A 453,404-nucleotide genomic window follows, 5' to 3' on the forward strand; every position below is an offset into this window, starting at 1 on the left:
GTCACCGCCGGCGGCGTGGCGAATCCGGGCGGCCAGCCGGGCGTACTGCTCGGGCCAGGTCGGGTCCGGCCCGGCGAGGGCCGCCGGGTCGGGTGGGACGGCACGGCGTTCGCGGACGTTGCGCTCGTAGGGCAGCAGACGGTCCCGCCAGAGGGTGTCCACGGCGGCGTGCAGATCGGTGAGCGTGCCGTCGTTCGTCAGCAGCACGTCGGCGACCGCGCGGCGGGTCGCGTCGTCGGCCTGCGCGGCGATGCGCCGCTGCGCCTCCGCCGGGGCCATCCCCCGGTCGCGGGTCAGCCGGGCCATCCGGGTCGGCACGGCCGTCTGCACCACGACCACCAGGTGGTACGTCGGCGCGAGTCCCACCTCGACCAGCAGCGGTACGTCGTTGACGACGATCGCGTCGGCGCGGGCGGCGGCGACCAGTTCGGCGCTGCGCGCGCGTACCCGGGGGTGGGTGATCCCTTCGAGCGTGCGGCGGGCCGCCTCGTCGCCGAAGACGACCGCGCCGAGGGCGGCCCGGTCCAGCGCCCCGTCGGCGTCCAGAACCTTTTCGGAGAAGGCGGCGACCACCTCGGCCAGCCCGTCGGTGCCGGGCGCGACGATCTCCCGGGCGATGCGGTCCGAGTCGACGATCACCGCGCCCAGGGTGGCGAGCCGGCTCGCCACCGCGCTCTTGCCCGATCCGATTCCGCCGGTCAGCCCCACCTTCAGCACCCGGACAGTCAACCGGATCCGAAGTCCGCATGCCAAACCCGCCGGGCGCACGACGCGGGCCCCGCCCCCGGCGCTCCGCTGGTGCGGAACGCGGGGACGGGGCCCGTCGTCAGAGGCAGTCGCCGGTCCGTCCGGTGGGACGAACAGGCGTCAGCGTCCGGTCACTTGCCGCCGGCGAGCTTCTCCCGCAGCGCGGCGAGCGCCTCGTCGGTCGCGAGCGTGCCGGCCGGCTCCTCGGCCTGACGGCTCGGGGCCGAGGTCGAGGTGGTGGTGCCGGTGGTGGCCGGAGCCGGGTTGGCGGCGGCCTCGGCGTCGGCGGCGCGGGAGGTCTGCACCTGCTTGGTGTGGGCCTCCCAGCGCTGACGCGCCTCGGCGTACTGCTGCTCCCAGGTCTCGCGCTGCTTGTCGTAGCCCTCGAGCCACTCGCCCGTCTCCGGGTCGAAGCCCTCCGGGTAGATGTAGTTGCCCTGGTCGTCGTACGTCGCGGCCATGCCGTAGAGGGTCGGGTCGAAGTGCTCCTCGCCCTCGACGAAGCCCTCGTTGGCCTGCTTGAGCGACAGCGAGATCCGGCGGCGCTCCAGGTCGATGTCGATGACCTTGACCATGACCTCGGAGCCGACCTGCACGACCTGCTCCGGGATCTCCACGTGGCGCTCGGCCAGCTCGGAGATGTGGACCAGGCCCTCGATGCCGTCGTCCACCCGGACGAACGCACCGAACGGCACCAGCTTGGTGACCTTACCCGGCACGATCTGCTGGATCGCGTGGGTGCGGGCGAACTGACGCCACGGGTCCTCCTGCGTCGCCTTCAGCGACAGCGAGACCCGCTCGCGGTCCAGGTCGACGTCCAGGACCTCGACCTCGACCTCCTGGCCCACCTCGACGACCTCGGACGGGTGGTCGATGTGCTTCCAGGACAGCTCGGAGACGTGCACGAGGCCGTCCACGCCGCCCAGGTCGACGAACGCGCCGAAGTTGACGATCGAGGAGACGACGCCCTTGCGGACCTGCCCCTTCTGGAGCTTGTTGAGGAACTCGGTGCGCACCTCGGACTGCGTCTGCTCCAGCCAGGCACGGCGGGACAGGACCACGTTGTTGCGGTTCTTGTCCAGCTCGATGATCTTGGCTTCGAGCTCGCGGCCGACGTACGGCTGCAGGTCACGCACACGCCGCATCTCGACGAGCGACGCGGGCAGGAAGCCGCGCAGGCCGATGTCGAGGATGAGACCACCCTTGACGACCTCGATGACCGAGCCGCGGACGACGCCGTCCTCGTCCTTGATCTTCTCGATCGTGCCCCAGGCCCGCTCGTACTGCGCCCGCTTCTTGGAGAGGATCAGCCGACCCTCCTTGTCCTCCTTCTGGAGGACGAGGGCCTCGATGTGGTCACCCACCGAAACGACCTCGGCCGGGTCCACGTCGTGCTTGATCGACAACTCCCGAGAGGGGATGACACCCTCGGTCTTGTAGCCGATGTCGAGCAGGACCTCGTCCCGATCGACCTTGACGACGGTGCCTTCGACAATGTCGCCGTCGTTGAAGTACTTGATGGTCTCGTCGATCGCGGCGAGGAAAGCTTCCTCAGAGCCGAGGTCGTCGTGGGTGACCTTGTTGGCGCTCGAGGTGGCCTCGATGCTGCTCGTCATGTGGGCGGTTGCTCCGGTCGGATGGGTTGTCACAGCGGGCATGGGTGTCGCGGTGACTCTGCCGCGCCAACGGATCCGTCGCCGGGCACACCGAACGATCGACGCGAGAAGATCATTAGTGGCTCCGGTGACCGCGCACCTGCTCCCTGCCGAGGCACACGATCCGCGAGCGCATCGTCTAGCCTACCCGCTGCATTACCACAGCGTGCAAGCCCTCCCGGGTCCGTGCGAACTCATCCGCTGCGAAAGCGGAGATTTTGCGCGGTAAGGTGCCACAGCTGTCTCGTCCGTCACATCCGCCCCAGCCACCACCCCACCGCACCCGGTCCGCGCCGCCGGACCTAGCGTGAACCCGTGGACGACGACAGGGTGACCCGCCGACGGGTCGACGCCGGGGAGATCCGCCGCGCGAACCGCGGATGGTGGGACACCGACGCCGACGCGTACCAGGCCGAGCACGGCGCGTTCCTCGGCGACGCCGACTTCGTCTGGTGCCCGGAAGGGCTGCGCGAGGCCGACGTCCGGCTGCTCGGCGACGTCGCCGGCCGGCGGATCCTCGAACTCGGCGCCGGGGCGGCCGCCGCCGCCCGCTGGCTCGCCGCCCAGGGCGCCCGGCCGGTCGCGCTGGACCTGTCCGCCGGCATGTTGCGGCACGCCGCCGAGGCCGCCGGGCGCACCGGGGTACGTGTGCCGCTGGTGCAGGCCGACGCGCTCGCCCTGCCGTTCGCCGACGCCGCGTTCGACACCGTCTGCACCGCGTTCGGCGCGATCCCGTTCGTGGACGACTCGGCGGCGGCGATGCGCGAGGTGGCCCGGGTGCTGCGGCCCGGCGGCCGGTGGGTCTTCTCGGTCACCCACCCGATGCGCTGGATCTTCCTGGACGACCCGGGCGAGGGCGGGCTGACCGCAGTGCACTCGTACTTCGACCGCTCCCCCTACGTCGAGCAGGACGAGCACGGCGTGGCCACGTACGTCGAGCAGCACCGCACCCTCGGCGACCGGATCCGGGAGCTGGTCGGCGCCGGGTTCCGCCTGCTGGACCTGGTGGAGCCGGAGTGGCCGGCCGGGCACGAGGGGATCTGGGGCCAGTGGAGCCCGCTGCGCGGCCGGCTGTTCCCCGGCACCGCGATCTTCGTCGCGGAGAAGCCGACGGGCTGAGCGCGTCGCACGTCCGGTGCGACACGAGCTCCGGCACCCGGCGGTACGCTCGCCGCATGAGCGCCGTGCCCATTCCGACATCACCTGGCCCCTGGTGTCCGGACCCGATGCGGCAGCAGCGTGCGGACTACACGCTGGAGGATCTGCTCACCCTGCCGGACGACGCCCCCCGCGTCGAACTCGTCGACGGAGTCTTCCAGGTGACACCCTCCCCCACCCTGGGCCACCAGGACATCTCCCTCCTGCTCAGCCTCTGGCTGCGGTCACACGCTCCGGCCGGGCTGCGGGTCGCCCAGGCCATCAGGGTCGGACTCAGCCCCAACACCAGCCGGCAACCGGACGTCCTGCTCCACCACGCCGGGCTGCCGAGCGACAGGTCCCTCCTGCGACCGGCGGACGTCGTCCTGGCCGTCGAGATCGTCTCCCCCGCCACCCGGCGGGTCGACCGGTTCGCCAAGCCGGGCGAGTACGCCGCCGCCGGGATCCCGTTCTACTGGCGGATCGAGCAGGATCCGGTGCACCTCTACGCGTACCGCCTCGGTGACCGGATCGGTCCGGGCGGCGAGCGGCAGTACGAGCTGGTGGACGGCAGCAGCGAGGTGATCGAGCTGTCCGAGCCCTTCGCGATCAAGCTGCCGATCGCCGAGATCCGGCCCTGACCACACCGTTACTCGGTGTCGGCCGCGGGTAAGCGGGCGGCATGGCCGAGAAGGAGTTCCGCGCCGGCGACCACGTCTCCTGGGCCAGCCACAGCGGCCGGGCGTACGGCGTCGTCAAGGAGAAGCTGACCGAGCGCACCCACGTCCGCGGGCACACCGTGAACGCCTCGCCGGAGCAGCCGCAGTACCGGATCACCAACGACGACTCGGGCCGCGACGTGGCCCACCGCCCGGAGGTGCTGCGCCATGAGTCGCGCTGAAGACCCGCAGCAGACGTACCGGGAGTTCACCGACGCGGTGAACATGAAGCCCGGTGAGCTGACCCGCTGGCTGGAGACCGAGGAGTCCAAGCACGTCGGCTGGCACAAGAAGGGCACCCAGGGCGGCGAGTCGGTCGGGCACGACTCCGGCCGGCGCATCGTCGACCTGCTGCGCCGCAAGCGCGCCGACCTGACCGCCGCCGACTACAAGCACATGCGCAAGGTGATCGGGTACGTCCACCGCCACCTCGCCCAGCGCCCGTCCGGGGACGTGCGGGACACCAGGTGGCGCTGGTCGCTGATGAACTGGGGGCACGACCCGCTCAAGGGCTGAGCCGCCCGGTCCGTTCGCGTCGCGTTGGTACCGTGCCGGCGATGACGACAGACGTCTCGACCGCAGGCCGTCATCCCCGCGCCGGACGTGTGGTCCTCCTGGCGGGCCTCGGCCTGATCGCCGTCGCGGCGCTTCTCCTGGTGGCGACCGGGAACACCGGCATCCGATACAGCGCCGACCACGACGGCACCGTACCGATGTGGAGCCGCTGGATCCCGGCGCTGGCCGGGATCGCACTGATCCGCCTGATCCCGCCCGCGCCCGACCCGAGGTGGCCCGACCCGGTCGCGCCGTACCGCGAGGCGGTGCCGCTGCTGCTGGCCGGGATCGCGTTCGCCGCCGTCATGCCGCTGCTCGGCGGCGAACCCGCGTACACGCTGGTGAAGCTCGCGCTGCTGCTCGGCGTACCGATGGTGGTGTTCCTGGCCGCGCGCCGCCGGCCGCCCCGGTGGCGGCCGGGGCCGGCCCCGGCGGACACCGCCCACCGGTGGGGTCCGGCGCTGCCGGTGGCGGTGTGGCTGGTGCTCAGCTACGCGACGCCGCTGTCCGTGCCGGCGAGCGACTGGGGGCGGACCGTCACGCCGGTCGAGCTGGTCGTCACGCTGCTTGTGGCTTTCGCGGTGAACGCGCTGCTGGAGGAGGTCTTCTACCGGCGCTGGCTGCAGACCCGGTGGGAGTCCCTGCTCGGCCGGTGGCCGGCGATCGTGCTCGCGTCGCTGGTGTGGGCGGCCTGGCATGTGGCCATCCAGGGCAGCGGCCGGCCCGCCGTCGACCTGGCGTCGGTGGTCGTCAACCACGGCGTGATCGGGCTGTTCCTCGGCTACCTGTGGTCCCGGTACCGCCGGATGTGGCCGCTGCTCGTGGTGCACGGCGCGGTCAACGCGATGCCCGTTCTGCTCGGTCTCTGACCGGCCGCCGCGCCCCGCCTCCTCCCGGGTCGCCTCTTCGCGGTGATCAAGGCGTTTGTGTCCCCGAACGGGCTCGGGCGTGACACAAACTCCTTGATCACCACCGGGAGGAAGGGCAGGGTGGGGAAGTCAGTGGTCGGCGCTGTTCCAGTCGCGGCCCTCGCCCACCGAGACCTCCAGCGGCACCGACAGCGGGTACGCCTCGCCCATCTGCTTGCGTACCAGCGCCTCCAGCGCCTCCCGCTCGCCCGGCGCGACCTCGAAGACCAGCTCGTCGTGCACCTGCAGCAGCATCCGGGACCGCAGCCCGGCGTCGCGCAGCGCGCTGTCGACGTGCAGCATCGCGACCTTGATGATGTCGGCCGCCGAACCCTGGATCGGGGCGTTCAGTGCCATCCGCTCGGCCATCTCCCGGCGCTGCCGGTTGTCGCTGACCAGGTCGGGCAGGTAGCGGCGGCGACCCAGGATGGTGGAGGTGTAGCCGTCCTGGCGGGCCCGGGCCACCACCTCCTGGAGGTAGTCGCGGACGCCGCCGAACCCGGCGAAGTAGTTCTCCATCAGCCCGCGCGCCTCCTCGGCGCTGATGCCGAGCTGCTGGGACAGGCCGAACGCGCTGAGCCCGTACGCCAGGCCGTAGTTCATCGCCTTGATCTTGCGGCGCTGGTCGGCGGTCACGTCGCCGACCTCGACGGTGAAGACCGAGGACGCGGTGGCGGCGTGGAAGTCGTGCCCGGAGTTGAACGCCTCGATCAGCGCGTCGTCCGAGGACAGGTGCGCCATGATCCGCATCTCGATCTGGCTGTAGTCGGCGGTGAGCAGGCACTCGTAGCCCTCGCCGACGACGAACGCGCGGCGGATCCGCCGCCCCTCCTCGGTGCGGATCGGGATGTTCTGCAGGTTCGGCTCGGTGGAGGACAGCCGCCCGGTCGCCGCCACCGTCTGGTTGAACGTGGTGTGGATCCGGCCGTCGTCGGAGACCGACTTGAGCAGCCCGTCGACAGTCGACTTGAGCTTCGCCACGTCGCGGTGGCGCAGCAGGTGGTGCAGCAGCGGGTGCTCGGTCTGCGCGAACAGCCACTGCAGCGCGTCGGCGTCTGTGGTGTAGCCGGTCTTGATCCGCTTGGTCTTGGGCAGACCCAGCTCGGTGAAGAGGATCTCCTGCAGCTGCTTCGGCGACCCGAGGTTGAACTCGCGGCCCACCACCTCGTACGCGCCCTGGGCGGCGGCCTTCACCTCGGCGGCGAAGTGCGCCTCCAGCTCGGAGAGGTAGTCGGTGTCGGCGGCGATGCCGGTGCGCTCCATGCTGGCGAGCACGCGCATCAGCGGCAGCTCCACGCCGGCCATGAGCCGGGCCGACTGCTCGCCGTCGCGGGACAGCTCGGCGTCGATCGCGTCGGCCAGATCGAGCGTGGCGCGGGCCTGGAGCATGAGATTCTGCTCGGCCACGCCCTCATCGCCGAGCCCGTCCAGGGTGAGCTGACCGGTCTCCGGCGCGTCGACGCGCAGCTCGCGGTGCAGGTAGCGCAGCGCCAGGTCGGTCAGGTCGTACGAACGCTGGTCGGGGCGGGCCAGGTAGGCGGCGATCTGGGTGTCGCGGGCGATGCCGTGCAGCTCCCAGCCGTGCGCGGCGAACGCCAGCACCACCGGCTTGCTGTCGTGCAGCACCTTCGGGCGCTCCGCGTCGGCCAGCCACCCGGCCAGCGCGGCCTCGTCGCCGGCCTCCAGCCGGCTCGGGTCGAACCAGGCGCCCGCCCCGGCGGCGGTGGCCAGCGCCATCGCGGTAACCGTGGCGGTGTGCCGGCGGTTGGGGCCGGTGTCGAGCGTCACCGCCAGGCCGACCGGTGCGCCCGCCGGGGCGTGCGTGTCGAGCCAGCCCGCGAGCGCGCCCGGCTCGGTGAGCACCTCGCCGGCCAGATCGAAGCCCGCCTCGGCCTCCGGCTCGACGGCTTCCAGGTATTGGTAGAGCCGGTCACGCAGGATGCGGAACTGGAGCGTGTCGAAGACCTGGTGCACCGCTTCGCGGTCCCAGCCCTGCCAGCGGGCGTCCTCGGGGCGGACCGGCAGCTCCAGGTCGGAGACCAGGCAGTTGATCTCGTAGTTGCGGATCACGTCGGCGAGCCGCTCGCGCAGGCTGTCGCCGGCCTTGCCCTTGATCTCGTCGGCCCGGGCCACCACGCCCTCGACGCCGCCGTACAGATTGATCCACTTGGCCGCGGTCTTCGGGCCGACGCCGGGCACGCCGGGCAGGTTGTCGCTGGTCTCGCCGACCAGCGCGGCCAGGTCGCGGTAGCGATCAGGGGTGACGCCGTACTTCGCCTCGACCGCGGCCGGGTCCATCCGGGCCAGGTCGGAGACGCCCTTGCGCGGGTAGAGCACCGTCACCCGCTCGCCGACGAGCTGGAACGCGTCCCGGTCGCCGGTGGTGATCAGCACGTCCATGCCCTGGTCGCGGGCCTGGCAGGCGAGCGTGGCGATGACGTCGTCGGCCTCGTAGCCCTCCTTCTCGACCACCGGCACGCGCAGCGCGGCGAGGACCTCCTTGACCAGGCTGACCTGGCCCTTGAAGTCGGTGGGGGTCTCGCTGCGGCCGGCTTTGTACTCGGAGTACTTCTCCGTGCGGAAGGAGCGGCGGGAGACGTCGAACGCCACGACGATGTGGGTCGGCTGCTCGTCGCGCAGCACGTTGATCAGCATCGAGGTGAAGCCGTAGACGGCGTTGGTCGGCTGCCCCGTGGTGGTGGAGAAGTTCTCCACAGGCAGGGCGAAGAACGCCCGGTATGCCAGGGAATGTCCGTCGACGAGGAGCAGGCGCGGCGTCGTAGCTGTCACGGCTGCGACTCTAGTCCGTACGCCCGACAACTCCGGCCTCCGGTGCGGCGCGCGCCGCACCGGAGGCCGAGGTCAGAGAACCTTGGCCAGGAACGCCTTGGTCCGCTCGTGCTGGGGCGCCGAGATCACCTCGCGCGGGTCGCCCTGCTCGACCACGACGCCGCCGTCCATGAACACGAGGTGGTCGCCCACCTCCCGGGCGAAGCCGATCTCGTGGGTCACCACGATCATCGTCATGCCGTCGCGGGCCAGGTCCTTCATCGTGTCCAGCACCTCGCCCACCAGCTCCGGGTCGAGCGCGCTGGTCGGCTCGTCGAACAGCATCAGCTTCGGCCGCATGGCCAGCGCCCGGGCGATCGCCACCCGCTGCTGCTGGCCGCCGGAGAGCTGACCGGGGTACGCGCCGAGCTTGTCGCCCAGTCCCACCCGGTCCAGCAGCTGCGCGGCGTGCTCCCGGGCCTCCGTCTTCTTGGCCTGGCGCAGCAGCACCGGGGCCTCCATGACGTTCTGCAGCACCGTCATGTGCGGGAACAGGTTGAACCGCTGGAACACCATGCCGATGGCGCGGCGCTGCGCGGCGACCTCCTTGTCGCGCATCTCGTACAGCTTGCCGCCGCGCTCCCGGTAGCCGATCAGGTCACCGTCGACCCAGATCCGGCCGGCGTCGATCTTCTCCAGGTGGTTGATGCAGCGCAGGAACGTCGACTTGCCGGAGCCGGAGGGTCCGAGCAGGCAGCACACCTCGCCGGAGCGGACCTCCAGGTCGATGCCCTTGAGCACCTCCAGCGGCCCGAACGACTTGTGCACCTGCTCGGCCCGGACCATCAGCCCGGACTCGGCGGCCGGCGCGGTGGCCTGCGCGGGCACGATCAGCTCGGTCACTTCACCACCCCCGCGCCGCCGCCGGCCTCGGCAGTCATCCCGCGCAGCTTCAGCCGGGCCCGTCCGGTCACGCCGTAGCCCTTGCCGAAGTGGCGTTCCAGGTAGTACTGCCCGACGAGCAGGATGCTGGTCAGGAACAGGTACCACAGGCAGGCCGCGACGTACATCGGGAAGATCTGGAACGTCCGTTTACCGACCGCGTCGAGCTGGAAGAACAGCTCCACGCTCACCGGCACGTAGAGCAACAGGGACGTGTCCTTGAGCATGGCGATGGTCTCGTTGCCGGTCGGCGGGATGATCACCCGCATCGCCTGCGGCAGCACCACCCGGCGCAGCAACTGGGCGCGGCTCAGGCCGAGTGCCTGGGCGGCCTCGGTCTGGCCGGGATCGACCGACTGGATGCCGGCCCGGACGATCTCCGCCATGTACGCGGCCTCGGAGAGCGCGAGGCCGAGCAGACCGGCCATGAACCCGGTGAGGATATCGCGGGAGGAGAACCCGAACAGCCGTAGCTGCAGGTTGTCGATGCCGAACAGCTGGCCGATCTGGGTGTCGAACGGCACCCCGAACTCGACCCGGCTCCACAGGATGCCGATGTTGCCGAAGACGGCCAGCAGCACCAGCCGGGGCACGGCCCGGAAGAACCAGGTGTAGAGCCAGGCCACGCCGCGCAGGATCGGGTTGTCCGACAGCCGCATCACCGCGATCACCACGCCGAGCGTGACGCCGATCAACATCGCGCTGACCGTCATCAGCACGGTGCCGCGCAGCAGGCCCTCGATGATCGGCGGCCGGAACATCTTGTCGACCATGAAGGACCAGTTGAAGGCCTCATTGGTCACCAGCAGGTGGACGAACATCGCGGCCAGGACGGAGAGCACCGCCACCGCGACCCATCGTCCGGGGTGCCGCACGGGCACGGCCTTGATCGGTTCCGGCCGTGCCCGTGCGGTTGTCGCTTCCTCGGTGGTCATGTCGTCACGGGTTGATCGCGGGGTCCGTGATCGCGCCGTCCCCCACCTTCCACTTGTCCAGCACCTGCTTGTAGGAGCCGTCGGCGATCACGGCCTTGGTGGCGTCACGCACCGCCTCGGCCAGCTGCGTCTGCTCCTTGGCCAGCACGTAGCCGTACGGCGCCGCCTCGTACTGCTTGTCCAGCAGCTCCAGGGCGTCGTTGGACTGCGTCACCGCGTACACGCCGACCGGGTAGTCGGCCAGCATCGCGTCGTCCTTGCCGGACACGACGGCGGCGGTGGCGGCGTCCTGGCCCGGGAACTGGTCGACGGTGATCGCCGGCTTGCCGGCGTCGGTGCACGCCTTGGAGCGCTTCTGGATGTCCTCGACCTGGACCGTGTCCTTCTGCACCGCGATCTTCTTGCCGCAGGCGTTGTCCAGCGCGACCCCGGCCGGGTTGCCCTTCTTGGTCACCCACTGCGTGCCGACCTGGAAGTAGCTGACCATGTTCGCCTGGGCCTTGCGATCGTCGTTGATGGTGAACGACGAGACGCCCGCCTCGTACTTGCCCGAGTTGACGCCGTTGATGATGTCGCCGAAGGGCGCCGAGACGAATTCCGCCTTGAGGCCCAGCTTGGCCGCCACCGCGGTGAACAGTTCGACGTCGAAGCCGATCACGGTCTTACCGTCGGTGTCCAGGAACTCCGCCGGGGCGTAGGTGGAGTCGGTGCCCACCACGATCTTGCCGTCCGACTTGATCGCGTCCGGGACCTTCGCGGCCAGCGCGGCGTCGACAGACGACGAGACGCTGGGGCCGCCACCGGGCTGCTCGGTGCTCTCCTCCTCGCCGCACGCGGCGAGGGAGAGCAGCAGGACGGCCGCACCGGCGACGCCGAGCGCCGCCCGCCGTCCGGGGTTGGGGTGGAACATGGCTGTACTCCTTATTGCGAGGGGTCGGCCGGTCAGGCCACGCCGAGGTAGGCCTCTTTGACCGAGGGGTCGTGCAGCAGGTCCGCGCCGGTGCCGCTCTTGACGATCCGGCCGGTCTCCAGCACGTACGCCCGGTGGGCGCGCGCCAGCGCCTGCTGGGCGTTCTGCTCCACCAGCAGGATCGTGGTGCCCTGCTGGTTGATCTCCGTGATGATCGTGAAGATCTGCTGGATCAGCATCGGCGCGAGACCCATCGACGGCTCGTCGAGCAGCAGCAGCTTCGGCCGGCTCATCAGCGCCCGGCCGACCGCGAGCATCTGCTGCTCGCCGCCGGAGAGCGTGCCGCCGGCCTGCTTGCGCCGCTCGGCCAGCCGCGGGAACAGGTCCAGCACCCGGGCCAGGTCCTGCGCGATGCCGGCCTTGTCGCGCCGGGTGTACGCGCCCATGTCGAGGTTCTCCAGCACCGACATGCCGGGGAAGATGCCCCGGCCCTCGGGCGCCTGGCACAGGCCGCGCCGCACCCGCAGGTCGGCCCGGAGCTTGGTGATGTCCTCACCGGCGAACCTGATCGTGCCGGAGGCGACCGGCCGGATGCCGGAGATCGCCCGCATGGTGGTGGACTTGCCGGCGCCGTTCGCGCCGATCAGCGCGACGATCTCCCCCTCGTCCACGGTCAGGCTGATGCCGTGCAGCGCCTGGATCCGCCCGTAGAGCAGGCTCACGTCCTCGATCTCAAGCAGCATCGTCCGGCACCCCCAGGTACGCCGCGACCACCTTCGGGTTGTCCCGCACCTCGGCGGGCAGCCCTTCGGCGATCTTCTTTCCGAACTCCAGGACCACGATCCGGTCGGTCACGCCCATCACCAGGCGCATGTCGTGCTCGATCAGCAGCACCGTCACGCCCTGATCCCGGATCTGCCGGATGAGCTGGAGCAGCTCCTCCTTCTCCGCCGGGTTGAAGCCGGCGGCCGGCTCGTCCAGGCAGAGCAGCTTCGGGTCGGTGGCCAGCGCGCGGGCGATCTCCAACCGCCGCTGCTCGCCGTAGGACAGGTTGCGGGCGAACTCGTGCATCCGGTTGCTGATGCCGACGAACTCCAGCAGGCGCTCGGCCTTCTCCCGGCCCTCGCGCTCCTCCTTCCAGTGCCGCGGCAGGCGCAACAGGGCGGAGATCACGCTGGTCTTGTGGTGCGCGTCCGCGCCGACCTGGACGTTCTCCAGCGCGGTCATCTCCGGGAAGAGACGGATGTTCTGGAAGGTACGGGCCATGCCCATCCGGGTGATCTGGTGGCGCTTCTTGCCACTGATCTTCTGGCCCAGGAACCGGATCTGCCCCTCGGTGGGCTGGTAGATGCCGGTCATCGCGTTGAAGCAGGTGGTCTTGCCGGCGCCGTTCGGGCCGATCAGGCCGAGGATCTCACCCTTGTAGAGGGTGAAGTCCACGTCGTTGAGGGCCACCACACCGCCGAAGCGCAGCGTGACGTGGTCGACCTCCAGCAACGGCTCCCGCTTGTCGACCGTCTCGACGGCGGGGGCCGCCGCCTGGGCCGGAACGGCCGGGGTCTGCTCGGTGTCACTCACCGACGATCACCTCCTTGCGGCGGTCCTTGAACTCCGCCGCTCGTCGCCGGTTCGGGATCAGGCCCTGCGGGCGGAAGATCATCATCACCACGAGCACCAGACCGAAGAAGAGGAACCGGTACTCGTACAGCTCCACGCCGAACAGCTCGATGCCACGGAACCGCTCGATCATGTACGCCACCAGGCCACCGCCGACGATCGCGCCGACGATGTTGCCCGAGCCGCCGAAGATGACGGCGGCCAGGATGATGATCGAGTTGAGCAGCTCGAAGTTCTGCGAGTTGACGAAGTTCTGCTTGCCGGCGAACAGCGCACCGGCCAGGCCGGCGATGGCCGCGCCGGAGGCGAACGCCCACAGCTTGAACTTGAACGTCGGCACACCCATCAGCTGGGCGGCGTCCTCGTCCTCGCGGATCGAGATCCAGGCCCGGCCGACCCGGCTGTGGGTCAGGTTCCGCACCCCGATCACCACCAGGATGATCAGCGTGAGCACCAGCCAGTAGTACGGGCGGGCGTCGAGCACGCCGAACCACGGCCGGCCGTCGGCGTACTCGCCGGGCGGGTGCGGGATCTGGTTGAAGCCGCGCTGTCCCTTGAGGAACTCGGAGCTGACCGCCGCGATCCGGATCATCTCGGCGAAGCCGAGCGTCACCAGCGCCAGGTAGTCGCCGCGCAGGCGCAGCGTCGGCGTGCCGAGCATGACGCCGGAGACCATGGTCAGGCCGATCGCGATCGGCACCACCGCCAGCCACGGCCACAGCGTCTTGAGGTCGCTGCTCGGCGAGGTCAGCACCGCCACCGTGTACGCGCCGACGGCGAAGAAGCCGAAGTAGCCCAGGTCGAGCAGGCCGGCGAAGCCGACCACGATGTTGAGCCCGACCGCCAGCAGCACGTAGATCGAGACCGTGAACATCACCTGGGTGAAGTTCGCTCCCGGGGTCGGGATCGGCCCGAGGTACTGGTAGAACTCCTTGTTCGGCAGCGCGTAGAAGAACGCGATGACCGCGACCAGCAGCACCCAGCGCACCCAGCGCGGCGCGTGGTGCCAGCGCTCCGAGATCGCGTGCCGGCCCTGCCGCAGCTTGTCCGCCGCCGTCTCCCGCCGCTCCGGCGGGTCGATGGTGGTCGTCATGCGCGTGCCCTCCCCAGTGATTCGCCGAGCAGACCGGTCGGCCGGAACATCAGCAGCACGACCAGCACCGCGAACGCGGCGAAGTCCTTCCACTGACTGCCGAACAGGCCCGCGGCGTAGTTCTCCACGACGCCGAGCAGCAACCCGCCGACGAGCGCGCCGCGCAGGTTGCCGATACCGCCGAGCACCGCCGCGGTGAACGCCTTGAGGCCCAGCAGGAAGCCGACGCTGTAGGTGAGCGTCTGGATCCGCACGTCGTACAGCAGGCCCGCGACGCCGGCCATGGTGCCACCGGCGATGAAGACCATCAGGATGATGCGGTCCTTGTTGACGCCCATCAGGGCCGCCGTGTTGGCGTCCTGGGCCACCGCCCGGATGCCGCGGCCGGTACGGCTGCGGTTGATGAACTGGTCCAGCGCGAACATCATCACCAGCGCGGAACCGATGGTGAGCAGCTGCACCGCGTCGATCGGCACCCCGGCGATGTGGAACAGCGGCTCCGAGCTGACCAGGATCGGTGCGCCCTCCGGCCGCCGCCGGGTGTAGACGCCGAACGCCTCCGAGATGGCGATCGAGGCACCGATGGCGGTGATGAGGAACGCCAGCGGCGGCGCGTTGCGCTTGCGCAGCGGCCGGTACGCCACCCGTTCGATCACCGTCGCGGTGCCCGCCGAGGCGATGGCCGCCACGATCATCGCCACCAGCAGGTAGAACAGGATCGAGCCGATGCCGCTGACCTGGGAGTTCTGGTCGAGTCCGAAGCCGTTCCAGGTCCAGATCGCGGCGAACGCGCCGGCGATGAAGACCTCGGAGTGGGCGAAGTTGATGAGCCTGAGCACGCCGTACACAAGCGTGTAGCCGAGCGCGACCAGGGCGTAGATGGCGCCCTGCGTCAAGCCGGTCGTGGTGAGTTCCCCGAAGTTGGAGAACAATCCGTCGAAGTCCAAGGGAGGGACGCTCCGTCGCTCAAGAGAAAAAGAGGGTGCGGCCGGGAGCCAGCTCCCGGCCGCACCCGCGATCACTACTCAATCGCCAGTCCAGCGATCGAACGATCAGGACTTGGGGATCTCCTGGTCCGGGACGACCTTGCCGCCCTGCACCTTGAACGCCCAGACCTTGACCTGCGCCGGGTCGAGCTCGCCGCCCTCGACGAACTTGTAGCTGGCGGCAACGCCCTCGCCGCTGTAGCCCTTCACGAACTCCAGCAGGTCGGCACGGCTGCTCTTGCCGGCCTTGATGCCCGCCAGCAGGATGTTCGCCGCGTCGTAGGCGGTGTCGCTGTAGGTGCCCGGGTCGGTGCCGTTGAGCGCCTTGAAGTCGGCGGCGAAGGTGCCGCGGGCCTCGGTGGACGGAGCGCAGGGGCAGGTGAGGATGGTGCCCTCGGCGGCGGCGGCACCGGCGGAGGTGATGTACGCGCCGTCGTTCACGCCGTCACCGGCGACCAGCGGAGCGGTGACCCCGGCAGCGGTGAGCTGCTTACGGATCAGGCCGGCCTCCTGGTAGTAGCCGCCGTAGAAGACCGCCTTCACGTTGGCGGCCTTGACCTTGGTGACCACACCCGAGAACTCGGTCTGCTTGCCCTCGCCCTGGACCTTGTCGCTGCCCACGACCGAGGCGCCGAGGACCTTCTTGACCTCGTCGGCCAGGCCGGCGCCGTACGCGGACTGGTCGTCGATGACGTAGACCCGGTCGGCCTTCATCACGTTCTTGATGTAGTTACCGGCGGCGGGGCCCTGGCTCAGGTCGTTGCCGACCGCGCGGAAGAAGGTCTTCCAACCCTGCTCGGCGAGGCTGGGACGGGTCGCGGAGGGGGTGATGGTGACCAGACCGGCCTCGTTGAACAGCGGGCCAGCGGCCTCGGACTCGCCCGAGTAGGCCGGACCCACGACACCCAGGATCTTGGTGTCGTCGATCGCCTTCTGGGCCAGACCCGGCGCCTGGTCCGGGCTGCCCTGCGAGTCGAGCTCGGCGAGCTCGACCTTGCAGTCCGGGTTCTCCTTGTTGTACTTGTCGACGGCCAGCTTGACGCCGTTCTTCTCGTTGATGCCCAGCGCGGCCGAGCTACCGGTCAGCGCGCCGAAGAAAGCGATCTTGCTCCCGCAGGCGCTGCCCCCGGAACCCTCATCGTCGCTGCCGCTGGAACAAGCGGTGCCACCGGCGACGAGCGCCAGCATGGCGACCCCGCCGATCACGCGTGCGAGCTTCTGCCTCAAGGCCCGAACCCTCCTCCGTCCATGATCCGAACCACCCGCCGCTGATTGGCCCTTGCGGGGTGGACGAACCAAGACCGTCGTCGCCGGTCTGGGGCGGGACGTTATCCCACCGTGAGCGGTGGCGTAAGACCTGGAAAGCGGGGTTGACCGAACCGTTACACGCCGTGGCGGATTCAAGCCCATCGGCGTAAGAACCGAAGGCGGGCAAAGGCTTTCGCCGACTATTCCTCGGTAATGAGCCATGCCCTCCCCACCCGCTACCGATCGACGGTCGGCAACGCCCCCCACCAGGCAAGGGACGTCTTCCCGTCATCGGCGACCACGAGCAGCCGGTCGTCGCGGACCGCCACCGCCAGCGCCGCGTCGCCCCCGTCCGGCACCTGCACCGGCGTGATCACCGGAAGCCACGACGCGCCGCCGTCACGCGACATCCAGAGCCGTCGCTGACCCCCGTCCCCGGTCACCGCGACGAGCCGCCCACCGGACGCCACGAACGCGTCCACCGACGACACCCCCGGGCCCGCCGAGCCGAACCCGCCTACCCGCCGCCACCCCTGATTCGCACCCGCCGAACCGGCCGACGGCGAGCCGCAGTCGTCGCACCCGCGCCACACCGCGAAGCGGTCACCCACCGGGCCGACCGCCACCGGCCCGCCGTCGGCCGACACCACCCGCTCGGCAGCCCCGGCCGCCCCCGCCGGCACCGGCAGGGCCACCCGCCGCCACACCCGGCCGTCGGCCGAGAACCACGAAAGCGGCGTCCGGGCCGTCCCGCCGGGCGGCAGCAACGACCCCACCACCAGCCAGCCCGACCCCACCGCCGCCACGTCGTACGCCGCCGTCCGGCCCCGGCCGTCGCCGGCCAGCTCCGCGACGCCCTCGCGCAGGACGAACCCCTCGGCGTCCGGCGACGACCACACCGCCGCGCCGTCCGCGCGCGCCCCCGCCACCAGCCAGCCGCCCGGACCCGCCGCCAGCCGCGACGCGCTCACCGCGCGCGGACCGCCGAACAACTCGAACGCCGCCGGCACCTCCCGCAACGGCCCACCCGGACCCCACACCCACGTTCCGGTACGCGGATTGCCGTGCACGCCACCGGTCTTCGCGCCCAGCGCCGCCATCCCGTCGTCGCGGCACGCCACCGCGTAGAGCACGTGCTGGCGGCCGTAGAACGTCTGCGCGCGCACCGGAATCGGCGACCAGGTCACGCCGTCCGATGAGGACCACGCCGCCGGCCGGGTCTCCCCCGCCGGATCGACCAGCCCGCCCACCACGTACCACCGGCCCGCGCACCGCGCGGCGTCGCGCAGCACCGGCCGTCCGGTGGCGCCGGCGGGAAGGGCCAGCTCGACGGGCTGCCACTGCGGGCGTACCGGCGCGGGCTCGGGCAGCTGTCGCGGCGTGGTGTGGCAGGCCGCCAGGAGCAGCGCGGCGGCAGCGGCGACGAGGGCCGGCCGGGCACGCGCGGGAGACATGCATCCGATCCTATCGATCGGACGCCTCCCGGGCAGGTCAGGGCGTGGGCTGCTCCACCTCGCCGCCGGCGGTCTCGGCGAGGATCCGCTCGGCGACCTCCTTCATGGTCATCCGGTGGTCCATCGCGGTGCGCTGGATCCACTTGAACGCCTGCGGCTCGGTCATCCCGTACGTGGTCATCAGCGCGCCCTTGGCGCGCTCGACGGTCTTGCGGATCTCCAGCCGGTCGGTGAGGCCGGCGACCTCCGACTCCAGCGCGGCGATCTCCGAGTAGCGGGACAGCGCGATCTCCACCGCCGGCACCAGGTCGCTCTTCTGGAACGGCTTGACCAGGTACGCCATCGCGCCCGCCGCCCGCGCCCGCTCCACCAGGTCGCGCTGGCTGAACGCGGTCAGGATGATCACCGGGGCGATGCGCGCGCCGGCGATCCGCTCGGCGGCGGCCAGCCCGTCCATGATCGGCATCTTGATGTCGAGGATGACCAGATCCGGCTTGAGCTCCTCGGCGAGCTTGACGGCGGTCTCGCCGTCACCGGCCTCGCCGACCACCTCGTAGCCCTCTTCGACAAGCATCTCGGCCAGGTCCAGCCGGATGAGCGCCTCGTCCTCGGCGATCAGAACGCGCTTGCGCTCGGCGTCCGCCTGCATCTCGCCCACGAGCCACTCCCACCGGTTCGAGCCCGACACCCGCCCTGCCGGGTGTCGCCGCCTTCAGCCTAGCGGGTAGGCTGTCGAGGCCGAATCACGGAACGCCCTCGTAGCCCAACTGGCAGCAGGCAATGGATTCAAACTCCATACAGTGTGGGTTCGAATCCCACCGAGGGCACCAGAATGTCATACAGGCGTTCGAACATGGGGCTGTGCATCCACCCGAATTGCGCGCCCGGGCGCGACGTCTCTACCTCGACGGCGCGACCGTCGCTGAGGTGGCGCGGGCCGTGGGGCTCTCCTATCCGACGGTCCGCCACTGGTGCAAGGATCGGCCGGTGCCGAAGCAGCAGGGCACCGCACTGCGGTGCTTCCGCTGTCGTGACGACATGCAGGTCCCGACAGACCCGGCGGCCTACGCCTATCTCCTCGGCCTCTACCTCGGCGACGGGCACCTCGTGACCAAGGCCCGGGTGCCGGTGCTCCGGATCGCCTGCAGCGACTGCTGGCCGGGCCTGATCGAGGCGTGCGACGACGCCATGCGGGCGGTGCTGGCCGAGAAGGTGCAGCGGGTCCAGAAACCGGGCTGCGTCAGCGTGCAGAGTTACGGGAAGCACTGGCCGTGCCTACTACCGCAGCACGGGCCCGGCAAGAAGCACGAGGGCCCGATCGTTCTGACCGACTGGCAGCGACCCATTGTCGAGGCCCAGGCGGGCGACTTCCTGCGCGGCCTGTTCCACTCCGACGGCTGCCGTTTCGCCAATCAGGTGGTCGTGCGCGGCAAGCGTTACGTCTATCCGCGCTACATGTTCGCCAACGAGTCCGCCGACATCATGGGCCTCTGTCAGCAGGCGCTCGACCGGCTCGGCATCGCCTGGCGAATGAACCGCCGCAACTCCCTGTCGGTGGCCCGCCGGGAGGCGGTCGCCGCCCTCGACCGGCACGTGGGCCCGAAGTCGTGACCCGGCCACGGCGCGCGGGACAGCGGCCGGGCGACGTCAGATCCGCGACAGTGCCCGCGCGAGGTCCGCCCGCAGGTCCTCCGGGTCCTCCAGGCCCACCGAGACGCGCAGCAGCCCGCCGCAGGGCTTCGCGTCGCCCTCGACCGGCCGGTGGGTGAGCGAGGCCGGGTGCTGGATCAGCGTGTCGACGCCGCCGAGCGACACGGCGTGGGTGATCAGCTCGCACGCGCCGGCGACCTCGGCCGCGGCGGGCGCGCCGCCGCGGACCTCGAAGGCGAGCAGGCTGCCGGTGCCGGACATCTGGCGGCCGACCAGCCCGGCCGGGTCGTGCAGCGACGGGTGGTGGACGCGCTCGACGGCGGGGTGCCCGGCGAGCCAGGCGGCGAGCTTCTCCGCGCCGGCCTGCTGGGCGCGGACGCGCAGCGGGAGGGTCTGGATGCCGCGGTGCAGCAGGTACGCGCCGAGCGGGTGCAGGACGGCGCCGGTGACGGCACGGACCTGGCGCAGCCGGGCGGCCCACTCGGGTCCGCAGGCGACGACGCCGGCGAGGACGTCGCCGTGGCCGCCGATGCTCTTGGTGGCGCTGTGCAGCACGAGCGCAGCGCCGTGGCGGGCGGGCTGCTGGAGCACCGGGGTGGCGACGGTGTTGTCGACGAGCAGCGGGACGTCACCGGCGGCGTCGGCGAGCGCGGCGATGTCGACCAGGTCGAGGCTGGGGTTCGCCGGCGTCTCGACCACGACCACTGCGGTGTCGGGGCGGATCGCGGCGGCCACGTCGGCGGTGGTGGCCCAGGTGACCTCGGTGCCGAGCAGGCCGGTGGCGAGGACGTGGTCGGTGCCGCCGTAGAGGGGACGGACGGCGACGACGTGCCGCTTGCCGTCGCGGGTGGCGGCGAGCAGGGTGGCGGTGAGCGCGGCCATGCCGCTGGCGAACGCGACGGCTTCGGCGGTGCCTTCGAGCTGGGCGAGCGCGGTCTCGAACCGGGCCACTGTGGGGTTCCAGAGGCGCTGGTAGACGGCGCTGCCGCCGGCCGGGAGGGTGCCGCCGGTGGCGAGCGTCTCGTAGTCGTCTCCACCGCCGGCGACCGAGGGCAGCGGGTTGGTGGTGGACAGGTCGATCGGCGGGACGTGGACGCCGAGCCCGGCGAGGTCGGCGCGCCCGGCGTGTACGGCTGCGGTTTCCACGGAAGTCATGCCGGAACTGTCGAACATGACGATGGCTAGAGGCAATAGCAGCGAAGAATATTCTGGGAGTCACGCTTTCGTTCGGCGGTGATTCGGTGAAGGATGGTCACATGCCTGCCGCACCGAATGATGTACGGCCGTTCGCCGGCCTGGACGACATCGACCGCGCGATCCTCACCGAGCTGGCCGCGGACGGCCGGCTGCCGAACAACGCGCTGGCCGAGCGGGTGGGGGTGGCGCCGTCGACGTGTCTGACGCGTACCCGGGCGCTGCGGGAGTGCGGTGCGATCCGCGGGTTCCACGCCGAGGTGGACCCGGCGGCGGTGGGTCTGCCGTTGCAGGCGCTGGTGTCGGTGCGGTTGACGGCGCACGAGCGGGCCGCTGTGGACGCGTTCCGGGCCCGGTCGGTGCGGCTGCCAGGGGTGGTGTCGGTGTTCCACGTGGCGGGCGCGGAGGACTACGTGCTGCACGTGCGGGCCGCCTCCGGTGACGCGCTGCGGGACTTCGTCCTCGATCATCTCGCAGTCGATCCGGCGGTGCAGCACACGCAGACCAGCCTGATCTTCGAGCAGGCGCGGGGTATGGGGTAGCGCACCCGGCGGAACAATTCCGGCACGTCGCCTGTTGCACCTCCCTGTGATCGACGTACCCATGTCTGTTCTTGATCTTGCCCCGGTGGCGGCGACCGGCAGTGCCGGTGAGGCGCTGCGGTACACCACGGAGCTGGCCCGCCGCACCGAGGAGCTGGGCTACCGCCGGTTCTGGGTGGCCGAGCACCACAACATGCCCGCGATCGCGAGTTCCGCGCCGGCGGTGCTGCTCGCGCACCTGGCGGCGCACACCAGCACGATCCGGCTCGGTTCGGGCGGGGTGATGCTGCCCAACCACGCGCCGCTGGTGGTGGCCGAGCAGTTCGGCACCCTGGAGGCGCTGCATCCGGGCCGGATCGACCTGGGCATCGGCCGGGCGCCGGGCACCGACCAGGTGACCGCGCTGGCGTTGCGCCGCACGATGGAGGGCCTGTCCGCGGAGCACTTCCCGCGTGAGCTGGCCGACCTGATGAACTACTTCTCCGGTGCCGAGCCGGGCCCGATCACGGCGACGCCGGGCCGCGGCCAGTCGCCGCAGGTGTGGCTGCTCGGGTCCAGCGGCTTCAGCGCGCAGCTGGCCGGTCTGCTCGGGCTGCCGTTCTCGTTCGCGCACCATTTCAGTTCGCAGAACACGATTCCGGCGTTGCAGCTCTACCGGCAGAACTTCCGGCCGTCGCAGTGGCTGGACCGGCCGTACGCGATGGTGGCGGTCAACGCGGTCTGCGCGGAGACCGACGAGCGGGCCGAGTGGCTGGCCGGGCCGGCCGGGCTGTCGTTCCTGAAGCTGCGGTCGGGGCGGCCGGAGCCGCTGGTCACGCCGGAGGAGGCGGCGGCGTACCCGTACTCGGAGTTCGAGCGGGAGTTCGTCGCCCAGCGCCGCGACGGCCAGGCGACCGGCTCACCGGAGACGGTGGCCCGGCAGCTCGGTGAGCTGCTGGAGCGCACCGGCGCGGACGAGCTGATGCTCACCACGATGGTGTACGACGTGGCGGACCGGGTCCGCTCGTTCGAGCTGATCGCCGAGAAGGTGGCGGGCGGGCTGCGCCGGGAGGGCTGAAACACGCTCTTCATAGCCACGTCACCGCAGCGTCGCGCGGGACGCATAACTTTGTCCCCGGTGGTGGTACGGCATTCCCGGTCGGGACGGGTCGGGAATGCTGCGGTGTGGTGCACCGGGTCGCCGGCGGAGCGGATTCCGCGGCCGGCGACCCGGTGCCTGCCGTTTCAGCGCAGGTAGATGTTCGGCGCGGGCGGGGTGCTCATGCCGTCGCCCAGGTAGAAGCCCGGGTGCGGCGGCTGGTTGTAGGCGGTGTTCTGCCAGGCCACAGCCACCCGGTACTGCGGGTCGTGCATCAGCGTCGGCAGACGCAGACCGGTGGTCGACGGCGTGCTGTAGATCCGGAGCGCGGTGCTGTCGGAGGTGCGCCAGACGACCTCCTCCCGCCAGTCACCGAGCAGGTCCGCGGAGAGCGCCGGGGTGGACTTGGTGCCGTTGTTGGAGGCGACGCCGCTGCCGGTGAGCAGCCGGGTCTCGCCGCCGGTGCCGTACTTGTCGATCTTCGTGGCGTCGAGCAGTTCCCGGACCGGGTCGCCGTCCCACCAGATCAGGAAGTTCGCCGACGACGGCTTGCGCCCGACGTTCTGCCCCCGGGTGTTGAGCAGTCCGTCGACCGCCGACGACCAGGACTCGGCACCCGGGCTGCCCGCCCACACGTCACCGGAGACGCCGCGGCCGTTGTCGCCGTTCGGCGCGGTCTGCCAGATGATCTGCCCGGTACGCGCGTCGGCCATCCAGGAGCTGGGCTTGCTGGCGTCCTCGTCGACCTTGAACACCTCCAGACCGGAGCGGGACGGGTCGAGGTCACCGACGTGCAGGGCGTCGCCGTGGCCGTTGCCGGTGGAGTACAGCAGCCGGCCGTTGTCGTCGATGGTGGCGGCGCCGTACACGATCTCCTGGCGGCTGTCGTTGTCGACGTCGGCCACGGAGAGCTGGTGGTTGCCCTGGCCGGCGGCGGCGCCGTTGCCGGAGGCGTTCGAGTCGAACGTCCAGCGCTTGCGCAGCGTGCCGTCGCGGAAGTCCCAGGCCGCGACGACGGCCCTGGTGTAGTAGCCGCGCGCCATGATCAACGACGGTCGCTGCCCGTCCAGGTACGCGGTGCCGGCGAGGAACCTGTCGACCCGGTTGCCGTACGAGTCGCCCCAGGAGGAGACGGTGCCGCGCGGCGGGTCGTAGTCGACAGTGGACAGCGCCGCGCCGGTGCGGCCGTCGAACATGGTCAGGTATTCCGGGCCGGCTAGCACGTAGCCGCTGGAGTTGCGGTGGTCGGCCGAGCCGTTGCCGATCACCTGGCCGGTGCCGGAGCGGGTGCCGTCGGCGGTCTTCATGGCCACCTCGGCGTCCCCGTCGCCGTCGTAGTCGTACACCTGGAACTGGGTGTAGTGGGCGCCGGCGCGGATGTTGCGACCCAGGTCGACGCGCCACAGCCGGGTGCCGGCGAGCGTGTACGCGTCGACGTAGACGTTGCCGGTGTAGCCGGACTGCGAGTTGTCCTTGGCGTTCGACGGGTCCCACTTGAGCACGAACTCGTAGCGGCCGTCGCCGTCGAGGTCACCGACGCTCGCGTCGTTCGCCGAGTAGCTGTACCCCTCCCCCGACGGGGTGGTGCCGCCGGGCGGCGGCTGGATCGGCACGTCCAGGTAACCGTTGGCGAACTGGAGCGCCGGCGCGGACGCCGCCTGCTCGGCGCCGTTCACCACGGCCCGCACGGTGTACGCCGAGCCGGCCGCCGCGCCGCTGTCCAGGTACGTGGTGGCGCCGGTGATCGGGCTGCCGTTGACCTTGGTACCGCCCCGGTACAGGTTGAACGAAACCCCGGTGGTCTCGGTGCCGAGCAGCCGCCAGGAGACCAGGTTCCCGCTGCCGGAGCGGACGCTGATCAGCCCTCGGTCGAGGTCCTCCATCTGCTTCGCGCCGGCCGGCGGCGTGGTCGGCGGCGGCGTGGTGGGCGGGGGTGTGGTCGGCGGCGGGGTCGTGGGCGGAGGTGTGGTGGACGGTGGCGGGGTCGTCGGCGGCGCGCTGGTGGACGGCGCGCCGGTGCAGGCGGTGCCGTTGAGCGTGAAGGCGGCCGGAACCGGGTTCGACGCGTCGTTCCACGAGCCGTTGAAGCCGAAGTTCGCGGTGCCGCCGGTGCCGATGGCCGCGTTGTAGCCGGCGTCGCGGGCGCTCACCTGCGCGCCGGACTGGCTGACCGTCGCGTTCCACGCCTGGACGACCTGCTGGCCGGCGGCGAAGCTCCAGCCGACGGTCCAGCCGTTGACCGGGTCGCCGAGGTTGGTGACTGTCACGTCGGCGCCGAAGCCGCCGCTCCACTGGTTGGTGATCCGGTAGTCGACCCGGCAGGCGACGGCCGCCGCGGCAGCAGTCATCGTGGTGAGCGCGCCGGCCGACAGGGTGACCGCCGAAGCCGCGGCGAGCAGCGCGATCCGGCGGCGAGGGGTGGTGGGGTGCACGGGGAACGCCTTTCGCGGAGGTCAGGCACGCGACGAGCGCCGGCCTGCCCGGACCGGCGGATACGTGCCCTGACGCGACGGGCGACGTCAACGCATCGACGTCGGTGATTCGGCTCCGCGCTTCGTCAGCCTAGGTCGCCACTGGACGCACCACAAGCGCGGCGGAGCGGTCGGGCGGCGCGAAGGAATGGCCCGACAGCCGATATACCTCAGAGTCATAAATATGACCGAGAGGCATACCGGTCAGCGGGACATCTTCTCTCCCGGGCGACGGCACGGCCAGGCGAGGCGCGCGGTTCAGGCCGCGGGCGGCTCAGCCCTCGACGGCGGCGGCGAGCTTCCGCGATTCGGCGGCCTCGGCGGTGGCCGCCGGCTCCGGGACCTGCCCCGACTGCGCGTCCTCCGCCGCCGACGCGGAGGCCGGCGCGGCCTCGGCCGGCGGCGCGGCGGCCAGGGCCGCGTCGACAGTGGCGCGGGCCCGGCGGGTACGGCGCAGGGCGCGCACCGCCAGCCCGACGGCGACCAGCCAGGCGGTGCCGAGCAGCACGTACACCACCACCGGCACCGAGCCGCCCACGCCGCCGGCGCTCAGCAGCGTGCGGGCATTCGTCAGCACGATCACGCCGCCGATCACGGCGCCGAGCAGCTGAGCGGGGACGATGCGGACCAGCCAGGCCGCGATCGGCGCGGCGATCAGGCCGCCGACCAGGAGGGCGGCCACTGTGGGCAGCAGGAAGCCCTCGGAGCCCAGGCCGATGAGGAAGCCGATGCTGGCCGCGCCGGCCACCACGAACTCGGAGGTGTCCACCGAGCCGATGACCTTGCGGGGTTCCATCCGACCGGAGACCAGCAGGGCCGGGGTGGCGACCGGGCCCCAGCCACCGCCGCCGGTGGCGTCGACGAAGCCGGCGACCAGGCCGAGCGGGGCGAGGAAGCGGCTACGGAGCCGGCCGGCGGCGCGGTTGGCGCGCAGCGGCCGGGAGAACCGCACCAGCAGGTACGCGCCGAGCGTGAACAGGATGGCTGCCATCCACGGCGCCGCCGCCTCGGTGGAGATGGAGCTGAGGAACGTCGCCCCGGCGAACGCGCCGATCGCGCCGGGCAACGCGATGCGGCCGACCACCTTCCAGTCGACGTTGCCGAATCGCCAGTGCGAGACGCCCGCGGCGAGCGTGGTGCCGATCTCGGCCAGGTGCACCGAGGCGGATGCCGCGGCCGGTGCCACGCCGGCGAACAGGAGAAGCGTGGAGGAGGTCAGCCCGTACGCCATGCCGAGCGCGCCGTCGACGAGTTGCGCGGCGAGCCCGACGAGGGCGAGGACCAGCAGCTTGCGCACGAGCGCCCCCTGACTTTTCGGTATCTCCTATCAACTTGGTCGACAATGCGGCACGAGGGCACCCCGGGTCAAGTCCCCCATCCGGTTGGTAGGAGACGCCGGACGGTGTGGTCAGCTCCAGGCGCGCGGGTCGGCGGCCAGTTCGTTGACCCGGCCGGGCAGCGCGCCGGCGGCCACGTCGGCGATGGTGACCAGCTCCAGGATCTCCCGCTCGCTGGCCCGCAGCGCGATCCAGACGTCCTGCAACGCGCGGGCCGCGCCCTGGTAGCCGAGCTGTTCCGGGCGCTGCCCGCGCACGTGCGCGAGTGGACCGTCGATGACGCGGATCACCTCGGCCAGGGAGATCTCGCCGGCCGGCCGGGCCAGCCAGTAGCCGCCCTCGGGGCCACGCTGGGCGTGCACGATGCCGCCCCGGCGCAGTTGCAGCAGGATGCTCTCGAGGAACTTCGGCGGGATGTCCTGCGCGCGGGCAATCTGCTCGGCGGTCACCGGGCGGCTCCGTCCGGTGCTTCCCCCGTCCGCGACCGAGGCCAGCTCAGCGGCCGCGCGGAGGGCATAGTCGACCCGGGCGGAAAGACGCATACGGCCAGGTTAGTCCGCTGCGGTGCGGACCTGCCGCCCGACCCGCGCCGGGACGATCACCGGCCGGGCGATCACCGCCCGGGCGGTCAGTCGCCGACGCGCCGCAGCAGCCCCTCCTGGACGGCGCTGGCGATGTGCCGGCCGTCGGTGGTGAACATCCGGCCCGTGGCCAGGCCGCGGGCGCCGGACGCGGACGGGCTCCAGCAGTCGTACAGGAACCACTCGTCGGCGCGGAACGACCTGTGGAACCAGAGCGCGTGGTCGAGGCTCGCGCCGACCACACCGCCCGGGCCCCACACCTCGCCGTGCACCGACAGCACCGAGTCCAGCAGCGTCAGGTCGGAGGCGTACGTGAGGGCGCACGCGTGCAGCAGCGGATCGTCCGGCAGCTTGCCGTCCAGGCGCATCCACACCCGCTGGTGCGGTTCGGCCGGGCGGTCGCCGGGGCGGACCCAGCCGGGCTCGCCGACGTAGCGCACGTCGATCGGGCGCGGGATCATCCCCCAGATGCCCAGGCGCTCCGGGTAGCGGGACAGCCGGTCGGCCATCGTCGGCACGTCGTCCGGGCCGGGTACGTCCGGCGGGAGCGGGGCGTGGTGGTCCAGCCCCTCCTCCTGGCGCTGGAACGACGCCGACATGAAGAAGATCGGCTTGTCGTGCTGCAACGCCACCGAGCGGCGTACCGAGAAGGAGCGGCCGTCGCGGACGTTCTCCACCTGGTACTCGATCGGCTCGGCCGGGTCGCCGGGGCGCACGAAGTAGCCGTGCAGGGAGTGCACGGCCCGCTCCGCGTCGACGGTGCGGCCGGCCGCGACCAGGGCCTGGCCGGCGACCTGCCCGCCGTAGACCCGCTGCGGGCCCACCGGCGGGCTCATCCCCCGAAAGGTCATCTCCCCGGTACGGGCGAGGTCGAGCACCTCCAGCAGCTGGTCGACCGCCGCCTGCCCGGTGGCCACACCACTCATTGGAGGGCTCGCGCCGAAGCGGCGTCGACCAGCGAACCGAGCTGGTGCACGCGCAGCGTGTTGGTGGAGCCGGGGGTGCCGGGCGGGCTGCCCGCCACGATGACCACGTAGTCGCCCGGGTTGGCCCGGTTGAGGCCGAGCAGCGCCTGGTCGACCTGGCGGAACATGTCGTCGGTGTGCTGGACGAACGGCATCAGGAACGTCTCCACGCCCCAGGACAGCGCGAGCTGGTTGCGCACCTCCGGCACCGGCGTGAACGCCAGCAGCGGCAGGTCGCAGTGCAGCCGGGCCAGCCGCTTGACGGTGTCACCGGTCTGCGAGAACGCGACCATGGCCTTGGCGCCGATGGCCCGGGCGATCGACGAGGCGGCGACGGTGAGCGCGCCGCCGTGCGTACGCGGATCGTGCTGCAACCGGGGGACGGCGATCGAGCCGGCCTCGGTGGTGGTGATGATCTTCGCCATGGTGCTGACGGTGAGCACCGGGTACTTGCCGACGCTGGTCTCGCCGGAGAGCATCACCGCGTCCGCGCCGTCGAGCACCGCGTTCGCCACGTCGGAGGCCTCCGCGCGGGTCGGGCGGGAGTTCTCGATCATCGAGTCGAGCATCTGGGTGGCCACGATGACCGGCTTGGCGTTCTCCCGGCACAGCTGCACGGCGCGCTTCTGCACCAGCGGCACCTGGTCCAGCGGCAGTTCGACGCCGAGGTCGCCGCGGGCGACCATGACCCCGTCGAAGGAGAGCACGATCGCCTCCAGGTGGTCGACCGCCTCCGGCTTCTCGACCTTGGCCAGGACCGGGCGCCGTACGCCCTCCTCGTCCATGATCGAGTGAACGAGCTTGATGTCCTCCGGCGAGCGGACGAAGGAGAGCGCGACCAGGTCGACACCGAGGCCGAGGGCGAAGCGCAGGTCCTCGGCGTCCTTGTCGGACAGGGCCGGGACGCTCACCGCGACGTTCGGCAGCGAGACGCCCTTGTTGTTGGAGACCGGGCCGCCCTCGGTGACCAGGCACCGGATGTCGTTGCCGGTCACGTCGCTGACCTCGACCGCGACCCGGCCGTCGTCGATCAGCAGCCGGTCGCCCGGCTTCACCTCCTGCGGCAGCTTGCGGTAGGTGCAGGAGACCCGCTCCTTGGTGCCCTCCACCTCGTCGCCGGTGATCACCACGGAGTCGCCGGTGCGCCACTCGTGCGGGCCGTCGACGAACCGGCCGAGACGGATCTTGGGGCCCTGGAGGTCGGCGAGCACGGCGACCGGCCGGCCGGCCGCCTCGGCCGCCTCGCGGACCAGCCGGTAGACCGATTCGTGGTCGGCGTGACTGCCGTGGCTGAAGTTGAGCCTCGCCACGTTCATGCCCGCCTCTACGAGGCCGCGGATACGCTCCGGGGACGCGGTTGCGGGGCCGAGAGTGCAGACGATCTTCGCGCGGCGTGTCACGCCCATCAGGCTAGTCTCTCCTCCGGATCGGCCTCCCGGCCGACCCCTTGCGGACTGCGGAACATTTGTCCAACGACGCGCGTCAACCGCGTGGGCGGGCGGTAGGCGTACCGCACCGGAACGTCGTGTGGCGGGCATCGGCGACCGCGCGGTGAGAAATCGTACCGCTCCCCGTCACGGACCGGCCGGGGGCACTGTGGGGCCGCCGCGCTCGGCCGGCCGGGCGTGGGCGGGCACCGGGTACGCGGCAGCGACCGGTGCCGTCGGAGGGGCGGGCGTCGCGCCTCAGCTCTCCGTCTTGACCAGCGGGAACTCCAGTGAGCCGGCCGGGCAGAGGAAGGTAAGCACCTCGACCCGGTAGAGCCCGGCCTGCACCGCCGGGTCGGCCTCCATGACGCTGCGGACGTCGTCCACCGAACCGGTCCGGGCCAGGCCGAAACCGATCGGCGGGTCGGGTTCCCGGGCCGGGCCGTCGACCGACCCGTCCACGAGCACGATGCCGCGCCGTTGCAGCGCCCGCATGTGCTGGAGGTGCTCGGCCTGCAGCCGCTGCACGGTCTCGTCCGGCAGGGCCCGTCCCGAGGGCCCGGGGTAGAGCACGATGCACTCGTACGTGTCCAGCGCGAAGTCGAGCCGTGGCGTCGCGGCCATGCGCACCTCCTGAGCACCGTCCCACCCAGCCTCCCACGGCGGCCCGGTGCGCCGGGGCCGCTCGCCGCAACTACCAGTGCTTCGCCGTCACGATTCGGGGAATGTCCAGTGGTCGGGGCGCAACACCGCCCTGCGAGGCACGAACGAGCACAGGAGGACCGCGAATGGCCACCAGCACCCAGCCCGCCAAGGCGTCGGGCAGCTACCGGATCGGTGGCGACCTGCCGGTCGACCGCCTCGGCTACGGGGCGATGCAGCTCACCGGCCCCGGCGTCTGGGGCGACCCGAAGGATCCGGCCGAGGCGGTACGGGTGCTGCGCCGCGCGTACGAGCTGGGCGTCACGTTCGTCGACACCGCCGACTCGTACGGGCCGTTCGTCAGCGAGCTGCTGATCCGCGAGGCGCTGCACCCGTACGCCGACGACCTGGTCATCGCGACGAAGGCCGGGCTGACCCGCTCCGGCCCGGACGACTGGCGGCCGGTGGGCCGCCCGGAGTACCTGCGCCAGCAGTGCGAGCTGAGCCTGCGCCACCTGGGACTGGACTGCATCCCGCTCTACCAGCTGCACCGCATCGACGCGAAGGTGCCGCTGGCCGACCAGCTCGGGGAGCTGGCGCTGCTGCGCCAGGAGGGCAAGATCCGGCACATCGGGCTGTCCCAGGTCAGCGTCGAGGAGATCGAGGCGGCCCGGGCGATCGCGCCGATCGTGTCCGTGCAGAACCTCTACAACCTGGCCGACCGCAGCGCGGAGGACGTGCTGGAGCACTGCGAGCGCCACGACCTGGCGTTCATCCCGTGGTTCCCGATCGCCACCGGCAACCTGGCCCGGCCCGGCGGACCGCTGGACGCGATCTCGACCGCGCACGGCGCCAGCCCGGCGCAGCTCGCGCTGGCCTGGCTGCTGCGCCGGTCGCCGGTGATGCTGCCGATCCCGGGTACGTCGTCGGTGGCGCACCTGGAGGAGAACGTGGCGGCGGCCGAGGTGGAGCTGACCGACGACGAGTTCGAGGCGCTGGCGAAGGCCGCCTGACCCGGACGCGCCCGGCCCTTTCGCGGAATGTGATCGAGCAACTACTGTCAGAGGGATTCTCGCGAGTGGGGGTCCGCTGTGGAGGAGTTCGACTACGTCATCGTGGGGGCCGGCGCGGCGGGGTGCGTGCTGGCGAACCGCCTCACCGAGGATCCGGGGACGCGGGTGCTGCTGCTGGAGGCGGGCGGCTGGGACCGCAGCCCGTACGTGCGGGTGCCGAAGGCGTTCTCCCGGCTGATGGACGACCAGCGCACCGCCTGGCACTACCCGGCCACCACCGGACCGGGCCGCCAGGAGATCTGGCAGCGCGGGCGGATGATCGGCGGTTCGACGTCGGTGAACGGCATGATCTGGAGCCGCGGCGCGGCCCGCGACTGGGACGCCCTAGCACCACTGGGCTGGGGCTGGTCGGTCATGGGCCGCGTGTTCCCGCGGCTGGAGGACCACCCGCTCGGGTCCGCGCCGCACCGGGGCACCGGCGGCCCGGTGCGGCTGTCCATCGCCACCGGCACCGACCCGCTCGCCGAGGAGATGGTGGCGACCGGCGCCGAGCTGGGCTGGCGCCGCGCCGACGACCTGGACGCCCACGACGACGAGCGGATCGGCTATCCCACCGCCACCATCCACGCCGGACGCCGGGTCAGCGCCGCCGACGCGTTCCTGCACCCGGTGCGGCGCCGGCCCAACCTGACCGTCGAGGTCGGCGCCGTCGTCCTGCGGGTGCTCGTCGAGGGCGGCCGGGCCACCGGCGTACGGGTGGCGCGCGGCGGCGGGGAGACCACGTACCGGGCGGCCGGTGAGGTGATCCTCGCCGCGGGCGCCCTCGCGACCCCGCACCTGTTGCAGGTCTCCGGCATCGGGCCGGCGGACACACTGCGCGCGGCAGGGGTGCCGGTGCTGCTCGACCGGCCCCGGGTCGGCGCCGGGCTGCGCGAGCACCGGTCGATGGTGCTCCAGTACCGCCTCGCCGAACGCGGCGGCCACAACATGACCATCGGCAGCCCGCTCGGGCAGGCCCGGGCCACGCTGCGCTGGCTGCTCACCGGGGGCGGCCCGCTCGCCCTGCCGGTGCTGGACGTGGCGGCCCACCTCAAGTCCCGCCCCGAGCTGGACCGCCCGGACGCGCACCTGCTGATGGCGCCGTTCTCGGCCGCCCCGCCCCGGCCCGGCAAGGCCCTCGAACTGGAACGGGAACCGGGCCTGATGTGCCTGGGCACGGTGACCCGGCCGGACAGCGAGGGCAGCCTGACGATCACCGACGCGGACCCGCGTACGCCGCCGGCCATCGTGGCGAACTACCTCGCCACCGAGCACGACCGGCGGGTGGCGGTGGACCTGTTCCGCCGGATGCGGGAGTTCTTCGGCACCGGCCCGATCGCGAAGCGCATCCGGGCCGAGACGGTGCCCGGGACGGCGGCTACCACCGACGCGCAGATCGTCGAGGCGGCGGTGGCGCGCGGCTACTGCGGCTACCACGCGATCGGCACCTGCGCGATGGGCGACGGCGACGATCACGTGGTCGACCCGCACCTGCGGGTCCGCGGCGTGGACGGGCTGCGGGTGGTCGACGCGTCGGTGCTGCCGGTGATGGTGGCGGGCTGGACCAGCGCCCCGGTGACCGCGCTGGCCTGGCGGGCCGCCGACGTGATCACGGGCCGGGACGCGGACTGAGCGACGGCCCGGCCGGACGTGCCCGGGCCTGCGCGACGGCGGGCCTGGGCACGTGGCTCAGACCGCGAAGCAGTTCGGCTGGACCGCGGCGCCGGAGAGCACCTGGCGTACCGCCGTGTACGTGGTGCCGTCCAGCACCAGCCCGAGGTGGCCGACGACCCGCAGCGGGCACCACGCCTGCACCAGGATGTTCGTCGCGCCGTCGGCGAGCACGGCGTTGTCGACCGGCCGGACCAGTTCGTCCTGCCAGGTGCGCACCGTCGCCCACCGCACCGGGCCGGGGGTGTCGTCCCCGGCGTTGAGGTCGGCGAGGAAGCTCGACCCGATGGTCATCTGCTGGCAGGCGATCACCCCGGCGCAGCTGCCCAGCCCGAGGAAGGCGACCAGGTTGGCGACGTAGGTGCCGTACTGCGGGCTGCCCAGGCTGACGTACTGGTCGACGGTGGCCGCGCCGCCGAGGTACTTGACGTACCAGCGGCTGACCAGGCCGCCCTCGGAGTGGCCGACCAGGTCGACGCGGGCCGCACCGGTGCCGGCGCGCACCCGGTCCACGTAGGACGACAACGCGCGGGCGGACTCGCGGATGTCGCCGAGACCGAGGTTCGGCAACTGGAAGATCGAGACCCGGTAGCCGTCGGCGCGCAGCCGCGCGGCGATCGGCTCGTACGCGATGGAGATTCCACTGAGGCCGCCGACCACGATCACCGGGTCGGCGGCCGCGGCGGCGGCCCGTTGCGCGGCGGTGGCGACGGTGGCCGTGGCAGACGGGGCGGCGGGTTCGGCGGTGGCGGCCTGGGCGGCGGCCGGGACGAGCAGGACGGTGGCGGCGGTGGTGACGGCCAGGATCGTTCGGAGCAGCATGGGCTGCACCTCCGGGGGGAGGCACCCGGGCGTACCCGGGGGGACGGGTGGGATCCGATCGATCGTGGACACGATGATGCGTGTCCGATTTCACACACGTCAATGAAAAGTTACGCGGCGGTAACCCTTGTCGCGCCCTGCGCGCAAACCGGCATGCCGGACCGGGCTCAGTTGCCCAGCGCCTGGACCTTCGCGATGGTCTCCTGCACGTGCTGCCGGGCCGGTTCCCCGCCCTGTGCGGCCTGTGCCAGCGCCTGCCGGTAGGAGTCGATGGCGCCGATCAGCGGCCCCGCCGTGGCACCTTCCAGCGCGCCCGCCACCAGCGCCCGCGCCTCGGCCGCGTCCTGCGCGGCGGCGGCGGTGCGTGCCTTGGCCTCGTCCAGCTTCTGTGCCGCCGCCGCCAGCCTGGCGATGATCTCCGCCGCGCTCACACGCCCTCCCCCAGCTCACCGACCCGCGCGCAGCCTACCGCCCCACCCCGCCTCGCTGTCAGCGCAGGAGGCGGAAGAGGAGGAGGTAGAGGCAGAAGAAGGACGGGGAGACCAGCGCGCAGATCACGAAACCCAGCGGCACGTAGCGTCCGGCCGGGGGCGCGTCGCCCTCCACCGCCGGGCGGCCCCAGCGGGCGAGCACCGCCTGACCGGCCACGAAGGACATCAACGGCACGCCCGCGCAGCTCAGCGCCGCCACCAGGTCCAGCCCGGTCACCGGCAGCGACGAACCCACTATCGCGATCAGCATCAGCAGCGAGCCGACCAGCGCACAGCCCGCGTACACCACCACCGCCCGCGCCGGCGCCGACCAGGTGGGCAGCAGCACCGGCGTGCGGGCCAGCGCATCGGCCTGCTGCCCGAACACGTCGGCCTCCTCGGCGAGCCGCCCCGCCGCCGCCAGCTCCGCCGCCGGGTCGCCGGCCCGCGGCGCCGGAACACCCCCCGAGGGGTACGCCCCGACGTCCGGCCGCCCCGGCGCGTCGGCTGCGCCGCCGGTCACCCCGTCCCCCGGCCCGGGTGCGGGACCCGGCGCTCCCCCACCGGCAGCCATCGCCGGCGCCGGCGCCTCCGCCGGTACCGACGTCATCGGCACGCCGATCGCCTGCCCGAGCCGGTCCAGGTGCTGGCCCTGGGTCGCGAGCCGCTGCCCGAGCGTGTCGACGGCGGACTGGAGGCCACGGCGGCGCTCCGCCTCGGCGGCGATCTCCCGCTCCCCGCCGCGCTGCCGGGTGGACAGCTCCCGCAGCAGCGCCGCGTACTCGTCGAATCCGCTCATGACGGCTCTCCCGCGGCGGCGAAGGGCACGATCAGCGCGGTGCGGTGCTCGTGCCGGTCGACCAGCAGGGCGCGCCCCTCGCGCGGGACGTACGCCAGGTCGTGCACGCCGAGGTGCAGGCCCAGGTCGGCGGCGGGGACGTTCAGCGCGACCAGGCCGGTCACGTCGTCGCGGTGCCCGCTGCCGCCGAGGTCGTCGGCGAGCCGGCGCAGCCCGCGCCACCAGCCGAGCACGTGCGTGCCGCGCGCGGGCCCCTGGCGCAGCACGGCGCGCAGGTCGTCGTACCCGGAGCGGAACGTCGCCGGGTCGGAGGCGGCCAGCGTCGTGGCCGCGGCGTCCATGCCGAACACCACCAGGTAGGTGCGCCCGGACGCCGGGCTGTCGCCGGCGGCGGCCTCGGTGAGCTGGGTGCGCAGTGCACCGGCGTCGAGGCGTCGGACCTGGTGCCCGGCGGCGGCGAGCGTCATGGCCAGGTCGTCGGCGGCGTCCGTGGTGCCCGGCGCCAGCGGCGCGAACAGGAACCGGGCGGTGCCGGGGGCGTGCTGGCGGGCCAGGGACAGGGTGGCCGACCGGAGCACGTCCGCGCCGCCCGCGGCGGTGCCGACCACCGCGAGGTGCCGGCCCGGGCTGGCGTCGAGCGCGAACCCGGCCGGGCTGCCGGGGACGTCCACTACGCGGCCGACGAGCGCGTACGGCGGGTCGGCGCCGGGCGTCAACGCCGCCCAGGCGCTGTCGTCGGTGAGCCGGGGCGTCTCGTGTCCCCGGAAGACGGCAGGCGGGCGCGACCCGGCCGGGCGGGCCGCGTGCAGCTCGTGGCGCAGCGCGGCGAGGTCGGCCGAGGCGGCGTGCGCGTCCGGGAACCGCACCTCGGCGTCCGAGCCGGGCGCCCCCGCGCCCGTGTTCACCACCGCCGTGCCGACGGTGAGCCCGCGTGCGGCGTCGTTGCGCGGGTCCAGCACGGCGTCGCCGCCGGGTAGCGCGATCCGCAGCGGGAACTGCCCGAAGATCGCCTCGGCCCGGCCGTAGAGCGCCTCGATGCCGGTGGTGCTCTGGCTCGCCAGCACCAGGTGCAGGCCGTACGAGCGGCCCTTGCGGGCCAGTTCCTCGATCAGGTCGACGGCCTGCCGGGCCAGCGCGTCGTTGCCGGCGAACAGCACGTGGAACTCGTCGACGACTGTGACGATCCGGGGCGGCCGGGCGTTGGGCGGCAGGTCCGCCAGGCGGCTGACGCCGTGCCGCTTCAGCAGGTCGGCGCGGCGGCCCAGTTCGGCGCGCAGTTCGCGCAGCACCGCCACGCCGTACTCGCGGTCGGACTCGATGCCGACCGCGTCGGCGTGCGGCAGCCAGGACGGGTCACGGTCGGTGGGCACGAACTCGGTGAAGCTGACGCCCTCCTTGAAGTCGAGCAGCATCAGCCGCAGCTCGGCCGGGGAGTAGCGGGCGGCCAGCCCGTAGAGCACGTCGAGCAGCAGGACCGTCTTGCCCGCGCCGGTCCGCCCGCCGATCAGCCAGTGCGGGGTGGCGTCGTCGAACGCCACGCTCAGCGGACGGCGTCCGGCCCGGCCGAGCACGGTACGCAGCCCGGAGGCGGCGGACCCGGCCCAGCGCTGCGCGGGCAGCAGGTCGGTGAACGTGACGTCGTCCTGGCCGGCGGCCTCGGCGTACCGGCGGGCCAGCGCGGTGACGGTGGCGTGCGACGGGTCGCCGTCGAGCACCACCGGCGCGGCCAGCCCGCTGCCGTCGGTGCTGAACGGGCGCCCGGGCGGGTCGCCGACGAGCGTGTACCGCTCGGTGACGCGCAGCTGGGTGGTGGCGCCCAGCGGCGGCGCGGCGCTCGGCCCGGCCGGTGGGTGACCGGCCAGCAGCACGCAGACCGCAGCGGCCGGGCCGGCGTGGGTGAGCGCTGCGAGCCGGGCCAGTTCCCGGGGCGGCGGCGCGGACGCGGCGACCACCACCAGCAGCTCGCGGTCCTCCGGCGCGGACCGCTGGGCGGTACGGGCGTGCCGCTCGGCCAGGTCGAGCAGGGCCGTCGTCTCCGCCTCGGTCGTCGCCGCCGGGGCGAGCACCCCGGCGTCGTGCAGCGGGCGCAGCGGAAGGAACGCCGCACCGAAGGCCGCCTGGTCGATGCCGGCCACCCGGATCGCACCGGCCGGAGCGGCGGTCAGCAGCCGTACCACCACCGCCCGCAGCAGCTCGCCGACGCGCGGGTCACGGGCGTCCGCGTCGACGGCCAGGTGCGCGCCCGCACCCACCGGCACGAGCACCGGGAACGCGCCGTCGACAGTGGACGCGGCGCCGAGGCGTACCGGAACGGGGTGGGTCGCGACGCGGGCCGTGCCGGGCACCGCGGCGGCCAGCTCACCGCCGAGGCGGGCCAGCCGCGCCACCAGCTCGGGGCTGCCCACCGGCGCCGGGCCCGCAGCGCCCAGCAGCCGCCGGGCCGCCTCCCAGTGCCGCACCGCCCGCCGATGCCGATCGACCGCCTGCCGGTACGCCGCCGCGAGTCTGCCCACCGTCCGCCCTCCGACGTTTGCGATCGAAGGGAACCCTAACGGACGCGCGCCGCACCGGCACGGGGCGCTCCGCACCGGGGATTCGTCCACTGTTCACCCGGCTACCGACGGACGCGCCGCCCGCCGTTCCCCCGGCCCCGCTTGCCTTCGGTCAGGCAATCGTGCGCACAGGAAGGCGACGACGTGACCACCTCACCTCTCCCCCGGCGGTCCCTGCTGCGCGGCGGCGTGGCCGGCGGACTCGGCATCATGGTGGCCGGCAGCCTGGAGGCGATCGCCGGCCCGGCGGCGGCCCGGCCCGCGTGCCGCCCCGCCGTCGGCTACGGCGACCTGGTGCCGGACCCGGCCGGCCTGCTGGCGCTGCCGCCGGGCTTCTCGTACACGGTCGTCGCGCAGGCGGGCGCGACGCTGCTGGAGTCCGGGCAGCCCACCCCGAGCGACGCGGACGGTACCGGCTGCTTCCGCGGCCCGCACGGCTCGGTGCTGGTCAACAACCACGAGATCGGCGGCGACGAGCCGTACCCGGTGCCGCCGCTACCCGGCCTCACCTACGACCCGGGCGCCCGGGGCGGCACCACCACCATCGAGGTGGACCGGCACGGGCGGCGGCTGCGCGAGTACGTGAGCGTGGCCGGCACGCACAACAACTGCGCCGGTGGCATCACCCCGTGGGGCACGTGGCTGACCTGCGAGGAGACCGAGCAGCGGGCCGGTGGGCGGTATCTGAAGGACCACGGGTACGTCTTCGAGGTCGACCCGCACGACCGGTCCGCCAACACCGGCCCGGTGCCGCTGACGTTCCTCGGGCGGTACTCCCACGAGGCGGTCGCGGTCGACCCGTACACGCACTCGATCTACCTGACCGAGGACGCGAGCGGGCCCAACGGCCTGTACTTCCGGTGGACGCCGCCGCCCGGCTTCCGGGCCGGCAAGGGCGCGCTGCGGGCGCTCGCCCAGCGGCCCGACGGCGGGACCGCCGGCAGCCTCGCCGCGATGCGCTGCCTGCACGGTGACACGCACGTGGCCGACCTGTCCGAGGCCACCACGCCCGGCACCCGCTACCGGGTCCAGTGGGTCGAGGTGCCCGACCGCGACGCCCGCACCGTCTCCGTACGCAAGCAGTTCACCGACGCCGAGGTGACCCGCAGCCGCAAGCTGGAGGGCGCCTGGTGGGGCGACGGCGGCGCGTACTTCGTGGCCAGCTACGCCCGCCACGACGACGGCAGCGCCAACGAGCACGACGGGCAGGTGTGGTTCTACGACCCGCGCCGGCAGACGGTGACACTGAAGACCATCTTCGGGGTGAACACCGACCCGGAGGCCGACACCGGCAACTACGACGGGCCGGACAACATCACCGTGTCGCCGTACGGCGGGGTGATCCTGGCCGAGGACGGCGAGGGCGTGTCGCACCTGGTCGGCGTCACCGAGCAGGGCACTGCGTACCCGCTGGCGCGCAACGAGCTCAACGACAGCGAGTTCACCGGGCCGACGTTCAGCGCGGACGGGAGGACGCTGTTCGCCAACATCCAGTCGCCGGGGTACGTGTTCGCGATCACCGGGCCGTGGGGGCGGCCGGGTAACGGGCACCGCTGAGAGGGCGCCGGCCGGTGGTCTCCCCAGGGGCGGGAACCGCCGGTCGGCGTCATGGGTCGCCCGAGCGCCCGGATCATCGGTACTCTCTGAGCAGGGCTGATGAGGGGGTGTCACCGGATGGCCAGCGCACACGACGTCGCCGCCGCGGTGCTCGCCGAGGTCGGCCGGGTCACCGCGATGAAGCTCGAGAAGCTCGTCTACTACTGCCAGGGATGGCACCTGGCTCGCAGTGGTTCGTCGCTGTTCGCCGAGCCGATCGAGGCATGGCGGGAAGGCCCGGTGGTTCCGCTGCTCTACCGGCACCACCGCCAGCAGCTCTACGTCTCGGAGTGGCCCCTCGGAGATCCCTCCCTGCTCACCGAAGCCCAGCGCGAATCCGTCCGCTGGGTGGCCCGCGAGTACGGCAGGTTCTCCGCGACCGAGCTGTCCACCATGACGCACAACGAACTGCCGTGGCGGGCCGCTCGTGGCGCGCTGCCCGAGTCCGCCAGCTCCTCCGAGCAGCTCGATGTCGACCTGATGCGGACGTACTACGCGCGGCAGATGGCGAGCACCGAGACAGCCGTCGCGCAGGCCACGGCGAACGCCGCGATCGAGGGCCAGGAGTTCGACCAGGACTGGCAGGAACGGCTCCGCGACGTGGCCTCGGGCCTGGTCGACGCGGACGATCTGATCGCCGAAGAGATCGCCCGCCTGCGCGGATGACCGATCCGTACTGCTGGCCGGGCACTGACTGCCTGGTCAACCGGTTGGGCCTCAGAGACGCCGCTACCCTGCACGAGGTGGAGTTCCGCCTGGTCTCCATCCGGGACGTGCAGGCGGCCCGTAGCACCATCCCCGGCAACTACGGCCTCGGTCACCTCCAGGCGTTCCACAGGCACCTCTTCGGCGACGTGTACCCCTGGGCCGGGCAGACACGCACTGTTGAAATCAGCAAACCCGGGGCACGCTTCTGCCACTGGCGCTTCATCGACGACCAGGTGGGCAGCGTCCTCGCCCAGCTCTCCGAGGACGGCTTCCTGCTCGGCCTGAAGCGCGAGCCGTTCGTCGGCTCCCTCGCCCACTACTACGGCGAGCTGAACGTCTGCCACCCGTTCCGCGAGGGCAACGGCAGGACGCTGCGCGCCTTCCTGCGTCAGCTCGGCGCCGCAGCCGGCTACCTGCTCGACTGGTCGGAACTCGACGCCGCCGACAACATCGACGCCTGCGCCCGGCATCTGAACACTGGCGAGACGGACCTTCTGGTGACCGCGCTCGATCCGGTCGTACGGCGCCTCGGCTAGACCCGGGGCGATCCCGCACCGGCCGGCGGGCGCAGGCCGTCCAGCGCGATGGCCAGGACGCGGTCGCGCTGGGCCGGGTCCGGGAACTGATATGCGGCCAGCCCGCTGATCAGCCGGATCACGTCGTCGAAACCGGCGTCCGGCCGGGCCGCGCCGGCCTCCTGGGCGCGGCGCAGCAGCGGCTCGCCGGTCGCGTAGATCTCGGTGCGGCAGCTGCGGAACACCTCGGAGTCGTGCACCAGCTCCTCGGCCAGCGCCCGCTTGGTGGCCACATAGGCGACGAACCGGTGCAGCCAGCCGACCAGGGCGTCCCACGGCGGCTCGTCGGCCAGGTCGGCGGCGGAGGCGCTGAGCGCGCGCACCTCCTCGACGTAGACCGCCTCGAACAGGTCCCGCCGCTGGGGGAAGTTGCGGTAGAGCGTGCCGATGCCCACGCCCGCCCGGCGGGCGATCTCCTCCAGCGACGCGCCCGCGCCGTGCTCGCCGAAGACCTCGCGGGCGGCGGCGATCAGCGCGTCGTAGTTGCGGCGGGCGTCGGCCCGTTTCGGGCGGCGGGCGAAGACCTCACCGGGCACGTCGGCGTCGGTCATGACGCGCGTCACCCCTTCCGTCTTGCAACCGGAGGCACCCCTCCGCTAGGTTAATGGAGGCACGCCTCCGGTTACTGACCGGAGCCACCCCTCCGGATAGCTTACTCCGGACTTCCGGCCGCCCTCCGGCACGCGATCCTCGCGCCACGACACGGACCCGGGAGGTCCCACCATGCCCGCCGACCGCTGAGCGCCCGCACGACCCGGCCGCCACCGCCGCAGGACTGCGCGAGCGGCCACCAGTCTCGTACCGACAACGGGGAGTTCTCCCACATGATCCACTCATCAGGGCGCGGCTCACGCCGGCTCACCTTCCTCGTGCTGGCCGCCGGCACCGGATTCTTCGCGATGCTCCAGTCGCTGATCACGCCGGTGCTGCCCACCATCCAGCACGACCTGCACACCTCGCCCAACACGGTGACCTGGGTGCTCACCGCCTACCTGCTCTCCGCGTCCGTCTTCACGCCGATCATCGGCCGCGTCGGCGACATGGTCGGCAAGGAGAAGACGCTCGTCTTCTCGCTCGCCGCGCTGGCACTGGGCTGCCTGCTGGCAGCCGTCGCCCCCAGCATCGGCGTGCTGATCGCCGCCCGCGTGGTGCAGGGCATCGGCGGCGCCGTCTTCCCGCTCTCGTTCGGCATCATCCGCGACGAGTTCCCGGCCGCCCGGGTCAGCTCGGCGGTGGCCTCGGTCTCCGCGGTCGTCGCCGTCGGCGGCGGGCTGGGCGTGGTGCTGGCCGGGCCGATCGTGGCCACCCTGGGCTACCGGTGGCTGTTCTGGATCCCGCTGGTGGTGGTCGGGCTGACCGCGCTCGCCGCGCACCGGTTCGTACCGCGCTCGCCGGTACGCACCCCGGGCCGGATCAACTGGCTCAGCGCCGTACTCCTGTCCGGCTGGCTGGTGGCGCTGCTGCTGCCGGTCAGCAAGGGCGCCGCGTGGGGCTGGGGTTCCGGCCGGGTGGTCGGGCTGCTGGCGCTGGCCGCGGTGCTCGCGGCCGCCTGGCTGGCGACCGAGGCCCGAGCCGCGAACCCGCTGATCGACCTGCGGATGATGCGCCTGCCCGCGGTCTGGACCACGAACCTCGTCGGGTTGCTCTACGGCGCCTCGATGTTCGCCGTGTACGCGTTCCTGCCGCAGTTCGCGCAGATCCCGACCAGCGCCGGCTACGGCTTCGGCGCCAGCGTCACCCAGGCCGGGCTGCTGATGCTGCCGATGCTCGTCGGCATGTTCGTGGCCGGCCTGCTGGCCGGACGGCTGCAGTCCCGGTTCAGCGCCAAGGCCCAGCTGAGCACCGGCGCGGTGTTCAACGTGGCGGCCGCCGCCATGCTGACCGTCGCACACGACACCCGCTGGCAGGTCGGTGTCGCCGGTGGCCTGGTCGGCCTCGGCATCGGGCTGGCGTTCGCCTCGATGGCCAACCTGATCGTGGCGAACGTGCCGGCCGGGCAGACCGGCGCGGCGACCGGCATGAACGCCAACATCCGTACCATCGGCGGCGCGATCGGCGCGGCGCTCGCCAGTGCCGTGATCACCGCGAATCCGCAGCCGAGCGGGCTGCCCCGGGAGGCCGGTTTCACCGCGGGCTTCCTGCTGCTCACCGGCATCTCGGTGGCCGCGGCGCTGGCCGCGCTCGCCGTACCCTCCGGCCGCCGCCGGTGGCCCCGGCGGCGGATCGGGCCGGCGGTGCCGGACCTGGCGCCGGCCGCCGAGCTGGTCCCGGCCCGCTGACCTCAGCCCTCTCGTTCCGTGGATCTTGGTACGCGGGCGCCCCTTGCGGGGCGTGCGCGTACCAAGATCTCGTCTAGCGTGGGGCGACGCGGCAGCCGGGGTCGGGGCCGGCGTCGGCCACGCCGCAGTGGAACACCTCGACCGGGGCGGCGTCCACGTCGGGCACCTTCGCCACGGTGAGCAGCGCCAGCCGCTTCGCGACCGGCTCACCGGAGTCCGGGGCGTACCGGATGAGGCCGCTGACCCCCGGGTAGCCGCCGGCGGCGTTCTGCCGCAGCACCTCGGCGTGCACCCCGACCGGGTTGACCGAACGGGGCTCCCAGCGGCGGCCGGTGTCGGCGTGGCGCAGCCGGGCGGCGAGGCTCTCCAGCGCGCGTACCGTCATCATGGTGGCGTCGTATGCCAGGCTGACCCGCTCGCCGACCGGCGGGCCGGTCCCGGCGCGGCAGCGGGGCGGGTCGAGCAGGCCGTCCGCGCCGATCCAGGTGAGGAAACTGCCCCGGGCGTCGTCGCGCCCGGCCTGCGCGGCCCGCAGCGCCGCGCAGGTGGCCAGGGCGGCCTTCGACACGTACGTGACCGGCAGGTTGCCCGGCGCGCTGGCGCGCAGCCCCGGGTTGGCCATGTAGCGGTTCACCGAGTCGTCGGCGACCAGGTGCCGGGGCGGGTTCGCGCCGCACTCCTTGAGCGCGCGCATGAACCCGTCGAACTCCGACCAGCGGCCGGCGAAGAAGAGCATCCCCGGGTAGCCGCACTCCTGGGTGAGCCGCCGCCCGCTGCGCCACTCGTCGAGCCGGGTGAGCCGGTCGCCGAAGCGTTCCCGCAGGCCGTCGACGAGGGTGGCGACGTACAGGTCGTCGGTGAGCGAGCTGCCCTCGCCGGTGGTCCAGTAGACGTGCGCCTCCCCCACCCGCAGCACCTGCCGGGCGTACGCCTCGACCATCCGGGTCTGGTCCCGGTTCGGCGCCGACATGGCCAGGTAGAGGCTGGAGTTGGCGTCCATCCGGTCGGCCGACAGCGTCGGGGCGAGCACCGGCAGGCCGACGCGGTTGAGTTCGCGCAGCGCCGCCGCCGTGCTGGTGCGGCTGTCCACCAGGCCGACCACGCCGAGCACTGTGGGGTCGTCGCGGGCCAGCCCTTCCAGCATCCGCACCGCGTCGTCGGCGTGTCGCATCTGCCGCCCGGCGTTCGCCACCACGATGTGCAGCAGCGCCGCGTCGTCCGCCGCCGCCGACTCCTGGAGCAGGGCGTACTGGGCGGTGGCCATGCCCTCCAGTTCCTCCCGCTCGGAGACGTAGGACTCCTCGTCCGCGCGGGTCCGGTTGCCGGTGAGGCTGCCCAGGTAGACGAGCGTCAGGTAGGGGCGGCGGTGCTCGCTGCGCCGCCACACCTCCTCGGCGGCCCGGTTCTGGGCGAAGATGCGCCGCTGCACGGCGCGCAGCCGGTCCTGCCCGGGTTCGCTGTTGAAGACCTGCCCGGCGGTGTCGCTGTAGCCGACGCACTCCCCGCCGACGAGCCGCACGGTGACCCGGTCGGTGGGCCAGGGGCGGCAGTCCGGCGCCCACCGCCCGTGCGCCCACACGCCCAGCCCGGCGACGAGCGCCAGGGCCACCGCGGCGGGCAGGAACCGCCGGGCCCACCAGGGCGGGTCGGGTGCGACAAGGGCCGGCGGGACGCCTCCCACCGGCGCGTCGACGTCCCGGTCGTCCGCCTCCAGCAGCATCAGCCAGGCGCCGGGGCGACGCAGCCGGCGGTTCTCCGGCAGCGCCTCGGCCCACTCCTCGTACGCCTCCTCGGCCTCGGCCAGCGGCCGGGCCGCTGCCGGTTCCGGTGGCGGGTCGGCGGCGACCGCGACGACGAGCAACGGGTCGTTGCGGCCGGTCTCGTTGCGGACCTCGTCGACGAGCCGGACCAGCGTGTGCCCGACGTTGTCCGGCCGCGCGCCGTCGAGCACCAGCACCGGATAGGCGGTGCGGCGCCAGTCCCCGGGCCGCCAGAACCGCCGCCGGTACGCCAGGCGCAGGTCCTCCAGGAACGCGTGCAGCAGCAGCTTCTCCACCTGGGCCGGGTGTTCGCCGTCGCGCCAGCCGGCGGTGAGCCGCTCGGCGAAGCCGAGGAACGTCACCGACTGGCGGGGCGCCAGGTACTGCTGGCGCATGAACCAGCGGTACTGCCGTCCGACGAGCGGCACCCGGCCGGAGACGGCGATCCGGAACACGACGCCGGGTACGGCCCGCCACAGCAGCCAGAGCAGCAGGTGCAGCGCGGCACCGAGGCCGGAGTCGCCGCCGACCTGGGGGTCCTCTCCGGCACGCCGTCCCCGCCAGTCCCGCAGCCGGCGCACCAGCGCGGCCCGGCCGCTGTCGGCGGCGTCCAGGTCCACGGCGAGCGTCTGGTGCATCAGCCAGTCGGCCAGCGGGTAGTGCCGGAACCGCAGCCGGGGCGCGCCGAACGCCTCCACGGAGAGTTGCCGGTGCAGCTCGCGCAGCACGGCCGCGACGTCGTCGCCGGCCGGCCGGCCGGTGAGGTCCAGCACGGCGTGCGGTACCCGCCGCCCGGCCCGGAGCGCCGCGAAACGCCGTAGCAGGGCCGCGACCGCGCCGTCCCCGGTGGGCCGGACCAGCCAGAGCAGTGGGAGCCGGCGGTCACCGCGGCGTGGACGCCGCAGCAGCCGGGCCAGCAGGGTGAGCAGTTCCGGGCCGCCGGCCGGGAGCTGCTCACGGACCGGCCGCAGCCGGGTCGCCGGTTCACGCATGGTCACCTCCGGGTCGCACGGGGTGTCGCACCATTGTCGACGTTCGATGCAACCCGGCACGGCGGGGCCCCGCTCGACGGACGGGTGTCGAGCGGGGCCCTCTCCTCACATGCGGATCAGCCGATGGCGGCGGTCAGCGCGGCCAGGTAGCCGTAGCGGTAGCCGTTCGCGTTCGGGTGGTACGCCTCGATGACGCCGCTGACGTCCCGGATCCACGGGTCGGCGGCGCACACGCCGTGGCCGGCGAAGAACGGCCGCGCGTCGACGAAGGTGCCGCCGGCGGCGGCGGCCCGGCCGGAGATGACGCCGTTGAGCGTGTCGGCGGCCTGGTTGAGGATGGTGCGCTTGTAGCTGCTCATGGCGAGCAGTCCACAGGAGCCGGTCTCGAACAGCCGCGGGTAGCCGAGCACCACCAGCCGGGCGTTCGGGGCCCGGTTGCGGATCGCAGTGTACGTGGCGTCGAGCCGGGCGGGCAGCGTCGCGGTGGCGAACGCCTTCGACTCGTTGACCGCGCTCTCGCAGCTGGACGTGCTGCCGAAGCGGCAACTGGTCATCACGTCGGCGAAGCCGGCGTCGTTGCCGCCGATGGTGATGGTGACCAGCGTGGTGCTGCTGCTGAGCTGGCCGACCTGGTCGGCCAGCACGTCGGCGGTGACCGCGCCGCCGCAGGCCGGGAACTTGAAGCTGGTGACCGAATGGGCGGCGGCCCAGAGCGGGGCGTACGACTTCTGGCTGCGCAGGCAGGTGGACAGGTCGTACGGGCCGGCGCCGACCCCGGAGGAGTAGGAGTCACCGAGGGCGACGTAGTTGACGGTGGCCGCCCGGGCGGCGCCGGGCAGGAGCACGGCGCCGAGTACGGCCGCCAGGAGGGCGGCGAACACGGTACGGACGCGACGGGGCATGGCAGAGCCTCCACGGGGCAGGGGTGGTGGAGCCCGTTGACCGCGCGCGTGGCCGAGGGATCGGTGCTGTTACTGGTCGGTAATGCTATCGAAACATTCGTCGAAATTGAATAGCCCCGATCGACCGGACAGGACAGATACGTTCACATGTGTCGATTAGCTTGACGGTGACGACACCCGACGGAGGGAGTCCCACCGTGCGACGCGCACTCACGGCGGCCATCGCCGCCCTGACCCTCACCACGGCCGGCACCACGGTGACCGGTGCCCCCGGCCAGGCCGCCCCCACCGGATGGGGCCGGCCGCAACCCGCGGCGGCCACCCCGACGCCGGGCAGCCCCGGGCTGGGCGACAGCTACTTCCCCGACTACGGCAACGGCGGCTACGACGTCGGCCACTACGACATACGGCTGCGCTACGAACCGGCCACCGACCGGCTCAGCGGCACCACCACGATCCTCGCCACCGCCACGAAGGACCTGTCCCGGTTCAACCTGGACTTCGCCCTCGACGTCGAGTCGGTGCGGGTGAACGGGTGGACCGCCGGGTTCGCCCGGGCCGGCGACCACGAGCTGGTCGTCACCCCGGCCCGGCCGCTGACCAAGGGCCAGCAGCTCACCGTGGTGGTGAGGTACGCCGGCGTGCCGTCGCAGACCACCGTCTACGGCTACACCGCGTGGACGCGAACCGCCGACGGGGCGCTCGCCGTCAACGAGCCCGAGTCGGCCTGGTGGTGGTACCCGAGCAACGACCACCCGAAGGACAAGGCCACCTGGGACATCTCGGTGTCGGTGCCGACCGGCGTCGAGGTGGTCAGCAACGGCGTGCAGCCGCGCGACCCGCTGCCCGAGGCCGGCAACCGCACCCGGTGGAGCTGGCGCAGCGTCAAGCCCGGCGCCACGTACCAGGCGTTCCTGGCCATCGGGCAGTACGAGATCGTCACCGACGTCGCGCCGAACGGGCAGCCGGTGGTGAACGCGTACAGCACCACGCTGGGCGAGCGCCTGCCGGCCGCGCGGGCGAGCATCGAACGCACCGCCGAGATCGTCGAGTGGGAGAGCGGGCTGTTCGGCCCGTACCCGTTCGAGGCGCAGGGCGGCGTGGCCGGGCCGGTCGACGGCATCGGCTTCGCCCTGGAGACGCAGACCCGCCCGGTGTACGGGCCCGGCTTCTGGCGGCGCGGCGCCAACACGTACGTGGTGGTGCACGAGAACGCCCACCAGTGGTTCGGCGACTCGGTGTCGGTGGCGGACTGGCGGCACATCTGGCTCAACGAGGGCTTCGCGTCGTACGCCGAGTGGCTCTGGTCGGAGGAGCAGGGCGAGGGCACCGCGCAGGAGCTGTTCGACTTCACCTACGACAGCTACCCGGCCGACTCCGAGTTCTGGCAGGTACGCCCCGGCGCCCCGGGCCCGGGCGGCATCTTCGACGCCGCCGTCTACGACCGGGGCGCGATGGCGCTGCACCAGATCCGGCGCGCCGTGGGCGACGCCGCGTTCTTCCGCATCCTGCGCACCTGGACGGCCAAGCGGCAGTACGGCAACGGCACCGTCGCGCAGTTCCAGGCGCTCGCCGAGCGGATCTCCGGACGGGACCTCGACGCGGTGTTCACCACCTGGCTGTTCACCCCCGGCCGGCCCGCCGTGGCCACCGCCGCACGGACGAGCGCCGCACCGGCGCAGCCGGCCTCGTGGGCGAAGATCCGGGCGGCGCACGACCTGCTCGGCCGCTGACCGGCGCCGGCCGGGCCGCTCCCCCGCGACGGAGGGCGGCCCGGCCGGTTCGGGGTCAGCGCGCGGCGAGCGGCTGGCGGGCCGGGTCGACCGGGGCGGGCAGTTCGCCCACCCCGCCCAGGTACGCGTGGATCGCCGCCGCGGCGGCGCGTCCCTCGGCGATCGCCCAGACGATGAGCGAGGCGCCCCGGTGCATGTCACCGGCGACGAAGACGCCGTCGGCGGCCTGCCAGTCGGGGCCGGAGTCGATCGCGCCCCGGCGGTTGCGGGTCACCCCGAACTGGGCCAGCAGCGGCTGCTCCTCGGTGCCCTCGAAGCCGATGGCGAGCAGCACCAGGTCGGCCGGGATCTCCCGCTCGGAGCCCGGCAGCGGGGTGACGATGCGGCGGCCGTCCACCTTCTCCACTGTCACCTCGGCGATCCGGACCGCGCGGACCTGACCGGTGCCGTCGTCCACGAACTCCTGCACCGCGACGGCGAAGACCCGCTCGCCGCCCTCCTCGTGCGCCGGGTAGTTGCGCAGCACCCACGGCCAGGTCGGCCACGGGTCCCGGGCCGCGTCGCGCTCGGCCGGCGGCTCCGGGTAGAGGTCGAGCTGGTGGACGCCGGCCGCGCCCTGCCGATGCGCCACGCCGAGGCAGTCGGCGGCGGTGTCGCCACCGCCGATGATCACCACGTGCTTGCCGGCGGCGTCGATCGGCGTACCGTCGGGCAGCGTGGCGAGCGCGGGCCGCCCGTCCCCGGCGGCGGCCACCACCCGGTTCGCGGCGACCAGGTGCGCCATCGCCTGGTGCACACCGCGCAGCGCCCGGCCCGGCGTCTCCGGCGTGTCCCGGCCCTGCAACGCCCCGCAGGCCAGCAGCACCGCGTCGTGCTCGGCGCGCACCTGCTCGGCGGTCACGTCGACGCCCACCTCGACGCCGGTCCGGAACCGCACACCCTCGGCGGTGAGCTGGGCCAGCCGCTTGTCGATGTGCTGCTTCTCCAGCTTGAAGTCGGGGATGCCGTAGCGGAGCAGGCCGCCGATCGCGTCGTCGCGCTCGTACACGGTGACCGTGTGACCGGCGCGGGCGAGCTGCTGCGCGGCGGCCAGCCCGGCCGGGCCGGAGCCGACCACGGCCACCGACCGGCCGGTCGGGGCGGACGCGGGCCGGGGCCGCAGGCCGTCGCGGGCCACCGCCGCGTCGGCGATCTCCACCTCGACCTGCTTGATGGTGACCGGCTGCTGGCCACCGAGGCCGAGCACGCAGGCCGCCTCGCACGGCGCCGGACAGAGCCGGCCGGTGAACTCGGGGAAGTTGTTCGTGGCGTGCAGCGACTCCACCGCGGCGTCCCAGTTGCCGGTGCGGACCAGGTCGTTCCAGTCCGGGATGCGGTTGCCCAGGGGGCAGCCGTCGTGGCAGAACGGGATACCGCAGTCCATGCACCGGGTGGCCTGCTCGCGGATCAGCCCCTCACCGGCCGGCGGGTAGACCTCCCGCCAGTCGGAGATGCGTACCGGCACCGGACGGCGGGCCGGCAGCCGCCGGTCGTAGCGCAGGAAACCGTTCGGGTCAGGCACGAGCCACCTCCTGGGCGACCGCCCGGGGCGCGGGCGGTACCGGCGCGGCCGACGGCACGCTGAGCGCGCTCATCACCGCGTCGTCGACGTCTCGGCCGGCGGCTTCGGCGGCCCGCATGATCTCCATGACCCGGCGGTAGTCGCGGGGCACCACTGCGGTGAACTCCTCCACCGCCTGCGGCCAGCGCTTGAGCAGGTCCTCGGCGACAGCCGAGTCCGTCTCGGCGAAGTGCCGCTGGACCAGCTCGTGCAGCCGGTCGCGTTCCTCGTCGCGCAGCGGCGACAGGTCGACCAGCTCGGCGTTCACCAGCCGCTGGTCGAGCCGGTGCACGAACGCGGTGCCACCGGACATGCCGGCGGCGAAGTTGCGCCCGGTCGGCCCGAGCACCACGACGGTGCCGCCGGTCATGTACTCGCAGCCGTGGTCGCCGAGGCCCTCGACCACCGCGACCGCGCCGGAGTTGCGGACCGCGAACCGCTCCCCCACCCGGCCGCGCAGGTAGACCTCGCCGCCGGTGGCGCCGTACAGGATGGTGTTGCCGGCGATGATCTGGTCCTCGGCGCGGCGGCCCGGCGTGGCGTCCACGCCGACGAACGGCGCGTCGGCGTCCGGCCGGACCACGATCCGGCCGCCGGACAGTCCCTTGCCGACGTAGTCGTTGGCGTCGCCGTACAGGCGCAGCGTGACTCCGCGCGGCAGGAACGCGCCGAACGACTGGCCGGCGGTGCCGCGCAGCCGGAACTCGATCGTGTCGTCGGGCAGCCCGGCGCCGCCGAAGCGGCGGGTGACCTCGCCGCCGAGCATCGCGCCGACGCTGCGGTGCTCGTTGCGCACCTCGACCTCGACCCGCACCGGGGTGCCGTCACGCAGCGCCGGCCCGGCAAGCTCGATGAGCCGGTTGTCCAGCGCCGCGTCGAGGCCGTGGTCCTGGGCGCGTACGCCCCGGCGGGCCGCGCCCTCGGGCAGCTCCGGCAGGTGCAGCACGCGGCTCAGGTCGAGGCCGTGGCCCTTCCAGTGGTCGATCGCGCCGGCCACGTCGAGCAGCTCGGTGTGGCCGATCGCCTCGTCGATGCTGCGGAAGCCCAGCTCGGCCAGGTAGCCGCGGACCTCCTCGGCGAGGAACAGGAAGAAGTTCTCCACGAACTCCGGCTTGCCGGTGAAGCGCTCGCGCAGCACCGGGTTCTGGGTGGCGATGCCGACCGGACAGGTGTCCAGGTGGCACACCCGCATCATCACGCAGCCCTCGACGATCAGCGGCGCGGTGGCGAAGCCGAACTCCTCGGCGCCGAGCAGCGCCGCGATCAGCACGTCCCGGCCGGTCTTGAGCTGGCCGTCGACCTGCACCGTCACCCGGTCGCGCAGCTTGTTGAGCAGCAGCGTCTGCTGCGCCTCGGCCAGGCCCAGCTCCCACGGGGTGCCGGCGTGCTTGAGCGAGTTGAGCGGGGACGCGCCGGTGCCGCCGTCGTGCCCGGAGATCAGGATGACATCGGCCTTGAGCTTGGCCACGCCCGCCGCGACGGTGCCCACGCCCACCTCGCTGACCAGCTTGACGTGCACCCGGGCGGCCGGGTTGACGCACTTCAGGTCGTGGACGAGCTGGGCGAGGTCCTCGATGGAGTAGATGTCGTGGTGCGGCGGCGGGGAGATCAGGCCGACGCCGGGGGTGGCGTGCCGGGTCCGGGCGATCCACGGCCAGACCTTGTTGCCTGGTAGCTGCCCGCCCTCGCCGGGCTTCGCGCCCTGCGCCATCTTGATCTGAAGGTCGTCGGCGTTGACGAGGTACTCGCTTGTCACGCCGAACCGGCCGCTGGCGATCTGCTTGACCGCGGAGCGCCGCGCCGGGTCGTGCAGCCGCTCGACGTCCTCGCCGCCCTCGCCGGTGTTGGACTTTCCGCCGAGCCGGTTCATCGCGACGGCGAGCGTCTCGTGTGCCTCCGCCGAGATCGACCCGTACGACATGGCACCGGTGGCGAAGCGCTTGACGATCTCGGTGGCCGGCTCGACCTCGTCCAGCGGCACCGCCGGGCGGACGCCGGTGCGCAGCGTGAACAGCCCGCGCAGCGAGCCCGCCTGCGCGGCCAGCTCGTCGACCTTGGCGGTGTACTGCCGGAACACGTCGTACTGGCGGCTGCGGGTGGCGTGCTGGAGCAGGAAGACCGTCTCCGGGTTGAACAGGTGCAGCTCGCCCTCGCGGCGCCACTGGTACTCGCCGCCGACCTCCAGCCGGTCGGTGGCCTGCGCGCCCGGCGCCGGCCAGGCCCGCGCGTGCCGGGCCGCCACCTCGGCGTGGATCTCGTTCAGGCCGATGCCGCCGATGGTGCTCGGCGTGCCGCGGAAGTACCTGTGGACCAGGCGGGTGTCCAGGCCGACCGCCTCGAACACCTGCGCGCCGCAGTACGACGACACGGTCGAGATGCCCATCTTCGACATGATCTTCAGGACGCCCTTGCCGAGCGCCTTGACGTAGTTGCGGACCGCCTTCACCCGGTCGACGCCGGCCAGCCCGCCGGTGGAGATCATGTCCTCCACCGACTCGAAGGCGAGGTACGGGTTGACCGCCGCCGCGCCGTACCCGATCAGCACCGCCGCGTGGTGCACCTCGCGGCAGTCGCCGGACTCGACGATCAGCGCCACCTGGGTGCGGGTCTGCTCGCGGACCAGGTGCTGGTGCACCGCGGCGGTGAGCAGCAGCGACGGAATCGGGGCCAGGTCGGCGTTGGAGTCCCGGTCGGAGAGCACCAGGATGCGGACGCCGTCCTCGATCGCCTCGGAGACGTGCCGGCAGATCTCGGTCAGCCGGGCCTTGATGCCGGCGCCGCCGTCGCGCAGCCGGTAGAGCCCGGAGACCCGGACCGCCTTGAAGCCGGGCAGGTCGCCGTCCTCGTCGATGGAGAGGATCTTGGCCAGCTCGTCGTTGTCGATCACCGGGTACGGCAGCACGATCTGCCGGCAGCTCGCCGGGCCCGGGTCGAGCAGGTTGCCCTCCGGCCCGATGGTGGACGCCAAGCTGGTCACCAGCTCCTCCCGGATGGCGTCCAGCGGCGGGTTGGTGACCTGCGCGAAGAGCTGATGGAAGTAGTCGTAGAGCAGCCGCGGCCGGGTGGACAGCGGGGCGATCGGCGTGTCGGTGCCCATCGAGCCGATCGGCTCCGCGCCGCTGCGGGCCATCGGGCCGAGCAGGATCTTCAGCTCCTCCTCGGTGTAGCCGAACGTCTGCTGGCGGCGGCGTACCGAGTCGTGGGTGTAGACGGTGTGCTCGCGCGGCGGCAGGTCGTCCAGCTCGATCAGGCCGGCGTGCAGCCACTCCTGGTACGGCTGCTCGGCGGCCAGCTCGGTCTTGATCTCGTCGTCGGAGACGATCCGGCCGTTGACGGTGTCGACCAGGAACATCTTGCCCGGCTGGAGGCGGCCCTTGGCGACCACGGTGGCCGGGTCCAGGTCGAGCACGCCCGCCTCGCTACCGAGCACCACCAGGCCGTCGGCGGTGTGCCACCAGCGGCCCGGCCGCAGGCCGTTGCGGTCCAGCACCGCGCCGACGATCTCGCCGTCGGTGAACGCGACTGACGCCGGGCCGTCCCACGGCTCCATCAGGCTGGCGTGGAAGCGGTAGAACGCGCGCTTGTCGGCGCGCATGTCCGGGTCGTTCTCCCACGCCTCGGGGATCATCATGAGCACCGCGTGCGGCAGGCTCCGCCCGGCCAGGTGCAGCAGTTCCAGCACCTCGTCGAAGTTGGCCGAGTCGGACGCCGCCGGGGTGCAGACCGGGAAGACCCGGCGGATGTTGCCGGGGATGCTCGGGCTGCGGAGGAGGGCCTCGCGGGCCTGCATCCAGTTGCGGTTGCCGCGGATCGTGTTGATCTCGCCGTTGTGCGCGATGAATCGGTACGGGTGCGCCAGCGGCCAGGACGGGAACGTGTTCGTGGAGAAGCGCGAGTGCACCAGCGCGATGGCGCTGACCACCCGTTCGTCGGTCAGCTCCGGGTAGAACGCCGGGAGCTGGTCCGGGGTGAGCATGCCCTTCCACACCATCGTGCGGCCGGACAGCGACGGGAAGTACGCCGGCACGCCCCGCTCGGCGGTCTCCCGCTCGACCTGCTTGCGCAGGCAGAACGCCACCCGGTCCAGGTCGAGCCCGGTCAGCGGGGAGCCGGCCGGACCGGCCGGTGAGTCGGTCAGCCGGTGCGCGGCCACGAAAAGCTGCCGGACCCGGGGCATGGCCGCGAGCGCGGTCTCCCCCAGGCCGGACGGCTCGGTCGGCACCTCGCGCCAGCCGAGCACGTCGGCGCCCTCGACCAGCGCGTACTTGTCCACCACCTGGCGGGCGCGGGCCTCGGCCGCGTCGTCGTCGGGCAGGAACACCAGGCCGGTGGCGTACTGGCCGGCCGGGGGCAGCGGGAAGTCGACGGTGGCGCGCAGGAACGCGTCCGGCACCTGGATCATGATGCCGGCGCCGTCCCCGGTGTTGTGCTCCGCGCCCCGGGCGCCCCGGTGGTCCAGCCGGCACAGCGCCCCGAGGCCGTTCGCGACGACCTGGTGCGAGCGCCGCCCGTGCAGGTCGGCCACGAAGGCCACGCCGCAGGCGTCGTGCTCGTACGCGGGGTCGTAGAGCCCGGTCGTCCGCGGGGCCGACTGCGGGCTGTGAGGGTACGGAAAGGCCACCGGGCCTCCTGTCGTCACTCAGGATGGATCATGATGGGGACGACGTCGGCCCTCTGCGGTTTATTGAGTCTACGTTAGGGCTTCCGGCGCAAGGCCAGTTCAGATTGATCACACTTCCAGATGCTGGGACGTGTAGTCTCGCGCGGTGGATCTCGCACGCGCTGACGTACTCGCCCGGTTGGAGCGGTTCTACGACGCGGTGCCCCGCGACGGGGCCCGGACCGAGGATCACGGCGCCCTGGTGCTGTTCGTCCGCGACGGCGCCGGATGGCCGTTCTACGCCCGGCCCCGACTCGACGCCGACGAGGCGCCCACGCTCGCCGACGTCACCGCCGTCCGCGCCCGGCAGCGGGAACTGGGCCTGCCCGAGGCGTTCGAGTGGGTGCACGAGCACCAGCCCGACCTGCTCGCGGTGGCCCGCTCGGCCGGGCTCAGCGTGCTGGAGGCGCCGCTGATGCTGCTGGAACCGGAGCGGCTGCCCGATCCGGGGACGTTCAGTGACGTACCGGTGCGGGTGCTGGCCCCCGCCGAACCCGGCTTCGCGGCGGACATCGCGCTGCGCCGGGCGGTCGCGGCGGTCGGCTTCGCCAACGGCGGCACCGCGCGTGGCGACGCCGGACCGGCCGAGCGGGACGCCGCCCTCGCCCAGCTGGACGTGGCCGCGCTGGAGGAGGAGGCGACCCGGGTCGCCGACGGACGGCGCATCTCGGTGCTCGCCGAGACACCAGACGAGGGCGCGCTCGCCAGCGGGATGGCGATGCGGGTCGACGACGTGGCGGAGATCGCCGGGGTGGCCACGCTGCCGTCCGCCCGGCAACGTGGGCTGGGCGCGGCGGTGACCGCCACGCTCGCGCGGGAACTGCGCGCCGCCGGCACCGACCTGATCTTCCTGAGCGCCGGCAGCGAGGACATCGCCCGCGTCTACCTGCGGGTCGGGTTCCGCCGGATCGGCACCGCCTGCATCGCCGAGCCCGCAGCCGTCATCTGAGCACCGGCGCGGGCCGCCCGCCCGCGCGGGGACCGCGCCGCCGAGGGCCGCGTCAGGACGGTCAGGACGGCGGCTGCCAGGCGGCGGCCGCCGCCGCGGCGGTGTTGCGCAGTCGCGGGCTGATCGTGCCCAGTGCGGCGTCCCGGGCGCGCAGCGCCAGCCTGCCCCGGGCCTGCAGGACCGCCGACATCCGCCGGGTCTGCCGGACCATCGTGGCCGCGCGGGGGCGGCGCAACCTGTCGTACGCGGTCACCGCATCCGGCAGCCGCGACTCCCGCAGCAGCCCGGCCAGCGTCGCCGCGTCCTCGAACGCCAGGCAGGCGCCCTGCCCGAGGTGCGGCGGCATCGCGTGCGCGGCGTCGCCGAGCAGCACCACGCCACCCGGGCCGGCCGGGAAGCCGTACGCCTTCGGCAGCGGCCGCAGCTCGCGGATCTCCTGCTGGACCACGTCCTCCGGATCGGTCGCCTCCAGCAGCGTGCCGATCGGCGCGGGCCAGCCGGCGAACCAGCGCTTGAGCAGCGCGAGCTGGATCTCCGGCGGCTCCGGCCGGGGCGCGCCGGCGGCGGTGGCGACCCAGTAGACGCCGCCCCGGCGGGAGGCGCCCGCGGTGCCCCGCTCGCCGAGCGAGGCGGCCAGGAAGCGGTAGCCGGCGCCGAGCGTCTCGCCGTGCACCGGCTGGTCGTCGGGTAGCTGCGGGGCCCGGTACCAGGGGATCACGGCCCGCCAGGCGGCACAGCCGGAGCTGACCACTGCGGTCTCCGGGGCGAGGTGCCGGCGGATCTCGCTGTCCGTGCCGTCGGCGGCCACCACCAGGTCCGCCTCGTAGGTGTGCCGGCCGTCGCCCACCGCCGGGCGCTCGCCCGACGCCGCGCGCACCGTCCGCACTGTCACGCCGGTTCGCAGCTCGACCCGGTCACCCAGACCGGCGATGAGCGCGTCGTGCAGGTCCTCCCGGTGCACCACCACCGGCATCCGCTCGGCCGGCGTGGACCGGGCCTGCACCAGCCAGTGGCCGTCCGGGCGGCGCACGCCGCCGTCGGGCAGCGGGGTGGCGATCGCGTCCAGCCCGTCGCCCAGCCCGAGGGCGCGCAGCGCGCGTACCCCGTTGGGCCAGAGCACCACGGCGGTCGCCTCCGGGCGGACCCGGTCGGCGCGCTCCAGCAGCGTGACCTGCCAGCCCGACCGGGCCAGCACACCAGCCGCCGCCATTCCGCCGAGGCCGGCGCCGACCACCACCGCGCTGCGCATGACTCCCCCGCTCAGCTGTCCCGGTCCGCCGGGCGCCCGCCGTCGGCCCGGCCGGCGTTCGTCCGTTCGGCGTCCGCCCGCTCCGGGTCCGTGTCGTCCTCGGTGTCGTCGCCGTCCGTCCGCTCGGCCGTGGCGCCGTCGTCGTCCGTGCGGCCCGTCGCGGCATCGTCGGCGGGCTCGGCCCGTGCCGCTTCGTCGTCCGCCGCCGGCTCCGGGGGCAACTCGCCGGTCTTCCGGTACGCCTCGAACTGTTCCTCGGTCACCACCCGGTAGCCCTCGGGCGCGGCCGGCCGTGCGGCGGCCTCCCGGGCGGACAGGTCGACCTGGGACACGTCACCGGCCGGGCCGGCGGCGGGGGCCGGCTCGCCCACCGGCACCAGGTATTCGCGCGGGCCACGGACCCGGATGAAGTAGGCGAGCGCGCCGAGGAAGACCAGCGCGGCGGTCCAGACGTTGAGGCGTACGCCGAGGATCAGGTTCGCCTCGTCGGTGCGCATCAGCTCGATCCAGAACCGGCCCGCCGTGTAACCCATCACGTAGAGCGCGAACGCCCGGCCGCGGCCGAGCCGCAGCTTGCGGTCGAGGAACAGCACCAGCGCGGCGACGCCGACGTTCCAGAGCGCCTCGTAGAGGAACGTCGGGTGGTAGAGCCCCGGCTGGAGCACCGGGTTGCCGGCGTCGTCGCGCAGCGCGTGACCCGGGTTGTCCGGGTCCATGACGTGCACTTCCAGGCCCCACGGCAGCGTGGTCCGCCCGCCGTACAGCTCGTTGTTGAACCAGTTGCCCAGCCGGCCGACGGCCTGCGCCAGGGGCAGGCCCGGCGCCAGCGCGTCGGCGACGACGGTGAGCGGGATGCCGAGCTGCCGCGCGGCGAGCCACGCGCCGACCGCGCCACCGGCCACCGCGCCCCAGATGCCGAGGCCGCCCTCCCAGATGTAGAGCGCCTTGATCGGCTCACCGCCGGCACCGAAGTATTTCTCCGGCGAGGTGATCACGTGGTAGATCCGCGCGCCGATGATGCCCGCCGGCACGGCCCAGACGGCGATGTCGAGTACCGCGCCGGGCGCCACACCGCGGCGGCGCAGCCGGTACTCGGTGACCACGCAGGCCACCACGATGCCGAGGATGATGCAGAGCGCGTACGCCCGGATCGGAACCGGACCGAGCTGCCAGACGGCGGTGCTGGGGCTGGGCATGGCCGCCAGTGGGGTCATCGGGGCGAGGGTCACGGGTGCACACGGTACCGGTGCGGACTGTGTGTGCGGCACCCCGGGCCGCCTGCCGCGCGGGTCGATGACTTCTGGTTTGCACGGTCGTAGGCTGTTTGTCCATGAGCCCGCTCACCTGGGCGGTCGCCGCTGTCGTCACCGACGCATCCGGCCGGCTGCTGCTCTGCCGCCGGTCCGAGAGGGCCCGGCGCTGGGGCCTGCCGGGCGGGCGGCTGCGCCACGACGAGAGCCCGGCGGACGCCGTCGTCCGGGCGGTCCGCGCCGAGACCGGCTGGGCGGTGGCGCCGGCCGACCTGGTCGGCCTCCACCGGGTCACCGACCCCCGGGTGCCCGCGCCGCCGGCCGGGTCGCGCTCACGCATGATCGACACCAGTTCGGCGAGGTGGCGGTGTCCCGGCGTCCTGGACCACGCCAGCTCGGCGAAATGGAGTCGATCAAGCGGGTGGCGACGGAGCGGACCCCGGGCGTCAGCGAGCGGGGTTGCGGACTCCGTCGGCCAGCTCCGCGCTGAGCTTGCGCAGGGCGGTCAGGCCGGCGGCCTGGTCCGGGGCGTCCAGCACGCAGCGGACCAGCGCGCTGCCCACGATCACCGCGTCGGCGTACCCGGCGACGGTGGCGGCCTGCGCGCCGGTGCCCACGCCCAGCCCGACGCCGACCGGTAGTTCGGTGACCTCGCGTAGCCGGGAGACCAGGATCGGCGCCGCTTCGGAGGTCTGCGCCCGGGCGCCGGTGACGCCCATGATCGCGGTGGCGTAGACGAACCCGCGGCAGTGCTCGACGGTCATCCGCAGCCGCGCGTCGGTCGACGAAGGCGAGACCAGGAACGTGCGGTCCAGGCCGTGCGCGTCGGAGGCGGCCAGCCACTCGGCGGCCTCGTCCGGGATCAGGTCCGGCGTGATCAGGCCGGTGCCGCCGGCAGCGGCCATGTCGCGGGCGAAGGCGTCCACACCGTACTGCTCGATCGGGTTCCAGTAGGTCATGGTGACCACGCTGGCCCCGGTCGCGGCGACCGCCTCGACCACGCGCAGCGCGTCCGCGACGCGGACACCGCCCGCGAGCGCGATGTCGCTCGCCTTCTGGATGACCGGGCCGTCCATCACCGGGTCGGAGTACGGGATCTCCACCTCGATGACGTCCACGCCCGCCTCGACCATCGCCTTCATGGCGGCGATGCTGTCCTCGACGGTCGGGAAGCCCGCCGGCATGCAGCCGACCAGCACCGCCCGCCCGTCCGCCCGCGCCTTGTCGAAGGCGACCCCGATGCGGCTCACGCTGTCACTCCTTGTCGAGGATGCCGAAGTACGCGCCGGCGGTGTGCACGTCCTTGTCGCCCCGGCCGGACAGGTTGACCACGATCACCGGTTCCCGGCCCAGCTCCTCGGCGAGCCGGGGCGCGACGGCGCGGGCCCCGGCGAGCGCGTGCGCGCTCTCGATCGCCGGGATGATCCCCTCGGTGCGGCAGAGCAGCTCGAAAGCGGCCATCGCCTCGTCGTCGGTGACGGGGAGGTAGGTGGCCCGGCCGCTGTCGTGCAGCCAGGCGTGCTCCGGGCCGACGCCCGGGTAGTCCAGGCCGGCCGAGATCGAGTGCGACTCGATCGTCTGCCCGTCGGCGTCCTGCAGCACGTACGTGCGGGTGCCGTGCAGCACGCCGGACGAGCCGCCGGTGATGCTGGCGGCGTGCCGGCCGGTGTCGACGCCCTCGCCGCCGGCCTCGAAGCCGTAGAGCCGCACGCCGGTGTCCGGCACGAACGCGTGGAAGATGCCCAGCGCGTTGGAGCCGCCGCCGACGCAGGCCGCGACCGCGTCCGGCAGCGCGCCGGTCAGGTCCAGGCACTGCCGGCGGGCCTCCTCGCCGATGCCGCGCACGAAGTCCCGGACCATCTCCGGGAACGGGTGCGGGCCGGCGGCGGTGCCGATCAGGTAGTGGGTGTCCTCGACGTTGGCGACCCAGTCCCGCATCGCCTCGTTCATCGCGTCCTTGAGCGTGCGCGAGCCGGTGGTCACCGGGACGACTGTGGCGCCGAGCATCCGCATCCGCGCCACGTTGAGCGCCTGCCGCTCGGTGTCCACCTGGCCCATGTAGACGACGCATTCCAGGTCGAACAGCGCGGCGGCGGTGGCGGTGGCGACGCCGTGCTGCCCGGCGCCGGTCTCCGCGATGACCCGCCGCTTGCCCATCCGCTTGGTGAGCAGTGCCTGGCCCAGCACGTTGCGGACCTTGTGCGCGCCGGTGTGGTTGAGATCCTCGCGCTTGAGCAGGACCCGCGCGCCGATCTGCGCGGAGAACCGCCGGGCCTCGTAGAGCAGCGAGGGCGTGCCGGCGTAGTCGCGCAGCAGCGCGTCGAACTCGGCGAGGAAGTCCTCGTCGCCCATCGCCTTCCGGTACGCCGCGTCCAGCTCGTCGAGCGCGGCGACGAGCGCCTCGGGGACGAACCGGCCACCGAACCGGCCGAAGTGACCGGCGGCGTCGGGGACCGGGCCGGTTGCGGGTGCGGCGCTCATCGCGGGCGTCCTCTCGGATCGGGTGCCCGGCGGCTCAGCGCACCGGGCGGGGCGTGGCCGGGTGGTTACCGGCGTTGACCAGCTCGGCCACCGCTTCGCGCGGGCTCTTCTGGGTGACCAGGCCCTCACCCACCAGCACGGCGTCGGCGCCGGCGGAGGCGTACCGGATCAGGTCGTGCGGACCGCGCACCCCGGACTCGGCGATCTTGACGACGCTGCTGGGCAGGCCGGGCGCGATCCGCTCGAACACCGAGCGGTCGACCTCCAGGGTACGCAGGTCGCGGGCGTTCACGCCGATGACCTGCGCGCCGGCCTCCAGGGCGCGGTCCGCCTCCTCCTCGGTGTGCACCTCGACCAGCGCGGTCATGCCGAGCGACTCGATCCGCTCCAGCAGCCCGACCAGCGCGTTCTGCTCCAGCGCGGCGACGATCAGCAGCACCAGGTCGGCGCCGTGCGCCCGGGCCTCGTGCACCTGGTAGCTGGAGACCACGAAGTCCTTGCGCAGCACCGGCACGTTCACCGCGGCCCGCACGGCGGCCAGGTCGTCGAGCGACCCGCCGAACCAGCGGCCCTCGGTGAGCACGCTGATCGCCCGCGCGCCACCGGCCGCGTAGTCACCGGCCAGGTCGGCCGGGTCGGCGATCTCGGCCAGCCGCCCCTTGGACGGCGACGAGCGCTTCACCTCGGCGATCACCGCGACGCCGGGGCGGCGCAGGGCCGCGTACGCGTCCAGCGGTGGCGGCGCGGCGGCGGCCAGCTCACGGATCCGCTCCAGCGGAACCTGCTCCTGGCGCCGGGCGACGTCCTCCCGCACGCCGGCCAGGATCTCGTCGAGCACCCCTGCGGACGGCGCCGCTCCGGCGTCGTCCCCCTCCGCGTGCGCATGCTCAGCAGTCACCAACGGACTCCCCTCTCCGGGCGTCATGGGCCGATGCTAGGGGGCGCCACCTGGCGACGAGTGCCGGGGGGTATGGCGCACCTCACGACATGGGCTGTGGCATGATGGCCGACTTCCGGTGAACGCCATGTCACGCAGCGCCACCGCTGGCATCGACCGTCACCCATCCCCTATCTCACCACGATCGTTCCGGGCCCGCAGGACGGGTTCCGGCGATGGGCTGTGACCAAGCTCAAGGACCTCCGGCCCTGCCCAGGTCGTCCCCGGTGCGGCAGCGTTGACCTGTGCTTCACGGCGGCGAAACGTCCGCCCGGAAGCATCGTCGTCGGGCACACTCGACGCCGGCGGCTGCCGACCGTCGCCAACGATCTCGTATGGGGTGACCATGAGCGCCAACGGGCCGACCCAGACCATCGGCTTGACCACCATCTCCCGTACCGTCGCCTCCCTCGCCGTCGGCGTGGTGGACACGCTCGAACGCGCGGTGGCCGGCGACGGCCGGGCGCGTACCGCCCGCGGCAACGCCTGGGAGGCCGTCTGCGCCGACCGGGCCCGCGCCGCCCAGCGCCGTGAGCTGGAGCGGCTGGTGGCCGAGCTGGCCGCCGCGCGGGCCGCAGCCCGGCAGCGGCGCGACGCCCGCGAGGCGCAGCCGGTCAGCTGACCGTCGGGTCCTCGCCCCGGTCCAGCGCGTCCCACGCGTCCCGGGTGCCACGTTCGACCGCCGGTCGGCCGGGCTCGTCGGCCGGAGCGGACCGCCGCTCGTACCGGGCGCCCATCGCCGGCCAGCCGTCCCCGCGCAGGGCGGTGAACGCGCCGCCGGCCGCCAGGGCCAGGCCGCCGGCGAGCACCAGCGCCGGCCACTGCCGGCTCACCCCGGCCTCGGTCAGGCCGATCCCGCCGCCGACCGCCACCGCCAGGCCGACGCCGGCCAGCAGCACACCCAGCAGCCGGCGCAGCCGGCCCCGGGTGGCGAGCACCGCGCCACCGCCGGCGAGTCCCACGTAGGTCAGCGCCAGCACCCAGGGCAGCAGTTCCGTACCGGTGCGCCCGGCCCGCCCGGACGGCAGCGATCCCCGGGCGGTCGCCTCCACCGCCCAGGTCCGGGTCACCGCCCAGCAGGCCAGGCCCGCGCCGGCCAGGCAGAGCAGCACCGCGTACGCGAGTTCGCGCCGCCCGCGGGCCGGCGGCGCGGTGGTGCCGGGCGCGCTCACCGGGCGGCCCGCAGCGTCTCGGCGGCCGCGATGGCGGCGAGCACGGCGGCGGCCTTGCTGCGCGTCTCCCGGTCCTCGGCGGCGGGGTCGGAATCGGCCACGATCCCGGCGCCGGCCTGCACGTAGGCGCGGCCGTCGCGGATCAGCGCGGTACGGATCGCGATGGCCATGTCCAGGTCACCGCCGAAGGCGAAGTAGCCGACGGTGCCGCCGTAGACGCCGCGCCGGACCGGCTCCAGCTCCTCGATGATCTCCATGGCCCGCACCTTGGGCGCGCCGCTGAGCGTCCCGGCCGGGAACGTCGCGGCCAGCGCGTCGAACGCGGTGCGGTCGTCGCGCAGCTCTCCGACGACTGTGGAGACGATGTGCATGACGTGGCTGTAGCGCTCGATGGTGGCGAACTCGGGCACCTCGACGGTGCCCGGCCGGCACACCCGGCCCAGGTCGTTGCGGCCCAGGTCGACGAGCATCACGTGCTCGGCGCGTTCCTTGGGGTCGGCGAGCAGCTCGGCAGCGAGCTTCGCGTCGCCGTCCGGGGAGCCGCCGCGCGGGCGGGTGCCGGCGATCGGGTGCAGCAGCGCCCGCCGCCGACCGTCCGGGCCGGCGCTGACCTTGAGGTGCGCCTCCGGCGACGAGCCGACGATGTCGAAGCCGTCGAAGCGCAGCAGGTACATGTACGGGCTGGGGTTGGTGGTGCGCAACACCCGGTACACGTCGAGCGGGTCGGCGTCGGTGGGGCGCTCGAAGCGCTGGCTGAGCACGATCTGGAAGCACTCGCCGGCCCGGATCGCCTCCTTGGCCGTCTCCACCGCCTTCGGGTAGCCGCCCTCGGGGGTGCGGCTGACCACCTCGCCCACGCCGGGCCGGTCCACTGTCGAGACCATGGGCGGAATCGGCCGGGACAGCGCGCTGGTCATCGCGTCGAGCCGGCCGACGGCGTGGTGGTACGCGGCCTCCACCAGCTCCGCCCGGTCGGGGTCGTCCAGCGGCGGCAGCACCGCGTTGGCGACCAGGATCGCGGAGCCCTCGTAGTGGTCGAGGACCACGAGGTCGGTCGCGAGCATCATGCCCAGCTCGGGCACGTCCAGCTCGTCCTCGGTCAGCTCGGGCAGGCGCTCGAAGCGGCGGACCAGGTCGTAGGCGAGGTAGCCGACCAGGCCACCGGTCAGCGGCGGCATGTCACCGGCCGGATCCCAGCCCGGCCCGGCGAGCGCGGCGACCGTCTCGCGCAGCACGGTCACCGGGTCGCCGCCGGTGGGCACCCCGGCGGGCGGGGTGCCGGTCCAGCTCGCCGCGCCGTCGCGCTCGGTCAGCGTGGCGCTGCTGCGGACGCCGATGAACGAGTAGCGCGACCAGGCGGTGCCGGCCGAGCCGACGCCCTGCTCCGCGGACTCCAGCAGGAACGTGCCGGGACCACCGGCCAGCTTGCGGTAGACCCCGACCGGCGTCTCCGCGTCGGCGAGCAGCCGCCGGGTGACCGGTACGACCCGCCAGCGGGCGGCCAGGCCGGCGAAGGTGGACCGGTCCGGGCTGACGGTGCCGTCGGTCACGGGGTCACCTCCGGGGAGCTGACCGGCAGTTCGGTGAAGAAGCAGGTGCGCTGCCCGGTGTGGCAGGCCGCGCCGACCTGCTCGACGCTGACCAGCAGCGCGTCGCCGTCGCAGTCGAGTGCCACCGAGCGCACGTACTGGTGGTTGCCGGAGGTGGCGCCCTTGACCCAGTACTCGGCGCGGCTGCGCGACCAGTAGGTGGCCCGGCCGGTGGTGAGGGTGCGGTGCAGCGCCTCGTCGTCCATCCAGGCGACCATCAGCACCTCGCCCGTGTCGTGGGCGCGGACCACGGCGGCGACCAGGCCGTCCGGGGTGCGGCGGAGCTTGGCCGCGATGGCCGGGTCGAGCCGGGACGGCCGGGCCGGGCCGGGAGTGGGGGCGCCGGTCAGCGGCGCGTCAGGGGCGGGCACGGTTGACCATTCTCCCGCACGCGGCCCGGGGACCGCCGACGTGTCCCGGGAGGCGGGCGTCACCGGCCCCAGGGCCCGGCCCAGCTGGGCGAGGTAGCGGTCCACCCGGCCGTCGGCGAGCGCCTCGGCCAGGTCCGCGCCGTGGGTGGCGGCGATCTCGTCGGCGTACGGGCGGATCAGCGGGAGGATGCCGGTGACCAGCCGTCCGGCGGCGGCGCCGACCTCGGCCGGGTCGCCGGGGCGCGAGCCGAGGCAGAGCAGCATGTCGTCGCGGTAGCCGGGCGGGGCGACCGGCAGGTCCAGCGCGGCGGTCAGGGCGGCCCGGCGGGACACCACGCGTACCGACGGGTTGGCCGGCCGCAGCACCGACGGACAGAGCCGCGCCAGGTCGGCCGCGGCGAGCCGGACCCCGGCCGGGTCGTCGGCCGCCCGGGCCGCGGCGACCTTGCCCAGCGTCGCGATCAGCTCCTCCAGGCGCGGATCGTCGGCGGGCTGGCAGAGCACCGGCAGGTCGATCCGGCGGCGCCATTCCGGCGCGGCCCAGAGCAGCCGGGCGGGCGCGGTGACCGGGAGCCCGAACGCCCAGTCGGCGGGCTGGCCCAGGCGGCGCACCCAGGAGCGGATGTCGCGGGCGGCCACCGAGACGTGCACGAGGCGGCCGCCGAACTCGGCCAGGTACGCCCGCCGGGCCGCGTACGGGGTGCCGCGGCGGGACGTGGGCTGCCGGGCTCCGCCGGCGGGGCGTCCGTCGTCGGCGGCGACGAGCACGTCCACGTCGACGTCGCTGTGCTCGGTGGCGGCCCGCCGGGCGTGGCTGCCGCGCAGCATGATCCCGACGACCGGCCGGTCCGCGACCTGCCGGAGTCGGGCGGCCCAGTCGTCGAGGAACCCGGTTCCGGGCAACGGAGCTGGACCCACCGCGTCATGGTGCCGAGCTCCGATCCTCCGGTGCCGGACTCCCTGTCCGCCGTCGGGCGCGGTCAGCCCGACTCCTCCTCCGCCCGGCGGTACGCGTCGATCTTGTGTTCGAGGACCTTCAGGTCCTCCTCCAGCTCGGCCATCCGGGCCAGTACGCGGGCCCGGTGTGCCTCGAACAGCGCCCGCCGCGCGCCGAGCGTGCTGTCCCCGTGCCGGGCCAGCTCGGCGTAGCGGCGCATGTCGCGTACCGGCATCCCGGTCCGCCGCAGCCGGGTGAGCAGGAACAGCCAGTTGACGTCGGACTCGGTGTAGCGCCGGCGACCGGACGAGTCCCGCCCGACGCGGCCCACCAGGCCCTCCTGCTCGTACCAGCGCAGCGTGTAGGTGGTCAGGCCGACCCGTTCCGCCGCCTCACCCACGGTGAGGCTCGTCTCCCGCGTGCTGATGTCCACGCCCTCCAGGCTTCCAGTTCGAGCGCACTCGAAGTCAAGTCCCTCATTGCCCTGCCGACGGAATTCACCTACCGTTGAGTTCAACGGGTGATGAATTGATGGAGGCGAGCATGGACGACGCGGTGTCGGTCCGCGAGCTGGTGGTCGACCGGGGCGGACGGCGGGTGCTGCACGGCATCAGCTGCGCGGTGCCCCGGGGCACGGTGACCGGGTTGCTCGGGCCCAGCGGCAGCGGCAAGACCACGCTGATGCGCGCGGTGGTCGGCGTGCAGACGGTCGGCTCCGGTGCCGTCGACGTGCTCGGCCGCCCGGCCGGTTCGGCCGACCTGCGCCGCCGGGTGGGCTACCTGACCCAGGCGCCGAGCGTCTACGCCGACCTGACGGTGCGGGAGAACGCCCGCTACTTCGCGGTACTCCAGGGCCGGGGCCGCGCCGAGGCCGACCGTGCGGTGGCCGACGTCGGCCTCGCCGAGGCGGCCGACCAGCTCGTCGGCACGCTCTCCGGCGGTCAGCGCAGCCGCGCCTCGCTCGCCTGCGCGCTCGTCGGCGAACCGGAACTCGTCGTCCTCGACGAACCCACTGTCGGCCAGGACCCGGTGCTGCGGGCCGACCTGTGGGCCCGGTTCCACGCGATGGCCGCGAACGGCACCACGCTGCTGGTCTCCAGCCACGTGATGGACGAGGCCGCCCGCTGCGACCGGCTGCTGCTGATCCGCGAGGGCCGGCTGGTCGCCGACGACACCCCGGCCGCGGTCCGCGCCGCCACCGGGACCGACGACCTGGAAGAGGCGTTCCTGCGCCTGATCCGCGACGCCGAGGGAGAGGCGCGATGAACGGACGGATCCTGGCCGCCACCACCGGGCGCATCCTGCGCCAGCTCCGCCACGACCGGCGGACCGTGGCGCTGCTCGTCGTGGTGCCGTCGGTGCTGCTCACGCTCGTCTACTACATGTACGTCGACCAGCCCGCCCCGCCCGGCGGGCCGAGCACGTTCGACCGGGTGGCCCTGATCATGCTGGGCTTCTTCCCGTTCATCATCATGTTCCTCGTGACCAGCATCGCCATGCTCCGCGAGCGCACCACCGGCACGCTGGAGCGTCTGCTCACCACGCCGCTGGGCAAGCTCGACCTGCTGTTCGGGTACGGCATCGCGTTCGGCCTGGCCGGGGTGCTCCAGTCCACTGTCGCCTCGCTCGTCGCGTACCGGGTGTTCGGGCTGGAGACCGCGGGCAGCGCGTGGCTGGTCGTGCTGATCGCCGGGGTGAACGCGGTGCTCGCGGTGGCGCTCGGGTTGTTCTGCTCGGCGTTCGCCCGCACCGAGTTCCAGGCGGTCCAGTTCATGCCGGTGGTGGTGGCGCCGCAACTGCTGCTGTGCGGCCTGTTCGTGCCGCGCGACCAGATGGCCGGCTGGCTCCAGGCGATCAGCGACGCGCTGCCGCTGTCGTACGCGGTCGAGGCGTTGCAGGAGGTCGGCGCGCACGCCGAACCGACCGGGACGATGTGGCGGGACGTCGCGGTCGTGGCCGGGGCGGCGGTGGCGGCGCTGGTGCTGGCCGCCGCGACGCTGCGCCGGCGCAGCGGGTGAACGCGCGGCGCACCGGGCGGCGGCCCGGCACCCCGGACACCCGCGAGGCGATCCTCGCCGCGGCCCGGCAGGCGTTCGCCGAGCGCGGGTTCGACGCCGCGTCCATCCGGGCCATCGCCGCGGCGGCCGGCGTGGACCCGGCGCTCGTGCACCACTACTTCGGCGGCAAGGAGGTGCTGTTCCGCGCCGCGACGGCGTTCCCGGCCGACCCGGGCCGGCTGCTGCCGGCGGTGCTCGCCGGCGGCCCGGACGCGGCCGGCGAGCGGATGGTCCGGGTGTTCCTGGAGGTCTGGGACTCCCCCACCGGCACCGCCGCGGTGGCGCTGCTGCGCTCGGCCGTCAGCAACGACTGGACCGCGCGCCTGCTGCGCGAGTTCCTGGTCACGCAGGTGCTGCGGCGGGTGCTCGACCAGCTCGACGTCGACCCGGCGCAGCGCGCGCTGCGCGGCGGGCTGGTCGCCACGCAGCTCGCCGGGCTGGCCATGATGCGGTACGTGCTCCGCCTCGACGCGGTCGCCACCGCCGAGCCGGCGACGCTGGTGGCGGCCATCGGTCCCACGGTCCAGCGGTACCTCACCGGCGACATCACCTGAGACGCCCACACCCGGCTCAGGCCGCCGCCCGGGGGCACAGCATCGGGTGCAGCAGGCGGGACAGCTCCGCCACGTCGGCGACCGGCCGGGGGAAGGCGAGCCGGGCCCGCCGGGTCGCGCCGGGCCGCCCGTGCGCGACCAGCAGGCCGTACCTGTCGATCCGGACCACCCGCGGCACCTGGTCGCCGGTCAGGCCCAGCCGCCGCCGCAGGTAGTCGCCGACCTGCTCGGCGTGGTGGTCGGCCAGGTCCGCGAGGAGGTCGGCCTCGACCGGGTGCAGCGGGTCCGGCTCGGCCTCCGCGTACGCCTCGGGGTCGACCCGGCGCACGCGCCCGGCGCGTTCCCAGCGGGCCTCGGCCACCTCGAAGCGGTGCAGGTGGAACCGGCTGCCCACGTCGAGCAGGTCGCCGGTCGGGTCGGTGGCGGCGAAGTCGACTGCCGCGTCGCGGGCCTCGTCGCCGTCCAGCCGCGTCGCCCAGCCGGAGACCCAGGCCCGGCCGAGCGAGGGCGCCCCGGCCGCGGGCGGCAGGTCGAGCACGTCGAGCACGGTGGCCACGTCGGCGTCGCCCGCCGGCGGCACGAGCGCCGCGGCGAGGTCACTGACCACGGGTACGAGCAGCAGCACCCGCCCGTCCGGGTCGACGGCGTGCCGGACCTGGTGCGGGCCGGGGTGCCGGGCCAGGTGGACGAGGGCGGGCAACCGGCCCGCGACAAGGGTTCGCACGATCTCCGCCGGGCTGGGCCGCATGATCCCGACCTCCTCAATATAGGTTAGGCTTACCTAAGAAGCAGGCTAGACGATCGGAGACGTCGACGTGAACCACCCCCGGCCCAAGGCACGGCTCTCCCGCGCCCTCGGCATCCCGCTGACCCGCAAGTGCGTGCGGTACTTCGAGCGGCGCCCCTATCCCCCGGGCGTGCACGGCCGGTCCCGCCGCACCACCTCCGACTACCAGGTGCGGCTGCTGGAGAAGCAGCGGCTGCGCCACCAGTACAACGTCAGCGAGGCCCAGCTGCGCCGCCTGTTCGACGAGGCCGCCCGGGGCGCCGGCAAGACCGGCGAGACACTCGTCGCGCTGCTGGAGCGCCGCCTCGACGCGGTGGTGCTGCGGGCCGGGCTGGCGCGCAGCGTCTACCAGGCCCGCCAGCTCGTCGCACACGGCCACATCACAGTGGACGGGCGCAAGGTCGACCGGCCGTCGTACCGGCTGCGGCCCGGCCAGGTGGTCGGCGTACGCGAGCGCAGCCGCACGCTGCCGCCGTTCCAGCTCGCCGCCGCCGGGGCGCACGCCGACGCGCAGCCGCGGCCGTACCTGTCGGCGCAGCCGGCCGAGCTGCGCGCCACGCTGGTACGCGAACCGGCCCGGCACGAGGTGCCGGTGGTCTGCGACGAGCAGCTGGTGGTGGAGTTCTACTCGCGCTGACCGGTCACCGGGTCTGCTCCAACCCTGGTGGACCCGCAAGATCAGCGGGTCTGTTCCAACCAGGAGGCGTACAGCAGGGCGTACACCGAGTCGGCGTCGCGGACCAGCTCGTCGTGCGGGCCGCGCTGCACGATCCGGCCCCGGTCCACCACGATCACCTCGTCCGCCGCCTGCGCGGTGGACAGCCGGTGCGCGATGGCGAGCGTGGTCCGGCCCCGGGTCACCGCGTCCAGGGTCCGTTGCAGGCGGACCTCGGTGGCCGGGTCGACAGCGCTCGTCGCCTCGTCCAGCACCAGCAGGTCCGGGTCCGCGACGTACGCCCGGGCCAGCGCCACGAGCTGCCGCTCGCCGACGCTCAGCGCCTCCCCGCGCTCACCGACCGGCGTGTCCAGCCCGGACGGCAGCCCGTCCAGCCAGTCGGAGAGGCCCAGCTCGGCGAAGGCGGCGGTGAGCCGCTCGTCGGTCAGGTCGGGGCGGGCGAAGCGGACGTTCTCCCCGACCGTGGCTTCGAACAGGAAGCCGTCCTGCGGCACCATCACCACCCGGGAGCGCAGCGAGTCGAAGCGCACCTGCCGCAGGTCGACGCCGGAGAGCAGTACCGCGCCCTCGGTCGGGTCCATCAGCCGGGTGAGCAGCTTGGCGAACGTGGTCTTGCCGCTTCCGGTCTCGCCCACCACCGCCACCCGGCTCTTCGCCGGGATGTCCAGCGTCACGTCGTGCAGCACCGGCGGCCCGCCCGGATAGGCGAACGTCACGCCGGCGAACCGGGCGTCCAGCGGCCCGGACGGCAGCTCCCGGCCCTGCTCGCCCGGGTCGGCCACGTCCGGGGAGACGTCCAGCACGTCCAGCACCCGGCGCCAGCCGGCGATCGCGTTCTGCGCCTCGTTGAGCACCTCGGTGGCGATCTGCACCGGCTGGATGAACAGCGTGACCAGGAACAGGAACGCGGTGAGCTGGCCGATCGACAGCGTGCCGTCGACACCCAGGCTGACCCCGACCACCACCACGCCGGCCAGCGCCAGCCCGGCTGCCAGCTCCCCCACCGAGCTGCCCATGATGCTGATCCGGATGGCCCGCTGCTGGGCCACCCGCTGCCCGTCGATGGCCGTGTCCAGCCGCCGCGCGGTGCGCCCGGCGATGCCGTACGCCCGGATCACCGGCGCGCCCACCACGCTCTCGCCGATCGCGCCGAGCAGCGTGCCGGTGCGCTGCCGCACCAGCCCGTACGCCCCGGCGAGGCGGCGCTGCAACTGCCGGATCACCAGCACCGCGGGTGCGAACGCGACGAGCACCACGAGCGTCAACTGCCAGGAGTACGCGAGCATCACCGCTGTGGTCACCAGCAACTGGCCCAGGTTGACGATCAGGATCACGCCGCCCCACTGCAGGAACTGGGTGATCTGGTCGACGTCGCTGGTCACCCGGGAGACGAGCGAGCCGCGCCGCTCGGACTGCTGGTGCAGCATGGACAGGTCGTGCACGTGCCGGAACGCCCGGGTGCGCACCCCGGCCAGCGCGGTCTCGCTGACCGTGAACAGGCGGCGCATCATCAGGTAGCCGCAGGCGGTGGTGACCACCAGCACCCCGGCGGTGATCGCCACGGTGAGCGAGATGACGTTCAGGTCGAGCCCGCCGACGATGCCGTGGTCGATGCCGCGCTGCACCGCCACCGGCACGGCGACCCGGCCGATCATGTAGACCAGTGCCAGCGCCAGCGTGCCGGCGAGGCCGGTGCGCAACTCCGGGGAGAGCGCCAGCCCGCGCCGCAGCGTCTGCCAGGTCGACTCGGTGGTCTCTGTGGTCCCGGTGCTCTCCCCCGTGGCCGTACTCACCGCTCCACCTCCAGGCCGGAGGCCAGCGGCGTGACCTCGTCGTACGTCTGCTTCTGCTCGCGTTCCTGCTCGGCCTGCTCGTACGCGGTGACCAGGTCGGCGTAGCCGGGCACGGTGGTCAGCAGCTCGGTGTGGGTGCCGCGGGCCACCACCCGGCCCTGCTCCACGTAGATCACCTCGTCGGCGAGCGCGATGGTGGCCCGGCGGTACGCCACCACCAGGATCGACGCCGGGGCACCGCCATCGGTGGGCGCGCGCAGCCCGGCCAGGATGGCCGCCTCGACCCGCGGGTCGACGGCGCTGGTGGCGTCGTCGAGCACCAGCAGCCGGGGCCGCCCGGCGAGCGCCCGGGCCAGCGTGAGCCGCTGGCGCTGACCGCCGGACAGCGACGTGCCCCGCTCGCCGACCATCGTGTCCAGCCCGTCCGGCAGCGCGGCCACGAACCCGTCCGCCTCGGCGAGCCGCAGCGCCGCCCACACCTCGTCGTCGCCGATGCCGGCCCGGTCGAGCGCGATGTTGGCCCGGACCGTGTCGTCGAAGACGAACGGCACCTGCGCCACCAGCGCCACGTTGCCGGCGAGCGAGGCGGCGGTCAGCTCCCGCACGTCCACGCCGTCCAGCGTGACCCGCCCGGCGCCCGGGTCGACCAGGCGCACGGCGAGCGACGCGATCGTCGACTTGCCCGCGCCGGTGGGGCCGACCAGCGCGACCGTCTTCCCGGCGGGCACGGTGAACGTCACCTCGCCGAGCACCTTGGCACCGGGCAGGTGTGCCTCGGCCGGCTCGTACGCGAAGTGCACGTCGTCGAAGCCGAGCGTGGCCGGCTCGCGGGTGGCCGGGTCGAGCGTCGTGGTGCCGTACGGCATCTCACCTGTCGCGTCGAGCACCCGGCGGACCCGGTCCCAGCCGGCGACGCTGCGCGGCAGTTCGGCCAGCACCCAGCCGATGGCGCGTACCGGGAAGGCCAGCACGGTGAACAGGAACGCGACGCTGACCAGCTCGGTCACGCTGATCGCGCCCTGCCGCAGCCGGATCGCGCCGACCACCAGCACGGCGAGCGTGCCGAGGCTGGGCAGCGTCTCCAGCATCGGGTCGAACACGCCGCGCAGCCGGCCGACCGAGATCAGCGCGTCGCGCAGTTCACCGGCGCGGGACGCGAAGCGGGCCGTCTCCTGGGCCTCGCGGCCCATCGTCTTGACCACCAGCGCGCCGTCGAAGCTCTCGTGCGCGATGCCGCTGACCTCGGCCCGCAGACGCTGCGCCCGGGCCTGCCGGGGCGCCATCCGGCGGGAGTAGACGACGTTGAGCGCGAACAGCGCGGGGAACACCGCGAGGCCGACCAGGGCCAGCGCCCAGTCGGTGAAGAACAGCGAGGCCACCGCGCCGACGAGCATCACCAGCGTGCCGACCGCGAACGGCAGTGGGGCGATCGGGTACCAGGCCGCCTCCACGTCGGAGTTGGCGTTCGACAGCAGCGTGCCGGTGGAGTTGCGGTGGTGCCAGGAAAGCGGCAGGTCCAGGTAGCGGCGGGTGACCCGGCGGCGGTAGGCGGCCTGGAGCCGGTACTGCATGTATCCGGCGCCGAGCCGGCGGCCGAAGATGCCGACCACCCGCAGCACGCTGATGCCGAACAGCGCCGCCGCGGCGAGCGCCAGCGCCCCGCCGGCCACCTCGCCGCGCTCCACGGCCGGCACGACCACGTCGCCGACCACCGCGCCGACCACGTACGCGCTCGCGATCACCAGGAGGCCGAACAGCACGCTGCCGCTGACCGCGACCGCGAAGATCCGTGGCTGTTCCCGGATGGCCCGGCCGAGCACCCGCAGCCCTCTGCCGAGGACGTCCCGACTTGTCCCGCTCGCCACGCTCTCCCCCGCCGTAAGCCGCAGTTTTCTCCCCCATCCTTACCGCTCGGCGCCGACTCCGCCGACCCGGCCGGGATATGTCCGCCGTCACGTTCCCACCGGAGCTGCGCGGACGACGGCCGGGACCGATCCGGCGGCCGGATCCCGCCGGGCGTGGCGCGCCGATCGGCCGGGACCGGCCTACGATCGGGCCATGCCGCGGTACGCCCGAGCGGAGCGCGAGGCGCTCGCCGACCTGATGCTGGAACTGGGACCGGACGCACCGACTGTGAACGAGGGGTGGTCGACCCGTGACCTGGCGGCGCACCTGCTGGTGCGGGAGCGCCGGCCGGACGCGGCGGGCGGGATCCTGCTGCCGCCGTTGCGCGGCTACGGCGAGTCGGTCCGTAAGCGGGTCGCCGCCGGGCCGTACGCCGACCTGATCGCCCGGGTGCGCCGTCCCCCGGTGTGGAGCCCGGTGAGCAACCCGCTCACCGACGAACTGGCGAACGGGATGGAGTTCTTCATCCACCACGAGGACGTGCGGCGCGCCCGCCCGGGCTGGCACCCGCGTGACCTGCCGGCCGGGCAGCAGGCGGTGCTGTGGAAGCGGGTGTCCCTGCTGGCCCGGATGGCGCTGCGGCGGTTCCCGGCCGAGGTGCTGGTGCAGGCGCCGGGGTACGGCGAACTGCGGGCCGGCGCCGGCGGCGAACGGCTGCGGCTGGTCGGTGCGCCGGGCGAGCTGGTGCTGTTCCTCACCGGACGGCAGCGGGTGGCCCGGGTCCAGGTGGACGGTCCGGCCGACCGCGCCGAGCGCCTGCGCACCGCCGAGCTGGGTCTGTGACCGAGGTCGGGTAGCCACTCGCTCGCCGACAGTGGAAAGTGGACACCCGGACTTCGATAACGGTTACGAACTCCCGTACGCTCCTGCGCACCGGCCCGACCCCGCGGGGCGGCGGACAGGGGACGACGATGCGCGACTTCGCCCTCTCGGCACTGCACGAGCCGCCCTTTCCCTCCCGGCGCCACCCCGCCGTCGACGTGGCGGCCGCGGAGAGCGCCGCCTGGGTACGAGACTTCGGCCTGGTGAAGGACCAGGCCGGGCGCCGGCGCCTGGAAGGCGCGCACGCCGCGGAGCTGGCCGCACGCGCCTGCCCCGAGGCGTCGCCGTCCGGGCTGCGGATGCTCACCGACCTGATCAACTGGCTGTTCGTGGTGGACGACGCCTGCGACGACGACGGGCTCGGCGCGACGCCCACGCTGCTGGCGCCCACGCTGGCCGCGCTGCTGGCGGTGCTCGACCGGCACGGCGACCCGGAGGCGCCCGCACCCACCGAGGGCGGTCCGATCGCCCTCGCGCTGCACGACCTGTGCCGCCGGGCCCGCGACCGGGGCCGCCCGGCTCACCTGCTGCGCCTGGTCAGCCAGTTGCGGGAGTACCTGCTGGCGCTGCTCTGGGAGGCCGCCAACCGGGAGCGCCACCGGGTGCCGGGGGTGGCCGAGTACACGCAGATGCGCCGCCACACCGGCGGCGTGCGCCCCAGCTTCACGGTGACCGACCTGGCCCGCCCGTCCGCGCCCCGGGCCGACCAGCGGGTCGCGCCGGCGCTCACCGCGCTGGACGCGCTGGCCACGGACCTGGTCTGCTGGTGCAACGACCTGTTCTCCTACGGCAAGGAGCGGGGCGCCGCCCCGGAGGCGCACAACCTGGTCACCACGATCGCGGGCGAGACCGGTCGGGACGAGACGGCGGCGCTGTACGCGGCGGCGGACCGGTTCAACACGGCCCTCGCCACGTACGCGGAGCGGGACGCGGCGCTGAGCGCGGTGGCCGACGAGGGGATGCGGGTCTTCCTGGACACCCGCCGGGACTGGATCCGGGCCACCTACGACTGGTCCCGCGCGGCCGGCCGGTACGCCTGACCGGTTCCAGCAGGGCGGGACCGCCGGCGACTCGGCCGATCGGGGCTAGCCGCTGGCCGGGTGCACGCAATACCCTTCGGTAACCGCAGACCGGCGTGACCCCCGTCACGTCCCTCCACCCCTGAAGGCGGCTACAGCGATGGCTCTCGATGTACCGTACCGTTCCGTACCCGACATGTTCCTCAAGCGCGTGGCGGACTCCCCCGACCGGCACGCCTTCGCCCACCCCGCACCCGACGACTCGGGCCCGGTCTGGCTGACGTGGGAGCAGGTCGGGCAGCGCGCCAAGGCGATCGCCGCCGGGCTGCACGGGCTCGGTGTCGGCCTGGAGAACCCGGTGGCGATCCTGGCCAACACGCGCCTGGACTGGGTGCTCGCCGACTTCGGCATCATGTGCGCCGGTGGTGCCACCACCACCGTCTACCCCACCACCGAGCCCGAGGACGCGGTCTACATCATCGCCGACTCCGGCTCGAAGGTGCTGTTCGCGGAGAACCCGGCCCAGGCGGCGAAGATCGCCGGGGCGGACCTGCCCGCGCTGACCCACGTCGTGCTCTTCGACGGCACGCCCGACCCGGCGGCGGCCGTCCCGCAGCTCACCCTGGCCGAGCTGGAGGAACGCGGCGCCGCCGCGCTGAGCGCCGAGCCGGACCTGATCGACATGCTCGTCGCCGGCATCGGCCCGGACCACCTGGCCACGCTGATCTACACCTCGGGGACCACCGGCCGCCCGAAGGGCGTGGAGCTGCTGCACGGCGGCTGGTGCTGGGAGGGCGTGGCGCAGGCTGAGCTGGGCCTGCTGCGCGTCGACGACCTGCAGTACCTGTGGCTGCCGCTGTCGCACTCGTTCGGCAAGACGCTGCTCTGCGGCGCCACCCACGTCGGCCTGCCCACGTACGTCGACGGCCGGGTGGACAAGCTCGTCGACCTGCTCGGCGTGGTGCAGCCGACGCTCATGTGCGGCGCACCCCGGGTCTTCGAGAAGGTCTACAACAAGGCGGTCACCACCGCGCAGGGCGCGGGCGGGGCCAAGGCCAAGATCTTCGCCTGGGGCGTCGGGGTCGGCAAGGAGAAGGTCGCGCTGGAGCAGGCCGGCAAGCCGGTCCCGGCCGGGCTGCGGATGAAGTACGCGCTGGCCGAGAAGCTCGTGTTCAGCAAGCTCCAGGCCCGGCTCGGCGGCCGGATGCGGGTGCTGGTCTCCGGCGCGGCGCCGCTGAGCAAGGAGATCGCCACCTTCTTCGCCGCCGCCAACCTGCCCATCTCCGAGGGCTACGGCCTGACCGAGACCAGCGCCGGCGCGTTCGTGAACCCGCCCGACGGGCTGAAGATCGGCAGCGTGGGCCGGGCCATGGGCGACCTGGAGTGCCGGATCGACACCGACGGTGAGGTCCTGCTGCGCGGCAAGCCGGTCATGCGCGGCTACCACAACCTGCCCGAGGAGACCGCCGCGGCGTTCACCGAGGACGGCTTCTTCCGCACCGGTGACATCGGCACGCTCGACGCCGACGGCTACCTGCGCATCACCGACCGGAAGAAGGACCTGGTCAAGACGTCCGGCGGCAAGTACGTGGCGCCGTCGCACATCGAGGGCATGTTCAAGGCGGTGTGCCCGTACACCTCGCAGGCGGTGGTGATCGGGCAGGCGCGCAACTACTGCACCATGCTCGTCACGCTGGACCCGGACGCGATCAAGGGCTGGGCCGCCGGCACCCCGTTGGAGGGCAGCGACTACACCACGATCGTCACCTCGCCGCAGGCGCGGGAGATGGTCGAGGGGTACGTGGCCGAGCTGAACGCCAAGCTCAACCGCTGGGAGACGATCAAGAAGGTGGCCATCCTCCCCCGTGACCTGACCATCGAGGACGGCGAGGTCACGCCGTCGCTGAAGATCAAGCGCCGCAGCGTGGAGACGAACTTCGCCTCCGAGATCGACAAGATGTACGAGGGCACGCTCGCCGAGCTGTGACCCGCACCGCCGTACGGTCGCGCCGGCCGTGCCCCACCGTCCCGGGGCACGGCCGCGTGCCGTTCACAGATGCTGCTGCCGCCAGTGGCTCTGCTCGGCCTCGGCGGCGATCTGCTCCTCCAGCGCGAGCTGGCGTACCCGGCGCCGGTGGCCGTCCTCGGAGCGCGTCTCCCAGGCGACACCGGCGCCGGTGATCACCGCGAGCACGCCGAGCGCGATCAGCTCCGGGACACGGAAGACGAACGGGCCGACGACCGCCAGCGCCACCACAGTGAGCAGCAGCGGCCGGTGCACCTCGCGCAGCGCGAGCCACCAGCACCCGGCGAGGCTGAGCAGGTGCAACGCCACCCCGCCGAACAGGATCGCGCCCCAGAAGTCGCCCAGCGGCAGTCCCCAGGAAGGCGTGTTCGGGTCGGCGGCCTCGGCCAGCAGGTCCTTGAGGCCGAGCGCGTAGAGGATGATTCCGGCCACCATCGGCAGGTGCATGAACGTGTACACGTCGCGCGTCATCCGGACCCGGGTGGCCTCGTCCCGGGCGTGGTGCAGCGCCTGCTCCATCGCGAAGGCGAGCGTGTCGAAGTAGGCCCACCACAGCGCCGCGACGACCACGATGCCGAGCAGCGCCGACACCGCCACCGGCCCGGTCAGCGGCAGCCCGTGCTTCGGACCGAAGCCGAGCGCGATGATCGACTCACCGAGCGCGACCAGCACGATCAGCGCGTGCCGTTCGGCCCAGTGCCCGGCGGAGACCACCACCCACCACTGGCGGGCGAGCGTCACGCCGCCGATGTACTCGACGAGCAGCGCCAGCGTCCAGAGCGCCAGTTGCAACGGGATCGCGAACCGCTCCTGCGGCAGCCGCGTCGGCACGGTTCCGGCGATCACCAGCAGCACCGTGGCGGCGGCCGGGAACGCGGCGCGCAGCAGCAGCCGGCGGTGCCGGACCGGGTCGGCCCGGTCCACCCAGCCGAAGACGGTGAGCTGGGCCATCCGGATCACGAAGTAGCAGCCGGCGAAGACCAGCGGGCCGGGCAACCCGCCGGGGAGGTCCTCGAACGCGCTGGGCTCGCTGAGCACCAGCAGGAACGTCGCCGCCACGGTGACGAAGCCGACCAGCGGCAGCACGCCCTGGTCGGCGCGGAAGAAGTTGCCCATCCGGGCGAAGCCGGTCCACGACCACCAGAGCAGCGCCAGCACCAGCAGGAAGCGGTAGAGGTTGGCCGGCGTGAGCTCCGAGGCGGTGAGCGTGGTGACGTTCAGGAACGCGAAGACGAAGACCAGATCGTAGAAGAGCTCCAGCCGGGTGGTGCGGGATCCCGGGGCGGCGGACCGCACGCTCCACGACCGCCGGACTCCCCTCCCGTTCCCCACCCGGGCAGTCTGCGGGCACGGGCCGTCCCGCAGCCGCCGTTCGGCCCATTCACCACCGGAACGGGCACCGCCCGCTCAGGCGATGACGCTCGGCTCCCGCCACTGCGGCCGGCTGGTCCGGTCCAGGTCGTAGCGGACCGCCGCGAGTCGGCCCACCGCCTCCACCAGCTCGTCGGCGGGCAGCGTGAAGGGCAGCCGCAGGAAACGCTCCAGCGTCCCGTCCAGGCCGAACCGGGGTCCGGGCGCCAGCCGTACGCCGACCTCCTCGGCCGCCCGGGCCAGCGCGCTGGAGATCGGCCCGTCCAGCTCGGCCCAGAGCGTGACGCCGCCGCTCGGCACCCGTACCCGCCAGTCGGGCAGCCGGTCGGCGAGCGCCGCGACCAGGGCGTCCCGCTGGGCGACGAGCTGGGCCCGGCGGGCGGCCACGATGGCCGGCGCCTCGGTGAGCAGGTGCACGGCGACGAGCTGGTCGAGCACCGGGCTGGCCATGTCCACCCCGACCCGGGCCGCGGCCAGCCGCTGGACCTGGGGCGCGGAGGCGCGGACCCAGCCGATCCGCAGCCCGCCCCAGTAGGGCTTGCTCATGCCGCCGATGCTGATCACCCGGGAGTGCCTGTCGAAGACGGCCACCGGCGGCGGCAGCGTGGTGTCGTCCAGCGGCAGGTCGACGAAGGACTCGTCGACCACCAGGTCGGTGCCGGCCGCGTGGGCCGTGCCGACCAGCCGCTCGCGCAGGTCGGCGGCCATCAGGTGGCCGGTCGGGTTCTGGAACTCGGGGATCACGTACGCGAGCTTCGGCCGGGTCTGCCGGAGGCTGCCGAGCAGCAGTTCGGCGTCCCAGCCCTCGTCGGACAGGCCGTGGGTGGCGATCCGGGCCCGGCGGGCGGACAGCGCGGCCAGCGCGTTGGGGTAGGTGGGCGACTCGACGAGCACGCCGCCGCCGGGCGACAGGGCCAGCCGCAGCACCAGGTCCAGCGCGTGCTGGGTGCCGCTGGTGACCATGATCTGCTCCGGGCTGGTGGGCAGTCCCCGGTCGGTGTACGCGCGGGCCACCGCCTCGCGTAGCTCGATGATGCCGGTCGGGTGGTAGCCGGCGCCGCCGAGGTAGCGGGGCAGGTCCTCGGCCGCGGCCCGGGCGGCCGGGACGAGCTGCGGGGGCGCGGACAGCGCGGCCACGCCGAGGTCGATCATGTCGCGGTCGTCCAGCGGCGTCCACAGCCCGGTGCTGGCCACCCGGTGCCCGCCGGGCAGCATGGTCCAGCTTCCCGCTCCCCGGCGGCTGGCCAGGTGGCCGCTCTCCCGCAGTTCCCGGTACGCGGCGGTGACTGTGGTCCGGCTGATCCGCAGCGCTTCGGCCAGTTCCCGCTCGGCCGGCAGGCGTACCCCGAGTGGGAGCCGCCCGTCGGCGAGCAAGCCGCGGACGGCGCCGGCGAGCGCGGCGTAGTCGGGGCTGCGCCGGCGGCCCGGCAGGGCGTGCCACTGGCCGAGGAGCCGCGCCAATTGGACACCGCGCACCTGACTGGTCATAGCCACACCCCCGAAATTGGCACGCTTGAGGTCCACGATTGGCCCCTAGGGTGGCATGCATGGCACAGCTTGGCAATCTCCGGCACCGGCCGGCGCGACGGCTCACCCAGCTCTACGCCGGGCTGGTCCTCTACGGCGTGAGCATGGCGCTGATGATCCGCTCGGAGCTGGGGCTGGACCCGTGGGACGTGTTCCACCAGGGGCTGGCCCGGCAGACCGGCCTGTCCTTCGGGACCGTCACCATCGCCGTCGGCGCCCTCGTACTGCTGCTCTGGATCCCGCTGCGGCAGCGGCCCGGCCTCGGCACGGTCAGCAACGTCGTGGTGATCGGACTGGTCGTCGACGCCACCCTGGCCGTGCTGCCGCCCGGGGAGGACATGCCGGTCCGGGTCGCGCTGCTCGTCGCCGGGATCGTCGCCAACGGGGCCGCCACCGGCCTCTACCTGGGCGCCGGGCTCGGCCCCGGCCCACGCGACGGGCTGATGACCGGCTTCGTCGCCCGCCACCCCCGGTTCTCGGTCCGGCTGGTCCGCACCGTCATCGAGGTCACCGTGCTGGCGCTCGGCTGGCTGCTCGGCGGCACCGTCGGCCTCGGCACCGTGGCGTACGCGCTGACCATCGGCCCGCTGGCCCAGTTCTTCATCCCGGTCTTCGCGCTGCCCGCAAGGCCGGCGGCCGGTGCCTACGCTACGTGAGCGCAGTCGGGCCGACCGCCACGGACCGGTTCGATCCGCAACGCGCTGAGCTGCGACGACGCACAACAGGGAAACCAGGTGTTTCCTCTGCCGTCGCGGCCGGGCATCATTCCTGCATGGGGGAGAACGGATGGCGTTGGAGCGACGCCTGGATCTTCGTCGCGCTTGTCATCGCCAGTGGCGCCGGCCGGCACCGGCGGGCCGCCGCCACACGTCGCCCCGAAGGCGTACGGCTGGCCGACGTCCTCTCCACCGCCGACCACCTCAACCAGGCCATCCCGGAACGGCACGAGGTGGAGGGCGCGGTCCGGCGGCTGGTCGGGGCGGGCCTGGTCAGCGTCGCCGACGGCTGGTTCCGGGTCACCCCGGACGGTGAGCGGCTCTGGCGCACCCGGCCCAGCGCCGGGCTCGGCACCACAGTGGACACGGTGCAGGGCGTGCTGACCCGGCGGCACCCGCCCGCCGAGTCCGAGTGGCAGCTCGCAGAGGACGACCACGCCGCCGCCGTGCAGGAGTACGTGGTCCGGTCGATCCCGATGCCGCGCCGCTCCCCCGAGGGGCACTCCGGCCGGCAGTGAGCGCCGGCTCAGCGCACCGGGTGCCCGGCGCCGCGCAGCGCGTCCTTGACCTCGCCGACCGTCAGTTCGCCGAAGTGGAAGACGCTCGCCGCGAGCACCGCGTCCGCCCCGGCGCCGACGGCCGGCGGGAAGTGGGCCACAGCGCCCGCGCCGCCGCTGGCGATCACCGGCACGTCGACCACCTCGCGGACCGCCTGGATCAGCGGCAGGTCGAACCCGGCCTTGGTGCCGTCGGCGTCCATCGAGTTGAGCAGGATCTCGCCCGCGCCCAGTTCGGCGCCGCGCGCCGCCCACTCGACCGCGTCCAGCCCGGTGCCCCGGCGGCCGCCGTGCGTGGTCACCTCGAAGCCGCTCGGGGTCGTGCCGTCCGGCGCGCGGCGCACGTCGAGCGAGAGCACCAGGACCTGCCGGCCGAACCGGTCGGCGATCTCGGCGATCAGCTCCGGCCGGGCGATGGCGGCGGTGTTCACGCCGACCTTGTCCGCCCCGGCGCGCAGCAGCGTGTCGACGTCGGCGACCCGGCGGACGCCGCCGCCGACGGTGAGCGGGATGAAGACCGACTCGGCGGTGCGCCGCACCACGTCGAGCATGGTGCCCCGGTCGCTGGACGAGGCGGTGACGTCGAGGAAGGTCAGCTCGTCCGCGCCGGCCCGGTCGTACGCCGCCGCCAGCTCCACCGGGTCGCCGGCGTCGCGCAGGTCGAGGAAGTTGACCCCCTTGACCACGCGCCCGGCGTCCACGTCCAGACACGGGATGACCCGTACCGCCACCGTCATGCCCCGAGCCTAACGAACGCGCGGGCGGTGGTGACCCGCCGGTGAGGCCGGTCACCACCGCCCGCTGTGGTGCGCGCTCGCGCCGGTCAGAGACGGACCAGCATCTTGCCGAGGTTCTCGCCGCGCAGCAGGCCGAGGAAGGCCTCCGGGGCCTGCTCGATGCCGTCGACGATCGTCTCGTCGTACGACAGCCGGCCCTCGCGCAGCCAGCCCGCGACCTCCTGCACGAACTGCTCCCGCAGGTGACCGTGGTCACCGACGAGGAAGCCGCGCAGCGTCAGCCGCTTGCCGATCACCAGCGCCAGGTTGCGCGGCGCGGCGGGCGGCTCGGTGGCGTTGTACTGCGCGATCATGCCGCAGATGGCGGCCCGGCCGTGCAGGTTCATCGCCCCGATCGCGGCCTCCAAGTGGTCGCCGCCGACGTTGTCGAAGTACACGTCGACGCCGTCCGGGGCGGCGGCCCGCAGCTGCTTGGACACCGGGCCGTCGTGGTAGTCGAAGGCGGCGTCGAAGCCCAGCGCGGTGAGCCGTTCCACCTTCGCCGCGGAGCCGGCGCTGCCGATCACCCGGCCGGCGCCGCGCAGCTTCGCGATCTGGCCGACCATGCTGCCGACCGCACCGGCCGCGCCGGAGACGAACACCGTCTCCCCCGGCTTCATCGCCGCCACGTCCAGCAACCCGGCGTACGCGGTCAGCCCGGTCATGCCGAGCACGCCCAGGTACGCGGTGACCGGCGCCAGGCCGGGATCGACCTTGCGTACGCCCTTGGCGTCCACCAGCGCGTACTCGCGCCAGCCGAGCCCGTGCAGCACGGTGTCGCCGGGCTGGACGCCACCGGCCTCGCCGGCCACGACCTCACCGATCGCGCCGCCGTCCAGCGGGGCGTCGAGCGCGAACGGCGGCACGTACGACTTGACGTCGTTCATCCGCCCGCGCATGTACGGGTCGACGGACATGAACCGGTTGCGGACCACCACCTGTCCCGGGCCCGGGGTCGGCACCTCGGTGGTGACCAGCCGGAAGTTCTCCGGCGTCGGCCAGCCCTGCGGCCGGGACGCCAGATGGATCTCCCGGTTCGTCCCGCTCATCGGGCCTCGCGGACCGTGCGGGTCACCTCGACGTTGCCACGGGTCGCGTTCGAGTAGGGGCAGACCTGGTGGGCCGCGTCGACGAGCTGCTCGGCGGCCGCGCGCTCGACCGCGGGCAGGTCCACCACGAGCGTCACAGCCAGGCCGTAACCGCCGCTGCCGTTCGGGCCGATGCCCACCTCGGCCTCGACGACGGAGCCGGAGACGTCCGCCTTGGCCTGGCGGGCCACCACGCGCAGCGCGGAGTGGAAGCAGGCCGCGTAGCCGGCCGCGAAGAGCTGCTCCGGGTTGGCCGCGCCACCGGCGCCACCCATCTCCTTCGGTACGGCGAGGTCCAGCTCGACCGTGCCGTCGGAGGTCCGGACGTGACCGTCGCGGCCGTCGCCGGTGGCGCGGGCGGAGGCGGTGTAGAGCACCTGCATGTCACTGCTCCTTCTGTCGGTGGATCGTCTCGGTGACCCGGGTGAGGATGCCGTGGAGGAAGACCAGCTCCTCCTCGGAGAGCCCGGTGGCGGTGGCCACCCGGCGCGGCACGTCACCCATCCGCTCCCGCAGCGCCCGGCCCCGGTCGGTGAGGCCCACCTCGACCCGGCGCTCATCCGCCGCCGATCGGGTACGCACCACCAGGCCGGCCGCCTCCAGCCGCTTGAGCAGCGGGGAGAGCGTGCCGGAGTCGAGCCGGAGCGCGGCGCCGAGCTCGGAGACCGTGGGGGCGTCGTCGTGCTCCCAGAGCACCAGCAGCACCAGGTACTGCGGGTAGGTCAGGCCGTGCTCGTCGAGGATGGGCCGGTAGACGTCGGTCAGGGCGCGCGACGCCGCGTAGAGGGCGAAGCACACCTGCCGGCGAAGTACCAGATCATCGGTCACGCCCAGAACGGTAGCGCGCAATTAAGTTGTGCACAACTTATCGGGCCGTGGAACGGTGCGGCGCCGGTCACCCGGGCACCGGTCAGCGCTCCGGGAGGTACGCCTCCAGCTCGACCTCGACCAGGAGATCCGGGTCGATCAGCCCGGCCACCACCACCATCGTGGCGACCGGGCGCACCGGGCCGAAGACCGCGTTGTGCGCCCGGCCCACCTCGTCGGCGAAGATCCGGTCCGTCACGTACATCCGGGTCCGCACCACGTCCCCCGGCCCGGCGCCGACCTCGGCCAGCGCGTCCAGGCCGATCCGGATCGCCTGCGCGGTCTGCGCCGCCGCGTCACCGGCGTGCGCCACTCGGCCGTCCACAGTGGAGGTGCAGCCGGCCGTGATCGCCAGCGAGCCCGCCCGGACCACCCGCGAGTAGCCGTAGAGCGCCTCCCACGGGCCGCCCGAGCCGAGCCGGGTCACCACCCCGGCGTCGGGGGACGGCTCGGCCGTCACGCGCCGGCCCGCAGCGTCGCCAGCGCCTCGGCGACTGTGAACGCGCCCGCGTAGAGCGCCTTGCCGGCGATCACGCCCTCCACCCCCACCGGCTCCAGCGTGGCGAGCGCCCGCAGGTCGTCAAGCGTGGACACACCACCGGAGGCGATCACCGGGGCGTCGGTGCGGGCGCACACCTCGCGCAGCAGATCCAGGTTCGGCCCGCGCATCGTGCCGTCCTTGGTGATGTCGGTGACCACGTACCGCGCCGCGCCCGCGGCGTCGAGCCGGGCCAGCACCTCGTACAGGTCACCGCCGTCGCGGGTCCAGCCGCGCGCCGACAGGGTACGGCCGCGCACGTCCAGCCCGATCGCCACCCGGTCGCCGTACTCGCCGCAGATCCGGTCGCACCACTGCGGGTCCTCCAGCGCGGCGGTGCCGATGTTGACCCGGGCCGCTCCGGTGCCCAGCGCCGCCCGCAGCGACTCGTCGTCGCGGATACCGCCGGACAACTCCACCTTCACGTCCAGCTTGCCGACCACCTCGGCGAGCAGCGCGGCGTTGGAGCCCCGCCCGAACGCGGCGTCCAGGTCGACCAGGTGGATCCACTCCGCGCCGTCGGACTGCCAGGCCAGAGCCGCGTCCAGCGGGTCGCCGTACGCGGTCTCGCTACCGGCGGCGCCCTGCACGAGCCGGACGGCCTGGCCGTCGGCGACGTCCACGGCGGGCAACAGGGTGAGGCTCAACGCTTCTCTCCTCGGATCCTCAACGACGGTCCAGCGCGATCACCACGATCGCGGGCAGGACCAGCAACAACAACGCGACCAGCACCAGCCGCAGTGCGAGGTCGTCCACCAGAGTCCAGATGGCCACCACCGCCACGGCGGTGAGCACCAGGATCGTCGCCCGCTCGCGGCGGGTGTGCCGGCGCAGCCGCCCGGTACGGCCACGCCGCAGCGACGGCGTCAACCGGCGTACCAGGGAACGACGCCGCTCCCGGCGTGCCACCCGGCGGGCGCGGACGGCGCGCGCCCGCTCCTGCTCGGCCTCGCGCGCCGCGCGACGGCGGGCCCGCTCCTTGCTCACGCGGACGCCCGCGTGCCCGGCAGCGGGCCGGTCACAGCGTGCCGAGCCAGTTACGCAGCAACGCGGCCCCGGCGTCGGCCGACTTCTCCGGGTGGAACTGCGCGGCCGAGAGCGGCCCCCGCTCCACCGCCGCGACGAAGTCCGCACCGTGGTGTGCGGTGGTCACCGTGGCACCCGCCTCCGCCAGCGCCGCCGGGTCGGTCACCCCGTAGGAGTGGACGAAGTAGAACCGCGTGCCCTCGGGCAGCCCGGCGAACAACGCCGAGCCGGCCGGCGGGCGCACGGTGTTCCAGCCCATGTGCGGCAACCGCCGCGCGGGCAGCCGGGTCACGCCGCCCGGCAGCAGCCCGAGCCCCTTGGTGACCACCCCGTGCTCCTCGCCGTGCCCGAAGAGGATCTGCATGCCGACGCAGATGCCCAGCACCGGCCGCCCGGCGGCGACCCGGTCGGCGATGACCGGCCCGGCGCCCAGCGCCTCGATCCCGGCCATGCACGCGGCGAACGCGCCGACGCCCGGCACCACCAGGCCGTCGGCGGACGCGGCGGCGTCCAGGTCGTCGGTGACTGTCACGTCGGCACCGGCCCGCGCCACCGCGCGCTCGGCCGACCGCAGGTTGCCCGAGCCGTAGTCGAGCACCACCACCCGTGCCATCAGCTCTCCCCCGGCAGCAGCCAGAGCACGCCGGCGGCGGTCGCCAGCAGGGCCAGCAGGCCGGTGATCACCACGGCCGCGCGGGGCGCGCCCTGCTTGAGCAGCGACCACGTCCCGCCGACCAACAGGCCGGCCACGATCAACAGAAGAGTGGGCAGCACCTTCATCAGAGCCGCCTTTCATTCGCGACTGCGGGACTCCGCTGCGCTGCGTTCCTCGCGCTCATCAGAGCCGCCTTTCATTCGCGACTGCGGGACTCCGCTTCGCTGCGTTCCTCGCGCTCATCAGAGAGCGCCCTTCGTGGACGGCACCACGCCCGCGTTACGCGGGTCGATCGCGGTGGCCTCGCGCAGCGCGCGGGAGACGGCCTTGAACTGCGCCTCGACCACGTGGTGGGCGTCCGGGTGGCCGCCGGGCCGGGCCGCGCGCAGCACGTCCACGTGCAGCGTGATCCGGGCCGACTGACCGAACGACTCCCAGATGTGCCGGGTCATGCTCGTCGGGTAGACCGGCCCGATGTACGGGGCCAGCGCCGGCTCGTCGTGTACCACGTACGGGCGGCCGGACAGGTCGACGGCGGCGCGGACCAGCACCTCGTCCATCGGGACGGTGGCCGAGCCGTACCGCCGGATGCCGGCCTTGTCGCCCAGCGCCCGGTCGAACGCGGCGCCCAGCGCGAGCGCGGTGTCCTCCATCGTGTGGTGCGCGTCGATCTCCAGGTCGCCGACGGTGTGCACGGTCAGGTCGAAGCCGCCGTGCCGGGCGATCTGGTTGAGCATGTGGTCGTAGAAGCCGACGCCGGTCTCGATGTCGGCCTTGCCGGTGCCGTCGAGGTCGATCTCGACGAGCACCTTCGTCTCGTTTGTGACCCGCTCGATCCGGGCGATCCGGCTCATGAAACTGTCTCCATCGCGGTGAGGAAGGCGTCGGTCTCGGTCGGGGTTCCGGCGGTGACGCGCAGCCAGCCGGGCAGGCCGACGTCGCGCACCAGCACGCCGGCATCGAGCAGGGTACGCCAGGCCACCGCCTGGTCCCCCTCGACGGCGAACAGCACGAAGTTGGCGTCGCTGTCAGCCACGCGGTGGCCCCGGGCGCGCAGCTCGGCGACGATCCGGTCCCGCTGCTCCATGATCGCGGTCACGGTGCCGAGCAGGGCGTCGCGGTGCGCCAGCGCCGCGCGGGCGGCGGCCTGGGTGAGCGCGGACAGGTGGTACGGCAGCCGGACCAACTGCACCGCGTCCACCACCGCCGGGTCGGCGGCCAGGTAGCCGAGCCGGCCGCCGGCGAACCCGAACGCCTTGCTCATGGTGCGGGTCACCACCAGCCGCGGGTGGCCGGGCAGCACGGCGAGCGCACTCACCGTGCCGGGCCGGGCGAACTCGGCGTACGCCTCGTCGACGATCACCATGCCGGGCGCCTCGTCCAGCACGGCGGCGACCACCGCCGGGTCGAGCGCGGTGCCGGTCGGGTTGTTCGGCGAGCAGAGGAACACCACGTCCGGCCGGTGCTCGCGGACCTGGGCCACCGCCTCGCCGGCGGTGAGACCGAAGTCCGCGCCGCGCCGGGCGGGCACCCACCGGGTGCCGGTGCCGAGCGCCAGCAGCGGGTGCATCGAGTACGCCGGGGTGAAGCCGAGCGCGGTACGCCCGGGACCGGCGAACGCCTGGAGCAGCTGCTGCTGGATCTCGTTGGAGCCGTTCGCCGCCCACACGTGGTCGGCGGTGAGCCCGTGTCCCAGGTACGCGGCGAGGTCGGCGCGCAGCGCCACCGCGTCCCGGTCCGGGTAGCGGTTGAGGTCGCGCAGCTCGGCGGCGACCGCCTTGCCGATCGCCTCCACCACCGGCTCGGGCACCGGGTAGGAGTTCTCGTTGGTGTTCAGCCGCACCGGCACGTCGAGCTGCGGCGCCCCGTACGGCGTCCGCCCGCGCAGGTCGTCGCGGATCGGCAGGTCGTCGAGCGTGGTCACGACGCGCCGCCCTCGCCGAACCGGACGCTGACCGCCTGGCCGTGTGCGGGCAGGTCCTCCACGGTCGCCAGCGTGACCACGTGCGGCGCCACCTCGCGCAGCGCGTCCTGCGTGTATTCGACCAGGTGCACGCCGCGCAGGAACGACTGCACGGACAGCCCGGAGGAGTGCCGCGCGCAGCCGCCGGTGGGCAGCACGTGGTTGGAGCCCGCGCAGTAGTCGCCGAGCGACACCGGCGACCAGGCGCCCACGAACACCGCACCGGCGTTGCGCACCCGCAGCGCCCACTCCCGGGCGTTCTCGGTCTGGATCTCCAGGTGCTCGGCCGCGTACGCGTCGACCACCCGCAGACCCGCCTCCAGGTCGTCGACCAGGACCACGCCGCTCTGCTCGCCGCGCAGCGCGGTGCCGATCCGCTCGGCGTGCTTGGCCGCCGGCGCCTGCCGGGCCAGCTCCGCGTCGACCGCGTCGGCCAGCGCGGTGGACGGGGTGACCAGCACGCTCGCCGCGAGGGGGTCGTGCTCGGCCTGGCTGATCAGGTCGGCGGCCACGTGCGCCGGGTCGGCGGTGTCGTCGGCCAGGATCGCGATCTCGGTCGGGCCGGCCTCGGCATCGATGCCGACCACGCCGCGCAGCAGCCGCTTCGCGGCGGTGACCCAGATGTTGCCCGGGCCGGTGATCATGTCGACCGGCTCGCAGCGCTCGTCGCCGGCCGGGTCGACGCCCGCGCCGTACGCGAGCATGGCGACCGCCTGGGCGCCGCCGACCGCGTACACCTCGTCCACGCCGAGCAGCGCGCAGGCCGCCAGGACCCGGCGGTCCGGCAGGCCGTCGTTGTCCTTCTGCGGCGGGCTCACCACCACCAGGGAGCGCACCCCGGCCGCCTGGGCCGGGACCACGTTCATCACCACCGTCGACGGGTACATGGCCAGGCCGCCGGGGACGTACAGACCGACCCGGTCGACCGGCACCCACCGCTCGGTCACCGTGCCACCCGGCACCACGGTCGTGGTGTGGTCGGTACGCCGCTGGTCGGCGTGGACCTTGCGGGCCCGGGTGATCGACTCCAGCAGCGCGGCGCGGACCTGCGGGTCCAGCTCGTCCTCGGCGGCGCGGATCGTCTCGACCGGCACCCGCAGCCGCTCCGGCGAGACGCCGTCGAACCGTTCGCTCGCCTCCCGGATCGCCGGGTACCCATGGTCCCGGACCGCCTCCACGAGCGGGCGGATCCGCTCGACCGCCACGGAGACGTCGAGCTGGGCACGGGGCAGCAGGCGGCGCGGGTCACGGTTCCCGCCGCGCAGGTCGATCCGATTCAGCACGCCTGCGAGTCTAGGCCGCCGCCGGTGTCGCCGGCCGGGCCCGCCCGCACGCCGGGACGGTGAGCCGGGACACGCGCGGGCGGGCGGGTTGGCGATACGCTCGATCACGTGAGCGCACGGCTGCCGGTGTTCCCGCTCGGGACCGTCCTCTTCCCCGGGCTGGTCCTTCCGCTGCACATCTTCGAGGAGCGCTACAAGGCGCTGGTGCGCCACCTCGTGGGGCTGCCCGAGGGCGTGCCGCGCGAGTTCGGCGTGGTGGCGATCCAGGCCGGCTGGGAGGTCGCGCCGGCCGGGCCGCCGGGTCGTTCCGGGCCGGCCGGCGGCGACGTCACGCTGCACGAGGTCGGCTGCACCGCCGAGCTGCGGCAGGTCACCGAGCTGGCCGACGGCGGCTTCGACATCGTCACGGTCGGGCGGCGGCGGTTCCGGGTCGCCGAGGTGGACGCCTCCGCCACGCCGTACCTGACCGCCGAGGTGGAGTGGCTGCCGGAGCCGGACGGCCCGGACGAGGTCTCCGACCTGCTGGCGGCCCGGGTGATCTCGGTGTTCCGGCAATATCTCGGCCTGATCCGGCCGGACCAGCAGGAGATCACCGAGCAGCTGCCGGAGGATCCGACGGTCCTGTCGCACCTGGTCGCCGCGACCGCCGCGCTGACCGTCGCCGACCGGCAGCGGCTGCTCGCCGCCGACGACACGGCCGGGCGGCTACGCGCCGAGCTGCGCCTGCTCAACCGGGAGACGGCGTTGCTGCGGCAGGTGCGCGCGGTGCCGGTGCCGCTCAGCGAGCTGGCTGGTCCCCCGGCGCCGAACTGAACCCGGGCGGGGGCGGCGGCCAGGCCGCGTCGGGCTCCGGCTCCGGCCGCAGTGACGGCCACCGCGACCAGCCCGCCAGCAGCGTGTACGTGACGGCGGCGCCGAACGCGGCGAGCAGCAGGTTCCCGTGCGGCACCGGCAGCGGGCCGTACCAGTCGACGCCGCCGGCGCGCAGGTCGACGGGCTTGGTGAAGGCGGTGCCCGGCGGCGCGGTGTCCACCAGCCGCTGGAACGTCGACAGCCCGATCCGGCGGCCGACCTGCCAGGCCACCACCGCCGCGCCGAGACCGCCGAGCGTCACCGCGAGCAGGCCGGCCGGGCCGCGCCGACGCCGCAGCAGCACCCACAGGGCGATCGCGGCGAGCACGCCGAAGCCGAGCGTCAGGAGGCTGAACCAGCCGTCCGCGGCGATCGGCTGCTCCGGCTGCGTGGTCGCGTAGACCGTGCCGGCGGGGGTCTGCCGGACCGGGGTGGCGGGCGCCGCCCACGCCCACAGCAGGCCCAGTGGCGCGCCGAGCGCGGTGAGCAGCGCGATCACGCCGAGCGCGGTGAGCAGCGGGCGGCGGGACCGGTCGACGCCGGCGCCGGGCAGTTCCGCCACCACGCCCGGGTATCCGGCGAGCGGGTCGGCGCCGGGCGCGGTGACCGGCGTGCCGGTGGGTACCGGCAGGCCGCCGGGCCAGCCGGGCGGCTGAGCGTGCTCGGGCCACACGTCGCCGCCGGGCCGCGGGGCCTCGCCGGTACGCGCGTCGGTGCCGTCGGTGCGCTCGCGCGCCCGCTCGGGCTCAGGGGTGTCCGGACTCACCCGTTGATCCTCTCAGGCCCGGGCACGGCGCGGGGCGGTGGTCGCCGCTCAGCGCGCGAACGGTTCCAGCATCACCGCTGCCGCCTTGAGCCAGGCGTTGCGGGTCTCGGCCTGGAGCTGGTGGTACTCGATCGAGGAGCCGGTCTCCAGCGCCGGGTCGTAGGGCACCACGGCGACCGCCCGGGTCCGGGTGGCGAAGTGCCGTTCCAGGTCGTCCTGCAACGAGGTACGCCCCGGCGTCGGGCAGGAGATCAGCGTGACCGCGTTGTCGGCCAGCTCGCCCATGCCCACCTCGTGCAGCAGGTCGAGCATCCAGTCCGCGCTGAACGCCGCGTCCTCGCGCGGCACGGTGGTCACCACGAGCTGGTCGGCGGCCTGCATGACGGTGCGCCAGTTCGGGCTCTCCACGTTGTTGCCGGTGTCCACGCAGACCACCTCGTGGGTGCGGCGCAGCAGCTCCAGCACCCGCTTGACGGTGAACTGGTCGAGCCGCTGCGCGAAGCGCGGGCTCTCCTCGCCGGCCAGTACGTCGTACGAGCCGTCGGAGGCGTGCCGCAGGTAGTCGTCGAGGTGCGACAGCAGCGTGTTGCCCTCGAGGATCTCGATCTGCGCCAGGTCGTGGATCAGGTGCCGGATGGTACGGGCGTGCCGGGCGCTGCCGGCCCGCAGACCGAGCGTGCCGCGCAGCTCGTTGTCGTCCCAGGCGAGCACGCCGCGTCCGCGCACGCTGCCCACCGTCGCGGCGGCGAGCACCGTCGCCGTGGTCTTGTGCACCCCGCCCTTGGGGTTGGCGAAGGCGAGCACCCGCGGGGTGCCCAGCTCGCGCCGCAGCACGCTGGTCGCCCGTTCCAGTTCCGGGTCCGGCTCCGGGGCGCGCCACTGCACCTGGGCCGCGTCGACCCGGCCGGAGCGGCCGTCCAGCGGGCGGCGGGGCGCGGGCACCACCGGCTCCGGGGCGGGCGGCGTGTCCGGCCGGTAGCGGCCCCGGTCGAGCAGCGCGTAGCGGGACTCGGGCGGGGGCGGCGCGGGCCGATAGCCGCCGTCCAGAAGGGAGTACCGGGACTCGGCCGGCGCCTCGGCCCGGCCGCGCGGCTCCGGACGGGCCGGGTCGGGCCGCCAGGACGGCTCCGGGCGCGGCTCGGCGGTGAGGGGCTGCTCGGGCGCGAACGACGGGTCGGCGCGCCAGGACGGGTCGGGCGGGTAGGGCTGCCCGGCGCGCCAGGACGGCTCCGGATCGCTGCGGTAGGCCGGTTCGGCCCGGTACGCGGGCTCGCCGTCGTGCCGGGGATCGGCGCGGAAGGCCGGGTCGACCCGGAACGTGGCCTCGGCCCGGTAGCCGGGCTCGGCGCCGTACGACCCGTCGGGGGCGCGGCCGACGGCGGTGGCGCGCCCGGTCCACCCGGCGCCCGCGCCACGACGGGGCAGCGGGTCGGGCGGCGGCGCCGGTTGCTCCTCGACGTGCCGGTCGGCGTCGGCGTGCTCCGCGCCGCGACCGCCGAGCCGGGCCCGGTCGAGCAGCGCCCGCCACCGCGGTGCCGGCTCGCCCTGCCGACCCCAGCCGGTCTCGCTGCCGTCCAAGGATTCGCCCTCCCCCAGCCCATCGATCTCCGCCTGACAGGCTACGAACGAAACCCTATTCGGACCACTCCCCGCGCCGCACATCGCCCGGTGGTCCGCCGCACCGTGGGATCGGCCGGGTCGCCGCGTACCCCGATGTCTCAGGAGGTGGGAGCGGGATTGGGCGTCCCGGAGCCGGCGGCGGGCGCGGGGGCGGTGGGTGAAGGTCCGCTCACCGTCCGTGCGGCTTCCGACGAATCGCCCATTCCGCCTGCCTCGGCCGGTCCGGTGTCGGACGGCGGCCGGACCACGTCGCGCTGCTCGGGCAGCGGCGGGGTGAACACGGTCCGGTCCAGGCGGCGCACCTCCGGCGCCGGGTCCACCACCCGGACGCCCGGACGCCCGGCGAGCGCGCGCAGGGCGTCCGGCGCGGCGCTCACGACCGCGGCGTAGACGCAGGCGCAGCCGGTCCGGTACGCCTCGGCCTCGCGGGCGGCGACCTCCGCGCCGCTGTCGTACACCCGGCGCAGTTCCGGATCCGCGGTGGTCGCGGCGGCGCGCGAGCGGTAGTCAACGGCCTCCCGGTCCTTGCGCGTCGCGACGCCGGCCATCCCGGCCACCACGTCCTGCGGCAGGCGCAGCGCCGCGATCCGGACGATCTCGGTCTGCCGGCCGGGCAGCGGCACCCGCGCCACCACCGCCGAGACCCGCGTGCCGTCCAGCGCGGCGGCCGCCCGCGCCGGGGTCAGGTAGCCGTCGAACGAGACGAGCGCGTAGCCGTCGGGAGCGTCGAGGCCGGCCAGTTCGTCCCCGGCGGCGCGCAGGTACGCCGGGATGCTCGCGCCGTCGGTCACGCCGACCCGGGTCACCTCGCCCACGGTGCGGTCGCTCACCGGCCGGTCCCGCCGCTGCGCCACCGCGACCATCAGCACCACGAGCGCGCAGGCCAGCGCGACCCAGGTCAGCGCGGCGGACCGGGACCGGCGCGGCGGCGCGGGATCGTCGCTCACGTCAGTCGCGCAGGATCTCCAGCGCCCGGGCCAGGTCGTCCGGGTACTCGCTGACGAACGTCACCTCGTCGCCGGTGCCCGGATGCGCGAAGCTCAGCGAGCGGGCGTGCAGCCACTGCCGGGACAGCCCCAGCCGGGCCGACAGCGTCGGGTCCGCGCCGTAGGTCAGGTCGCCCACACAGGGGTGCCGCATGCTGGAGAAGTGCACCCGGATCTGGTGCGTACGCCCGGTCTCCAGCCGCACGTCGAGCAGGCTGGCGGCGGGGAACGCCTCGAGCGTGTCGTAGTGGGTGATGCTCGGCTTGCCGCCGGAGACCACCGCCCAGCGGTAGTCGTGGTGCGGGTGCCTGTCGATCGGCGCGTCGATGGTGCCGCGCAGCGGGTCCGGGTGGCCCTGCACCACGGCGTGGTAGCGCTTCTCCACCTCGCGGTACTTGAACGCCCGCTTCAGCGCGGTGTAGGCGCGCTCACTCTTGGCCACCGCCATGATCCCGGTGGTGCCGACGTCGAGCCGGTGCACCACGCCCTGCCGCTCGGCGGCGCCGCTGGTGGAGATCCGGTGGCCGATGCCGGCCAGGCCGCCGATCACAGTCGGGCCGGTCCAGCCCGGGCTCGGGTGCGCCGCCACCCCGACCGGCTTGTCCACCACCACGATGTCGTCGTCGGCGTACACCACGGTCAGGCCGGGTACGGCCTGCGGCACCACGACGGGCGGCGCGGCCGGCGCGGGCAGCGTGACCTCCAGCCACGAGCCCGCCTTGACCTTGTGCGAGTTGGGCCGGGCCACGCCGTCGACGAGCGCGTCCCCGGCGTCGATCAGGCCGGCGGCGGCGGTGCGGGAGAGCCCGAACAGGCGGGACACGGCCTGGTCCAGGCGCATACCGTCGAGACCGTCGGGCACGGGCAGGGAACGGGTGTCGCCGCCGGCGGCGAAGGCGGAGGTCATGCGCTCTCCCGCTGCTCGGCCGGGGCGGTGTCGTCGCGCTTCTCGTCGCGCAGCCGGGAGCCGTCTCGCTGCCGGCCGGTCAGCTCCAGGAAGACCGCGAGCACCACGCCGCACACCAGCGAGCTGTCGGCCAGGTTGAACACCGGCCAGACCTGGCCGTACGGGTCGAACAGGCTGATCATGTCGACCACGTGGCCGACGAAATGGCCGGGCGCGCGGAAGATCCGGTCGATCAGGTTGCCCAGCGCGCCGCCCAGCACCAGGCCCAGCGACACCGCCCACGGCAGCGAGCGCAGCCGCAGCGCCATCCAGGTGATCCACCCGATCACCACGAACGTGATGATCGGGAAGACCCAGGTGTGGTCCGAGCCGATGCTCCAGGCCGCGCCGCTGTTGCGGGTGAGGCTGAAGTAGACGGTGCCGCCGAGCAGCGACACCGGCTCCCGGCCGGTCAGCTCGGCGAGCGCGAGCTGCTTCGTGCCGAGATCCGCCAGCAGCGAGAACAGGGACACGCCGAGCAGCAGGCCGACGGCCTTACGGCGAGGCGCGCCGGCGCCCGACTCGGTGGTGCCGGCCCCGGCGGGCGGTGCTGCGGTCATCTGCTCCCCATCGACGCTCGCGAGACGGTGCGGTCACCGTCTGCCGTACGGCCGCCGGGGAGCGGTGATCAGCGCCGCTCCTCCAGCTGCTTGCACGTCACGCAGAGGGTGGCCGACGGGAACGCGGCGAGCCGCTCCACCGGGATCGGGTTGCCGCACCGCTCGCACCAGCCGTAGCCACCCTCGTCGAGGCGCTCCAGCGCGCGCTCGACCTGCGTGATCCGTTCCTTGATGCTGTTGGCGAGAGAGATCTCCTGCTCCCGCTCGAACGTCTTGGTCCCGGTGTCGGCCTGGTCGTCCCCGGCCGAGTCGGTCAGCCGGTCGCGCTGCAGCTCGGTGATCTCGCTCAGCGTCTGATCGTACTCGGCGTTCAGCTCGTCCCGCCGTGCCGCCAGGGCGGCCCGGATCTTCTCGGTCTCCGCCGCGCTGCGGGTGGCCTTCGCCACCGGCTTGCGACCGGCGGTCCTGGTGTCGGCTGGCTTCGCCATCGTCAGCTCCCTCAGCCGCGCGGAGCGGCGGTCAGCGGTGCGTGGGCGGGACGCCGTCGTCGGCGTCGTCCGCGTACGGAAGGGTGCACGGCGAGCGGGCCCGCCGTGCACTCCGGAGGTTGGCAAGAATACGGAACGTACAGGCGTCCGACAACGTGCCGCACCGTCGTCCCACGTATCCGCCCCGGACTGCCATCAATCGGGGCAAAAGGAACGGTAGCAGATCAGCGGGCCCTCTCCTCGCCGTACTCCCCGAACCACCTCGCCAACCGCCCCCGGCGACTCACCGCCCGCAGCCGCCGCTCGGTCTCGTCCCGTACTCCGGCGGTGGCGACGATGAGCAGGCTGTCCCCGACCTTGAGCCGGGTGTCAGCGCCCGGCACGAAGCCGACCCCGTCACGCAGCACCAGCGTCACCGCGGCGCCGACCGGCAGCCGCAGCTCGTCCACGTGCACCCCGGCCAGCCGCGACCCGGCCGGCACCTCCAGCTGGAGCAGGTCGGCGCGCATCCGTTCCAGCGGGGCCGTCTCCAGCAGGATCTCGCTCGCCTCGGCCGGCGCGGTCACACCCAGCCGCCGGGCCGCCGGCGCCAGCGTCCCGGCCTGGAGCAACGTGAAGATCACCACCAGGACGAAGACGGCGTCGAACAGGCGGTCCGCCCCCGGCACGTGCAGCGACAGCGGGATGGTCGCCAGCACGACCGGCACCGCGCCGCGCAGCCCGGCCCAGGACAGGAACACCTGCTCGCGCAGGTTCACCCGGAACGGCAGCGCGGAGACCGCCACCGACAGCGGCCGGGCTAGCAGCAGCAGCGCCAGCCCGGTGATCACGGCCGGCAGCACCGCCGAGTCCAGCCGGCTCGGCGAGACCAGCAGCCCGAGCAGCACGAACAGGCCGATCTGGGCCAGCCAGGCCAGCCCGTCGGCGAACCCGAGGATCGCCTGGCGGTGCGGCAGCCGGGAGTTGCCGAGCAGCACGCCCGCGACGTACACGGCGAGGAAGCCCGAGGCGTGCATCACCGAGCCGGCCGCGTACGCCAGCACGGTGAAGCCGACCACCGCGATCGGGTACAGGCCGGCCGACGGCAGCGCGGCCCGGCGCAGCGCGTACCGGCCGGCCAGGCCCGCGCCGACCCCGACCGCCGCGCCGACGCTCAGCTCGTAGCCGAGCAGCAGCACCTCGTACCACCAGGGGTGGGCGGCCTCGACCCCGGCGCGGGACAGCAGCAGCACCAGCAGCACGACCGGGGCGTCGTTCACCCCGGACTCGGCCTCCAGCGCGGCCACCAGCCGGGGCGGCAGGCGCAGCCGGCGCAGCGTGGCGAACACGGCCGCCGCGTCGGTGGAGGAGAGCACCGCGCCGTAGAGCAGCGACAGCCGCCAGTCCAGGCCGAGCAGCAGGTGCACCACCACGCCGACGACCACGATGCTGACCACGACACCGACCGTGGACAGCGCCGCGGCCAGGCCGAGCACCGGCCGCAACGTGGTCCACCGCGCGGTCAGGCCGCCCTCCGCGATGATCACGATGAGCGCGCAGAACCCCAGCACCCGGGTCAGCTCGACGTCGTCGAACCGGATGCCCAGGCCGGCCTCGCCGAGCAGCACGCCGAGAGCCAGGTAGACCAGCAGGCTCGGTACGCCGAGCCGGGTGGAGAACCGCACCGCGCCCACCGCGACCAGCAGCACGGCGGCGCCCACGAGCAGCGCGACGTCGAGCCCGTGGGTCATCGCCGTCCGGCCCGACCGGACCTCACGCCGTGCTGCCGTCGCGCAGCCGGCGCAGCACCTCGGGCAGCCCGTCGTGCGGGCGCTCGACCAGGAACAGCTTGTCCCGGCTGGCCGCGCCGGAGCGCAGCGACACGGTCGCCGGCCGGACGCCGAGCGCGTCGGCGAGCGCGCGCCGGGCCGCCTCGGTGGCGCGGCCGTCCACCGCCGGCGCGTGCACCGCGACGACGAGCGCGGGACCGTACGGCCCGTCGAACCGCCCGCCCACCCGGGCGCGGGCCGCCCCGGGCTTCACCCGCACCGCGACGGTGAGTGTGTCGTCCGCGATCGTCATGGTCAGCGCGGCCGGCCCTCGGCGAGCAGGGTGGTGGCGGCCTCGCAGTGCGCGCACGGGGTGAAGCCCAGCGCGACCGCCTCGGCGACCGGCAGCGGTTCGTCCTCCCGGCCCACCAGGTGCGAGCAGCCGGGCAGGTGGAAGCGGGGATGACCGTCGACCACCAGCACGTCGCCCGGTAGCCGGACCAGCCGGGCGACGTCGCCGGTGGAGAGGTACTCGGCGGGCGGGTCGCCGTCGAACGCCTCGCCCGGCGCGGGCGAGGTGGGCCGGGCGGTCTCCGCCACGCGCGGGCCGGGCGGCGAGTAGGGCGTGGCGTCCGCGACGACCGGGTCCGCGTACGCCGGATCCGTGTCCAGCGGTGCCGCGTACGGCCCGGCGGGCTCGGCATCGAACGCGTGTGTGTACGACCCGGCTTCGGCGTCGGACGCCGGCGTGTACGGCCCGGCCTCGTACGGCCCGGCGGCGGGCGCGTACGGCCCGGCGTCGGAGGGCTCGGCCGGCGGCGAGTACGCGGCCGGCGGCGGGGCGTCGTCCGGCTCGGTCACCGGCGATCCGGGCGGTTGCCGCCACCCGGATCCGCCGGCGCCGACCGTGGACGTGTGGTGCGGGACCGGGCTCACCGGCTCGTCCGGGGACGGGACGGTGTGCGTGGTCCGTGGTCGCGGTCCGGTCTCCCGGCCGGCCGTGGCCCGTGCCGCGGCAGCCTGGCGGGCGAACGCGACGAAGGCGACGGCGGACAACAGGCTGGCCGCGATCGAGACGATGAGCAGGAGGCTGGACCCGCCGGCGAGACCGGCGATCAGCAGCACGACCGCGACGAGGATGAGCAGGATGCTGGCGGCTACCACGGCTCACCCCCGGCCGCGTCGTGTCGGTCTGGGCGGTCGGTGGCCGTCACGGGGACGGCCACCGACGCGGGATCAGCGGCCGGACTCGAGCGAGCCCGCGCGGCCACCGCCGTAGGAGCCGGCGAGGCCGGCCGCGGCGAGACCGTTGCTGCCGGTGGCACGGTTGCCCTCGGAGCGGTTCATCTCCACCTCGAGACCCTGGCCGCGACCGTCGAGGTCACGCAGCTGGCTCTCCAGGTACGCCTTGAGGCGGGTGCGGTACTCGCGCTCGAACTGCTTGAGCTCCTCGATGTGCTTCTGCAGCGCGGTGCGCTTGGCGTCCAGGCCGCCCATGGCCTCCTGGTGCCGCTGGCGGGCGTCCCGCTCCAGGGCGTCGGCCTTGGCGCGCGCCTCCCGGGTGACCTCCTCGGCCTTCGAACGGGCCTCGGAGAGCAGCTGGTCGGCCTCGCGACGGGCGTCGGAGACGTGGTCGTCGGCGGTGCGCTGGGCCATCATGAGCACCCGCAGCGCCTGCTGCTCGCCGTCACCGGTCACGCCGCCGGCCGGGCCGCCCTGCGTGCGGACCTGCTCCAGCTCGGCCTGCATCGCGCGGGCCGCCTGCTCGGCGGCTGCCTTGTCGCGCTGCACCCGGTCGAGCTGGGCCTTGACGTCGTTGAGCTCCGCCGCGAGGCGGGCGTCACCGCCGGGGCCGGCGGGAGCGCCACCCCGACCGCCGCGCTCCACCTGGGCGCGCAGCTCGTTGTTCTCCTCGATCAGACGGGCCAGCTCGCGCTCGACCTCGTCCAGGAAGGCGTCGACCTCCTCCTCGTCATACCCCCGCTTGCCGATCGGCGGCTTTTTGAAGGCGACGTTGTGGACGTCGGCCGGGGTCAGCGGCATCGAAACTCCTCGGGTCAGTTGCGGCCGCGAAAGCGCTCTGGTCAGGCAAACGCGAAGATCAGGCGCCTAAACACGAACTCCATCAGCACGAACAGGATAACCAGGAGCACAAGGGAGGCCAGGTCGATGCTCACGGTACCAATTCGCAGTGGTGGGATCACACGCCTCAACGCTCGCAGGGGCGGATCAGTGACGCTCCACACGACTTCCAGTCCCGCCGACGCTCCCCGTCCCGGTTGCCAGCGGCGACCATAGGCCAGCACCGCCCCGAGAACAAATCGCGCCAATAGGACAATCAGGAAGATGTACAGCAGCAGGTAGAGCACCTGGAACAGGATCGACAACACGGCAGGCGACGTCCCTCGGTCGTGCGGCTCAGCTCAGGCTGAAGAAGCCGCCCTCAGCGATCTTGGCCTTGTCCTCCGCGGTGACCTGGACGTTGGCCGGTGAGAGCAGGAACACCCGGTTGGTCACGCGCTCGATCGTACCGCGCAGACCGAACGCGAGCCCGGCGGCGAAGTCGACGAGCCGGCGGGCGTCCGCCTCGTCCATCTCGGTGAGGTTGATGATCACCGGTACGCCGTCGCGGAAGTGCTCGCCGATGGTCCGCGCCTCGCGGTACGTGGTCGGGTGCAGCGTGGTGATCTGGTAGCGCTGCTCGTCCTCCGGCGCCACACGCTCCCGCTCGCGCGGCTGGGCCTGCGGCGCGAGCGCGAGATTGTCCCGGGTGTGGTAGCTCAGGGCACCAGAGGTGTCACCGCCGGAGGACCGGGTGATCGACCGCACGCTGGACCGCTCGGCCCGCTCCGGGCGCTCGGTCTCAGCCCGGTCGACGTCGGCGGCGCGGCTGGAGGCGCGCTCGGACAGCCGGCCCCGCTCGCCGAGCCGGCTACGCGTCGTCGGCGGCTCCTCGGCCTCGTCGTCGTCCTCGTCGGCGAACTCCTCGGCGTACCGGCTCGACCGGTAGCGCGACGAGTCCCGGTAGCCACCCTTGTCGTAGCCACCGTCCTCGTACGCCCGCTCGTCGTCCTCCTCGACGAGACCGAGCCAGACCCCCGCCTTGCGCAGTGCACCCATCCCCGCGCCCTTCCGTCCGCCGTGCGGCACGCGCCCCCGTGCCGTGTCGCTTGATCACGAGTGGACGATCATGCCCACCGGACCGGATCGGCAATCCCCTGACGTGCGGTTCGCGGTCCGCCCGTCACGGCCCCCGGCTACGGGAACGCCGTCCTGAACAACACTGATGTAATTTGCTTCCGTCGTGGTGAGGCTACCGCAGCGCAGGGCGCATTCCGAGCAACGCGCTGCCGACACGGACATGTGTCGCGCCGTGACCGATCGCGCTCTCCAGGTCGCCGCTCATCCCCGCCGACAGCACCGTCGCGCCCGGATGGTCGGCCCGCAGCGCCTCCGCCACCTCGGCCAGCCGGGCGAACGCCCGGTCCGGCTCCCAGCCCAGCGGTGCCACCGCCATCAGGCCCGCCAGCCGCAGCCCGGTGGCCCCGGCCACCGCCGCGGCCACCGGGTCGAGCCCGCGCTGCGGATCGGCCACGCCCGGCAGCGCGCCGCCCCGGGCCGGGTCGCCGTCGATGCTCACCTGCACCAGCACGTCCAGCGGCCGGTCCCGGACCGCCCCGGCGGCGGCGTCCAGCGCGGCGGCCAGCCGGACGCTGTCCACCGACTGGACCACGTCGGCGTACCGGACCACCGAGCGGGCCTTGTTGCGCTGCAACTGGCCGATGAAGTGCCAGCGCGGTGCGGCCCCGGTCTCTGCCACGGCCTCCGCCTTCGGCGCCGCCTCCTGGTCGCGGTTCTCCCCGACGTCGGTCACGCCGAGCCCGGCCAGCGCGACCACGTCCGCCGCCGGGTACGTCTTGGTCACCGCGACCAGGGTGACCTCGTCGCGCGGCCGCCCGGCCGCCGCACAGGCGTCGGCGATGCGGGCCCGGACCCGGGCCAGTCCGGCCGCGAGCTCGGCGCGCCGCTCGGGCCGCACCGCCGTCTGTGACTCCGTCATCGGCGCGGCTCAGGACCCGTTCTTGAGGAAGTCGGGCACGTCGACGTCGTCGAACAGCACCCGGCGCGACGGCTGCTGCGGCGCCGGCATGGTGGCCGGCGGGCTCACCGGAGCGTTCGGCTGGGCCGGCGGGTTCTGGTTGCTCTTGCGCGGCGGCTCGACCGCCTTGTACGCCGGCGCGCCCCCGTCGAAGCCCGCCGCGATCACCGTCACACGCACCTCGTCGCCGAGCGCGTCGTCGATGACCGCGCCGAAGATGATGTTCGCGTCCGGGTGCGCCGCGTCGGTGACCAGTTGCGCCGCGTCGTTGATCTCGAACAGGCCGAGATCCGACCCGCCGGCGATGGAGAGCAGCACGCCGCGCGCGCCGTCCATGCTCTGCTCCAGCAGCGGGCTGGAGATGGCCGCCTCGGCCGCCTCGACGGCGCGGTTCTCGCCCCGGGCGCTCCCGATGCCCATGAGCGCGCTGCCGGCGCCGCTCATCACGCTCTTCACGTCGGCGAAGTCCAGGTTGATCAGACCCGGCGTGGTGATCAGGTCGGTGATGCCCTGGACACCGGAGAGGAGCACCTGGTCGGCGGTGCGGAACGCGTCCATCATGGAGATGTTGCGGTCGCCGAGCGCGAGCAGGCGGTCGTTCGGGATCACGATGAGCGTGTCGCACTGGTTGCGCAGCTCCTCGATGCCCGCCTCGGCCTGGACCTGCCGGCGCTTGCCCTCGAACGAGAACGGCCGGGTGACCACACCGATGGTGAGCGCGCCGAGCTTGCGGGCGATGTTCGCCACGACCGGCGCGCCGCCGGTGCCGGTGCCGCCGCCCTCGCCGCAGGTCACGAACACCATGTCGGCGCCCTTGAGGACCTCTTCGATCTCGTCGCGGTGGTCCTCGGCGGCGTTCTTGCCGACGTCCGGGTTGGCGCCCGCGCCGAGCCCCCGGGTCAGCTCCCGGCCCACGTCGAGCTTGACGTCGGCGTCGCTCATCAGCAACGCCTGCGCGTCGGTGTTGATCGCGATGAACTCGACGCCCTTGAGCCCAACCTCGATCATCCGGTTGACGGCGTTGACGCCGCCGCCCCCGATGCCGACGACCTTGATGACCGCCAGGTAGTTGTGCGGAGGTGTCATCTCCGGTCCTTTCCCTTCGAGATTGGCATGGGCCGACCCCACACGGCTTGGCCGGATCAGCGGCCGGACACTCCCCCGGTGGCTCCGACGGCTGAACCCTCACCCTCTACTAGAGGCTTAGAGTTATGTCAACCACTGATCTCTTCGGGGCAACGTATGCGCCGCCGCGCCAGGAGCCAAGGACCTGTTCCGGCGTGTCGCCGACCGAGCGACAGGGGACACATCGCCCGCTCGCTGAGCCGCGGGTCACTCGAACGTGACCACGTCCGGCGCGCTGACGTCGATCCGGTCCGCCTTGCGGCTCAGCAGAGCGGTCGCCACCGTCGACTTGTCGGTGCCACGGGAGGCGTCGCCCCAGAACACCTGACGCTCGCCGCGCAGCAGCAGCGTGATCCGGGCCAGCCCGGCCACATCCACCGCGACCAGCTCCGCGCGCAGCTTCTCCCCCAGCGCGGCGAGCACCGCCAGCCCGGCCCGCGTACCCGGGTCGTCCGGGCCGGGCCGGGCCACCCGGACCTGCGGCAACCCGTCCGGCGCCCGGTCCAGGCGCTGGAACACCACGCCCGAACCGTCGACGACCACGAAGCCCTCGCCCTGCGGCACCGCCGCCACCGGGGTGCGCTCCCGCACTCGGATCACCAGCGTGCCCGGCCACTCCCGTTCCACAGTGGCGTCCGCCACCGGCGGCAGCGTGCCGACCTTGCGGGCGGTCGCGTCCAGGTCCACCCGGGCCAGCGGCGCGTTGTCCGGCACCGCCGCGGCGTCGCGGATCTGCACCGGGGTGACCAGCCGCGCGCCGACCACCCGCACCTCACGGACGCCGAACAGGCCGGTGCCCAGCACCGTCCACGCCACCAGGCCCACCACGGCGAGCACCGCCGCCGCGACCGCCCACGGCAGCGCCGCGCGCATCCGCCGCTGCCGGGCCCGGGCCATGAACCGGCGGGTCGACGGCGGCACCGCGTCCGCGTTCGCCCGCACGAGCTGCCAGCGCCGGGCCGGGCTGCGCCGCCCGCCGCCACCGTCCGGTCCAGGGGTACGGCCGCGGGCCGGACCGGGACTCATCCGGCCCGGGTCGCCGCGCCGTCCGGGTCGACGCCGGCGCCGAGCCCCGTGCCCCCGGCGGAGCGGGCGAGCAGGGCGTCGAGCAACTGGTCACCCATCAGCGAGATCGGCGGCGCGCCCATGGTCACCACCACGTCGCCCGTCCGCGCCCGCCGGGCCACCTCGGCCGGCACGTCGTCCCACGACTCGACGAACACCTTGCGTTCGGCCGGCAGCGACACCTCCTGGATCAGTGCGGCCGAGCCCTCGCCGGGGCGGCGCGTCTCGCCGGGGCCGAAGACCTCCAGCAGCACCACCTCATCGGCGATGCCGAGCGCGGCGGCGATCTCCGCCTGGTTGTCCCGGGTGCGGTAGAGCCGGTACGGCTGGAACACCACGATCAGCCGGCCGTCGCCGGCGACCTCGCGCAGCGTCTGCAACGCCAGCGTCATCGAGGTCGGGTGGTAGGCGTACTCGTCGTAGACCAGCACGCCGTCAGCCACGCCCTTGCGCTCGAAGCGCCGCCGCACGCCGGGGAACGCGCCGAGCGCAGCCTCCGCCGCGGCCACCGGCAGTTCCAACAGGTACGCGGCGAGCACCGCGGCGGCGCTGTTGAGCGCCATGTGCCGGCCCGGTACGGGCAGCCGGATCTCGCCCAGCGGCCGGCCCTCGACCTCGGCCTGGTAGCGCACCCCGTGCGCGGACGAGACGACCTCGCTCATCCGCAGGTCGGCGTCGGCGGACTCGCCGTACGTCCAGACCCGGCGGCCCTCGGCCCGCAGCGTCTCGGCCAGCCGGCGCCCGCCCGCGTCGTCGGCGCAGGTGATCACGAAGCCGGCCGGGTCGGTGAGCCGGGCGAACTCGGCGAACGCCGCCTCCAGGGTGGCCAGGTCACCGTAGGTGTTGAGGTGGTCCGCCTCGATGTTCGTGATGATCGACACGAACGGGCGGTAGATGAGGAAGGAGCGGTCGCTCTCGTCCGCCTCGACCACGAAGTGCTCGCCGGTGCCGTGGTGCGCGCCGGAACCCACCTCGGAGATCTCGCCGCCGATCACGAACGACGGGTCGGTACCGGCCTGCTGGAGCACCATGGTGACCATCGACGTGGTGGACGTCTTGCCGTGGGTGCCGGCCACCGCCACCGTGCGGCGGCCGGTCATCGCCGCGGCGAGCGCCTCGGAGCGGTGCAGCACCCGCAGCCCGCGCCGGCGCGCCTCGACCATCTCCAGGTGGTCCTGCGGGATCGCCGAGGAGTAGACCACCGTGTCCACCCCGTCGAGGTTGGACGCCTCGTGCGTGGAGTGGATCGTGCCGCCCAGCGCCCGCAGACCGGCCAGCGACGGCCACTCCCGCAGCTCGCTGCCGGAGACCGGCAGGCCCCGGGTGAGGAACAGCCGGGCCAGCCCGGCCATCCCGACCCCGCCCACCCCGATCAGGTGGATCCGGCCCAGGTCCTCCGCCGTCATGGTGCCGGCGGGCGTGAACTGCGCGGTGTTCATCAGACGTACCTTCCCGTCGCGGTGTCCCTCATCAGCGGGAGACCGCCTCGTAGACGAAGTTCAGCAACGCCACGTCGCCGTCGCGGCGGCCGTAGCCGGCTGCGGCGTGGCTCATCGCGTACAGCCGCTGCGGGTCCCGGATCAGCGGGATCACCGTCCGCTCCACCCAGGCCGGGGTCATCTCGGCGTCGTCGACGAGCAGGCCACCGCCCGCCTCCACCACCGGCAGCGCGTTGCGCTTCTGCTCCTGGTTGCTGTGCGGGTAGGGCACGTAGACGGTGGGCAGGCCGATCGCGGCCACCTCGGCGCAGGTCATCGCGCCGCCCCGGGCAAGCATCAGGTCGGCCGCGGCGTAGCCCAGCTCCATCTCGGACAGGTACGGCAGCGTGACGTACGGCACCGGCAGGTCGGTCGGCACGGAGACCGGCTCGTTACGGGCGCCGATGACGTGCAACACCTGCACACCGTTGCGGGCCAGCTCCTTCGCCGCGCCGGAGACGGCCAGGTTGATCGAGCGGGCACCCTGCGAACCACCGGCGACGAACAGCACCGGCAGGTCGGGGCGGAGTCCGAAGTGGGCGCGCGCGGCGTCCCGCAGCGCGGCCCGGTCCAGCCCGGCGATGCCCCGGCGCAGCGGCACACCGACCACCCGGGCGTCGCGCAGCGCCTCGGCCTGGGCCGGCTGGTGCGGGAAGCCCACCGCGACGTTCTTGGTGAACTTCATCCCGAGCCGGTTCGCCACGCCCGGCGGCACGTTCACCTCGTGGATGACGATGGGCAGCTCCCGCCGCCACGCGGCCAGGTAACCGGGCACCGAGACGTACCCGCCGAAGCCGACCACGGCGTCGGCCTGGACCTCGTCGATCACCTTGCCCGCCGCGCGCGCCGCCTTCCACATCCGGTCCGGGGTACGCACCAGGCTCATGTTCACCGACCGGGGCAGCTGGTAGGCCGGGATCTGCCGCAGGTCGTAGCCGGCCGGCGGGATCAGCTCGTTCTCCAGCCCCTTGGGTGTGCCCAGACAGGTGATCCGGACGCTCGGGTCGTGTCGGCGCAGGCAGTCGGCGAAGGCGAGCAGCGGGTAGATGTGCCCGCCCGTACCCCCTCCGCAGAGCACCACCGAACGCAGCGGACCCATCAGCGTCTCCTCTCGCTCGCCGCGCCGGCGCGCGCCCGGTCGGACCGGGCGCCGCGGGGCGCGGCCTGGTCGTCCTGCCGCCGCTGACGGGACCGGGGCACGGACCCTCGGTCGGCCGGGGGCGGCGCCGGTCGGCGGCGCCGGCCGGGAAGCGGCGGCAACGGGGCCCACACTAGTCGGACCCATCGGGCGGGCGGACGGGCGTGCAGCGCTCGCGCCGCATCCGGCTCGGCGCGGGCGAACGAGGCGAGCATGCCGATCGCGGCGAGCGTCACCACCAGGGCGCTGCCGCCGTCGGAGATGAACGGCAGCGGTACGCCGGTCAGCGGCAGCAGTCCGGTCACGCCACCGATGTTGATGACGGCCTGGCCGACCAGCCAGGCGGTCACGCCGGCGGCGGCGAGCCGGCGGAACGGGTCCTCGACCCGGCGGGCGATCCGCATCCCGGTGTACGCGAGCACGGCGAACAGCGTCAGGACCACTGTGCAGCCGACCACGCCCAGTTCCTCGGCGACGATGGCGAAGATGAAGTCGTTGTGCGCCTCGGGCAGGTAGTTCCACTTCAGCGAGCTCTGCCCGAGGCCGACGCCGAACCAGCCGCCGTTGCCGATCGCGTAGCGGGCCTGCACGAGCTGGTAGCAGTAGTCGAGCTGCTGCTCGAAGCAGGTCTTCGGGTCCGGCGGGTCGAGCCACATGGTGAGGCGGCCCAGCCGGTAGTTGTCGGCGTCCCGGGAGCCGGAGCCGGCGCCGAGCGAGGCGGCGGCCACCAGCAGGCCGACGCCGGCCAGGCCGATCGTGGACAGCGCGGCGAAGACGCGGGCCCGTACGCCCGCCGCCCAGAGCATCCCGACCACCAGCGCCAGCAGGCAGAGCATGCTGCCCAGGTCGTTGTAGCCGACGAGCACGAACAGCAGGCCCACCACCGGGAACAGCGGCGTGGCCAGTTCCTTCCACCAGCCCAGCGCGGCGCCCTTGCGGGCCAGCACGTGCGCCGCCCACAGCACCAGCGCGAACTTCGCCACCTCGACCGGTTGCAGCGAGATCGGGCCGAGGGAGAGCCACAGCAGTTCGGCCTTCAGCGGCCCGATCGAGGTCACCCCGAACAGCGAGTTCAGCGCGACGAGCAGGTTGAGCGTGAGCAGCAGCGCCACCGCAACGCCGAGCGCCGGGCGGCTGACCGCCCGGAACGTGCGCGCGGGCAGCCGCTGGCAGGCCCAGAACGCGCCGATGCCGATCACCGCGAACACGGCCTGCTTGGTCAGGGACGCGGACGCGTCGCCGCCCTCGGCGAAGTCCTTCACGCTCGTGGCGGAGAAGACCATGGTGAGGCCGATCAGCAGCAGCAGGCCGGCGCTGGACAGCAGCAGGTAGTACGAGGCCAGCGGCCGGGCCAGCAGGCCGCGCAGCGCGGCCAGGCCACCGGCCGGATCCCAGCGTGCGGCCGGCGGTTCGGCCGGTGGCGTGGCCGCCGGGGCACGGCGGGCCGGCGGGTCGCTGGTCACCTGGATGTCTCGTCCCTCCCCCACAGGCCCATCATGGCCGGTCGACCCGCCCGCCCGTGGCGCAACCGCCCGGTCGGCGTGTCGGATCTGAAGCAAGGGCCCCTTATCAACAGACGTCTGTTGATGAGGGGCCCTTCCTTACACCCGAGCCGTCAGCTGACCGCGGCAAGGAACTCGCTGTAGAACAGGCCCAGCGCGATGGCCACCCCGATACCGGCGATGATCCAGAACCGGACCACGATGTTGACCTCGCTCCAGCCGGCCAGCTCGAAGTGGTGCTGCAACGGCGACATCCGGAACACACGCTTGCCGGTGGTACGGAAGGAGATGATCTGGATGACCACGGACATCGTGATGATCACGAAGAGGCCGCCCAGGATCGGCAGCAGCAGGATGGTGCGGGTGGACATCGCCATGCCGGCGATCAGGCCGCCCAGTCCGAGCGCGCCGGTGTCGCCCATGAAGATCCGCGCCGGGGACGTGTTCCACCACAGGAAGCCCACGCAGGCGCCGGCCGCCGCGCCGGCGATCAGCGCGATCTCCAGCGGGTCGCGCACGGCGTAGCAGTACGACTCGGTGTAGTTCGGGTCGGCGCACCAGTGCCGGTACTGCCAGAACGCGATCAGCGCGTACGCCGCCAGCACCATCACCGAGGCGCCGGTGGCCAGGCCGTCCAGGCCGTCGGTGAGGTTGACGCCGTTGGTGGCCGCCATGACCACCATGATGATGACGATCACCGCGCCGATCTTGCCGATCTCCAGCGCCGGGATGTCCCGGATGAAGCTCAGCGTGGTGCTGCCCACGGTCTCGGTGTTCGTCGCGTTGCCGCCGGCGTCGGTCATGCTCGACGGGAAGTAGACGGCCACCGCGCCGAAGACCGCGCCGACCAGGATCTGCCCGGCCAGCTTGCCCCGCTTGTTGAGACCGCCGCTGTGCCGCTTGCGCACCTTCAGGAAGTCGTCGATGAAGCCGACCGCGCCGGAGAACACCATCAGCCCCAGCAGCACCAGCGCCGTGATGGTCGGCTCGACCTGCGCGATCTGCGCGTCCGGCAGCGTGGTCAGGGCCAGGTGCCCGGCGACGTACGCGATGACGGTGGCCAGGATGAAGACCACGCCGCCCATCGTCGGCGTGCCCTTCTTTCCCTCGTTGCTGGCGAGCCCGAGGTTCGATCGGATCGGCTGGCCGGCCTTCAGCCGGGCGAACACCTTGATCGCGATCGGCGTGCAGAACAGCGAGATCAGGAACGCGACCCCGATGGCGACGATGACCGCCCTCATGCGGCGCCGCCCTCCGTCGCACCCTCCCGGGCGTCCGCGCGCAGCGCGTCGGCCACCTCCCAGGTCCGGTACCGGGAGCCCTTCACCAGCACCACGTCTCCCGGACGCAGCTCGCTCCGCAGCACCTCGACGGCCGCCGCCTGATCGGTGAGCAGCACCGACTCTCCTCCCCAATTGCCTACCGCTGTCGCGCCCTCGTGGATCGGCGCCGCCGGCTCGCCCACCACGAGCAGCCGGTCCACTCCCAGTTCGGCCGCGAGCCGGCCGACCTGCTGATGGCCCTCCCGTTCAAAGTCACCCAGCTCGGCCATGTAGCCGAGCACCGCGACGGTACGCCCGTCGCCGCGCATGCTGGCCAACGCCCGCAGCGCCACGCCGGTGGAGGCCGGGTTGGCGTTGTACGAGTCGTCGATCACGGTCACCCCGTCGGGGCGTTCGAAGACGTCCATCCGCCGGGTCGAGACCAGGCCCAGCTCGTTCAGCGCCGCCGCCAGCTCGGGCAGCGGCAGGCCCAGCTCCCGGCCGACCGCCGCGGCGGCGAGCGAGTTGGAGACCTGGTGCCGGCCGGTCAGCCCGAGCCGTACCGGCGCGCTGCCCTCCGGGGTGACAAGGGTGTACGAGGGCCGTCCCCGGCCGTCGAGCGTCACGTCCACGGCGCGCACATCGGCCCGCTCCGACTCGCCGTAGCGCACCACCCGGGCCCGGGTACGCGACGCCATCGCGTCGACCCGCGGGTCGTCGGCGTTGAGCACCGCCAGCCCGTCCTCCGGCAGCGCCTCGACCAGCTCCCCCTTGGCGAGCGCGATGGTCTCCACCGAGCCGAACTCGCCCAGGTGCGCCACGCCGACGTTGAGCACCACGGAGATCCGCGGCGGCACCACGTCGCACAGGTAGCGGACGTGCCCGACCCCGCGGGCGCCCTTCTCCATCACCAGGTAGCGGGTCTCCGGCGTGGCCTGCAGCGCGGTGTACGGGTGCCCCAGCTCGTTGTTGAACGAGCCGGGCGGCGCCACGGTCGGGCCGAGCCGGACCGCGAGCTGGGCGATCAGGTCCTTGGTGGTGGTCTTGCCGGACGAGCCGGTCAGCCCGATCACCGTCAGCCCGGGCAGCCGGTCCACCACCGCGCGGGCCAGCCGGCCCATCGCGTCGAGCGCGTCGCCGACGAGCACCATCGGCACGCCCGGCAGCTCCCGGGTGCCGAGCACCGCCACCGCGCCGGCCGAGACCGCGCCGGCCGCGTAGTCGTGGCCGTCGACGTGCTCGCCGGGGAAGGCGACGAACAGCCCGCCCCGGTTCACCTTGCGGGAGTCGAACTCGACGGTGCCGGTGACCCGGGCGTCCGGGTCGGCGCCGACGAGCCGGCCGTCGACGGCGGTGGCCACCTCGGCCAGCGTCAGCGGGATCACCGCTGCCCCACCAGGTCACCGAAGCGGGCGCGCAGCGCCGCCGCCAGCTCCACCCGGTCGTCGAACGGCAGCACCTCGCCGCCGATCTCCTGGCCGCGTTCCTGGCCCTTACCAAGCACCGCCACCACGTCACCCGGTTCGGCCACCCGGACCGCCTCCTCGATCGCCGCCCGCCGCCCGGGCACCTCGATGACGCGGGCCGGGGTCGCGGCGGCGTACGCGCCGGCCAGCACCTCGGCCCGGATCGCGGCCGGGTCCTCGGTCCGCGGGTTGTCGTCGGTCACCAGCACCACGTCGGCGCCGCGCGCGGCCACGCCGCCCATCACCGGCCGCTTGCCCCGGTCCCGGTCGCCGCCCGCGCCGAGCACGCAGATCAGCCGGCCCTCGGTCAGGCCGCGCAGCGCGGTGAGCACCGCCTCGATCGCGTTGGCCTTGTGCGCGTAGTCGACCACCCCGCGTACCGGGGCGTCGCCGCTGACCAGTTCCAGCCGGCCGGGCACGCCGCCGCAGGCGGCCACGCCGCGCGCCGCGGTCTCCGGGTCCACCCCGGCGGCGACCAGCAGGGCGACCGCGAGCAGCGCGTTCGCCACGTTGTGCCGGCCGGGCAGCGCCACGCCGGTGGGCAGCGTCAGCCCGTCCGGGCCGTGCAGGGTGAACCGCTGGGCGTACCCCTCGCCGTCGATGCCCTCGGCCCACCAGGTCGCGTCCGGGTCACCGGCCGCCGAGTAGGTGACGGTGCCGGGCTTGTCCAGCGGGCGCAGCGCCGGGTCGTCGTGGTTGAGCACCTCGACCCGGCAGCGGCCGTCGAACAGCTTGGCCTTGGCCGCGAAGTAGTCCGCCTCGTCGGCGTGGAAGTCCAGGTGGTCGGAGCCGAAGTTGGTGTAGCCGCCGACGTCGAACCGGACGCCGCCGACCCGGCCCATCGCCAGCGCGTGGCTGGACACCTCCATCACCACCGTGTCCACCCCCTGCTCGCGGGCCACGGCGAGCATGGCGTGCAGGTCGGTGGCCTCCGGGGTGGTCCGGACGCTGTCGATCACCAGGTCGCCGAGGCGGGTCTCCACGGTGCCGATCAGCCCGGTGACGTGCCCGGCGGCGCGCAGCCCGGACTCGACCAGGTAGCTGGTGGAGGTCTTGCCGGCGGTGCCGGTCACCCCGATCACGGTCAGGCCGGCGGTCGGGTCGCCGTAGACGATCGCGGCCACCTCGCCGAGCGCGTCGCGCGGGTCGTCGACGACGAGCACGGGCAGGTCGGTGCCGGCGGCGAGCGCCGCGCCGGCCGGGTCAGTCAGCAGGGCCACCGCGCCCGCCTCCGCCGCCGCGGCGGCGAACTCCGCGCCGTGGCGGCGGGCACCGGGCAGGGCGGCGTACAGGTCGCCGGGGCGTACCTCCTGGCTGGCGTGGGTCACGCCGGTGACGGCCGATTCGTCGGCCTCCTCCGGCAGAGTCGCCGCCACGCGGGCGGCGAGGTCGCCGAGCCGTACGGGACGCACGGTTGTGGGACGTGGATTGCCGGGCACGGCGTCAGACCCTACCCGGTCGTCCGGTTCCGACCGCACAGCCGCCCCGGTGGTTCGTCGCCACTCACCGATGATGTCCCGCCGCCCCCGCTCAGCGCGGAAAGACCTCGAACTTCGGGGACTTGTTGGTCAGCGACGGCGGCACCCGGTAGTGGCGGAGAGTGAAGCCCATCATCTCCCGGAACGCGGGCGCGGCAACCGCGCCGCCCTCGCCGCCGGGGCTCCAGACGAACACCGCCACCACGTACCGGGGGTTCTCCGCCGGGGCCATGCCGATGAACGAGCCGACCGGCCCGGGCTGTTCCTTGCCGTTCTCGTATCGCAGCCCGGTGCCGGTCTTGCCGGCCACCCGGTAGCCGGGCACGGCGGCGGCCAGTCCGGTGGCCTGGCCGTCCGGGCCGTCGACAGTGGTGACCGCCTCCATCATCCGGCGCAGCGCCGCCGCGTTGTCGGGGCTGAGCACCGAGCGGGTGGTGGGCGCGGCGGCGGGGCTGCGCTTGCCGTCCGCGCCGATGGTCTCCTTGACCAGGTGCGGCTGCACGTACGTGCCGTTGTTGGCGATGGTGGCGTACGCGGCGGCCATCTGCAGCGGCGTGGCGTCCACGCTGTGCCCGATCGGCACCGACCCGTACGCCGAGCCGCTCCACTGGTCCGGCGGGAGCAGCCGGCCGGAGGCCTCGCCGGGCATACCCTCGCCGGTCGCCGCGCCCAGCCCGAACCGCTTCTGGTAGTCGAACAGCCGGTCCTTGCCCAGCTTCTCGGCGATCTCGATGGTGCCGACGTTCGACGAGAAGGCGAGCATGCCGGGGATGCTCATGGTGCGGCCGCCGGCCGGGTGGGTGTCGCGGAAGGTGACGCCGCCCCGGACGATCGTGTCGGAGACCGGGAACTTGGTGTCCGGCGTGATCACGCCCTCCTGGAGCGCCGCGCCGTACGTGATCGCCTTGTGGATCGAGCCGGGGTCGACCACGAACGTGGTGGCCGCGTCGTCCCGGTCCGCCGGGGAGCCGACCTTGGTGGGGTTCGCCGCGTCGTACGTCGGCTGGCTGGCCTGCGCCAGCACCTCGCCGCTCGGCACCTCGATGATCACCGCGGCGCCGACGCTGCCCTTCACCTTGGCCGTCTGCTTGGCCAGGATCCGCTGCGTCATGAACTGGAGGTCCCGGTCGACGGTGAGCTTCAGCGAGCTGCCCGGCTGCGGCTGGGTGGTGCGGCTGTAGCCGCCCGGGATGGGCGCGGCCAGGTCACCGAGGCCCACCTCGTAGGTCCGCTTGCCGGCCTGTCCGCGCAGCACGTCGTCGTACTTGGCCTCCAGCCCTTCCAGGCCGTTCATGTCCTGGCTGACGAACCCGAGGAGATTGGCGGCCAGGTCGCCGCCGGGCACCTCGCGCCGCTCGTCGCGGTGCACGTTGATGCCGGCCAGGTCGAGCGCCATGATCTTCTTCGCAGTGCTGATCTCGACGCCGCGGGCCAGGTAGACGAACCGCGACTGCGTGTCGGTGCCGGGCAGGGTGCGCGGGCGCATCTTCTCCTCCAGATCGGAGGCGGGCACACCGAGCAGCGGGGACAGCTCCCGCGCGGTGGCGGCGCGGTCCTTGACCAGGGTCGGGTCGGCGAACACGTACCGGGCCTCGACGCTGTGCGCCAGCGGCTCGCCGTCGCGGTCGAGGATCGCCCCGCGCGGGGCCGGCAGCTCGACCACGGCGAGCCGGTCGGGCAGGCCGCCGTCGGCGTACGCCGGGGTGTCCACGGTCTGGAGGTAGACCAGCCGCACACCGATGCTGGCGAACAGCGCCAGCGCCAGCACGGTGCCGAGCCGCAGCCGCCGGCGCGGGTCGCCGAGTCGCGGCGGCCGGCGCGGCTTGCGTACCGGCCGGCGGGGTTGCGCGGCCGGGCGGCGCGGCTGGGACCGGCGGCGCGGTGGCGGCGCGTCCTCCTCGTCGTCGAACGGTTCACGCACCGGCCGGGACGAGACGGTCCGCACCACGCCGGCCCGGCCGCCCGCGGCGGTGGACCGGCGGCCGGACCGGGCGCCGTCGGTGGCGGGCTCACGCGTGCCGGCCCGCCCGGCCCGGCCGCCGTCGAGCACCTGCAACGCGGGCCGGAACGGGTCGCCGGACCGGGTGCTGCGGGGGGTACGCCGTTGCTCGGCGCCGCCGCCCTCGCGCACGGTCCGCCCGCGCGGGGTGTACGCCCGGGCGTCGGAGATCCCCCCGAGGCCCGGCTCGCGCGGCTCCGACCCCCGCGACGATCCGCGCCGGGAGCCCGTGGCGTCCCGGCGCGGATCATCCGATCTCGGCGGCATGACTCAGCCTCCGTTGCCCTGCCGGCTGGTGACCGACGGGTCGCCCTGCGCGGGGTGCGGCACCCCGATGGTCTGGCCGTCCGGCAGCCGGATGTAGGCCGGGTCCTCGGACTCGACCAGGCCGAGCCGCCGGGCGTTGGCGGTCAGGTTGCCGGGCGCCTCCTGCTTGGCGATCTCCTTGCGCAGCTCCTGCTCGTCCACGTCCAGCTTGGCCTGCTGCTGCTGGAGCTTCTCCAGCTTGAACGCGTTCTCGTTGATCTTGGTGTTGACCGCCAGGATGCCCAGCACCCCGCCGACCACCAGCACCAGGATCAGCGCGACGAACGGGGCCCGGGGCACCCGGATCGGCGCCGGCGGGGCGACCCGCAGGCGCGGCGCGGGCGCACCGGTGACCCGGGTACGCTCGGCCGGCCGCAGCGCGGCGCTGCCCTGCGTCGGAAACTCGCGCGCCCCCCGGGCGCGAGCCTGCTCCCGGCGGTCGGTCGCGGTCGTGTCCCGCGTGGTGCGCTGCGCCGCGGTCCGGCCCCCCGACCGCGGTGCGCGCTGCCCGACGGCTCCCCGGCCGTCGCGCTTCTCGACGTTCATGTCCCCTCCCCCTCCTCGTCCGTCCCGTTCGCGTCCCCCGGGGCCGACCGCGGGTCCTCGCCGGACCCCGGTGACCCCGTCCCCGGTTGGTGCATCGCCTTCACCCGGCGGCGGTACCGTTCGCGGTCGGTACGCCCCTGCCGGGCCGCCTCCGGGTCGAGCCGTTCCGCGGCCCGCAGCCGCACCGAGGCGGCACGCGGGTTCGCGGCCACCTCTGCCTCCCCGGGCAGCTCGGCGCCCCGGCTCAACAGCCGGAACGTCGGGCCCGACCCGGGCAGTTCGACCGGGAGGTCGATCGGGCCCTTACTGCGGACCCGATCGGCGAGCGCCTGCTTGGTGAGCCGGTCCTCCAGCGAGTGGTAGGACAGGACCACCATGCGGCCGCCCACTGTGAGCTTGTCCAGAGCAGCCGGCAGCGCCGTCTCCAGCGCTGCCAGTTCTCTGTTTACCTCGATCCGTAAAGCCTGAAACGTTCTCTTTGCCGGGTGTCCACCGGTTCGTCGGGCCGGTGCCGGAATGGCGTCGCGGACCAGCTCGGCCAGCCGGGCCGAGGACGTGATCCGGTTGCGCTCCCGTTCCCGGATGATCGCCGAGGCGATCTTCCCGGCGAACTTCTCCTCGCCGTACACCCGCAGCAGGCGGGCCAGGTCCGGGTGGGAGTACGTGTTGACCACCTCTTCGGCGGTCACCCCCCGGGTCTGGTCCATCCGCATGTCCAGCGGCGCGTCCTGCGCGTACGCGAACCCGCGGTCGGGCGCGTCCAGTTGCAGGGACGAGACGCCGAGGTCGAACAGCACCCCGTCGATCGCCGGGTAACCGAGCCGGTCGAGCACCTCGGGCAGCTCGTCGTAGACGGCGTGCTCCAGGTGGATCCGGTCGGCGAACCGGGCCAGGCGGACCCGCGCGTGGGCGAGCGCCTCGGTGTCCCGGTCCAGGCCGATCAGCACCGTGTCCGGATGCGCCGAGAGCACCGCCTCGGCGTGCCCGGCCAGGCCGAGCGTGGCGTCGACGTGCACGGTGCGACCGGGCCGGCCCAGTGCGGGGGCCAGCAGCTCGAGACACCGCTCGAGCAGCACCGGCACGTGCGTGCCGCGTAGCTCCCCCATCTCGACCCCCACCCCGTTCGCCAACCGTTCCGTCACGTGTCCGTCGTCGCCACGACGCCTCGCCATACCGCCAGATCCCCATCCGCTCCCGCCCGCCGGAGGCCGCGGCCCTCCGTGTCGGATCGTGCGCCTGGCACCGGGGAAGGGGTGCCAGGAACTCGAAAGCGGCTGGAGATCTCGCAGTACGTCGGGCGCCGTCACGCCCTACAGACCGCCGGGCAGCACCCCCTCCTCGATGTCGGCGAAGTCGTCTTCGCTCTCCGCGAGGTAGGCCTCCCAGGCCGCCCTGTCCCAGATCTCCACCCGGGTGCTCGCTCCGATCACGACCAGATCCCGGTCCAGTGCCGCGTACGACCGCAGGTGGCCGGGAATCGTGACCCGCCCCTGCTTGTCCGGCACCTCGTCGTGTGCGCTGGCGAAGAAGACCCGGCTGTAGGCCCGGGCCGCCTTGCTCGTCATCGGCTGCGCGCGCAACTGGTCCGCGATCCGCTGGAACTCGGGCATCGGGAAGACGTAGAGGCAGCGCTCCTGCCCTTTGGTGATCACGACACCCCCCGCCAGTTCGTCCCGGAACTTCGCCGGCAGGATCAACCGGCCTTTGTCGTCCAGGCGCGGAGTGTGGGTGCCGAGGAACATCGGCCCAACCCCCTCGCCCTGAGCGGCGTTCGCGGCGCCGCTGACCCCCCGGGCCGGTGTGGCCCTCCCGGCCTCACCATCGCGCCCCACTCTACTCCACTTCCCTCCACCTGCAACCAGAATCGCCCGCGTGGCGTGGCGTTTCCGCGCGCAAAACCGCACGTCAACGCGGGTGGGGCGGAGTGGAGGGGGTGGGGCGCGCCCCACACCGTCCGCTACCCGACATCGACCGCCGCCGTCCGGCCCCACGCGCTCCGCCCGTCCGCCGGGCCGTCCCCGGCCGAACGGTTCGCCGTCGGCGGCGATCTGGTGGAGGTGGCGGTCCGGTAACCTCGCTCGCGTGACGGACGCGAAGATGCCCTTGCGGGCAAAGGTGGCCAGCTCCGTGTCGCGCACCGCCGCGGCGCTGTCGCGGGCCGCGGGCCGTGGCGACGGCTCGGTGATCGGCGGCTGGATCGGCCTCAAGATCGACCCGGACCTGCTCGCCCACCTCTCGGCCGGGCGGGCCATCGCCCTGGTGTCCGGCACCAACGGCAAGACCACCACCACCCGGCTCACCACCGCCGCGGTCGGCGTGCTGGGCCGGGTCGCCACCAACTCCTTCGGCGCGAACATGCCCACCGGCCACACCTCGGCGCTGGCAAAGGCCGGCAGCACGCCGTACGCGGTGCTGGAGGTGGACGAGCACTACCTGGCCCAGGTGCTGGAGGCGACCGAGCCGCACGTGGTGGCGCTGCTCAACCTCTCCCGCGACCAGCTCGACCGCGCCAAGGAGGTCGCCATGATGGCGCAGCTCTGGCGCGCCGCCCTGGTCCGGCACCCGCGGGTACGGGTGGTCGCCAACGCCGACGACCCGATGGTGGTGTGGGCCGCCTGCCCGCCGGCCGACCCGGCCCAGGGCCACGTGCCGCCGCACGTCACCTGGTTCAGCGCCGGGCAGCGCTGGCACGACGACTCCTGGGTCTGCCCCGAGTGCGGCTCCACCATCCAGCGCTCCGGCGAGCAGTGGTGGTGCACCGGCTGCCCGCTGCGCCGTCCCGAGCCGAACTGGACGGTCGAGGACGACGGCGTGCTCGACCCCACCGGCGCCTGGCACAAGATCCAGCTCCAGCTCCCCGGCAAGGTCAACCTCGGCAACGCGGCCACCGCGCTGGCCGTAGCCGCCGAGTTCGGCGTACGCCCGGTGGACGCGGTGTCCCGGCTCGGCACCGTCACCTCGGTGGCCGGCCGCTACGCCCAGGTCGACCGCGACGGGCGCAACATCCGGCTGCTGCTGGCGAAGAACCCGGCGAGCTGGCTGGAGGCGTTCGACATGGCCGACGTCGCGCCGACACTGCTGTCCATCAACGCCCGCGACCCCGACGGGCTGGACACCTCCTGGCTGTTCGACGTGGACTTCTCCCCGCTGACCGGCCGGCAGGTGCTGATCACCGGCGACCGGGCGTACGACCTGGCGGTGCGGCTGGAGGTGAACGGCGTGCCGTTCCAGCACGTCCGCAGCTTCGACGAGGCCGTCCGCGCGGTGCCGCCGGGCCGGCTGGAGGTCATCGCCAACTACACCGCCTTCCAGGACATCCGAGCGGAGCTGGACCGTGTCAACTGAGAGCCTGCGCATCGTCTGGATCTATCCCGACCTGCTGTCCACCTACGGCGACCGGGGCAACGCGCTGATCCTGGCCCGCCGGGCCCAGCTGCGCGGCATGCCGGTCGAGGTGCTGGAGGTCCGCTCCGACCAGCGGCTGCCCGCCACCGCCGACATCTACCTGCTCGGTGGCGGTGAGGACGGTCCGCAGGCGCTCGGCGCCCAGCGCCTGATCGCCGACGGCGGCCTGCACCGGGCGGTGGCCCAGGGTTCGGTGGTGTTCGGCGTCTGCGCCGGCTACCAGCTGCTCGGCACCTCCTTCTTCGCCAAGGGCACCCGCTGCGCCGGCCTGGAGCTGCTCGACCTCTCCTCCGACCGCGGGCCCACCCGGGCCGTCGGCGAGCTGGCCGGCGAGGTCGACCCGCGGCTGGGCATCCCGCACCTGTCCGGGTTCGAGAACCACGGCGGCCGTACCCACCTCGGCCCGGGCGTGTCCCCGCTGGCCCGCGTCACCACCGGCGTCGGCAACGACGGCGCCACCGAGGGCGCCTGGCGGGGCAAGCTGCTCGGCACCTACTCGCACGGCCCGGCGCTGGCGCGCAACCCCGACCTGGCGGACCTGCTGCTGCGCTGGGCGACCGGCATCCACCAGCTCCCGCCGCTCGACGACACCTGGGCCGACCGCCTCCGCTCCGAGCGCCGCACCGCGGTGGCCGCCGCCCCGAGGCCGTGACCGGCGCCGCCCGGCCGGGGCGGCGACCGGTGGCCCGCCGGCTCGCCGGGTTGCTGCGGCAGCCCTCGGCGCGCCGGTTCGGGCTGCTTCTGCTGCTGCTCGCCGGGTTCGGCGTGACGCTGCTGCTGGTGCCCCGGCCGGACCCGGCCGACCTGCCCCGGTTCGCCGACTCGCTCGGCGGCTACGGCCCGCCCGCGGCGGTGATCGGCGGTGCGCTGCTGCTGGTGGCGCTGGTGCCGCGGACATTCGTCACGCTTGCCGCGGGCGCGATCTTCGGCCCGGTGCAGGGCGCCGCGTACGCGCTCGGCGCGGCGCTGCTCGCGGCGGCCATCGGCTTCACAGTGGGCCGGGTGCTCGGCCGCGACTTCGTCGCCGAGCGGGTACGCGGCCGGCTGGCCCGCCTCGACGGCTGGTTCGCCCGGCAGAGCGTCTTCGGCGTGATCACCGTACGGCTGCTGCCGATCGCCGGGTTCGGCCTGGTCAGCTACGGCTACGGCACCACCGCCGCCCGGGTGGCGCCGTTCCTGGCCGGCAGCGTGATCGCCTCCGCCCCGACCGCGATCGGCTACGCGGCGATCGGTGCGGCGGTGACCACGCCCGGTTCGATCAACTGGTACGCGGCCGCGCCTGCGAGCCTCGGCCTGATCGCCAGTCTGCTGATCATCCACCGCTGGTGGCGGGCCGAACGGCGCCGGTCTGCCGGACCGGCCGGCTGACCCGGCGGCGAAGGCGGCCGACACGGTCCGGCCGGCGGGTTGAGGCGCGTCCCGCGAACGGGACGCGCCTCAAGCACACGGTGGACGGTCAGGCGACGACCGAGACCATCCGGCCCTTCACCACGATCACCTTGCGCGGCTCCTTGCCACCCAGCGCGCCGGTGACCGCCTCCAGCGCCGCCGCGCGGACGGTCTCCTCGGTCGCGTCGGCCGGCACCTCGATTCGGCCCCGGACCTTGCCGTTGACCTGCACCGGGTAGGTGACCGACTCGGCCACCAGCAGGGCCGGGTCGGCGACCGGGAAGTCCGCGTACGCCAGGGAGGTGTCGTGGCCCAGCTTGCGCCACAGCTCCTCGGCCATGTGCGGGGCGAACGGGGCGACCATCAGCACCAGCGGCTCGGCCACCTCGCGCGGGGTACGCGCCAGCCGGGTCAGGCCGTTGGTCAGCTCGATCAGCTTGGCGATGGCGGTGTTGAAGCGGATCCCGTCCATGTCGGCGCGGACCCCGTCGATCGTCTTGTGCAGCAGCCGCCGGGTCGCCTCGTCGGCCGGCTCGTCGGTGATCCGCAGCTCGCCGGTCTGCTCGTCGACGACGGTGCGCCAGACCCGCTGCAGGAACCGGTACGAGCCGACGACGGCCCGGGTGTCCCACGGGCGGGACACCTCCAGCGGGCCCATCGACATCTCGTACACCCGGAACGTGTCGGCGCCGTACGCCGCGCACATGTCGTCCGGGGTGACCACGTTCTTCAGCGACTTGCCCATCTTGCCGTACTCGCGGCGGACCTCGGTCTCGCCGTGGAACCAGCGGCCGTCGACCTCGACGACCTCCTCGGCGGGCACGTAGGCGCCGCGCGGGTCGACGAACGCGTACGCCTGGATCATGCCCTGGTTGAACAGGCGGCGGAACGGCTCGTACGACGAGACGTGGCCCAGGTCGTACAGCACCTTGTGCCAGAAGCGCGCGTACAGCAGGTGCAGCACCGCGTGCTCGGCGCCGCCGACGTACAGGTCGGTGCCACCGCAGTCGCCCGGACGCTGCGGCCCCATCCAGTACGCCTCGTTCTCCGGGTCGGCGAAGCGCTGCGAGTCGGCCGGGTCCAGGTAGCGCAGCTCGTACCAGCAGGAGCCGGCCCACTGCGGCATCACGTTCGTCTCACGGGTGTAGCGCTTCGGCCCGTCGCCCAGGTCCAGCTCCACCTCCACCCAGTCGCGCCGCCGCGACAGCGGGGTCTCCGGGGTGCTGTCGGCGTCCTCCGGGTCGAACGTCTTCGGCGAGAAGTCCTCCACCTCGGGCAGCTCGACCGGCAGCATCGACTCGGGCAGCGCGATCGGCGCCCCGGTCTCGTCGTACACGATCGGGAACGGCTCGCCCCAGTAGCGCTGCCGCGAGAACAGCCAGTCGCGCAGCCGCCAGGTGACCGCGCCGGCGCCGTGCCCGTTCGCCTCCAGCCACTCGATGATGCGCGCCTTCGCGTCGGCCACGCCCAGACCGTCCAGGTCGATGCCGCGCTCCGGCGCGGCGCTGTTGATCGCCGGGCCGTCACCGGTGTACGCCTTGCCGTCGAAGCCCTCCGGCGGCTGCACGGTCCGCACGATCGGCAGCTCGAAGACCTCGGCGAAGTCCCAGTCCCGCTCGTCCTGGGCCGGCACCGCCATGATCGCGCCGGTGCCGTACCCGGCCAGCACGTAGTCGGCGATGAAGATCGGGATCTGCCCGCCGGTCACCGGGTTGGTGGCGTAGGCGCCGACGAAGACGCCGGTCTTCTCCTTGCTGTCCGCCTGCCGCTCCACGTCCGTCTTGGCCGAGGCGGCCTTCCGGTACGCCTCGACGGCCTCACGCGGGCCGGCGTGGCCGCCGGTCCAGGCGTCCCGGGTGCCCTCCGGCCAGGCGGCCGGCGTCAGCACGTCGACCAGCTCGTGCTCGGGCGCCAGCACCATGTAGGTGGCACCGAAGACGGTGTCCGGCCGGGTCGTGAACACCCGCACCGGGGCGGCGTCGGTCGGGAAGTCGATATGCGCGCCGGTCGACCGGCCGATCCAGTTGCGCTGCTGCAGCTTGATCGGCTCCGGCCAGTCCAGTGTGTCCAGATCCTCCAGCAGCCGGTCCCCGTACGCGGTGATCCGCATCATCCACTGCTTCAGGTTGCGCTTGAAGACCGGGAAGTTGCCGCGCTCGGAGCGGCCGTCGGCGGTGACCTCCTCGTTGGCCACCACGGTGCCCAGGCCCGGGCACCAGTTCACCGGCGCCTCCGAGACGTACGCCAGCCGGTGGTCGTCGACGACGCGCCGCCGCTCCCCCACGGTCAGCTCGGCCCACGGACGCCCGTCCGGGGTGGCGCGGGTGCCGCCCTCGAACTCGGCGATCAGCTCGGCGATCGGCCGGGCCTTCTTCGCGTCCGCGTCGTACCAGGAGTTGAAGATCTGCAGGAAGATCCACTGGGTCCAGCGGTAGAAGTCGGTGTCGATGGTCGCCACCGAGCGCCGCTCGTCGTGGGCCAGCCCCAGCCGGCGCAGCTGCGCCTTGAACCGCTCGATGTTGGCCTCGGTGGTGGTCCGCGGGTGGGTGCCGGTCTGCACCGCGTACTGCTCGGCGGGCAGGCCGAACGCGTCGAAGCCCATCGCGTGCAGCACGTTGCGCCCGGCCATCCGCTGGTAACGGGCGTAGCAGTCGGTGCCGATGTAGCCCAGCGGGTGACCGACGTGCAGGCCGGCACCGGACGGGTACGGGAACATGTCCAGCACGTACATCTTCTCGGCGCCCGCCCGCGGGTGGTCCGGGTCGGCCAGCGGGCCGACCGGGTTCGGCGCGTGGAAGGTTCCCTCCCGCGCCCAGGTGTCCTGCCAGCGGTGCTCGATCTCGTCGGCCAGGGCGGCGGTGTACCGGAACGGGGGGATGTCGGTCGCCGGTGCGGCTGCCTCACTCATGGCGTCTCCTCGGCGCGGATCGATTCGAAAAAAATTGTGGGCGGTCTGCTGCGGGCACAAAAAAGCCCCTCGCGCAGGAGGGGCGGCCGTGCTGTCGCGCTTTCAGCGCATCAACACGGCTCGGTAAGAAGCAGGAAGAACCCGGCCATGCAGGCAGTGTACCTCGCACCCCTCGGCGGTGGCGCGCCCGTTCCACCCGCGGCAGCCGGTCCCCCGGTCCGGCGAATATTCCGGGCGTAACCGACCGACCACCTGCGGGAGTCGGCAGTAACGACAAACATGGTTAGCCTGAGAGGCCAATGAGATTTCTGCGGCAGACGAGGCTCGGCGTCGCGAACCCAACGGCGGGTCCAGGTGCTCTATAAAGAGCTGCCGTCCAGGCGACGAGGAGGAGGCCCGTGACACAACAGACCTGGGACGAGGTGGGCGGTCTGCTGCCGCACGACGAGTTCCGCGCCGCCAGCGAGGCCATCGTGGCCAACATCGAGCAGGTCATCGAGGGCAAGACCGCCACCGTCCGGCTCGCCCTGGCGGTGCTGCTGGCCGAGGGCCACCTGCTCATCGAGGACGTGCCCGGCGTCGGCAAGACCAAGCTCGCCAAGGCGATGGCCCGGTCCATCGACTGCTCGGTCCGGCGGATCCAGTTCACCCCCGACCTGCTTCCCAGCGACGTCACCGGCGTCAGCGTCTACAACCAGGAGACGCACGACTTCGAGTTCCGCCCCGGCGCGGTCTTCGCCAACCTGGTGGTCGGCGACGAGATCAACCGGGCCTCGCCGAAGACCCAGTCGGCGCTGCTGGAGTGCATGGAGGAGCGGCAGGTCACCGTCGACGGGGTCACCTACCAGTTGCAGACGCCGTTCATGGTGATCGCGACGCAGAACCCGATCGAGATGGAAGGCACCTACCCGCTGCCCGAGGCGCAGCGCGACCGGTTCACCGCCCGCATCGCCATGGGCTACCCGGACCCGCGCGCCGAGCTGGCCATGCTCGACGGGCACGGCGCCACCGACCCGCTGCCGGGGCTGCGGCCGGTCTCCGACGCGGCCACCGTCCGCCGGCTGATCGGCCACGTCCGGCAGGTGCACGTCGCCGACGCCGTCAAGCAGTACGCGATCGACCTGGTCACCGCCACCCGGGAGGCACCCGACCTGCGCCTGGGCGCGTCCCCGCGGGCCACGCTCCAGCTGTTGCGCACCGCCCGCGCGGTGGCCGCCCTGGAGGGCCGCGACTACGTCCTGCCGGACGACCTCCAGGTGCTCGCGGTGCCGGTGCTGGCGCACCGGATCATCCCGACCGCCGACGCGCAGCTGGCCCGGCGCACCACCGACGCGATCGTCTCCGAACTGGTGCACCGCCTGCCGCTCCCGCACGACCGGCAGCGCTCGCCGTACGACACCCGGCCCGGCGGCGGCAACAACGGCCGCGGGCCGTACGAGCCGCGGAGGCCGTGACGTGCGCGACGGCCTGCGTGGGCTGACCACCCGCGGCCGATCCTTCCTGGCGGCCGCGGTGGCCGCCGCGATCTCCGCCGGCATCCTCGGCGAGAAGGACCTGCTCCGGGTGGCGGTCCTGCTCGCCGTGCTGCCGCTGCTGGCCGCCGCGTACGTCGGACGCAGCCGGTACAAGCTGGCCTGCAACAGGTCGCTGGAGCCGCACCGCGTGCCGGTCGGTGCCAGCTCCCGGGTGGTGCTGCGGCTGCAGAACCTGTCCCGGCTGCCCACCGGCACGCTGCTGCTGGAGGACCGCCTGCCGTACGCGCTCGGTAGCCGGCCCCGGGTGGTGCTGGAGCGGCTGGGCGCGCACCAGGCCAGCTCCGTGGCGTACACGGTCCGCGCGGACGTGCGCGGCCGCTACGAGGTGGGGCCGCTGGTGATCCGGCTGACCGACCCGTTCGGCCTGTGCGAGCTGACCCGGTCGTTCCCCAGCACCGACCACCTCACGGTGATCCCGCAGGTCACCCCGCTGCCGTCGGTCCGGCTACCAGGCGAGTACGCCGGCAGCGGCGACAGCCGGGCCCGCTCGGTGGCGGTGCACGGCGAGGACGACGCCGCCACCCGGGAGTACCGGATGGGCGACGACCTGCGCCGGGTGCACTGGAAGTCCACCGCCCGCACCGGTGAGCTGATGGTGCGCCGCGAGGAGCAGCCGTGGGAGAGCCGGGCCACGGTGGTGCTGGACACCCGCGCCGCCGGGCACCGGGGCGAGGGCCCGACGGCCAGCTTCGAGTGGGCGGTCTCGGCCGCCGCCAGCATCGCCGTGCACCTGCGCGAGGCCGGCTACAAGCTGCGGCTGGTCACCGGCAACGGCGCCGACGTCGGTGCCACCGAGGCGGGCGGCGAGGGACTGCTTCTCGACCACCTCGCCGACGTGCACCTGGACCGGCGCGGTGAGATCACCACGCTGGTGCAGCAGGTCCGGCAGCGGGCCGACGGCGGCCTGATCATCGCGCTGCTCGGCACGCTCGGCACCGCCGAGGCGGAACTGCTGGCCGGGTTGCGCGGCAACGGGGCCACCTGCGTGGCGTTCCTGCTCGACAGCAACACCTGGCTCAACCTGCCGCCGAACGCCCGGGCCGAGGCGGAGCGGGCACACGGCGCCGCCGCGCTCACGCTGCTGCAGAGCGGCTGGCGGGTCATCGGGGTGGAGCACGGCACCCGGCTGCCGATGCTGTGGCCGCAGGCCGGACGGGGCTCGCAGGGCTTCGCGCTGCGGGCGGCCATGGCCGAGACGGTGGCCGGCGGACGACGATGACCGGAGGGATGGTCCTGTGACCCCGCACCGCAACATCGGGTTCGTCGCCGCGGCGGCGACGCTGCTGGCGGCGGCCCCGCTGTCGGCGATCTTCGAACGCTGGACCTGGCTGATCCAGGCCGCCGTCGTGGTCGCCGTGGTGGCCGGATCGGCCGCGTTGAGCCGGCTGGGCCGGATGCCGCTGTGGGGACAGGTGCTGGCCATGCTGGCCGGGCTGACCCTGGGCCTGACGTGGGTCTTCCCCGGCGGCACCGAACTGCTCGCGTTCGTGCCGACCCCTGCGACGTTCGGGCACTTCGGCGACCTGCTGCAGACGTCGTTGCAGGACATGCGCTCGTACGGCGTGAAGGTGCCGGACGTCGACTCGCTGCTGTTCCTCGCGGTGCTCGGCATCGGCGCGGTCGCGGTGGTGGTGGACGTGCTCGCGGTCGGGTTGCGCCGTCCGGCGCTGGCCGGCCTGCCGATGCTCGCCATCTACTCGGTGCCGGTCGCGGTCTACGTGGACAGCGTCCCGGCCACCCCGTTCGTTGTGGGCGCCGCCGGTTACCTCTGGCTGCTGGTCACCGACAACGTCGACCGGGTGCGCCGGTTCGGCCGCCGGTTCACCGGCGAGGGCCGTGACGTGGACGTCTGGGAGGCGTCCCCGCTCGCCGCGGCCGGACGGCGGCTCGCCGTGGTCGGCGTGATCGTGGCGGTGGCGCTGCCGCTCGCAGTGCCCGGCATGACCGGCGGGCTGCTGAACAACGTCGGCGCCGGGCCCGGCGAGGGCAACGGGCGCCCGGGCCAGGGCGGCAGCTCGGGCAGGGTCGACCTGTTCGCGGCGCTCAGCGGCCAGCTCAACCAGAGCGAGGAAATCGAGCTGGTCAAGGTCAGTACCAACGAGACGACCCCGTTCTACCTGCGCCTGGGCGTGGTGGACGACCTGCGGCCGAGCGGCTTCCAGGCACGTGTGCCGACCGGGAAGTCGGTCGCCCGTTCCCTGCCCGACCCGGGGGACGACGCCCCGCGCGGTGTCGACCGGCAGCGCTACCGCGCCACGGTCGAGGTGACGAAGAACCTGAACATGCCGTTGCTGCCGGTCTACACCGAGCCGGTCAAGACCGAAGACCTCAACGGCAACTGGCTGTACGACACGAATCAGCAGGTCGTCTTCTCCAACCGGGACAGCGCCCGTGGCAAGAGCTACTCGTTCGACTACGTCCGGTCCACCTTCAGCCCGGCGGCGCTGCGGGCGGCCCGCTCGCTGCCCTCGGACAGTCCGGTGATGCGGCAGCAGACCGAGCGGCCGTCCGTCCCGGCCGTCGAGGAACTCGTCGCCGAGCTGGTGAAGGACAAGTCGAACGACTACGACAAGGTCCGGGCGATCTACGACTACTTCTCCGTGGACAACGGCTTCGCCTACGCGCTGTCCACCCGCAACGGCAGCAGCGGCGAGGACATCACCGACTTCCTCGCCACCAAGGTCGGCTACTGCCAGCAGTACGCCGCGGCGATGGCCTGGCTGGTCCGGGCCGCCGGCATCCCCGCCCGGGTCGCCGTCGGCTTCACCAACGGCAGCAAGGCCGACAACGGCACGTACGTGCTGACCAACCGCAACCTGCACGCCTGGACCGAGGTCAACTTCAACGGCATCGGCTGGGTGCCCTTCGACGCCACCCCGGCGGCGGCCGTGCCCGGCTCGGTCCGCTCCGCCTGGGCGCCGGACATCGATGCCCCCGAGGAGGTCACCCCGTCGGCCGGCAGCACCAGCGCGCCCGACGCGGCCGGCCCGTCGGCCGGGCCGAACGAGGCGGACCGGCTGGACAAGGACACCGATCAGGGCCTGACGCTGGACCAGGGCGGCCCGGCCGAGGAGAGCCCCGTCTGGCCGTGGTGGCTGGCCGGTGCGCTGGCGCTGCTGGCGCTGCTCGCCGTACCGGCCCTGCGCCGCTCCGCGCTGCGCCGACGCCGGCGCGTCCGGGCGGTCCCGCCCGCGGCCGCCGCGCTGCCGGTGCCGGGCCAGCGCGGCGAGACGCGGCCGGTCGTCGTCGGTGTGGACGCCGAGGCGGCCCGCGCCGACGCGCACGCCGCCTGGGACGAGCTGCTCGACACGCTCGTCGACTTCCACGTCCGGGTGGACCGCACGGAGACCCCGCGGGCCACCGCCGAGCGGCTGGCCCGGGAGGCACTCGCCGAGCGCGGGGACGCTGCGACCGGGGTACGCCTGCTCGGCCGCGCCGAGGAACGCGCCCGCTACGCCCGTGACCCGCTGACCGACGCGGAGTTGCAGCCGGCGCTGCGTACGGTCAGGGGCGCGCTGGCGGCGGGTGCCGGCCGCCGTACCCGGCTGCTGGCCGCGCTGCTGCCCCCGTCGGTGCTGCAACGCTGGCGTACCGCCCTGGCCGAGCGGTCGGCGATGGTGGTGACCACGAGCGGTCAGGTCCGGCAGCACATGACCCGCTGGAGCCCGCGCCGCCTCCTGGCCCACCGTCCCACCCGCTGACCCACCCGCCCTGCCCCTCCCACCCGCCCCCGGCCCTCCCCTCCCGCGCGGCCCGCCCGCCCTTCGGCGGTGATCAAGGAGTTTGTGTCCGAATCGAGCCCCACTGAAGACACAACCTCCTTGATCACCGCTTCTGGCCCGGGCAGCGCATCCCGCCTGCCGGGCGCGCATGGCTGATCAGGTGAGCTGGACGCCCCGGCCCGCCCGGCCCGCCCCGGCCCGGCCCGGCGATCTTGCAGTTTGCGCCCGGGTGAAGGGGACATTCGGGGCACCGCTCGGACCGAAAGTGCAAGATCGCGGGTGAGGGCGGGTGTGGCGCCTGCTGGCGGGCGCGAGGAGGCGCTTGGCGTGGCGCTGAGGCGGGGAGGTTTGGGCACGACGGGGAGCTGCCCTGCCGCGACCCGGGCGCGGTGCGCATGCTCACGTGCGGGGCGACCGGGGCGCGGTGCGCACGCTCACGTGCGGGGCGTTCCGGGCGCGGTGCACACGCTCATGTGTGGGGCGGACCCGGCAGCACGTGCCGGCTGGAGACGTCCGAGGGTGTGCAGAGGCGGCGGGCCGCGGGGGTGCGTCGAGTGGCGGGGACGGTGGGTGGGTCGATCGCGGGCATGACGGAGCGCGGGCCCTCGCCCGCGCTGCCCGGCGACCGGCAGCAATACGCCCCGGCGGCGCTGGCCGGCCGGTTACGGAGGCGCCGCCGGTTCCCGCCCCGGGTCAGGGGCGGGACGCGGTCAGCGGTGGCCCTCCGGGCGCTGCCGCCAGCGGTCCTCCATCCGATCGAGGAAGGAGCCCCGGCGACCACCACCACTGCGGCCACGGGGACGACGCCGGCTCGTCGTGCCGCCGACCACGTGCAGGTCGGGCGACTGGGATCGGCGGTGCGACTGCACCGCGTAGCCCAACGAGGCCAGCATGACGACGAAACCCGCCACGGCCACCGCGGGAATCTTGATCACGGCACCGTAGATCAACAGGGCCAGACCAGCGACGACCACGCCGGCAGCGACGAGCACGCGACGCCGCGCGTGGAAACGCGGGTCGCTGGCGCGCACGGCCGAGGCGAACTTGGGGTCCTCGGCAAGCGACCGCTCGATCTGCTCGAACAGCCGCTGCTCGTGCTCCGAGAGCGGCACGGCACTCCTCCCCGGTCACGTTGGTCGGCCCGGGCGGGCCGACAGACCGTGGCAGCCAACCGGCTGCTTACCCGCAAGTCTACGAGGGCCCCCGCGCGTCGGAAAGCGGGACGACCTACGGCCGGGTCGGTTTTTCGACTTGTCGTGTATCACGACGGCCGAGAAGACTGGCCGGACCTATGACGGACCGCCCGAATCGGGCAGCAGCCGCGTCGGCCGCCGCCTCCGCCTCGCGCCAGCCGCGCTCGGGCGCACCGAGGGTGAGCTGCTGCGGGGTCTCCCCGGCGGGGGCGAGACCTTCCATCCGGACCCCGACCAGCCGAACCGGCTCGCCCGGGGCGAGCGCACCCCACAGCGCCCAGGCCGTGTCGAACATCTCCCGGGCGGTGTCGGTGGGCACGGCGAGCGTGCGGGAGCGGCTGATCGTCCGGAAGTCGGCGAAACGGACCTTGAGCGACACCGTACGGCCCACCTGCCCGGCCGCCCGTAGCCGAGCGCCGGCCTTGTCGGCGAGCGCGAGCAGGGACCGCCGGATCTCGTCCGCGTCGGTCACGTCGGTGTCGAACGTGACCTCCGCGCCGATCGACTTCTCCACCTGGTCGGGCGTGACGCCACGCGGGTCACGCCCCCAGGCCAGCTCGTGCAGGTGGGCGGCGGACGCCTCGCCCACGGCCCGGCGCAGCAGGCCGGCCGGCGCCTCGGCGAGGTCGCGCACGGTGCGCAGGCCGAGGCGGCGCAGCGCGTCCGCGGAACGCTCCCCCACGCCCCACAGCGCGGACACCGGCAGCGGGTGCAGGAACTCCAGCACCTGCGCGGCCGGGACCACGAGCAGGCCGTCGGGTTTGGCCCGGGTGGAGCCGAGCTTCGCCACGAACTTGCTCGGCCCCACGCCCACCGAACAGGTCAGCTGTTGCTCCTCGGCGACCCGGCGGCGGATCAGCGCGGCGATGTCGGCGGGCCGGCCGAACAGCCGTCGGGCGCCCGCCACGTCGAGGAACGCCTCGTCCAGCGACAGCGGCTCGACCAGCGGCGTGACATCCCGGAAGATCCGCATGACCGCCCGCGACGCCGCGGTGTAGGCGGTGAAGTCGGGCGGCAGGTAGACCGCGCCGGGGCACAGCGCACGGGCGCGGGCGGTGGGCATGGCGCTGCGGACGCCGTACCGCCGGGCCTCGTAGCTGGCGGAGCTGACCACGCCGCGCGGGCCGACGCCGCCCACCACCACCGGCCGGCCGCGCAGCTCGGGGCGGCGGCGCACCTCCACGGAGGCGTAGAACGCGTCCATGTCGACGTGCAGGATGGTGCAGCCGGTGTCGTCGGCGTCCGGCCCGAAGCGGGGGTCACCGCCTCGGGGCAACGACTGGCTGCGGCCCATGCCAGCAGGCTAGCCCGCCGGTCCGACAACCCCACCGCCCAGCCCACGGCCACCGAGGCGCCACCCCACGCACCGGCCAGGACCGGGCCCGTTCAGCCCCGGACCACAAGCAGCGGGACTGTCATCTCGGCGGCGGTGTCCGCGCCGTGGTACGCCACCAGCCGCGACGCCATCGGCGGTTCGGAGCGGGTGGCGACCACCGCGTACGTGTCCCGGCAGACCACCACCACGTCGCCGATGCGGGTCAGGTGTGCCTCGGGCACCGGCCCGAACCAGCCGGTCGCCACCGCCTCGGCGCGGGTCAGCACCTGCGCGGCCGGGCCCAGCACCTCGGTCCAGGCGGCCACCACGTCGGCCTCGGCGCCCGGCTCGACGTGCAGGTAGCGGACCCGGGGCTCACCGGCGACGACCCGTACCCCGGCCCGCAGCCGGGGGTCGGTGTCCAGGTCGATCCGGTGCCCGGCGGGCACGTCGAGCTGGCCGTGGTCGGCGGTGACCAGCAACGCGGCGTCCGGCGGCAGCCCGTCGACGAGCCGGGCCAGCAGGATGTCCACCTCGGCGGCGGCGGTCCGCCAGGGCGCGGAGTCGACGCCGCTGAGGTGCCCGTGCCGGTCCAGGTCGGGGTGGTAGCCGGAGACGAGTGCGGGCCCGTTCCCGGCGGCGAGCGCCGCCAGCATCCGGGCGGCGAGCGCGTCCACGCCTGCCGCGCCCCGGTAGTCGCCGCCCCGGTTGGCGGCGAGCGTGAGGCCGCTGCCGGCGAACTCGGGACGGCTGACCACAGTCACCGCGACCCCGGCGGCGCGCGCCCGCTGGTACCAGGTGGGCACCGGCTGCCAGCTCACCGGATCGGGGTCGCCGGCCCAGTCGACGTGGTTGAGCACCCGGTCGGTGCCGGGCACCCGGACCGTGAAGCCGAGTACGCCGTGCGCGCCCGACGGGGTGCCGGTGCCGAGGCTGACCAGGCTGGTCGGGGTGGTGGACGGGAAGCCGGTGGTGAGCGGCCGGCCGGCGGTGGCGGCCAGGCCGGCGAGCGTCGGGGCGTACGGGGCGGCGGTGGGGATCTGGTACCAGCCGAGGCCGTCGACGAGCAGTACCGCGATCCGGCGTACCCCGGCCAGGCGCGGGGTCAGGCCGAGCCGGTCGGCCGCGCCCGGTACGCCGAGCAGCGCCAGCGCGCTGGGCAGCACGTCGGTCAGGGCGCCGCCGTCGTAGCGCGGCGCCACCCGGTCCAGCGGGCCGGGAGCCGGGCCGGGCGTCGGATCGGGAGCCGGACCGGTCATGCCGGGCGGCGGGCGAACAGGTGCAGCTGGGCGGCGAGATCCCGGTACGGGGACCGGGCTGCGAGGGCGCGCTCCAGCTCCACCAGGGCGGCCTGCTGGCCGTCGGCCACCGCGGCCGGGAGAAGGTCGGCGAGCACGCGTACCCCGTGGATCTCCTCCACGACGAGGCCGGCGGCGGTGAGCAGCGCGGTCGCGTCGGTGGCGTCGTAGCGGCGGCGCAGCGTGTCCCGGCCGCCGGTGGTGCCGTGCGGGTCGGCGGCGAGCGCGGCGGCGGCGTCCAGTTGCCCGTTCATCGCCCGGCCGAACACGGCGGCGGCCCGGCCGGCGACGAGCACGCTCGCCGCGCCACCTGGCCGCAACGCGGTGACCAGCGCGGACATCACCGGTTCCGGGTCGTCGACCACCTCGAGGACGGAGTGGCAGAGCACCAGGTCCACGGTGGCCGGTTCGACGAGTCCGGTGAGCGCGTCGGCGTCGCCCTGCGTCGCGCGTACCCGATCGGCGACCCCGGCCTCGGCGGCCCGGCGGGTCAGCGCGGCGAGCGCGTCGGGGCTGGCGTCGACCACTGTGACCCGGTGACCGGCCTCGGCGAGCGGGACGGCGAAGCCGCCGGTCCCGCCGCCGACGTCGAGCACGGAGAGTCGTTCGCCGGCCCGCCGGTCCAGCTCGGCCCGGAGCACCGACCAGATGACGGCGGTGCGGGGGGTGAGGGTTCGGATCTGCTCCACGCGCCGAGCCTAGTCACCCCCCGGCCCGGGTTCAGGACTCGCCGCCGCCGGCGGGGTCGTCCTCGGCGCGGGAACGCTGGTGGTTGGCCACCGGGCCGTCGGTCACCTGGTATTCCCGCGGCTCGGCCTCGTGGGTGGGCGCCCAGTCGGCGCCGAGGCGGGTCCGTCGGGCGTTCGCCACGCCACCGGCGTTCGTGCGGTGAAAGGTCATCTGTTCATCCCCCATACCCCGGGTGGGCCACTCTGCCCACCCGCGTCGGGAGTCTCCCGCCTCCGGCTCACGGAAACCGTAATGTGGATCACTCCATCAACGGAAATCCCTGGATGCCGGTGTGACGGGGGGCTCGATCGCGTCCAGCCGGTCCGCGGTGAGGTTCGTGACGCCCTCGTGCCGCTGCAGCCGGCCCCGCACCACGAGTGCTCCGCTGGTGCGGGCGATTCGACGGTATCTCTGCCACAGCCCGGGGGAGCAAGTGACATTGAGCATCCCGGTCTCGTCCTCCAGGTTGAGGAACGTGACGCCGCCGGCGGTCGCCGGGCGCTGCCGGTGGGTGACGATCCCGCCGACCCGGATCCGCTGCCCGGGTGGCACCTGGCCGAGGCGGGCGATCGGCACCGCGCCCAGTTCGTCGAGGCGGTCCCGGATGAACCGGGCCGGGTGGCTCTCCGGGGACAGGCCGGTGGCCCAGACGTCGGCGACCAGGCGGTCCACCGCGGCCATGCCGGGCAGGGTGGGCGGGTCCGCGCCGGTCACCGTGCCGGGCAGCCGGCCGGGCCGGTCCTGGGCCGCCGCGCCGGCGGCCCAGAGGGCCTGCCGCCGGGTCAGCCCGAAACAGGCGAACGCGTCGGCGGTGGCCAGCGCCTCCAGCTGCGTGGCGGTGAGACCGACGCGGCGGGCCAGGTCCGGCATGTCCCGGTACGCCCCGTGCGCGGCGCGTTCCGCCTCGATCCGCTCGGCCACGTCCTCGCCGAGGGTACGGACGCTGCCCAGCCCGAGCCGTACCGCCGGGCCGCCCAGCCCCCAGGCGTGCGGCGGCTCCCCCGGCACGCTGCCCCACCGGGTTTCCGGCGTGGACTCCAGCACCGCCTTGGCGCCGCTGGCGTTGATGTCCGGCCGGCGCACCTCCACGCCGTGCCGGCGGGCGTCGTCGGCGAGTGTCTGCGGCGAGTAGAAGCCCATCGGCTGGGCGTTGAGCAGCGCGGCCAGGAACGGGCCCGGGTGGTAGCGCTTGAGCCACGAGCTGGCGTACACCAGGTAGGCGAAGCTCATCGCGTGGCTCTCCGGGAAGCCGTAGCTGGCGAACGCGGTGAGCTTGCGGTACACGTCGTCGGCCAGCTCGCCGGTGATGCCCCGCTCGGCCATCCCGGCGTAGAGCCGGTCGGCGATCTGCGCCATCCGCTCCACCGACCGCTTCGCCCCCATGGCCCGGCGCAGCTGGTCGGCACCCGCCGCGTCGAACCCGGCCAGGTCGATGGCGAGCTGCATGAGCTGCTCCTGGAACAGCGGCACGCCGAGCGTCTTCTCCAGCGCGTTGCGCATCAGCGGGTGCGCGTACGTGACCGGCTCCTGGCCGTTCTTGCGCCTGATGTACGGGTGCACCGAGCCGCCCTGGATCGGGCCGGGCCGGATCAGCGCCACCTCCACCACCAGGTCGTAGAACTCGCGCGGCTTGAGCCGGGGCAGCGTGGCCATCTGGGCGCGGCTCTCCACCTGGAACACGCCCACCGAGTCGGCCCGGCAGAGCATGTCGTAGACCTCGGGGTCGTCCAGCGTCATGTCGCCCAGGTCGAGGCGGGAGCCGATCAGGTCGTAGCCGTAGTGCAGCGCCGAGAGCATGCCGAGGCCGAGCAGGTCGAACTTGACCAGGCCGACGGCGGCGCAGTCGTCCTTGTCCCACTGGAGCACGCTGCGGCCGGGCATCCGGCCCCACTCCACCGGGCACACCTCGATCACCGGCCGGTCGCAGATCACCATGCCGCCGGAGTGGATGCCCAGGTGCCGGGGGAAGGTCTGCAGCTCGTTGGCGTACGCGACCACCTGCTCGGGGATGTCCGCCACGTCGACCGCGGCGACCGAGCCCCACCTGTCGATCTGCTTGCTCCAGGCGTCCTGCTGGCCGGGCGAGAAGCCGAACGCCTTCGCCACGTCCCGCACCGCCGACCGGGGCCGGTACGAGATGACGTTGGCGACCTGGGCGGTGTGCTCCCGGCCGTAGCGGGCGTAGACGTGCTGGATCACCTCCTCCCGGCGGTCGGACTCGATGTCCACGTCGATGTCGGGCGGGCCGTCGCGTTCCGGGGCGAGGAACCGTTCGAACAGCAGCCGGTGCCGGACCGCGTCCACGTTTGTGATGCGCAGCGCGTAGCAGACCGCCGAGTTGGCCGCCGATCCCCGGCCCTGGCAGTAGATGTCCTGCGCACGGCAGAACGCGACGATGTCGTAGACCACCAGGAAGTAGCCGGGGAAACCGAGGTCTTCGATCATCCGCAGCTCGTGTTCCAGCTGCGCGTACGCCTCCGGGTGCGCCTCGGGCGGGCCGTAGCGCTCGCGGGCGCCGTCCATGGTCAGCCGGCGCAGCCAGCTCATCTCGGTGTGCCCGGGCGGCACCGGGTACGCCGGCAGCTGCGGCGCCACGAGCTGGAGGTCGAAGGCGAGTTCCGCGCCGTACTCGGCGGCCCGTGCCACAGCGCCCGGGTACGCGGCGAACCGCGCCGCCATCTCCGCGCCGCTGCGCAGGTGGGCGGTGGCCGCGGCGGGCAGCCAGCCGTCGATCTCGTCGAGGCTGCGCCGGGCCCGGACCGCCGCGACGGTGGTGGCCAGCCGACGCCGTCCCGGGGTGGCGTAGTGCACGTTGTTCGTGGCGACGGTGGGCAGCCCGGCCGCGGCGGCCAGGTCGGCGAGCGCGTCGTTGCGGTCGGCGTCGACCGGGTGGCCGTGGTCGGTCAGCTCCACCGCCACCGTCTCCGCGCCGAACAGCGCGGTGAGCCGGTCCAGTTCCCGGGCCGCCGCGTCGACCCCCTCGGTGAGCAGCGCCGCGGGCACGTGCCCCTTGCGGCAGCCGGTGAGCACCAGCACGTGGTCGCGCAGCTCGGCGGCGATCTCCTCCAGCTCGCCGTAGACCGGACGGCCCTTCTCCCCGCCGCGCAACTGGGCCCGGGAGATGGTGGCGGCCAGGCGCGCGTACCCCTCGTGCCCGTGCGCGAGCACCAGCAGGTGCCGGCCGAGCGGGTCGGGCTCGCCGTTCTGCGGGCCGGGCAGCCCGAGGGACAGCTCCGCGCCGAAGATCGTCGGCAGCCGCAGCGCGCGGGCCGCCTCGGCGAAGCGCACCACGCCGTAGAAGCCGTCGTGGTCGGTGACGGCGAGCGCGGTCAGCCCGAGCCGAGCCGCCTCCTCGGCCAGTTCCTCCGGGTGGCTGGCACCGTCGAGGAAGCTGAAGTTGGAGTGCGCGTGCAGCTCCGCGTAGGGCACCACGCCGTCCGGGCGGGCCAGCTCCGGCGGCCGGTATTCCTGGCGCTTGCGGCTCCAGGCCGGTGAGTCGCCGCCGTCGGCGTCGACCGCGAGCGGGTCGACCACGTGCAGGTGCCGCTCGCCCCCGGCCCGGCCGGAGAGCACCTGCTCCAGCTTGGACCACGGCATCTTCGGGTTGTGGAAGCTCACCGGCGCCCGCCTCGCCCACCACCCGACCGCCCGAGATCTTGGTACGAAACGGCCCCTGGAGGGGCGCATTCCTTCCAAGATCTTCCCCGGCGCTCAGTCATAGATCGCCTCCACCAGCCACCGGCCGCCCTCGACCGCGAGCAGCAGGGCGGCACCGTCGGCCAGGCTCACCTGGAACCGGGCCCGGCGGCGCGCCTCGACCGGCGCCCACCAGCGTTCGTCCACCGGCCACGGCCCGGCCCAGCCGGTGATCTCGGCCGGGCGCCCGTCGCCGACGATGAGCCGGGCCGGCGCCGCGCTGACCGCCAGCCGCGCGCTCACCACGACCGGCTCCCCCGCGGCGTCACGCACGTCGGCCGGCAGCGGGGTGGGCAGCACCACGGCCGGCGACGGCGGCGGAATCCGCCCCGGCCACGGCGGCTCGGCCACCGCCCGGCCCCGCCCGGCACGCAGCCCGGCACGCACACCCGAAGCCGGTACGACGACCGAGGCGGACGCGGCACCAGGAGCGGCCCCGACACCCGGGACGGGCGATGCGGCCGGAGCCGGGGACGCCGGGACCGGAGGCGCTACGGCGGGTGGCGGGCCGGGGCGGGCGGGCACCCGCTCGTCGCCCCACGGGACCAGGCGCACCTGGTCGGCCGGGGACCGTCCGCCGCCGAGCACGGCGGTGACCACCGCCTCGGGACCGAGGATGCCCTGCACCCGGTTCAGCGCGCGGTGCGCCCGCTCCCGCTCCTCGCCGGTCTCCCCCCACAGCCCGGCTTGCAGGCCCGCCTGGGCGAGCACCCCGTCCGGCACCAGCCGCAACCGGACGATCCCGGCGGTGGGGCGGGCCGGACGTGTCCCGCCCCGGCCGTTGCTGCCGGAGAGCCAGCCGTCGAGCTGCCAACGGACCCGGTCGGCGACGGCCGCTGCGGTGAGCAGGCCGTCGTGCCGCCAGACGCGGTGCAGTTCCTGGCCGTGTGCGGTGACCGCCTCGATGCCGAGGCGGGTGCAGGCCAGGCCGTACCCGGCCAGCCGCTCGTGCAGCCGCTCGGCGAGCATGCGGGCGGCGAACGCGGCGGCGTCGACCCGGTCGACCGGCTCGTCGTAGTCGGCGGTGACGGTGAGGTCGGCGGGCGGCTGCCGGACCGCCAGCGGACGGTCGTCCCGGCCGCCGGCGAGCCGGTGCGCCAGCGCCCCGTCGAAACCGAACCGGGCCAGCACGTCCCCGGCCGGCAGCGCCGCGAAGTCGCCGAGGGTACGGACGCCGAGCCGGCGCAGCAGGTCGGCCAGCGCGGGCCGGCCGAGCGCCTCGACCGGCCGGGCGGCCAGGAACTCGCGGGTGCCGCCGGGGGCCACGATCCGGCCCTCCCGGGCGGCCAGCCCGGCCGCGAACACCCCGTCGGCGATGCCGGCCTGGCTCTCCACCGCGCAGCTCTGCGCGACGTGCTCCACGATCCGCTCGGCCGCCGCCTCCTCGCCGCCGAGGTAGCGGCTCGGCCCCCGGGCCGCCGTGGCGCAGGCGCCGGGCCGGATCACCTCGACGCCGGCGACCACCTCCTCCACGGCGGCCACCACCGGCTCGAACGCGCGCACGTCCCTGCCGGGATCGTGGTCGACCACCGTCAGGTGCGGGCAGCGCCCCTGCGCCTCGCGGCGGCGCAGCCCACGCCGGATGCCCTCGGCGCGGGCCCGCTCGGAGCAGGCGATCACCCGGTTGGCGTGCAGCACCACGACCGGGTCGGTGGCGGGCACCCCGTCGACGATCTCGGCGGCGAGGACCGGCCAGTCCGGGCACCAGAGCAGCAGCGTCCGCTGCGGTCCGCCGCTCACGCCGGACCGGCCGCGACGAGCGTACGGGCGGGTGGGGCGACCACGCGCAGCCGGCGCGACGGCGCGGCGGACGGGACGCCGAGCCCCGCCGAGCGGGGGATCACCCGGGTCAGCTCGTCGCCGGGCAGCCAGACCTTGATCTCCTTGGGGCGGGCAGCGGCGCCCCGGCCCCGGGCCGAGACGGTCACCTCACGGCGGCGCAGCCGCCCGCGACCGGCGCCGAGCCCCTGCCAGACGCCCCGGACCACCTGGAGCGTGACGTCCGCACCGTCCCACCGCCCGTACGGGACGAGCACGCTTCCGCGTTGCCGGGCGCGGGCGGCCAGCCGGGTGGCGACCGAGGCGGAGACAGTGGCCGGCACGGCGGTGACCACCACGTCGACCCCGTCGATGAGCGCGGCGACCACTGTGGGCCACTCCGGCCCGGGGTCGGGCACCAGGGCCAGCCGCTCCAGGGCGATGCCCGCCTCGGCGGCGGCGCCGGCCCCGAAGGTGGGTACGCCGACCACCGCGCACCACGAGCCGGCCCGGGACGCCTCGGCGAGCAACGCGAGGATCAGCGAGGTGGCGCCGCTGCGCCGGGGCTGGCCGGCGCCGACCGCGACGGTGCTGCCACGCCGCAGGCCACGGTTGGGCAGCAGCCCGGTCAGCTCGGCCCGGACGGGCAGCACCCGGTGGCCGCCGGCCGGGTCGGGCGCGCGCGCCGGACGGACCAGATCGGCCAGGGCGGCGGAACCGACCACCATGCGGCCCGCCATCGGACCAACCCCCCGTCGTGTTTCGCCACGGGCCCGCCCGTGGATGGTGCTGTGGATCGTGTCGTGCGCGGCACGCGTGTGCCGTGGGTGCGGCGCCCGGCCACCCGGGGTCCCGCCGGTGGCGGCCGGGCGCCACGAATCAGGCGGCGGCTGCTCCGGGCCGGGGCGGGGAGCCGGAGGCGCCGGGCCGCAGCGGGCGGGGCAGTCCGTCGAGCGCCGGCTGGTGGGCCAGGCCGAGCGCGGTCTCCACCACCGTCACGAACTCCTCGGCGGCGCGCAGCAGGTCGTCGGCCTCGCGGGCGGTGACCACGCGGGGGATGCCGGCCTCGGCGGCGGCCCGCTTGCTCGCGCCGGCGGCGAAGTAGGCGGCCCACTCGTCCAGCTCGGGGGCGACGGTGGCGAGCAGCACCCAGACGCTGGTGATCCGGTGCCGGCGGGTGGGCGCGGGACGGGCCCGGGCGGCGAGCACGGCGGCGGCGGCGCGCAGCGCCGCGAGGTGGGCGGCGGCGTACCGGAGGCCGTCGGGTCGGGTGCGGGCGGCCTCGGCCAGCCCGTCGCGGGCCACCGCGAGCAACTGGGCGGGGGTGCGGTGCGGCAGCACGTGCGCGGGCACCGTGGGCGCCTGGGCCGGACTGGTCGGCATGGGTCTCTCCTCCGCGTGTGGCCGGGGCGGGCGGTCGCGCGACGGGGAACGTCGCCCGGTCGCCCGGAGCGGTCGGTGCGGAGGAAGACGCACCCTTTCAGGTGGCGGCCGGCCGGATGTGGACGCTTCCCCACACCCACACCCGGCCGGCGTGCCGGCGGGTCCGTCGCCCGCCGCCCGGGGGTCGTGGGCGGCGGGCGACGACCTGCCTGACGGGCCCGGACTCGCGACTGTCCGAGACCCGGTGCGGCCCGCGGTGCCGCACCTCCCGGAAGCCGGTGCCGCGAAACACCGCTTCCGGAGCGTTCGACGGGTGCGCAACCGGCTCGGATCAGGCCGGGCCAGCCGGGGAGCTGAGCCGCTTGCCGTGTGAGCCGAATCGAACACTCGTTCTAACTACCCTGACAGTACACCTCCCCTCCGACGAAAACGCAACGTGTGACGCGCCGGGGACGCACGGGAGGGCGACGGCCCCCGGCGGGGGCGTACCGGGGTGGGGGAAGAATGGGTGCATGCAGCCACACCCGAACGTGCAGGCGGTGCAGCGCGCGCTCGACGACGCGGGCGCGCGGAACGGATCGGGCGAGGCCAGCCTCGTCCGACTGCTGCCCGACGCGGTGCACACCGCCGCCGCGGCGGCCGAGGCGCTCGGTGTCGCCGTCGGCGCCATCGCCAACTCGCTGATCTTCGACGCGGACGACGCGCCGCTGCTGGTGCTCACCTCCGGCGCGCACCGGGTGGACACCGCCGGGCTGGCCGCCACGCTGGGCGTGACCCACCTGCGCCGGGCCACCCCGGAGTTCGTCAAGCGGCACACCGGGCAGGTCATCGGCGGCGTCGCACCGGTCGGCCACCCCGCGCCGCTGCGCACCGTCGTGGACACCGCCCTGGCCGGGTACGACGAGGTGTGGGCCGCCGGCGGCGTACCCCGGGCGGTGTTCCCCACCACGTACGCGGAACTGCTGCGGATCACCGCCGGCACCCCGGCCGAGGTGGCGTGAACCCCGGACTCGTCACGCTGCACGTGTGGCGTGTGCCCCGCCGGGCCGTACCCGGTGTGCTGGGCCGGATGGCCACCCACCCGGCGCGGCTGCGCCGGCTGCCCGGGGTCCGCTTCGCCAAGCTGCTCGGCACCGGGACCGGCACCGGCTTCGGCCCCGGCGACGCCGACCTGACCCGGTGGGCCGCGCTCGTGGTGTGGGACTCCCCCGCCGACGCGGCCGGCTTCGACGCCTCCCCGGTCGCCCGCTCCTGGGCCCGGATCGCCGACGCCGCGGTACGGGTCGACCTGCGCCCGCTGACCAGCCGCGGCCGGTGGTCCGGCCGGGAACCGTTCGGCGCGCCGGCCGGCGGCCGGGTCACCGGGCCGGTGCTGGCGCTGACCCGGGCCCGGCTGCGGGCCCGCCGGGCGGCCACGTTCTGGCGCGCGATCCCGCCGGTCGCCACCGAGCTGCACGCCGCGCCCGGCCTGCTCGCCCGCTTCGGCGTCGGTGAGGCGCCGCTGGGCTGGCAGGGCACGGTGAGCGTGTGGCGCGACCCGGCGGACCTGGTCGCGTTCGCGTACCGTTCCCCGGAGCACCGCGCCGCGATCACCCGTACCCCCACCGAGGGCTGGTACGCGGAGGAACTGTTCGCGCGGTTCGCGGTGGGCGACGTGGTCGGCGACCGTACGGTGCTGGGCTGGGCCGCCGCCGAAGGCGACCCGGAAACATCGAGAGGGCACGCATGAGGCTGGTGCGGTGGACACCGGACGACCTGGTCCGGCGGCTGGACGACGTGGTGGCCGTCTACGGCGAGGCGATGGGCTACCGGCCCGACCTGCTGGAGGCCCGCCGCGGCTACATCGCCACCCACGTCCGACGGCCCGGTTTCCGCGCCGTCGCCAGCCTGACCAGCGAGGGACACCTGGCCGGTTTCGGGTACGGCTACCGGGGCGCCACCGGGCAGTGGTGGCACGACCAGGTGCACCGGGCGCTGAACGCGCAGGACCGGCAGCGCTGGCTGGCCCACCCGTTCGAGGTGGTGGAGCTGCACGTCCGGCCGCCCGCGCAGGGGCACGGCCTGGGCGCCCGCCAGTTGCGCGCACTGCTCGCCGTGGCCGAGGGCGACACCACGCTGCTGTCCACGCCGGAGGCCGACGAGGAGAAGTCCCGGGCCTGGCGGCTGTACCGCCGGTTCGGCTTCGTCGACGTCCTGCGGCACTTCCACTTCCCCGGCGACGAACGGCCGTTCGGCGTGCTCGGCCGGGACCTGCCGCTGCCCCCGCCGGACGCCCCGTGAGCGCGGTGATCCGCGCCCGGCTGCCCTGGGCGCTGCTGGCCGTGCTGGTACTCGCCCAGATCTGCTACCCGCTCACCGGCGGCGCGACCCGGGCCGGGCTCACGGTGGCCACAGTGGTGCTCGGCTGGCTGCTCTCGGTCGGTCACGCGCTGCTCACCCGGGGCGTCCGTACCGCCGTCGCGCTGGTCGCGGTCGTCACCGGCGGCGGGTTCGCGGTCGAGGCGATCGGTGTGGCCACCGGGTTCCCGTTCGGCAGCTACGACTACTCCGGCGAGCTGGGCCCGAAGCTGGCCGGGGTGCCGCTGATCATCCCGCTCGCCTGGACCTGGATGGCCTGGCCGGCATGGCTCACCGCGGTCCGGCTGGTCCGTTCCCGGGTCGCCCGGATCGCGCTCTCGGCGGTCGGGCTGGCCGCCTGGGACCTGTTCCTCGACCCGCAGATGGTGGCCGAGGGCTACTGGACCTGGCTCGACGCCACCCCGGCGCTGCCCGGGCTACCCGGCATCCCGGTCAGCAACTACCTGGGCTGGCTGGGCTTCGCGGTACTGCTCGCCGTCGCGCTGCGCCCGCTCGCCGGCCCGTCGGTGGACCGGGTCGACGGCCGGGACGCCCCGATGTTCGCGCTCTACCTCTGGACGTACGCCTCCAGCGTGCTGGCGCACGCGGTGTTCCTGCGGCTGCCGGCGTCGGCGCTGTGGGGCGCGGCCGGAATGGCGGTGGCGGCGGTGCCGCTGGCGGTGACGCTGTGGCGGGCCCGCCGGCGGGACCGGACCGGCACGCCGGAGCCGGCGCCGCGCGTCGACGCCCCGGCATGATCGCCGTCCTCGCGCTGGCCGTGGCGGTCGCCGCGCTCACCGGGCACACGCTGGTCAACGCGTACGCCTGGCTGCGCCGTCCCACCGCCGGCCCGGCCGAGGTGACCGAGCCGGTGGCGGTGCTGCTGCCGCTGCGCGACGAGGCCGAGCGGGTCACCCCGTGCCTGCGCGCGCTGCTCGCCCAGCGCGGCGTGCCGGACCTGCGGATCGTGGTGCTCGACGACGGCTCGACCGACGGCACCGCCGACGTGGTCCGCGCGGTGGCCGGCGACGATCCCCGGGTCACGCTGCTCACCGGCGTCGCCCCGCCGCCGGGCTGGCTGGGCAAGCCGCACGCCTGCTGGCAGCTCGCCACCCGTACCGCCCCGGAACCGGCGGTGCTGGTCTTCGTCGACGCGGACGTGGTGCTCACCCCGTACGCGGTGGCGGCGGCGGTGACCGAGTTGCGCGCGGCCGGCGCGGCGCTGCTGTCGCCGTACCCCCGGATCGTGGTGCGGACGGTGGCCGACCGGCTGGTGCAGCCGTTGCTGCAGTGGTTGTGGCTGACGTTCCTGCCGCTGCGCGCGATGGAACGCTCGCGACGGCCGTCGCTGGCCGCGGCGGGCGGGCAGTTCCTGGTCGTGGACCGGGCCGGCTACCTGCGGGCCGGCGGGCACGCGGCGGTGGCCGACAAGGTGCTGGAGGACATCGAGCTGGCCCGGGCGGTGAAACGGGCCGGCGGGCGGATCGCGCTGGCCGACGGCTCCCGGCTGGCGTCCTGCCGGATGTACGACACCTGGCCGCAGCTGCGCGACGGCTACACGAAGTCGCTGTGGGCGACGTTCGGGCACCCCACCGCCGCGGCGGCCGTGCTGGCGCTGCTGGCCGCGCTCTACGTCGCGCCGCCGCTGCTGGCGCTCGGGGCGCTGCTCGCCGGCGCGCCGGCGGTGGCCGCGGTGGCGTTCCTGGCCTACCTGGCCGGCGTCGCCGGGCGGGTGGTCAGCGCCCGCGCGACCGGCGGACGGGCGTGGCCCGACGCGCTGGGCCACCCCGTATCGGTCGTGGTCCTCGGTTGGCTGACCGTCCGGTCGTACCATCTGCGGAAGCGACACCGGCTCACCTGGCGGGGTCGCCCGGTCACCTAGGAGGGGCACGCCATGGCGCGCATCGTGGTCATCGGCGCCGGGGTGGGCGGGCTAGCCACCGCCGCCCGGCTCGCGGTCACCGGGCACGAGGTCACCGTCCTCGAACGGGCCGGCACGGTCGGGGGGAAGCTCGGCCGGTACGCCCACCACACCCCGGAGGGGGTGTGGCACTTCGACACCGGGCCGAGCCTGTTCACCCTGCCGCAGGTCTTCCACGACCTGTTCGAGGCGACCGGGGCGAAGCTCGACGAATACCTCGACCTGGTCCCGCTGGACCCGATCGTGCGGCACGTCTTCCCCGGCGGCGGGCAGGCACTCGACTCCTGCGCCGACCCGGACGAGTTCGCCGCCCGGATCGGCGCCGCGTTCGGGGACCGGTCCGCCGCCGACTGGCGCGGGCTGTGGCGGCGCGCCGACCGGGTGTGGGCGGCCTCGCACCGGGACATCCTGCGCCGTACCGTCGACTCGCCCCGCGACCTGGCCGCGCTGGCCTGGCGGCTGGGCGACCTGGCCGCCATCGGCCCCGGCCGAAGCCTGCGCGGGCTGGGCCGCCGCCACCTGTCCGACCCGCGGCTGCGGATGCTGCTGGACCGGTACGCCACGTACACCGGCGCCGACCCGCGCCGCGCCCCGGCCGCGCTCGTCGCCGTGCCCTACGCCGAACTGGCGTACGGCGGCTGGTACCTGCGCGGCGGACTGGGCACGCTCGCCGACGCGCTGCTGTCGCGCTGCCTCGACCTCGGCGTGGTGGTACGCACCGACGCCACAGTCACCCGCATCGACGCCGCGGGCGGGCGGGTGCACGGGGTACGCGTGGCCGGGGCCGCCGCACCGGTGCCCGCCGACGTGGTGGTGGCGAACGTGGACGCGCTCACCGTCTACCGGGACCTGCTGCCCGACCCGCGCCGGCTGGCCGCGCTCACCGACCGCAGCCTGGCCGGTTTCGTGCTGCTGCTGGGCGTACGCGGCGACTCCGGGCTGGCCCACCACACCGTGTTCTTCCCCCGCGACTACGACGCCGAGTTCGACGCCGTGTTCGGCGACCCGGGTCGCGGGGTACGGGCCCGCCCGGCGCCCGACCCGACCGTGTTCGTCACCGCGGCCGACGACCCGGCGGTCCGCCCCGACGGCCACGAGGCGTGGTTCGTGCTCGTCAACGCGCCCCGCCACGGCACCGCCGCGAGCGCTGTGGACTGGCGGCGGCCGGGCCTGGCCGAGGCGTACGCGGACCGGATCCTGGACGTGCTGGCCGAGCGCGGCGCCGACGTGCGGGACCGGCTGGTGTTCCGGGAGATCCGTACCCCGGCCGACCTGGACGCGGCCACCGGCGCGCCGGGCGGTGCGATCTACGGCACCGCGGGCGGGCTGCTGCGCCCGGCCAACCGGGGGCCGGTGGCCGGGCTCTGGCTGGTCGGCGGTTCCAGTCACCCGGGTGGCGGGCTGCCGATGGTGACGTTGTCCGCGGAGATCGTCGCCGAGGCGGTCGGCCCGGCCTGGTGAGGGGTCGACGACCGCCGCACGGGCGCGCGGCGGTCAGCCGGCGTCGACCAGGGCGCGGCGGACGGCGGAGAGCAACTGACCGAGGCCGAACCCGGCGAGCAGCACCCAGACCGTGGTGGCCATGGTGATCGTGCCGGCGGTCAGGTCGGCGTCGATCAGCCCGGTGAGCCCGGCGACCAGCAGCCCGACCAGCGCCACGCAGACCCGGGTGGGCCGCTCCCCCACCGTCACCGCGCCGATCTCCCGCATCCCCGCCGAGACCGCGCGCGCCCGCACGTACTCGTGCAGCCAGGACAGCCCACCGGCCGCCGCGACCAGCGCGCCCGGCGCGCCGAGCAGCCAGAACGCGATCAGCCAGGCCACCTCGCCGAGCCGGTCGGCGACCGAGTCGTACACGTAGCCCAGCCGGGTGGTGCGGCCGGTCGCGACCGCCACCGCGCCGTCGACGCTGTCGGCCACCGCCGCCAGCAGCACGAACAACGCGCCCAGGAACGGCCCGTTGCCGGACCGCTCCACGAACAGGGGTACGCAGAAGCAGAGCAGCACCCCGAACACGGTCACCGGGGTGGGGCCGACGCGCAGCCGGCCCAGCACGTAGCCCACGTGGTAGGCGAAGCGCAGCCAGGCGCGCACCACCGGCGCGGCGGTACGCGGATCGAAGCCGCCGTGCAGCCGCGCCCACGCGGTCGCGTACTGGTCCCAGTTCAGCTGTGTGCCCACCACGGATCAACCGTAGAAGCACGGCGCGGGTGTCGTGTGGCGGGTGGTCACACCCGTGCGGCGGCGCGCAGCCGCTGCCACACCTCCCGGGTCGCGGGGGACCGGTTGAGCGTGATGAAGTGGATCCCCGGCACGCCCTCGTCGAGCAGCTTCTCGCACATCTCGCTCGCCTGTTCGACGCCGAGGCGGCGGACCGCCTCCGGGTCGTCGGCCACCCGCTCGAACCGCTCCGCCAGGGCGGGCGGGAACGGCGCGCCGGACAGCTGCACCGAGCGTTCGATGGTGCCGATCTGGGTCACCGGCATCACCCCGGCCAGGATCGGGGTGTCGCAGCCGGCGGCGGCGACCCGGTCGCGCAGGCGCAGGTAGTCGTCGGCGTCGAAGAACATCTGGGTGATCGCGAACTCCGCGCCGGCCCGGCACTTGCGGACGAAGTGCGCGGTGTCGCTGTCCACGTCCGGCGAGCGCGGGTGCTTGTACGGGAACGCGGCCACGCCGACGCTGAAGTCGCCGCTGTCGCGGACCAGCCGGACCAGGTCCTCGGCGTACCGGACGCCCTCGGGGTGGGCGATCCACTCGCCGCCCGGGTCGCCCGGCGGGTCGCCCCGCACTGCGAGCACGTTGCGGACCCCGACCGAGGCCAGCCGGCCGATCACGTGCCGCAGCTCGGCGACCGAGTGGTTCACCGCGGTCAGGTGCGCCATCGGCAGCAGCGTCGTCTCGGTGGCGATGCGTTCGGTCACCGCCACCGTGGTGTCGCGGGTCGAGCCGCCCGCGCCGTAGGTGATCGACACGAACGAGGGCCGCAGCGACTCCAGCTCGCGGATGGCCTGCCAGAGCAGCTTCTCCCCGGCCAAGGTCTTCGGCGGGAAGAACTCGAAGGAGAACGTGGGGCGGCCGTCACGGATCAGCTCCCCGATGGCCGGCTGGGGATTGGGAAGGACCGAGGGAAGACCGAGCGCCACGGACCGACTGTAACCGGGACGGCACGCCGCACCGGGAATCTTCCCAGCCCGCGAACACCTGTCCCGGCGCGACGTCGTACCCCGGGGGTAGAACTGCGGCAGCGCGGTGGGGCGGCCGACGGCCGTTCCGGGGGCCCGCGCGGGGGTCGCCACGACGGCGACGCGCCGGCGCCACCACCTGGCCGGGCGTCCGCGTCGCCATCCGCGCCGTCGCCCCGGAGGTTCCGATGATCCCGTCCCCGCCGCCCGGCCCGCGCCTGCTCGGGCCGCTGCTGGCCGAGTTGCGGGCCGCCCGTGGCTGGAGCCAGCAGCGGCTGGCCGACGAGCTCTGCGCCGCCTCCGGCGTGCCCACGCTGACCCGCAACGAGGTGTCCCGCTGGGAGCGCCAGCTGCGGCTTCCCGGCGACTTCTGGTCCGCCTGGCTGGCGACCGTTCTGCGGCTGCCGGGCGAGGTGCTGGCCGAGGCCGCCGCCCGCAGCCGCCGGCTGGGCGTGGCGCCCGCGATGGTCGACCCGGCCGGCTCCCGGGCCCGGCTGGCCCTGCTCACGCTCGCGTACCGCTGGGCGGCCGACCCGGGCGGCCGCACGCTGACCGGTCCGTTCGCCGCCGCGCCGCCGCGGCACGGCCGTCCCGGGCGGGACGACGGGGGCACGCCGGCGAACGAGGCCTTGTCGCTCGGCGTACCGGGCGGGCCGGACGAGCCCGCCGGTCGTGGTCACCCGGCGGACCGGGTGACGCTCGCCACGCTGCGGCGCTGGGACGACCTGCTCGGCGGCGGCGACCTCGCCGGGCACGGCGCCCGCCGGCTGCGGCACGCGGTCCGCGGCTACCGGCGCGCCGGGCCCGCCGGCCGGCGCGGGTTACTGCCCGCGCTCGCCGAGTCGGCGCAGCTCGCCGGCTGGCTGGCCGCCGACGCCGGGGACCCCGGCGGGGGCCTGGTCGCGTACCGGCTGGCGCTGCGGGCGGCGGTGGCCGCCGGGGAGCCGCCGCTGGCCGGGCACGTGCTCGCGTCGGCCAGTCACCTGCTGGCCGACGCCGGCGACCCGGCCGGCGCGCTGGTCCTGGCCCGGATCGGGTACGCCGCCGCCCGCGCCGACGCCACGCCCGGTCTGCGGGCGCTGCTGCTGCACCGGGTGGCGCTCGCCGCCGCGCTCGCCGGGCGTGCCCGCGCCGCCGGGCAGGCGCTGGCCGGGGCGGACCGGGCGGGCACGCCGGAGCCCGGCCGGGAGCCGCCCTGGCTGTACTGGCTCGATGCGGCCGAACTGGCGGCGATGACCGGGCGCACGCTCGTCGCGCTGGGCCGCCCGGCCGCCGCCGTGCCGCTGCTGACGCCGGTGGTGGGCGCGCCGGGCCGCCCGCGCCGGTCGGCCGTCTACGGCGGCTGGCTGGCCCGCGGTCATCTGGGCCTGGGCGCGGTGCCCGAGGCGTGCGCGGTGGCCGGCGAGGCGCTGCTCGACGCGGTCCGGTCCGGGTCCGCCCGGGCCACCGGCCAGCTCACCGCGTTCCGGCGCGGCCTGGCCCAGGCGCCGCCCGCGCCGGCCACCCGGGGGTACGCGCGACTGGTCACCGCGGCCCGCCCGTACCTGCCGTCCGGCGTGCCGCGCCACCTGCGCGACCGTCCGGGCAGGTGAGCCACGAGGCACGCCGGGGCGCCGGGCACGGCGGGAACGGGTGTGAACCGCTAGCGTCGTGGCGTGACCCACGCTGCTCCCGTATCCCCCGTCGACCGTGCCGGCCTGCGCCAGCGGATCGACAAGGCGCTCACCGAGTTCCTCGCCGGCCAGCGCGGCTGGCTGACCGCCGTCGACGACGGCCTGCTGCCCGTCGCCGAGGCGATCGAGGCGTTCGTGCTGGGCGGCGGCAAGCGGCTGCGCCCGGCGTTCGGCTACTGGGGTTACCGGGGCGCCGGCGGGGTCGACTCCGACCAGGTCGTCGCCACCCTGGCGGCGCTGGAGTTCGTGCAGGCCAGCGCACTGATCCATGACGACCTGATGGACCGGTCGGACACCCGGCGGGGCGAGCCGGCGATGCACAGGCGGTTCGCCGCCCGGCACCGTACGGCCGGCTGGGGCGGCGACGCGGACTCCTTCGGCGACGCCGCGGCGATCCTGCTGGGCGACCTGTGCCTGGTCTGGTCCGACGAGCTGCTGCACTCCTCCGGCCTGCCGCCGGCCACGGTGGCCCGAGCCCGGCCGGTCTTCGACGAGATGCGCACCGAGGTGACCGTCGGGCAGTACCTGGACGTGCTGACCCAGGCCACCGGGGACACCTCGCTGGACCGGGCGGCGAAGGTGGCCCGGTACAAGTCGGCGAAGTACACGGTCGAGCGCCCGCTGCTGCTGGGCGCCGCGCTGGCCGGCGCGCCGCCAGAGGTGCACGCCGCGTACTCGGCGTACGGGCTGCCGCTGGGTGAGGCGTTCCAGCTCCGCGACGACGTGCTGGGGGTGTTCGGCGATCCGGAGCGCACCGGCAAGCCGGCCGGCGACGACCTGCGCGAGGGCAAGCGGACGTACCTGGTGGCGGCGGCCCTGGAGACGCTCGACCCGTCCGGCCGGGAGGCGCTGCTGGCCGGGCTCGGCGCACCGGACCTGGACGCGGCCGGGGTGGACCGGCTGCGCGAGCTGATCACCACGAGCGGCGCGCTGGAGCGGGCCGAGCGGCACATCACCGCGCTGACCGAGAGCGCCCTGGCCGCGCTGACCGCTGTCGACCTGGACACCGAGGCCCGCCAGGCCCTGGTCGACCTGGCCATCGCCGCCACCCGCCGCCCCGCCTGACCGCCACCCACCCCACCCCCACCCCCTCCCCCCTCCCCACCCGCCCCCGAAGCGGTCGATCATGAAGTTGGCGGCACTTTCGGAGATCGACTTCGCCGTCAACTTCATGATCGACGAGGGCGGGCGGGAGGGGTGGGGTGGGGTGGGGTGGGGTGGGGTGGGGTGGGGTGGGGTGGGGTGGGTCCGGGTGGGTGAGGGCTAGAAGGCGACGGCCTGGGCTCGGCGTTTGACCTCGCGGGCCAGGTCGCCGCCGAGGGCCACGGCGGGGGTACCGGGAAGACTGGGGTCCTCCCGGTAGAGCCAGCGCAGCGCCTCCTCGTCGTCGTACCCGGCGTCGGCGAGCAGGTTGAGCACGCCGGGCAGGTGCTTGAGCACGGTGCGGTTGGCCACCAGGTCGGCCGGGATCCGGCGGACGCCGTCGCGGCGCACCGCGATCAGTTCGCGGTCGCGGATCATCTGGTGCACCTTGCTGATCGACAGGTCCAGGCGCTCGGCCACGTCGGGCAGCGTCAGCCAGCCGGCCGGGTCGGCCGGTCCGGCCAGGTCGGGGCCGGTCTCGGCGGGTACGGAATCGGTCACCCGACCACCCTGCCACGTGCCCGCCGGACGCGGCGCACGGCACCCCGCACCGTGGCGGTCCCCCCGTGTCGCAACCCGGCGGTAGCATCCTGTTCTACCTTCACCCTTCCGACACATAGACTGCCTACCGATGGACACACAGGTCGCCGACACGTTGCTGGGCTCGCTGATCGAGGGGCGCTACCGCATCCGCGGGCGCGTCGCCCGTGGCGGCATGGCGACCGTGTACACCGCCACCGACGAGCGCCTGGAGCGCACCGTGGCGGTCAAGATCATTCACCCGACCCAGGCGCCGCAGGCCCGGGCCCGGATGGCCGGGTTCGTCGAGCGCTTCACCGACGAGGCGAAGACGATCGCCCGGCTCACCCACCCGAACGTGGTGGCGGTCTACGACCAGGGCATCCACGCCGGCCTGCCGTACCTGGTGATGGAGTACGTCCGCGGGCGCACGCTGCGCGACGTGCTCGCCGAGCGCCGCCGGCTGAACCCGGACGAGGCACTGGCGATCACCGAGCAGATGCTCGCCGCGCTCGCCGCCGCGCACCGGGCCGGCCTGGTGCACCGCGACGTCAAGCCGGAGAACGTGCTGGTCGCCGAGGTGCCCACCGGCGGCAGCCGCAACCTTGTCGACAGCGTGGTCAAGGTGGCCGACTTCGGGCTGGCCCGGGCCGTGGAGGCCAGCGCCGAGGACGAGAACGGCAACCAGCTCATGGCGACCGTGGCGTACGTGGCGCCGGAGCTGGTCACCCAGGGCCACGCGGACCCGCGGACCGACGTCTACTCGGCCGGCATCGTGCTGTTCGAGATGCTCACCGGCCGGGTGCCCTACGACGGCGACCGTCCGGTGGAGGTCGCCTGGCAGCACGTCGACCGGGACGTACCGGCGCCGTCGACGCTGGTGCCGACGCTGCCGCCGGCCCTCGACGCGCTCGTCGCCCGGGCCACCCGGCGGGATCCGGCCGGCCGCCCGGCCGACGCCGCGGCGCTGCTGAGCGAGGTGCAGGCGGTCCGCGACCAGCTCGGCGACCCGCAGGCGCACACCACCGTGCTGCCGCAGCTCAGCGACGACACCGCGGTGCTGAGCCAGCCGACCCAGATGGTGGCCGCGCTCCAGCCGGTCGAGCGCCCGGCGTGGGCCCGGCTGCCCGAGAGCGGCGCCGCGCAGCGCCCGCACCGGCGCCGCGCCGTCGAGGAGGACGTTCCGGGGACCGGGTTCGCCGCTCTGCGTACCCGGATCATGGGCTCACCGCGCGGGCGGCTGGCCGTCGCCGCGGTGGTCGTCGTGCTCGGCCTGGTCGCCGCCGGGGGTGGCTGGTGGTTCGGCGTGGGCCGCTACACGGTCGCGCCGCAGCTGGTGAGCCTGACCAAGGCCGACGCGGAGGCGCGGGCCGAGCGCGGCGGCTTCACGCTGCGGTACGCCGCACCGCGCTACGACGAGAACGTCCCGAAGGACACGGTGCTCGGGCAGGATCCCGGCTCGGCCGCGCGGATCGTCAAGGGCGGCACGATCACGCTGACCCTGTCGCTCGGTCCGGAGCGGCTGCCGGTGCCGGACGTGGTGGGCAAGGACTACGCGCTGGCCCAGGCCGAACTGGAGGGCGTCAACCTGGTCGTGGCCAAGGGCTCCTCCCGGTACGACGACGCCCTGCCGGCGGGTGTGGTGCTGGCCACCGATCCGAAGGTGGGCACAGAGGTCAAGCCCGGGGCGAAGGTGACGGTGATCCTCAGCAAGGGTCGCGCGCCGGTGACGGTGCCCAACCTGGTCGGCAAGAGCCTCACCGAGGCGCGCGCCATCCTCGCGCAGCTCGGGCTGAAGCCGGTGGAGAACGTCAAGGACTCCGACAAGCCGAAGGACGAGATCCTCGGCCAGAGCCCGGCCGACGGCACCGGTGTGGAGAAGGGCACCCAGGTCAAGCTGGAGATCAGCAAGGGCCCGCCGCAGGTGGCCGTGCCCCGGGTGATCGACATGCCGTGCCAGCAGGCCAAGCAGACGCTGGAGAGCCAGGGCTTCCCGGTCAACGTCCAGCTCAACCCGAACGGCATCGTCCGGATCCAGAACCCGGCCGAGAACACGCCGGTGCCGCCGGGTACGACGATCACGGTGACGTGCCTGTGAGCGGATGCGACGGCCGCCGCCGGGTGGGGTCGCACACCCCCACCTCCGGCGGCCTGGCCCGGGCGACCCTGCCGTACGCGGACGCGGCCGGGTCCGAGGTGGTGCAGGTCTACGTCTCGAACTCGCGGGGCTGGGCGCTGCCGGCCGGGGACCCGGCGCAGGACGCGTCGTTCCGCGACGGGTGCGGCGAGCGCGGCCTGCCCGTGTTCATCCACGCGTCGCTGCTGGTGAACCTCGGCTCCCCCACCCCGGCGACTGTGACCCGGTCGGCCGAGACGCTGGCGCACGCGCTGCGGCGGGGCCGGGCGATCGGTGCCGAGGGCGTGGTGTTCCACGCCGGCAGCTCGGTCGACGCCGGTCACGCCGAGGCGGCCCTGCGGCAGGTCCGGGAGGCACTGCTCCCGCTGCTCGACGAGGTCGCGGCCACCGGCGGACCGATGCTGCTGGTCGAGCCGAGCGCCGGGGGCGGCCGGTCACTGGCGTCCCGGGTCGAACACCTCGGCCCCTACCTGGACACGGTCGACAGGCACCCGATGCTCGGGGTCTGCTTCGACACCTGTCACGCCTGGGCGGCCGGCCACGACCTTGCCGCCGAGGGCGGCATGACCGCCACGCTCGACACGCTGGTCGCGACAGTGGGCGCGGACCGGCTACGGCTGGTGCACGCGAACGACTCGAAGGACCTGTGCGGTTCCACCCGGGACCGGCACGAGAACATCGGCAAGGGCACCATCGGTGAGCCGGCGTTCGCCGAGCTGATGCGCCATCCGGCGACGGCCGGTGTGCCCGTACTGGTGGAGACCCCCACGGAGAAGCACGTCGGCCACGCCGCTGACATAGCCACCCTGAAGCGCCTCCACCCCTGACGGTTCCGCCCACGCGCCCCTCCCCCGCCGGACTCCGGCAGGGGCGCGGGGCGCGGCAGGGTGAGGGCGGGTCAGGCGCGCAGAGCGGTGTTCAGGATGGTGGCGGCGCGGTCGATCTGCGTGTCGGTGACGTCCAGGTGGGTGACCAGCCGGGCGGTACGCGGGCCGAGCACCGAGATCAGCAGCCCCTCCGCCCGCGCGGCCGCCGCCAGCGCGTGCGCGTCCAGCGGGTGCTTGGTCAGGTCCAGCGGCACGATGTTGGTCCGCACCGCCGCCGCGAGCACCCCGTGCGGGGCGATCGCCTCGGCCAGCCGGGCCGCCTTCACGTGGTCGTCGGCGAGCCGCTCGACGTGGTGCGCCAGCGCGTACCGGCCGGCGGCGGCCAGGATGCCGACCTGCCGCATGCCGCCGCCCATCCGCTTGCGCAGGAACCGCGCCCGGGCGATCTTCTCCGCGCTACCCACGATCAGCGAGCCGACCGGCGCGCCGAGGCCCTTGGAGAGGCAGACCGAGAGCGTGTCGAACAACACGCCGTACTCGGCCAGCGGCACCCCGTCGGCCACATGCGCATGCCAGATCCGCGCGCCGTCGCAGTGCAGGGCCACCCCGTGCTCGTCGGCGACCTCACGCATCCGCCGCAGCGTCGGCAGCGGGATCACCCCGCCGCCGCCCCGGTTGTGGGTCTGCTCCACCGCGATCGCCCGCGTGGGCACCGCGAAGTAGCCGTCCGGCCGGATCATCCCGGCCACCACGTCGGGGTCCAGCTCCGCGCCCACCGCCGGCCAGGTCCGCGAGGAGATCCCACCGTACGCGGCGGCGGCGCCCACCTCGTACGTGACCACGTGCGCGTCGGCGTCGCAGAGCAGCTCGTCGCCCGGCGGTACGTGCAGCTGGAGCGCGATCTGGTTGGCCATCGAGCCGCTCGGGGCGAACAGCGCCGCCTCGTGGCCGAACAGCGCGGCCACCTCGGTCTCCAGCGCGGTGACCGTCGGGTCCTCGCCGTAGACGTCGTCGCCCACCTCGGCGGCGGTCATCGCCTCCCGCATCCCCGGCGTCGGCCGGGTCACGGTGTCCGTCCGCAGATCGATCAGATTCCTCACATCACCCACGGAGCATCTCCGCCACCAGGAACGCCAACTCCAGTGACTGCTGGGTGTTCAGCCGGGGGTCGCAGGCGGTCTCGTACCGGTCGGGCAGGTCGAGGTCCTCGATGCCCTGGGCGCCGCCGAGACACTCGGTGACGTCCTCGCCGGTCAGCTCGACGTGCAGGCCACCCGGGTGGGTGTCCAGGCCGCGGTGCACCTCGAAGTAGCCGAGCACCTCGTCCACGATCCGGTCGAAGTGCCGGGTCTTGTAGCCGTTCGAGGACTCGTGCGTGTTGCCGTGCATCGGGTCGCACTGCCAGACGACCTTGGCGCCCGCCGCGGTGACCTTGGCGACGATCGGGGGCAGCGCGTCGCGTACCCGGTGGTTGCCCATCCGGCTGATCAGCGTGAGCCGGCCGGGGATGTTGTCCGGGTTGAGCTTCTCGCAGAGCTCGATCGCCTCGTCGGGGGTGGTCGTCGGGCCGAGCTTGACGCCGATCGGGTTGGCGATGCGGGAGATGAAGTCGATGTGCGCGCCGTCGATCTGCCGGGTCCGCTCACCGATCCAGAGGAAATGCCCGGACAGGCCGTACGCCTTGCCGTTGGAGATCCGGGTCAGCGCCCGGTCGTACTCCAGCGCCAGCGCCTCGTGCGAGCAGTGCAGCGTGACGGTGCGCAGCGCCTCGTCGTCGGTCATTCCGCAGGCCCGGATGAAGGCCAGCGCCCGGTCGATCTCGCGGGCGATCGCGTCGTAGCGTTCGCCGGCCGGGGACCGCCGGACGAAGTCCTTGTTCCAGTCGTGCACGGCGTGCAGGTCGGCCAGCCCGCCGGCCAGGTACGCCCGGAGCATGTTCATCGCGGCGGCCGAGTTGGCGTACGCCCGGATCATGCGCTGCGGGTCGGCGACCCGCGCCTCCGGCGTGGCCTCAAGGGAATTGATCATGTCGCCGCGGTAGGCGGGCAGGCCCCGGGCGTCGGTCGGCAGGGACCGGGGCTTGGTGTACTGGCCGGCGACCCGGGCGACCTTGACCACGGGCAGCGACGCGCCGTAGGTGAGCACGATGGCCATCTGGAGCAGCGTGCGGGCGTTGGCGAGCAGGTGGCTCTCGGTGTTGTCGGCGAAGGTCTCCGCGCAGTCACCGCCCTGGAGCAGGAACGCCTTGCCCTCGCAGACCAGCGCGAGCCGCTGCCGCAACTGGTCGACCTCGTAGGGCGCGACCACCGACGGCACCGTGTCCAGCACCCGGCAGACCTCGGCGACCTGGGCCGGGTCGTCCCAGGGCGGGGTCTGCGCGCGCGGCAGCTCCCGCCATCGGTCGAGGCCGAGGGCCGCGTCCTCGGCGGAGTCGGCGGTCGGGCGGCTGGTCTGCAGACCAGGGCTGCCCACGGCGGGGTGACTCAGCTGATGCCACTCATGGCGCATGAAGGAAAGCGTACGGCGACCGTCGCGATCACTCGCCGCCGAGGGGGATGGTTCCGGTCACTGGGAGGGAACCGGTGAGGGCGCCGTCGCCGGCGGCGCCGGCTCCGCCGGGTCGGCGGTCGCCTCGACCGCGCGCTCGCCGGGCACCTCGCCGGAGATGCACCAGTCCGCCCCGTTACGGGTGACGGTGAACAGCAACGACCGGGCGGCCTTGCGCGAGCCGGCGGCAACGGTGATCGAGGCGCTGACCTCCTGGCCGTTCGGGCCGGAGCGGACCTCGGTGATCGTCGCCTCGGGCACCGTGAAGTGGTCGGCGAAGTCGCCGTTCGGGCCGGTGGCGGCGGAGTCGAAGGCGGCGTGCATGGGCGCGCAGAGCTGGCTGCGGCCGGCGGCGGCGTCGCGGGCGGTGAGCGCGTCCAGGTACGCCTGCACACGTTCGCGGCTCTTGGCCGCCGCCTCCTCGGCCGGCGCCTTCCCGCTGGGCGGGGTGTCTCCGCCGTCCTGGCCGCCCGAGCCGCAGGCGGCCAGCGCCGCCGGCAACAGCGCGAGGAGAGCGAGCCCGGCGAACCGGTCCCGGTGGCTGCGACCCATCTGTCCTCCCGTCGCGTTGACTCGTCGAGCGGCGAGTGTGCCACACCCGGCCCGCGTGGCCGGGTGACTCCCCATCCTGACCCGGATCGGCGCGCTCGGCCAGGACGGCACGCGGGCGGGGAGGGGCCGGTGCGGCCCCTCCCCGCCGGGTGGGTGGTGCGTCGGCCCTCGGCTCAGCCGAGACCGCCCTTGATGGCGCCGATCAGCTCACCGTTGCTGGTGTCACCGGAGAGCTCCCAGAAGAACGCGCCACCGAGGCCCTGGCTGTTGGCGTAGCTCATCTTCCCGCCGATGGTCGACGGGGTGTCGTAGCTCCACCAGTTGCTGCCGCACTTGGCGTACGCGGTGCCGCCGACGGTGCCGGTGGCCGGGCAGCTGTTCTTGAGCACCTTGTAGTCCTCGATGCCGGCCTCGTAGGTACCAGGTGCCGCGCCGGTGGCGCTGCCGCCGGGTGCGGCCTGGGTCACGCCGGTCCAGCCGCGTCCGTAGAACCCGACGCCGAGCAGCAGCTTGCTGGACGGTACGCCCTTGGACTTGAGCTTCTGGATCGCCGCGTCCGACCAGAAGCCCTGCTGCGGGATGCCGGCGTACGAGTAGAGCGGCGAGTGCGGCGCGGTCGGCCCCTGGGCGTTGAAGGCGCCGAAGTAGTCGTACGTCATCGGCATCAGCCAGTTGAGGTTGTTCGCGGCGCCGGCGTAGTCGGTGGCGTCGATCTTGCCGCCGTTGCTGCCGTCGGCGGTGATCGCCGCGGTGACCAGGAAGCTGGAGCCGAACTTGCTCCGCAGGGCCGAGACCACGTTCTTGAACGCGTTCGGGCCGCTGCTGTCGCACTGGAGGCCGCAGGCGTTCGGGTACTCCCAGTCGACGTCGATGCCGTCGAAGACGTCCGCCCAGCGCGGGTCCTTGACCAGGGAGTAGCAGGAGTCGGCGAACGCGGCCGGGTTCTGCGCGGCCTGGGTGAAGCCGCCGGACCAGGTCCAGCCGCCGAAGGACCAGAGCACCTTCAGGTTCGGGTACATCTTCTTGAGCTTGCGCAGCTGGTTGAAGCTGCCGCGCAGCGGCTGGTCCCAGGTGTCGGCGACGCCGTCGACGCTGTCCGCCGCGGTGTACGCCTTCTCGTAGTCGGCGTAGCTGTCCCCGATGCTGCAGCGGCCGCCGGTGGTGTTGCCGAAGGCGTACAGGATGTGGGTCAGCTTCGCGGCCGAGCCGCTGGTGTGGATGTTCTTGACGTGGTAGTTGCGGGCGTAGACGCCCCACTCGGCGAAGTAGCCGACGATCTTCTTGCCGCCGGGCGGCGGCGTGGTGGGCGGCTGCGTGGTCGGCGGGGCGGTCGTCGGCGGTGCCGTGGTGGGCGGCGCGGTGGTCGGCGGCGCCGTGGTGGGCGCGGTGGTCGTCGGCGTGCCGCCGCCGGTGCAGGAGCCGCCGTTGATCGTGCAGCTCACCGGCGCCTTGTACGCGCCGGTGCCGTTGTAGCCCCAGCTGAAGCTGGCGCCGGGGGCGAGCGTCGACGCCCAGCTCTTGTTGACCGCCACGTAGCGGTCACCGCTGCGGGTGATGTCGGCGTCCCAGGAGCTGCTGATCGAGGTGCCGGAGGGCAGCGTGAACTCGATGCGCCAGCCGTTGACGGTGGAGCTGGTGCCGTTGGTGACTGTCACCCGTCCCTCGTGGCCGGTCCCCCAGTCCTGCACCTTGGCGAACGTGGCGGTGACGCTGCCGGCGGCCGACGCGGTGGTCATGGGCACCGCGGCGACCGCGAGCGCGACCACGGCGCCGGTGGCCCACAGGGCCCGGCGGAGCGATCTCTTCATACGGCGTCCCTCCAATAGTTAGGAAACTTTCCAAATTGATTGCTGAGACGCTACTCACGCCGTCACCACTTAGTCAAGATGTCGATGCATCGATTTCACGGGTGGCGCGGGACGGTGGGCGCCAAGGCCCGTAGCCTCGTCCCATGACCGTTTTCGACGTCCAGATCGACGCCCTCACCGGCGGCCCGGCCGACCTCGGCGGCTACCGCGGCCGCGCCCTGCTCGTGGTCAACGTGGCCTCCCGCTGCGGCCTCACCCCGCAGTACACGGGCCTTCAGGAACTCGCCGACACGTACGCCGGACGCGGGCTGACCGTGCTCGGGGTGCCGTGCAACCAGTTCGCCGGCCAGGAGCCGGGCAGCGCCGCTGAGATCGAGGAGTTCTGCCAGGTCAACTACGGCGTGACGTTTCCGCTGACGGAGAAGGTCGACGTCAACGGGCCCGACCGGCACCCGCTCTACGCGGAGCTGGTGTCCACGCCGGACGCCGAGGGGCACACCGGCGACGTGCGCTGGAACTTCGAGAAGTTCCTCGTCGCGCCGGACGGCACGGTGGCCGCCCGGTTCGGCCCGCAGGTCACGCCCGAGGATCCTGAGCTGCGCGCGGCGATCGAGAAGGTCCTGCCGGCCTGACGGGCACACCGCCGCCGGGCACGGCGAAGCGGCACGCTCCCGCGGGGAGGCGTGCCGCTGCCGCGGACCGGGTCAGCCGGCGGCGGACCGGAAGACCGGGTAGTAGCCGCCGGACTGCCCCGCGGCCGTCGGGTGGTACGACTTGCTCAGGCTCAGCACGTTCAGCGCGTGCAGCCACTTGGTCCCGCCGCTGCACAGCTGGTGGCCGACGAAGATGGAGCGGACGTCGGCGAATTTGAAGCCGGCCGAGACGGCGGCCGTACGGGTGATGTCGTCGAGCAGGTTGATGCCCTCGTTGATCTTCGCCCGGGACGTCGCGCTGAGCCCGACGCAGGTGGTGCCGAGCTGGTAGAAGACCGGGTAGCCGACCACCACGACGCGGGCCGAGGGCGAGCGGCTCTTGATGCCGTTGTAGACGTTGGCGAGGCGGCCCGGCATCGAGGTGCGGGCCACGTTCATGGCGGACTGCACGGCCGCCACGCACTGGGTCTCCCCCTGGAGCACGCAGGTGCTCATGATGTTGGCGAAGCCGACGTCGTTGCCGCCCACCGTGACGCTGACCAGCGTGGTGGTGGAGGAGAGCGCGGAGAGCTGGCTGTTGATGACGTCCGCCGTGGTGGCGCCGGAGCAGGCGACCGAACGGTACGACGCGGGCTTGATGTTGGCGTTGTAGAGCGCCGGATAGGCGTTCGTACTGCGTAGGCAGTTACCGCTCTCGGACGTGTAGCTGTCGGCGCCGACGCCGGAGGCGTACGAGTCGCCGAGCGCGACGTAGCGGTCGGACGGGGCCGCCTGGGCGGGGGCGGCCAGAGACAGGGTGACCCCGACCGAGGCGGCCAGGGTCAGGGCGAGGGTGGCAAGACGGGATCTCCGCACGTCGCACTCCTGGGGGCGTGAAGTGGTGGTGAGAGATAGATATCAATAAGATCACAGCGCATGGAAGATCACCGATTTGCGGCCGGGCGCGTATAGCGACTTACGCCTACAAATCGTTGCCGGTTTCGCGGAGCGGGCTGAAGGATTGTTCCGCCGGGATCGTCAGCCGCATCGCCGGGTCGGCGGTCTCCCGGAAACCCAGGGCACGATAGAGCGGCCGGCCGGCCGCCGAGGCCCGCAGATCCACCCGGCGCACACCCCGGTCCCGGAACCACGCCAGCAGCGCGGTCAGGCAGGCCCGGCTGTGGCCACGTCGGCGGTACGCCGGGTCGGTGCTGACGTTGAAGACGTACCCGACCAGGCCGCTCGGATCGTCCGGCCCGCCGAGTCGGCGCTCCACAGTGCCCACCGCGCAGGCCGCCAGCGACGCGCCGCCCGGCGCGTCGACCACGAAGGCGGCGAGCCACGGGTCCGGCTCAGCCAGCCAGGTACGCAGATTGTCCCGGGCGACGTCCTGCCAGCGACCCGGCGGCGTCGGCACCCCGCTCATGCCGGCGAGCATCAGCCCGCGCAGCCGCACCAGCTCGTCGGCGTCGGACGGCACCGCCCGGCGCGCGTCACCCACAGGCCGGCTCAGACGGGACGACGGCCGGCGAACCCGCACTCGACCCGGTGATACCACCGGATGTCGGTGTCCCCCTCCAGCCAGCACCACAGCACCGCCCGGCCGTCGCGCTCACCGGGGAAGTCGAGCAGCACCGGGGCGATCCCCTTGACCGCGATCTCGTGCTGGTGGAACTCGTCCACCACGAGATGCAACCGTGCCTCCAGCGCCTTCACCTCGGCCAGCCCGCCGAGCGCGCTGACGCCGTGATCGGCCAGATCGACACGCAGCTCGGCCAGGTCGGCCCGCAGCCGGATCAGCTCGTCGACGCGCGGCCGCAGCGTGGCCACCAGGTGTCGCGCCTGGGCGAGAGTGAACACCGGGCCAGTATGCGGCACGACCGTCCGGAGGGAAGCTGCCACACGGCACCGCCGGAACGGCACCGGGTATCGAGCATCGTCGCGCTCGGGTATACAGGTGGTTCCTCCCGGATCGGCCCTCGGCTTGCCCGGACGCCCCTCGCCCGTCGTTGGAGGCTCACTGGCATGAGCGATCGTTCGCCCAGCCCCAGCACCCCGGACCCGCGGTACCTGTTCCGGTACCGGGATCTGGTCGCCGACACCCTGCCCGAGCATCGCGCCGTCCTGCAGGAGCGTGGTTGGTGCTGGTGGGGCTGGTGGAAGCGACCCAACGAACCCGGACGACTGGAGGTATGGGAGGCGCTCGAACGCGAGACGCTGGAGGGACGTCGGGTGCCGATCGGGCTGTTCCACTCCGGGACGGGCCTCGTTCATCCCGCCATCGTCGACCGCGTGATCCTGCCGCAGCCGGACGATCTCGGGGCCTTCACCTCGCTCAGTCCGCCCGACGCCGAACGGGACGGCGTTCCACCCTACTATCGGGCGAGTCGGCACAGCCGGGGATGGCTACGGCTGGTGGCCCTGGCCGAGGAGCCGATGGAATTCTTCGGGAAGTTCTCCTTCGCCGCCGCACCGCCGTTGCCACATCATCCGCGAGGCCAAATGGAGCGGCTGGTGGGTAAGCGGATCCTGGACGCTGACGAGCTGCGCGCGATGGACACCACCATCTGGGAGATCCGTCCGGCCCAGCCGGCTGACTCCAGCGAGCGGTTCCTGACCGCGTCGCCACGCCAGGACGGCGCGCTGTCCGCCGAGCCGATCGCCTGCCCAGGGCCGTGGCTGCTGCACCTCACCGATCCGCACTATGCGGCCGGGCGGTTTCGGTCGGAGCATCAGTGGCGGCTGGAGACCGAGGACGGCACTACTCGCCCGACCATGGTCGACGCGATCTCCGATGCCCTGGCTCGTGATCAGCGGTCGGTAGGAGCGGTCCTCGTAACGGGCGATCTCACCTACGTCGCCCACCGCGACGAGTTCGCGGCGGCGCGGGCCGGCCTCTTCAAGCTCACCAATGGGCTACTCGGGCTGGGCATGGAGCATCTCGTCGTCATCCCCGGCAACCACGACATCGCCTGGACCCGCGGTGACTCGTACGAATACGGAGCACCGGTCGAGGTGGCGCCGGCGGCGGCAACGGCCAACTACCGGGAGTTCTTTCGCGCCCTATACGGATACCCGGCCTCACCCCACCTGTCGATGGCTCGCCGTTTCGTCTTCCCGGGCGGCAACCTGGTCGACATCGCCGCGGTCAACTCCAGCTCGCTGGAACAGGGGCAGTCGTTCCTGGCGGGCATGGGCCGGGTCCAGGAGTCCGCATACCGCGAGGTGACCAGTGCGCTCGCCTGGTCGAACCCTGGATCAGCCCTGCGCGTGCTCGCGCTGCATCATCATCTCGCACTGACCGAGGACCTCGAATCGCCCGACGAGTACGCGACGGGTTTCGGGATCGCCATCGACGCACCAAGGATCCAGCGCCTGGCCGCCCGTGACGGGGTACACCTCGCGGTGCACGGGCACAAGCACCGCGCGTTCGTCTGGCGCACCGAGGCGTACCATCTCCCCGAATACAGCAACGAACGCTGGGACCTGGGACGCTTCAACATCGTCGGTGGCGGGAGCAGCGGCTCGAGATCGTCAGACGGTCGGCGTAACTTCTTCAACCTGATCCGGATGGCGGGCCCAGTCGTGGAGTTGGAGATGTACCGGAGTCAACAACAAGGCTCGTTCGAACGCTTCATGACCTGGCGGGCCCCGCTGGCAACAGGGTCAGACGGCCGGCTTGAGATTGCCCCCTGGAAGGTCGTTTCCCCATGACCATCAGACGGCCGGTCGTGCACGCCCTCATCCTCGACATGGACAACACGTTGTACGACTGGGTGGCGTACTTCGTGCCGGCAGTGCGAGCGATGGTGGCCGTAGCCGCCGAACTCCTCGACGTGTCCGAGGACGAGTTGCGCAACGACCTCCAGGCCGTGCACCGCAACCACGGCAACACCGAGCACCCCTTCGCGCTGCTCGAGACCTCTGCCGTCGAGCGACGCCTACCCGGGATGAGCCAACGAGCACGACACGAGCACCTACTGCCGGCCTTCGCCGCTTTCAACGAGGTCCGGCGACGTCACCTTCACCTCTATCCGGACGTGGAAAGCACGCTCCGGGCCATCAAGGCCACAGGTTGTCACGTTGTGGGACACACCGAGGCCAAGGACGTGAACATCAGCAGTCGAGCAAGGTCGCTCGGGTTGGACGCGATGTTGGAGGCGATCTACGCGCCCCGGTTCGTCGGGCCACCACACCCGTTGGGCGCCGATCGACGGTCCCTTCCGGCCGCAATCGAGGTTCGCGTACTGCCACCGACGGCACGCAAGCCCAATCCGGAGATCGCCCGTCAGATCTCCGAGCAGCTCGGCGTTCCGACTGCCCACTGCCTGTACGTGGGCGACAGCCTGAGCAAGGACGTGGCGATGGCCAAGCGAGCAGGGATGCTCGCCGCCTGGGCTCGCTACGGCACCCACCACGACTCCGACCTCTGGCGCGGCTTGGTCGCACTGTCCCACTGGGACCCGGCGGCCGTCACCGCAGCAGAAGTCAAGAGCGATGATCCTCCGCAGTACGCGCCGGACGTGACGCTCGACGCCTTCCGCGAGTTGTGCGACCACTACACCTTCAGTGCGGCACCGCACCCGAGGCGGCCTCAAGTGATATCAGCCTGCTTGCCGGCGGCACCGGCCGATTGACCCGCTCCGACGGAGGTGTGGTCCGCTGCGGGCGACCATCCGCTCCGCCGGTTCAGGTCACCGATGTTGCTGCGGAACTCACTGAGCCACTCGCCGGTCTCCGCCTCGACCAACTCGGCCGTCCGCAGCACGAGCACGCGGATTAGTTCCTCGCGCCGGCGTATCACCGCGTCCTCCGTGGCCGCGACACCCAACTGCGTGGCAACCCAGTCCAGCCGGAACTCGATGAGTGCCCGCTGAAGCGCTTGCGCGGTAGCGATGTCGCGCATCCAGGCCGAGGACAGGCCAAAGAAGTGGTCGAAGGCCAGGCAGCCACCAGCCAAGGCGAGCAGGACATATCCCCAGCTGGCGCCGCTCCCAGCGCTCGCCGCGCTGACGAGGGGTACGACTCCGCCAGCGATCCCCAGCAGAATCGCGCAGCCGCGCAGCAGGCGGGAGATCCTGCGGCGTACCGCCTTGTCGCGCAGGTACCAGGCAACCGCGTCCTCAGCCTGCCCTTCCGCCCACCCGCGCAAACGGTCCAGAACGGCCTCAGGCTGTTGGTTCGCAGCCAAGACGGGGAACGGGCGGATGATCATGTCCCGTCGCGGGACTCGACGTCTTGGCCTGTCGACGTGACCGTTGCCCGCTACCACGAGCCGACCGATCCCAGCGCATGGCGAAGGCCGTGACCGGGTGGCGGGTCGAGGATCGGAGAATGCTGTCGCGCCATACGCACAGCCTGCGTCATCGCGCCCTACCACTCAAGGAATCAGACGCGTTCCGCCTCCTGCACGAACGTGTCGGCCCTCCGCGCCCCCATCCGGTCCAGCTCGTCCAGCACCGCCCCCACCCCGTCCGCACCCACCAGCACGGTGACGCGCAACCGGGCCGACAACGGCTGGTCCTGCCAGTAACCACGCGGCAGCAGGCTCGCCTGCGGCGTCGTCGTCGCCACGGCGGCGTCGCTGACGATGACCGAGATCGCGCCCGCGCGCAGCAGCGCGTCGCGCAGGTCGGCGCTGTTCGCGGCCGGGTCCGGTTCCAGCAGCGCGGTGACCAGCCGTACCCGCTGGCCGGGCGGCACTGCCGGTTCGCCAGCCGGCGCCGCTCCGGTACGACGGCGGGGTGCGCCGGGCGCGGTCAGGCTGGTGACGCCGCCGAGGTGGTAGGCGTCGGCGCCCTGTTGCGCCTGGTCCAGGCGTTCCTGGTCAGCCGGCGGCACGCGCAGGCCGATGAGCGCCTGCACCCCGGCGGCGATCAGCCAGGTCAGGACGAAGGAGAACGCGACCACGCTGACCACGCCGACGAGCTGGCGCCACAGCAGGCCGCCTCCGCCGCCGAGGAACAGCCCGTCGGCGCCGAGCGGGTTGACGCCGCGGTTGCCGAACAGGCCGAGCAGGAGCGTGCCGAGCATGCCGCCGACGAAGTGCACGGCGAGCACGTCGAGCGCGTCGTCGAGGCGGAGCAGGTACTTCAGTTTCAGCGCGAAGTGGCAGACCAGGCCGGCCAGCGCGCCGATCACGACGGCCGACGCCGCGTTGACGTACCCGGCGGTCGGCGTGACAGTGGCGAGGCCCGCGACCGCGCCGGAGACCGCGCCCACGACGGTGCTGTGTCCGTCGGTGACGCGTTCCAGCGCCAGCCAGACGAGCATCGCCGCAGCGGCGGCCAGGTGCGTGTTGAGGACGGCCTGGGCGGCGAGGCCGTTGGCCTGGAGGCCGTCGCCGCCGTTGAAGCCGAACCAGCCGAACCAGAGGATGCCGGCGCCGACGATGGTCAACGGGATCGAGTTCGGTGGTGCGGCGGTGTGCGGCCAGTCCCGGCGCCGGCCGACGACGAGCAGGACGGCGAGGACGGCGGCGCCGGCGCTGGCGTGCACGACCAGCCCGCCGGCCCAGTCCTGGGTGCCGAACTTGGCGAGCCATCCGCCGGGGTGCCAGAGCCAGTGCGCGATCGGCGCGTAGACCACTATCGACCAGACCGCGAGGAACAGCACCCAGCCGCCGAAGCGCAGCCGGCCGGCGGTGGCGCCGGTGACGAGCGCCGGTGTGATCACCGCGAACATCATCTGGAACAGGACGAACGCCAGCGTCGGGATGGTGATCCGGCCGTCGACCACGTGCAGGTTGGGTGCGGGCGGCACCTTCAGGTCGGTGAGCCCGAACAGTTCCAGGTTGCCGAAGAGTCCGCTGCCGGCGTCGTCGCCGAAGGCGATGGTGTAGCCGACGAGCACCCAGGTCAGGCTGACCACGCCCAGCGCGATCATGTTCTGTTGCAGCATCGCCAGGACGTTGCGGGTGCGGACCATGCCGCCGTAGAACGCGGCGAGTCCCGGCGTCATGAACAGGACGAGGCCGGCGCAGACCAGCACCCAGGCGGTGTCACCCGCGTTCGGAGCGGACACGGTTTCCCTCCTTCTCTCGCAGGTGGACGGAGTCGCGGACGGTGTGCATCACGGTGTCCTTGACCCGATCGTGGTTGGGCACCGGCGCGAAGTGCCGGTCCGGCAGCAGCAACAGCCAGGTGGCGATGTTGAACGGCCCGGTCAGCACCGGGATGCCGAGCGGCGTGAGCATGGTGGTCAGCGCCATCTGCACGAACAGCGTCAGCGCGATGCCGAACAGCGTGTAGACGGTGACCAGCGCGCCGGGGCGGTGCGCCACAGCGCCCACCACGATCGCGGTCAGCACCGCGTTGAAGGCGAACAGGCCCTTGTCCAGGGACGCACCGTCGGCGCCGAACCAGAGCGCCAGCAGTGTCGCGCCGACGGCGCCGATCACCGCGAACAGCGCCGACCACCGGGAGTTGATCAGCAGGGCGATGAGGATGAGCAGGCCGGTGACCCAGCTCTCGATCAGGTAGACCTGGGACACGCCCTTGAAGAAGACCGGGATGAGGCCCCAGTCGAACGTGCCGCCGGTCAGCGATCCCTCGCCGGGGAACTTCGGGGTCAGCTTGGTGAGCACCGTGAACCTGTCGAACTGGTACGCCGCCATCAGCAGGAACCAGGTCGTGAGCACGAACGGGAACGTGTAGGCGGTCAGGTTCCAGCGTTTGAAGACGGCGTTGAGGGCGAGCGTGACCACCACCGTGCCGATCGCGCCGAGCACGAGGTAGAGCCACATCAGCGGACGCTGGTCGAGGAACGTGGGCACCGCGAGGCCGGTCAGCAGCGGACTGAAGCCGAACAGGCCCTTGCGCCAGCTCGACATGTCGACCCGCAGCGCCAGCGCGGTAGCGGTGCCGACGACCAGGCCGAGCACGCCGCCGCCGAACACCCGGGGCGTCCCGTTCTCGAACGCGCCCCAGGCGAGCGCGATCAGGATGAGCAGGCCGCTGAGCGGATTGTTCTGGAGCACCACCTGCGCGGCGCCGCGCAGGCTGGCGTCGACGAACCCGGCCGCCGGGTTCCGATCGGCCAGATGGCGCCAGCCACGTCCGATGTCGGCCATGTCGCTGTTCTCCTCGCCTCAACGCCAGCTGAAGACCGGCGGGAAGGTGCAGCCGGTCACCTCTTCGCGGGCGGCAGTGCAGAACGCGCGTACCGCGGCGCGGACCGGTTCGGTCTCCTGACCCAGCACCTTGAACACCAGGCCGGCGTCGTTCGGCAGCCGGCTGACGGCGGTGGCCAGCGGTGTCTGCTCGTCCCACACCGGCGTCGCGGTCCGCTCGAACACCCTTGCCGCCCGGTCCGGGTCGGTGAGCAGCACGACGTTGCCGAAGACGTGGAAGCGGTCCATCATCCCGATCCGCGACACCGGGAACCGCCCGGGAGTGATGACGAACTTCTCGACGAACAGCGGCCGTCCGTCGGGCCGCTGCGCCCGCAACGTGGTGGAGAACAGGTCGTACGCGAAGATCTCGCCGTCGCGGTAGTACTTGCGGCCGGGCTGGAGCACCTCCGCGTACAGCATCGTCGCGGTCTCCGGCAGCCGGACCAGCGTGTCGGAGACGAACCGGCTGCGCCGGAACGGGATCACCGGTTCGGGCAGGAACTCCAGGTAGGCGTCGTCGGCCAGGGTGAAGCTCTGGGTCTGGGTGCCGTAGTTGGCGTCCATTTCCTGGATCTTGGTGGCGGCCTGGGTGACCAGGTGCGCCTGCGCGCCCGGCCCCAGGTCGACGTCGATGCGCAGCCGGTCGCCCTGGAGCACGCCACCGGAGGTGGTGAGGATCATGACGCAGGGCAGGCCCGGCATCTCCTCGTCCCAGTACAGCGCGCGCTGCACCAGCAGCGGCGACTGCCGGAAGACGTCGCGCAGGATGGTCCGGTCCTCGCGCCGCTCGAACCCCAGCCGGAGGATGCCCACCTTGCCGTTCGCGGCGGCCGGCAGCTGCGCCGGCTGGTCCTGGTACGGCGCGAGTTCCCGGACGGAGTCCAGAGTGGTCATGCGAGCACTTCGGCGTCGAACAGCGCGTTGCGGCGGACCAGGTCCACCAGGTCGTCGATGCCCTCGCCGGTCTTGCAGTTGGTGAACACGAACGGCTTGCCGCCGCGCATCAGCTCGGCGTCGCGGGCCATCACGTCCAGGTCGGCGTCGACGTACGGGGCCAGGTCGGTCTTGTTGATCACGAGGATGTCGGACTTGGAGATACCCGGGCCGTTCTTGCGCGGGATCTTGTCGCCGGCCGCCACGTCGATCACGTAGATGAAGTAGTCGACGAGGGCGGGGCTGAAGGTGAGCGTGAGGTTGTCCCCGCCGCTCTCGATGAGCACGACGTCGCTGTCCGGGAACCGCGCCTCCATGTCCTCCACCGCGGCGAGGTTCATGCTGGGGTCCTCGCGTACCGCGGTGTGCGGGCAGGCGCCGGTCTCGACGCCGACGATGCGCTCCTCCACCAGCACGCCGGTCAGGGCGCGGCGGACGTGCTTGGCGTCCTCGGTGGTGACCACGTCGTTGGTGATGACCAGGATGCGCAGGCCCTGCTCGACCAGGCGGGGCACGACGGCCTCGATGATGGCCGTCTTGCCGCTGCCCACCGGGCCGCCGACGCCGATCCGACTCGCTGATTTCATCTCTGGAAAGCCCTTCAGGTGGGTGAGCGCTCAGCTCATGAACATGCGTACGTGTGCGTGCTGGTGCGCGCCGGCCAGCACGTCGAGGTGCGGCGCGAAGCTCTGCATGTCGTCGAGCCCGGCGGTGCGCACCTCCTCGTAGTCCTCGCCGACCCGCTCGTTCACCGCGAAGAGGATCGACTGGGTGTCGAGGTGGTCCACCCGCATCAGCCGGACCGCCGCGCCGAGCACCATGGAGGCCGCGCCGTACTGGTGGGCGGCGAACGCGTCCGCCTCGCCCACGCCGAGTTCGGCGAAGAGCACGCCGAGCGCGACCGGGTAGGTGACCGGGACGCCGCCACCGCTCTCCGCGACGCGCTTGCGCAGGAGGGACTCCCCCACCACCCGTTCGGCGGCCTCGGCCAGCTTGCGCCCCATGCGGACGGTCATGGTCCGCGTCTCTTCGTTGATCTTGCGCAGGTGTACGGCCTCGTCGGCCGCCCGGATCCGGTCGAGGTCACCGGCGCGGGCGGCGCGGTGCGCCACGAGCAGCGCCACTCCGTCTCCGGTGGCGGCGGCGCGCGTGACGGTACGCACGAACTCCTGCAACGTGGTCCGGTCGTGCACCGCCCCCTGTTCGACCGCCGTCTCCAGCCCGTTGGAGAAGGAGAACGCGCCGACCGGGAAGACCGAGTCGCCGAACTGGAGCAGCTTCAGGGCCTCGGTCACCGTGGACACCCGGCCCTCAGTTCAGGTCGGCGGGCAGGTGCGTGTGCGGGGTCGAGTCGGCCCCGCCGAACAGCCGCCGCGACTCGTGCGGGGCCAGGTACGCGATGATCTCGGTGCCGGGGATGAACTCGTGGGTGAGGCCGGTGAACGCGTGCGTGCGCATCACCGAGTCCATCACCTTGCGGTCCACGGTGAGCGGGACGTACATCTTGGTGCCCTTCACCACCGCCGGCCAGTGCTGGTTGCCGATCGCGTGGCCGAGTTCGACGGCGGAGCGGATCACCATGTCCAGCGACTCGCCGTGCAGCGTGTCGAGGTGCACGACCATGACCTCGCCGAGCGCGATCCGGGCCACCACGGCGGTCGCGGTGGCGTCGTCCCACGCGAGCACGTCACCGTCGCGCAGCCGTACGCCGCGGGCCAGGGACAGCGCCAGTTCGGTGCCGAGGCTCGTGGTCCGGCGCAGCCGGCTCTTCTGGGCGTCCCACTGGTCGAGGACCAGGTCGTCGACCTTGGCCTCCCGGAGCCGCTCGGTCCAGGCCGGCTCGTTCACGTTGCCGAGTACCGTTTCGACGAGCATGTGTTCTCCTTTCACGCGACCCCGCCGCCGGCCCGGCCGGGAGCGGGCGCCGCGCCGGGTCAGCTGAAGAAGTAGAGCTGGCTGAGGGGGAGGTTCTTGGCCGCCGGCACTGTCGCGTGCACGCCGTCCACCTTCACGGCGAAGGTCTCCGGGTCGACCTCGAGCTTCGGCGTACGGTCGTTGCGCACCATGTCGCGCTTGGTCAGGTTGCGGCAGCCGTAGACCGGGATGACCTGCCGTTGCAGGCCGAGCTGTTCGGCCACACCCGACTCGTGCGCGGCGCGGGACACGAACGTCACGCAGTTCTTGGCGACCTGCGAACCGGTGGCGCCGAACATGGGCCGGTAGTAGACCGGCTGCGGGGTGGGCAGCGAGGCGTTCGGGTCGCCCATGATCGACCAGGCGATCATGCCGCCCTTGAGCACCATCTTCGGCTTCGTGCCGAAGAACGCGGGCTCCCAGAGCACCAGGTCGGCGAGCTTGCCGGGGCTGACCGAGCCGATGACGTGCGAGACGCCCTGGGTGATCGCCGGGTTGATGGTCATCTTGGCGACGTAGCGCAGGACGCGGAAGTTGTCGTTGGCGTCGGAGTCCTCGGCCAGCTTGCCGCGGACGTTCTTCATCTGCCCGGCGAGCTGGACGGTGCGCAGCCAGGTCTCGCCCACCCGGCCCATGGCCTGCGAGTCGCTCTGCATCATCGAGATGACGCCCTCGTCGAGGAGCACGTCCTCGGCGGCGATGGTCTCGGTGCGGATGCGGCTCTCCACGAAGGCGACGTCCGAGGGCACCTTCGGGTTGAAGTTGTGGCAGACCATGATCATGTCGTACAGCTCGGACTGGCTGTTGATGCCGTACGGCACCGTCGGCGTGGTCGAGGCGGGCAGCACGTTCATCTGGCCGGCGACCTTGATGATGTCCGGTGCGTGCCCGCCGCCGGCGCCCTCGGTGTGGAAGGTGTGGATGGTGCGGCCCTCGAACGCGGCGATGCTGTCCTCGATGTAGCCGCTCTCGTTGAGCGTGTCGGTGTGGATGCTGATCTGGACGTCGTACTCGTCGGCGACGGCCAGGCAGGACCGGATCACCGCCGGCGGCGCGCCCCAGTCCTCGTGGATCTTGAAGCTGGGCACCCCGGCCATGATCTGCTCGACCAGTGGTGCCCGGCCGCTGCTGTTGCCCTTGCCCAGCAGGCCGATGTTGATCGGCAGGTTCTCGAAGGCCCGCATCATGTTGTGGATGTTCCAGGGGCCGGGCGTGATGGTGACGCCGTTGGTGCTGTCGCTGGGACCGGTACCGCCGCCCCACAGGGTGGTGACGCCGTTGCTGAGCGCGGCGTACACCTGCTGCGGGGTGACCAGGTGGACGTGCGCGTCGATGCCGCCGGCGGTCAGGATCAGGTGCTCGCCGGAGATCGCGTCCGTGCCCGGACCGGTCACCAGGCCCGGGGTCACCCCGTCCATGATGTTGGGGTTGCCGGCCTTGCCGATCCCGGCGATCCTTCCGTCCTTGATCCCCACGTCCGCCTTGACCACGCCGAGCAGCGCGTCCACGATGGTCACGTTCGTGATCACCAGGTCCACCACGCCTTCGGCGCTGGTGGCCTGGCTGGCACTGCCCATGCCGTCGCGCAGGGTCTTGCCACCGCCGTACATCACCTCGTCACCGAGGACCCGCAGGTCCTTCTCGATCTCGATGTAGAGGTCGGTGTCACCCAGACGGATCTGGTCGCCCGTGGTCGGGCCGTACATTCCGGCATATTCCTGCCGTGAGATCTGACTCATGCGTTGTCGCTCCAGCTCTGGCGCATCTGAGAGTGGCCGGGCTACTTGCCCTTGCCCTTGCCTTGGTCCTGGCCCTTGCCCTGGTCCTGCTGCTGCGACGTGGTCTTGAAGCCGCGCGTCTGGGCCTGGTGGAGCGCCTCGGCCCGGTCCGGCCGGTAGCCGGGGATCGGCCCGTCGCCGGTCCAGCCCTGGACCAGGCCGTTGAAGCCGTACACCCGCTGGGAGCCGCCGTACGGGACGAGCTGGACGGTCTTGCGGTCGCCGGGCTCGAACCGGATCGAGGTCGTGGCCGGGATGTTCAGCCGTTTGCCGAACGCCGACGGGCGGTCGAACTCCAGGAAGCGGTTGGCCTCGAAGAAGTGGAAGTGGGAACCGACCTGGATGGGGCGGTCACCGGTGTTGTGCACGACCACCTCGGTCACCGGCCGCCCGGCGTTGAGTTCCAGAGGTTGGTCGCTGAGCTTGTAGCCGCCGATGGGCCGAAGGTGCTTGGAGTTCGGTCCCGGGTGTTGCTTCGCCATGTCGCCCCCGCTCTGCCGGAGACCGTGGCCTCCGGTCGCTGCTCTACTGAATGGGTGAGTGGACGGTGATCAGCCGTGACCCGTCGGTGAAGACCGCTTCGACCTGGAGCATCGGGATCATGTCCGCCACGCCGGGGATCACGTCGTCGGCGGTGAGCACGTGGCTCGCGTCGTTCATGACCTCCTCGACGGTCTTGCCCTCGCGCGCGCCTTCGAGCGCCGCGGCACAGATCACCGCCACGGCCTCGGGGTGGTTGAGCTTGACCCCGCGCGCCTTGCGGGCGTTCGCGACCATCGCCAACGAGTGGATCGTCAGCTTGTCGAATTCCTTCGGCGTGAGATGCACTTCGCGATCCCTTCGTCCGCACCCGTCTGTACGGTTTTAGCTACTCCGTCACGTTAAGAGTGCTTTAGTCCGCCCGCAGCCGTTCTGGGGTATTTCAGGAACCGGTGTACGCCCGCTTGCGCCGGTCGTAGTCGGCGACCCACATCTGCTGGATCTGCTCGAGCGTCCGGCCCTTGGTCTCCGGCAGGTACCGCCGGACGAACAGGAAGCCGAGCACGCACAGCCCGGCGAAGAGCGCGAACACGCCCGACCGGCCGAGCGCGTCGAGCAGGCTCAGGAAGAACTGCGTGATCAGGTACTCGGTGCCCCAGTGGGTCGCCGACGCGATCGCCACGCACCGGCCGCGGATCGGACCGGGATAGATCTCGTTGATCACGGTCCACGCGCCCGGGCCGATGGACACCGCGTAGAACGCGACGAAGAAGACCACGCCGACCAGCAGGAACAGACCCGAGGTGGTGATCCGCCCGTCGCCGCGCCCGCCGCCCGCACCGAGGAAGCTGACGCTCACCACGGCGAGCGAGACCGCCATCCCGGCCAGGCCGACAAGCAGCAGCGGCCGGCGGCCGACGCGGTCGAGCAGGCCCACGGCGACGAGCGCGAACGCCGCGTCCACCGCGCCGATCGCCCAGGTGGTCGCGGAGAGCTGCGCCTCCGGAGTACGGAATCCGGCCGCCGAGAAGATCGAGTCGGCGTAGTAGATGATGCCGTTGATCCCTGTCGTCTGCTGGAACAGCGCCAGCCCGACGCCGAGCGCGAGTGGGCGCCGCCACTGCGGTGACAGCAACTCCCGCCAGCTCGCCCTGCGGCCGTGCAGACTCTTCTCGATCTCGCCGAGGCGCTGCTCCACCCGCTGCTCGGGAACGGTCCGGCACAGCGACTCCCGGGCCCGGCGCCCGTCGCCCCGCTTGAGGTACCAGACCGCCGAGTCCGGCACCACCACTGTCACCAGGATCAGCGCCACGCCCAGCACGATCGCCGCGCCGAGCAGGTAGCGCCACGACTCGCCGCCGGTGAACAGCTCGTCCGCCAGGTAGCCGATGAAGATCGCGAAGGTGGTCGAGAACTGGTAGACCGCGAGCAGGCCGCCGCGGATCCGTTCCGGCGCCGCCTCGGCCGCGAACATCGGCCCGGCGACCGAGGCCACGCCGATACCCACGCCGAGCAGCAGCCGCGCGCCGAGCAGTGCGCCGATGGCCGGCGCCGCGGCCTGCACGATCGTGCCGACGACGTACGCCCCGGCGGCGACCCACAGCGCGCCCCGCCGGCCGATCCGGTCGGCGAGGTGACCACCGGCGAGCGCGCCGGCCAGCGCGCCGAGCGTCACCCAGCTCGCCGCCACCTCCACCTCGAAGGTGTCCACGTCGAACGTGTGCCGGATGTCGTGCAGCGCGCCGCTGATGACGCCCTGGTTGTAGCCGAAGAACGCGCCGGAGAGCACGACGATCGACACGATCGCCACGAGACTGTGGCGGGCCGGCCGGCCGGTCGCGCGTCCGCTCGCCGCCATGTCACCCCGTCCGCCGACGACCGACCCCCGAAACGGCCGGAAAACCATATATGCGACATATAGTAAGTTCGCCGGAGCGTGCCGACAGCGGAACTCCCGGACGCCGCCGGGGCTGCTCCTGCACACGAACGGGGGAAGGGTGCAGTACGGCTCCGCAGACTCCTACCGCGAGTTCCGGCACCCGCTCGCGGCGCTCGTGCTCGCCGTCGTCACCGCCGGCGCGTTGGACGCCTTCGCGTTCCTGCGGTACGGCGCATTCGTCGCCAACCAGTCCGGCAACGCCATCTTCCTCGGCATGGGACCGGCCGGCGGGCATCGCACCTGGCCGGTCTCGGCGGCCTCGATCATCGCGTTCGCCACCGCCGCCGGACTGACGAACCTGCTCCGCCGCCGGACCCGGCCGACGGCGGCGCCGCTCGTCGACATCGCGGTCACCGAGGCCGCCATGATCGTCTGGACGGTGCTCAACCTGACGCTCGCGTACGGCCGGGACGGCACAGCGTCCCGGGTGCTGCTCGCCGCCGCCGGAGCGGTCGCCATGGGCAGCCTGACCACTGTGGCGAGCCGGACCGCGGGCATCGCGACGCCGATCACCTACCAGTCGGACACCACGACCAAGACCGGTGAGCGCGCCGCCCGCTGGCTGCTCGGTCCCGCCGCCGGCCGGGGCCGGGCCCGGCGGGGCACCCTGCTCGGGCTGCTCGCCCTGGTCAGCTACAGCGTCGGCGGCGCAGTCGGCACGCTCGCCCAGCACCAGCCCCGCTGGGTGCCACTGTGGGGGACGCTCGCGCTGGCCGTGCTGATCCTGCTGCTCCGCCGGCACCGGCGACCGGGACCGGCGGCGCGGCCCGGCTGAGCGTCAGTCCGCCTGGGCGGCGAGTTCCCGGGCCCGGTCCCGGGCCGCCTCCAGCGCCGCCAGCATGGCCGCGCGTACGCCGTGGTTCTCCAGCTCGCGGATCGCCGAGATGGTGGTGCCCGCGGGCGAGGTGACCGCCTCGCGCAGCTTCACCGGGTGTTCACCGGAGTCGCGCAGCATCACCGCCGAGCCGATCGCGGTCTGCACGATCAGCTCGTGCGCCACCTGGCGCGGCAGGCCGAGCAGGATGCCCGCGTCGATCATCGCCTCGACCAGCAGGTAGAAGTAGGCCGGGCCGGAGCCGGAGAGCGCGGTGACCGCGTCCTGCTGCGACTCGGGCACCCGGACGGTGGCGCCGAGCGGGGAGAACATCTCCTCCGCCAGGGCCAGATGCTCGCCGGTGGCGTACGCGCCCGCCGAGATCGCGCTCATCGCCTCGTCGACAAGCGCCGGGGTGTTCGTCATCACCCGGACCACGGGGGTGCCCTCTGGTAGCCGGCGGTTGAAGAAGGCGGTCGGCAGGCCGGCGCAGAGCGAGATGACCAGCTTGTCGGCCGGCACCTTCGGGCCGATCTCGTCCAGCAGCGCGGCGGCGTCCTGCGGCTTGACCGACACGGCCAGCACCTCGGCCTCGGTCACGGCGGTGAGGTTGTCCACCACCCGTACGCCGTAGCGGTCGGCCAGCTCCCGCGCCCGCGCCGGCCGCCGCGCGGTGGCGAGCAGCCGCTCCACCGGCCAGCCGGAACGCAGCAGCCCGGAGAGCATCAGCTCACCGATCTTGCCGGCGCCGATCACCGCGACCGTGTGCACCTGGCGTGCCATCAGCCGTACCCCTTCCCGGGTCACGTGGGCAGGGCGTGGCGGGCCGGATCGCCGGCCCGCCACGCCCGTGCGCCGTCGATCAGCTGCCGAAGAAGACCTCGGCCTCGGCGTACCGCTCCAGCGGCACGGTCTTCAGCTCGCGGGTGGCGTCGGCGAGCGGGACGCGGACGATGTCCGTGCTCTGCATCGCGACCATCTTGCCCCAGTCGCCCTCGTGCGCGGCGTCGATCGCGTGCAGGCCGAGCCGGGTCGCCAGCACCCGGTCGAACGCGGTCGGAGTGCCACCGCGCTGGATGTGGCCGAGCACCACGGTGCGGGCCTCCTTGCCGGTCTTCGCCTCCAGCTGCTCGGCCAGCCACTGGCCGATGCCGCCGAGACGGACGTGACCGAACGCGTCCAGCTCCTGGTTGTGCAGGACCATCTGGCCGTCCAGCGGCTGGGCGCCCTCGGCGACCACGACGATCGGGGCGTACTGGTGCTGGAAGCGCTTCTCGACGTAGCCGGCGACCTGCTCGACGTCGAACTGCCGCTCCGGCAGCAGGATCACGTTGGCGCCACCGGCGAGGCCGGCGTGCAGGGCGATCCAGCCGGCGTGCCGGCCCATGACCTCGACCACCAGGGTGCGGTGGTGGCTCTCCGCGGTGGTGTGCAGCCGGTCGATCGCCTCCATGGCGATGTTGACGGCGGTGTCGAAGCCGAACGTGTAGTCGGTCGCACCGAGGTCGTTGTCGATCGTCTTCGGCACACCGATGACGTTGACGCCCAGCTCGTGCAGCTTGGTGGCGACGCCGAGCGTGTCCTCGCCGCCGATCGCGATCAGCGCGTCCACGCCCTGGGCGGCGAGGTTGTCCTTGATCCGCTCCACGCCGTTCTCGATCTTGAACGGGTTGGTGCGGGACGAGCCGAGGATGGTGCCGCCGCGCGGCAGGATGCCACGCACCTCGGCGATGCCGAGCGGCTTGGTCAGGCCCTCGAGCGGGCCCTTCCAGCCGTCCCGGAAGCCCACGAACTCGTGACCGTAGGTGGCGACGCCCTTGCGGACCACCGCCCGAATCACCGCGTTGAGACCTGGGCAGTCGCCGCCGCCGGTGAGCACGCCGATACGCATGATCTGCTCATCCTCCTGGAGCATCAGGTGAAGCCCGGATAAGCCCCAGGATATGTGTCAGATCAGACCATCGGCGCCGTTGCCGGCCCGGGGCGGGCCGTCACTGCGCACTGTAGTCGGCACAGGTGTACGCCGACACCGCACCCCGGGCCGTTCCGGACGGCGGACGGGCTACCCGTCAGTAGCTGACCTCGTGGTTCTCCCCCGCCTTCGGCGGCTTGCCGGTCACCGCCGCCTTCGCGAAGCCGAGCAGGTTGACCACGGTGCTGCCGGGCGAGTCCCAGTACTCCGCCGACCCGGCGTGCACCTTGATCAACGTGATCCCGGGCGTGTCCAGCCCGTCCGGGAACCACGCCTTCAGCACCGGACTCCACAGCTCCTTCGCCCGGTCGGGGTCCCACTCCTCGGTGGCGGTGCCGGCGACCGACACCCAGGCGTGGTGGCGCTGGTCGGAGAAACCGACGTTCACCTGCGGGTTGACCCGGATCTGCCGCACCTTCGCCGAGTCGGCGTACGCGAAGAACCACAGGTCGCCGTCGAAGTCCGCCTCCTGCAACCCCATCGGGCGGCTGATCAGACGCCCGTCCACGCCGGTGGTGGTGAGCAGGCAGATCCGGGCGTCCCTGATCAGCTCGGTGACCCGGCGGCGGGCGTCCGCGGCGTTTGTCGGCTCATTGCTCATGGGGCACTCCTGTCTCGGATCGGCGTAGATGCCGCTCCCGTGCCCTGGGCGGAACCGGTCAAACCTCCCGCGCCGTCATCGCCCGCCACCGCGCCAGGTTGTGCCGCGCGTCCACGAGCGCGTCGTGCCGGTCGGCCTCGGCGTCCGGCAGCCGGGGGCGACCCCGGTCGTCCCAGAGCTGGCGCAGCTCCTTGGTGAAGCGGGGGATCTCCCGGGGCAGCGCCGGCATCGCGCCCCAGAGCTGGGCCAGCACGACGTGGTCGTAGGCGGCGTACCAGGCCCACAGCTCCAGCTGCTCGCCCGGCCGGTCCCGCACCGGCTCCAGCAGGAACTCGTGCAGGTCGTCCCGGATGCGCGCGCGGGAGCGCCAGGCCCGGTCGGCCGGCGACGGGAGCTTGTCCAGCACGTTGCGCCGCACCCAGGGCACCGCCCGGGAGTCGTCGAACTCGGTGGAGACCGCGTAGAACTCGCGGCCGTACTCGTCGACGACGCCGATCGACACCAGGTCGACGATGCGGCCGTCCTCGATGAATTCGCAGTCGTAGAAATAGCGGTAGACCATCGCCCCCATCCTCGCCCATCACCGGCACGGACCGGTCGCCGGGGCGTCCGCCGAGGTCGGCGCGTGTGCCGGCGGCGGGCGGGCATGGTCACGGAAGTGTTTCCGGGGGTGTACAGCACGCGACGAGAGCGTCATGATCTGATGTGTACCGCCGTCGGGCGCCGAACCGGTTGAGCTGCCTCGTACCGGGAATGACAGCTTCACCCGGTGTGCGAGTCGTGACTTCTGACCGGGGAGGGGTTGAGCCGTGGAGTCTCGCCTGCCGGAGCCGGGTGACGCGCTCACGGGTGTGGAGATGTTCGCCGGGCTCGAGCCGGAGGTGCGGCAGCGTGTCATCGCCGCGGCCGTACCGCGCACCTACCGCAAGGGCCAGCTGCTCTTCGTCGAGAACGATCCCGGTGAGTCGCTGATCGTGCTGCGCCGCGGCGCGGTGGCGGTGTTCCGCACCGCGCCGACCGGTGAACGCGCGGTGCTGTCGGTGATCCGACCCCCGGACGTGCTCGGCGAGGTGTCCCTGTTGGACGCCTCCACCCGCTCGGCGTCGGCCGAGGCGATCGAGGACTGCGCCGCGCTGGCGCTGTCCCGGCCGGCATTCATGGAGCTGGTGCACTCCAACCCGCGCATCCTGGACGCGGTGATGCGCTCGCTGGGCCAGTTGATCCGCCGGCTCACCGAGCAGAACGCCGACCACGTCTTCCTCGACCTGCCCGGCCGGGTCGCAAAGACGCTGGTCCGGCTCGCCGGTGAGAGCCAGGCCCCGATGATCACCATCGAGCTGAACCAGAGTCAGCTGGCCGAGATGGCGGGCGGTTCCCGGCAGAGCGTCAACCAGGCCATCGGCTCGTTCGCCAGCCGGGGCTGGCTGCGCACCGAGGGACGCCGCATCGTGGTCACCGACGTGGCCGCGCTGCGCCGCCGGGCCGGCATGAACGACCGCTGACACGACGACGGCGGGGGCCGGCGGTCGTCCCGCCGGCCCCCGCCGCGTTCGTCGTACGCCCGTTCGTCGTACGCCCGGTCAGTCGTTGTCGGTGTCGGCCGGGGGCGAGCTCGGGCCCGGGCCGATCTTCGACGGGTCGGTCTTCTTCGGCGGGGTCGTCGTGGTGGTCGTGGTCTCGGTCGATCCGCTACCCGCGGGCTGCTCCACCATGCCTTTTTCCTCCAGTTCGGCGAGGGTCACGGCGTCCACGTCGACCGTGTCGCCGACGGCCCACACCGTCCCCCGTGGATCGGTCCATGCGGCGGACAGCCGGACGTGCACGGCAAACTCCCTGTCGACGGGACTTCCTGCTAGGGGAGACTAGACCCGGCCGAACAGCCGTGACGTCCCGCCGACCCGTCGGGTACCCGACTGCGCGGCCGCGCGGGACACTGGGGACCTCACGCGTACGGAGCCGGACATCGACCTCACCTGTGGACACTGCGCCCGGACTGCCGGGCCGGACGACCGTTTCTGCGGTGGGTGCGGCCGTCCGCTGGCGGCTGCCTGCCCTGGCTGCGGCCACGCCAACGACACCGGCGCCAACTTCTGCACGAACTGCGGTCAGCCGCTGCGCGACCACGCGGTCGCCGTGCAGGAGGACCGCCGCCAGGTGAGCGTGCTCTTCATCGACATCGTCGACTTCACGACATACGCCGAGCGGGCCGACCCGGAGCAGGCCCGCGGCCTGCAACAGGCGTACTTCGCCACGGTGCGCCGGCTGGTGCACCAGTACGGCGGCGTGGTGGAGAAGTACATCGGCGACGCCGTCATGGCGTTGTTCGGCGCGCCGGTCGCCACCGACAACGACGCGCTGCGCTGCGTACGCGCCGGGCTGGAGCTGCAACGCAGCCTGGCCCGGCAGCCGGCCGGCCCGCATCCGCCGCTCGGGTTCCGGGTCGGCATCGCCACCGGCGAGGCCCTGGTCGACCTGTCCGCGGCCCGCGACGGCGGCCAGGCGTTCGTCACCGGCGACGTGGTGAACACCGCCAGCCGGTTGCAGGGGCTCGCTCCGGTGGGCGGCGTGGTGGTCGACGAGAGCACCTGGGCGGCCACCCGGCGCGAGATGGAGTACGACGACCAGCCACCGGTGACCCTGCGCGGCCGGTCGACGGTGAGCCGGATCTGGCTGGCCGTGCGGGCGCGGCCCCGGCGCGACGGGCAGACCGCCGAGCTGACCCCGATGGTCGACCGGGACCACGAGCGGGGCCTGCTGGTCAGCGCGTTGCACCGCACGCTCACCGAGCGCACCTCGCAGCTGCTCACCGTCTTCGGCCCGGCCGGAGTCGGCAAGAGCCGGCTGCTGCGCGAACTGGCCCGGCACGCCGCCAGCCTGCCCGGCGCCCGGGTCACCTGGCTGACCGGCCAGTGCCCGCCGTTCGGCGAGAACGTCACCTACGCGGCGCTGGCGGACATCGTCCGGAGCTGGGCCGGGCTGACCGGCGCCGACGACCCGGCCACCATCCGGGACCGGCTGCGCGAGCGACTGGGCCACCTCGCCGATCCGCACGCGGTACGGCTGGCCGAGGCGCTGGGCCCGCTGGTCGGCGTCTCCGGTGAACGGCTCACCTCGGCCGAGACCGAGGCGGCGTGGCGGCGGTTCCTGCTCACCCTGGCGTCGACCGGCCCCACGGTTCTCGTCTTCGAGGACATGCACTGGGCCGACGAGGCGATGCTGTCCTTCGTCGAGCAGCTCGGCGCGGCGGCCCGCAACGTGCCGCTGCTCGTCGTCGCCACCGCCCGGCCGGAGCTGCGCGAGCGGCACCCGGCCTGGACCGGCACGATCAGCGGGGCGATGTCCATCTCGGTGCCGCCGATGCACGACGGGGACATCGACACGCTCTACTCGCTGCTGCTCGGCCAGGCCACGCTGCCGCAGGAGGCGCGCGCGCCGCTCATCGAGTTCGCCGACGGCAACCCGCTCTACGCTCAGGAGTACGCGCGGATGCTGCTCGACGGCGGGCTGGCCGAGCGGACCGCCGCGCTCGCGCTCCTCGACCCGGTCGGCAGCGCCGGGATGCCGCGTACCGTGCAGGCCGTCATCGCCAACCGGCTGGACCTGCTCGACCCGGCCGACCGCGCGGTGCTCCAGGCCGCCTCGGTGGTCGGCGTGCAGTTCTGGGCGGCGCCGGTCGCGCTGGCGCTGGGCCGCCCGACGGAGTGGGTCGAGCGCGCGCTGCACCACCTCCAGCGGCGTGACCTCGTCTACGAGCTGCCCGTCTCGGCCATGCCCGGCCAGGCGGAGTACCGGTTCCGGCACGTGCTGGTCCGGGACGTCTGCTACCAGCGGCTGCCCCGGGCCGAGCGGGTCGCCCGGCACCAGCGCACCGCCGACTGGCTCGAGCAGCTCGCCGACGGCCGACTGCACGACCTGGCCGAGGTGCTCGCCAACCACAGGTGGGCGGCACACGAGATCGCCCGTACCGTCGGGCTGGACCAGGCCCCGCACGCCGCCGCGACCCGGTCCGCGCTGCACCGGGCGGCACGCCGGGCGTACGACCTGCACGCGCTGGAGACCGCTGCCACGCTCGTGGACCGCGCGCTGAGCGTGGAGTGCGGGCCGGACCCGGCACTCGAACTGTTCCGGGCCGAGCTGGCGTTCTACCGGGACCGCGACGGCTTCCTCGACGGTGGCGGTACGGCGCTGCTCACCACGCTGGCCGACCGGCTGACCGACGCCGGTGACCGGCCTGGCGCGGCGAAGGCGTGGCGGCTACTGGCCACTGCGGCCTTCGCGCGGGCCGACCGTTCGGAGCTGATGCGCTGCCTGGACCGGGCGATCGGGCTGCACGCCACGCTGCCGGACAGCGAGGACAAGGTGGGTGTGCTGCTGGAGCTGGCCCGGGCGCACATGCTGGACGCGGAGACGGAGCCGGCGTGCGCGGCCGCCCGTACCGCCGCCGAGCTGGCCGAGCGGCTGGGGCTGCGCGAGGCCCGGGCGAACGCGCGCATCACGCTCGCCGTGGTCCGCTACCAGGCCGGCGCCGAGGAGGCGTACGCCGAACTGGCCGAGGTGACCGAGGAGTGCCGGGTGGAGCGGCTGACCAGCCGCCGCCGCGCGGTGCACAACCTGGCCTGGGTGCTGCAGGAGGAGGGTGACCTGGCCGGCTCGGCACGGCTGGTCGACGAGCAGCGCTCACTGGACCTGGCCGGCGAGCACGCCCTGACGGTGAGCTTCAGCGACCAGTGGGCCCGGTCGTACTACAGCGGGGACTGGACGTCGGCGCTGCGGATGGCCGAGGGGTCGACGCGGCGCCCGACCGACGAGTGGGACCTGCACATCGTGGCGGTGTCCGGCTGGATCCGCGCGCTCGGCGACGACCCGGCCGGCCCGGGCACCGGCGAGGACCTGGTGGACCAGGCGCTCGTGGCGGCCCGCCGCAGCGGCTTCCAGCGCGTGCTGCGCTCCACGCTGGCGCACGCCGCGCTCTGCCGCGCGGTGCAGGGCCGCCGGGACGAGGCGGTGGCGCTGCTGTCCGAGCTGGACGAGGACTGGCGGCAGACCCGGATGATCCCGTTCGCCGAGTGGGTGCCGGCGGTCGGCCACGTGGCCGCGCTGCTCGGCGGCGACGCCGCGGTGCTGGTGCGCGACCTGCTGGCGCGCTCGCCGCGGGCCACCCGCTGGGCGCGGGCCGCCGGACGGTCGGCCGAGGCGGCGCTGGCCCGGGGCGACGGCGACGCCGCGCGGGCGGGCCGGCTGCTCACCACAGCGGCCGAGGGGTACGCGGAGATGACCGACGTCACCGACCAGATGATCGCGTCCGCGCTGGCGGTCGGGCCGCTCACCGAGGCGGATCCGCCGGCCGCGGCGGCGACCCTGGACCGGGTACGCGCGTTCGCCGGCCGGCACGCCGCCACTGGGCTGCTCCGGATCGCCGGGGCGGGCTGAGGGTCAGGCCGGGAGCGGCTGCCGGGCCGCGGCGCTCTTGGCCTTCTGCGCGTACGTGTCGACGTACTCGCGACCGGACAGCTCCATCAGCTCGTACATGATCTCGTCGGTGACCGCCCGCTCGACGAACCGGTCACCGGCCATCCCGGCGTAGCGGGAGAAGTCCAGCGGCGGGCCGAAGCAGATCCGCACCCGGCCCAGGTTCGGGATGATCTGGCCGGTGGGCTGGATCGCGTCGGAGTTGAGCATGGCCATCGGTACGACCGGGGCGCCGCTCTCCAGCGCCAGCCGCGCCACGCCGGTCTTGCCCCGGTAGAGCCGGCCGTCCGGCGAGCGGGTGCCCTCCGGGTAGATGCCGGCGATGCCACCGGCACGCAGCACGGAGAGCTGGGTGTCGAGGGCGGCGCGGGCGGCCCGGCCGCCGGAGCGGTCGACCGGGATGGTGCCGGAGCCGACGAAGAACATCTTGGTGAGCCGGCCCTTGAGGCCCTTACCGGTGAAGTATTCGGCTTTCGCGATGAAGGTGACTTTTCGCTTGACGATCAGCGGTGTGAAGATCGAATCCGAGAAGGAGAGGTGGTTGCTGGCCAGGATCACCGGGCCGGTGGCCGGAACGTGCTCCAGTCCCTCCACCTGCGGACGGAAGATCAACCTCAGCAGCGGGCCGAGAACGACGTACTTCAGCAGCCAGTACAGCACCGGCGTCCTTCCCGTGTCGGTGGCGGCGGACGGGTCGCCGCGTGGCCCCGCGGGCGCCGGCGGCGCCCACGGGAGTCCGGGAAGAGGGTACGAACGACGAGCGGCACGCCACAACGCACTCCCGGAACCGGGTGCCGACGTGTCACGATTCAGGGCACGGGCAGGGAACGGCGAAGGGGGGTGTCCGGTGTCAGGGGGCGGGCCCCGTCGGGGACGACGGGACAACGGGCTCGACGCGGCCGAGTACGCGGTCGCGGGCGACGTCGATCCACGCGTCGGCGAGCACCTGCTCGACGTGCTCGCCGCCGGTGGCATCGCGGCCTACCTCCAGCCCTCGGCCGACCTGAACCCGGTGACCCGCACCACCACCGTCCCGGCCCGCCCGGTCGACCGGCTCTACGTCGACAGGTCGCACCTGACCACCGCCCGCGACTACCTGACCCAGCTCGCCGACGAGGGCGCGGGCGACCCGCCGCGCGCCGACGAGCCGGACATCGAGGCCGAGTGGGCGAAGATCGTCGCCGGTTTCCACACCACGCCGAGCACCGGCAGCCACCCCTGGCCCGCCGCCGAGGACGTGGACGACCCGGCCGCGCCGGGCACCGCCGCGGGCGGCCGGGCCGAGGAGCCCGCCGGGCCGACCGCCACCGACGTGCGCCGGCTGCCGTACGCCGCCGACGTCTCCGGCGTCTCGCTCAGCCGGGACCGCCACGACGAGCCCTCGCTGCTCGACGGCCTGGACACGTTCGGCGCGAACCTGCCCGACGAGGCGTCGGACGAGGATCACTACACCCCGCCCCCGCCGCCCCCGCTGCCCCGCTTCTCCAAGTACGCGGTGCTCGGCGTGGCCTGCATCGTGCTCGGCTTCCTGCTGTTCCTGTCCCCCACCGTGGTGTCGCTGGTCGACCCGTCGGTGGTCACGCTGCTCGGCTTCACCGGCATCCTGGCCGGTTTCGTGATGCTGATCTGGCGGCTGCGTCCGGGCGACCGGGACGACCACGACCCGGACGACGGCGCGGTCGTCTGACACCCCGCCGCCGGGCGCTGCCCGGATGCCGGGACGCCGCAGCCCCTGGGCCGAGGCGTAACAAGCGTGTAACTTACAGTCAGTAGGAATAGGCTGAACGTCACGTCCCGCACCGGCTGTCCGGCTTGCGTCTCCTTCCGGGTCGCCGGTCCCCTGCTGAGCGGATTGCCCGAGATGCGACAGAGCCCCCTCGTGGTGGTGGCCAACCGCCTCCCCATCGACGACAGCGTGGCGCCCGACGGCGCCTTCGAGTGGCGCCGCAGCCCCGGCGGCCTGGTGAGCGCCCTGCACCCGCTGCTACGGCAGACACCCGCCACCTGGGTGGGCTGGGCCGGCGGCACCGGTCCCGCGCCCGAACTGCCGGACGTGGACGGCGTGCGCATGCACACCGTGCCGCTGAGCGCCGAGGACTTCCGCGACCACTACGAGGGCTTCGCCAACGCCACCCTCTGGCCGCTCTACCACGACGCCGTCGAGCAGCCGGAGTACCACCGCCGCTGGTGGGAGGCGTACCAGCGGGTCAACCAGCGGTTCGCCGAGGCCGCGGCCCAGGTGGCCGAGCCGGGCGGCCTGGTCTGGGTGCAGGACTACCACCTCCAGCTGGTGCCGGGCCTGCTCCGCGAGCTGCGCCCCGACCTGCGGATCGGGTTCTTCCTGCACGTGCCGTTCCCGCCGCCGGAACTGTTCATGCAGCTGCCCCGCCGCGCCGAGCTGCTGCGCGGCATGCTCGGCGCCGACCTGGTCGGTTTCCAGCGTGCCCAGGCCGCGCACAACTTCGCCCAGCTCGCCACCAAGGTGCTCGGCCTGCCCGCCACCGACCGGCGGATCGGCGTGGACGGCCGGGTGGTCCGCATCGGCGCCTTCCCGGTCGCCATCGACACCGCCGAGGTGTCCGCGCTCGCCGCCCGCCCCGAGGTCGCCGAGCGGGCCCGGCGGCTGCGGCAGGACCTCGGCCGGCCCGAGCACGTGATCCTCAGCGTCGACCGGATGGACTACACGAAGGGCATCGAGCAGCGCCTCAAGGCGTACCGGGAGCTGCTCGCCAACGGTGACATCAAGGTCCGCGACACGGTGCTGGTCCAGGTGGCGGTGCCCAGCCGCGACCGGGTCGCGCAATACCAGATCCTGCGCGACCGGGTGGAGCACCAGGTCGGCCGGATCAACGGCGAGTTCGGCCGGGTCGGCGAGCCCGCGATCCATTACCTCACCCAGCCGTTCGACCGCGCCGAACTGGTCGCGCTCTACCGCGTCGCGGACGTGATGGCGGTGACGCCGCTGCGCGACGGCATGAACCTGGTCGCGAAGGAGTACGTGGCGGCCCGGGTCGACGGCACCGGCGCGCTGCTGCTGAGCGAGTTCGCCGGCGCCGCCTCCGAGCTGGAGCAGGCGTACCTGGTCAACCCGCACGACCTCGACGGCCTCAAGCAGGGGTTGCTGGCCGCGCTGCGCGCCGGCCCGGAGGACGTCGAGGCCCGGATGCGCGCGATGCGCGACCACCTGGCCCACAACGACATCCACGCCTGGGCGGCGTCCTACCTCAGTGCGCTGGAGGAGAGCGGGACGCTCGTCGGCCGCCGCCCGGCCGCCCGCTGACCGGCACCCCGGCGCTCACCCGAGGGCGGGCGCCGGGTCCTTGTCCAGCCAGTCCAGGATCGCGTCGATCGGCTCGCGCCAGCGCGCGTCGAGCATCAGGTCGTGCCCCATGCCGGGGAACAGCAGCGGCGCCGAGTCGTACCGCCGGGCGGCCCTGGTCAGCGCCGTCGCCGGCAGCACCCGGTCGTCCGGGCTGCCGAGCACCAGCACCGGCGGGCGGCCCACCGCCGGCTCCGGGGACCGGCCGGTCAGCAGTTGCCACTGCGCCCGCCGTCCGGCCCGGCCCAGCCGGGCCAGGTGCCGCCGCGCGTCGGCGTCCGGCAGCTCCCGGCTGAACAACTGCCGCCGGTTGAGCCGCAGCCCGGCGCCGAAGACCGCCGGCACCGTGCCCACCGGGTTGCGCCGCAACGCCGTGCCGAACGTCGCCCAGCCGCCGAGCACCGGCGCCACCAGCACCGCGGCCCGCGCCGGGTAGCGGGCCATCGCGTGCGCCACGACCCGCGCGCCCGCGCCGTGCCCCACCAGCACCGCCTGCCGCGGCAGGCTCGCCGCCACCTGCGTCACGTCATGGGTGTACGACCGCAGCGTCGCCTCCGGCGCCGGCTCGCTGCCGCCGTGCCCGCGCAGGCTCAGCGCGTACGCCGGGAAGCCGCGACCGGCGGCGTGCCCCAGCCAGTGCTCGGCGAACGCCCACGCCCCGTGCCCGAACCCGGGCACGAACAGCAGCGGCGGCTTCGCCTCCTCCCGCTCCGGCAGGGCGGCGAGCACCTCCCGGCGGGCGGGCCGTTCCGGCCGGGCCCACTCCCAGGACCGGACCACCCGCACCCGCTCGGCCGCCGTCATTTACCCTCCTCCAGCTCGTGCAGCGCCCGCTGGAGCGCGCGCAGGTAGTCGGCGTGCCCGACCTCGAACCAGTGCCGGGTGCTGTCCTTGACCTTCGCCGAGTACCGCTCGCCCAGCCCTTCCCGGACCTTGCGGTCGAACGCGGCGGCCCGCTCCGGCCGGGCGGCGCGCAGCGTGAGCAGCCGGGCGAACAGCACGCTCTGCCAGTGCGAGATCGGGAAGATGCCGGAGTCCGGCTGCACCAGGCCGACCACGGCGAGCGTGGGATGACCGGCGGTGAACGCGTTGAGCCACAGCCGGGGCCGCCCGGATCCGTCCTCGTCGCCGAGCACCCGGCCCTTGAGGAACTCGAAGCGCGGCAGGTAGCCGGTGGCGAAGACGACCAGCTCCGGGTCGATGCGCCGGCCGTCGGTCAGCTCCACCGCGCGGTCGTCGAACCGGGCCACGTCCGGCACCGGGGTGATCTCCCCGTGGCCGACGTAGTAGACGAGCTGGCTGTTGGCGATCGGGTGCGTCTCGTAGACCCGGTGGTCCGGCTTGGGCATGCCGAACCGGGTCAGGTCACCGACGGTCAGCCGCAGCGTCCAGTGGTAGAGCCACTGCCGGACGCGCAGCGGCACCCGCAACGCCAGCAGCGTGTCGTTGACCTGATCGGCGGGGCGGCCGAGGACGTACTTCGGGGCGTACCAGTAGCCGCGGCGGGTGGAGTGCCAGCAGTGCGACGCCTGCTGCGCCGCCTCGACCGCGATGTCGCAGCCGGTGTTCCCGGCGCCGACCACGAGCACCCGCTTGCCGCGCAACTGCGCCGGGTCCTTGTAGGACGAGGCGTGCATGACCTCGCCGCGGAACTCCTCCAGCCCTTCGTAGCGGGGCAGCTTGGGCGACCAGTTGTGGCCGTTGGCGAGCACCACGGCGGCGTACCTCGAGGTGCGCTCGGGACCGTAGCCGCCGGTGCTGCGCGTGGTCACGTCCCAGCGGTCCCCCTCGACCGGCTCGACGCGGACCACCTCGGTGCCGAACCAGACGTGCTGGCGCAGGTCGAAGTGGTCGGCGTACCGCTCGAAGTAGGACAGCAACCGGCTGTGGTGCGGGTAGTCCGGCCAGTCGTCCGGCATCGGGAAGTCGGGGAACTGGGTGAACGGCCGGGACGAGATCAGGTGCGTGCTGCCGTACACCGGGCTGCGGTCATGCCGCCAGTTCCAGGCGCCGCCGACGCCCGTCTCCCGCTCGTAGCAGTCGACGCCGAAGCCGGCCTCGCGGAGGTTCTTCACGGCGGTCAGGCCGCTGGCGCCGGCGCCGATGACGCAGACCGTGTCACCCCGGTCGGAGACCGGGCGGTCGTCGCGGACCGGGACGTCCGTCCGGTCCGGATCGGGGCGGCCGAGGTCGGTGGAGGAGGACACCGGGAAATCTCCTTTGTGCGGCACGCGTGCCGGGTCGGAGCGAAATCCTGCCGAGAATGCCCGCCGTTGTCCAGCCACCGGATCCGGCGCCGCCCACCCGCCCGGCTGCCTTGACACAGCGTCACCGGCGCGCCGGTCACCGAGCGTGAGTGGACCGGCCGCGCCGGAGGCGTACCCTCTTTCGCCCTTTGCTCTGCCGCCACGGACGCAGCACCGCCGGGAGCTGCGCCGACGTCTCGCGGCCGTCCGGCCGGGACGCGGCCCGGCGGTCACGGCGGGTAGCTGGTGCGTATGTGGCGGCAGAGCAAAGGCGGCGAAGCGGTTGGCCCGCCGGCGGCCGGGACCTGACCGTGCGTCACCGGCCCGGCGGTCCGGGCCGGTCAGGCGGTGGGCAGCAGCAGGTCGACCAGGACCGGGAAGTGGTCGCTGGCCCGGCGGGCCGCCGGGGTGTCCACCACGTCGTAGTCGACCACGGTGATCCGGGGGTCGACGAAGAGCGCGTCGATGCGGCGGCGCGGGTCGGCGCAGGAGAACGTGTGCCGGTCGGCCCGGTCGGCGGCGAGCGCCGTGTCGGTGAGCCCTTCGGCGAGCGTCTGCCAGGCCGGCCCGTCCGGGCCCTCGTTGACGTCGGCACCGGCCACCACGGGCAGTTTGGACGCGTCCAGCTCACGCTTGAACGCCGCCGCCTGGGCCGGCCGCTCGGCCGGGTCGGTGGACAGGTGCGAGCCGGCCAGCAGCACGTCGACGCCGCCGACCCGGCAGTGCGCATAGGCGGCGCCGCGCATGTGCCGTCCCGGCGTCAGCGGGTACCGCTGGCAGCTGGTGTCGACGACCCGCAGCCGCAGGCTGGTCAGCAGCACGTTGCCCAGCGACGGCAGGCCACCGGCCGCCACCACCATGCCGAACGACTCGGCCAGCGCGGCGGTCTTCTGCCGCCACCGGAACCGGCGTGGTCCCTCCTGGACGATCACCACGTCCGGCGCGACCGCACGGACCACCTCGGCCAGCGCGGCGGTGTCGTCGCGCTGGCTGTGGATGTTGTACGACACGACCCGCAGCGGCACACCCGCGTCAGTCATGTCAGATCCGCCGGGCCAGGTCGGCGGCGCCGATCACGCCGGCGGTGTTGCCCAGCTCGGCCGGGCGCACCTCGGCGACGGGCAGGCGGCTGCGCTGGGCCAGCGCGTCGGCGAAGGACCGCCGGGTCGGGCCGAGCAGCAGGTCACCGGCGTCGATCACGCCGCCGCCCACCACCAGCACCTGCGGGTCGAGGATCTGCGCCATGTCGGCGAGGCTGGTGCCGAGCCAGCGGCCGACCTGGGCGAACGCCTCGGTGGAGACCGGGTCGCCGCCCTTCGCGGCGGCGGTCACCATCGGACCGGTGATCGTCTCGGCCTCGCCCCCGGCCAGCTCCAGCAGTGCGGCCGCGCGGTGCGGCTCCTGCCGGGCGGCGGCGCGGGCGAAGCGGACCAGGGCGCTGCCGCTGGCGTACTGCTCGATGCAGCCCAGCCGGCCGCAGCCGCACTGGTGGCCGTCCGGCACGGTGAGCATGTGGCCCAGTTCGGCGGCGATGCCGTTGGCGCCGCGGACCAGGCCACCGCCGAGCACGATGCCGCCACCGACGCCGGTGCCGATGGTGAACATGACCATCGAGTCGTCGGCGTCGCGGGCCGCGCCGTAGCGGAACTCCGCCCAGGCGGCCACGTTCCCGTCGTTCTCCACGATCACCGGCAGGCCGGTGGCGTCGCCGACATACGTGCGCAGCGGCTCGTCCCGCCAGGCCAGGTTCGGGGCGAACAGCACGGTGGAGCGGGAGGCGTCGATCCAGCCGGCCGCGCCGATGCCGACCGCCTCCACGGCGTGACCGGCGGCCAGTTCGGTGACCACCTCGATGATGACGTCGCGGGTCTTGGCCACGTCGTCGGCGGGGGTGTCCCGTCGCGTCTGCACGAGTACCGTGCCGGCGTCGTCCACGACACCGCCGGCCACCTTCGTGCCACCGACGTCGACTCCGATGGTCAGCGTCACCGCTGCCACTCCCCTCTGCTGTGCTGCCCGGGAACCGGCCGAACCGGCCGTACGGTCCCGGGATGTCCGGTGGTCAGGCCCCGTCGCCTGGTGCGTCCGCGCCCACGTCTCCGGACGCCCGCGAGGCGGGCACCACGGGACGGCCGGCCGGTGTCCGGCTCGTGTCCGGCTCCGGCGGCCCGGCGGCGTCGGCGGTGGCACCCGAATCGGCCGCGCCCTCCCCACGGGTGGCGGCGGACCACACGTCCTGCTCGGGTGCCGGCTGAGAATCATGCCCGGTACGGGTCGCCTCGCGCCACACGTGGTCCCCTGATCCGTCCGGCGCGGCGGTGCCGTCGTCGGCGGTTCGCGCCGGCTCGGCGGGGGTGAACGCGCGCAGCAGGCTCGCCACCCCGGCCGCCAGGTCCCCGGCGCCGGTGGCGAGCCGCTCGGCGAATTCCGGACTCGGGTCGCGCAAGGCGGCGATACCGCGACAGACGGGGCAGACACAGCATTCCGGCGAGCCGGTGGCGAAACCGGCGGGCGCGGGCGTCTCCGGAGCGGGGCCGGCGCCGGGCAGGGTGTGACCGAGGACACCGGAGAGGATCCCACCGAGCGGACCCCAGGCGCCGGATCCGGGCGCGGCGGCGGCCATCTTCGCGCCGGCGAGCAGGGTGGCGACGAGGCGCTCGGCCTCTTCCCGGGCCGAACCCGGATCAGTGTTGCCCATGGTTCGGCTCCTCCAGCGTGACTACCGGGACGACGGTCGGGTCTCCTGCGCCGCACCGGGTGCTTCTACCCGGCGCTTGAGCTGCTTCAACGCCGCGTCCATGATCATTTTCTCGGCCTTGCGACGGAACATGCCGAGCATCGCCACGGACAGCTCCACCTCAAGGGTGTACGTCACAGTGGTCGTCCCGTCCGGGTTGCCCACCAGGTCGTACGACCCGCGCTGGGAGCGCTGCATCTTCGACGGGGCGACCAGGTGCCACTCGATCCGGGAGATGTCCTCGGCGTACTCGTAGGCCAGCACGTACTCGTCGGCCATCACGCCCGCGTCGAGCGTGAACCGGACCTGGCTGGCGTAGCCGTCCTCGTACTCCTCGATCACCTCGGCCCGGCGTACCGCCTCGGCCCACTCGGGATAGCTCGGGAAGTCGCAGATGACGGCCGCCACCCGGTCCGGTGACGCGCCGATGATGATCGACTGGGTGGAGGAGTCCGCCATGGGGGGAGGCTACCCGGCCGGCTCCCGGCCGGTCCCGCTCCACCCGCCGGACGGCGTCCCACCAGCCGGGCGGGCAACCTCCCTGGCAGACCCCCCGGGGTGTGCGGGTAGGTTTCGACAGAGCCGACCAGGCCGGCCCCCGCCGGTAGAGCACGAGGGAGTGCAGGTGCGCGAGTTCTCCGTCCCGCCGATCGTCACCGTCGGCGACGCGGCCAACCTGACCGACCCGGTCTGGGAAAACGCCGAGGTCGCCCCGGACACCGTGCAGTTCGTCCGCCCCGGCGCGGGGACGGACGCGCGTGAGGATGTCACCTGCCGCCAGTTCCGCGACGAGGTCGTGGCGGTGGCGCAGGGCCTGATCGCCGCCGGCGTCTCCCCCGGCGACCGGGTCGGCCTGATGAGCCGCACCCGCTACGAGTGGACCCTGTTCGACTACGCGATCTGGGCGGCCGGCGCGGTGACCGTGCCGATCTACGAGACGTCCAGCGCCGAGCAGGCCGCCTGGATCCTCGGCGACTCCGGCGCCGTCGCCGTCGTGGTGGAGAGCACCGCGCACGCCACCCTGGTCGCCGGCGTCCGCGACCGCCTGCCCGAGCTGCGCGAGGTCTGGCAGATCGACCTGGGCGCCGTCGACGACCTGGTCGCCGCCGGGGCGTCGGTGGACCGGGCCGAGGTGGAGACCCGCCGCTCGCTGCTCAAGGCCGACGACGTCGCCACGATCATCTACACCAGCGGCACCACCGGCCGGCCCAAGGGCTGCGTGCTGACCCACCGCAACATCTACTCCGACATCGCCAACGCGGTGCCGGTGCTGCCGAACCTGTTCCGCCAGGGCGCCTCCACCCTGCTGTTCCTGCCGCTCGCGCACGCCTTCGCCCGGCTCATCCAGGTCGGCGTGGTGCACGCCCGGGCCACCATGTCGCACTGCGCGGACACGAAGAACCTGGTCGCCGAGCTGCAGGACTTCAAGCCGACGTTCGTGCTCTCCGTACCCCGGGTCTTCGAGAAGGTCTACAACGGCGCGCGGCAGAAGGCCGAGGCCGAGGGCAAGGGCAAGATCTTCGACCGGGCGGAGAAGGTCGCCATCGCGTGGAGCGAGGCGCAGGAACTGCCCGGCGGTCCGGGCCTGGGGCTGCGCGCGCAGCACGCCCTCTTCGACAAGCTGGTCTACCGCAAGCTGCGGGCGGCGATGGGCGGCCGGTGCCGCGACGCCATCTCCGGCGGCGCGCCGCTGGGCGCGCGGCTCGGGCACTTCTTCCGCGGCGTCGGGGTGACCATCTGCGAGGGGTACGGCCTCACCGAGACCTCGCCGGCCGCCGCCGCCAACCTGCCCACCGGCACCCGGATCGGCACCGTCGGCCGCCCGCTGCCCGGCGTCACCATCCGGATCGACGACGACGGCGAGGTCCTGATCGCCGGCGACATCGTCTTCCAGGGCTACTGGCACAACGACGCGGCCACCGCCGAGGCGATCAGCACCGACGGCTGGTTCCGCACCGGCGACCTCGGGCACCTCGACGACGACGGCTACCTGAGCATCACCGGCCGCAAGAAGGAGATCATCGTGACCGCCGGCGGCAAGAACGTCGCCCCGGCGGTGCTGGAGGACCAGGTACGGGCGCACCCGCTGATCAGCCAGTGCGTGGTGGTCGGCGACCGGCAGCCGTTCATCGCCGCGCTGGTCACCATCGACGAGGAGGCGCTGCCGAAGTGGCTGGCCGGGCAGGGGCGCCCGGAGACCACGAGCATGGCCGAGCTGCGCGACGACGCGGCGCTGCGCGCCGAGGTGCAGTCCGCGGTCGACCAGGCCAACCAGGCGGTGTCCAAGGCCGAGGCGATCAAGGTGTTCCGGATCCTGCCGCAGGACTTCACCGAGACCACCGGCGAGCTGACCCCGTCGCTGAAGGTCAAGCGTCAGGTCGTGCACAAGACGTACGCCTCGGAGATCGCCGAGATCTACCGGGGCTGACTACCATCCGTCACGTGCCCGCCTCCACATCCCGCCAGCCGTCGACGCAGCCCCTCGCGGCGGCGGCTCGCGCGGTCCTCCTCGCGCTGGTCGCCGCCCTGACCCTGTTCGCCACCCGCGACGCCACCCAGCTCTGGTGGATCGCGCTGCTGGGCGTCGCCGGCCTGCCCGCCGTGCTCGCCCCCCAACACCGGCTGCTCGCCCCGATCAGCCGCTTCGCCGAGGTGGTGGTGCTCGGGCTGGCCGCCAGCCAGGTCGCCGCCGACACCCACCTGTCCGGCGTGACCGGCGGGGTGGGGGCCTCGGCGGTGCTGCCGTACCTCGCCGTGCCGGTCACCGTCACCGCGCTCAGCCGCCGCTTCCGCGAGGGCGCCGCGCTGCTCGCGGTGGCGGCGGCGACGCTGCTGGCCAGCGCCGCGTTCACCCAGGTCGACGGCGGGCCGCAGCTCGGCCAGGTCGGCTACCTCGCGGTCTGCGCGCAGTGGCTGATCCTCGCCGGGCTCGGCCTCTACACCGCCGGCACGCTCCAGCGCGTCATGCGGGTGCGCGGCGAGGGCAAACCCCAGCCGTACGCCGAGGCGACCCGCCTGCTCACCCAGCTCCGTACGGTCGCCCGCCAGCTGCCCGGCGCCACCCTGGACCCGGGCGGCATCTCCGAGCACCTGCTGGAGGAGCTGCGGGTGGTCGCCAAGACCGACCGGGGCGCGGTGCTGTCCGCCAGCGGCGGCGGCCGACTCGTGGTGCTCGCGCAGATCGGCGCGGACCGGGTCGACTGGGAGACCACGCTCGACGCCGACTCGGCCATCGCCGACGCCTGGGCCACCCAGCAGCCGACCGTCTCGGCCCGCTCGCAGGCCCGGTCCCGGCACTCCGGGGAGGTCTCCGCGCTGATCGTCCCGCTGGTGGCGGGCGTGCGCACGGTCGGCCTGGTGGTGATCGAGGCGGACACCGCCGCCGCGTACCCGCCGCCGGTGGTGTCCCGGGTGACGGCGCTGACCGGCCCGGCGGCGCTGCGGCTGGAGGCGGCGCTGCTCTTCGACGAGGTGCGCTCGCTGGCGACGAACGAGGAGCGGCAGCGGCTGGCCCGGGAGATCCACGACGGGGTCGCCCAGGAACTGGTCATGGTCGGGTACGGCATCGACAACGCGCTCGCCACCGTGCACGAGGACGCCGAGGAGACCGCCGACTCGCTGCGCACGCTGCGCCAGGAGGTCACCCGGGTGATCACCGAGCTGCGGCTGAGCCTGTTCGAGCTGCGCAGCGAGGTGGACCGGCACGGTGGCCTGGCCGCCGCCATCGCCGAGTACGCCCGCACCGTCGGCGCGTCCGGTGGCCTGCGGGTGCACCTGTCGCTGGACGAGTCCACCGCCCGGCTGCCCGCCGCCACCGAGGCCGAGTTGCTGCGCATCGCGCAGGAGGCGGTGACGAACGCGCGCAAGCACGCCGGCGCGTCGAACCTGTGGGTCACGTGCGAGGTGGATCCCCCGTACACCCGAATCGAAGTGTCGGATGACGGTCACGGCATCGGTGACCAGCGCCCGGACGGGCACTATGGCCTTGCGATCATGGCCGAGAGGGCGGAACGTATCCGAGGCCGGTTGGAGATCAGGCCGCGGCAGCCGAGTGGGACGACTGTGGCGGTGGTGCTCGGTTCGTCGCCCCGGCGCGATAAGGTGCGCGGCAGCGCCGCAGCAGCAGAAGGGGAGTAACCCGAGGATGACCAGCAGTCCGACACCGGCCACCCGTACCAAGGTTCTCCTGGTCGACGACCACGACCTCATCCGCAAGGGGCTGCGTCACGCGTTCGAGCGCGACCGTCAGTTCGAGGTCGTGGGCGAGGCGGCCACCGCGGCGGAGGGCGTGCGCCAGGCCGGCGCGCTCCAGCCCGACGTGGTGATCATGGACCTCCGCCTGCCCGACGGCAGCGGCCTGGAGGCCACCCGCGCCCTGCGCAAGTCCAGCGCGTCCATGGGCATCGTCGTGCTCACCATGTACGCCGGTGACGACCAGCTCTTCGGTGCCCTGGAGGCGGGCGCGAGCGCATTCGTGCCGAAGACCGCCCCGGCCGACGAGGTGGTGGCCGCCGCCCGGCACGCCGCCTCCTCCCCCAGCGCGTTCACCGCGGCCGACCTGGCCGAGGCGATGAAGCGCCGGCTGGCGCCGTCCGGTCCGCAGCTGTCCCCCCGTGAGGGCCAGGTGCTGCGGCTGCTCGCCGACGGCATGAGCGTGGCCGGCATCGCCAAGCAGCTGTTCGTCAGCGAGTCGACCGCCAAGACCCACATCTCCAAGCTCTACGAGAAGCTGGGCGCCGCCAACCGGGCGCAGGCACTGATGACGGCGCTGCGGCTGGGGCTGCTGGAGGCCCCCGACGCGCCGAAGTTCTGACACGTACCGCCGAAGAGGCCCCGTCCGCCACGGACGCGGGCCTCTCGGCGTTTCCGGTCCCGGCTGGTCGCTGACGGTGACCGGCCGGACGCGCAGTGACGGCGGTCTTTGCAGCGCGACGGCGGAGGGGCAGAATACCCGGGTGATCCGCGCGGCGGTGACGACCGCGTGTCGCCGACACCCGAGGGGCAGGACATGCAGCGGCCGGACTGGGCACCCGAGACGATCGACATCGAGCGCCCCAGCGTCGCCCGCATGTACGACTACTACCTCGGCGGCTCGCACAACTTCGCGGCCGACCGGGCGGCCGCCCGCGCGATGGTGGAGGCGGTGCCGGAGGCGCCGCTGATGGCGCAGGCCAACCGCGCGTTCCTGCGCCGGGCGGTGCAGTACCTCGCCCAGGCCGGCATCCGCCAGTTCCTCGACATCGGCTCCGGCATCCCGACCGTCGGCAACGTGCACGAGATCGCCCAGCGGATCGACAGGGACTCGCGCGTGGTCTACGTCGACGTGGACCCGGTGGCGGTGGCGCACAGCCAGGAGATCCTGGCCGGAAACGAGAACGCCACAGTGCTGCAGGAGGACCTGCGCAACCCGGAGGCGATCCTGTCCCACCCGGAGGTCACCCGGCTGCTGGACTTCACCCGGCCGGTCGCCGTGATGATCGTGGCGGTGCTGCACTTCGTCCCGGACGCCGACCGCCCCGAGGAGATCCTGCGGACGCTGCGCGGGGCGCTGGCACCCGGCAGCCACCTGGTGCTCTCCCAGGCCAGCGAGGAGGGCCGCGACGGCACCGGCGAGCGGGCCGAGGCGGAGCGGGTCTACCGGCGTACCGACAGCCAGCTCTGGATCCGCAGCCGGGCCGAGATGACCGCGCTGTTCGACGGCTTCGAGCTGGTCGACCCGGGTGTGGTGTGGGTGCCGCAGTGGCGGCCGGACTCCCCCGACCAGGCGGAGAACGCCGAACGGGCCGTGTTCATGGGCGGGGTCGGGCGGCTCGGTGGGTGACGACGCGACCCGCAGCAGGCCCGGCGTTTTCGCCCGGGCCTGGGCCAAGGCGGTGTCCGGCACCAGCTACCTGCCGATGACCCAGTCGCAGCTGGAGGAGATGCTGCAACGGCTCACCGACCGGCTGGCCCAGGCGCTGCGCGCCGAGCCGTTCGACCTGCGGATCGGCCAGCAGGTCGGCGCGGAGCTGGTGCAGGCGCACATCGCCTCCGCGGAGGGGCTGGGCCGCACCGTCGAGGTCATCCAGCTGCGCCTGGTCCGCGACCTCGACCTGGTCGTCGACGACGTCGAGGACCGGATGGCGCGGCTGCTCGCCACCGTCGCCACCGGGTACGCCCGCGCCCTGCGCGACCGCACGCTGGACGAGCAGGAGTCCATCCGCCGGGCCGCCATGATGGCCCGGGCGCAGGCGGAACGGGCGCTGCGCGACAGCGAGGCCCGGTTCCGGCACCAGGCCACCCACGACCCGCTCACCGGCCTGCCGAACCGCACGCTGTTCACCGAACGGCTGACCGCCGCGATCACCGCGCCCGGACGGGGCGCCGACCGGGTCGGCGTCTGCTTCCTCGACCTGGACCGGTTCAAGGTCGTGAACGACTCCCTCGGCCACCAGATCGGCGACTCGCTGCTGGTGACGGTGGCCCAGCGCCTGCACCGGGCGCTCGGCGAACACCTGGTGGCCCGGCTCGGCGGCGACGAGTTCGTGATCCTGGTCGAACGTACCGCCGGCACCGACGACGCGGTGAAGGTCGCCGAGGCGGCCCTTGCCGCGGTACGCGAACCGGCGCTCGTCGACGGCCACGAGCTGACCGTGTCCGCCAGCATCGGCATCGTGGAGCGGCCGGTCGCGGGTACCTCGCCGATGGACCTGATGCGCGCGGCCGACAGCACGCTGCACTGGGCCAAGGCCGCCGGCGGGGCCCGCTGGTCGCTGTTCGACGCCGACCGCAACCGCCGCGAGCTGGCCCGGTACGCGCTGTCCGCGGCTATCCCCGCCGCGCTGGACCGGGGCGAGTTCTACCTCGACTACCAGCCGCTGACGTCGTTGCGCGACGGGCGGGTGCTCGGCATGGAGGCGCTGGTGCGCTGGCGGCACCCGGAGCTGGGTGTGCTGCGGCCGGACAGCTTCATCCCGCTGGCCGAGGAGACCGGGCTGATCGTCCGGCTGGGCAGCTGGGTGCTGGCCGAGGCGTGCCGCGAGGCGGGCACCTGGCCCGGCGCGGACGGCGACGCGCCGTTCGTCAGCGTCAACCTCGCCGTCCGGCAGTTGCACCGCACCGACCTGGTGACCGAGGTACGCGGCGTGCTCGGGCGCACCGGCCTGCCGCCGCACCGGCTGCAACTGGAGATCACCGAGAGCACCATGATGAGCACCGTCGTCGAGCCGGTGCGCGCCCTGCGGGTGCTCGGCGACCTCGGTGTCCGGGTCGCCATCGACGACTTCGGCACCGGCTACTGCAACCTCGCGTACCTGCGGGACCTGCCGGTCGACGAGCTGAAGGTGGCGGGCGAGTTCGTGACCGGCCTGCGGGCGCCGGGCAGCGGCACCGACGAGCGGATCCTCGCCTCGCTCGTGTCGCTGGCGCACGCGCTGGACCTGACGGTCACCGCCGAGGGCGTGGAGACGGCCGACCAGGCCGACCGGCTGCGCGCGATCGGCTGCGACGCCGGGCAGGGCTGGCACTTCGGCCGCCCCGGACCGGCCGCGCCGCACCTGGGCCGGGTGCCCGCCCACGTCGACGCGGCCTCCTGACGCGGCCGTCGCCTGACCCGGCCGCCGCCTGACCGGGCCGGCCCGCGGTGCCCTGATCCGGCTGGCACGCGGGCTCCTGGTCCGGCTGGCATGCGGTCAGCCGGCCAGCAGGGCGGCCATCCGCTGCGCCTGCGTCTCCCAGCGCCACTCCCGCTCCACCCAGGCGCGGCCGGCCGCGCCGAACTGCCGGGCCAGATCCCGGTCGGCGAGCAGCGTGGCCACCCGGTCGGCGAGCTGGGCCACGTCCCGGCCGCCGACCACGTACCCGGTCTCCCCCTCGCGGACCGCGTCCGGGGCCCCGCCGGAGTCCCCGGCCACCACCGGCAGCCCGGTCGCGCTCGCCTCCAGGTAGACGATCCCGAGGCCCTCCACGTCCAGGCCCCGGTTGCGGGTGCGGCACGGCATCGCGTAGACGTCGCCGGCCGCGTAGTGCGCGGGCAGTTCGGCCGAGGGCACCGAGCCGGTGAAGACCACGTCGCGTTCCAGCCCGGTCTGCCGGGCCAGCTTCTCCAGCGTCGAGCGGTACGGGCCGCCGCCCACCACGAGCAGCGCGGCGTCGGGCACCCGGCGGCGGATCTCCGGCAGCGCGCGGATCAGCATGTCCTGGCCCTTACGGGGCACCAGCCGCGACACGCACACCACCACCGGCCGGTCGGCCAGCCCGAGCCGCGACCGGACGCGCCCGCCGTCGACGTCCGGGTGGTAGGTGTCCACGTCCACGCCGGGCGCGAGCCGCCGCAGCTCGGTCAGCCCGTCCAGCACGCGGGCCAGCCGCGCCCTGGTGTACTCGCCGAGGTAGGTGGTCACGTCCACGCCCCGCCCGATCCGGCGCAGCGCCGACCGGGCGCCTGGGAGCGCCGCCCAGCCGACCTCGTGCCCGTGGGTCAGCGCCACCGCCCGGCGGATCCCGGCCCGCCGCCGCAGGCCAGCGGCGAGCAGCCCCAGCGGGGCCGCCGCGCCGAACCACACGGTGTCGCAGTCGTACGCGCGCGCCAGCCGCGCCGCCCGCCGGGCGATCAGCGGCGTGGGCAGCAGCACCCGGGTCCGCTCCCGGACCACCTCGAACGGCTGGTCGGCGTCGAACTTCTCCGCCCCGCGCCAGCTCGACGCGTACACCACCACCGAGCCGGGCTGCTGGCGCACGGCGAGGTTGTGGACGAACGACTGGATGCCGCCGGGGCGCGGCGGGAAGTCGTTGGTGATCAGCAAGGTGCGGCTCATCGGCCGGACTCCCTGGCGTAGGCGCGGGCGGCGGCCATCCGCTCCACGGTGGACGGGTGGGTCGCCGACCAGAGGCGCTCCCAGCGCGGCGGGTCCGGGTCGGCCAGGTTGACCCCGGCCAGTCGTCGCTGCATCGCCTCGAACGTCGCCGGGTCGCCGGTGAGTGCCAGCGCGTGGGCGTCGGCGCGGGCCTCGATCCGGCGCGAGACCAGCGCCTGCGCCGGGGTGGCGAGCAGCCCGGCGACCGTGACCAGCGCGATCAGCAGCGGGAACGCCCGCGGATGGGCGATCGAGTCGACGCCGGCGAGCCGCAGCAGCGGCGTCCACGAGCCGATCAGGTAGAGCGCCACCACGGCGGCGGCGGCGCCGAGCGCGCCGAGCACCGTGCCGGTCCACACGTCCCGGTCCTTGGCGTGCCCCAGCTCGTGGGCGACCACGCTCGTCACCTCGGCCGGTTCCGCCTCGCGCAGCAGCGTGTCGTAGACGACCACCCGCCGGGTCGGGCCGAGCCCGGAGACGTACGCGTTCACCGCACTGGTACGCCGGGACGCGTCGGCGACGAGCACGTCGCGCACCGGCACGCCGTCCCGGGCGGCCATCGCGGTCAGCTCGGTGCGCAGCGGACCCGGCTCCATCGGGGTGAACCGGTTGAACACCGGCTCGACCAGCACCGGCAGCACGAACGACAGCACCACCACAAGGGCCGCCGCTCCGGCCGCGCCGAACGCCCACCACCAGCGCGGGGCGAGCCGCACCACCCCGTAGAAGCCGAGCAGGACCAGCGCGCCGATCACCGCGCTGACCGCGTACGACTTGAGCAGGTCGACGGCCCAGCCGCCCCAGCTCTGGGTGCTCAGCCCGTAGCGGACAAGCACGGTGCGGCGCCAGGCCGCGAACGGCAGCGTGAGCAGGTCGGCGAGGAACATGACGGCCAGCCCGCCGAGCACTGCCTGCGCGACCCAGTGCCCGCCGAAGGGCCGGCCGACCAGTTCGACCAGGCGCCCGCCCAGCGGGGTCAGCCCGAGCAGCAACGCCACCACCAGCCCGACCGCAAGCGCCGACCAGGCCGCCGGGCGCAGCGCGCCGTGGAAGGCCCGGCCCCGGGTCACCTGCTCGGCCGGGAGGTCACGCAGTGCCGCGAGCTGGTCGGCGCGGGGCGCCGGCGGGCGGCTCCACGGCACCAGCAGCACCACCGCCACGAGCAGCGCGACCACCAGGCCGCCCAGGGTCAGCAGCGCCCAGGCGCGCGGGGTCACCGCCCCATCCCGCCGTCGTGCCCGGTCCGCGTCATCCCGCCCCCTCCCGCCGTGACCGCTCATCCTATTGCCCGGCCGCGCAAGCGGGACCGCCGTGCCCGCCACGCGGTCCCGCCCGCCCCGCCCCGCGCGCGCGGCCCCAGCTCACCCGCGCGCCGATCTTGGAGTTGTGGCGGCTGACAAACGTGACTACTCGGACATCCTGGGCACCACAACTCCAAGATCGATGGCCCTTGCCGGGCTGGGGACGAGAAGGTGGACGGGGTGATCCCGACGAACGCCTCGAGCACCCCGGGGCGGCCCTCCTTCAGCGGCAGGCGGAAGCCGGCGGGCAGCGGGCAGCGTCAGGCGACCCGGCAACGACGGCCGGGGCGGCGGGGCATCGGCGCCGGCGCCTCGGCGGGCGCCGACGGCAGCACGTCCACCTCGAAGCCGGCCCGCGCGAACACCTCGATCGCCCGGTGCTCGGCCGGGCCCAGGTCGGCCGGGTCGGAGTCGAGCAGTGCGGTCACCAGGCAGCCGGAGCAGCCGGCGCCGCGGTTGCCGCAGGTGTCGCAGTCGATCAGCATCAACGCCTCCTGACGGGTCGCCGGTGGCGCTCGGGGAAGGAACCACCACCGTCGGTCACCAGGACGCTAACGCCCCGGTACGACAGAACCGGACAACGAGGCAGCAGCCGCCGCGAAGCAGAACCAGTACGCCGAAGTGGCGCGATCAGCACGCGTCCGACCCCACCACTCCCCCGATCTGGAGTCGATCAAGGGGGAGAGAGAAGGCTCAGGACCGGGCCAGGCGCCGCAGCAGCGAGTCGGCGCCCAGCGGGTACGCACCGTGCCGGCGTACCCCGTCGGCGACCTCGCGGTCCGAGGAGACCACCACCACCGGCCGGCCGGCCGGCTCGGCGCGGACCAGCCGGCGGATCAGCTCGTCGGCGGTCTCGCCCTTGCGGGAGAACAGCACCCGCACGCCGCGCGGCGCCGGGGGCAGTCCGTGGATCCGCTCGGCGCCGTCGAACACGACTGTGACCTCGTCCCCGGTCTGCGCGGCGATCCCGCCCAGCCCGGTGATCAGCCGCTTGCGCTGCTGCTCCAGCGACATCTCGCCGAAGCCTCGCTTCGTCACGTTGTAGCCGTCCACGACGAGGTGCGCCCGCGGCAGCGCGAGCAACTGGTCGAGGCGGGCCGGGTCGTCGGTGTCACGGGCCCGCGTCGACGGGCCGGCCTGGGCGGCACCCGGCTGCTCGGCGAACGCGTCGGCGACGAAGTCGGCGGGGAGCTTGTCCACCGGGTCGAGCGCCAGCTCGCGGCGCAGCCCCACGGCGGCCTGGCCGATCGTCTCCAGCAGCAGCCACAGCCGCGCGTCGTCGACCGAGCGGGCCTCCTTGGCGCTGGCCCGGGCCACGCCTGCGGCGGCCTCCGCCTCGGCCAGCCGGGCCCGGGCGCGGCGCAGCTCGGCGTCCGCGTCGGCGGCGGCACGGGCCGCCCGTCCCCGCTCGGTGGCGAGCATCTCGGTGGCCTTGCGCTCGCGGGCCTGGGTCTCCCGCAGGGTACGGGTCAGCTGGCGGGCCTCCTCGCGGAGCTGACCCAGCTCCTCCCGGACCCGGGCCAGCTCGTCGCGCAGCTTCTCCGCCTCGACCCGGGCCACCGCGCGGTCGTGCTCGGCGCGGGCGGCCCGCTGTTCGGCCTCGCGGACCAGTTCGGCCACGACCGCGCTGTCCGCCTCGGCGCGTACCGCCTCGCCGCTGGCCTCGATCAGGTCCCGCCAGCCGCGGGGCCGGGCCAGGTAGGCCAGGGCGGCCACCTCGACCGGGTCGGCGGCGGCCGGTGCGGTGCCGTCGACCACCGCCGCACCGAGGTCGCCGGCGTCGGCGAGCACCCGGGCGGTGATCCGCTGCCGGAACAGCGGGTCGGCGGTGAGCTGGGCGGCGATCGCGGGCGCGCCGAGGCGGGCACGACGGTTGGGGGCGAACTTGGCGACCCGCCGCAGCGGCACCGGCACCTCGTCGGCGGGCAGGCCGGGCAGCACGGCGGCGGTCAGCGTGACGATCCGTTGCCGGACCGGCTCGGGCAGCACCGGCTCGGGCTCGATCGCCGGTGGCGCGTCCTCATCGGCGGGCACGCCGACCACCGGCTCCTCCACGGAGGAGTGGTCGTCGTACGGCTCGCTGAGGGGCATGAGGCAAGTCTCCCACCCCGAACGGGCCCACCGCCCGGTGAGTGAGCCGATCTCTCATCGTACCCCCGTGGTATCTCCTGGGGCCGCAGTGACGGGAGTGTCGGACCGTGCCGCTAGCGTCCCGCGGGTGACACGAGCGGAGTACGTCCAGGAGTCGCTGGCCGGCCTGGACCCGGCGGGCAGCGGCGTCGACCCGGCGCTGCCGCTCTACGCGACCACCTTCGTGGTGGTCGACCTGGAGACCACCGGCGGCGCTCCGGACGGCGGCGGGATCACCGAAATCGGCGCGGTGAAGGTGCGCGGCGGCGAGGAGCTGGGCGTGCTCGCCACGCTCGTCAACCCGGGCGTGCCGATCCCGCCGTTCATCACCGTGCTCACCGGCATCACCCAGGCCATGCTGCTGCCCGCCCCGCCGATCGAGCAGGTGCTCCCGAGCTTCCTGGAGTTCATCAGCGACGCCGTGCTCGTCGCCCACAACGCGCCGTACGACGTGGGCTTCCTCAAGGCGGCCTGCGCGAAGCACGGCTACCGCTGGCCCAACCCCCGCGTGCTGGACACGGCCGCGCTGGCCCGGCGGGTGCTCACCCGCGACGAGGTGCCCAACCGCAAGCTGGGCACGCTCGCCGCCTACTTCCGCACCGCGACCCAGCCCACCCACCGGGCGCTCGACGACGCCAAGGCCACCGTCGACGTGCTGCACGGGCTGATCGGCCGCCTCGGTGGGCACCGGGTCGGCACGGTCGGCGAGGCGATCGAGTTCGCCCGCGCGGTCACCCCCACCCAGCGCCGCAAGCGGCACCTCGCCGACGGGCTGCCGAAGGTGCCGGGCGTCTACATCTTCCGGGCCGCCGACGACCGGCCGCTCTACGTCGGCACGTCCGGTGACATCGCCACCCGGGTCCGCAGCTACTTCACCGCCGCGGAGAAGCGGGCCCGGATCTCCGAGATGCTCGCCGCCGCCGAGCGGGTGGAGGCGGTCGAGTGCGCCCACTCGCTGGAGGCCGAGGTCCGCGAGCTGCGGCTGATCGCGGCGCACGCGCCGCCGTACAACCGCCGGTCGAAGTATCCGGAGCGCCAGGTGTGGCTGAAGCTCACCGACGAGGCGTACCCCCGGTTGTCGATCGTGCGCGACATCGCGCCCACCGACACCGCCTACCTGGGGCCGTTCCGGTCCCGGCAGGCGGCGGAGCTGGCCGCCGCCGGCTTCCACGACGCGGTGCCGCTGCGGCAGTGCACGCACCGGCTCTCCCGGCGCACCACCATGCCGGCCTGCGCGCTGGCCGAGCTGGGTCGCTGCCCGGCGCCCTGCGAGCACCGGATCACCCCCGAGGAGTACGACGACACGGCGGCGACCCCGTTCCGCACCGCCACCAGCGACGACCCCGGTGTGGTGGTGGACGCGCTGCTCGCCCGCATCGAGGTGCTGTCGGCCGCCCGGCGGTACGAGGAGGCGGCGGTGGTGCGCGGCCGGCTGGTGGCGGTGCTGCGCGCGGCGGTCCGGATGCAGCGGCTGGCCGCGTTGACCGGCATCGCCGAGCTGGCCGCCGCCCGCCCGGCCGCCCGGGGTGGCTGGGAGCTGGCGCTGGTGCGGCACGGCCGGCTCGCCGGGGCCGGGGTGTCCCCGCCGGGTGTCCATCCGCGACCCACGATCGCGGCGATCCGGGCCACCGCCGAGACGGTGCTGCCCGGGCACGGCCCGGTGCCGGCCGCCACCGCCGAGGAGACCGAGCGGATCCTGTCCTGGTTGGAACGACCGGAGACCCGGCTGGTCGAGACGACAGACGGGTGGGCCTCGCCGGTGGCCGGCGCGGGGCGTTTCCGCGACCTGCTGACGAAGGCGGAGAACGGCGGATCCGCCAAACTCTCGACCGAACGCTCATGACCAACTGACCGATCGGACTACCTCGACTCCCTTAGTCTGTTAAAGGAGTGCAGACCTGCCCGATTCGCGGGCTCTGCTCCCGGCCGCCGGTCCCCGGTGGCCGAGGGCCGGGGTGAGGAGGTGTCCCAGGTGGACGTCGACGCCGGACACGGCGCCGCCCTGGGTGGCGCGCTCCCTGCCCAGGGCGAACTACCGCTCACCCGCCGCCTGCGTTCCCTGCTCACCTGGCCCACTGCCGACGGCGACCCGGTCACCACACTGGTCCGCGCCCATCGCGGCATCCACGCGAGCGCCGACGCCTCGGTACTGCGCCGGGCCTACACGATCGCCGAGAACATGCACCGCGGCCAGTTCCGCAAGAGCGGCGAGCCGTACATCACCCACCCGCTGGCGGTGGCGCAGATCTGCGCCGACCTCGGCATGGACACCATCACGCTGGTCGCCGCGCTGCTGCACGACACGGTGGAGGACACCCGCTACACGCTCCAGGCGCTCCAGGAGGACTTCGGCCGCGAGGTCGCCCACCTGGTCGACGGCGTGACCAAGTTCGACAAGGCGTTCTACGGCAAGGCCGCCGAGGCGGAGACCGTCCGCAAGATGATCGTGGCGGCCGGCAAGGACGTCCGGGTGCTGGTGATCAAGCTGGCGGACCGGCTGCACAACATGCGGACGCTCGGCGTACGCTCGGCCGCCTCCCGGGAGCGGATCGCCCGCAAGACCCAGGAGGTGCTGGTCCCGCTCTGCGACCGGCTGGGCATCCAGACCCTCAAACGCGAACTGGACGACGTGGTGCTGCTGCACCTGCGGCCGGAGGAGCACGCGCGGATCGCCCGGTTCGTGCACGACCGGCCCGGCTGGGACGCCTACCTGGCCGACGTGGTGGCGCGCACCCGGGCGGCGTTGCGCCGCAACCGGGTCGACGCCGACGTCTCCCCCCGCCCCCGGCACCTCTACTCGATCTGGAAGGACACCGTCGCCGGCGACCACGCCGCCCCGTTCGACCTGCCCCGCATCGCGATCGTGGTGGACGGTCCGGCGACCGACTGTTACGCCGCTCTGGGCGCCGTGCACGGGCTGTGGCGGCCGGTGCCGGGCCGGTTCAAGGACTTCATCGCCTCCCCGAAGAACAACCTCTACCGATCCCTGCACACGAGTGTCTGCGGCCCGCAGGACCGCACCGTCGAGGTGCTGATCCGCACCACCGAGATGCACCGCTCCGCGGAGTACGGCGTAGCCGCCCACTACCGGTTCCCCCGGGCCGCGGGCCGGGGCGCCGACCGGGCGGACGAGCTGGCCTGGCTGCGCCGGGTGCTCGACTGGGAGCAGGAGACGGTCGACCCGACCCAGTTCATGGAGTCGCTGCGCTGCGACCTGTCCGAGGCGCAGATCCAGGTGGTGGCCGACGGGCGGCAGGTCGTGCTGCCGGCCGGGGCCACGCCGGTCGACCTCGCGTACGAGCTGGGCACCGAGCGCGGCGACCACTGCCTGGCCGCCCGGATCAACGGCCGGCTGGCACCGCTCTCCTCGGAACTGGAGGAGGGCGACGTGGTGGAGATCTTCACCGAGAACGACGCGGAGAGCGGCTTCGAGGCGGACGTGGCCCCGCGCGGCCCGCGCCGGGAGTGGCTGGGCTTCGTGAAGTCCCCGCACGCCCAGATGCAGATCAACCGCTGGTTCGCCGAGCACACCGAGCCGGGCATCTCGATCGCCGACAAGGTCCGGCTCGGCCGGGCCTCGATCGGCCTGGCGTTGCGCAAGCACAACCGGGGCCTGGCCAGCGACCTGCCGCTGCTGCGGCTGTCCGAGGAACTGGGCTACCCCGACCTGGAGACGCTGCTGGTGGCGGTCTTCGACCGCACCGTCGAGCCGGACACGGTGGTCCAGCAGTTGATCGATCTGGTCGACCACAGGCAGTAGACGGAGCCGGTCCGCGCCGGGACCACTAGCCTGGACGACATGATCCCCCGCGCGCGTGCCACCGGACGGGCCCTCGGCTACCAGATCTTCTACCGGCTTCCGGTCCCGCTGCGGCGGCGGCTGGTCCGGCTGGCCGTACCGAAGTACGTCGTCGGCGCGGTCACGCTGGTCAAGGACACGGAGGCCACCGGCGCGGGCCGGATCCTGCTGCTGCGCCAGCCGCCCGGCTACAGCTGGACGCTCCCGGCCGGGCTGCTGCAACGCGGCGAGGCCCCGGTGGTGGGCGCCGCCCGCGAGCTGTACGAGGAATCAGGCGTCCGCCTGTCCCCCGACGCGCTGCGCCCGGCGGTGCCGAACGCGGTGGTGCACGCCAAGGGCTGGGTCGACGTCGTCTTCGAGGCCGAGGTGCCGGCGTCGACCACCGAGCTGAAGGTGGACGGCGCCGAGGTGTTCGAGGCCGCCTTCCATCCGCTCGACGACCTGCCCCGGCTCAGCCGCGCCACCGCCAACCTGCTCGGCTACTACGGCATCGGCCCGCGCGCCGGCGAACACCCACCGGCCGCGTGAGCACCCCGTACGCGGGCACCGCGGCACCGGGGGTCGAGGTGTGCGCGGTGGTGCTTGCAGCGGGTGAGGGCACCCGGCTGCGCCCGCTCACCGAGCGGGTACCCAAGGCGCTCTGCCCGGTCGGGAACGTCCCGTTGCTGGACCGGGCGCTGGCCCGGCTGGCCGGGCTGGGTCTGACCGGCCCGGAGCGGGTCGCGGTGAACGCCTGCTACCTGGGCGACCAGGTGGTCGCGCGGGTCGGCGGACGGGCCCACCTGTCGGTCGAGCCGGACGCCCCGCTGGGCACCGCCGGGGGCGTGGGCCGGCTGCGGGACTGGATCGACGGCCGGGGCGTGCTGGTCGGCAACGCCGACGCGTACCTGTCCGACCCGCAGGCCCCGCCCGGCCCGGACATCGCCGCGCTGCTGGACGGGTGGGACGGGCACGGCGTACGCCTGCTCGGCCGGCCCGCCGACGACCCGCACGCCCCCGGAACCTTCGACGGCCACGAGTTCGTGGGTTTCTCGCTGCTGCCGTGGCGGCTGGTCCGCGACCTGCCGGCCACGTTCGGCGACCTGGTCCGGGCGGTGTGGCGGCCCGCGGAGGCCGCCGGGGCGCTCACCGTCGTGCCCTACCGAGGCACGTTCTACGACACCGGCACCCCGGCCGACTACCTGGCCGCCAACCTGCACGCGGCCGGCCCGGACGGGCTGGTGGACCCGGCGGCGACGGTGACCGGCCGGGTCACCGGCTCGGTGGTCGGCGCCGGGGCGCTGGTGCACGGCGACGTGGACCGGTCGGTGGTGTGGCCCGGCGCGAGCGTCGCGGCCGGGGAACGCCTGCGCGAGGTGATCCGGGCCGGTGACGACCTGACCGTCCCGGCGGCGCGGTGAGGGGCGCGGGCTCTAGCATGGGCCTCGTCGCCGACGAACGGAGAACCGTCCCGTGATCACCGCGATCGTGCTGATCGACTGCGCCACCGACTCCATCCCCGAGGTGGCCGAGACCCTGGCCAACCTGCCCGGCGTCAGCGAGGTCTACTCGGTGGCGGGGCACGTCGACCTGATCGCCATGGTCCGGGTCCGGGAGTTCGAGCAGATCGCCCAGGTCATCGCCGGCAGCATCTCGAAGGTGCCGGGCGTGCTGAACACCGAGTCGCACATCGCGTTCCGCGCCTACTCCCAGCACGACCTGGAGGAGGCGTTCGCGATCGGGCTGGCGAACGCCGACTGACACGAGCCGGTGACCGGCCCACCCTCGCGGGCGGACCGGCCACCGTGGACCGTGCGGTACGTCAGCTCTGGCTGGGCACCGGGGTCTCCGTGGTGCCCGGAGCGGGCTCCTCGGTCTCGGTGCCGCCCGGAGCCGGCGACTCGGTGCCACCCGGGGACGTGGTGCCGCCCGGGCTGGGCGTGCCGCTGGCGCTGGTCTGCGGAACCGGGACGCCCAAGGTCTGGGCCAGGGCCACGAGCGCGTCGTAGTGCGCCTGGAGGACCGGCAGCGCGTCCTGCGCGATCTGCACCACCGACTGCTCCGAGCCCTGCGAGATCTCGGTCTGGGTGGCCTGGATCGCCTGGACGTGGCCGGCGAGCTGCGCGGTCACCCACGCCTTGTCGAACTCGGCCCCGCTGAGGTTGTTCAGCTTGTCCAGGACCTTCTGCTGGTCGGCGGTCGGGTCGGCCGGCAACTGCACGTTGAGCTGCTGCGCGGTCGACTGCACCGTCTGGTCCAGCTGGGTGTGGTCCGTCACGAACATCTTGCCCAGGTCCTTGACCTGCTGGTTCTGACCCTTCTGCTGGGCCAGGTTACCGGCGGTGATCTCGAACAGGTTGACCTGGTGCACCGCCTGCAGGTACTGCGTGTCCTGCGTCGACGGCTGCGCCGCAGCCTGCGACGCGGCGGCGGGCGCCAGCCCCACGACCACCAGCGCGGCCAGCAGGCCCAGGCGTTTGATTCCCAACATTCGTTCCTCCCCCATGAGACGTCGGACCGCACGGATACCCGGCTGACCGGGGTTATTCCTGCGATTCCACCCGTCCGTGTCGGGGGCGACGGCCGTCCGCGCACCGGCCTCCCGGCGTGCGCGGGAGGGAACGGGACGACCGGGCGGAAACGGCAGTGGCGCCCGCCGGATGATCCGGCGGGCGCCACTGTCAGTCGTACGGGGAGGTCAGCGACGGCTCTCGCCGCTGCCGATCTCCTCCCGCTCCGGCCGGGCCTCGACCGGCGGGTGCCCCGGCGAGACCGGCGCCTCGGCCGGCTTCTCGATCGGGTAGAAGAAGCCCCGGATCGCCGGGCCGAGGGCACCGAGCCGGTTCATCTTCTTCGGCACCACCCAGCCGACGTAGTCCAGCGCCGGCGGGTGACCGTCGTGGCCGTCGGCCGAGGTGAGCGGCTGGTGGACCTCGACGAACCGGCCGTCGGGCAGCCGCTTGATGATGCCGGTCTCCACGCCGTGCGCCAGCACCTCCCGGTCGTGCTGCTGCAGACCCAGGCAGATCCGGTACGTGACGTAGTACGCGATCGGCGGCAGGATCAGCAGGCCGATCCGGCCGGCCCAGGTCATCGCGTTCAGGCTGATGTGGAACTTGTCCGCGATGACGTCGTTGGCGCCGGAGAGGGTCAGCACGATGTAGAAGGCGAGCGCCATGGCGCCCACGGCGGTCCGGGCCGGAACGTCCCGGGGCCGCTGGAGCAGGTTGTGGTGCTTGTAGTCCTTGAGGCGGCGCGCCTCCAGGAACGGATACATCGTCGACAGGCCGACCAGGATTCCGGGTAGCACCACAGTCGGCCAGAACAACGGTGGGATGACGTACCCGTTGCCGATCGGGATGTGGATCTCCCAGCCCGGCATGAGCCGGGTCGAGCCGTCGAGGAACATGACGTACCAGTCGGGCTGGCTGGCGGCCGAGACCACCCACGCCTCGTACGGGCCGAACAGCCAGATCGGGTTGATCTGGAACAGGCCACCCATCAGCGCGATCACGCCGAAGACGACCATGAAGAAGCCGCCCTGCTTGAGCGCGTAGCGCGGGAACATCCGCTCGCCGACCACGTTGGAGTTGGTCCGGCCGGGGCCGGGCCACTGGGTGTGCTTCTGCTTGAACACCAGGCCGAGGTGCACGCTGATCAGCGCCACCAGCAGACCCGGGACGAGCAGCACGTGGGCGATGAAGAAGCGGCTGATGATGATGGTGCCGGGGAACTCCCCGCCGAAGATCGACGAGCTGACCCAGGAGCCGATCACCGGGATCGACAGGATGATCGCGGAGGCGATCCGCAGACCGGTGCCGGACAGGCCGTCGTCCGGCAGCGAGTAGCCGGTGAAGCCGGCCAGGAAGCCGACCCAGAACAGCAGCGAGCCGATGATCCAGTTGGTCTCACGCGGCTTGCGGAACGCGCCGGTGAAGAAGACCCGCAGCATGTGGACCACGATGGCGGCCATGAACAGCAGGGCCGACCAGTGGTGCATCTGCCGCATGATCAGACCACCCCGGACATCGAACGAGATGTCCAGGCTGGAGGCGTAGGCGGCCGACATCGGGGTGCCCCGCAGCGGCGCGTAGCTGCCGTTGTAGATGACCTCGGTCATAGCCGGCTCGAAGAAGAACGTCAGGAAGACGCCGGTGAGCAGCAGGACGATGAACGAGAACAGCGCGATCTCGCCGAGCAGGAAGGACCAGTGGTCGGGGAAGACCTTGTTCAGCAGCTTGCGCAGGGGCGTGGCCACCTGGAAGCGGTCGTCCACCGCCCGCGCGCTCTTGGCCGGCAGCGCGGCCGCATCAAACTTTCGGCGCTTCATGGCCGCTCCCAGAAGTCGGGACCGATGGTCTCGGTGTAGTCGGACTTCGCCACGAAGAAGCCCTCCTCGTCCACCTCGATCGGCAGCTGCGGCAGCGGCCGGTTCGCCGGGCCGAAGATCGGCTTGGCGTTGTCGGTGATGAGGAACTGCGACTGGTGGCAGGGGCAGAGCAGGCGGTTGGTCTGCTGCTCGTAGAGGCTGGCCGGGCAGCCCGCGTGCGTGCAGATCTTGGAGAACGCGACGTAGTTGCCCCACATGTAGTCGCCGTGGCCCTTGCGCTCGTTCGCGGCGCGCGACTTCTGCGCGTCGTCCTCCCGCAGGTGGATGAGCAGGGTGGGCGAGTCGGCGTGCAGGTTGCTCACGCCGCCGTCGATGCCTGGGAACACGGTCAGCTGGCCGCCGACGCTGACGTCGGCCGGGCGGATCGGGCGGCCGTCCTCACGGATCAGCCGGATCTTCTTGCCGCCCTCGCCCGGCTGGAAGCCGGTGGTGAACATCTGGTTGTTCTTGTGCGGCTGCTCGATCAGGCCACCGATCAGCGGTGCCGCGGCCACCGCGCCCACCGGCGCCAGGCCGGCGAGCAGCGAGATGCCCAGCAGCGGCCGGCGGCGTACGCCCATCTCGTCGGCCAGGTAGAGCATGGTCTCGCCGGTGATCTTGCGACCCTCCGGGTCGTCGGCCTGGTCGTGCCGGTCCTGGATCGAGACCTCCTTGGGCAGCAGCTTCTTGCCCCAGGTCAGGATGCCGAAGCCGATGCCCAGCAGCGCGAGGCCGAGGGTCAGGCCGAGCAGCGGCGTGTAGAGCTTGTCGCCGCCGGTACCCGGCTCCCACTGCCACGGCCACCAGATGTAGACCACCAGGAAGGCCGTCGCGAAGACGCCGGTCAGCAGGAACATCAGGGCGACCGTGCGGGTCAGCCGGCGCTCGGCCTTGCTGCCCGGGACCACCTGCGGCTCGTAGTGGACGATCTCGATGTCGTCCCGCCGCGCGCCCTCCTGGACGATGTCGAACCGGGAGAGCCGGGGGTCGTTCACGTCGAGCGGCTCCGGGCCCTGCTGGGCCTGGTGCTCGGTGTGGGTGCTCATGCCGTCACCTCGCTACGGGTGACGCCGGGGGCCGGCGCCACAGCACTGGAAGCATTGATCCGTCCGGTCACGACTTGCCCGCGATCCACAGGCTCGCGAAGACCAGCGCGACGATGCCGACCAGGAAGATCGCGAGACCCTCGGTCGACGGGCCGTAGCGGCCCAGGTTGAAGCCGCCCGGGTCGCCGTCGTGCTTCAGCGTCTCCTGGATGTAGGCGATGATGTCCGCCTTCTCCTCGGGCGTGATCTGGTTGTCGCCGAACACCGGCATGTTCTGCGGGCCGCTCAGCATCGCGGCGTAGATCTGCCGGTCACTGGCCGGCGCCAGGCTCGGCGCGTACTTGCCGGAGGACAGCGCACCGCCGCCGCCGCTGAAGGCGTGGCACTGCGAGCAGTTGATCCGGAACAGCTCACCACCGGTGGACAGGTTGGCGCCCTCACGCAGGTCGCCGTTGGGGACCTCCGGGCCGCCGCCGAGCTCCTGGATGTACTGCCCGAGCTGGCGCACCTGCTCGTCGGTGAACTGCGGCGGCTTGCGCATGGCCTGGGCCTCCTGCCGGGCCATCGGCATGCGACCGCTGCTGACCTGGAACTCCACCGAGGCCGCTCCGACGCCGATCAGGCTCGGACCGCGGCCCTCGACGCCCTGGGCGTTGCGACCGTGACAGGTCACACAGCTCACGTCGAACAGCGCCTTGCCCTCGTTGCCTGCGGCGGTCAACGGAGGGTTGTCCTGCGCCTGCACGCCGGGGGCGAAGACGGTGTAGGCACCGCCGGCCAGCATCAGCGCGGCGAACAGCCGGACCGCGGCACCCAGCCGGCGGCGGCCCCTGCTGCGCGCTACGGGCCGCCCGCGCAGCCGCGCGAGCAGACCGCGTCGGCGGTCGTTGTCAGAAGTCATGACCTGTGTCCTTAACCGGTTGGACCTTGTCTCAGGGGACGGAGCAGCGGCGCGGTTCGTGACGCGCCAAGATCACTGGAGCCAGTAGATCATGGCGTAGAGCCCGATCCACACGACGTCCACGAAGTGCCAGTAGTAGGACACGACGATCGCCGAGGTCGCCTGGGCGGGGGTGAACCGGCCCATCGTGGTACGGATCATGAAGATCACGAAGGCGATGAGACCGCCGGTCACGTGCAGACCGTGGAAGCCGGTGGTGAGGTAGAACATCGACCCGTAACCGTCTTCGTTGATCTTCACACCCTCGTGCACCAGGGTCCGGTACTCGTTCAGCTGACCGAGCACGAAGATCAGACCCATCACGAAGGTGATCGTGAACCACCGGCGCAGAGCGTGGACGTCACCGCGCTCGGCCGCGAACACGCCGATCTGGCAGGTGATCGAGGAGAGCACCAGGATCACCGTGAACGTGGTCGCGTACGGGATGTTCAGCACCTCGGTGTGCTTCTCCCACTGCTCCGGCGCCGCCGCGCGGATGGAGAAGTACATCGCGAACAGCGCCGCGAAGAACATGAGTTCGCTGGAGAGCCACACGATCGTCCCGACGCTGACCATGTTGGGTCGGGTCAGGGAGTGGATCCGGCTCTTGTCAATGGCTGGGGCCGCAGTCACGCGGTCATTATTGCCCCTGACCGGGACCGACGATCAGCGGGGTGGCAAACCCGGCCCTTCCGTGGCCCGATCGTGGTGGTCCGCTTCGCCTGACCTACCCTGAAAAGCGTGCTGCACGTCGATCAGATCCGCGCCGTCACCTCGGCTGTTCCGGCGACGCTGGCGGCGGGAGGCGAGGGCGCCCCGCCGCCGTTCACCGTGACCCGGGTGTTCACGGAGACCCGGCTGGACAGCTGGCTCACGCTGGGCATCGTCCTGGCCGCCGGCCTCTACCTCTACGGGGTGCACCGGCTGCGGCTGCGCGGCGACCGCTGGCCGGTCATCCGTACCGTGTCGTTCCTCGGCCCGGGCCTCGGCGGCATCGCCCTGGTCACGCTCACCGGCCTCGGCGCGTACGACACCGCGCTGCTCTCGGTGCACATGGTGCAGCACATGGTGCTGTCCATGATCGCGCCGATCTTCCTGGCGCTCGGCGCCCCGATGACGCTGGCGCTGCGCACGCTGCCGGCACGGCCCCGCAAGCGGCTGCTCGCGATCGTGCACAGCAAGGTGATCCGGATCTACAGCTTCCCGCTTGTGGCGTTCGCCATCTTCGTGGTGAACCCGTTCGCGCTGTACTTCACCGACCTCTACGAGTTCACCCTGCGCCACGAGTGGGCGCACGAGCTGGTCCACGCGCACTTCATCGCCACCGGCTGCGTCTTCTTCTGGCCGCTGCTCGGCCTCGACCCGCTGCCCGGCCGCTGGCCGTACCCGGGCCGCGCGCTGCTCATGCTGCTCTCGGTGCCGTTCCACACCGTCCTCGGCCTGACCATCATGCAGAGCACCACGCTGTTCGGCGGCGACTGGTACCCGTCGCTCAACCTGTCCTGGTCCGACCCCTGGAACGACCAGGTGGTCGCGGGCGGGATCCTGTGGGCCGGCGGCGAGTTCGTCAGCGTCACCATGCTCGCCGTCCTGGTCGTCCAGTGGGTCAAGCAGTCCGAGCGCGAGGCCCGGCGGCTCGACCGCGAGCTGGACCGCCAGGAGGCCCGCCAGCGCGCCGCGGAGACGAGCGCCTGACGGCCCGTTCCGGGGTACGCCCCGAGCCCGCCGGGCGGGGCGACAGCCCGGATGTGACGACCGCTACGATCAGCGGGCAGCTACGAGGTGGGAGCCACGTCACGATGAGCGATCGTCTTTGCACCGTCCTGCTCTACAGCGACGACCCGAAGGTCCGCGACCGGATGCGGCTCGCCGTGGGCACCCGGCCGGCGCCCGGGCTCGAGATCGAGTTCGTCGAGGCCGACGACTACAACGCCTGCATCCGGCTGGTCGACGACTACGAGATCGACCTGCTCCTGCTCGACGGCGAGGCGACCCCGGGCGGCGGCATCGGCATCGCCCGCCAGATCAAGGACGACCGGGACGACGCGCCGCCCACCTGCGTGGTGCTCGCCCGCGCCGCCGACCGCTGGCTGGCCGCGTACGCCGAGGTCGACGCCACGCTGACCCACCCGCTGGACCCGGTGGTCGCCGGCAGCACCGTGGCGGAGCTGCTGCGCCGCACCCACGCCGCAGCCTGACCCCGCCGGTCTTCGCGCGCCACGGCGACGCGGCCGTGGCGCGCCCCAACCGCATTCCTCACGCCGCTCGGGAGGCCCGTCATGGGCGAACGGACCTGGCCGCTTCTGCTCAACGCGCTGCTGCGCGGCGAGGAGCTCTCCACCGCCGACACCGCGTGGGCGATGGGCGAGATCATGGCCGGCTCGGCCACCCCGGCGCAGATCGCCGGGTTCGCCGTGGCGCTGCGCACCAAGGGTGAGACCCCCGCCGAGCTGGGCGGCCTGGTCGAGACCATGCTGACCCGCGCGGTGCCGGTGCACCTGCCCGAGGACGTACGCGCGAGCGCGCTGGACGTGGTCGGCACCGGCGGCGACCTCGCCCACACGGTGAACATCTCCACCATGGCCGCGCTGGTGGTCGCCGGGGCCGGGGTCCGCGTGGTCAAGCACGGCAACCGGGCCGCCTCCTCCTCGTGTGGCACCGCCGACGTGCTGGAGCAGCTCGGCGTACCCCTCGACCTGGCACCCGAGCAGGTGGCCCGCTGCGTGACCGAGGCCGGCATCGGCTTCTGCTTCGCCGCCCGCTTCCACCCCGGCATGCGCCACACCGGCCCGGTCCGGCGCGAGATCGGCGTACCCACCGCGTTCAACTTCCTCGGCCCGCTGACCAACCCGGCGCGGCCCCGTGCGGGCGCGGTGGGCTGCTTCGACAAGCGGATGGCCCCGGTGATGGCCGCCGTGTTCGCGGCCCGGGGTGACTCCGCGATCGTGGTACGCGGCGAGGACGGCCTGGACGAGTTCAGCACCGGCGCCCCCACCCGGGTCTGGGTGGCGCAGCAGGGCACCGTCACGGAGGCCGTGCTGGACGCTACGGACCTCGGTGTGCCCCGGGCCACCCTGGCCGACCTGCGCGGCGGGGACGCGGTCTACAACGCCGACGTGGTCCGGCGCCTGCTCGCCGGCGAGACCGGGCCGGTACGGGACGCGGTGCTGGTCAACGCCGCCGTCGCGCTTGCCACCCAGGGGCCGCTCGACGGCGATCTGCACGAGGTGCTGCGGGCCAACCTGGACCGGGCCGCCGAGGCGGTCGACTCCGGTGCCGCGGCGGCAGCGCTGGACCGCTGGCTCGAGGTGGCACGCGCGGCCTGATGCCGTTGTTGTCGTACCCGCGTGCCAAACTACACGGGAGTTATTCTCCGTTTTCGGTCTATCCGTTTTCGGTCTTCGGTCCACCGACCGGCGGCTTCCCGCCCCGGCCGATGCCCGGAGCGAGAGGAGCCACCCGTGTCTGACCGCGAGCTGCACTGTGACACCTGCGAGGGCGTCGTGCTGTTCGAGGCGCCGCCGTGCGGCGACGGGCACGGCGCCGACTGCCCGGAGCTGATCTGCACCGGTTGCGGCGCGGCAGTGGTGATCGCCACGTTCACGTTCCGCGAGACCCGCCTGGCGAGCCGCCGCGCTTCCCGCCGCCCATCCCACCCCCAGGCCGCCTGACCTCCACCCCTTCGGCGCCCGTCTTCGCCCTTCCCGAGCCGCCCACGCTCCTCCCGAGCCGCGCCGTGCCCCTTCGGGCCACGGCGCGCGGCGAGATCTTGGAAGGAAACGGCCCTCATGGAGGCCGTTTCCTTCCAAGATCTCGTGTGGTCCTGGTGAGTGGAACGGTGCTCTTCGGCGAATGGAACAGCGCAGCGTGAGCCAGGCAGTGCGCGTCGGAGGTGAGCGGGAGAGCGCCAGGCTGACCGCATCAGGCGGTGACCATGAAGTTGGCGGGGACAAAAGGGACCGCCGGTGCCGTCAACTTCATGATCGACGCAGGCAGCGCGCGGGGACGGCGCGCGGGGCAGGCACGGGGAAAGCGACAGGCCCGCTACCCCGGGAGGGGGTGCGGGCCTGCGACTGTGCTTCGGGTCAGTGCTCGGCGGTGCGGCGGGTGCCCGAGTAGTACTCGAACAGCAGCCCGCAGGTGGCGAGGACGACCGCCACCAGGCCCAGTCCCAGCAGCCAGAACTGCCAGAACACCAGGCCGAGACCGGCGATCGCGGCGGCCAGCGCCAGCCCGAACGGCCAGTAGCTACCCGGGCTGAAGAAGCCGACCTCACCGGCGCCGTCGGCGATCTCGCCGTCCGGCCGGTCCTCGGGGCGCAGGTCGATACGGCGGGAGACGAACCAGAAGAAGCCGCCGCACATGGCGCAGAGCAGGAAGGACAGCAGCAGCGCCACAGTGCCGATCCACTCGACGTGGCCGCCGCTGTCGGCGTACGTCCAGGCGCCGTAGAGGATCGTCGCGCCGAGGAGGAACGTGGCGATGGTCAGGAAGATCTTCCACTCGGTCTTCATGCCGAACCCCTCAGCTTCCCGCGCCGGCCGACGCGTCGGACGGGTTGAAGTTGTTCACGTCGCGCCGGGTGTCGAACGGCTTCGTCTCGGTGGCGTACTCCGGCTCACCGATCTCGCCGAGCGCCTCCTGGGTCGACTTGCCGGCCTTCTTGGCCGCCAGGAACTGGTCGTACTTCTCCGGCGACACGACCCGCAGTTCGAAGTTCATGAAGGCGTGGTAGCTGCCGCACAGCTCGGCGCAGCGGCCGACGAACGCGCCCTCCTGGTCGATGCTGGAGACCTCGAACGTGTTGCGCACGTTGCCCGGCATGACGTCCCGCTTGAACAGCAGCTCCGGCACCCAGAACGAGTGGATGACGTCGCGGCTGGTCTCCTCGAAGCGGATCGAGCGGCCGCTGGGCAGCACCAGCACCGGGATGACCTCGCTGGTGCCGAGCACCGAGGCGACGGTGTTGGCCTCCGGGCCCTGACCGTCGCGGTAGTTGAACTGCCAGTTCCACTTGAACGCGACGACCTCGACGGTGACGTCCGGGTTCTTCGACTCCTTGTTCACGTCGGTCTGCACGACCGCCGTGTAGTAGAAGAGCACGGAGACCACGAGGATCGGCGCGATGGTGTAGAGGAACTCCATCGGCAGGTTGTAGCGGGTCTGCACCGGCAGCTCGTTGCCGCGCTTGCGGTAGCGGACCACGCACCAGAAGATCAGGCCCCACACGAACACGCCGACGGCGAGCGCCGCGATGCAGGACGCGATCCACAGGTCGTACATGCGGTGCGACTCGGGCGTGATGCCGCCCTGCGGCCAGCCGAACCCGCCGAACGTCTTGCCGACGTCACAGCCGGTGAGCGAGACCAGCAGCGCCGCCGCGCCGAGACCGAGCCCGGCGATTCGACCAGCACCACGCCGCCGGCGTCCACCGGCCCCCGGGGAAGCGCTGTGCCGTACGGCCGAGCGCCGTACCTCCGAACTCCTTGCGACCACCTGGTCCTGCCTCCCTAGCGCGCCGCGGCGGTTGTTCTCCTTGACACCGACGGCAAAGGCGTCACCGACGGTCGCAGATTACTCGACCATGACCGGCCAGGCCGTCTTGGGGTCGCTGTCCACCCCCATCGGGGGGATCTTGGGCGTAACCGGGCGATAGCGTGGAACCCCATGAGCGCCTCCCCGGTCTACCTCGACGCCGCCACTGCGGCGCCGCTGCATCCGGTCGCGCGGCAGGCGATGCTGGCCGCCCTGGACGACGGCTGGGCCGACCCGGCCCGGCTCTACTCGGCGGCCCGCCGGGCCCGCCAGCTCCTCGACGCCGCACGGGAGGCCGCCGCGCAGACGCTCGGCGTCCGCGCCGACGAGCTGTCCTTCACCCCCAGCGGTACGACGGCAGCGCACGCCGCAGTACTCGGTGGCCTGGCCGGGCGCCGGCGGGCCGGGGCGACGCTTGTGCACTCGGCGATCGAACACTCGGCGGTGCTGCACGCCGCCCAGCGGCACACGGCGGCCGGCGGCACGGCGGTGTCCGTACCCGTGGACCGGTCGGGCCGGCTGGACCTGGACGCCTGGTCGGCGGCGGTGGCCGCGCCCGGCGTGGCCCTCGCCGCGCTGATCGCTGCCAGTCACGAGGTGGGCACGGTGCAGCCGGTGCCCGCCGCGGCGGAGTCGTGCACCGAGGCGGGCGTACCGCTGTACGTGGACGCGGCGCAGCTGGCCGGCCGGGCACCGCTGCCGGCGGGCTGGTCGGTGCTGAGCGCCAGCGCGCACAAGTGGGGCGGGCCGCCCGGCGTCGGGCTGCTTGTGGTGCGCAAGGGCACCCGGTGGGAGTCGCCCTACCCGGCCGACGAGCGGGAGTCGGGACGTACCCCCGGGGTGGTGAACCTGCCGGCGGTGGTGGCGGCGGCGGCGAGCCTGCGCGCGGCGGCGGCCGACGCGGCGGCCGAGGCGGCCCGGCTGGGTCCGCTTGTCGACCGGATCCGGGCGCGGGTGGCGGCCGAGGTGCCGGACGTGGAGGTGGTCGGCGACCCGGTGGACCGGTTGCCGCACCTGGTGACGTTCTCCTGCCTGTACGTGGACGGCGAGGCGTTGCTGCACGCGCTGGACCGGCGCGGGTTCGCGGTGTCCTCCGGCTCGTCGTGCACGTCGTCGACGGTGCGCCCGTCACACGTGCTGGAGGCGATGGGGGTGCTGTCGCACGGCAACGTACGGGTGTCGCTGCACCGGGAGACCACCGAGGCGGACGTGGAGCGGTTCCTGGCCGAGCTGCCCGGGATCGTGGCGGACCTGCGGGTGGAAGCAGGGGTGACGGACCTGTGAGCGCGAGGAGTGAGCCGCTCCTGCGAGCCCCGCAGTCGGGAACGGAGACGGCACTGTGAGCGAGCCGGACGAGGTGCTGGACTGCCGGGGGCAGCGCTGCCCGCTGCCAGTGATCAATCTCGCCCGGCTGGTGCCCGGCCTGCCGGCCGGCGCGGTGGTGCGGGTGCTGGCCGACGACCCGGCGGCGGCCGTCGACATCCCGGCGTGGTGCCGGATGCGCGGCCACGAGTTCCTCGACGCGCACCCCGGCCCCGCCTACGACGTCCGGGTGAGCGGTTAGCGCAGGTACGCGAGGATGCCCGGCAACGGGTCGGCCGCCACGGCGGTGTCGACCACCAGGCGCGGGCCGATCAGCGGCTCGTACTCGGCCCGGCGGCGCAGCGTCTGCTCCCAGGTGCCGTGCTCCTCGGGCGGGCGGGCCTCGACGCGGCGGCGGTGCTCCTCCTCGTCGCCGCAGTGCACCTCGATCACCCGCAGCGGCACACCGGCCCGCTCGGCCACGTCGTGCCAGAGCCCTCGGGCGCTGGCGACCGGGTTCACCGCGTCGACCACCACGCTGAGCCCCAGGCCGAGCTGCACCTCGGCCAGCCCGGCGACCGCGCCGTAGGCGGCCATGCCGGGTACGTCGCCGGTGAGGCCGTAGCGGTGCAGGGCCCGCTCGACCGGGTCGACCGGCAGGACCGGGGCGCGCAGGGCGGCGCCGACCCGGGCGGCCAGGGTGGTCTTGCCCACACCGGGCAGCCCGGCGAACGCGACGAGGACCGGGCCGCCGGTGCCGGGGCGGACCTCCGGGTCCACCCCGCCGGCCGGGCCGGTCACAGCAGGTGCGGCCGGACGTCCTCGGCGGCCGCGTCACCGTACGACTCGGCGAGTCGCTTCACGAACAGGTCGCGGCGGACCTCGTACTCCTGGCCGCCGAAGTTCTCCAGCACGAGCGTGGCCAGCAGACAGCCGACCTGGGCCGCGCGCTCCAGGCCGACGCCCCAGTCGAGCGCGGCGAAGAAGCCGGCCCGGAAGCCGTCGCCGACACCGGTCGGGTCGACCGCCTGGATCTCCCGCGCGATCGGCACCCGGATCGTGCCGACCTCCCGACCGGCGATCTCCACGCCCTGCTTGCCCAGCGTGGTGACCCGCACCTTGACCCGGTCCAGCAGCTGCTCGTCGGAGAGGCCGGCCTTGCTCTGCAGCAGGGACTTCTCGTACTCGTTTGTCATCAGGTAGTCGGCGCCGTCGATCAGGCCGAGCACGTCCGCGCCGTCCATCCGGGCGAGCTGCTGCGACGGGTCGGCGACGAAGGCGTAGCCGCGGTCCCGGCACTCGCCGGAGTGCCGGATCATCGCGGCCGGGTCGTTGGCGCTGACCAGCACCAGGTCCAGCCCGCCGAGGCGCTGCGCCACCGGGGCCAGCTCGATGTTGCGGGCCTCGCTCATCGCCCCGGCGTAGAAGGAGGCGATCTGGCACATGTCGGTGTCGGTGGTGCAGACGAAGCGTGCCGTGTGCGCGATCTCGCTGACGTGCACCGAGTCGCAGTCGACGCCGTGGCGCTCCAGCCAGGAGCGGTAGTCGGCGAAGTCGGCGCCGACCGCGCCGAGCAGCACCGGGCGCAGGCCGAGCTGGGCCATGCCGAAGGCGATGTTCGCCGCGGTGCCGCCACGCCGGAGCACCAGTTCGTCGACGAGGAAGGACAGCGAGACCTTGTCGAGCTGGTCGGCGATGAGCTGATCGGCGAAGCGGCCGGGGAAGCTCATCAGGTGGTCGGTCGCGATCGAGCCGGTCACGGCGATCTTCATGTCAACCCTCGGGGTCGGGAGCACGGCGCGGTCAGCCTACCGGCCCCCGGACCGGACGGACGGCGGTCGGTCACCAACCGGTCGATCAGCGCACATCCGGGCGTCACACCCCCGGGGTACGACGAAGCGGCGGACCGCCCCACCCGGGACGGCCCGCCGCTGCCGGTCGGTCGTCGACTCAGCTGAAGGAGTCGCCGCAGGCGCAGGAGTTGCCCGCGTTCGGGTTGTCGATGGTGAAGCCCTGGGCGTCGATCCGGTCGGCGAAGTCGATGGTGGCGCCGGCCAGGTAGGGGGCGCTCATCCGGTCGACGACGACCTCGACACCGTCGAAGTCGGTGACGACGTCACCGTCGAGCGAGCGCTCGTCGAAGAACAGCTGGTACCGCAGGCCGGAGCAGCCACCCGGCTGCACGGCGACCCGGAGCCGCAGGTCGTCGCGGCCCTCCTGCTCGATCAGGGCCTTGACCTTCTGCGCCGCGACGTCGGTGAGGACGACGGTGCTGGGGGCCTTGGCCTCGGTCGACTCGGTCTGCGCTGGCGTGGTCACGTGGAAGTCTCCCTGCGCGGTATGAGGTCCGGACGTCCTGGCCAACGCCGCACGTCCGCCAGTGATTCCCGGTGTGGTCCGTCTTTCGATCGTACGCCGCCTCCGGCGCCGCCACCCGGCGGCGTGACCAGCGGAACCGGTCAGCGGCTCCACTGCCGGGCAAGGCGGGCGCCGAGTGCGCGCAGCCCCTCGGCCGGGCGGGTCATCGCCGCGTCCACTCCCCCGTGTTCCTCGCCGCCGAAGTGCTCGACCAGGCTGTACGCCTCGGTGACGCCTGCTGCCGCGGCCTCCCGTCGCCCGGTGCTCACCCGTCCTGCCAGCACCACGCAGGGCACGCCCCGGTCCCGGGCGGCCCCGGCCACTCCGGCGACCACCTTGCCGCGCAGCGACTGGTGGTCGAACGAGCCCTCGCCGGTGATCACCAGGTCGGCGGCGTCGAGCGCGGCGTCCAGTTTCACCGCGCGGGTGACCAGGCCGATGCCCGATTCGCACCGGCCGCCGAGCGCCAGCACCGCCGCGCCGAGGCCGCCCGCGGCGCCGCCGCCGGGCAGCGCGCCCAGCCCGGACGGGCAGCCGGGCAGGCGTTCGGTCAGCACCTCCGCCCAGCGGGTCAGCGCGGCGTCCAGCAGCAGCACGTCCGCCCGGTCGGCGCCCTTCTGGGGGCCGAAGACGCTGCTCGCGCCGTGCAGCCCGAGCAGCGGGTTGTCGACGTCGGTGGCGGCGACGAGCGTCGTGCCGCGCAGCCGGGGCTCCCCGTCGAGCGCGGCCACCTCGGCCAGCGCCGCGCCGCCGTACGGCAGGGCCCAGCCGGCGCCGTCGAGCGGCGTGACGCCCAGCGGGACGAGCATCCCGGCGCCGCCGTCGTTCGTGGCCGAGCCGCCCAGCCCCACCACCACGGTCCGCGCGCCCGCCTCGACCGCGGCGGCCACGAGCAGCCCCAGCCCGTACGAGGTGGTCGCCTTCGGGTCGCGTTCGGCGGCGGTGAGCAGGTGCAGTCCGCACGCCTGGGCGCTCTCCAGGTACGCCGTGCCGTCGTCGGTGAGCAGGATCTCACCGGCGGCCGGGCGGCCCAGCGGGTCGACGGTGGGCACCGGCACCCGGCGCCCGCCCAGCGCTCCGGCGAGCACGTCGACGAACCCCGGTCCGCCGTCGGCGAGTGGCCGGGCCAGCAGGTCGTCGCCGGGGGCCACGTCACGCCAGCCGTCGGCCACCGCGGCGGCCACGTCGGGGGCCGGCAGCGTGCCGGCGAACTTGTCCGGACAGAGCAGCACGCGCATGCGCAGCAGTGTGGCAGGCCACATCCGAGGCGGCTGCGGCGCGGGCGCGCTGTGGGACCATGGGGTCGTGACTTCGACCTGGGTTGAGCCGTCCAACACCGCCACGGCGCTGCTGCTCCTCGGCCGCGGCAGCGACCCCGCCACCGAACGTGGCGTGGAGTGTCCGGGTGATCTCCCCGCGCCGAGCGACCCCGACCTGGTGGCCCGCGCCGCCGCCGCGAAGGCCGCGCTCGGCACGAAGGTGTTCGTCCTGGGCCACCACTACCAGCGCGACGAGGTGATCCAGTTCGCCGACGTGACGGGCGACTCGTTCAAGCTGGCCCGGGAGGCGGCGGCGCGCCCGGACGCGGAGTACATCGTCTTCTGCGGCGTGCACTTCATGGCGGAGAGCGCGGACATCCTCACCTCGGACGCGCAGAAGGTGATCCTGCCCGATCTCGCCGCCGGCTGCTCGATGGCCGACATGGCGGTGCTGTCGCAGGTCGAGGCCGCGTGGGACACGCTCACCGACCTGGGCATCGCGGCCGAGACCGTGCCGGTGACGTACATGAACTCCTCGGCGGACATCAAGGGCTTCGTCGGCCGCAACGGCGGCGTGGTCTGCACCTCGTCGAACGCCAAGCGGGCCCTGGACTGGGCCTTCGAGCAGGGCCGCAAGGTGCTGTTCCTGCCCGACCAGCACCTCGGCCGCAACACCGCCGTGCTGGAGATGGGCTTCTCGCTGGACGACTGCGTGCTCTACGACCCGCACAAGCCGAACGGCGGGCTGACCCCGGAGCAGCTGCGGGACGCGAAGATGATCCTGTGGCGCGGCCACTGCTCGGTGCACGGCCGGTTCACGCTCGACAGCGTCAAGGACGTCCGCGAGCGGGTGCCGGGCGTGAACGTGCTGGTGCACCCGGAGTGCCGCCACGAGGTGGTGAACGCCGCCGACCTGGTCGGCTCGACCGAGTTCATCATCAGGACGATCGAGGCGGCCCCGGCCGGCTCGGCGTGGGCGGTCGGCACCGAGCTGAACCTGGTGCGCCGGCTCGCCCTGGCCCACCCGGACAAGCAGATCATGTTCCTCGACCGGGCGGTCTGCTACTGCTCGACGATGAACCGGATCGACCTGCCGCACCTGGTCTGGGCGTTGGAGGAACTAGTCGCCGGGCGCGTGGTCAACCAGATCACGGTGGACCCGGAGACCGCCCGACACGCCCGGTCGGCGCTGGACCAGATGCTCGCCCTTCCGGGAGCCTGATCACCGTCGGTGACCCCGCTGGCACGGAAACGCACCGGACACCCCGGTTCGTGCCCTCGCTGGCGATGTGACCGATTCCATTCCCGTCACGGAGGGCTATGCTGCCGGGGCGACGACACACGCGGCCCGTTTTTCCATGACCGCGTTCCGGGTAGCGATGAACTTCGTGCACCCATCACTAGACACGGCAGCACCCAACGCGCTGGAGGTTGCGTTGACCGACGACGTCCTGGTCGTACACGGAGGCACTCCGCTTGAAGGGCGGATCCGCGTGCGCGGCGCGAAGAACCTGGTGTCCAAGGCGATGGTGGCCGCCCTGCTGGGCGACACACCGAGCCGGCTGTTCGACGTGCCGCGTATCCGTGACGTCGAGGTGGTCCGCGGTCTGCTCGGCCTGCACGGCGTCAAGGTCAGCGACGGCGTGGAGGAGGGCGAACTCGTCTTCGACCCCTCGAACGTCGAGAGCGCCAGCACCGACCAGATCAACGTGCACGCCGGGTCCAGCCGGATCCCGATCCTGTTCTGCGGCCCGCTGCTGCACCGGCTCGGCCACGCCTTCATCCCCGACCTGGGCGGCTGCCACATCGGCCCGCGCCCGATCGACTTCCACCTCCAGGCGCTGCGTGAGTTCGGCGCCACCGTCGAGAAGACCCCGGAAGGGCTGCACCTGTCCGCGCCGAACGGGCTGCACGGCACGAAGTTCGCGCTGCCGTACCCGAGCGTGGGCGCCACCGAGCAGGTGCTGCTCACCGCGGTGATGGCCGAGGGCGTCACCGAGCTGCGCAACGCGGCGGTCGAGCCGGAGATCATCGACCTCATCTGCGTGCTGCAGAAGATGGGCGCGATCATCAAGGTCCACACCGACCGGGTGATCGAGATCCAGGGCGTCAAGAAGCTGCACGGCTACACCCACCGGCCGATCCCGGACCGGATCGAGGCGGCCAGCTGGGCGGCGGCGGCGCTGGCCACCCGCGGTCACGTCGAGGTGCTTGGTGCCCAGCAGGCCGACATGATGACCTTCCTGAACATCTTCCGGTCGGTCGGCGGCGAGTACGAGGTCACCGACCTGCGCCCGCCGCGCGGCGGCAGCCCGGGCCAGGAGGGCGGCATCCGGTTCTGGCACCCGGGCGGCGAGCTGAACGCGGTGGCGCTGGAGACCGACGTGCACCCCGGTTTCATGACCGACTGGCAGCAGCCGCTGGTGGTCGCGCTCACCCAGGCCCGGGGCCTGTCGATCGTCCACGAGACGGTCTACGAGCAGCGGCTCGGCTACACCGAGGCGCTGAACACGATGGGCGCCAACATCCAGGTCTACCGGGACTGCCTCGGCGGCACCCCGTGCCGCTTCGGCCGGCGCAACTTCAAGCACTCCGCGGTGATCGCCGGGCCGAGCAAGCTGCACGCCGCCGACCTGGTCATCCCGGACCTGCGTGCCGGGTTCAGCCACCTGATCGCGGCGCTGGCCGCCGAGGGCACCTCCCGGGTGTACGGCGTGGACCTGATCAACCGTGGCTACGAGGACTTCGAGGCCAAGCTGGCCGACCTCGGCGCGCACGTCGAGCGTCCCTGACCGTCCCGTTCACTCGTCCGGCCGCGCCCGGTGCACCCGTGATGTGCACCGGGCGCGGCCGGTTGGCTACCCTTGCCGCGTGCCGTCGCTGTTTCGCCGCAAGCCCGCCGACCTCGTCGAGGAGTCCGTCACCACGGTGACGACCGACGAGGAGTCCGCCGCCCGCCCCCGGGGCTACACGCCCAGCAAGAAGGAACTCGGGCAGGTCACGCCGAAGCGCCCGGTCGCCGGTCGCCGGCCGACCGCGCCGGCGAAGCCGCTGACCAAGGAGGAGGCCCGCGCGCAGCGCCGCGCCGCCCGCGCCGAGGCCGCCGCCGAGTTCCGCCGCGAGGGCGGCCCGCGTGACCGCGGCCCCGAGCGGCTGCTGGCCCGCAACGTGGTCGACTCCCGCCGTACGATCGGCACCTGGTTCTTCGGCGGCGCGCTGATCGTGCTGTTCGGCTCCAACCAGGCCATGCCGCCGATCGTGCGGCTGCTGTCGAACGTGCTCTGGGGCGCGCTGGCACTCGGCGTGCTGATCGACTCGATCCTGATCTCCCGGAAGATCAAGCGGCTGGTCCGCGAGCGCTTCCCGAAGAGCACCGAGAAGCTCGGCTCGCTCTACTTCTACGCGATCATGCGGTCGATCACGTTCCGCCGGATGCGCGCTCCCGCGCCCCGGGTGAACATCGGCGACAAGGTCTGACCCGGCGTCAGGCCACGCCGAGCAGGCGCAGCACCGCGGTGGTGGCCGCCGCCGCGACCACGACCAGCACGAACGGCGCCCGCCGCCAGGCGAGCACCAGGCCGACCAGCACCCCGGCGGGCCGGGCGTAACCGGCGAAGCCGCCGGCCTCGGTGAGCGCCGCGGTGGCGGCGAGCGCGGCCAGCAACGTGGCGGCGCCGACCGGCAGCAGGTGACGGGACCACTCGGGCAGGTCCAGCCGGTCCCGCAGCAGCACCCCGGCGACCCGGAAACCGTAGGTGCCGGCGGCCAGCGCCAGGATCACGGCGATCAGCACGAGACCTCCCCGGCCCGCGCACTCCGCCGAGCCCCGCCGTCGTCCACCGGTCCGCCGCCGGCCGCGTCCGGCACGGCGACGGGACCGCCGCCCGGCGCGGCGTCCGGGTCGGACGGCACGACGGACCGGTCGGCGGACGCGGGGTTCGGGTCGGCGGCCGGCGAAGCGGGTGGGCGGCGGCGGGCCAGCAGCGGCAGGACCAGCGCGGCGAGCGCGAGCAGCACCGGCAGCCCGGCCGGCAGCAGCGGGGTGGCCAGCACGGCCAGGCCGGCGCCGAGGACCGCCACCCGGCGGGTCTCCCGGTCGCGCAGGCTGGGCAGCAGCAGGGCGGCCAGCCCCGCGGGGAACGCGGCATCGAGTCCCAGCGTTGCCGGGTCGCCGGCCGCGCCACCGGCGAGCACGCCGAGCGCGGTGCCGGCGTTCCAGGCCAGGAACAGCAGCACCCCGGCGAGCCAGAACGCCCGCCGCCGCTGCGGACCGGCCGGGCGGGCCAGCGCGAACGCGGTCGCCTCGTCGGTCATCAGGTGGCTGCCGAGCAGCCGCTGCGCGCGCCGGGTGCCGAGCGCACCGCCGAGGGCCAGGCCGAACGGCAGGTGCCGGGCGTTGAGGAGCAGGCCGGCGAGGACCGCAGCGAACGGGCTGCCGGCCGCGACGAGCCCGACGGCCATGAACTGGGCGCCACCGGCGTAGACGACAGCGGACATGGCGAGCGTGGCCCAGACGGGCAGGCCCGCGGCCACCGCCACGGCACCGAACGAGGCGCCCACGGCGAACATCGCCGCGCCGATGGCGGCGACGTCGCGGAGCACCCGGGCGTCGCCCGTTCGATCTGCCGTACGCATGTCCATTATCCTGAACGGGAGCCCGCTGGTTCGTCAAACCGAACAAAACGACCGATGGAGCGAACACATGGCGATCGACCCCGCTCCCCCACTCGCCACCATCGCCGCCGCGCTGCGCCGCGAGCGCGAGCGGGCGGGGCTGTCGCTCACCGAACTGGCCCGCCGCGCCGGCATCGCCAAGTCCACCCTGTCCCAGCTGGAGTCCGGGTCCGGCAACCCCAGCGTCGAGACGCTCTGGGCGCTCGGCGTGGCGCTCGACGTACCGTTCAGCCGCCTTGTCGAACCACCCACCGCCGCCGTCCGGGTGGTCCGGGCCGGGCAGGGGCCCCGGATCCGCTCCGAGCACGCCGACTTCTCGGCCACCCTGCTCGCCGCCGGAGCGCCGCACGCCCGCCGGGACGTCTACGTGATGGAGCTGGAACCCGGCGCGGTACGGATCGCCGAGGCGCACACCCCGCGCAGCGTCGAGCACGTCGTGGTAGCCGCCGGGCGGATGCGCGTGGGCCCCGAGAGCGACCTGGTCGAGCTGGAACCGGGCGACTACGCCACCTTCCCGGGCGACACCCCGCACCGCTACGAGGCGCTGGCCCCGGGCACCTTCGCCGTACTCGTCATGGAGCACCCGTGACCGCGGCCGGCGCCCGATAGAGCCGGGTCACCACCTCCTCGATGTCCGGCTCCACGATCGAGATGTCCCGCAGCGTGGTCAGGCCGGCCAGCCCGGCCACCACCTCGGCGACGCTCGCCCGTTCCAGCGCGAAGACCAGCCGCCGCCCGTCCGCCTCCACCCGCTGCACCGGCGCGCCGGGCAGCACCGGCGGCTCGGGCAGCGCCGCGTCCAGCTCGGCGACCACCATCCGGCGCGAGCCGTACCGGCGGTGCAGCTCCGCGATCGACCCGTCGTGCACCACCCGCCCGTGGTCGATCACCACGAGCCGCCGGCACAGCCGCTCGATGTCGGCCAGGTCGTGCGTGGTCAGCACGAGCGTGGTGTCCCCGGCCCGGCCCAGCTCGGCCAGGAAACCGCGTACCGCCTGCTTGCTGACCACGTCCAGGCCGATCGTCGGCTCGTCCAGGAACAACACCTCCGGGCCGTGCAGCAGCGCCGCGGTCAGCTCACCGCGCATCCGCTGACCCAGCGAGAGCTGCCGGACCGGGGTGTCCAGGAACCCGTCCAGGTCGAGCAGGTCCCGGCAGCGGGCCAGCCGGGCCGCGTGCTCGCCGGCCGGCACCCGGTAGACGTGCCGCAGCAGGTCGAACGAGTCCCGCAGCGGCAGGTCCCACCAGAGCTGCGAGCGCTGCCCGAACACCACCCCGATACGCAGCGCCAACCGGGTCCGGTCGGCCACCGGGCGTAGCCCGCACACCCGGGCCCGCCCGGACGACGGCGTCAGCACACCGGTGAGCATCTTCAGCGTGGTCGACTTCCCGGCGCCGTTCGGGCCGATGTAGCCGAGCATCTCGCCGCGCTCCACCCGCAGGTCGACCCCGTCGACGGCGGTCACCGTCCGCTTCTCGCGCCGCAGCGGACCGGCCTTCACCCGGACCGTGAACTCCTTGCGCAGGCCGTCCATCTCGATGACGCTCATGACCCCGTACTCCGGTAGTGACGGACCCCGACGCGCCAGGCCAGGGCGGCCAGCGCCGCGGCGACCACCGCGACGCCCGGCGCGGCCCAGCCCGTCCACTGCGGCAGGCCGAGCGGGTCGGCGCGGCCCAGCAGCGCCAGCGCCGGGTGGTAACTGACGAAGGCGAACCCCATCCCGTACGCGAACAGCGCGCGGAACCACCCGCCGTACACGGTGACCGGGTACGAGGTGAAGTCGCGCCCGCCGTAGGTGACCGCGTTCGCCAGCTCGCCCGAGTCGACCCAGTAGAACGACACGGTCGCGGTCAGCACGAAGACCGAGCCGAAGAAGACCACCGCGGCCGCCGGGGCGACCACCGCCAGCGCGATCCGCCCCGGCGTCCAGTCGATGCCGGCCGAGATGAGCGCGAACAGCAGCACGGCGAGCCCGAACACGGCCCGGGACAGCTTGCGCAGCGGCAGATCCATCAGCAGCAGTTGCGGCAGCGCCCCGAGCGGGCGGACCAGCACCGCGTCGAAGAGGCCGGTGCGCACGTACCGGGGAAGCCGTTCGATGTTGCCGACCAGCAGGTCGGCGGTGGCGAAGCCGCACGACGACAGGCCGACCACGACGAGCGTCTCGCGCAGCGTGAAGCCGCCCAGCTCCCGCGTCACGCCGAAGATCACCAGGACGGTGACCACGTCGAACACGGTGGCGCCCACGTTGCCGACCAGGTCCACCACGAACGACGTGCGGTACGCCGCCTGCGAGCGCGCCTGCGCACCGAGCAGCGCCCGGTACGCGCGCAGTTCAGCCAGGTCAGCCACCCTGGGGGCGCTGCCGCGCTCAGCCACCCTGGGGGCGCTGCCGCGCTCAGCCACCCTGGACCACCAGGCGGCGCTCGGCTCGGCGCTGCACCAGCCGGCACAGCGCCAGCAGCAGCACCGCCCAGCCGGCCTGCACCCCGACCAGGGTGAGACCGGTGGCCATCGGCTCCCGCTCGACGAGCACGTCCAGCGGCACCTGGAGGATGCTGGGGAAGGGGGTGCCGTACCGCAGGACCGCCTCCAGCGGGCCGGGCAGGAACCCGAGCGGGAAGTAGAGCCCGGCCAGCACGCCCGAACCGAGCGTCCACAGGATCATCGGGCCCCGGACGTCCTGCAACCAGTACGCGGTCGCGTTGACCAGGTAGCGGCAGCCGAAGCAGACCACCACCGCGAGCAGCGCGGAGAGCAGGAACAGCGGCACCGTGGCCCAGTGCCGGGGTACGTACACGGCGAAGAAGAACGGGCCGACCACCAGCGGCGGCACCAGCCGGGCCAGCGACGCGAACCCGGCCCGGCCCAGGTCGGTGGCGAGGTAGCTGGTCACCGGATGCACCGGCCGCAACAGGTCGGCGGCGACCTCGCCGGTACGGATCCGGTCGGCCAGATCGGTCCAGCCCCAGATCGCGATCACCGCCAGCAGACCCTGGCCGGCCCAGACGAACGTGGCGAGCTGCGCCCTGTCGTAGCCGGCCACGGTGCCCGCCGCACCCGTCGCCGCGAGGAAGATGTAGCACCGCAGGAAGCCGAACACGGTGTTGGTGCACAACCCCGCCAGGGCGGCCTGACGGTAGGTCGCGTGCCGCCGGAACCCGGCCGCCGCGATCGCGCCGAATGTCCGAAACCATGGGGTAACGTGTGCGCCGGTGGGTGGTGCCACAGTGGCGGTGACCGAGCCCACGCCGTTACCCTCCTTCCGCAGCCATGACGTGCTGGACCGGGCGACTGTACCGGCACGTCCGGCGCCCCAGCGCGAGAATTTCCAATGAGGTGACACCGCCGTGAGCGAGCGACGCGAGCCGGCCCCGGGGCCGTCCCGCGCGAGCGGCCGGAGGGGTTGCCGATGAGCGGCTGGGGGAGCTGGCGCGAGCCGGCCGAACCGGCCTGGGCCGCCGAGCCCACCCACGAGTGGCAGCCGCAGTTCCCCGGGCAGCGCTACCCGGGTGACATCGGCATCGAGAACCTGACGCCGCGTCCGCGCGCCGTGATCGGCCGGGCCGAGGTACGCCCGGTCAGTCCCGCGCCGGACGAGGAGACGTACCCGGTGAGTCCCGCCGGTTCCCGGCCCTCCGGGTACGAGGGCGGGCGCCCGGTGAGTCCGGCCGGTGGTCATCCGGTCAGCCCGGCCGCCCCGCGCGGCGGTGAGCCGGTCAGCCCCGCCGGTCCGCGCGGCACGTACCCGGTCAGTCCGGCCGGTCCGCGCGGCGCACACCCCGTCGGTGCCGGTCCGCGCGATGCGTCTCCGACCGGCCCCGCTCGCCCACGTCGGGCGGACCCGGTCAGCCCGGTCGGCCCGCGCGACGCGCACCGTGCCGGCCCGGACGCGTACCCGGTCAGCCCGGCCGGTCCGCACGGCGCGTACCCGACCAGTCCGGCGGCGCCGCGCGAGGCGTACCCGATCAGTCCCGCGGTCCCGCCCGGCGTGCACCCGACAAGCCCCGCCGGTCCACGCGGCACGCACCCGGACGGACCGGCAGGACCAGGCGGCGCGCACCCGAACAGTCCGGTAGAGCCGCGCGGCGGGCACCCGGACGGGGCGGCGGGACCACGTGGCACGTACCTGGACGGGCCGGGTGCCTCGCGCGGGGCGTACCCGATCGGTTCCGCCGGTCCCGGCGGGCAGCGCGCCGCGGGGCCGGACGAGCGGCGCGGGCATCCGGACGGCCCCGGCGCGGACGGCCGCCGGCCCCACCGTCCCGGTCCGCCGCCGGAGCGGCTCGACCAACGCTGGGTACACCCCGACGGCCCGCCCCGTCGGGTCGCCCAGCCGGGCTGGATGCCGGAGCCGAACGAGGCTCCGCACCGGGCCGATCGCCCGGCGGACGGCGGGCGCACCCCGGCCGACGGCCGTCCGGCGGCTTCCGGCGACCGGTGGGGCAAGGCGCCCGACGCTCGTCGTGACCACTCCCCCGCCGCGCGTGGCGGTCCCCTGCCCGACGGGCGTCGCGGCCCCTTCCCGGAGCCGTCACAGGTCGATCCCGCCCGTGGGGGGCGCGGTCCCGGCGTGGAGGGGCGGGACGAGGCCGTGCCGCCCTCGGAGCGCAGCGCTGCCGGCCGGGTCGAGCCGGGTCGGCGCGAACCGGGCTGGGCCGATCCGGCTCGTGACGGCCGGCGCGAACCAGGCTGGAGCGAGCCGGGCCACGGCGGCCCTGGTTGGGGCGGTTCGGGCCACGACGGCCGGCGCGAGTCCACGCGTGACGGCTGGCGCGAGCCCGGCCCACGTCTCCCGGCGGACCGGCGCGACCCGGCCGGTGGCCGGTGGGACGACCGTGCGCCGGGCCGCGAGGCCGCCGCGTACCCAGAGACCCAGCGCCGGGCACCCGGGAACGGGCGGCCCGCGCCGCAGAGCGAGCCCGACCGGTACGGCGCGCAGGGATACCGCCCGGCCGACCCGCAAGCGTCCGCCCCGGCGCGACCGGGCGCCGACCAGCGTCGGCCGCGCCCGCACCAGGGCGAGTGGCCCGTCATCGAGCCCCGCCCCCGGCCGGAGCCCGACGCGTACCGGCCGGACGAGCGGCACCGCCCACCCGCGGAGCGGCCCGTACCGCCCCGGCACCCGATGCCGCCCGCCGACGGTCCACGCCCCGACGCGCGGCGTCCCGGGCAGGACGGTCCCGTCCGTCCGGACCCACGCGACGCTCGGCCTGCCGGTACGGGCGCGCAGCCCGACGGCACCGGTCCGCGTACCCACGCCACCCGGCCGCCCACCGCCCCGACCCGCCCCGAGACCGGGCGGTCGCAGCCGGAGCAGGACCGTCACCGGCCGGGCGAGGTCGCCGCGCGTTCCGAGTCCCGGCCGCAGCAGTGGCCGGTACGGCCCGACGAGCGCCGTCCGGACACCCCGGACCAGGCGGCCGCGCGTTCCGACGACCGTGCCCGCCCTGCCCCGGCGGTACCGGATCCACTGTCGGCACCGCGTACGCCCGCGCGCCCCGGCGACGGCTCGCCGTCGACCGGCCCGGCCCCGCTGCGGCCCGTGCCACCAGCCGGTTCGGACGAGCAGCACCGGACGCCGGCGCCGGGCCGGACCGAGGAACGTCAGGGACTTCCTCCGGCCGGTCCCGCCCAGCCGACCCGGGCCACGCCGGCTCGTCCCGCGCCGCCCACCTATCCGGGCCCCGCCCAGGCCGGTCCGACCGCGCCACCACCGGTTGTCCCACAGACGCGCCCCGCCGAACCGGCGCCGCGCCCCGCCGAACCGGCGCCGCGCCCCGCCGAACCGGAAGCACAGGCGGCTCGGCCCACGGCAGGCACGAGCGCCCGTCCCGTTCCGCACACGGACGCCGACCGCCTCGAAGCCGACGCCGGAGCGACCCCCGGAGTGGGCACCCGACCCGAGCCGGCCACGGGCACCGGGACGGGGACGGGCACGGGCACCGGGACAGGCACTGGCGGTCCGGGATCCGGCGCGTACTCCGGCGCGACGCCCGACACGAGCGCCCGCGCGGTCCCGGACATGAGGGCCGATCGCCCGGTAGCCGACCCGCGTCCCCGAACCTCGCCCGGCACCCCGACTACGCCTGGCACGGACACCGACCGTCGGGCGGTCGACGCGCACGCCGAGACGACGCAGCCCCGGACGGTCACCCAGGCCACGCCGACCGCCGGCACCGGCCAGCCCGAGACCGATGTGCACGTCCCGGTCGAGGACGGCGACCGGCAGGCCGGTGCAGTCACCCGGCCCGAGTCCCGCTCAGACGGAGGCCGGCCCGATGCCGAAGCGGACGTGAAAGCCGCGTCCACTACGGACATCGTCTCTCCGGAAGCCGACGCCGACACCCGGCCCGCACAGGGCGCGGACCGGCTCGGAGCCGAGGCGTCCTCCGGCCGGAGTGACAAGCCGTCGGAGAACGGCCGACCGGCGGAGAAGACACCTCCGCCGTCTCCCGGCGCCGAGGCATGGTTCCGCCCGAACCAGCCCGCCGAAGCTCCGAAGCCGGAGATCTTGGACGATTTCGGCCCCTCTGGGGGCCCTTTCGTACCAAGATCTCTAGCCGGCCAGGAGTCGATCGTGCCGGCGGAGGCTTCGGCGGAGACGAACACAGCGGACGGTAGGAAGTCTCCGGAACTCGATGCCGTGGTGCCTCCAGCACCGGCGTCCACTGCCGACTCGACCGCACCCACACCCGCGCCTGAACCGGCGCCGGACCCCGCACCGGTCGTCACCGCGTCCGCCCTGGACGACGCCGATGCCCGCCGTGCCCGGTCCGGAGGAGCTACCGCGTCAACTGCCGGCGCACCGGCCGATGCCACAACGACCACCGGCCCACCGGCCGAACCCGTGCCCGCGCCGATCACCCCGCCGCCGGCCGAGCCGACGACGGCGGACACCAGCGTCCCCGCACCCGACGGCCCGCCTGCCGAGCCCGAGCCGCACGACGCGATTGCTACGGCACCCGAGCAGTCCAGCCCTCCGCCGGAGCGCAATCCGAACGATGTCGCCACCTCCGGCACCACCGAGGCCCGGCAGGACGGCGCGGCACCGGAGACCACTGCCGACGAGACGACGCGGGAGACCATCGCCGACCGCACAGCCCAGGAACCAGCGGCGGCCGACGGCACCGGCCACTCCCCGCCCACACCGTCCACCCCGGAGCCGGTCGCCACGGCCGCTGATGCGGACGCCACCGCCGCCGCGCTCCCGCAACAGGCGCAAGCACAGGCCGAAGACACCGAACCGACCCCGGCCGGCACCGAGCACGACGCCGAACACGCCGGCAGCGCCGAGCACACCAACGGCGACGACGAAGGCGACGCGCAGGATCCGCGTACCCCCGAAGTCGGAGCCCACGACGGCGCCGAACCGGCGGCGGACGCCGAACCTGCGGTGGACGCCGAACCGCCGCCTTCCGTCGACCCGGAGCAGGCCCTCGCGGCGGTCGGCTGGGAACTGGATCCGCTGACGCTGCGCGAGCGGGCCCCCGACCCGGCGCACCTGCGGGTGATCCGGGACGGGCTCACCGGCAAGCTGGACACCACACTCGACAACCGCAGCCGGGCCCGGCTGCTCAGCCTGCGCGCGGTGGCGTCGCGGATCCTCGGTGACCTGGACGACGCGCTCGGGGACGCGCGGCTGGCCGTCACGTACGCGGAGGCCACCGGCGAGTTCCGGCGGACCGCGCTGGCCCGCGCGCGTCTCGCCGAGGCGCTGCGGTGGCGGGGCGACCACGCGGAGGCGGACCGGCTCTTCGCCGAGGCCAACTCGCCGGAGCTGCCGGACCGGCTGCGCGCGCTGCTGCACGAGCACGCCGGGCGGTGCTGCTTCGACCAGGGCCGGCTGACCGAGGCGTGCCTGCACTTCGAGCGGGCGCTGGACCTGCGTCACGGCGAGGACGCGCAGCTCAACGCCCGGGTCGAGGTCGCGCTGGACGCGGTCGCGACGCGGGCCGCCGCCGACGGCTTCGGGCCCGCGCCGCGCCGGCCCGAGGAGGTGCTCGGCACGCCGCGTCCGCCGATGCCGACGTTCGACGAGGAGCAGGAGCTCTGGGGGTACGCGGACGCCGACGGCGAGATGGTCATCGCGCACCGGTACGCCGAGGCGCAGCCGTTCCACGAGGGACTGGCCTGGGTACGGCGGCCGGAGGCGTCCCGGTGGGCGCTGATCGACCCGTCCGGCGCGGCGCTGATCGAGGCGAACAACGGCTACCGGGCGGTGGTGCCCTTCTCGGACGGGCTGTCCTGGGTGTCGATGGACGGCAAGAGCCGGTGGATGGCCGTCGACCGGATGAACATCGTGAAGATCCCGCCCGGGTACGAGGAGGCCAGGCCGTTCCGCAACGGCCTGGCGGCGGTACGGCAGAACGGCGGCTGGGGCGCGGTGGACCTGACCGGCGAGGTGGTGGTGCCGACCCGCTACCACCGTCTCGGCACGCCGCTCGCGGACGGGCGTGAGGTCGACGGGTTCACCGCCGACGGACTGGCGGTGGTCGAGCTGGCCGGCCGCCGGGGCGTGGTGGACCGGACCGGCCGGGTGGTGGTGCCACCGGCGTACCCGACGGTGGTGGTGCACCCGGTGGCGTTCCTGGTCGCCGCCGAGTCGGGCCGGTGGGGCGCGCTGGACCGGCGCGGCGAGCCGCTCATCGACCCGGTGCACCCGGGGCGCACGGCTGTGGTCGTGGAGATCGACCGGCTGCTCGCCGACGCCAGCCCGGTGCTCTGACCCGGGCAGGTCTAGGGTCGGGAGCATGGAATTCCGTCACCTGGGCCGTTCCGGCCTGATGGTCAGCGAGATCTCGTACGGCAACTGGATCACCCACGGCTCGCAGGTCGAGGAGGACGCGGCGGTCGCGTGCGTCCGCGCCGCGATCGACAGCGGCATCACCACCTTCGACACCGCCGACGTGTACGCGGGCACCCGCGCCGAGTCGGTGCTCGGCCGCGCGCTCAAGGGCGAGCGTCGCGAAGGGCTGGAGATCTTCACCAAGGTCTACTGGCCGACCGGTCCCGGCCGCAACGACCGGGGGCTGTCCCGCAAGCACATCATGGAGTCGATCGACGGCTCGCTGCGTCGCCTCCAGACCGACCACGTGGACCTGTACCAGGCTCACCGCTACGACTACAGCACCCCGCTGGAGGAGACGATGGAGGCCTTCGCCGACGTCGTACGCTCCGGCAAGGCGCACTACATCGGCGTCTCCGAGTGGAAGGCGTCCCAGCTGCGTGAGGCGCACGCGCTGGCCCGTGAGCTGCGCATCCCGCTGATCTCGAACCAGCCGCAGTACTCGATGCTGTGGCGGGTCATCGAGACCGAGGTGGTCCCCACCAGCGAGGAGCTGGGCATCGGCCAGATCGTCTGGTCGCCGATGGCCCAGGGTGTGCTGTCCGGCAAGTACCTGCCGGGACAGCCGCCGCCCGCCGGTTCGCGCGCCACCGACGAGAAGTCCGGCGCCGGGTTCATCGCCCGGTTCATGACCGACGAGGTGCTCACCCGGGTGCAGCGGCTCAAGCCGCTGGCCGAGCAGGCCGGGCTGACCATGCCGCAGCTCGCCGTCGCCTGGGTGCTGCAGAACCCGAACGTCTCGTCGGCGATCATCGGCGCGTCCCGGCCGGAGCAGGTGCACGACAACGTGAAGGCGGCGGGCGTGAAGCTCGACGCCGACCTGCTCAAGGCGATCGACGAGATCGTCGAGCCGGTCACCGAGCGGGACCCGGCGAAGACCGAGAGCCCGGCTCAGCGCCCGTGACCTCGCGTCGTTCCCGGGGCCGGCTCGCACCGGCCCGGGAACGACCGGGCCGGCTACTCCCAGAAGCGGATCAGGGCGTAGCCGATCTGGTACAGCTCGCGCGGCAGGCCGAGCGCGTCGCCGACGGCGAAGACCGCGCCGAAGAACGCCCGGTTGATCTGCGGGCTCCACAGCAGCGCGAAGAGCAGAATGAAGCCGTACGGGGCGAACAGGTCGTACATCCGCCGGTAGGCGGGGCTGAGCCAGGGCTGGAGCATGTTGCCGCCGTCCAGACCGGGCACCGGCAGCAGGTTGAGCACGCTGGCGGTGAGCTGGAGGAACGCGAGCAGCCCGACGCCGGCCCAGAACTCCAGCGGCCCGCCCAGCTCCGGCCCCCACGCCACCGCCGCGACCAGCACCAGCGTGAACAGCACGTTGGTCGCCGGACCGGCCAGGCTGACCAGCGTGTGCCGCAGCCGGCCGGGGATCGCGTGCCGGTCCACCCAGACCGCGCCGCCGGGCAGGCCGATGCCGCCGAGCAGCACCACGACCACCGGCAGGACGATCGACAGCAGCGGGCTGGTGTACTTCAGTGGGTTCAGCGTGAGGTAGCCGCGGTGCGCGATGTCCCGGTCACCGGACCGGTACGCGACCACGGCGTGCGCGTACTCGTGCAGGCACAGCGAGACCAGCCAGCCGGACACGACGAAGAGGAACACGTCGAAGCCGACGTTGCCGTACCGGTTCCACGTCATCACCCCGGCGGCGACGAACAGCGCCACCAGGGCCAGGAAGATCGGGCTGGGCCGGAACGCCGCCCGGGGCACGCCGAGGATCAGCGGCTCGCCCGGGCGGTCGTAGCCCGTCATTCGGCCGGGGGTTGCAGGCTCATCCGGTAGTCCACCCGGTCGTCCTCGACCAGCACGACCGTGGTGACGCCGGATGCCGCGAGCTCCCGCCAGGTCTGGCCGATCCACGACTCGGCGTCCGCCTGGCTCGTGAACGACTCGGCCGGCCCGTCGGCCGCGTCGCCGTTCGTGCCCTCGTACCGCCAGCTCCACGCCATGCCGCGTCTCCCCTCGCCGCCGTCGTCCCGTGGGACGCCAAACCTCCGCAAGCCTAGTCGGCCCCGCCGACGACGGCCCGTCACCACATGGATCATGCCGACCTGCCCCGCCCACCGCACCGTCGATCTTGCGGTTGGTGCCCCGGCAGAGCGGTCATTCCCGGCATCCCGCGGGCCGCAAGTGCAAGATCGGCGGCGGGGAGAGGGTGGGGCGCGGGCGGGGAGAGGGTGGGGCGCGGGCGGGGCGGGGGTGGGGAGGGGCGAGCTGCCCGGAACGCGGGCGGGCGAACTAAGGTACGGGCATGTCCGTTGACGGGTGGCACACCCTCCTGGTGCTCGGCGGTATCCGCTCCGGCAAGTCCGAGTTCGCCGAGTCACTGGTCGCCGACGCGCCCACGGTCCGGTACGTGGCCACCGCCCCGGCCGGCGATCCGGAGGACACCGAGTGGGCGACCCGCCTCGCGGCGCACCGCGCCCGGCGGCCGGGGAGCTGGAGCACCGAGGAGACCGCTGCGGACCCGGGCCGGCTGGTCGAGGTGATCGCCGCCGCCGGGCCGAACGAGACGCTGCTCGTGGACGATCTGGGCGGCTGGGTGACAGTGCTGCTCGACCCGGCCCACCAGCCCGCTGACGACACCGCGACGATCGCCGAGCTGGCCGGGGCGGTGCGGTCCAGCACGGCCCGGCTGGTGCTGGTCAGCCCCGAGGTGGGCCTGTCGCTGGTGCCCACCACGCCGCTGGGCCGGGCGTTCACCGACGCGCTGGGCGCCACGAACCGCGCGGTCGCCGACGCCTGCGACGCGGTCGCGCTCGTCGTCGCCGGTCAGACCGCCTGGCTGAAGCCGGCCACCCCGGCCCCCGCGCACGCCGTGCCGCCCGCCGCCACGTCGCCCGAGGCCGAGCCGGGCCGCGCCACGACGCCCAGGACAGATCGCGGCCACGCCCCGGCGCCCTGGGCCGGGGCCCCCGAGGCCACGCCGGCCCAGACCGCAGCGCCCGAGACCGCGCCCTCCCGGACCACGTCCGGCCGGGCCGACTTCGGCGCCGGGGACGTGACGCTGCCCGAGGTGCTCACCCCCGCCGCCGCCCCGGTGCCCGCCCCGGCCGCACACGACTCGTCGAGTACGGGCGACTGGGCCGCACCCACGATGGCGTTGCCGATGATCGCCACCGGCCTGGTGATCCAGCCGGGCATGGAACTGCCGATGCCCGACGACTACACCGGACCGCAGGCGGTCGACCGGCTCGCCACCCTCGACATCCCCGGTGCCGGTCTCGGCGTGCTGGAGCAGGTGGTCGGCTTCGCCGCCGCCACCCAGGGCACCTCCACGCCGCGTCCGTGGGACTCGGTGCGCGTACTGCTGATCCAGGGCGACCACGAGGGCGGCGCGTCGGCCGGCGCGACGCCCGGTGAGTCGGCCCGCCGTGCCCGGCAGGCCCGGGCCGGCCGGGGCGCGCTGGCCCGGCTCGCCGCCGAGAACCGGGCCGGCCTGCAGATCGTCGAGGCGCCCGTCTCGGCGCCGATGGAGGACGGCCCCGCCCTGCCCGCCGACGAGGTCGAGGCGGCGCTGCGCTACGGCTGGCGGCTCGCCGAGCAGGCCGCCGACGCCGGGGTGCAGCTACTGGTGCTCGCCGCGTGCGGCGCGGGCGCCGAGGCCGCCGCCGCGGCGGTGCTCGCGGCCACCGCCGGCGCGGAGCCGCCGACGGTGCTCGGCCGGGTGATCACCGAGCAGGGCGAGATCGACGACACCGCCTGGATGGTCCGCTGCGCGGCGGTGCGGGACGCGCTGCACCGCACCCGGCGCTCCGCCCGGGAGGCCAAGGACGTGCTGGCCGAGCTGGGCGGCGGCGACATCGCGCTGGCCACCGGCGTGCTGCTGGGCGCCACCGCCCGCAAGGTGCCGGTACTGCTGGACGGGCCAGTCGGCACCGCCGCCGCGATGGTCAGCCGCGACCTGGCCGGGCAGGCGCGGCACTGGTGCCTGCTGCCCGACCACGGCGGCCGTCCGGGCGTGCGGCTCGCCGCCGACGTGCTCGGCCTGACGCCGCTGGTGGACCTGCGGCTCGACCTGGGCGAGGGGGCGACCGCGCTGGCCGCGCTGCCGCTGCTGCGCTCCGCGCTGACGCTCGCCGCCACGCTGCCGGTGCACCCGTCGCTGGGCGGCCCCGGCGACAGCGACACCGACGACGTCGTCGGCGACCGCACCAGCCCCGGTATCGGCGAGCCCACCGGCGACGACGACTGGACCGGCGGCGGGGCCGAACCGGACTTCACCGAGCCGGAGCCGGCCGGGCCGGGACCGACCACGATCGGGTCCGACGAGCCGGTCTTCCCCGGCCGACGTGCCGACTGAGGCGCGGCTCGCCGACGGCATCCGGCTGGCGTTCACCACGTTCACCACCCTCCCGGTACGCGCCGGGCGGGTCGACCGGGCCGCCGCCGGTACCGCGATGGCGCTCGCGCCGCTGGTCGGGGCGCTGCTCGGCGCCGTACTCGGCGGGGTGCTGCTGCTCACCGGGGCGCTCGCGCCACCGCTCGTCGCCGCGGTGGTCACCGTGGGGCTGGGCGCGCTGCTCACCCGGGGCCTGCACCTGGACGGGCTGGCCGACACCGTGGACGCGCTCGGCTCGTACCGGCGTGGTCCGGCCGCGCTGGAGATCATGAAGCAGCCGGACGTCGGCCCGTTCGGGGTGGTCGCGCTGGTGGTCGTACTCCTGCTGCAGAGCGCGGTGCTCGCGGAGCTGGCCGGCCGGGACGCCCTCGCCGCGTTCGCCGCCGTGGTCGCGGCCACCGCGGCCGGGCGGCTCGCCGTGGGCCTGGCCTGCCGGCGCGGCGTGCCGGCGGCCCGGCCGGAGGGCCTGGGCGCGCTCGTCGCCGGCACCGTCGGGTGGGCCGCGCCGGCGCTCGGCGCGGTCGCCGTCGCGCTGGCGGCGGTGCCCGCGGTGCCGGACCGTCCGTGGCAGGGGCCGCTCGCCGTCCTCGCCGCGCTCGCCGTCGCGGCCGGGCTGCTGCGGCACCTGGTACGCCGCTTCGGCGGCATCACCGGCGACGTGCTCGGGGCGCTCGTGGAGATCGTCACCACGCTGTCCTACCTGGGACTGGTGCTGACCGGCTGAGCGCCACCGGTCCGGGCGGGTAGCGTTCGGGGCGAGTGCACCGGCGCGGTCGAGGGGGACGGCATGCTCATCACGGACGACTTCCTGCCGGTACCGGTGCCCGAGTCGCTCGACGCGACGTACCTGGTACCGATCACGGGGCTGCCGAAGGTGAGCCCGAAGACAGCAGTGGAAGGGCTGGCCGGCCGGCTCGCCGAACCGGTGCACGGGCTGGCCCGGCAGATGCTCGACAGCCCGCTGATGACGGTGGACACCCGCACCGTCGACGAGTTCCCCGAGCTGCCGCCGGACCTGCTCACCGCGTTCGGCGCCACCGAGGAGCAGCTGGCCCGGCTGGCCGCCGCCACCCACCTCGTGGTGGTGCAGGCCGAGTACCGGCCGGGCTGGCCGCCGGCGCACGAGTGGGCCGCCCGCGCGGTGGCCGCCGCGGTCGCCGAGACCGTCGGCGGGGACGTGGTGGACGTCTTCGGGCTCCAATTCCTCGACCCGGCGGCGGCGCTGCGCTCGCTGCCCGACGAGCAGGGCCGGATCCGGCTCGTCGACTGGGTGCTGGTGCCCTACTCCTCGGACTCCGACGGGCTCTGGTTCACCACGAAGGGGCTGCGCCGGTTCGGGCTGCTGGAGTTGCAGGCCCAGGGCGTGCCGGACCACCTGACCCGGGCGTGGGGCGCGGTGATGACCGGCGCGGCCCGGCGGCTGCTGCGGGACTGGACCGACGGGCTCACCGGTGAGGAGGTGCCGGCGTTCGTGCAGCTTCCGGTGCTGGCCACGGTGACCGGGCACGACATCGCCGTGGCGTACGGCAATCCGGAGCAGCACGGCGCGACCGCACCGGTGCTGCTGCGGCTGGAGCTGGACCCGGCCACCGACCCGGACGCCGACTCGTTCCTGAGCCTGAACCCGCCGCCCGGGCATCCGGGTCCGCCCGGCCGCTACTTCGCCGCCGCCTGCGCGACGCTGTTCAACGGCATCCAGCCGGACGTGCGCTACACCCGCACCGGCGACGCGATGAGCCGCGCGGTGGAGACGGCCCGGGAGGCGCTCGGCGACATCCGGGCCCGGTTCCTGGCCGGGCGGCTGCCCGAGGAGAGCCAGCTCGTGGTCAAGTACGGCCTGCCCGGCGACGACGGCCCCGAGTACGTCTGGGCCGGGGTGACCTCGTGGGACACCCCGGAACGGATCGTCGGCGCCAGCGCCAGCGACGCCAACACCGACCCGAGCGTGCGGATCGGCTCGCCGGTGGTGGTGGAGGCGACGGACGTCGTCGACTGGGCCGTGCTGGACGGCACCGGCGTGCTGGAGGGCGGCTGGACGCAGGCAGTCCTCGACGCCGGGGAGCGCGGCGAGGACTGACCCGCGCGGCTCAGCGCACCGAGGGGGGGTCCGCCTCGGGGCTCAGCGCACCGAGGGCTTGACGAACGGCGGCCGGGTCAGGCGCATCCGGGCGCGGCGGCCACGGATGTCCACCTCCAGCTCGTCGCCGTCGGCAAGCTTCGGGTCGGTGTCGACCAGCGCCAGCGCGACGCCGTGCTTGAGCGTCGGGCTGAACGTGCCGCTGGTGACGGTGCCGACCTGGCGGTCGCCCGCGTACACGGCCATGCCGGGGCGCGGGATGGCCCGGTCGACGGCGGTGAGGCCGCGCAGCGTACGGGCCGGGCCGGCGGCCTTCTCGGCGCGCAGCGCGTCGCGGCCCCAGAACGCCGGCTTGTCCCAGCCCACCGCCCAGCCGGAGCGGCCCTGCACCGGGGTGATCTCCGGGGACAGGTCCTGCCCGTGCAGCGGGTAGCCCATCTCGGTGCGCAGCGTGTCCCGGGCGGCCAGGCCGCAGGCGCGTACGTCGCCTGCCGCGGCGAAGAGCGCGTCCCAGACGGCGACCGCGTGCTCGGCCGGTACGACCAGCTCGTAGCCCAGCTCGCCGGTGTAGCCGGTGCGGCACACGGTCAGCTCCACCCCGTCGAGCGTGGCGGTGGAGAAGCTCATGTAGTCGTGGCCGGTGGGCAGGCCGAGCGCGCCCAGCAGGTCCGCCGAGCGCGGTCCCTGGACGGCGAGCACCGCGTACGCCTCGTGCTCGTCGGTGACGGTGACGCCGGCGGGCGCGGCGGCGCGCAGCCGGCGGGCCACCTCGGCGGTGTTCGCGGCGTTGGGGATCAGGAAGACGTGGTCGTCGGCGTGCAGGTAGGCGATGATGTCGTCCACCACGCCGCCGGTGGCGTCGTCGCAGCAGAGCGTGTACTGCGCCTGGCCGGGGGCGATCCGGCCGAGGTCGTTGGTGAGGCAGGCGTTGACGAAGTCCGCCGCGCCCGGCCCGGTGACCCGGATCTTGCCCAGGTGCGAGACGTCGAACACGCCGACGCCCTCGCGGACGGCCGTGTGCTCCTTGAGCACGCCGCCACCGGCGTACTCCAGCGGCATCTGCCAGCCCCCGAAGGGGGCGAACTTCGCGCCGAGCGCGGTGTGCCGCTCGTGCAGCGGGGAGCGGCGCAGCCGGGTCTCGGCGGCGTCGGAGGTCACCTCGGTCATGGGTGGCAACTTACCGGCCCGGACCGCTGTGGTTAGCATCGGCGGGATCCCGTCGGCACGCATCGGCGGGACAGCCACGCCTCCCGGCGGGTAGGTTGCCGCCGGAGAGACCTTCATCGCCGGTACGCGACTACGCGGCCGGCCCGGCCCGCCCGGAGTAGCTTTCGTGACATCGCCCCGCACCACCCTCAGCCTGGTCGACACCGACCCCGCCGAACTCGCCGTCGACGCGATCGTGATCGGCGTGCACAGCCAGACCACCGAGCCGGGCAGCGGCGCACCCGCCCACGCCCTGCTGCTGGCCACCGGCGGGGAGAGCATCGCCGCCGCGTTCGACGGAAAGCTGACCGAGACGCTGGCCCTGCTCGGCGCGACAGGTGGCCCGGGCGAGGTGATCAAGCTGGCCACGCTGGGCACCGTGACCGCGCCGCTGGTCGTCGCCGTCGGCCTCGGCCCCGAGCCCTCGGGCGCCGCTCCGGCGCCGGAGTCGCTGCGCCGGGCCGCCGGTGCCGCGGTGCGGGCGCTGGCGGGAGCCCCGCGCGTCGCGCTGGCCCTGCCGCTGCCCGACGACGCCGACGCCCCGGCCGCGCTGCGCGCGGTCGCCGAGGGCGCGCTGCTGGGCGGCTACCGGTTCGCCGGCTACAAGACCAAGCCGCAGCCGGCCCGGCGTGAGCCGGTGGCCGAGGTGCTGGTGGCGGTGCCGGACGCGGCGGACGCGACCGCCCAGGCCGAGATCGCGCGGGCGCAGGCCGTGGCCGGCGCGGTGCGGACCAGCCGGGACTGGGTCAACACCGCGCCGAACGAGCTGCGTCCCCCGGCGTTCGCCGACGTCGTCTCCGCCGCCGCCCGCGAGGCGGGGCTGGAGGTCGAGGTGCTGGACGAGGCGGCGCTGAAGGCCGGCGGCTACGGCGGCATCCTCGCCGTCGGACAGGGCTCCGAGGCCCCGCCGCGGCTGGTGAAGCTCACCTGGACGCCCGCCGGCGGCGGCAACGGCAAGCGGGTCGCGCTTGTCGGCAAGGGCATCACGTTCGACACCGGCGGCATCTCGATCAAGCCGGCGCAGGGCATGTGGGAGATGAAGTCGGACATGGCCGGCGCGGCGGCGGTCGGCGCGGCCATGCTGGCGGTCGCGGCGCTCAAGCCGTCGGTCACCGTCACCGGCTACCTGCCGATGGCGGAGAACATGCCGTCGGGCACCAGCTACCGGCCGGGCGACGTGATCAGCATGTTCAACGGCAAGAAGGTGGAGGTGCTCAACACCGACGCCGAGGGCCGGATGGTGCTGGCCGACGCGATGGCGCGGGCCTGCGCGGACGGCGCGGACTACCTGTTCGAGACCTCCACGCTGACCGGCGGCCAGGTGATCGCGCTGGGCAAGCGGATCGCCGGTGTGATGGGCACCCCGGAGCTGTGCGAGCGGGTACGGGTGGCAGGTGACGCGACCGGCGAGCCGGCCTGGCCGATGCCGCTGCCGGACGACGTGCGCAAGGGCATGGAGTCGGACGTCGCGGACATCTCGCAGGTCAACGCCGGGATGGACCGGGCCGGGCACATGCTGCAGGGCGGCGTGTTCCTGCGCGAGTTCGTCACCGACGACGTGGCGTGGGCGCACATCGACATCGCCGGTCCGGGTTACCACTCGGGCGAGGCGACCGGCTACTGGACCAAGGGTGGCACCGGCGTGCCGGTGCGTACGCTCGTGCACCTGGTCGAGGACGTCGCCACCAACGGCTGAGCGACGTGTACGACAAGGGGCTCCCGGCGTCGCCGGGGGCCCCTTTCGCGTGGTCTCAGTACAGCTCGGGGCGGCGCTTGCGGCGCTCGTTGTAGTCGCGCATGCGCTGCGGATAGCCCATCAGCCGCACGTCGTAGATCGGAATGGCGATCCGGTGCGCCCAGCGGCGGGCCTCGTCCGGCCCGCCGACACGCCGCCGGGTCCACTCGCCGTCGTCGGCGATCAGCATGATCGTGGTCTCGGTGACAGTCGTACGAGGCTCGATGTACGCCTCGACGCCCTTGCGGGTCCGGACGAAGTTCTCCAGATGGTCCAGATCGGCGCGGTCGGCGGCGCGGTCGCGGCTCGCCGGGGCCGCCCGCTTGCGTCGTCGGAACAGCCCCACCGAATCCACTCCTCCCCCAAGCCGTCATCGAAGACGGTGCCAAGGGTACGTGTCACCGACGTGTCGTTGGGCACCTCGGTACGCGCTCGGTCCGTGGTGGTGACAAGATGACCGAGGTGGGGTGTGCCTGTTACTCCGCCGTAACCCCCGATGCAGTGACGCGACCTGGGAGTTGGATGTGAGCGAGCCGAACGACACGACCTTCGACATCGTCATCCTCGGAGGTGGTAGCGGCGGCTACGCGGCGGCGCTGCGTGCCGCCCAGCTGGACCTCTCCGTCGCCCTCATCGAGAAGAGCAAGCTGGGCGGGACCTGCCTGCACAACGGGTGCATCCCGACCAAGGCGCTGCTGCACGCCGCCGAGATCGCCGACCAGACCCGCGAGTCCGAGCAGTTCGGCGTGAAGGCCGAACTGGTCGGCATCGACATGAAGGCGGTCAACTCGTACAAGGACGGCGTGATCTCCCGCCTGTACAAGGGTCTCCAGGGCCTGGTGGGCAGCAGCAAGAAGATCACCTTCGTGGCCGGCGCGGGCAAGCTGGTCGGCAAGAACGTCGTCGAGGTGGACGGCAAGCGCTACACCGGCCGCAACGTCGTGCTGGCCTCCGGCTCGTACGCGAAGAGCCTGCCCGGCCTGGACGTCGACGGTGAGCGGATCATCACCAGCGACCACGCCCTGACCCTGGACCGCGTCCCGTCGTCGGCGATCGTCCTCGGCGGCGGCGTGATCGGCGTCGAGTTCGCCAGCGTCTGGAAGTCCTTCGGCGTGGACGTGACCATCGTCGAGGCGCTGCCCCGCCTGGTCGCCGCCGAGGACGAGGAGTCGTCGAAGGCGCTGGAGCGGGCATTCCGCAAGCGGAAGATCAACTTCAAGGTCGGCAAGCCGTTCGAGAAGGTCGAGAAGACCGACAAGGGCGTGAAGCTGACCATTCAGGGCGGCGACACGGTCGAGGCCGAGCTGCTGCTGGTCGCCGTGGGCCGCGGCCCGAACACCGCCGGCCTCGGCTACGAGGAGCAGGGCGTCAAGATGGACCGCGGCTACGTGCTGACCGACGAGCGGCTGCGCACCAGCGTGCCGAACGTCTACGCGGTCGGCGACATCGTGCCCGGCCTGCAGCTCGCGCACCGCGGCTTCCAGCAGGGCATCTTCGTCGCCGAGGAGATCGCCGGGAAGAACCCGGCCGTGATCGACGAGGCCGGCATCCCGCGCGTCACCTACTGCGACCCGGAGCTGGCGTCGGTCGGCCTGACCGAGGCGAAGGCCAAGGAGCAGTACGGCGCCGACAAGATCAAGACCTACAACTACAACCTGGGCGGCAACGGCAAGAGCCAGATCCTCAAGACCGCCGGCCACGTGAAGCTGGTCCGGGTGGACGACGGCCCGGTGGTCGGCGTGCACATGGTCGGCGCCCGGGTCGGTGAGCTGATCGGCGAGGCGCAGCTCATCTACAACTGGGAGGCGTACCCGGCCGAGGTGGCGCAGCTCGTGCACGCCCACCCGACGCAGAACGAGGCTCTGGGCGAGGCGCACCTGGCCCTGGCCGGCAAGCCGCTGCACGCGCACGCCTGACACGACAACCGCGGCGTCCGGCGACGGGCGATGATCCCACCAGGGGAATGAAGGAGTCTGGAGAACATGCCGGTATCGGTCACCATGCCCCGGCTCGGCGAGAGCGTCACCGAGGGCACCGTCACGCGCTGGCTCAAGCAGGAGGGTGACACCGTCGAGGTCGACGAGCCCCTGCTCGAGGTGTCGACCGACAAGGTCGACACCGAGATCCCGTCCCCCGCGGCGGGCGTGCTGAGCCGGATCGTGGTCGGCGAGGACGAGACCGCCGAGGTCGGCAGCGAGCTGGCGGTCATCGCCGGCGAGGGCGAGGACGCGGGCGCGGCTCCCACGGAGAAGGCCGAGCCGGCCACCGAGCCGACGGCCGCCGCCGAGGGCACCGGCCCCGAGCCGGAGCAGGAGGCCGAGCAGGCCGCCGCCGAGCCGGGCGCCGAGGCCGAGCAGCCGGCCGTCGAGGAGCCGGCCCAGCCCGCCGCGTCGTCGGGCGAGGGCACGCCGGTGACCATGCCGGCCCTGGGCGAGAGCGTCACCGAGGGTACGGTCACCCGCTGGCTCAAGCAGGTCGGCGAGACCGTCGAGGTGGACGAGCCGCTGCTGGAGGTCTCCACCGACAAGGTCGACACCGAGATCCCGTCGCCGGTCGCCGGCACGCTGCAGGAGATCAAGGTCGCCGAGGACGAGACCGCCGACGTCGGCGCCGTGCTGGCGATCGTCGGGGTGGCCGGTGCCGCCCCCGCGAAGGCGGAGCCGAAGCCCGAGCCCAAGCCGGAGCCCAAGGCCGAGGCGAAGCCCGAGCCGAAGCCGGAGCCGAAGGTCGAGGAGCCGACGCCGGGCGCGTCCTACAACGAGCCGGCCGCTGAGGCGGAGAAGGCAGCGCAGCCGGCCAAGGCCGAGGCGGCAGCCCAGCCGTCCGCGCCGGCCGCCGCGCAGCGTCCGAGCGTTCCGGCCGAGTTCGGCGAGGACTCCGCCGGGTACGTGACGCCGCTGGTGCGCAAGCTCGCCGCCGAGCACGGCGTGGACCTGGGCTCGCTCAAGGGCACGGGCGTGGGTGGTCGCATCCGCAAGCAGGACGTGCTGGAGGCGGCCGAGAAGGCGAAGGCCGCCAAGCCGGAGCCGGCCGCCGCCGCGCCGGCCGCCAAGACCGAGGCCCCGGCAAAGCCGGCCGCCAAGCCGGAGCCGAGCGCCAAGCGGGGCACCACGGAGAAGCTGCCGCGCATCCGGGCCACCATCGCCAAGCGGATGCAGCAGTCGCTGCACGAGACGGCGCAGCTGACCACCGTCGTCGAGGTCGACGTCACCAAGGTCGCCAAGCTGCGGGCGCGGGCCAAGGACTCGTTCCAGGCCAAGCACGGCGTGAAGCTGTCCTTCCTGCCGTTCTTCGCGCTGGCCGCGATCGAGGCGCTCCAGACGTACCCGATCGTCCAGGCCAGCATGGACCTGGACGGCGGCACGATCACCTACCCGGCCGCCGAGCACCTGGGCATCGCGGTGGACACCGAGCGCGGCCTGCTCGTGCCGGTCATCCACAACGCCGGCGACCTCAACATGGGCGGCATCGCCAAGCGGATCGCCGATCTGGCCGAGCGCACCCGGGCCAACAAGATCACTCCGGACGAGATGGCCGGGGCGACCTTCACGATCACCAACACCGGCAGCCGGGGCGCGCTGTTCGACACCCCGATCGTGCCGTCGCCGCAGTCGGCGATGCTCGGCACGGGTGCCGTGGTGAAGCGCCCGGTCGTGGTCAACGACCCGGAGCTGGGTGAGGTCGTCGCGATCCGGTCGATGGTCTACCTGGCCATGTCGTACGACCACCGGCTGATCGACGGCGCCGACGCGGCCCGCTTCCTCACCGCTGTGAAGCAGCGGCTGGAGGGCGGCAACTTCGAGGCCGAGCTGGGTCTGTAGATCCCGTACGGCGAGGGGGCGCGCGGCGACATGCCGCGCGCCCCCTTCGTCGTGTGCGGCCTCAGCCCTTCAGGTGCTCCTCGGATACGGTCCAGAGCTGCTCGGCGGCCTCCGGGTCCCGGGCGTACGGGGCCCAGCCGGTCCGCGTGCCCGGCTGGTTCGGCCCGGCCTCCTGGCAGTCCTCGAAGTACCGGCCGCCGACGCCGTCGAGCAGCGGTGAGGCGGCGACCAGCACCGAGGTCGCCGCGCCCTGCTCGGGGGTCTTGAACGAGGCCGCGCCGCCACCGCTCTGCGCGCGCATCCGGACCAGTTCCTCCTCGGTGATGTAGCGCTGCAGGTTGGTCCGGATCGCGCCGGGCATCAGCGCGTTGGTCCAGATGCCGTCGTCGGCCCAGCGACGGGTCGCCTCCACCGCGAACAGCACGTTCGCGGTCTTGGACTGCCCGTACGCCAGCCACGGGTCGTACGGCCGCTGCCGGAAGTGGATGTCGGAGAACACCACAGGTGAGCGCAGGTGCGCGGCCGAGCTGACCGAGACGATCCGCGCCCCGTCGGCCGCGGCGAGCGCCGGGCGCAGCCCGGTGGCGAGCGCGAAGTGGCCGAGGTGGTTCGTCGCGAACTGCATCTCCCAGCCCTGCTCGGTACGCATCTCGGGCGACGCCATGATCCCGGCGTTGTTGACGAGCATGTGCAGCGGCCCGTCCCAGTTCCGGACGAACGCGGCGACCGACGCGAGATCGTCCAGGTCGAGCGGGGCGACCAGGATCCGGTCGTTGCCGGTGGCGCCGGTGATCTCGGCGGCGGCACGCTGCCCGGCCTCGGTGTTGCGGACGGCGAGTGTGACGTCCGCCCCGGCGGCGGCGAGCGCCCGGGCGGTCTCCACGCCGATCCCGGACGCGCCGCCGGTGACGACGGCCCGCCGGCCGGTCAGGTCCAGGTCGCGGACCACCTCCAGGGCTGTGGTCTCGGCGGAGAACGGGGTGGTGACTGGTGTCGGGGTTGTCATGGTCCATCCTTGTCGACGGCGACGCGGACCGATGTCCGCCCGCTACGATGAGAAGCGGAGGATCCTCCGTTACTCCGCCAGCATAACCGGAGGACACTCCGGTTACCATCGTGCCGGGCCGGCGACCCGGTCGAGGGAGGAGAGCCCGTGCCCGACCGACCGCTGCGCGCGGACGCGCTGCGCAACCGGCAGCGGCTGCTGGACGCCGCGGTCCAGGCGTTTTCCCAGGACGGCCCCGAGGTAACGCTGGACCGGGTCGCCAAGGAGGCCGGCGTCGGCATCGGCACGCTCTACCGCCACTTCCCGAGCCGGGAGGCGCTGATCGAGGCGGCGTACCGCAACGAGCTGGAGAAGCTCTGCGACGCCGCCCCGGCGCTGCTCGCGACCGAACCCGCCGACGCGGCGCTGCGCGCCTGGATGGACCGGTTCGTCGACTACCTCGCCACCAAGCGGGGCATGGCCGACGCGCTGCGGCTGGTGATCGCCTCCGGCGCCAACCCGTACGCGCAGAGCCGTGACCGGCTGCTGGCCGCACTCGGCGAACTGCTCGCGGCCGGCGCGGCGGCCGGTGTCCTGCGCGCCGACGTGGCCGCCGCCGACGTGCTCGCCAGCCTCAGCGGGGTCTCCCTGGTGGCGGGCGAACCGGACCAGCGCGCCCAGGCCGGCCGCCTGCTCGACCTGCTGATGGACGGCCTGCGCCACCGGCCGGGCTGACCGAATCGGCCACCCGGCCCGACCTGCGCTGACAGACTCGGCCGGTGGGCTCGAACCGGTGGCGGGGACGCCTGGGGCCGGCGGTGCCGGTGGCCCCGGGCGCCCGGGTCGACCGGTTCGAGATCTTCTTCGACCTGGTCTTCGTCTTCTCGTTCTTCATCATCACCCGGGCCACCGCCCTCCAGGTGACCGGCGGGGCGCTGCTGCACGCGCTGCTGGTCCTCGCCGTGCTGTGGTGGTCGTGGGTGGTGCACAGCGTGGTCGCCACCCGGGTACGCCTCGGCGAGGGCTTCGTCCCGGTGCTCATGACCGTCGGCATGGCCGCGCTGTTCACGTTCGCGCTCTCGCTGCCGAACGCGTTCCGCGACCCGCGCGGCAACGCGGCCGGGCCGATGGTCGCGGCGCTCAGCTACACCGTCCTACGGCTGGTGCACCTGCTGCTCTACCGGCACGCCGTCCGGGACAGCCCGAACGAGCGCCGGCAACTCCTCCGGTTCGCTCCGGAACTGCTCGGCAGCACCGCGCTGCTGCTGGTCGCCGCGCTGCTGCCGCCGAGGATCGACGACCTGTTCTCCGCGGCGGTGCTCCGCGACGTGCTGTGGGGCGGGGTCGTCCTGCTCCAGTACGGCAGCGGCATGATCGCCGGCACCTGGGGCTGGGGCGTCGCGTCCGCCGAACACTGGACCGAGCGGTACGACCTCATCCTGATCATCGCGCTGGGCGAGTCCGTGATCTCGGTCGGCGTCGGCAGCAACCTGCTCGGCCAGCCGCCCACCTGGCCGGCCGTGGCCGCGGCGGTACTCGGCATCTTCTTCACCGCCGCGCTCTGGTGGGCGCACTACGACATGGTCGGGCCGGCCGCCCGGATCGCCCTGCACGTCGCGCAGGACGGCCCCCGGGTGGCGATGGCCCGGGACGCGTACGCGTACCTGTTCCTGCCGATGATCGCGGGCATCATCCTGTTCGCGCTCGGCGCCGAGACGATCGTGCACGGCATCGCCGACCCGAACGTGCCGCCGAGCGAGCCGGCACACGGCCCCGGCGTACCGCTGCTCTACGGCGGCGTCATCTGCTACCTCTGCGGCAACATGCTGTTCCAGCTGCGTACCTTGCGCACGCTGAGCTGGACCCGGATCGGCGCGGCGCTGCTGCTGGGCGTGCTCATCCCGGTCGCGGAGCGCGTGCCGGGGCTGGCCGCGCTGGGCATGCTGACCGCCGTCACCGTGGGTATGGTGGCCGTCGAGGTGATCGTCTTCGCCGAGGGCCGGCAGGCGCTGCGCAAGCTGGTCTTCGAGGAACGCACCAGCCACGAGGCGCACGAGGCGGCCTGGCGGGCCCGCTGGCTCGAGAAGCCCGAGGACCGCGACGAAGGCGAGTGAACCGGCTGCCCCTCGCCCCCGTGGTACCTGTCGGCCCCGCAGTGGGGCCGCAGACGAGGGATACGGGGGCCACATGACCATCGACACCGTCCACGCCGGCGCGGCCGGCACCTGGCAGCTCGGCGACCTGACCGTAAACCGGATGGGCCTGGGCGCGATGCGGCTGACCGCGAACGCCGACGGCAGCCCGAGCGACAGGGACCGGGCCGTCGCCGTACTGCGCCGCGCCGTCGAGCTGGGCGTCAACCACATCGACACGGCCGCGTTCTACTTCTCGCCGCTGCGCTCGGCCAACGAGCTGATCAACCGGGCGCTGTGGCCGTACCCGGAGGATCTGGTCGTCGTGACCAAGGTCGGGCCGGGCAAGGACCCGTCCGGGCAGTGGCTGCCGGCGGCCCGCCCGGACCAGCTGCGCGGGCAGGTGGAGGAGAACCTGCGTCAGCTCGGCCGCGACCACCTGGACGTGGTGAACCTGCGGGTGCACGGCCCGGAGCCGCTGTCCGAGCACTTCGGCGCGCTCGCCGAGCTGCGCGACGCCGGGTTGATCCGGCACCTCGGCGTCTCCGCCGTACGCCCGCACCAGGTCGCCGAGGCGCGCGCCATCGCCCCGGTGGTGTGCGTGCAGAACTCGTACGGCCTGGGCTACCGCCGTCAGCACGACGAGCTGATCCGCGACTGCGCGGCGCACGGCACCGCTTTCGTACCGTTCTTCTCCCTCGTCACCAGCGGCCGGGAGGCCGGCGCCACCGGCGAGGAGCACCCGGAGGTGCTCGCGGTGGCCCGGGAGCACGGCGTGACGGCTACTCAGGTCCGGCTGGCCTGGACGCTGGCCCGGGGCCCGAACGTGCTGGCCATCCCGGGCACCGGCGACCCGGCGCACCTGGAGCAGAACGTCGCCGCCGCCGCGCTGCGCCTGTCCCCCGCCGACCTGGCCCGCCTCGACGCGGTGTGACGTTCGGCCGTCGGCAGAATCGGCGCGTGCGGGGTGGCCTGCGGCCCGGCGCGCGCCGATGCTGAGGCGATGGCGACTTTCTCCGTACAGGCCCAGCCCACCGACGCGGCGAGCTGGACCGAGCTGGCCCGTACCGTCGAGGCGGCCGGTTTCGACGCGCTGTTCGCGGCCGACCACCCCGGCTCCTGCGCGTCGCCGTTCGTCGCGCTGGCCGCCGCGGCGGCGGTGACCAGCACGCTGGGCCTCGGTTCGTACGTCTCCAACGCCGGCGTCCGCGAGCCGATCCTGCTCGCCGCCGACGTCGCCACACTGGACGTGGTCTCCGGCGGGCGGGCCCGGTTCGGCGTCGGCGCCGGCCACACGCCGGCCGAGTGGCGGGCCGTCGGGCGCGAGCGCCCGGACGTCGCCGGCCGGGTCCGCCGCTGCGTCGCGGTGACCGAGACGGTACGGGCACTGCTGGCCGGCGACGAGGTCACTGTGGACACCGAGGACCTGGCGACGTACGCGGCACGGCTCGACCGGCCCCGCCCGGTGCAGGACCGGATCCCGCTGACCGTCGGCGCCTCCAACTCGACGCTGCTGCGCTGGGCCGGAAGGCACGCCGACGTGGTCGGCCTGGCCGGCCTGGGCCGGACGCTGCCCGACGGCCACCAGCACACCGTCCGCTGGCGGGCCGACCAGATCGAGGCGCAGCTCGCGCACGTGGCGGCCGGGGCGGCCGGCCGGGACACACCGCCGGTCCTGGAGGCGCTGGTCCAGCACGTCGCCGTCACCGACGACGCCGAGGCGGCCGCCGCCGAGACGGCCGCCGAGACCGGACTCACCCCGGCGGAGGTGCTGGCCACCCCGTTCGTACTGGCCGGCACGCCCGACGAGATCGTCTCGGCGGTCGCCGGGCACCGGCGCCGCTGGGGCGTCACCCGCTTCGTGGTACGCGCCGGAGCCGTCGACGCGCTCGCCCCGCTCCTGCCCCGGCTGGCGGAAAAAGAGCTGGACTTCGAGCACACTCGAAAGTGAACACTTGGCGCATGACGACGACACGACGGCTGGGCCGCAGCGGCATCGAGGTCAGCGCGATCGGCATGGGTTGCTGGGCGATCGGCGGCCCGCTCTGGGACGGCACCCAACCGCTCGGCTGGGGCGAGGTGGACGACGACGAGTCGGTGCGTACCGTCCACCGGGCTCTCGACCTGGGCGCGACGCTGTTCGACACCTCCAGCAACTACGGCGCCGGGCACAGCGAGCGGGTACTCGGGCGCGCGCTGGCGGGCCGCCGGGACCGGGCGGTCATCGCGACCAAGTTCGGCTACCCCACCGACGAGGAGACCCGCCAGGCGCTCGGCGAGGACGCCGGTCCCGAGTACGCGCGGCGCAGCCTGGAGGGTTCGCTGCGCCGGCTCGGCACCGACCACGTCGACCTCTACCAGCTCCACCTGGGCGGTCTGCCGGTGCCACGGGCGCTGGACCTCGTCGGCACGCTGGAGGACCTGGTCGCGGAGGGGAAGATCCGGGCGTACGGCTGGAGCACCGACGACCCCGCCTCGGCACGCGCCTTCGCCGAGGCCGGACCGCACTGCGCGGCGATCCAGCACGACCAGTCGGTGCTGCGGGACAACGCCGCCATGCTCGCGGTGTGCGCGGAGTTCGACCTGGCGAGCCTCAATCGAGGGCCGCTGGCGATGGGCCTGCTCACCGCGAAGTACCAGGACGCGCCGACCGCCCGGGGCGGCGACGACGTACGCGGTGTGGCACCGGAGTGGCTGGACTGGTTCGCCGGCGGCGTACCGCGCGCCGAGTGGGCGCAGCGGGTGGCCCGGGTCCGTGAGGCGCTGACCGCCGACGGCCGCACGCTGGCCCAGGGTGCGCTGGGCTGGCTTCTCGCCCGCAGCCCGCACACGCTGCCCATCCCCGGCTGCCGCACCGTCGCGCAGGCCGAGGAGAACCTGGGAGCGCTGGCGTACGGGCCGCTGCCGCAGGACGCGTTCGCCGAGGTGGAACGCCTGCTCGCCGAGCTGCGTACCGCCCCGGCCGACGCCTGACCCGCTCGACCGCACCGGCAGCCACACCGCAAGGTGTGTAGCACTTCGTAGCACACAGGCGGTAGGCTGCCGGTGTGGCCGAGCACGCTCATCGCGAGATCACCCAACGTGAGCTGCGCAACGACTCCGGCGCCATCATGCGCGGAGTCGAGCGCGGAGAGTCCTTCACCATCACCCGCAACGGCACGCCGATCGGACGCTTGATCCCGATCCGGCGGCGCACGTTCGTCCCGCGAGCCGAGGTTCTCGCGGCCTTCGCCAGCGCGCCCCGGTTGGACGAGGCACGCTTCCGGGCCGACCTCGACGGCGGGATCGACCAGGAGCTGGCCAGCCGTGACTGGTGACCTCCCCGTCCGCGGTCTGATCGACACCAACATCGTCATCCATCTGGGCGGACTCGACGGGGCGGAACTGCCCGACGAGATGGTCATCAGCGCGGTCACGCTTGCCGAACTCTCGGCCGGTCCACATCACACCGACGATCCGCGCGAGCGCGCCCGCCGGATGAGCGTCCTGCAGCACGTCGAGGCCACCTTCGAGCCGCTTCCGTTCGACGCCGAGGCGGCGCGGGCCTTCGGTCTGGTCTCGGCGGCGGTGCTCGCCGCCGGGCGGGGAACGCGGCGCCGGGTAGCGGATCTGATGATCGCCTCCGTCGCACACGCAAACGCGCTTCCCCTCTACACCACGAACCCCGCCGACTTCCTCGGGCTCGACGGTCTGATCACCGTGCATCCGGTCAGCAGGCCGACCGGCTGAGGCCGGCCGTCGGCGCGTGACGGGTGGGGCGTGACGAGTGAGTGATTTCGCTCAACGCATCCGAATCGCGCCGCGTACTCGAAGATGTGAGCATGCGGATCCTCATGGCCGGCGCGTCCGGTTTCCTCGGCACCCGACTGGTCGACTGCCTCACCGCGGACGGCCACCAGGTCACCCGCCTGGTCCGCCGCCCGCCACGCACCCCCGCCGAACGGCAGTGGAACCCGTCCGCCGCGCAACTGGACCCGCAGTGCGTCGCCGACGCGGACGCGGTGGTGAACCTGGCCGGCGCCGGGGTGGGCGACAAACGCTGGAACGACGAGTACCGGAAGCTGATCCGGACCAGCCGGGTGGACAGCACCACCACGCTCGCCATCACGATCGCCGGCCTACCCGCCGCCGACCGGCCCGCGGTGCTGCTGAACTCCTCCGCGGTCGGCTGGTACGGCAACACCGGCGACCGGACGGTCACCGAGGAGGCGCCTGCGGGTGAGGGGTTCCTCGCCGACGTCTGCCGGGTCTGGGAGGCCGCGACCCGCCCGGCCGAGGACGCGGGCGTACGGGTGGTGCGCCTGCGTACCGGACTGCCGCTGCACCGCGACGGCGGCCTGCTCAAGCCGCAGCTGCTGCCGTTCCGCCTCGGTGTCGGCGGCAAGCTGGGCAACGGGCGGCAGTGGCTGCCGTGGATCTCGATGCGGGACTGGCTCGACGCCGCGAAGTTCCTGCTGGCCCGCGACGGCATCGCCGGCGCGGTGAACGTGGTCGGCCCGGCGCCGGTCACAAACGCCGAGTTCACCAAGGAGCTGGCCCGCCAGCTGCACCGCCCGGCGATCATGCCGATCCCGGCGGTGGCGCTGAAGGTGGCACTCGGCGGTTTCGCACAGGAGGCGCTGACCAGCGCGCGGGTGCTGCCCGCCGTGCTCGACAGGGCCGGGTTCCCGTGGGCACACCCGGACCTGGCGGGCGCGTTGCGCGCCGCCCTGACCGAGTGAGCGGGCGAGGGCGGCGCGACGCGGCGGATCAGCAGCCGATCACCCAGTACGCGGGCCCGGTCTGCTTCAGCGTGCTCGTGTAGAAGGTGTTGTAGAGGCCCATCCGCTGCCCGCTGCCGAGCGCGTAGGCGTACCCGCCGGACTGGTAGGCCCGCCCGGCCACCACGTGCGCGTAGTTGCTCGCGGTGACGCAGACCGGTGCGCCGGTCGGCGTGGGCGACACGGTCGGTGACGCGGTCGGGGTGGGTGACGCGGTGGCCGTCGGGGTCGGGCTCGGCGAGGCGCCGCCACCGCCGAGCCCGAAGAAGACCGCGTCCCGGTACGTCGAACAGATGGTGTCCAGGAAGTACGCCCCGGCGGTGCCGCACTGGTCCGCGCCCGTACCCGGGTCGACGGGGGTGCCGTGGCCCATCCCGGAGACCCGGTAGAGGCGGACCTGGTCGTTGCCGTAGACCTCCAGGCTGGTGCCGGCCGGCAGCGTGGACGTGCTGGCCGGGGTGGTCGACACGCCCAGCACGTTCGTCCACTGGTCCCGCGACTCGGCGGCGTTCGCGGTCGCCACAGTGGTGTCGCTGGTGCCGTGCCAGATCGCCACCCGCGGGCGCTTCCCGGTGTATCCGGCGTACGCGCCGCGGACCAGGTCGCCCCACTGCGCCGGGGTCTTGTCCACGCCCGGGTTCATGCAGCTGAACGCGGTGACGGTGCTGGTGGCGCAGCGGTACGGGATGCCGGCGACGATCGAGCCGCCGGCGAAGACGTCCGGGTAGGCGGCGAGCATGGCCGCGCTCATCGCGCCGCCTGCGGACAGCCCGCTGACGTAGACCCGGGCGCCGTCGGTGCCGTAGGTGGTCTTGGCGTAGTCGACCATCTGCTTGATCGACAGCGCCTCGCCCTGGCCGCGCGCGGTGTCACCGGTCTCGAACCAGTTGAAGCAGGAGTTGGCGTTGTTGGCGCTGGGCTGCTGCGGCGCGATGAGCGTGAACTTCCACTGGTCGGCGTACTTCTGCCAGCCGGAGTTGGCGACGTACGTCGAGGCGTTCTGCACGCAGCCGTGCAGCAGCACCACGGCGGGCGCGCCGGCGGCCAGGCCGTCCGGGCGGTACGCGTACATGGCCAGGTTGCCGGGGTTGGAGCCGAACCCGGTGACCTGGGTCAGCGAGGCGGCCTGGGCGGGAAGGGCGGCTACCAGCGCGGTGGCCGCGGCCAGCACGACCCCGGCCGCCGCCCCGGCGACGCGGGCGATGAGAGAAGAGGAGCGGGGCACGGAGACCTCCCGATCGTGGAATGTGAACTGAGTCACCTCCGAGTTGCCGCGACGTTACGGCCGCGTTTCGTCACACCGGAATGGCCGCCACTCACACATTCACGACCACCGAAGTGTGCGGCGAGTTCCGTGTCCGGGCGGTCTGCCCAGGTCCGGTTGGTAACGTCCGCTGCGTGCCCTCCTCCCCGTCCCCGGCCGCCGGCCCGGCGCCGACACGCGTCCGCGACCGGCGCGCCGACCTGCTGGTCACGCTCGCCGCGCTGGCCCTGGCCCTCTGGGTGACGAGTGGCATGTGGCGGGATCCGAACAGCCGCGCGATCACCGTCAACTCCAGCGACCAGGCGCTGTTCGAATGGCTGCTGGCGTTCGGCGGGCACGCGCTGACCCACGGGCAGAACCCGCTGTACACCACCTTGATCAATGTCCCGGACGGGGTGAACCTCGCGGTGAACACCTCGATCACCGTGTACGCGGCGGTCTTCGCGCCGCTCACGTACCTGATCGGGCCGCCCGCGACGTTCCTGGTCATCCTCACGCTCAACCTGGCCGCGACGGCGGTGGCCTGGTACTGGCTGCTCAGCCGGCACCTGGTCCGCAGCCGGCTGGCCGCCGGTGTGGGCGCGCTGTTCATCGCCTTCTGCCCGGCGATGGTGTCGCACGCCAACGCGCACCTGAACTGGACCGCGGGCTGGCTGGTGCCGCTGCTGATCTGGGGCGTGTTCCGGCTGCGCCGTCCGGGCCGGGCGGTCACCGGCGGGATCGTGCTCGGGCTGCTGGTGGCTGTCGCGTTCTCGATCGCCGCCGAGGGGCTGTTCTTCACCGCGCTGGCGCTCGGCGTCTTCCTCGCCGTGTGGGCGCTGCACCCGGCCCGCCGGTCCGAGGTACGCGCCGCGCTGCCCCGGATGGCGGCCGGGCTGGGCGTGACAGCCCTCGTCGCCGGGGCGCTGCTGGCGTACCCGCTCTGGCTGCACTTCCTCGGACCGCAACGGTTCCACGGCACCGGGTTCGACCCGCTGATCCACTCCGAGGACATCGCCGCGTACGGCTCGTACCCGCGCCGGTCGCTCGCCGGCTGGGCCGGGTGGGGCACGTCGCTGGCGCCCAACCCGACGGAGGAGAACTCGTTCTTCGGCGTACCGCTGCTCCTGCTCGCCGTCGCCTGCTTCGCGCTGCTGTGGCGGCGCGCGGACCGCGCGTTCCGGGCCACGCTGGCCGCCCTCGGCGTGACCGCAGTGGTCTTCGCGGTGCTGTCGTGGGGGCCGACGGTGAAGTGGAACGGCCGGCGTTTCGACCAGACGCTGCCGTTCGGGGTGCTGGACAACCTGCCGGTGATCAACGCGGCGTTGCCGTCCCGGCTGGCGCTCGTCGTCGCGCCGGTCATCGGCCTGCTGCTGGCGTACGCGATCGACTCGCTGCGCGCCCGGCCGCCCCGGCACCGGGTGAGCGGGCTCGCCTGGGCGCTGGGCTTCGCCGCCGCGCTGCTGCCGCTGGTGCCGATTCCGCTGCTGACAAGCGTCCGCGAGCCGATCCCGGCGTTCATCACCAGCGGCGCCTGGCAGCGCTACGTCCCGCCCGACGGGGTGCTGACCCCGCTGCCGCTGACCGTCGACGTCTACCCGGACGGGCAGCGGTGGCAGGCGTACGCGCTCGCCCACCGGCAGGGTGAGTTCCGGATCCCGTCCGGCTTCTTCCTCGGGCCGGGCGGCCCGGAGGGCCGGGGCCGGATCGGCCCGGTGCCGCGCACCTTCGACTCGCTGATGGACCAGGCGGGCCGGACCGGGCTGGTGCCGATCATCACCGACGGCAGCATCCGCGAGTCCCGGGCGGACCTGCGCTACTGGGGCGTCCAGGCGGTGGTGCTTCCCGACCGGGTGCACGGCGCGAAGTTCGACGTCGACGAGGAGGCGCTGCGGCGCACCGCCACCGCTCTGCTCGGCCCGCCCGAGCGGGTGGAGGACGTCTGGCTGTGGCGGGTGCCGGACTGACGCGACGAGGCTCACGGGTCCGGTTCCCGGAGGGCGGGACTAGGCTGGACGGGTGAGCGTGACGACTTCCGGGCTGACCGCCGTCCGCGCCGGCCTGCTCGACTACCAGGCCGCCTGGGACGAGCAGCGCCGGCTGCACGAGGCGGTGGTGGCCGGCGAACAGGGCGACACGGTGCTGCTGCTGGAGCATCCCAGCGTCTACACCGCCGGCAAGCGCACCGAGCCGTGGGACCGCCCGATGGACGGCACCCCGGTGGTGGACGTGGACCGCGGCGGAAAGATCACCTGGCACGGTCCGGGGCAGCTCGTCGGCTACCCGATCGTCCGGCTACCCGACCCGGTCGACGTGGTCGCGTACGTCCGGCGCACCGAGCAGCTGCTGATCGACGTCTGCGCCGAGTTCGGGCTGACCGCCGGCCGGGTCGAGGGGCGCAGCGGCGTGTGGGTGCCGGAGGACGACCGGGGCCCGGCCCGCAAGGTCGCAGCCATCGGCATCCGGGTGGCGCGCGGCGTCACGCTGCACGGCTTCTCCATCAACTGCGACTGCGACCTGGGCTTCTTCGACCGGATCGTGCCCTGCGGCATCCGCGACGCCGGGGTCACCTCGCTGACCGCCGAGCTGGGCCGGCCGATCACCGTCGCCGACGTGCTGCCGGTGGTCGAGCGGCACCTGCCGACGCTGACGCAGGTCTGAGCCCGGTGCGGCTCGACCTGGTCACGCTCGTGGTGGCCGAGTACGACCCGGCGATCACCTTCTTCACCGAGGTGCTCGGGTTCGAGCTGGCCGAGGACAAGCCCTCGCTGACGAACGACGGCCGGCCCAAGCGCTGGGTGGTCGTACGCCCGCCGGGCGGCGGCACCGGCCTGCTGCTGGCCCGTGCCGACGGTGAGCACCAGGCCGGTGCGGTGGGCGACCAGACCCACGGCCGGGTGGGTTTCTTCCTCCAGGTCGACGACTTCGAGGCGGTGTACCGCCGGATGGCCGACGCGGGCGTCGAGTTCGTCCGGCCGCCCCGCACCGAGCCGTACGGCCGGGTCGCGGTCTTCCGCGACATCGCCGGCAACCCCTGGGACCTGCTCGGCCCGGCCTGACCGCTCCCCCTTCCCCTCCGCGTGCTCCCGCCCCCGGCCATCGCGCATCCGCTCGGTGCGCGGTGGCCGACCGGTCCGGGTCGCCACCCGCCCAGGACCGCCTCGCCATCGGTCACGGTAAGTGACAAACCTGAATCCGCGGTATGTGACCTCTCGCCGACTTTGCTCTGCAGCCGGATCCGCAACGGTCACTCACGGTTGATCGTTGCGCCCGTGGCTGCAGAGCAAAGTGCGCAGACGCCCTTCCCTCCCGCCCGACGGTCGTTCGCCATAACACCTGCTCAGCGGGATTCGCCGCGGCAAAGGGCATCTCGACGACTCCGGATGCCCCATCACCGAGCGTCACCGCAAAGCCTGCGCGACCTTCCATCACTCTCTGCGACCGATCCGAGCCGGTTGCGGAGGCCGGCGGCTCGACCGACGGCTCCGGCGAGCCGCGCCCCGCCACCGCGGCCGGGCCGGGACCGGGACCGGGACCGGGACCGGGAGAGAGCAACCCGCCGCCGCGGGCCGGCACGGCGCAAGCCGTGCCGGCCCGCGGCCGTCAGGGCGTGAGGCGGTGCAGGTCGCGCGGGAAGGCGGTCACCTCGCGGACGTTCGCCGCGCCCGTGAGCCGGGCGACGAACCGCTCCAGCCCGATCGCGAAACCGCCGTGCGGCGGCATGCCGTGCCGGAACGCGTCCACGTACCCCGCGTACGGCTCCACCGGCTCGCCCCGCGCGGCGAGGGCGGCCAGGTAGTCGGCGTGCCGGTGCAGCCGCTGCCCGCCGGTCACCAGCTCCACGCCTCGGAACAGCAGGTCGAAACCATTCGAGTACGCCGGCCGGGCCGGGTCCGGATGGGTGTAGAACGGGCGCTTCGCCATCGGGTAGCCGGTGACGAAGAGGAAGTCGCTGCCGTGCTCGCGGAGCGCCCACTCCCCCAGCGCCCGCTCGTGCGCCGGGGCCAGGTCGGGTTCGGAGGGCGGCGCGCCGGCGATCGTCAGCGCGTCGGTGAAGTGCACCGCCGGGATCTCGGCCGGCACCCCAGGCACCGTCACGCCGAGCGTGGCCAGCGCGCCGCCGGCCCGGTCGGCCACGGTCGCCACCATCCCGGCCAGGGTCTCCCGCAGCACCGCCATCACGTCCCGGTGGTCGGCCACGAACCCCAGCTCGACGTCGAGCGACGTGTACTGGGCCAGGTGGCGCACCGTGTCGTGCGGCTCGGCGCGGAACACCGGCCCCACCTCGTACACCCGCTCGAAGACGCCGACCATGAGCTGCTTGTAGAACTGCGGCGACTGGGCCAGGTAGGCGGGCCGCCCGAACCAGTCCAGCGCGAAGACGTTCGCCCCGCTCTCGGTGGACGAGGCGACAACCTTCGGCGTGTGCACCTCGACGAAGTCCTGCCCGTCGAGCGTGGCCCGGAAGCCGGACACGGCCGCCGCCGAGATCCGCAGCGCGGCGGAGCGGGCCGGGTGCCGCAGCGCGACCGGTGCGTGGTCGAGCTGAGTGTGCAGGCCGGCGGTGAGCACCGGCCGGTACAGGTCGAACGGGGGCGGGACGGCGGGCGGCCCGAGCGGACGTACCGTCGGCTCGACGACCTCGACCCCGGCGGGCGCGGTGGCGTTCGCGACCACCGTGCCGGCCACCTCGACGACAGTCTCCTCGGTGAGCGCCTCGACCTGCTCGCGCACGGCGGGCGCGGCGACCACCACCTGGGCGAGCCCGGCGGCGTCCCGCAGGATCAGGAAGGCCACCGACTTGAGCAGCCGGCGGCGGTGGACCCAGCCGGCGAGCCGCACGGTGGCGCCCACATGGGCGGGGAGTTCCGTGGACAGGATGCGTTGCACGACGACTACCTCCTTGACCAATCGCAACGCGATCCCCAGGGAGGTGTGGGCGAGCGGGAGCCTCGCGGTGCCACCACACCTTCGCCCCCGCCTGGGCGGGAGCCTCGTTCGTCGCCTTTTCACCGGGGCCGGCCGGGCGGGCTCTACTGGGCGCGACGCGCCGTTCTTCCCGCAGCTCGGGAGGGTCTTCGCGGACCGGCGCCAGACCGCCTCGCAGCAACCGGCGGCTCTCTCGACTGGCGGATCGGTCCGTTACTCGGCTCCGTCACAGCTCTGCCCGGCACGCTAGCACTGCACGCGCCGCGCTGTGACCGGGTTTTTTCGCCCCTGGTGTCCGGTGTCACAGCCATTCCGGCGTGACGGCCGTCGCCCTCGTTCATCGACCGGCACCGACCGGCGTACGCTCGGTTTTGTGACGATCGAGCAATCCGCGCCGACGACTGAGCAGCCAGCGCGCACCGCGACTGTCGCCCCGGAGGGGCGGCGGATGCTGCGGATCGAGGCGCGCAACGCCGAGACGCCGATCGAGCGCAAGCCGCCGTGGATCAAGGTCAAGGCCAAGATGGGCCCGGAGTACACCCAGTTGCGCGGGCTCGTCTCGCGCGAAGGGCTGCACACCGTGTGCCAGGAGGCCGGCTGTCCCAACATCTACGAGTGCTGGGAGGACCGGGAGGCCACCTTCCTCATCGGTGGTGACCAGTGCACCCGGCGCTGCGACTTCTGTCAGATCGACACCGGCAAGCCGGCCGAGTTCGACGCCGACGAGCCGCGGCGCGTCGCCGAGTCGGTCGCCGCGATGGGCCTGCGCTACGCGACCATCACCGGCGTCGCCCGCGACGACCTGCCCGACGGCGGCGCCTGGCTGTACGCCGAGACGGTCCGGCAGATCCACGCCCTGCAGTCCGGCTGCGGTGTCGAGCTGCTGATCCCCGACTTCAACGCCGTCCCCGAGCAGCTGGCCGAGGTCTTCGGCTCGCGGCCCGAGGTGCTGGCGCACAACGTGGAGACGGTGCCGCGCATCTTCAAGCGGATCCGCCCGGCGTTCCGCTACGAGCGTTCGCTGGACGTGATCCGCCAGGCGCGGGCCGACGGCCTGGTCACCAAGAGCAACCTGATCCTCGGCATGGGCGAGGAGCGTGCCGAGGTGTCCCAGGCGCTGCGCGACCTGCACGAGGCGGGCTGCGAGCTGATCACCATCACGCAGTACCTGCGCCCCTCCCCCCGGCACCACCCGGTGACCCGCTGGGTCAAGCCGGAGGAGTTCGTCGAGCTGCGCGAGGAGGCCGAGGAGATCGGCTTCGCGGGCGTGATGAGCGGCCCGCTGGTCCGCTCGTCGTACCGCGCGGGCCGCCTCTACCAGCAGGCGCTCGCCGCCCGCCAGGAGGTCGCCGTCGCCGGCTGAGGCCGGCCGTCGACCGCGTCACCGTCCGCCGGCCGCCCGCCGGATGCCATGATCACAGGCATGACCGCCGGGGTACGCGAGGAGCCACGCGAATCCGTGCGCCCTCGTACGCCCCGGCGGCTGCCGTTGCCGACGCTGCTCGCCCTGCTCGTCGGGTTCGCCGGTGTGGGCTACCGGCTGGCGCTGCTGTTCGCCGACGTACCGCCCACAAACAGCGACGAGGCGACGATGGGGCTGGCCGCCCTGCACGTCGCCCGCGGTGACGGCTTCCCGGTGTGGTTCTACGGCCAGGCCTACATGGGCACGCTCGAGGCGTACCTGGCCGCGCCGCTGGTCGCGCTGGCCGGGCCGTCGGTGCTCGTGCTGCGGCTGCCCACGCTGGCGCTGTACGCGTTGTTCCTGCTGCTGTCCTGGCGGCTGACCCGGCGGCTCGGCGGTGACCGCTGGTACGCCCTGCTCGTCGTGGCCGTGCTGGCGCTCGGCTCGGACCGGGTGGTGAAGAACCAGCTCATCGCCGGTGGCGGCTATCCGGAGCTGAACCCGGCCGGCGCCGCGCTGGCGCTGCTCACCGTCGGGCTCTGCGTGACCGGGGCGGGCGCGCGGCTGCCCCGCTGGGCGGCCTGGGGACTGGTCTCGGGGGTGCTGCTCTGGGTGGACCCGCTGATCCTGCCGTACGTGCTGACGCTCGGCGTGCTGCTCGTGGCGTGGCGGTGGCGGGAACTGGCCGGCCGGGCCGGGGTGGTGCTGGCGGGCACGCTGCTGCTGGGTGCGGCGCCGATGCTCGCCGACAGCATCCGGCACGGCCGCAACCCGGTGGCCGCGGTGCTGGCCGCAGGTGGCACGGGTGCGCCGGCGGACTGGGCGGACCGGCTGCACGGCGCACTGGTGCTCGGGCCGCCGCTGGCGATGGGCTTCTGCTCCCCCGGCCGGTGTGCCACCTGGCAGCTCTGGTGGGCCGTCGCGTTCCCGGTGCTGCTGGTGCTCGCCGCCCTCACCGCGTGGCACGCCCTCCGCCCCGGCGGGCCGGGCTCGGCGGAGCGGGTGTCGGCCGGGGTGCGGCTGGCGCTGCTCGGCGGGGCGGCGGGCGTGCTCGGGGCGTACGCGGTGAGCAACGCGGCCGGGCAGACGCCGATCGAGAGCAGCCGTTACCTGTCGTGCCTGGCGGTCGCCGTGCCCGCCCTGTTCTGGCCACTGTGGCAGGCCGCCCGCCGGCTGACGGGGCTCCGCAAGTTCGCCGAGGTGGCGGTATCGGAGGAGAGCGGATACCGCCATCTCCCCGAAGTGGAGTCGATCAAGGCGACCGGCGGGCGGGCGGCCGGGAGGAGGGCCCGAGTGGCGGGGGCGGGGGCACTGGCGGTGCTCGCGGGGGTGCTCGGCACCGGCGCGGCGGCCACTGTGGACGTGGTGCGGACCGCGCCGGCCGTGCACGCCGAGGCCGACCGGCACCGGTCGCTCGTGGACACGCTCGGCGCGCTCGACGTGCGGAACGTCCGCGGCGGCTACTGGACGTGCAACCGGCTCACCTACGCGACCGGCGAGAACGTGCTCTGCGCCGTGGTCGACGACGACCTGAGCCCCGGTTTCGACAGGCTGCCCGCGTACCGGCGGGAGGTGGCCGCCGACCCGGACGCGGCGTGGGTGGCACCGGCCGGCTCGCCGCTGGCCGCGCGGCTGGACGAACGCGTCGGCGCCGAGTCGGGCGCGCTCGACGTCGTCACGGTGGCCGGCTGGCGGATCTACCTGCCGCGCCGCTGACCCGGACCCGGCGCGGTTACCGGCCCGGCGCCCGGCCGACGCGGCACGGACCGGCGCGCTACCGGACGCGGCGCTGGGCCGGGGCGGGTGACGGCCGGTCGAGCAGGCCCAGGCGGTGCGCCAGCGCGGCGGCCTCCACCCGGTTGGTCACATCGAGCTTGGCGATGATCCGGGACACGTGCACGCTCGCCGTCTTCGGCGAGATGAACAGGCGCTCGGCGATCCGGCTGTTGCTGTGCCCCTCGGCGACCAGCCGCAGCACCTCCTGTTCCCGGCTGGTCAGCAGGTCCGGCCCGGGTCGCCCGGTGCCGCGCAGCCCGACCCGGCGGGCAAGCGTCGCCGCCTGCTCGCCCAGCGGGGTGGCGCCCAGCCGGGCGGCCAGCTCGGCCGTCTCCCGTACCGCGGCGGCCACCTCGTCCCGCTCGCCCGCCGCCGCGGCCGCCTCGGCCAGCCCGAGCAACGCCCGGCCCAGCGGGTACGGCTGCCCGGCCGCCCGCCACGCCGCCACGGCCACCCGCCAGGCGGCGAGCGCCTCGGCGGGAGCGGTGGGCGCCGTACCGCCGAGGATCGCGGTGACGTGGGCGGCGTGGGCGTGCTCGGCCGGGTGCCGGGCCGGCAGCGCGGCGGCCACCGCCGACACCTCGGCAGCGAGCATCGCGTCCCCGGTCAGCGCGGCGGTACGCGCCAGCGCGTTCAACACCGGCCAGCCCTCGCGGGGCAGGTCCGCCAGGTGCGCGTCGGCCAGGGCGGCGCGCGCCGCGCGTACCGCCTCGGGCTTGTCGTCGGCGGCGAGCGCCGCCTCCACGCGCAGCTCGTGCAGCGGCAGCCGGTGGTTCGGCCAGAGGTACGGGCGGCCGAGGAACGCCAGCGCCCGCCCGACGACCTCGTCCGCGCCCGGATGGGCGCGGGCGAGGTGGAGCCCGGCGCGCAGTTGCAGCCAGTGCAGCCCGGACACGCCGGGCGGGTCGATGCGGGCCGCCTCGGCGCAGGTGGCGTCCGCCTCGTCCCAGCGGCCCAGCGCGATCAGTGCCTCGGCCCGGTTCGACAGCAGGTACGCCCCGATCGAGCGGCTGATGCCGACCCGGCGCGCCTCGGTCACCCCGGCCGCGGCGGCTTGTTCGGACTCGTCGTAGCGGCCCAGTTCGTAGAGCACGTCGGAGAGGAAGACCAGCGCGCTGACCAGGGCCCACGAGTCGTCTGCCGCCCGGGCTCGCGCCTCCACCCGGCGCAGCTCGGCCAGTCCCACCTCCGGCGTGCCGTCGATGCGGTGCAGCAGGGCGATCCGGGTGGGCAGCAGCACCAGTTCGGTGCCGACCTCGGACGCGCCGGCCGCGGCCTCGGTGGCGACCGAGGCGGCCTCCCGAGGGTCGACCTTCATCAGGTGCGACGCGATGTCGGCGAGCACACCGAGCCGTTCCGGGCCGTGCGGCGCGCCCGCCGCCAGCCGGTACGCCTCGCGCAGCTCGGTCGCGCCGTCGCTCTTGCCGAGCAGCGCGAACAACCGGCCCCGATGGTCGAGCAGGCGCGCGGCGCGCAGCGGTTCGGCGTCGGAGTCGACCTCGGCCAGCGCCGCCCGGGTGAGGGTGAGCGCCCGGCTGAGGTCTCCGGCGGTCACCGCCGCGGTGAGCGTGTCCTCCAGCACCCGCAGGTGGTCCATGCCGAGCCGGTTGGCGGCGTCGGGCACCTGCTCCCACAGTTCGAGGACGCGCTCCAGCAGCCGGCTCTGCTCGGCGTACGCGTACCGTTCGGCCGCCGCCTCGGCGGCGACCCGGGCGGCGGTGAGCGCGCGGGGGTGGTCGTGTGCCGCGTACCAGTGGTGGGCGATCTCGGCCGGCGCGCGGCCGGCGGCGACCAGGTGCGGATTGGCCTCGATCGCGGCGGCGTAGCGGGCGTGCAGCCGCGCGTGCTCGCCGGGCAGCAGGTCGTCGTGCACGGCCTCGCGGACCAGCGCGTGCCGGAACTCGTAGTCGCCGTCCGGGTCGGCCACCACGAGCTGCCCGGCGACGGCGGCGCGCAGCGCGTCCTCCAGTTCGGCCTCGGGCAGGCCGGCCACCTCGGCGAGCAGCTGGTGGGCGAAGCGGGTCCCGCCGGCGGCGGCGATCCGCAGCACCCGCTGGGCCGGCTCGGGCAGCCGGTCGACGCGGGCCAGCAGCAGGTCGCGCAGCGTCTCCGGGATGGCCGCGCAGCCGACCGGCCCTCCGGCGGCGGCCAGGGGTGCCGAACTCCTCCAGCAGCCGGGTCTTGCCGACACCCGCCTCGCCGCCGACGAGCACCGTCGTCGGCTCGCCGGACCGGGACCGGGTCAGCGCGTCGCCGAGCGCCGTCAGCTCGGGCCGGCGGCCGACGAGGACGGTGCTGGCAGCGCGTACGGTCACGCCGTCGAGCATGCCACGCGCCCCCGACGGCCCAACCGGGCCGATCGGACCGCGCGTAGCCGCCGGTCCGGCCGCCCCCGTGACGGCCGGACCGGCGACCTTCCCTGCGGCACCGGCCGCGCCCACGATCCCGGCGACGGCCGCCGGTGCGGTCACCGGCGGGCGTCGGCGGGGCGGGCGTTGTGCCGGCGGCGGCTGAGCCAGCCGCGCGGGTGCCGGCGTGGCAGCGACCGGGCGAGCCGGTCCTGAGCCGCGTCGGCCTGCAGCTCGGCGGCGTGGCTGCGGTGGATGCTGAGGATGAGGTCTGCGTCGTTGCCGAACATCTCGGATCTCCCTGTCGTGCGGTGTCTCCCTGTCGAGATCGACTCTCCGCGCGAAGGTGCCCCCGGGGCATGGGTACGCCGCCTGATCTTCGGCCGTCCGGCCTCCTTACCGGCGGGCCGGTCCGGGACGGAGCGGCGGTAAGGTACTCAGCCCTCGGCGCAGGGGGCGGCCACGGATCAACGGGGTGCGCGCCGACCACTAGACTCTGCGGTATGGCAAAGCCCCAGGAGAAGGTCTCGTTCGGCCAGCGGCTGAAGCAGATCGGGATGGTGTTCCGGTTCACCGCCAAGCAGGACAAGTGGTTCGCGCCGCTGACCGCGGCGGCGGTGCTGATCCCGCTCGCGCTCACCGTGGTCGCGGTGATCGCCTGGGGCTGGATCTGGTTGCCGATCGGCATCCTGCTCGCCCTGCTGGCCGTGCTGATCGTGCTCAACCTGCGCTCGAACAAGGCGATGATGAACGCCGCCGAGGGGCAGCCGGGCGCGGCGGCACAGATCATGGAGAGCATGCGCGGCGACTGGCGGGTCACCCCGGCGGTCAGCTCCACCACCCAGATGGACATGGTGCACCTGGTGGTGGGCCGGCAGGGCGTGATCCTGCTGGCCGAGGGCAACCCGCAGCGCGTCCGCGGCCTGCTCGGCCAGGAGAAGCGCCGCCTGGCGAAGGTGATCGGCACCGCCCCGCTGCACGACTACGTGATCGGGCAGGGCGAGGGTGAGTTGCCCGTCCGCAAGCTGCGGATGACGCTGATGCGGCTGCCGCGTGCCCTCTCCCCGAAGGACGTCAACGCGCTCGACAAGCGGCTCAAGGCGCTCACCGCGCGGCCGCAGATGCCCAAGGGCGCGATCCCGAAGAACATGCGGCCGGCGCGTGGCGCGTTCCGGCAGACCCGGGGTCGCTGACTTCCGGCGTACGCGAAAAGGAGCCGGTCCCCGTGCGGGGCCGGCTCCTTCGTCGTGCGGGTCAGCGGCGCGGGGCGTCGGTGACGACCGACCCGGAGAGCCGGTCGTGCAGGCCGCGCCGGTGCTCGTCCATCAGCAGCGCCGGCACCACGAGGGCCAGCAGGAAGCCGCGCAGCAGTCCGCGGAGCAGCCCGATCCGGCCGCCGTCGGCCCAGGACACGCAGCGCAGCCGGGTGAGGAACATGCCGGGGGTCTGGGCGAACAGGCCGAGGAAGAAGCCGTACTCCAGAATCAGTACCAGGACCGGCGGCCAGCCGTCGCGGACCGGGTCGGAGAAGGCCCGGGCGACCATCAGGCACAGCACCCAGTCGATGATCAGGGCGCCGAAGCGGCGGCCGAGGCTGGGCGGGGTGAAGGCGGGGTCGGTGGCGGGCGGCACCGGTGTGGCGGCGGTATCGGTCACAGCGGCCAGGGTAGCGCCGCCTCGACCTCTGACGGAAAATACGACATTCAGCATCACAGCGTGCCGAGATGACGCTCCGCAAGCGACGTAACACGGCGGAAACAGACGAGACACGGCAGGGCAACCCCCCGGCCATAGCGTCGCCAGTAGCCAGCTACCGGAGTGGACCTGCCAGGAGGACGTGTGTTCGCCAATTCCGAGGAACTCCTGCGATACCTCGCCAACGAGGACGTGAAGTTCGTCGACGTACGTTTCTGTGACCTGCCCGGCGTGATGCAGCACTTCAACCTGCCGGTCGAGTCGTTCGACGACAGCGTCTTCACCGACGGCCTCGCCTTCGACGGATCCTCGATCCGCGGCTTCCAGGCCATCCACGAGTCCGACATGCTCCTGCTGCCGGACGTCGCCACCGCCTTCATCGACCCGTTCCGGGCCCAGAAGACGCTCGCGCTCAACTTCTTCATCCACGACCCGTTCACCCGCGAGGCGTACTCCCGCGACCCGCGCAACGTGGCGAAGAAGGCGGAGGCGTACCTCGCCGCCAGCGGCATCGCCGACACCGCCTACTTCGGCGCCGAGGCGGAGTTCTACATCTTCGACTCGATCCGCCACGAGACCTCGGCGCACCAGTCGTTCTACTACATCGACTCGATCGAGGGCGCCTGGAACAGCGGCCGGATCGAGGAGGGCGGCAACCGCGGCTACAAGACCGCCTACAAGGGCGGCTACTTCCCGGTGCCGCCGGTGGACCACTACGCCGACCTGCGTGACCGGATCGTGCGGCGCCTCGTCGACGGCGGCTTCACCGTCGAGCGCTCGCACCACGAGGTCGGCACCGCCGGCCAGTCGGAGATCAACTACAAGTTCTCCACCCTGCTGCACGCCGCCGACCAGCTCCAGCTGTTCAAGTACATCGTCAAGAACGAGACCTGGGCCGCCGGCAAGACCGCGACGTTCATGCCCAAGCCGCTGTTCGGTGACAACGGCTCCGGCATGCACACCCACCAGAGCCTCTGGCGCGGCGGCGAACCGCTGTTCTACGACGAGACCGGCTACGCCGGCCTGTCCGACACCGCCCGCTGGTACATCGGCGGCCTGCTGCACCACGCCCCGTCGCTGCTGGCCTTCACCAACCCGACGGTGAACTCCTACCGTCGTCTGGTGCCGGGCTTCGAGGCGCCGGTCAACCTGGTCTACTCGCAGCGCAACCGCTCCGCCTGCACCCGCATCCCGGTCACCGGCAGCAACCCCAAGGCCAAGCGCGTCGAGTTCCGCGTGCCGGACCCGTCCAGCAACCCGTACCTGGCGTTCTCGGCCATGATGATGGCCGGCCTGGACGGCATCAAGAACAAGATCGAGCCGCCGGCGCCGATCGACAAGGACCTGTACGACCTGCCGCCGGAGGAGTGGGGCGACGTCAAGCAGGTTCCGGGTTCGCTGCCGGAGGTGCTCAACGCGCTCGAGGCCGACCACGACTACCTGCTCGACGGCGGCGTGTTCACGCCGGACCTGATCTCGACCTGGGTCGACTGGAAGCGGGCCAACGAGGTCGACCCGGTGCGTCTGCGCCCGACCCCGCACGAGTTCGCGATGTACTTCGACTGCTGAGCACGCTCGTCAGCACCGGCCGGGCCGGCTCCGCGATGGCGGAGCCGGCCCGGCCGTTTCACGCGGTACGGCGCAATGCGGCGCGGTGGCGCAACGCGGCCCGGACGCCGGCCACCGCGACGACCACCACCAGCGCCGTCATCAGCACCGCGCCCGGCGCCTTGCTGAACCGGGCCAGGTTGGATCCGTCCGGCAGGGTCAGCGCCGAGGCGACCGCGCAGGGCGCCACGAACCAGACCTGCCGGGCCAGCGGCACCGCCGCGACCGCGAGCACTGTCAGCGGCCAGATCGCGTACCAGGGGTGGAAGACCGGGGCGAGCAGCACGGTGGCGGCGAGCGCCAGGCCCGCGCCGAGCAGCGCCACCCGAGGGCGGGCCAGCGTCAGCCGGGCCACCCGCTGCCGGGTGTCGTTGAGCCGGCGCAGCGTCGTCCACGCCCGCCACCAGAGCGCCACCAGCGTCCCGGCCAGCAGCACCAGCGCGACCGCCCGGGCCACCGGCACCGCCGCCGGCCGCAGGCCGGCCAGCTCACCGGCGTAGTCGATCACGAATCCGACGGCGGTGGGCGGGGACGTCCACTGCTGCGAGTCGCCGCTGTGGCCGAGCCCTCCCACCCAGCCCAGCCCGAGGCCGGTGGCGAGCGAGAGGACCAGCAGCGTGCCGAGCACCGACGCGGCGAGTTGCCCGCCGTCGCGCAGCAGCGCTCGCCAGGTGTAGCGGCCGAGCACTGCGGCGAGGGCCGCGAACGGCAGCGCCACCACCGCGACCGCCTTCACCGCCACGGCCAGGCCCAGCACCACCCCGGCCACCAGCAGCGCGCGCGGCTTGCCCGGCAGGCGGACCAGCACCAGCAGGCCGAGCAGGAGCAGCCCGAGCGCGAGCGCGTCGTTGTGCGCGCCCGCCACCAGGTGGATCCCGACGAGCGGGCAGGCGAGCACCAGCCAGGCGGCCCGGCGGGTGGGTACCCCGGCGGCGCGGGCCAGGCCGGGCAGGCAGAGCGCGGCCAGCAGCACACCGGCCACCGCTACCAGCCGCAGCGCCACGACCGTCCCGATCAGGCCGCCACCGGCGAGGACCGCGAGCCCGGCCAGCAGGACGAAGAACGGCCCGTACGGCGCCGGGGTGTCCCGCCAGATCGGCGACACCGAGTCGGTCCACGGACAGCCGGCCGCCGCGACCCCCACCCGGTACGGGCTGAGCCCCTGCGTCCACGTCCAGCCCTGGCAGGCGTACGAGTAGACGTCGCGGCTGCCGATCGGCGGCGCGGCGAGCAGCGGCAGCGACCAGAGCCCGGCGGTCACGTACGCCCACCGGCCGGTCGGTGCGCCCCACCGCAGCGACCACCAGGCGCCCACGAGCAGCAGCGTTCCGGCCAGCCAGCAGGCGAGCGCCGCCGGCCCGTGCGGTGCGGCCCAGATCGCGGCGAGCGTGGCGCGCGAAGGCGTGCCGGGTAGTGCGCCGCCGAGCCATCCGGCGACGGTGAGCAGCACGGCCCCGGCGAGGCCGGTGTAGCGGGCGAGACCGGCGGCGATCGGCCGGACGGGTCCGTCGGGCTCGCTCACCGGCACACTCCTCAGTCCACGGGAACCGGCTGCCGGCCCTGGCGAGCCGACCGTACCAACCACACGACCAGCCCGATCACGAACAGGGTCATCAGCGGCGCACCGGGCATCTTGGAGTACCGGGCCAGCCCGGTGCCGTCGGCCAGCACCAGGAACGACGACACCACTGTGACGATCGAGAACCAGAGCGTGCGGTGCGCGGTGGCGGCGAGCACCGCAAGCGGCCACAGCCAGTACCAGGGGTGGAACAGCGGGGAGAGCGCGACGGTGGCGGTGAGAGCCAGCCCGGCGTGCCAGAACGGTTCACCGCGACGGAACGACCGGAACCAGAGCCAGATCAGCACGGCGACCAGCACGACCATGCCGATCGCCCGGGTCACCGGCAGCGCGTCGACGTGCACGCCGAACGGCGCCAGCAGGTAGCCCACCGTCTGCCCCACCGCCGTCGGCGGCGACGTCCACGCCACCACCAGCCCGCCCTGCTCCAGCCCGCTGACGAACCCCAGCCCCAGGCCGGACGCGACGGTCACCGCGGCGAGCGCCGCGAGCGAGCCGCCGACCACCCACCCGCCGTCGCGCACGAGCGTCCTGATCCGGTACGCCCCGACGATCGCGGCCAGCGCGGCGAACGGCATCACGACCAGCGCGGTGACCTTGACGGCGGCGGCGAGTCCGAGCAGCGCCCCGCCGGCGAGCAGCGGCCCGGGCCGGCCCGGACGGGCCGCGACCACCGCCAGCCCGGCCACGAGCAGGCCGATCATCAGCGCGTCGTTGTGCGCGCCGGAGACCAGGTGCACGGGCACCAGCGGGCTCGCCAGCGCCAGCCAGAGCGCCCGCTGCGGCGGCACCCCGCAGCGGCGGGCCAGCACCGGCAGCGCCCACGCGGTGAGCGCCACCCCGGCCACGGCGAGCGCCCGGAACAGCACGACGGCGCCGAGCAGCGAGCCGGTGGCCTCCACCACCGCGCCGGCGAGCAGCACGAACAGCGGACCGTACGGTGCCGGGGTGTCCCGCCAGATGTAGGAGATGGTGTCCAGCCAGGGGCACGGCAACGCTGACACGCCCTGCTCGTAGGGGTTGATCCCGGCCGAGAAGCTGGCGCCCTGACACGCGTACGCGTACACGTCCCGGCTGCCCAGCGGCGGCGCGACGAGCATCGGCAGCAGCCACAGGGCCACGGTGACCAGCACCCAGCGGGCCGACGGCACGCTGTCCCGCAGCGACCACCAGGCCCACGCCAGCAGCCCGGTGCCGACCAGCCACAACCCGATGATCAGCGGCCCGTTCGGGCCCTGCCAGATGCTGACCGGGGTGGGACGCAACTCGCCGTCGGGCAGGGCGCCACCGAGGTACGCGGCCACGGCGAGCAGCACCGAACCCGCCAGGCCGATCCAGCGCGAGAGGTGGTGAGGCACGTCCGACATGCTGCCAGTACGGTGGTTCGCGATCAGGAGGTGGGCATGCGGGGCGGTCGGGTGGTGGCGGTCTCCGCCGTGTCGGCGCTCGTCCTATGCGTGCTCTACCTCACGCTGCCGGCCACCGGCTCGGACCTGTCCGCGCAGGCCGCCCGCGCCGGCTTCTTCGCCGACCACGGGGCCGCCCTGGTCGACCTGCGCTGGTACGGCGGCGTGCACCCGTGGGGCTACAGCCTCGTCTCGCCGCCGCTGATGGCGCTGCTCGGGGTACGCGTCACCGGCGCGCTCGCCCTACTCGCCTCCGCCACCGCGTTCGCCGCCCTGCTGGTGCGGACCCGGGTGCCCCGACCACTGCTGGGCAGCCTGGTCGGTGTGGTCACGATCGCCGGCAACCTGGTGTCCGGCCGGGTCACGTACGCCCTGGGCGTCGCGTTCGGCCTGGCCGCGCTGCTCGCGCTCACCGTCCCCGCCCGCCGCGCCCGCCTCGCCGCCGGTGCCGCTGCCGACCCGGCCGGTGCAGCGGGTGGCGGCCGGAACGTCTGGGCGGCCGTCGCCGCCGGTGCCGCCGCGATGCTCGCCTCCGCGGCCAGTCCGGTGGCCGGGCTGTTCGTCGGGCTCGCCGGCGTCGCGCTGCTGCTGACCCGCCGGTACGCCGACGGCCTGCTGCTCGCCGTACCGGCCGCCGCGCCGCTCGCCGTGACCGGACTGCTGTTCGGCGAGGGCGGCTGGATGAACATCAGCACTGCCGACACCGTGCACGCCGTGGTGACGAGCCTGGTCGTGACGGCTCTCGTCGCGTACCGGCCGGTGCGGGTGGGCGCGCTGCTGTCCGCGGCCGGGGTGCTGGCGTCGGCGCTGCTGCACACGCCGGTCGGCCTGAACGCCACCCGCCTGGTGGTGATGTTCGCGCTGCCGGTGCTGGCCGCCGCCGCGACGCTCCCCACCCCGCTGTCCGGTCGGCTTCGCGCCGCCGGTCGGCGCTCCCGGGTCGCCGGGGCGGTCGGGCTTGCCGCGCTGCTGGCGGTGGTGTGCTGGTGGCAGCCGCCGGTGGTCACCGCCGACCTGCGCAGCGCCGATGACCCGACGGCCGACCCGGCGTACTTCGCGCCGCTGCGCGCGGAGCTGGCCCGGCGCGGGCTCACCGGGCGGGTGGAGGTGCCGCCGACCCGCAACTACTGGGAGGCGGCCCACATGGGCGAGGTGCCGCTCGCGCGGGGCTGGCTTCGGCAGGCAGACATCGACCGCAATCCGCTGTTCTTCACCACGGTGCCCGGCGCGGACGGCACCGGCATCCCGCTGACCCCGATCACCTACCGGGACTGGCTGGCCGACAACGCGGTGCAGTACGTGGCGGTGCCCGACGCCGAGTTCTCCTGGGTGGGCGCGTCGGAGGCGAAGCTGGTGGAGACGGGCCAGCCGTACCTGACCGAGGTCTGGTCCGACCGGCACTGGAAGCTGTACGCGGTCGCCGACCCCACCCCGCTGGTCGGCGCACCTGGTGAGCTGGTCCGCCAGGACGGCGCCTCGATCACGTTCCGCGCCCCCACCCCCGGCCCGATCCCGATCCGCGTCCGCCACACCCCCTGGCTCACGGCCTCCAACAACGCCAAGGTCACCCGAGACGGCAAGTGGACAACGGTGACGGTCCCCCGACCCGGCACCTACACCGTCACAAGCTGACCCACCGTCCCCTCCCCCGATCCCGATCCCGCCGAGATGAGCATTCAGCGGCGCGGCGTGAGCGCGGCGATCTTGCGCTTTCCGCCCCGGCAAATCGGGCCTATCCGGCCTGCGCGGGGCCGTAACTGCAAGATCGCCGCGCGGCGCGGTGTGCGGGGCGCGGAGGGCGGGGTGGGAGGGCGCGGCGGAAGGGGCAGGGCTAGAGGGGGGACTCCAGGATTCGCTGGACGACTGTGCGGGAGTGGCGGCCGGTGCGCAGGTACTCGTCGAGGAACTCGCCCTGGTCCTCCCGCCCCAGCAGCCGCACCACACCGGCCAGCTCCACCCCGTGCCGGGGCAACTGGTCCCCGGCCCGGCCGCGTACCAGCATCAACGCGTCGCGCACCTCGGCGGCGAGCGTCCAGCCGGCCGCCAGCTCGGCGGCGTCTGACGGGTCGAGCAGCCCGGCGTCGCGGGCGGCGGCAAGGGCGTCCAGCGTACGGGTGCCGCGCAGGGCGGGCACCTGACCGGCGTACCGCAGCTGGAGCAACTGCACCGCCCACTCGACGTCGGCCAGCCCGCCCCGGCCGAGCTTGGTGTGGGTGGCCGGGTCGGCACCGCGGGGCAGCCGCTCGGTCTCCACCCGCGCCTTGATCCGGCGGATCTCCACCACCTGCTCGCGGCTCAGCCCTTCGGCCGGGTAGCGCACCGGCTCGATCATGGCCTCGAACTCGGCGCCCAGGTCGGCGTCGCCGCAGACGAACCGGGCCCGCAGCAGCGCCTGCGCCTCCCACACCCGGGACCAGCGCGCGTAGTACTGCGCGTACGCGGCCAGGCTGCGAACCAGCGGACCCTGCCGGCCCTCGGGGCGCAGGTCGGCGTCGACGCCGAGCGGCGGGTCGGGGGCGGGTGCGGACAGCAGCCGGCGCAGTTCCTCGGCGATGGCCTGTGCGGCGGCGCTCGCCGCGCTCTCCTCCACCCCGGGCGGCGGGTCGTAGACGAACAGCACGTCGGCGTCGGAGAGGTAGTTCGACTCGTACCCGCCGAGCCGGCCCATGCCGATCACCGCGAAGCGCAGGCCGGGCGGTCCGGGGTGGACGGTACGGGCGGCGCGCAGCGCGGCGGCCAGCGTGGCGTCGGCGACGTGCGACAACGCGGTGCCGACGGCAGTCACGTCCACCACAGTGGGCCGGCGTTCCCCGCCGCCGACCGGGCGCGAGGTGAGCGGTGCGAGCGAGCCGGCGTGGCTGAGCACGTCGGCGGCGGCGATCCGGACCAGTTCCCGGCGGCGCAGCGCGCGGACCGCCCGGATCGCCTCGACCGGGTCGTCGTGGCGGGCGGCAGCGGCGGCGAAGCCCTCGACGAGGGTCTCCCGTGGACGCGGGGTCAGTTCGCTGTCCTCGGCGAGCAGCCGCAGCGCCTCCGGTTCGCGGGCCAGCATGTCGGCCGCGTACCGGGACGACGACAGCACCCGGGCCAGCCGGCGCGCGACCGGGCCGGAGTCGCGCAGCAGGCGCAGGTACCAGGGGGTGCTGCCGAGCTTGTCGGAGACCTGCCGGTAGTTGAGCAGACCGCGGTCCGGTTCGGGGGCGTCGGCGAACTCGTCGAGCAGCACCGGCAGCAGCGTGCGCTGGATGGCGGCGGTACGGCTGACGCCGCCGGTGAGCGCCTGCAGGTGCCGCAGCGCGCCGGCCGGGTCGGCGAAGCCGAGCACCTCCAGCCGGTGCCGGGCCGCCTCGGGCGTGAGGCGCAACCCTTCGGCCGGTACGCGGGCCACGGATTCGAGCAGCGGCCGGTAGAGCAGTTTGGCGTGCAGCCGGCGTACCTCGGTGGCGTGGGTGACCCACTCGGCGCGGAACTCCTCGACGGCGCTGCGGCCCGGCGTGGCCACGTAGCCGAGCGCGGCGGCGAGCCAGCGCAGCGCGGCCGGTTCGGTCGGCACGGTGTGGGTGCGGCGCAGAGCCTGGAGCTGGAGCCGGTGCTCGACGGCGCGCAGGAAGCGGTAGCCGCGCAGCAACGCCTCCCCGTCGGCGCGGCCCACGTAGCCGCCGGCGACGAGCGCGCGCAGCGCCGGCACGGTGCCGGGCACCCGCAGCGACTCGTCGCCCCGGCCGTGCACGAGCTGGAGCAGCTGGACGGCGAACTCGATGTCGCGCAGCCCGCCCGGACCGCGCTTGATCTCGCGTTCCAGCTCCTTGGGCGGCACGTTGTCGAGGATCTTGCGGCGCATGGACCGGACGTCCTCGACCGCCTCGGGGCGTTCGGCGGCGGTCCACACGAGCGGGGCCAGCTCGTCGATCCACTCCTTTGCGAGCTCCAGGTCACCGGCGGCCGGGCGGGCCTTGAGCAGCGCCTGGAACTCCCAGGTGCGCGCCCAGCGCTTGTAGTAGGCGAGGTGGCTGGCGAGCGTGCGGACCAGCGGCCCCCGGTTGCCCTCGGGCCGCAGCGCCGCGTCGACCGGCCAGGCCACCAGCCCGCAGATCTGGATCAGCCGGGTGGCGATCTGGGTCGCGGCGGGCAGGTCGTCGTCGGTGGCGGAGACGAAGATGACGTCGACGTCGGAGACGTAGTTCAGCTCGTCGCCACCGCACTTGCCCATCGCCACGACTGCCAGGCGGGGACGCGGCGTGCCCTCTGGGAGTTCGTCGGCGGCGATGTCGTAGGCGGCGGCCAACGTGGCGTCGGCCAGCCCGGACAGCGCCGCCATGGTCTGTTCCAGGCCACGCCCGCCGGTCAGGTCGGCCGCCGCGATCCGCAGCAGCGCGAGTCGGTACGCCTGCCGCAGCAGCGGAACCGCGCCGGTCATGGTGGTGAGCCGGGCGGCGACACTCAGGTCGAGCCGGCCGTCCGCGGTGGGGGCGAGCCCGTCCGGCTCGGTCGCCAGCACCGCCCACTGCCCGGGATTGGCGACCAGGTGGTCACCGAGCGCGGAGGACGCGCCGAGCACCGCGATCAGCCGGCGGCGCAGCCCGGGGTCGGCGGCCAGGGCGTCGCGTACGGCCACCTCGTCGCCGGAGCGCCGCTCGGACTCGACCAGCCGGTGCAGCTGACGCAGGGCCAGGTCCGGGTCGGCGGCCCGGGACAGCGCGCCGAGCAGCTCGGCGGCGCGTTCGTCGGCGGGTTCCTGGGTGTCGGGCCGCCACAGGGCGAGCCCGTCCGGGCCGAGCAGGTCGGCGGCGCGGGTGGCGCCGTCACCCTCGGCGAATCCGTAGCGGGCCAGGCGCCCGCGGGCCGGCCGGGTCACCGTCAGGCCCCGAGCAGCGGCAGGCTGCGGCGCGGGTTGTCGTCGCCGAGTTCGCCGAGCGCGAGTGCGGCGAACCGGATCGCGAACGGCTGCCACGCCTCCTCGACGTCGGCCATCACCCGGTCGCAGGCGGCCACCACCAGCTCGGGGTCGTAGCCCAGCTCGGCCAGCACGGCCGAGTCGCGGGACCACTCGGCGATCATCGCGGTGTCGCACTCGATGTGGAACTGCAGCCCCCAGGCCCGGTCGCCGAGGCGGAACGCCTGGTGCGGGTAGCGGGTGGACGCGGCGAGCAGCGTCGCGCCGTGCGGCAGCTCGGTGATCTCGTCGGCGTGCCACTGGAGCACGTCGGGCATCAGCGGCACGTACCGGAACAGGGGGTCGTCCTCGGCGGCGTCGCGCCGCCCGACGAGCGCCGGCCCGACCTCCGGGCCGGACGGGCTGCGTTCGACCCGGCCGGCGTGCGCGGTGGCGAGCAGTTGCGCGCCGAGGCAGACCGCCAGCGTGGGCACGCGCTTGCGGACCGCCTTGCGCAGCAGCCCTTCCAGCGCCGGGAACCAGGGTGCGCCCGGAGCGCCGTCGGACCCCGGGTATGCCTGCTGGTCGCCGCCGAGCACCACGAGCGCGGCGTACCCCTCCAGGTCGTCGGGGAGCGGGTCACCGGCGTGCGGACGCAGCACGCGCAGCTCAAGGCCCCCTTCGGTGAGCCACTCCCCCAGGCGGCGGAGGTCGTCGGTCGGGTCGTTCTCGATCACCAGCGCGGTCGCCACGACGTCGAGGCTAACCGGTGCGGCCGACAGAGCACGGTCCGGCAGGCCCTAGGCTCCGATCGTGCCTGACGACTGCCTGCGCCCACCGGCCCTGCGTCCCGGCGACGCGGTGATGCTGGTGTCCCCGTCCGGGCCGACCCGTCCCGAACGGGTGGCCCGCGGCATCGAGCTGCTCACCGGGTGGGGGCTGCGGCCGGTGCCCGCGCCCAACGCGTACGCCAGGCGGGGTTACCTGGCCGGCGACGACGCGCTGCGGGCCGCGGACCTGAACGCGGCGTTCGCCGACCCGGAGATCCGCGGGGTGATCTGCACCCGGGGCGGCTACGGCGCGCAGCGGGTGGTCGACCTGATCGACATGGCCGCGGTACGCCGGGATCCGAAGGTGGTGGCCGGGTTCTCCGACATCACCGCGTTGCAGTTCGCGCTGTGGCGGGGCGCCCGCCTGGCCGGGGTGCACGGGCCGGGCGCCGCGTGGCGGGACGAGCGCACGCCGGTCCGCTCGGCGGAGTCGCTGCACGCCGCGCTGACCAGCACTGAACCGGTGACGGTGGCGGCGGCCGAGGCGGAGGAGACGTACCCGGTGCGGGTGCCCGGGCGGGCCGAGGGCCGGCTGATCGGTGGCAACCTGTGCCTGATCACCGCCTCCGTCGGCACGCCGGACATGCCCGACCTGACCGGGGCGATCCTGCTGGTCGAGGAGGTGCAGGAACCGCCGTACAAGATCGACCGGATGCTCACCCACCTGCGCCGCTGCGGTGCGCTGGACGGTATCGCCGGGGTGGCGGTCGGCCAGTTCACCGAGTGCGCCGACGGCTGGGACACCACAGTCGTGGACGTGCTCACCGACCGGCTGGGCGACCTGGGCGTGCCGGTCCTGGGCGGCCTGCCGATCGGCCACGGCCCCAACCAGCTCACCGTCCCGGTAGGCACCCCCGCCCTGCTCGACGCCACCACAGGCACCCTGACGGCCACCGCCGCCGTCAGCTGACGCCCGCCGCCCCACCCGGCCCGGCACCGCCCCACCCCACCCGACCCGACCCGACCCGACCCGACCCGACGATCATGAAGTTAGCGGCGGTCTGGAGATCCACAACTGCCACTAACTTCATGATCAACGCGGCCGGGGCGGCGTGATCAGCGCGGCGTGAGCGAGGCGGGCGGGGTCAGGTGGGCCACGGCGCCGATCTCCAGGGCGACCCAGACCGCGCCGTCGGGGGTGACCGTGAGGCCGTGGGGTTCGGACGCCGGGGTCGGCAGGGCGTGGGCGGTGATGTGGCCGTCGGGGTCGATGTGGCCGATGCGGTTGGCGCCCCACTCGGTGAACCAGCAGCCACCGGCCGGGTCGGCGACGATCGCGTGCGGGCGCGCCGCCCGATCCGGCAGCGGGAACTCGTCGATCCGCCCGTCCGGCGTGATCCGGCCGAGCTGCCCGGCGACGATCTCGACGAACCAGAGCGCGCCGTCGCCACCGCGGGTGATGCCGACCGGCCCGGCCGCCTCGGTGGGCAGCGGATGCACTGCCACCTTCCCGTCCAGGTCCACCCGGGCGACCGCGTTCGCCTGGTTGAGCGTGAGCCAGAGCGCGTCGTCCGGGCCGGCCGCCAGCATCGACGGGAAACCCTTGTCGACCGGCAGCGGGAAGGACGCCACCTCCCCGTCGACGCTCACCCGGCCGACCGTGTCGTCGCTCATCCCGGCGTACCAGAGCGCGCCGTCCGCGCCCACCGCCAGCCCGCAGGGGCCGCAGCCGGGCGGCAGCGGCACCGAGCCGGTCTCGCCGTCGACGGTGATCCGGCCGAGCCGGTCGTCGCCCGAGCGGGTGTACCAGAGCGCGCCGTCGGGGCCGCCGACGATGATCAGCGGGCGGCTGCCGGGCGGGTCGTCGCGGTAGGTCCGTACCGCACCGTCGAGACCGAGCCGGGCGACGCCGCCGGAGCCGGCCAGCGCCAGCCAGAGCGCGCCGTCGGACCCGACCGTGATCGAGTACGGGCCGGAGCCCGGTCCGGTGAGCGGGATCTCACGGATGGCGGGCTGTGTCATCGAGTGGCCTTTCGTCGGGTTTCGCCCAGCCTCGCGGGCGCTACGGCGCACCGGCAACACGAATAATTCGGGCCTTTCGGACGGGATTGCCAGCTCGCTGACAGGTTCGCCACGGGTTGCCCTCAGTTCCGGCGACCACTGTCGGTGACGTCATCGCACCACCACCGAACAGGAGAATCGCATGATCCGCACGATGTCGAAGAAGCACCTGCTGGCCGGCCTGGCCGCCGCCGGTGTGCTCGGCGTCGGGATCGCCGCCCCGACGGTGGCGCTCGCCGACGACAAGAGCCCGAACCCGTCTTCGAGCGCCAGCAGCACCACCGACCAGGGTGACGACCGCCGCCAGAAGCACGCCGACCGGCAGGCCGAGTTCGCCGAGGCGCTCGCCGAGGAGCTGGGCGTCCCGACCGACAAGGTCACCGCGGCGCTGGAGAAGCTGCACGAGCAGCGCCAGGGCGACCGTCCGGAGCGGCCGGAGCGGCCGTCGACCGAGGACCGGCAGGCCGCGCTGAAGGAGCGGCTGGACCAGGCCGTCACCGACGGCAAGCTCACCCAGGAGCAGGCCGACGCGGTGCTCAAGGCCGCCGAGGCGGGCGTGTTCCCGGGCCCGGGCAAGGGCGGCCACGACGGCCGGCCCGGCCACCACGGCAAGGGCGGCGACAAGGCCGACCAGGGCGCCGAGGCCGAGCAGGAGGGCCAGGGCGGCAAGTGACGCGGTGGCCCCGCCGCCCCTCACCGGCCGTTCCCTCCTCCTGGCCGGAGCTGAGCGGGGCCACCCCCGGTGGCGGTGCCCGAACGGGCACCGCCACCAAGCCGTTCCGGTACGGCAGTCCCGACGACGACCACACCCGACGTACTGTCAGCCCTCGGCGGGCGGGGTGAAGACGCCGAACAGATTGCCCGACGGGTCACGCAGCGTGGCGCGCACCAGGCCGGCCGGCGTGGTCATCGGTGCGGTCAGTACGGCGCCGCCGGCCTCCTCGGCCCGGCGGCAGGTCTCCGCCACGTCGGCCACCTGGGCGTAGAAGGTCGCGTAGTTGCCGTCGTCGGTGCCCCGGATCGCGCCGCCGATCCCCGGCTCACCACCGGCCGTCGTCTGCCGGTACGACCCGCCCGGGCCGCCCTGCTCGAAACTCCAGCCGAACAGTTCGGTGTAGAACCGCTGCGCCTCGTCCGGGCGGTCGGAGCCGATCTCGAACCAGGTCACGGGCGTGCTGGACATGCTTCCTCCTCGTTCGCGCCGGCGGTCGGCCGGCGTCGTCAGGATTCAGCCTCGTACCGGGCCACGACAACGTCCTGTCGGTGTTTCCACCCGGATCAGACCAGGGTGAGCGGGCGCACCCGGTCGACCGGCACGTCGAGGTCGCCGGGACGCCACTCCCGGGTCACCGGCTCGGCCAGCGGATGCACCGACACGATCCGGTCGGTGCGGAAGCAGCGCACACCGTCGCGCAGCCGGCACCAGGCGACCAGGTACCAGTGCACCGAGTTGCCCAGGTAGGCCAGCGGCTCCACGTCGCGCGCCGAATCGGCGCCGCCGCGGTCGGCGTACCGCAGGCGCAGCACCCGCCCGGCGGCGACCGCGTCGGCGACGGCGGCCGGGACGGGCGTGCCCGGCCCGTCCCCGACCAGGTGCACCCGGCCGGCGAGCTGGTGCGCCTCGGCGACAGCGGCCGGCGGCATCACCGCGACCAGCTTGCGCAGCGCGGCGCCCGCCGCCGGGGCGAACGGTGAGCCGCCGAGCCGGTGCAGCGCGACGGCCATCGCCACCGCCTCGGCCGGTGTCAGGTTGACCGGCGGCAACGTGCGGGCCCGATCGACCACGTAACCGCCGGTGCGGCCCGGCTCGGCCCAGATCGGCACCCCGGCGCCCTGCAACGCGGAGATGTCGCGCTCGACGGTGCGGGTGCTCACCTCGAAGCGGCGGGCCAGCCAGCTCGCGCTGCGCGGGCGCGGCGACACCGCCCGCAGCTCCTCGACCAGGGCGTAGAGGCGGTCGGTGCGGTTCACCCCCGGACGCTAACCCGGGGGTACGACACCCCTCAGGCGATGCAGGCGCAGACGATCAGCGCGGCGCCGAAGTGGGTGGCGGCGCTGACCTTGGCGGCCGGGTGCGGCTCGTCGGCGGCGATGACGTCGCCCAGCTTGCCCGGCGTGAGCAGGTCCAGCACCAGGAAGGCCACCGCCATCACCAGCAGGCCGACCAGCCCGAACACCACGGTGGACGCGAGCCCCTTGGTGAACGAGCTGTAGCTGGTCAGCACGGCGGTGAAGACGATGCCGGCGATGCCGATCTGGTTGGCGGCGAGCAGCAGCGCGGCGTTGCCGTTGCGGCGCACCCAGATCAGCTCCCGCAGCTTGCCCGGGGTGAGCAGGTCGACGAGCAGGAATCCGGCGGCCATCAGGGCGACCCCGACCATCCCGAACACGATGCTCTGCCACGCCCCGTCGAGCAGATCTCCCAGCACCAACGCCTCCCCGGCTCACGCCCGCCCGGCGGTGGTGCCGGGGCGGTGCCGCAGACGATAGCGGCACCGCGCCAGCGTGATCTAGAGCGAGAGGTAGCGCTGCCGCTCGTACGGGGTGACCTCGCGGCGGTACTGCTCCCACTCGGAGCGCTTGTTGCGCAGGAAGAAGTCGAAGACGTGCTCGCCGAGCACCTCGGCCACCAGCTCGGAACCGGCCATCACGTCGATCGCCTCGGCCAGGTTCTCCGGCAGCGCCTCGTACCCCATGGCCCGGCGCTCGGCGCTGCTCAGCGACCAGACGTCGTCCTCGGCGCCCGGGGGCAGCTCGTAGCCCTCCTCGATGCCCTTGAGGCCGGCGCCGAGCATCACCGCGAACGCGAGGTAGGGGTTGGTCGCGGAGTCCAGCGAGCGGACCTCGACCCGGGCCGAGTTCGGCTTGCCGTAAGCGGGCACCCGCACCAGCGCGGACCGGTTCAGGTGACCCCAGCAGACGTACGCGGGGCTCTCGGTGATCCGGTCCGGCAGCGCCTGCGGGAACAGCCGCTTGTACGAGTTGACCCACTGGTTGGTGACGGCGGTGTACTCCCGGGCGTGGGTGAGCAGCCCGGCGATGAACGACTTCGCGACCTTGGACAGCTTCATCGGGTCGCCGGCGTCGTGGAACGCGTTGCGCTCCCCCTCGAACAGCGACAGGTGCGTGTGCATGCCACTGCCCGGCTGGTCGGTGAACGGCTTCGGCATGAAGCTGGCCTGCACGCCGGTGGAGAGCGCGACCTCCTTCACCACGTGCCGGAACGTCATGATGTTGTCGGCGGTGGTGAGCGCGTCGGCGTAGCGCAGGTCGATCTCCTGCTGGCCGGGGGCGACCTCGTGGTGGCTGTACTCCACCGAGATGCCGATCCGCTCGAGCGCCAGCACGGCCTGGCGGCGGAAGTCCCGCGCGACGGCGTGCGTGGTGTGCTCGAAGTAGCCGCCGGTGTCCACCGGGACGGGCACCGAGCCGTCCTGCGGACCGTTCTCCAGCAGGAAGAACTCGATCTCCGGGTGGGTGTAAAAGGTGAAGCCCTTGTCGGCGGCGCGGGAGAGCATCCGGCGCAGCACGTGCCGCGGGTCGGCCCAGGAAGGGCTGCCGTCGGGCAGCGAGATGTCGCAGAACATCCGGGCGCTCTCGCCGCTGACGCCGCCCTCGAACGGGAAGACCTGGAACGTGGTCGGGTCCGGCATGGCCACCATGTCCGACTCGAAGACCCGGGCGAAGCCCTCGATCGCGGAGCCGTCGAACCCGATGCCCTCGTCGAAGGCCGCCTCCAGCTCCGCCGGGGCCACCGAGACGCTCTTGAGCGTGCCGAGCACATCGGTGAACCACAGCCGGACGAAACGGATGTCCCGCTCTTCCAGCGTGCGGAGGACGAACTCCTGCTGACGGTCCACTTCCACCCCTCGTGACACGTACGTCCGCACCGGTCGGGCCGGCCCGGCCTGACCGCCCAGTCTCCACCGGGCTCGTTACGCCGACGTTACGCCCTCCCCGGCCGGCCGTCCCGCCGTGTCCGGCCCGCCGGGATGCGCTCGGGGGCCGCCACCGGTATCCCGCGACCTGTCGGATTCGGCCCGGACGGCTGGGGGAAGATGGAGGCATGCCCACCCTGCGTCTCGCCCTGTGCCAGGTCAACCCGACGGTAGGCGATCTCGCCGGCAACGCCGGCCTGGTCCGTTCGTGGACCCGTCAGGCCGCCGAGGCCGGCGCCCAGCTCGTCCTGTTCCCCGAGCTGATGCTCACCGGTTACCCGGTCGAGGACCTGGTGTTCCGCCGCTCGTTCGTGGCCGCGTCCCGCGCCGCGCTGCACCGGCTCGCCGCCGACCTGGCCGCCGACGGTCTCGGTGAGCTGCCGGTGGTGGTCGGCTACCTGGACGCGGACGGCCCCCCGCAGGTCAGCTCCGACGCCCAGCCGGGCAAGGGCGCCCGCAACGCGGCGGCGGTACTGCACCGGGGCGAGGTGGTGGCGACCTACTTCAAGCACCACCTGCCCAACTACGGCGTCTTCGACGAGGACCGCTACTTCGTCCCCGGCGACACGCTGACAGTGGTGCGCGTCGGCGGGGTGGACGTGGCGCTGACCATCTGCGAGGACCTGTGGCAGGCCGGCGGCCCGTTCGCGGTGGCCCGGGAGGCCGGCGTCGGGCTGGTGCTGAGCATCAACGGCTCGCCGTACGAGCTGAACAAGGACGACGTGCGGCTGCCGCTGGTCCGCCGGCGCGCCGCCGAGGCCGGTGCCGCCATCGCGTACGTGAACATGGTCGGCGGCCAGGACGAGCTGGTCTACGACGGCGACTCGATGATCGTCGCCGCGGACGGCACGCTGCTGACCCGGGCGCCGCAGTTCGTCGAGCACCTGCTGGTGCACGACCTGGAGCTGCCGGCGGCGGCAGGTGCGCCCGGCGGGACCGGCGCGCTGAGCGACGGGATGCGCGTGGCCCGCCACGACATCCCGGCGATCCCGGCCGCGCCGGCCGGACCGGCTGCGGACGGCGGCATCATCGAGCCGGTCGCCGACGAGGCCGAGGTGTGGCACGCGCTGGTGCTGGGCCTGCGCGACTACGTCGACAAGAACCGCTTCCCCTCGGTGGTGCTCGGCCTGTCCGGCGGCATCGACTCGGCGGTGGCGGCGGCCATCGCGGTGGACGCGGTCGGCCCGGAGCGGGTCGTCGGCGTCTCGATGCCCAGCCAGCACTCATCCGAGCACTCCCGCACCGACGCCGAGGACCTGGCGAAGCGCACCGGCCTGGACTACCGGGTCGAGCCGATCCAGCCGATGGTGGACACGTTCCTGGCGAACATGTCGCTGTCCGGGGTGGCGGTGGAGAACCTCCAGGCCCGGGTACGCGGCGTGATCCTGATGGCGCTGTCGAACCAGGAGGGCCACCTGGTGCTCACCACCGGCAACAAGAGCGAGCTGGCGGTGGGCTACTCGACGCTCTACGGCGACTCGGTGGGCGGCTACAACCCGGTCAAGGACGTCTGGAAGACGCTGGTGTGGCGGCTGGCGAAGTGGCGCAACGCGGACGCGGCGCGGCGCGGGCAGACGCCGCCGATCCCGGAGAACTCGATCGGCAAGCCGCCGTCGGCCGAGCTGAGCCCCGGCCAGCTCGACAGCGACACGCTGCCCGACTACGACGTGCTCGACCCGATCCTGATCGGCTACGTCGACGGCGACCTGGGCCGCGACGGCCTGGTCGAGTCCGGCCACGACCCGGCCGTGGTGGACAAGGTGCTGCGGATGGTGGATACCGCCGAGTACAAGCGGCGGCAGTCCGCGCCCGGCACCAAGATCTCCATGAAGGCGTTCGGGCGGGACCGGCGGCTGCCGATCACCAACCGGTGGCGCGAGGACGGCTGACCCCTTCCCCGGCCGGGGAGTGACATCCTCCACTCCGACCTGCCCGCGGCCCGCCGCCCGGTGCGACGATCGCGGGGAACCCGGGGACCGCGTGCGCGGCCTCGAGGAAGGAGATTGTCATGGTGGAGTCCACCCCGGCCGAGGTGACCGCCCTCTACGGCGGGCCGGCCACCCGGCGGGTACGCACCCGCGACCTGATCGCCGCCAAGGAGCGCGGCGAGCGGTGGGCGATGCTGACCTCGTACGACCAGTACACGGCCTCGATCTTCGACCAGGCGGGGATCCCGGTGCTGCTGGTCGGCGACTCGGCGGCGAACAACGTCTTCGGCTACGAGACCACGCTGCCGGTGACCGCCGAGGAGCTGCTGCCGCTGGTGCGCGCCGTGGTCCGCGCCACGAAGCACTCGCTGATCGTCGGTGACCTGCCGTTCGGCTCGTACGAGGAGGGGCCGGCGCAGGCGCTGCGCACCGCGGTGCGGTTCATGAAGGAGGGCGGCTGCCACGCGGTGAAGCTGGAGGGCGGGCGGCGCTGCGCCGCCCAGATCGAGGCGATCACCGACGCCGGCATCCCGGTGATGGCGCACATCGGCTTCACCCCGCAGAGCGAGCACACGCTCGGCGGCTACCGGGTGCAGGGCCGGGGCGAGGCCGCCGAGGAGGTGCTCGCCGACGCGCGGGCGGTGGCCGAGGCGGGCGCGTTCGCGGTGGTGCTGGAGATGGTGCCGGGCGAGGTGGCCAAGCGGGTCACCGCCGAGCTGCCCATCCCCACCGTCGGCATCGGGGCCGGCCCGGACACCGACGGGCAGGTGCTGGTCTGGCAGGACATGGCCGGGTTGCGGACCGGCCGGGCGCCGCGCTTCGTGAAGCGGTACGCCGACCTGGCGGGCGCGCTGACCGACGCCACCCGGCGGTTCGCCGACGAGGTGCGCGACGGCGAGTTCCCGGCGGCCGAGCACACGTTCTGAGGTGGGTACGGCGGGAGCCGGCGCCGGCCGGTTCCCGCCGCGCTCGTCAGAGGTCGGTGACCCGGATGCCGGCGTGCGCCTTGTAGCGCTTGTTGATCGCGATCAGGTTCGCGGTGAACGCCTCGATCTGGTGGGCGTTGCGCAGCCGCCCGGCGTAGATGCCCCGCATGCCGGGGATCCGCGCGGCCAGCGCGCCGACCACGCCCACGAGTTCCCGGTCCTCGGTGCAGATCAGCACGTCCAGGTCGATCCGGTCGATCTCCGGGTCGGCCAGCAGCGGCGCGCTGACGTGGTTGAACGCGGCGCAGACCCGGGACTCGGGCAGCAGCGCGGCGGCCTGCTGCACGGCGCTGCCCTCGGCGACCGCGAGCGCGTACGGGCCCTGCTTGTCGAAGCCGAGCGGGTTGACGCAGTCCACCACGATCTTGCCGGCCAGCGGTCCGGCGAGCGCGGCGACGGTGGCCGCGTGCCCGTCCCACGGCACCGCGACGATCACCACGTCGCTGCGCCGGGCGACGTCCTCGTTGTCCCCGCCGGAGACCAGAGCGCCGTCCGGGATCCCGGGCAGCGCGGCGATCTCGGCGGCGGCCTGGGTGGCCCGCTCCGCGGTGCGGGAGCCGATCAGCACGGTCTGCCCGGCCCGGGCGAACCGGTAGGCGAGACCCCGCCCCTGGTCGCCGGTGCCACCGATGATGCCGACGGTCAGCCCGGAGACGTCGGGCAGCGTGGTCGCGTCGTAAGCCATGCGCTCATCCTCGCAAAGCGGGACCGCGTGCGGTGCATCCCGATGCTGTGACAATCGCCGCGCTGGTCACGCCCGTTCGAAGGCGACCCGGCGCTGGGCCGGGTCGGCGGCGGTGAGGCGTACCCGGACGCGTTCGCCAAGCGGCAGCTCACCGGTGCAGCGGGCGCGCACCGGCGGCTCGTCGAGCGCGATCGTGCCGCCGGGCGGACGGCCGGGGCGGCCGTTGCCCGCCGGGCGCGGTTCGTCCACGTCGAGCACGGCCGCCTCGAACGTCTCCCCCACCCGGTGCGCGAGCAGCACCGCCTCGGCCAGCTCCACCGCGCCACGGGTGGCGGCGCCCGCGGTGCGGTCGGTCGCGGCCATCACCTCGGGCAGTTTCGGCAGCGCGGCCCGGACCTGCTCGGGCACCTCGCGGCCCTCGTGCAGCGCCAGGCAGACCTCGGTGGCGTAGCGGTCGGCCAGCCGGCGCAGCGGTGCCGTGACGTGCGCGTACGCGGCCGCCACCCCGCCGTGCTCGGGCTGCTCGGGCAGCTCCCCGTCGAATGCGGTGTACGCGGCGCCGCGCATCAGCTCGGCGGCCTGGTCGACGAAGGCCGCGACCCGGGGCTGGGAGGTGTCCAGCCCGTCGAGCACCTGACCCACCGGGGTGCCGTCCGGCCAGGGCACGCCGAGCGGGTCGGCGGCGAGCCGCAGCCGCTCGACCGCCTCGGGCCGGGGCCGGGGCATGGTGCGGAGCAGCCCGATCCGGCCGCCCAGCATGATGTCGGCGGCGGCCATCCCGGTCAGCAGCGAGATCTGCGCGTTGTGCTCCTCCATCGGGCCGGGGCCGCGCAGCACCAGCCGCCACCCGTCGCCGTCGGGCTCGACGTCCTGCTCCGGCAGCGGCAGGTTGATCGCGCCCCGGCTCAGGCCCCGCGCGGTGAGCAGCGCGCCGACCTCGGGCAGCAGGGCGATCGGCTCGGGCAGCCGGCCCGTGTCGGCGTCGCGCTGCACGCCGCCGTAGTCGAGCTTGGCCCGGCTGCGCACCAGCGCCCGCTCCAGCGTGACCGCCACGGTGCCGCCGTCGGCGTCCAGGTCGACGGTCCAGAGCACGGCGGCCCGGTCGGCGTCGGGCAGCAGACTGGCCGCTCCTTCGCTGAGCGTGTGCGGGTGCAGCGGCACGTTGCCGTCGGGCAGGTAGACCGTCTGCCCCCGGCGCCACGTCTCGGCCTCCAGGTCACCGCCGAGGCGTACGTGGGTCAGGACGTCAGCTATCGCGTACCGGACGCGGTAGCCGCCGCCGGGACGGCGGGTGAGGTGCATGGCCTGGTCGAGGTCGCGCGAGGTCGCCGGGTCGACGGTGACGAACGGGATGTCGGTCCGGTCGGCGACGGCGGGCGGCGGCGCGGCGGCCGCCAGGTCGGCCTCGCGCTGCGCCGCGGCCGGGAAGCTCTCGGGCAGTCCCAGCTCGCGGCGCAGCGCGCCGAAGTCGATACGGGGCGCCAGTACGCGTCGGATCACCACGCGGTCAATCCTGACAGCGCCCCGCACGTTCCGCTCCCCGGGAGGGAGCGGTGTCCGCGGCGTCAGGCGCGGCGGGCCGGCGCCTTACGTGCGGTGGTGCTCTTGGCGGCGGTGCTCTTGCGGGCCGGCGCCTTCTTCGCGGCGGTGGTCTTCTTCGCCGCCGAGGTGGTCTTGCGGGCGGTGGTGGTCTTGCGCGCGGGCGCCTTCTTCGCCGCCGCCTTGCGCGCCGTGGGACGCGTCGAGGCGGTGGTCTTCTTCGCGGGCGCCTTCTTCGCCGCCGCGGTGGTCTTCTTCGCCGCCGCGGTGACCTTCCGCGCGCCGGTGGTCTTCTTGGCCGCCGTCGTCGTCTTCTTCGCCGCAGTCGTCTTGCGGGCCGGCGCCTTCTTCGCGGTGGCGGTGGTCCGGGCCGTCGTGGTCTTCCGGGCCGCGGTGGTCTTCTTCGCCGCCGTGGTCTTCTTGGCCGCCGTGGTCTTCTTCGCCGCCGCCGTCTTCTTGACGGCTGTCGTCTTCTTCGCGGTGGTCTTCTTCGCCGGCGCGGTCTTGGCGGCGGCCCGGCCGGCCGGCGCCGTACGAGCCGCGGTCTTCTTCGCCGTCGTCCTGCTGGTAGTGGTCTTGGTGGCCGGCGCCTTGCGCGCCGCCGACACGACCTTCCTGGCGGCCGCCTTCTTGGCCGCCGCCTTCTTCGCCGGTGTCCGCCCGGCGCCGGCGCCCGAGGCGTTCGGCGACGCCTTGGTGACCGTCGTCGTCCTGCCCGCGGCGGTCCTCTTCGCGGTCGTCCGTTTCGCGGCCGGGCGGGTGGCCTGCTGTGCTTCGGCCATCTCGGTTCCCTTTCCTGGGGACGTGCTCTCGCCCTCGCGGAGCACGGATCACCTCGACGCGGGCCCTCCCGCGCCGTCTAGCGGCCCTCCCCGGCCCAACGGGCGTCCTCGGCGTCCCACGCGTCGTTACGCTCCCGCACTGTCTGCAGGGCGTTGTCCGCGTCGGCGGCTGAGGCGTACGGTCCGAGAACGTGCTTGGCGGGGCACACGTCGGCATCGGTCTCGACCCGGTGGTGTCGCGTGCACCAGTAGTAGTGCCCACCACTTCCGTCGTCGCTCATGCGATCACTGTGCACCGGGAACCGCCCGGCCGCCACCGGAACGGCACAAATAGTCACGGCCTTCTCCACATTAGACCTGGTCGGGGCGGTTGTGGCGGGGAACGGCGGAAGACTCGGAGATGCCCGCACTCGTCCGAACGGCCGGTACCGGCGCCGGTGGGGAACGGACAGGATCGGCGCTCGTGATCACCACGACGACGGGCACGGGGGCCTGTCCGCGATGCGGCGCGACGCCGGTGTCGCTGGACGGGGCGTTGCCCTGGTGCGCCGGCTGCGACTGGAACCTCGACACCTACGACGCGCGCCGGCAGCCGCCGGAGTTCGGCTGGTCCTGGGTCGACCGGCGGACCCACCGGCTCGCCGCGCGGCTCACCCGCCGGCAGTACGCCGCGCTGCTCGGCCGGTCGCTGGAGCCGACCGGGCCCGGGTTCACCGGCGTTCTCGTCGCCGGCATCTCGGTGCTGCTCCTGCTCGGGGTGGCGGGGATCGCGGTGGCCGGGGTGTGGCTGCTGTTCGCGTACCCATTCCCGAACCTCGCGGTGGTCGGCGGCGTGGCGCTGATCGCGCTCGCGGTGGCGCTGCGGCCGCGTTTCGGCCGGCTCGACCGGGACCTGGACGTGCTCACCGAGCGGGAGGCGCCGGAGCTGCACGCACTGGTCCGGGAGGTGGCGACGGCGGTGGGCGCGCCGATGCCGCACGTGATCGGCGTCGACGGCGCCATCAACGCCTACGCGACGTCGGTGGGGCTGCGCCGGCGGCGCGTGCTCGGCCTCGGGCTGCCGCTGTGGGGCGCCCTGGACGGACCGGCGCGGGTCGCGTTGCTGGGCCACGAGCTGGGCCACTTCGTCAACGGCGACGTACGCCGGGGGCCGGTGACCCAGCCGGCGCTGACCATGCTCGGCAACGCCGCCGACCTGTTCCGGCCGCGGGGCGGGTCCGACGGCGGCGGCCTGCTGGTGATGGTCGGCGAGTGGCTCGGCCACCTGGCGTCCTGGACGCTGTCGCGGCTGCTGTTCGCCGGGCACGTGGTGCTGGTCGCGACCGCGCTGCGGGAGAGCCAGCGGGCCGAGTACCTGGCCGACGAGATGGCCGCCCGCGCCGGCGGCACGGCGGGCGCGACCCGGCTGCTGGACACGACGCTGCGGACCGACTCGGTGGCCACCGCCGTGCGCAACGCGGTACGCGGCGGCCACGGGCCGGACACCTGGCGGGTGGAGACGGGACGCGCGCTGGACGCCGCGGCGCAGCGGCTGTCGCTGGAACGGCAGCTCACCGTCCGGGAGGACGCCTCGCTGTTCGCCGCCCACCCGCCGACCGGTCTGCGGCACCGGATGCTCGGCGCGCGGCCCTGGCAGGACCCGGCGGTGACGCTCACCGAGGCGCGGGCCGCGCGGATCGACGCCGAGCTGGCCCGGCACTACGAGCGGGCCGGGCGGGCGCTGAGCTGGAACGCCTGACGCTCAGGCGGGTGCCGGGACGGGCTCCGGACCGGGTACGGCGGCGGGCGCCGGGCGGGCCGCCGCCATCGCGTACGCCACGGCGTAGGGCGTGCAGGCCAGGTAGAACAGCGGCTCGACGAGCACCCGGTCGGTGATGCGGAACCGTTCCCACCCGGTCGGCCGGGGCAGCCCGAACGACGAGTCGGTCCAGCAGGTGAACAGCCAGAGCGGCGCGGAGATCCGGTCCACCGCGTCCGGCGGCAGACCGTCGGCCACGGGTGCGGTGGCCGGGACCGAGGTGACCACCGCGAGCACCACCGCCGCGTCGGCCGCCACCAGCGCGCCGAGCAGACCGGCCAGCCACGCGAGGCGGACCCGGCCCCGGCGCGCCAGCGCCCCGGCGGCCCAGAGCGCCGGGACCAGCAGCGCCAGCCAGAGCAGCAGCCCGGGCACCGTCTCCCACACCCGGCTCTCGCCCCGGGCGGCGAGCAGCGCGAGCGTCGCGGTCACCGTCGCGGCGACCGGCAGCGCCACGCCGAGCGCGGTGGGCAGCGCCCCCACGCGTACGGTCCGGCGCGCGGCCCGGGTGACGACGATCGCGAGCGCCGTGCCGAGCAGCGCGGTGAGCGCCGACCAGGCCGGCAACTGCGCGGCGGCGGCCCACGGCACGCGCATCTCCAGCCACCCGTGGGCCACGCCCATCACCGCGCCCGCGAGCACGAGGACCGCGACGCAGGCTGGCGGCGCGACCAGCAACACCCCTGCGGTACGCCCCAGCGGCCGGGTCACCACACCGGCGCCCAGACCAGGTCCGGGCCGGCAGGTTCGGCGGGTACGAGGGCACGCAGCTCGCTCAGCGCCGACCGGGCCGAGCGGATGCCCTCGCCGGTGAGGCGGTAGTAGCGGCGGGCCGGGCGGCCGGCGGCGGCCGGGTCGACGTCCTCCCAGTCGGCGGCGAGCCAGCCCGCCGCCTGAAGGCGGTGCAGCACCGGGTAGAGCGTCCCGCTGGGCAGGCCGGTGAGCCGCATCAGGTCGAGGCCGTAGCGCGGCGCCTCGGGCTCGGCGAGCAGCGCCGAGAGCACCTTCGCCACCGGAATGGTGAGTCGCACGGGCGCACTCTATCGGATCTCTACATAGCGTGGATGCACCGTCTTACCGGGACAGACGGCGACAAGTAATGGACGGCGCGGTCCCTTCGCCGGGACCGGCGGCCGGTCCGGGAGGGCCCGCTCAGGTGGATCACCGGTGGCCCGTGTGCACCTCGCGTCTCCATATGCGAGCCTCGACGGACCGCACCCGCTGCCCGCCCGCTCCGGCGGACAGCGACCCGAGCTGGGGAGAGAAAATCGTGGGCAACCTTGACATCGCGCTGAAGAACGCGATGAACATCGACGGCGCGATCGGGGCCGCGCTCGTCGACTACACCAGTGGCATGACCCTCGGCGTCGCCGGGGGCACCGGCGAGATCGACCTGACGGTCGCCGCCGCCGGCAACACCGACGTCGTACGCGCCAAGCTGCGCACCATCGAGATGCTCAAGCTCGACGACGAGATCGAGGACATCCTGATCACGCTCGGCAGCCAGTACCACCTGATCCGCCCGCTGAGCAACCGCACCGGCAAGGGCCTGTTCCTCTACCTGATGGTGAGCAAGAGCCGGGCCAACCTCGCAATGGCCAGACACCAACTGCGCACGATCGAGGAGAGCCTGGAACTGTGAGCCGGGTGGACGACCTCCCCCGCCGTACGCGCCCCCAGGCCGGCACCCTGCCGCCACCCCGGGCGCTTCCACAGTCGCTGGCCGGAAACCCGGCGCTGCCGTACCCGGCCATCGCCCAGGAACTCTCCGCGCTGCGGCTGCAGATCCCCGGCGTGCACGGATGCGTCCTCGGCGGCGTCGACGGCCTGCTCGTCACGCACAACCTGCAGAACGGCGCCGACCCGGACGACCTGGCTGCGCTCGCCGCCACCACGTACGGGCTCGGCCGCCAGGTCGGGTCACGGTTGGGGCAGGGCGACTTCCAGCAGTCCACGGTACGCAACGCGGGCGGCTACCTCAGCGTGTACGCGATCAACGGAGAGGCGCTGCTCGCCGTGATCGGCACGGACAGCATCAACGTGGCGCGGCTGCACCTGCACGCCCCGACCACCGCAGCCCGGCTCGCCGAGCTGCTCGACGGCGTCAGCCCGGCCACGTCCTGACGTACGCCGGTCGTCCCGGTCCCACCCGTCCGGACCGGAGGCGGCCGGCGTACCCCCGGGTTCTGCCGTTCGTGCGGCGCGGAGATCGCGCGCTTCGTGTGGTGGTCCGCTCGGCGCGGCGGTCGCGGGGCGGCGGGTCAGAGGCCGAAACGGCCGGCCCACGTGGTCACGTCGGCGACTGTGGCGTTGCCGCCGCAGACCACCAGGCCGATCCGGGCATCGGCGCCCACCCGCTCGACCACGCGGCGGGCGGCGGGCAGCAGGCACCCGGCGGCGGGCTCGGCCCACACCTTGGCGTGCTCGGCCAGCTCCAGCGTGCCCCGCACCGCCTCGGCGTCGGAGACCACGAGGACGTCGCTGACCAGTGCGGTCACATGATCGTAGGTGAGCTGCGAGACGCTCGGCGCGCTGAGCGTGGTGACGATCGACGACAGCGGCACCTCGACCGGGCCGCCCTTCGCGATCGCCTGCGACATCGCCTGCGCGCCCTCGGTCTCCACGCCCCAGACGCGTACCCCCGGCCGGCGCGCCCGCAGCGCCGCCGCCACACCCGAGATCAGCGCGCCCCCGCCGATGCTGACCAGCACGTCGGTCAGCTCACCGGCGTCGTCGGCGAACTCCAGCCCGACGGTGCCCTGCCCGGCGAGCACGATCGGGTCGTCGAACGGGTGCAGCAGCGTCACGCCCTCGTCCCGCAGCCGGTTCATCAGCGCGAACGCGCCGGCCATGTCCTCGGTCAGCCGCACGTCCGCCCCGGCCGCACGGGCCACCTCGACCGCACGGGCGGGCGCGCTGCGCGGCATGACCACTGTCGCCGCCACCCCGAGGGCACCCGCCATCACCGCGACCGCGATGCCGTGGTTGCCGCCGCTGACCGCTACCACCCCGGCCGCCCGCTCCGCGTCGTCGAGCGCAAGCAGCTTCGCCGCCGCACCACGGGCCTTGAACGAGCCGGTACGTTGCAGCAGCTCCAGCTTGGCGGTGACCGGTACGCCGAGCAGCTCGGTCAGTCCCGGGCTGGGCAGAGTCGGGGTGTGCACGACGACATCGGCGATCCGGTCGGCGGCCGCCTGGATGTCCGCAAGCTCGATCACCACCGCAGCGTCCCACACCGGCCCTTCCGCCCTCGCCGCCCGCCCCGCCGCCCGTGCCCGGGCACTCCGGCGCCCGCCCGGTCGATCTTGGAGTTCTGGCACCTCGCGAACTTCGTGAAAGGGAATTTCTGGGCGCCACAACTCCAAGATCGATGGGGTTGTCACGAGCGGGTGGCGGCCACCTCGGCGTCGCTTCGGAGGATGCAGAACTCGTTGCCCTCCGGGTCGGCGAGCACCACCCAGCCGGTGCCGTCGTTCTCGCGCCGGTCGGCCACCACTGCCGCGCCCAGCCCGGTCAGCCGGGTCAACTCCTCGTCGCGCGTGCCGTCGACCGGGCGCAGGTCGAGGTGGATGCGGTTCTTGACCTGCTTGGCGTCCGGCACCTCGATGAAGAGCAGGCGGTGCCGACCGTCCCGCGAGGAGATCATGCACTCCTCGTGGCCCGGCTCGTTCGGGTCGTCCGGGTCCTCGCGGTAGTCGAGGACCGATGCCCACCAGCGGGACAGGGCGTAGGCGTCGGCACAGTCCACGGTGGTGTGGGACACGTAGGAGGTCATCACCGGATCATCGCAAGTCCTGATCGCCCCGGAGCGCCCGGTCGCTCCCGGACCGGCCACCGGCTCGCTAGGTGTCAGCGCCGCCCACGGACGCGTCGCCGGCCGCCAGTCCCGCGTCGAGCGCGTGCAGGAAATCCAGCAACTCGCGCCGCGCGGCCTCGTCATGCGTGCGGTGGTTCAAGAAGTCCGACGTGACGCAACGGGAGCGGTCCTCGACCACCTCGATCAGCTCGATGAGTTGAAGCCGGGCTTCGATCACCGCGGCCGAGCCCACCTGGTGGCACCAGTCCTCGATCAGGTCGGGGTCCGTGGAGACGGCATCGATCCCGCAGCACCCGACAACGCACTCGACCTCGCAGAAGGCGATGCACTTACGCAGGGGCGAGGGCACTTCGACCGCCACGTCCGCCATCGCCTCTCCTCCCCGCCGCGTCAGCTGTCAGTCGTCGAACTCGAACCCGCGCGCTGCGGCGTCGTTGACCAGCCGCCGCATGCGTTCACCGTCGGTGGCGACCGCGTTCATCAAGGCCTCCAGTTCTTGCAGCGCGCCTCGATCGGTGCCGTAGGCGCAGAACATGCCGGCCTCAGGGTCATAGGCGAATCGACCTTCGAGCGCCGGGGCCCCGGTGCGGACGAGGACCTCCGCGACGCCTGCCCAGAAGTACCCGTTGGGCTCGTGACCAAGCTCCCCGATCACACCGTCGACTGGAGTAGTCCCGGCATCCAGCAGCAGCGAATACTGTCCGGGAGTGGTCTCGATCAGCCGGAGCGAGGTCATCTTCGAAGCCTGACAGTGGTCGGTGGTCATGGCAAGATCCGGAAGTCTCCGTCAGGCGCTCAGTTCCGCTCCTCCACGCGGCGCAGTCATCTGCAAACCTCACACTCAACGGGCACGAGGTGCGGCGAATGTTCGATCCGGCGGGACTGTCCGGCATCGCGACCGACCGCGGCAGCGGGGGCGACGTGAGCAGCGACGTAACGACAGTGCTGTGGCGCCCCCTGGGACAGCAGGAACTCGGTCTCGTCCGCGAGGCAGGAGGTCGCAGGTGGCCGCCACTCTCGCCGGAGCACACTCACTTCTTCCCGATGCTCGACGAGGACTTCGCCATCAGAGCTGCCCAAGACTGGAACCTGTTCGGATCCGTGCGCTACGTGGCCCGCTTCCACGTCGAGACAGGCTTCCTGGGCCGCTACTCGACACGGTCCTTCGGCGGATCCGCCGCTCCGATGCTGTGGGTTGCAGCCGAGGAACTCGACGAGTTCAACGCGCACATCGTCGGTTCGATCGAGGTCATCCACGAATTCCGGTAGCGGGTGACCGGTACGGACGGCACCTTCGCGCGGCGTCGTCCCAGCCCAACCGGCCGCACGTCGCCGGGATCATCCAATGACCATCGACACCCGGAGTGCCCGAGGTAGGAGGCGAGGGCCTTGATGCTCTCCCCGGCATCGAGCAGCGCCGAGGCGCGGAAGTGCCGCAGCGCGTGCATGCCGGTCGTCCTCGACGGCACGATGCCTGCCCCCGTGACGGCAAGTCGACACGCTTTGGCGTCGAACCAGACTCACCTGGCTCAACGTTGGAACGTCCTGCCAGGCCGGAGCGCCGTTCGAGAAACTTGCTTGCTGCAACCGGCTCGGTGAGGGAAGGGTGCTGCGCGTGACCAAAGCACCCGACGGTCTCAACCTTCCACCGGGTCTCTCGCCCCAGCGCCTGGAAGTGCTGACAGAGCTTGCGGACCGGAACGATACGGATCACGGCGAGGACTTGGTGGGCCTGGTCCTCTCCGGTTCGGTAGGCCGAGGGCTTGCCACGGACCGCTCAGACCTGGACGTGTACGTCGTTCTCACCGACCAGGGCATGGGCGAGCGCAAGACGACCCGATCCCCTGACCTCGACGAGATCCCGGTTCCGGTCTCCCAGTTGGAAGAGGTACCCCCATTCGGGAGCGGAGGCTGGTGGTTCCGCTGGTCGTTCGCGTGGGCCCCGATCCTCCTCGACCGCACACAAGGCCGGCTGTCCTCCGCCCTTCACCGGTTGGCCACGGTGACGCCCGACGAGGCAGAGACGATTCTCGTCGAGCATGACCGCCTGGACGGGTGGCTGAACTATGCCTACCGGGCCCTCAAGAGCGACCGCGACGGACGCGAATTGGAACGCCGCCTCGATGCTGCCGAATCAGTGCCCTGGCTGCTGGACGTCATCTTTTCGCTGGCCGGACGGGTGCGTCCCTATCACAAGTATCTGCCTTGGGAACTCCGCGAACACCCCGTGCCTGAGTGGGATGCACGCGAACTCCTGTCATTGCTACAGGCCACCCTCGACGGCGATCCGGCCGCCATACGGGCAACCTTCAAGCGGGTCGAGAACCTCTGCGCGACCTTTGACGACGAGCGTCCCGTGCCCGTGCTGACCCCCACCATCGAAGGCTGGGGAGACGAACTGCAGATCCTCCGACACTGACCGGAGGTACCACCACCAGTCGACGCCTGAGTGATGCGGGGTCATACGCGATCCGCGAGGTCAGGTGTCGCACATCAGGTGGCGGAAGACTGTCGCGCATCAGTCGGCGGAGGAAAGGCCGGCTGCCGACGATGTCGGTTCTCAGGACCTGCATGACAGAGCAGTCTCGGAACGTGGGTGACACGTCCGGCTGGACGCTCTTGCACCGTTGACGGTGGGACTACCGTCGGAGGCGTGATCGTGCGTACGCGCTGGGCGATCCCCCACCCGCCTGAGGTGCTGTGGCCAGCACTCTGCGACTCACGCCTTGAGCTGCAGCCCCGGTGCCCGGTGTTCTACCTGGGTACGCCTCGACCGACGATGTGCCGGTTGCCCGATGGCCCAGGCGAGGTAGACGCGGCCCGGCAGTGTGTCTCGGAGCAAGGGGTGGTGCGGCAGCGGATCACCGTATGGGAGCCACCAGCCCGGCTGGCGTTCCACATGGAGTTGAGTTCCCCCCGCTTTGATGGAGCGGTGGTTACCTGCTGCCGGCTGGCGCAGGGGTGGCGATAGGTGGCTCGGCTGGTTGCGGCTGGCGGGTGTGCCAGGCGGTCTCGTACTCGTTCGGGCTGAGGTAGCCCAGTTCCTTCTGTATGCGGCGGGTGTTGTACCAGCCGTCGATGTAGGCGAAGATCGCGTTCTCGGCCTCGTCGCGGGTCCGCCAGGACGTGCGGTAGACGAGTTCGATCTTCAGCGTGGACCAGAAGTTCTCCATCAGGGCGTTGTCGTACGAGTCGCCGACGGAGCCCATCGACGGCAGGATCCCGTTGTCCTGCAAGCGTTCCGCGAAGCGGAACGACGTGTAGTTCGACCCGCGGTCGCTGTGGTGGATCAACTGGCCGTCGCGGACGTCGCGCGACCAGATGCCGTATTCGAGGGCGGCGAGGATCAGGTCGGTGTCGCAGCGGTCAGACGTCTTCCACCCGACGATCCGGCGGGAAAACGCGTCGCGGACCGCAGCCAACCAGAACACACCCTCACCGCACGGGATGCGGGTGGCGTCGGCAACCCAGAGCCGGTTCGGCCCGTCGGCGGTGAACTGCCGATTGACCAGATCCGGCGCCGGCGTGTGCCGGGGATCCTGCTTCGTGGAGCCACCACGCCAGCCTCGACGCAGGAACGCCCCCTGCCAGCCCTGCTCGGCCATCAGCCGCTCGACGCGCTTGCGGCCCACGCGGATGCCGTCACGGCGCAGCTGCCGGTGGACCCGGTCAGCGCCGTAGGTGCGCCCGGAGGTCTCCCAGATCTCGTGGATGTTGGAGATCAGCCCCAGGTCGACGACGTCCCGGTCGCAGGGCTGCTCGGCCTGCTTGACCCACGCGTAGTAGGTTGAAGCGCCGATGTTGAGGACCCGTAGCAGGAGCGCGACCGCGAACTGGTCACGGTGTTCGTGAATGAACCTCATGACCGTCGCCGGGTCGGGTCGAGCTCCGCCGCGAAATACGCACTCGCGGCCTTCAGAATCTCGTTCGCCCGCCGCAACTCGGCAACTTCCTTGCGCAGCCGCCGGTTCTCGTCCGCCATCTCGCTGGTCGGCCGGTCGTGACGCTCACCCGTGTCGGCCTCGGCCTGGCGGATCCAGTTCCGCAACGCCTCGTGATGCACGCCGAGTTGCTCGGCCAGGCGCCGGATCACCGGCTTCGGGTCCGACTCGCGATACAGGCGCACGGCGCGCTGACGTAGCTCGTCGGGGTACTTCTTCGGTGCTGCCACGGACGACTTCCTCCCCACGGCCATAAGACCATGATCAAGAAGCTCCATGAAAGCGGGGGTGGCTCAGTCGACGGATCTTGGTTTCCACCGCTACGTTGACTATCTCGGGGATCTATTCGAGATGGCCCCTGCTGGTCATGGCACGCAGGTCACCCGGACCACGACGTTGACAGTCCGCGGGTTCGGCCGCGCCGTGCTCTATCCGGCGTTATGGGTCGGGTTGAAGTCGGTGCACCGCTTCGTGTTCCGCAACTGGCAGAAGATGGTGTTATCGCCCCCTCGGCCAGGTGACGCTCACTCGCCTACCAGGTGATCGGCCCGTCTGACGCATATGGAGTCTTGACAAACGACGACCAGTTCAGACGACAGATGTGGCGTCTGAACTGATGGGCGACGGACGAGTCGACCTGTACGCCGGATTCTGTGACCGGCACGCCCGTAGGCGCACCGGCGGCGGCCATCCATCTCGGCCTGCCGTTGCCGGCAGGCTCCAGCGGCCTACCCGCAGACATCGGGCGGGCAGCCCTCGAGCGTCTGCGCGGGTCGTCATCTTGCGGTGACGGCCCTTTCTTGGCCTTGCTCCGGGTGGGGTTTACCGAGCCACCCCGGTCACCCGGGGTGCTGGTGGGCTCTTACCCCACCGTTTCACCCTTACCGTCCCGTTACGGGCCGGCGGTCTGTTTTCTGTGGCACTGTCCCGCGGGTCACCCCGGGTTGCCGTTAGCAACCACCCTGCCCTGTGGAGTCCGGACGTTCCTCGGCGACGGGCCGGAGCCCGTCGACGCGACCGCCCGGTCGACTCGTCCGTCGCGCCCTCATCCTAACGACGCACCCGCCGCGTCCATTTCCACCCCGGCCCGCGAGTGCGCGCCCGCCACTTCGGGGAGGTGGCGGCATCAACCGACCCTCGATACAGCCACTTCCCCGAGCTGGCGCGGAACCCACTGGCGCGGAACCCACTGGCGCGGAACCCACCGGCCCACCGGCCCGGGAACCGGACGGACTAGCCTCGGGGGATCATGGATCTCTCCGACGCCGCGCTCCTGATCGCCGCCGGCCTCGCCGCGGGCACAGTCAACGCGGTGGCCGGCGGCGGGTCGCTGATCACGTTCCCAGCGATGATCGCCACCGGCCTGCCGCCGGTGGCGGCGAACGTCTCGAACTCGGTGTCGGTCTTCCCGGGGTACGTGGCGAGCGTGGCGGGCAGCCGGGTGGACCTGCCGCGCGGGCGGGAGCTGTGGTCGCTGCTGCCCACCGCAGTGGTCGGCACGATCGCCGGGTGCGTGCTGCTGCTGGCCACTCCCGCGCGGGCGTTCGAGCTGGTGGTGCCGTTCCTGGTGCTGGGCGCGACCGCCGTACTCGCGTTCCAGGGTCCGCTGCGCCGGCTGGTCGGCCATCCGGAACGGCTGGGCGCGCGCCGCCGTACCGTCACGGTGCAGACCATGGTCGCGCTCGGCACTGTGTACGGAGGCTACTTCGGCGCGGCCCTCGGGGTGATGCTGGTGGCCGGGTTGGCGCTGGTGCTCGACGCGACGCTGGCCCGGGTGTCGGCGGTGAAGAACCTGCTCTCCGCAGTGGTGGGCCTCACCACGCTCGTGGTGTTCGCCCTGTTCGGCCCGGTGAACTGGGCGGCCGTCGCGGTGGTCGCGCCGGCCACCCTGTTCGGCGGGTACGCGGGCGCGCGGCTGGCCCGCCGGCTTCCGCAGGTGGTGTTGAAGACCGTCATCGTGGTGTTCGGCACCACCATCGGTCTCTACCTGCTGTGGCGCGCGCTGACCTGACCGACGAGCGGTCAGTAGGCCTCCCCCACCGGCTCCTCCGGTGCGTGCTCGGCGCGGCGGGCGGCCCGGTTCCAGATGACCCGTTCGCCGTAGCCGGCCGCCATCAGGTGACCGAACGCGAGGTACGCGAGCAGGCCCGCGGCGAGCACCCCGAAGCCGACCCAGAACGGCAGCGCCAGGCTGTGCTCGGCGAGCTTGCCGGAGATGATCGGCGCGGGCGCGGCGGCGCCCCAGCGGACCAGGTTGAACGCGCCGGTGGCGACGCGTCGGTCGGCGGAGCCGAGCCCGAGCGCCAGGTCGGTCAGGTTGGCGTTGGCGAGGCCCATGAACAGGCCGGCGACGACGAGGACGACGAGTGACATGGCGGTGCCGGTGGAGGTGGCGAACAGGACCATGCACACCAGCAGGCCGAGCAGGGCGACGCCGACGGTCTGCACGGCGCCGATGCGGTGGGCGAGCCGGTGCCCGAGCAGCAGGATGCCGGCGGCCAGGCCGAGGCCCCAGCCGGTGAACGCCAGGCCCAGCGGGATGACGTCGAGGCGCAGGAACAGCGGCGTGTAGCCGAGGACGACGAAGAAGACGAAGTTGTACGCGGCGGTGACCACGCACAGCGTCACGAACGCGGGCTTGCGGTAGGTGGCGAAGATCTGGCCGAGGCGTACCGGCTGTTGCTTGTTCGCCGGTTCGCGCAGCTTGCGGGCGGCGACGCCGAGCGCCAGCACCATGAACACGCCGCAGACGAAGAACGGCAGCCGCCAGCTCACCTCGCCGAGCAGGCCACCGATCAGCGGGCCGACCGCGAAGCCGAGCCCGAGGGCGGTCTCGAACAGGCCGACCACCCATTCCCTGTCGTTCGCCAGGTTGACCAGGACCACCATGGCGGTGGCGAAGAACATCGCGTTGCCGAGGCCCCAGACGCCGCGCAGCACGGAGAGCTGCACGATGTCGTTGCTGAACGAGGCTCCGATCGCGGCCACGCCGACGACGGAGACGCCGGTGACGAGCACCGGCTTGAAACCGAACCGTCCGCTGGCGAGCGTCGCCGGGATCATGCCTACGGCCATGACCGCGATGTACGCGGTGAAGAGCAGCTCGACCTGCCAGGCGGTGACGCCGATCGCCTCGCCGATGACGGGCAGGATCGGATCGACGACGGCGATGCCGGCGATGGCGAGGAACGCCACGAGCGTGGTGGCGTAGATGGCACTGCGGTTGGGCTCGGATCGGCGATCCACTCCGCAACCTCCCAGATAGCTGTATCGTACAGGTATTTTTCTTGTATCATACAGCTATGAGCGAGGACGTCCACGCCGCCGAGGTCACCCTCGGCCGGATCGAAACCGAGGTCGCGCTGCTGATGCGCTTGGGCGAGGCCACCCGCCGGGGCACCGGCACGATGGAGCACCGGCTGCTCGACCGCGCCGCGTACGTGATCCTGCGGCACCTCGACGCCGCCGGCCCGCAGAACGTCTCGGCGCTGGCCGCGCGGCTGAACCTGGACGGCTCCACAGTCACCCGGCAGGTCTCCGCGCTCCAGCGCGACGGGCTGATCTCCCGTACCCCCGACCCGGCCGACGGGCGCGGCACGGTGATCTCCGCGACGGCGGCCGGGCTCCAGCGGATGGCCGCCGTCCGGGCGGCCCGCACCCGGCTGTACGGCGACATCCTCGCCGCCTGGCCCGAGGCGGACCGGGAGACGCTGGCGGACATGTTGCACCGCCTCAACGAGGCGCTCGACGCGCGCAACCGCCGCCGCTGAGGCGCGTTGCGGGCCCCCGCCCGGCGGACGGGGGCCCGCCTCCCCTACGCCACCGGCTCGCGCGCGGAGTCCGCGTCGCGGTCGGCGCCGGGCGTGACGCGCGGGTCGCCCTCGTCGGCGAAGTAGTCGTCCGGCGTGGTGCCGTCCGGCCCGTCGGCCACCTTCGCGGCGCGCAGCACCAGCGTGAGCAGCGCGGCGACCACCAGGTTCACCAGCACCGCCACGATGCCCACGTAGATCGTCTTCGGCGTGTCGAAGCCGAACTTCTCCAGCGGGAACGCCGACCCGGCGAAGTGCTTCTTCCCGGTCGCCGGGTTGCCGATCTGGTAGAGCATCCACATGCCGAGGCCCATGCCGGCCGCCCAGCCGGCGATCAGCGCGCCCCTGTGGAACCAGCGGGTGTAGAGGCCGAGCGCCACCGCCGGCAGCGTCTGCAGGATGATCACGCCGCCGATGAGCTGGAGGTCGATGGAGAACTGCGGGTCGAGGAAGACGATGCAGGCCACCGCGCCAACCTTCACCACCAGCGAGGTGATCTTCGAGACGTTCGCCTCCTGCGCGGGGGTGGCGTCCCGCTTCAGGTACTCCTTGTAGATGTTGCGGGTGAACAGGTTCGCCGCCGCGATCGACATGATCGCCGCGGGCACCAGGGCGCCAATGCCGATGGCGGCGTAGGCGACCCCGGCGAACCAGTCCGGGAACTGCTGGTCGAACAGCAGCGGCACCACTGTGTTGCCGTCGGTGGTGCCCTCCTTCGCGCCTGGTAGCGGCTTCACGTTCGCCGCGATGGCCATGTAACCGAGCAGCGCGATCAACCCGAGCAGCAGGCTGTACGCGGGCAGCGCGGACATGTTCCGCTTGATCACGTCGCGGTTCCGGCTGGCCAGCACACCGGTGATGCTGTGCGGGTAGAGGAACAGCGCCAGCGCCGAGCCGAACGCCAGCGTCACGTACTGGATCTGGTTGTTCTGGTTGAGCAGGATGCCGTCGCCGGGCGCGGGTGACGCCTGAAACTTCGCGTCGGCCGCGTCGAAGATGGCGCCCCAGCCGCCGAGCTTGTACGGCAGCCAGATCACCGCGACCAGGATCACGATGTAGATCAGCGAGTCCTTGACGAACGCGATCAGTGCCGGGGCGCGCAGCCCTGACTGATAGGTGTACGCGGCCAGGATCGCGAACGCGATGATGATCGGCAGGTGCCGGGCCAGCGCGCTGTCCCCGGTGACGCCCATGGTCTTGAGCACCGCCTCGATGCCGACCAGCTGCAGCGCGATGTACGGCATGGTGGCGACGATGCCGGTGATCGCGACCAGCAGCGCCAGGATCGGCGAGCCGAACCGGTTGCGGACGAAGTCGGCGGGAGTGACGAAGCCGTGCCGGTGCGAGACCGACCAGAGCCGGCACAGCACCAGGAACACCAGCGGGTAGATGACGATCGTGTACGGCACCGCGAAGAAGCCCGCCGCACCGGCCCCGAAGATCAGCGCCGGGACCGCCACGAACGTGTACGCGGTGTAGAGGTCACCGCCGACCAGGAACCAGGTGATCCAGCCGCCGAAGCTGCGCCCGCCCAGCCCCCACTCGTCCAGGTGGGCCATGTCCCTCGGTCTGCGCCACCGGGCCGCCACGAAACCCATGCCGCTGACCAGCAGGAACAGCAGCGTGAAGACGATGATCTCGGTGAGATGGTCCCGCCACATCAGTGGTCACCCCGCTTCTTGGTCATCTGGTAGACCAGCGTGGTCGTGCCGACGCCGAGCAGGATCCAGGCCAGTTGCAGCCAGTAGAAGCGCGGGAAGCCGAACAGCCGGGGCGAGTCGGCGTTGAACAGTGCCGGGATCAGCGGCACCACGATCGGGATGAAGAGCAACCAGTTCCAGGGACTCTTGTCCTTCGCCCTGGATCGCGCCGTGTCGAGCGCCTCCGGTTCCGGTGCGGACATGTGACACCCCTCCGGGCATTCGTAGCGGGCCATGTGACGGCCGGAGGCTACGACCCTGTGACGGGGGTCACGTCCAATCGGGTGATGTCGATGCGCCGAACGGCCGCCGGCATGCGCCGAACGGCCGTCAGAGGTCCGTGAGGTGGGAGGTGTCGTTGACCGAGCGGACCGCGACGCCGCCGTCCGGGTACAGGTCCAGCACCGAGATGCCCGCCGTGTCCAGGTAGAGCCGGTGCAGGAACGCGTCGCCGGCGGCGAGCGCGTCGCGCAGCACCAGCTTGATCGGCGAGACGTGGGAGACCACCACGACCGTCTCCCCCGGGTACGCCGACCGCAGCCGGTCGACCGCCCGCCCGGTCCGTTCGGCCACTGTCACGAACGACTCGCCCTTCGGCGGCGCGACCCTCGTGGAGGCGAGCCAGGCGTCCAGCTCGGCCGCCCAGCCCTCACGTACCTCGGCGAAAGTGTGCCCCTCCCAGACGCCGAAGTCGCACTCGATCAGGTCGTCGTCGGTGCGTACCGGCGGGTTGCCGACCTGCGCGGCGACCGCATCGGCGGTGGCCGTACACCTCGACAGCGGGGAACTGACCACTGCCGCGACGGACGGCGCCAGCGCGGCCACCCGCTCGGCGGTGGCCCGGGCCTGGGCCCGGCCGCGCTCGGTGAGCGGCACGTCGCCCCGGCCGGAGTAGCGCTTCTGCACGGTGCGTTCGGTCTCGCCGTGCCGGACCAGGATCAGCCGGGTGGCCTCCTCGGTCGGGCGCGGCTCCCAGGAGGCGGGCGTGGTGGCCGGGTCGGTGCCGGTGGCCCGCACGACCGCCGCCTCCCGCGCCGCAGCCTTCACGGGGGCGGCCGCCGGCGCGGCGCCGGACGCGGCGGCGTCCATCGCCGCGTTGGCCAGGGCGTCGGCGTGGCGGTTGCGCTCCCGCGGCACCCAGGTGAACCGTACGGCGGCGAAGCGGCTGACCAGCCCGGCCGCCTGGGCGGCGAGCGGACGCAGCCCGGGGTGCTTGATCTGCCAGCGGCCGCACATCTGCTCGACCACCAGCTTGGAGTCCATCCGCGCCTCGACCTCGGCCGCGCCCAGCTCGGCGGCGGCCTCCAGCCCGGCGATCAGGCCCCGGTACTCGGCCACGTTGTTCGTAGCAGTACCGATCGACTCGGACCGCTCGGCCAGTACCTCGCCGGTCTCCGGGTCCCGGACCACAGCGCCGTAACCGGCCGGGCCGGGGTTGCCCCGGGAGCCGCCGTCGGCCTCGATCACCACCGCGCGCACCGCCACGACGACTACAGGCCCGACTCGTTGGTCCGGACCATGATCCGCCGGCACTCCTCGCAGCGGACCACGTCGTCCGGGTCGGCCTTGCGGATGCGGGCCAGGTCGGCGCCGGACATCTCCAGCCGGCAACCGCCGCAGCGGCCACCGGTGAGCAGTGCCGCGCCCATGCCGGTGTCCTCGCGGATCCTGTCGTACAGGCCGATCAGGTCCGCCGGAAGGTCACCGGCGAGCGGCTGGCGGGAGGTGCGCTTGAACTCCTCCTCCTTGGCGATCTCCGCCAGGGTGTCGTCGCGGCGCTGCTCGGTCGCGGCGCGGCGCTCGCGGGCCTCGGCGAGCCGGCTCTCGATGCCGTCGAGCACGCCCTGCGCGGTCTCCCGCTGCTCCATCAGCTCCAGCTCGGCGTCCTCCAGGTCGCTCTGGCGGCGGTTCAGCGAGACCAGCTCGTGCTGGATCGCCTCCAGCTCGCGGGCCGGGCCGCTGCCCGAGGCCAGCCGGGCCTCGTCCTTGCTCTTGCGCGCCCGCACCTGGTCGACGTCCTTCTCGATCCGGGCGATGTCCCGGTCCAGGTCGTCGACTGCCACCTGGGCGCGGACCCGCTCGTCCTCCAGCGCGGACAGCTCACGCGCCAGGGCCTCCAGCTCGGCACGCTCCGGCAGGGTGCGGCGGCGGTGCGCAAGCTGGGCCAGCGCGGTGTCGATCGCCTGGAGGTCGAGCAGGCGGCGCTGCACCTTCGGGTCAGCCTTCACGTCGGGGCTCCTTGTCGTCCGGCCGGGGCGCGGCGGCGTGCACGGTCCACGGGTCGGTGTCCAGGTCGGACACCACGGTCTCGACGTCCAGCTCGGCGGCCAGGTAGGCGGCCAGGTCGTCCAGCCAGGGTCGCTCCGTCGCCCAGTGGGCGGCGTCCAGCAGCGCCGGGCCACCGGCGGCGAGGTGTTCCCCGGCCGGGTGGTGGCGCAGGTCCGCGGTGAGGAACGCGTCCACCCCGGCCGCGGTCGCCTCGGCGAGGAAGCCGTCCCCCGAGCCGCCGCTGACGGCGAGGGTACGAACCATACGCCCGGGATCCCCGGCGGCGCGAACTCCCCAGGCGGTGACCGGGAGCACGGCGGCGGCCAGCCGGGTCAGCTCGGCGAGCGTCATCGGGGTGGGCAGCTCGCCGATGCGGCCGATGCCCCGGCCGGGCCCGGCGGCGGGCGAGCCGGGGCGGGGCGGGTGCAGCGGGCGCAGCCCGGTCAGCCCGAACCGGGCGGCGAGCGCGTCGGACACGCCCGGGTCGGCCACGTCGGCGTTGGTGTGCGCCACGTGCAGGGCGACGTCCGCCTTGATCAGGCGGTGCACGATCCGGCCCTTGTACGTGGTGGCGGCCACCGAGGAGACGCCGCGCAGCAGTAGCGGGTGGTGCGCTACGATCATGTCCGCGCCGACGTCGAGCGCCTCGTCCACGGTCTCCGGGACCACGTCCACCACACAGGCGACCCGGCGTACCGGGTGGTCGGGCTCGCCCAGCACCAGGCCGACCCGGTCCCACTCCTCGGCCCAGGCGGGCGGATAACGGCGGTCCAGGGCGGCCACCACGTCGGCGACGGTAGTACTCACGGGCGGCCAGCTTACCGGCGTCCGGGCCGGTACACGCCGACCGCCGCCGGGCGCGGCCCCCGGCGTCCGCCGAGGGCCGTGCCCATCGCGCCTCTCAGCCGACCGGAGCGACCGGCCGGTCCGCGCCGCGCAGGGCGGACAGACCGGCGTCCCAGGGGAAGGCGTCCGCGCGCCGGTCCCCCGTGCCGGGCGGATGCAGGCGTACGACGTGGTCGCCGAACACCACCCGGACGCCCCACTGCCCGAGCCGGTCGAGGCTGGCCCGGAACGCCGGGTGCCCGGCCATCGCCTCGTTCGTGTACGGCACGGCAGCGATCGGCACCCCCATCCCCTGCGCCTCGACCAGCAGGCCCAGCGCCAGGGTGTCGGTGATGCCGACCGCCCACTTGTTGATCGTGTTGACGGTGGCCGGGCACACCAGCATGGCGTCGGCCGGGGGCAGCACGTCCGGGTCACCCGGGTTCTTGTAGTGCGTACGCACCGGGTGGCCGGTCTGCCGGGCCAGGGCCGCCCGGTCGACGAACTTCGCGCCGTCCGGCGTGGTGACCACGCAGACCGTCCAGTCCTCCCGCTGGGCGAGGTCGACCAGCCGGCCGACGTGACGGGCCAGCGGCGAACCGCAGGCGATGACATAGAGCACCCGCTGGTGCCCGTTCGCGGTCTCCGGACCGCTCATACTCCGACTCCCATGTGCTCAGCCAACTCCGCGATCGGCGGAGGCGGCGCACCACGTGTGCGACGGAGAATCTCGGACATCAATTCGTGGGCTATCGGCCGGCACCGGATCTCCGACGGCGCGAGCCGGTCACCGCGCAGCAGCATGTCCCCGGCGCTGGCCACGTCACCGATCTGGGAGTAGCCCCGGGCCAGGTCGAGCAGGTGGTGCGCGCGCCGCTCCGGCAGCAGCGCGTTGAACGCGGGCTCGGCCAGCCGCATGTGGGTCTCCACCGCCCGGCCACCGTCGCCCAGCTCGACCGCCGCCGCCGCGCGGTGCAGCTCCAGGTTGGTCGGGCCGAAGGAGGTCCAGTAGTGGTTGTGGTCGCCGCCGAGCAGCTTGGCCGCCTCGTCGGCGCCGGCGAGCAGGTCGTCCACAGTCGCCGAGTCGCCGATCCGGGCGGCCGCCATCGCGCCCTGGAGCAGCAGCATCCCGTACACCGAGAGCCGTTCCGGGCGGACGTCGTTGTCGCCGCCGGGCGCGAGCCGGCCCGCGATGCGGACGTTGAGCTCCAGCGCCGGGCGGGGGCGGCCCATCGCGACGAGCGCGTTGCAGACGCGCGTGGTGGCGATGCCGGCCAGCAGCGGGTCGTCGGCGCGCTGGGCCACCGCCATCGACCGGTCGGCGGCGAGCCAGGCGAGGTCGCACTCGCCGAGCTTGCGCAGCACCGACGAGGCGATCTGGTAGACCTGCCCGAGCAGGTGGGCGGCCTCGCGTACCTGGTCGCCGGCGGCGTAGCCGGCGTCCGCCGCCTGGGCGTCGCGCAGCAGCTTCGGCAGCGCGCGGGTGAGCATGCCGTAGCGGCCGTACTGGTAGGTGAGCCAGGCGTGGTTCACGGCCTTGCGCATGTCGGCCAGCGGCGGGGGGTAGGGCGCCGCGTCGAAGTAGGCGCTCATCGAGTCGTACCGCTCCAGGGCGGTGCGGATCTCCTCCACCTCGACCTGGTCGATGCAGTTGAGCGCGTCGGTACGCCGTTCCGGGTCCTTGCCGTGCAGCAACTGCACGTCGATCTGGAGGATGTCGGCGATCTCGTAGAGCACGGAGAACTTGTCCAGCCGGCGGACGCCGCGCTCCACCTTGTCCACCCAGCTCTTGGACTTGCCGAGCCGGTCGGCGAAGACCTGCTGGGACATCTTGCGGCGGCTCCGCCAGTACGCCACCCGCCGGCCTATGGGCAGTTCGTCCATTCCCGCTCCCTCCCCCTCACGGCGCCGGCCGGTCCCCCCACGTCCCCCAGGCTCGCGCCGATCGCACAGGTTGTGCGTCCACCGTCCAGCCAGTTCTCGTAGTTTTCGTGCAAGTTGCACCGACCGTTAGTCACCTCAACGAGCGTGGGTTACGGCAGTGACGGCTTTCAACGTGTGGCTTGTGGACGGTTCGGCTTGTGAGCGGTCGGGGCTTGTGGACGGTTCGGCGGGACCAGAGGGGACGGCAGACATGTGGAGGAACGTCCGACCGCGCGTCGCTCACCTCTCGCCGCTGGAACGGGTCCGGCTGCGCCGGATCGCGGTGCGGTACGCGCTGCACGGCTGGCCGGTCACCCCCGGCGCCTGCCTGGCGAACAGCCGCTTCGTCTGCGGCCGGGCCGGCTGCCCCACGGTGGGCTGCCACCCGGCCCTGGAGGACTGGGAGCACGCCGCCAGCGCCGACCCGGCCCGGGTGGCCACCTGGTGGCGCAGCCGCCCGCACGGCATCCTGCTGCCCACCGGCCGCGCCTTCGACGTCCTGGAGGTCGCCGCCCACCTGGGCCGGCAGGTCCTGGACGCGGTCGCCACCCATCCCGCCGGATTCGGCGTACGCGGGCCCGCGCTGGTCACCCCGACCGGCCGCTGGATGTTCCTGGTACGCCCCGGCGACCCGCTGCGGCCCGAACTGGAGCACTGCTTCCACGTGGTCCGCCACGGACCCGGCTCGTGGATTCCGGCCCCGCCGACCCGGCTGCCCGAGGGGACGGTGCGCTGGGCGGTCGCCCCGGAGCAGGCCCGCTGGCAGCTACCCGACTCGTACCTGGTGCAGAACGCGCTGATCGCCGCGTTACGGGCGGCCGGGGTGACGCTCGGCGCGGACCTGTTCCCCGGCCATCTCCCGCTGCCCCGCCGGGGCCGCTGACGTTTCTCCTGGTCATGGTCGGTCCGGCGCCCCGGACGGGTGGCCGACAGCGACCTCACCGGCACCGGACTCGTTGAACCTGGCGAGGGCGCGTCTGCGCCAGAGCGGGGGTTTGACCATGTCCAGGGACGACGCTGCCCGCCACACCGGCGGTACCGAGCCGGCGCGGCCCCGCCGCCGCCTGCACCCGTGGGCCTTCACCCGACCGCTGGGCGTCCGCCCCGGCCGCCCTCGCCCGACGGGCTCCCGCCCCGCCATCCTCCACCGCCCCCTCCGCTGACCCCGCTTCTCCTCTCCCTCCCAGCCCGCGCCTCGCCCGACGCCCCGTTGATCATGAAGTTGGCAGTGCGACACGCCGGGCGGCGGTGCCGCTAACTTCATGAGCAACGGGGCAAGGGGGAGGGGGACGTAGGTCAGGAGAGCGGGAGGGTGCGGGAGTGGTGTTGGTGAGCGTCGTCCGTTACCACGGCGTGCTGCCAGGGGGACGGTAGGCGGTCCAGCCAGGCCAGGCCCGGTTCGCCCATCGCCACCGCGGCTGTCGCGTACGCGTCGGCCACGCCCAGGTCCGGGCCCACCACAGTCACCGAGCGCAAGCCCGTCGCCGGTATGCCCCGGCGCGGGTCGACGACGTGGTGGCCGCGCTCGTACACGCCCGAGGTGGCGACCGCCAGGTCGGTGCCGGTCAGCGCCAGACAGATCGCCGCCGCGTCCCAGGGATGCCGCACCCCGATCCGCCACGGCTGCCGTGTCGCGTCGCGGCCGCGTACGCGCACGTCGCCGCCCGCGTTCACGCAGTGGTTCGGCGCGCCCGCGGCGACCAGCCGGTCCGAGGCGACCTGCGCCGCCCAGCCCTTCACGTAGCCGGACGGGTCGAGGCGCCCGGTCGCGTACGCGTCGAAGAACCCGTCGGTGGCGGTCCACAGGTCGGCGCAGGCGGCCAGCACGGCCCGCAGGTCGGCGGAGGCGTCGGCGACCCGCAGCTCGCCCCGGTCGATCCGGCACAACTCGCTGTCGTCCCGGTACGTGCTGAACCGCGCGTCCACCTCGCGCAGCCAGCCGAACGTGTCCCCGGCCAGCTCGTGCAGGGTGGACGCGGGCAGGTCGTCGGCCAGGTCGAGGCTGATCGCCGTACCCATGATGTGTTCCACCCGGCGCAGGCCGGGACGAACGGCGGAGGCCGGGACGGTCACGCCTTGTCCAGTGCGCCCTGCAACGACTGCTTGTACGCGGTGCTGGTGTAGGTGGCCCCGGACACGGTGCTCAGGTTGGCGCTCTGCCGGGCCACCACCTCGCCGGAGGTGCCGCTGTAGCGGGCCTGCACGTCGTCGCTGCGCTGCCCGGACTGCCCGCCCAGCGGCAGCCCGATCCCCGTGGCGTCGACGATGCGGCTGCCGCTGAGCGTGATCCGGACCTGGAGCGAGCCGTACTCGTAGGTGACCGACGGCCCGGTCACCGTGCGGGTGGTGACCTTCGGCGCGCTGGTGGTGGTCCGTGGCGCGGCGGGTGCGGTGGTGGTACGGGTGCCGCCCCGGCTGGCCGCGCTGCGGTCGGCGGTCGGCTTCGGGGTCGGCTTCGACGAGGCGCGCGGCGACGGGGTGACGTCGGCGGGCGCGGAGCCGGTGGGCGACGGCGGTTCGGGCGCGGCCGAGCCGCCGGGGGCGACCGGGGCGAGCGCGGCCGGTACGTCCGCTCCGGCCTGCCCGGCGCCCGGCGCGCCCTTGAGCACCACCAGTGCGGTGGTGCCGGCGGCCAGTCCGGTGATCGCGAGCAGCGCGCGACGCATGGGTAGTGCCTCTCTACAGCTCGAACGCGGTCAGGTGGATCTGGCGGCGGGGCACGCCCGCCGCCCGCAGCGCGGCGACCGCCTCGTCGACCAGGCCCCCGGGGCCGCACAGGTAGACGTCGCGGCGGGTCAGGTCGGGCACGAGCCGGCGCAGGCCCTCGGGGTTCATCACCTGGCGGGGGCCGGGGTCGTCACGGCGGCCGACGACGTACCAGACGGAGGTGTGCCGGGCCTGCGCGAGCCAGTCCAGCTCCTGGTGCAGCAGCACGTCGGCCGGGGTACGCGCCCGGTAGATCAGCGCCGCGCCGGGCGGCAGTTCCTCCAGCATCGCCCGCAACGGCGCGATGCCGCTGCCCCCGGCGATGAGCAGCGCCCGTTCCCGGGTGCGGTGCGCGGCGGTGAACGTGCCGGAGGGGCCCTGCGCCCAGACCCGGGTGCCGGGCGTGAGGTCGCGCAGTTCGGCGGTGTACCCGCCGACGACCTTGACGGTGATCCGCAGCCAGCGGTCGTTGGCGGCGGCGGAGACGGAGAACGGGTGCGACTGCCACCAGCAGCCGGGGTTCAGGAAGCGCCAGCGGAAGAACTGCCCGCCGAGCAGGTCGATCTGGTTGAGCCGCTGCCCGGTCAGGTAGACCGAGACGGTGTCCGGGCTCTCCGCCACGACGTCGGCGACGCGCAGGCGGTGCCGCAGGTTGAACATCAGCGGCGCGAGCATCCGGCCCCACACCAGCGCGGCCACGACCAGCAGGTACGCGGCGATCCAGCCGGTACGCACCGGGCCTGGTTCGTAGAGCTGTGCGCCGTTGCTGAACTGGTGCGCGTAGCCGAGCAGCAGCGTGAGGTAGCTGGCGGCGTGCAGCAGGTGCCACAGCTCGTACGGCAGGCGGCGCCGCACGGCGCGTACCGCGGTGAACGCGACAGTGACCAGGATCCCGGCGGCGAGGAACGCGGTGACCATGTCCTCGTAGTCGGTCAGCAGCGCGCCGACCTCGCCGAGCACCGTCTTGCGTTCCTGGCGGGCGTAGCCGACCACCAGCAGCGACATGTGCGCGAGCACCGCCACCAGCAGCGTCGCACCGAGGTCCCGGTGCACCCGGGAGATCCGCTCGCCGCCGAGCGCGCGTTCCAGCACGCCGAGCCGGCTCATCATCAGCACCTGCACCAGCAGCAGGTAGCCGGCGATCAGGCCGGTGATCCGGCCGCCCGCGGTGAGCAGGTCGGCGGTGTCGGCGAGCGATCCGGCCGGGGTGTCCAGCCACCACGGTCCGACCGCGGCGACCAGGCCCAGCCAGAAGAACGCGGCGAGCACACGCCGGCCGCCGGGTCCGCGACGCGGACGACCCGGGGGTACGGGGGCAGCCGGACGGCCGCCGTACGGGGCGGGATGCCCGGTACGGCGGCCGGCGGCGCGGATGTCCTGGTACGTCACGCGTAGATCTTGACCGGGGTGAACTTCTGCCGGGGGAAGACCTTGTCCACCTGGGCGGTGGTCAGGCCGAAGCGGCCCTGCGCGACCGATCCGTAGACGTTGAACATGTTGTTGTATTCCGGCACGTCGCCGCTGTCCAGCTTGTCCAGCCCGTTCCAGGTGCCGAGCAGCGAGTTCGCGAGCTTGCGGCCGGACAGCACGGTGACCACGCCGCCGTGCCCGTGGTCGGTGCCGCCGCCGTTGGAGCCGACCCGGCGGCCGAACTCGCTGGACACCATGATGGTCACGTCCGCCGCCTGGTCGCCCAGGTCGGTGAAGAACGCGGCCATCGCGTTCGCCAGTTCGTTGAGTCGCCGCCAGAGCTGGCCGCCCTCGCGGGTGCCCTGGTTCTCGTGGGTGTCGTAGCCGCCCATGCCGACCGTGGCCACCCGCACGTTCGCGCCGCCCTTGATGAGCTGGGCGAGCTGCTTGAACGCGTTCCCGACGCCCTGGTACTGGACGCCCTCGGCGGCGGCGTACGGCTTGGCGGCGAGCTTCTGCGCGGTGGCGAGCGCGCCCATGCCCTCCTGCACCGCCTCCTCGACCGGGTGGTTGATGCCGGTGAACAGGCCACGGATGGCCTTCTCGGTGGCCGCGCGGTACTTGTCGGCGCCGTTGAGCCGCAGGTCGCCGACGCTGTTGAGGGAGATCGCGCCGTTCACGCCGACCAGCGAGCGGGGCAGCGTGCTGCCGATGCCGACGCTGCGGAACGCGGTGCCCTTGCCCAGCGAGTCGACGAGGCTGTCCAGCCAGCCCCGGCCGCCGGTCTCGCCGGGCAGGCCGCCCAGGTTGCACGCGTCGGCGGCCTGGAAGTGGCTGCGCGACAGGCGCGGGTCGGACACGGCCGGCACGAAGCCGAGCTGCCCGGCCTTGAGCCACTTCTCCAGCGGCGCGAACGCGCTGGTGAGCTTGAAGCCGCGGGCCAGCGCCAGCGAGTCGTTGCCGAGCAGCAGGTCGGGGCGCGCCTTGGCGAGCACCGGGTCATCGGCGGGAGCGACCAGGCTCAGCCCGTCCAGCCCGCCGTAGAGGAAGACGTGGATCAGCGTGCCGGTCTTGGTCGCGGCGAACGACGCCGACGTGGTGACGAACTGCGCGGTCGCGAGCGCGGTCGCGGTCGCGGCGGCGCCGGCGACGAAGGTACGCCGGGTGACGCCCCGGCCGTCCTGCTGCGCCTCCTCGATCTCCTCCAGCCGGCGGTACCGGTCGGTCTCGGCCGCGTTCTCGGCCGCGACGATGTCCGCCTCCGCGCGCAGCAGCGCCTCGGCCGGGTTGTCGGCCAGCCGCCGCAGGTCGGGGCATTCGGGGTGCAGGGGGTACGGGTTCACGGTCATCTCCATCGAATGCCTCACCGGAGGTGGTGCTGGGGGGACGCGAGGATCGTCCGCGCGACAGCGGCGATGGCCCCGTTGAAGGTGGCGTCGACCTTGGCGCTCTCGGCCACGCCGGCGACGGCGAGCACGAGCTTCCTCTCCTTGGCGCTCAGCTTCTGGTGCACCAGCCGCTGGGCCAGCGCGTCCACGTACGCCCCGGCGGTGGCCGGCGGCTTCGCCACCAGCTTCTCCGGCTTCACGAAGGTGAACTGCTTGCGGTAGCCGGCGATCAGGTCACCGGCCTCGTTCCAGCCGTCGATCATGGTGCCGGCCGAGGTCCAGGCCAGGTACACGTCGGCGTAGCCGTCCGGGGTGGGCTTGCCCATCGGGTACTGGCCGAGTTCGCGCATCTTGTCCTGGATCTGCCGCAGGCCCTGCGCGAACGGGGTGCGCCGGTTGTCGCCGGAGTAGTCGGGGGCCGCGTCCGGCGAGACGCCGAGCGCCCGGTACGTGGCGACCAGGTACTCCATCGGGCGGCGTACCTTCTGCCCGACCGCGGCCCAGAACTCCGAGGAGCTGAACAGCGTCGCCAGCACCGGCCGGATCTGCCCCTTGTTCGTGGTGTACGCCTTCGCGAGCCGGTCCACCACGGACTTCGGCGGGGTGTCGGAGACGAAGCGGGTGGCGAGGTTCTGTGCCACGTACCGCGCGGTCGACGGGTGCATCGCGATGTAGCGGATGTACGAGTCGATGACCTTGTCGGCGGCCACCGGGTCGTCGGAGTTGTTGGCGTGGCTGAACCCGAGGATCTTCACCTTGCCGAGGTAGTGCCGCTCGGCGAAGAACTTGTACTTGCCGTCGGCGACACCGCGTCCGGTCTGGAGCAGTGCGGCCTGGCGGACGTCCTTCTCGGTGTAGCCGCCGTCGACGCCGACCGAGTACAGCTCCAGGTTCTCCCGGGCCAGGTTCTCGTTGACCGCGTCCTTACGCGAGTCGACCTGGTTCAGGTAGAGCAGCAGCGCCGGGTGCTTGTTCGCGGCGACGAGCATCTCCGGGTAGCTGCCCAGCGCGTGCTTGCGGATGACGTCCCGGTCGAACGCGTTGCGGTAGTTCTCCCCGCCGTCGAAGTCGGCGGCGACGTGCAGGAAGTCGTTCCAGAAGTCGACCATCACCTCGAACAGCTGGCGGTCGGACCAGATCTGCCGGGCGATGGTGGCGTCCACCGTCTCCCGGGCCGGGTCGACGCCCTTCTCGTTGAGCTGCTCGCGCTGGTCACGCAGCTGCGTCGGGCTCAGCTTGAGCGACTGCAGCTCGGCCAGCTTCAGCTCGGCCTTCGTCGGGGCCTGCTTCTCCGGCTGGAGCTGCCCACGCAGCCAGTCGTCGATGCCGACCCGCTTGACCTCGGCCATCATCTTCTGCGTCGGACCGAAGGTGGTCCGGCTCAACAGGTGCCGGATCGGGTCCTTGGCGAGCACCGTCTTCACAGTCACCTTGGTCGCCGCGGCGGCTTCGGCCGGGCTGCCGTAGAGCCGTCCGCCGGACGGCGCGTTGCGCTTGAGCGCCTCGCCGGCCCGGGAGCCCATGTAGCTCTCGTTCTGCTCGGTGTAGGTCCGTACTGTGCTGGGCTGCTGCCCGCTGGGCCGGGCGGCGTTGCCGTCGGTGGTCACGGTGCCGGTGGCGTCGCCGGCCGGCGCGTCACTGAACAGGCCGCGCACCTGCGGGGACATGGCCAGGGCGGCGCCACCGGCGACCACCACGGCACCGCCGAGGGTGGCGAGCGCCCGGCGCCGGCCCCGCTTCGGGGCCTCGTCGCCGTCGTCGTCCAGGTCGGGCAGTCCACCGCCGGGCGGCGGGCCGTACCCGCCGGCGGACTGGGCGTAGCCGCCGGACTGGGGGTAGCCGGCGGGGGCCGGCGCGGCGGGGGCGAAACCGTTCGGCCCGACCCACTGCGGGCCTGCGGCGGGGTGAGCGCCGGCGTGCGGCGCGGCGTGCGGGTCGCGGTACCCGTCCGGATGGGGGTGCTGGTATCCGTCCCAGCCGCGATCGTCCCGGGGGCGACGCGGTGGCACGTTCAGGTCGGCCATGTACCTATCCCGTTTTCTTCGAGCGCCGGCACGCCTGCCACCCGGGGGGTCGGGTGGCGCAGGGGCGGCGACGGTTGCCGGAGAAGTTGCCTACGGGAAAGTAGCCATGCCGTCCCGGCCGCTCAAGGCGCGCCGGACGCGCTCGTGAGCGCACTTAAGACAGTGCTCATACCTGCCGGGGAGGGCGCGTCCCGACCGCCGGGGCGCGGCGGCCTCCGGAGCAGGGCCGACCCGGGCGCACAGCGCCCGGATGCGAGGTTTCGCACCCCGCCGCCGCCGCCGGACGCGTTCAGCGCCTCACCGAAACTTAAGGTACGGATAAGCCTGCGCTGAGAAGCTCGTTCCCCCTGTCCGGTACGGCGAAACAGCAGCAGCGGCGGCGCGTGACCGGCCTCCGATCCGGGTATGCCGCCGAACCGCTGAAGCCGTGAGGGGAAGGCACCGCCATGCTCAGCCAAGAGGATCAGCGCAGGTTCGAACAGATCACCCGCCAGCTGCGGGAGAGTGATCCACGTTTCTTCGCCCGGTTGGACAGCCGGATCAAGGGCCGCCGGGGCCGGTACATGATGCTGTTGACGATCGTGCTGTGGGCGTCGCTGCCGGCGATGACAGTGCTCGTCGGACGGCTCGCCGGGGCGATCTGCGCGGTGGTGCTCGTCGCCAACGCCGCAGTGATGTGGCGCTTCCGCCGCCGCCTCCTTTAGGCGTGAGGAAGGGCCCCTTGTCAACGCTCGCCTGCGGGTTCGCCGCGGCCGAACTCCCTGGGGGACGCGGCTTCGCCGCGGCTGAACTCCCGGTACGCCCGGCGCAGCCGCTCGGCCAGGCCCGGCCCGCCGATCCCGGCACCGGGTGAACCGAGCTGGCGCAGCAGCAACTCCGGGCCGGTGGCCAGCGTGGGCGGACGGTCCGGCAGCGCCACCGGCGACAGCCAGAACCGGGCCGGTTCGGCGTCCGCCTCGACCGGCGGCAACCCGGCCAGGGCTCGCGCCGCGCCGACCACCGGCACACCGGTCGTCCCGGCCGGCTCCGGCCCGGCACCCGGCACCGCCTCCGCGCCATCGACTGCGCCAGCACCGCCGGCTCCGCCAGGACCGCCGGCTCCGCCCAAGCTGCCGGTATCGGCGGCGCGCAGCGTACGCAGCCGGTCCAGCAGCTCGGTGCGGGATCGGCCGCGCCAGTGCAGCAGGTGGAACGGGTCCGCGTCGAACGCCTCGGCGAGCAGGTAGAACGTGGCCGCCAGGTGTTTGCACGGCACCGCGAAATCCGGGCAGCCGCAGCGCTGGTCCAGCTCGCCGATCTCGGCCGGGAACAGCGGCGCGCCCGCCTCGGCGAACAGCTCCTCCAGTTCGGCCGGCAGGTCACCGGCGAGCAGCCGGGCGCTGAAGAACGCCTGCCCGGCCAGTTCGGCCTCGATCCGCCGCCAGGTCTCCTCCGGGTACGCGGCCAGCCCGATCCGCACCGGGTAGGGCCGTGGCCGGGAGCCCTGCACCTCGGCGGTGACCTCGCCCGGCGACACGTCCAGCCGCAGCACCTGGCCCCGGCGCGCGTACGCCCGTCCGCGGGTGAGCCGGGAGCCGAGCGCGAACGACTCCAGCACCTCCACGAAGCGCCGGGACCACCAGGACTGACCGATCGCGCCCCTGGTGCTGCGGGCCCGCAGGCCGCCCTCGACGCGTACCGGCGGCCCGTAGTCCTCGAACCGGTTGAACGGGCTCACTCGACCACCGCCCCGGACTCCAGCCGGAACAGGTCACGCAGCGTGTCGGTGGACAGCTCGGTGACCCACTGCTCGCCGCTGCCCACCACCGACCGGGCCAGGCTGCGCTTGTCGGCGATCATCGCGGCCACCTTCTCCTCGACGGTGCCGGCGCAGACGAACTTGCGTACCTGCACGCGGCGGCGCTGTCCGATGCGGAACGCCCGGTCGGTGGCCTGGTCCTCGACGGCCGGATTCCACCACCGGTCCACGTGCACCACGTGGTTGGCGGCGGTCAGGGTGAGCCCGGTGCCGCCGGCCTTCAGTGACAGGACGAACAGCGGCGGACCCTGCGGCGTCTGGAACCGGGTCACCATCGCGTCCCGTTCGGCCTTGCCGACGCCGCCGTGCAACAGCAGGACCTCCCGTCCGGTACGCGCCGACAGGTGCCCGCGCAGCATGCCGCCGAACTCGGCGTACTGGGTGAACAGCAGCGCCTTCTCCTCCGCCGCGAGCACCTCGTCGACGATCTCGTCGAGGCGTTCCAGCTTGCCGGACCGGCCGTCCAGCGCGGATCCGTCGTGCAGCAGCTGGGCGGGGTGGTTGCAGACCTGCTTGAGCCGGGTCATGGTGGCCAGCACCAGTCCGCGCCGCTCGATCCCGTCGCTGGACTCGATCTTCGCCATCATGTCGTCGACCACGGCGCGGTAGAGGGCGGCCTGCTCGGCGGTGAGGTTGCAGACCACCTCCATCTCCAGCTTCTCCGGCAGGTCGGTGATGATCGTCGGGTCGGTCTTGAGGCGGCGCAGCACGAACGGGCCGGTGATCCGGCGCAGCCGCTCGGCCACCTCGGCGTCGCCGTGCCGCTCGATCGGTTCGGCGAAGCGCTTGCGGAACGTCGCGGCCGGGCCGAGCAGCCCCGGATTCGCGAACTGCATGATCGACCAGAGGTCGGCGAGCCGGTTCTCCACCGGCGTACCGGTGACCGCGACCCGGTGCCGCGCGGGCAGCGACCGGACCGCCTCGGCCTGGCGGGTTGCGGCGTTCTTGATCGCCTGCGCCTCGTCCACCACCACCCGGTGCCAGTCGACGCCGGCCAGCTCGAACGCGTCCCGGGCGGCCACCGAGTACGTGGTGAGCACCAGGTCCGCCTCGCCCACTGCGGTCGCGAAACTCTCGCCCCGGGCGCGCTCGGCGCCGTGATGTACGTGTACGCGCAGTCCGGGCGCGAACTTCGCCGCCTCGCGCTGCCAGTTGCCGACGAGCGACATCGGGCAGACCAGCAGCGTGGGCCCGGCGTCCGGCGGGTCCCCGGCGAGCAGGGCGAGCAGCTGCACGGTCTTGCCGAGGCCCATGTCGTCGGCGAGGATGCCGCCGAGCCCGAGCGACTGGAGGAACGCCAGCCAGGCGAGCCCGCGCCGCTGGTACGGCCGCAGCGTCCCGGTGAACCCCGGCGGCGGGTCGGCCGGGGTGAGCCGCCGTTCCGCCTCACCGGCGAGCAGTTCGCCGAGCGCGCCGTCGGCGACCACGTCCAGCACCGGCAGCTCACCGGCACTGTCGTCACCGGACAGTCCCATCCGGAGCAGGTCGGCCACCGTCAGCTCGCCGGAGGACCGCAACAGCTTCAGCCCGGCCTCCAGCCGCTGCGGGTCCAGCTCGACCCACCGGCCGCGCAGCCGGACCAGCGGCGACTTCAGGTCGGCCAGCGACGCCAGCTCCTCGGCGGTCAGCGGCTCGTCGCCGAGTGCCAGCTCCCAGCGGTAGTCGACGAGCGCGTCCAGCCCCAGCTTCCCGGTGTTGGTGGCGACAGCACCCGGCGCGGTACGGCTGCGCGCCCGCAGCCGCGCCCCCAGCCGCGACGAGGAACGCCGCCACCACGACGGCAGCAGCACCCCGAACCCGGCCGCGTGCAGCACCGGCGCGCCCTCGCGCAGGAACCGGTGTGCGCCCTCGGCGTCCAGTTCCATGCCCTCGGGCGCGGCGGTACGCAGCGCGGCGTCCACCTCGGGCCACAGCCGGCTGGCCCGGCCCAGCTCGGCGAGAAGCGTCTCCTGCGGCTCCACGCCCCGGGCGGCGAGCGCCGGTGCGGGCCGCTGCCAGATGTGCGCGGCGTCGACCACGAGTCCCGGCTCGTCGGCCGGGTGCAGGCCGAACTCGACCCGCCAGACGGCGTCCTCGACCAGTTCGGCGACCGGGTCGACGGCCGGCTCGACGAGGCGGAACGTGGCCCGTACCGCGCCGCCCGCGGCGTCGCGCTGCCAGGCGTCCAGTTCGTCGCGCAGCGTCGCCAGCGCGTCCGGCTCGGCCGGGAAGGCGCGTTCCGGGCCGGTGAGCGCGGCCAGCCAGCGCGGCACCGCGCCGACCGGGCGCATCCCCCGGTGCAGCCGGGCGTCGGTCAGCGCCACCCGGGCGGCGGCGTCGACGAGCTCGTCCAGCGCCTCCGCGACCAGCTCACCGGCCCCGACGTCGTCGGCCCGCCCGGCCCACACGTCCTCCGCCGGACCGCTCGGCCCGCTTCGCGGGGCACTTCCTTCCGGCGAGCGCCCGGCGCCGCCGCCCGTCCGGACATCAGCCGACCCCGAGACGACCGCCGCGCCGCCGATGGCAGCCCGCGCGGCCGAGACCTCGGGTCGCCACTCGCGAGCGGCGCGGGCCGCCGGTGGCAACGCCGTCGCCAGGTCGCGCGCCCAGGCCGCGTCGGTGCCGGTGAGCAGTGGCCGCCAGAGCGCCCACGCCGTCGCCACGTCGGCCGCCCCGACGGCCCGCAACGGCCGCCCGGACCCCGCCGCACCCGAGCCGACCGCGCCCGAGGCCGCCGGTGAGCGTCGCGCCGAGGTCCGCCCGCCGGTCGCGGCCGACCCGCCAGCGCCACCACCGGGGTACGCCTCGAGCACGACCGGCAGCAGCCGGCCGCGTACGACCAGGTCGGCGGCGAAGTCGGCCAGCTCGCACAGGTGACGCAGGCTCGCCCCGACCGGGCCCGGCATCGGGGTGCGCAGCAGCGCGTACGCGTCGTCCGGGGCGTACCCCAGGGCGGGAGCCCGCCATCCGGCGCGGGTGACCGGGCCGCGGACCGGTTCCCCGACGGTGGCCCGGACCAGTTCCGGCGAGTCCAGCGGCGAGCCGGCCCGGGTCGGCAGGTCCAGCCGGACGGAGATCGGCTCGCCGGGCGGGCCGTCGAGCGCGGCGGCGAGCGCGGCGTGGTCGGCGGCGAACGGGTGCGGGCGTTCGCGCGGGACGCGGCCGGGACGGCGGGGCGCGCGGGCCGGGAGCGTGCTGTCCTCGGCCCACAGGGCGAGCCCGGCGCCGGGCAACCACAACCCGTGGACGACCAGCACTGCTCCCCCTCGACGGCGCCGGGTCCCGGAGACGACGCCCGGGGGCCAGGATAGGCGGCGGGTCGCGGTTATCGTCGGCGACATGGTCGACCTTCTCGTGATCGGCGGGCTCGGCGTGGACGTCCGCGTCCAGGTGCCCGCCCTGCCGCCACCCGTCGCCGACTCGCTGCTGGTGCCGCCGATCGACCTGCGGATCGGCAACACCGGCTCCGGGGTCGCGCTGGCCGCGCACGCGCTCGGCCTGCGGGTGGCGCTCGTCGACGTGCTGGGCGCCGATGCGGCCGGGGACGTGGTGCGGGCGGCGCTGGCGCGTACCTCGATCCGGACCACGCTCGCGGACGCGCCGGCCGGTACCCGCCGCTCGGTGAACCTGGTCGACCCGGCGGGGCGGCGGATGTCGCTGCACGATCCGCGTCCGTGGTCGGGGCCGGCGCCGTTCGGCGAGGCGGAGCTGGCCGCTCTCGTCGCCGAGACGACCCACGTCCACCTGTCGATCATGGACTGGGCCCGGGACTCGCTGGGGGTGCTGCGCGCCGCCACGTCGGTCTCCACCGACCTGCACGACTGGGACGGCGAGAACGACTACCACCGCCCGTTCGCCCGGATCGCCGACCTGGTCTTCGTGAGCGACACGCGGCTCGGCGAGCGGGCCGTGAAGGAGGCCGCCGAGCTGGCGCCGCGCACGGTGCTGGTCACCGGCGGGGCGGCGGGCGCGACGCTGCACACGCCCGGCGTGCCGCCGACGCACGTGCCCGCCGCCACCCCACTGGGGCCGGTGGTGGACACCAACGGCGCCGGGGACGCGTTCGCGGCCGGGGTGATCGCCGCCCGGCTGCGCGGCGCGGGCGTCCTCGACGCGGCCCGGTACGCCGCCCGGGTGGCCGCCGCCGCCTGCACCCACGACGGGATGGAGTATCCGGATGGGCTGCTGCCCCGCGAGTGACCGGTCAGATCGCGCCGGTCTCGCCGTCGGTCAGCTCGCGCAGGATGTCGGCGTGCCCGGCGTGCCGGGCGGTCTCCTCGATCAGGTGCACCAGCACCCAGCGCAGCGACACCTCGCCGAGCTGCGGGTGCGGCACCACGTGGTCGAGGTCGAACCGGGCGGCGACCCGGCGGGATTCGTCGCAGGCCGCCTCGTACGCGGCGACGAGCGACTCGACGGTGTCGCCGGCGCCCAGCGTGAAGCTGGCGTCGGCGTCGTCCTGCGAGGTGACGTAGACGTCGCCCGGCTCGGGGGCGAACAGGCAGCGGAACCAGTTCCCCTCCACCACCGTCAGGTGCTTGAGCAGCCCGGCCAGGGTGGTCAGCGAGGGCACCAGGCGCCGGGCGGCGTCGGCGTCGGTCAGGCCGCGCGTCTTGCGCAGCACTGTGGCCCGGTGGAAGTCGAGGAACGCGTCGAGGATCGCCCGTTCGCCGCCCGTGCGGGCGAGGACCGGACCGAGTGTCGGATCGATCGTCGGGTGCGCCATCCCCGGACCCTAGTACGCGGTGTGCCCGCCCCGCTGCCCCGCGTGATCCCCCTGCGCGGGCGGGCCGGCCGGGGCAGGATGGGCGCATGGCTTCCACGGTGCAGATCCCCCTGGTGGGCGGTACGGCCGACGGCGAGACCGTCACCGTCGAGCTGGACGTCAACGGCCGCCCGCCGCTGACCCACCACCACCTCGGGTCGAAGGGGCTCGCGGAGGCGCAGATCTACGAGCTGGAGTCGGGCGACCAGCCGGGCCGCGAGTGGGTCTACGCCTGGCGCGGCCCGGCGGTCTGACGGCCCGGCTCACAGCGCGTGCGTCAGCGTGCGGGCCCGGATGCTGTCCAGCACGCTGCGGGTCACCTGCGAGGTGCCGCGCGCCTGCTCGCACACCTCCGCGACCCGGCGCGCGGTCGCGTCGGCCCGGGCCTCCCGCTCGTCCCACAGCCGGTCCACCTCGGCCAGCAACGGGCCCTCCACCTCGCGCTCCACGCCGCGCAGCGCCGGCACACCGAGCCGCTGGGCCAGGTCGAAGACCTTTCCGGCGTACGGCAGCGGCAGGAACGGCGTGCCCATCATGGCCGCGAAGATCAGGAAGTGCAGGCGCATGCCGACCGCGAGGTCGAAGTGGCGCATCAGACCGAGGATCTGCGCCGGGCGGTAGTCGCCGTGCAGGATGCGTCCCCGGTCGGCGGCCGTCATGTGCGACAGCACGCCGTGGGAGTGCCGGATGTCGTCGCGTTCCATCGGCACGAACAGCACGTACGCGTCGATCCGGTGCACCAGGAAGTCACCGATCTGGGCGAGCAGGCGGTGGTAGCCGTCCACGTCGAGCCGTTCGGCGGCCCGGCCCGGCTCGCGCACGCTCAGCCCGACCAGCCGGGAGCCGGCCGGTACGCCCTCCTCACGCAGCCACTGCTGGGGGAACTCCTCCGCTTCGAGCAGGAACGCCGGGTCGGCGGTGACGGTGATCGGGTTGACCAGGCCGGCCTCCTCCAGCACCATCCGCGACTCCTGGTCGCGCACTGTCACCTCGACTGCTTGCGCCAGCGTCTCGCGGACCATGCCGCTGTCCAGCGTGTCGGTGAGCGGGCCGACCCCTACCGCGTACGTGATCAGCGGCAGTCCTCGCTCCTGGGCGACCCGGACCACCCGCAGATAGCGCCGGGCCTCCTTGTCGTAGAGGATCCCGCCGCCGCCGAGGATGAGCAGGTCGAGCTGGTTGAGCACCGGGGACGAGTCGACCCGGCTGACGCCCTCCCACGGCACCGCCTCGACCTCGGGGTGGGCCAGCGCGGTGTGGGCCGGGTTGCGGGAGAAGACGATGATCCGGGCATGCGGCTCGTGGCGGCGCAGATCGTCCAGCAGACCCGTGAGGATCGCCTCGTCGCCGAGGTTGCGACCGCCGTAGGAGCCGAGCACGCCGATGGTCAGTCCGGTGCGTTCCCTCATCCGTTGCTCCTTCCCAGGGGCGTCCGCGCCAGCGTTCCCGCTGGCCGCCCCGGGTTAACGCACGGCGAGGAGGCTCAACCGGTGGCGTTGCCGACCAGACGGGAGACGAGGTCCGTGACCACCTGATCGGTGTCGAACCCGGCGTCGATCGAGGTGGTGAGCAGGTCGAGCAGGAGCCCGTCGACCGCGTAGTGCAGCAACGCCACCTCGTACGCCCCGCCGGGTAGTCCGGCGGCGGTGTGGTGGGCGACGTCGTCGGCGTACCCCCGGCGCAGCACGCCGCCGAGCGCGGCCCGCAGCTCCGGGCGGCGCGCGGCCTCCAGCCGCAGCTCGAACAGCGCCCGGGTGAGGCCCGGTTCGCGGGTGGTGCGGGCGACGATGTCGCGCAGGTAGTCGGTCATCAGCGCGAGTGACGGCTCGCGGCGGCCGAGGCCGGCCAGCACTGCCGGGTCGGGGGCGATCCGGTCGAAGATGCGTTCGGCCAAGCCGGCGAGCAGCGCCGCGCGGGACGGGAAGTAGTTCGAGGTGGTGCCGGTGGGCACGCCCGCCTCGGCGTCGACCGCCCGGTGGGTCAGCCCCCGCGCGCCCGCGTCGGCGAGCACCCTCAGCCCGGCGTCGGCGAGCAGGGTACGGCGTTCCGGATTCCTGGCCACGCGAACACACTAGCAACAACCACGACAGGTGTTGTAGATTCATCGCCGAACCACGACAGCCGTCGTGGATCACCTCGGACATCGGAGCCGGTTTGCGCAAGCTCGTCTACTTCGTCGCCAGCACCCTCGACGGCTTCATCGCCGCGCCCGACGGGACGTTCGACTTCCTCCCGCTGACGCCCGACCTGGCGCCCCACCTGGTGGCCGAGTGGCCCCAGACGCTGCCCACGTTCGCCCACGCCCAGCTCGGCATCGACTCCCCGCCCGCCGGCCGCTTCGACACCGTGCTGATGGGCCGCGGCAGCTACGAGCCGGGCCTGAAGCTCGGTGTCACCAGCCCTTACGCCCACCTGGAGCAGTACGTGTTCAGCCGCTCCCTGCCCCCTGCCGACTACCCGGACGTGCACGTCGTCGACGGTGACCCGGCGGCCCTCGTCCGCGACCTCAAGACCCGCCCGGGGCGCGACATCTGGCTGTGCGGCGGCGGCCGGCTCGCCGGTCAGCTCCTCGACGAGATCGACGAGCTGGTGGTCAAGCTCAACCCGGTGGTCGTCGGCAGCGGCATCAAGCTCGTCGACAGCGGCTTCGACCCGCGACGGCTCACGCTCACCTCGGCGCGACCGTTCGACGCCGGCGTGGTCGTCCTGCACTACACGCGCAACGATTAACCCGGTTGCCCCGGACGGCGGGCGGCACGCACCGTGGAGCGGTGACGAAGACCCGGCTGCACTGGCACCAACTGCCCGCACACGTCCGCGACGGCGTCGAGGCCGTCCTCGGCGACCGGGTGGTGGCGGCGCGGTCCCAGCCGGGCGGCTTCTCCCCCGGCACCGCCGACCGCGTCCGTACCGCCGGCGGTGGCCGGGCCTTCGTCAAGGCGGTCAGCCCGGCGCAGAACGACCGCAGCCCCGACCTGCACCGCGCCGAGGCCCGGATCGCCGCCGCCCTGCCGCCGGACACGCCCGCGCCCCGGCTGCTCGGCAGCTACGACGACGGCGACTGGATCGCGCTCGTCTTCACCGACGTGGAGGGCCGGCACCCGGTCACGCCGTGGCGGGCCGACGAGCTGGCCGCCGTGCTGTCCACGCTGGAGGCGATGGCCGGCGCGCTCACCCCGGCACCGGCCGCCGCACCCACCCCCACCGCCGCCGAACGGCTCGCTCACGACTTCGGCGGCTGGCGGCGCCTCGCCGCCGACCCGCCGGCCGACCTCGACCCGTGGGCCCGGTCCCACCTGCCCGAACTGTGCGCCGCCGCCGAGCGAGGGCTGGCCGCGCTCGACGGCGACACGCTCTGCCACGTCGACGTGCGCGCCGACAACCTGCTGCTCGGCCCGGACGGATCGGTCACCGTTGTCGACTGGCCCTGGGCCTGTCGCGGGCCGGCCTGGCTGGACACGCTGCTCACCGTCGTCAACGTGCAGGTGTACGGCGGACACGACCCGGACGCGCTGCTGGCCGCCCGGCCACTGACGGCAGGCGTGGACCCGGCCGACCTGACGGGTGTGCTGGCCGGATTCACCGGTTTCTTCCTCGACGGCGCCCGCCAGCCCCCACCACCCGGCATCCCCACGGTGCGGGCCTTCCAGCGCCTCCAGGGCGAATCCCTGCTCCCCTGGCTGACCCACCGCCTCACCCCCTGACCCCCGGGCCGGGGATGTCGCCGTCGATCTTGGACTTGTGGCACCTCACAAGGCTCGCCAAAGCCACATCCCAGGCACCACAAGTCCAAGATCGACGAAGCGCGCCGACACGCGTCGGGTTACCCGGGGGTGGGGGTGCCCAGGGGGTCGGCGAACAACGGGGAGAAGCCCAGTTCGGCGGCGCCGATCAGGGTGGCGTCGTAGCCGAGCGCGGACACCCGCAGGCGGGCCTTGTCGCGGGAGATGGGCAGCACGTTGGCGGCGATCCGGCTGCGGACGTGGGCGGCGCAGACCGGAAAGACCTCCTGGAGCGTGCCGCCGAAGATCACCACGCCGGGGTTGAACAGGTTGATCACGTTCGCCACGCCGATGCCCAGCCAGTCACCGATGTGCCGCAGTGCCTCCTGCGCGGCCGGTTCCCCCTGAGCGGCGGCGACGACCGCGCGTACCGCCTCGCGCCCCTTCTCCCGCGCCGGTCGGCCCGCGACGTCGAGCAGCGCCCGCTCGCCGACCTCGGCCTCCAGGCACCCGCGCGAGCCGCAGCCGCAGGGCCTCCCCTGGTACGGGTTCACGAGCATGTGCCCGACCTCGGAGGCGTACCCGCCGTCGCCGTCGAGCAGTTCCCCGCCCACGATGATCCCGCCGCCCACACCGACGTCGCCGTGCAGGTAGACCAGGTTCTGCACGCCGACTCCGGCGCCGCGCTGATGCTCGGCCAGCGCCCCGAGGTGCGCCTCGTTGCCGACCAGGACGGGCAGGCCCAGGTCCAGCCGCCGGGCCAGCTCGGCGCCGAACGCCTGGTCCACCCACCCCATGTCCGGCCCGAACCGGACCATCCCGTCGCCGGGGCGGATCATCCCGCAGTAGGAGGCGCCCACGCCGACGCACACCGACCCGGGTGGCGCGGCGTGGTGCAGCGCCCGTCCGAAGTCGGCGAGCACCGAGACCACGGAGTCGAGGTCGGCCCCGGCCCGCGGCCGTTCCGCCTCCAGCCGCGCCGACACCACACCGCCGAGCCCGACGCGGGCGGCCACGAGCCGGTCCACGGCGATGTCGAAGGCGATGACGTAGACGGCGTCCGACGCGGGACGCACCACACGGGAGGGACGCCCGGCGCGTCCGCTGCCGCCCGCCGTGACCTCCCGGACCAGGCCGGCCGCCGCGAGTTCCGCAGTGAGTGCCATGACCGTGCTGCGGTTGACGCCCATCCACTCGGCCAGCTCGACGCGCGTGACCGGGCCGGTCAGGTGGACGCGCCGCAGCAGCGCGCCGAGGTTGAGCCGGCGGCTGTCGCCCTGCGCGTGCCGGTCTGCTGCCAGACCTTTCAGCATCGACCACTCCGTCGGATGGCGACTGGCTCTCCGAGACCGAGGATAGTTGGCACACATCGACAGCAGCCAGCGCGGAGGCGCTCACCGGACTGCCGAAGTGCGAGTGGAACGCCACGGGTGCCTCCCGGCCCGGGAGGCACCCGTGATGGTCCAGTGACAGCTACTCGGCTTCGCGCACCGGGCTCTGCGGCACCACCATCACCGGCCGGTGGGCGCGGTGCAGCGTGGCCATGGCGACGCTGCCGAGCAGGATCTTGCGGACCGCGGTCCGGCCGCGCGAGCCGACCACGAGCAGGCTCGCCTTGCGCTCGGTGGCGACAGCGGAGAGCGCGTCGGCCACCGCGCGGCCGGGCGCTCCGCCGCCGGCGCGTACGCGCACCGTGGTCACCCCGTCGACCGTCTCCGGCGCGTCCCCCTCGTCGCCGTCGACGGCGACCAGGACGATCTCCCGCTCGGGGAAGAGGCGGCGGGCGGCGGCGAGCGCGGCCTCGGATCCGGCCGAGGCGTCCCAGCCGACCACCACCGGCCCGGCGGCGAGCGCGTCGTACTCGTCGGTCAGCAGCGGGTGCGGCACGACCAGCACGGGACGCGGGCTGTAGTGCACGGCCATGTCGGAGACGCTGCCGAGCACCGCGCGGGCGCCGCCGAGGCCCCGCGAACCGAGCAGCAGCACGTCGGCCTGCTTCTCGTCGGCCAGCTCGGCGAGGCGGAGCCCTTCACCACCGTAGCTGCGGCACACGAGCGGCTCGGCGTCCCAGCCGGCGGCCCGGCCCAGCATCACGCCGACCGCAGTCATCCGGTCGGCCTCCCGGCTGCCCTCGCGCTCGATCGCCTCGACGAACACGTTGATGTTGCGGGTGCCGGTCCAGAGCCGCTTGCGGAGTTCCTCGCTGGCGAACGGAGGCGTCCACAGATGCCCGATCCACGCGTGCGCGCCGGGGAACAGCAGCGCGCCCACCTCGATGGCGGCGCTAGCGGCCGGAGACCCGTCGTAACCCACCACCACTTGCCTGCCGTGCTCGTCGCTCACCGCACCCAACCTCTCTCACCGACGACATCTCACAAGATCGTATCCGGGCCCGGACCGCGTCCGAGCCGGATCATCCGCCACGGAATCATCGGTACGCTGGGCGGATGAGCAGCCCGGACCTGTCGTACCTACTCGACCACACCAGCCACGTGTTGCGTACCCGGGTGGCGGCGGCGCTCGCCGAGATCGGGCTGACCGCACGGATGCACTGCGTGCTCGCGCACGCGCTGCCCGAGGAGCGTACGCAGATCCAGCTCGCCGAGATGGGCGACATGGACAAGACGACGATGGTGGTGACGGTCGACGCGCTGGAGCGGGCCGGGCTGGCCGAGCGGCGTCCGGCGCGTACCGACCGGCGGGCGCGGATCATCGCGGTCACCGAGGAGGGCGCCCGGGTCGCCGCGCGCAGTCAGGAGATCGTCGACCGGGTGCACGCCGAGGCACTGGCGAGCCTGCCGGAGGACGAGCGGAAGGTCTTCCTGCGCGCGCTGGAACGCCTGGCCGCCGGCCATCTGGCCACGCCGGTGCAGAGCCCGAAGCCGGCCCGCCGGGCCCGCCAATAGTCTTTCAATAGATTGTCTGTAACGGAACTATCCGTTACGGTCCTCCTGTCGCACCTCTCGACAGGAGGACTCCATGTCCGCTCCCCGCTCCCGGCAGCTCGCCCTCGGCGTGCTCGCCACCGGCGCCCTGATGACCATCCTCGACGGCAGCATCGTCACCGTGGCGATGCCGGCCATCCAGCGCGACCTGCGCTTCTCCCCCACCGGCCTGAGCTGGGTGGTGAACGCGTACCTGATCGCGTTCGGCAGCCTGCTCCTGCTCGCCGGCCGGCTCGGCGACCTGATCGGGCGCCGGACGATGTTCCTCGGCGGCACCGCGCTGTTCACCGCCGCCTCCGTGCTGGCCGGGGTGGCGGCGAACAGCGCCACGCTCGTCGCGGCCCGCTTCCTCCAGGGCGTCGGCAGCGCGGCGGCCACGGCGGTGAGCCTCGGCATCCTGGTCACGCTCTTCCCCGACGCCGCCGGGCGGGCGCGGGCGTTCGCCGTGTTCGCGTTCACCGGCGCGGCCGGGGCGGCGATCGGTCAGGTCGCCGGCGGCCTGCTCACCGACGCGCTGGGCTGGCACTGGATCTTCCTGATCAACCTGCCGATCGGCCTGGCGACGATCGCGCTCGCGATCCGTACGCTGCCCGCCGACCGGGGCCTGGGCCTGGCCGCCGGGGCCGACGTGGCGGGCGCGCTGCTGGTAACCGCCGGGCTGGTGCTCGGCATCTACACGGTGGTCACGATCGAGCGGTACGGCGCGACGTCCGCGCACACGCTCGGCCTGGGCGCGCTCGCCGCCGCGCTGGTCGCCGGGTTCGTGGTCCGGCAGGCCACCGCGCACCGACCGCTCATGCCGCTGCGGCTGCTGCGCTCGCGCGGCGTCGCCGTGGCGAACGTGGTGCAGGTCCTCACCGTGGCCGCGACGTTCGCGTTCCAGGTCCTCGTCACGCTCTACCTTCAGCAGGTGCTCGGCTACGAGGCCACCGGCACCGGGCTGGCGCTGCTGCCGGCCGCTGTCGTCATCGGCGCGGTGTCGCTCGGCGTCTCGGCCCGGCTCAACGCCCGCTTCGGCGAGCGGGCCGTGCTGATCGCCGGGCTCACGCTGCTCGCCGCCATGTTCGCGCTGCTGGCCCGGGTGCCGGTGGACGGCCGCTACCTGCGCGACGTGCTCCCGGTGATGCTGCTCGCCGGCGGGTTCGGGCTGGTGCTGCCGGCGCTCACCGCGCTCGGCATGTCCGCCGCCCGCGCCGAGGACGCCGGTCTCGCCTCCGGGCTGTTCAACACCACCCAGCAACTCGGCATGGCGTTCGGCGTCGCGGTGCTGTCCACGCTGGCCGCCGCGCGCACCTCGGACCGGGTCGCGCTCGGCGACGACCGGGCCACGGCCCTGACCAGCGGCTTCCACGCGGCATTCGCGGTCGGCGCGGGACTCGTGGTGGTCGCCGTCGTGCTCGCGTACGCGCTGCTGCGCCCGCGCACGGCGGCGCGCACCGACGCCCCGGCGCTGGTCGGGTGAGTCAGCCGGGAGCGCGCGCCGGATGGGTGAGGAACGGCAGCACCGCGGCCGGCAGCGCGGGCGAGGCCACCACGTCGTAGTGGGTGAGCCCCGGCAGCACCGCGAGCCGGGACGCGGGCCGGGCGGCACCGTCGCCGCCCGCGTCCCGCCGGCCACCGCCGAGCAGGCCGAAGAACTCCGCCGCGTGGCTCACCGGGATCTCGTCCGCGTCGGCGAAGACCAGCAGCACCGGCATCGGCAACGCGGCCACCTCGGCGGACCAGTCGTAGTCGCGCCGCAGCAGGTCCCCGCTGCGGGCCCAGAGCAGCGGCCAGTCCTGCGGGCGGGGCGCGACCCGCGCGTACCGCTCGTACGGCGGGGTGCCGCGCATGCGTCTCGCGGCGCGCTCGTCGTGGGCGGACATCGCGGCGAGCGTCTCCGGGTACCAGCCGCGCCGCCGGAACGGCGTGGAGACGAGCACCAGGCGGCGGACCAGGGCGGGGTGCTGGATCGCGGTACGCAGGGCCACCCCGCCGCCGAGCGAGTAGCCGAGCACGTCGGCGCGCGGCAGGCCGACGTGACGCAGCAGCCCGGCGACGTCGTCGGCCATCGACTCGTACCGCAGCGGCCGGTCCAGACCGCCGGTGCGGCCGTGGCCCCGCAGATCGACGGCGATCAACCGGCGGCGCGCGGCGAGCGCCTGCCGGACCGGCGCGAACGTCTCGGTCGACCCGTACCCGCCGTGCAGCAGGACCAGCGGCCTGCCGGTGCCGTGCTCCTCGTACCAGATCCGCAGCCCGCCGACGTCCGCATAGCTCACCCGCCGATCGTCGCGCCCCCGGCGCCGTGGCGGGCGCGTTCGCGGACGCCGCTCAGCGGGACGCGCGGGGGCGGGCGCGCAGGTGGGCGCGTTCGCCCTGACTGCCGAAGAGGCTGAGGAACTCCACCCCCTCGCTGTCGGCGCGGCCGAACCAGTGCGGGACGCGGGTGTCGAACTCGGCCGCCTCACCGGGTTCGAGCACCAGGTCGTGCTCGCCGAGCACGAGCCGCAGCCGCCCGTTGAGCACGTAGACCCACTCGTACCCCTCGTGGGTCTTCGGCTCGGGCTCGGACCGCCCACCGGCCGGGATGATCAGCTTGTACGCCTGGATGCCGCCCGCGCGGCGGGTGAGCGGCAGCATGGTCATCCCGAACGCGGCGACCGGCCGCAGGTGGACGCGGGGGTCGCCGGTCGGTGGGGCGCCGACCAGTTCGTCGAGCGTGACGCCGTGCGCGCGAGCCAGCGGGAGCAGCAGTTCCAGCGTCGGCTTGCGGCCGCCGGACTCCAGCCGGGACAGCGTGCTCACCGAGATGCCGGTGGCGGCGGAGAGGTCGGTGAGGGTGGTCTCGCGCTCGCGGCGCAGCGCACGCAGCCGGGGGCCGACCGCGTCGAGGGCCTGATCGAGGTCGTCGTCCATGCCCACGAGTTTGCCACATCAGCAAGAGAGTTTGCAGTTCTGCCGAGCCTCGCCGCAATCTGGTCGCGGAGGTGGTCACGATGACCGAGAGCTACGAGGTACTGGTGATCGGCGGCGGCGCGGCCGGGCTCAACGGCGCGCTCATGCTGGCCCGGGCACGCCGGTCGGTGCTGGTGGTGGACGGGGGCGAGCCCCGCAACGCCCCCGCCGACGGCGTGCACGCGCTGCTGGGGCACGACGGCGTGCCGCCGGCCGAGCTGCTGGCGCGCGGCCGGGACGAGGTGCGCCGCTACGGCGGGCACCTGACCGAGGGCCGGGTCGAGACGGTGGACCGCGACGGCGACGGGTTCGCGGTGGCGCTCGCCGACGGCCGCCGGGTACGCGCCGGGCACGTGCTGGTCGCCACCGGCCTGGTCGACGAGTTGCCCGACGTGCCCGGCCTGCGCGAGCGCTGGGGACGGGACGTGGTGCACTGCCCGTACTGCCACGGCTGGGAGGTGCGCGAGCGGCCGATCGGGGTGATCGGCAGCGGCCCGATGTCGGTGCACCAGACGCTGCTGTTCCGGCAGTGGAGCGACGACGTGGTCTACCTGCGGCACACCGCGCCGCCGCTCACCGACGAGCAGGCCGAGCAGCTCGCCGCGCGCGGCGTGCCGGTGGTCGAGGGCGAGATCGCGGCCGTCGAGACGGACGGGGACCGGCTGACCGGGGTACGCCTGCGCGACGGCCGCACCGTCGACCGCGAGGTGCTCACCGTCGCGCCCCGGATGGTGGCGCGCGCCGGGTTCCTGGCCGGGCTTGGCCTGCGCCCGCAACCGCACCCCAGCGGGATGGGCGAGTACCTGCCGGCCGACGAGTCGGGGCGTACCGATGTGCCCGGGGTGTGGGTCGCGGGCAACGTGACGAACCTGTCGGCGCAGGTCGGCGCCGCCGCGGCGGCGGGCGCCTGGACCGCGGCGATGATCAACGCGGACCTGGTGCAGGCGGAGACCCAGCGGGCGGTCGAGGCGCACCGTGGCGCGCGGGCGGGTGGGTGACCACGAATCACCCCTAACCTGACAATTCTTCCCCTAGGTTGAGTCGGAGAGGGCAGTCGGAACCTGGGGGGCGATGTGAAGGGCTATCCGGCGATCGAGGATCACGGGCTCATCGGCGACCTGCAGACCGCCGCGCTGGTGACCTGTGACGGAACGATCGACTGGTTCTGCGCGCCGCGCTTCGACTCGCCGAGCATCTTCGCCGCACTGCTCGACAAGGACAAGGGCGGCTTCTTCCAGATCGCCCCGCACGAGGTCCGGTACGTCACCAAGCAGCTCTACCTGCCCGGCACACCGATCCTGATCACCCGGTTCATCAGCGCGGACGGCGTCGCCGAGGTGATGGACTTCATGCCTGTGACCGGCGAGCGGGTCACCGACTCGCACCGCCTGGTCCGCATGGTCAACATGGTGCGCGGCAGCATGCGCTTCCGGGTGGAGTGCCGGCCCCGGTTCGACTACGCCCGCGAGCGCCACGAGGTGGAGCGGCACCGCAACGGCTACCTGTTCCGCAGCCCGTCGGCGACGCTCACCTTCAACCCGATCGACCCGGTACGGCAGCTCTGGGCCCAGACCGGCGAGATCCGCATGGAGGACGGCGACCTGATCGCCTACGGCACGCTGAAGGAGGGCGACACCGGCGGGGTGATCCTGGAGACGGGCAGCGACGAACCCCGGATCATCCCGCCGGAAGAGGTCCAGGGCATGTTCGAGTGGACCCGGGACTACTGGCGGCGCTGGGTCGAACGCTCCCGCTACACCGGGCGCTGGCGGGAGATGGTCGAGCGCTCGGCCATCACGCTCAAGCTCATGACGTACGCGCCGACCGGCGCGATGATCGCCGCGCCGACCGCCGCGCTGCCCGAGCTGGTCGGCGGCTCCCGCAACTGGGACTACCGCTACACCTGGGTACGTGACACCTCGTTCTCGGTGCACGCGCTGCTCGGTCTCGGGTTCACCGAGGAGGTCAGCCGGTACATGGACTGGCTGGACGAGCGCATCCGCGAAGCCGGCGACCACCAGGACCCGCTGAAGATCATGTACCGGGTGGACGGCTCCTCGGACCTGCACGAAGAGGTGCTCGACCACCTGGAGGGATACCGGGGCTCCCGGCCGGTGCGGATCGGCAACGGCGCCGCCGACCAGCTTCAGCTCGACATCCACGGCGAGGCGCTGTACGCCATGCACCTCGCCGACGAGCAGGGCATCCGGGTGTCGCACCAGGTGTGGAAGAGCACCGTGCGCCTGGTCGACTGGCTCTGCCACAACTGGGACAAGCGCGACGCCGGGATCTGGGAGAGCCGGCACCACCCCCGCAACTACACGTTCGGCCGGGTGATGTCCTGGGTGGCGCTGGACCGGGCCATCCGGCTGGCCACCCGCACCGGCCGGCCCGGGGACATGAGCTGCTGGACCGAGCAGCGCAACCGGATCTACAACCAGGTCATGGCCCGCGGGTTCCACCGGGAACGCGGCAGCTTCGTGCAGGCGTACGACGAGAACGTGCTCGACGCCGCCCTGCTCTACATGCCGGCGGTCGGCTTCGTCACGCCCAGCGATCCGCTGTGGCTGTCCACGCTGGAGTCGATCGAGCGGGATCTGGTCTCGGACAGCCTGGTCCACCGGTACGACCCGGTGCACTCCCCCGACGGGCTGCCCGGCCACGAGGGCACGTTCAACATGTGCACCTTCTGGTACGTCGAGGCGCTGGCCCGCTCCGGCCGGCTGGACGACGCCCGGCTCACCCTCGAGAAGATGTTCACCTTCAGCAACCACCTCGGCCTGTACGCCGAGGAGATCGCCTCCACCGGTGAGCAGATCGGCAACTATCCGCAGGCGTTCAGCCACCTCGCGCTGATCAACTCGGCGCTGACGGTGAACGACCTGCTCGACGCCGAGGCCTCCGCCCGCCTGCGCCGGTAACTCCGGCGATCTCCGGTCCCGCTCCGGGTAGCCTTGACCGCATGAGGTTCCACGCCGCCGTCATGAAGCCCTGGTCCCTCCGCTGACGGCGGCAGGGTGACCGGCTTCTTCTGACGTACCAGCTCTGCTCCGCCGTCCTGGCGTTCCCGCCGGGCGGTGTCCTCGCGCTGCCCGGCTCCACGACGAGCCGAAGAGCGGACTGTGAACAACCTCGACCACATTCCTTCGTCCCCATCCATCTCAGGCGGTTCGCTGCCCGCCGGGCACCGGGCGCACGTCCGGGCCGACGGCGTCCGCGTCATCCGCGGCGGCCGGGTCGTGCTGTCCGACGTCGGCGTGACCGTCTCCGCCGGCTCCCGCCTGGCGGTCGTCGGCGAGAACGGCCGCGGCAAGACCACACTGCTGCACGTGCTGGCCGGCATCCTCGTGCCCGACCAGGGCACGGTGGAACGGCTGGGCACGATCGGCGTCGCCCGGCAGAACCTGGAGGCGCGCCACGGCGAGACGGTGGGCACGCTCGTCCGGGAGGCGATCCGGGAGTCCGAATGCGCGCTGCGGGCACTGGACGACGCCGCCGGCGCGCTGGCCGAGAGCCGGGCGGGCGCGGACGACGCGTACGCCGCCGCGCTCGACGCGGCAACCCGGCTGGACGCCTGGGACGCGCAACGTCGCGTCGACGTGGCGCTGGCCGGTCTCGACGCCTGCCCGGACCGGGACCGCCCGCTGGCGACGCTGTCGGTCGGCCAGCGCTACCGGGTCCGGCTGGCATGCCTGCTCGGGGCGCGGGTCGACCTGCTGATGCTGGACGAGCCGACCAACCACCTCGACGCGGCCAGCCTGGCCTTCCTCACCGCGCGGCTGCGCGAGCACCCGGGCGGCGTGGTGCTGGTGACCCACGACCGCGCCCTGCTGCGGGACGTGGCCACGGAGTTCCTGGACCTCGACCCCAGCCCGGACGGGCGCCCACGCCGCTACGCCGGGGACTACGACGCCTGGCAGGACGGGCGCAGTCGCGACTTCGCGAACTGGGTACGGGACCACGAGGCGCAGCAGGCCGAGCACCAGCGGCTGGCCGACGCGGTCCGGGAGGCGCAGGGCCGGCTCAGCACCGGCTGGCGTCCGGAGAAGGGCCACGGCAAGCACCAGCGCCAGTCCCGCGCCCCCGGCCTGGTCCAGGCGCTGCGACGCCGGCAGGAGGCGCTCGACGAGCACCGGATCACCGTCCCGGAGCCACCGCAGCCGCTGCGCTGGCCGCCGCTGGACACCCGGGCCGGACTGCCGATCCTGCGGTGCCACGACGTGACGGTCGCAGGGCGTCTGCGTACCCGGGTCACGCTCACGCTCGACGGCGGGGACCGCCTGCTGGTGACCGGGCCCAACGGCGCGGGCAAGTCGACGCTGCTCTCCGTGCTGGCCGGCGACCTCGTGCCGTCGACCGGCGAGGTTCGCCACCCGTCCGGCGCGCGGGTGGCGTACCTCGGTCAGGAGGTGCCCGACTGGCCTCCCCTGATGCTCGCCCACGACCTGCACGAACAGCACGTGGGCCGGTTGCGCTCCACCGGACGCCTCGGCTCCGGCACGCCTCTGCCGCTGGGCGCGACGAACCTGCTCGACGCCGAGGCCCGGCGTACCCCGGTCGGCCGGATGTCGCACGGACAGCAACGGCGGCTGAACCTGGCGCTCCGCCTGGCCGAGCGTCCCGACCTGCTGATCCTCGACGAACCCACGAACCACCTGTCCGCGCCGCTCGTCGACGACCTCACCGCGGCCCTGCTGACGACCCGGGCGGCGGTAGTCGTCGCCACCCACGACCGGCAGATGCTCCACGACCTGGCGGCCTGGCCCACGCTGCCGCTCACCGCCCCGGCCCCGGACCGGCGGGTGGCGGCGTTCGCCCCTCCGGTGACGCCAGGTCGTTCGGTCACGGAGGGTCATGCGTCTCGGGAAGAGTGATACTCCGAGCGATATGCCTGAGAGTCATGAATATGCCTCTCAGGCATATTCACTTCTCATCACCACGTCCTCACCGGGCTGGACCGGCTGGCTACTGTGGGGTCCCGGGACAGTCGGCGAAGGAATGGCGGGATGGCTGTCGACGGAGCGGACGCCGGGCACGTCGGCCGCCCCTAGCGCTACGAGGAGGCCGTCCTCGGCCTGCTGCGGGGCGACGGGGCGACCGCGCTGACAGCCGGCCTCTGGCTGCTCGTCACGTCGCTGTTCACCGGCCGGCAGCAGGCGACGTGATAGCGGTCCGCTACGACCCCCGGCACCCCACCCACCTGCGGGAAGCCGACGCGCCGATCTGGCGGTGGCCGGACTTCCTGGCGACCGTGCCGCCGGCCGTGGCGGGCCGCCTCGTCGTACCGGCGGAATGGATGCGGTTCCGGCGGCGGCTGCGGGAGCGGCGCGGCTGAGCAGTCACCGCCCCCGCGGACCGGCCTCGCGGGTCCACCCGACGAAGCGGCGGTGCAGCGCGCCGGCAGGCGCCCACGGCATGTCCTCGGAGGCCTGCACGAGGTAGGCGCCGAGGTACAGGGTCAGCGACACGGGCGCACCGGCGTACTCCGCGCGCAGTTCCCGTCTCCGCGTGGGGCACGGCCAGGGCAGGTCACAGCCGCCGCAGCTCCAGACCGGCATGACCGGGCCGTGGGTGGTCACCGCACCTTCCAGGAACCGCGCGGTGACCGCCCGCGCCTGCCTGCTGGTCGCCCATTCCACCTGCCAGCAGGGGTACGGAGTCAGCCGTGACCACCAGGCCCGGCACCCGGCACACATGCCGTCAAGTCCTCGGACGTGTACCGCGAGGATCGTCTCTTCCGGCCCGCCGATCACTCGTCGCCCCCCTGCGGCCACTGACCACGATTGATCGGAATCCGATGCCGCGAATGGCAGGGCAGATCGGCACCGCACCGGCAGACCCGTGTCCACCGCCGCCAGCACCAGACCGGCCGATGCCGCCGGGCCAACGTCAACGCTGCGGCGGACAGGTACGCGTCCCTCGCCGCGAGCCGCCTCAGCAGCGGCGAGAGGTCGCCTCTTTGTCGCCCCTCGGTCCACCGCGTGGATCTGTTCGCTCCGGCTCATCGACGGTTCGTCGCCAGTGCTCGGCATCTCCACCTCCGCCAGGAGAAACGCGGCGGCCCTCTCAGCCGCCACCAGTCCACAGTGACGTCTGGGTGTCACTGATCGCGACGGCACGAGAGCCGACAGTCCGACTCCATAGGTGGCGACATTTAGGCGACATAGCATTATCGTGGCGGGCATGACCGCCCCCAACACGGTTCTGCGCGGCGTCCGCACCGGAATGCGCATGAGCCAGGACGACTTCGCCCGCGCGCTCCAAGCCGCCGGCCACCGCGTCGGCGAACCCAACGACGCCAACAAGCGACTCGTCCAGCGATGGGAGTCCGGTGCGATCGCCGCACCGCGCCCCGTCTACGCTCGCGCGCTGGAGGTCGTGACCGGCCTGCCCATCTCACTGCTCGGCTTCGCCGCGGTGCCCGGTGGGCACGTGGCCGACGACCAACACGGTGGCTACGACCTGACCTCACCCGTATCGAGCCTGGCTACGCCCACGCCGACATCGAAGTCCGCCACGGCCCACAGGTCGTACGAGGGCGTGTGGCTCAGCCGCTACCAGTACTACTCCAGCGGCCGGGAGGAGTCCTTTGCCGGACAGCACTTCGTCGTCCTGCTGCAGCACGGCGACAGGCTGACCGCGCGCAGCCTGCCCGGATCGGCGTCCTCGTCCCTGTCGCTGGACCTGACCGTGGACGGCGCCGTCATCACCGGCACCTGGGTGGAACAGACGGACCCGGCCGGTTACTACCGGGGCGCCCGCTATCACGGGGCGATCCAGCTCCTGGCCGAGCCGACCGGCCGACGGATGGCCGGGAAGTGGGTCGGATTCGGCAAGGACATGGACGTGAACACCGGCCCGTGGGAGTTCGTCTTCCGCGACGCGTCGACCTCCAAGGCGACGCTGGACCGGTACAACACGCCGGCGACGTAGCAAGCGCCGCGCCATCGCCTCGACGTCGGACAGGAGCGGTGCCGGCGTCGACTACTCTGCATCGGAACACGGCAGGGCACGGTGCCCAGTTCCAGCGAAGCCGCACGTCGTGCCCGCGATACAACAGGAGAACGCTGTGACAGTCCGCGCCGCGGGCCGCCCACTGACCCGACTGGAAGCCGCCCAGGCGCAGGCAGAGCACGCGCTCGGCGCCCGCAAGGCCAAGCGGATCGCGATGTTCGGCAACGGCACGCTGTATGTCAAGGCCGGCACGATGGCGCAGGTCATGTCCTGGCTCATCGACTTCGTGGTGTGCCTGTTCGCTGTCGCGGTAGGTGTCGTCGCCCTGTCCGTGGTGGACCGTGCGGTGACCCTCTCCGGCGGCGCCCTCGCCGGGGCGGTGCTCGCGTTGTTCGTACTGGTGCCGGTGCTCTACGGCCTCTGCTACGGCAACGGCCGGGCGCTCGGCGGGGTCCTCACCGGCACGCAGCTCGTGCGGGTCAAGGACGGCAGCCGGATCGGCCTCAAGGCGTGCTGGGCCATGCTGGTCCGGACGCTGTTCATGCCGGTCCTGTCCGTCGTGCTGGTGGTGACCGCGTTCAGTACCGGTTCCGCGGATGCGCCCGGTTCGCTCGTGCGGACCAGCATCGACCCGGACGCCACCCGACGCCTCCACGCCGCAGGCATCCGCTGACCCGTCACCACACCGCACCGCGACGGCCGACGCCGCTCTCGTCCATCGCCTAGCCTCTCGGGCGTGGAGCACCTGCGCGACCTCGCCGTCCGGCTGGCGATGGACGAACCGGTCGGCGACGACCTGCCGATGGCGGCTGCTCACGCTCTGACCCGAGGCGTCGACTCGCCGGGCCTGCGTGAGCTTGCCGGCCTGTCGAGGGGCCAGTCGCGGGAGGCGGTCGATCTGTTCCGGCAGGCGATGGACGAACTCGGCTCGCCGGTGCCGGACGAGCGCGGCGCTCGGCTGCACCTCATGCGTCAGGTAGCGGCGAGCATCGTTGCGGGAGAGGGCGACGCCGAGGACCTGGCCCACGAGATCTACTGCCAGGCGGCCGAATCCCAGTTGCCGGAGCTGCGACCCGTGGCCGATCGCTTCCTGGAGCTGTACGTCGGATGGGGCACGGCATACGACCAGACAAACGAGGCCGTAGCGGCCACGAAGGCGGCTGCCCAGTCGTTCCTGAACGACCATCCAGCCTGAGTGGCTCCCGAAAGTCTCACCAACGGCGGTGATCGCGAGGGAGCGAGCCCTTGACCGGCTGCGGACACTGGGGGCAGGCATCTGACCCGGGAGGTCGACATGCGCTGGGTGATCCTCGTACTCGTCATCGCGGCCGCCGTGTTCGTCGTCGGCCTGCTGCGTCGTCGTCGGCAGACACGCGTGGACGGCCGCCAGGTACGTGACCTCCGGGCGTCCGCCGAGGCACGCCGCCGGCTCGACGACCATCGGAATCGTACGGACGGCAGCAACACCGGCAGCGGCGGCGTGGGCGGCTGGAGTTCCTGACCGCTCCGGCAGATCACGGACGGTCCGCGCTTCTCCCGCACTCCAGATGACGGAACCTTCGCCGCGGACGGCACGGGCAAACGCCGGACGTGATGAGCCATATGCTGCACCCCGAGTGGAAGCGGGGATTCGTGGGGATCGTTGATCGGGTTCGCGGCGGATCCTTCGTCGCCGGCGTACTGGTGGTATTGGGCCTTGCCGGCTGCGTCACACGAGCCGACCCGCCACCGCCTCCGGCACCCTCCGTGGATCCGTCACCGTCGGCATCGCCCACCGAGCAGGAGGCGCTGATGGCGACGATTCGCCAGCTGGTCGAGCGGGCCGATGTCGGCGACGACATCCGGGAGCGCACGATCGAGGTCGGCGAGCCCTACAACCCCTGCGACCTGCTCATTGCCGACCCCGACCGGTCGAGCGGGAGCGGCTTGGAGTTCGACCAGGTGTGGGGCGCGGGCCTGGAGGTCAACCCCGTAGGGATCTTCGTCGACGTGCAGCCCCCGACAACCCTTCTGAACGTCACGGTGATCGGTCTGCGCGATGTCCCGTCGGCCGCTGCGGCCGCACGTACGGCGCGCACCGCACGTTGCCCCGGTAAGGATTTCCCACTCAACATCGGGATGGCCACCGCCCGGTGGGGTGCACGCACGATGCCCATCGGATCGACGAGCGCGCGGCTGACCACGGCGACGGTGAGCCGGGTGAACCCGGAAAGCGCCGAAGGAATGCCGTTCCTGCCCGGCAACGCGCGGCTGATCTTCGCGCACGGCTCGCTGCTCATCAGTGTCGAGGCGCTCACCTTCTGGCCGCCCAAACTGAACACTGCCACCGAGGTCACCGCAATCGCTCAGGAGAAGGCGACGTCCCTGGCAACGGCGATCGTCACTACCGTCTCCGCGCCAGGTTAGAACCGAGCCGCCCCGCCGGCGTCGACACACGCCGGCCGTGTGACTGGCATCAGCGACTGTCATCCAGGTTCGCTCAAAAGACCGCAACCCCGAACCACAAGGTGCATTCTCAGCCCACGGCAGAGGACGAAATGGACAACCGTACCGACCCGATCGAAATCATCGCCCGGGTATCAGAGAACCAGGGTAAGCAACGGGCCCTAGAGGTCTGGCTCTACAAGGCCCACAAGGAAGGCTGGCCTGTGACAGTGGATTCGTCCTCCGTCGACCAGCCGGGCAACGAATGCGGAGTGGTGGCCATCGAGGGACTGAAGTACCGGATCCGTCACACGAAGCGAGTCCGGCGACGGGTCGCCATCGTGCCCGCAGGGCAGCATCTGACCGCCGCTGCCGTCGACTCGGCCACGGGCAGGTCCGACGGCATCACCTGGACCTGGGAGTTCGACCATGCCGCGTGGGCCGAGCCGATGATCGACGATCACTAGCGCGGGCGAAGCACGAACGACGCACCGCGTAACGGCATTCTGCGGCCATGAGGCCGCAGCGTGTCCGCGCCGCCGTGGGGCATCTGCGGGTACGGGCATCTGACGTCGAGGAGGGTCGTCATGACGTTGGTCAAGAAGGGCTCTCGGCTCATCACGGTGGACGGGGTCACCTACAGGTGGCGCGTACGCGGCAGACCGACCTATGCCCAAGCGCTGTGTGAGGCTCCACTCGCTGTCGCTGTCGAACAGGTCGGCTGCAAGGGCAGGGTGTTGCTGGTCCGCATGTCTCAGGATCATCCAAGCAACTGGTTCGGCACGCCAGTCGTCCCCGTACTTCCGTCGACTGTCGCGGCGATAGTCCGGAAGGCGCTGGCCGAGGGATGGCAACCTACCCAGCCGGGCACGACCATCCACATGACTGCGCCCGCGGGCTGATGACACGGCGCATCGGTGACCGGGCCATGTTCGCGGTGGAGATCGGCGAGGTCGAGCCGCACCAACTCCGCGTCGTCGAACTGTGGGCGGCTGGTCAGAGGTTGACCACCGAGGACAACTGGGCCTTCCTCCCGTTCTTGATCCGCGTCATGCGGTCGAGCACAGCGCAGGTCCGCCGAGGCACACGTACGGACGCTGCCGAGGCAGCCTGCTGAAAGATGGTGGGCGCGGCAGGTTTCGAACCTGCGACCCCTCGCTTGTAAGGCGAGTGCTCTCCCACTGAGCTACGCGCCCGGAACGCCCGTACGGCGGGCCGGAGCGGCCAGCTTACCTGCCCGCCTCCGGCCCCGCGCAACGACGTGCCTGGGGTGTGGGACTCAGGCGGCGACGGCCTCGGCCAGCGCCTTGCGCCAGCCCTGCTGGTCGCGCGCCTCGCCGGGCATGTTCATCTCGGCGAACCGGACCACGCCGGCCTTGTCGATGACGAAGGTGCCCCGGTTGGCGATGCCTGCGACGTCGTTGAAGACGCCGTACGCCTGCGCCACCGCGCCGTGCGGCCAGAAGTCCGCCAGCAGCGGGAACTGGTAGCCCTCCCGGTCGGCCCAGATCTTGTGGGCGTACACGGAGTCGACGCTGACGGTCAGCACCTGGACGTCGTCGTTGACGTACTCGTTGAGGTTGTCCCGCACCTCGCACAGCTCGCCCTGGCAGATGCCGGTGAAGGCGAGCGGGTAGAAGACCAGCAGCACGGTCTTGTTACCGCGGAAGTCGGAGAGCCGGACCTCCTGGTTGTTCTGGTCCTTGAGCAGGAAGTCGGGCGCCTCGGCGCCAACCTCGATGGGCATGCGTGCTCCCTCGGGATCGGGTCTGGAGATGATCAGCCTGCCACACCCGGCGACCTCGGTCGCCGGATGTGCGGCGCCGCCCTACTTCTTGCTCTTGGACCCGCGACGCATGACGAGGCGGGCCCCGCTCCAGTCGCGGCCGGCGTTGATGGTGGAGGTCTGCTGGAGCCCGGCGGTCTGCGCGCTCTCCGCGACCTCGCTCGGCTCGACGTGGCCGTCGCGGCCGGCCTTCGGGGTCAGGAGCCAGACCACGCCGTTGTCCGCGAGCGGCCCGAGGGCGTCGACGAGGAGCTCGAACAGGTCACCGTCGCCGTCTCGGTGCCAGACCAGAACCGCGTCGACAACCTCGTCGGTGTCCTCGTCGACGAGTTCCCCACAGCGGTCGGTCAGGGCGTCCCGGAGATCGGTGTCGACGTCGTCGTCGTAGCCCATCTCCATGACGACCATGCCCGGCTCGATACCGAACCGGTCCGCCAGGCTGCGTACCCCGTCGGCCTGGCCAGCGGTCGCGCTCACTGTCGAGTGCCTCCTCATCTATCCCTGCTCGTGGCGTCGGGTGACACCGTCGGGCTCAGTCCACACAGTTGCGGCTCGCCGCGCAAGTGGCGCACCGGGTGGAACGGAATTTACCGTGCCAGCAGCGTACGGGCACCCTGGGTGATGGCTTCCGCGGAGACCAGAACCTGACGGGCAGCCGGACCTAATGGTACAAACGAGTCAAGTGCGGCTACGCGGCGCGCGGCGCCCACGTACCCGGTGTCGACGAGCGCGGACAGCACGCCCTCGCCCACCCCGCCGGTTCGCCGCGTCTCGTCCACCACCAGCACCCGGCCGGTCGCCGAGGACTCCCTGATGATGTCGGCCACCGGCAGCGGGGCCAGCCAGCGCAGGTCGACCACCCGGCTGCCCACGCCCTCCTCGGCGAGCGTGGCGGCGGCGCGCAGCGACATCCGCACTCCGTTACCGAACGTAATGATGGTGAGGTCCTCGGCGGAGCCGATCCCGTACACGCGGGCCCGGCCTATCGGCACGTGCCGGTCGGCCCAGGCGCCCGGTTCGGCGTACTCGGCGGTCCACTCGTCGTCACCGTCCGTGTACAGGTCGCGCACGTGGTAGAGCGCGATCGGCTCCACGAACACGCAGACGCTGCCGTCCACCCGGGCCGCCGCCAGGCAGGTCCGCAGCATCGGCGCGGCGTCGTCCGGCCGGGCCGGCACGGCCACCACCAGGCCCGGTACGTCGCGCAGCGCCCCCAGCGAGTCGTCGTTGCGGTCGTGGCCGCCGAGTCCGTCCGGGCTCGCCAGGCCGGGCACCCGCACCACCATCGGGTTGCGGAACGCGCCCCGGGAGAGGAACCGCATGGTGGCCGCCTCACCGCGGAGCTGGCCCTCGGCGCCGTGCAGCAGCGTCAGGTGGCGGATCTCCGGCACCGGCAGCAGACCGGCCAGCCCGGCGCCCAGCCCGAGCCCGAGGATCGAGGTCTCGTCCGGCAGCGTGTCGAACACGCGCGCCGCCCCGAACCGGTCCCGCAGCCCTTCGGTCACCCCGTACACCCCGCCCCCGGCGGCGACGTCGTGGCCGAACACCGCCGTACCGGGATGGTCCAGCATGCCGTCGGCGAGCGCGGCGTTGATGCTCTGCGCCAGCGTGAGCGGGCCGGTCAGCTCCGGCGGCTTGCCGCCGAACGCCTCCGCCCGCGCTCCGGCGCCCGGCCCGGCCGCATGCGCCGCCGCCTCGGCCACCGCGCGGGACACCCGCACCGGCCGGCGTGGCGCCAGTTCCCGCACGATCTCGACCGGGGCGGCGAGCTTCGGCTCGTCCAGCACCTCCTCGGCGACGCGGCGCAGCTGCCAGCCCCGCTCGTCGTAGCGGGCGAGCAGTTCCTCGCCACTGGCGTACCCGGAGGTCACCAGCAGCCGCGCGGTGGCCAGCAGCGGGTCGCGGGCCGCGTCGCCGTCACAGTGCTCCATCAGGCGGACCACGCTCAGGTGCAGCACGGCGGGCCGCCGCTGCCGGCGTACCCACTCCGCCGCCTCCGCCGCGACCCGGTAGGTCGCGGCCACGTCCGTGCCGTCGGCGGCGAAGTACCTGATGCCGGGCCGGGCCCGCAGCGTGGTGGCCACCCAGCCCTCGGCGGACGCGCCGCTGTCCGCGCAGACGAACAGCACCGGGATGCGCAGGCCGGTGTGGTCGTACCAGCCGGTCGTGTTCAGCGCGGCGGTGGCCGTGGCGTGGTCGACCGCGCCGTCGTCGAAGGCGCAGACAACCACGGCGTCGGCGGGCCACTGCGCCGCCTCGGCCTCGCCGTCGGCGGGCCGCGCGCCGCGGCGCAGCCGCTCCAGCGCCAGCCCCAGGCCGACGGCGCGCGGCAGGTGCGAGCCGGCGGCGGAGATGGTCGGCACGACCGCCAGGTCGGCGCGGCCGAAGACCTTCGCCCGCCCGCCGGCCGCGGGTTCCTCGGCGGAGGCGACGATGCCGCGCAGCACGTCGCGCGCCGCCGCCGCGAACGCGTCGTCGGGCGCGGGCTGCGGCAGATCGGGTACGACGACAGTCGCGTCCCCGTCCGCGTCCACGACGATCCCGGCGCCCACGGGCAGGCTGGCCGCCTCCGTCTTTTCCGGTTCCGGTTCCGGTTCCGGTTCCGGCTCCGGCTCCGGCTCCGGCTCCGGCTCCGGCTCCGGCTCCGGCTCCGGGAAGGTGACGGGGAAGGCGCCGCCGGCCTGGGCGACGCGCAGGCAGTAGAACGCGCCGGAGCGGGCGTGCAGCAGCGCGGGGTCGGTCGGCCGCAGCGCGGCTGCCACCGCGGCGTCGCCCTCGTGACCGGCCGACTCGATCGTGTAGTACCCCTCACCGAAGCCGGACAGCCACCGGCCGGCCAGGTCGAGCAGCCGGCTGGTCAGCTGCGCGTCGAACAGGGCCAGTGCCTGCGCCCCGGTCAACGCACCGCCGTCGGGCAGCGGTTCGCCCAGGTCGCGCCGCTGGTCGGGCGCCCCGAGCGCGGCCAGTTCGGCTCGGAGCCGGTCGTCGAGATCGTGCGGGGTGGTCACGCGGACAGCATTACCGACTCGGGCCCGCCTCGCCCACTCGGACACGTTCCGCCCGGCGTGGCTCAGACCTGCCCACACTCCGTCGGGCAGCCCCCGTCGGAGACCTTGAGCACCAGGTTCCGCAGTGTGGCCAGTTCTTCGGTGCTCAGGGCGTCGAGGAGTCGGGAGTCCGACATCACCTGGCGGACCCGCTCGCGTACCTGCCGCCCCCGCCCGGTGACGACGAGCGCCTTCTGCCGCCGGTCGGCCGGGTCGGTACGCCGTTCCACCAGCCCGGCCTGCTCCAGCTTGTCGGCCAGTCCGGTGACGTTCGACCTGTCGCAGCCGAGCTGCGCGGCGAGGTCGCGGGCCGGGAGCGGGCGGTCCGGGTCCAGCTCGTGCAGCGCCCGGGCGACCGCCGGGGTGAGGCCCAGTGCCGCGATCCCCTCGTGCTGGTGGTGCCGCATCGCGGCGGCGACGTGCAGGATCCGGCGCACGGTCTCCCCGGCCAGGCCGGCCCGGTCACGGGCGGTGGGAACGGTGGAATGCGCCATCCGTTCATGTTATGGCGAAGTCGATCTTCGTTCATCCGAACGGTCAGGCACCTCGTGCAACCGATTGCCGATCATGAAGCGCTGTTCGGCGGAAACTCCCGCCCGGTCGTCCGCGCGTCAGCCGGCCAGGAACGAGAAGCGGACCTGGCGGTCGGGGTTGTCGCCGTTGGTGTCGACCAGGCAGATCGACTGCCAGGTGCCGAGCTGGAGCCGCCCGCCGAGCACCGGCAGCGTCGCGTACGGCGGTACGAACGCCGGCAGCACGTGGTCGCGGCCGTGCCCGGCTGAGCCGTGCCGGTGCCGCCACCTGTCGTCGGTGGGGAGCAGGTCGTCGAGCGCCCGCAGCAGGTCGTCGTCGGACCCGGCGCCGGTCTCGATGATCGCCAGCCCGGCGGTGGCGTGCGGGACGAAGACGTGCAGCAGTCCGTCGCCGGCGCCGGAGACGAACCGTTCGGCCTCGCTCGTGATGTCCCGGACGGTCGGACGGGAGCCGGTCCGGACGGTGATCACCTCACTGCGCATACGGCGCATTCTGCCGCAGTGCCCGGATCCCCGCCGCGTCCGCCGATAGCGCATCCGGTGATCGCGCAAAGTTACTGATGGGTACCTGTGTTCAGCGTCGCGTCTGGGGGTGGGAGAGGTGACGACACGCGCCACCAGGGGGCAGGATGGCGCTAGAGACCTATCCCACACGAAACCGAGGGAACGCCTGTGGCTACGGAACGCAAGCGCCCGGTGATCACCGCTGGTCTGCCGAGCCAGCTTCCGGACATCGACCCTGAAGAGACCAGCGAATGGGTCGAGTCACTCGACGGTGTCATCGACGAGCGCGGGACAAAGCGAGCCCGGTACGTCATGCTGCGCCTGCTGGAGCGGGCCCGCGAGCGGCAGGTCGGGGTGCCGTCACTGACCACCACCGACTACATCAACACGATCCCGCCGGAGCGCGAACCGTGGTTCCCGGGTGACGAGCACGTCGAGCGGCGGCTGCGGGCGTACATCAGGTGGAACGCCGCGATGCTGGTGCACCGGGCGCAGCGCCCGGAGATCGGCGTCGGTGGCCACATCTCCACGTTCGCCAGCTCGGCGTCCCTCTACGAGGTGGGCTTCAACCACTTCTTCCGGGGCAAGAACCACCCCGGCGGCGGCGACCAGATCTTCTACCAGGGCCACGCCTCCCCCGGCATGTACGCGCGGGCGTTCCTCGAGGGCCGGCTCAGCGAGAACCAGCTCGACGGGTTCCGGCAGGAGCTGTCGCACCCCGGTGGCGGGCTGCCGTCGTACCCGCACCCGCGGCTGATGCCGGACTTCTGGGAGTTCCCCACCGTCTCAATGGGCCTCGGCCCGCTGAACGCCATCTACCAGGCGCGGTTCAACCGCTACATGCAGCACCGCGGCATCAAGGACACCTCTCAGCAGCACGTCTGGGCGTTCCTGGGCGACGGTGAGATGGACGAGGTCGAGTCGCTCGGCGCGATCGGCGTAGCCGCCCGCGAGGAGCTGGACAACCTCACCTTCGTGATCAACTGCAACCTCCAGCGCCTGGACGGACCGGTCCGCGGCAACGGCAAGGTCATGCAGGAGCTGGAGGCGTTCTTCCGGGGCGCCGGCTGGAACGTCATCAAGGTCGTCTGGGGCCGCGAGTGGGACCCGCTGCTCGCCGCGGACACCGACGGCGCGCTGGTCAACCTGATGAACACGACGCCCGACGGTGACTACCAGACCTACAAGGCGGAGTCCGGGGCGTACGTGCGGGAGCACTTCTTCGGCCGCGACCCGCGGACCCGCAAGATGGTCGAAGGGCTGACCGACGACGAGATCTGGAACCTCAAGCGGGGCGGCCACGACTACCGCAAGCTCTACGCGGCCTACAAGGCGGCGATGGAGCACACCGGCCAGCCGACGGTGATCCTCGCCAAGACGATCAAGGGCTGGACGCTCGGCTCGCACTTCGAGGGCCGCAACGCCACGCACCAGATGAAGAAGCTGACGCTGGAGGACCTGAAGCTCTTCCGCGACCGCCTCTACCTGGACATCCCGGACAAGCAGCTGGAGGAGAACCCGTACCTCCCGCCGTACTACACCCCGGGCGAGAAGTCGGACGAGATCGCGTACCTGAAGGACCGGCGGCAGCAGCTCGGCGGCTACCTGCCCACGCGCAGCACCGCGCGCAAGACGCTGGCCATCCCTGGTAGCGAGCGGTTCTCCGACGTCAAGCGCGGGTCGGGCAAGCAGAAGGTCGCCACCACGATGGCGTTCGTCCGCCTGCTCAAGGACATCATGAAGGACAAGGAGTTCGGCAAGCGCTGGGTGCCGATCATCCCGGACGAGGCCCGTACCTTCGGTATGGACTCGCTGTTCCCGACGCAGAAGATCTACTCGCCGCACGGCCAGCGCTACACCGCCGTCGACCGGGACCTGTTCCTGTCCTACAAGGAGTCGACGACCGGCCAGATCCTGCACGAGGGGATCAACGAGGCCGGGTCGGTGGCCTCCTTCACCGCCGCGGGCACGGCGTACGCCACCCACGGTGAGCCGATGATCCCGCTGTACATCTTCTACTCGATGTTCGGCTTCCAGCGCACCGGCGACGGATTCTGGGCGGCGGCGGACCAGATGGCTCGGGGTTTCGTGCTCGGCGCGACCGCCGGCCGGACCACGCTCAACGGTGAGGGCCTCCAGCACGAGGACGGCCACTCGCTGCTGCTCGCCGCCACCAACCCGGCGGTGGTCTCCTACGACGCGGCGTTCGCCTTCGAGCTGGCGCACATCGTGGAGAACGGCCTGCACCGGATGTACGGCGAGGCGCAGGAGAACATCTTCTACTACCTCACCGTCTACAACGAGCCGATCTTCCAGCCGGCCGAGCCGGAGGGTGTGGACGTCGAGGGCATCGTCAAGGGCATCCACCGCTACTCCCCCGCGCCGCAGGTCGGCGAGGACGCGCCGAAGGCGAACATCCTCGCCTCCGGCACCGGCATGCAGTGGGCGCTCAAGGCCCAGCAGCTGCTCGCCGAGGACTGGGGCGTGGCCGCCGACGTGTGGTCGGTGACGTCCTGGACCGAGCTGCGCCGCGACGCGGTCCAGTGCGAGGAGCACAACCTGCTCAACCCGGGCGAGGAGCCGCGGGTGCCGTACATCGCGCGGAAGCTGGCCGACGCCGACGGGCCGAAGGTCGCGGTCAGCGACTGGATGCGCGCGGTACCGGACCTGATCGCCCGCTGGGTACCCGGGGACTACACCTCGCTCGGCACCGACGGGTTCGGCATGTCGGACACGCGGCACGCGCTGCGCCGCCACTTCCACGTGGACGCCGAGTCGGTGGCGGTGGCCACGCTGCGCCAGCTCGCGCTGCGCGGCGTGGTGCCGGCGCACGTGCCGGCCGACGCGGCCCGCAAGTACGCGCTGGACGACGTCAACGCCGCCCCGGTCGGCGAGACCGGCGGCGACAGCTAGGGCGCGTTTCGTAAGTCGCGTTGGCCGGGTGAGATCACGGCGTGGCGGTGATCGATAACTGAAGAGGTCTCCGGTAAGTGGGTTAGCGACCAAGCAAACCTGAATACCGGAGACCTCGTGGCCAGCCTAGCGGCGGCGGCGCGGCATGACCTCAGCGACATCCAGTGGCAGCACCTGTGCCCGTTGCTGCCTGCGGAATCGTCGCGGGGAAGGCCGTGCAAGTGGACCAGGCGACAGATCATCGACGGCATACGCTGGCGGGTACGTACCGGTGCGCCATGGCGTGACGTGCCCGCGAACTACGCCCCGTGGCAGACGCTGTATCGGTGGTTCCGCCGGTGGCAGCGTGATGGCACCTGGGCCCGGATCCTGGCCGGGCTGCAAGCTGCCGCCGATGCGGCCGGGCGGATCGACTGGACCGTCAGCGTCGACTCCACGATCAGCCGCGCCCATCAACACGCCGCCGGTGCCCGTCGTGACGGCGACCGGCAGAAAGAACCACCGGGCGGGATCTACGCCGAGCCCGCGGATCATGCGCTGGGCCGTTCGCGGGGCGGGTGGACCACCAAGACTCACCTTGCCTGCGAACAGGGCCGCAAGGTTCTGGCCACCGTCGTCACGGCCGGGCATCGCGGTGACAGCCCGCAGTTCACCACAGTCCTCGACCGCATCCGAGTTACCCGCTGCGGTCCCGGCCGGCCCCGGACTCGCCCGCAGCAGGTTCTGGCGGACCGGGCCTACACGTCCAAGGCCAACCGTGCCTATCTGCGCCGACGGCGAATCAAGGCCTGCATCCCGAGCAAGACCGACCAAGACGCCCACCGCCGAGCCAAAGGCTCCCGCGGCGGCCGGCCACCCGCCTTCAACCCTGACACCTACCGCCGACGCCACGCCGTGGAGTGCGGCATCAACCAGCTCAAACAACACCGCGCCATGGCCACCCGCTACGACAAACTCGCCGTGCGCTACGAAGCCACCCTGACCATCGCCGCCATCAACCAGTACCTCCGAGCCTTATGAAACACGGGCTAGTACGCCTCACGCGAGAAGGGCCCGGCGCCAGGCGCGCCGGGCCCTTCTCGTCCCCCGATGCGACGACGGCCCGGCGTCCCTGGCGGGAACGCCGGGCCGTCACCATCGCGGGCGACGCCGGGACGGGCTCGGTCAGCCGACGGCGGCCAGGTCGGTCAGCCGGGCCAGCGAGTCCTCCAGGTCGGCGCCGACCCGGCGCAGGCCGAGCCGGAGCAGGGCCGCCTTGACGGGTCCGGCGGGCCACCGCACGACGATCAGGCGTACGACTGTGCCGCCGCCCTCCTCGTCCGGGGTCAGCTGGACGTAGATCTCGGTGCGCGCCTCGGCCCGGGCGCCGGCGCCCTTCGCGCGTTCGCGCCAGCCGATCAGGGTCGGCTCCTGGAAGGCGATCACCTCGGCCTCGTGCGCGGCGCCGCGTCCGGCCTGGACCAGCTGCCGCCGCCCGAATCCCTCCCCGGACAGGACCTCGGCCGCGCGGACTCCCGCCAGCCAGGCCGGCAGCTGCTCGGCGCGCTGCACGACGTCCCAGACCACATCCACCGGCGCCGCCACGTGCGCGCTTCGTTCCACGAGGATCATGAGTATCTTTCCCCCACTTAAATCACATCCGCGATATTTGGCACTCTATGTGTAAATCGGACTTAAGCGGACGGGTTCGGAAAAGACACGCCGAACTCCCTTGCGCCACCCAGTCATCTCGGCCTATGGCGCGGCGGTCCGCGGAGCCCTAGAGTCGCGGGCACGCTTCACGTTCTGGAGGGTGACTTGACGACCGCGCCGATGCCCGAGTTCCCCGCCGGCTTCCGCTGGGGGGTCTCCACCTCCGCGTACCAGATCGAGGGCGCGACCTCGGTCGACGGACGTGGTCCGTCCATCTGGGACACGTTCGCCCACGACCCGGGCCGGATCGCCGACGGGAGCACCGGCGACCATGCGTGCGACCACTACCACAGGTACGCCGAGGACACCGCGCTGCTGGCCGGGCTGGGGGTGTCCGCGTACCGGTTCTCGATCGCCTGGCCCCGGATCCAGCCGGCCGGGACCGGCCCGGCCAACGCCGCCGGGCTGGACTTCTACGACCGGCTGGTGGACGGACTGCTCGCCACCGGCGTGGACCCGGTCGCCACGCTGTTCCACTGGGACCTGCCGCAGGCGCTGGAGGACGCCGGCGGCTGGCTCAACCGGGACACCGCAGCCCGCTTCGCCGAGTACGCCGACCTGACCGCGGCCCGCCTCGGCGACCGGGTGAAGCTCTGGATCACGCTCAACGAGCCGTTCATCCACATGAGCCTCGGTCACGGCACGGGCGAGCACGCGCCCGGCCGGACGCTGCTGTTCGACGCGTTCCCGGTGGCCCACCACCAGCTCCTCGGGCACGGCCTCGCGGTCGCCGCGCTGCGCGCCCGCAGCGCGTCCCCGGTGGCGATCGCCAACAACTACTCCCCGGTGCGCCTGGCCGGCGACACCGACGCGGACCGGGCCGCCGCCACGGCGTACGACGCGCTGCACAACCGGCTGTTCACCGATCCGCTGCTCGGACGCGGCTACCCGGATGCGCTCGGCCCCGAGCCGGGCGTGGTACGCGACGGCGACCTGGCCGTCATCGCCGCCCCGATCGACGTGCTCGGCGTCAACTACTACAACCCGACCGGCATCCGCGCGCCGGAGGCGGACTCGCCCCTGCCGTTCGAGATCGTGCCACTGGAGGGCTACCCGCGTACCGCGTTCGACTGGCCGGTGGCCCCGGACGGCCTGCGCGAACTGCTGCTCCTCCTGCACGAGCGGTACGGCGACGCGCTGCCGCCGATCCAGGTCACCGAGAGCGGCTGCGCGTACGACGACGCGCCGGACGCCGACGGCCGGGTGCACGACCCGGAGCGGATCGCGTACCTGGACGGGCACATCCGCGCGGTGCGCGAGGCGATGGCCGGGGGCGTGCCGGTGACCGGGTACTTCGTCTGGTCCCTGCTGGACAACTGGGAGTGGGCCGAGGGCTTCACCAAGCGGTTCGGCCTGGTGCACGTCGACTTCGCCACGCAGCGGCGGACGCCGAAGTCGTCGTACACCTGGTTCCGGGATCTGGTCCGGCGGTGACCACCGTCAACCCGACGCCGGCCTCGCTGCCGGCGGCGCTCGCGGAGCCGACCGTCCCGGTACGGCGGGGCTGGATCGCGCTGATCTTCGCGGCGAACCTGGGCGTCTGGATGGCGTTCTTCACCCCGATCCAGGTGCTGCTGCCGCAGCAGGTGGAACGAATCGCCCCGGCCGACAAGGAGGCCATGCTGGCGGTGGTCACCGGCATCGGCGCGCTCGCCGCGGTGCTGGCGAACCCGCTCGCCGGGGCGCTGTCCGACCGCACCTCGCTGCGGCTGGCCAACCGGCACTTCGGCCGCCGGCACGTCTGGACCGCGCTCGGCGCGGTGGTCGGCGCGCTCGCCCTGGTGCTGCTGGCCCGGCAGAACACGATCGCCGGGGTGGCGGTGGCCTGGGTGGCGGCGCAGGTCTGCTTCAACGCGATGCTCGCCAGCCTCACCGCCGCGATCCCGGACCGGGTGCCGGTGGCGCAGCGCGGCGGCGTGTCCGGCTGGGTGGGCATCCCGCAGGCGCTGGGCCTGGTGCTCGGCGCGGTGCTGGTGACCGCCGTGGTCACCGGCAACGCCGCCGGGTACGCCGCGATCGCGCTCGCCGTACTGCTGCTGTCGCTGCCGTTCGCGCTGCTGACCCAGGACGACCACCTGCCCCGGGAGCACCGCTCCCCGCTGCGGCTGCGCTCGCTGTTCGCCTCGATGTGGATCAGCCCGCGCCGCCACCCCGACTTCGCCTGGGCCTGGTTCACCCGGTTCCTGGTGCAGACCGGCAACGCGCTGGGCACGCTCTACCTGCTCTACTTCCTCACCGACGGGGTACGGGTAGCCGACCCCGAGGGCTCCCTGCTGGTGCTGATCCTGCTCTACACGGTGGGCATGATGCTCACCGCAGTGGTGGCCGGGCGGATGTCCGACCGCTCCGGCCGGCGCAAGGTCTTCGTGATCACCTCCGGGCTGATCATGGCGGTGGCGGCGGTGCTGCTCGCGGCGGCGCCGACCTGGCCGATGGCGATCGTCGCGGCACTGCTGCTCGGCGCCGGGTACGGCGTCTACCTGTCGGTGGACGCCGCGCTGATCACGCAGGTGCTGCCCGCCGCCACCGACCGGGCCAAGGACCTCGGCGTGATCAACATCGCCAACTCGGCGCCGCAGGTGCTCGGTCCGGCGCTGTCCGCGCCGATCGTCGTGCACCTCGGCGGCTACCCGACGCTGTACGCGGTCACCGCGGCGGTCACCCTGCTCGGCAGCGCCCTGGTCGTGAAGATCAAGTCGGTGCCCTGACCCGGCCCCCTGCCGGAAACCCGTCGCGGTCAGCCGTAGGCTGGGGGGCGTGACGGTACGTGTACGCTTCGCCCCTTCCCCGACCGGTATGTTCCACGTCGGCGGTGCCCGCTCGGCGCTGCAGAACTGGATCTTCGCCAAGCAGCAGGGCGGGGTGTTCGTGCTGCGCATCGAGGACACCGACGCGGCACGTAACCGGCCCGAGTGGACCGAGGGCATCCTCTCCGCGCTCGACTGGATCGGCATCGCCCGGGGCAGCTACGAGGGCCCGTACTTCCAATCCTCGTACGCGGGCGAGCACCGGGCCGCCGCGCAGCGGCTGTACGAGGGCGGCCGGGCCTACTACTGCGACTGCACCCGCGAGGACGTGCAGGCGCGTACCGGCCCGCAGCAGCGCGGCTACGACGGCTTCTGCCGGGACCGCGGCCTGGAGCCGGGCGAGGGACGGGCACTGCGCTTCCGCACGCCGGACGAGGGCGAGACCGTGGTCGTCGATCTGGTCCGCGGCGAGCCGACGTTCGAGAACAAGCTGATCGAGGACTTCGTCATCGCCCGCGGCGACGGCTCCCCGGTGTTCCTGCTGGCGAACGTGGTCGACGACATGTCGATGGGCATCACCCACGTGATCCGGGCCGAGGAGCACCTGCCGAACACCCCGAAGCAGCAACTCCTGTGGGACGCGCTCGGCGTCAAGCCGCCGGTCTGGGCGCACGTGCCGGTGGTGGTGAACGAGAAGCGGCAGAAGCTGTCCAAGCGGCGGGACAAGGTCGCACTGGAGGCGTACCGGGACGAGGGCTACCTCGCCGACGCGATGCGCAACTACCTGATGCTGCTGGGCTGGGCGCCCTCGGGCGACCGGGAGATCGTGCCCTGGTCGGTGATCGAGGAGGAGTTCCGGCTGGACGAGGTCAACCCGTCCCCGGCGTTCTTCGACGAGAAGAAGCTGCGCGCGTTCAACGGCGACTACATCCGGGCGCTGCCGGTGGCGGACTTCGTCGAGGCGTGCCGGCCGTGGCTCACCGGCACCGGGACCATCGCCCCGCCGCCGTGGCAGCCCGAGGAGTTCGACCCGGCCGCGTTCGCGGCGGTGGCCCCGCTGGCGCAGACCCGGATCGCGGTGCTCAGCGAGATCGTGCCGAACGTCGACTTCCTGTTCCTGGCCGACCCGCTGATCGACGAGGCGGCCTGGGCCAAGGCGATGAAGGAGGGCGCCGCCGACCTGCTGGACGCGGCGATCGTCGCGTTCGAGGCGCTGGAGTCCTGGGACGCCGAGTCGCTGAAGGCCACGCTGGAGGCGGTCGGCGCGGAGCGCGGGCTGAAGCTCGGCAAGGCGCAGGCACCGGTACGCGTCGCGGTCACCGGGCGCACCGTCGGCCTGCCGCTGTTCGAGTCGCTTGAGGTGCTCGGCCGCGACCGTACGCTGACCCGGCTGCGCGCCGCCCGCGTACGCCTGGTCTGAGCCGCGGGCCCGGCGCCCGTTCCGACGCTCGGGCGTGTCGTGGCCGGAGAGCGGTACCTCTATTGCGCGATATGCCTCTGAGTCATAGTTATGACTCAGAGGCATATGCGTTTTCGGCGAACATTGCGCCAGCAGTGTCACGCAGAGTGAAGCGCGCTGGCCACAATCACCGGCGGGTGGCCCGGCGCCGCCACAGCAGCCCGCCACCCAGCGCCGCGAGCACCACCACCGCGCCGGCCGCCCACAGCCAGCCCGTACCCCAGTCGTCGTCCGCCCCGGCGGCGGCCGGGGTCGGGCTCGCCGGGGACGGCGCGGCGCTGGTGGGCGCGGCGGTCGGCGCGGCGCTGGTGGGCGGCACCGTCGCCGACGGCGACTCGGCCGGGGTGCCGGTGGTCAGGGTGAACCGGACCTCCCCCTTGATCGGGTGTCCGTCGTCGGAGGCCAGCCGGTAGGTCACGATGTAGAGGCCGGCCGCGCCCGGCCGGAACGGCACGATCACGCGCTTGCCGGAGAACGTCGGCGCGCCGCCGGTAGCGGCCACGTTGTCCGGGCCGGTGACGGTGACCTCGGTGGTCGCCTCCTTCGGCGTGGCGAGGAACCGCAGCTCGATCCGCTCCGGCGCAGCGGCCAGCCGGGCCCCGTCGCGCGGATCGCTGCCGGTCAGCGAGTTGTGCGCGGCGGCCGGCGCGGCCGGCAGCAGTGCGAACGCCGCCACCACCCCGAGCACCACCACCCAGGTACGTGTCATACGGGCGACCCTGCCCCCCATGATTCCCTCCGTCCGGGTAGGATCCGGCCGATGATCATCGACCGCTCGTTGGTCGGTCTCAGCTCGCAGATAGTTCCAAATACTCTTCCACCAGCTGCAACCGAGCGCCGTTCTGCGGAGTCTTTGTGGTGGACACCGGTCCAGTGTGACCTGCAGCGGAAGCCAGCCATCGAACGGGGCGAGGAGGCGGCGATGGTCCGAAGGGTGAGACGGCTGCTTGTCGCCGTGACCGGGAGCGTAGCGGCCCTGGCGTGCACGCTGGCCCTGGCCGGCACGGCAGCGGTTCAGGCCGCGCCGAAGCCCAAGCCGGCCCCGACCGGCGTCGACATCACCGGCGAGCGGCTCGACGCGCCGTTGCAGCTGCGCGCCGACGTCAGCCCGAACGAGGTCAACCTGGTGGTCGACCAGGTCAAGTGGCTCGGCACGACCGGTCAGCTGCGCGGCCCGGCCGCCAAGGACCTCGGTCCGAAGTACACGGTGGTGGTGCTCGCCGCCGCCGGCCCGCAGCGCACCTACGACCTGTTCCCGCTGGCCAAGGGCGGTCCCCGGATCTACCGGCCGGGCAAGCAGCCGGACCTGAGCAGCACCCGCGCCGGCTGGTTCTTCGGCCGGCTCAACATGCCCGAGACGCTGCGCTCGGTGGGCGTGCCGATGCCGGCGCAGTTCGACACGCTCGCCGGCGGCATCGGCGGCGGCGAGCGGGTGCTTCCGGAGGAGGCGCTCGACCCGGTGCAGAACATCGACACCGCGCTCGGTGAACTCCAGCGGCTGCTGCTGCTCAACGTGGGCATCGTGGTCGTCATCACCGCCGGGCTGGCCGGCATCGCGCTGCTGGTCCGGCGGCGCACGCGCTGACCCGCACCCGGCGGAGCGTCAGCACCAGCGGCGCGGCGGGCGCTCCCGGCGGGTGGTGCGGTTGCGCGGGCGTACCGCGCCGTGCCGATGGGCGCCCGCCCAGCCCGCGAGATCGCTGCGGCAGTTCCGGTCGAACGGCTCGTCGTCGGCCGGGTGCGCCGGCTCCGCCGCCCGCTGCCGGGGCACGCCCGGCTCGTCCTCGGCGCGCTCCGGCACCCGGCCCGCAGGCTGCTCGCCCTGATGGTTCAGGCACGGCCGGCGCGGGTGCGTGGCAGTCGCCGGCTGGTCGTGGCCCCGCCGGCAGGCCTCACCCTGGGCGCAACCGTGCTCGGCCTCCCCCTGCGCCATCCCCGGCCCCCCTCACGCGTCGCCCTCGCCCGCCCGGCCGGAGTCTGGCCCGGCGTGCCCTGACACCGTACTGGCCCGGCCGGACGAGATCGTCAGCGCGTACCGGTGGAGATCGTCACGCCACCGCGGGCCCGCCGGCTCGAAGTGGATCCGCTGGTCACGCCGTGTCAGGCTGGTGCGGTGAGCGAACCGGGCGGAACGGAGACGTCGGCGACGCTGCGCCGCATCGAACGGGCGGCGGGCGGCCTGGCGACCGCAAGCGTGGCCCGGATGGACGAGACGCTGCCGTGGTTCCGTGAGCTGCCCGCCGACCAGCGCTCCTGGGTCATGCTCGTCGCCCAGGCCGGCGTGCGCTCCCTGGTGCAGTGGCTGCGTCAGGGCGGCGGCGCGACCGACCGCACCCAGGAGGTGTCGGACGAGGTCTTCGCCGCCGCGCCGCAGGCACTGGCCCGCTCGATCAGCCTCCAGCAGACCGTGGCGCTGATCAAGGTGACCATCGACGTGGTCGAGGAACAGGTGTCGGACCTGGCCGTGCCGGGCGAGGAGCAGTCGCTGCGGGAGGCGGTACTGCGCTTCTCCCGGGAGATCGCGTTCGCCGCCGCACGGGTGTACGCCCGGGCCGCCGAGAGCCGCGGCTCCTGGGACGCCCGGTTGCAGGCGCTGCTTGTCGACGCGCTGCTGCGGGGCGATTCCCCGGACGTGCTGGCCAGCCGCGCCGCCGCGCTGGGCTGGACCGACGCGCCGCCGGTGGCGGTGGCGGTGGGCCGCTCCCCCGGCGGCGAGGTCGCGGCCGTGCTGCACACCGTCTACCGGCAGGCCCGCCGGATCGGCGTCGAGGTGATCGGCGGCGTGCACGGCGACCGCCTGGTCATCGTGCTGGGCGGGGCGGCCGATCCGGTGGCGGCCACGGAGAAGCTGCGTACCGCCTTCGGTGAGGGGCCGGTGGTGGTCGGCCCGGCGGTGCCCAGCCTGGACGAGGCCACCGAGTCGGCGCGGGCCGCGCTGGCCGGGTTCCGGGCCGCGCCGGCCTGGCCGACCGCGCCGTGCCCGGTCGCCGCCGACGAGTTGCTGCCGGAACGCGCACTGGCCGGGGACACCGAGGCCCGCCGCCGGCTGCGCCACGACGTGTACGCGGCGCTGGCCCGCTCCGGCGGTGAGCTGCTGGAGACGCTCGACGCGTTCTTCGCCGCCGGCGGCACGCTGGAGAGCGCGGCCCGGGCGCTGTTCGTGCACCCGAACACCGTGCGCTACCGGCTGAAGCGGATCGCCGAGGTGACCGGTTTCTCCCCACTGGCCCCGCGCGACGCGTTCGCGTTGCAGGTCGCGCTCACAGTGGGACGGCTCGACCCGGTGGTGCCGTCGGTCTCCGACAGGCGATGATCGCCAGCGATCTTTGTAGGTTTCCTCTAAAGGTTCTAGTGCGGTTTGGTGCCGTACGTTACAGCGCGGCACGCCCGGATCCGTCAGAGTCGTACACGTGCTCGCCGTACTCTCTCCCGGACAGGGTTCGCAGAAGCCCGGCTTCCTCACGCCGTGGCTCGACCTCCCCGGCACCGAGGCACGTCTGCGCTGGTGGTCGGCGCTCGCCGGGGTGGATCTGATCCACCTGGGCACCCGGGCGGACGCGGACGAGATCAAGGACACCGCCCGCACCCAGCCGCTGCTGGTCGCCGCCGCGCTGCTCGCCGCCGAGCACCTGCCGATGCACGACGTCGGCCTGGTCGCCGGGCACAGCGTCGGTGAGCTGGGCGCCGCCGCGCTGGCCGGAGTGCTCCCGGCCGAGGCCGCCGTGACGCTCGCCGGCGTACGCGGGCGGGAGATGGCCGCCGCCTGCGCGCTGGAGCCGACCGGGATGGCCGCCGTGCTCGGCGGCGACCCGGACGAGGTGCTCGCCGCGCTCCAGTCGCACGGGCTGCACCCGGCCAACCGCAACGGCGCCGGTCAGATCGTCGCCGCCGGCGCGGTCGACGCGCTGGACAAGCTGGCCGCCGAGCCGCCGGCCCGCACCCGGGTCATCCGGCTCCAGGTGGCGGGCGCGTTCCACACGCCGTACATGGCGCCGGCCGAGACCGCGCTCGCCGCGATCGCCGCCGGTGTCCCGGCCTCCGCCCCGGCCCGGATCCTGCTGTCCAACCTCGACGGCGCACCGGTCGGGCACGGCCCCGAGACGGTACGCCGGCTGGTCCGGCAGGTGACCGCCCCGGTCCGCTGGGATCTGTGCATGCGTACGCTGGCCGACCTCGGCGTCACCGGCGTGATCGAATTGCCGCCCGCCGGCACGCTCGCCGGGCTGGTCAAGCGGGAACTCAAGGGCGAGGGCGCACCCGAGATCGTCGCCCTGAACACCCCGGCCGACCTGCCCGCCGCGCGCCGCCTGATCGCCCGGCACGCCGGCCCCGCCGCCCGCCCGACCGCGCCGTCGTTCCGGGTGGTCGTCTCCCCCGCCGCCGGACGCCTCGACCGGTCGGCCGGACCGGCCGAGGGCGCCGAGGTACGCGCCGGTGCGGTCCTCGGCCACGTCACCACCGGCCGGGGCCCGGTCGAGGTGACCGCACACGACAACGGGCCGCTCGTCGAGTGGCTCGCACACCACGACGACCCGGTCGCACCGGGCCAGCCCCTCGTCCGTATCGGAGGAACGCACTAAATGGCCGGCAGCCGGATCGTCGCGATGGGGCACTACCAGCCCTCCCGCGTCGTCACGAACGACGAGATCGCCCAGATGGTCGACACCAACGACGAGTGGATCCGGGACCGGGTCGGCATCGTCACCCGGCGGATCGCCGGCGACGAGACGGTGGCCGACATGGCCGCCGCCGCCGCCGGCAAGGCGCTCGCCAACTCCGGCCTCACCGCCGCCGACATCGATCTGGTCGTAGTGGCCACCTGCTCGTCGGTGGACCGCAGCCCCAACGTGGCCTGCCGGGTCGCGGCCAAGCTGGGCATCAATGCGCCCGGGGCGTTCGACCTCAACACCGCCTGCTCCGGTTTCGCGTACGCGCTGGGCACTGTCGACCACGCGATCCGGGCCGGCGCGGCGCGCAACGCGATCGTCATCGGCGCGGAGAAGCTCTCCGACTTCACCGACTGGACCGACCGCTCGACCTGCATCATCTTCGCCGACGGCGCCGGGGCGGCCGTGGTCAGCGCGACCGCCGACGACGAGCTGGCCGGGATCGGGCCGGTGGTCTGGGGTTCCGCGCCGGAGAAGAGCGACGCGGTCCGGATCGAGGGCTGGCAGCCGTACATCACCCAGGAGGGCCAGTCGGTGTTCCGCTGGGCCACCACCGCGATCGCCCCGCTCGCGCTGCAGGCGTGCGAACGCGCCGGGGTGGACCCGTCGGAGCTGGCCGCGTTCGTGCCGCACCAGGCCAACGCCCGGATCATCGACGGCATCGCCAAGCGGCTGAACATCCCGGACGCGATCATCGCCAAGGACATCGTCGAGTCCGGCAACACGTCGGCGGCGAGCATCCCGCTGGCGCTGTCGAAGCTTGTCGAGCGGCGCGAGGTGCCCTCGGGCGCCCCGGTGCTGCTGTTCGGCTTCGGCGGCGGCCTGACCTACGCCGGTCAGGTCGTGCGCTGCCCCTGAGACCCCCTCGGGCGCGAACGCGCCGAGGTGCGTGACCGGCGACGCCGGTCACCGGAACCCCCGATGAGAGGAACCAACCGCAATGACCCGTGACGAGATCACCGCCGGCCTCGCCGAGATCCTCGAAGAGGTTGCCGGGGTGAACCCGGACGACGTGGCCGAGGGGAAGTCCTTCACCGACGACCTCGACGTCGACTCGCTCTCCATGGTCGAGGTCGTGGTGGCGGCCGAGGAGAAGTTCGGCGTCAAGATCCCGGACAACGAGGTGCAGAACCTCAAGACCGTCGGGGACGCGGTCAGCTACATCGAGGCGCAGTCCTGATCATGAGTCGTCCCGACGTCGTCGTCACCGGGCTCGGCGCGACGACCCCGCTCGGCGGGGACGTCGCGTCGACCTGGGACGCCATGCTCGCCGGCCGCTCCGGGGTGAGTGCGCTCACCCAGGAGTGGGCCGCGCAACTGCCCGTCCGGATCGCCGCCGAACTGGCGGTCGACCCGTCCGAGGTGCTGGACCGGGTGAAGCTGCGCCGGCTGGACCGCTCGGAGGCGATCGCCATCATCGCCGCCAAGCAGGCGTGGGCCGACGCCGGTCTGGACGAGGCCGCGCCGGACCCGGAGCGCCTGGCGGTCAGCGTGGGCTCGGGCATCGGCGGCGCCACCACCCTGCTCGCCCAGGACGACATCCTGGAGGCGTCCGGACCGCGGCGGGTCTCCCCGCACACCATCCCGATGCTGATGCCGAACGGCCCGGCCGCCTGGGTCGGTCTGGAGCTGGGCGCCAAGGCCGGCGTCCACACCGTGGCCAGCGCCTGCGCGACCGGCGCGGAGGCGATCGCGCTGGGCCTTGACATCATCCGCGCCGGCCGGGCCGACGTGGTGGTGGCCGGCGGCACCGAGGCGGTCATCCACCCGCTGCCGATCGCCGGCTTCAGCTCGATGCGGGCCATGTCGACCCGCAACGACGAGCCGGAACGGGCCTCCCGGCCGTGGGACTCCGGTCGCGACGGCTTCGTCCTCGGCGAGGGCGCGGGCGTGGTGATCCTGGAGCGCGCCGACCACGCCGCCGCCCGGGGCGCCCGGCTGTACGCGCGCCTGGCGGGCGCGGGGATCACCTCGGACGCGTACGACATCGTGCAGCCGCACGCCGAGGGTGAGGGCGCCATCCGCGCCATCGCCCGGGCGGTCGCCGACGCGGACGTGGCCCGTACCGACATCGTGCACGTCAACGCGCACGCCACCTCCACCCCGGTCGGGGACATGCTGGAGATCGGCGCGCTGCGTCAGGCGGTCGGCGACCACCCGGTGCTCACCGCCACGAAGTCGATGACCGGGCACCTGCTCGGCGCGGCCGGCGCGCTGGAGTCGATCGCCACCATCCTGGCCATCCGGGACGGCGTGATCCCGCCGACGATCAACCTGGACGACCCGGACGAGGGCCTGACGCTGGACGTCGCCGCGCACAAGGCGCGTCACATGGAGATCCCGGCGGCGCTGAACAACGCGTTCGGCTTCGGCGGGCACAACGTGGCGCTGGTCTTCACCCGCCCCTGAGCGGACGCGAAGGGCCCCTTCTCCGTTCGAGGAGGGGCCCTTCCGCACGTCTCAGCCGCGGTTGCGGGGGTGCTGCCGGGCGGTCCGCTCGTTGCCGTGCCGGTAGTTGCCGGTCCACCGGGCCATGGTCAACTGCGGATCGTCGTCCACCTCGGCCAGGAACTGCGCGGCCCGGCCGCCGCGCAACGTGCCGGCGACCCGGCCGTGATGCGTGATCACCACCGTGCCGTCGCCGCGCTCGACGTACCGGAAGCCCTGTGCCGCCTGTCCCATGTGCGCCACCCTGCCAGCCGGCCACCCCGGGCCGCACCCGAGTTACGACGGCGGTCAGGTCCGGCAGGTGGTGGCGGGCAGGCCGGAGACCGGCACCGGGGAGCGGCCGGCCGGGCGGGCCTTGCCGGCGAGCACCGCGGCCAGCCCGGTCATCGAGGCGCGGGTGGACGAGTAGGTCGCCATCAGCGTCGGGGACTTCGCACCGGACAGGACGTACGGCGTGTCCATCGCCACCGTCACGGCGGCGCCGGCGCTCAGGTCCTTCGCCCCGTCGCCGTACCCGACCAGGTGCACCACTGTGCCGCCGGAGGGCACGACCTTGACCCCGGCCGCGGTGAGCGCCTCGGTCAGCAGCTTGCGGGTGCGCTCCCGGCCGCCGGAGGAGGTCACGCTCACCGGGCCGGTCACCGCGCCGCCGCACTTGCCGCGCAGCACCGTCACGGCGGCGGTCGCCAGGTCGTCGGCGGCCTTGCGGTGCGCAGCGCCGTCGAGCGTGGACAGCGCGGGGGTGTCCCGTCCGGCCAGCCGGAACTTCATGGTCAGCACGCGGGTGACCGCCTCGACCAGGCGGGCGCGGGGCAGTGAGCCGTCCTTGAGTGCGGCGCGCAGCCCGTCGTACGCCTGGGTGACGTTCGGGGTCATCAGGATGAGGTCGTTGCCGGCGTTGAGCGCGCGCACGGCGGCCTCGCCCGGCGACCACTTCTTCGCCGGGGCCATGTTCATCCCGTCGGTGATCACCACGCCCTGGAAGCCGAGCTGGCCGCGCAGCACGTCGGTGAGCAGCTTGCGGGAGAACGTGGCGGGGGTGCCCGGGTCGACGGCCTTGACGTCCAGGTGGGCCGACATCACCGCCATCGCTCCGGCGCCGATGCCGGACCGGAACGGCGGGAACGCGAGACGGTCCAGCTCGGCGCGGGACTGCTTGATCACCGGCAGTTCGGTGTGCGAGTCCTCGGCGCTGAGGCCGTGCCCGGGGAAGTGCTTGACCGCGGCGCCGACGCCCTCGGCCTGCAGGCCGCGTACCGCGCCGGCCACCTGCGGGGACGCGCTCGCCGGGTCGGCGCCGAAGGACCGGGAGCCGATCACCGTGCTGCGGGTGGCGAGCACGTCGGCGACCGGGGCGAAGTCGAGGTTGATGCCCATCGCGGCCAGCTCGGCCCCGGCGGCCCGCCAGGCGGCCTCGGTGAGTGCCGGGTTCCCGGCGGCGCCGGCGGCGAGCGGGCTGGGCAGCAGGGTCACCCCGTCGGTGATCCGGGTGACCACGCCGTACTCCTGGTCGGTGCCGATCAGGAACGGCGCGCCGCCGGCGGGCAGCTTGCCGGCGGCGGCGCGCAGCCCGTCGGTGAGCGCACGGACCTGCTTCGGGTTGTCCACGTTCGTGGTGGCCTGGTTGCCCGAGGTGGGGTCGTCGGCGCTGAAGCCGACCAGGATCACGCCGCCGAGCCGGTACTTCGCCACCATCTCGGCGGGGGTGTCGACCCCGGCGAGCGCCCGGTTCCCGGCCGCCGAGCCGGCCGAGACCTCGGTGGCCGAGCTGCCGTACGCGTACGGCATCAGCACCTGCCCGACCAGGTCTTCGTCGCTCAGCGTGCCGACGAGCGCGGCCGCCCGGGCGGCCGGATCGGCGGCCGGCGAGTCACTCGGCGCGGGCGCTGCCGACGACGGCGCCGGGCTCGTCGGGGCGGGCCGGGGACGGTCCGGCCCGTCCGAGCACCCGGAGACGAGCAGCGCGGTCAGTGCGGCGAGCGCGACGGCGGAGCGCCGCGGGGAAATCGACACGCGGCCCACCGTATCGGGGCAACTCGGCCGCCGTCACCCGACCCGGGTGAGCAGCGTCACCGGCGCGCCGTCGCCGGCGTACCGGTAGGGCTCCAGCTCGGCGTCCCAGGCGGTGCCGAGCGCCTTGTCCAGGGCGTGGGCCAGCGCCTCCGGGCCGCGTGCGGCGGTCATCAGGCTGCGGAGGCGGTCCTCGCCGAGCTGGATGTCGCCGGCCGCGCCGACAGCGGCCCGGAACAGGCCCCGGCCCGGTACGTACATGAAGCGCTCGCCGTCGACGCCGGGACTGGGTTCCTCGGTGACCTCGAAACGGATCATGGGCCACTGCCGGAGGGCAGCGGCCAGCTCCGCGCCGGTCCCCGGGCTGCCGGTCCAGCCGCACTCGGCGCGGCGGGCGCCCGGATCGACGGGCTGCGCCGTCCAGTGCAGGTTGACCGGCGCGGCGAGGACGCGCGCGATCGCCCACTCGACGTGCGAGCACACGGCGAGCGGGGTCGAGTGGACGTATACGACGCCACGCGTTGGCACGGTGACCTCCCGGTGAGCCGAGGTGCGTCTTCCCCTACGACCTCGTCCTACCGAGTGGTACCTGGCACACATGATGACCCGTGTGACTGGTGGTGCGCCAGCGAATCGGAAAATTCGCCGGGCCCCGGAGCGGGAAATACCCGGGTGGCGGACCCGGTTATGCCCTCTGACGCCGCGACGACCAGCCAGGTGTCGTGGTCGTGTACAGTTCTCTGGGCGGTTCTCTGTGCCGCCGTACATCTTCGCGGGCCGGCGCCCACCCGGGCGTCACTCGCACAGCCCCCGGACGGCCTTCCGTCCCCACCGTACGTCTGCAAGGAGTACCTCCGTGGCGAGCAACACCTCTAAGACCGCGCGCGCGTCCGTCCGGGCCGGCCAGGCTGGCCAGGGTGGCGCCCTCAGCGTGCTGGGCGAGTTCAAGTACCTGATCCCGCTCAACGGCGGCAAGCACGCCTACGTGCGCAACCTGACCAACGGCAAGACCGCGCACCTGCGCACCGACTCCGACGCCTTCGTCGAGGAGATCCGGGTGCTGGCCGCCGCCGGCCACGCCGCCAAGATCCGCGCCGAGATCAACGGCCTGGCCGCGTCCTACCCGGACCACGGCTGGGACGCCACCGAGAAGCGCCTGGTCGAGGCCGGCGTCTTCGAGGGCTGAGCGCCCTCACCCGCACCACCGCGACCGCCCGCCGGGATCATCCCGGCGGGCGGTTTCGCGTCTCCTCCTGCGGCAACAGCGTGACCTCGCCGGTGGCCAGGTCGTAGAGCGCGCCCTCCACCGCCAACTCGCCGGCCTCCACCGGCCCGGCCAGCCGGTCGTCGGCGCGCAACGCGGCCACCGTGCGCCGGACGTGGCGGCGGATCGCCAGCGGATGCGCGTCCGGGTCGTCCAACCCGACGTCGGTCACCGCCGGGGCGATCCGGTCCACCACGTACGCCAGGTCGCCGCCGGGCCGCCGCCCGGTGCGCAGCGCCTCGACGGTCGAGCCGACCGCGCCGCAGCGCTCGTGGCCCAGCACCATCACCAGGCGTACGCCGAGCTGCTCCACCACGTACTCGATCGAGCCCCGGACGGCCCGGTCCAGCACGTGCCCGCCGGTACGGATCACGCAGATCGAACCGAACGTCTGGTCGAAGATCGCCTCCAACGGCACCCGCGAGTCGATACAGCCCAGCACCACCGCGTACGGCTGCTGGTCGCCGGAGGCCACCGCGGCGGCGGCGGTGACGTCGTGCCCGTGCACCGGCCGGCCGCTGACGAAGCGGCGGTTGCCGGCGAGCAGCTCGGCCAGCGCGGCGCGCGGACTGGTGTACGGCATGCCTCCCAGCCTGGTCACCGATCCGACGCCGTGGGGCCGGACCGGAATCTTCTCTCCGGGCCGGTTGCCGTGGTCTCATGGCGGGTAACGCCGGTGTCACCGCCGGGTCATCCGGTGGACACACATCGGCGGGCCGGGAGGTGGACGATGCCGGACCTGGAACTGCGGCTCCCCGACGACGTACGCCTGCACGTCAGCGTCACCGGGCCGGTCGACGCCGAGGTCACCGCCGTCCTGCTGCACGGCTGGACGCTCGACGGGCGCAGCTGGCACCGTCAGGTCGCCGAGCTGCGGGAACGCTTCGGCGGCCGGGTCCGCCTGGTCACCTACGACGCGCGCGGCCACGGCCGGTCGAGCTGCCTGGCGCTGCGCGACGCCACCCTCGCCCAGCTCGGTGACGACCTGGCGGCGGTGGTCGACGAGATCGTCCCGTCCGGTCCGGTCGTCCTGGTCGGGCACTCGATGGGCGGGATGACGGTGATGGAGTACGCCCACCGCCACCCCGACCGGTTCGCCGCGCGTACCGCCGGTCTGGTGTTCGTCTCCACCACCGCCGAGGGGCACACGCACACCGCGTACGGTCTGTCCCCCCGGATCACCCGGCTGATCCGCCTGGCCGAGACGACAGGCGCCGGGGTGCTGGCCCGCTGCGGCGGCTGGCGGCCCCCGCACGCGCTGCTGCGCGCGCTGCGCCCGAGCATTCGCTGGATGCTGTTCGGCGACCGCTGCGACCCGGCGGACATCCGGTTGGTCACCTCCGCGGTGGCCCGGGCCACGCTGCGCTCGATCGGCGGTTTCCGCGCCTCGATCGGCGCCCAGCACCGGCTGGATACGCTCGCCGCGCTCGGCGGGCTGCCGGCCGCCGCGCTGGTCGGCGACCGGGACCGGCTCACGCCCCCGCCCTGCGCCGAGTCGATCGCGTCGGCGCTGCCCAGCACGGAGCTGACCGTCTGCCCGGGTGCCGGGCACATGCTGATGATGGAGCGCCCCGACGAGGTGAACGCGGCCCTCACCGGCGTGCTGGACCGGGTGCTGGCCGCCCGTCCCGCGACCCGCCTCTGAGCGTTCCCCACCTCCGGGCGGCACCGACGTACGCCACGTGCGCGGCATGCCCCGGCGTGCCGGTTGCCGGCGGCCCGTACCCTCATTCAGCCCGTCGTGCCCTCCGAACACAGGAGCATCCGCGTTGACCGACCAGACCACGCTGGACCGGGAGATCGCCGCCGAGCAGCGCCACCTCGACCGGGTGTACGCCCGGCTGGCCGAACTGCGCCGGTCGGCGGCCGACGCCGAGCGGGAGGGCTACCGGCTGGCCCGGGTCGGGAACTTCGGCGCGCTTGTCGAGCGGGACGCGATGGTCTTCCACGCCGCCCAGCGCCGACACGTGCTGGACGCCGAGCACGAGGGGCTCGTGTTCGGGCGGCTGGACCTGCGTACCGGGCAGGTGCTGCACGTCGGCCGCCTCGGGGTGCGGGGCGTGGACGCGGAGACGCTGGTGGTGGACTGGCGGGCGCCCGCTGCCGCCGCGTTCTACCAGGCGACACCGGCCGAGCCGCGCGGCGTGGTGCGCCGGCGCACGATCCAGTCCGCCTCCGAGAAGGTCACCCGGATCGAGGACGACCTGCTGGACCCGGAGGCCGCGCCGCCGGACATGGCGGTGGTCGGCGACGGGGCGCTGCTGGCCACGCTGTCCCGGGCCACCGGCCGGGGCATGCGGGACATCGTCGCCACCATCCAGCGCGAGCAGGACGAGGCGATCCGCTCCCCCGGCAACGGCGTCACGATCGTCTCCGGCGGCCCGGGCACCGGCAAGACGGCGGTGGCGCTGCACCGGGCGGCATACCTGCTCTACTCCGACCGGGCCCGGTACGCCGGCGGCGGCATCCTGGTGGTCGGCCCGTCCGGTGTGTTCGTCGAGTACATCGCCTCGGTGCTGCCCTCGCTCGGCGAGGAGACCGCCACGCTGCACTCGCTCGGCTCGCTGTTCCCCGGCCTGTCCGCGTCCCGCACCGACCCGCCGGACGTGGCGGCGGTGAAGGGATCGCTGCGGATGCGCCGGGTGCTGGAACGCGCGGTCCGCGACGCGGTGCCGGACTCCCCGGCCGAGCTGCGCCTGCTGTACCGGGGCGAGTTGCTGCGCCTGGAACGTCCCGCGCTGGACGCGATCCGGGAGCGGACGCTGGGCCGTGGGGCGCGCCGCAACGAGGTACGCCGGGCGGCGTTCGACGCGGTGCTCGCCGCGCTCTACGCGCAGGCCCGCACGCTGCGGGTGGGACGCCTGCCGGAGCAGCCCGCATTCGAGGACGAGATCATCGGGCGGCCCGAGTTCCGCGAGTTCCTCAAGGCGTGGTGGCCCCGGCTGCACCCGCGGCACGTGCTGGACTGGCTGGCCCGCCCGGACCGGCTGCGCCGCTACGCCGGGGGGATCCTCTCCTCGGCGGAGATCCGGCTGCTCGGCGACGCGTACCGGACGCTTGCGACCGAGGGGCTGACGGTGGCCGACATCGCGCTGCTGGACGAGCTGGACGCGTTGCTCGGCAAGCCGGTGCAGCGGGCCCGGCCCAAGCGCGACCCGTACCAGCTCGCCGGTGGCGTGCGCGAGCTGAGCACGTACGCCGACCGGCAGCGCGCCGCCCGCGCGGCGGCGCGGGAGCGTCCGGCCGACTACCGCGACTACGCGCACGTGGTGGTGGACGAGTCGCAGGACGTCTCGCCGATGCAGTGGCGGATGATCGGCCGGCGCGGCCGGCTGGCGTCCTGGACGGTGGTCGGTGACCCGGCGCAGACCGCCTGGACCGGCGACCCGCAGGAGCTGGACCGGGCCCGTGACCAGGCGCTGGGCCGGCGTAAGCGGCACCGCTACGAGCTGACCACCAACTACCGCAACTCGGCGGAGATCTTCGCGGTGGCGGCGGCGGAGATCCGCCGCCTCTACCCGGACCTGCCGCTGCCCGACGCGGTGCGGTCCACGGGCGTGCCGCCGGTCGAGCGCACAGTGCCCGCCGCCGACCTGCCGGCGGCCACCGTCGAGGCGGCCGAGGCGCTGCTCGCGCAGGTGGAGGGCACCGTCGGCGTGATCACGCCGGTGCCGCGCCGGGACGAGGTGGCCGGCTGGCTGGGCGCGCTCGGCGCGGGCCGGCTCCAGGTCGTCACCAGCCTCCAGGCCAAGGGCATGGAGTACGACGGCGTGGTGCTGGTGGCGCCGGGCGAGATCCGGGCCGACCCCGGCTCGGGCGTCCGCACGCTCTACGTGGCGCTGTCCCGGGCGACGCAGCGCCTCACCACGCTCGACCCGGTGGGGTGACCGGCCCCGCCGCCACCCACAGTTCACTTGCATACATAGCGATGTGAACATACATTGGGCCGGGCCGGTACGCGGCAGGGAGGGTGTTGGCGTGGGCGCAGGTCATGACCACAGCGGCGCGGTGGCCAATGCGGCACACCGCCACGCAGGCCGCCTCTGGGCCGCGTTCGCGCTGCTCGCCGCCCTGATGGTGGTCGAGGCGGTGGCCGCCTTCACCACCGGCTCGCTGGCGCTGCTCTCCGACGCCGGGCACATGTTCACCGACGTCCTCGGCATCGGCATGGCCCTCGCGGCGATCACCGCCACCCGCCGGGCCGGCACCGACCCGCAGCGCACGTTCGGGCTCTACCGGCTGGAGGTGCTCGCCGCCCTCGCCAACGCCGTCCTGCTCGGTGCCGTCGCCATCTACGTCCTGGTCGAGGCGGTACGCCGGTTCGGCGAGCCGCCGGAGGTGCTGGCCGGACCGATGCTCGTGGTGGCGGTACTCGGCCTGCTCGCCAACATCGTCGCGTTCGCGCTGCTGCGCGCCGGGTCGAAGGAGAGCATCAACCTGCGCGGGGCGTACCTGGAGGTGCTCGGCGACCTGCTCGGCTCGCTCGGCGTGATCGCCGCCGCGCTGGTCATCGCGGTCACCGACTGGTGGTGGGCCGACCCACTCGTCGCCGTCGGCATCGGCGTGTTCATCCTGCCGCGCACCTGGCGGCTCGGCCGGGCCGCGCTGCGCATCCTGGTGCAGGCCGCGCCGGAGCACCTCCAGGTCACCGCCGTGCACGACCGGCTGGCCGCCGTACCGGGCGTGGCCGAGGTGCACGACCTGCACGTCTGGACCCTCACCTCGGGCATGGAGGTGGCCTCGGCGCACCTGACCACCGACCCGGGCGCGGACCCGGCCGGGGTGCTGGCCGCCGCGCGGGCCGCCCTGCACGAGGACTTCTCCATCGATCACGCCACGTTGCAGGTCGAACCCGGAGCGTCGGCCGGAGTGTGCGGCAAGACCGAGTGGTGATTAGGACACACTTAAATCACTGGGACTAATGTAGTCTTATGCCGGTTTTGCCCCGCCTAGTGGCGTTGCTCGACGGAGCCGCGCCCGGGCAGCGCCGGTAGTCTCGGTCGCGGCCGCACCCGCGGACGCCACCCGGCCCCGGTGGGGCGGCCGTCGCCTAATCGTCCGCAGGGACGAGCCGGGGAACCACGTACGTGGGGTGCATCCGCGTCAGCGGTAGGGATCTTCCGTCCCGAACCCGTCAGCTAACCCGGTCGGCGTTGACGGAAGGACGTGTGAATGCCCCCAGTGGCACCTGTACGACGGACGGCCGCCCGGTTGGCGGCCCTGCTCGTCGCGACGCTGACCCTCGGCGTCGCGACCGTTCCGGTCTCCCCCGCCTCCGCGGCGCCGGCGACCGGCCTGCTCGCTGCCGCGCCCGGCGGCAACGACGAGGGCGGCACGCCGGAACTGCGCGCCCAGCTCGACGCGGCCAGCAAGGGCTGGCTGGAGGCGAAGGCCGCGCTGAACCGGTCGGTGACCCGCCAGAAACAGCTCAACGACCAGCTCAAGACGGTCGGCGCCGAGCTTGCCGTCCGCGACGCCAAGGTCGGCGAGATCGCCGTCGTGGCGTACCGCAACGGCCGCCTGGGCACCGCCGGGGCGCTGCTCGGCAGCAGCAGCCCGGAGGGCTTCATGGACCGGGCCGCCGCCCTGGAACAGGTCGCCGCGCACGAGGACCGCACGCTGCGCGACCTGATCGCCACCCGCGACGAGGCCACCCGCACCCGCGCCCAGCTCGACGGGGAGATCCTCGAGCAGCGCAAGCAGGTGACGGTGATGGCCAAGCGCAAGGAACAGGCCGAGCGCGCCCTGGAGGTGGCGAACGACCGCGCGTCGCGCAGCAGCAGCGGCGGCGGCGGCAGCGTCCAGGGCACCTCCAGCAAGAACGCGAAGCCGGCGCCGCGCAACTCGGACGGCTCCTGGCCGTCGGAGTCGTGCAGCGTCAACGACCCGACGCCGGCGAACGGCTGCATCACGCCGCGCACGCTGCACGCGCTGCAACAGGCGAAGGCGGCCGGCTTCACCAGGTACGTCTCGTGCCACCGGCCGAGCGGCTCGGGTGAGCATCCGAAGGGGCGGGCCTGCGACTTCGCCGCGCAGAAGAGCGGCTTCGGCGGCGTGGCCACCGGCGGTGACCGGACGTACGGCAACAACCTGGCCGCGTACTTCGTGCGCAACGCCGACCCGCTCGCCGTGCTCTACGTGATCTGGTTCAAGCAGATCTGGCTGCCCAGCAGCGGGTGGAAGTCGTACAGCGGCGGCAACGGCGACCCGTCCAGCGACCACACCAACCACGTGCACCTGTCGGTGTACTGAGCACGCCCCTGCAGGGTCGGCCGGATCAGACCGGCCGGCCCTCCAGGGTCGCGCCGAGGCGAGCCGCCAGGCCAAGGTGAGCCGCCCGGGCCTGGCGGAACGCGTACCCGAACAGCGGCGCCGGCGCGGTGAGCGTGATCTCCACGTCGATGCGTACCGTGCCGTCCGGCTCGTCGCGCAGGCGGGTGTGGTTGCGGACGGTCGTCGCGGGTTGCTGCCGCGCCACGGTGACGACCTCGTCCTCGCCCGCGACGAGCACGTCCGCCTGGTACGTGACCGGGAAGTGCAGCGGGCCGAGTTGCAGCCGGTCGGTGATCGCATAGCTGGCCAGCGCGCCCGGCCGGGCCGGCAGCTTCCGGACCCGGACGATCAGCGGATGCAGCTCACCCTGGCGACTCAGGTCACCCAGCAGGGCCACCGCTTCGGCCCGGGTGCACCGGGCCTGCACGGTGTAGCTGAAGCTGTCGCTGCTCTGCAAGCGGGCCCCCTCGCCGTCGTGCGTCGCGACGATCGTCCCGTACCGACGCCGGACTGGCAACGGGTAGAAGGTCCCCTGGCCGCAGGGGGTGTGAACGGCGCTCAGGCGCCGGGCAGCACCTCGGGGGTGTCGTCGGCGAACCACGGCTCGGGCGCGCCGAACAGGCCGAGCAGGCCGGTCACCCAGAGCTGCCGGTGCACGAACCGGCTCGGCTCGGTGACCACGAGCTTGACGCCGCTGACCTCGCAGGTCTGGAAACCCGCGACCATGGCGCTGATACCGACCGAGTCGATGAACGTGACGAGCCGCATGTTCAGCTCGATCCGCGCGGGACGGCCCTTCGCGAGCACCTCGGCGATCGCTTCCCGCACCTCGTACGCGGTGTCGACGTCGATCTCCCCACGGGGCGCGATCTGGACGACACCACCCGGCCGCACCGACTTCACGATCGACAGGCTCACGCGAGCACCTCCACTCGCCCATGACGGGCGCCTCATCAGTACGCGGGCCGCGACCGAGAGTATTCCTCCAACGGCCCGGTCGCCACCCCCCGGGATGAGCAATTCGCGAACTGGGCACACCTGGGCGTACCCAATCCGGACCTCCGGGTTCCAGTTTCCCCTGTACGGCGGGCCGCGGCCAACCGTGCGACCGGGCGGGCCCGCCGATCCGCCGACCAGGGTAGCTGGCGCACGCACGTCCCGTCGGCACCGGTCCCGGCGCGTTCGGGTGGTTCGTCCCGTTCGCTGCTCACGGCCCGGCACCACCCCGTGGGTTTGCCGCGTGCGCCGGTGGGGCACTGCCCGAGACAGTGAACCCGCCGGATGGACACCGGAGTCCGAAGTGGCCGCCGGCCTTCGGCACCCGAGGAGGTAGAACGATGTTCGGATCCAACCTGCTGGACCGCCGGGGCAAGGCCGAGCGGGTCGCCGACCAGGCGTGGCAGAACCTGCTCTCCGCCGTCGGTTCCGCCGGTGACAGCGTGCGCGACGCCACCCGGACCGCCCGCCGCAGCTCCTCCGGCCTGGCCGACGACGCCACCGACCTGGTCGGTTCCGCCGCCGACGAGGCACGCCGCCGAGCGTCCCTCGCGTTCGACGCGCTCGCCGGCCGCCGGCCCGCCCTGCCCTGGACGCTGCTGATCGCGGCGGCGCTCACCGGCGCGGCGATCGGCTGGGCCGCCGGCACCGCGGCGCGCGCTGCCGGCAGCCGGGACCGCGCCGCCGAGGAGATCGAGTTCGTGGACGTGGACCGGCCGAACTCGCCCGCCGGCCTGGACGGCTGACCCGCCCGTACGACTCGACGACGGCCGCCCCGGGAGGTTCCGGGGCGGCCGTCGTGCTGCCTCACCCGGACCGGGCGAGGGCCGCTCACCCGGGACGCGCGCAGGATAGCGGGTGCGGGACCACGTGCCCGTGCCGCGATCGACGGGAGGGAGAGCCGGATGACCACCGACACGATCACCCGTACCGACCGGGACATCCAGTCCGCCGTGCTCGACGAGCTGACCTGGGAACCGCGGGTCGGCGCGGACGAGATCGGGGTGACCGTCACCGAGGGCGTGGTGACGCTCACCGGCCGGGTCGACAGCTACGCCAAGAAGTGGGCCGCCGAGCGGGCCGCGCACCGGGTCGCCCGGGTCCGCGCGGTCGCCAACGACCTCGCCGTCCGGATCGACACCGCGGCCGGGCGGGAGGACCCGGAGATCGCCGTCGCGGCCGTACGGGCGCTGGAGTGGGACGCGTTCGTGCCGATCGAGGCGTTGCAGGTGACGGTGGCCGACGGCTGGGTCACGCTGCACGGCGAGGTCGAGTGGGAGTACCAGCGGCGGGCCGCCGAACGCTCGGTCGCCCGGCTCACCGGCGTGTGCGGGGTGAGCAACGGCATCGCGGTACGCCCCGCGGTGCGCGCCGACGGCGGTGACCTGGCCGAGCGGATCGTGGACGCGCTGGCCCGCAACCGCGCCACCGAGGCCGAGGAGGTCGACGTGCGGGTGCACGGCGACACGGTGCTGCTGGACGGGCGGGTCCACTCGCCCGGCGAACGCGAGGAGATCGAGCGGGTGGTGTGGAACGCACCAGGCATCCGGGAGGTGCGCAACCACCTCGCCGTGCGCTGACGGGAACCACCCCGCCCGGGTGAGCCCGCCTCACCCGGGCCGCGGGCATCGTGGGCGGCATGAGTGATCCGAACGGGCTGATCACACCGGGCACGGACGCGCCAGGGTTCACGCTGCCGGCGGCGCCGGACGGACGCGAGGTGGGCCCCGGGCAGTTCCGGGGCCGTCCCGTGGTGCTGGCGTTCTACCCCGCGGACTGGTCACCTGTGTGCGGCGAGCAGATGACCCTGTACCAGGCCGCCCTGCCCGAGCTGGAGCGGTACGACGCGGTGCTGCTGGGCATCTCGGTGGACAGCGTCGACTCGCACCGGGCGTTCGCCGAGAGCCGGGGCATCCGGTTCCCGCTGCTCGCCGACTTCGAGCCCAAGGGTGAGGTGTCACGCCGGTACGGCGCGTACGCGCCGCACGGGCAGTCGGACCGGGCGCTCGTGGTGATCGGCCCGGACGGCCGGGTGGCCTGGAGCCACCTGTCCCCGCCCGAGGTCAACCCGGGTGTGGACGGCATCCTCGACGCGCTGGCACGGCTGGACGCGGATCGGCGGGTGAGTGCCCGATGACCACGCCACTTCAGGTCACCACCGCGCGGCTGCGGATCCCGGTGACCGACCGCGACCATGTCCGCGGGCCGGTGGACGCGCCGGTCACCATCGTCGAGTACGGCGACTTCCAGTGCCGGTTCTGCGGCGCCGCGTACCCGAACCTGGCCGAGGTGCTGCGCCAGCGGGCCGACACGGTCCGGCTGGCGTACCGGCACTTCCCGATCACCAACGTCCACCCGTACGCGGAGAGCGCCGCGGAGACCGCCGAGGCCGCCGCCGCCCGGGGCCGGTTCTGGGACATGTACGACTGGCTCTACCAGCACCAGGACCAGCTCGACCCGGTGCACCTGTCGCTGGGCGTCGAGCAGATCGGCCTGTCGCCGGAGGAGATCGCCGCGGAGGTCGGCCGGCAGGAGTACGCCGACCGGGTCCGGCAGGACTTCGTCGGCGGCATCCGCAGCGGCGTCAACGGCACGCCGACGTTGTTCGTCAACGACGTCCGGCACGACGGCGGCTACGACCTGGCCGAACTGCTGGCGGTGGTGGACGCCGCCACCGACGACGGCTGACGGTCAGATCAGCCGCAGCTCGCGCGCCCGCCGGACGGCGTCACGCCGGCGGGTCGCGTCGAGCTTGCGGTAGATGTTGCGCACGTGCGTCTTCACCGTGTTCACCGACAGGGACAGCTCGGCGGCGATCTCCACGTTGGACAGGATGCTCTGGAGATAGCGCAGGATGGTCAGCTCCCGCTCGGTGAGCGGCTCGTCGAGCGTCCGGGCCGGACCGTCGGCGGTCGCGGCCACCGGTTGCGCGTCCACGCCGCGCACCAGCTCGCTCACCGTGGCCCAGTACGCGGTGCCGGAATCCAGGCGCGCGGCGAGCAGATCCCGTACCCCCGGGTCGGCGCGGGTGAAGACGCGCCGGAAGCCGTCCGGCTCGGCGAGCGCCAGCACCTCCTCCAGCAGCCGCCCGGCGCGCCGGGAGTCACCGGAGGCGTCGGCGAGCGCCGCGTCGAGCAACCCGGCGCCCAGCCGCACCGGCAGCGGCCAGTCCGCCGCGCCGGGCCCGGTCCAGTCGGGCAGGGCCCGCTCGGCCGCACGGGCGTCACCGGCGCGCAACCGCAGCCGGGCGTCCGCCAGCGCCGGCGCCGGCCCGTCGCCCGCCGCGTCGAGCAGCGACCGGGCGCCGTCGACGTCACCGACGACGGCGCGTACCTGTGCCTCGTCGGCGGCGAGCCACGCGCCCAGCTGCGGGCCGGGCGCGGCGGTCCGCGCCTCGGCGAGCGTGCGCAGCGCGCCGCCCGGATCCCCGCCGTCGGCGAGCAGCCCGGCCCGGCACAGCGCGGTGAGCGCCGCGCCGCCCGGCTCCGCGCCGGCCGGCCCGGCGAGCGCCAGGTGGGCCGTGGCCTCCGCCGGCCGGTCCCGCTGCCAGTCCACGATCGCCAGCGCCAGGTACGCGTAACCGCAGTCGGACCGGGACGACCAGCCCTGACACGGCGGCATCGCCAGCGCCTCCCGGGCCAGTTCCTCGGCGGCCCGCAGCGCGCCCCGGGCCGCCTCCAGCAGCGCCGAGCGGCTGACGCAGAGCAGTTCGGTACGCGGCCGCCCGGCCCGCCGCGCCGCCTCCCGCGCCGTGGCGAACCGGTCCCGGGCGGTGGACAGCTCCCCCTCGGCCAGCGCGGCCAGCCCGTGCGCGGCACCGGCCACCGCGCGCACGTCGTCCCGCTCGGCCGCCCCGGCGCGCGGATCGGCTCCCGCGTCGGCGGGCGGGCCGGACGCAGTGGCGAGCAGGCGGTCGGCGGCCCGGCGTACCTCCTCGTGGTCGCCGCCGAGCCGGGCGAGGCTCAGCTCCACGGCGGCGGCCAGCCGGCCGAACCGGTCGCGGCGCGGCGCGGGCAGGTCGGCGGCGGCGGCCAGCGCACGCCGCAGCTGCACGTCGGCGGCGGCCCGATCCCCGGCGTACGCCCGCTCGGCGGCGGCGGCCAGCGCCAGCTCCGGATCCCGGCGGATCGCCTCGGCGGGCGGCTCGGGTGGGGCGGGTACGGCGGCCGGTTCGTCCGGTGCCAGCTCGGGCCAGCGGGTGACGAGCAGGTCGGTGGCGTCGGCCCACGCACCGGCGAGAAGCGCGTGCCGCAGTGCCTCGGCCGGACGGTCATGGGTGCCGTACCACCCGGCGGCGCGCCGGTGCAGCTCCCGCACCTCGTCGGCGGGCAGCCGGTCCAGCTCGTCGCGCAACACGTCGGCCAGCAGCGGGTGCGGCCGGTACCACTGCGGGCTGCCGCCGTCCCGGTGCAGGAAACCGCCCTCCCGGGCCGCCTCGGCGAGCAGGTGCCCGGCGTCGGGCCGCCCGGTCAGCGCGGCGGCCAGGTCGGCGTGGACCGCGACGGCCACCGCCACCCGGCGCAGGACGTCGCGGGTCGCCGGTTCCAGCGGGGCCAGCACCTCGTCCCGCAGGTACGCGGCGACGTCCGGCTGGTCACCGGCGAACCGTTCCACCGCGCGGGCCGGGTCGGCGGCGTCGCCGAGCGCGAGCGCGGCGAAGCGCAGCCCGGCCGGCCAGCCGGTGGTGCGCTCGGCCAGGCGGGCCACGGCCGGGGCGGGTACGGCCACGCCGTGCGCGACGAGCAGGTCGGCCACCTCGTCGGCGGTGAACGCCAGGTCGTCGGCGCCGATCACGGTCAGCTCACCGGCCAGCCGCCAGCGGTGCAGCGCCAGCGGTGGTTCGCCACGCCCGCCGGCCACCAGCCGCAACCGGCCGTCGGAGTGCCGGAGCAGGAACTCCAGCCCGGTCAGGGCGGCCGGGTCGGTGACCCGGTGCAGGTCGTCCAGGACCAGCAGCACGGGCCGCTCCCGGGCGGCGAGCGCGGCGGCGAGCGTTTCGAGCTGCTCGGGCCGGGGCGGCCCGTCCGGCACCGGCGGCGGCCCGTCGTCCGGGTCGTCGGCGGCGGCGGTGCGCAGGGCCGCCGCGAGGTAGCCCCAGAGCCGCCGGGTGGTCTCCCCCTCGGCCACCGTCACCCAGGCCGGGGCCGGCCCGGCCCGCTCCCCCTGCGCCCACGTCGACAGCAGCGTCGTCTTGCCCCAGCCGGCCGGCGCGCAGACGAGCGTCACCGGGCCGGACGCGCCCTGTTCCAGCCGGTCGAGCAGCCGCGGACGCAGCAGGACCGGCTCCGGCGGCACGGGCGGCGTCAACCGGGACGCCAGCAGCGGCGGGCCACCCGGCAGCGCACCACCGGCGACATCGGGCGAATCGAGGCCGGTGGTGAGCAGATCGGGCGTACCGGTGATGTCGCTTGTGCCGCTCGGTGCGGTGACGACCTGGTCTGCCTCCTCCGGCATGCGTCCCTCCCCCCGTCGGTGCGGGCAGCGGTTACCCGCACCGCGCCGGTTCACCCCTTCCGGGCGAACCCCGCTCACCCGGGCGCCGCGCACCCTGTAGGCACGCGGAGCGGCGGCCGGGTGTCGGCGCCCTCGGGACGGCGGGAGGTCAGGTGGCGCGGAGCAGACGGCTCGCGGCGGGCGCGCTGGCGCTGGCGGGGGCACGGGTGCTGGCTCCGGCGGGCGCGCGGGTGCTGGCCCGCCGCCGGGTACGGCGGTCCGGCGCCGATCCACGGCCGGGCCGGTGGCAGGTGGTGACGATCGCCGGGGCGCCCGAGCAGGTGCTCCCGGCCGGGCGGTGGCCCGAGCCGCTGCGCCGCCTCGAAGGCGCGGTCGAGCTGTGGGCCCGTCCGGCTCCCGGCGGGCGCGGTACGGAGCTGGCGGTCCGCCCGCTGGGCGGGGAGTGCACGCTCCCGGGGTTCGCCGCCCACCTGGTCGGCGACGACCCGGGCCGGTTCCTGCGCCACGTGCTGCGGCAGACCAAGCAACTGCTGGAGACCGGCGAGGTGCTGCGGGCGGACCGTTCGCCGCTGGACCGGCCGGGGAGCGCGACGTGAGGGCGCTGTGCTGGGCCGGTACCGGCCTGGTGGAGGTGCGCCGCGTCCCGGATCCGGAGCTGCGCAACGCCCAGGACATGATCGTCCGGGTCCGGCGCAGCACGACGTGCGGCGCGGACCTGCCGCTTCTCGATGGGCAGGTGCCCGAGGCGTCCGCCGGAGAGGTGCTCGGACGCGAGTTCCTCGGCGACGTGGTCGAGGTCGGGCCGGAGGTACGCCGGCACCGGGTCGCCGACCGGGTGGTGGTGGGCGCGGCGGTCGCCTGCGGTGCGTGCTGGTTCTGCCGGCAGGGGCTGCCGGCGTGCTGCGACAACGGTACGAGCGGCGTGGCGGCCGAGCCGGAGTGGGGGCAGCCGCCCGCCGGGGGTTACGGCCGCCCGGCCCGGCTGGGCGGCTTCCCCGGTGGTCACGCCGAGTACGTGCGGGTGCCGTACGCCGATGTGGGCGCGTTCGCCGTGCCGGAGTCGGTGAGCGACGAGCGGGCGGTGTTCGCCGCCGACGCCGCGCCGGCCGGCTGGTACGGCGCCGAGCTGGGCGAGGTCGCCCCCGGCGACGTGGTGGCGGTGTGGGGTGCGGGCGCGGTCGGTCAGCTCACCGCCGACGCGGCGGTGGCCCGGGGCGCGGACCGGGTGGTGGTGGTCGACGACCGGGACGACCGGCTGCGGATGGTCACCGGGCACGACGGCGTGGAGGCGCTCAACCACAGGTACGTGGACGTGCTCGCCGAGCTGCGCGAACGCAGCGGCGGCCGGGGCCCGGACGTGTGCGTCGACGCCTCCGGGGTGCCGGCCGCGCCGGGCCGGTGGCCGGTGGCCGAGCCGGACGGCGGGGCGGCGCTGCGCGACGCGGTGCACGCCTGCCGTAAGGGCGGCGTGGTGGTGGTGCTCGGCGCCCGGCCCGGTTTCGTGGACCGGGTCCCGCTCGGCGCGTTCGCCGACAAGGGGCTCACCGTCCGCGCCGCCCGGCGCCGGGGCGGTGCCGCGATCCCGGCGCTGCTGGAACGGATGGCCCGCGACGAGCTGGTCACCGAGCACCTGGCCACGCACCGGATGCCGCTGGAGCGCGGCGCCGAGGGGTACGCGTTGTTCCGGGACCGGGCCGACGGCTGCGTCCGGGTGGTCTTCACACCGTGAAGGTGAGCGCCGTGGATGGCACACTCGGCGGATGCGCGCAGACCGTCCGTACGACCTCGTCCTGTTCGGCGCCACCGGCTTCACCGGCGGGCTGACCGCCGAATACCTGGCCCGGCACGCGCCGGACCGGCTGCGCTGGGCCCTCGCCGGGCGTAACCCGGACAAGCTCGCAGCGGTACGGGACCGGCTGGCCGCGATCGACCCGGCCCTGGCCGAGCTGCCGCTGCTCACCGCCGACGTGACCGACCCGGCGTCGCTGCGCGCGGTGGCGCAGAGCGCCCGGGTGGTCGCCACGACCGTCGGCCCGTACGTGCACCACGGCGAGCCGCTGGTCGCCGCATGCGCCGCGGCCGGCACCGACTACCTCGACATCACCGGCGAGCCGGAGTTCGTGGACCGGATGTACGTGCGGCACCACGCCGAGGCGGTGCGCACCGGGGCACGCCTGGTGCACGCCTGCGGCTTCGACTCGATCCCGCACGACCTGGGCGTCTGGTACACGGTCAAGCAACTGCCGGCCGACGGGCCGATCGCCGTGGACGGGTACGTCCGGGCCGGTGGCCGGTTCTCCGCCGGGACGTACCACTCGGCGCTCACCGCGTTCTCCCGTACCGGTGAGATGAGCCGCGCGGCGCGGGCCCGCCGGGCGATGGAGCCCGGCCCGGAGGGACGCCGGGTCCGCGCGGTCCCGGGCAAGGTCGGCCGGGTACGCGAGTTCGGCCAGTGGGCGGTGCCGCTGCCCACCATCGACCCGCAGGTGGTCCGCCGATCCGCGGCGGCCCGCCCGGAGTACGGCCCGGACTTCCGCTACCGGCACTTCGCGGCGATGAAGCGGCTGCCCACGGTGCTGGTCGCGGGCGTCGGGCTGGCCGGTGTGGTGGGGCTGGTGAAGGTGGCGCCGACGCGGCGGTGGCTGCTCGGGCGGCTCGCCTCCGGGCAGGGGCCGACCGCCGAGCAGCGGGCCAGGTCGTGGTTCCGGGTGCGGTTCGTGGGCACCGGCGGCGGCCGGCGGGTGGTGACCGAGGTGGCCGGCGGCGACCCGGGTTACGACGAGACGGCCAAGATGCTGGCCGAGTCGGCACTCTGCCTGGCCTTCGACGACCTGCCGGAGACCGCCGGGCAGGTCACGCCGGTTGCGGCTATGGGTGACGCGCTGCTGGACCGGCTGGTACGAGCGGGCATCACGTTCCGCACGCTGCCGGCGTGAGGTTGACCCTCGACCCGCTTGAGGTCACAGGATGACGGCTGTGGAGAGCGAGCTTCGCAGCATCGGCGAACTGGCCCGGGCCAGCGGGTTGACGGTCAGCGCACTGCGGTTCTACGACCGTTCCGGGGTGCTGGCCCCCGCCCGGGTGGACCCGGTGACCGGCTACCGCTGGTACACCGAGGAGCAGGTGGGCCCGGCCCGCCTGGTGGCCGGGCTGCGCCGGGTCGGGATGCCGCTGACTGGCATCGCCGAGGCGCTGCGGAACCGGCACCGGCCGGCCGAGGTGCACCGGCTGCTGGACGCGCACCTGCGCCGCCTGGAGGACGGCCTGGCCGACGCGCGTCGCGAACTCTCCCGGATCCGTAGCCTGATCGACCCGGAGGAGACCATCGTGACCACCCGCCTCGTGCTGTCCCGCACCGACCTCGCCGCCGCCGTGGACGCCGTACGCTTCGCCGTCGGCGCCGACCCCGGCCTGCCGGTCCTGTCCGGCGTGCTCGTAGAGGTCGAGCCGGACGGTGTCCGGCTGGTCGCCACCGACCGGCACCGGCTGGCAGTGGCCCGGGTCGGCGGCACCGTCGACGGCCCGCCGGTGAGCGCGCTGCTGCCGGTCGCATTTGTGGACGACCTCCGCGCGCTGCTGGACGCCGACGGCGCCGAATCCGCCGACGTCGTCGTCGCCACCGACCGGGTGACCGTCACGGTGGCGGGCCGGCCGCTCACCGCGGTGCCGCTGCCGTACGACTTCCCCGACTACCGGCGGCTGCTGCGGGCGCAGCTCGGCGACGTACCCGCGTACCGGATCCCGTTCGACGGCGCGGCGCTGCGGGCGGCGCTCACCGCCGACGGCGTCCCGGTCTGTCACCGCGCGCACGAGGGCGCCGAGCACGAGGTGGTGGCGCTCGGTCTGGACGGCCGCGGCGAGCTGCGCCTGGTCGACCCGAACGGCGCGGGCGGCGGCGCGGATGCGCTTCGCGTGGCGGTCAACCGGGAGTACCTGCTGGACGCCCTGGGGTCCGGCGACGGCCAGCTCGTGCTGGAGCTGGACGGCCCGATCGCCCCGCTGGCCGTGCGGCGGCCCGACGACGCGCACGCCTTCTCGGTCCTGATGCCGGTACGCCTCTGACGGTGCGCGCTCACCGGTGCCGGCACCCGCATAGCGACAGCGATCCGTGACCGTGCGTGACGCCGCTGCCCTCCCGCGTGCTTCACCCCTTGCGCACTTTGCTCTGCAGCCATCCGCGCGACGCTGACGCTCCGTCGAACGCCGCGTCGGTGGCTGCAGAGCAAAGTCGCCGGAGAGGCATGTCCGCCGGAGAGCGGAGCCGCGAGGTTGACCAGGTCAGCGGGCTGACGATTCGCAGCGAGGCCGCACGGGCACCGGAGCACCATCACGGAACGTGAGCACGCCCCGTCGACGGCTGAACCACCACACTCCGTCACCGGAAAGGGCCTCGAGGCGGCGGGCTGCGCGGGCCGGGCCGGGGCGGCGGGGGCGCGACGGTAGCATCTGGAGGTCCCACCTGACTGCCTGGACGGAGGCGTACGAGCAGCATGCTCGACATGGAGTTGATCCGGAAGGATCGCGAGGCGGTGGCGACCGCGCTGGCGAAGCGTCTGGATCCCGCCGAGGTCACCCGGGCGCTGGACGACATCCAGCGGCTCGACCAGGAACGACGCGCCCTGATCACGGAGATCGACGCCGAGCGGCAGCGCCGCAAGGCCGAGGCGCGCGCGTACGCGGAGGCGAAACGGTCCGGCGGCACGCCGCAGCCGGTCGCCCCGGAGGCCGAGCGCAAGCAGCTCGCGGAGCTGGAGTCCCAGCTCGACGAGGTGCAGTCCCGGCTCCGCTCGGCGATGAGCGAGCTGCCGAACCTGCCCGCCGACGACGTGGTCCCCGGCGGCAAGGAGGCCAACCGGGTGGTGCGCACGTTCGGCGAGGCGCCGGCCATCGAGAAGGTACGCGACCACGTGGAGCTGAGCCGCGCGCTCGGCCTGGTCGACCACGAGCGGGGCGTGAAGCTCGGCGGCTCGGGCTTCTGGATGTACACCGGTCTCGGCGCCCGGCTGGAGTGGGCGCTGGTGAACTGGTTGATCGAGCAGAACATCCAGGCCGGCTACGAGTTCCTGCTCCCGCCGCACCTGCTGCTGGACAGCGCCGGTTTCGCCGCCGGGCAGTTCCCGAAGTTCCACGACGACGTCTACCACATCGACAAGCAGTCGTCCTCGCGCGGCCAGTTCCTGCTGCCCACGGCGGAGACGGCGATCCTCGGCGCGTACCAGGACGAGATCCTGGAGACGCCGAAGCTGCCGTTGAAGGCGTTCGCGTACACGCCGTGCTACCGGCGCGAGGCGGCCGGTTCGCACTCCGACGAGCGGGGCACCGTACGCGGCCACCAGTTCAACAAGGTGGAGATCTTCCAGTTCACGCTGCCGGAGCAGGCGGGCGAGGCGCTGGAGGCGATGGTCGGGCACGTCGAGGGCCTGGTCGGCAAGCTCGGTCTGCACTTCCAGACCAGCCTGCTCGCCGCCGGTGACGCGAGCGCCTCGATGAAGAAGACGCTCGACGTCGAGGTGTGGATGCCGAGCACCGGCAAGTACAAGGAGGTGTCGTCGGTCTCCTGGGCCGGCGACTACCAGGCGCGCCGGGCGGCGATCCGCTACCGCGAGCCGGGCGCGAAGCAGACCCGTTTCGTGCACACGCTCAACGGTTCGGCGCTGGCCACCAGCCGCCTGTTCCCGGCCATCCTGGAGCAGTGCCAGCAGCCCGACGGCTCGGTGGTGGTCCCGGAGGTCCTCCGCGACAAGCTCGGCACCGACCGCCTCACCGCGCGCTGACCCGCTCCCCCGCCCCCGCCGCTCCCCCGCGATCTTGCACTTCCGGCCCGCGAGAAGTCCGCTTCACCCCTTCTGCCCGGGCGCCAACTGCAAGATCGCGGGAGCGAGGGCGGGGGCGGGGGCGGGTGAGGGCGGCGAGGAGGAGCAGGAGCAGCGCCGCGAGGACGGCGGGGCCCAGCGTGTCGACGGCGCTCACCAACGACTGCTGGATGCGGGCGGCGGTGCGGATGACCGGGTCGGTGAAGGCGTCGTAGCGGCCCTGGGCGAGGCGTACCTCGTACCAGCCGTACCAGGCGACGTAGCCGCCCGCGACCAGCAGCACCAGGCCGCTCAGCCGCGGCACCCACGCGCCCGCGCCGCGCAGCAGCGCCACGACCCGGCCGCGCAGCAGCGCCACGGCGAGCGCGGCCACGCCGACCACGAGCGCCATCCCCAGCGCGTACGCCCCGAACAGCGCCAGCCCGCGCAGCGGCGACCCGGCCCGCAGGCTGGTCACCACGATCGCCAGGAACGGCGCGATCGCGCAGGTCAGCGACGTGAGCGCGTACGCCGCACCGAAGAGCACCGTGGACGGCCAGGTGCGGGTGAGCCGGGGCGCGACGCGCAACGGGCGCGGCGCGGGCAGCCGCCGGCCGGTGAGCAGCCAGCATCCGGCCAGTGCCAGCAGCACGCCGAGCGTCAGCGTCAGCCACGGCAACCGGGGCCGCAGCCAGTCCGCCGCCGGTGCCAGGGCCAGCCCGAACGCGCCGAACACCAGCACGTACCCGAGAGTGAGCCCGGCCGTCGCGGTGAGCGCGCGGCCGACCGTGCCGCGCCCGCCGTCGGGGCCGGCCACCAGCAACGACAGGTACGCGGGCAGCATCGCGAAGCCGCACGGGTTGACCGCGCCGAGCATGCCCGCGGTCAGGGCGAGCAGCAGCGCGCCGGTCATCCCCGGGCCAGCGTCTCGACCTGCCGGGTCAACGCCTCGCCGTCCAGGAATCCCTGGTGGACGACCCGGCCGGTGCGGTCCAGGACGACGAACGTGCTCTGCTCGGCCACCTTGAACCGGCGCCACAGCGCGCCCGCCCGGTCGTCGATCTGTGTCGTGCCGGCCAGGTCGAACTCGCTGACGAACGACTTCATGGCCTTCTGCTCGCCGAGTCCGGCGACGCCGACGATGGGGACGGTGTCGCGGTAGGCGGGGGCGATCTCGGCCACCGTCCACGCCTGGCTGGCGCAGGTGGCGCACCAGGGCGCCCAGAACCAGAGCACTACCGGCCGCCCGGCCAGGGCGGCGGCGTCGAACGCCGTACCGTCGAGGGTCTTGCCGGTGAACGACAGCGCGGCCGGCACCACGGCCGGTGACGCGGACGCCGGTGCGGATGCCGACCCGGACGGGGAGGCGGCGGCCGGGGGCGCCGGGGCGACCGCTGCGTCCCGCGCGCCGGGCTCAGGCCCGGCGGCGCAGGCGGTCACGGCGGCGAGCGTGGCGGCCAGCAGGGCGGCGGCTGTGACACGAACGGCGGTACGCATCGGCGGCTCCTGGTTCTACTCGGCCCGGACGAGGCGGAGCGCGAGTTCGGGACAGACCTTTACCGCCTTGAGCGCGCCCTCACGCAGCCACGTCGGCACCGGGGTGGGCGGGAACGCCGGGTAGCCGTTGCCGTCGAGCCGGATGAAGTCCGGCACCACGTGCGCGCAGAGTCCGTGACCGTCGCAGCGCGACCAGTCCAGGGTGAGCTTCTGCGGGTTGGCGTCGGGCGCGCCGGGCAGGCCCATCATGCCCTTGACCCGTTTTCCGCAGCCCTCGCCGGTGGCGTGCAGCCGCAGGTCGTCGGCGAACACCTCCATCGCGGACAGTGCGAACCGGGCGGTGCCGTCCGGGTGGCTGCACGCGCCGCGTCCCTTGACGTCGCCGGCCGCGGCCCGGACCAGTTCGACCGGTGCGCTGCCGGAGACCGCGAGGTCGACCGAGCGGGCCAGGTCGGGCAGGCCCATCTTGCACGGGCCGCACTGCCCGGCGGACTCGCCCGCGAGGTAGCGCACCACCTGCGCGGCCTCGCCGAGCGGGCAGGTGTCGGCACCGAGCGGCACGATGATGCCGGCGCCGAGCGTGCCGCCCACGGCGGTGAGCCCCTTGCGGGACACCTCGGCCCGCTCGGCGGCCGCCGCGGTGATCCACTTGCCGTGGTAGCCGCCCATCAGGATGCCCGGGCCGGGCGGCACCTCGCACAGGTCGAGGATCTCGCGCAGCGGGGTGCCGGCGGCGCACTCCACCACGGCGGGGCGCTTCGCCGACCCGGTGACGGTGAGCAGCACGGTGCCCGGCTCGTCGTCGGTGCCGAGGGCGGCGTACTCGTACGGGCCGATCCGGGCGGCGACGGCGAGCTGGGAGTACGTCTCGGCGTTCGACAGCAGCGTGGGCAGCCCGCCGACGCCGGAGTCGCTGGAGCGCTTCTTCGTGCCGGGCGGGATGTGCGGCAGGCCGTTGATGCCGTTGACGAGCGCGCCGCCCTCACCGGAGATGAACCGGTGCGGCACGGTGACGATCGTGGTGGGCACCGGCATCCGCCGTTCCCGCAGCGCCTCGGTCAGCGAGGGCCGGCCCACGTCGTCGTCGGCGACCCCGATCACGATCTCCTCGGCGTCGAGCGCGAACGCGGCGAGCGCGGCGCCGTCCAGGATGAGGTGCGGGGCGCGGGTGAGCAGCACCTTGTCCTTCCAGCTCGCCGGCTCCCCCTCGGTGGCGTTCACCACCACCACGGCGCCGAGGTCCTGCCGCTCGCAGGACTCCAGCACGGCGCGCAGCTTGCGGGCGAACGGGAAACCCGCGCCGCCCTTGCCCTTGAGGTCGATGGCTTCGGCGAGCCGCAGCAGCGCGGCCGGTTCCATCGGGCCGATCGGGCCGTGCACCTCCTCGTGGGCGAGCAGGTCGAGCCGGCCGAACTCGGCGAACCCGGCGGTCAGGCGGGGCTCGCCGACACAGGCGACCGGCGGGACGGTCGTACGCGTCACCGCGCCTCACCCCGCAGCCCGGCCCAGTACGCGCCGTCGACCGCGTCCGCGTCGGCCCGCTTGCGGCGGCCGGACCGGCTCTCCTTGCCCGCGCGCATCGCCCGGCGGGAGGCGAGGTCGACGAGCGTCGGGGTGTCGTCGACGAACGCCTCGTCGGCGGCGTAGCGGGCCGGCGGGCGCCAGTAGTCCGGCTCCTCCGGCACGTCCTCCTCGTCGCGGTAGCGGCGGCCGGATCCGCTGAGCGGTTCGGCCGAGAGGGGGGTGCCGGAGATCGGGCCGGCCGAGATCGGCTCACCGGGGACCGGGCGGGTCTCCCAGCGGCGCGGGCTGTCCCACGGCTCCTCCGGCTCGTCGGTGGCGCGCGGCGGCGCGGAGTAGCGGGCCACCTCGGCCGCGGTGGCGTACCGGCCGCTGTCCGGGGGCGCGGAGTGGCGGCCACCGGTGTCCGGCGGCGCCGAGTGCCGGCCGCCGCTCTCCGGCGGCGCCGAGTACCGGGCCACCAGGTCCTCGTCGTCGCGGGAGCGGCGGCTCACCCGCTCCTCGGTCCGGGAGCGGCGGGTCACGCGTTCCTCGTCGTCGCGGCGACGGCGGCGGGGCCGTTCGCCGCCGGTCCGGCGGGCCGGCGCCACCTCCTCGTCGCGGGCGCGGGCGACGGGCTCGCGCTCCTCGTCGCGGCGGCGGGCGGCTGCTGCGCGGACCGGTTCGCGCAGCGACCCGGGTTCCGGCACCACGGGTACGGCGAACCGCTCCGGGTCGCGCCGCCGGGCGGTGCCGGCCGGGGCGGTCCAGGTGGCGCTCGCCTCGGCCCAGCGGCCCCGGCCGGCGCCCTTGTCCTCCTTGTCGGCGGCCTTCTTGCGGGTGAGCGCGGCGAACACGCCGGTACGCTCCTCGCCCTTGCCGGCCATCGCCTTGTTGAGCGCGACGGCCTGGTGCTGCTCGCGGCTGCGCTTGCCGAGGTGGACCGAGACGCGCACCAGCAACGCCATCACCACGAGCACCACGCAGGCGAGGTAGCTCAGCACCACCCAGCCGGCGGCGGGCCGGCCGGCGTTGAGGCCGTGTACGAGCGCGAACGGCCAGGACACGTACGCCGTCGAGTGCAGTCCGCGCCAGAACCACTTCGGACCGACGCCGGCGAACCGGACCCGGACCAGCCCGGTCCAGAGCACGCCCACCATCAGCAGCGCGGCGACGGTGCCCAGTCCGACGTAGAGGCCGCTGCCGCTGAGGAACGGCACCACCGCGTCGGTCGGCCCGGCCCGGCCGATCGCGACCTTGGTGATGACGTGGAAGACCAGTCCGGCCACGCCGAGCACGCCGGTGGCCCGGTGCGCCGACTGGAGCAGCACGCGGTGCCGGATGAGCAGCACCAGGCGGTCGGTGGCGAGCAGGCCCAGCATCACGGTGATGCTGAGCGAGACCAGGGCGACCACCCCGGCGAAGAACTCGGTGAAGAAGAATCCGTACGAGTACATGACGCCGCCGGCGCCGGCCAGCTCCACACCGGCCCACGCGAGGCCGAGCGCGGAGGCGGTCAGCGCCACCATCGCGGACTTCGACATCGTCCGGGCACCACGGCTGGTGCTGGTGGTCCGGACGGTCGTCGCCTTCTCGTTCTGCTGTGCCCGGGCCATCTGCTCCTCGATCGTCTCGCGGCGGCGCCCCCACCGGCCGACCCTGCTCCCCACTCAGGTACGGAGGGACGGCGCGGACGGATCACCTCCGGTGGCGAATTTCTCGGCCGGTTTCTCGAACCGTCCGGACCGGACGCGCGTGTAGCGCCTGACGCAACGACGGATGCCCATGCGTTGACAGACTTTGCAACAGGCTCGTAACCTTGCCGCAAAATTTCAGTCCGGTTGCAAGAAGCCGGCACTGATACAGGCTCCACTCCCCCGCATCCCCCGCACCCCGCAGGAGTCCTGATGCATCGACGCCGATGCCGCGCCGCGGCGCTCGCCCTGAGCCTGGCCGCGAGCCTGCTCGTTCCCCTCACCGCGGCGGCACCCCCGGCCGCCGCCGCCACCCCCGGCGCCAAGAAGGTCATCGTCCAGCTCTTCGAGTGGAACTGGACCTCGGTCGCCGCCGAGTGCACCAGCACCCTGGGCCCGAAGGGCTACGGCTACGTTCAGGTGTCCCCGCCGCAGGAGCACGTCAACAGCAGCCCGTGGTGGGTGTCGTACCAGCCGGTCAGCTATCGGATCGAGTCCCGCAAGGGCACCCGGGCGCAGTTCCAGTCCATGGTGAACACCTGCCACGCCGCGGGCGTCAAGGTGATCGTCGACGCCGTGGTCAACCACATGTCCGGCCAGGAGAACGGCGGCACCGGCTGGGCCGGCTCGTCGTACGGCCACTACAACTACCCGGGCGTCTACTCGGCGCAGGACTTCCACTACTGCGGCCGCAACGGCAACAACGACATCGCCAACTACAACGACCGGTACGAGGTGCAGAACTGCGAGCTGGTCAACCTCGCCGACCTCAAGACCGAGTCGGAGTACGTGCGCGGCCGGCTGGCCGCGTACCTCAACGACCTGCTCTCACTCGGCGTGGACGGCTTCCGGCTGGACGGCAGCAAGCACATGCCGGCGGCCGACATCGCCGCGATCAAGGCCAAGCTGTCCCGCAGCGCATACCTGGTGCAGGAGGTCATCTACGGCGCCGGTGAGCCGATCCAGCCGACCGAGTACACCGGCAACGGCGACGTGCACGAGTTCCGGTACGGCAAGGACCTGGCCCGGATGTTCAACAACGAGCGGCTGGCGTACCTGAGGAACTTCGGTGAGTCCTGGGGCTACCTGTCGAGCGCGAAGGCGGTGGTCTTCACCGACAACCACGACACCCAGCGCGAGGGTGGCGTGCTGACCTACCGCAACCGCGGCACGTACGCGCTCGCCAACGCGTTCATGCTCGCCTGGCCGTACGGCACCCCGGCGGTGATGTCGAGCTTCACCTACAGCGGCCGGGACCAGGGCCCGCCCGCCGACGGCAGCAACCGGATCACCAACGTCACCTGCTACTCGGGCTGGGAGTGCGAGCACCGCTGGCCGGTGATCGCCAACATGGTCGGCTTCCGCAACGCCACCGAGGGCGCCGGGGTCTCCAACTGGTACGACAACGGCTACCAGCACATCGCGTTCAGCCGTACCGGCAAGGGATATCTGACCATAAACGACGAGGACAGCGCGGTGAACGGCCGCTCGTACTACACCGGGCTGCCGGCGGGCCGCTACTGCGACGTCGTCCACGGCACGTTCAGCAACGGCTCGTGCAGCGGGCCGGTGATCACGGTGGACTCGTCCGGCTGGTTCGCCGCGAACGTCCCCGCCCACGACGCGATCGCCATCCACATCGGCGCGAAGCTGAGCTGAGCCATCCGGACCGCGAAGCCCTCGTACCCGTAGTACCGGGTACGAGGGCTTCCGGTCGGTTACAGTCGGTTTCGTGCTGTTCGACCGGTTCGCCATGCGCCGGCCTCCCGGCTGGCTGATCGCCGCGCTCGCCGTACCGCTGCTGCTCGTCACCGCGCTGCTGGTCGGCCGCGCGCTCACCGCCGCGCCCGCGCGCCAGGCGACGCCACCCGCCGCCGCACCCCCTGCCACGACCGCCGCGCCGAGTCCGTCGCCGGTGGAGTCGGTGCCGCCCGCCGCGCCGCCGCCGGACGACCTGCCGGTGGTCACCTACGACCCGGCGCCGCGCGGCTTCCCGCCCGACCCGGACCCGGCCGACACCCGCCCGCTGAGCGAGGGGCTGCGCCCGAACCGGAACGTGGCCGCCTACGACGCACCGGGCGGCCGCCCGCTGGCGTTCCTCGCGCCGACCATCAGCGGCGTACGGCTCACCGTGCCGATCGTCGACCGCCGCTCCGGCTGGACGGCGGTGCTGCTGCCGTCGGCGAACCGCACCATCGCCTGGCTGCCGTCGGGTGGCTGGACCACAGTGGTGCTGCGCGACCAGATCGTGGTGGAACGGCGCACCCACCGCCTCACCTGGAGCCGGGACGGCCGCGCGATGCGCACCTGGCCGGTCAGCCTCGGCATGTCCGGGCAGCTCACCCCGCTGGGCCGTACGTTCGTGCTGGGCCGCACCCCGCCCCCGCAGGCCGTCTACGGCGGCGTCGACATCTTCGCCCTCGGGGCGATCCCCGACGACCCCGGCGCGGTGCCGACCGGGCTGCGCGGCGCCCACATCGGACTGCACAGCTGGTACAACGACGAGACGCTCGGCAGGAACGTCACGAACGGCTGCATCCGGCTGACCCGCAGCGCCCAGCGCCTACTGCTGACCGAGGTCGAGCCGGGCACCGCCTTCGTGGTGGTCGACCGCCTGCCCTGACCGGGCTCAGCCCAGCAGCCAGCCGTTGGCCTCGGCCACCCGCACCGCGTCGGCCCGGTTACGGGCGCCGGTCTTGCCGATGGCGGCGGAGAGATGATTGCGGACGGTCCCCTCGGACAGGTGCAGCGTCGCCGCCAGCTCGGCCACCGTGCCGCCGCCGCGCGCCGTACGCAGCACCTCGGTCTCCCGTTCGGTGAGCGGGCTCGGCCCGGTGGCGAGCGTCTCGGCGGCGAGCGCCGGGTCGACCACCCGCAGCCCGGCGTGCACCCGGCGGACCGCGTCGGCGAGCTGCCGCGCCGGGGTGTCCTTGACGACGAAGCCGTTCGCACCCGCCTCCATCGCCCGGCGCAGGTAGCCGGGACGCCCGAACGTGGTCACCACGAGCACCCGGCAGGACGGCAGCGCGGCCCGCAGCGCGGCGGTCGCGGCCACCCCGTCCAGACCCGGCATCTCCACGTCGAGCAACGCCACGTCCGGGCCGGTGCGCAGCGCCTCCGGCACCACCTCGTCGCCGCGGCTCACCTCGGCCACCACTGTGAGGTCCGGTTCCAGCGACAGCAGCGCGGCGAGCGCGCCCCGGACCAGCGCCTGGTCGTCGGCGAGCAGCAGCCTGATCGGTTCGGTCACCGTCGCGCCCCTCCGTCCGCAACCGCCCCGGGCACGGTCACCCGGAGCAGGAAACCACGCCCGTCGTCCGGCCGCGCCACCGTCACCGTCGCGTCCAGCCGCCGGGCCCGTTCCCGCAGTCCGGCCAGGCCGTGCCCGGCCGTCGTGCCCCGCTGGTCCGCCGGGCCCCGGCCGTCGTCGCGTACCTCCACCGCCGACGGTTCCACCCGGATGACGCACCGGCGGGCACCGCTGTGCCGCACCACGTTGGTCACCCCCTCGCGGACCGCCCAGCCGAACAGCTCGTCGCGGTCCACCGGCAGCGGCGGCACCGACTCCGGCAGCTCCGCGACGACCCCCGCGGCGGCCAGCGCCGACCGAGCGCCGGCCAGTTCGGAGGCCAGATCCACCCCGCGGTACGCCCCGACGGTGCTCCGCACGTCCGCCAGCGCCTCCCGGGCGAGCCGCTCGATGTCGGCGATCTCGGTGGCGGCGCGGGCCGGGTCCAGTTCCATCAGCCGGCCGGCCAGCTCGGCCTTGACCGCCACCACGGTGAGCGAGTGCCCGAGGATGTCGTGCAGGTCCCGGGCGGCGCGGGCGCGTTCCTCGGCCACCGCCAGCCGGCGGATCTCCTGCTGCGCGGCCTGGAGTTCGCCGTTGCGCTGGGCCAGCCGGCTTACCCCGAACATCGCGAACGAGGCGAGCAGCACCGCGAAGACGAGCGTGCTCTCGTGCTCCCAGCCGGGCACCAGACGCGCGGTCACCGGCGGCGCCGCCGCGGCGAGCACCACCACGGCCAGCGCTTCCACCGACGGCAGCAGGAACACCGCCGCAGCGGCGACGAAGACCAGTGTGGTCAGCCAGTCGCCGCCGGTGCCGGGGATCCCGGCTAGTCCGAGCGCGAGCAGCACGGCGATCAGCAGCCGGGCCCGGCCGGGCGGCACCGGCAGGTTGCGCTGCCGCCGGGCCCGGGCCCATTCGAAGATCAGCACGTACGCCACGGCGAACGCGACGAGCGAGCCGATCCCGACCAGCCGCCGCCACATCTGCGGCTGGTCCAGTGCGGTGGTGAACGGGATGTTGAGGAAGAACAGCCAGACCGCCGCCAGCAGCCAGCCGGTGAACCGCCAGTGGCGGTTCACCGGCCGGGCCGGACCGGGCGGCGACGTCACGCCGACCACGCTAGACCCCGCTCAGACACGGGTGGTGTCCCGGCGGAACAGCCGGGCCGCGCCGAGTCCGAAGAACGCGGTCCAGGCGGTCACGTTCGCCACCGCCGCCCAGTCCACCCCGGTGCCGGTCAGCGGCGCCCGCGCGAGCTGACCGACCCCGTACACCGGGGTGAACTCGGCGATCTGCCGCATCACGTCGGGCAGCAGGTCCAGCGGGACGAACAGGCCACCCAGCATGGCCAGGATGGCCAGCGCCGGGCCCATGAACTGCATGACGTTCTCGGCCGGGGCGAGGTAGCCGACGAACAGCCCGAAGGCGGCGAACACGAGCGCGCCGATCCAGGCGGTCAGGCCGGACTCCACCCAGACGTGCGCGGGCAGCCGGACCCCGGAGGCGGCGCCGACGGCGAACTCGACGAGTACGCCGAGCAGGCCGAGCACCATCGCGGTGGCGACCTTCGTCGCCACGTACGCGGCCGGGCGCAGCGGTGTCAGCCGCAGTTGCCGGCTCCAGCCCAGCGCGCGTTCGGTGGCGACAGCCGCGCCGGCGCTGGTGGTGGCGACCATCGCCGCGTACACGGCCAGGCTGATCATGATCCAGCCGGTGACCGGCAGCCCGTTGTCCAACTTCTCCCCACGCGTGGGCAGCCCGAACAACAGGAAGAACACGGCCGGCATGACCAGGATGAACAGCAGCGTACGGCGGTTGCGCAGCACCCGGCGTATCTCGATGCCGAGCACCGGCGCGCAGAAGCCGCCGAGGGCGGGCGGGCGGCGGTCGGCCGCGCGGGTGCCGGTGGTGGACGAGGTCGTGGCGGTCATGGCAGGACTCCCCGAGGTCGGTTCAGGCGGAGGCGGTCAGGGTGAGGAAGGCGTCCTCGAGGTTGCGTGAGGTGATCTCCAGGTCCCGGGCGTCCGTGCGGGTCAGCAGGTGCCGGGCGACCACATCGGAGTCCTCGCTGTGCACGAGGACCACGTCGCCGCGTACCTCGACCGACCGCACGCCCGGCAGCGCGGCGAGCGCGGCCTGGTCGGCGCCGGGCAGCGTGGCCCGCACGACCCGCCCGGCGGCCAGGTTCTTGATCTCGGCGGTGGTGCCGTCGGCGACCACGCGGCCCTGGCGGATCAGCACGATCCGGTCCGCGTACGCGTCGGCCTCGTCCAGGTAGTGGGTGGCGAACAGGACGGTCCGGCCGGAGCGGGCGTCGGCCCGGATCGCCTGCCAGAAGTCGCGGCGGCCCTCGACGTCCATGCCGGTGGTCGGCTCGTCCAGCACCATCAGGTCCGGGTCGGGCAGCAGTGCGAGCGCGAACCGCAGGCGCTGCTGCTGACCGCCCGAGCACTTGCCCACCGCCCGGTCGGCGATCCCGGCGATGCCGGCGCGCTCCAGCACCTCCGCCACCGGCCGGGTGTGGCCGTAGAAGTGCGCTGTCATCCGTACCGTCTCGGCGACGGTGAGGTCCTTGAGCAGGCCGCCGGTCTGCATCACGGCGGCGACCCGGCCGAGCCGGACGGCGTCGGCCGGTTCACCGCCGAACAGGCGCACGGTGCCGGCGTCCGGGCGGGCCAGCCCGAGCAGCATGTCGACGGTGGTGGTCTTGCCGGCGCCGTTGGGGCCGAGGAACGCCACCACCTCACCGGGGGCGATCCGCAGGTCGAGCCCGTCGACGGCGGTCACCCGGCCGAAGGTCTTTGTGAGTCCGGCCAGGTCGACGGCCGGTGCGGGTTCGGTCATGCCCACGATGCTCCGGTGCCGGGTGTCCGGTTCCCCGGAGCGGCAGTCACCTTCCGGCCGTGACATTTGTCAGGCGGTCACACCGCCGACGCCGGACGCTCTGGGGCCGCTCAGGCCGTCGCGCCGCCGTCGATCGCGATCGACGCGCCGGTGATGTGCCGTCCGCCGGCGCCCACCAGGTGACTGACAGTAGCCGCCACGTCTTCCGGCTCCGCGTACCGGCCGAGAGCGATGTGCGACCGCTGCCCGTCCGCGCCGACGCTGTCCGCCGGGTTCATGTCGGTGTCGGTCGAGCCGGGCAGGATCAGGTTGACGGTGATCCCACGCGGACCGAGTTCCCGGGCGAGCGCCCGGGTCAGCCCGTTCACGGCGCTCTTGGTCATCGCGTAGGCGCTCACCCCGGGGGCCGGGACACGACTGGCGAAGCTGCTGCCGATGTTGACGATCCGCCCGCCCGCACCCATGTGGCGCACCGCCGCCTGGGTGGCGAGGTAGACCCCGCGCACGTTCACCGCGATCGCCCGGTCCAGGGCGTCCAGGCTGACCGACTCGATCGGCCCGCCCGCGAACACGCCGGCGTTGTTGACCAGGATGTCCAGCCGCCCCAACTCGGCGACGGTCCGCTCCACGGCGCCGACCACGGCCGACGCGTCGGTACTGTCCGCGTTGATCGCCAGGCCGGTCCGCCCGTACGCCTCGATCTCGGCCACCACGGACTTCGCGCTGTCCTCCGCGGTGCGGTAGGTGAACGCGACGTGGATGCCGTCCTCGGCCAGCCGGCGCACGACGGCGGCGCCGATTCCCCGGCTCCCACCCGTCACCAGGGCGACCCTGTCGGCAAGTCTGACCGTCATGTCCTCATCCTGACAGTCGACTCAGGACAGCGATCACCCGGGTCGCCGGCCGGCTCCCGACTGTTCGATCAAACAGGGTTGCCGGCGCCCAGTCCGGGTACGCGCGGGCCGTCCAGCGGCGAAACGGGGAGGCGGACATGAGCGCACCGACGGGACGGGTCGACACGATAGTGCTCATCCACGGGCTCTGGATGACCTCGCGGAGCTGGGAGCACTGGGCGCAGCGGTACTCAGCGCGCGGCTTCCAGGTGCTCACGCCCGCCTGGCCCGGGATGGACCGCGAGGTGGAGGAGCTGCGGGCCGACCCCGCGCCGATCGCCGCGCAGCGCATCGCCGACATCGCCGACCACTACGCGGCGATCATCAGGGACCTGCCGCGCCCGCCGATCATCATGGGCCACTCGTTCGGCGGCCTGATCGCCCAGTTGCTGGCGGACCGCCGCCTCGGCGCCGCGGTGGTCGCCGTGCACCCCGCGCCGGTACGGGGTGTGCTGAAGCTGCCGCCCAGCACGCTGCGCTCCGGGTACTCGATCCTGCACAACCCGGCGAACCGGCACCGCGCCGTGCCGTTCACCCCGGAGGCCTTCCGGTACGCCTTCGGCAACACCATCAGCCAGGAGCAGTCCGACGCGGCCTGGGAGCGGTACGCCGTACCGGGCGCCGGGCACGTGCTGTTCGAGGCCGCGTTCGCCAACCTGGACCCGAACTCGGCCACCGAGATCGACAAGAAGCGCAGCGACCGCGCCCCGCTGCTGATCACCGCGGGCGGCGAGGACCACGTGGTGCCCGCAACCTTGGCCAGCTCGATCGCCAACCTCTACCGGAGTTCGACGGCGCTCACCGGCTACCGGGAGTTCCCCGGCCGGTCGCACTTCGTCGGCGGCGAACCGGGCTGGGAGGAGGAGGCGGACTTCGCGCTGGAGTGGGCGGTCGAGGCGGCGAACGAGTTCTCCCCGACGGTGGTCGCCGAGGCCCCGCGACGGCGCTGACCCAGCCCGACACCTCCGCATGCGTATATCAAGAAACCGAAAACTTGATATCATCACCTCGTTCGCCCGCTGGACGAGGAGGCATGCCATGTCCCGCACCATTCTCGACGTCGACGATGAACTCCTGGCCGAGGCCGCCGAGATCCTCGGTACCGGCACCAAGAAGGCCACCGTCAACGCCGCGCTTCAGGAAGTGGTCAACCGGGAGAAACGACGGGAGTTCGCCGACTGGCTCAAGAGCGGCGGCCTGCCGGACCTCACCGACCCGGGGCAGGCGTCGAAGCCCGAAGCGGCATGACGCGGGAGCGCTACCTCCTCGACAAGTCGGCGCTGGCCCGGTGGCCGAAGCCCGCCGTGGCACCGGTCCTGGACGAGTTGTCCGATCGCGGCCTGCTGGCGGTCTGCGGCGCCATCGAGATCGAGGTCGTGCACAGCGCCCGCTCGGCCAAGGACGCGAAGCGCGCTCGGTGGCTGCTCCGCGGTTTCGACTGGCTCGCCATGCCCGACGACATCTGGGATCGTGCGATCGACGTCCAGGTGCAGGCGCTGCACAAGGGCAACCACCGAGCGCTCTCGATGGCCGATCTGCTGATCGCCGCGACAGCCGAACGGCATGGCGTGACCGTTCTGCACTACGACGGTGACTTCGACCTGATCACCGCGATCACCGGCCAGCCGACGACGTGGGTCGTCCCGGCCGGAAAGGCCGACTGACCGACTCCGGGCCTCGATGCCGGGTGGGGCCGCCGGGAGTAGCGCCGAGGTGTCCAGGACGAGCCCGTTCACGCGCCAGCCGCCCTGTCGCCCCCGAATTGGCGCAGCCACTCCATGTTCCGGTCGTGCTGCTCGTCGGTGATCGGCGGCTGTTGTGCCAGCCTCCGGCGGGCCCGCTCGACGTCCTCGTCGGTCACTGCATAACCGATGTTCTCGACCGCGGCTCGTGCATATTCCGCTTCCGGTTGCGGGCGTCCGACGCTGCTCCGGCGCATGCTCATCGCGGCCGGAACCGCCGGGAGCACTCGTCGTCGTGTCCGGGCCGTAGCAGACACCGCTGCCCACCGGGCAGCAACCGGTCGCAGAACACCCAGTGACGGACGTTCTGGTCGTCCTCCGCCGAGACAGTGGTGCCGCCCGGCTCGGTCTGCGGCAGGACGTGGGTCCAGTGCGCCACCACGCGGGCCAGCCGCTGAGCGGAGAGCAGGTCGTTGACGACGACCGGCAGGTGGATCACCCATCGCTCGGTCATCTGTCGTATCCCCGTTCGTTGCGCGCCTGGGCCTGCTCCGACTGCCAGCGGCGCAGCGCGTTCTTGATCCGGTCCGTCTCCCGGCGGCTCTGCGCCAGTGCGTCGTAGACGGCGGACAGGTCACCGGCAACGCGGTCGAGGAACTCCCGCACCTCCTGCGGATCGAGCCCGCGCCGTCCCAGCGGGGTCGGCCGGAAGCTCCGCTCACGAACCTGCCAGGGGCGCAGCGGGTGGTAGGCGGAGGAGCGGTAGCAGGTCGATCCGAGGACCGACCGTCGGCGACGCCGGACACGCCGGAGGAAGACGCGCATGACAGGACCTGCCTCTCTCACCGTCGAGATCGAACCGTGGAAGGGCGGGCCCGCCGGCCCGCCCCGCACCGGCGGACCCACCCCGGCACCTGCCACCGCAGCCTTCGACCAGCAGTACGTCAGCAGGGCACAGCACGTGACTCAGGTCGACAAACCGGTAACCCAGCCGATCCGGCCACTCACCCATCGTGCAGCGAACTGCACCCTCTACGCAACTCCCGATTCGGGAGCGTGTCATTGCGAAGCTCGTCCGGTTCCGCCACACTGACCGGCATGACTGGAAGCCCGACCGTCCGACGTCGACGCCTGGCCGCTGCGCTGCGTCGCCTCCGTGAACAGACCGGCATGACCGCCGACCAGGCCGCCAAGGAGGTGGGCATCTCGAAGTCGGCGATCAGCCGCATCGAGAACGCCCAGGTGTCCGTCATGCCGCCGGTCGCCCGTGGGCTCCTTGAGCTGTACGGCGTGGAGGGCGACGAGGTGGACGCGCTCGTCCAGGTCGCCCGCGACGCCCGCAAGCGGGGCTGGTGGCAGGCGTACGACGACGTGCTGCCGGACTGGTTCGAGGTTTACGTCGGGCTGGAGGCCGAGGCGTCCGAGATCCGCGCGTTCCAGCCACAACTGATTCCGGGTCTGCTCCAGACCGCCGACTACGCCCGCGCGGTCATCCGCGCCGAGCATCCGGACGCTCCGAGCGACGAGGTCGACCGGCGGGTGGAGTTGCGCATGCGCCGTCAGGACACCGAAACTCCGCCGAAGCTCTGGGTGGTGCTGGACGAGGCAGCGCTACGGCGGCCGGTCGGCGGCGCGGAGCTGTTCGCGGCGCAGTTGCGGCGACTGGCCGAGGAGGCCGATCGGCCCGGCCGCACCATCCAGATCCTGACGTTCGGCGCCGGCGAGTACGGGTCGATGGGCAGCGCCTTCAGCGTGCTGGCCTTCCCCGAGCCGGCCGATCCGGGGGTCGTCTACGTCGAGACCCGCGCGGGTAGCCTCTATCTCGAAGGCCAACAGGTCAGGGAGTACAGCCGCGTCTTCGAGCATCTGGTCGCCACGGCGGCCGGCGCCCGGGAGTCGCGCGACCTCATCCTGGGGGCGATCGACGAGCTATGAGAGGACGGCGCGGGTGGACGAGGCCAACCAGGCGACGATGACCTGGCGCAAGAGCACCCGCAGCAACGGTTCCGGAGACTGCGTCGAGGTCGCCGACAACCTGCCCGGCGTGGTCGGGCTACGCGACAGCAAGGACCCGCGAGGTCCTATCCTCGCCTTCGACCCGGCAGCCTGGTCGACCTTCGTTGCGAGCGTCAAGCACGAGACGTTCCGGAACTGAACGCGGCAGGCATCGCCTGCCCACCCTGCCCTACGATCCGGTGCCCGAAGCCTCCGCGCTTCGTAGCTTCGCAAGGGCGCGCAGGTACTCGTCCTCCACAATCCGGTCGAACGCTGCTGGCTGCGCCCCCGCGTGCACGACCTCCCGCGTAAGTCGCGCCTGTTCCCAGAACCTCAAGCCGATCTCGGTGGCGAAGATGTCAGCTGCCAGCAGTCCTCGCAACTGACTCTCAGGCATCCCGCCCAGCTGCCAGGTCGCGGCCCAGAAGTTGAGGATCAGGTTGATGTAGGCCCGCTGCCTCCGCCTTTCAGGGGCAGGGTCCTGGGTCAGCGACCCCCAGCACTCCATCAGCACGGCATCATCTATGGCCATCTTCAGCAACAAGGCATGCTGGTCACGTTGCGCGTATTCCAATGCGATGCGGGCCTGCCTGTTTTGACTGATGGTGGTGGCGACCACACCCACGAGAGCCAGCGCAGAGAGAAGCATGGATACCGAGCCGTAGGCTTGGCCGATATTCGCCAAGCGCTCCCAGTCGGTACTCGGATCGAAGGCGTAGTCGATCAGGGGCGGGGAGAGCAGCAGCGCAAGCCCTCCCAAGAAGACCAACAACGCCCAGACGGCTACGCCGCGAACACTCCTCATCTACGCAAGGCTAGTTCTCTCATCAAAGTTGATCAATCATGTGCGCTGCCTCCTGGCACCCCGATCCTCCTGGCTCTGCACTCACCGCAGGTCCGGCACGCCGTGCAGCAGGTTCTGGTGTGCGGGTGGGTGCGCCGGGTATGACGGGAACATGAGGGCGAGTTTCCGTCTGGGTCGGATCGCTGGCGTACCGGTCGGCGTCAACTGGAGTGTCCTGGTCATCTTCGTGCTGATCGCGTGGGCGCTGTCGGCGAGCCTGTTCCCTTCCTCGTACCCCGGTCACTCCCCCGTCGCCTACATCGCGGCCGGCCTGGCCGCCGCCGTGGTCTTCTTCCTCGGCCTGCTCGCCCACGAGGTGGCGCACGCGGTGGTCGCCAAGCGCAACGGCATCGAGGTCGAGGGCATCACGCTGTGGTTGTTCGGCGGCGTCGCCGAGCTGAAGGGCGAGGCGAAGGACCCGGGCGCCGAACTGCGGATCGCCGGGGTCGGGCCGCTGGTCAGCCTGATCATCGGCGTGGTGTTCGCGGCGATCGCGGTGGCCGTCGCCGCCGCGGGCGGGCACGGGCTGCTGCTCGGCGCGCTGGCCTGGCTGGCCGGCATCAACGTGCTGCTGGCGATCTTCAACGTGCTGCCGGCCGCCCCGCTGGACGGCGGGCGGCTGCTGCGCGCGGCGGTCTGGAAGTTCACCGGCGACCGGACCAAGGCGTCGGTGGTGGCGGCCCGCGCGGGCTGGGTGCTCGGCGTCGTGCTGATCGGGCTGGGGCTGTGGCGGTTCTTCACCGGCGCCGGGTTCGGCGGGCTCTGGCTGGCGCTGATCGGCTGGTTCCTGCTCGGCGCCGCCGGCCAGGAGGAACGCGCCGCCCGGATGGGCGACGCGCTGCGCGGCATCCGGGTCGGCGACGTGATGACGCCGCAGCCGCAGACCGCGTCCGGCGACCTCACAGTGGCCGACTTCGTCGACCACTACCTTTTCGCGTACCGGCACTCGGCACTGCCGCTCACCGTCGACGGCAGGCCGGTCGGCCTGGTCACGCTCGATCGGGTACGCGGCATCCCGGCGGACCGCCGCGCGTCGACCACCCTGGCCGAGGTGTCCTGCCGGGCCGACGAACTGGTGCTCGCCCGCCCGGAGGAACAGCTCACCGACCTGCTGCCCCGGCTCAACGAGTGCACCGACGGCCGGGCGCTGGTGGTGATCGACGAACAGTTGGTCGGCATCGTCTCGCCCAGCGACATCAGCCGGGCGGTGCAGCGCGGCAGCCTGCGCCAGCAGGTGCCGGCTGGACGCTGATCCAGTCCCGAGGAAAGCCGGCTCAGTCCCGGAGGAAGTAGCGGTCCATCTCGGCGGTGCGGAACTTCCCCTTCGGGTCGAACTCGCGCAGCAGCGCGGCGAAGTCGGCGTGCCGGGGGTACGCGCTGGCGGGATCGCGGTCGAACAGCTTGCCCCAGTGCGGGCGCGGCGCGAACGGGGCGAGCCGCTCCTCCACCTCCGCCAGCACCGGCGCCACCGCCACCGGATCGCCGATCCAGGTGAAGTGCAGCGCCAGCGAGTCGCGCCGGAAGTTCGGGCTCAGCCACAGCTCGTCGGCGGCGATCGTCCGCAGCTCGCAGATCTGGAGCACGGCGGCGATCCGGTCGGCAATCGGGTCGAGCGCGGCGAGCGCCGCCGACGCGTCGGCCCGGGCCACGTGCCACTCGGACTGCAACTCGTCGCCGCTGCTCGGCGTGAATCCGAGCCGGAAGTGCGGCAGCCGCTCGTGCCACGGCCCCGGCTCGCCGAGCTGCGCCGTGCAGTGCTCCGGCGACATTCCGGGCACCGGGTGCCGGGGCGAGTCGGCGGCCACCGTGTCCAGCCAGTCGGCGGGCGGCGGCGCCTGGTCCGCGTACTGCTTCACCCACACCTGGTCGAAACGCTCCGAGCGCCACGAGGTGAAGACGCTGACGCTGTACGCGGCGTCGAGCGCCTCGTCCAGCGCCGCACGAGGCAGGCCGAGGCGGACGTGCTGGCGCACCGCGTACATGGGCACCACGTCGAGCGTGAGCCGGGTGACCACGCCCAGCGCGCCCAGGTTGACCACCATCCCGGCGAACCGCGGGTCACCGCGGTCGACGGTGATCAGGTCGCCGTCGGCGGTGACCAGTTCCAGCCCGGCGACGGCGGCGGCGAGGTTGCGGTTCCGCGCGCCGGACCCGTGGGTGGCGGTGGCGACCGAGCCGGCCACCGAGATGTGCGGCAGCGAGGCGAGGTTCGCCAGCGCGTACCCCTGAGCCTGGAGCGCGGTGGCCAGGTCGCCGTAGCGGACGCCGGCCGCGACGGTGACGGTGCCGCGCTCGGGGTCGAGCGCGACGGCCGGTGGCAGGCCGTCCAGCGCGATCTGGACGCCGGTGGTGTCGCCGAGCCGGTTGAACGAGTGGCCGGTGCCGACGGCCCGGACCAGGTCGGCCTCCGCGACCAGCCGGCGCAGGTCGTCGGTCGAGGTCGGCCGCGATCGGGTACGCGCCGACCAGCTGACGTTTCCGGCCCAGTTGGTGTCCGTCATGCGCTGCATCATGCGCCATCATGCGCCGGCAGGGTTGCCCCGGCCACTCGGCGGGAATCCTGGCGGGATGAGCAGCTACCGCGACCCGAGCCTCCGCGGCGACGTGTACCCGTCGGAGGAGGAGATCGACCCGACCGGCGTGGACCCCGACGCTGCGGAGATGCCGCCAGCCGGTGTGGGGCCCGTCGGTGTGGGATCGGCCAGTGTGGGAACCGCCGGTGTGGGAGTGCCGCCCGCCGCGACCGCGCCGGTGCCGGGGCCCACGCCGGAGCCCGAGCCGGACCCGGTGCCCCACCCGGGGCCGCCGCCGCGCCAGGTGTCCGGCCGGTCGATCGTGACCCGGCACCTGGACGGTTCCGTCGAGGTGGTGACGGACCTGGACGGCGACGGCGTGGCCGACGTGGTGCAGGTCGACCTGGACGGCGACGGCGTGCCGGACGTGACGTACCTGGACAGCGACCGCGACGGCCGCCTCGACACCGTCCGCCGCGCAACCCCACGCTGACGCGCCCCGGGCGCTCACGCGACCCGCCGACGATCTTGGAGTTCTGGCGCCCACACCGTTGATCATGCAGTTACTGCCCCGACAAGAGCCGTAAATCCGGCACCGAAAGGGCCGCAACCGCAAGATCGCGGGGTTGGTGGGGGTGGTGCGGGAGTGCGCCTCCCGTAACGCGAGATTGTCGTTCCGCGAGGTGGACCGGTGTAGATCTTGGCACGAAAGGGCCCCTATGGGGGTCGTTTCGTACCAAGATCCCGACGGGAGCCGGGAGGCGGGAGGCGGGACGGGCGGCGGGGCGGGCGAGCCCGGTCAGATCTGGGGCATCACCTCGGCGGCCACCAGCTCCAGGTGGTCCAGGTCGGTCAAGTCGAGCACCTGGAGGTAGGCGCGGGAACTGCCCGCCTCGGCGTACCGACCGAGCGTCTCGACCACCTCGGCGGGCGTGCCGGCGGCACCGTTCGCGCGCAGCTCGTCCGGGTCACGTCCGATCGCCTCGGCGCGGCGCCTCACCTCGGCCTCGTTGCGGCCGCAGCAGAGCACGAGCGCGTTGGACCAGGTCATCGTGGACGGGTCGCGGTCGATCGCGGCGCAGGCGTCGCGTACCCGCCCGAACTGCGTGACGGTGTCCTCGACCGAGGCGAACGGCAGGTTGAACTCGTCGGCGTACCGGGCGGCCAGGCGGGGCGTGCGCTTCGGGCCCATGCCGCCGAGCAGGATCGGCGGGCGGGGGCGCTGCACCGGCTTGGGCAGCGCCGGCGAGTCACTGACCGGGTAGTACGTGCCGGGGAAGTCGAACGTGGCGCCGTCCGGGGTGGACCAGAGCCCGGTGATGACGGCGAGCTGCTCCTCCAGCCGGTCGAACCGCTCCCCCAGCGCCGGGAACGGGATGCCGTACGCGGTGTGCTCCTCGGCGTACCAGCCGGTGCCGATGCCCAGCTCGACCCGGCCGCCGCTCATCTGGTCGACCTGCGCCACGGTGATCGCCAGCGGGCCGGGTAGCCGGAACGTGGCGGCTGTCATCAGGGTGCCGAGCCGGATCCGGGTGGTGTCGCGGGCCAGGCCCGCGAGCGTGGTCCACGCGTCGGTCGGGCCGGGGTCGCCGCTCACCGAGCCCATCTTCAGGTAGTGGTCGGAGCGGAAGAACGCGGCGAAGCCGGTCTCCTCCGCGCGGCGTGCCACGGCGAGGAGCTGGTCGTATGTGGCCCCCTGCTGGGGCTCGGTGAAGATCCGCAGTTCCATCCCCCGAGCATATGGAGCCCGCCGGGCCGGGGCAGCGCGACCTGTCATTCCTTGCCAGGCATATAACCAGTGAGGCATATTGCACGGGTGACCGTCGACGCCTTCGCCGTGCTGGCCGAGCCCTCCCGGCGCCGCATCCTGGACCGGCTGCGCCGGGCGGAGAGCAGCGTCGGCGAACTGGTGGACGCGCTGGGCATGAGCCAGCCGGCCGTCTCCAAGCACCTGCGGGTGCTCCGCGACGCCGGGCTGGTCACCTGCCGTACGGCGGCGCAGCGGCGGATCTACCGCGTCGACACCGCGCCGCTACGGGCAGTGGACGACTGGCTCGGGCCGTACCGGTCGATGTGGACCGCGCATCTCGACGCCCTCGAACGCCATCTCGACAGTCAGGAGTGACAGATGGACCGCGACTCGTTCCGTCCCGGCCCGATCGCCCGGGTAGAGCTGACACCCGAGAACGAACTGGTCTTCGTCCGCGACCTACGACACCCGCCGGAGAAGGTGTGGGCCGCGCTCACCGACCCGGACCGGCTCGCCGAGTGGGCGCCGTTCCTGGCCGACCGCGACCTGGGCCGCCCTGGCGACGCCGTGCTCAGCGCCATCGACGGCGACCAGAGCCACCCGGCACCGGCCCGGGTGCTGCGCGCGGACCGGCCGCACCTGCTGGAGTACACCTGGGGCGACGACAGGCTCCGCTGGGAGCTGACAGCGAACGGCGACGGCACCACTCTCACGCTGCGGCACCGGGTCGGCGGTCCGGACCTCGCCCCGATGACTGCCGCCGGCTGGCACATCTGCCTCGACGTCGCCGCGCATCTGCTCGACGGCGACCCGGTCGGCCCGATCCGGGGCGCGGAGGCGAAGGACTTCGGCTGGGCGGAGCTGCGCGACGCGTACGCCGAACGCCTGAACCGCGACTGACGACGGCAGTCACGCGGTCCGGCGGCGCAGCCACCCGGCGGCCCCGCCGACCAGCGTCGTCCCGATGGTGGTGCCGATCGCCACCAGTGCCGCACCGACCGCCCACAGGCCGGTGTCGTCGGTCGAGGCGGCGTGCACCGCCCACGGCACGGTGAACGCCACCGTCATCACTGTCGCCACCAGCCAGATGTTCAGCCACCAGCCGCCGACGGCGGCCAGCGCGCCCAGGGTCAGCACCGCGGCGGCGACCTGCCAGACCGCGTACGGCCCGCTCATGTCGCCGGTCTGCGGGTCCACGGTCCAGCCGGACTCCCAGCTCAGCCAGGCCACCCAGGCACCGGCAGTGGCCAGCGCCAGGAGCAGACCGCCGAGCAGCGTACGTCTCGTCGTCACGCCTCCGATCCTGCCCGGGCCGGCGGGGCGGGCGAATGAGCACGCGTACTCGATTTCGCCGCCGCGCACACGACGGTGTGCGCGGCGTGTGCGCCCGGTGCCAGCGGCCCCGGCCATCGTCGGCGTCATGAGTTACGCATTCGAGGCGGAGGGCCTGGTCAAGCGGTTCGGTACGACCACCGCGCTGGCCGGGATCGACCTCGCCGCACGACGCGGGACCGTGCTGGGGGTGCTGGGGCCCAACGGCGCCGGCAAGACCACAGCGGTACGGATCCTCGCCACGCTGTTGCGCCCGGACGGGGGGCGCGCCACTGTCGGCGGCCACGACGTGGTCACCGACGCCGCCCGGGTACGCCGGCTGATCGGGCTGACCGGCCAGTACGCCTCGGTCGACGAGGACCTGACCGGCACCCAGAACCTGGTGCTGATCGGCCGGCTGCTCGACCTGAGCCGCCGCGAGGCCCGGGCGCGGGCGGCGGAACTGCTCGCCTGGTTCGGCTTGACCGACGCGGCCGGGCGCCCGGCCAAGACGTACTCCGGTGGCATGCGCCGCCGCCTGGACCTGGCCGCGAGCCTGGTCGGCCGGCCGGAGGTGATCTACCTGGACGAGCCGACGACCGGCCTGGACCCGGCCAAGCGGGAGGAGATGTGGGGCGTGGTCCGCTCGCTGGTCGACGACGGGTCGACGGTGCTGCTGACCACGCAGTACCTGGACGAGGCCGACGCGCTCGCCGACGAGATCTCGGTGATCGACCACGGCCGGGTGATCGCGCACGGTACGCCGGGCGAGTTGAAGCGGATCGCCGGCAGTCAGACGATCGTGGTCCGGCCGACCGAGCCGGGCCGGATCGGCGCGGTCGCCGAGATCCTGCGCGCCGCCACCGGGACCGATCCCGAGCTGCCCCGGCCGGGCGTGCTCACCGTGCCGGTGGACGACGACGCCACGTTCACCGCTGTGGTCCGCCGGCTCGACGACGCCGGCATCGGGGTGGTGGAGCTGGCGTTGCGGCTGCCCAGCCTCGACGAGGTGTTCTTCACGCTGACCGGCCACGGCGCCGAGGAGCAGGCGGAGGTGGCGGCATGACCACGACCACTCGTACGGCGGCGATGCCGTCCCGGCCCGCCACCGCCCACGCCGCGGTCCGTCCGTTCGCAATGGTCCGGCACAGTCTCGCGCTGGCCGGCCGCAGCCTGGTCAAGACGATCAGGACCCCGGAGCAACTGCTCGACGTCACGCTCCAGCCGGTCGTCTTCGTGCTGATCTTCGTCTACCTGCTCGGCGGCGCGGTCGCCGGCTCACAGCACGAGTACCTCCAGTTCCTGCTTCCCGCGATCATGGTGCAGACCGTGCTGTTCGCGTCCATCGCCACCGGCGTCAGCCTCAACACCGACGTGGAGAAGGGCGTGTTCGACAGGTTCCGCAGCCTGCCGATCGCCCGGTCCGCGCCGCTCGTCGGCTCGGTGGTCGGCGACCTGGTCCGGTTCGTGGTCTCCATCGCGGTGCTGCTGGGGTTCGGCTACGCGCTCGGCTTCCGGATCGGCACCGACCCGCTGTCCGCGCTCGCCGCCTGCCTGCTGACCATCGCGTTCGCGTTCGCGGTCAGCTGGATCGGTGTGCTGCTCGGGGTGCTGATGCGCAGTCCGGGCGCGGTGCAGGGCACGGCGTTCCTGCTGTTGTTCCCGCTGACCTTCGGCACCAACATGATGGTGCCGACGGACACGCTGCCCGGCTGGTTGCAGTGGTGGGTCGGGGTCAACCCGGTCGCCGACGTGATGGAGGCGGCCCGGGGCCTGATGATCGGTGGCCCGGTGGCCGGGCCGGTGAGCCGCTCGCTGCTCTGGACCGTGGCGATCATCGCGGTCTTCGCGCCGCTCGCCGTGCGCGCCTACCGCCGCCGCGCCTGACCGGCCGCGCCGCCCGGGACCGGTCCGCGCCGGGCCGGCCCGGGCCGCACGAGGATCAACCAGCCGGGTCGCCGCCCACGAACGCGAGGGCGTCGGCCCGGCTCAGGCCGTGACCCCTGGTGTACGCGGCGGCGTACCCGTCCTCACCCAGCTCCGCGCGCAGCCGCTCGGCGAGCCGCTGCGCGTCCGGGTTGGACCGGTCCGGCCGGCCGCGCAGCGAGTCGGAGACGCCGAGCAGTTCCGCCGCCCGCTCGTACCGGCCCTCCGCAGCGGCCAGCGCCACCCAGCCGACAGTGACGATCGCGACCACCGGCATGTCCCGGGCGGCGAGGGCCCGCGTCGTCGCCTCGTCGAGGCACCCGCGCGCGCCCGGCAGGTCATCGCGGGCCAGCGCCAGGTGGCCCATCTCGGCCAGCAGCAGGCCCCGGAACTGCGGGGCGACAAGCGGCGTCTCGGCCTGGCGGCGCATCGCCTCGGCGAGGCACTCCTGCGCCTCGTCCAGCGAGCCGTCGGAACGGGCGATGCTGCCGAGCATCATCAGCCCGAACGCGCCGTCCCGGCCGTCCCGGTCGGTCACGAACCGGCGCAGTTCGGCCTTGGCGCCGGCCACGTCGCCGGAGCGGGCGCGGATGGCCGCGAGCCAGATCAGCTGGAAGCCCGGCTCGGAGGCCGGGTTGAGCTCCCGGGCCAGCCGAACCGACTCCTCCAGCGCCGCGGTCGCCGCCTCGAAGTCGCCGCGTTTGGTGAGCGCGTCCGCGTACTCGCTGAGCACGTGCGACAGGCTCATCCGCTCGCCCACGGCGCGCAGTTCGGCGGCGGCGTCGGTCAGGTCGCGCAGCATGCCCTCGGCGTCGCCGTCGTTCTCCTTGAACTTGCCGCGCATCCCCAGCAACGTGCCGTCGGTCCACGGGTCGGGGTGCCCGCGCGCCCGGTCGATCGCCGCGATCCCGGCCGCCGTGTCGTCGTCGAAGATCGACAGCATCGGTGCGAGCAGCCCCACGATCGGATGCTTGGTCCCCTCCGCCGCCCGCAGGGCCGTGGTCAGCTCGGCGAGCTGCTCCGGCGGCGGCACCTGCTCGCCGCGTGCCAGCTCGGAACCGATGCGGATGGCGAGCACCACCGCCCGCTCCTCCGCCGGTGCCGGGCCGGGCAGTGCCAGCGCGCGGGCCAGCACGTCACCGCCGATGCCGCCGTCGTCGCCCCAGATCACCAGCGGCAACGCCAGCCCGGCGCCGATGCGCAGCGCGGTGTCGGCGTCACCGGCGTCGCACGCGTAGTGCAGCGCGCCGACGATGTTCTCCCGTTCCGCCTCCAGCAGCCGCAGCCACGGCAGCTGACCGGCCGTGCGCAGGTGCGGCTCCGCGGTCCGGACCAGTTCCCGGAAGTACGCCGCGTGCGCGGCGCGCGCCCCGGCCACTGCCCCGGCGGCGGCGAGCCGTTCCAGCCCGTACTCCCGGATGGTCTCCAGCATCCGGAACCGCCCGTCGCCGACCACCTGGAGCAGCGACTTGTCGACGAGCGCGTCGAGCAGCGCGGCGGCGGCCGGGCCGGCGACGCCGGCCGCCGAGTCGGCGGTGACCGACGCCGGGAAGACCGCGAGCCGTTCGGCGAGTCGCCGCTCGTCGTCGGTGAGCAGCCCCCAGCTCCAGTCCACCACCGCCCGCAGCGTGCGGTGCCGGGGCAGCGCGGTGCGGCTGCCGCCGGTCAGCAGCCGGAACCGGTCGTCCAGACCGGCCGCGACCTGCCGCGGCGACAGCGTCCGCAGCCGCGCCGCCGCGAGTTCGATGGCCAGCGGCAGGCCGTCGAGCCGCCGGCAGATCTCCACCACGGCCGCCACGTTCTCGCCGGTCACCGCGAACCCGGGCCGCACGGCGGCGGCCCGGTCACGCAGCAACTGCACCGACGGGTACGCGAGCGCGTCGTCCGGCGTCGCGTCCGCCGGTGGCAGCCGCAACGGGGGTACGGGTTCCAGCACCTCGCCGACGATGCCGAGCGGCTCCCGGGAGGTGGCCAGCACGCGCAGCCCCGAACAGTGGCCGAGCAGGTCCTCGGCGAGCCGGGCGGCGGCCTCGACGACGTGTTCGCAGTTGTCCAGCACGATCAGCGTCTCGTCGGTGGCGATCGTCTCCACCAGGCGGCCGAGCGGGTCGCGGGCCGGCGGGCGTACCGGCTCCAGCGTCCGGTCCCGGCGGCCGAGCGTGTCGAGCACGGCCCGTGGCACGTCCGCCGGGTCGGTGATCGGCGCCAGCTCGACCAGCCAGGCCCCGCCGGGTACGCCGTCGGCGAGCCGGCCCGCCGCCACGCTCGCCAGCCGCGTCTTGCCGGCTCCGCCCGGCCCGAGCAGGGTGACCAGGCGGTTGCCGGCGAGCAGCCCGGTGAGCCGGCGCAGGTCCTCGTCGCGCCCGACGAACGTGGTGAGCGCGGCCCGCAGGTTGCCCCGCGTCACGGCCGTCGGCTGCGGCGGTGCCGCCTCGCCACGCAGCAGCTCCAGGTGCGCGGCCCGCAACTGGGGCGACGGGTCCACGCCCAGCTCGTCGGCGAGCCGCTGCCGGATCCGCTCGTACGCCGCGAGCGCCTCGGCGGGCCGCCCGGCGGCGGCGAGCGTCCGCAGGTGCAGTTCGGCCAGCCGCTCCCGCAGCGGATGCGCGGCGGTCAGCTCCTCCAGTTCGGCGACGAGCAGCTCCGGCCGCCCGGTGCGCAGCTCCGCGTCGATCCGGTCCTCCTGCGCGGTGAGCCGCAGTTCCGCCAGCCGCGCCACCGCTGCCGCCGCGTACGGCGCGTCGGCGACCTCGGCCAGCGCCGGACCCCGCCACAGCGCGAGCGCGTCGCGCAACGTCGTCCGTGCCCCCGTCGCGTCCCCGTCACGAAGCGCCGCCCGCCCCTGCCGGGTCAGCCGCTCGAACCGCCCGGCGTCCACGTCGTCCGGGTCGAGGTCGAGCCGGTAGCCCGCCGGGCTGCTGCGTACCGCGAGCCCGGGCACCGCCCGGCGCAGCCGGGACACGAGCGTCTGCACCGCGTTGGCGGTGTCGGTGGGCGGCTCGTCACCCCAGAGCGCCTCGGCCAGCGCGGGCACGCTCACCGGCCGGCCCGGGTCCAGGGCGAGGCGGATCAGCAGCGCCCGCAGCCGCGCCCCGGCGACGTCGACCGGCCGCTCGCCGTCGCGGACCTCAAGCGGCCCGAGGATCCCCACCCGCACCATGCCACTCTCTCACCCGCCGTCGAACCGATGGTGGCAAGATCGCGGGCGTGACGAGTGTGTCCCGCCCGCTGCCACGGCTCGTGGAGGCGGAGGCGTTCGCTGACGTCCCGGCCGACCGGCTCCTGGCGGTGCTGGAGGTGGTCACGATGGTCCTCACGCTCCCCCACCGCGCCGCCGAGCGGGTGGACGCGCTGGTGGTGGCCACCGGCCAGGGCGAGGACTGGCGTCTCACCGACGCGATCCGCGCCTGGGAGACCAGTCCGGCGCTGCGGCACCTGCTGGTGGCGAACACCGATTCGGCCGAGCGGACGTACCGCCCGCTCACACTGGACCGGTTGCGCGGGCTCGGTCTGCGCCGGACCGACGGGGTCGTGCTCCAGCCCGAGCCGGTCACCGGCACCGGCCGGCAGGCCACCTGGGTCGTGGAGCAGGTACGGGCGCTGGGCGTCGGCAGCGTCGCGCTCGTCGTCTCGCCGTACCACCTGGTCCGGGTCTATCTCACCGTGCTGCGGGCCTGCGACGACGCCGGCCTGCGGATCCCGATGGTTCCGCTGCCAGTGGCCGTCGCACCGGACGCCCCGGTGCCGGAGACCGGCGCGGCCGGGTACGACCTGGTGGCCGGCGAGGTCAGCCGGCTGCTCCGCTATCCCGCCCAGGGGTGGATCGCCACCCCGGAACGGCTGCGCGACTACCTGCGCTGGCTCTGGTCCGAGCACCGCCCTCTGCTCACCGGCGTCTGAAGGTTCACCGCGCGGCTACTCCTGGCCTCAATCGGCGCCGAACACGTCGTCGAGCACAAGCCTTGCCCGGCCCGGCACCTCCTCCTCGGGAAAGATCTCGGCGCACAGATCCAGCACCTGCTCGGCACTCGTCAGCCCGAGGTGATCGATGAGGAAGCGGATGTCTTCGGCATCCCGCCGCCGGGCGCCACCGCCAGGAGCCACATAGGCGCTCGCCTGCTCGTTGAGCCACCAGTGCGGCAGGCCGAGTTCGTCCGCCACCGCTCGGGCCTCGTCGAGAACCACCCCGTGCGGCTGGAAAACGGCGTCGATGTCCCGCGTCGACCGCCGCGCGTCGTAGGCCAAGGCCATCGCCGCGCCGCCGAAGATGTAGAGGTCCGCGATCACCCCCCGCTTCGCGAGCCGGTCGCCCAACCTGCGGAAGCGTTCTCGATCGCGGCGCGATCCAGAAGGGGATCTTCCGGCCTCATGCCACATCCAGCTCATGTGCGGAGACGTAGACGCCCCGGCGACGGAACGCCGCCGGGGCGTGAACGACCGCATCCACTCGAGCAGCTTTGGTGTTGAACGGGAACCAGAACCGCCGCAGCGACCGCGTCTCGACCCACGGCGGCGGGCCGTGCCCGTCCTTCGCGCTCAGGTGCTCGACCAGCGCCGCGAGAAACACGTCCCAATGCTCGTCTCCGGTGGGTGCCGGCTCCCCCTGCAGCAACCGTATGCGGGTCTCGCGCGGCTCCCAGCGGAACTCCTCCAGAAACTCCGCAACCAACCGCCAGCGACGGCTGTCGTCCACCTCGACGAGCAACTCGCCCAGCCGCGCCACAGTCAACGGCTCGTAGCTCGCAGCATGCTTCCCCACCCAGCCGACGCTAGTGCATGGAAGGAACCGCAGTGGACCGGCGCGGCGACCGCGAACTACGCCGCGTTGACGCCAGCGGCCTACGCCTCGGGGATCCGGACCGTGAGCACCCGGGTGAGGACGCGGAAGCCGGCCGCGTCGTACATCCGGCGGGCCGGGTTGCCGTCGACCACCGACAGGCCGACCGACGGCAGTCCTGCCTCGCGCGCGCCGCGCAACGCGTGCACCAGCAACGCCCGGCCGAACCCGCGCCGCTGCGCGCGGGGCGCGACGCCCAGGTTGAGGATCCAGACGCAGTCGTCGTCGGTCCACGGCACCGGCCCGGCGCACAGGACGTGCCCGGCGCTGCGGCCGTCCGGGTCGACCAGCCGTGCCGAGGCGGGCACCAGGGGCGGCACCGGCTCACCGGTGTCGAAGATCGCCCGTACCTCTTCGGTGTCGCTCGGCTGCCAGCGGCCGTCCGGGTGGTCCGGGCCGTACGCCGCGTCCAGCCCAGCGGCGAGGTCGTCGTCCCAGCCGGGGGCGCCGAGCGACCAGCCCTCCGGCAGCGCCACCGGTTCGGGTACGTCGGCCAGGTCGTGCCGCATGTCCGTGGCGGCCCGGTCCAGCGTCAACCCGTCGGCCACCAGGGCCGACGCGAGCGCCTCATCCGGCGTCTCCAGCCGGTGCCCGGCCAGGTCGCGCCGCACCTGCGCGACGAGCCGGGTCAGCGGCGCCTCGGGCAGCGCCCGGACGTCGGCCGCGACCGCCGTGCCGTCGTCGTCCCGCAGCCACATCCGGGCCAGCGGCGTGTCGTCATCCCCGAGCAGCAGCGAGTCGTGGAGGTGCGGTCGTACCGGCATTCGTGGCAGCGTACCGGGCGCGCCCCGCTCCCGCTCCCCGCCGATCTTGGAGTTGTGGCGCCTCAGATGCCCGCTTCGCGGCTTACGCGAGCTGCCACAACTCCAAGATCGCCGAGCACACCCGCGGCGGGGTGGGGCGGGGCCTAGGGTTGGGGGGTGAGCAGGGTCGATCGGGGCAGCAGGACGATCGCCGCCGATCCGGGGGCGGTGTACGGAGCGCTCGTGGACCGGGCGGCCCTGGAAGCGTGGTTGCCGCCGGACGGGATGCGCGGGCGGATCGAGCGCTGGGATCCGCGGCCGGGCGGCGGGTTCCGGATGGTGCTCACCTACCTCGACCCGGCCGGCAGCCCGGGCAAGACGTCGGACGCCACCGACGTGGTCGACGTCGGGTTCGCCGAACTCGTACCGGCGCGCCGGGTCGTGCAGACGGCCGTGTTCCAGGCCGACGACCCGGCGTACGCGGGCACCATGACCATGACCTGGCACCTCGCGGCCGCAGGCGACGGCACCGATGTGACAGTCGCCGCCACCGGCGTACCGCCCGGCATCGACCAGGCGGTGCACGAGGAGGGCATCGCGTCCTCGCTGGCGCACCTGGCCGCGTACCTCGAGCCGGGCGCCTGACCACGACGGACGCCGGGATTGGCGGCGGCTTTTGCGGGTAGCCGCCGGCGGTGACCGGGCAGCGGGAGGGGCGCGGCGGCCGGCGGGGGTCGTCGCGGCGCGCCGGCCTGGACGCGGAACGGTTCGACGAGGCGTGGGAGCGCGTGAACGAGCGCGGCCGGGCCGCCGGGCGGGACCGGATGCAACAGTTGCGGATCAAGTCCGTACTCGCCGTGCAGGCCGGACTGGCGGCGGCGCTGGCCTGGGCCGCCGCGCGCTGGCTCACCGGCATGCCGAGCCCGATCTTCGCCCCGGCCGCCGCGGTCGCGGTGATCACCTCGTCGTTCGGGCGACGCCTTTCCAACACGGTTGAGCTGCTCGCCGGGGTGACGCTCGGCATCATCGTGTCGGACCTGCTGATCGGCGCCGTCGGCGCCGGCGTGTGGCAGACCGGCGTGATCGTCGCGGCGTCCGTCCTGGTCGCGCTGGCACTGAGTACGCGGGGCGGGATCGTGGGCAACGCCAGCGGTACGGCGGTGCTGCTCGGCGCGCTCTCCTCCTCCCGGCACACGCTGGAGTTCCCCCGCTTCGTCGACGCGCTGATCGGCGGCGGCGTGGGACTGGTGGTGACACTGCTGCTGGTGCCGATCAACCCGCTGCGGGTCGTGCGGCGGGTGGCCGCGCCGACGCTGCGGCAACTCGCCGGCCAGCTCGCCGCGACCGCCGCCGCGCTACGGCGACGCGACCACGACCTGGCCGACCGGGCGCTGAGCCGGTCGCAGGCGATCGGCGCGGACCTGGGCCGGTTCTGGGACGTCTTCGGCGGCGCGAAGGAGACCGTCGACCTCGCCCCGGCGCGGTGGCCGAGGCGGCGTTCCGTCCGGCACTACCAGCTCAGCGCGCCGGACGTGGACCAGGCGGTCTGGAACACCCGCGTGCTGGCCCGGCGGGCCGTCGTGCTGATCGAGGACGGGGAGCCGATACCGGAGAGCCTGCCGGACGCCGTGGAGGCGCTCAGTGCGGCAGTGCACGCCGTACAGGAGGAGGTTCTCGCCGGCCAGGGCCCGGAGGACGCCCGCCGCCACGCGCTGCGTGCGGTGGCGGCGGCGACGCGCGCGGAGCTGGCCGGGACCGGGCTGTCCGGCACGGTGATCGTGGGGCAGGTCCGGACCGCCGCGAGCGACATCCTCCAGGCGACCGGGATGGACCGGGCGGAGGCGCTGCGGCGCATCCGGGAGGTCGCCGCCGCGCAGTCGTGAGCCGGTCAGTCGTCCTCGCGGACGCGGGCGTGCAGATGCATGTCGTGCCGTCCGTCGTGGTGCACTGCAGCGCTGCGCTTGGTGCCCTCCAGCCGGAACCCGGCCTTGATCGCCACCGGGCACGACGCGACGTTGCCGGTCGAGTGGTCCAGCCACAGCCGGTGCAGCCGGCCGTCGCCGAGCGCCCACGCGCTCAGCGCCCGCAGCGCACCGGAGGCCACGCCCGCGCCACGGGCGGCCGGAACCACCCAGTACGCGCACGCGGCCTCGCCGTCGTCGAGGTTGAAGCCGCCCAACGTCATACGGCCCACCACCTCGTCGCCTCGGGTCACCGCCCAGCTCGCGCCCGTCTCCTCCTGCCAGGCACGACGGAAGTGGGCGAACCACCGGAGGACCTGCTCCGGCGACGTGGGCCGGCGGGTGTGCCAGCGGCGGATCTCCGGATCCTGGTAGGCGGCCAGGACGGCGGGCGCGTCCCCGTCCTCCCAGGGGCGCAGGACCAGGCCGTCGGTAGCGAACAGCGTGGGTTGCGGGCCGGTGGTGAGCGTGCCGGCGGGTACGGCGGATGGCGTCGACAGCGGAAAGCTCATGCCCGACTCTCCCCCGCGGACCGCCCCGCGTGTCAATCCGGTTCAGATCGGCAGCAGAGCTGGGCCCGCCACCATCGGCGCGGACCCAGCTCTCGGCACCGATCCGATCGGATCGTGCGCGTCGATCAGCGCCTGACGGGGCTCGGCGACGGGCCGACGGGGTTGTCCGACCGCACGCCCGGCGAAGCCGGTACCGGACTGGCCGGCATGCTCGGGTCCGGGTCAACCGGGACGGGCGACGGTGCGCCCGGGCGAGTCGGGTCCGCGCCGTCCGGCATCCGCCGGCCGTCCGGGCCGACAGGGACGGGCGACGCCAGGCCCGGCGGGGGCGGAACCGGCTCGGTGCGGTCCGGCTGCGGGGCGCTCGTGCCCGGCTGCGGCGAAATCACCGGGTCGTCGTCCCGGCTGGCGTAGGCGAACGGCGCCCCGATCACCAGCACCGCCAGGACGCCCGCCGCACCTGCCGCCACCGTGTTGCGTCGACGGTTACGCACCCGCCGTTCCGCCCTGGTCAATGAGTCCTGCACAGTCGGTGCCTCCTCGGCGATGTCGGTGAGGGTGGCGCGGAGCAGACCTTCGAACGGATCACTCATCGCCGCATCTCCAGAAGCTCGCTGTCCGGCAGGATCTGACGCAGTCGGCTGACCGCCCGGTGGGTCCGGCTGCGCACCGTCCCGACCGAGCAGCCGAGCAGTTCGGCGACCCGGGCCTCCGGCAGGTCCTCGTAGTAGCGCAGGACCACGACGGTGCGCTGCGCCGGCGGCAACTGCCACAGCGCCGTCCGCAACGCCAGCCGCAGATCCGTACCGCCGGCCGGGTCGGCCACCACCGGCTCGTGCAGCCCGACCGGTGACTCCCGGCGACGACGCAACCGCCGCCACCAGCTCACCTGCTCCCGGTACATGACGGCACGGAGGTAGCCCTCCGGGTCGGCGTGCCGGATGCTCCGCCACTTCGGGATGACCTTCGACAGCGCCGACTGGAACAGATCCTCGGCACTGCTGCGGTCACCGGTGAGCAGGTAGGCGACCCGTATCAGCGCCGGCGCACGGCTCGCCACGAACTCGGCCAGCACCGCCCGTTCGTCCTCGTCCACCGCACCACCCTCGTTTTCTCGTTCACCAGTGACAGACGCCGGAGGGCACCGCCGCTATCCCGGGATCGGCGAGAATGCGGTGCGGCGGTTCCGCCTACACTGCGCCGCGTGGACCAGGCCGCACCGCACACCGTCACCTCGATCGCGTACGACCTGCGCGCGCTCGGCATCGTCCCGGGTGACGTTCTGCTGCTGCACTCGTCGTACCGGAGTCTCGGGTTCGTCGCCGGCGGCACCGAGGCGGTGGTGCTGGCGCTGCTGGCGGCGCTCGGGCCGGAGGGCACCCTCGTCGTGCCGACACACACCCCGGACAACACGGACCCGGCCGGGTGGCGGCATCCGCCCGTACCGGAGGCGTGGTGGCCCGTCATCCGCGAGCACACCCCCGGCTTCGACCCCGCGCGCACGCCGAGCCGGTGGATGGGCGCCGTCGCCGAGACGGTACGCACCTGGCCCGGCGCCCGCCGCAGCGACCATCCGCAGGTGTCCTTCGCCGCGCTCGGCGCGCACGCCGCCGACATCGTGGCGGGGCACCGCCTCGACGACGCGCTGGGCGAGCACTCCCCGCTCGGTGCGGTGTACCGGCTCGACGGCAGGGTGCTGCTGCTCGGCTGCGACCACAGCTCCAACACCTCGCTGCACCTGGCGGAGTGGCGGCAGGCGTCACCGCCGCGGGCGATGACGGGCTCGGCGGTACGGCTGCCGGACGGCACGAGCCGGTGGACCACGTGGACAGACGTCGTCACCGACGAGGACGATTTCGACCGGCTGGGCGCCGACTTCGAGGCGACAGACGGCGCGACGATCGGCCGGGTGGGCACCGCGACGGCCCGGCTGATGTCCCAGCGCACCCTGGTCGACTTCGCCACCGCCTGGATGGCCACGAACCGCGGGCGCTGACCGCCCGCCGCGCGGGTTCTTCGGCGATCTTGGAGTTGTGGCGCCTCGGATGTCCCGCACGCGGCTTTTACGAGGTGCCACAACTCCAAGATCGATGCGGACGAGGGCACCGGGTACGACGGGCCGCGCGTTCAGTCCGGCGGTTTGGGGGCGAAGGGGTTACGGCGGGGCTGGCGTAGTTCCCACTCCGCCGGGCACAGGTGGGTCCACGCGGCTCCCGTCACCGATCGCCGGTCGGGCAGCTCGTCGCCCCAGGCCGGCAGGTGGTTCTCGACCTGCCGGACGTAGCGCTCGTAGACGACAAGCTCGCGGTACTCCGGATCGTGCCGCCACAGCGCGTACGGCTGTTCGCGCAACCAGTCGCACGCCGCGTCGCCCTCGGCGACCAGATCCGCGGTCGGCGGCAACACCGCCAGCGGCCTGTCGTTCTGCCGGTCGCCGTACTGCTTCAGGTGCGCCAGGTATCCGTCCTCGTTCCGAGGGTGGGTCACGTGGACGCCGACGACGGTCACCGGCACGGCGAGCAGCGCGGTCGCGGCCAGTGCCGACACCACCCACAGGCGTCTGTTCACGCGGCAACCATAGGCCGCGGTGCATCTGTCCGTCGCCCCCTCGCAGCGGCGGACCCCGCCTACGATCCTGCGCATGAACTCGCCGCGCCTGCGCCTCCTCAGCTGCCTCGCCGTGCCGTTGCTGGCTGCCTGCGGCGCCGAACCGCCGAGATGGTGCCGCCGCCGGCATACACCTGCTGTACGGACCTGGACGTCGACAAGCCCTACCACCCGGGCCAGACCCTGACCGTGCAGTGGACGGTCGAGCCGGGCTCCACCTCGTCGCAGGTCGAGTTGACCGCGCAGCTCGCGGGCCCGTACGGCACGGTGGACGACCTGAAGGCCGCTTCGGCGGTGCCCGGGCTGGTCACCTTTACGGCGACACCGGTCCGGCCGGCGGCCGGTTCCGGCGAGCGTCCCGTCAGCACGATCGTGATCGGTCCCCCGATGCCAAGCCGGGCTTCTACGACCTGGTCACCTCAGTGGTCGGCGACGGCAACGCGCGACGCCGACGCGTGCAGGTTCTCCATCCGGCTAGCATGCCGACGCGAGTTGCGATCGGGAAGACAGGCGACGGCCGTCAGCGAAGACCATCTATCATCTGCCGGTGCTTCGCATACACCCCGCGTTTCTCGCCGTCGCCGTGGTCCTCGCCGCGTCAGGCTGCCAGGGCGACAGCCCCGCGCCGGAGCCCTCGTCGGGTGGCACCACGGCCCCCGCCTCGCATCCCGCCCTGGAGGGCGTCGCCCTGGCCGCCTGGGTGTGCGAGCAGATCAACGAGGTGGTGAAGAACGGCACCCACGGCGAACCGGCGACGATGCGCCCGATCGCCGAAGCGGCAAAGCGGTCCGGCGTCGATGGTTTCGACTTCAAGGGTTCGGTGCTCCTGAAGAAGGCCGACAAGGTCGAAGCGACGAGGGCGCACGATCCCTCAGTGGTCCTGGAGCTTCAGAGCAACGCTCTCGACCTCAGATGGACATGCAGAGGGGCGGTTCAGCGGCCCGGCTGGCCGAGTTCCACTCGCACCCCAGCCGAATGACCGGGACGGACGGCCTACTGCTACAGCGAAGAAGTGATTGCCCCGGGCGGCCGGCCCAGCCGGTTGATGGTCGCCACTGCGTCCGCCATGTATCGTCACGCTCCCGCAAGATCGCGAGATGGGACACGACGTGACGGTACGACGGTTCGGGCTCTGTGCGGCGGTCGCTGCGATGCTGCTCACCGCCTCGGCGTGTGGCCGCGCCGACGAGATGCCGGGCACGCCCACCGCCGTGGCGGCGAGCGCTTCCACGGAGTCACCCAGCGCTGCGGAGTCGCCCATCCCCACGCCCACGATGGCGACGGCCACACCGACCCGTGCACCCGAGACCTCGCCGCCCCCCCGGTCCTCGGGCACCCCGCGATCCTCGACGGCCCCCGCAGCTCCGACCACTACCAAGAAGGCCACGCAAGTGGCCACCGCCGGCAACAACAAGGCGGCCTGCACCGCCGTCAAGGGTCCGTTGGAGAAGGCCATCGCCGGCCTGATCATCCTGGTCGGGGTCGCCTCCAGCTCGACAGTGGAGGCCGAGCTCGTCAACGCCCGGGCAGAGGCGTCCACCCGATTGGTCAACCTCGAGGCGGTGGCGAACCGGGTGGCCGGCGAGCAGACCGACCGTACGCTGCGGAGCAAATTCAGGTCGCTCGCCGTGGCCGCAGGCCTGAAGGGCGTCGAAGTCCGCTCGATCAAGCCCAAGCTCGAACATGCGGAAGCGATCGTGAAGGTGGCGAGCGACACGGGCGACCTGGAGAGCGCGGTCGACAAGCTCGAGCCGGACTGCGGCAGGTACTGGTAGCTCGGCTGAGCCCACAGAACTCATCGTATTTATCTAGGGTGATGCGATGGCCGCCAAGCCCGTGACGACGGTACTGTTCGACTTCGCCTGGACTCTGTTCGCCAGGGACTCGGAACGCTGGGTGGGCAACGCGGCGGCATCGATCGGCCGGACATTGGCTGTCGGCGAGGAACACCGCATTGCCGGCGACTTCGCGGAACTGTTGCGGAAGACGGCCACGGATCCGGCCCACATCGCCCGGGATCTGGATCCGCGAGTCTGGGATCGGGCGATCCTCACCGTGTTGGAGCAGATCCCTGGGGTGGACCGGGCGCTGGCATCGGTCATGCACGAAACACACGCCGAAGCGATCGAGCCGTACGCCGACACCGTCGCCACCCTGTCCGCGTTGCGTGACAGCGGTGTTCGCATCGGCGTCGTCAGCAACGTCGGCTGGGACATCCGCAAATGCTTTGCGCGGCACGGACTCGAAGGCCATGTCGATGCGTTCGTCCTGTCCTACGAGGTCGGTTTCGTCAAACCGGACCCTCGGATCTGGGTCGCCGCCCTCGAAGCCCTCCATGCCGTACCGGGCCAGACCCTGATGGTCGGTGATCATCCCACCGGCGACGGCGGATCGGTTGCCGCCGGCATACCGGCGCTGATCCTGCCGATGGTGGAGTCACCGACGCAGAAACGCGGCTTCGAACACGTGCTCAGGCTTGCCCAGGTTGCGTCCTGACAGGTCTGTCGCCGGCACTCAGGGGAAACTTCTTGCGAAGTTGGTCCCTCGGCAGAGACCTTCGTGTGACGCGTCGCTCGTGCAGCCGGTGAGAAGCGTCGCGAGGGCTACCTGTCCCTTCATCTGCGAAATCAGGGGCGCGGCCGCCCAGCCGGCCGTCTCCGATGCCGCTACCAGATGATGATGCCGCCGCGTACCGCCTTGGCGCGCTCCACAGCGTGCTGCATGTTGGTCAGGTAATGGAGGATGCGATCCGCGTCGTATCCAGTCGCGGCGGACAGTTGCTCGACGTTCTCCGCCAGGAGTACGCACTCCTGCTCGAAGGCGTCGAGCCGGCCGGGCGGGACCTGGAGATTCCCACGGTTCTCGACCGTGATGTCAGCGAGTTGCGGCAGGATCATCGCGCCGAGACGCCGAGCGGCTGCGGAACCCCACAGCTCATGGCGGAAGCTCTCAGCTCCCACTCCAGTGCTGGTGCCCGGCGGATCCGCGACGACGTTCCGGCCGGCGTAGGCGTCGTCGTCCGGTATCCACACCGCGATGTCGAGGCTCATCCCACACTCCCGCCCTGTCGCGAATCATGGCGATCGTAAGCAACGACCGAATGCACCGATCCACCGTGATCACTGTAGTGTGGCAGATCAGTTGGCGAACTTGCGAGGTGAACGGGCGGGCGGTGTTCGGCACGTACGTCGGCAGCAGCACTGACCAGGGAAAACAGGTGGTGGGGCGGGCGGGGTTCGAACCCGCGACCGAGGGATTATGAGTCCCCTGCTCTAACCGGCTGAGCTACCGCCCCGTGACCGCGCCGGATCGTAACCCGCCGATCGCTGCGCGGACCACCACCTACCGGGCGGAAACACGGCCGCGACAGCACGATGGGCAACGCGAGGATAACAACGCGCTACCCGTCGGCGGCTCACCCGCGCCGCAATGCCGCGAGGACCGCGCCGACCGTACGCCACCCGCTGGCGAGCGCCCCCTGGATGGACGGGCTGTCGCGGTGGTCGCCTGCCACGTACAGGCCGTCGCCGAGCGCGACCGGCTTGCGCAGCCGGCCCTGTGGTGGCGGTGCGGCCGGGAGCGCCTCCGGCACGGCGACTGTGGTGAGGTGGGTCCAGTCGGCGGTGGAGCGGCCGTAGAGGCGGTCCAGTTCGCGCCGGATCACCGGTTCGGGCGGGGCCTGCGGGCCGACCACCGAGGTGGCGACCAGATGCTGGCCGTCGGGGGCATAGGTGGGCGCGGCCCGGCTCACCACCACCGTGTTGGCGATCATTTCCCGCCGGTCGCCGTCGAGCAGCAGGATCGGCTCGTCCAGCGGTGCCGTGCCGGTGCGGTGGTAGTAGGTGGTGTAGGCGTGCATGCGTACCCTCGGCAGCCCTGGCAGCAGCGTGGCCGCCGCGGGCGGGTCGGCGGCGACCACGACGGCGCGGCAGGTGATCTCGCCGGACGGGGTGCGGACCCGGCCGGGTGCGACCTCGGTGACCGGGGTGTTCAGCTCGATCAGCTCGGCGGGCAGCGGCGCGGCGAGCGCCCGGGGCAGCGCCGCCATGCCGTCCGCCGGCAGGCCGATCCGGCCCCGGGCGAAGGAGCGCATGACGACCGCGAGGACGTGGCTGGAGGTGGCCAGCTCGCGGTCGAGCAGCACGCCGGACAGGAACGGCCGGAGCAGTTCCTCGATGATCGCGTCGGAGAGCCCGGCCCTGCGCAGCGCCGTCTCGGCGGTGGTCTCGGGTGTGCCGAGCAGCCGCCCGACCGGCACCGTGGCGTAGCCGGCGGCGAGCGCGGCGAACCGCAACCGGTCGGTCAGTGATCCGATGCCGGCGGTGAGCGTGCCGGGCGCGCCGGTCGGTTCGCGCAGCGGGTTGACCAGGCGTTCCAGCCGGTCGCCACGGCGTACCAGCACGCCGGGCGTGAACCAGCCCATCCCGAGCGCGCCGAAGTCGACCAGGCCGGTGAGCCGCGGGTACGCGGCGTTGAGCACCTGAAAGCCCCGGTCCAGCAGGAACCCGTCGACCCGGTCGGTGGCGACCCGCCCGCCGAGCCGGTCGCCCGCCTCCAACAGCCGCCACGGCACGCCGGCGCGGTGCAGCCGCCGGGCGGCGGCGAGACCGGCCAGGCCGCCGCCGACGACCACCACGTCCGTGTCAGGCACGGTCCACCCCCGCCCCGGCTCGGTCGCCCTCGCGGTGCGACCGCGACAACCGGCCCGGCCACCAGACCTTCGGCCCGATGTCGTACGCGAGCGCGGGCACCAGCAGCGAGCGGACCACGATGGTGTCCAGCAGGACGCCGACGGCTACCGCCACGCCCAGCTCGACGAGCACCACGAGCGGCAGCACGGCGAGCGCGGAGAACGTGGCGGCGAGCACGATGCCGGCGGAGGTGATGACGCCGCCGGTGACGGCCAGTCCGGCGAGCACACCGGCGCGGGTGCCGCGGCGGACCGACTCCTCGCGGACCCGGCTCATCAGGAAGATGTTGTAGTCGATGCCGAGCGCGACCAGGAAGACGAACGCGAACAGCGGGAAGGACTGGTCGACGCCGGGGAAGTCGAAGACGTACCGGAACAGCAGCGCGCACAGGCCCAGCGTGGCCAGGAACGACAGCACCACTGTGGCGATCAGCAGCACCGGTGCGACGAGGGCGCGCAGCAGCAGGGCCAGGATGACCGCGATGACGAGCAGCACCACCGGGATGATGACGTCGCGGTCGCGTACCGAGGCGTCGGCGGTGTCCACGTTGATCGCGGTGAAGCCGCCGACCACGGCGTCGGCTCCGGGTACCCGGTGCACCGCTTCGCGCAGGTCGCGGATGGTGCGTTCGGCGCCGTTGCTGTCCGGCGGGTCGGCGAGCGTGACGTTGAGCTGCACCCGCCCGTCGACCACCTTCGGGGGTGCGTCCGGGTCGGGCGGCGCGTTCTCGCCCCGCTCGCCGAGCGGCAGCACCGAGGCGACTCCCGGTACGCCCTGCGCCACCTGGGCGACCTGCCGCGCGGTGTCCTGGGTGGTGAAGATGGTGGCGGGGCTGCCGGTGCCGGCCGGGAAGTGCCTGTCGATGACCTCCTGCCCGGCCACCGAGTCGGTGCGCTGGGTGAACAGCTGGGACTGGCCGAGCGTGGTGGCGCCGAGCTGGGTCACCCCGATCGCGAGGGCGGCGAGCACCACGGCGGTGACCACCCACACGGTACGCGCGCGGCGCGCCACGAAGCCGGCGATCCGCGCCCAGATGCCGTGTTCGGCGCGCGGGTCGGCCTGGTCGTACCGGGGTCGCCGGGGCCAGAACGCCCAGCGGCCGCCGAGGACCAGCAGCGCGGGCAGGAAGGTGAGCATCACCAGCAGCGTGGCGGCGATGCCGACGGCGCTGACCGGGCCGAGCGCGCGGTTGGAGTTGAGGCTGGACAGCAGCAGGCAGAGCAGGCTGACGATGACTGTGGCGCCGGAGGCGACGATGGCCGGGGCGGCGCCCTTCCAGGCGGTCCGCATCGCGTCCCAGGGGCGCTCGTGCCGGTGCAGTTCCTCCCGGTAGCGGGCGATGAGCAGCAGCGCGTAGTCGGTGCCGGCGCCGAAGACGAGCACGGTGAGGATGCCCTGTGCCTGCCCGTTGAGCTTGACGATGTCGTGGTCGGCGAGCAGGTAGACGAAGACGGCGGCGAGCGAGTACGACATCCCGGCAGCCAGCAGCGGGAAGATCCAGAGGACCGGGCTGCGGTAGACGACGAGCAGGATGACCAGCACCACTGTCAGCGTGACCAGCAGCAGCGGCCCGTCGATCGCACTGAACACCTCGATCAGGTCGCCGAGCAGCCCGGCGGGTCCGGCCACGTCGACGGTGAGCCCGTCGCGGTCCGGGCCGGCGATGTCACGCAGGCGTTCCACCACGGACCGGATCTGTTCGCCCTCGGCGCTGTCGATCGGCACGATCACCTGGGCGGCCTGCTCGTCCTGGCTGACGACCGGTGGCGGCAGCGGGCCGACCACGCCCGGCACCTCGGCGAAGCGGGCCGCGTCGGCCTGGATGCGCTGCTGGTCGGCGGGGGTGAGACCGCCGGGTCGTTCGTAGACCACGAGGGCCGGGGTGGTTTCCCGGTCGACGAATCCGCCGGCCAGGTCCTGCGCCCGGGTGGCCTCGGCGTCGGCCGGCAGGAAGGAGGCGTTGTCGTTCGTGGAGACCTCGCCGAGCTTGCCGGAGTACGGACCGGCGATGCCGCCGACGATCAGCCAGCCCAGCACCACCGCCACCGCGATCAGCGTCGCGGTCCAGCGGCTGCGTCCTGCGGCCATCTCCACCGTCCTCGAATCGACGCATCAATCGACGCAGCGGGAGTCTAAGTCGACGCCGACCATCCTGCCGGGCGAACGAGGCCTCGCGGGCGGAAACCGGGCAGCCGGGCACGCGCGAGGGGAGGCAGGAACGACGAACGCCCGCCGGATCTACCGACGGGCGTGAAGTGGAGCGAAGCTCCCCCGATTGGACTCGAACCAATAACCTGCCGGTTAACAGCCGGCTGCTCTGCCAATTGAGCTACAGGGGACCGTGCACCGCTCGGTTCGGATCTCTCCGCTCCGTGCGACGGGGACAAGAGTACAGGACATCGGGGGGTGGTGCGCCAGGGGGTTACCGGAGGAGGACCGGACCGGCTGACGCGCCAGGATTCCGGACAAATCGTCATCTCGGCACAGGGAGGCATGAGCGGAGAGCAGGATGGGTAGTTAGCCGTCGACAGAGAACGCAGGCGCGAGACGGTCGTTCCGCCGAGCTGGCGGGAAACCGGCGAGAGCGTCAGGTACGGAAGGAGCCGCCATGCGCGGAAAGATCATGTTTCTTGGCGGGCTGGCTGCGGGATTCGTCCTGGGCGCCCGTGCCGGCCGGGAGAAGTACGAGGAGCTGGTGGTCCGCGGGCGCAAGGTGCTCGACCACCCGACCGTCCAGGAGGCGGCCGGGGTCGCGCAGGCCCAGGCGAACCGGCTCTACTCGGAGGGCAAGGACAAGCTGGGGCAGACCAAGCTCGGTGAGAAGCTCGCCACCAACGGCGGCAAGCCGGGCATGACCGACGCCGACAAGCCGTTCGCCGGCACGCCGGCCGCGGTCGGCAGCCGCAGCGCCAACGGGACGGGCTCGACCAGCGCGTCCGGCTCGACCACCACCGGCACGAGCACCAAGCCGTCCAGCACCGGCAACACGCTCTGACGCAAGCGGACAGCGGGCCGGTCACCTCCGGGTGACCGGCCCGCTCCCGTGTGCGCGGGCGGCGGTGTGGCACATTCTCCGTGGGGAGGTGACCACATGCCGATGGTCGGACCGGAGACGGCGGATCAGGCGCGACTGCTGCGCCTGCTGCGCGACGACGGCCCACGCTCCCGGGTCGAACTGGCCGACCTCCTCGGCCTGCCCCGGGCACGGTTCGCCGCCGAGGTCGACCGGCTGACCACGCTCGGCCTGGTGGAGACCGCCGGGCCGGCCGCGTCCCGGGGCGGACGCCGCTCGTCGCTGCTGCGCATCGGCGCGCAGGTCCGGTTCGGCGCGGTGCTCGTCGGCGACGGTGTCCTGCGGGTCGCGCTCACCGACGGCGAGCTGAACCCGCTGGCCCGGCACGACGAGCCGGTGGACGTCCGGCTCGGGCCGGACGTGGTGGTCGGGCGCATCGTCGAACTGCTCGGCAAGCTGCGCGTCGAGGCGGGACTGACGTCGCTCACCGGCGTCGGCGTGGCGCTCCCCGCGCCGGTCGAGGTCCGCGACGGCTCGCCGGTGTCCGCGCCGGCCCTGCCCGGCTGGCACCGCTTCCCGGTACGCGACACGCTCGCCGCCGAGCTGGGCTGCCCGGTGCAGGTGGACAACGACGCCAACGCGATGGCCCTCGGCGAGCGGCACGCGGGCACCGGCCGGCCGTTCGACGACTTCCTCTACGTCAAGCTTGGCGAGGCGATCGGCTGCGGGCTGGTGCTCGCCGGCGCGCTGTACCGGGGCGCGGCCAGCGGGGCGGGCGACATCGGCCACTTCCAGCTCACCGAGGACGGGCCGCTCTGCGGCTGCGGCAACAACGGGTGCGTCGAGGCGTACTGCGGGGATGTCGCCCTGGTGCGGGAGGCGGTGACCGCCGCGCGGGCCGGCCGCTCGACGGCGCTGGCGGACCGGCTGGTCGCGGCCGGGACGCTGTCGGTGGCCGACGTGGCGGCGGCGGCAACCGAGGGGGACCCGGCGGCGCAGACGCTGGTGCGCGACGCCGCCCGCCGGCTCGGGCGGGTGCTGGTCGGGCTGGTCAGCTTCGTCAACCCGGCCATCGTGATCATCGGCGGTGCGCCGGCCGGGATCGGGCCGGTCCTGCTCGCCGAGATCCGGGGCGTGGTCTACCGGCGGTCCACGCCGCTGGCCACCGGCAGCATGCCGATCGTCCTGTCCGACCTCGGCGACACCGCCGGCCTGATCGGCGCGGCCCACCTGGTAAGCACCCAGACCTACGCCGCCCGCTAGCCCCACCCCCCACCCCCCGCCCCGCCCTCCACCCCACCCTCCGCGCCGCCGATCTTGCACTTGCGGCCCTCCCGAAACGGGCATAAGCGGCATCACGTGGGCCGCAAGTGCAAGATCGCGCGCGCGGAAGGAGGGTCAGTCGCGGCTGCTGAAGGCGGCGTCGAAAGCTGCCGTGGGGGCGTCGAAGGCCAGGCGGCGGACGAACTGGAGCGCCTCCGGCGCGCCCACCAGGCGGTCCATGCCGGCGTCCTCCCACTCGACCGAGATCGGGCCGTCGTAGCCGATCGCGTTGAGCGCCCGGAAGCAGTCCTCCCACGGCACGTCGCCGTGGCCGGTGGAGACGAAGTCCCAGCCGCGCCGCAGGTCGGCCCAGGGCAGGTGGGAGGAGAGCCGGCCGCGCCGCCCGTCGCCGGTGCGGACCTTCGCGTCCTTGCAGTCCACGTGGTAGATCCGGTCGGCGAAGTCGAAGATGAAGTTCACCGGGTCCAGCTCCTGCCAGACGAAGTGCGACGGGTCCCAGTTGAGCCCGAACGCCTCCCGGTGCCCGATCGCCTCCAGCGTGCGCTTGGTGGTCCAGTAGTCGTAGGCGATCTCGCTGGGGTGCACCTCGTGCGCGAACCGCACGCCCACCTCGTCGAACACGTCCAGGATCGGGTTCCACCGGTCGGCGAAGTCCTGGTAGCCGCGCTCGATCATGGCCGGCGGCACCGGCGGGAACATCGCCACGGTGTGCCAGATCGACGAACCGGTGAAGCCGACGACTGTGCGGACGCCGAGCTTCGCCGCCGCCCGCGCGGTGTCCTTGATCTCCTCGGCGGCCCGCTGCCGCACCCCCTCCGGCTCGCCGTCGCCCCAGATCCGGGCCGGCAGGATGTCCTGGTGCCGCTCGTCGATCGGGTGGTCGCAGACCGCCTGGCCGACCAGGTGGTTGGAGACGGCGAACACCTGGAGGTTGTGCTTGGCCAGGGTGGCCCGCTTGCGCTCCACGTACGAGTCGTCGGCGAGCGCCTTGTCCACCTCGAAGTGGTCGCCCCAGCAGGCGATCTCCAGCCCGTCGTAGCCCCACTCGGCGGCGAGCCGGCAGACCTCGTCGAACGGCAGATCGGCCCACTGGCCGGTGAAGAGCGTGATGGGTCGCGCCATTGTCCTTCTCCCCTGTGGTGATGGGGGATTCCGTCACGGACCGGGGCGAGGACGACCGGAGGCGGCGGTCGCGTGGGCACCGGTGGACGCCGGAGCGTCTGCTCCCGGACGGGTTGCGCCTCCCGCCGGGTCACCGGCCACCTCGCGGTCGCCGCCTCCACTCTATGGCCTCCGTCAGGGCAGGGTCCAGCGCTGGTTCGCCGCACCCGTGCAGGTCCACAGGTGCACCGCAGTGCCGTCGGCCGAGTTGTTGCCGGACACGTCCAGGCACTTGCCGGACTGCGGGTTACGCACCGTGCCGTCCGCCTGCGCCGACCAGGTCTGCGCGCCGGTGCCGTTGCACGTGTAGAGCTGGATCTTCGTACCGTTGGCGTTGCCGCCACCCGACACGTCCAGGCACTTGCCCAGTGCCTTCACCGGCCCGTTCGGCGTCACCGTCCACGACTGCGCCGTCGAGCCGTTGCAGGTGTAGAGCTGGATCTGGGTGCCGTCGGCCGACGACCCGTTGCGCACGTCCAGGCACTTGCCGGCCAGGCCCCGGATCGGGCCGGTGCCACCGCTCGCGGTGCCGCGGACCAGTGTGAAGTCGTCGACGTCGAACAGCCCGGAGCCGCTGCCGGTGAACGTCAGGTGCACCGTCTGCGTACCGGACGGCACTCCGGTGAGCGCGGTGCTCACGTCGGCGAACGTGGTCCAGCTACCGGTGTTCGGCACCGCCACCTGGCCGAGCACCGGGCCGGTCGGCGAGCCGGTCCGCACCTGGAGCGTGCCGCCCGGGCCACCGGAGACCACCCGGGCGCGCAGCGACGTCACAGCGGTCAGGTCCAGCCCCGGGTACGCGGCCCAGTCGCCCGGATCCACGTACCCCAGGGTCTGGCCGCCGTTGGCACCGGCCTTGGGGTACGCGCTGACGCCGCTCGCCGAACCGAACGCCTCGGCCTGGACGGTGGTGTTGCCGGTCGGCGGCGGCGTGCCGCCGAGCTCCTTGATCCGGATGTTGCGGAACGACACGTCGTCGCCGGTGCCGTGGTTCTGGATACCGACGTGCCCGGCGAGCGACCGGGCCGGGTCGGTGTTGGTGAAGTCGTTGATCCGGACGCCGTTGAGGAAGACCTGGAGCCGCTCCCCCTCCACCAGGATCTCGTAGGTGTTCCACTCCCCCGCCGGGTTCAGCGCCGCGTCCCGGGCCGCCAGGTCGGCGGACTTGAAACCGTAGATCGCGCCGGTGGTCCGGTCGGCTGCGTCGGTGGGGTCGATCTGGATCTCGTAGCCGTTGTTCACCGCCGAGTTCGGGTCGCTCGACGGCGGGAAGCCGACGAACACGCCCGAGTTGTCGTCACCGGCCAGCCGCCAGTCCAGCTTCAACGAGTAGTCGGTGAACTGCTTCGCGCTGTACCAGTAGAGGCCCATGCCGCCGACCGAGGTGAGCGTGGCGTCGGCGTTTGTGAAGCTGCCCGGCCCGGCCTGCGACCAGCCGGTGGTGCCGCCGTTGTAGAGCGCGGTGTAGCCGGTCTCCGGCCGGCAGTCCGCCTTCGTACGCCCGGCGGCGTAGCGGATGCCGCCGAGCAGGTGCGACCGGAACGCCGCGTCGGCGTACGACGCCTGGGTGTGGCCGCCGCCGGTGTAGAAGGACCGGCCGCCGCTGTACGTCTTGCACCAGGCGTGCGGGTGGTCGCCGCCCATCGAACCCCCGGAGTACGTGGACTCGTCGAGGCTGGCCAGCACGTGCGCGGTGGAGCGGGCGTTGGTGCGGTAGTCGTACCACTCGTCGGTGCGGTTCCACCGCTGCGGCAGGTGCGCGGTGGCGGCGTGGGCCCGGTCCTCCACCGTCACGGTGGCCGGCTGGATGGCCGGGTGGGACGCGAACCAGGCGCCGACCAGGTTGCCGTAGAACGGCCAGTCGTACTCGGTGTCGGCGGCGGAGTGCACGCCGACGTACCCGCCGCCGGCGCCGATGTACGCCTCGAACGCCGACTGCTGGGTGGCGTTGAGAACGTCCCCAGTGGTGTTGAGGAAGATCACCGCCTCGAAGCGGGCCAGGTTGGCGGTGGTGAACTGGGCGGCGTCCTCGGTCGCGGTGACGGTGAAGTTGTTCGCCGCGCCCAGCTCCCGTACCGCCTGCGTGCCGACCGCGATGGAGTCGTGGCGGAAGCCGGCGGTCTTGGAGAAGACGAGCACGTCGTAGGGGGCGTCGGCGGCGGCGGCCGGGCTCGCGGGGACGGTGCAGGCGATGGTGGCGAGGACGGCGGTCACCGCCGCCAGCGCGGTGCGCACGAGTTTCATCTGGTTCTCCTTCATCCTCACGGCAGGGTCCAGCGCTGGTTCGCCGCGCCGGTGCAGGTCCACAGGTGCACCGCCGTGCCGTCGGCCGAGTTGTTGCCGGACACGTCCAGGCACTTGCCCGACTGCGGGTTACGCAGCGTCCCGTCGGCCTGCGCGGACCAGTTCTGCGCGCCGGTGCCGTTGCACGCGTAGAGCTGGATCTTCGTGCCGTCCGCGCTGCCGCCACCGGACACGTCCAGGCACTTGCCGAGCGCCTTCACCGTGGCGTTCGGCGTCACGGTCCACGACTGCGCCGTCGTGCCGTTGCAGGTGTAGAGCTGGATCTGGGTGCCGTCGGCGGTGGCGGCGTTGCGCACGTCCAGGCACTTGCCGGCCAGGCCCTTGACCGGGCCGGTGCGGACCGCCGACGTGGTGAGCGTGAACGCGTCCAGGTCGTAGAGCGCCCCGGTGCCACCGGCGAACGTCAGGTAGAGCGTGGTGGTGCCGGACGGCGGGTTGGCGATCGTGCCGGTGACTGTGGTGAACGTGTCCCAGGCGCCGGTGACCGGGACGGTGGCCGAGCCGAGCACGGTGCCGGTGGCCGAGCCGGCCCGCACCTGGAGCGTGCCGCCGGCTCCGGCGGAGGAGACCCGGGCGGTGAACCCGGTGGCGTCGGCCAGCAGATACGGCTGGAACGCGATCCAGTCGCCGTTGTGGATGTCGCCGACGGTCCTGCCGCCCTCGGCGGTGGCCTTGTCGAACGTGTTGATCCCGGACGACGTCCTGAAGTGCTCGGCCTGCCGGTGCCGGGGCTGGAGCGTGTGCTGGGTGTGCGTGGTGAGGCCGCCGGAGTCGGTGTACTCGGCGTCGAAGACGGCGAAGATGTTCGCCGCGTCGTCGTGCTCACCGTCGACGGGTACGGCGATCGAGCCGGTGCAGCCGGTCGCCGAGGTGATCTGGTGGCCGTGCTGGTCGTGGCCGAGCACGTAGGTCATCTTGACCTTCGTGCAGTCGATCGTGGCGTCCTCCGGGTCGGTGACGGTGATCCGGAACGGCACGGTGTCGCCGAAGGAGAACAGCTTGCCGTTGCCGGGCGTCTCGATGACCACCGTCGGCGCGGTGTTGCCCACTGTGACAGTCACGCTCGCGGTGCCGGTGGCGCCCTGCGGGTCGCGGACGGTGAGCGTGGCGGTGTACCTGCCGTTGGCGGTGAAGGTGTGCGACGGGTTCGCCGCGGTGGAGGTGCCACCGTCGCCGAACGTCCAGGCGTACGTCAGCGCGCCACCCTCCGGGTCGGACGAGCCGGCCGAGGAGAACGCCACCGCGAGCGGCGCGGCGCCGGAGGTCCGGTCGGCGGCGGCACGGGCCACCGGGGCGCGGTTGGCGCCGCCCAGGTAGTCGAAGCGGTACAGCGCCGAGTTGGCGTCGCCGTTGAAGTAGCCGGTGCCGTAGTCGAGCACGTAGTACGCGCCGTCCGGGCCGAACGCCGAGTCCATCACCTGCTTGCCGGTCCACGGGAAGCTGTCGATGGTGCCGGGTGAGCCGTCGGCGTTGACGTGGATCGGCTTGATCCAGCCCCGGCCGAACTCGGTGGCGAAGAACTGCCCGTCGAACGACTGCGGGAACTTGGTGGTGGAGGGGTTCGCCGCGTCGTACCGGTAGACCGGGCCGCCCATCGGCGACTCGGAGCCGCCGCCGAACTCGGGCGGGCTGCCGGCGTCGCCGGCGTAGCGGATCCAGGACGGCTTCGCCGCCGGCAGCGTGGCCAGGCCGGTGTTGCGGAACGAGTTGTTCGCCGGGCCGCCGGTGCAGTTGAACTTCGCGCCGGCGGTGCCGGTGGCGAAGTCCCACTCGGCGTACGTCTCGGCAGCCGTGTTGGTGCCGGTGCAGTACGGCCAGCCGTAGTTGCCCGGCCCGGTGACCCGGTTGAACTCGACCTGCCCGGACGGGCCGCGGGCGGTGGTGGTGCCGGCGTCCGGCCCGTAGTCGCCCACGTAGACGACACCGGTGGCCTTGTCGACGCTGATCCGGAACGGGTTGCGGAAGCCCATCGCGTAGATCTCCGGGCGGGTCCGCGCGGTGCCGGGCGCGAAGAGGTTGCCGGCCGGGATCGAGTACGTGCCGTTGGCGTTCACCTTGATCCGCAGGATCTTGCCCCGCAGGTCGTTTGTGTTGCCGGCGCTGCGCTGCGCGTCGTACCCGGGGTTGCGGTTGGTGCGCTCGTCGATCGGCGCGTAGCCGGCCGAGTCGAACGGGTTGGTGTCGTCGCCGGTGGACAGGTAGAGGTTGCCTGCGGCGTCGAAGTCGATGTCGCCGCCGACGTGGCAGCACAGCCCCCGGTCGGCCGGTACGTCGAGCACGTCGACCTTGCTGGCCTGGTTGAGCGTGAAGTCGGCGTTGAGCGTGAATCGGGACAGCCGGTTGACGCCCTGCCAGGCGGAGAAGTCGGTGCCGGTGGCGGGCGCGTCGCCGGCCGGGGTGGACAGCGGCGGCGCGTAGTAGAGGTAGATGTGCCGGTTGGAGGCGAAGCCGGGGTCGACGCCGACGCCCTGGAGCCCTTCCTCGTCGTGGGTGTAGACCGGCAGCGTGCCGATGACAGTGGTGGCGCCGGCCGCGTCGGTGCGGCGCAGCGTGCCGTTGCGGGCGGTGTGCAGGACCGACCGGTCGGGCAGCACCGCGAGCGACATCGGTTCGCCGGTCTCGGCGACACCGCGGGCGAGTTCGACCTGCTGGAAGTCGCTCGCCGGGATCGGGTGGGCGGACGCCGGAACGGACGCCGCGGCCACTGTGACGGTGCCGGCGGTGGCCGCGAGCAGCAGCGCTGCGGCAGCGGCGAACGGTCGTCGGGCACGGGGGTGGTGGTGGCTGGACATGCTGTGCTGTCCCTTCCTGACGCGCGCAGCCAGGACCGGGCGCGCGTCGCGCCGGATGCCGAGCAGGGGGATGCTGCGCCGGCCCGCCGGGAGGTCGGCGGGCCGCGACCTCCGGTCAGGGCCGGAGGTCACCTCGCCGAGGCGGGCGGTGCGGGGCGATCTGGTGCGGGGCGATCACCTCGGCGAAACAGCGTTGTGCTGTGCACGACATTAAGACCTTTCGATCAGCCTGTCCATAGCTTCTGATCGATCGGCTTTGACTTTCGCCGCTCAGCGACAAAAGTAGGTGTCACTCATGGCGGTCGACCGCCCGCTCCGCGAGCGCCGCCAGCACCTGTCGCGCCGGTTCCGCCAGTGGTAGCGCCTCCAGCGCGACGAGCGCCGCGTCGGCCCGGGTGCGGATCATCCGCTCCACCGCCTCCCGGGCGCCGGACTCCTCGACGATGCCCCGCACCTCGGCCGCGCCCGCCTGATCGAGTTCCCGATCGCCGACCAGCTCCTCCAGCCGGGCCGCGCCGGCCGGGGAGGCGGACGCCCGGGCCAGCGCCAGCAGCACCGTCGGCTTGCCCTCCCGCAGGTCGTCCAGGTTGGACTTGCCGGTCACCGCCGGATCACCGAACACGCCGAGCAGATCGTCGCGCAGCTGGAACGCGTCACCGAGCGGATCGCCGAAGCCGGCCAGTGCCGCCACCTCCTCCGGTGGGGCACCGGCGAGCGCGGCGCCGATCTGCACCGGACGGGTCACCGTGTAGCGGGCCGTCTTCAGCCGTACCACGGTGAGCGCGCTCGCCACCGAGCCGTCCCCGGCCGCCCCGACCACGTCCAGGTACTCCCCCGCGATCACCTCCGAGCGCATCCGGGCCAGCAGCACGTGCCCCCGGCGCAGCCGCTCGGGCGGCAGCCCGCATCCGTGGAACATCTGCGCCGACCAGGTGGCGCAGAGATCCCCGCAGAGCAGCGCCGCCTGCCGCCCGTACGCCGCCGGGTCGCCCGGCCGGCCGGAGCGGGTGTGCAGGTCGGCGAAGAACCGGTGCAGCGTCGGCGCGCCCCGGCGGCGGTCGCTGCGGTCCACGATGTCGTCGTGGATCAGCGCGAACGCGTGGAACAGCTCCAGCGAGGCGGCGGCGGTCACGATCGACGGGCCGTCCGGGCCACCGAACCCCCGCCAGCCCCAGTAACAGAACAACGGCCGCATCCGCTTGCCGCCGGCCAGGACGAACCAGCGCACAGCGGTGTGGACGGCCCCCGTACCGTCGTCCGGCCGATCCGGCTCTCTCGCGTCCAGGAACGCGGCTAGCGCGGCGTCGAAGCGGCCCCGCAGCAGGGCCGGATCGGTCGGTGCGACGGTTACGGTCATGGTGCCTCCCTGGCCAGTCCGGCGAGTTCGAGCAGCAACGCCTTCACATCGGTGGCCTCCACCCGGGGCCGGATCGCGGCCCGGTCGGAGCAGATCAGCACCGGGCCGTCCGCCGGGTCGGCGGGCAGGCGCCCGTGTGAACCACGTACCGCCCGCGCGCCCGCGTCCAGCCCCACCACGGACATCAGGTAGCGCAGCCCGAGCTTCTTGCGGGCCAGCGCCACCGCCGCGCGGCGCTTCGCCGCACCCGGCGCGGCCGGGTCGAAGAACAGCTCCGCCGGGTCGTAGCCGGGCTTGCGGTGGATCTCCACCAGCCGGGCGAAGTCGGGCGCCCGCGCGTCGTCGAGCCAGTAGTAGTACGTGAACCAGGCGTCCGGCTCGGCCACCAGCACCAGCTCACCCGATCGGGGGTGATCCAGCCCGTACCCGGCCTGCCCGGCGGCGTCGAGCGCCTCGGCCACGCCCGGAAGCGCGGCGCAGAGCTTCGCCACCACCGGCACGTCCGCCGGATCCCTGACGTAGACGTGCGCCACCTGGTGGTCGGCCACCGCGAACGCCCGTGACGTCCACGGGTCGAGGTATTCCATCCCGGCCTGGGTGTAGACCCGCAACAGCCCTTCGGCGCGCAGCATCCGGTTCACGTCCACCGGGCGGGACACGTCGGTGATGCCGTACTCGGACAACGCCAGCACTGTGGCTCCCTGCTCGCGCGCGGCGTCCAGCAGCGGACCGAGCACGGTGTCCAGTTCGGCCGCCGCGACGGCGGCCTCCGGACCGGACGGGCCGAAGCGTTGCAGGTCGTAGTCCAGGTGCGGCAGGTAGACCAGGGTCAGGTCGGGGGCATGGTCGGTGAGGATGCGCTGCGCGGCCCGGCTGATCCACGCCGAGGACGGCAGCCCGGCCCCCGGACCCCAGTAGCTGAACAGCGGGAACGTGCCGAGCGCGTCGGTGAGCGTGTCCCGCAGCTCGGGCGGGTCGGTCCAGCAGTCCGGCTCCTTGCGGCCGTCGGCGTGGTAGACCGGGCGCGGCGTGACCGTCCAGTCCACGTCCGCGCCCATCGCGTACCACCAGCAGACGTTCGCCACCCGGTAGCCCGGCTCGACGCGGCGGGCCGCCTGCCACACCTTCTCGCCGCCGACGAGGGCATTGTGCTGCCGCCAGAGCAGCACCTCGCCCAGGTCGCGGAAGTACCAGCCGTTGCCCACCACGCCGTGCCCGGAGGGCAGCTCACCGGTGAGGAACGTGGACTGCGCCGAGCAGGTCACCGCCGGCAGCACGGTGCCCAGCTCGGCGGCGAACCCGGCTTCGGCCACCGCGCGCAGCCGGGGCATGTGCGCCAGCAGCCGCGGCGTCAGCCCGACCACGTCGAGCACCACCAGCCGCCGGCTCACGAGGGCACGCCTTCCGCCGCCCGCGGACCCGGAGCACCCTGCGCGCCGCCGTCGGCCAGGCCGAGCGCGGTCAGCTCGTCGCGGGCGAACGCCAGCTCGGCGGCGATGCCGGCGGCGAGCTCCGCGTCACCGCGCGGCCGCCGCGCCTCCGGCAGCACCCCCCAGGTGTACGTCTCGACGTCGAGGTGGTCGCAGCCGGCGACCGGACCGGCGTAAAACGCGGCAAGCGCCTCGCGCAGCACCGGCACGGTGGAGCGCAGCGGCGGCTCGGGCGGGGCGTGCAACGGCACGTGGTAGTGCACCCGCCACGCCCCCGGCAGCCGCGCGTCCAGTGCGGCGTCGAGGTCGTCGGCCGCGTACGCCGGATCGGCCGGATCGGCGGCGCCGGCGCAACCGGCGGCCCGGGTCTGGTGCAGGAACCTCGGTTCGACGAAACGGCGCAGCGCCTCGCTCGCCCCGGCCGGGTCGGGCGCCTCGATCGCGGCCGACACCTGGACCTTGACCACCGGCAGCCCGGCGGCACGCAGCCCGGCCAGGGCATCCGCCGGCCGCTCCCAGGCACACGCCAGGTGCGCGAGATCCAGGCAGATCCCGAGCCGGTCGGTATCCATGTCTGAGAATACCTCGCGTGCTTGTCCCGTCGACTCCACCAGACAGCCCGGTTCCGGTTCGAAGCCGACCCGGATCACCCGGCCGGTCTCCCGCTGCACGGCGGCCAGGCCCTCGGCCAGCGCGTCCAGCCGGCGCCGGGCGGTGGCGGCCCGCCCGGCGTCCCACGGGGTGCGCCAGGCCAGCGGCAGCGTCGAGATCGAGCCCCGGACGGCGTCGTCGGGCAGCAGGTCGGCCAGCACCCGGGCCAGGTCCAGCGTGTACGCCGACCGCTGCGGCGTGGTCCAGTCCGGGTGGTACACCGCGCCCTTCACCACCGGGGCCTGGAACGCGGCGTACGGGAAGCCGTTGAGCGTGACCACCTCCAGCCCGCGTGCGGTCAGCTCGTGGCGCAGCCGCCGGCGGGCCGCCGGGTCGGCGGCGAGCGCGGCGGCCACCGGCGCGGCCAGCCAGAGGCCGAGCCCGAGCCGGTCCACGTCGAGCGCCCGGCGGACCGCTACCGCGTACGTGTCGAGCTGGGCGACGACGCCCGGCAGGTCCTCGGCCGGGTGCACGTTCGTGCAGTAGCCGAGATGGACGGTCGTGCCGTCGGCGTGACGCAGCCGCATCACTGCCCCCCGCGCAGGATCGAGTTGCCGGCGAAGGTGGGGTCGCACGCCTCCAGGTCGGTCAGGTCGAGCCGGCCGGACTGGCCGTAGAACTCCACCGGGTTGCGCCACAGCACCCGGTCCACCTCGTCGGCGTCGAACCCGGCCAGCAGCATCGCCTCCCCGGTGGCCCGGGTCAGCAGCGGGTCCGACCGACCCCAGTCGGCGGCGGAGTTCACCAGCATCCGCTCGGTGCCGTACCGCTTCAGCAGCTCCACCATGCGCGGCGGCGACATCTTCGTCTCGGGGTAGATGGAGAAGCCCAGCCAGCAGCCGATGTCCCGGACCAGCTCCACTGTCACCTCGTTGAGGTGGTCGACCAGCACCCGCCCGGGCGGGATGCCCGACTCGGCGACCACCGCGAGGGTGCGCTCGACGCCGCGCGCCTTGTCCCGGTGCGGCGTGTGCACCAGCGCGGGCAGGTCGTGCGCGACGGCCAGGGCGAGCTGCCCGGCCAGCGCGGCGTCCTCGGCCGGCGTCATCGCGTCGTACCCGATCTCGCCGACCGCCACCACACCGTCCTTGTCCAGGTAGCGGGGCAGCAGGTCGAGCACCGGCCGGCAGCGCGGGTCGTTCGCCTCCTTCGGGTTCAGCGCCACTGTGGCGTGGTGCCGGATGCCGAACTGGCCGGCCCGGAACGGCTCCCACCCGATCAGCGAGTCGAAGTAGTCCACGAAGCTGTCCACGCTGGTGCGCGGCTGGCCCAGCCAGAACGCCGGCTCGACCACCGCGCGGACCCCGGCGGCGGCCATCCGCTCGTAGTCGTCCGTGGTGCGGGACGTCATGTGGATGTGCGGGTCGAAGATGCGCATGTCACGCCTCCGTGGTGGGGATGGTCAGCCGGCGCAGCAGGTCGGTCGCGTCGGCGGGCATGTCGCGGCCGGCGGCGTGCCGCTCGGCGGCGAACGCGGCGAGCATCCGGGCCAGCTCGCCGTCGGCGCGGTCGGCCAGGCCGTCGACCACCGCCAGCGGCACGCCGGTGAACACGCACTTGAGCACCGCCTGCCGCCAGGTCGCCTGCTCCAGGTGCCGGGCGTACGGGCCGAGCGCGGCGGCGACCAGCCGGGTGTCGTTGGTGCGGATCGCGTCGTGCAGCAGCGGCACGCACTCCGCGCCGATCGGCAGCAGCGGCAGCGCGCGCAGCACGGCGCGTTTCTCGGCGGCGTCGCCCTGCCGGTACAGGGTCTCCGCGGCTACGGCGTGGCCGTTCGGCAGCGCGGTCAGCAGCAGCGCCCGCGCTGCGTCGTCGGCCGTCCAGCCGGGCAGGTCGGGCAGCGGCCCGCGACCGCACCGCCGGGCGGTGGCGGCGAAGAACCGCTCGACGGCCGTGGGTTCGGTCGCGACGCGGCGCAGCGCCGCGTCCAGCCACTGCGGATCGGGTACGCCCCGAAGCGCGGCGCGCAGTCGGTCGGGTGTCATGCCGTCTCCCCTCTGCCGGGTGGAAGGTGGTGGGTCACCGCCCCTCGCCGCGCGAGGCGGCGGTGCGCAGGAAGTCCAGTGAGCGGGCGGCGACGGCCGGTGCCGCGTGCGAGTGCCGGGGCAGTTCCACGGCCACCAGCCCGCGGTAGCCGGCGTCGGCCAGGGCACGCAGCACCGGCGGGAAGTCGATCTCGCCGGTGCCGAACTCCAGGTGCTCGTGCACACCCCGGCGCATGTCGTCGATCTGCACGTTGACCAGGTGCTCGGCGACCTCGGACACGCACTGCGGCACCGGCAGCGGCTCCAGGCAGCGGCAGTGGCCGATGTCGAGCGTGATGCCGAAGCCGGGCGGCGCGCCGAGCGCCTCGCGCAGCCACCACCACCCGGCGATGTCCTCGACCAGCATGCCCGGCTCCGGCTCGAAACCCAGCGGCACGCCCACCTCCGCCGCCTCGGCGCACACCGTCGCGCAGCCCGCGACCAGGCGGTCGGCCGCGACATCGGGTGGTACGCCGGGCGGGCGTACGCCGGCCCAGAAGGAGACCGCCTCCGCGCCCAGGTCGGCGCCGATCCGGACGGCCCGGCGCAGGAACTCCACCCGCCGTGCCGGGTCGTCGTGCAGCAGTGTCGGCGCGTGCTTGTGCCGCGGGTCGAGCAGGTACCGGGCGCCGGTCTCGACCACCACTGCGAGCCCGAGCGCGTCCAGCCGGCGACGTACGGCGGCGACCCGGCGGGCCAGGCCGGGGGCGAACGGGTCCAGGTGGTCGTGGTCGAGGGTGAGCGCGACGCCCACGTACCCGAGGTCGGCGATCACCGCCAGCGCGTCGCCGAGCCGGTGGTTGGCGAAGCCGTTGGTGCCGTACCCGAAGCGCAGCGCGCCCGGTCCGGACAGTGGGCCGGCGGCGGCCCGGGTGGGCGCGGCGGTCATGTCGGTGAGATCAGTCGGGCCAGGCGGCGGCCGAGCGGGGCGGCGCCGGCCACGGCGAGGCCGAGCATCCGGGCCCCGGCGCGGGCGGTCAGCGCGCCCTGCAACGCGGGCAGCCCGGTGATCCCGGCCCCGACGGCGGCGCGCACCCGGCCCGGTGACGGGTCGGCGAGCACCCGCGCCTGGGCCCGGCCGTAGCGGGTGGCGTATCCGGCCGCGAGGACCGCCGGCACGAAGTCACCGAGCCGGGCGGCGCGGCTGGAACCGCCGCGGCCGGTGGCAGGTGGCGTGGGCCGGGCCGGGGTGGCGAGCGCGATCAGGGCGGTGCCGGCCAGTGTGAGGCCGGGCAGCCGCCGGTCCGCGCCGGTGACCTCGCGGCGGGACAGCGCGGTCACGGTCCAGGTGTGCGCCGCGACTGTAATCGCGGCCGGCAGCGCCCGGACCACCCGCCCGCCGGACGCGCCGAGCAGCACGTCCAGCCCCCGGCACGCGGCCATCACCGCCGGGCCGGCCGCGGTGTTCTTCGCCCGTAGGTCGTACCCCCAGATCGTCGCGGCGAGTGGGAGCGCGACCGCTGCCGCGCGGCGGCCCCCGGCGGCGGTGGCTACCGCGAGCCCGGCGGCGGTCAGGCCGGACGCGACGCCGAGCGCGACGGCCGGGCGCACCCGGCCGGACGGGATCGGCCGCTCCGGCCGCTCGAGCGCGTCCAGCCGCCGGTCGGCCCAGTCGTTCGCGGCCATCCCGGCCCAGTAGAGCAGCACCGACGCGCCGGCCAGGGCCGGTGTACGCGGGCCGAGCGCACCGGCGGCCGCCGCGCCGGAGAGCACATCCCCCGGTACGGAGAGCGCGGCCGGCGCCCGGACCAGCTCGGCCAGGTCGGCCAGGCGGGTCACGGCGTCACCCGGGCGTGCAGCCCGGCGACGAAGTCCCGCAGCACCGTCCACTGGTCGCCGAGCGCGTGGCCGGTCGCGCCGAGCGGATCCTTGAAGAAGAACGCCAGCTCGGTCAGCGGGCCGTGGTGGCCGGCGGCGTGCGCGGCGGCGGTGAGCCGGGCCAGGTCCAGCACGAGCGGCGCGGCCAGCGCGGAGTCGCAGCCGTGCCAGGTGAACTCCATCCGCATGCCGGTGCCCAGGAAACCGGCGAACGTGACCAGATCCCAGGCCGTCTTGAAGTCGCCCAGTTCCTCGACGTACTCGATCCGGGTGTGGCCCTGCGGCAGGTAGCCGAGCGTCTCGGCGAGCACCCGCTGCTTGCTGCCCACCTTCGCGGCGTTGGCGGCCGGGTCGGCGAGCGTGGCGCCGTCGCCGCCACCGAGCAGATTCGTGCCGGACCAGGAGCGCACGGCCAGGTGCCGCATCGCGAACATCGGCGCGAGCACCGACTTGAGCAACGTCTCGCCGGTCTTGCCGTCGTGCCCGGCGTACGGCAGCGCGTGTTCGGCGGCGAGCGCGGCCAGGGCCGGCAGCCGGGCACCGGTCGACGGGGTGAAGTCCACGTACGGGCAGCCTGCGGTGAACGCCGCGTACGCGTATCCGGAGCTGGGCGGCAGCACGTCGGCCGGGCCGGTCAGCGCGTCCCGCAGCGCGGCCAGGTCGTGGTGCGCCGGGTGTGGGACGGGCGCCGGCTCGGTGGCGGCGACGTTGACCACCACCACCCGGTCCAGCCCGTGCCGGTCCCGGAACCCGGTCAGGTCACGGACCACAGTGGCGATCCGCTCGCCCTGGTCGCCCTCGGTCGGTGCGGGACGCAGGGCCGCCTCGACGGCGGCCAGGTCCGGTGCCACGGCGTCGGCCAGCCGGGCGGGCAGCACCCCGGCGGCGGCCAGCGCCTCGGCGCGTTTGGTGAGCGGGGTGGCGACCACGTCGTGGCCGCCGAAGACGAGATCGGCGAAGCCCGGCAGGGCGGGCCCGCGCAGGTCGGGCAGCTCGGTCACGCAGCCGGTCGGCGCGGTGAGCCCGGCCCGCAGGGCCAGCCCGCCGACCACGGCGGTGGTGGCGACCGAGCCGCGCGCACCCACCAGCCAGACACCCGTACGCATTCGCGCTACCTCCCCAGGTAAGGCCGGTCCGCCGGTGCGGCCGGGGAATCCCGGTCCGGCCGCACCGGAGGGCCGTGCTGGTCGTGCCGGCGGACACCGGCGGCACGCTCCCCGGAGCCGGCCTCGTCCCCACCGCGGGGCGCAACCGCGACGGGCCCTCGCCGGCCGGCGCCGGTGAGTGTCGGGCGGGCCTGGCCCGCCTCGGGTCAGGCGGAAGCTTCGGCCAGGGCGGGCTCCACCTCCGTCCAGGCGGCCCGCTCGGCCGAGCGGGTCACCGCGTCGAGCACGAGCTGGACCTGAAGCGCGTCGGCGAACGACGGTGCCGGGTCGGCGCCGGTGGCGACCGCCTCGACGAAGTCGCGCGCCTGGTGGGTGAAGGAGTGCTCGTAGCCGATGATGTGGCCGGGCGGCCACCACGCACCCAGGTACGGGTGGTCCGGCTCGGTCACCAGGATCCGGCTGAAGCCCTGCTCGGCGGCCGGCCGGGTGGCGTCCAGGAACTCCAGTTCGTTGAGGCGTTCCAGGTCGAACACGACGCTGCCGCGCGAGCCGTTGATCTCGACCCGCAGGGCGTTCTTGCGGCCGGTGGCGAACCGGGTCGCCTCGTACGTGGCGAGCGCTCCCCCGTCGAGCCGGGCCACGAACACCGCCGCGTCGTCCACTGTCACAGGCCCCACGGCGCTGCCGTTGCCGTCGGCCTGCGCCGCCAGGCCGCTCGACCCGGCGACGAGGGGCCGCTGACGCACGAACGTCTCGGTGAGCGCGCTGACCCCGCTGACCAGCTGACCGGTGACGTACTGGGTCAGGTCGATGATGTGCGCGCCGATGTCACCGAGCGCGCCGGAGCCCGCCCTGTCCTTCTGCAACCGCCACACCAGCGGGAACTGCGGGTCGACGATCCAGTCCTGGAGGTAGGTCGCCCGCACGTGCCGGATCTCGCCGAGCCGCCCGTCGGCCACCAGCTGCCGCATCAGGGCGACAGCGGGCACCCGCCGGTAGTTGAAGCCGCACATCGCGCGTACGCCGGACTCGCGTGCCCGGGCCGCGGCCTCGGTCATCTCGCGGGCCTCGGCGACGCTGTTCGCGAGCGGCTTCTCGCACAGCACGTGCTTGCCTGCGGCGAGCGCGGCGAGTGCGATCTCGCGGTGACTGTCCCCCGGTGTGCAGATGTCGACCACGTCGATCTCGTCGGACTCGACGAGCCGCCGCCAGTCGGTGGTGTAGCCGTCCCAGCCGAGCCGGTCGGCGGCCTCGGCCACCTTCGGCTCGTCGCGGCCGCAGACGAGCGCCATCCGCACCCGCGCCGGCAGGTCGAACACCCGGTTCACGGTGCGCCACGCCTGGGAGTGCGCGGCGCCCATGAACGCGTAGCCGACCATGCCGACCCGCAGGATGCTGTCGTGACTGGACAAGGTGGGTCTCCCCCCGTGTGTCAGAACCCGAGCTTCAGGTAGTCGCTCGCGTTCTCCTTGGTGATCGTCTCGGAGGCGAGCACGATCTCCTTCGGTACCTGGAGTTCGACCAGGTCGGACATGCCCTTGCCCTGGCCGATCAGGCGGGCCAGGGAGATGGCCGAGGAGGCCATCGACGGGCTGTAGGTGACTGTGGCCTTGAGGACGGTGTTGTCGGCGGCGATGTCCTCCATGGCCTTCTTGGAGCCGGCGCCGCCGACCATGATGAATTCCTTGCGGTTGGCCTGGTTGACCGCCGCGAGCACACCGATGCCCTGGTCGTCGTCGTGGTTCCAGACCGCGTCGATCTTCGGCAGCGCCTGGAACAGGCCGGTGGCGGCCTGCTGCCCGCTGTCCACTGTGAACTCCGCGGGCCGCCGGTTGGCGACCTTGAACCCGTACGAGGCGAGCGTGTCGGCGAACCCCTTCGAGCGTTCCTGGGTCAGCTCCAGCGACTCGATGCCGGGGATCTCGCCGATCACCGGGTTGCTCACGCCCTTGGCCTTGAGCTGCTCGGCGATGTAGGTGGCGGCGGCCACCCCCATGCCGTAGTTGTCGCCCTTGATCTGCAGCCGGTAGGCGCGCGCGTCCGGGAAGGCCCGGTCCAGGTTGACCACCGGGATGCCGGCCTTCATCGCCTCCAGGCCGAACGCGTTGAGCTCCTTGCCGTCGTGCGGCAGCAGCACGATCACGTCGGGCTTCTGCGAGATCAGCGTGGACAGCGCCGCCCGCTGGGCCGCCGCGTCCGCGCCGGCCTCGACCGACTTCAGCTCCACGTCCTGGTACGCCCCGGCCTGCGCCTTGGCGTTGTTGGTGATCGCGGCGATCCAGCCGTGGTCGGCGGCGGGGGCGGAGAAGCCGATGCTCACCTTCTTGCCCGTCTCGGTGTTGGCGCCGGAACCGGCCGCCTTGGTCTGCGCCTCGGTCGGGCTCTGCTCGTTGCTGGTGCAGCCGGCGAGCAGCACCCCGGCGGAGACGGCGGCCCCGCCGAAGAGCAGCCGGCGGCGGGACAGGTCATGGCGCGGTGTTCTCATGACGCCTCCTGGGATGAGGTGGTGGGGTGGTTTCGGGTGTGGCGGGCCGGACCACCGTCGGTACGACGGCAGCCGGGGTGTGCGCGTGGGGTCAGGTGGTGGTGGCCCGGTTGCGGGCGAGGAACTGGGTGAGGCTGCCGAACTGCACCTGCTGGACCAGGACGGCGGCGACGATGATGCCGCCCTTGACCATGTTCTGGGCCTCGGCGGACAGGTTGTTGATGGCGAACAGGTTGGTGATCGTGGAGAAGATGATCACCCCGAGCAGGGAGCCGATGATCGTTCCCCGCCCGCCGCTGAGCAGCGTGCCGCCGATGATCGCGGCGGCGATCGCGTCCAGCTCGTAGAGGTTGGCCATCGCCGCCTGCGCGGAGGTGGCCTGCGCGGTCAGCATGACCGCGGCGATGCCGCAGCACAGACCGGACAGCGCGTAGAGCATCACGGTGTGCCGGCGGACGTTGATGCCGGCCAGCCGGGCCGCCTCCGGGTTGCCGCCGACCGCCACCGTACGGCGGCCGAACGTGGTGCGGTTCAACAGCACCCAGCCGGCCGCCACCACCGCCACCAGGATGTAGACCAGCAGCGGGATGCCGAGCACGTTCGTGCTGGCGATGCCGTTGATGAATGTGTTGCCCGACACCTGGGTCTGCTTGTCGGAGATCTCCGCCGCCAGCCCTCGCGCGGCGACGAGCATGGCCAGCGTGGCGATGAACGGCACCAGCCGCCCGTACGACACGAGCAGCCCGTTCACCACGCCGACGGCGAGCCCGACGGTGAGCGCGGTGAAGATCATGCCGCCCGCGCCGTAGCTCTGCGTCGCCACTGTGGTGCACCAGACCCCGGCGAGCGCGACGATCGCGCCGACCGACAGGTCGATGCCCCCGCCGATGATCACGAACGTCATGCCGACGGTGACCACGCCGACCACCGAGGCGAGCTTGAGGATGGTGAGCGTGTTGCCCCACACCCAGTTCGGGTCGCCGTAGAGGTCGGGGCGGGTCAGGATGCCGATGACCACCAGCACGACGAGCGTGGCGAGCAGGCCGAGGTTGCGCTTGACGCCCTCCCCGCCGTCGCCGCGCCACCAGGAGAGCTTCGCCGGCGCGTCGACCTTCGCGGTCTCCGTCCGCTCCACCGGCGGCGACTGCGCGGGCAGCGAGGTGTCGGTGGCTTCGCTCATGCCGGCGCCCCGCTTCGCGCGGCGCCGCCATGAGGCTCTCCGGCGCTGTGTCGATGATTCGCTCGCTGTCGCTCGCTCATGCCGGTGCGCCTTCCATGAGGGACCCCGCCATGACGAGGTCGAGCACGGTGTTCTCGTCCAGTTCGCCGGCCGGGGCCTCACGGACCACCCGGCCCTCCCGCATCACCAGCACCCGGTCGGCCAGGCCCAGCACCTCGGGCACCTCGCTGGAGACCAGCAGCACCCCGACGCCACGGGCGGCCAGATCGCGGATCACCTGGTACAGCTCGGCGCGGGCGCCCACGTCCACGCCCCGGGTCGGCTCGTCGAGCAGCAGCAGCCGGGTGTCACCGAGCAGCCACCGCCCGACCACCACCTTCTGCTGGTTGCCGCCGGACAGCGTGCGCACCGGCCGGCGTACGTCCCGGGGCCGCAACTCCAGCGACGCGGCGATCCGGTCGGCCTCGGCGCGTTCCCGTCCGGTGTCGGTGAAGCCGAGACGGGCGTACCTGCTGAACGTGGCGAGCGTGACGTTGCGGTAGATCGGTTCGCCGAGCAGCAGCGCCTGGCTCTTGCGCTCCTCCGGTGCCATGCCCATCCCGGCCCGTACCGCCGCGCCCACGCTCCCGGGGCGCAGCGCGCGGCCGTTCACCCGGACCGTCCCGGCGTGTGCCCGGCGCGCGCCGAAGATGGTCTCCAGCAGCTCCGACCGGCCCGAGCCGACCAGCCCGGCGATGCCGACGATCTCTCCCGCCCGGACCCCGAGCGAGACGTCGGCGAACTCGCCGGGCCGGGTCAGCCCGTCCACCCGCAACAGCTCCGCGCCGCCCCCGTGGTCGGCCGGGCGCTGCGGGAAGACGTACTCGATGGTCCGCCCGGTCATCCGGGCGACCAGGTCGCGGGTCGGTGTCTCGCGGGCCGGCAGGCTCGCCGCCGTGGTCCGGCCGTCCTTGAGTACGGTGACCCGGTCGCCGATCTCGCGGATCTCCTCCAGCCGGTGCGAGATGTAGATAACCGCGATGCCCTGCGCGGTGAGTTCCCGGATGATCCGGAACAGGTTCGCCACCTCGTCGTGGGCGAGCACCGCGCTCGGCTCGTCCATGATGATCAGCCGGGCCTCGTGGGACAGCGCCCGGGCCATGCTGACGATCTGCTTGCCGGCGGCGGGCAGGTGCCGCACCAGCCGTCCCGGCGGGATCTCCGGGTGGCCGAGCCGGGCCAGGATCCGCCGGGTACGCCGGGCCATGAGCCCTCGCCGGACGAAGCCGAACCGGCGCGGCTCGTGGCCGAGGAACGCGTTCTCCGCCACCGACAGGTCGTCGACCAGGTCGAGTTCCTGGTAGATGGTGGCGATGCCGGCGCGCATGGCGGCCTGCGGGTTGGCGAACGAGGCCGGCTCGCCCCGCCAGAGCACCTCGCCGGAGTCCGGCCGGTGCACCCCGGCCAGCACCTTGATGAGCGTGGACTTGCCGGCGCCGTTCTGCCCCAGCAGGCAGTGCACCTCACCGGCCCGCACCTCCAGTTGCACGCCGTCGAGCGCGTATACCCCCGGGAACGTCTTGACCACGTCGGTGAGGCGCAGGACCACCTCACCCGCGACGGCGTCCGCGGGCGCCTCGACGAGCGGCCGGGCCTCGGGCCGTCCGATCTCGCTCATGCTGCTTCTCCGAACGCGAGGTCACTTGCGAGCACCGCCGCGCCGGCGACGCCGGCGCGCGGGCCCAGCTCGGACAGGACGACCGGCAGGTTGCCGGTGGCCAGCGGCAGCGAGCGGCGGTAGACAACGCTGCGGATCTCGGCGAGCAGGATGTGGCCGAGCTGGGCGAGCCCGCCGCCGATGACGATCATCGACGGGTTGGTGAAGCTGACCAGCCCGGCCAGCACGCTGCCGACCCGCCGGCCGCCGTCGCGGATGAGCTGGATGCAGGTGACGTCCCCCTCGATCGCCCCCTGCGCCACGTCCAGCGCGGTCAC

425 protein-coding genes, 4 tRNA genes, 1 other RNA gene, 6 pseudogenes and 1 riboswitch (2 of these 437 only partly in view) are annotated in these 453,404 nt (G+C 73.4%); of the genes and pseudogenes, 174 read left to right on the top strand and 262 right to left on the bottom strand.

Annotated elements, in window-relative coordinates; all coding sequences use genetic code 11:
* Both coaE and rpsA read right to left on the bottom strand, forming a co-directional pair.
* A protein-coding gene (coaE, locus tag O7611_RS19065; RefSeq protein WP_269697333.1) for a dephospho-CoA kinase crosses the window boundary here: on the bottom strand, nucleotides 1-717 show its 5' portion. The gene continues 462 nt to the left of window position 1, outside the view; only the first 717 of its 1,179 coding nucleotides appear in the window; the start codon lies at nucleotides 715-717; its stop codon lies off the left edge, out of view.
* A gap of 161 nt (nucleotides 718-878) precedes the next feature.
* Nucleotides 879-2,405 (bottom strand): 30S ribosomal protein S1, encoded by a 1,527-nt coding sequence (gene rpsA, locus O7611_RS19070; RefSeq protein ID WP_047893869.1) that lies wholly within the window; start codon nucleotides 2,403-2,405, stop codon nucleotides 879-881.
* Between the two features lie 312 nt (nucleotides 2,406-2,717).
* Between rpsA and O7611_RS19075 the strand changes: the two genes are divergently transcribed.
* The 5 genes and pseudogenes from O7611_RS19075 to O7611_RS19095 all read left to right on the top strand — a co-directional run bounded on the left by O7611_RS19075 (nucleotide 2,718) and on the right by O7611_RS19095 (nucleotide 5,682).
* Complete coding sequence (locus tag O7611_RS19075) at nucleotides 2,718-3,521, top strand: class I SAM-dependent methyltransferase (protein WP_194803515.1); 804 nt, start codon at nucleotides 2,718-2,720, stop codon at nucleotides 3,519-3,521.
* A 107-nt stretch (nucleotides 3,522-3,628) separates the two neighbouring features.
* Entirely contained in the window at nucleotides 3,629-4,180 is a 552-nt protein-coding gene (locus tag O7611_RS19080; protein ID WP_269697334.1) for a Uma2 family endonuclease, read from the top strand.
* Between the two features lie 41 nt (nucleotides 4,181-4,221).
* On the top strand, nucleotides 4,222-4,440 hold the full coding sequence (locus O7611_RS19085) for a DUF2945 domain-containing protein (protein WP_030503817.1): 219 nt from the start codon (nucleotides 4,222-4,224) through the stop codon (nucleotides 4,438-4,440).
* Nucleotides 4,427-4,771: pseudogene (locus O7611_RS19090) on the top strand (DUF3140 domain-containing protein); the annotation flags it as partial. The gene O7611_RS19085 and the pseudogene O7611_RS19090, both read left to right, overlap by 14 nt.
* 44 nt (nucleotides 4,772-4,815) lie before the next feature.
* On the top strand, nucleotides 4,816-5,682 hold the full coding sequence (locus O7611_RS19095; protein WP_269697335.1) for a CPBP family intramembrane glutamic endopeptidase: 867 nt from the start codon (nucleotides 4,816-4,818) through the stop codon (nucleotides 5,680-5,682).
* A 129-nt stretch (nucleotides 5,683-5,811) separates the two neighbouring features.
* Here the strand turns inward: O7611_RS19095 and polA are convergent, their stop codons facing one another.
* From polA to O7611_RS19150, 11 genes are all read right to left on the bottom strand, one after another.
* Nucleotides 5,812-8,511 (bottom strand): DNA polymerase I, encoded by a 2,700-nt coding sequence (gene polA, locus O7611_RS19100; RefSeq protein ID WP_269697336.1) that lies wholly within the window; start codon nucleotides 8,509-8,511, stop codon nucleotides 5,812-5,814.
* Nucleotides 8,512-8,583: 72 nt separating this feature from the next.
* On the bottom strand, nucleotides 8,584-9,336 hold the full coding sequence (locus tag O7611_RS19105) for an amino acid ABC transporter ATP-binding protein (RefSeq protein ID WP_194801306.1): 753 nt from the start codon (nucleotides 9,334-9,336) through the stop codon (nucleotides 8,584-8,586).
* A gap of 53 nt (nucleotides 9,337-9,389) precedes the next feature.
* Nucleotides 9,390-10,367, bottom strand: coding sequence for an amino acid ABC transporter permease (locus O7611_RS19110; protein WP_013287514.1), 978 nt, complete (start codon nucleotides 10,365-10,367; stop codon nucleotides 9,390-9,392).
* A 4-nt stretch (nucleotides 10,368-10,371) separates the two neighbouring features.
* A complete protein-coding gene (locus O7611_RS19115) occupies nucleotides 10,372-11,277 on the bottom strand; it encodes an ABC transporter substrate-binding protein (protein WP_194801288.1) in 906 nt (301 codons plus the stop codon).
* 32 nt (nucleotides 11,278-11,309) lie between these two features.
* A complete protein-coding gene (locus tag O7611_RS19120; RefSeq protein ID WP_194801287.1) occupies nucleotides 11,310-12,020 on the bottom strand; it encodes an ABC transporter ATP-binding protein in 711 nt (236 codons plus the stop codon).
* Nucleotides 12,010-12,855: an ABC transporter ATP-binding protein gene (locus O7611_RS19125; RefSeq protein WP_047893879.1), complete on the bottom strand. Its 846-nt coding sequence runs from the start codon at nucleotides 12,853-12,855 to the stop codon at nucleotides 12,010-12,012. The genes O7611_RS19120 and O7611_RS19125 overlap by 11 nt, the downstream gene beginning before the upstream one ends.
* Complete coding sequence (locus O7611_RS19130) at nucleotides 12,848-13,987, bottom strand: branched-chain amino acid ABC transporter permease (protein WP_194801286.1); 1,140 nt, start codon at nucleotides 13,985-13,987, stop codon at nucleotides 12,848-12,850. The genes O7611_RS19125 and O7611_RS19130 overlap by 8 nt, the downstream gene beginning before the upstream one ends.
* Complete coding sequence (locus O7611_RS19135; protein ID WP_091420555.1) at nucleotides 13,984-14,934, bottom strand: branched-chain amino acid ABC transporter permease; 951 nt, start codon at nucleotides 14,932-14,934, stop codon at nucleotides 13,984-13,986. Before O7611_RS19135 ends, O7611_RS19130 begins: the two co-directional genes overlap by 4 nt.
* Before the next feature lie 105 nt (nucleotides 14,935-15,039).
* Nucleotides 15,040-16,200, bottom strand: a complete 1,161-nt coding sequence (locus O7611_RS19140) for a branched-chain amino acid ABC transporter substrate-binding protein (RefSeq protein ID WP_104114971.1) — start codon at nucleotides 16,198-16,200, stop codon at nucleotides 15,040-15,042.
* Nucleotides 16,201-16,457: 257 nt separating this feature from the next.
* The gene (locus tag O7611_RS19145) at nucleotides 16,458-17,675 is read right to left on the bottom strand and encodes a hypothetical protein (protein WP_194801285.1); all 1,218 of its coding nucleotides are present in this window, start codon (nucleotides 17,673-17,675) and stop codon (nucleotides 16,458-16,460) included.
* 37 nt (nucleotides 17,676-17,712) lie between these two features.
* Nucleotides 17,713-18,333, bottom strand: a complete 621-nt coding sequence (locus O7611_RS19150) for an ANTAR domain-containing response regulator (protein ID WP_194801284.1) — start codon at nucleotides 18,331-18,333, stop codon at nucleotides 17,713-17,715.
* A 94-nt stretch (nucleotides 18,334-18,427) separates the two neighbouring features.
* Between O7611_RS19150 and O7611_RS19155 the strand changes: the two genes are divergently transcribed.
* Both O7611_RS19155 and O7611_RS19160 read left to right on the top strand, forming a co-directional pair.
* A tRNA-Leu gene (locus tag O7611_RS19155) sits at nucleotides 18,428-18,505 on the top strand.
* Nucleotides 18,506-18,536: 31 nt separating this feature from the next.
* Nucleotides 18,537-19,286, top strand: coding sequence for an LAGLIDADG family homing endonuclease (locus O7611_RS19160; protein ID WP_194801283.1), 750 nt, complete (start codon nucleotides 18,537-18,539; stop codon nucleotides 19,284-19,286).
* A gap of 36 nt (nucleotides 19,287-19,322) precedes the next feature.
* Here O7611_RS19160 and O7611_RS19165 read toward each other — a convergent pair whose 3' ends face one another.
* A complete protein-coding gene (locus O7611_RS19165) occupies nucleotides 19,323-20,498 on the bottom strand; it encodes a trans-sulfuration enzyme family protein (RefSeq protein ID WP_269697337.1) in 1,176 nt (391 codons plus the stop codon).
* An 83-nt stretch (nucleotides 20,499-20,581) separates the two neighbouring features.
* Between O7611_RS19165 and O7611_RS19170 the strand changes: the two genes are divergently transcribed.
* Complete coding sequence (locus tag O7611_RS19170) at nucleotides 20,582-21,061, top strand: Lrp/AsnC family transcriptional regulator (RefSeq protein ID WP_013475837.1); 480 nt, start codon at nucleotides 20,582-20,584, stop codon at nucleotides 21,059-21,061.
* 61 nt (nucleotides 21,062-21,122) lie between these two features.
* Nucleotides 21,123-22,118, top strand: coding sequence for an LLM class flavin-dependent oxidoreductase (locus tag O7611_RS19175; RefSeq protein WP_194801281.1), 996 nt, complete (start codon nucleotides 21,123-21,125; stop codon nucleotides 22,116-22,118).
* Nucleotides 22,119-22,285: 167 nt separating this feature from the next.
* On the opposite strand, the gene O7611_RS19180 is transcribed toward O7611_RS19175, so the two are convergent.
* From O7611_RS19180 to O7611_RS19205, 6 genes are all read right to left on the bottom strand, one after another.
* On the bottom strand, nucleotides 22,286-24,571 hold the full coding sequence (locus O7611_RS19180; RefSeq protein ID WP_269697338.1) for a rhamnogalacturonan lyase family protein: 2,286 nt from the start codon (nucleotides 24,569-24,571) through the stop codon (nucleotides 22,286-22,288).
* Between the two features lie 313 nt (nucleotides 24,572-24,884).
* On the bottom strand, nucleotides 24,885-25,907 hold the full coding sequence (locus O7611_RS19185) for a sulfite exporter TauE/SafE family protein (protein WP_194801279.1): 1,023 nt from the start codon (nucleotides 25,905-25,907) through the stop codon (nucleotides 24,885-24,887).
* A 111-nt stretch (nucleotides 25,908-26,018) separates the two neighbouring features.
* The gene (locus O7611_RS19190; RefSeq protein WP_135241228.1) at nucleotides 26,019-26,489 is read right to left on the bottom strand and encodes an RrF2 family transcriptional regulator; all 471 of its coding nucleotides are present in this window, start codon (nucleotides 26,487-26,489) and stop codon (nucleotides 26,019-26,021) included.
* 86 nt (nucleotides 26,490-26,575) lie between these two features.
* Entirely contained in the window at nucleotides 26,576-27,454 is an 879-nt protein-coding gene (locus O7611_RS19195; protein ID WP_194801278.1) for an acyl-CoA thioesterase, read from the bottom strand.
* Nucleotides 27,451-28,899, bottom strand: coding sequence for a pyruvate kinase (gene pyk, locus O7611_RS19200; protein WP_194801277.1), 1,449 nt, complete (start codon nucleotides 28,897-28,899; stop codon nucleotides 27,451-27,453). The genes O7611_RS19195 and pyk overlap by 4 nt, the downstream gene beginning before the upstream one ends.
* A gap of 279 nt (nucleotides 28,900-29,178) precedes the next feature.
* Complete coding sequence (locus tag O7611_RS19205) at nucleotides 29,179-29,544, bottom strand: YciI family protein (RefSeq protein WP_013287532.1); 366 nt, start codon at nucleotides 29,542-29,544, stop codon at nucleotides 29,179-29,181.
* A 164-nt stretch (nucleotides 29,545-29,708) separates the two neighbouring features.
* On the opposite strand from O7611_RS19205, the gene O7611_RS19210 reads away from it, so the two are divergent.
* Nucleotides 29,709-30,575: an aldo/keto reductase gene (locus tag O7611_RS19210; protein WP_194801276.1), complete on the top strand. Its 867-nt coding sequence runs from the start codon at nucleotides 29,709-29,711 to the stop codon at nucleotides 30,573-30,575.
* Nucleotides 30,576-30,653: 78 nt separating this feature from the next.
* Nucleotides 30,654-32,246 (top strand): GMC family oxidoreductase, encoded by a 1,593-nt coding sequence (locus O7611_RS19215; RefSeq protein ID WP_269697339.1) that lies wholly within the window; start codon nucleotides 30,654-30,656, stop codon nucleotides 32,244-32,246.
* Between the two features lie 57 nt (nucleotides 32,247-32,303).
* On the opposite strand, the gene O7611_RS19220 is transcribed toward O7611_RS19215, so the two are convergent.
* The 4 genes from O7611_RS19220 to O7611_RS19235 all read right to left on the bottom strand — a co-directional run bounded on the left by O7611_RS19220 (nucleotide 32,304) and on the right by O7611_RS19235 (nucleotide 36,889).
* On the bottom strand, nucleotides 32,304-33,107 hold the full coding sequence (locus O7611_RS19220; RefSeq protein WP_194801274.1) for a lipase family alpha/beta hydrolase: 804 nt from the start codon (nucleotides 33,105-33,107) through the stop codon (nucleotides 32,304-32,306).
* A 167-nt stretch (nucleotides 33,108-33,274) separates the two neighbouring features.
* Nucleotides 33,275-33,538 (bottom strand): DUF6244 family protein, encoded by a 264-nt coding sequence (locus O7611_RS19225; RefSeq protein WP_073830945.1) that lies wholly within the window; start codon nucleotides 33,536-33,538, stop codon nucleotides 33,275-33,277.
* 58 nt (nucleotides 33,539-33,596) lie between these two features.
* Nucleotides 33,597-34,376 carry a hypothetical protein gene (locus O7611_RS19230; protein WP_194801273.1) on the bottom strand — a complete coding sequence of 260 codons (780 nt, stop codon included), beginning with the start codon at nucleotides 34,374-34,376 and terminating at the stop codon, nucleotides 33,597-33,599.
* Complete coding sequence (locus tag O7611_RS19235) at nucleotides 34,373-36,889, bottom strand: FtsK/SpoIIIE domain-containing protein (protein WP_269697340.1); 2,517 nt, start codon at nucleotides 36,887-36,889, stop codon at nucleotides 34,373-34,375. Before O7611_RS19235 ends, O7611_RS19230 begins: the two co-directional genes overlap by 4 nt.
* 183 nt (nucleotides 36,890-37,072) lie before the next feature.
* On the opposite strand from O7611_RS19235, the gene O7611_RS19240 reads away from it, so the two are divergent.
* The 3 genes from O7611_RS19240 to O7611_RS19250 all read left to right on the top strand — a co-directional run bounded on the left by O7611_RS19240 (nucleotide 37,073) and on the right by O7611_RS19250 (nucleotide 39,768).
* A complete protein-coding gene (locus O7611_RS19240) occupies nucleotides 37,073-38,485 on the top strand; it encodes an alkaline phosphatase PhoX (protein ID WP_269697341.1) in 1,413 nt (470 codons plus the stop codon).
* Between the two features lie 117 nt (nucleotides 38,486-38,602).
* A complete protein-coding gene (locus tag O7611_RS19245) occupies nucleotides 38,603-39,190 on the top strand; it encodes a Panacea domain-containing protein (protein ID WP_269697342.1) in 588 nt (195 codons plus the stop codon).
* A 77-nt stretch (nucleotides 39,191-39,267) separates the two neighbouring features.
* Nucleotides 39,268-39,768 carry a Fic/DOC family protein gene (locus O7611_RS19250; RefSeq protein WP_269697343.1) on the top strand — a complete coding sequence of 167 codons (501 nt, stop codon included), beginning with the start codon at nucleotides 39,268-39,270 and terminating at the stop codon, nucleotides 39,766-39,768.
* On the opposite strand, the gene O7611_RS19255 is transcribed toward O7611_RS19250, so the two are convergent.
* The gene (locus tag O7611_RS19255; RefSeq protein ID WP_269697344.1) at nucleotides 39,765-40,358 is read right to left on the bottom strand and encodes a TetR/AcrR family transcriptional regulator; all 594 of its coding nucleotides are present in this window, start codon (nucleotides 40,356-40,358) and stop codon (nucleotides 39,765-39,767) included. The genes O7611_RS19250 and O7611_RS19255 overlap by 4 nt on opposite strands.
* 273 nt (nucleotides 40,359-40,631) lie before the next feature.
* Here O7611_RS19255 and O7611_RS19260 point away from each other — a divergent pair, with 273 nt between their 5' ends.
* On the top strand, nucleotides 40,632-42,086 hold the full coding sequence (locus O7611_RS19260; RefSeq protein ID WP_269697345.1) for an MFS transporter: 1,455 nt from the start codon (nucleotides 40,632-40,634) through the stop codon (nucleotides 42,084-42,086).
* Between the two features lie 73 nt (nucleotides 42,087-42,159).
* Here O7611_RS19260 and O7611_RS19265 read toward each other — a convergent pair whose 3' ends face one another.
* Complete coding sequence (locus tag O7611_RS19265) at nucleotides 42,160-44,838, bottom strand: hypothetical protein (protein WP_269697346.1); 2,679 nt, start codon at nucleotides 44,836-44,838, stop codon at nucleotides 42,160-42,162.
* A gap of 116 nt (nucleotides 44,839-44,954) precedes the next feature.
* Nucleotides 44,955-45,740, bottom strand: a complete 786-nt coding sequence (locus O7611_RS19270; protein WP_194801263.1) for an SGNH/GDSL hydrolase family protein — start codon at nucleotides 45,738-45,740, stop codon at nucleotides 44,955-44,957.
* 197 nt (nucleotides 45,741-45,937) lie between these two features.
* Between O7611_RS19270 and O7611_RS19275 the strand changes: the two genes are divergently transcribed.
* A complete protein-coding gene (locus tag O7611_RS19275) occupies nucleotides 45,938-47,473 on the top strand; it encodes a M1 family metallopeptidase (protein WP_194801262.1) in 1,536 nt (511 codons plus the stop codon).
* A gap of 55 nt (nucleotides 47,474-47,528) precedes the next feature.
* On the opposite strand, the gene O7611_RS19280 is transcribed toward O7611_RS19275, so the two are convergent.
* The gene (locus O7611_RS19280) at nucleotides 47,529-49,034 is read right to left on the bottom strand and encodes a glutamate synthase subunit beta (RefSeq protein WP_194801261.1); all 1,506 of its coding nucleotides are present in this window, start codon (nucleotides 49,032-49,034) and stop codon (nucleotides 47,529-47,531) included.
* Nucleotides 49,027-53,694 (bottom strand): glutamate synthase large subunit, encoded by a 4,668-nt coding sequence (gene gltB, locus O7611_RS19285; protein WP_269697347.1) that lies wholly within the window; start codon nucleotides 53,692-53,694, stop codon nucleotides 49,027-49,029. Before gltB ends, O7611_RS19280 begins: the two co-directional genes overlap by 8 nt.
* A 145-nt stretch (nucleotides 53,695-53,839) precedes the next feature.
* Between gltB and O7611_RS19290 the strand changes: the two genes are divergently transcribed.
* Nucleotides 53,840-54,682 (top strand): GNAT family N-acetyltransferase, encoded by an 843-nt coding sequence (locus tag O7611_RS19290; RefSeq protein ID WP_269697348.1) that lies wholly within the window; start codon nucleotides 53,840-53,842, stop codon nucleotides 54,680-54,682.
* Between the two features lie 61 nt (nucleotides 54,683-54,743).
* Here the strand turns inward: O7611_RS19290 and O7611_RS19295 are convergent, their stop codons facing one another.
* Together O7611_RS19295 and lgt are read right to left on the bottom strand one after the other, a co-directional pair.
* Nucleotides 54,744-55,931, bottom strand: a complete 1,188-nt coding sequence (locus O7611_RS19295; protein ID WP_013287548.1) for an FAD-dependent oxidoreductase — start codon at nucleotides 55,929-55,931, stop codon at nucleotides 54,744-54,746.
* Nucleotides 55,932-55,942: 11 nt separating this feature from the next.
* Nucleotides 55,943-57,160 carry a prolipoprotein diacylglyceryl transferase gene (lgt, locus tag O7611_RS19300; RefSeq protein WP_269697349.1) on the bottom strand — a complete coding sequence of 406 codons (1,218 nt, stop codon included), beginning with the start codon at nucleotides 57,158-57,160 and terminating at the stop codon, nucleotides 55,943-55,945.
* Nucleotides 57,161-57,261: 101 nt separating this feature from the next.
* On the opposite strand from lgt, the pseudogene O7611_RS19305 reads away from it, so the two are divergent.
* Nucleotides 57,262-57,450 (top strand): annotated as a pseudogene (locus O7611_RS19305) (NUDIX domain-containing protein); the annotation flags it as partial.
* A gap of 177 nt (nucleotides 57,451-57,627) precedes the next feature.
* Here the strand turns inward: O7611_RS19305 and trpA are convergent.
* The 3 genes from trpA to trpC are packed head-to-tail and all read right to left on the bottom strand — an operon-like array spanning nucleotide 57,628 to nucleotide 60,500.
* Entirely contained in the window at nucleotides 57,628-58,431 is an 804-nt protein-coding gene (trpA, locus tag O7611_RS19310) for a tryptophan synthase subunit alpha (RefSeq protein WP_194801256.1), read from the bottom strand.
* Nucleotides 58,432-58,435: 4 nt separating this feature from the next.
* Entirely contained in the window at nucleotides 58,436-59,662 is a 1,227-nt protein-coding gene (gene trpB / locus O7611_RS19315; RefSeq protein ID WP_194801255.1) for a tryptophan synthase subunit beta, read from the bottom strand.
* Nucleotides 59,663-59,696: 34 nt separating this feature from the next.
* The gene (gene trpC, locus O7611_RS19320; RefSeq protein WP_194801305.1) at nucleotides 59,697-60,500 is read right to left on the bottom strand and encodes an indole-3-glycerol phosphate synthase TrpC; all 804 of its coding nucleotides are present in this window, start codon (nucleotides 60,498-60,500) and stop codon (nucleotides 59,697-59,699) included.
* A 445-nt stretch (nucleotides 60,501-60,945) separates the two neighbouring features.
* Here trpC and O7611_RS19325 point away from each other — a divergent pair, with 445 nt between their 5' ends.
* The gene (locus tag O7611_RS19325) at nucleotides 60,946-61,221 is read left to right on the top strand and encodes a hypothetical protein (RefSeq protein WP_194801254.1); all 276 of its coding nucleotides are present in this window, start codon (nucleotides 60,946-60,948) and stop codon (nucleotides 61,219-61,221) included.
* Here O7611_RS19325 and O7611_RS19330 read toward each other — a convergent pair.
* The 5 genes and pseudogenes from O7611_RS19330 to O7611_RS19350 all read right to left on the bottom strand — a co-directional run bounded on the left by O7611_RS19330 (nucleotide 61,214) and on the right by O7611_RS19350 (nucleotide 65,101).
* Nucleotides 61,214-61,771, bottom strand: coding sequence for a Trp biosynthesis-associated membrane protein (locus tag O7611_RS19330; protein ID WP_194801253.1), 558 nt, complete (start codon nucleotides 61,769-61,771; stop codon nucleotides 61,214-61,216). The two genes, O7611_RS19325 and O7611_RS19330, sit on opposite strands and share 8 nt — an antisense overlap.
* A complete protein-coding gene (locus tag O7611_RS19335) occupies nucleotides 61,768-63,321 on the bottom strand; it encodes an anthranilate synthase component I (protein ID WP_194801252.1) in 1,554 nt (517 codons plus the stop codon). The genes O7611_RS19330 and O7611_RS19335 overlap by 4 nt, the downstream gene beginning before the upstream one ends.
* The gene (hisI, locus tag O7611_RS19340) at nucleotides 63,318-63,731 is read right to left on the bottom strand and encodes a phosphoribosyl-AMP cyclohydrolase (protein WP_269698127.1); all 414 of its coding nucleotides are present in this window, start codon (nucleotides 63,729-63,731) and stop codon (nucleotides 63,318-63,320) included. The genes O7611_RS19335 and hisI overlap by 4 nt, the downstream gene beginning before the upstream one ends.
* Nucleotides 63,732-63,911: 180 nt before the next feature.
* Nucleotides 63,912-64,559, bottom strand: a pseudogene (locus O7611_RS19345) (phosphoribosyl-AMP cyclohydrolase); the annotation flags it as partial.
* 152 nt (nucleotides 64,560-64,711) lie between these two features.
* Entirely contained in the window at nucleotides 64,712-65,101 is a 390-nt protein-coding gene (locus tag O7611_RS19350; RefSeq protein WP_064445250.1) for a MerR family transcriptional regulator, read from the bottom strand.
* A gap of 110 nt (nucleotides 65,102-65,211) precedes the next feature.
* Here O7611_RS19350 and O7611_RS19355 point away from each other — a divergent pair, with 110 nt between their 5' ends.
* From O7611_RS19355 to O7611_RS19365, 3 genes are read left to right on the top strand one after another with little or no spacing between them, the layout of a single operon-like run.
* On the top strand, nucleotides 65,212-65,934 hold the full coding sequence (locus O7611_RS19355; protein ID WP_194801250.1) for an ABC transporter ATP-binding protein: 723 nt from the start codon (nucleotides 65,212-65,214) through the stop codon (nucleotides 65,932-65,934).
* Complete coding sequence (locus O7611_RS19360; protein WP_194801249.1) at nucleotides 65,931-66,686, top strand: ABC transporter permease; 756 nt, start codon at nucleotides 65,931-65,933, stop codon at nucleotides 66,684-66,686. The genes O7611_RS19355 and O7611_RS19360 overlap by 4 nt, the downstream gene beginning before the upstream one ends.
* Nucleotides 66,683-67,279, top strand: a complete 597-nt coding sequence (locus tag O7611_RS19365; protein ID WP_194801248.1) for a TetR/AcrR family transcriptional regulator — start codon at nucleotides 66,683-66,685, stop codon at nucleotides 67,277-67,279. The genes O7611_RS19360 and O7611_RS19365 overlap by 4 nt, the downstream gene beginning before the upstream one ends.
* A gap of 16 nt (nucleotides 67,280-67,295) precedes the next feature.
* On the opposite strand, the gene O7611_RS19370 is transcribed toward O7611_RS19365, so the two are convergent.
* The gene (locus O7611_RS19370) at nucleotides 67,296-68,027 is read right to left on the bottom strand and encodes a DUF2470 domain-containing protein (protein ID WP_269697350.1); all 732 of its coding nucleotides are present in this window, start codon (nucleotides 68,025-68,027) and stop codon (nucleotides 67,296-67,298) included.
* A 67-nt stretch (nucleotides 68,028-68,094) separates the two neighbouring features.
* Here O7611_RS19370 and rpsD point away from each other — a divergent pair, with 67 nt between their 5' ends.
* Entirely contained in the window at nucleotides 68,095-68,703 is a 609-nt protein-coding gene (gene rpsD, locus O7611_RS19375) for a 30S ribosomal protein S4 (protein WP_194801246.1), read from the top strand.
* A 41-nt stretch (nucleotides 68,704-68,744) separates the two neighbouring features.
* On the opposite strand, the gene O7611_RS19380 is transcribed toward rpsD, so the two are convergent.
* Entirely contained in the window at nucleotides 68,745-70,535 is a 1,791-nt protein-coding gene (locus O7611_RS19380) for an ABC transporter ATP-binding protein (protein WP_194801245.1), read from the bottom strand.
* Nucleotides 70,532-72,400 carry an ABC transporter ATP-binding protein gene (locus O7611_RS19385; RefSeq protein ID WP_194801244.1) on the bottom strand — a complete coding sequence of 623 codons (1,869 nt, stop codon included), beginning with the start codon at nucleotides 72,398-72,400 and terminating at the stop codon, nucleotides 70,532-70,534. Before O7611_RS19385 ends, O7611_RS19380 begins: the two co-directional genes overlap by 4 nt.
* Before the next feature lie 193 nt (nucleotides 72,401-72,593).
* On the opposite strand from O7611_RS19385, the gene O7611_RS19390 reads away from it, so the two are divergent.
* The 3 genes from O7611_RS19390 (at nucleotide 72,594) to O7611_RS19400 (ending at nucleotide 76,268) form a co-directional block, all read left to right on the top strand.
* Entirely contained in the window at nucleotides 72,594-73,223 is a 630-nt protein-coding gene (locus O7611_RS19390) for a TIGR03085 family metal-binding protein (protein ID WP_194801243.1), read from the top strand.
* Nucleotides 73,224-73,351: 128 nt separating this feature from the next.
* Nucleotides 73,352-74,302, top strand: a complete 951-nt coding sequence (locus O7611_RS19395; protein WP_194801242.1) for a terpene synthase family protein — start codon at nucleotides 73,352-73,354, stop codon at nucleotides 74,300-74,302.
* 139 nt (nucleotides 74,303-74,441) lie between these two features.
* Nucleotides 74,442-76,268 (top strand): AMP-dependent synthetase/ligase, encoded by a 1,827-nt coding sequence (locus O7611_RS19400; RefSeq protein ID WP_269697351.1) that lies wholly within the window; start codon nucleotides 74,442-74,444, stop codon nucleotides 76,266-76,268.
* Between the two features lie 63 nt (nucleotides 76,269-76,331).
* On the opposite strand, the gene O7611_RS19405 is transcribed toward O7611_RS19400, so the two are convergent.
* Both O7611_RS19405 and yczR read right to left on the bottom strand, forming a co-directional pair.
* Nucleotides 76,332-77,603 carry a low temperature requirement protein A gene (locus tag O7611_RS19405; RefSeq protein ID WP_194801240.1) on the bottom strand — a complete coding sequence of 424 codons (1,272 nt, stop codon included), beginning with the start codon at nucleotides 77,601-77,603 and terminating at the stop codon, nucleotides 76,332-76,334.
* Between the two features lie 111 nt (nucleotides 77,604-77,714).
* Complete coding sequence (yczR, locus tag O7611_RS19410; RefSeq protein WP_135241258.1) at nucleotides 77,715-79,166, bottom strand: MocR-like transcription factor YczR; 1,452 nt, start codon at nucleotides 79,164-79,166, stop codon at nucleotides 77,715-77,717.
* Between the two features lie 59 nt (nucleotides 79,167-79,225).
* Here yczR and yczE point away from each other — a divergent pair, with 59 nt between their 5' ends.
* Together yczE and O7611_RS19420 are read left to right on the top strand one after the other, a co-directional pair.
* Entirely contained in the window at nucleotides 79,226-79,861 is a 636-nt protein-coding gene (gene yczE / locus O7611_RS19415; RefSeq protein ID WP_194801239.1) for a membrane protein YczE, read from the top strand.
* 116 nt (nucleotides 79,862-79,977) lie between these two features.
* Entirely contained in the window at nucleotides 79,978-80,439 is a 462-nt protein-coding gene (locus O7611_RS19420) for a hypothetical protein (RefSeq protein ID WP_128137455.1), read from the top strand.
* Nucleotides 80,440-80,447: 8 nt separating this feature from the next.
* On the opposite strand, the gene hisF is transcribed toward O7611_RS19420, so the two are convergent.
* The 12 genes from hisF to hisD form a co-directional block, all read right to left on the bottom strand.
* Entirely contained in the window at nucleotides 80,448-81,215 is a 768-nt protein-coding gene (hisF, locus tag O7611_RS19425; RefSeq protein ID WP_194801238.1) for an imidazole glycerol phosphate synthase subunit HisF, read from the bottom strand.
* Between the two features lie 86 nt (nucleotides 81,216-81,301).
* On the bottom strand, nucleotides 81,302-82,303 hold the full coding sequence (locus O7611_RS19430) for an NADP-dependent oxidoreductase (RefSeq protein WP_269697352.1): 1,002 nt from the start codon (nucleotides 82,301-82,303) through the stop codon (nucleotides 81,302-81,304).
* A complete protein-coding gene (locus O7611_RS19435) occupies nucleotides 82,300-82,725 on the bottom strand; it encodes an organic hydroperoxide resistance protein (protein ID WP_091045350.1) in 426 nt (141 codons plus the stop codon). The genes O7611_RS19430 and O7611_RS19435 overlap by 4 nt, the downstream gene beginning before the upstream one ends.
* 1 nt (nucleotide 82,726) lies before the next feature.
* The gene (locus O7611_RS19440; RefSeq protein ID WP_194801236.1) at nucleotides 82,727-83,170 is read right to left on the bottom strand and encodes a MarR family winged helix-turn-helix transcriptional regulator; all 444 of its coding nucleotides are present in this window, start codon (nucleotides 83,168-83,170) and stop codon (nucleotides 82,727-82,729) included.
* 82 nt (nucleotides 83,171-83,252) lie between these two features.
* Complete coding sequence (locus O7611_RS19445; protein WP_194801235.1) at nucleotides 83,253-83,669, bottom strand: RidA family protein; 417 nt, start codon at nucleotides 83,667-83,669, stop codon at nucleotides 83,253-83,255.
* Nucleotides 83,666-84,394 (bottom strand): bifunctional 1-(5-phosphoribosyl)-5-((5-phosphoribosylamino)methylideneamino)imidazole-4-carboxamide isomerase/phosphoribosylanthranilate isomerase PriA, encoded by a 729-nt coding sequence (gene priA / locus O7611_RS19450; RefSeq protein ID WP_018785235.1) that lies wholly within the window; start codon nucleotides 84,392-84,394, stop codon nucleotides 83,666-83,668. Before priA ends, O7611_RS19445 begins: the two co-directional genes overlap by 4 nt.
* 19 nt (nucleotides 84,395-84,413) lie before the next feature.
* Entirely contained in the window at nucleotides 84,414-84,734 is a 321-nt protein-coding gene (locus O7611_RS19455) for a hypothetical protein (protein ID WP_194801234.1), read from the bottom strand.
* Nucleotides 84,735-84,765: 31 nt separating this feature from the next.
* Entirely contained in the window at nucleotides 84,766-85,386 is a 621-nt protein-coding gene (hisH, locus tag O7611_RS19460; RefSeq protein WP_194801233.1) for an imidazole glycerol phosphate synthase subunit HisH, read from the bottom strand.
* Nucleotides 85,386-85,553 (bottom strand): hypothetical protein, encoded by a 168-nt coding sequence (locus tag O7611_RS19465; protein WP_167796924.1) that lies wholly within the window; start codon nucleotides 85,551-85,553, stop codon nucleotides 85,386-85,388. The genes hisH and O7611_RS19465 overlap by 1 nt, the downstream gene beginning before the upstream one ends.
* Nucleotides 85,554-85,670: 117 nt before the next feature.
* Nucleotides 85,671-86,282, bottom strand: coding sequence for an imidazoleglycerol-phosphate dehydratase HisB (hisB, locus tag O7611_RS19470; protein WP_013287582.1), 612 nt, complete (start codon nucleotides 86,280-86,282; stop codon nucleotides 85,671-85,673).
* Nucleotides 86,279-87,352: a histidinol-phosphate transaminase gene (locus O7611_RS19475; RefSeq protein ID WP_194801232.1), complete on the bottom strand. Its 1,074-nt coding sequence runs from the start codon at nucleotides 87,350-87,352 to the stop codon at nucleotides 86,279-86,281. The genes hisB and O7611_RS19475 overlap by 4 nt, the downstream gene beginning before the upstream one ends.
* Complete coding sequence (gene hisD, locus O7611_RS19480; RefSeq protein WP_194801231.1) at nucleotides 87,349-88,674, bottom strand: histidinol dehydrogenase; 1,326 nt, start codon at nucleotides 88,672-88,674, stop codon at nucleotides 87,349-87,351. The genes O7611_RS19475 and hisD overlap by 4 nt, the downstream gene beginning before the upstream one ends.
* A 108-nt stretch (nucleotides 88,675-88,782) precedes the next feature.
* Between hisD and O7611_RS19485 the strand changes: the two genes are divergently transcribed.
* Entirely contained in the window at nucleotides 88,783-89,487 is a 705-nt protein-coding gene (locus O7611_RS19485) for an LON peptidase substrate-binding domain-containing protein (RefSeq protein WP_194801230.1), read from the top strand.
* Here the strand turns inward: O7611_RS19485 and O7611_RS19490 are convergent.
* The 25 genes from O7611_RS19490 to mraZ form a co-directional block, all read right to left on the bottom strand.
* Complete coding sequence (locus tag O7611_RS19490; RefSeq protein WP_194801229.1) at nucleotides 89,453-90,292, bottom strand: DUF2567 domain-containing protein; 840 nt, start codon at nucleotides 90,290-90,292, stop codon at nucleotides 89,453-89,455. The two genes, O7611_RS19485 and O7611_RS19490, sit on opposite strands and share 35 nt — an antisense overlap.
* Nucleotides 90,293-90,340: 48 nt before the next feature.
* Complete coding sequence (locus tag O7611_RS19495) at nucleotides 90,341-91,870, bottom strand: ATPase (protein ID WP_194801228.1); 1,530 nt, start codon at nucleotides 91,868-91,870, stop codon at nucleotides 90,341-90,343.
* Between the two features lie 140 nt (nucleotides 91,871-92,010).
* A complete protein-coding gene (locus O7611_RS19500; RefSeq protein WP_194801227.1) occupies nucleotides 92,011-92,859 on the bottom strand; it encodes a hypothetical protein in 849 nt (282 codons plus the stop codon).
* Nucleotide 92,860: 1 nt separating this feature from the next.
* The gene (locus O7611_RS19505; RefSeq protein WP_194801226.1) at nucleotides 92,861-93,805 is read right to left on the bottom strand and encodes an RluA family pseudouridine synthase; all 945 of its coding nucleotides are present in this window, start codon (nucleotides 93,803-93,805) and stop codon (nucleotides 92,861-92,863) included.
* Complete coding sequence (lspA, locus tag O7611_RS19510) at nucleotides 93,802-94,404, bottom strand: signal peptidase II (RefSeq protein WP_194801225.1); 603 nt, start codon at nucleotides 94,402-94,404, stop codon at nucleotides 93,802-93,804. The genes O7611_RS19505 and lspA overlap by 4 nt, the downstream gene beginning before the upstream one ends.
* A 68-nt stretch (nucleotides 94,405-94,472) precedes the next feature.
* Nucleotides 94,473-94,892, bottom strand: a complete 420-nt coding sequence (locus O7611_RS19515) for a TraR/DksA family transcriptional regulator (RefSeq protein WP_018785248.1) — start codon at nucleotides 94,890-94,892, stop codon at nucleotides 94,473-94,475.
* A 224-nt stretch (nucleotides 94,893-95,116) separates the two neighbouring features.
* Entirely contained in the window at nucleotides 95,117-96,622 is a 1,506-nt protein-coding gene (locus O7611_RS19520; protein ID WP_269697353.1) for a potassium/proton antiporter, read from the bottom strand.
* Between the two features lie 22 nt (nucleotides 96,623-96,644).
* Nucleotides 96,645-96,953 (bottom strand): DUF167 domain-containing protein, encoded by a 309-nt coding sequence (locus O7611_RS19525; protein ID WP_120568830.1) that lies wholly within the window; start codon nucleotides 96,951-96,953, stop codon nucleotides 96,645-96,647.
* A 2-nt stretch (nucleotides 96,954-96,955) separates the two neighbouring features.
* On the bottom strand, nucleotides 96,956-97,804 hold the full coding sequence (locus O7611_RS32000) for a hypothetical protein (RefSeq protein WP_194801222.1): 849 nt from the start codon (nucleotides 97,802-97,804) through the stop codon (nucleotides 96,956-96,958).
* 72 nt (nucleotides 97,805-97,876) lie between these two features.
* Nucleotides 97,877-98,683 (bottom strand): DivIVA domain-containing protein, encoded by an 807-nt coding sequence (locus tag O7611_RS19535; RefSeq protein ID WP_194801221.1) that lies wholly within the window; start codon nucleotides 98,681-98,683, stop codon nucleotides 97,877-97,879.
* 41 nt (nucleotides 98,684-98,724) lie between these two features.
* Nucleotides 98,725-99,030 (bottom strand): YggT family protein, encoded by a 306-nt coding sequence (locus O7611_RS19540; RefSeq protein ID WP_013287596.1) that lies wholly within the window; start codon nucleotides 99,028-99,030, stop codon nucleotides 98,725-98,727.
* A gap of 28 nt (nucleotides 99,031-99,058) precedes the next feature.
* A complete protein-coding gene (locus O7611_RS19545; protein WP_194801220.1) occupies nucleotides 99,059-99,760 on the bottom strand; it encodes a cell division protein SepF in 702 nt (233 codons plus the stop codon).
* Nucleotides 99,761-99,953: 193 nt separating this feature from the next.
* Nucleotides 99,954-100,700, bottom strand: coding sequence for a YggS family pyridoxal phosphate-dependent enzyme (locus O7611_RS19550; protein ID WP_194801219.1), 747 nt, complete (start codon nucleotides 100,698-100,700; stop codon nucleotides 99,954-99,956).
* Nucleotides 100,701-100,709: 9 nt separating this feature from the next.
* Nucleotides 100,710-101,825, bottom strand: a complete 1,116-nt coding sequence (gene ftsZ, locus O7611_RS19555) for a cell division protein FtsZ (RefSeq protein ID WP_030500246.1) — start codon at nucleotides 101,823-101,825, stop codon at nucleotides 100,710-100,712.
* Nucleotides 101,826-102,071: 246 nt separating this feature from the next.
* The gene (locus tag O7611_RS19560; RefSeq protein ID WP_194801218.1) at nucleotides 102,072-102,890 is read right to left on the bottom strand and encodes a cell division protein FtsQ/DivIB; all 819 of its coding nucleotides are present in this window, start codon (nucleotides 102,888-102,890) and stop codon (nucleotides 102,072-102,074) included.
* Complete coding sequence (gene murC, locus O7611_RS19565; RefSeq protein ID WP_194801217.1) at nucleotides 102,887-104,368, bottom strand: UDP-N-acetylmuramate--L-alanine ligase; 1,482 nt, start codon at nucleotides 104,366-104,368, stop codon at nucleotides 102,887-102,889. Before murC ends, O7611_RS19560 begins: the two co-directional genes overlap by 4 nt.
* Nucleotides 104,369-104,399: 31 nt before the next feature.
* Complete coding sequence (murG, locus tag O7611_RS19570; protein ID WP_120568825.1) at nucleotides 104,400-105,506, bottom strand: undecaprenyldiphospho-muramoylpentapeptide beta-N-acetylglucosaminyltransferase; 1,107 nt, start codon at nucleotides 105,504-105,506, stop codon at nucleotides 104,400-104,402.
* Entirely contained in the window at nucleotides 105,506-107,008 is a 1,503-nt protein-coding gene (locus O7611_RS19575) for an FtsW/RodA/SpoVE family cell cycle protein (protein WP_370584962.1), read from the bottom strand. Before O7611_RS19575 ends, murG begins: the two co-directional genes overlap by 1 nt.
* 152 nt (nucleotides 107,009-107,160) lie before the next feature.
* On the bottom strand, nucleotides 107,161-108,288 hold the full coding sequence (mraY, locus tag O7611_RS19580) for a phospho-N-acetylmuramoyl-pentapeptide-transferase (RefSeq protein WP_091420798.1): 1,128 nt from the start codon (nucleotides 108,286-108,288) through the stop codon (nucleotides 107,161-107,163).
* Nucleotides 108,285-109,694, bottom strand: a complete 1,410-nt coding sequence (locus O7611_RS19585) for a UDP-N-acetylmuramoyl-tripeptide--D-alanyl-D-alanine ligase (protein ID WP_269697354.1) — start codon at nucleotides 109,692-109,694, stop codon at nucleotides 108,285-108,287. Before O7611_RS19585 ends, mraY begins: the two co-directional genes overlap by 4 nt.
* Nucleotides 109,691-111,253, bottom strand: a complete 1,563-nt coding sequence (locus O7611_RS19590; RefSeq protein ID WP_269697355.1) for a UDP-N-acetylmuramoyl-L-alanyl-D-glutamate--2,6-diaminopimelate ligase — start codon at nucleotides 111,251-111,253, stop codon at nucleotides 109,691-109,693. The genes O7611_RS19585 and O7611_RS19590 overlap by 4 nt, the downstream gene beginning before the upstream one ends.
* Before the next feature lie 52 nt (nucleotides 111,254-111,305).
* Nucleotides 111,306-113,519, bottom strand: coding sequence for a peptidoglycan D,D-transpeptidase FtsI family protein (locus O7611_RS19595; protein WP_194801214.1), 2,214 nt, complete (start codon nucleotides 113,517-113,519; stop codon nucleotides 111,306-111,308).
* 3 nt (nucleotides 113,520-113,522) lie between these two features.
* Nucleotides 113,523-114,104 (bottom strand): hypothetical protein, encoded by a 582-nt coding sequence (locus O7611_RS19600; protein ID WP_194801213.1) that lies wholly within the window; start codon nucleotides 114,102-114,104, stop codon nucleotides 113,523-113,525.
* Nucleotides 114,101-115,210, bottom strand: coding sequence for a 16S rRNA (cytosine(1402)-N(4))-methyltransferase RsmH (rsmH, locus tag O7611_RS19605; protein ID WP_194801303.1), 1,110 nt, complete (start codon nucleotides 115,208-115,210; stop codon nucleotides 114,101-114,103). Before rsmH ends, O7611_RS19600 begins: the two co-directional genes overlap by 4 nt.
* Before the next feature lie 204 nt (nucleotides 115,211-115,414).
* On the bottom strand, nucleotides 115,415-115,846 hold the full coding sequence (gene mraZ / locus O7611_RS19610; RefSeq protein ID WP_073831045.1) for a division/cell wall cluster transcriptional repressor MraZ: 432 nt from the start codon (nucleotides 115,844-115,846) through the stop codon (nucleotides 115,415-115,417).
* Between the two features lie 355 nt (nucleotides 115,847-116,201).
* Between mraZ and O7611_RS19615 the strand changes: the two genes are divergently transcribed.
* The 3 genes from O7611_RS19615 to O7611_RS19625 are packed head-to-tail and all read left to right on the top strand — an operon-like array spanning nucleotide 116,202 to nucleotide 118,877.
* Entirely contained in the window at nucleotides 116,202-117,449 is a 1,248-nt protein-coding gene (locus tag O7611_RS19615; RefSeq protein WP_128138608.1) for a MurT ligase domain-containing protein, read from the top strand.
* Complete coding sequence (locus O7611_RS19620) at nucleotides 117,439-118,161, top strand: type 1 glutamine amidotransferase (protein ID WP_013287612.1); 723 nt, start codon at nucleotides 117,439-117,441, stop codon at nucleotides 118,159-118,161. The genes O7611_RS19615 and O7611_RS19620 overlap by 11 nt, the downstream gene beginning before the upstream one ends.
* 29 nt (nucleotides 118,162-118,190) lie before the next feature.
* Nucleotides 118,191-118,877 (top strand): TVP38/TMEM64 family protein, encoded by a 687-nt coding sequence (locus tag O7611_RS19625; RefSeq protein WP_370584961.1) that lies wholly within the window; start codon nucleotides 118,191-118,193, stop codon nucleotides 118,875-118,877.
* Between the two features lie 88 nt (nucleotides 118,878-118,965).
* Here the strand turns inward: O7611_RS19625 and leuS are convergent, their stop codons facing one another.
* Nucleotides 118,966-121,806: a leucine--tRNA ligase gene (gene leuS, locus O7611_RS19630; RefSeq protein ID WP_269697356.1), complete on the bottom strand. Its 2,841-nt coding sequence runs from the start codon at nucleotides 121,804-121,806 to the stop codon at nucleotides 118,966-118,968.
* A gap of 398 nt (nucleotides 121,807-122,204) precedes the next feature.
* Between leuS and O7611_RS19635 the strand changes: the two genes are divergently transcribed.
* The 3 genes from O7611_RS19635 to O7611_RS19645 are packed head-to-tail and all read left to right on the top strand — an operon-like array spanning nucleotide 122,205 to nucleotide 127,042.
* Nucleotides 122,205-123,260: an AAA family ATPase gene (locus O7611_RS19635; protein ID WP_013287615.1), complete on the top strand. Its 1,056-nt coding sequence runs from the start codon at nucleotides 122,205-122,207 to the stop codon at nucleotides 123,258-123,260.
* A 1-nt stretch (nucleotide 123,261) separates the two neighbouring features.
* On the top strand, nucleotides 123,262-124,560 hold the full coding sequence (locus O7611_RS19640) for a DUF58 domain-containing protein (protein WP_194801210.1): 1,299 nt from the start codon (nucleotides 123,262-123,264) through the stop codon (nucleotides 124,558-124,560).
* Between the two features lie 16 nt (nucleotides 124,561-124,576).
* The gene (locus O7611_RS19645; RefSeq protein WP_269697357.1) at nucleotides 124,577-127,042 is read left to right on the top strand and encodes a transglutaminase TgpA family protein; all 2,466 of its coding nucleotides are present in this window, start codon (nucleotides 124,577-124,579) and stop codon (nucleotides 127,040-127,042) included.
* A gap of 731 nt (nucleotides 127,043-127,773) precedes the next feature.
* Here O7611_RS19645 and O7611_RS19650 read toward each other — a convergent pair.
* The 9 genes from O7611_RS19650 to O7611_RS19690 form a co-directional block, all read right to left on the bottom strand.
* Nucleotides 127,774-128,175, bottom strand: coding sequence for a DUF3040 domain-containing protein (locus O7611_RS19650; protein ID WP_128139017.1), 402 nt, complete (start codon nucleotides 128,173-128,175; stop codon nucleotides 127,774-127,776).
* A gap of 115 nt (nucleotides 128,176-128,290) precedes the next feature.
* Nucleotides 128,291-129,550, bottom strand: coding sequence for a DNA polymerase IV (locus tag O7611_RS19655; protein ID WP_194801208.1), 1,260 nt, complete (start codon nucleotides 129,548-129,550; stop codon nucleotides 128,291-128,293).
* Between the two features lie 92 nt (nucleotides 129,551-129,642).
* Nucleotides 129,643-130,830, bottom strand: a complete 1,188-nt coding sequence (locus O7611_RS19660) for an alkaline phosphatase family protein (RefSeq protein WP_269697358.1) — start codon at nucleotides 130,828-130,830, stop codon at nucleotides 129,643-129,645.
* Nucleotides 130,827-131,558 (bottom strand): methyltransferase domain-containing protein, encoded by a 732-nt coding sequence (locus O7611_RS19665; RefSeq protein WP_269697359.1) that lies wholly within the window; start codon nucleotides 131,556-131,558, stop codon nucleotides 130,827-130,829. Before O7611_RS19665 ends, O7611_RS19660 begins: the two co-directional genes overlap by 4 nt.
* A gap of 31 nt (nucleotides 131,559-131,589) precedes the next feature.
* Nucleotides 131,590-131,769 carry a hypothetical protein gene (locus O7611_RS19670; protein WP_013287622.1) on the bottom strand — a complete coding sequence of 60 codons (180 nt, stop codon included), beginning with the start codon at nucleotides 131,767-131,769 and terminating at the stop codon, nucleotides 131,590-131,592.
* 96 nt (nucleotides 131,770-131,865) lie between these two features.
* On the bottom strand, nucleotides 131,866-135,216 hold the full coding sequence (locus tag O7611_RS19675) for an error-prone DNA polymerase (protein ID WP_194801205.1): 3,351 nt from the start codon (nucleotides 135,214-135,216) through the stop codon (nucleotides 131,866-131,868).
* Nucleotides 135,217-135,309: 93 nt separating this feature from the next.
* Nucleotides 135,310-137,034, bottom strand: coding sequence for a DNA polymerase Y family protein (locus O7611_RS19680; protein WP_269697360.1), 1,725 nt, complete (start codon nucleotides 137,032-137,034; stop codon nucleotides 135,310-135,312).
* A complete protein-coding gene (locus O7611_RS19685) occupies nucleotides 137,031-137,792 on the bottom strand; it encodes a hypothetical protein (RefSeq protein ID WP_269697361.1) in 762 nt (253 codons plus the stop codon). Before O7611_RS19685 ends, O7611_RS19680 begins: the two co-directional genes overlap by 4 nt.
* 139 nt (nucleotides 137,793-137,931) lie before the next feature.
* Nucleotides 137,932-138,435 carry an SAV_6107 family HEPN domain-containing protein gene (locus O7611_RS19690; RefSeq protein WP_194801202.1) on the bottom strand — a complete coding sequence of 168 codons (504 nt, stop codon included), beginning with the start codon at nucleotides 138,433-138,435 and terminating at the stop codon, nucleotides 137,932-137,934.
* Nucleotides 138,436-138,947: 512 nt separating this feature from the next.
* Here O7611_RS19690 and O7611_RS19695 point away from each other — a divergent pair.
* The 6 genes from O7611_RS19695 to O7611_RS19720 are packed head-to-tail and all read left to right on the top strand — an operon-like array spanning nucleotide 138,948 to nucleotide 144,154.
* Nucleotides 138,948-139,436 carry a YbaK/EbsC family protein gene (locus tag O7611_RS19695; RefSeq protein ID WP_135241301.1) on the top strand — a complete coding sequence of 163 codons (489 nt, stop codon included), beginning with the start codon at nucleotides 138,948-138,950 and terminating at the stop codon, nucleotides 139,434-139,436.
* Nucleotides 139,433-140,164: a monooxygenase gene (locus O7611_RS19700; RefSeq protein ID WP_194801201.1), complete on the top strand. Its 732-nt coding sequence runs from the start codon at nucleotides 139,433-139,435 to the stop codon at nucleotides 140,162-140,164. Before O7611_RS19695 ends, O7611_RS19700 begins: the two co-directional genes overlap by 4 nt.
* Entirely contained in the window at nucleotides 140,161-140,715 is a 555-nt protein-coding gene (locus tag O7611_RS19705; RefSeq protein ID WP_120568805.1) for a GNAT family N-acetyltransferase, read from the top strand. The genes O7611_RS19700 and O7611_RS19705 overlap by 4 nt, the downstream gene beginning before the upstream one ends.
* A 5-nt stretch (nucleotides 140,716-140,720) precedes the next feature.
* Complete coding sequence (locus O7611_RS19710; protein WP_194801302.1) at nucleotides 140,721-141,530, top strand: carotenoid biosynthesis protein; 810 nt, start codon at nucleotides 140,721-140,723, stop codon at nucleotides 141,528-141,530.
* On the top strand, nucleotides 141,527-142,654 hold the full coding sequence (locus O7611_RS19715) for a glycosyltransferase (RefSeq protein ID WP_194801200.1): 1,128 nt from the start codon (nucleotides 141,527-141,529) through the stop codon (nucleotides 142,652-142,654). The genes O7611_RS19710 and O7611_RS19715 overlap by 4 nt, the downstream gene beginning before the upstream one ends.
* A gap of 12 nt (nucleotides 142,655-142,666) precedes the next feature.
* Nucleotides 142,667-144,154 (top strand): phytoene desaturase family protein, encoded by a 1,488-nt coding sequence (locus O7611_RS19720; protein ID WP_194801199.1) that lies wholly within the window; start codon nucleotides 142,667-142,669, stop codon nucleotides 144,152-144,154.
* Nucleotides 144,155-144,187: 33 nt separating this feature from the next.
* On the opposite strand, the gene O7611_RS19725 is transcribed toward O7611_RS19720, so the two are convergent.
* Together O7611_RS19725 and metF are read right to left on the bottom strand one after the other, a co-directional pair.
* Nucleotides 144,188-144,877, bottom strand: coding sequence for a CDP-alcohol phosphatidyltransferase family protein (locus tag O7611_RS19725; protein ID WP_194801198.1), 690 nt, complete (start codon nucleotides 144,875-144,877; stop codon nucleotides 144,188-144,190).
* Nucleotides 144,878-144,921: 44 nt separating this feature from the next.
* Nucleotides 144,922-145,839, bottom strand: coding sequence for a methylenetetrahydrofolate reductase [NAD(P)H] (metF, locus tag O7611_RS19730; protein WP_269697362.1), 918 nt, complete (start codon nucleotides 145,837-145,839; stop codon nucleotides 144,922-144,924).
* 227 nt (nucleotides 145,840-146,066) lie between these two features.
* Here metF and O7611_RS19735 point away from each other — a divergent pair, with 227 nt between their 5' ends.
* Together O7611_RS19735 and O7611_RS19740 are read left to right on the top strand one after the other, a co-directional pair.
* The gene (locus O7611_RS19735) at nucleotides 146,067-147,470 is read left to right on the top strand and encodes a helix-turn-helix domain-containing protein (protein ID WP_269697363.1); all 1,404 of its coding nucleotides are present in this window, start codon (nucleotides 146,067-146,069) and stop codon (nucleotides 147,468-147,470) included.
* A 63-nt stretch (nucleotides 147,471-147,533) separates the two neighbouring features.
* A complete protein-coding gene (locus O7611_RS19740) occupies nucleotides 147,534-148,616 on the top strand; it encodes a polyprenyl synthetase family protein (protein WP_194801195.1) in 1,083 nt (360 codons plus the stop codon).
* Between the two features lie 198 nt (nucleotides 148,617-148,814).
* On the opposite strand, the gene O7611_RS19745 is transcribed toward O7611_RS19740, so the two are convergent.
* A complete protein-coding gene (locus O7611_RS19745; RefSeq protein ID WP_135241310.1) occupies nucleotides 148,815-149,195 on the bottom strand; it encodes an Rv2175c family DNA-binding protein in 381 nt (126 codons plus the stop codon).
* Nucleotides 149,196-149,325: 130 nt separating this feature from the next.
* Between O7611_RS19745 and pknB the strand changes: the two genes are divergently transcribed.
* Together pknB and O7611_RS19755 are read left to right on the top strand one after the other, a co-directional pair.
* A complete protein-coding gene (gene pknB / locus O7611_RS19750) occupies nucleotides 149,326-151,311 on the top strand; it encodes a Stk1 family PASTA domain-containing Ser/Thr kinase (protein ID WP_194801194.1) in 1,986 nt (661 codons plus the stop codon).
* Nucleotides 151,308-152,177, top strand: a complete 870-nt coding sequence (locus O7611_RS19755; RefSeq protein ID WP_269697364.1) for a deoxyribonuclease IV — start codon at nucleotides 151,308-151,310, stop codon at nucleotides 152,175-152,177. Before pknB ends, O7611_RS19755 begins: the two co-directional genes overlap by 4 nt.
* A gap of 71 nt (nucleotides 152,178-152,248) precedes the next feature.
* Here the strand turns inward: O7611_RS19755 and O7611_RS19760 are convergent, their stop codons facing one another.
* From O7611_RS19760 to O7611_RS19775, 4 genes are all read right to left on the bottom strand, one after another.
* Nucleotides 152,249-153,268: a threonine aldolase family protein gene (locus O7611_RS19760; protein WP_269698131.1), complete on the bottom strand. Its 1,020-nt coding sequence runs from the start codon at nucleotides 153,266-153,268 to the stop codon at nucleotides 152,249-152,251.
* Between the two features lie 10 nt (nucleotides 153,269-153,278).
* Nucleotides 153,279-154,685 (bottom strand): class II 3-deoxy-7-phosphoheptulonate synthase, encoded by a 1,407-nt coding sequence (locus tag O7611_RS19765; protein ID WP_013475760.1) that lies wholly within the window; start codon nucleotides 154,683-154,685, stop codon nucleotides 153,279-153,281.
* A gap of 57 nt (nucleotides 154,686-154,742) precedes the next feature.
* Nucleotides 154,743-155,276, bottom strand: coding sequence for a hypothetical protein (locus O7611_RS19770; protein WP_194801192.1), 534 nt, complete (start codon nucleotides 155,274-155,276; stop codon nucleotides 154,743-154,745).
* A 173-nt stretch (nucleotides 155,277-155,449) separates the two neighbouring features.
* Complete coding sequence (locus tag O7611_RS19775) at nucleotides 155,450-157,084, bottom strand: glycosyl hydrolase family 18 protein (protein ID WP_194801191.1); 1,635 nt, start codon at nucleotides 157,082-157,084, stop codon at nucleotides 155,450-155,452.
* A gap of 143 nt (nucleotides 157,085-157,227) precedes the next feature.
* On the opposite strand from O7611_RS19775, the gene O7611_RS19780 reads away from it, so the two are divergent.
* Nucleotides 157,228-157,716: a glutathione peroxidase gene (locus tag O7611_RS19780; RefSeq protein ID WP_194801190.1), complete on the top strand. Its 489-nt coding sequence runs from the start codon at nucleotides 157,228-157,230 to the stop codon at nucleotides 157,714-157,716.
* Nucleotides 157,717-157,788: 72 nt separating this feature from the next.
* On the opposite strand, the gene O7611_RS19785 is transcribed toward O7611_RS19780, so the two are convergent.
* From O7611_RS19785 to O7611_RS19795, 3 genes are all read right to left on the bottom strand, one after another.
* Nucleotides 157,789-158,592, bottom strand: coding sequence for an SGNH/GDSL hydrolase family protein (locus O7611_RS19785; protein ID WP_043329427.1), 804 nt, complete (start codon nucleotides 158,590-158,592; stop codon nucleotides 157,789-157,791).
* A 106-nt stretch (nucleotides 158,593-158,698) separates the two neighbouring features.
* Nucleotides 158,699-159,217: a GNAT family N-acetyltransferase gene (locus O7611_RS19790; protein WP_269697365.1), complete on the bottom strand. Its 519-nt coding sequence runs from the start codon at nucleotides 159,215-159,217 to the stop codon at nucleotides 158,699-158,701.
* 8 nt (nucleotides 159,218-159,225) lie between these two features.
* Complete coding sequence (locus O7611_RS19795) at nucleotides 159,226-159,576, bottom strand: DUF2203 domain-containing protein (protein ID WP_260034125.1); 351 nt, start codon at nucleotides 159,574-159,576, stop codon at nucleotides 159,226-159,228.
* A 165-nt stretch (nucleotides 159,577-159,741) separates the two neighbouring features.
* Here O7611_RS19795 and O7611_RS19800 point away from each other — a divergent pair, with 165 nt between their 5' ends.
* Together O7611_RS19800 and O7611_RS19805 are read left to right on the top strand one after the other, a co-directional pair.
* Complete coding sequence (locus tag O7611_RS19800; RefSeq protein WP_269697366.1) at nucleotides 159,742-161,430, top strand: metallophosphoesterase family protein; 1,689 nt, start codon at nucleotides 159,742-159,744, stop codon at nucleotides 161,428-161,430.
* Entirely contained in the window at nucleotides 161,427-162,353 is a 927-nt protein-coding gene (locus O7611_RS19805) for an HAD family hydrolase (RefSeq protein WP_269697367.1), read from the top strand. Before O7611_RS19800 ends, O7611_RS19805 begins: the two co-directional genes overlap by 4 nt.
* Here O7611_RS19805 and O7611_RS19810 read toward each other — a convergent pair.
* The 11 genes from O7611_RS19810 to O7611_RS19860 form a co-directional block, all read right to left on the bottom strand.
* The gene (locus O7611_RS19810; protein WP_269697368.1) at nucleotides 162,311-162,931 is read right to left on the bottom strand and encodes an SLATT domain-containing protein; all 621 of its coding nucleotides are present in this window, start codon (nucleotides 162,929-162,931) and stop codon (nucleotides 162,311-162,313) included. The two genes, O7611_RS19805 and O7611_RS19810, sit on opposite strands and share 43 nt — an antisense overlap.
* 173 nt (nucleotides 162,932-163,104) lie before the next feature.
* Nucleotides 163,105-164,739 carry an ammonium transporter gene (locus O7611_RS19815; protein WP_269697369.1) on the bottom strand — a complete coding sequence of 545 codons (1,635 nt, stop codon included), beginning with the start codon at nucleotides 164,737-164,739 and terminating at the stop codon, nucleotides 163,105-163,107.
* The gene (yut, locus tag O7611_RS19820) at nucleotides 164,717-165,787 is read right to left on the bottom strand and encodes an urea transporter (protein WP_194801187.1); all 1,071 of its coding nucleotides are present in this window, start codon (nucleotides 165,785-165,787) and stop codon (nucleotides 164,717-164,719) included. The genes O7611_RS19815 and yut overlap by 23 nt, the downstream gene beginning before the upstream one ends.
* Before the next feature lie 18 nt (nucleotides 165,788-165,805).
* Entirely contained in the window at nucleotides 165,806-166,723 is a 918-nt protein-coding gene (locus O7611_RS19825; protein WP_194801186.1) for an urease accessory protein UreD, read from the bottom strand.
* On the bottom strand, nucleotides 166,720-167,349 hold the full coding sequence (gene ureG / locus O7611_RS19830; protein ID WP_013287653.1) for an urease accessory protein UreG: 630 nt from the start codon (nucleotides 167,347-167,349) through the stop codon (nucleotides 166,720-166,722). Before ureG ends, O7611_RS19825 begins: the two co-directional genes overlap by 4 nt.
* A 30-nt stretch (nucleotides 167,350-167,379) precedes the next feature.
* Entirely contained in the window at nucleotides 167,380-168,057 is a 678-nt protein-coding gene (locus O7611_RS19835) for an urease accessory protein UreF (RefSeq protein WP_223201363.1), read from the bottom strand.
* A 16-nt stretch (nucleotides 168,058-168,073) separates the two neighbouring features.
* Nucleotides 168,074-168,637: an urease accessory protein UreE gene (gene ureE / locus O7611_RS19840; RefSeq protein ID WP_013475749.1), complete on the bottom strand. Its 564-nt coding sequence runs from the start codon at nucleotides 168,635-168,637 to the stop codon at nucleotides 168,074-168,076.
* 59 nt (nucleotides 168,638-168,696) lie between these two features.
* Nucleotides 168,697-170,415 carry an urease subunit alpha gene (locus tag O7611_RS19845; RefSeq protein WP_269697370.1) on the bottom strand — a complete coding sequence of 573 codons (1,719 nt, stop codon included), beginning with the start codon at nucleotides 170,413-170,415 and terminating at the stop codon, nucleotides 168,697-168,699.
* A 41-nt stretch (nucleotides 170,416-170,456) separates the two neighbouring features.
* Complete coding sequence (locus tag O7611_RS19850; RefSeq protein ID WP_269697371.1) at nucleotides 170,457-170,936, bottom strand: urease subunit beta; 480 nt, start codon at nucleotides 170,934-170,936, stop codon at nucleotides 170,457-170,459.
* A gap of 43 nt (nucleotides 170,937-170,979) precedes the next feature.
* Nucleotides 170,980-171,282, bottom strand: coding sequence for an urease subunit gamma (locus O7611_RS19855; RefSeq protein WP_013287657.1), 303 nt, complete (start codon nucleotides 171,280-171,282; stop codon nucleotides 170,980-170,982).
* A 94-nt stretch (nucleotides 171,283-171,376) separates the two neighbouring features.
* The gene (locus tag O7611_RS19860) at nucleotides 171,377-172,792 is read right to left on the bottom strand and encodes a sugar porter family MFS transporter (protein WP_194801183.1); all 1,416 of its coding nucleotides are present in this window, start codon (nucleotides 172,790-172,792) and stop codon (nucleotides 171,377-171,379) included.
* Nucleotides 172,793-172,931: 139 nt separating this feature from the next.
* Between O7611_RS19860 and O7611_RS19865 the strand changes: the two genes are divergently transcribed.
* Nucleotides 172,932-173,648 (top strand): YoaK family protein, encoded by a 717-nt coding sequence (locus tag O7611_RS19865; protein ID WP_269697372.1) that lies wholly within the window; start codon nucleotides 172,932-172,934, stop codon nucleotides 173,646-173,648.
* Nucleotides 173,649-173,651: 3 nt separating this feature from the next.
* Here the strand turns inward: O7611_RS19865 and proC are convergent, their stop codons facing one another.
* The 4 genes from proC to O7611_RS19885 form a co-directional block, all read right to left on the bottom strand.
* On the bottom strand, nucleotides 173,652-174,470 hold the full coding sequence (gene proC, locus O7611_RS19870; protein ID WP_194801182.1) for a pyrroline-5-carboxylate reductase: 819 nt from the start codon (nucleotides 174,468-174,470) through the stop codon (nucleotides 173,652-173,654).
* A gap of 79 nt (nucleotides 174,471-174,549) precedes the next feature.
* A complete protein-coding gene (locus O7611_RS19875; RefSeq protein WP_030273929.1) occupies nucleotides 174,550-175,578 on the bottom strand; it encodes a 6-phosphofructokinase in 1,029 nt (342 codons plus the stop codon).
* Nucleotides 175,579-175,756: 178 nt separating this feature from the next.
* On the bottom strand, nucleotides 175,757-176,260 hold the full coding sequence (locus O7611_RS19880; protein ID WP_194801181.1) for a pyridoxamine 5'-phosphate oxidase family protein: 504 nt from the start codon (nucleotides 176,258-176,260) through the stop codon (nucleotides 175,757-175,759).
* 58 nt (nucleotides 176,261-176,318) lie between these two features.
* A complete protein-coding gene (locus tag O7611_RS19885) occupies nucleotides 176,319-176,822 on the bottom strand; it encodes a polyadenylate-specific 3'-exoribonuclease AS (protein ID WP_013287663.1) in 504 nt (167 codons plus the stop codon).
* Between the two features lie 247 nt (nucleotides 176,823-177,069).
* Between O7611_RS19885 and O7611_RS19890 the strand changes: the two genes are divergently transcribed.
* A complete protein-coding gene (locus O7611_RS19890; RefSeq protein WP_013287664.1) occupies nucleotides 177,070-177,762 on the top strand; it encodes a Crp/Fnr family transcriptional regulator in 693 nt (230 codons plus the stop codon).
* Nucleotides 177,763-177,840: 78 nt separating this feature from the next.
* Here O7611_RS19890 and O7611_RS19895 read toward each other — a convergent pair whose 3' ends face one another.
* Nucleotides 177,841-178,083, bottom strand: a complete 243-nt coding sequence (locus O7611_RS19895; RefSeq protein ID WP_194801180.1) for a hypothetical protein — start codon at nucleotides 178,081-178,083, stop codon at nucleotides 177,841-177,843.
* A gap of 139 nt (nucleotides 178,084-178,222) precedes the next feature.
* Here O7611_RS19895 and O7611_RS19900 point away from each other — a divergent pair, with 139 nt between their 5' ends.
* On the top strand, nucleotides 178,223-181,690 hold the full coding sequence (locus O7611_RS19900; RefSeq protein WP_194801298.1) for an ATP-binding protein: 3,468 nt from the start codon (nucleotides 178,223-178,225) through the stop codon (nucleotides 181,688-181,690).
* Nucleotides 181,691-181,693: 3 nt separating this feature from the next.
* On the opposite strand, the gene O7611_RS19905 is transcribed toward O7611_RS19900, so the two are convergent.
* A complete protein-coding gene (locus O7611_RS19905; RefSeq protein ID WP_269697373.1) occupies nucleotides 181,694-182,389 on the bottom strand; it encodes a lysophospholipid acyltransferase family protein in 696 nt (231 codons plus the stop codon).
* A gap of 187 nt (nucleotides 182,390-182,576) precedes the next feature.
* On the opposite strand from O7611_RS19905, the gene O7611_RS19910 reads away from it, so the two are divergent.
* Together O7611_RS19910 and O7611_RS19915 are read left to right on the top strand one after the other, a co-directional pair.
* Nucleotides 182,577-183,416, top strand: coding sequence for a DUF308 domain-containing protein (locus tag O7611_RS19910; RefSeq protein WP_194801178.1), 840 nt, complete (start codon nucleotides 182,577-182,579; stop codon nucleotides 183,414-183,416).
* 174 nt (nucleotides 183,417-183,590) lie between these two features.
* Entirely contained in the window at nucleotides 183,591-185,009 is a 1,419-nt protein-coding gene (locus tag O7611_RS19915; RefSeq protein WP_194801177.1) for an alpha,alpha-trehalose-phosphate synthase (UDP-forming), read from the top strand.
* A gap of 15 nt (nucleotides 185,010-185,024) precedes the next feature.
* Here the strand turns inward: O7611_RS19915 and O7611_RS19920 are convergent, their stop codons facing one another.
* The 6 genes from O7611_RS19920 to O7611_RS19945 form a co-directional block, all read right to left on the bottom strand.
* Nucleotides 185,025-185,852 carry an alpha/beta hydrolase gene (locus tag O7611_RS19920; RefSeq protein WP_194801176.1) on the bottom strand — a complete coding sequence of 276 codons (828 nt, stop codon included), beginning with the start codon at nucleotides 185,850-185,852 and terminating at the stop codon, nucleotides 185,025-185,027.
* Complete coding sequence (locus tag O7611_RS19925; protein ID WP_194801175.1) at nucleotides 185,849-187,255, bottom strand: flavin-containing monooxygenase; 1,407 nt, start codon at nucleotides 187,253-187,255, stop codon at nucleotides 185,849-185,851. Before O7611_RS19925 ends, O7611_RS19920 begins: the two co-directional genes overlap by 4 nt.
* 380 nt (nucleotides 187,256-187,635) lie before the next feature.
* A complete protein-coding gene (locus tag O7611_RS19930) occupies nucleotides 187,636-188,334 on the bottom strand; it encodes an endonuclease/exonuclease/phosphatase family protein (RefSeq protein WP_194801174.1) in 699 nt (232 codons plus the stop codon).
* Between the two features lies 1 nt (nucleotide 188,335).
* On the bottom strand, nucleotides 188,336-189,283 hold the full coding sequence (locus tag O7611_RS19935) for an ROK family glucokinase (RefSeq protein WP_013287673.1): 948 nt from the start codon (nucleotides 189,281-189,283) through the stop codon (nucleotides 188,336-188,338).
* A gap of 73 nt (nucleotides 189,284-189,356) precedes the next feature.
* Nucleotides 189,357-189,992, bottom strand: coding sequence for a hypothetical protein (locus O7611_RS19940; RefSeq protein WP_269697374.1), 636 nt, complete (start codon nucleotides 189,990-189,992; stop codon nucleotides 189,357-189,359).
* 21 nt (nucleotides 189,993-190,013) lie between these two features.
* The gene (locus O7611_RS19945) at nucleotides 190,014-190,490 is read right to left on the bottom strand and encodes an SRPBCC family protein (RefSeq protein WP_269697375.1); all 477 of its coding nucleotides are present in this window, start codon (nucleotides 190,488-190,490) and stop codon (nucleotides 190,014-190,016) included.
* A gap of 166 nt (nucleotides 190,491-190,656) precedes the next feature.
* On the opposite strand from O7611_RS19945, the gene O7611_RS19950 reads away from it, so the two are divergent.
* The 5 genes from O7611_RS19950 (at nucleotide 190,657) to O7611_RS19970 (ending at nucleotide 197,605) form a co-directional block, all read left to right on the top strand.
* Nucleotides 190,657-192,459: an AMP-dependent synthetase/ligase gene (locus O7611_RS19950; protein WP_269697376.1), complete on the top strand. Its 1,803-nt coding sequence runs from the start codon at nucleotides 190,657-190,659 to the stop codon at nucleotides 192,457-192,459.
* Between the two features lie 14 nt (nucleotides 192,460-192,473).
* Entirely contained in the window at nucleotides 192,474-194,168 is a 1,695-nt protein-coding gene (locus O7611_RS19955) for a sensor histidine kinase (protein WP_194801170.1), read from the top strand.
* Between the two features lie 7 nt (nucleotides 194,169-194,175).
* On the top strand, nucleotides 194,176-194,844 hold the full coding sequence (locus tag O7611_RS19960) for a response regulator transcription factor (RefSeq protein ID WP_013287678.1): 669 nt from the start codon (nucleotides 194,176-194,178) through the stop codon (nucleotides 194,842-194,844).
* A 195-nt stretch (nucleotides 194,845-195,039) separates the two neighbouring features.
* Nucleotides 195,040-195,852, top strand: a complete 813-nt coding sequence (locus O7611_RS19965; protein WP_194801297.1) for an SAM-dependent methyltransferase — start codon at nucleotides 195,040-195,042, stop codon at nucleotides 195,850-195,852.
* Between the two features lie 76 nt (nucleotides 195,853-195,928).
* A complete protein-coding gene (locus O7611_RS19970; RefSeq protein ID WP_269698133.1) occupies nucleotides 195,929-197,605 on the top strand; it encodes a putative bifunctional diguanylate cyclase/phosphodiesterase in 1,677 nt (558 codons plus the stop codon).
* 96 nt (nucleotides 197,606-197,701) lie between these two features.
* Here O7611_RS19970 and O7611_RS19975 read toward each other — a convergent pair whose 3' ends face one another.
* From O7611_RS19975 to O7611_RS19990, 4 genes are all read right to left on the bottom strand, one after another.
* Nucleotides 197,702-198,826, bottom strand: a complete 1,125-nt coding sequence (locus O7611_RS19975) for a glycosyltransferase family 4 protein (protein WP_071098291.1) — start codon at nucleotides 198,824-198,826, stop codon at nucleotides 197,702-197,704.
* Nucleotides 198,823-200,082 carry a M48 family metallopeptidase gene (locus tag O7611_RS19980; protein WP_269697377.1) on the bottom strand — a complete coding sequence of 420 codons (1,260 nt, stop codon included), beginning with the start codon at nucleotides 200,080-200,082 and terminating at the stop codon, nucleotides 198,823-198,825. The genes O7611_RS19975 and O7611_RS19980 overlap by 4 nt, the downstream gene beginning before the upstream one ends.
* A 344-nt stretch (nucleotides 200,083-200,426) precedes the next feature.
* Complete coding sequence (locus O7611_RS19985) at nucleotides 200,427-200,651, bottom strand: hypothetical protein (RefSeq protein ID WP_269697378.1); 225 nt, start codon at nucleotides 200,649-200,651, stop codon at nucleotides 200,427-200,429.
* 208 nt (nucleotides 200,652-200,859) lie between these two features.
* The gene (locus tag O7611_RS19990) at nucleotides 200,860-202,257 is read right to left on the bottom strand and encodes an NYN domain-containing protein (protein ID WP_194801165.1); all 1,398 of its coding nucleotides are present in this window, start codon (nucleotides 202,255-202,257) and stop codon (nucleotides 200,860-200,862) included.
* A 127-nt stretch (nucleotides 202,258-202,384) separates the two neighbouring features.
* On the opposite strand from O7611_RS19990, the gene O7611_RS19995 reads away from it, so the two are divergent.
* The 5 genes from O7611_RS19995 to O7611_RS20015 all read left to right on the top strand — a co-directional run bounded on the left by O7611_RS19995 (nucleotide 202,385) and on the right by O7611_RS20015 (nucleotide 207,835).
* Nucleotides 202,385-204,139 carry a DEDD exonuclease domain-containing protein gene (locus O7611_RS19995; protein WP_269697379.1) on the top strand — a complete coding sequence of 585 codons (1,755 nt, stop codon included), beginning with the start codon at nucleotides 202,385-202,387 and terminating at the stop codon, nucleotides 204,137-204,139.
* Nucleotides 204,140-204,268: 129 nt separating this feature from the next.
* Nucleotides 204,269-206,056: a RelA/SpoT family protein gene (locus O7611_RS20000; RefSeq protein WP_194801296.1), complete on the top strand. Its 1,788-nt coding sequence runs from the start codon at nucleotides 204,269-204,271 to the stop codon at nucleotides 206,054-206,056.
* Nucleotides 206,057-206,095: 39 nt separating this feature from the next.
* On the top strand, nucleotides 206,096-206,623 hold the full coding sequence (locus tag O7611_RS20005) for an NUDIX hydrolase (protein WP_194801164.1): 528 nt from the start codon (nucleotides 206,096-206,098) through the stop codon (nucleotides 206,621-206,623).
* Nucleotides 206,620-207,495, top strand: coding sequence for a nucleotidyltransferase family protein (locus tag O7611_RS20010; RefSeq protein WP_194801163.1), 876 nt, complete (start codon nucleotides 206,620-206,622; stop codon nucleotides 207,493-207,495). Before O7611_RS20005 ends, O7611_RS20010 begins: the two co-directional genes overlap by 4 nt.
* Before the next feature lie 52 nt (nucleotides 207,496-207,547).
* Complete coding sequence (locus O7611_RS20015) at nucleotides 207,548-207,835, top strand: Lrp/AsnC family transcriptional regulator (protein WP_013287689.1); 288 nt, start codon at nucleotides 207,548-207,550, stop codon at nucleotides 207,833-207,835.
* 61 nt (nucleotides 207,836-207,896) lie between these two features.
* Here the strand turns inward: O7611_RS20015 and O7611_RS20020 are convergent, their stop codons facing one another.
* The 5 genes from O7611_RS20020 to ctaE all read right to left on the bottom strand — a co-directional run bounded on the left by O7611_RS20020 (nucleotide 207,897) and on the right by ctaE (nucleotide 213,062).
* Nucleotides 207,897-208,565, bottom strand: coding sequence for a DUF4142 domain-containing protein (locus O7611_RS20020; protein ID WP_120568762.1), 669 nt, complete (start codon nucleotides 208,563-208,565; stop codon nucleotides 207,897-207,899).
* A gap of 207 nt (nucleotides 208,566-208,772) precedes the next feature.
* Nucleotides 208,773-210,404: a cytochrome bc1 complex cytochrome b subunit gene (gene qcrB, locus O7611_RS20025; protein WP_194801162.1), complete on the bottom strand. Its 1,632-nt coding sequence runs from the start codon at nucleotides 210,402-210,404 to the stop codon at nucleotides 208,773-208,775.
* Nucleotides 210,401-211,489: a cytochrome bc1 complex Rieske iron-sulfur subunit gene (gene qcrA / locus O7611_RS20030; RefSeq protein ID WP_194801161.1), complete on the bottom strand. Its 1,089-nt coding sequence runs from the start codon at nucleotides 211,487-211,489 to the stop codon at nucleotides 210,401-210,403. Before qcrA ends, qcrB begins: the two co-directional genes overlap by 4 nt.
* A 67-nt stretch (nucleotides 211,490-211,556) precedes the next feature.
* On the bottom strand, nucleotides 211,557-212,390 hold the full coding sequence (gene qcrC, locus O7611_RS20035; protein ID WP_013287693.1) for a cytochrome bc1 complex diheme cytochrome c subunit: 834 nt from the start codon (nucleotides 212,388-212,390) through the stop codon (nucleotides 211,557-211,559).
* Between the two features lie 72 nt (nucleotides 212,391-212,462).
* A complete protein-coding gene (gene ctaE, locus O7611_RS20040; protein ID WP_013287694.1) occupies nucleotides 212,463-213,062 on the bottom strand; it encodes an aa3-type cytochrome oxidase subunit III in 600 nt (199 codons plus the stop codon).
* A gap of 108 nt (nucleotides 213,063-213,170) precedes the next feature.
* Here ctaE and O7611_RS20045 point away from each other — a divergent pair, with 108 nt between their 5' ends.
* From O7611_RS20045 to O7611_RS20060, 4 genes are all read left to right on the top strand, one after another.
* Nucleotides 213,171-214,124, top strand: a complete 954-nt coding sequence (locus tag O7611_RS20045; protein ID WP_194801160.1) for a cytochrome c oxidase assembly protein — start codon at nucleotides 213,171-213,173, stop codon at nucleotides 214,122-214,124.
* A 104-nt stretch (nucleotides 214,125-214,228) separates the two neighbouring features.
* Nucleotides 214,229-214,627, top strand: coding sequence for a hypothetical protein (locus O7611_RS20050; protein ID WP_194801159.1), 399 nt, complete (start codon nucleotides 214,229-214,231; stop codon nucleotides 214,625-214,627).
* Nucleotides 214,628-214,708: 81 nt separating this feature from the next.
* The gene (trpD, locus tag O7611_RS20055) at nucleotides 214,709-215,755 is read left to right on the top strand and encodes an anthranilate phosphoribosyltransferase (protein ID WP_194801158.1); all 1,047 of its coding nucleotides are present in this window, start codon (nucleotides 214,709-214,711) and stop codon (nucleotides 215,753-215,755) included.
* 135 nt (nucleotides 215,756-215,890) lie between these two features.
* Nucleotides 215,891-216,100 carry a hypothetical protein gene (locus O7611_RS20060; protein WP_194801157.1) on the top strand — a complete coding sequence of 70 codons (210 nt, stop codon included), beginning with the start codon at nucleotides 215,891-215,893 and terminating at the stop codon, nucleotides 216,098-216,100.
* A gap of 414 nt (nucleotides 216,101-216,514) precedes the next feature.
* Here the strand turns inward: O7611_RS20060 and O7611_RS20065 are convergent, their stop codons facing one another.
* A complete protein-coding gene (locus O7611_RS20065) occupies nucleotides 216,515-216,943 on the bottom strand; it encodes a cytochrome c oxidase subunit 4 (RefSeq protein ID WP_013287699.1) in 429 nt (142 codons plus the stop codon).
* A gap of 10 nt (nucleotides 216,944-216,953) precedes the next feature.
* Complete coding sequence (gene ctaC, locus O7611_RS20070; RefSeq protein WP_269697380.1) at nucleotides 216,954-217,925, bottom strand: aa3-type cytochrome oxidase subunit II; 972 nt, start codon at nucleotides 217,923-217,925, stop codon at nucleotides 216,954-216,956.
* A 171-nt stretch (nucleotides 217,926-218,096) separates the two neighbouring features.
* On the opposite strand from ctaC, the gene O7611_RS20075 reads away from it, so the two are divergent.
* Both O7611_RS20075 and O7611_RS20080 read left to right on the top strand, forming a co-directional pair.
* A complete protein-coding gene (locus tag O7611_RS20075) occupies nucleotides 218,097-219,248 on the top strand; it encodes a cysteine desulfurase family protein (protein ID WP_194801155.1) in 1,152 nt (383 codons plus the stop codon).
* Between the two features lie 55 nt (nucleotides 219,249-219,303).
* A complete protein-coding gene (locus O7611_RS20080) occupies nucleotides 219,304-219,528 on the top strand; it encodes a sulfurtransferase TusA family protein (protein WP_194801154.1) in 225 nt (74 codons plus the stop codon).
* Here O7611_RS20080 and O7611_RS20085 read toward each other — a convergent pair.
* From O7611_RS20085 to O7611_RS20100, 4 genes are all read right to left on the bottom strand, one after another.
* Nucleotides 219,525-220,067, bottom strand: coding sequence for an AAA family ATPase (locus tag O7611_RS20085; protein ID WP_135241351.1), 543 nt, complete (start codon nucleotides 220,065-220,067; stop codon nucleotides 219,525-219,527). The two genes, O7611_RS20080 and O7611_RS20085, sit on opposite strands and share 4 nt — an antisense overlap.
* Complete coding sequence (locus O7611_RS20090) at nucleotides 220,064-221,038, bottom strand: carbohydrate kinase family protein (RefSeq protein WP_194801153.1); 975 nt, start codon at nucleotides 221,036-221,038, stop codon at nucleotides 220,064-220,066. Before O7611_RS20090 ends, O7611_RS20085 begins: the two co-directional genes overlap by 4 nt.
* A gap of 178 nt (nucleotides 221,039-221,216) precedes the next feature.
* Nucleotides 221,217-221,585, bottom strand: coding sequence for an iron-sulfur cluster insertion protein ErpA (erpA, locus tag O7611_RS20095; protein WP_013287705.1), 369 nt, complete (start codon nucleotides 221,583-221,585; stop codon nucleotides 221,217-221,219).
* A gap of 140 nt (nucleotides 221,586-221,725) precedes the next feature.
* Nucleotides 221,726-222,886, bottom strand: a complete 1,161-nt coding sequence (locus tag O7611_RS20100; RefSeq protein WP_194801152.1) for a glycerate kinase family protein — start codon at nucleotides 222,884-222,886, stop codon at nucleotides 221,726-221,728.
* Between the two features lie 43 nt (nucleotides 222,887-222,929).
* On the opposite strand from O7611_RS20100, the gene nadA reads away from it, so the two are divergent.
* From nadA to O7611_RS20115, 3 genes are all read left to right on the top strand, one after another.
* On the top strand, nucleotides 222,930-224,105 hold the full coding sequence (gene nadA, locus O7611_RS20105; RefSeq protein WP_194801151.1) for a quinolinate synthase NadA: 1,176 nt from the start codon (nucleotides 222,930-222,932) through the stop codon (nucleotides 224,103-224,105).
* Nucleotides 224,106-224,319: 214 nt separating this feature from the next.
* Nucleotides 224,320-225,675: a UDP-N-acetylglucosamine 1-carboxyvinyltransferase gene (gene murA / locus O7611_RS20110; RefSeq protein ID WP_135241354.1), complete on the top strand. Its 1,356-nt coding sequence runs from the start codon at nucleotides 224,320-224,322 to the stop codon at nucleotides 225,673-225,675.
* Nucleotides 225,676-225,754: 79 nt separating this feature from the next.
* A complete protein-coding gene (locus tag O7611_RS20115) occupies nucleotides 225,755-226,360 on the top strand; it encodes a DUF3043 domain-containing protein (protein WP_194801150.1) in 606 nt (201 codons plus the stop codon).
* Between the two features lie 7 nt (nucleotides 226,361-226,367).
* Here O7611_RS20115 and O7611_RS20120 read toward each other — a convergent pair whose 3' ends face one another.
* Both O7611_RS20120 and O7611_RS20125 read right to left on the bottom strand, forming a co-directional pair.
* Nucleotides 226,368-226,676, bottom strand: coding sequence for an AzlD domain-containing protein (locus O7611_RS20120; RefSeq protein WP_194801149.1), 309 nt, complete (start codon nucleotides 226,674-226,676; stop codon nucleotides 226,368-226,370).
* Nucleotides 226,670-227,518, bottom strand: coding sequence for an AzlC family ABC transporter permease (locus tag O7611_RS20125; RefSeq protein WP_228532185.1), 849 nt, complete (start codon nucleotides 227,516-227,518; stop codon nucleotides 226,670-226,672). Before O7611_RS20125 ends, O7611_RS20120 begins: the two co-directional genes overlap by 7 nt.
* A gap of 67 nt (nucleotides 227,519-227,585) precedes the next feature.
* Between O7611_RS20125 and O7611_RS20130 the strand changes: the two genes are divergently transcribed.
* A complete protein-coding gene (locus O7611_RS20130; RefSeq protein ID WP_194801148.1) occupies nucleotides 227,586-228,146 on the top strand; it encodes a helix-turn-helix domain-containing protein in 561 nt (186 codons plus the stop codon).
* On the opposite strand, the gene O7611_RS20135 is transcribed toward O7611_RS20130, so the two are convergent.
* Genes O7611_RS20135 through O7611_RS20145 form a run of 3 tightly spaced genes read right to left on the bottom strand, consistent with a single transcriptional unit; the run spans nucleotide 228,130 to nucleotide 230,811 of the window.
* On the bottom strand, nucleotides 228,130-229,107 hold the full coding sequence (locus O7611_RS20135) for an ABC transporter ATP-binding protein (protein WP_194801147.1): 978 nt from the start codon (nucleotides 229,105-229,107) through the stop codon (nucleotides 228,130-228,132). The two genes, O7611_RS20130 and O7611_RS20135, sit on opposite strands and share 17 nt — an antisense overlap.
* Nucleotides 229,104-229,904, bottom strand: coding sequence for an ABC transporter permease (locus tag O7611_RS20140; RefSeq protein ID WP_194801295.1), 801 nt, complete (start codon nucleotides 229,902-229,904; stop codon nucleotides 229,104-229,106). Before O7611_RS20140 ends, O7611_RS20135 begins: the two co-directional genes overlap by 4 nt.
* A 55-nt stretch (nucleotides 229,905-229,959) precedes the next feature.
* A complete protein-coding gene (locus tag O7611_RS20145) occupies nucleotides 229,960-230,811 on the bottom strand; it encodes an ABC transporter permease (RefSeq protein WP_281599955.1) in 852 nt (283 codons plus the stop codon).
* A 3,600-nt stretch (nucleotides 230,812-234,411) separates the two neighbouring features.
* Here O7611_RS20145 and O7611_RS20150 point away from each other — a divergent pair.
* A complete protein-coding gene (locus O7611_RS20150; RefSeq protein ID WP_269697382.1) occupies nucleotides 234,412-236,289 on the top strand; it encodes a WG repeat-containing protein in 1,878 nt (625 codons plus the stop codon).
* 25 nt (nucleotides 236,290-236,314) lie between these two features.
* Nucleotides 236,315-237,313: an aldo/keto reductase family protein gene (locus O7611_RS20155; protein ID WP_269697383.1), complete on the top strand. Its 999-nt coding sequence runs from the start codon at nucleotides 236,315-236,317 to the stop codon at nucleotides 237,311-237,313.
* A gap of 53 nt (nucleotides 237,314-237,366) precedes the next feature.
* Here the strand turns inward: O7611_RS20155 and O7611_RS20160 are convergent, their stop codons facing one another.
* Both O7611_RS20160 and O7611_RS20165 read right to left on the bottom strand, forming a co-directional pair.
* Nucleotides 237,367-238,161 (bottom strand): site-2 protease family protein, encoded by a 795-nt coding sequence (locus O7611_RS20160; RefSeq protein WP_135241362.1) that lies wholly within the window; start codon nucleotides 238,159-238,161, stop codon nucleotides 237,367-237,369.
* Complete coding sequence (locus tag O7611_RS20165) at nucleotides 238,158-238,358, bottom strand: hypothetical protein (protein WP_194801142.1); 201 nt, start codon at nucleotides 238,356-238,358, stop codon at nucleotides 238,158-238,160. Before O7611_RS20165 ends, O7611_RS20160 begins: the two co-directional genes overlap by 4 nt.
* Before the next feature lie 302 nt (nucleotides 238,359-238,660).
* On the opposite strand from O7611_RS20165, the gene O7611_RS20170 reads away from it, so the two are divergent.
* The 3 genes from O7611_RS20170 to O7611_RS20180 all read left to right on the top strand — a co-directional run bounded on the left by O7611_RS20170 (nucleotide 238,661) and on the right by O7611_RS20180 (nucleotide 242,828).
* Nucleotides 238,661-240,712 (top strand): bifunctional adenosylcobinamide kinase/adenosylcobinamide-phosphate guanylyltransferase, encoded by a 2,052-nt coding sequence (locus tag O7611_RS20170; protein WP_269697384.1) that lies wholly within the window; start codon nucleotides 238,661-238,663, stop codon nucleotides 240,710-240,712.
* Entirely contained in the window at nucleotides 240,702-241,475 is a 774-nt protein-coding gene (cobS, locus tag O7611_RS20175) for an adenosylcobinamide-GDP ribazoletransferase (protein WP_269697385.1), read from the top strand. The genes O7611_RS20170 and cobS overlap by 11 nt, the downstream gene beginning before the upstream one ends.
* A 63-nt stretch (nucleotides 241,476-241,538) precedes the next feature.
* Nucleotides 241,539-242,828: a DUF2314 domain-containing protein gene (locus O7611_RS20180; RefSeq protein ID WP_194801139.1), complete on the top strand. Its 1,290-nt coding sequence runs from the start codon at nucleotides 241,539-241,541 to the stop codon at nucleotides 242,826-242,828.
* A 42-nt stretch (nucleotides 242,829-242,870) separates the two neighbouring features.
* Here O7611_RS20180 and gcvT read toward each other — a convergent pair whose 3' ends face one another.
* Nucleotides 242,871-243,995: a glycine cleavage system aminomethyltransferase GcvT gene (gcvT, locus tag O7611_RS20185; protein WP_269697386.1), complete on the bottom strand. Its 1,125-nt coding sequence runs from the start codon at nucleotides 243,993-243,995 to the stop codon at nucleotides 242,871-242,873.
* A 166-nt stretch (nucleotides 243,996-244,161) separates the two neighbouring features.
* Here gcvT and O7611_RS20190 point away from each other — a divergent pair, with 166 nt between their 5' ends.
* A complete protein-coding gene (locus O7611_RS20190; protein ID WP_194801137.1) occupies nucleotides 244,162-245,730 on the top strand; it encodes a leucyl aminopeptidase in 1,569 nt (522 codons plus the stop codon).
* A 55-nt stretch (nucleotides 245,731-245,785) separates the two neighbouring features.
* On the opposite strand, the gene O7611_RS20195 is transcribed toward O7611_RS20190, so the two are convergent.
* A complete protein-coding gene (locus O7611_RS20195; RefSeq protein ID WP_064448299.1) occupies nucleotides 245,786-246,115 on the bottom strand; it encodes a hypothetical protein in 330 nt (109 codons plus the stop codon).
* A gap of 178 nt (nucleotides 246,116-246,293) precedes the next feature.
* On the opposite strand from O7611_RS20195, the gene lpdA reads away from it, so the two are divergent.
* Together lpdA and sucB are read left to right on the top strand one after the other, a co-directional pair.
* The gene (lpdA, locus tag O7611_RS20200; protein WP_269697387.1) at nucleotides 246,294-247,685 is read left to right on the top strand and encodes a dihydrolipoyl dehydrogenase; all 1,392 of its coding nucleotides are present in this window, start codon (nucleotides 246,294-246,296) and stop codon (nucleotides 247,683-247,685) included.
* 66 nt (nucleotides 247,686-247,751) lie between these two features.
* Nucleotides 247,752-249,590 (top strand): 2-oxoglutarate dehydrogenase, E2 component, dihydrolipoamide succinyltransferase, encoded by a 1,839-nt coding sequence (gene sucB, locus O7611_RS20205; RefSeq protein ID WP_194801135.1) that lies wholly within the window; start codon nucleotides 247,752-247,754, stop codon nucleotides 249,588-249,590.
* A gap of 61 nt (nucleotides 249,591-249,651) precedes the next feature.
* Here sucB and O7611_RS20210 read toward each other — a convergent pair whose 3' ends face one another.
* Nucleotides 249,652-250,596 carry an SDR family NAD(P)-dependent oxidoreductase gene (locus O7611_RS20210; RefSeq protein ID WP_194801134.1) on the bottom strand — a complete coding sequence of 315 codons (945 nt, stop codon included), beginning with the start codon at nucleotides 250,594-250,596 and terminating at the stop codon, nucleotides 249,652-249,654.
* A 147-nt stretch (nucleotides 250,597-250,743) separates the two neighbouring features.
* On the opposite strand from O7611_RS20210, the gene O7611_RS20215 reads away from it, so the two are divergent.
* The 8 genes from O7611_RS20215 (at nucleotide 250,744) to O7611_RS20250 (ending at nucleotide 257,428) form a co-directional block, all read left to right on the top strand.
* Entirely contained in the window at nucleotides 250,744-251,310 is a 567-nt protein-coding gene (locus O7611_RS20215; RefSeq protein ID WP_194801133.1) for a TetR/AcrR family transcriptional regulator, read from the top strand.
* Between the two features lie 44 nt (nucleotides 251,311-251,354).
* Nucleotides 251,355-252,689 carry a low temperature requirement protein A gene (locus O7611_RS20220; protein WP_269697388.1) on the top strand — a complete coding sequence of 445 codons (1,335 nt, stop codon included), beginning with the start codon at nucleotides 251,355-251,357 and terminating at the stop codon, nucleotides 252,687-252,689.
* 73 nt (nucleotides 252,690-252,762) lie between these two features.
* Nucleotides 252,763-253,641: an oxidoreductase gene (locus O7611_RS20225; protein WP_194801131.1), complete on the top strand. Its 879-nt coding sequence runs from the start codon at nucleotides 252,763-252,765 to the stop codon at nucleotides 253,639-253,641.
* Nucleotides 253,642-253,710: 69 nt separating this feature from the next.
* Nucleotides 253,711-254,658 carry an LLM class flavin-dependent oxidoreductase gene (locus O7611_RS20230; RefSeq protein WP_194801130.1) on the top strand — a complete coding sequence of 316 codons (948 nt, stop codon included), beginning with the start codon at nucleotides 253,711-253,713 and terminating at the stop codon, nucleotides 254,656-254,658.
* Nucleotides 254,659-254,669: 11 nt separating this feature from the next.
* Nucleotides 254,670-255,680 carry an aldo/keto reductase gene (locus O7611_RS20235; RefSeq protein WP_269697389.1) on the top strand — a complete coding sequence of 337 codons (1,011 nt, stop codon included), beginning with the start codon at nucleotides 254,670-254,672 and terminating at the stop codon, nucleotides 255,678-255,680.
* 74 nt (nucleotides 255,681-255,754) lie between these two features.
* Nucleotides 255,755-256,024 carry a type II toxin-antitoxin system Phd/YefM family antitoxin gene (locus tag O7611_RS20240; protein WP_194801128.1) on the top strand — a complete coding sequence of 90 codons (270 nt, stop codon included), beginning with the start codon at nucleotides 255,755-255,757 and terminating at the stop codon, nucleotides 256,022-256,024.
* Nucleotides 256,014-256,436 carry a type II toxin-antitoxin system VapC family toxin gene (locus O7611_RS20245; protein ID WP_135241378.1) on the top strand — a complete coding sequence of 141 codons (423 nt, stop codon included), beginning with the start codon at nucleotides 256,014-256,016 and terminating at the stop codon, nucleotides 256,434-256,436. Before O7611_RS20240 ends, O7611_RS20245 begins: the two co-directional genes overlap by 11 nt.
* Before the next feature lie 92 nt (nucleotides 256,437-256,528).
* Nucleotides 256,529-257,428, top strand: a complete 900-nt coding sequence (locus O7611_RS20250; protein ID WP_194801126.1) for a TIGR01777 family oxidoreductase — start codon at nucleotides 256,529-256,531, stop codon at nucleotides 257,426-257,428.
* A gap of 28 nt (nucleotides 257,429-257,456) precedes the next feature.
* Here the strand turns inward: O7611_RS20250 and O7611_RS20255 are convergent, their stop codons facing one another.
* Nucleotides 257,457-258,692, bottom strand: a complete 1,236-nt coding sequence (locus tag O7611_RS20255) for an extracellular catalytic domain type 1 short-chain-length polyhydroxyalkanoate depolymerase (RefSeq protein ID WP_194801125.1) — start codon at nucleotides 258,690-258,692, stop codon at nucleotides 257,457-257,459.
* A gap of 173 nt (nucleotides 258,693-258,865) precedes the next feature.
* Between O7611_RS20255 and O7611_RS20260 the strand changes: the two genes are divergently transcribed.
* From O7611_RS20260 to O7611_RS20270, 3 genes are read left to right on the top strand one after another with little or no spacing between them, the layout of a single operon-like run.
* The gene (locus O7611_RS20260; protein ID WP_194801124.1) at nucleotides 258,866-260,677 is read left to right on the top strand and encodes a DUF2079 domain-containing protein; all 1,812 of its coding nucleotides are present in this window, start codon (nucleotides 258,866-258,868) and stop codon (nucleotides 260,675-260,677) included.
* Between the two features lie 52 nt (nucleotides 260,678-260,729).
* A complete protein-coding gene (gene lipB, locus O7611_RS20265; protein ID WP_194801123.1) occupies nucleotides 260,730-261,371 on the top strand; it encodes a lipoyl(octanoyl) transferase LipB in 642 nt (213 codons plus the stop codon).
* 5 nt (nucleotides 261,372-261,376) lie between these two features.
* Nucleotides 261,377-261,769: a VOC family protein gene (locus tag O7611_RS20270; protein WP_194801122.1), complete on the top strand. Its 393-nt coding sequence runs from the start codon at nucleotides 261,377-261,379 to the stop codon at nucleotides 261,767-261,769.
* 544 nt (nucleotides 261,770-262,313) lie between these two features.
* On the opposite strand, the gene aspS is transcribed toward O7611_RS20270, so the two are convergent.
* Nucleotides 262,314-263,600: an aspartate--tRNA(Asn) ligase gene (aspS, locus tag O7611_RS20275; RefSeq protein ID WP_194801121.1), complete on the bottom strand. Its 1,287-nt coding sequence runs from the start codon at nucleotides 263,598-263,600 to the stop codon at nucleotides 262,314-262,316.
* Between the two features lie 412 nt (nucleotides 263,601-264,012).
* Between aspS and lipA the strand changes: the two genes are divergently transcribed.
* Nucleotides 264,013-265,002, top strand: a complete 990-nt coding sequence (gene lipA / locus O7611_RS20280; RefSeq protein WP_194801120.1) for a lipoyl synthase — start codon at nucleotides 264,013-264,015, stop codon at nucleotides 265,000-265,002.
* Nucleotides 265,003-265,062: 60 nt separating this feature from the next.
* The gene (locus O7611_RS20285; protein WP_269697390.1) at nucleotides 265,063-266,757 is read left to right on the top strand and encodes a DUF423 domain-containing protein; all 1,695 of its coding nucleotides are present in this window, start codon (nucleotides 265,063-265,065) and stop codon (nucleotides 266,755-266,757) included.
* 58 nt (nucleotides 266,758-266,815) lie between these two features.
* Here O7611_RS20285 and O7611_RS31925 read toward each other — a convergent pair whose 3' ends face one another.
* From O7611_RS31925 to O7611_RS20300, 3 genes and pseudogenes are all read right to left on the bottom strand, one after another.
* On the bottom strand, nucleotides 266,816-268,414 hold the full coding sequence (locus tag O7611_RS31925; RefSeq protein WP_332367432.1) for a LuxR C-terminal-related transcriptional regulator: 1,599 nt from the start codon (nucleotides 268,412-268,414) through the stop codon (nucleotides 266,816-266,818).
* A gap of 550 nt (nucleotides 268,415-268,964) precedes the next feature.
* Nucleotides 268,965-269,144, bottom strand: a pseudogene (locus O7611_RS20295) (ATP-binding protein); the annotation flags it as partial.
* 140 nt (nucleotides 269,145-269,284) lie between these two features.
* The gene (locus O7611_RS20300) at nucleotides 269,285-269,455 is read right to left on the bottom strand and encodes a hypothetical protein (RefSeq protein WP_194801117.1); all 171 of its coding nucleotides are present in this window, start codon (nucleotides 269,453-269,455) and stop codon (nucleotides 269,285-269,287) included.
* 213 nt (nucleotides 269,456-269,668) lie between these two features.
* Here O7611_RS20300 and O7611_RS20305 point away from each other — a divergent pair, with 213 nt between their 5' ends.
* Nucleotides 269,669-270,358 (top strand): DUF4191 domain-containing protein, encoded by a 690-nt coding sequence (locus O7611_RS20305; RefSeq protein ID WP_013287747.1) that lies wholly within the window; start codon nucleotides 269,669-269,671, stop codon nucleotides 270,356-270,358.
* A 61-nt stretch (nucleotides 270,359-270,419) separates the two neighbouring features.
* Here the strand turns inward: O7611_RS20305 and O7611_RS20310 are convergent, their stop codons facing one another.
* Nucleotides 270,420-270,875 carry an RDD family protein gene (locus O7611_RS20310; RefSeq protein ID WP_228532181.1) on the bottom strand — a complete coding sequence of 152 codons (456 nt, stop codon included), beginning with the start codon at nucleotides 270,873-270,875 and terminating at the stop codon, nucleotides 270,420-270,422.
* Between the two features lie 129 nt (nucleotides 270,876-271,004).
* Between O7611_RS20310 and glnA (O7611_RS20315) the strand changes: the two genes are divergently transcribed.
* Entirely contained in the window at nucleotides 271,005-272,429 is a 1,425-nt protein-coding gene (glnA, locus tag O7611_RS20315; RefSeq protein ID WP_013287749.1) for a type I glutamate--ammonia ligase, read from the top strand.
* A gap of 58 nt (nucleotides 272,430-272,487) precedes the next feature.
* On the opposite strand, the gene mptB (O7611_RS20320) is transcribed toward glnA (O7611_RS20315), so the two are convergent.
* Together mptB (O7611_RS20320) and mptB (O7611_RS20325) are read right to left on the bottom strand one after the other, a co-directional pair.
* Nucleotides 272,488-273,990: a polyprenol phosphomannose-dependent alpha 1,6 mannosyltransferase MptB gene (gene mptB / locus O7611_RS20320; RefSeq protein WP_269697391.1), complete on the bottom strand. Its 1,503-nt coding sequence runs from the start codon at nucleotides 273,988-273,990 to the stop codon at nucleotides 272,488-272,490.
* 11 nt (nucleotides 273,991-274,001) lie between these two features.
* Nucleotides 274,002-275,414: a polyprenol phosphomannose-dependent alpha 1,6 mannosyltransferase MptB gene (gene mptB / locus O7611_RS20325; RefSeq protein WP_269697392.1), complete on the bottom strand. Its 1,413-nt coding sequence runs from the start codon at nucleotides 275,412-275,414 to the stop codon at nucleotides 274,002-274,004.
* 36 nt (nucleotides 275,415-275,450) lie between these two features.
* Here mptB (O7611_RS20325) and O7611_RS20330 point away from each other — a divergent pair, with 36 nt between their 5' ends.
* Nucleotides 275,451-277,085: a hypothetical protein gene (locus O7611_RS20330; RefSeq protein WP_269697393.1), complete on the top strand. Its 1,635-nt coding sequence runs from the start codon at nucleotides 275,451-275,453 to the stop codon at nucleotides 277,083-277,085.
* A gap of 199 nt (nucleotides 277,086-277,284) precedes the next feature.
* Here the strand turns inward: O7611_RS20330 and O7611_RS20335 are convergent, their stop codons facing one another.
* Nucleotides 277,285-280,308 (bottom strand): bifunctional [glutamine synthetase] adenylyltransferase/[glutamine synthetase]-adenylyl-L-tyrosine phosphorylase, encoded by a 3,024-nt coding sequence (locus O7611_RS20335; protein ID WP_194801113.1) that lies wholly within the window; start codon nucleotides 280,306-280,308, stop codon nucleotides 277,285-277,287.
* Between the two features lie 2 nt (nucleotides 280,309-280,310).
* A complete protein-coding gene (locus O7611_RS20340; protein WP_194801112.1) occupies nucleotides 280,311-281,078 on the bottom strand; it encodes a type 1 glutamine amidotransferase in 768 nt (255 codons plus the stop codon).
* Between the two features lie 112 nt (nucleotides 281,079-281,190).
* Between O7611_RS20340 and O7611_RS20345 the strand changes: the two genes are divergently transcribed.
* On the top strand, nucleotides 281,191-282,066 hold the full coding sequence (locus O7611_RS20345) for a S66 peptidase family protein (RefSeq protein WP_228532215.1): 876 nt from the start codon (nucleotides 281,191-281,193) through the stop codon (nucleotides 282,064-282,066).
* A gap of 146 nt (nucleotides 282,067-282,212) precedes the next feature.
* On the opposite strand, the gene O7611_RS20350 is transcribed toward O7611_RS20345, so the two are convergent.
* Nucleotides 282,213-283,118 carry a Vgb family protein gene (locus O7611_RS20350; RefSeq protein WP_194801111.1) on the bottom strand — a complete coding sequence of 302 codons (906 nt, stop codon included), beginning with the start codon at nucleotides 283,116-283,118 and terminating at the stop codon, nucleotides 282,213-282,215.
* A gap of 181 nt (nucleotides 283,119-283,299) precedes the next feature.
* On the opposite strand from O7611_RS20350, the gene O7611_RS20355 reads away from it, so the two are divergent.
* Complete coding sequence (locus tag O7611_RS20355; protein WP_194801110.1) at nucleotides 283,300-283,830, top strand: hypothetical protein; 531 nt, start codon at nucleotides 283,300-283,302, stop codon at nucleotides 283,828-283,830.
* A gap of 147 nt (nucleotides 283,831-283,977) precedes the next feature.
* Here O7611_RS20355 and O7611_RS20360 read toward each other — a convergent pair whose 3' ends face one another.
* The 4 genes from O7611_RS20360 to glnA (O7611_RS20375) all read right to left on the bottom strand — a co-directional run bounded on the left by O7611_RS20360 (nucleotide 283,978) and on the right by glnA (O7611_RS20375) (nucleotide 287,017).
* On the bottom strand, nucleotides 283,978-284,340 hold the full coding sequence (locus O7611_RS20360) for a VOC family protein (protein WP_194801109.1): 363 nt from the start codon (nucleotides 284,338-284,340) through the stop codon (nucleotides 283,978-283,980).
* Nucleotides 284,341-284,435: 95 nt separating this feature from the next.
* Complete coding sequence (locus O7611_RS20365; RefSeq protein ID WP_269697394.1) at nucleotides 284,436-285,128, bottom strand: helix-turn-helix transcriptional regulator; 693 nt, start codon at nucleotides 285,126-285,128, stop codon at nucleotides 284,436-284,438.
* Nucleotides 285,129-285,160: 32 nt separating this feature from the next.
* Entirely contained in the window at nucleotides 285,161-285,586 is a 426-nt protein-coding gene (locus O7611_RS20370) for a DUF350 domain-containing protein (protein WP_269697395.1), read from the bottom strand.
* Between the two features lie 81 nt (nucleotides 285,587-285,667).
* Complete coding sequence (gene glnA / locus O7611_RS20375) at nucleotides 285,668-287,017, bottom strand: type I glutamate--ammonia ligase (RefSeq protein ID WP_194801106.1); 1,350 nt, start codon at nucleotides 287,015-287,017, stop codon at nucleotides 285,668-285,670.
* Nucleotides 287,018-287,223: 206 nt separating this feature from the next.
* Between glnA (O7611_RS20375) and O7611_RS20380 the strand changes: the two genes are divergently transcribed.
* Together O7611_RS20380 and panB are read left to right on the top strand one after the other, a co-directional pair.
* Nucleotides 287,224-288,984, top strand: a complete 1,761-nt coding sequence (locus tag O7611_RS20380; protein ID WP_194801105.1) for an NAD+ synthase — start codon at nucleotides 287,224-287,226, stop codon at nucleotides 288,982-288,984.
* Between the two features lie 119 nt (nucleotides 288,985-289,103).
* Nucleotides 289,104-289,949, top strand: a complete 846-nt coding sequence (gene panB / locus O7611_RS20385) for a 3-methyl-2-oxobutanoate hydroxymethyltransferase (RefSeq protein WP_269697396.1) — start codon at nucleotides 289,104-289,106, stop codon at nucleotides 289,947-289,949.
* Between the two features lie 46 nt (nucleotides 289,950-289,995).
* On the opposite strand, the gene npdG is transcribed toward panB, so the two are convergent.
* The 4 genes from npdG to O7611_RS20405 all read right to left on the bottom strand — a co-directional run bounded on the left by npdG (nucleotide 289,996) and on the right by O7611_RS20405 (nucleotide 293,296).
* Nucleotides 289,996-290,694: an NADPH-dependent F420 reductase gene (gene npdG / locus O7611_RS20390; protein WP_194801103.1), complete on the bottom strand. Its 699-nt coding sequence runs from the start codon at nucleotides 290,692-290,694 to the stop codon at nucleotides 289,996-289,998.
* A gap of 66 nt (nucleotides 290,695-290,760) precedes the next feature.
* Complete coding sequence (locus O7611_RS20395; protein ID WP_269697397.1) at nucleotides 290,761-292,197, bottom strand: RNB domain-containing ribonuclease; 1,437 nt, start codon at nucleotides 292,195-292,197, stop codon at nucleotides 290,761-290,763.
* Nucleotides 292,198-292,259: 62 nt separating this feature from the next.
* Nucleotides 292,260-293,015: a histone gene (locus O7611_RS20400; protein ID WP_269697398.1), complete on the bottom strand. Its 756-nt coding sequence runs from the start codon at nucleotides 293,013-293,015 to the stop codon at nucleotides 292,260-292,262.
* 77 nt (nucleotides 293,016-293,092) lie between these two features.
* A complete protein-coding gene (locus tag O7611_RS20405; protein ID WP_030273123.1) occupies nucleotides 293,093-293,296 on the bottom strand; it encodes a hypothetical protein in 204 nt (67 codons plus the stop codon).
* Between the two features lie 182 nt (nucleotides 293,297-293,478).
* Between O7611_RS20405 and O7611_RS20410 the strand changes: the two genes are divergently transcribed.
* Nucleotides 293,479-294,753 (top strand): M48 family metallopeptidase, encoded by a 1,275-nt coding sequence (locus O7611_RS20410; RefSeq protein WP_269697399.1) that lies wholly within the window; start codon nucleotides 293,479-293,481, stop codon nucleotides 294,751-294,753.
* Between the two features lie 3 nt (nucleotides 294,754-294,756).
* On the opposite strand, the gene O7611_RS20415 is transcribed toward O7611_RS20410, so the two are convergent.
* Both O7611_RS20415 and O7611_RS20420 read right to left on the bottom strand, forming a co-directional pair.
* On the bottom strand, nucleotides 294,757-295,524 hold the full coding sequence (locus tag O7611_RS20415; protein WP_269697400.1) for a hypothetical protein: 768 nt from the start codon (nucleotides 295,522-295,524) through the stop codon (nucleotides 294,757-294,759).
* The gene (locus O7611_RS20420) at nucleotides 295,521-295,844 is read right to left on the bottom strand and encodes a PadR family transcriptional regulator (RefSeq protein WP_269697401.1); all 324 of its coding nucleotides are present in this window, start codon (nucleotides 295,842-295,844) and stop codon (nucleotides 295,521-295,523) included. Before O7611_RS20420 ends, O7611_RS20415 begins: the two co-directional genes overlap by 4 nt.
* A 239-nt stretch (nucleotides 295,845-296,083) precedes the next feature.
* Between O7611_RS20420 and O7611_RS20425 the strand changes: the two genes are divergently transcribed.
* Entirely contained in the window at nucleotides 296,084-296,455 is a 372-nt protein-coding gene (locus O7611_RS20425; protein ID WP_013287772.1) for a hypothetical protein, read from the top strand.
* Nucleotides 296,452-296,937 (top strand): roadblock/LC7 domain-containing protein, encoded by a 486-nt coding sequence (locus tag O7611_RS20430; protein ID WP_269697402.1) that lies wholly within the window; start codon nucleotides 296,452-296,454, stop codon nucleotides 296,935-296,937. The genes O7611_RS20425 and O7611_RS20430 overlap by 4 nt, the downstream gene beginning before the upstream one ends.
* Nucleotides 296,938-297,074: 137 nt before the next feature.
* On the opposite strand, the gene O7611_RS20435 is transcribed toward O7611_RS20430, so the two are convergent.
* The 4 genes from O7611_RS20435 to O7611_RS20450 form a co-directional block, all read right to left on the bottom strand.
* A complete protein-coding gene (locus O7611_RS20435) occupies nucleotides 297,075-298,031 on the bottom strand; it encodes a threonine/serine dehydratase (protein WP_269697403.1) in 957 nt (318 codons plus the stop codon).
* A 161-nt stretch (nucleotides 298,032-298,192) separates the two neighbouring features.
* On the bottom strand, nucleotides 298,193-298,588 hold the full coding sequence (locus O7611_RS20440) for a VOC family protein (protein ID WP_269697404.1): 396 nt from the start codon (nucleotides 298,586-298,588) through the stop codon (nucleotides 298,193-298,195).
* 67 nt (nucleotides 298,589-298,655) lie between these two features.
* Complete coding sequence (locus tag O7611_RS20445) at nucleotides 298,656-299,000, bottom strand: DUF6331 family protein (RefSeq protein ID WP_194801095.1); 345 nt, start codon at nucleotides 298,998-299,000, stop codon at nucleotides 298,656-298,658.
* 27 nt (nucleotides 299,001-299,027) lie between these two features.
* Complete coding sequence (locus O7611_RS20450; RefSeq protein WP_228532177.1) at nucleotides 299,028-299,396, bottom strand: immunity 51 family protein; 369 nt, start codon at nucleotides 299,394-299,396, stop codon at nucleotides 299,028-299,030.
* A 98-nt stretch (nucleotides 299,397-299,494) separates the two neighbouring features.
* Between O7611_RS20450 and O7611_RS20455 the strand changes: the two genes are divergently transcribed.
* Both O7611_RS20455 and O7611_RS20460 read left to right on the top strand, forming a co-directional pair.
* A complete protein-coding gene (locus tag O7611_RS20455; RefSeq protein ID WP_228532176.1) occupies nucleotides 299,495-299,899 on the top strand; it encodes an ADP-ribosylation/crystallin J1 in 405 nt (134 codons plus the stop codon).
* A 346-nt stretch (nucleotides 299,900-300,245) separates the two neighbouring features.
* Nucleotides 300,246-301,049 (top strand): hypothetical protein, encoded by an 804-nt coding sequence (locus tag O7611_RS20460; protein WP_194801094.1) that lies wholly within the window; start codon nucleotides 300,246-300,248, stop codon nucleotides 301,047-301,049.
* 517 nt (nucleotides 301,050-301,566) lie between these two features.
* Here O7611_RS20460 and O7611_RS20465 read toward each other — a convergent pair.
* From O7611_RS20465 to rnpB, 3 genes are all read right to left on the bottom strand, one after another.
* Complete coding sequence (locus O7611_RS20465) at nucleotides 301,567-302,493, bottom strand: IS3 family transposase (protein WP_194803492.1); 927 nt, start codon at nucleotides 302,491-302,493, stop codon at nucleotides 301,567-301,569.
* The gene (locus O7611_RS20470; RefSeq protein ID WP_194803493.1) at nucleotides 302,490-302,801 is read right to left on the bottom strand and encodes a transposase; all 312 of its coding nucleotides are present in this window, start codon (nucleotides 302,799-302,801) and stop codon (nucleotides 302,490-302,492) included. Before O7611_RS20470 ends, O7611_RS20465 begins: the two co-directional genes overlap by 4 nt.
* A gap of 394 nt (nucleotides 302,802-303,195) precedes the next feature.
* An RNA gene (gene rnpB, locus O7611_RS20475) (RNase P RNA component class A) lies at nucleotides 303,196-303,604 on the bottom strand.
* A gap of 216 nt (nucleotides 303,605-303,820) precedes the next feature.
* On the opposite strand from rnpB, the gene O7611_RS20480 reads away from it, so the two are divergent.
* Nucleotides 303,821-304,582, top strand: coding sequence for a sulfite exporter TauE/SafE family protein (locus O7611_RS20480; RefSeq protein WP_269697405.1), 762 nt, complete (start codon nucleotides 303,821-303,823; stop codon nucleotides 304,580-304,582).
* An 11-nt stretch (nucleotides 304,583-304,593) separates the two neighbouring features.
* Here O7611_RS20480 and O7611_RS20485 read toward each other — a convergent pair whose 3' ends face one another.
* The gene (locus O7611_RS20485; RefSeq protein ID WP_269697406.1) at nucleotides 304,594-305,817 is read right to left on the bottom strand and encodes an MFS transporter; all 1,224 of its coding nucleotides are present in this window, start codon (nucleotides 305,815-305,817) and stop codon (nucleotides 304,594-304,596) included.
* Between the two features lie 56 nt (nucleotides 305,818-305,873).
* Here O7611_RS20485 and O7611_RS20490 point away from each other — a divergent pair, with 56 nt between their 5' ends.
* Nucleotides 305,874-306,341 carry a MarR family winged helix-turn-helix transcriptional regulator gene (locus O7611_RS20490; RefSeq protein WP_121683530.1) on the top strand — a complete coding sequence of 156 codons (468 nt, stop codon included), beginning with the start codon at nucleotides 305,874-305,876 and terminating at the stop codon, nucleotides 306,339-306,341.
* 44 nt (nucleotides 306,342-306,385) lie between these two features.
* On the opposite strand, the gene mctP is transcribed toward O7611_RS20490, so the two are convergent.
* The 7 genes from mctP to O7611_RS20525 form a co-directional block, all read right to left on the bottom strand.
* The gene (mctP, locus tag O7611_RS20495; protein ID WP_194801085.1) at nucleotides 306,386-308,041 is read right to left on the bottom strand and encodes a monocarboxylate uptake permease MctP; all 1,656 of its coding nucleotides are present in this window, start codon (nucleotides 308,039-308,041) and stop codon (nucleotides 306,386-306,388) included.
* Nucleotides 308,041-308,283, bottom strand: a complete 243-nt coding sequence (locus O7611_RS20500; RefSeq protein WP_013475661.1) for a DUF3311 domain-containing protein — start codon at nucleotides 308,281-308,283, stop codon at nucleotides 308,041-308,043. Before O7611_RS20500 ends, mctP begins: the two co-directional genes overlap by 1 nt.
* A gap of 127 nt (nucleotides 308,284-308,410) precedes the next feature.
* Nucleotides 308,411-309,565, bottom strand: coding sequence for a bifunctional RNase H/acid phosphatase (locus tag O7611_RS20505; protein WP_269697407.1), 1,155 nt, complete (start codon nucleotides 309,563-309,565; stop codon nucleotides 308,411-308,413).
* A gap of 5 nt (nucleotides 309,566-309,570) precedes the next feature.
* On the bottom strand, nucleotides 309,571-310,308 hold the full coding sequence (locus O7611_RS20510; protein ID WP_194801083.1) for a zinc ribbon domain-containing protein: 738 nt from the start codon (nucleotides 310,306-310,308) through the stop codon (nucleotides 309,571-309,573).
* Complete coding sequence (locus tag O7611_RS20515) at nucleotides 310,298-311,155, bottom strand: Nif3-like dinuclear metal center hexameric protein (protein WP_194801082.1); 858 nt, start codon at nucleotides 311,153-311,155, stop codon at nucleotides 310,298-310,300. Before O7611_RS20515 ends, O7611_RS20510 begins: the two co-directional genes overlap by 11 nt.
* A gap of 94 nt (nucleotides 311,156-311,249) precedes the next feature.
* The gene (locus tag O7611_RS20520; RefSeq protein WP_194801081.1) at nucleotides 311,250-311,831 is read right to left on the bottom strand and encodes a flavoprotein; all 582 of its coding nucleotides are present in this window, start codon (nucleotides 311,829-311,831) and stop codon (nucleotides 311,250-311,252) included.
* Nucleotides 311,828-313,057, bottom strand: a complete 1,230-nt coding sequence (locus O7611_RS20525; protein ID WP_194801080.1) for a helix-turn-helix domain-containing protein — start codon at nucleotides 313,055-313,057, stop codon at nucleotides 311,828-311,830. Before O7611_RS20525 ends, O7611_RS20520 begins: the two co-directional genes overlap by 4 nt.
* Nucleotides 313,058-313,307: 250 nt before the next feature.
* On the opposite strand from O7611_RS20525, the gene O7611_RS20530 reads away from it, so the two are divergent.
* Nucleotides 313,308-313,979, top strand: a complete 672-nt coding sequence (locus O7611_RS20530) for a bifunctional DNA primase/polymerase (protein ID WP_120568671.1) — start codon at nucleotides 313,308-313,310, stop codon at nucleotides 313,977-313,979.
* A gap of 413 nt (nucleotides 313,980-314,392) precedes the next feature.
* Here the strand turns inward: O7611_RS20530 and O7611_RS20535 are convergent, their stop codons facing one another.
* From O7611_RS20535 to O7611_RS20555, 5 genes are read right to left on the bottom strand one after another with little or no spacing between them, the layout of a single operon-like run.
* Nucleotides 314,393-315,115 (bottom strand): FAD:protein FMN transferase, encoded by a 723-nt coding sequence (locus O7611_RS20535; RefSeq protein WP_269698136.1) that lies wholly within the window; start codon nucleotides 315,113-315,115, stop codon nucleotides 314,393-314,395.
* A 50-nt stretch (nucleotides 315,116-315,165) separates the two neighbouring features.
* Nucleotides 315,166-315,762, bottom strand: coding sequence for an FMN-binding protein (locus tag O7611_RS20540; protein ID WP_194801079.1), 597 nt, complete (start codon nucleotides 315,760-315,762; stop codon nucleotides 315,166-315,168).
* A gap of 13 nt (nucleotides 315,763-315,775) precedes the next feature.
* Nucleotides 315,776-317,191: a ferredoxin reductase family protein gene (locus tag O7611_RS20545; protein WP_194801078.1), complete on the bottom strand. Its 1,416-nt coding sequence runs from the start codon at nucleotides 317,189-317,191 to the stop codon at nucleotides 315,776-315,778.
* Entirely contained in the window at nucleotides 317,188-318,561 is a 1,374-nt protein-coding gene (locus tag O7611_RS20550) for a DUF1501 domain-containing protein (RefSeq protein ID WP_228532201.1), read from the bottom strand. The genes O7611_RS20545 and O7611_RS20550 overlap by 4 nt, the downstream gene beginning before the upstream one ends.
* 14 nt (nucleotides 318,562-318,575) lie before the next feature.
* Nucleotides 318,576-320,624, bottom strand: a complete 2,049-nt coding sequence (locus O7611_RS20555) for a DUF1800 domain-containing protein (protein WP_269697408.1) — start codon at nucleotides 320,622-320,624, stop codon at nucleotides 318,576-318,578.
* Between the two features lie 446 nt (nucleotides 320,625-321,070).
* On the opposite strand from O7611_RS20555, the gene O7611_RS20560 reads away from it, so the two are divergent.
* Nucleotides 321,071-321,328 carry a DUF3040 domain-containing protein gene (locus O7611_RS20560; RefSeq protein ID WP_135241429.1) on the top strand — a complete coding sequence of 86 codons (258 nt, stop codon included), beginning with the start codon at nucleotides 321,071-321,073 and terminating at the stop codon, nucleotides 321,326-321,328.
* Nucleotides 321,329-321,348: 20 nt separating this feature from the next.
* Here the strand turns inward: O7611_RS20560 and O7611_RS20565 are convergent, their stop codons facing one another.
* Complete coding sequence (locus tag O7611_RS20565; RefSeq protein WP_194801075.1) at nucleotides 321,349-322,341, bottom strand: SWIM zinc finger family protein; 993 nt, start codon at nucleotides 322,339-322,341, stop codon at nucleotides 321,349-321,351.
* Complete coding sequence (locus tag O7611_RS20570; protein ID WP_269697409.1) at nucleotides 322,338-325,658, bottom strand: DEAD/DEAH box helicase; 3,321 nt, start codon at nucleotides 325,656-325,658, stop codon at nucleotides 322,338-322,340. The genes O7611_RS20565 and O7611_RS20570 overlap by 4 nt, the downstream gene beginning before the upstream one ends.
* A gap of 82 nt (nucleotides 325,659-325,740) precedes the next feature.
* On the opposite strand from O7611_RS20570, the gene O7611_RS20575 reads away from it, so the two are divergent.
* Nucleotides 325,741-326,601, top strand: coding sequence for a carbohydrate kinase family protein (locus O7611_RS20575; RefSeq protein ID WP_269697410.1), 861 nt, complete (start codon nucleotides 325,741-325,743; stop codon nucleotides 326,599-326,601).
* A 4-nt stretch (nucleotides 326,602-326,605) separates the two neighbouring features.
* Here the strand turns inward: O7611_RS20575 and O7611_RS20580 are convergent, their stop codons facing one another.
* Nucleotides 326,606-327,127 carry a DinB family protein gene (locus O7611_RS20580; RefSeq protein WP_194801072.1) on the bottom strand — a complete coding sequence of 174 codons (522 nt, stop codon included), beginning with the start codon at nucleotides 327,125-327,127 and terminating at the stop codon, nucleotides 326,606-326,608.
* Between the two features lie 86 nt (nucleotides 327,128-327,213).
* Between O7611_RS20580 and O7611_RS20585 the strand changes: the two genes are divergently transcribed.
* On the top strand, nucleotides 327,214-327,420 hold the full coding sequence (locus O7611_RS20585; protein WP_194801071.1) for a hypothetical protein: 207 nt from the start codon (nucleotides 327,214-327,216) through the stop codon (nucleotides 327,418-327,420).
* 9 nt (nucleotides 327,421-327,429) lie between these two features.
* On the opposite strand, the gene O7611_RS20590 is transcribed toward O7611_RS20585, so the two are convergent.
* On the bottom strand, nucleotides 327,430-328,575 hold the full coding sequence (locus tag O7611_RS20590; RefSeq protein WP_194801070.1) for a polysaccharide pyruvyl transferase family protein: 1,146 nt from the start codon (nucleotides 328,573-328,575) through the stop codon (nucleotides 327,430-327,432).
* Between the two features lie 74 nt (nucleotides 328,576-328,649).
* Nucleotides 328,650-329,228 (bottom strand): TetR/AcrR family transcriptional regulator, encoded by a 579-nt coding sequence (locus tag O7611_RS20595; protein ID WP_194801069.1) that lies wholly within the window; start codon nucleotides 329,226-329,228, stop codon nucleotides 328,650-328,652.
* A gap of 92 nt (nucleotides 329,229-329,320) precedes the next feature.
* Between O7611_RS20595 and O7611_RS20600 the strand changes: the two genes are divergently transcribed.
* Together O7611_RS20600 and O7611_RS20605 are read left to right on the top strand one after the other, a co-directional pair.
* The gene (locus tag O7611_RS20600) at nucleotides 329,321-329,896 is read left to right on the top strand and encodes a dihydrofolate reductase family protein (RefSeq protein ID WP_269697411.1); all 576 of its coding nucleotides are present in this window, start codon (nucleotides 329,321-329,323) and stop codon (nucleotides 329,894-329,896) included.
* 41 nt (nucleotides 329,897-329,937) lie between these two features.
* A complete protein-coding gene (locus O7611_RS20605; protein ID WP_269697412.1) occupies nucleotides 329,938-330,870 on the top strand; it encodes an aminoglycoside phosphotransferase family protein in 933 nt (310 codons plus the stop codon).
* A 119-nt stretch (nucleotides 330,871-330,989) separates the two neighbouring features.
* Here O7611_RS20605 and O7611_RS20610 read toward each other — a convergent pair whose 3' ends face one another.
* Nucleotides 330,990-332,201 carry an ROK family transcriptional regulator gene (locus O7611_RS20610; protein ID WP_269697413.1) on the bottom strand — a complete coding sequence of 404 codons (1,212 nt, stop codon included), beginning with the start codon at nucleotides 332,199-332,201 and terminating at the stop codon, nucleotides 330,990-330,992.
* A gap of 160 nt (nucleotides 332,202-332,361) precedes the next feature.
* The gene (locus O7611_RS20615; protein WP_269697414.1) at nucleotides 332,362-333,231 is read right to left on the bottom strand and encodes a universal stress protein; all 870 of its coding nucleotides are present in this window, start codon (nucleotides 333,229-333,231) and stop codon (nucleotides 332,362-332,364) included.
* Between the two features lie 104 nt (nucleotides 333,232-333,335).
* Here O7611_RS20615 and O7611_RS20620 point away from each other — a divergent pair, with 104 nt between their 5' ends.
* Nucleotides 333,336-333,794, top strand: coding sequence for a MarR family winged helix-turn-helix transcriptional regulator (locus O7611_RS20620; protein ID WP_194801064.1), 459 nt, complete (start codon nucleotides 333,336-333,338; stop codon nucleotides 333,792-333,794).
* Nucleotides 333,795-333,867: 73 nt separating this feature from the next.
* Nucleotides 333,868-335,295 carry an MFS transporter gene (locus O7611_RS20625; protein ID WP_194801063.1) on the top strand — a complete coding sequence of 476 codons (1,428 nt, stop codon included), beginning with the start codon at nucleotides 333,868-333,870 and terminating at the stop codon, nucleotides 335,293-335,295.
* A 1-nt stretch (nucleotide 335,296) separates the two neighbouring features.
* Here the strand turns inward: O7611_RS20625 and O7611_RS20630 are convergent, their stop codons facing one another.
* On the bottom strand, nucleotides 335,297-336,094 hold the full coding sequence (locus tag O7611_RS20630; protein WP_194801062.1) for an alpha/beta fold hydrolase: 798 nt from the start codon (nucleotides 336,092-336,094) through the stop codon (nucleotides 335,297-335,299).
* 52 nt (nucleotides 336,095-336,146) lie between these two features.
* Entirely contained in the window at nucleotides 336,147-336,731 is a 585-nt protein-coding gene (locus O7611_RS20635) for a helix-turn-helix domain-containing protein (RefSeq protein ID WP_091421325.1), read from the bottom strand.
* An 80-nt stretch (nucleotides 336,732-336,811) separates the two neighbouring features.
* Here O7611_RS20635 and O7611_RS20640 point away from each other — a divergent pair, with 80 nt between their 5' ends.
* The 4 genes from O7611_RS20640 (at nucleotide 336,812) to O7611_RS20655 (ending at nucleotide 342,105) form a co-directional block, all read left to right on the top strand.
* Nucleotides 336,812-337,768: an NAD(P)/FAD-dependent oxidoreductase gene (locus O7611_RS20640; RefSeq protein ID WP_194801061.1), complete on the top strand. Its 957-nt coding sequence runs from the start codon at nucleotides 336,812-336,814 to the stop codon at nucleotides 337,766-337,768.
* Between the two features lie 75 nt (nucleotides 337,769-337,843).
* Entirely contained in the window at nucleotides 337,844-339,691 is a 1,848-nt protein-coding gene (locus O7611_RS20645) for a glycoside hydrolase family 15 protein (RefSeq protein ID WP_194801060.1), read from the top strand.
* A gap of 201 nt (nucleotides 339,692-339,892) precedes the next feature.
* The gene (locus O7611_RS20650) at nucleotides 339,893-341,644 is read left to right on the top strand and encodes an ABC-F family ATP-binding cassette domain-containing protein (protein WP_269697415.1); all 1,752 of its coding nucleotides are present in this window, start codon (nucleotides 339,893-339,895) and stop codon (nucleotides 341,642-341,644) included.
* 287 nt (nucleotides 341,645-341,931) lie between these two features.
* Entirely contained in the window at nucleotides 341,932-342,105 is a 174-nt protein-coding gene (locus O7611_RS20655) for a hypothetical protein (protein WP_194801058.1), read from the top strand.
* 4 nt (nucleotides 342,106-342,109) lie between these two features.
* Here the strand turns inward: O7611_RS20655 and O7611_RS20660 are convergent, their stop codons facing one another.
* The gene (locus O7611_RS20660) at nucleotides 342,110-342,349 is read right to left on the bottom strand and encodes a hypothetical protein (RefSeq protein WP_194801057.1); all 240 of its coding nucleotides are present in this window, start codon (nucleotides 342,347-342,349) and stop codon (nucleotides 342,110-342,112) included.
* Nucleotides 342,347-342,748: pseudogene (locus tag O7611_RS31930) on the bottom strand (hypothetical protein); the annotation flags it as partial. The pseudogene O7611_RS31930 and the gene O7611_RS20660, both read right to left, overlap by 3 nt.
* Before the next feature lie 196 nt (nucleotides 342,749-342,944).
* On the opposite strand from O7611_RS31930, the gene O7611_RS20665 reads away from it, so the two are divergent.
* The 7 genes and pseudogenes from O7611_RS20665 to O7611_RS31935 form a co-directional block, all read left to right on the top strand.
* Complete coding sequence (locus O7611_RS20665; protein ID WP_194802216.1) at nucleotides 342,945-343,703, top strand: helix-turn-helix domain-containing protein; 759 nt, start codon at nucleotides 342,945-342,947, stop codon at nucleotides 343,701-343,703.
* A gap of 136 nt (nucleotides 343,704-343,839) precedes the next feature.
* Nucleotides 343,840-344,397 carry a hypothetical protein gene (locus O7611_RS20670; protein ID WP_269697417.1) on the top strand — a complete coding sequence of 186 codons (558 nt, stop codon included), beginning with the start codon at nucleotides 343,840-343,842 and terminating at the stop codon, nucleotides 344,395-344,397.
* Nucleotides 344,398-344,460: 63 nt separating this feature from the next.
* Nucleotides 344,461-344,919: a hypothetical protein gene (locus O7611_RS20675; RefSeq protein ID WP_269697418.1), complete on the top strand. Its 459-nt coding sequence runs from the start codon at nucleotides 344,461-344,463 to the stop codon at nucleotides 344,917-344,919.
* A 99-nt stretch (nucleotides 344,920-345,018) separates the two neighbouring features.
* Nucleotides 345,019-345,225 carry a hypothetical protein gene (locus O7611_RS20680; protein WP_194802218.1) on the top strand — a complete coding sequence of 69 codons (207 nt, stop codon included), beginning with the start codon at nucleotides 345,019-345,021 and terminating at the stop codon, nucleotides 345,223-345,225.
* A gap of 290 nt (nucleotides 345,226-345,515) precedes the next feature.
* Complete coding sequence (locus O7611_RS20685) at nucleotides 345,516-346,130, top strand: hypothetical protein (protein ID WP_269697419.1); 615 nt, start codon at nucleotides 345,516-345,518, stop codon at nucleotides 346,128-346,130.
* A 131-nt stretch (nucleotides 346,131-346,261) separates the two neighbouring features.
* A complete protein-coding gene (locus tag O7611_RS20690; RefSeq protein WP_194802219.1) occupies nucleotides 346,262-346,615 on the top strand; it encodes a hypothetical protein in 354 nt (117 codons plus the stop codon).
* A gap of 434 nt (nucleotides 346,616-347,049) precedes the next feature.
* Nucleotides 347,050-347,229: pseudogene (locus O7611_RS31935) on the top strand (hypothetical protein); the annotation flags it as partial.
* A gap of 40 nt (nucleotides 347,230-347,269) precedes the next feature.
* Here the strand turns inward: O7611_RS31935 and O7611_RS20695 are convergent.
* The 6 genes from O7611_RS20695 to O7611_RS20720 all read right to left on the bottom strand — a co-directional run bounded on the left by O7611_RS20695 (nucleotide 347,270) and on the right by O7611_RS20720 (nucleotide 351,997).
* A tRNA-Val gene (locus O7611_RS20695) sits at nucleotides 347,270-347,344 on the bottom strand.
* An 83-nt stretch (nucleotides 347,345-347,427) separates the two neighbouring features.
* Complete coding sequence (locus O7611_RS20700) at nucleotides 347,428-347,895, bottom strand: peroxiredoxin (RefSeq protein WP_269697420.1); 468 nt, start codon at nucleotides 347,893-347,895, stop codon at nucleotides 347,428-347,430.
* An 81-nt stretch (nucleotides 347,896-347,976) separates the two neighbouring features.
* On the bottom strand, nucleotides 347,977-348,411 hold the full coding sequence (locus O7611_RS20705; protein ID WP_013287823.1) for a DUF3052 domain-containing protein: 435 nt from the start codon (nucleotides 348,409-348,411) through the stop codon (nucleotides 347,977-347,979).
* 110 nt (nucleotides 348,412-348,521) lie between these two features.
* Nucleotides 348,522-350,942: a transketolase C-terminal domain-containing protein gene (locus tag O7611_RS20710; RefSeq protein WP_269697421.1), complete on the bottom strand. Its 2,421-nt coding sequence runs from the start codon at nucleotides 350,940-350,942 to the stop codon at nucleotides 348,522-348,524.
* A 62-nt stretch (nucleotides 350,943-351,004) separates the two neighbouring features.
* Nucleotides 351,005-351,475 carry a MarR family winged helix-turn-helix transcriptional regulator gene (locus O7611_RS20715; RefSeq protein WP_194802222.1) on the bottom strand — a complete coding sequence of 157 codons (471 nt, stop codon included), beginning with the start codon at nucleotides 351,473-351,475 and terminating at the stop codon, nucleotides 351,005-351,007.
* 117 nt (nucleotides 351,476-351,592) lie between these two features.
* A complete protein-coding gene (locus tag O7611_RS20720; RefSeq protein ID WP_269697422.1) occupies nucleotides 351,593-351,997 on the bottom strand; it encodes a secondary thiamine-phosphate synthase enzyme YjbQ in 405 nt (134 codons plus the stop codon).
* 189 nt (nucleotides 351,998-352,186) lie between these two features.
* Here O7611_RS20720 and aceE point away from each other — a divergent pair, with 189 nt between their 5' ends.
* Nucleotides 352,187-354,931, top strand: a complete 2,745-nt coding sequence (gene aceE / locus O7611_RS20725) for a pyruvate dehydrogenase (acetyl-transferring), homodimeric type (RefSeq protein ID WP_194802224.1) — start codon at nucleotides 352,187-352,189, stop codon at nucleotides 354,929-354,931.
* Between the two features lie 117 nt (nucleotides 354,932-355,048).
* A complete protein-coding gene (locus tag O7611_RS20730) occupies nucleotides 355,049-355,951 on the top strand; it encodes an IS5 family transposase (RefSeq protein WP_269697083.1) in 903 nt (300 codons plus the stop codon).
* A 144-nt stretch (nucleotides 355,952-356,095) separates the two neighbouring features.
* Here O7611_RS20730 and O7611_RS20735 read toward each other — a convergent pair whose 3' ends face one another.
* The gene (locus tag O7611_RS20735; protein WP_013287829.1) at nucleotides 356,096-356,542 is read right to left on the bottom strand and encodes an SRPBCC family protein; all 447 of its coding nucleotides are present in this window, start codon (nucleotides 356,540-356,542) and stop codon (nucleotides 356,096-356,098) included.
* Nucleotides 356,543-356,743: 201 nt separating this feature from the next.
* On the opposite strand from O7611_RS20735, the gene O7611_RS20740 reads away from it, so the two are divergent.
* Genes O7611_RS20740 through gltX form a run of 3 tightly spaced genes read left to right on the top strand, consistent with a single transcriptional unit; the run spans nucleotide 356,744 to nucleotide 360,790 of the window.
* Nucleotides 356,744-358,057: a GH1 family beta-glucosidase gene (locus O7611_RS20740; RefSeq protein ID WP_269698138.1), complete on the top strand. Its 1,314-nt coding sequence runs from the start codon at nucleotides 356,744-356,746 to the stop codon at nucleotides 358,055-358,057.
* Complete coding sequence (locus tag O7611_RS20745) at nucleotides 358,054-359,331, top strand: MFS transporter (RefSeq protein WP_194802225.1); 1,278 nt, start codon at nucleotides 358,054-358,056, stop codon at nucleotides 359,329-359,331. The genes O7611_RS20740 and O7611_RS20745 overlap by 4 nt, the downstream gene beginning before the upstream one ends.
* Before the next feature lie 49 nt (nucleotides 359,332-359,380).
* Nucleotides 359,381-360,790, top strand: coding sequence for a glutamate--tRNA ligase (gene gltX, locus O7611_RS20750; RefSeq protein WP_194802226.1), 1,410 nt, complete (start codon nucleotides 359,381-359,383; stop codon nucleotides 360,788-360,790).
* A gap of 166 nt (nucleotides 360,791-360,956) precedes the next feature.
* On the opposite strand, the gene O7611_RS20755 is transcribed toward gltX, so the two are convergent.
* Complete coding sequence (locus tag O7611_RS20755) at nucleotides 360,957-361,538, bottom strand: copper resistance CopC family protein (RefSeq protein WP_228532612.1); 582 nt, start codon at nucleotides 361,536-361,538, stop codon at nucleotides 360,957-360,959.
* Nucleotides 361,539-361,751: 213 nt separating this feature from the next.
* Here O7611_RS20755 and O7611_RS20760 point away from each other — a divergent pair, with 213 nt between their 5' ends.
* Nucleotides 361,752-362,414 carry a hypothetical protein gene (locus O7611_RS20760; RefSeq protein ID WP_194802228.1) on the top strand — a complete coding sequence of 221 codons (663 nt, stop codon included), beginning with the start codon at nucleotides 361,752-361,754 and terminating at the stop codon, nucleotides 362,412-362,414.
* A gap of 18 nt (nucleotides 362,415-362,432) precedes the next feature.
* Here O7611_RS20760 and O7611_RS20765 read toward each other — a convergent pair whose 3' ends face one another.
* Entirely contained in the window at nucleotides 362,433-362,762 is a 330-nt protein-coding gene (locus tag O7611_RS20765) for a hypothetical protein (protein ID WP_269697423.1), read from the bottom strand.
* A gap of 105 nt (nucleotides 362,763-362,867) precedes the next feature.
* On the opposite strand from O7611_RS20765, the gene O7611_RS20770 reads away from it, so the two are divergent.
* The 5 genes from O7611_RS20770 to fabF all read left to right on the top strand — a co-directional run bounded on the left by O7611_RS20770 (nucleotide 362,868) and on the right by fabF (nucleotide 367,905).
* Nucleotides 362,868-364,142 carry a PucR family transcriptional regulator gene (locus tag O7611_RS20770; protein WP_269697424.1) on the top strand — a complete coding sequence of 425 codons (1,275 nt, stop codon included), beginning with the start codon at nucleotides 362,868-362,870 and terminating at the stop codon, nucleotides 364,140-364,142.
* A gap of 97 nt (nucleotides 364,143-364,239) precedes the next feature.
* A complete protein-coding gene (locus O7611_RS20775; RefSeq protein ID WP_194802231.1) occupies nucleotides 364,240-365,409 on the top strand; it encodes an acyltransferase domain-containing protein in 1,170 nt (389 codons plus the stop codon).
* Nucleotides 365,410-366,354, top strand: a complete 945-nt coding sequence (locus tag O7611_RS20780) for a beta-ketoacyl-ACP synthase III (RefSeq protein ID WP_269697425.1) — start codon at nucleotides 365,410-365,412, stop codon at nucleotides 366,352-366,354.
* A gap of 82 nt (nucleotides 366,355-366,436) precedes the next feature.
* Nucleotides 366,437-366,676, top strand: coding sequence for an acyl carrier protein (locus O7611_RS20785; RefSeq protein ID WP_007072348.1), 240 nt, complete (start codon nucleotides 366,437-366,439; stop codon nucleotides 366,674-366,676).
* Between the two features lie 2 nt (nucleotides 366,677-366,678).
* Nucleotides 366,679-367,905 (top strand): beta-ketoacyl-ACP synthase II, encoded by a 1,227-nt coding sequence (gene fabF, locus O7611_RS20790; RefSeq protein ID WP_269697426.1) that lies wholly within the window; start codon nucleotides 366,679-366,681, stop codon nucleotides 367,903-367,905.
* A gap of 51 nt (nucleotides 367,906-367,956) precedes the next feature.
* Here fabF and O7611_RS20795 read toward each other — a convergent pair whose 3' ends face one another.
* From O7611_RS20795 to O7611_RS20805, 3 genes are read right to left on the bottom strand one after another with little or no spacing between them, the layout of a single operon-like run.
* A complete protein-coding gene (locus O7611_RS20795; RefSeq protein WP_194802233.1) occupies nucleotides 367,957-368,178 on the bottom strand; it encodes a hypothetical protein in 222 nt (73 codons plus the stop codon).
* A 54-nt stretch (nucleotides 368,179-368,232) separates the two neighbouring features.
* Nucleotides 368,233-369,957 carry a glycoside hydrolase family 3 protein gene (locus O7611_RS20800; RefSeq protein WP_269697427.1) on the bottom strand — a complete coding sequence of 575 codons (1,725 nt, stop codon included), beginning with the start codon at nucleotides 369,955-369,957 and terminating at the stop codon, nucleotides 368,233-368,235.
* Between the two features lie 33 nt (nucleotides 369,958-369,990).
* A complete protein-coding gene (locus tag O7611_RS20805; protein ID WP_194802235.1) occupies nucleotides 369,991-370,482 on the bottom strand; it encodes a DUF3145 domain-containing protein in 492 nt (163 codons plus the stop codon).
* A gap of 328 nt (nucleotides 370,483-370,810) precedes the next feature.
* Here O7611_RS20805 and O7611_RS20810 point away from each other — a divergent pair, with 328 nt between their 5' ends.
* The gene (locus O7611_RS20810; RefSeq protein WP_013287842.1) at nucleotides 370,811-371,140 is read left to right on the top strand and encodes a hypothetical protein; all 330 of its coding nucleotides are present in this window, start codon (nucleotides 370,811-370,813) and stop codon (nucleotides 371,138-371,140) included.
* A gap of 37 nt (nucleotides 371,141-371,177) precedes the next feature.
* Here O7611_RS20810 and O7611_RS20815 read toward each other — a convergent pair whose 3' ends face one another.
* Nucleotides 371,178-371,801, bottom strand: coding sequence for a carbonic anhydrase (locus O7611_RS20815; RefSeq protein ID WP_194802236.1), 624 nt, complete (start codon nucleotides 371,799-371,801; stop codon nucleotides 371,178-371,180).
* 147 nt (nucleotides 371,802-371,948) lie between these two features.
* Here O7611_RS20815 and O7611_RS20820 point away from each other — a divergent pair, with 147 nt between their 5' ends.
* From O7611_RS20820 to O7611_RS20835, 4 genes are all read left to right on the top strand, one after another.
* On the top strand, nucleotides 371,949-372,863 hold the full coding sequence (locus O7611_RS20820) for an alpha/beta fold hydrolase (protein ID WP_194802237.1): 915 nt from the start codon (nucleotides 371,949-371,951) through the stop codon (nucleotides 372,861-372,863).
* Nucleotides 372,864-372,987: 124 nt separating this feature from the next.
* Nucleotides 372,988-375,105 (top strand): HelD family protein, encoded by a 2,118-nt coding sequence (locus O7611_RS20825; RefSeq protein ID WP_194802238.1) that lies wholly within the window; start codon nucleotides 372,988-372,990, stop codon nucleotides 375,103-375,105.
* Between the two features lie 91 nt (nucleotides 375,106-375,196).
* Nucleotides 375,197-376,111 carry a cation diffusion facilitator family transporter gene (locus O7611_RS20830; protein WP_194802239.1) on the top strand — a complete coding sequence of 305 codons (915 nt, stop codon included), beginning with the start codon at nucleotides 375,197-375,199 and terminating at the stop codon, nucleotides 376,109-376,111.
* A 144-nt stretch (nucleotides 376,112-376,255) separates the two neighbouring features.
* Nucleotides 376,256-376,386: riboswitch (cyclic di-AMP (ydaO/yuaA leader) on the top strand.
* A 4-nt stretch (nucleotides 376,387-376,390) separates the two neighbouring features.
* Nucleotides 376,391-377,470, top strand: coding sequence for a coiled-coil domain-containing protein (locus tag O7611_RS20835; protein ID WP_269697428.1), 1,080 nt, complete (start codon nucleotides 376,391-376,393; stop codon nucleotides 377,468-377,470).
* 25 nt (nucleotides 377,471-377,495) lie between these two features.
* On the opposite strand, the gene O7611_RS20840 is transcribed toward O7611_RS20835, so the two are convergent.
* Both O7611_RS20840 and O7611_RS20845 read right to left on the bottom strand, forming a co-directional pair.
* On the bottom strand, nucleotides 377,496-377,948 hold the full coding sequence (locus O7611_RS20840; RefSeq protein WP_194802241.1) for an SRPBCC family protein: 453 nt from the start codon (nucleotides 377,946-377,948) through the stop codon (nucleotides 377,496-377,498).
* A gap of 101 nt (nucleotides 377,949-378,049) precedes the next feature.
* Nucleotides 378,050-378,409, bottom strand: coding sequence for an STAS domain-containing protein (locus O7611_RS20845; protein WP_013475611.1), 360 nt, complete (start codon nucleotides 378,407-378,409; stop codon nucleotides 378,050-378,052).
* A 419-nt stretch (nucleotides 378,410-378,828) separates the two neighbouring features.
* On the opposite strand from O7611_RS20845, the gene O7611_RS20850 reads away from it, so the two are divergent.
* The 4 genes from O7611_RS20850 (at nucleotide 378,829) to O7611_RS20865 (ending at nucleotide 381,175) form a co-directional block, all read left to right on the top strand.
* A complete protein-coding gene (locus tag O7611_RS20850; RefSeq protein WP_194802242.1) occupies nucleotides 378,829-379,233 on the top strand; it encodes a hypothetical protein in 405 nt (134 codons plus the stop codon).
* Nucleotides 379,234-379,392: 159 nt separating this feature from the next.
* Nucleotides 379,393-380,067, top strand: a complete 675-nt coding sequence (locus O7611_RS20855) for a BON domain-containing protein (RefSeq protein WP_135241477.1) — start codon at nucleotides 379,393-379,395, stop codon at nucleotides 380,065-380,067.
* A 59-nt stretch (nucleotides 380,068-380,126) separates the two neighbouring features.
* On the top strand, nucleotides 380,127-380,624 hold the full coding sequence (locus O7611_RS20860; RefSeq protein ID WP_269697429.1) for a redoxin domain-containing protein: 498 nt from the start codon (nucleotides 380,127-380,129) through the stop codon (nucleotides 380,622-380,624).
* Nucleotides 380,621-381,175, top strand: a complete 555-nt coding sequence (locus O7611_RS20865; RefSeq protein ID WP_269697430.1) for a DsbA family protein — start codon at nucleotides 380,621-380,623, stop codon at nucleotides 381,173-381,175. The genes O7611_RS20860 and O7611_RS20865 overlap by 4 nt, the downstream gene beginning before the upstream one ends.
* 3 nt (nucleotides 381,176-381,178) lie before the next feature.
* Here O7611_RS20865 and O7611_RS20870 read toward each other — a convergent pair whose 3' ends face one another.
* The gene (locus O7611_RS20870; protein ID WP_194802245.1) at nucleotides 381,179-383,941 is read right to left on the bottom strand and encodes a LuxR C-terminal-related transcriptional regulator; all 2,763 of its coding nucleotides are present in this window, start codon (nucleotides 383,939-383,941) and stop codon (nucleotides 381,179-381,181) included.
* A 152-nt stretch (nucleotides 383,942-384,093) separates the two neighbouring features.
* Between O7611_RS20870 and O7611_RS20875 the strand changes: the two genes are divergently transcribed.
* The 5 genes from O7611_RS20875 to serS all read left to right on the top strand — a co-directional run bounded on the left by O7611_RS20875 (nucleotide 384,094) and on the right by serS (nucleotide 389,715).
* Nucleotides 384,094-384,537 (top strand): hypothetical protein, encoded by a 444-nt coding sequence (locus O7611_RS20875; RefSeq protein ID WP_269697431.1) that lies wholly within the window; start codon nucleotides 384,094-384,096, stop codon nucleotides 384,535-384,537.
* Nucleotides 384,534-385,670: an alcohol dehydrogenase catalytic domain-containing protein gene (locus tag O7611_RS20880; RefSeq protein WP_194802247.1), complete on the top strand. Its 1,137-nt coding sequence runs from the start codon at nucleotides 384,534-384,536 to the stop codon at nucleotides 385,668-385,670. Before O7611_RS20875 ends, O7611_RS20880 begins: the two co-directional genes overlap by 4 nt.
* Nucleotides 385,671-385,701: 31 nt before the next feature.
* Nucleotides 385,702-386,877: a saccharopine dehydrogenase family protein gene (locus O7611_RS20885; protein WP_269697432.1), complete on the top strand. Its 1,176-nt coding sequence runs from the start codon at nucleotides 385,702-385,704 to the stop codon at nucleotides 386,875-386,877.
* Between the two features lie 31 nt (nucleotides 386,878-386,908).
* The gene (locus O7611_RS20890) at nucleotides 386,909-388,003 is read left to right on the top strand and encodes a DNA polymerase III subunit beta family protein (protein WP_194802249.1); all 1,095 of its coding nucleotides are present in this window, start codon (nucleotides 386,909-386,911) and stop codon (nucleotides 388,001-388,003) included.
* 428 nt (nucleotides 388,004-388,431) lie between these two features.
* A complete protein-coding gene (gene serS / locus O7611_RS20895; protein ID WP_269697433.1) occupies nucleotides 388,432-389,715 on the top strand; it encodes a serine--tRNA ligase in 1,284 nt (427 codons plus the stop codon).
* Here the strand turns inward: serS and O7611_RS20900 are convergent.
* The 4 genes from O7611_RS20900 to O7611_RS20915 are packed head-to-tail and all read right to left on the bottom strand — an operon-like array spanning nucleotide 389,702 to nucleotide 394,400.
* Nucleotides 389,702-390,646 (bottom strand): cytochrome c biogenesis CcdA family protein, encoded by a 945-nt coding sequence (locus O7611_RS20900; RefSeq protein WP_194802251.1) that lies wholly within the window; start codon nucleotides 390,644-390,646, stop codon nucleotides 389,702-389,704. The two genes, serS and O7611_RS20900, sit on opposite strands and share 14 nt — an antisense overlap.
* Nucleotides 390,643-391,230, bottom strand: a complete 588-nt coding sequence (locus tag O7611_RS20905) for a TlpA family protein disulfide reductase (RefSeq protein ID WP_194802252.1) — start codon at nucleotides 391,228-391,230, stop codon at nucleotides 390,643-390,645. Before O7611_RS20905 ends, O7611_RS20900 begins: the two co-directional genes overlap by 4 nt.
* Nucleotides 391,231-391,245: 15 nt before the next feature.
* Entirely contained in the window at nucleotides 391,246-392,712 is a 1,467-nt protein-coding gene (locus O7611_RS20910) for an NADH-quinone oxidoreductase subunit NuoF family protein (protein WP_194802253.1), read from the bottom strand.
* Nucleotides 392,709-394,400, bottom strand: coding sequence for a ferric reductase-like transmembrane domain-containing protein (locus O7611_RS20915; protein ID WP_269697434.1), 1,692 nt, complete (start codon nucleotides 394,398-394,400; stop codon nucleotides 392,709-392,711). The genes O7611_RS20910 and O7611_RS20915 overlap by 4 nt, the downstream gene beginning before the upstream one ends.
* A gap of 237 nt (nucleotides 394,401-394,637) precedes the next feature.
* Here O7611_RS20915 and O7611_RS20920 point away from each other — a divergent pair, with 237 nt between their 5' ends.
* Entirely contained in the window at nucleotides 394,638-396,083 is a 1,446-nt protein-coding gene (locus O7611_RS20920; RefSeq protein ID WP_269697435.1) for an alpha-amylase, read from the top strand.
* A 73-nt stretch (nucleotides 396,084-396,156) separates the two neighbouring features.
* Nucleotides 396,157-397,047, top strand: coding sequence for a L,D-transpeptidase (locus O7611_RS20925; RefSeq protein ID WP_269697436.1), 891 nt, complete (start codon nucleotides 396,157-396,159; stop codon nucleotides 397,045-397,047).
* 6 nt (nucleotides 397,048-397,053) lie between these two features.
* Here the strand turns inward: O7611_RS20925 and O7611_RS20930 are convergent, their stop codons facing one another.
* The 5 genes from O7611_RS20930 to O7611_RS20950 all read right to left on the bottom strand — a co-directional run bounded on the left by O7611_RS20930 (nucleotide 397,054) and on the right by O7611_RS20950 (nucleotide 401,414).
* Nucleotides 397,054-397,674 (bottom strand): response regulator transcription factor, encoded by a 621-nt coding sequence (locus tag O7611_RS20930; protein WP_043329150.1) that lies wholly within the window; start codon nucleotides 397,672-397,674, stop codon nucleotides 397,054-397,056.
* Entirely contained in the window at nucleotides 397,671-398,825 is a 1,155-nt protein-coding gene (locus O7611_RS20935; protein ID WP_269697437.1) for a sensor histidine kinase, read from the bottom strand. The genes O7611_RS20930 and O7611_RS20935 overlap by 4 nt, the downstream gene beginning before the upstream one ends.
* Nucleotides 398,826-398,846: 21 nt before the next feature.
* Entirely contained in the window at nucleotides 398,847-399,647 is an 801-nt protein-coding gene (locus tag O7611_RS20940; protein WP_269697438.1) for an ABC transporter permease, read from the bottom strand.
* 22 nt (nucleotides 399,648-399,669) lie between these two features.
* On the bottom strand, nucleotides 399,670-400,560 hold the full coding sequence (locus O7611_RS20945) for an ABC transporter ATP-binding protein (protein WP_269697439.1): 891 nt from the start codon (nucleotides 400,558-400,560) through the stop codon (nucleotides 399,670-399,672).
* A 110-nt stretch (nucleotides 400,561-400,670) separates the two neighbouring features.
* Nucleotides 400,671-401,414 (bottom strand): SDR family NAD(P)-dependent oxidoreductase, encoded by a 744-nt coding sequence (locus tag O7611_RS20950; protein ID WP_269697440.1) that lies wholly within the window; start codon nucleotides 401,412-401,414, stop codon nucleotides 400,671-400,673.
* Between the two features lie 137 nt (nucleotides 401,415-401,551).
* On the opposite strand from O7611_RS20950, the gene O7611_RS20955 reads away from it, so the two are divergent.
* From O7611_RS20955 to O7611_RS20965, 3 genes are all read left to right on the top strand, one after another.
* Nucleotides 401,552-402,403, top strand: a complete 852-nt coding sequence (locus tag O7611_RS20955) for an alpha/beta hydrolase (RefSeq protein ID WP_269697441.1) — start codon at nucleotides 401,552-401,554, stop codon at nucleotides 402,401-402,403.
* An 88-nt stretch (nucleotides 402,404-402,491) separates the two neighbouring features.
* Nucleotides 402,492-402,701: a type II toxin-antitoxin system VapB family antitoxin gene (locus O7611_RS20960; RefSeq protein WP_194802258.1), complete on the top strand. Its 210-nt coding sequence runs from the start codon at nucleotides 402,492-402,494 to the stop codon at nucleotides 402,699-402,701.
* Complete coding sequence (locus O7611_RS20965; protein ID WP_194802259.1) at nucleotides 402,698-403,117, top strand: PIN domain nuclease; 420 nt, start codon at nucleotides 402,698-402,700, stop codon at nucleotides 403,115-403,117. Before O7611_RS20960 ends, O7611_RS20965 begins: the two co-directional genes overlap by 4 nt.
* A gap of 68 nt (nucleotides 403,118-403,185) precedes the next feature.
* Here the strand turns inward: O7611_RS20965 and O7611_RS20970 are convergent, their stop codons facing one another.
* From O7611_RS20970 to O7611_RS20980, 3 genes are read right to left on the bottom strand one after another with little or no spacing between them, the layout of a single operon-like run.
* The gene (locus O7611_RS20970; RefSeq protein WP_194802260.1) at nucleotides 403,186-403,398 is read right to left on the bottom strand and encodes a hypothetical protein; all 213 of its coding nucleotides are present in this window, start codon (nucleotides 403,396-403,398) and stop codon (nucleotides 403,186-403,188) included.
* Nucleotides 403,395-403,649: a hypothetical protein gene (locus O7611_RS20975; RefSeq protein WP_194802261.1), complete on the bottom strand. Its 255-nt coding sequence runs from the start codon at nucleotides 403,647-403,649 to the stop codon at nucleotides 403,395-403,397. The genes O7611_RS20970 and O7611_RS20975 overlap by 4 nt, the downstream gene beginning before the upstream one ends.
* Complete coding sequence (locus O7611_RS20980) at nucleotides 403,646-403,960, bottom strand: DivIVA domain-containing protein (RefSeq protein WP_194802262.1); 315 nt, start codon at nucleotides 403,958-403,960, stop codon at nucleotides 403,646-403,648. The genes O7611_RS20975 and O7611_RS20980 overlap by 4 nt, the downstream gene beginning before the upstream one ends.
* Nucleotides 403,961-404,233: 273 nt before the next feature.
* On the opposite strand from O7611_RS20980, the gene O7611_RS20985 reads away from it, so the two are divergent.
* Together O7611_RS20985 and O7611_RS20990 are read left to right on the top strand one after the other, a co-directional pair.
* Nucleotides 404,234-405,070: a helix-turn-helix domain-containing protein gene (locus O7611_RS20985; protein ID WP_194802263.1), complete on the top strand. Its 837-nt coding sequence runs from the start codon at nucleotides 404,234-404,236 to the stop codon at nucleotides 405,068-405,070.
* Between the two features lie 13 nt (nucleotides 405,071-405,083).
* Nucleotides 405,084-405,290, top strand: coding sequence for a DUF397 domain-containing protein (locus tag O7611_RS20990; RefSeq protein WP_370584991.1), 207 nt, complete (start codon nucleotides 405,084-405,086; stop codon nucleotides 405,288-405,290).
* 30 nt (nucleotides 405,291-405,320) lie between these two features.
* Here O7611_RS20990 and O7611_RS20995 read toward each other — a convergent pair whose 3' ends face one another.
* Nucleotides 405,321-405,935 carry a DUF6082 family protein gene (locus tag O7611_RS20995; protein WP_194802264.1) on the bottom strand — a complete coding sequence of 205 codons (615 nt, stop codon included), beginning with the start codon at nucleotides 405,933-405,935 and terminating at the stop codon, nucleotides 405,321-405,323.
* A gap of 151 nt (nucleotides 405,936-406,086) precedes the next feature.
* Here O7611_RS20995 and O7611_RS21000 point away from each other — a divergent pair, with 151 nt between their 5' ends.
* Nucleotides 406,087-407,226 (top strand): site-2 protease family protein, encoded by a 1,140-nt coding sequence (locus O7611_RS21000; protein ID WP_194802265.1) that lies wholly within the window; start codon nucleotides 406,087-406,089, stop codon nucleotides 407,224-407,226.
* A gap of 22 nt (nucleotides 407,227-407,248) precedes the next feature.
* On the opposite strand, the gene O7611_RS21005 is transcribed toward O7611_RS21000, so the two are convergent.
* Nucleotides 407,249-408,475, bottom strand: coding sequence for an FAD-binding protein (locus O7611_RS21005; RefSeq protein WP_269697442.1), 1,227 nt, complete (start codon nucleotides 408,473-408,475; stop codon nucleotides 407,249-407,251).
* 67 nt (nucleotides 408,476-408,542) lie between these two features.
* Here O7611_RS21005 and O7611_RS21010 point away from each other — a divergent pair, with 67 nt between their 5' ends.
* Nucleotides 408,543-408,980 (top strand): hypothetical protein, encoded by a 438-nt coding sequence (locus O7611_RS21010; protein WP_269697443.1) that lies wholly within the window; start codon nucleotides 408,543-408,545, stop codon nucleotides 408,978-408,980.
* A 306-nt stretch (nucleotides 408,981-409,286) separates the two neighbouring features.
* On the opposite strand, the gene O7611_RS21015 is transcribed toward O7611_RS21010, so the two are convergent.
* Nucleotides 409,287-410,216: an LLM class F420-dependent oxidoreductase gene (locus O7611_RS21015; protein ID WP_269697444.1), complete on the bottom strand. Its 930-nt coding sequence runs from the start codon at nucleotides 410,214-410,216 to the stop codon at nucleotides 409,287-409,289.
* 87 nt (nucleotides 410,217-410,303) lie between these two features.
* Here O7611_RS21015 and O7611_RS21020 point away from each other — a divergent pair, with 87 nt between their 5' ends.
* Both O7611_RS21020 and O7611_RS21025 read left to right on the top strand, forming a co-directional pair.
* Nucleotides 410,304-410,612 (top strand): ArsR/SmtB family transcription factor, encoded by a 309-nt coding sequence (locus tag O7611_RS21020; RefSeq protein ID WP_269697445.1) that lies wholly within the window; start codon nucleotides 410,304-410,306, stop codon nucleotides 410,610-410,612.
* A gap of 3 nt (nucleotides 410,613-410,615) precedes the next feature.
* Nucleotides 410,616-411,137: an SRPBCC family protein gene (locus O7611_RS21025; protein WP_269697446.1), complete on the top strand. Its 522-nt coding sequence runs from the start codon at nucleotides 410,616-410,618 to the stop codon at nucleotides 411,135-411,137.
* A gap of 9 nt (nucleotides 411,138-411,146) precedes the next feature.
* Here O7611_RS21025 and O7611_RS21030 read toward each other — a convergent pair whose 3' ends face one another.
* The gene (locus tag O7611_RS21030) at nucleotides 411,147-411,530 is read right to left on the bottom strand and encodes a hypothetical protein (RefSeq protein ID WP_013287882.1); all 384 of its coding nucleotides are present in this window, start codon (nucleotides 411,528-411,530) and stop codon (nucleotides 411,147-411,149) included.
* Nucleotides 411,531-411,657: 127 nt separating this feature from the next.
* Between O7611_RS21030 and O7611_RS21035 the strand changes: the two genes are divergently transcribed.
* Nucleotides 411,658-412,614, top strand: a complete 957-nt coding sequence (locus O7611_RS21035; RefSeq protein WP_194802271.1) for an ATP-binding cassette domain-containing protein — start codon at nucleotides 411,658-411,660, stop codon at nucleotides 412,612-412,614.
* Nucleotides 412,611-413,435 carry an ABC transporter permease gene (locus O7611_RS21040; RefSeq protein WP_228532615.1) on the top strand — a complete coding sequence of 275 codons (825 nt, stop codon included), beginning with the start codon at nucleotides 412,611-412,613 and terminating at the stop codon, nucleotides 413,433-413,435. The genes O7611_RS21035 and O7611_RS21040 overlap by 4 nt, the downstream gene beginning before the upstream one ends.
* 55 nt (nucleotides 413,436-413,490) lie before the next feature.
* On the opposite strand, the gene O7611_RS21045 is transcribed toward O7611_RS21040, so the two are convergent.
* A complete protein-coding gene (locus O7611_RS21045; protein ID WP_269697447.1) occupies nucleotides 413,491-416,631 on the bottom strand; it encodes a BTAD domain-containing putative transcriptional regulator in 3,141 nt (1,046 codons plus the stop codon).
* Between the two features lie 50 nt (nucleotides 416,632-416,681).
* Here O7611_RS21045 and O7611_RS21050 point away from each other — a divergent pair, with 50 nt between their 5' ends.
* Nucleotides 416,682-417,374, top strand: coding sequence for a hypothetical protein (locus O7611_RS21050; protein WP_370584992.1), 693 nt, complete (start codon nucleotides 416,682-416,684; stop codon nucleotides 417,372-417,374).
* A gap of 27 nt (nucleotides 417,375-417,401) precedes the next feature.
* Here the strand turns inward: O7611_RS21050 and O7611_RS21055 are convergent, their stop codons facing one another.
* The 3 genes from O7611_RS21055 to O7611_RS21065 form a co-directional block, all read right to left on the bottom strand.
* The gene (locus tag O7611_RS21055) at nucleotides 417,402-417,788 is read right to left on the bottom strand and encodes a DUF6036 family nucleotidyltransferase (protein WP_269697448.1); all 387 of its coding nucleotides are present in this window, start codon (nucleotides 417,786-417,788) and stop codon (nucleotides 417,402-417,404) included.
* Between the two features lie 52 nt (nucleotides 417,789-417,840).
* Entirely contained in the window at nucleotides 417,841-418,233 is a 393-nt protein-coding gene (locus O7611_RS21060; RefSeq protein WP_194802274.1) for a hypothetical protein, read from the bottom strand.
* A gap of 80 nt (nucleotides 418,234-418,313) precedes the next feature.
* A complete protein-coding gene (locus O7611_RS21065) occupies nucleotides 418,314-419,075 on the bottom strand; it encodes a GNAT family N-acetyltransferase (protein WP_269697449.1) in 762 nt (253 codons plus the stop codon).
* A gap of 156 nt (nucleotides 419,076-419,231) precedes the next feature.
* On the opposite strand from O7611_RS21065, the gene O7611_RS21070 reads away from it, so the two are divergent.
* Both O7611_RS21070 and O7611_RS21075 read left to right on the top strand, forming a co-directional pair.
* Complete coding sequence (locus tag O7611_RS21070) at nucleotides 419,232-419,699, top strand: SRPBCC family protein (RefSeq protein WP_194802276.1); 468 nt, start codon at nucleotides 419,232-419,234, stop codon at nucleotides 419,697-419,699.
* A gap of 50 nt (nucleotides 419,700-419,749) precedes the next feature.
* Nucleotides 419,750-420,937: an FUSC family protein gene (locus O7611_RS21075; protein ID WP_194802277.1), complete on the top strand. Its 1,188-nt coding sequence runs from the start codon at nucleotides 419,750-419,752 to the stop codon at nucleotides 420,935-420,937.
* A 5-nt stretch (nucleotides 420,938-420,942) separates the two neighbouring features.
* Here the strand turns inward: O7611_RS21075 and O7611_RS21080 are convergent, their stop codons facing one another.
* From O7611_RS21080 to O7611_RS21090, 3 genes are all read right to left on the bottom strand, one after another.
* Nucleotides 420,943-421,527 carry a GNAT family N-acetyltransferase gene (locus tag O7611_RS21080; protein ID WP_269697450.1) on the bottom strand — a complete coding sequence of 195 codons (585 nt, stop codon included), beginning with the start codon at nucleotides 421,525-421,527 and terminating at the stop codon, nucleotides 420,943-420,945.
* 125 nt (nucleotides 421,528-421,652) lie between these two features.
* Nucleotides 421,653-422,120 carry a hypothetical protein gene (locus O7611_RS21085; protein WP_269697451.1) on the bottom strand — a complete coding sequence of 156 codons (468 nt, stop codon included), beginning with the start codon at nucleotides 422,118-422,120 and terminating at the stop codon, nucleotides 421,653-421,655.
* Nucleotides 422,117-422,623, bottom strand: a complete 507-nt coding sequence (locus O7611_RS21090; protein WP_194802279.1) for a SigE family RNA polymerase sigma factor — start codon at nucleotides 422,621-422,623, stop codon at nucleotides 422,117-422,119. Before O7611_RS21090 ends, O7611_RS21085 begins: the two co-directional genes overlap by 4 nt.
* 108 nt (nucleotides 422,624-422,731) lie before the next feature.
* On the opposite strand from O7611_RS21090, the gene O7611_RS21095 reads away from it, so the two are divergent.
* A complete protein-coding gene (locus O7611_RS21095) occupies nucleotides 422,732-423,523 on the top strand; it encodes an aminoglycoside N(3)-acetyltransferase (protein ID WP_194802280.1) in 792 nt (263 codons plus the stop codon).
* Nucleotides 423,524-423,654: 131 nt separating this feature from the next.
* Here the strand turns inward: O7611_RS21095 and O7611_RS21100 are convergent, their stop codons facing one another.
* The gene (locus tag O7611_RS21100; RefSeq protein ID WP_269697452.1) at nucleotides 423,655-424,095 is read right to left on the bottom strand and encodes a hypothetical protein; all 441 of its coding nucleotides are present in this window, start codon (nucleotides 424,093-424,095) and stop codon (nucleotides 423,655-423,657) included.
* A 586-nt stretch (nucleotides 424,096-424,681) separates the two neighbouring features.
* On the opposite strand from O7611_RS21100, the gene O7611_RS21105 reads away from it, so the two are divergent.
* The 3 genes from O7611_RS21105 to O7611_RS21115 all read left to right on the top strand — a co-directional run bounded on the left by O7611_RS21105 (nucleotide 424,682) and on the right by O7611_RS21115 (nucleotide 426,630).
* Entirely contained in the window at nucleotides 424,682-425,113 is a 432-nt protein-coding gene (locus tag O7611_RS21105) for a hypothetical protein (protein ID WP_194802282.1), read from the top strand.
* 118 nt (nucleotides 425,114-425,231) lie between these two features.
* On the top strand, nucleotides 425,232-425,909 hold the full coding sequence (locus tag O7611_RS21110; RefSeq protein ID WP_194802283.1) for a hypothetical protein: 678 nt from the start codon (nucleotides 425,232-425,234) through the stop codon (nucleotides 425,907-425,909).
* 46 nt (nucleotides 425,910-425,955) lie between these two features.
* Complete coding sequence (locus tag O7611_RS21115) at nucleotides 425,956-426,630, top strand: HAD family hydrolase (RefSeq protein ID WP_269697453.1); 675 nt, start codon at nucleotides 425,956-425,958, stop codon at nucleotides 426,628-426,630.
* 170 nt (nucleotides 426,631-426,800) lie between these two features.
* Here the strand turns inward: O7611_RS21115 and O7611_RS21120 are convergent, their stop codons facing one another.
* The 5 genes from O7611_RS21120 to O7611_RS21140 all read right to left on the bottom strand — a co-directional run bounded on the left by O7611_RS21120 (nucleotide 426,801) and on the right by O7611_RS21140 (nucleotide 431,164).
* Nucleotides 426,801-427,184: a hypothetical protein gene (locus tag O7611_RS21120; RefSeq protein ID WP_269697454.1), complete on the bottom strand. Its 384-nt coding sequence runs from the start codon at nucleotides 427,182-427,184 to the stop codon at nucleotides 426,801-426,803.
* 168 nt (nucleotides 427,185-427,352) lie between these two features.
* A tRNA-Ile gene (locus O7611_RS21125) sits at nucleotides 427,353-427,429 on the bottom strand.
* Nucleotides 427,430-427,549: 120 nt separating this feature from the next.
* Nucleotides 427,550-428,785 (bottom strand): FAD-dependent oxidoreductase, encoded by a 1,236-nt coding sequence (locus O7611_RS21130; RefSeq protein ID WP_269697455.1) that lies wholly within the window; start codon nucleotides 428,783-428,785, stop codon nucleotides 427,550-427,552.
* Nucleotides 428,778-430,913: an MMPL family transporter gene (locus tag O7611_RS21135; RefSeq protein ID WP_194802286.1), complete on the bottom strand. Its 2,136-nt coding sequence runs from the start codon at nucleotides 430,911-430,913 to the stop codon at nucleotides 428,778-428,780. The genes O7611_RS21130 and O7611_RS21135 overlap by 8 nt, the downstream gene beginning before the upstream one ends.
* A 178-nt stretch (nucleotides 430,914-431,091) precedes the next feature.
* A tRNA-Asn gene (locus O7611_RS21140) sits at nucleotides 431,092-431,164 on the bottom strand.
* A gap of 269 nt (nucleotides 431,165-431,433) precedes the next feature.
* Here O7611_RS21140 and O7611_RS21145 point away from each other — a divergent pair.
* Together O7611_RS21145 and O7611_RS21150 are read left to right on the top strand one after the other, a co-directional pair.
* Nucleotides 431,434-431,820, top strand: coding sequence for a hypothetical protein (locus tag O7611_RS21145; protein WP_135241524.1), 387 nt, complete (start codon nucleotides 431,434-431,436; stop codon nucleotides 431,818-431,820).
* Nucleotides 431,821-431,916: 96 nt separating this feature from the next.
* Nucleotides 431,917-433,101 (top strand): ROK family transcriptional regulator, encoded by a 1,185-nt coding sequence (locus O7611_RS21150; protein ID WP_269697456.1) that lies wholly within the window; start codon nucleotides 431,917-431,919, stop codon nucleotides 433,099-433,101.
* A 135-nt stretch (nucleotides 433,102-433,236) separates the two neighbouring features.
* Here O7611_RS21150 and O7611_RS21155 read toward each other — a convergent pair whose 3' ends face one another.
* The 16 genes from O7611_RS21155 to O7611_RS21230 form a co-directional block, all read right to left on the bottom strand.
* Nucleotides 433,237-434,244 (bottom strand): sugar phosphate isomerase/epimerase family protein, encoded by a 1,008-nt coding sequence (locus tag O7611_RS21155; protein WP_194802288.1) that lies wholly within the window; start codon nucleotides 434,242-434,244, stop codon nucleotides 433,237-433,239.
* Nucleotides 434,245-434,418: 174 nt separating this feature from the next.
* Nucleotides 434,419-436,527: a ThuA domain-containing protein gene (locus O7611_RS21160; RefSeq protein ID WP_269697457.1), complete on the bottom strand. Its 2,109-nt coding sequence runs from the start codon at nucleotides 436,525-436,527 to the stop codon at nucleotides 434,419-434,421.
* 17 nt (nucleotides 436,528-436,544) lie between these two features.
* Entirely contained in the window at nucleotides 436,545-439,379 is a 2,835-nt protein-coding gene (locus O7611_RS21165; RefSeq protein ID WP_269697458.1) for an RICIN domain-containing protein, read from the bottom strand.
* 289 nt (nucleotides 439,380-439,668) lie between these two features.
* Entirely contained in the window at nucleotides 439,669-440,736 is a 1,068-nt protein-coding gene (locus tag O7611_RS21170) for a polyprenyl synthetase family protein (RefSeq protein ID WP_194802291.1), read from the bottom strand.
* Complete coding sequence (locus O7611_RS21175) at nucleotides 440,733-442,127, bottom strand: alkaline phosphatase family protein (protein WP_269697459.1); 1,395 nt, start codon at nucleotides 442,125-442,127, stop codon at nucleotides 440,733-440,735. The genes O7611_RS21170 and O7611_RS21175 overlap by 4 nt, the downstream gene beginning before the upstream one ends.
* Nucleotides 442,124-443,344 (bottom strand): metabolite traffic protein EboE, encoded by a 1,221-nt coding sequence (gene eboE / locus O7611_RS21180; RefSeq protein ID WP_269697460.1) that lies wholly within the window; start codon nucleotides 443,342-443,344, stop codon nucleotides 442,124-442,126. The genes O7611_RS21175 and eboE overlap by 4 nt, the downstream gene beginning before the upstream one ends.
* On the bottom strand, nucleotides 443,344-444,195 hold the full coding sequence (locus O7611_RS21185; RefSeq protein ID WP_269697461.1) for a TatD family hydrolase: 852 nt from the start codon (nucleotides 444,193-444,195) through the stop codon (nucleotides 443,344-443,346). The genes eboE and O7611_RS21185 overlap by 1 nt, the downstream gene beginning before the upstream one ends.
* A 1-nt stretch (nucleotide 444,196) precedes the next feature.
* On the bottom strand, nucleotides 444,197-444,802 hold the full coding sequence (locus O7611_RS21190; RefSeq protein WP_269697462.1) for an EboA domain-containing protein: 606 nt from the start codon (nucleotides 444,800-444,802) through the stop codon (nucleotides 444,197-444,199).
* A gap of 34 nt (nucleotides 444,803-444,836) precedes the next feature.
* A complete protein-coding gene (locus O7611_RS21195) occupies nucleotides 444,837-445,730 on the bottom strand; it encodes a sugar phosphate isomerase/epimerase family protein (protein ID WP_269697463.1) in 894 nt (297 codons plus the stop codon).
* Nucleotides 445,727-446,620 (bottom strand): SCO3242 family prenyltransferase, encoded by an 894-nt coding sequence (locus tag O7611_RS21200; protein WP_269697464.1) that lies wholly within the window; start codon nucleotides 446,618-446,620, stop codon nucleotides 445,727-445,729. The genes O7611_RS21195 and O7611_RS21200 overlap by 4 nt, the downstream gene beginning before the upstream one ends.
* Nucleotides 446,617-447,765 (bottom strand): inositol-3-phosphate synthase, encoded by a 1,149-nt coding sequence (locus O7611_RS21205; protein ID WP_269697465.1) that lies wholly within the window; start codon nucleotides 447,763-447,765, stop codon nucleotides 446,617-446,619. Before O7611_RS21205 ends, O7611_RS21200 begins: the two co-directional genes overlap by 4 nt.
* 206 nt (nucleotides 447,766-447,971) lie before the next feature.
* On the bottom strand, nucleotides 447,972-449,144 hold the full coding sequence (locus O7611_RS21210; protein WP_370584995.1) for a Gfo/Idh/MocA family protein: 1,173 nt from the start codon (nucleotides 449,142-449,144) through the stop codon (nucleotides 447,972-447,974).
* A 53-nt stretch (nucleotides 449,145-449,197) separates the two neighbouring features.
* Nucleotides 449,198-450,250 carry a substrate-binding domain-containing protein gene (locus O7611_RS21215; RefSeq protein ID WP_269697466.1) on the bottom strand — a complete coding sequence of 351 codons (1,053 nt, stop codon included), beginning with the start codon at nucleotides 450,248-450,250 and terminating at the stop codon, nucleotides 449,198-449,200.
* A gap of 91 nt (nucleotides 450,251-450,341) precedes the next feature.
* Nucleotides 450,342-451,430 carry an ABC transporter permease gene (locus O7611_RS21220; RefSeq protein WP_269697467.1) on the bottom strand — a complete coding sequence of 363 codons (1,089 nt, stop codon included), beginning with the start codon at nucleotides 451,428-451,430 and terminating at the stop codon, nucleotides 450,342-450,344.
* 76 nt (nucleotides 451,431-451,506) lie between these two features.
* On the bottom strand, nucleotides 451,507-453,087 hold the full coding sequence (locus tag O7611_RS21225; protein WP_269697468.1) for a sugar ABC transporter ATP-binding protein: 1,581 nt from the start codon (nucleotides 453,085-453,087) through the stop codon (nucleotides 451,507-451,509).
* On the bottom strand, nucleotides 453,084-453,404 hold the 3' end of the coding sequence (locus tag O7611_RS21230; protein WP_194802303.1) for an ROK family protein. It continues 858 nt past the right edge of the window; only the last 321 of its 1,179 coding nucleotides appear in the window; the start codon falls outside the window, past its right edge; the stop codon is at nucleotides 453,084-453,086. The genes O7611_RS21225 and O7611_RS21230 overlap by 4 nt, the downstream gene beginning before the upstream one ends.

The organism is Micromonospora sp. WMMC273, assembly GCF_027460285.1.
Lineage (GTDB): Bacteria > Actinomycetota > Actinomycetes > Mycobacteriales > Micromonosporaceae > Micromonospora > Micromonospora aurantiaca.

Excerpts from the sequence above, each read along its gene's own strand:
- rpsA (WP_047893869.1), bottom strand. The coding sequence starts at position 2,405 with ATGCCCGCTGTGACAACCCATCCGACCGGAGCAACCGCCCACATGACG.
- O7611_RS19080 (WP_269697334.1), top strand. The coding sequence starts at position 3,629 with ATGCGGCAGCAGCGTGCGGACTACACGCTGGAGGATCTGCTCACCCTG.
- O7611_RS19085 (WP_030503817.1), top strand. The coding sequence starts at position 4,222 with ATGGCCGAGAAGGAGTTCCGCGCCGGCGACCACGTCTCCTGGGCCAGC.
- O7611_RS19095 (WP_269697335.1), top strand. The coding sequence starts at position 4,816 with ATGACGACAGACGTCTCGACCGCAGGCCGTCATCCCCGCGCCGGACGT.
- O7611_RS19105 (WP_194801306.1), bottom strand. The coding sequence starts at position 9,336 with ATGGTCCGGGCCGAGCAGGTGCACAAGTCGTTCGGGCCGCTGGAGGTG.
- O7611_RS19110 (WP_013287514.1), bottom strand. The coding sequence starts at position 10,367 with ATGACCACCGAGGAAGCGACAACCGCACGGGCACGGCCGGAACCGATC.
- O7611_RS19115 (WP_194801288.1), bottom strand. The coding sequence starts at position 11,277 with ATGTTCCACCCCAACCCCGGACGGCGGGCGGCGCTCGGCGTCGCCGGT.
- O7611_RS19120 (WP_194801287.1), bottom strand. The coding sequence starts at position 12,020 with ATGCTGCTTGAGATCGAGGACGTGAGCCTGCTCTACGGGCGGATCCAG.
- O7611_RS19130 (WP_194801286.1), bottom strand. The coding sequence starts at position 13,987 with ATGACGACCACCATCGACCCGCCGGAGCGGCGGGAGACGGCGGCGGAC.
- O7611_RS19145 (WP_194801285.1), bottom strand. The coding sequence starts at position 17,675 with ATGTCTCCCGCGCGTGCCCGGCCGGCCCTCGTCGCCGCTGCCGCCGCG.
- O7611_RS19165 (WP_269697337.1), bottom strand. The coding sequence starts at position 20,498 with ATGTTCGACAGTTCCGGCATGACTTCCGTGGAAACCGCAGCCGTACAC.
- O7611_RS19170 (WP_013475837.1), top strand. The coding sequence starts at position 20,582 with ATGCCTGCCGCACCGAATGATGTACGGCCGTTCGCCGGCCTGGACGAC.
- O7611_RS19175 (WP_194801281.1), top strand. The coding sequence starts at position 21,123 with ATGTCTGTTCTTGATCTTGCCCCGGTGGCGGCGACCGGCAGTGCCGGT.
- O7611_RS19190 (WP_135241228.1), bottom strand. The coding sequence starts at position 26,489 with ATGCGTCTTTCCGCCCGGGTCGACTATGCCCTCCGCGCGGCCGCTGAG.
- O7611_RS19195 (WP_194801278.1), bottom strand. The coding sequence starts at position 27,454 with ATGAGTGGTGTGGCCACCGGGCAGGCGGCGGTCGACCAGCTGCTGGAG.
- pyk (WP_194801277.1), bottom strand. The coding sequence starts at position 28,899 with ATGGGCGTGACACGCCGCGCGAAGATCGTCTGCACTCTCGGCCCCGCA.
- O7611_RS19205 (WP_013287532.1), bottom strand. The coding sequence starts at position 29,544 with ATGGCCGCGACGCCACGGCTCGACTTCGCGCTGGACACGTACGAGTGC.
- O7611_RS19210 (WP_194801276.1), top strand. The coding sequence starts at position 29,709 with ATGGCCACCAGCACCCAGCCCGCCAAGGCGTCGGGCAGCTACCGGATC.
- O7611_RS19220 (WP_194801274.1), bottom strand. The coding sequence starts at position 33,107 with ATGCTGCTCCGAACGATCCTGGCCGTCACCACCGCCGCCACCGTCCTG.
- O7611_RS19230 (WP_194801273.1), bottom strand. The coding sequence starts at position 34,376 with ATGAGCGGATTCGACGAGTACGCGGCGCTGCTGCGGGAGCTGTCCACC.
- O7611_RS19245 (WP_269697342.1), top strand. The coding sequence starts at position 38,603 with ATGGCCAGCGCACACGACGTCGCCGCCGCGGTGCTCGCCGAGGTCGGC.
- O7611_RS19255 (WP_269697344.1), bottom strand. The coding sequence starts at position 40,358 with ATGACCGACGCCGACGTGCCCGGTGAGGTCTTCGCCCGCCGCCCGAAA.
- O7611_RS19260 (WP_269697345.1), top strand. The coding sequence starts at position 40,632 with ATGATCCACTCATCAGGGCGCGGCTCACGCCGGCTCACCTTCCTCGTG.
- O7611_RS19265 (WP_269697346.1), bottom strand. The coding sequence starts at position 44,838 with ATGCGTGAACCGGCGACCCGGCTGCGGCCGGTCCGTGAGCAGCTCCCG.
- O7611_RS19270 (WP_194801263.1), bottom strand. The coding sequence starts at position 45,740 with ATGCCCCGTCGCGTCCGTACCGTGTTCGCCGCCCTCCTGGCGGCCGTA.
- O7611_RS19295 (WP_013287548.1), bottom strand. The coding sequence starts at position 55,931 with ATGCGCAGCGCGGTGGTGGTCGGCGCCGGCCTCGGCGGAATGGCGGCG.
- trpB (WP_194801255.1), bottom strand. The coding sequence starts at position 59,662 with ATGAGCGCCGCACCCGCAACCGGCCCGGTCCCCGACGCCGCCGGTCAC.
- O7611_RS19325 (WP_194801254.1), top strand. The coding sequence starts at position 60,946 with ATGAGCGCCAACGGGCCGACCCAGACCATCGGCTTGACCACCATCTCC.
- O7611_RS19355 (WP_194801250.1), top strand. The coding sequence starts at position 65,212 with ATGGACGACGCGGTGTCGGTCCGCGAGCTGGTGGTCGACCGGGGCGGA.
- O7611_RS19360 (WP_194801249.1), top strand. The coding sequence starts at position 65,931 with ATGAACGGACGGATCCTGGCCGCCACCACCGGGCGCATCCTGCGCCAG.
- O7611_RS19370 (WP_269697350.1), bottom strand. The coding sequence starts at position 68,027 with ATGCGGCCCAGCCCGGCGGAGATCGTGCGAACCCTTGTCGCGGGCCGG.
- O7611_RS19390 (WP_194801243.1), top strand. The coding sequence starts at position 72,594 with ATGCCGCGGTACGCCCGAGCGGAGCGCGAGGCGCTCGCCGACCTGATG.
- O7611_RS19395 (WP_194801242.1), top strand. The coding sequence starts at position 73,352 with ATGCGCGACTTCGCCCTCTCGGCACTGCACGAGCCGCCCTTTCCCTCC.
- O7611_RS19400 (WP_269697351.1), top strand. The coding sequence starts at position 74,442 with ATGGCTCTCGATGTACCGTACCGTTCCGTACCCGACATGTTCCTCAAG.
- yczR (WP_135241258.1), bottom strand. The coding sequence starts at position 79,166 with ATGACCAGTCAGGTGCGCGGTGTCCAATTGGCGCGGCTCCTCGGCCAG.
- yczE (WP_194801239.1), top strand. The coding sequence starts at position 79,226 with ATGGCACAGCTTGGCAATCTCCGGCACCGGCCGGCGCGACGGCTCACC.
- O7611_RS19420 (WP_128137455.1), top strand. The coding sequence starts at position 79,978 with ATGGGGGAGAACGGATGGCGTTGGAGCGACGCCTGGATCTTCGTCGCG.
- hisF (WP_194801238.1), bottom strand. The coding sequence starts at position 81,215 with ATGACGGTGGCGGTACGGGTCATCCCGTGTCTGGACGTGGACGCCGGG.
- O7611_RS19430 (WP_269697352.1), bottom strand. The coding sequence starts at position 82,303 with ATGAGCGGGACGAACCGGGAGATCCATCTGGCGTCCCGGCCGCAGGGC.
- O7611_RS19435 (WP_091045350.1), bottom strand. The coding sequence starts at position 82,725 with ATGCAGGTGCTCTACACCGCCTCCGCCCGCGCCACCGGCGACGGCCGC.
- hisH (WP_194801233.1), bottom strand. The coding sequence starts at position 85,386 with ATGGCACGGGTGGTGGTGCTCGACTACGGCTCGGGCAACCTGCGGTCG.
- O7611_RS19465 (WP_167796924.1), bottom strand. The coding sequence starts at position 85,553 with ATGAAGGTGCTGCCCACTCTTCTGTTGATCGTGGCCGGCCTGTTGGTC.
- hisB (WP_013287582.1), bottom strand. The coding sequence starts at position 86,282 with ATGAGCCGGATCGCCCGGATCGAGCGGGTCACAAACGAGACGAAGGTG.
- O7611_RS19505 (WP_194801226.1), bottom strand. The coding sequence starts at position 93,805 with ATGACCTCCGCCTTCGCCGCCGGCGGCGACACCCGTTCCCTGCCCGTG.
- lspA (WP_194801225.1), bottom strand. The coding sequence starts at position 94,404 with ATGACCGCAGCACCGCCCGCCGGGGCCGGCACCACCGAGTCGGGCGCC.
- O7611_RS19515 (WP_018785248.1), bottom strand. The coding sequence starts at position 94,892 with ATGGCGAAGCCAGCCGACACCAGGACCGCCGGTCGCAAGCCGGTGGCG.
- O7611_RS19520 (WP_269697353.1), bottom strand. The coding sequence starts at position 96,622 with ATGACCCACGGGCTCGACGTCGCGCTGCTCGTGGGCGCCGCCGTGCTG.
- O7611_RS19525 (WP_120568830.1), bottom strand. The coding sequence starts at position 96,953 with ATGACGATCGCGGACGACACACTCACCGTCGCGGTGCGGGTGAAGCCC.
- O7611_RS19535 (WP_194801221.1), bottom strand. The coding sequence starts at position 98,683 with ATGCCGCTGACCCCGGCCGACGTCCACAACGTCGCCTTCAAAAAGCCG.
- O7611_RS19545 (WP_194801220.1), bottom strand. The coding sequence starts at position 99,760 with ATGGGTGCACTGCGCAAGGCGGGGGTCTGGCTCGGTCTCGTCGAGGAG.
- O7611_RS19550 (WP_194801219.1), bottom strand. The coding sequence starts at position 100,700 with ATGACGGAGTCACAGACGGCGGTGCGGCCCGAGCGGCGCGCCGAGCTC.
- ftsZ (WP_030500246.1), bottom strand. The coding sequence starts at position 101,825 with ATGACACCTCCGCACAACTACCTGGCGGTCATCAAGGTCGTCGGCATC.
- O7611_RS19560 (WP_194801218.1), bottom strand. The coding sequence starts at position 102,890 with ATGAGTCCCGGTCCGGCCCGCGGCCGTACCCCTGGACCGGACGGTGGC.
- murC (WP_194801217.1), bottom strand. The coding sequence starts at position 104,368 with ATGAACACCGCGCAGTTCACGCCCGCCGGCACCATGACGGCGGAGGAC.
- murG (WP_120568825.1), bottom strand. The coding sequence starts at position 105,506 with ATGGGTCCGCTGCGTTCGGTGGTGCTCTGCGGAGGGGGTACGGGCGGG.
- mraY (WP_091420798.1), bottom strand. The coding sequence starts at position 108,288 with ATGAGGGCGGTCATCGTCGCCATCGGGGTCGCGTTCCTGATCTCGCTG.
- O7611_RS19595 (WP_194801214.1), bottom strand. The coding sequence starts at position 113,519 with ATGCCGCCGAGATCGGATGATCCGCGCCGGGACGCCACGGGCTCCCGG.
- O7611_RS19600 (WP_194801213.1), bottom strand. The coding sequence starts at position 114,104 with ATGAACGTCGAGAAGCGCGACGGCCGGGGAGCCGTCGGGCAGCGCGCA.
- rsmH (WP_194801303.1), bottom strand. The coding sequence starts at position 115,210 with ATGGGGGAGCTACGCGGCACGCACGTGCCGGTGCTGCTCGAGCGGTGT.
- mraZ (WP_073831045.1), bottom strand. The coding sequence starts at position 115,846 with ATGTTCCTCGGCACCCACACTCCGCGCCTGGACGACAAAGGCCGGTTG.
- O7611_RS19615 (WP_128138608.1), top strand. The coding sequence starts at position 116,202 with ATGCCCTTGCGGGCAAAGGTGGCCAGCTCCGTGTCGCGCACCGCCGCG.
- leuS (WP_269697356.1), bottom strand. The coding sequence starts at position 121,806 with ATGAGTGAGGCAGCCGCACCGGCGACCGACATCCCCCCGTTCCGGTAC.
- O7611_RS19655 (WP_194801208.1), bottom strand. The coding sequence starts at position 129,550 with ATGGGCCGCAGCCAGTCGTTGCCCCGAGGCGGTGACCCCCGCTTCGGG.
- O7611_RS19660 (WP_269697358.1), bottom strand. The coding sequence starts at position 130,830 with ATGACCGGTCCGGCTCCCGATCCGACGCCCGGCCCGGCTCCCGGCCCG.
- O7611_RS19670 (WP_013287622.1), bottom strand. The coding sequence starts at position 131,769 with ATGACCTTTCACCGCACGAACGCCGGTGGCGTGGCGAACGCCCGACGG.
- O7611_RS19685 (WP_269697361.1), bottom strand. The coding sequence starts at position 137,792 with ATGGCGGGCCGCATGGTGGTCGGTTCCGCCGCCCTGGCCGATCTGGTC.
- O7611_RS19690 (WP_194801202.1), bottom strand. The coding sequence starts at position 138,435 with ATGCCGACCAGTCCGGCCCAGGCGCCCACGGTGCCCGCGCACGTGCTG.
- O7611_RS19695 (WP_135241301.1), top strand. The coding sequence starts at position 138,948 with ATGCAGCCACACCCGAACGTGCAGGCGGTGCAGCGCGCGCTCGACGAC.
- O7611_RS19705 (WP_120568805.1), top strand. The coding sequence starts at position 140,161 with ATGAGGCTGGTGCGGTGGACACCGGACGACCTGGTCCGGCGGCTGGAC.
- O7611_RS19715 (WP_194801200.1), top strand. The coding sequence starts at position 141,527 with ATGATCGCCGTCCTCGCGCTGGCCGTGGCGGTCGCCGCGCTCACCGGG.
- O7611_RS19720 (WP_194801199.1), top strand. The coding sequence starts at position 142,667 with ATGGCGCGCATCGTGGTCATCGGCGCCGGGGTGGGCGGGCTAGCCACC.
- O7611_RS19735 (WP_269697363.1), top strand. The coding sequence starts at position 146,067 with ATGATCCCGTCCCCGCCGCCCGGCCCGCGCCTGCTCGGGCCGCTGCTG.
- pknB (WP_194801194.1), top strand. The coding sequence starts at position 149,326 with ATGGACACACAGGTCGCCGACACGTTGCTGGGCTCGCTGATCGAGGGG.
- O7611_RS19765 (WP_013475760.1), bottom strand. The coding sequence starts at position 154,685 with ATGCGCCATGAGTGGCATCAGCTGAGTCACCCCGCCGTGGGCAGCCCT.
- O7611_RS19770 (WP_194801192.1), bottom strand. The coding sequence starts at position 155,276 with ATGGGTCGCAGCCACCGGGACCGGTTCGCCGGGCTCGCTCTCCTCGCG.
- O7611_RS19775 (WP_194801191.1), bottom strand. The coding sequence starts at position 157,084 with ATGAAGAGATCGCTCCGCCGGGCCCTGTGGGCCACCGGCGCCGTGGTC.
- O7611_RS19780 (WP_194801190.1), top strand. The coding sequence starts at position 157,228 with ATGACCGTTTTCGACGTCCAGATCGACGCCCTCACCGGCGGCCCGGCC.
- O7611_RS19800 (WP_269697366.1), top strand. The coding sequence starts at position 159,742 with ATGAGCGATCGTTCGCCCAGCCCCAGCACCCCGGACCCGCGGTACCTG.
- O7611_RS19805 (WP_269697367.1), top strand. The coding sequence starts at position 161,427 with ATGACCATCAGACGGCCGGTCGTGCACGCCCTCATCCTCGACATGGAC.
- O7611_RS19810 (WP_269697368.1), bottom strand. The coding sequence starts at position 162,931 with ATGATCATCCGCCCGTTCCCCGTCTTGGCTGCGAACCAACAGCCTGAG.
- yut (WP_194801187.1), bottom strand. The coding sequence starts at position 165,787 with ATGGCCGACATCGGACGTGGCTGGCGCCATCTGGCCGATCGGAACCCG.
- O7611_RS19825 (WP_194801186.1), bottom strand. The coding sequence starts at position 166,723 with ATGACCACTCTGGACTCCGTCCGGGAACTCGCGCCGTACCAGGACCAG.
- ureG (WP_013287653.1), bottom strand. The coding sequence starts at position 167,349 with ATGAAATCAGCGAGTCGGATCGGCGTCGGCGGCCCGGTGGGCAGCGGC.
- ureE (WP_013475749.1), bottom strand. The coding sequence starts at position 168,637 with ATGCTCGTCGAAACGGTACTCGGCAACGTGAACGAGCCGGCCTGGACC.
- O7611_RS19845 (WP_269697370.1), bottom strand. The coding sequence starts at position 170,415 with ATGAGTCAGATCTCACGGCAGGAATATGCCGGAATGTACGGCCCGACC.
- O7611_RS19850 (WP_269697371.1), bottom strand. The coding sequence starts at position 170,936 with ATGGCGAAGCAACACCCGGGACCGAACTCCAAGCACCTTCGGCCCATC.
- O7611_RS19860 (WP_194801183.1), bottom strand. The coding sequence starts at position 172,792 with ATGGCGGCGAGCGGACGCGCGACCGGCCGGCCGGCCCGCCACAGTCTC.
- proC (WP_194801182.1), bottom strand. The coding sequence starts at position 174,470 with ATGGCACGCCAGGTGCACACGGTCGCGGTGATCGGCGCCGGCAAGATC.
- O7611_RS19875 (WP_030273929.1), bottom strand. The coding sequence starts at position 175,578 with ATGCGTATCGGCGTGCTCACCGGCGGCGGCGACTGCCCAGGTCTCAAC.
- O7611_RS19880 (WP_194801181.1), bottom strand. The coding sequence starts at position 176,260 with ATGAGCAATGAGCCGACAAACGCCGCGGACGCCCGCCGCCGGGTCACC.
- O7611_RS19885 (WP_013287663.1), bottom strand. The coding sequence starts at position 176,822 with ATGGTCTACCGCTATTTCTACGACTGCGAATTCATCGAGGACGGCCGC.
- O7611_RS19915 (WP_194801177.1), top strand. The coding sequence starts at position 183,591 with ATGCGACAGAGCCCCCTCGTGGTGGTGGCCAACCGCCTCCCCATCGAC.
- O7611_RS19920 (WP_194801176.1), bottom strand. The coding sequence starts at position 185,852 with ATGACGGCGGCCGAGCGGGTGCGGGTGGTCCGGTCCTGGGAGTGGGCC.
- O7611_RS19930 (WP_194801174.1), bottom strand. The coding sequence starts at position 188,334 with ATGACTGACGCGGGTGTGCCGCTGCGGGTCGTGTCGTACAACATCCAC.
- O7611_RS19940 (WP_269697374.1), bottom strand. The coding sequence starts at position 189,992 with ATGGGCAACACTGATCCGGGTTCGGCCCGGGAAGAGGCCGAGCGCCTC.
- O7611_RS19945 (WP_269697375.1), bottom strand. The coding sequence starts at position 190,490 with ATGGCGGACTCCTCCACCCAGTCGATCATCATCGGCGCGTCACCGGAC.
- O7611_RS19960 (WP_013287678.1), top strand. The coding sequence starts at position 194,176 with ATGACCAGCAGTCCGACACCGGCCACCCGTACCAAGGTTCTCCTGGTC.
- O7611_RS19965 (WP_194801297.1), top strand. The coding sequence starts at position 195,040 with ATGCAGCGGCCGGACTGGGCACCCGAGACGATCGACATCGAGCGCCCC.
- O7611_RS19970 (WP_269698133.1), top strand. The coding sequence starts at position 195,929 with ATGACCCAGTCGCAGCTGGAGGAGATGCTGCAACGGCTCACCGACCGG.
- O7611_RS19975 (WP_071098291.1), bottom strand. The coding sequence starts at position 198,826 with ATGAGCCGCACCTTGCTGATCACCAACGACTTCCCGCCGCGCCCCGGC.
- O7611_RS19985 (WP_269697378.1), bottom strand. The coding sequence starts at position 200,651 with ATGCTGATCGACTGCGACACCTGCGGCAACCGCGGCGCCGGCTGCTCC.
- O7611_RS19990 (WP_194801165.1), bottom strand. The coding sequence starts at position 202,257 with ATGCCCCTCAGCGAGCCGTACGACGACCACTCCTCCGTGGAGGAGCCG.
- O7611_RS20005 (WP_194801164.1), top strand. The coding sequence starts at position 206,096 with ATGATCCCCCGCGCGCGTGCCACCGGACGGGCCCTCGGCTACCAGATC.
- O7611_RS20020 (WP_120568762.1), bottom strand. The coding sequence starts at position 208,565 with ATGTTGGGAATCAAACGCCTGGGCCTGCTGGCCGCGCTGGTGGTCGTG.
- qcrB (WP_194801162.1), bottom strand. The coding sequence starts at position 210,404 with ATGAAGCGCCGAAAGTTTGATGCGGCCGCGCTGCCGGCCAAGAGCGCG.
- qcrA (WP_194801161.1), bottom strand. The coding sequence starts at position 211,489 with ATGAGCACCCACACCGAGCACCAGGCCCAGCAGGGCCCGGAGCCGCTC.
- qcrC (WP_013287693.1), bottom strand. The coding sequence starts at position 212,390 with ATGACTTCTGACAACGACCGCCGACGCGGTCTGCTCGCGCGGCTGCGC.
- O7611_RS20050 (WP_194801159.1), top strand. The coding sequence starts at position 214,229 with ATGAGCGATCGTCTTTGCACCGTCCTGCTCTACAGCGACGACCCGAAG.
- trpD (WP_194801158.1), top strand. The coding sequence starts at position 214,709 with ATGGGCGAACGGACCTGGCCGCTTCTGCTCAACGCGCTGCTGCGCGGC.
- O7611_RS20065 (WP_013287699.1), bottom strand. The coding sequence starts at position 216,943 with ATGAAGACCGAGTGGAAGATCTTCCTGACCATCGCCACGTTCCTCCTC.
- O7611_RS20075 (WP_194801155.1), top strand. The coding sequence starts at position 218,097 with ATGAGCGCCTCCCCGGTCTACCTCGACGCCGCCACTGCGGCGCCGCTG.
- O7611_RS20090 (WP_194801153.1), bottom strand. The coding sequence starts at position 221,038 with ATGAAGATCGCCGTGACCGGCTCGATCGCGACCGACCACCTGATGAGC.
- O7611_RS20100 (WP_194801152.1), bottom strand. The coding sequence starts at position 222,886 with ATGTGGCCTGCCACACTGCTGCGCATGCGCGTGCTGCTCTGTCCGGAC.
- O7611_RS20125 (WP_228532185.1), bottom strand. The coding sequence starts at position 227,518 with ATGCGTACGGCAGATCGAACGGGCGACGCCCGGGTGCTCCGCGACGTC.
- O7611_RS20130 (WP_194801148.1), top strand. The coding sequence starts at position 227,586 with ATGGCGATCGACCCCGCTCCCCCACTCGCCACCATCGCCGCCGCGCTG.
- O7611_RS20135 (WP_194801147.1), bottom strand. The coding sequence starts at position 229,107 with ATGAGCGTCATCGAGATGGACGGCCTGCGCAAGGAGTTCACGGTCCGG.
- O7611_RS20155 (WP_269697383.1), top strand. The coding sequence starts at position 236,315 with ATGGAATTCCGTCACCTGGGCCGTTCCGGCCTGATGGTCAGCGAGATC.
- O7611_RS20160 (WP_135241362.1), bottom strand. The coding sequence starts at position 238,161 with ATGACGGGCTACGACCGCCCGGGCGAGCCGCTGATCCTCGGCGTGCCC.
- O7611_RS20165 (WP_194801142.1), bottom strand. The coding sequence starts at position 238,358 with ATGGCGTGGAGCTGGCGGTACGAGGGCACGAACGGCGACGCGGCCGAC.
- O7611_RS20170 (WP_269697384.1), top strand. The coding sequence starts at position 238,661 with ATGTCCGTTGACGGGTGGCACACCCTCCTGGTGCTCGGCGGTATCCGC.
- O7611_RS20180 (WP_194801139.1), top strand. The coding sequence starts at position 241,539 with ATGCTCATCACGGACGACTTCCTGCCGGTACCGGTGCCCGAGTCGCTC.
- gcvT (WP_269697386.1), bottom strand. The coding sequence starts at position 243,995 with ATGACCGAGGTGACCTCCGACGCCGCCGAGACCCGGCTGCGCCGCTCC.
- sucB (WP_194801135.1), top strand. The coding sequence starts at position 247,752 with ATGCCGGTATCGGTCACCATGCCCCGGCTCGGCGAGAGCGTCACCGAG.
- O7611_RS20210 (WP_194801134.1), bottom strand. The coding sequence starts at position 250,596 with ATGACAACCCCGACACCAGTCACCACCCCGTTCTCCGCCGAGACCACA.
- O7611_RS20225 (WP_194801131.1), top strand. The coding sequence starts at position 252,763 with ATGACCATCGACACCGTCCACGCCGGCGCGGCCGGCACCTGGCAGCTC.
- O7611_RS20230 (WP_194801130.1), top strand. The coding sequence starts at position 253,711 with ATGGCGACTTTCTCCGTACAGGCCCAGCCCACCGACGCGGCGAGCTGG.
- O7611_RS20235 (WP_269697389.1), top strand. The coding sequence starts at position 254,670 with ATGACGACGACACGACGGCTGGGCCGCAGCGGCATCGAGGTCAGCGCG.
- O7611_RS20250 (WP_194801126.1), top strand. The coding sequence starts at position 256,529 with ATGCGGATCCTCATGGCCGGCGCGTCCGGTTTCCTCGGCACCCGACTG.
- O7611_RS20285 (WP_269697390.1), top strand. The coding sequence starts at position 265,063 with ATGACCGCCGGGGTACGCGAGGAGCCACGCGAATCCGTGCGCCCTCGT.
- O7611_RS31925 (WP_332367432.1), bottom strand. The coding sequence starts at position 268,414 with ATGGACCACCTGCGGGTGCTGGAGGACACGCTCACCGCGGCGGTGACC.
- O7611_RS20300 (WP_194801117.1), bottom strand. The coding sequence starts at position 269,455 with ATGTTCGGCAACGACGCAGACCTCATCCTCAGCATCCACCGCAGCCAC.
- O7611_RS20305 (WP_013287747.1), top strand. The coding sequence starts at position 269,669 with ATGGCAAAGCCCCAGGAGAAGGTCTCGTTCGGCCAGCGGCTGAAGCAG.
- O7611_RS20310 (WP_228532181.1), bottom strand. The coding sequence starts at position 270,875 with ATGCTGAATGTCGTATTTTCCGTCAGAGGTCGAGGCGGCGCTACCCTG.
- mptB (WP_269697392.1), bottom strand. The coding sequence starts at position 275,414 with ATGTCGGACGTGCCTCACCACCTCTCGCGCTGGATCGGCCTGGCGGGT.
- O7611_RS20330 (WP_269697393.1), top strand. The coding sequence starts at position 275,451 with ATGCGGGGCGGTCGGGTGGTGGCGGTCTCCGCCGTGTCGGCGCTCGTC.
- O7611_RS20345 (WP_228532215.1), top strand. The coding sequence starts at position 281,191 with ATGCTGGTGTCCCCGTCCGGGCCGACCCGTCCCGAACGGGTGGCCCGC.
- O7611_RS20350 (WP_194801111.1), bottom strand. The coding sequence starts at position 283,118 with ATGACACAGCCCGCCATCCGTGAGATCCCGCTCACCGGACCGGGCTCC.
- O7611_RS20355 (WP_194801110.1), top strand. The coding sequence starts at position 283,300 with ATGATCCGCACGATGTCGAAGAAGCACCTGCTGGCCGGCCTGGCCGCC.
- O7611_RS20360 (WP_194801109.1), bottom strand. The coding sequence starts at position 284,340 with ATGTCCAGCACGCCCGTGACCTGGTTCGAGATCGGCTCCGACCGCCCG.
- O7611_RS20380 (WP_194801105.1), top strand. The coding sequence starts at position 287,224 with ATGCCCACCCTGCGTCTCGCCCTGTGCCAGGTCAACCCGACGGTAGGC.
- panB (WP_269697396.1), top strand. The coding sequence starts at position 289,104 with ATGGTGGAGTCCACCCCGGCCGAGGTGACCGCCCTCTACGGCGGGCCG.
- npdG (WP_194801103.1), bottom strand. The coding sequence starts at position 290,694 with ATGGCTTACGACGCGACCACGCTGCCCGACGTCTCCGGGCTGACCGTC.
- O7611_RS20400 (WP_269697398.1), bottom strand. The coding sequence starts at position 293,015 with ATGGCCGAAGCACAGCAGGCCACCCGCCCGGCCGCGAAACGGACGACC.
- O7611_RS20405 (WP_030273123.1), bottom strand. The coding sequence starts at position 293,296 with ATGAGCGACGACGGAAGTGGTGGGCACTACTACTGGTGCACGCGACAC.
- O7611_RS20440 (WP_269697404.1), bottom strand. The coding sequence starts at position 298,588 with ATGACCTCCTACGTGTCCCACACCACCGTGGACTGTGCCGACGCCTAC.
- O7611_RS20445 (WP_194801095.1), bottom strand. The coding sequence starts at position 299,000 with ATGGCGGACGTGGCGGTCGAAGTGCCCTCGCCCCTGCGTAAGTGCATC.
- O7611_RS20450 (WP_228532177.1), bottom strand. The coding sequence starts at position 299,396 with ATGACCACCGACCACTGTCAGGCTTCGAAGATGACCTCGCTCCGGCTG.
- O7611_RS20455 (WP_228532176.1), top strand. The coding sequence starts at position 299,495 with ATGTTCGATCCGGCGGGACTGTCCGGCATCGCGACCGACCGCGGCAGC.
- O7611_RS20465 (WP_194803492.1), bottom strand. The coding sequence starts at position 302,493 with ATGAGGTTCATTCACGAACACCGTGACCAGTTCGCGGTCGCGCTCCTG.
- O7611_RS20480 (WP_269697405.1), top strand. The coding sequence starts at position 303,821 with ATGGATCTCTCCGACGCCGCGCTCCTGATCGCCGCCGGCCTCGCCGCG.
- O7611_RS20490 (WP_121683530.1), top strand. The coding sequence starts at position 305,874 with ATGAGCGAGGACGTCCACGCCGCCGAGGTCACCCTCGGCCGGATCGAA.
- mctP (WP_194801085.1), bottom strand. The coding sequence starts at position 308,041 with ATGTGGCGGGACCATCTCACCGAGATCATCGTCTTCACGCTGCTGTTC.
- O7611_RS20500 (WP_013475661.1), bottom strand. The coding sequence starts at position 308,283 with ATGTCCGCACCGGAACCGGAGGCGCTCGACACGGCGCGATCCAGGGCG.
- O7611_RS20520 (WP_194801081.1), bottom strand. The coding sequence starts at position 311,831 with ATGAGCGGTCCGGAGACCGCGAACGGGCACCAGCGGGTGCTCTATGTC.
- O7611_RS20525 (WP_194801080.1), bottom strand. The coding sequence starts at position 313,057 with ATGGACGAACTGCCCATAGGCCGGCGGGTGGCGTACTGGCGGAGCCGC.
- O7611_RS20530 (WP_120568671.1), top strand. The coding sequence starts at position 313,308 with ATGTGGAGGAACGTCCGACCGCGCGTCGCTCACCTCTCGCCGCTGGAA.
- O7611_RS20535 (WP_269698136.1), bottom strand. The coding sequence starts at position 315,115 with ATGGGTACGGCGATCAGCCTCGACCTGGCCGACGACCTGCCCGCGTCC.
- O7611_RS20540 (WP_194801079.1), bottom strand. The coding sequence starts at position 315,762 with ATGCGTCGCGCGCTGCTCGCGATCACCGGACTGGCCGCCGGCACCACC.
- O7611_RS20550 (WP_228532201.1), bottom strand. The coding sequence starts at position 318,561 with ATGACCGTGAACCCGTACCCCCTGCACCCCGAATGCCCCGACCTGCGG.
- O7611_RS20555 (WP_269697408.1), bottom strand. The coding sequence starts at position 320,624 with ATGGCCGACCTGAACGTGCCACCGCGTCGCCCCCGGGACGATCGCGGC.
- O7611_RS20560 (WP_135241429.1), top strand. The coding sequence starts at position 321,071 with ATGCTCAGCCAAGAGGATCAGCGCAGGTTCGAACAGATCACCCGCCAG.
- O7611_RS20575 (WP_269697410.1), top strand. The coding sequence starts at position 325,741 with ATGGTCGACCTTCTCGTGATCGGCGGGCTCGGCGTGGACGTCCGCGTC.
- O7611_RS20580 (WP_194801072.1), bottom strand. The coding sequence starts at position 327,127 with ATGGCGCACCCGACGATCGATCCGACACTCGGTCCGGTCCTCGCCCGC.
- O7611_RS20585 (WP_194801071.1), top strand. The coding sequence starts at position 327,214 with ATGGCTTCCACGGTGCAGATCCCCCTGGTGGGCGGTACGGCCGACGGC.
- O7611_RS20590 (WP_194801070.1), bottom strand. The coding sequence starts at position 328,575 with ATGAGGGAACGCACCGGACTGACCATCGGCGTGCTCGGCTCCTACGGC.
- O7611_RS20610 (WP_269697413.1), bottom strand. The coding sequence starts at position 332,201 with ATGCTGAAAGGTCTGGCAGCAGACCGGCACGCGCAGGGCGACAGCCGC.
- O7611_RS20620 (WP_194801064.1), top strand. The coding sequence starts at position 333,336 with ATGAGCAGCCCGGACCTGTCGTACCTACTCGACCACACCAGCCACGTG.
- O7611_RS20625 (WP_194801063.1), top strand. The coding sequence starts at position 333,868 with ATGTCCGCTCCCCGCTCCCGGCAGCTCGCCCTCGGCGTGCTCGCCACC.
- O7611_RS20635 (WP_091421325.1), bottom strand. The coding sequence starts at position 336,731 with ATGGACGACGACCTCGATCAGGCCCTCGACGCGGTCGGCCCCCGGCTG.
- O7611_RS20640 (WP_194801061.1), top strand. The coding sequence starts at position 336,812 with ATGACCGAGAGCTACGAGGTACTGGTGATCGGCGGCGGCGCGGCCGGG.
- O7611_RS20680 (WP_194802218.1), top strand. The coding sequence starts at position 345,019 with ATGCGCTGGGTGATCCTCGTACTCGTCATCGCGGCCGCCGTGTTCGTC.
- O7611_RS20685 (WP_269697419.1), top strand. The coding sequence starts at position 345,516 with ATGGCGACGATTCGCCAGCTGGTCGAGCGGGCCGATGTCGGCGACGAC.
- O7611_RS20690 (WP_194802219.1), top strand. The coding sequence starts at position 346,262 with ATGGACAACCGTACCGACCCGATCGAAATCATCGCCCGGGTATCAGAG.
- O7611_RS20700 (WP_269697420.1), bottom strand. The coding sequence starts at position 347,895 with ATGCCCATCGAGGTTGGCGCCGAGGCGCCCGACTTCCTGCTCAAGGAC.
- O7611_RS20715 (WP_194802222.1), bottom strand. The coding sequence starts at position 351,475 with ATGGCGCATTCCACCGTTCCCACCGCCCGTGACCGGGCCGGCCTGGCC.
- O7611_RS20720 (WP_269697422.1), bottom strand. The coding sequence starts at position 351,997 with ATGCGCAGTGAGGTGATCACCGTCCGGACCGGCTCCCGTCCGACCGTC.
- O7611_RS20735 (WP_013287829.1), bottom strand. The coding sequence starts at position 356,542 with ATGATCCTCGTGGAACGAAGCGCGCACGTGGCGGCGCCGGTGGATGTG.
- O7611_RS20740 (WP_269698138.1), top strand. The coding sequence starts at position 356,744 with ATGCCCGAGTTCCCCGCCGGCTTCCGCTGGGGGGTCTCCACCTCCGCG.
- O7611_RS20755 (WP_228532612.1), bottom strand. The coding sequence starts at position 361,538 with ATGACACGTACCTGGGTGGTGGTGCTCGGGGTGGTGGCGGCGTTCGCA.
- O7611_RS20760 (WP_194802228.1), top strand. The coding sequence starts at position 361,752 with ATGGTCCGAAGGGTGAGACGGCTGCTTGTCGCCGTGACCGGGAGCGTA.
- O7611_RS20765 (WP_269697423.1), bottom strand. The coding sequence starts at position 362,762 with ATGGCGCAGGGGGAGGCCGAGCACGGTTGCGCCCAGGGTGAGGCCTGC.
- O7611_RS20780 (WP_269697425.1), top strand. The coding sequence starts at position 365,410 with ATGGCCGGCAGCCGGATCGTCGCGATGGGGCACTACCAGCCCTCCCGC.
- O7611_RS20785 (WP_007072348.1), top strand. The coding sequence starts at position 366,437 with ATGACCCGTGACGAGATCACCGCCGGCCTCGCCGAGATCCTCGAAGAG.
- fabF (WP_269697426.1), top strand. The coding sequence starts at position 366,679 with ATGAGTCGTCCCGACGTCGTCGTCACCGGGCTCGGCGCGACGACCCCG.
- O7611_RS20795 (WP_194802233.1), bottom strand. The coding sequence starts at position 368,178 with ATGGGACAGGCGGCACAGGGCTTCCGGTACGTCGAGCGCGGCGACGGC.
- O7611_RS20815 (WP_194802236.1), bottom strand. The coding sequence starts at position 371,801 with ATGCCGTACACCAGTCCGCGCGCCGCGCTGGCCGAGCTGCTCGCCGGC.
- O7611_RS20820 (WP_194802237.1), top strand. The coding sequence starts at position 371,949 with ATGCCGGACCTGGAACTGCGGCTCCCCGACGACGTACGCCTGCACGTC.
- O7611_RS20835 (WP_269697428.1), top strand. The coding sequence starts at position 376,391 with ATGCCCCCAGTGGCACCTGTACGACGGACGGCCGCCCGGTTGGCGGCC.
- O7611_RS20850 (WP_194802242.1), top strand. The coding sequence starts at position 378,829 with ATGTTCGGATCCAACCTGCTGGACCGCCGGGGCAAGGCCGAGCGGGTC.
- O7611_RS20855 (WP_135241477.1), top strand. The coding sequence starts at position 379,393 with ATGACCACCGACACGATCACCCGTACCGACCGGGACATCCAGTCCGCC.
- O7611_RS20860 (WP_269697429.1), top strand. The coding sequence starts at position 380,127 with ATGAGTGATCCGAACGGGCTGATCACACCGGGCACGGACGCGCCAGGG.
- O7611_RS20865 (WP_269697430.1), top strand. The coding sequence starts at position 380,621 with ATGACCACGCCACTTCAGGTCACCACCGCGCGGCTGCGGATCCCGGTG.
- O7611_RS20870 (WP_194802245.1), bottom strand. The coding sequence starts at position 383,941 with ATGCCGGAGGAGGCAGACCAGGTCGTCACCGCACCGAGCGGCACAAGC.
- O7611_RS20885 (WP_269697432.1), top strand. The coding sequence starts at position 385,702 with ATGCGCGCAGACCGTCCGTACGACCTCGTCCTGTTCGGCGCCACCGGC.
- O7611_RS20890 (WP_194802249.1), top strand. The coding sequence starts at position 386,909 with ATGACGGCTGTGGAGAGCGAGCTTCGCAGCATCGGCGAACTGGCCCGG.
- serS (WP_269697433.1), top strand. The coding sequence starts at position 388,432 with ATGCTCGACATGGAGTTGATCCGGAAGGATCGCGAGGCGGTGGCGACC.
- O7611_RS20900 (WP_194802251.1), bottom strand. The coding sequence starts at position 390,646 with ATGACCGGCGCGCTGCTGCTCGCCCTGACCGCGGGCATGCTCGGCGCG.
- O7611_RS20905 (WP_194802252.1), bottom strand. The coding sequence starts at position 391,230 with ATGCGTACCGCCGTTCGTGTCACAGCCGCCGCCCTGCTGGCCGCCACG.
- O7611_RS20920 (WP_269697435.1), top strand. The coding sequence starts at position 394,638 with ATGCATCGACGCCGATGCCGCGCCGCGGCGCTCGCCCTGAGCCTGGCC.
- O7611_RS20940 (WP_269697438.1), bottom strand. The coding sequence starts at position 399,647 with ATGACCGCCACGACCTCGTCCACCACCGGCACCCGCGCGGCCGACCGC.
- O7611_RS20945 (WP_269697439.1), bottom strand. The coding sequence starts at position 400,560 with ATGACCGAACCCGCACCGGCCGTCGACCTGGCCGGACTCACAAAGACC.
- O7611_RS20950 (WP_269697440.1), bottom strand. The coding sequence starts at position 401,414 with ATGACGGTCAGACTTGCCGACAGGGTCGCCCTGGTGACGGGTGGGAGC.
- O7611_RS20955 (WP_269697441.1), top strand. The coding sequence starts at position 401,552 with ATGAGCGCACCGACGGGACGGGTCGACACGATAGTGCTCATCCACGGG.
- O7611_RS20960 (WP_194802258.1), top strand. The coding sequence starts at position 402,492 with ATGTCCCGCACCATTCTCGACGTCGACGATGAACTCCTGGCCGAGGCC.
- O7611_RS20965 (WP_194802259.1), top strand. The coding sequence starts at position 402,698 with ATGACGCGGGAGCGCTACCTCCTCGACAAGTCGGCGCTGGCCCGGTGG.
- O7611_RS20970 (WP_194802260.1), bottom strand. The coding sequence starts at position 403,398 with ATGAGCATGCGCCGGAGCAGCGTCGGACGCCCGCAACCGGAAGCGGAA.
- O7611_RS20975 (WP_194802261.1), bottom strand. The coding sequence starts at position 403,649 with ATGACCGAGCGATGGGTGATCCACCTGCCGGTCGTCGTCAACGACCTG.
- O7611_RS20980 (WP_194802262.1), bottom strand. The coding sequence starts at position 403,960 with ATGCGCGTCTTCCTCCGGCGTGTCCGGCGTCGCCGACGGTCGGTCCTC.
- O7611_RS20985 (WP_194802263.1), top strand. The coding sequence starts at position 404,234 with ATGACTGGAAGCCCGACCGTCCGACGTCGACGCCTGGCCGCTGCGCTG.
- O7611_RS20995 (WP_194802264.1), bottom strand. The coding sequence starts at position 405,935 with ATGAGGAGTGTTCGCGGCGTAGCCGTCTGGGCGTTGTTGGTCTTCTTG.
- O7611_RS21000 (WP_194802265.1), top strand. The coding sequence starts at position 406,087 with ATGAGGGCGAGTTTCCGTCTGGGTCGGATCGCTGGCGTACCGGTCGGC.
- O7611_RS21005 (WP_269697442.1), bottom strand. The coding sequence starts at position 408,475 with ATGACGGACACCAACTGGGCCGGAAACGTCAGCTGGTCGGCGCGTACC.
- O7611_RS21010 (WP_269697443.1), top strand. The coding sequence starts at position 408,543 with ATGAGCAGCTACCGCGACCCGAGCCTCCGCGGCGACGTGTACCCGTCG.
- O7611_RS21015 (WP_269697444.1), bottom strand. The coding sequence starts at position 410,216 with ATGGAACTGCGGATCTTCACCGAGCCCCAGCAGGGGGCCACATACGAC.
- O7611_RS21025 (WP_269697446.1), top strand. The coding sequence starts at position 410,616 with ATGGACCGCGACTCGTTCCGTCCCGGCCCGATCGCCCGGGTAGAGCTG.
- O7611_RS21035 (WP_194802271.1), top strand. The coding sequence starts at position 411,658 with ATGAGTTACGCATTCGAGGCGGAGGGCCTGGTCAAGCGGTTCGGTACG.
- O7611_RS21040 (WP_228532615.1), top strand. The coding sequence starts at position 412,611 with ATGACCACGACCACTCGTACGGCGGCGATGCCGTCCCGGCCCGCCACC.
- O7611_RS21065 (WP_269697449.1), bottom strand. The coding sequence starts at position 419,075 with ATGCCGGTACGACCGCACCTCCACGACTCGCTGCTGCTCGGGGATGAC.
- O7611_RS21080 (WP_269697450.1), bottom strand. The coding sequence starts at position 421,527 with ATGAGCTTTCCGCTGTCGACGCCATCCGCCGTACCCGCCGGCACGCTC.
- O7611_RS21085 (WP_269697451.1), bottom strand. The coding sequence starts at position 422,120 with ATGAGTGATCCGTTCGAAGGTCTGCTCCGCGCCACCCTCACCGACATC.
- O7611_RS21110 (WP_194802283.1), top strand. The coding sequence starts at position 425,232 with ATGGGACACGACGTGACGGTACGACGGTTCGGGCTCTGTGCGGCGGTC.
- O7611_RS21115 (WP_269697453.1), top strand. The coding sequence starts at position 425,956 with ATGGCCGCCAAGCCCGTGACGACGGTACTGTTCGACTTCGCCTGGACT.
- O7611_RS21120 (WP_269697454.1), bottom strand. The coding sequence starts at position 427,184 with ATGAGCCTCGACATCGCGGTGTGGATACCGGACGACGACGCCTACGCC.
- O7611_RS21135 (WP_194802286.1), bottom strand. The coding sequence starts at position 430,913 with ATGGCCGCAGGACGCAGCCGCTGGACCGCGACGCTGATCGCGGTGGCG.
- O7611_RS21145 (WP_135241524.1), top strand. The coding sequence starts at position 431,434 with ATGCGCGGAAAGATCATGTTTCTTGGCGGGCTGGCTGCGGGATTCGTC.
- O7611_RS21150 (WP_269697456.1), top strand. The coding sequence starts at position 431,917 with ATGCCGATGGTCGGACCGGAGACGGCGGATCAGGCGCGACTGCTGCGC.
- O7611_RS21155 (WP_194802288.1), bottom strand. The coding sequence starts at position 434,244 with ATGGCGCGACCCATCACGCTCTTCACCGGCCAGTGGGCCGATCTGCCG.
- O7611_RS21160 (WP_269697457.1), bottom strand. The coding sequence starts at position 436,527 with ATGAAACTCGTGCGCACCGCGCTGGCGGCGGTGACCGCCGTCCTCGCC.
- O7611_RS21165 (WP_269697458.1), bottom strand. The coding sequence starts at position 439,379 with ATGTCCAGCCACCACCACCCCCGTGCCCGACGACCGTTCGCCGCTGCC.
- O7611_RS21170 (WP_194802291.1), bottom strand. The coding sequence starts at position 440,736 with ATGACCGTAACCGTCGCACCGACCGATCCGGCCCTGCTGCGGGGCCGC.
- eboE (WP_269697460.1), bottom strand. The coding sequence starts at position 443,344 with ATGCGGCTGCGTCACGCCGACGGCACGACCGTCCATCTCGGCTACTGC.
- O7611_RS21185 (WP_269697461.1), bottom strand. The coding sequence starts at position 444,195 with ATGCGCATCTTCGACCCGCACATCCACATGACGTCCCGCACCACGGAC.
- O7611_RS21190 (WP_269697462.1), bottom strand. The coding sequence starts at position 444,802 with ATGACACCCGACCGACTGCGCGCCGCGCTTCGGGGCGTACCCGATCCG.
- O7611_RS21195 (WP_269697463.1), bottom strand. The coding sequence starts at position 445,730 with ATGACCGCCGCGCCCACCCGGGCCGCCGCCGGCCCACTGTCCGGACCG.
- O7611_RS21205 (WP_269697465.1), bottom strand. The coding sequence starts at position 447,765 with ATGCGTACGGGTGTCTGGCTGGTGGGTGCGCGCGGCTCGGTCGCCACC.
- O7611_RS21210 (WP_370584995.1), bottom strand. The coding sequence starts at position 449,144 with ATGGTCGGCTACGCGTTCATGGGCGCCGCGCACTCCCAGGCGTGGCGC.
- O7611_RS21215 (WP_269697466.1), bottom strand. The coding sequence starts at position 450,250 with ATGAGAACACCGCGCCATGACCTGTCCCGCCGCCGGCTGCTCTTCGGC.
- O7611_RS21220 (WP_269697467.1), bottom strand. The coding sequence starts at position 451,430 with ATGAGCGAAGCCACCGACACCTCGCTGCCCGCGCAGTCGCCGCCGGTG.
- O7611_RS21225 (WP_269697468.1), bottom strand. The coding sequence starts at position 453,087 with ATGAGCGAGATCGGACGGCCCGAGGCCCGGCCGCTCGTCGAGGCGCCC.